The following is a 455371-nucleotide window of genomic DNA, read 5'->3' as shown; positions in this document are numbered from 1 at the left end:
GCAACATCCTGATCGCGAACCCGCGCGACATGAAGATGGTGATGAAGATCATCCGCAACGAAACGTTCACGGGGATCACCGGCATCAACACGCTGTACAACGCGTTCCTCGACAACGAGGAATTCCGCAAGCGCGACTTCTCGAAGCTCAAGCTTGCGATGGCCGGCGGGATGGCGATGCAACGCGCGGTCGCGGAGCGCTTCCAGCAGGTGACGGGCCGGCCGGTCGTCGAGGGCTACGGGCTCACCGAGTGCTCGCCGATCGTCACGATGAACCCCGTGGACCTGAACGACATGGCCGCGTTCAGCGGCTCGATCGGGCTGCCCGCGCCATCCACCTCCGTGCGCTTTCGCCGCGAGGACGGCACCTGGGCGCCCGTCGGCGAGCCGGGCGAACTGTGCGTGCACGGCCCGCAGGTGATGCGCGGCTACTGGCAGCGCCCCGACGAGACCGCCAAGGTGCTCGACGCCGACGGCTGGCTCGGCACCGGCGACATCGGCGTGATGGACGAACGCGGCTTCATCCGCCTGATCGACCGCAAGAAGGACATGATCCTCGTGTCGGGTTTCAACGTGTATCCGAACGAGATCGAGGAAGTGCTCGTGATGCATCCGGGCATCAGCGAGGCGGCGGCGATCGGCATTCCGGACGAAGTCCAGGGCGAACGGATCAAGGTGTTCGTCGTGCGCCGCGACCCGTCGCTGACGGTCGACGACGTGCTCGCGCACTGCCGCAAGAACCTGACCGGCTACAAGATGCCGAAATTCGTCGAGTTCCGCGACGCGCTGCCGCAGACGAACGTCGGCAAGATCCTGCGCCGCGCGCTGCGCGACGAGGAGCTCGCCAAAATCAAGGCCGCGAAGCAAGGCTGAACGATCCATCGCTCCGGGAGACACTGTCGATGAACGAAGGAATGAAGCGCCGCGCACGACATGCCGCCGCCGCGGCTGTCGCCTGCCTGCTGTCGCTCGCGCACGCGGGCCTGCATGCGCAGGAAACGGCCGATGCCGCGAGTGCGGCGCAGGAGGCCGCATTGCCGGCGGACCTGGCGAAAGTCGCGCGCGAGCCGCTCGTGCAACAGGCACGCTGGCTGCGCACGGCCGCGCAGCGCGGCACGCTCGCGCAGCTCGACGACGCGACGCTCACCGCGCTCTTCAAGGCGCTCGATCCGCTTGCCGTGCCGCTCTATATCCGTAACGGTCCGAACGGCTATCCGTCGTACCAGTTCACGATGGTGCGCCAGGAGCGCATCAGCGGAAAATGGTCCGACACGCCCGATCGCATGCTGGTGAAGACCACCCGCGAGCCGCTGCGCGTCTATGCGAAATGGCTGCCGGGCGGCGCGCACGCGGGACAGGAAACCATCTACGACACGACGCAGCGCAAGGACGAGATGTATGGCCACCTGGGCGGCCTGCTCGGCAAGATTCCGCTGTGGACGTCGCTCGACGGCGCGCTGGCGCGTGCCCAGTCGAATCACCAGGTGAAGGATCTCGGCACCGAGTTCATCACGAACCTGTACCTGACCGAAGGGAAGAAGTACCTGGAAGCCGGCGTGCAGCGACCGACCCAGATCGAGGCAAAATCGATCGGCGGCGTGCGCGTGGTCGCGCTCACCTACGAGACGCCGACCGGCCGGCCGCAGTTCTATGCGAAAAAGGAAGTCCTCGGGCTCGACCTGCACGCGCCCTATTTCCGGACCGTCGAGTCCTATGACAACGACGGCAGGATCTTCGAGCGGATCGTCATCGAGAAAATCGCGCCGGCCACGCTCGACGACACCGCATTTGACCCGAAAAACCCCGACTACGCATTCTGATTCGCGCCGGCGCGGCTGAAGTCGGGATCAATCGTCGTCGTCGCCGTGGTGCTTGCGCCAATGCTTGTCATAGTGCTTGCGCCACTTCCGGTAGCGGTCGTCGTCGTCATCGCCGTAGTAGCCGTATCCGTAGCCCGGATAGGCGACGACGGCCGGCTGCGGCGCCACATAGACCGGTGCCGGCTCGACATAGACCGGCGCGACCGGCACGCCGATGCCGACCGACAGGTCGACATGCGCCATTGCACTGCCGGAGGCCAGCAACGCCACACCCCCGACCCACCCCGCCCATTGCCTCGTGTTCATGTTCTGCACCCCTGGTACGCCGGCCTGCCCGGCTCGCGCGGCCAATGTAAGCGCACCGCACGCGGCGAGGTGATACGGCGCTGCGAGAGTCGTAACGCGACGTAACGAAACGGCTTCGGCCATTCGGCCGAATCGCGAAAATGCGCTGGAACGTCTATAGTGGGTTACGGTTCGACACAATCACGACTGCGCGCTTCCCTATTGAACAGGGTAGAATCCCGCCAAACACCTTGTGGACGAACACGCCACACACACGCACAACATATTCTCTGACGCAGGCTCCTGCCGCACCTCAATGGCCAATCCCGCAGAATCCCATCCGCAAAACGACTTCATCAATTCGGCGCGCAAGGAACGTAAGCGCGTTGAAATCTATCTCGTCAACGGCATTCGTCTGACGGGGTGTATCGAGTCGTTCGACCAGTACCTGGTGATGCTGCGCACCCCCGTGGGTCTGCAAGGCATCTACAAGCGCGCGATTTCCACCATCCAGCTCGACACGGGCGGCTCGCGCCCGGGCGGCGGCGGCCCCCGCGGGCCGCGCACCGGCGGCCGCCCCGGCGGTCGTGAAGGCGGCGGTCACAGCCCGTACGGCTCGCACGGCGGCCCGCGCGAATCGCGTGGCGACGGCGGCGGCTACGGCTCCCGCGAACCGCGTGAAGGTTATGGCTCGCGTGAGCCGCGCGAAGGCTACGGCGCCCCGCGCGAACCCCGTGAACCGCGCGAGAGCTATGGCGCGCCGCGCGACAGCGGCGATGCCTCCGGCAACACGTCGTCGCCGGATACACGCGGCGGCAACGGTCCGGTGATCGTCACACGCCGCCGGCGGATCGTGCCGGACGGCCAGTAAAACAAAAGGGCAAGCCAACCGGCTTGCCCTTTTCGCTTGTGCAGCCGGCGCGGCATGTCGCCGCACCGCCGCCGGGTTCAGCGTGCCGACGTCGGCAGGCCCGCGTCGGCCTCACGCTGCAACGAACGCACCTGCTGCTGCAACGCGCGCAATTGCGACTGGAGTTCGGCTTGTTGCGCCTGCAATGCCGCCGTCTCGCTGCGAACGCTCTTCTGGCGATCCGCGACCGCCGCCTGCTGCTGGCGTGCGATCGAGATGTCGGCCTGCAGGCGTCGTGCGCGATCCTGCGTGACCTCGAGCTGCTTGTCCAATTGCGCCTTCTGCGATTCCAGCTTCGCCGCCCGCAGTTCGTTGACGGCCAACCGCTCCGCCTGGCGCGAGAAATCGCGATAGATCGCTTCCGCGCGCGTTTCGTCGTACGTCTTGATCACGCGCCAGAACGCCTTCTGCTGGAACAGCGCGACGAAGTACGCACCGTCCTTCACATTGAACAGCAGGCTCGCGCCGTAGCTGCCGTTGTAGCTCGTGCGCATTTCCGTCAGCGAGTGCGCCTGGATCTGGCGCTGCAGATCGTCGACCGTGCTCGGCCCCGTCGTCTCGCCCGCTTGCGGCTGCAGCGACGTCTGGGCCTGCGAATCGATCGCCGGAATCGCTGCTACCGGCGCCGACGCCTGCTGTACCGCCGGCGAATCGCTGCCGGCCAGCCCTTGCGCGAAAGCGCCCTGCATGCCTCCCACCAGGGCAAGCAACACGCTCACCCGCCCCAACCCCGTCATATGGCTCATGAAGTTTTATTCCCGCCCGAGTCGTTGTGATTCAGCGCGATTTTATCGCATTAATTACTCGCTTTCGCGTGTCTCGGGTTCTTCGTCGAAGATCTGATATTTGCGCATTTTTTCCCACAGTACCTTGCGGCTGATGCCGAGTTGCTGCGCCGTATCCTGACGGCGCCAACCGTTTGCGTCGAGCGCGGCAATGACGCGGTTGCGCTCGTTCATGTCCCACTTGCTGCGATCGACGAACACCTCGGCCGCGCTCTCCACCGGTACCGGCTGGGCCGAACTGCGCGCGTGCGCGATCAGCCGCTGCAGCCGCGCGGCATCCCACCCGCCCGTCTGCCGCACCGTCACGCCGACGCGCTCGGCGAGGTTGCGCAATTCGCGCACGTTGCCGGGGAAGTAACTGTCCGCGACCGAATCCGTCAGCCAGTACGGCAGGTCCGACAGCTCCGCGAGCCGCTCCTCGCCGACGACCTGGGCGACGAACGACTTGAACAGCGCGATCTTGTCGACGGCGCCGCGCTCTTCCAGCGACGGAATGCTCAGCTCGATCACCGCGAGCCGGTAGTAGAGATCGGCGCGGAACAGCCCTTCCTTCACGAGCTGCGGCAACTTCTTGTTGCTCGCCGCGACCAGCCGGAAATCGACCTTGATCGGCGCAGTCGCTCCCACTCGCAGCACCGCGCCATCCTCGAGCACGCGCAGCAGCTTGACCTGCTGGTACAGCGGCAGATCGCCGACTTCGTCGAGAAACAGCGTGCCGCCGGCCGCCTGCTCGAAATAGCCTTTATGCGCAACAACCGCGCCCGTGAACGATCCTTTCGCATGACCGAAGAACAGCGATTCGAACAGGCCGTCGGGAATCGCGCCACAGTTCACCGGCACGAATTCGCCGTGCCGGTAACGCGAATGCTTTTCGTGCAGCAGTTGCGCGATGCGTTCCTTGCCGACGCCGGTTTCGCCGTGCAGCAGCACGTTGGTGTCGCAATCGGCGAAGGTATCGACTTCATGCAGCAGCGCCTGCATCGATTCGGAGTGCGCGACGAGTTCGGACGGCTGCGACGTTTCGGCCGAGTGCGCACGCAGCTGCGTGACGAGCTTGCCGATCATGCCGCGCAGCTCGGCGCACGTGAAGTCGAGCGGCAGGATGTGCGAATAATCGGGCGGATATTGCGACGCGTCGTGGTCGCGCGCCGCGCCGACCCAGACCACCGGCATGCCGATGTTGGCCTGCCAGTCGCGCAGGAACGCGGCGCCGCCTTCGATCATCGTCACGCTGATGATCGCGAGCGACGGCCGCAATGCGGCGCGCTCGGGCGAGATCTCCGCGTTGTCGGCGCGGATCACTTCGACGTCGAAGCTCGCCATGCACCGGGCGACGCGGTCGACAATGTCCGCCTTGCCTTCCCAGACGTACAGGTCGAGCTCTTCGATTGCGGGCGTGGTTCTCATGTTTCGGGTACGGCTTCAGTAATTGACGAGTTGCTCGGCATTGCAGGTCAGTGACCGGTTACGGACGGCATCGACACCGCCCGCTTCGGTAACGGAACGCTCAGGCATTTATTGAACAAGCATGGGATTGCCGCATTTGATCGAGTCCGGTGTGTTCGTGACATAGGCGTTCCCCAGGCTGAGACCAAGCAGGCCCGTGACCGAGGTCAGGAGCGAATCGATCGGTTGCAGGAGGAGCGGGACGAGCGTGCTTCCCAACGCAGTCAGAAGCGGGCCGGTCAGGATATCCAGCAACGGGTTCAAGATGCCGGCCAGCACGCCAGCCAATCCGCCGGCTGCCGACACGGAGACCGACAGGCCGCTGCCGACGATACCCTGAACCGCAGGCGACAGGAACTGGTCCGTTCCCGTGCCCAGCATGTACGGTGACGCCGGACTCGGCGAAGCGGATGAACCCGGGCCGGGATACGTGAACGTCAACGGAGTCGCCGTTTGATTGGCAACCGGAACCGTCAACTGCCCTGGCTTCAGACTGATATTGACGGAGATCTGATTCAGGTTGATCAGCCCCAGCGTCAGCACATTGAGCGCCGAGGTCACGGCATTGAGGCCCAGCAGGTTGAGCAGGCTCTGCAGGTTCACGGATACCAGCGTGATCGGCGTTCCGCTGCCGGTCGTATAGCCGCTCGGCGCATTGAGATTGATCGGTGTATTCGCCGTGCCGCCGATGTAGACGGCCACGACCCCGGTCTGCACGTTCACCGTCGCGCTTTTCGTTCCGTCCGCGGTGCAGGTGACGGACATCAGGCCCGCCGTCGCCGGCGCCACATAGGCCGTGACCGGCAATTGCACCGCTGCAAGCGGCGTCGCCGTGCCGGACGAGCAACTGCCGCCCGGAAAGACCAGCCCGCCGTTCGAGCACGTCGACAACAGCGAGATCGACGTATTGAGGAACACGTTCCCCTGCGCGGTCGACGTGTTGGTCGTGCAATTGGACGTCCCGCAATTCGCCGGCCCGGGCGGACCGCTTGCGGTGGACGGCGGATTCGCCCCCAGCTTGACGGAGCCGGACACGGTCACGTTGAGCAACGGTGCGAGCAAGGTCGGCGTCTGGACCGTGACACTCGGAATGCTGACCGAGTTCGTGCCGTTCGCGAGCTGCAGCGCCGTCGACAGCAGACCGAGCGCATTGACGCTGGCGTTGACGGCCGAGGTTCCCGTCGCGGTTGCGGCGGAAACCAACTGACCGAGCGCGATTTGCGGGCCACCGCATACGCTGCCGGAACAGAGCGCGGCGACGATGGCGTTCAGCACGTTCAGGTTCACGCCGACCAGGTTCTGCTGCGTCGCCGCCTGGATTGCCGCGTTGGCCAGTTGACCCAGCGTCACGGTGCCGTTCAGCACGGACGTGCTCGTGCCGACCGGCAGATTGGCGAGAATGCCGGCGAGCTTCAGGTTGACTTGCGCGAGCCCTTGATAGTCGACGAGTTGCAGATTCAACGGATTGGGCGTACCCAGCAACGCCTGCAGCAACTGATTGGCCAGTCCGCCGTTCAACGCCGCCAGCGACGTGGTCAGCGTGAAGGTATCGGTTGGCACGCTCTTGGCGATTGCTGCCCCGCTGACGGTCACCCCGTTTGTGAAGAGGCCCGAGATCGGCTCGGAAACCGTTACGCATACAGCGCCGACCGATTGGGCGTTGACCGTCCCGGACGACAAGCCCGCGCATTGACCGTTGGTCGTCGCGCCCGAAGTCGGCGTAAACAGCGGACTGCCACTGCCTTGAGGTGCATTCCAGACGCCGCACGTCACGGAGACGGTCGAGTTGACCGGCAGCGGATTCGATGCGGGGTTCGCGATTCGATTGGCGGCGGTCGTCGCCGCCGTGCAGGTCGAATCGGCGCTGATTTGCGACACGGCCGAGAGCGCGGCCAGATCGGCGGCCGCCTGCATGCTGCGGCGCTCGGAATAAAAATGCCCGATATCGATCGCACCCAGCATGATGAACGCAACCGACACCCAGATCGCGGCCATGACCGCAATGGTGCCGCGCTGGCGCTGCCGCCGCGCTATGTGTGGCTGATCTGCGCGCATCGCCGTCCCGCTTACTGCATGCCTTGACCGCCACCGCCCGACATGCCGCCGGCGGAACCCAACTGCGAGCTCATCGAATTCGGAATCTTGTTCTTGAACGAGTCGAGGTAGCGCTGGTAGACAAGCGAGGCCACGTCACCGAGCAACGGCTGCGCGGGCGCCGACGCGCGATTATCGCGCTGCATCGTGAGCCAGTCCCGGGTCGACCGGCCGACATCGGACGCGCCCGCCGTCACCGACTCTTGCCCATACGCTGCGGCGGAACCGGTCACCGCGCAGAAGACCGCGGCCAACGCCGCAATCCGTCCCGCGCGCACGCCGCGATGCTGTTGGTTATCGTTCATGTCGTTCCCCCGGTGCGTGTTCATTGTGCAAACCGTTGCAGCAACGGCACGGTCTGATCGTAGCCAAAATTGTTCGCCATCGGCGTAATCGGCGCGGCGGTAGCGCGTCGTGACACGACCGGCGGCGTCGCAACCGCGCGTTGCTGCGCACGCGCCGCGGCCGCAATCTTCGCGGCATCGCTGACGATGTCCTTGCGGACATCCGCCGACAGATGCTGCTGGTTCATCAGCCGTTGCGCGTCCTGCGCGCGGCCTGCTGCAAACAGGTAAAGCACGAGGTTGCTGACGATTTTCGGATTGCGCTGCTCCAGCTCCGCAGCCTTCATCAATGGCACGCGCGCCCCGACGACATCGCCGCTGCGCAACTTTGCGTAGGCGAGATCGGACAGCATCGACGCATCGGTTGGCGCGAGTTCCGAAGCCTGCGTCAGCGACTGCGCCGCACGCTCGAAATCACCCGCAGCACCCGCGAGCAGCCCGAGACCTCGATAGCCGCGCGCCGCGAGCGGCGTTTTCAGCAACTGCGTGTAGGAGGCCGCACTCGCGGCCGGTTGGTCTGTCATCCGCAACGCGTCTGCACGCAGCAGGATCGACTCCGGCACGGGGGCATAGGTCTTTTCGTACGCATCGATATGCGCAAGCGACGCGAAATAGAGCCCTTGCGACTGCATCCGCTGGATCAGACCGAGGTACATGCCCGGCGTGTCCGGCACGGCTTCCTTCCGGTCGGCCGCCTGTATCAGCGCAGCGCGCTCCGTCTGCGCGTTCACGCCATAACCGCTATCCTTGGTCGCGCACGCACCCAGCAGCAGCACCGCCGCCACCGCGCCCGCCCGTGTCACCATTCCGCCGATCCGCTTCATCGTTTTTCCTTCCATCCTTCAATGATGCGACGACAACGCACGCATCACCGCCAGCATGCCGGGCCCCGCCGTCACGATCAACAGCGCAGGCAACAGCGTCAACACCATCACACCTGTCATCTTCACGGTCAATCGCCCGATCCGCTCGCGCAGCATCGCCCGGCGCGTCTCACGCAGACGGTCTCCGAACTGCTTGAGCGGCTCTTGAACCGCACCACCGTGCTTGTCGACCTGGATCATCAAACGCACGATCGCGCGCAAATCCTCATTGTCGAATCCGCCGGACAACCGCTGCAGCGACTGCTCGCGCGTACGGCCCGCCGCGAACTGGCGCTGCGCGATCCCCATCTCCGATGACAGCACCGGCATCATTCCGCGAAAATCGTTCGTCACGACCTGAAGGCTCTGATCGAGCGACAACCCGACGCCTTGCAGCAAGCGCAACATGTCGACGAGCAACGGAAGTTCGTCGACCACGCTCTGCCGGCGCGCCGCCGCACGACGCTGCACATAGAGCTTCGGCAGCATGAAGCCGAGCCCGAAGACGGCGAACATGCCGACCATCCAGATACCGCCCTTCACGCGCCCGCTCGCGAAGATTGCGAACAGCAACGGCAACCCGGTCCCGCACGCGACCCGCGCACTCAGGAACAGCCCGCGTGTGCGCGCGTCGACGTAGCCGCATTGCTCGAGCAGGCGGCGATCCTCTTCCGCGACCGCGTATTTGCCGAGCCCGGTATCGAGCCAGCGCACGCCCGCGGCTGACAGCCGATCGAGGAAACGCTCGACGCGCTGACGGCGCACGTCGGGCTTCGCCGCCGCGTCGCCGTCCGGTGCGGTCCGCGCTTTCGCTGCCTCGAGCGTGGCCATGCGCCGGTCCAGCGCATCCACCAGCGCACGTTCGGCGCGCGTCGCCGCACTCGCGCGCAGCATCGCCACCATGCCGAGCAGCAGCACCCCGAGCGCCCCCACCGCCAACGCAATCGCTCCGATTTGAGTCGCTGTCATAGCCTCACCTGAGCCGAGCCATTCGATACAGCCATACGCTGCCGGCCAATTGCATCAGAAACGCGATCGTGAGGAGCGTCCGTCCGCTCGGATCGTTCCACATCCCGTGCAGGTACTTGGGATTGGTCATCACGACAAAGCTGGCGATCGCGATCGGCAGCATGACGAGGACGAACGCCGACAATCGCGTTTCCGACGACATCGCGGTCAACTCGCGCTCCGCCTGCTCCAGGTCACGCATGAACACGGCCATGCGCTCCAGCATCACATCGGCCCGGCCGCCGTATTTGACGGACAAGCGCAGCACCGAGCCCACGAGTTCGAACTCTTCGGTGCGGTAGATCTTGGCGATGTGCATCATCGCGCGATCGATCTCAATGCCGCCGCGCAGCATGCGCGATACGAGATCGAGACAGCCGCGCAGCGGCTCCTCGGTCGTCAGCAGCGCCGCCTGGAACGCGGCCGGCACGCTGTTGCCGAGCGTCACCAGACGCACGATCCCGTCCAGGAACGACGGGATCTGCCGGACGATCTTCAAGCGCCGCCGCTGGATCCGCGACGCGAGCCAGACGCCGAGCATCGCGCTTCCGCAAGTGATTGCCGCAAAGCACGCCAGTACACCGCCGCGGCTGCCGGCGATGAACGCAACCGCGACAAGCGCAGCGAGCGCAACAAGCGTCTTGCCGCGCGCATCCTCGATTCCCGCGCGGCTCGCGAGGTTCGACAGATACTCGGATGCCGTCGCGTACCAGTGCGCCCAGAATGCGTCGGACGAGGCATTTCGTGCTGCACCCGGCTGCGGTACGACGCGCGTCGCACCGGCTGCCGCCGGCCTTGCCGCCTGCGCCGCGACACCGGCGCGCGCGCCCGGCTCGAGCCGGCTGTCGATGAAACGCTTCGCATCGGTCCGCACGCGCCGGGTCTCCGCGTGCCGCCACAGCATCATCGCGGCCGCGACGCACAGCATCGCGATCGCCAGCACCCATACCATCGCGCTATACATTGAAGCCCCCGCCGCCACGGCCGAACCCACCGCCGAAGCCGCCACCGAACCCGCTCTCCCCGAACCCACCGCTCGTCAACGCCTGACGGAAGCGCGCAAGCTTCGGCGAGTGCGGATGAATGCCCAGCGTTTCCCAGTGGTCGACTTCCTCGCCCTCCGCCGTCACGCGCGCCTCGTAGCGATAAAGCTCCTGCGTTGCGATGATGTTGTCGGACAGACCGGTCACTTCGGTGATCGACAGGATCCGCCGCCGGCCGTTCGACAGGCGCCCGATCTGCACGATGAAGTCGATCGCGTTCGCGATCTGCCGGCGCAGGCTCGACTCGGTGCCCTGGAAGCCCGCAAAGCCGGCCAGCATCTCGAGACGGTACAGGCACTCGCGCGGCGAGCTCGCGTGCACGGTGCCCATCGAGCCGTCGTGACCCGTGTTCATCGCCTGCAGCATTTCCAGCACTTCACCGCCGCGCACTTCACCGACGATGATCCGGTCCGGGCGCATCCGCAACGTATTGCGCAGCAGGTCGCGAATCGACACGACACCGGTGCCATCGAATCCGCCCGGACGGCTCTCGAGCCGCACGACGTGCGGGTGGTTCAGCGACAACTCCGCCGTATCCTCGATCGTCACGACACGTTCGATCTCGGGAATGTGGAATGCGAGCGCATTGAGCAACGACGTCTTGCCGGAACTCGTCCCGCCCGACACGAGAATGTTGCAGCGTGCCTCGACCGCTGCCTGAAGCAGCGTGTTGATCTCTTCGTTGAAGGTCCCGTTGCCGAGCAGGTCGGACGGCTTCAGCGGATCCTTGCGGAATTTCCGGATCGACACGACCGGCCCGTCGATCGACAGCGGCTCGATCACGACGTTCACGCGACCACCGTCGGGTAGCCGCGCGTCGACCATCGGGTTCGATTCGTCGAGACGGCGACCGATCGGCGCAAGGATTCGTCGCACGATCCGCAGCAGATGCGCGTTGTCGGTAAAACGCACCGGCAGCTTCGCGAGGATCCCGTGACGCGACACGTACACGTCGTTGTAGCCGTTGATCAGGATGTCCTCGACGGCCGGGTCCGCGAGCAGGTCCTCGATCGGCCCGAAGCCCGCGAGTTCCTTCGTCAACGCCTCGGCGATCGTACGCACCTCGTTCTCGTTGAGCGGAATGCGGCGCAGGCGCACGAAGCTGTCGATCTCGAGATCGACAAACTGGTTGATCGCCTGGCGGGACCATCGGCCGAACTCCGCGCCCAGTTCTTCGATGCGCGTCAGCAAGTGCTCGTGCGCGGCATTCTTGATGTCGTGGAATTGCTGCGTCTGGGAGAACGGCGCTGCGCCGTCGGCGAATTGAATGTCGTGTGGCATCGCTTACGACCGCTTGGACGAGGGTTGAATGAAGCGCTTCAGCGCGAACAGGCCGGATGCCGAACGCGCTGTGGTCGATCTGATCGACACGCCCGGTAGCCGCGCGGCAAGCGACTCGAGCGCACGCACGTACGGGTCGCGCTCCGCCATGTCGACGATGAGCCGGCCCTGGTTCGCGGCATGGCCGATCGCGACGCGGCGCGACGGCAAGGTGCCGACCAACGACACGCCGAGACGCTCTGCGATCTGCGCGGGCGTCAGGTCGAGCGCAGGATCGTACTGGTTGACGACGAGCCGCACGCGGTCGGTCTCGACACCTGCGTCGCGCAACCCGGTGAGCAGGTCCGCCGCCGACACGATCGACGCAACGCCCTGATCGCAGACAAGCCACGCTTCGTCGGCCGAGCTCGCGATTTGCGCGACGAACTCGCGGTTCGAAAAACCGCCAAGGTCGACGATCTGCTGATCGAAAAATGCACGAAACCGGTTCAGCAAGCCGGCGCACGATGCGTACGACACGTCGCGCAATCCACCAAGATCGGCCGGCAGCGTCGTCAATGCGACCCCGCTCTCATGCCGCGTCAACGCGGTATTCACGAAGGTCCGATCGATGCGGCGCAGATTGTGAACCGCATCGATGAAATGGAATTCGCAACGGGTGTTCAGGAACAGCGCGCCATCGCCTGCCGGCAGCCCCAGATCGACGAGCGCGGTCTGTCGACCGGCAGGCGTGCCGCCATTCGGCATGCCGCCCGCCTCCGCGCTCGCCGCGCGTTTCTGCAGCCAGACGGCGAGATTCGCTGCAAGCGTGCTCACGCCCATGCCCGCGCGGGCGCCGAGCAATGCGACGAGCTTGCCATGGCGGCTCGCTGGCTCGTCGACGTTCGCCAGCAGCCCGCGCGTCGTGCGTAATGCCTCCTCCGCCGGAGCCGACACGTCGATGAAATCACGCACGCCGGCACGCAATGCCGCAAGCGTGCTCTCCGGATGCGCCAGCGAACCGAGCGCGACGATCGGCAGCCCGGGATGCGTCGCACGCACTGCTGCAGCCGCGACGCTCGCGGCCGGACTGCCGTCCGAGAAATCGATGAAGACGAGCGCCGGATTGAGCCCCGTGATGCGCTGTGCCAGCACGCCCGGCTCGAGCGATGCGGCCTCAACCGCGCCGGCCGACACGAGCGTATCGGCCAGCCAGCGGACATGCGCCTCCTGTTGCGATGCGCAAACAAAATAGTCGGTCACGGCGGGTTCACACAATGATTGGATTCGCGCGTTCATGTTGAACACCCCCGATTACGCATTGCGTGCCGAAGCATCGCAACGCGCGATGCTTCGCACTCATTTCGAAAAACCCGGTGCAGCGTCCGGCGAAGCTGCACCACCCAGATACGACTGCCAGACCGGCCCGTTGCGCTGCTCGGACAGCTCACCCGGCGTCGCAGGCAACACCGCGCCCTTCGCGATTGGCGCAACGAGATGCGGTGTCACGATGAACAACAATTCCTTGTCGTTCTGCTGATAGTTCAAATTCTTGAAGAATGTACCGATAATCGGCAAGTCGCCGAGCAGCGGCACCTTGCTCACATTCGACAACGTCTGGCGATCAATCAGGCCGCCGATCACGAAGCTCTCACCGTCACCGAGTTCAACCGTCGTGTCGGCACGACGCGTCGTGATCCCGGGCACCGCAACGCCGCTGATCGTCACGCTGTTCACGTAGTCGAGCTGGCTCGACTCGGGCGCGACCTTCAACGCGATCCGCTGCGGGCTCAGCACTGTCGGCGTCAACGAGAGTCCGACGCCATACTGCTTCCACTGAATCGCAGTCGAGCCGAGGCCTTGCGGCGAAGGCACCGGAATCTCGCCACCTGCGAGAAAACTGGCGCTCTGCCCAGACAACGCGACGAGCGTCGGCTCCGCGAGCACGCGCGCCAGATTGCTTGCTTCCAGCAGCGAGAGGTCAGCGAAAATGCCGCGTCCGGCCGCGTTCACGACCAGATTAAAGGCCGACGCGACCGGCGCGCCGAGCGTCGGAATATACGCGGCGGTGCCGGGGCCCGATCCGCCGCCGTAAGACTGCACGCCACCCGGCGAGAACGAGCCGAACGAGAACCCGTTGCTTTGCTTGAAGAAATTGAAACCGACCTGCTTGAGCACCGAGCGGCTGAATTCAACGACGCGCACATCGACCTGCACGACATTCTTCCCGGCGATCGTCGAGCGATCGATCACGACGCCCTTCGCGCCCATGGTCTTGCCGACCGCGACCGCGCGGTCGTGCGCATCCAGCGATGCGGACGTTCCCTGCAGCACCGCCGTGCCGCCATAAGCATTCACGCGCGGCGTCGATCCATCGAGCACCGCGTGGGCGGCTGCGTCGACGACTTCGACATTCCAGATCATCGGCTCGTCGCGGCCGCGCTCCCACAGCATCACGTTCGTCGCACCCGGCGCCTTCGCGGTCAACAGCACCGATCCGGAGCGGCTGCCTTTCATGATCAGCACGTCGGCGACGGCCGGATCGCCAACCGCGACGCGCTGCAGTGCACGGCCCGCCGAAATCTGCCGTTGCGCGCCCACGGCGAGTTCGATCGTACCGCTCGCGCTGGCGAACGATGCGAATGTCATGGTCCAGATAGCAATCGCGAATGCAATCAGTGTGTTTTTCATTGTTTGTTGAACCGTCTCTCGACCCTTTTTACATGTCGTCGCTGATACCGATGACCGCCGAATTCTGTCAGTAGGTCACCGTTTCCGACCGGCCGCCGCGAATCACCTCGATACCGCCGCCCCCGCTCGGCCGCACCGCCGGCGGCAGGTGTGATGGCAACGGCGGTACGGGTACGTTGACCACCGCGTTGCGCTGCGTGCCGGACAACTGCTGTAGCGACACGCCGGCTGCCGCGATTGCCGACGGCGACAGTTTGTTGTCCGTGCGCACCGCAACCGTCTGCATCGCAAGTTCGTCGTCCCGCGGGTTACGCAATGCAAGAGTCAGCCGGCCGCTGGCCTCGCCGAGCGTCAGCGCGTCAACCTGCGCAGTCGGCACCGCCAGCACCGCGATGCGCACATTCGACGGCTGGCCGTTGTTGCCGTTCGTGTTGCTGCCACTATCGCGTTCAGGAGTTGCATCGCCGAACGCCAGCACACGCACCTTCGACAACAGCAGCCGGGCTTGCGTCTGCGCGATTTCCCCGTCGAACATCGACGAATTACCCTCGCGCTTGAGATTCAGGAACACGTCGACGAAATTGCCGGGACGCAGCCGGTTGCCCACTGCGTTGGTCTCGTCGACGTGAATCGAGATCGCGCGCTCCCCCGGCTGCACGTCCTCGGCCAGACCCGACACCAATGCGCCGGAGACCACCGGCGACGAAGCAGGGATGTCGCGCGTCGGCACCCGGCCAACGAGTTCGGCCGCACTCCCGAACGCGCCTGCCGGCATCGACGCCGTCGGCTGAACCTTCAACGCATCGGCGGTAATCGGCTGGCCCGCCGGCAATGTGCGCATCGCGATCACGACCGGTACCTGGGTTGCCGCCGCAATCTGCTGCCCAGGCACGGGCGCCGGCGAACTGCGCCCAAGCATCCATGCATAGATTCCGAGCAGGACGGCTATCGCGATCAGCAGCCCGGCGATGATCTTGGTTAGGTTGTTGGCCATGTGTTTGTATGGATGCCGGAATAAAAGTCCGAGTAAGTTTTTCCTGTTGCCCGATTCATGTGCTCGCGAATCCGTCGCGTCACGCAACCCCGCTCACAGGATGGCCTGCGGGATCTGCACGACCGCCGTGCTCGTCAGCGGCTGGGTAATGATGGCTCCGAGAAACGGCATGGTCGTGACCCACGCTTCCGGCGAGTAACTCACCGTCACCGTCAGGCAATACAGCGTCGGCGGATTCGTCGTGTCGTAGCTGCACTGCGGCGCACTCACTTGCGGCGGGTTGATATTCATCCAGCCCGCGACATTCTGTGCAGTCGTCGTTGCGTTCGTCACACGTGCCGCCAGGGTCGGCGCGTAATTCAGGCCCGCTCGCGCACCCTCGCTGGCTGCCAGCGTCAGGCTTTGCTGAAAGACGAAAATCATCCCGAAACTGAGGATCGCGTAGAAAATCATGAAGAACAGCGGAAAGACGATCGCGAACTCGACCGCTGTCGCCCCGCGCTGCCGCCGCGCCCCCCGGAGCTCCCTCAATCGCTTCATTGCACGCCCCCCGTTACAAGCAGATAGACGAGCCACGCCGCAGCCGGTATCGCGAGACAGGCCGCGTAGGGCGTTGCCCGATATCGACCGAGCATCAGCGTAGGTTCGCCGCGGCGCCACAATGCGCCGCCAAGCGACGAGCGAGACAACAGGATCAGGACAACGGCATGCACGCCGGCAGCCAGGCTCGCGGCAACCCAAAGCCAGAGCAGCGCATGCATGCCGCACCACGCACCGAGCACGCCGAATGTTTTGACGTCTGCCGCGCCCATCAGGCGCAGCATGAAAAAGGGAAAAAGGCCGACCAGCCCGACCAGCATGCCGAGCAGTGCCTGAAATGGCGAGACTCCGAATGGATTCGCGTTGAAAAATGCACTGGCGAACCCGACGACCAACCCCGCCAGGACGAGCGAATTCGGAATACGTCGAAATCGGATATCGCTGGCCGCAACAAGCGTCGCCCAGACCAGGAATGCCCCGCCGAAAATAGGATGTGCCATCGCGCAACTGCCCGCCGCAAATGTCGGCGCGAGCAGATTGCCGAGGCAATCAACTCGCTACCGAACCAAAACGACTTTCACGACGTGAAGAAGTCGTTCTAATTATTTACGGAAGGTCAGCCCCAGATGGTAGCGGCCGAACAGGCGGCAGCCGTTCGAGTACTCACGCAAGTGCCGAGATTGGTGAACATGTTACCGAGACTGCCGCCGATCGACGTCACTCCGGCAACGATCGCGACAGCGATAAGACCCGCAATCAGACCGTACTCGATCGCGGTAACCCCGTCTTCTTCCCGAAGGAAGCGAATCATCATTGCTTTCATTTTATTCCTCGTGCCTGTATTTACGTTTTCTGGCCTTTTATACGTATACATCCCCGCATATCCGGCCCTTGCCCCGCTCGTTCGCCACATCTGCTGCAACGACAACCGGGTGCGCTTTCTTTATAGGTCGCCCCGAAGGGCATTGCTCACAATTTGATGCAAGTTAACATTCGCGATAGTGACCCTCCTCGAACGTTGTGTACCGAACCGTACATTTGCTTACATCTGCTCCGGATTCTATATCCGATCCTATTTAAGTTCCAACCTCTTTTAACGACTCTGTCGGAAAAAATCTTCAGGAGCACAGCGTATTTGTACGGCGTTTCGGTACGACTTACACATAGGATTTACGATAGGTTAGATGTGCACGCCTAATCCACCAGTAAAACAATTGCCTCGTCCATCAAGCCCGCTCGCCACCCACGTTACGCCGCACGCGTAACGCCAATGTTGTGACGTTACGTTACGAAACGGCCGAAACCGTTCTCATTCATCTGCACTTAAACAGATTCAACAATCTTTCAATCTCCTCGACTTCCTTTCCCGACAAGGAATTGCGTCGTTTAAAACCGGTTGTCGACCTGCCGGGCATCGAAATGGCACGACAGTTGCAGAGTAGTCCTCGCACCACTCAACACAACGCAGTTCACAACACATTTTTAATGCGAGGAAGAAATGGACATCAAGGTTATCCCTCATGGCGTGTTCCGGACGACTCTGATCGCGGCCACCGTTGCAGCCATGCTTTCCCTCTCCGCGTGCGGCGGTTCCGGTTCGATCAGCCAGGGGCTCGGCGGCGGCTCGAGCTCGGGCGGCGGTGACACGATCTCGACGTCGGGTGGCGGCAGCTCCGGCACGAGCGGCACCTCGGGCACGAGCGGTAGCTCCGGCACCAGCGGCACCTCGGGCACGAGCGGTACCTCCGGCACCAGCGGCACCTCGGGCACGAGCGGCACCTCCGGTACCAGCGGAACCTCGGGCACGTCGGGTGTGTCGTCGAACGCGGTGGGACAGGTCCTCGCAAGCAGCAGCAATATCGTCACGGGTGTCGGCGGCACCGTCTCCGGTCTCGGCTCGGTCATCGGCAGCCAGTCGCTGCCGGGCGTCAACCCGGCCACCACGCAAGCCGCAGGCGGCATCGTGCAAAGCGTCGGCGGCGCGGTGACCGCACTCGGCAACGGCCTCGGCAACGGTCTCGGCCAGCTCGGCGCAACGAAGGATCCGCTCGGCACCACGCTCGCCAGCACGGGAGGCGTCGTCAACCAGCTGGGCGGCGCAGTCACGGACACCGGCAAACTGGTCACGAGCCTCGGCAGCGGCCCGCTGTCGCCACTCGCACCGGTCACGGGTGCCGTCGGCGGCCTCGTGTCGACGCTCGGCGGCGCCGTATCGAACGGCGGCACGACCCTCACCAATGCGCTGTCGACCGGCCCGATCCAGCAAGTCACGCAGACGGTCAGCTCGGCCATCACGCCGATCACGACGATGGTCGGCCAGACGACCCAGACGATCGGCACGGCCACCGGCCTCGGCGCACCGGTCAACACGCTGCTCGGCACGATCGGCAACGGGCTGAACCAGGCCGGCGCACTGCTCGCGTCGACGGGCGGCAATCCGGTCACGACAGGCCTCGGCAACACCGTCTCGGCGACGGGCAATACCGTGAAGGCCGTCGGCGGCCTGCTCACGGGCGGCACCGGCGGCGTGACCAACCCGCTCGCCCCGCTCACGGGCCTCGTCTCCACGGTTACCGGCGCACTCGGCGGCGCAACGGGTGGCGGCAGCGGCCCGCTCGCACCGGTCACCGGCCTCGTCTCCACGGTCACCGGCGCACTCGGCGGTGCAACGGGTGGCGGCAGCGGCCCGCTCGCACCGGTTACCGGCCTCGTCTCGACGGTCACCGGCGCACTCGGCGGCGCAGCAGGCGGCGGCAGCGGCCCGCTCGCACCGGTTACCGGTCTCGTCTCGACGGTCACCGGCGCACTCGGTGGCGCAGCAGGCGGCGGCAGCGGCCCGCTCGCACCGGTTACCGGTCTCGTCTCGACGGTCACCGGCGCACTCGGTGGCGTAGCAGGCGGCGGCAGCGGCCCGCTCGCACCGGTTACCGGTCTCGTCTCGACGGTCACGGGTGCGCTCGGCGGTGCAACGGGCGGAACGAGCGGCGGTCCGCTCGCCCCGGTCACGGGTCTCCTCGGTGCAGTCACGGGTGCGCTTGGCGGCGTGGCGGGCAGCGCAGGCGGCAGCAGCCCGCTCGCCCCGGTGACGAATGCCGTCTCGACGGTCACCAGCTCGGTCGGCGTACCGGCACTGAGCGGCGGCACGGGTGCGGTCACGAACTCGGGCTCGTCGTCGAACCCGCTCGCGCCTGTCACGTCGCTGATCGGCGGCCTGCTCGGCGGCACGCACGGCAAGTAATCCGACATCCATTCATCGAAAAGACAGCGAGGAGTCCATCATGTCCCAGCAACGTTCCATCACGACGGCCGCCCTGCGCCAGTGGCGTGCGCCCCTCACCGCCTTCGCCGCGGCCTGCCTGCTGGCCGCGTGCGGCGGCGGCGGCGTCAGCTCGCCGCCGAGCAGCAGCAATAACAACAACAATCCGAGCACGAGCGGCACGTCCGGCACCAGCGGCACCAGTGGCTCGTCCACCGGCACCAAGGGTGTCGTCAGCACGGTCGGCCAGACGGCCAGCGACCTCGGCAGCACGGTCGGCAACATCAGCCTGCCGGGCCTCGGCGACGGCGTGACGAAGGGTGTCGGCAGCACGCTGTCCAGCACCGGCACGATCATCGGTGCGGCCGCCGATGCCGTGAGCAACGGGCTGGGACAGATCGGCTCGACGAAGGATCCGGTCGGCACGACGGTTGCCGGCCTCGGCAATGTCGTCGGCGCGACGAGCAACACGGTGTCCGGCCTGAGCTCGACGGTCAAGGCGCTCGGCACGGGTCCGCTCGCGCCGCTCGCCCCCGTCACGACGCCGGTCGGCACCGTGCTCGACACGGTCGCCAACGGCCTGACGGCCGCCGGCACGACGATCGGCTCGACGCTGTCGTCAGGCGCCGTCCAGCAGGTCACGCAACCGATCAGCTCGGCGATCACGCCGCTCGTGATCACGGCCGGCCAGGTCACGCAACAGGTCGGCACGACGACCGGCCTCGGCCAACCCGTCTCCGGCCTGCTCGGCCAGATCGGCGGCGCGATCAGCTCGGCGGGCAAGCAAGTCGGCGGCACGTCGAGCCAGCCGCTCGTCGGCGATGTCGGTCAGCTCGTGACCGCGGTCGGCAACACGGTGACCAACACGGGCGGCCTCGTCAACCCGAACGGCCCGAACGGCGCCGCACCGATCCCCGGCCTGATCACGAGCCTCGTCGGCGGCTCGACGGCGACCGTCCAGAACGGCACGTCGTCGGGTTCCGGCTCGACGAACCCGCTCGGCGGCCTGCTGTCCGGTCTCGGCTCGACGCCGCTGGGCTCGCTCACGGGCGCACTCGGCGGCGCAACCGGCGGCTCGGGCAGCGGCCCGCTCGCGCCTGTCACGGGCCTCGTGTCGACGGTCACCGGCGCACTGGGCGGCGCGACAGGCGGCAGCGGCGGCCCGCTCGCCCCCGTCACGAATCTCGTGTCGACGGTCACGGGCACGCTCGGTGGCGCAACGGGCGGCGCAGGCAGTGCAAACCCTCTCGCGCCCGTCACCGGTTTGCTGAATACTGTCACCGGAGCAGTGAGCGGTGCAGCAGGATCGGGTGGTGCGAGCCCGCTCGGGCCGGTCACGTCGCTGGTCGGCAGTGTCACGGGTACGGCATCGTCGGGCAGCGGTTCGACGGGCCTGCTGGCACCGGTAACGGGGTTGCTGGGCACGCTGGGTAGCGTTGGCAAGTAAGGACGACGGTCGCACCATCGCAGCCGGAGCGAATGGCGCGGCCGTACATACACAACCGGCATGGCGGCACGCGGCGCGCGACACCCTGGTGTCGCGCGCCGGCATTACAAAGAAGACGAAAAGCAAGGCCTACGAGGAAGAACAATGAAATCCAGACTCGACAGATGGATGATGCTGCTCGCCGTCGCGGCGGCAAGCACGGCACATGCACAATCGCGCGTCGGCGGTAACCCGCTCGACTCCCTTCCGCAGATCAACGCACCGAAGACCGGCCCGAACGTTACCGTGCAGGTCGCGCCGCAAGCGCCGCAACTGCAGGAGCTGCTGTCACGCCACCTGACGCCGTCGACGTTTCAGGTCGAAGGCGTGAAGTCGGTGCCGTTCGAGGAAATCTCACGTCGCTTCACGCCCCTCGTCGGCAAGGACATCACGATCGGCGACCTGATCGAAACCGCGAACGGCGTGACGAAGCTGTACCAGGAGCGCGGCTACGCGCTGTCGTTCGCGTTCGTTCCCGCGCAGACGTTCGAGAACGGCGTCGTGCGCATCACGGTGGTCGAAGGCTACGTGTCGGACGTCAAGGTCACCGGCAAGCCCGGTGCGATGGAACCGAAGATCCGCGCGATCGCCGCGCACATCACCGACGATCGCCCGCTGCGCCGCGCGACGTTCGAGCGCTACGTCAACACGTTCGGCCTGCTGCCCGGCCTCACGGTGAAGGCGAACGTCCCGCCGCCGCAAACCACCGACGGCGCCACGACGCTCGAACTCGCGGTCGACCGCAAGCCGTTCAACGTCAGCACCGGCATCGACTTCAACCACCCGGGCGTCCAGGGCCTCATCACCGCGACCGAAAACGGCCTCACGCGATTCGGCGAGCAGCTGAGCATCTCGGCGCTCGCGCCGCCGGGACGCGACAAGCAGACCTACTTCGCGTTCAGCGGCGCGGTGCCCGTCGGCAGCAGCGGCCTGATCACGCGCCTCGATGCAAGTACGTATCGCGGCAAGCCGACCGACAATCCGGGGTTGCCGTCGTACGTGCAGCGTACGGTCAAGAACGAGAAGCTTGGTCTTTCGGCATCCTATCCGATCTTGTTGAATAATCAGCGCAGCCTGCTCGGCACCGTGTCGGGCTACGCATCGCACAACGAGGATCGCTACCAGAACCAGATCAACGGTGCGAGCCTCGATACGCGCTCGCAGGTCCGCGTGCTGCAGATGCAGCTCGACTACACGAGCGTCCAGCCGAAGCAGGTCCAGAAGCTGAGCGTCAACGTCGCGAAGGGTTTCAACATTCTCGGCGCGTCGAAGTCGCAGGACATCACCGTCGGCACGACGACGACCTCGGTGGACAGCCCGATTTCGCTGACCTTCGTTCGCACGGGGGCGACTTTCACGCAAACCAACGAATGGCCGTTCCGAATCGGGACGTCGGTTTCGCTGACCGGTCAATACAGTCCCGACTCGCTACCGACCTCCGAACAGATCTCGTTCGGCTCGACGCGCTACGCGCTCGGCTACCAGCCCGGCGAAACGTCGGGCGACTCGGGCTGGGGGATGTCGCTGGAGGTCAATCGCGGCTTCACGCCGGGCTGGACGTATCTGAAATCGATCACGCCGTACGTCGCCTACGACATGGCGCGCGTATACCTTCATTCGGGCACGCCGTCACCAAACCGCATGTCGTCGGTCGGCATCGGCGTGCGATTCACGGACAGCCGCTTCTACAGTCTCGACCTGAACATCGCGAAGCCGATCGGCGACGCACCCGTCGAAAGCGCGTCGCGCAGCCCGCGCATCAACGCGGCCTTCTCGTATCAGCTCAACTGATCGGACACCAAACAGCCCGCTTCATGCGGGCTGTTTCGATTAGAGTCCCCTCTATCAAACGTGGCACGCGGTTTCACGTATTCTGGCGAAGCTCGCAACATGCCCGCCCCATGCAGACGGTCGTGCGGGCGAATGAACACGACATGCAAAACAAGGAGGATGACAATGATTCAACTGACCCGCCCGTTGCGTGCAATCGCCGTTGCCGGTGCACTGCTCGCCTGCGCAGCCCCCACGTTCGCACAGGCCGACAGCCCCATCGGCATGTGGCAGACGATCGACGACAACACCCATCAGCCGAAGGCACTCGTGCAGATCGCCGAAGACGGCGACGGTGCGCTGACGGGCAAGGTCGTCAAGGGCCTCGGCGCGAACGATACGCCCGATCGCCGCTGCACCGCCTGCACGGACGAGCGCAAGGATCAGCTCATCAAGGGCATGACGATCATCAAGGCGATGAAGAAGGAAGGCGACCACTGGGACGGCGGCAACATCCTCGACCCGGAAAACGGCAAGGTCTACAAGTGCAAGATGACACTTGAAGACGGCGGCCAGAAACTCGTGGTGCGCGGTTACATCGGCGTATCGCTGCTCGGCCGGTCGCAGACGTGGGTTCGCCAGCAATAACGCAGCACGCTGCCGACTCGCGCGGCGCAATGAAAAATCGGCCTGCGACGAAGTCGTCAGGCCGATTTTCTTTGGGTGCGGGCGTGACGGAAACCGATCCGCATCACGCCGCGTGCTTCAGCGAGTCGGGCGCGTAGGCGCCCGGTGTGCGATACGCGGGTACCGCATTGCTACGCGCCTCCGCCGCCTTCGATTGCGTGTGCTTGCGCATCCGTGCGGACAATTCATTGCACAGATTCACGCCCGAATCGCCGTAGAGTTCACGCATCACGTTCAACAGCGTGCCCGTCTCGTGCCAGACCTTGAAGCGGCGATGGCAAGTTTGATACGACGGGTAACGGCGCGGTATGGCAGACCACGTTGCGCCGCTGTAGATCACCCAAAGCACGCCGTTCAGGACGGCGCGCGTATTGGCTAACGGACGACCGCGCAACTCGGTGCGCGGCTGCATTTCGGGCAGAAGCGGCGCAACGCAGCGCCACTCGTGGTCGGTCAGATCGCGATACGGTGTCATGGACATCTCCAGCCTTGGTAACCATGACACAACGATATCGGCTCACCTCAACGATGAATATAAGACAAATCCGAAAATACCCCGAGATTGCGCGAATTTGACCGGAATTGACGTTTGAATCCCGTCGATTACCCGGACGACGCAATCAGGTCAGCGACGTATCGACGATACGACGCGGCGTTTCGAGATACTCCTTCGACTGCATCTCGACGATTCGCGACACCGTGCGCGCGAATTCGTTGGCCATCGGGCCTTCGACGTACAACGCCTCCGCCGGCACCGCCGCCGACATCAGCAGCTTGACCTTGTGGTCGTACAGCACGTCGATGAGCCACGTGAAGCGTCGCGCCTCCGACGCCATCCGCGGCGACATCTGCGGCACCTCGGACAACACGATCGCATGGAAGCGGCTCGCCAGCTCGAGATAGTCGTTCTGCGATCGCGGGCCGCCGCACAGCGTCGCGAAGTCGAACCAGACGACGCCGTCCGCCTTGCGCAGCGCCTTCAGCTCGCGCTTCTCGATATGCAGGATCGGGCTTTCGTCGGGTACCGCCGCGAGCTTGCCGAACGCATGACGCAGTTCGCGATCGGCGTCCGCGCCGAGCGGCGTGTGATACATCTTCACCTGCGCGAGCGTGCGCTGGCGATAGTCGACGCCCGCGTCGACGTTCAGCACGTCGAGCTTGTCCTTGATCAGCGCGATCGCCGGCAGCATGCGGTCGCGATGCAGGCCGTCCGGATACAGGTCGTCGGGATCGTAGTTGGACGTCATCACGAACTGCACGCCGTTGTTGAACAGGCGGTCGAGCAGACGGTACAGGATCATCGCGTCCGCGATGTCCGACACGTGGAATTCGTCGAAGCAGATCAGCCGGTAGCGCTTCGCGATGCGCCGCGCGAGTTCGTCGAGCGGATCGGCCTGCCCTTTCAGTTCCTCGAGCTCGCGGTGCACTTCGCGCATGAACTCGTGGAAATGCAGGCGCGTCTTGCGCTGCACGGGCACGACGGCGTAGAAGCTGTCCATCAGGAAGCTCTTGCCGCGGCCCACCCCGCCCCACATGTAGACGCCGCGCGGGAGATCCGGGTGATTGATCAGCTTCTTGAACGCGTTCGAGCGGCGCGCCTTGTATTCGACCCACTCGTCGAAGCAACGCTGCAGGCGATCGACGGCCGCGCGCTGGGCGGGATCGGACTGATAGCCGCGCGTGGTCAGTTCGCGCGTGTAGTATTCGGTGACGTTCATCGGGCAAACCGGAAAGAACGAAGGCGAGCGGGAAACCCCGCCCGCCTTCGTCAAGAGACGGCTGCGCCGGCCGATGGCCGGCAGGCGCTACACCGTGCTCAGCTGTTCAGCGAGCGCTTGTCGACGGCGAGCGCCGCTTCGCGCATCACTTCCGACATCGACGGGTGCGGATGGCAGATGCGGGCGATGTCTTCCGACGCCGCCTTGAATTCCATCGCCACCACCGCTTCCGCGATCAGGTCCGACGCGTTCGCGCCGATCACGTGCACGCCGAGCAGCTCGTCGGTCTTCGCATCCGCGATCATCTTCACGAAACCGTCCGGCGCGTTCATGCCGAGTGCGCGGCCGTTGATCGAGAACGGGAACTTGCCCGACTTGATCTCGCGGCCTTCCGCCTTCAGCTGCTGCTCCGTCTTGCCGACCCACGCGATTTCCGGGTACGTGTAGATCACCCACGGAATGCAGTTGTAGTCGATGTGCGGCTTCTGGCCGTCGATCACTTCCGCGACCAGCACGCCTTCGTCTTCCGCCTTGTGCGCGAGCATCGGGCCGCGCACCACGTCGCCGATCGCGTACACGTTCGGCACCGCCGTACGGCAGTGGTCGTCCACGTCGATGAAGCCGCGCTCGTTCGCCTTCAGGCCGATCGCCTCGAGGCCGAGGTTGTCGGTGTTCGGCACACGGCCGACCGACACGATCAGGCGGTCGGCGTCGAGCGTCTGCGCGTTGCCGTCCTTGTCGGTGTAGGCGATCGACACGCCGTTCGCGGTCGTCTTCACTTCGCCGATCTTCACGCCGAGATGGATGTCGAGACCTTGCTTCTTGAACAGCTTGGCCGCTTCCTTCGCGAGCGCTTCGTCGGCGGCGCCGAGGAATGCCGGCAGCGCTTCGAGCACCGTCACTTCGGCACCGAGGCGACGCCACACCGAGCCGAGCTCGAGGCCGATCACGCCTGCGCCGATCACGGCGAGCTTCTTCGGCACCGAGTCGAACGTCAGCGCACCTTCGTTGTCCGACACGATCTTGTTGTCGACCGGGATGCCCGGCAGGTGACGCGCCTTCGAGCCCGTCGCGATGATCACGTTCTTCGCGGTGACGACTTCGGTTTCACCCTCGCCGCTCACTTCGATCTGCACGCCGGCGTCGGTCTTGCCGGTGAACTTGCCATGGCCCTTCAGCCAGGTGATCTTGTTCTTCTTGAACAGGAACTCGATCCCGCTCGTCATTTTCTCGACGATCGCATCCTTGCGGCCGAGCATCTTCGCGACGTCGATCTTCACGCCGTCGACCGTGATGCCGTGGTCGACCAGGTGATGCGACGCGTTCTCGAACTCTTCCGACGAGGCGAGCAGCGCCTTCGACGGAATGCAGCCGACGTTCAGGCAGGTGCCGCCGAGCTTCAGCGCGCCGGCCGGGTTCTTCCACTTCTCGATACAGGCAACGGTCTTGCCGAGCTGCGCGGCGCGAATCGCGGCGATGTAGCCGCCGGGGCCGGCGCCGATCACGACGACGTCAAATTCCTTGGACATGACAATCCTTTCTACTTGTACGCCCGCGGGTTCACGCGTGTGCGCGAACCCGCGGAGCGGGTCGATGCAGTGAGACTCGGCTTACAGGTCGAGCAGCAGGCGTGCCGGATCTTCCAGCGCATCCTTCATCGCGACGAGCGACAGCACGGCTTCGCGACCGTCGATGATGCGGTGGTCGTACGACAGTGCCAGGTAGTTGATCGGACGGATCACGATCTGGCCGTTCTCGACGACCGGACGCTCCTTCGTCGCGTGCACGCCGAGGATGGCCGACTGCGGCGGGTTGATGATCGGCGTCGACAGCATCGAGCCGAACACGCCGCCGTTCGAGATCGAGAACGTACCGCCCGTCATTTCCTCGATCGACAGCTTGCCGTCCTTCGCCTTCTGGCCGAATTCGGCGATCTTCTTTTCGATGTCGGCGAGGCTCATCTGGTCCGCGTTGCGCAGGATCGGCACCACGAGGCCACGCGGCGAGCCGACGGCGATACCGATGTCGAAGTAGCCGTGGTAGACGATGTCGTTACCGTCGATCGACGCGTTCACGAGCGGGAACTTCTTCAGCGCGTGAACAGCCGCCTTCACGAAGAACGACATGAAGCCGAGCTTCACGCCATGTTCCTTCTCGAACTTGTCCTTGTACTTGTTGCGCAGCTCCATGACCGGAGCCATGTTGACTTCGTTGAACGTCGTCAGGATCGCGTTGGTCTGCTGCGATTCGAGCAGGCGCTCGGCGATACGCGCACGCAGGCGCGACATCGGCACGCGTTGCTCCGGACGGTCGTTCAGCCAGGTCGTTGCCGACGCCGGCACCTTCACTTCCGGCAGCGACGGCTTCGCGGCAGCGGCCTTGGCCGGTGCGGCGGCCGGAGCGGCCTTCGGTGCGCTGCCTGCGGCCAGCGCGTCGCCCTTCGTGACGCGGCCGTCGCGGCCCGAACCTGCGACGTCGCCCGCCGACAGGCCCTTCTCGGCCAGCAGCTTCGATGCAGCCGGCGATGCGGCGGCCGAGCTCGATGCCGTCGCGGCGGCCGGCTGGGCTGCCGGTGCAGCCGCAGCAGGCGCGGCGGCCGGCTTGACTTCGGCGGCGCCCGCCGCTGCTTCGGCGGCACCTGCCTTCGCTTCGGTATCGATCGTCGCGATCACTTGATCGGCAACCACCGTGTCACCGTCGTTCTGCAGCACTTGCGCGAGCACGCCCGCTGCCGGTGCCGGCACTTCGAGCACGACCTTGTCGGTCTCGAGTTCGATCAGGATTTCGTCCTGTGCGACTGCTTCGCCCGGCTTCTTCTTCCACTGCAGCATGGTCGCTTCCGAAACCGACTCCGAAAGCTGGGGGACTTTGACTTCTACGATAGCCATGTGATTTTCCTGGATGCTTAATCTGGGGTATGACGAGGTTCGTGCGATTCCTTCGGCCGATGCGGCGCGCCACGCGCCCGGCAGGCCGGAAGAGACGGGAAAGCGCCGCGCGCCTTCCCGTTTCGCTTCCGTCGGTTATTTCGCGATCGATGCGCTCTTCAGGCGGCCGAAAGCACCTTCGATCAGGGCCTTCTGCTGCTCGTAGTGCTTCGCGTAGTAGCCAACCGCCGGCGAGGCCGAAGCCGGACGGCCGCTGTATGCCAGCTTCTGCCCTTCCTTCATGCCTTCCTTCAGATGGTGCTCGACGTAGAACCAGGGGCCCTGGTTCTGCGGCTCGTCCTGCACCCAGACCACTTCAGTCGCGTTCTCGTACTTCTTCATTTCGGCTTCGAACTGCTTGTGCGCGAACGGATACAGCTGCTCGATACGGATGATCGCGACGTCGTTCGCCTTCGCTTCGCGGCGATGTGCGACGAGGTCGTAATACACGCGGCCCGAGCACACCAGCACGCGCTTGACCTTCTTCGCGTCGATGCCGCCGTCGGTTTCGCCCAGCACCGGCTGGAACGAACCCTTCGCCAGTTCCGACAGGTCCGACACGGCTTCCTTGTGACGCAGCAGCGACTTCGGCGTTGCGACGATCAGCGGCTTGCGGAACAGGCGGATCATCTGGCGGCGCAGCAGGTGGAAAATCTGCGCCGGCGTCGTCGGCTGAACGACCTGCATGTTGTGATCGGCACACAGCTGCAGGAAACGCTCGATACGCGTCGACGAGTGTTCCGGACCTTGCCCTTCATAGCCGTGCGGCAGCAGCATCGTGAGGCCCGACACGCGGCCCCACTTCACTTCGCCCGACGAGATGAACTGGTCGATCACGACCTGCGCGCCGTTGACGAAGTCGCCGAACTGCGCTTCCCACAGCACGAGCGTGTTCGGCTCGGCGGTCGAGTAACCGTATTCGAAGCCCAGCACCGCTTCTTCCGACAGCACCGAGTCGATCACCGTGAACTTCGCCTGACCTTCGGCGATGTTCTGCAGCGGCACGTACGTACCGTCGTTCCAGCGCTCGCGATTCTGGTCGTGCAGCACCGCGTGACGGTGCGTGAACGTGCCGCGGCCCGAGTCCTGGCCCGTCAGGCGCACCGAGTAGCCCGATGCGACGAGCGACGCGAATGCGAGGTGTTCGCCCATGCCCCAGTCGAGCGGCTGGTCGCCACGCGCCATGTTGCGGCGGTCGTTGATCACGCGCTCGACGAGCGGGTGGACCTTGAAGTTTTCCGGGACCGTCGTGATGCGTTCGCCGAGGCGCTTCAGTTCGGCGAGCGGCACGGCCGTATCGGCAGCATCCGTCCACTTGCGGTTCAGGAACGGCACCCAGTCGACCGCGTACTTGCTCTTGTAGTTCGACAGGACCGGGTCGACCGTGTGGTGACCGTCGTCCATCGCCTTACGGTACGCCTTCACGTAGTTGTCGGCGTCTTCCGCGGTGATCACGCCCTGCTGCACGAGCTTCTCGGCGTACAGCGCACGGGTGCCCGGGTGCTGCGCGATCTTCTTGTACATCAGCGGCTGCGTGACCGCCGGCGTGTCCTGCTCGTTGTGACCCAGCTTGCGGAAGCAGACGATGTCGATCACGACATCCTTGTGGAACTGCATCCGGTAGTCGATCGCGATCTGCGTCGCGAGGATCACGGCTTCCGGATCGTCGCCGTTCACGTGCAGCACCGGCGCCTCGATCATCTTGACGACGTCGGTACAGTACAGCGTCGAGCGCGCATCGCGCGGGTCGGACGTCGTGAAGCCGATCTGGTTGTTGATGACGATGTGCAGCGTGCCGTGCGTGCCGTAGCCGCGCGTCTGCGCGAGGTTCAGCGTTTCCATCACGACGCCCTGGCCCGCGAAGGCCGCGTCGCCGTGGATCTGCACCGGCAGCACCTGCAGGCCGTCTTCGTCGCCGCGGCGGTCCATCCGCGCCTTCGCGGAACCTTCGACCACCGGGTTCACGATTTCGAGGTGCGACGGGTTGAACGCGAGCGACAGGTGGACCGGGCCGCCTTCCGTCGACACGTCCGACGAGAAGCCCTTGTGGTACTTCACGTCACCGGCCGGCAGGTCGTCGACGTGCTTGCCTTCGAATTCGGCGAACAGGTCGGCCGGCATCTTGCCCAGCGTGTTGACCAGCACGTTCAGGCGGCCGCGGTGGGCCATGCCGATGATGATTTCCTGCACGCCGCGCTTGCCCGCGTGCTGGACGACTTCGTCCATCGCCGCGATGAAGCTTTCGCCGCCTTCGAGCGAGAAGCGCTTCTGGCCGACGTACTTGGTGTGCAGGTAACGCTCGAGGCCTTCGGCGGCCGTCAGGCGATTCAGGATGTGCTTCTTCTCGTCGATCGAGAAGTTCGGCGTCGCGCGGGTCGACTCCAGGCGCTCCTGCCACCAGCGTTTCTGTTCCGGATCGCTGATGTACATGTATTCGGCGCCGATCGTGCCGCAGTACGTGTCACGCAGGCCCTTGACGATATCGCGCAGCGAAGCCTGGTCGAAACCGAAATACAGGTTGCTTGCGCTGTACGTCTGGTCGAGATCGCCTTCCGAGAAGTCGTAGAACGCGGGTTCGAGCTCGGGAATGGCGGGACGTTCGCGGCGCTTCAGGGGATCCAGATTGGCCCATTGCGAGCCAAGGAAGCGATACGCGCTGATGAGGGACTGGACGTGAACCTGCTTGCGTGCGGCAGCCAGGTTGGTGCTGCTTTCGCGCGGGATGAAGGCATTGGCCTTCGCGCGCTCGGCGAACGATTCGACGATCGGGAAGTGAGCGACGTCATTGGCATTCGAGCCGTCCGTTGCAGGCACGTTCTGCAGCGCGTCGAAATACTCTCGCCAGTTCTCCGGCACCGACGCCGGATTGTTGAGATATGCATCGTACAGTTCTTCAACGTACGAAGCATTGCCGCCGAACAGATAGGAGTTCAGCTGAAACTGCTTCATTACATCTGACATTTTACGCTCACCTTTCTTCGAGCTTCTCGAGAAATAGCGGGTTACTCAACCTTCCGCGACACGGCCTGACCGTTTAGCGGATTGCGAATCAAGTCTTGCTTGGAAGGACCTAAAACTTGCGTGCGCGCAGCATATCACAGAACCGATACCGGAGTTCACGGCGAAATGTGCCCGAAAGCACCGCGCGACGGGGTTTTGCCGGATTGCCACGACCCGGGGGAACAGTGTTTTGCAGGCAATCCGGTTGCGCGTCGCGCAGATGCGAAAAAGGCTGCCCGCGGGCAGCCTTTTTCGTGATGCAGCGAACGGTCGAACGCTTAGTCGACCGCGCCTTCGCGGCTCGCGCGGCGACGCTCGTGCTCCTTCAGGAAGCGCTTGCGCAGGCGGATCGACTGCGGCGTCACTTCCACGAGTTCGTCGTCGTCGATGAATTCGACCGCGTACTCGAGCGACATCTGGACCGGCGGCACGAGACGCACGGCTTCGTCGGTACCCGACGCACGCACGTTGGTCAGCTGCTTGCCCTTGATCGGGTTCACGACGAGGTCGTTGTCGCGGCTGTGGATGCCGATGATCATGCCCTCATACAGCGCGTCGCCCGGCTTCACGAACATGCGGCCGCGATCCTGCAGCTTCCACAGTGCGTAGGCCACGGCCGCGCCGTCGTCCTGCGAGATCAGCACGCCGTTGCGGCGCTCGAAGACCGAGCCGTCCTTGACCGGTGCGTACGAATCGAAGATGTGGCTCATCAGCCCCGTGCCGCGCGTGAGCGTCAGGAATTCGCTCTGGAAGCCGATCAGGCCACGTGCCGAGATCTTGTATTCCAGACGCGTGCGGCCGCGGCCGTCCGACGCCATGTCGAGCATTTCGCCCTTGCGGCGGCCGAGTTCTTCCATCACGCCGCCCTGGTGTTCGTCCTCGACGTCGACCGTCAGCAGCTCGTACGGCTCGTGACGCACGCCGTCGATTTCCTGCATCACGACGCGCGGACGCGACACGGCCAGCTCGTAGCCTTCGCGGCGCATGTTCTCGACGAGAATGGTCAGGTGCAGCTCGCCGCGGCCCGACACTTCGAACACCGTTTCGTCGCCCGTGTCCTTCACGCGCAGCGCGACGTTGTGGTTCAGCTCCTTCATCAGGCGGTCGCGGATCTGGCGGCTCGTCACGAACTTGCCTTCGCGGCCCGCGAGCGGCGACGAGTTGACGAGGAAGTTCATCGTCAGCGTCGGTTCGTCGACGGTGATCATCGGCAACGCTTCCGGCGTGTCGACCGCGCAGATCGTCGCGCCGATGCCGACGTCTTCAATACCGTTGATCAGCACGATGTCGCCCGCTTCGGCCGATTCGACCTGCACGCGCTCAAGGCCCTTGAACGACAGCACCTGGTTGATCTTGCGGTTCAGCACGTCGCCTTCCGGGCCGAAGCGCATCACGACCGGCTGACCCGGCTTGATGCGGCCGCGCGTGATGCGGCCGACGCCGATCCGGCCGACGTACGTCGAATAGTCGAGCGACGTGATCTGGAGCTGCAGCGGCGCTTCCGGATCGGCCGGGCGAACCGGCACGTGCTCGAGGATCGCCTCGAACAGCGGGCGCATGTCGCCTTCGCGCGCGGCCGGGTCGAGCGACGCGTAGCCGTTCAGGCCCGACGCGTAGACGATCGGGAAGTCGAGCTGCTCCTCGGTCGCGCCGAGCTTGTCGAACAGGTCGAAGGTCTGGTTGATCACCCAGTCGATGCGCGCGCCCGGGCGGTCGATCTTGTTGACGACGACGATCGGCTTCAGGCCGAGCGCAAGCGCCTTCTTCGTGACGAAGCGGGTCTGCGGCATCGGGCCTTCGACCGCGTCGACCAGCAGCAGCACCGAGTCGACCATCGACAGCACGCGCTCGACTTCACCGCCGAAGTCCGCGTGGCCCGGGGTGTCGACGATGTTGACGTGCGTGCCTTCGTATTCGACCGCGCAGTTCTTCGCGAGAATCGTGATCCCGCGCTCCTTTTCGATGTCGTTCGAGTCCATCACACGCTCGGCGACTTGCTGGTTGTCGCGGAAGGTGCCGGACTGGCGAAGCAGTTGGTCGACGAGCGTCGTCTTGCCGTGGTCGACGTGAGCGATGATGGCGATATTGCGAAGGGCGCGGGTCATAGAAACCTGGAAATCGTTTGAACGCGCAAACGCGCCCGCTCGTTTTCACGGGCGCGCGCTGTTGCAGCTTGGAAAGCCTAACATTATAGCACGCGAGAATGTCGAGAGCTGACGGACACGTCGCGACGCGACAAAACCGGGCCCGCCAGCCCTGCCCGTGAACCGGCGAAGCGATCGAATGCGCCGTCGCCCGGCACACCGCAAAACCTTGTCCCCGAGAGGGATTTTCGCACCGCGCAGCGCGCCCTTTGCCGTTCGATTAACATTTGCCGCGGCAAGCAATTGTGCCTATACTGCTGCCTAGTCAACTATTGCAGCTTCAGGGTTTTATGCCGGATTCCTCTACCCAACCACCCGTCTCGTCGCTGTCCTCGTATCAGATGAACGACAGCGTCGGTTATCTGATGTCGCGCGTGAAGTCGGTGATGACCAACCTCGTCACGCAACGCACGCAGGAAGAGCTCGGCATCACGGGCACGCAGGCGAGCATGCTGTTCATGATCGCGGTCGGCAGGTGTTCGACGGCCGCCGAGCTCGCGCGCGAATACGGGATCGATGCGAGCGCGGTCACGCGCCTGCTCGACCGGGTCGAGAAACGCGGCCTGCTGTCCCGCGTGCGCAGCATCGAGGACCGGCGCGTCGTCCGCCTCGAACTGACCGATGAAGGCCGCGCGCTCGCCGAACAGCTGCCGCCCATTTTCCGCAGCGTGCTCGATCAGGTGCTGGACGGATTTACGCCGGAAGAAGTCGGGTTCCTGAAGAGCATGCTGCGCCGCATTCTCAGCAACTATTGCGAGACGGCCGGCGGCAGCATCACGTAATAGTTGCCATAACAATTACTTTTGACAGTTTATTGTAAGGAAATCCTTGCAGTGTCCATCATTCATTCCGAGTCAGGGGTCAGCGCGATGAAGTCCTCCCCGTTGTCCGTGCGCGGCGGGTCGTGTCGCGCCGCCGTCGCCGCCGCGGTCGCCGCATTCGCACTGGCGGGCTGCGCAAACTACATCGGCATCAAGAGCGACAAGCAGATCGCCCCCGCATCGCAATTCGAGTCCGCGCAGAGCCTCCCGGCCCAGGGCGGCCAGTGGCCGGCGCTCGACTGGGCCAGCCAGTTCGGCGATCCGCAACTGCCGAAGCTGATCGACGAAGCGCTGCAAGGCAATCCGTCGATCGCCCAGGCGCAGGCGCGCATCGCGAAGGCATCGTCGTACATCGAATCGTCGCGATCGAACCTGATGCCGAAGGCCGAAGCCAGCTATTCGTGGACGCGCGAGCTGTACTCGTCGAACGCGCTGTTCCCGCCCCCGTACGGCGGCCAGTGGTACAGCGAGAACAATGCGCTCGCGAGCGCGTCGTGGGAACTCGACCTGTGGGGCAAGAACCGCGAACGCCTGCACACGGCCGTGTCGCAGGAAAAGGCCGCCGAAGCCGACATGCAGCAGGCGCGCATCACGCTCGCGTCGTCGGTCGCGCGCACCTACAACTCGCTCGCGCAGCTCTATGCGCTGCGCGACATCGCGCAGCGCGAGATCACCAACCGCGAGACGGTGGGCAAGATCACCGACGGCCGCGTCTCGGCCGGCCTCGACACCAACGTCGAACGCCAGACGGCGCGCGGCAACATCGCGACCACGCAGGCTTCGCTGTCGGACCTCGACGGCCAGATCACGACGGTGCGCTACCAGCTCGCCGCGCTGCTCGGCAAGGGTCCGGATCGCGGGCTGCAGATCGCCGCGCCGGTGATGAACCCGACCGGCGACGTCACGCTGCCCGGCAACCTGCCGGCCGATCTCGTGTCGCGCCGCCCCGACATCGTCGCCGCGCGCTGGCAGGTCGAAGCCGCGATGCACGACGTGAAGGAAGCGAAGGCCGAGTTCTATCCCGACGTGAACCTCGCGGCCGGTTTCGGCTTCGATGCGTTCGGCTGGGGCAAATTCCTGAACTTCGCGAGCCGCCAGGCGCAGTTCGGCCCGGCGATCCACCTGCCGATCTTCGATGCCGGCGCGCTGCGCGCCCAGCTCAAGGGCCGCTACGCCGACTTCGACCTGTCGGTCGCGAACTACAACCAGACGCTGATCAGCGCGCTGAACGACGTCGCGACGCAGGTCGCGTCGATCCGCGCGATCGATCGCCAGATGGGCGACGCCCAACGCGCGCTCGACGCATCGACGCGCGCGTACGATCTCGCGGTCATCCGCTACAAGGCCGGCCTGTCGCCGCAACTGCAGGTGCTGACGGCGGACAGCAACCGCCTCGCATCGGAGCAGACGGTGACCAACCTGAAGATGCGTCGCCGCGACATGCAGCTCGCGCTGATCAAGGCACTGGGCGGCGGGTTCGACGCAACCGGCACACCGCTCGCCGCGCCCGACGCCGCCACGCCGAACAAACAGGCCGCCAACTGAGCCGGCGCCACCACTACGCAGACACTCGAAATAACGGACGGAGAAAATCGCCATGAGCGACCAACAAAACGCCGCCAGCGCGCAGCCGCAGAACAACGGCAAGCGCAAACGAATGATGACGCTGCTCGTCGCGGTCATCGTGATCGCGGCCATCGCATACGGCCTGTACTACTTCCTCGTCGCCCGCTTCCATGAAGGCACCGACGATGCGTACGTGAACGGCAACGTCGTGCAGATCACGCCGCAGGTCACCGGCACCGTGATCGCCGTGAAGGCGGACGATACGCAGACGGTCAAGTCCGGCGACCCGCTGGTCGTGCTCGACCCGGCCGATTCGCAGGTCGCGCTGCAGCAGGCGGAAGCAAACCTTGCGCAGACGGTGCGCCAGGTGCGCGGCCTGTTCGTCAACGACGACCAGTACCGCGCGCAAGTCGCGCTGCGCCAGTCCGACCTGTCGAAGGCCCAGGACGACCTGCGTCGCCGCCTGGCTGTCGCACAGACGGGCGCCGTGTCGCAGGAAGAAATCTCGCACGCACGCGACGCGGTGAAGGCCGCGCAGGCGTCGGTCGACGCCGCGCAGCAGCAACTCGCATCGAATCGCGCGCTGACCGCGAACACGACGATCGCCTCGCACCCGAACGTGATGGCCGCCGCCGCGAAGGTTCGCGACGCCTACCTCGCGAACGCGCGTAACGTGCTGCCGGCGCCGGTCACCGGCTACGTCGCGAAGCGCTCGGTGCAGGTCGGCCAGCGCGTGTCGCCGGGCACGCCGCTGATGTCGGTGGTGCCGCTGAACGCCGTGTGGGTCGACGCGAACTTCAAGGAAGTCCAGCTGAAGCACATGCGGATCGGCCAGCCGGTCGAGATGACGGCCGACATCTACGGCTCGTCGGTCACCTACCACGGCAAGGTCGTCGGCTTCTCGGCCGGTACGGGCTCGGCGTTCTCGCTGCTGCCGGCGCAGAACGCGACCGGCAACTGGATCAAGGTCGTCCAGCGCCTGCCGGTGCGGATCGAACTCGACCCGAAGGATCTCGACAAGCATCCGCTGCGCATCGGCCTGTCGATGCAGGTCGACGTGGACATCAAGGACGAACGCGGCGACCAGCTCGTCAACGCGCCGAACACCGTCTACGAGACCAACGTGTTCGCGAAGTACGGCGACGAAGCCGATGCCGAAATCGCACGCATCATCGCCGAGAACGCAGGCGGCAGCGCGTCGGCGCCCGTCGCGGCGAAGTCAGGCAGCGCCGCGAAAATGATGTAACCGTTCCGACTCCGGAAAGACAACCCACATGGCACAGGCTCCTGTCTCCCATCCGCCCCTGCAAGGCGGACAACTCCTGCTCGGGACGATCGCGGTATCGCTCGCGGTGTTCATGAACGTGCTCGACACGTCCATCGCGAACGTCGCGATCCCGACCATCTCGGGCGACCTCGGCGTGTCGTCCGACCAGGGCACGTGGGTCATCACGTCGTTCGCGGTCGCGAACGCAATCTCGGTGCCGCTGACCGGCTGGCTGACCGACCGTTTCGGGCAAGTCCGCCTGTTCCTCGTGTCGATCATCCTGTTCGTCATCTCGTCGTGGATGTGCGGGCTGGCGCCGAGCCTGCCATTCCTGCTCGCGTCGCGCGTGCTCCAGGGTGCCGTCGCGGGCCCGATGATTCCGCTGTCGCAAGCGCTCCTGCTATCGAGCTATCCGCGCGCGAAGGCGCCAATGGCGCTCGCACTATGGGCGATGACGACGCTGATCGCCCCCGTCGCGGGCCCCATTCTCGGCGGCTGGATCTCGGACAACTATTCGTGGCCGTGGATCTTCTACGTCAACATCCCGGTTGGCATCGCCGCCGCCGCCGCGACGTGGGTGATCTACCGGAGTCGGGAGTCGGCCGTGCGCCGTGCGCCGATCGACGGCGTGGGCCTCGCGCTGCTGGTCGTGTGGGTCGGCTCGCTGCAGATCATGCTCGACAAGGGCAAGGATCTGGACTGGTTCGCGTCGACGACGATCGTCGTGCTCGCGCTGACCGCTGTCATTGCTTTCGCGTTCTTCGTGATCTGGGAGCTGACCGCCGAGCACCCGGTCGTCGACCTGTCGCTGTTCCGTATAAGAAACTTCACCGGCGGCACGGTCGCGCTGTCGATCGGGTACGGCCTGTACTTCGGCAATCTCGTGCTGCTGCCGCTGTGGCTGCAGACGCAAATCGGCTACACCGCGACCGACGCCGGCCTCGTGATGGCGCCGGTCGGGTTGTTCGCCATCCTGTTGTCGCCACTCACCGGGAAGTATCTGCCGCGCACCGATCCGCGCTTCATCTCGACGGCGTCATTCCTCACGTTCGCGCTGTGCTTCTGGATGCGTTCGCGCTACACGACGGGCGTCGACGAGTGGTCGCTGACACTGCCGACGCTCGTGCAGGGGATCGCGATGGCCGGCTTCTTCATCCCGCTCGTGTCGATCACGCTGTCCGGCCTGCCGGGCCACCGCATTCCCGCGGCGTCCGGCCTGTCGAACTTCGTGCGGATCATGTGCGGCGGCATCGGTACGTCGATCTTCCAGACCGCATGGGATCATCGGAACAACTTCCACCACGCGCAACTGGTCGAGCAGGCGAACCCGTACAACCCGACGTTCAACCAGGCCGTCACTCAGATGGGCAATCTCGGGCTCACGCCCGAGCAGGCACACGGCCTGATCAACAACATGGCCACGCAGCAGGCTGCGCAGCTCGGCGTGAATGATCTGTTCTACATTTCGGCCGCGATCTTCGTGCTGCTGATCGGACTGATCTGGATCACGAAGCCCGAACGCGCGGGCGGCGGCGATGCCGGGGCGGCCGCATCGGCGGCGCACTGAACGCCCAAGCGGGAATACCGACGCACCAAACAAAAAGCCCGGTCGTTTCGACCGGGCTTTTTCTTGTTCGGACGCCGACTGCGGCGCACGCGCGCCGTAGCGTCATGCAGCCGTCACGACGAGCCGTTCCGGTGCCAGTACACCATTCGCCTTGCGCGCCACGCCGAGCAGCCGCGTGGCGTCGTATACACGCACGCGCTCGCCGTCGGCCGCCTCGATCGGCCCGAGCGCCGACAACGGCAGGCGCTGGCCGTGCAGGAACCGCTTCGCGGACGCATCGTCGAGACGAACCGCCGGAAACGTCGACAGCAACGCATCGACCGGCTGGAGCCAGGCATCGCGTGCCGCTTCGGCTGCATCCGACAGCGCATCGAGCGTCACCGCATGTTCGAGCGTCAACGCACCGACGCCCGTACGACGCAGCATCGTCAGATGCGCCCCGCAACCGAGCGCCTCGCCGATGTCTTCCGCGAGCGTACGCACATACGTGCCCTTGCTGCAGGTCACGCGAAACGTCACGTCGGGCAGCTCGCAAGCGAGCAGTTCGAGCGCATGAATCGTCACGTTACGGCCTTCCCGCTCGACGGTCTGGCCCGCACGCGCGTATTCGTACAGCGGCTTGCCGTCGCGCTTGAGCGCCGAATACATCGGCGGCACCTGCACGATCTCGCCGGTGAAGCGCACGAGCGCGGCTTCCACCGCCGCCCGGTCGCATTCGACCGGCCGCGTGTCGATCACGTCGCCTTCCGCATCGCCGGTAGCCGTGCGCTGGCCAAGACGCATCGTCGCTTCGTAGGTCTTGTCGGCCTCGAGCAAGTCCTGCGAAAACTTGGTCGCCTCGCCGAAACACAGCGGCAGCAGGCCCGAAGCCAGCGGATCGAGCGTGCCGGTGTGGCCGGCTTTCTTCGCGAGGAGCAGGCGCTTCGCGCGAATCAGCGCATCGTTGCTCGACAGGCCGACCGGCTTGTCAAGCAGGAGGACGCCATCCAGCACGCGCCGGGGCACGCGCGGACGTTGGGGTGCTGCATTCGTCATAGGCCGGTCGAACTCAGTCGTCCTTCGCGGGTGCGTCGGCCTCGTCGTCGTCCTTCGCGCGCGTCGAGTTCGCTTCCTTGATCAGGCGCGACATTTCGACGGCCTTCTCGATCGTCTGGTCGTAATGGAAATGCAGCGTCGGCACCGTATGAATGTGCAGGCGCTTGAACAGCAGGTTGTGCAGGTGACCCGACGCGTGATTCAGCGCCTCCTGCGTCTTTTCCGGGTCACCGGTAAGCGCGGTGAAGTAGACCTTCGCGTGCGCGTAGTCCGGCGTGAGCTCCACGCTCTGGATGGTCACGATGCCGATACGCGGGTCTTTGACCTCGCGCATGATGAGTTCGGACAGGTCGCGCTGAATCTGGTCGGCGATCTGAACGTTGCGATTGGGGGAAGTGCGTTTCCTGGACATGATCGATCCGTGATCCGTTTTTCAGGATGAAGTGGCGGCCCTTGTCGGCACGCCACCATGAAAATGGGCGGGACAGGCCCAAGCCTGCCCCGCCCATGAGCCGATGCGCGACGATTACAGCGTACGCGCGACTTCGGTCACTTCGAAGACTTCGAACTGGTCGCCTTCGATGACGTCGTTGAAGTTCTTCACCGACATACCGCACTCGAAGCCTTGCTTCACTTCCTTCACGTCGTCCTTGAAGCGCTTCAGCGATTCGAGTTCGCCCGTGAAGATCACGACGTTGTTGCGCAGCACACGTACCGACGACGAGCGCTTGACGATACCGTCCGTGACCATACAGCCAGCAACCGTACCGACCTTCGGCACCTTGAAGACCTGACGGACTTCGACCATGCCGGTGATGACTTCGCGCTTCTCCGGTGCCAGCATGCCCGACATCGCCGCCTTCACCTCATCCACTGCGTCGTAGATGATGTTGTAGTAGCGGATGTCGATGCCGTTCGCCTCGGCCAGCTTGCGCGCCTGTGCATCCGCACGCGTGTTGAAGCCGATGATGACCGCCTTCGATGCCGTCGCGAGGTTGACGTCGTTTTCGCTGATGCCGCCCACCGCGCTGTGCACGATCTGCACGCGCACTTCGTCGGTCGACAGCTTGAGCAGCGACTGCACGAGCGCTTCCTGCGAACCCTGCACGTCTGCCTTGATGATGAGCGGCAGGTTCTGCACTTCGCCTTCGCCCATCTGCTCGAGCATGCTTTCCAGCTTCGCGGCCTGCTGCTTCGCAAGCTTCACGTCGCGGAACTTGCCCTGACGGAACAGCGCGATTTCACGCGCCTTGCGCTCGTCCGGCAGCACGATCACTTCCTCGCCCGCGCCCGGCACTTCCGACAGACCCTGGATTTCGACCGGGATCGAAGGGCCGGCTTCCTTCGTCGGCTTGCCGTTCTCGTCGAGCATCGCGCGAACCCGGCCGTAAGCCGTACCGGCCAGCACGATGTCGCCGCGGTTCAGCGTACCGGACTGCACGAGGATCGTCGCTACCGGGCCTTTACCCTTGTCGAGCTTCGCTTCGATCACGATGCCCTTGGCCGGTGCTTCGACCGGTGCCTTCAGTTCCAGCACTTCGGCCTGCAGCAGCACGTTCTCGAGCAGATCGTCGATGCCCGCGCCCGTCTTGGCCGACACCGGCACGAACGGCGAATCGCCACCGTACTCTTCCGGCACGACGCCTTCCGCGACCAGTTCCTGCTTGACGCGATCGGGGTTCGCTTCCGGCTTGTCGATCTTGTTGATCGCGACGACGATCGGCACGCCACCCGCCTTCGCGTGGGCGATTGCTTCCTTCGTCTGCGGCATCACGCCGTCGTCGGCCGCCACCACCAGCACCACGATGTCGGTCGCCTTCGCGCCGCGTGCACGCATTGCCGTGAACGCTTCGTGACCCGGCGTATCGAGGAACGTGATGACGCCGCGCGGCGTATCGACGTGATACGCGCCGATGTGCTGCGTAATGCCGCCCGCTTCGCCAGCGGCAACCTTCGCGCGGCGAATGTGGTCGAGCAGCGAGGTCTTGCCGTGGTCGACGTGACCCATGACCGTGACGACCGGCGGACGCGGCAGTTGCTCCGCATCGGTACCGGTTTCGCCTTCGACCAGCAGCGCTTCCGGATCGTCCAGCTTCGCGGCAACCGCGCGGTGGCCCAGTTCCTCGACGATGATCATCGCCGTTTCCTGGTCCAGCACCTGGTTGATCGTGACCATCTGGCCCATCTTCATCATCACCTTGATGACTTCGGAGGCCTTGATCGACATCTTGTGCGCGAGATCGGCAACCGACACGGTCTCCGGCACGTGCACTTCGCGAACGATCGGTTCGGTCGGCGCCTGGAACGACGATGCGCTGTCCTGGTGACGGCCGCGCCCCTTCGGGCCGCCGCGCCAGCCGCGGTCGACGCCGCCGCTCGAATCGCCGCGCGTCTTGATGCCGCGACGCTTCGCCGCGTCGTCCTGCCAGCCGCCCTTGCCTGCGCCCGGCTTCTTGTTGCGGTCGCCCGCGCCTGCCGGCGCCTGCGTCGTGGCCGGGGCCGCGGCACCAGCCGGCTTCTTCACGGCCGGACGTGCCTGCGCACCTTCCGGCTTCGCCGGCTTGTGCAGCGTGCCCTTCGCTTCGGCCGGCTTCGGCGGCTCGACCGGCTTCGGCGGCTCGACTGCCTTGACCACGGCCTTGCGCGGCGTGTTCATCATTTCGCGGATCGCGCGTGCCTCGGCTTCTGCCGCCGCGCGACGCTTGCTGATCTCTTCCTGCTCGGCGCGCGCCTTGTCCGCCGCCTCGCGGGCTGCGTCCTCGGCCTTCTTGGCCGCTTCGCGCTGGGCCGCACGTTCGGCGGCCGCGCGCGCTTCGTCCTGCGCGGACTGCTCGGATTGCGCGGACTCCACGCTGGCCGTTTTCTGCTCGGCCGCGGCGGCCTGCTGCGCTGCCACCTGCTGCTGCGCCGCAGCGGCTTCGGCCGCGGCACGCTTCGCCGCAGCTTCTTCCTCGGCGCGACGGCGCTCGGCTTCAGCCGCTTCCTCGCGGGCGCGGCGTTCCGCCTCTTCACGCTCCAGGCGTTCCTGGCGCTCGCGCAGTTCCTGCGCCTGCTTCTCGAGCAGCTCGGCCTCGCGGCGCGCTTCTTCCTCGCGACGCTTCAGTTCCGCATCGTCGTCCGCTTCGGCGACCTGCGCCTGACCCTGTTCCGCACCCTCGTTCACGTCGTCGCGCTTGACGAACGTGCGCTTCTTGCGGACCTCGACCTGAATGGTGCGAGCCTTGCCCGTCGCGTCAGATTGCTTGATCTCCGACGTATGCTTGCGGGTCAGCGTGATCTTGCGCTTGTCGCCGTCGGTTGCGCCGTGCGACTTGCGCAAATGATCGAGCAGACGCGCCTTGTCCGCTTCGGACAGCGCATCGTCTTCACTCGCTTTCTGGACGCCCGCTGCCTGCAGCTGTTCGAGCAGCACACCAGCAGGCATTTTCAGTTCCGCGGCAAATTGGGCTACGTTGTTACTCGCCATTCATTCCTCTTAGTGCAAGGACCGATTCCTTGCGGTTAGCATCGGGTCAGGCCATACGGCCGCCATCAAATCAGTGCGCCATGGTCATTTCTCACTGGAACCAATGTTCACGTGCTTTCATGATCAACGCCTTAGCGGCATCCTCTTCCATTCCGGTCAGGTCGACCAGTTCATCCACTGCAAGCTCGGCGAGATCGTCCCGCGTCTGCACACCGTGTTCGGCCAGCTTCGCGAGCAACTCCGGCGTGATGCCGTCGAGGCTCTTGAGATCCAGCGCTGCGTTCTCGACCTTTTCTTCGTTCGCGATGGCCATCGTCAGCAGCGCATCGCGTGCGCGGTTGCGCAGCTCGTGCACGGTGTCCTCGTCGAACGCTTCGATCTCGAGCATTTCGTTGAGCGGCACGTAGGCGATCTCTTCGAGGCTCGTGAAGCCTTCGTCGATCAGGATGTCGGCAACTTCCTCGTCGACATCGAGACGCGCCATGAACAGTGCACGCAGCCGGTCGCGCTCTTCACCCTGCTTCAGGGCGGATTCGTCCGGCGTCATGATGTTGATCTGCCAGCCGGTCAGTTCACCGGCGAGGCGAACGTTCTGACCGCTGCGGCCGATCGCGACAGCCAGTTCGTTCTCGTCGACGACGACGTCCATCGAATGCTTTTCTTCATCGACGACGATCGACTGGACAGCTGCCGGCGCGAGCGCGCCGATCACGAACTGGGCGGGATCCTCCGACCATAGCACGATGTCGATGTTTTCGCCACCGAGCTCGTTGCGCACGGCCTGCACGCGCGAGCCGCGGATGCCGACGCAGGTGCCGATCGGATCGATCCGCTTGTCGTAGGCGATCACGCCGATCTTCGCGCGCACGCCCGGGTCGCGGGCAGCCGCCTTGATCTCGAGCAGGCCCTGCTCGATTTCCGGCACTTCCATCTCGAACAGCTTCATCAGGAACTCGGGCGCCGTACGCGACAGTTCGATCTGCGGGCCGCGCGCGGTGCGGTCGACCTTCGCGATGTACGCACGCACGCGGTCGCCCACGCGCAGGTTTTCCTTCGGGATCAGCTGATCGCGGCGCAGCAGCGCCTCGACACGGCCCGATTCGACGATGAAGTTGCCCTTGTCGAGGCGCTTCACCGTACCCGTCATGATCTTTTCGCCCCGCTCGAGGTAGTCGTTCAGGATCTGCTCGCGCTCCGCGTCGCGCACCTTCTGCAGGATCACCTGCTTCGCGGCCTGCGCGCCGATACGACCGAACTCGATCGACGGAACGGGTTCCTCGACATATTCGCCGACTTCGACGTCGGGATTCTGCTCACGTGCCTCGAACAGCAGGATCTCGCGATCCGGCTCCTGCAAGCCTGCCTCGTCGGGCACGACGAGCCAGCGACGGAAGGTTTCGTGCTCGCCGCTTTCGCGATCGATATGGACGCGGATTTCGGCGCCTTCGTCGAACAGCTTCTTGGAAGCGGAAGCGAGCGCGGCCTCGAGGGCGCCCAGCACCACATCCTTGTCGACGTTTTTCTCGCGCGCCAGCGCATCCACCAGCATCAACACTTCGCGACTCATTATTTGCGGCTCCTAAAGTCAACTTGCGGAATCAGGCGGGCTTTGTCGATATCGGCCAGCGTGAAATCCAGCATGGCTGCCTCGCCCTTCTTCCCCTCAAATTCCAAACCGATCGTTTCGCCATTCGGCGCGTGCAGAATGCCCCGGTACGTCTTGCGCCCGTCCAGCGGCTTTTTCAAGGTCACGGAAACTTCGCTGCCGGCGAAGCGCTCGAAGTCGGCCAGCTTCTTCAACGGGCGGTCGAGCCCCGGGGACGAGACTTCGAGCCGTTCGTAATCGATGTTTTCGACCGTCAAGACGTGCTGGAGCTGACGCGTGACCTTTTCGCAATCTTCGAGCGAGATGCCGGCAGGCTGATCGATATAGATGCAAAGCATGCCGCGCCCGGTGCGCTCGAGATCCACCAGCTCGTAGCCGAGCCCGGTGACCGTGGTTTCTATCAGTTCCGTCAGTTGCACAGTGTCCTCTCAGGTGTTCGCGCCCGCCGCTCGCGATTCACCCGCGGGCGCGCGCCTTAGCCGGCGCAGGAAGCGCTACCCGAGATGCCTAACCGTTTCAGCAAAAAAAAATGGGCGGAACGCCCATCTTTCTTACTGGTGGTCGCACCTGAGCCGCACATTGAATCCGTACGCCCAGCGACTCCGCGATTATAGCGATTTTTGGCGCAAACGCCAAGCCAGCCGGTAAAAGCAGCGCGTCGCGCGCTTTTACGGACCAAAAATGCGAAATCGGGTTACCCGATCCGCCGGCACGATCCTGTCAGACCGGCGACCGGTTGCCGACTGCGAGGCAGCGGCACGCGACATATCTATGGTCGAAAGCGATCGGCGCAATGCGCGGTGCCGGCAAAATCGGCGGAATGCCGATCGGGCCGGCACGCCGGCGGCTGTGCGCCGCCGCGCGCCGACATGCGTTCAGCGGCTGCGCGTACGGCTGCGCTGCGGACGCTGGCCGCCGCGCTGACCGCCGCCGTTGCCGGCGCCATCCGCCCGATTGCCGTTCGGATTGCGATTACCGCCGCCCTTGCCGCCGCCGCGCTTGCCGCCCGCGCCTTCGCGCTTGGAGCCCGCGCCGTACGACGCGCGATTGCCGTCGACATCGCGGCCGCCGGCACGGTTGCCATCGCGACCGCCCATGCCACCACGGTTGCCGTCACGGCCACCGCCGGTACGATTACCGTAGCCCGACGGCGAAACCGGCAGACTGCCGTAGCCGCTCAGGCCGGGCAGCCCCGGCACGCCGCGCCTGCCGCCACCGCGGCGCGGCTGGTCGAGTTGCCCATGCGTCGTCAGCACCGGCTCACGGCTGATGAAACCCATCGACGTCTCCATCGGATCGGGCTGACGGCGTTCGGCCTGGCCAGCCCCGCCGCGCTTGCCCTTCTCCTCGGTCGGCGCCTTCAGGCCGACCGTCGCCATCAGCTTGCGCACCTGCGCGTCGTCGAGCTCTTCCCAACGACCGCGCTTCAGGCCGCGCGGCAGCGGGATCGGGCCGTGACGCGTACGGATCAGGCGGCTCACCATCAGGCCGACGGCCTCGAACATCCGGCGCACTTCGCGGTTGCGGCCTTCGGCCAGCGCGACGTGATACCAGTGGTTCGTCCCTTCGCCGCCGCCGTCGCGGATACGCAGGAAATTCGCCGGACCGTCATCGAGCTCGACGCCGTGCAGCAGCTTCTGCCGCATCCCTTCGGCCAGCTCGCCGACGACGCGCACCGCATACTCGCGCTCGACGCTGTAGCGCGGGTGCATGAAGCGGTTCGCGAGATCGCCCGAAGTCGTCAGCATCAGCAGACCTTCGGTATTGAAGTCGAGGCGACCCACCGCAAGCCATTTCGCCGTCTTCATCGGCGGCAGGCGATCGAACACCGACGGACGGCCTTCCGGATCCGCGTGGCTGACGATCTCGCCCGTCGGCTTGTGGTACAGCAGCACGCGCGGCGGCTTGTTCGGCAGCTTGCGCTTGACCGGCTTGCCGTTGATCCGCACCTGGTCGGTCGGCATGATGCGCTGCCCGATGTGCGCGGGCTCGCCGTTCACCGACACGCGGCCGGCGACGATCAATTCTTCCATTTCGCGGCGCGAGCCCATGCCCGCCTCCGCCAGCACCTTGTGAAGCTTCGGCGCGTCGTCGTCCGGCGACAGCACGCGCTTGTTCGCCGGCTGGTTGCGGCCGCGGCGCAGCATCGGCGCACGCACGCCGCTGCCGCCCGCGGAGTTGTCCGCGTCGAATGCAGGCGACGTCACGTAGGCGAACAGCTCGTCCTGGGACGCATCGCCCTCCGCCTTCACCGGGCCGCCTTCAGCCTTCGGCGCACCGCGCCGGCCCTGACCGCCCTGGCCAGCCTTGGCCGCGCCTTCGCGTTTGCCGGCCGGCTTGCGCCCCCCCTTGGCCGCACCGTCCTTGTTGCGCGGCGCACGCGCCGGCTGCGCTTCGGCCGTCTCGGCCGGCTGCGCATCCGCGCCTTCGCCGCCCGGCTGCTCGCCTTCGGCGCCCTTCGACTTGGCTGCCGCGCGACGCCGCGCGATCAGGCTGCGCGGGCCGCGCCGCAAACCGCGGCGGGGACGCTCGTCGCCACCGGCCGAAGCATCCTGCTCCGGCGCATCGTCGGCGCGCGCCGCCTGCACGGCAGGCGCGGACGATTCAATATCGTGGATATCAGTCAAAACAACCTCAAAATGTCAGGTCTCGCGCCCGGCGCGGGCGCGGCAAGATGTTGGCCGCGATCAGGCGCGACGCTGTTCGGGTTCTGCTTCGTCGTCCGGCAACGCGTCGGCGCCGATGGGCGCGCTGGCGCTTCGTACGGCATCCGCGAGACTGTCGGACGTGTCGTCCAGCATCTCGTCGTCCGCGGAACGGGAACGGGACGCGTTGGCCTGGTCAGCCTCGCCGGGCGTGACGCCGGCCGCTTCCGCTCCGTCTCCGGCAGCCGCTTCGGCGGCCGGCTTGCGATCTTCCTCACCCCGATCCGCACGCGGCGGCTCGGACTGCACACCGGTCGGCACTGCTTGGGCGCCCACCTGTTCCGTTTGTTCCGTGTGCCCGCGATCAGCCTCGAGCGTATCGCGACCCGGAATTTCCTGCGTCGACGCGCCGTCGGCCGCAGTCGCGGCATCGTCCGGCAATTCGACCGATGTTTCATCCGCCAGCGCCTGCGACGGATCGCTCGCCGCGTCGTCGGCAACCGGCACGTCCCCGTCGAAATCCATCGCCTGCTGCGCGAGCAGCGCGGCCTCGATGTTCGCGGCCGGCTCTTCGAGCGCCGGCAGATCGTCGAGCGCCTTCAGGCCGAGATCGTCGAGAAACTGCTTGGTCGTCGCGTACAGCGCCGGGCGTCCCGGCACGTCACGATGACCGATCACCTCGATCCAGCCGCGATCCTCGAGTTGCTTGACCACCTGCGTGTTGACCGTCACGCCGCGAATCTCTTCGATGTCGCCGCGCGTGACGGGTTGCCGGTACGCGATGATCGCGAGCGTTTCGAGCACCGCGCGCGAATACTTCGGCGGCTTCTCGGGATGCAGGCGATCCAGATAATGACGCATCGCCGGCTTGCTCTGAAAGCGCCATCCGGTCGCCAGCGCCACCAGCTCGACGCCGCGGCCGGACCAATCCTGTTTCAGATCTTCGAGCAACGTGCGGACCGTGTCAGCCGACACGCCGTCGGCAAAGAGCTTGCGCAAATCGCCGAGCTTCAGCGGTTCCTGCGCGCAGATCAAAGCAGTCTCGAGGACGATCTTCGCCTCTTGGGTATTCATGCAGCTAGGCCAGACCCTGTGGTCAAACGAACCGGATCAACAAACAGACGAAAGGAACGGAAGACGCGCTCGCCCGATTCTGATCGGTCATATTGATGGGAGCACGAACCGGGGGCGGCGAACCAACTTCAGGCCAGGCCCAAACCGGACGGAACAGCACGGCTCAACGACGGAACCGCGTGACTGAGCGCCATATTACGCAAAATTGCCCGGTGCGTAAAGATGAGCCGAGCGGGCCGCCGCCAGTACGGCGCGCGCGCTCCGGCCCTGCTTCAGCGGGCCGCCGAACCGTGCGCGAGGAACCGGCGCAGCCGCTCGACGCCCGCGTCGAGCCGGGCAGGATCGCATGCATAGCACCACCGTACGAAGCCCTCGCCTTCCGGGCCGAACGCCCGCCCGGGCGCCAGGCCGATGCCCGCCTCGCGCACCAGCGTCTTGCAGAACGCGAGACTGTCGGCCGCGCCGGGCAGCCGCAGGAACAGGTACATCGCACCCGGCGGCGGCGGCACCTCGACGTCCGGCAACGTCCGCAGCGCGGCGACCAGGTGATCGCGCGCGTCGCGCAGTGACGCGACGAACGACCGCACGAACGGCTCGCCGTCGCGCAGCGCAACCTCGCCCGCGGCCTGGACGAAGCCCGGCGCGCACGACGTGTTGTATTCGACGAGCTTCGACAGGTCGCCCATCACCGACGCCGGCGCGACAAGCCATCCGAGCCGCCAGCCCGTCATCGCCCACGCCTTCGAGAACGAATTCACGACGACGACCCGTTCGTCGCGCGTGGCGATATCGAGAAACGACGGCGCGCCGCCCGCATCGAACGCGAGCCGTTCGTACACTTCATCGGCGACCAGCCAGATGCCGTGCCGGCGACAATGGGCGAGCACGGCCTGCTGGTCGTCACGCGACATCGTCCAGCCGGTCGGGTTGTTCGGCGAATTGATCAGCAACATTCGCGTCTCGGGCGTCAGCGCGGCCAGCAGCCGCCCGACATCCAGCCGCCAGCCCGCGTCGCCATACCCGAGCGGCACGCATTCGACCTGCGCGCCGAGAATCTTCGGAATTTCGACGAGGTTCGGCCATAGCGGCGTGACCGCGACGACACGGTCCCCGGGACCGACCAGCATCTGCGCGGCCAGCGTCAGCGCGCTCACGCCGGAACTCGTCACGGCCACCGTGTCGGCCGCCGTCGCGCCGTGGCGCGCGCCGACGTAGGCCGCGATCGCCGCGCGCAACGGCGCGGTACCGAGGTTGTGCGTGTAGAAGGTCGCACCGTCGCGCAACGCGGCCGCCGCGGCGTCGCGGATGAAATCCGGCGTCACGCGATCGGATTCGCCGAACCAGAACGGCAGCATGTCCGGCACGCCGAAGCCGGCGTTCGCCACTTCCCGGATCAGCGACGGACGCAGCGCCTGCACCGCGGCGCGTGCCGCCGGCTCGCCGGTCACCGCAAGGAAATCATCGGAATGCACCATCGAGAACCACCGCCGAGGAACACGATCCGCGTAGTGTACCGGCCTGCACACCCGGCCGGTGCAAGTCGGCGCGCGTCAGTCGAGATCCTCTGCCCGCGCCGGCATCTGCCGCACGAGTTCCCAGATCGCCTGGGCCGCGGGCGACAGCGACCGGTCGCGGCGGCGCACCAGCTCGACCGTCCGCTCGGTGCGCGGCGTGAGCGGCCGCGCGACCAGTGTGGAGCCGGCCGGCAGCGGCAGCGACAGCCACGGCTGCACGCTCACGCCGACGCCCGCCTCGACCAGCCCGAACACCGTCGCCGAATGCCCGAGCTCCTGCATGACCGTCGCATTGACGTGATGGGCGGCCAGCGCGGCGTCGATCAGCGGCCGGCTGCCCGACGCATGGTCGAGCAGCACGAGGCGCTCGCCGTCCAGCGCCGTCCACGGCACCTCGGCCCGTGCCGCGAGCGGATGATCGGCCCGCGCGACGAGGCAGAACGAATCGGTCATCAACGGTTCGCACACGAGATCGGCGACCGTCAGCGGACCGATCACGACGCCGAAGTCGACTTCGCTCGACTTCACCTTGCGCAGGACGTCGCTTTGCACGTCGTCGCGCAGGCCCAGCGTCACGAACGGGAACTGGCGCTCGCACGATGCGACCACCCGCGGCATCAGACGGCAGGCGATCGTCGGGCTCGCCGCGACGATCACGCGCCCGCGACGCTGCTCGCCGATCTCGCGAATCTCGCGCAGCGTGTCGTCGAGATCGTCGAGCAGGCGCGACACGCTCGCGATCAGGTTCGCACCGACATCGGTCAATTGCACGTCGCGCGTCGTGCGGTCGATCAGCTTCAGCCCGAGTTCGGCCTCGAGCTCGCGCACGCAGCGGCTGACCGCGGATTGCGTGAGCCCGATCTCGTCGCCCGCACGGCTGAAGCTCTTGAGCCGCGCGACCTCGATGAATACGCGAAGCTGGCGCAGCGTGACGTTCATTTCCCGCCCTCATCAATCGTCGATATCGATGCACGATTTTAATGCACGAATCCGGGCTCGATGGGCGAATCCGACCCTCATCGCGCATGTTTCGCTGCGGTGCAATACATTCGCAAACGCACGTGGTACGGGCGAACTGCACAAGATTGGTGATTGTCCCGATTTGCTGGCGGGTTATTTTGGCGTCTTATACGCCCCTAGCTGACTTAGCCGTTAGCTCGCTGCCAAGCGGCTCTCAAGGGAATCACCTCTGACATGGCACGCTTCGTGCATTACCTTGCGCACAGGGCGCAGGTTTCGTCGGACGGAAGAGTAGAAACGCCGCTGCCGGCCAACCGGACGCCCCCACCCGGCACTCGACGATCGAGTGCTTGAAGAGTGCGCGGCGCAGGGCAGCGCACCGGAGTTAGCTTCGCTGAGGTGAGGACATGATGCTGTTCGACGATTTGAGAGATAACGAGTGGGCGCTGGTCGAGGGTCTGTTTTGCTCGGAACCCGCACGGAGTGAACGGCGCGGCCGTCCCCGCGTGGAAGCCCGCTCGGTGGTCAACGCCGTGCTGTGGGTGCTGTCGACGGGTGAAGGCTGGTCGAAGCTGCCGGGCCGCTACCCGTCGCCGCCGACCTGCCGTCGCCGCTTCGACGAATGGCAGGCGGACGGTACGCTCGCCGAAATCGTGAAGCGACTCGGCACGAGCGGCCGGCAGATCTCGCTGCGCGGGCGCATCGGCGCGAGCGCAGCGAAGCCGCCTGCACCGCCGAGCCGCGACCGGCTGCGCGGCGCCTTCTGGACCAACCCGGAATCCTGGCGCGCGCCCGTCAAGATGGCGTAACGCATGCTCGATCGGGCGGCTTCGGCCGCCCGGTTTCTTTCTGCGGCGCGATCTTTTCGCGACGCCTGCCTTGCCGTCGATTACCGTTGTCGTGCCGCGATACAACTATTTACCAATATTTACAGCAAGCCTGCACTCCCGCGCTTACCTTAGCGACATATCAACAGGCCGCATCGACGGCTTGAAGGGAGCCCCCGCCATGAGACCAATGTCACTGCTCGTTGCATGCGGCATTGTCATGTCCATGGCGCTGACCGCTCCAGCCCATGCCGACGATCGCACGAAGCCGCCTCACCGCCAGCAGGATCACCGGAATACGCCGCGCCAACCGCCGTCCGCCAACGCGCCCGGCCGGCAGACCGTGCCGCGCGGCGACCTGCGCGGCGATATCGCCAGCAACGCGCGGGCGCGCATCGGCTCGCAGCCGTCCGACGTGCCGCGTCATCCGTAGTCCTGCCGATTTCAGGCATTCGCCAAAGAAAGTACCCGCTTTCGGGAACTGCGCCGCAAGCGACGAGTCACATCGTTGCCATGAGCACAGCGTGGCAACAGCAAAAGTATCCGGTACGCCCGTATCCTCGCGATACGGGCTTTTTTTTGACATGACCGCTCGCGCGGGACGCACGCGCCGGGAGGCTCCGCCGCTACAAGCGGCTTTCGAGAATCGCCACGGCGCTCGCTTCGCTCAATGCGTAGTCGTCCATGCGGCGATCGGTCCAGGAAAGTAATTTCTCGTCGCGCTCGAGGCGCGAGAATTCGGCTCGACCGGTTTCGGTCAGTACGGCGATGTCGACCGGGGCATGAAAGCCCGGCGCGGGCGCGACGGTCTTCTGCCTGACCGTGTCCATCAGCCCGAGCGAACGGAGATACTCGAACACGCCCGGGCGGCGTGCCCACGGTACCTGGCGGTACTGCACTCGTCTCAATGCGTCGAGCACCGCTTCGTTGGAATACGTGGCCATCTCGATTCTTTCTTAAAGTGCAGCGACAATGCGAAGCGGCGCGCCGGGCGGGGTCTCCGCCCGCCGACACCGCCACCGATTCTGGAGGCCGACGTTCGGCGTCGCTTCAGGGCCGGATCGTCAGCCGTCCATAAAAAGACACCATACCCCAATCAAATTGATTCTGTTCGATTCATTTGTACTTCTCTTCATCGGTTTCATGCTCTGCCGCAAGCGGCGGAGAATCATCTCGATCGCCGCGATTGCGCTGTTCTGGCTGCTCGCAACGGGTTGGCTCGCCGCGCCGCTGATCGCCTGGACCGAGGCCGGCGTCACACCGGTCGAGCACCCGGTCATGCACGGGCGGACCACACTGATTCTCCTCGGCTCCGGCACGCGCCGCACCGACAACGGGCTGCGCGCGCCGCCCGACGGCGCCGCGCGCATCCACAAGGTTGCGGCGCTCTATCGCACGTGTCGACAGCAGGCCGAGCGTTGCACCGTCGTGATGTCGGGCGGCGACCCGCAGCATCACGGCGAAGCCGAAGCAGCCGTATACGGGCGCCAGCTCGTCGCGGAAGGCGTTGCTCCCACCGACCTCGTTCTCGAACCGGACAGCCGCACGACCTACGAAAACGCAAAATTCACTGCATCTATACTACGCTCACAGTATGACGACGCACGCATTCTCGTCACGTCGTCGTACCAGATGCGCCGTGCATTGCTCGATTTCCGCCGGTTCGGCATCGATCCGCAGCCCGTCTATGCGAACCGCCGGCTTGCGCAAACAGGCTGGCTGCCACGCTGGCGCAACCTGGCCAATGCCGAGCAGGCGCTGCACGAACTGGTCGGCATTGCGCAATTCCACGTGTACCGGTGGCTCGGCTGGTTTTGAAAGTCTGCGGGGAAACGGGCACGGACGGAGTGAATCCGCCCAGAATGGCATGCGCATGACGAAGTACACGAAGTGTTGCGCGACTTCAACGGGGCCTTGCGTCGCGCCGCGATCCGGTGCACATTGATCCGTCACTTTTGTTACACTCGACACGCACTCGATTGCAGTCGCCAGACAAAACGGCAACACTCGGGTTCATCACCACTTAGCGGAGGTAAAGCAATGAAGAAGACGTCCCTGGCTATCCTGGTAGCGATGTCGGCGCTGACTGGCGCAGCGTATGCGCAAGAGAGCACGGAAATCAAGACGATTACCGATCCGGCCAAGATCTCCGAGATCGAGCAACGCGCACAGGCGCTGCAACAGCAGCAAGCGGCCGAAGCCGCTCAGCCGGCGATGCAGGAAGAGCATCACCACGGCAAGAAGGCTGCTCATCACAAGGCAGCAGCGAAGAAGGCCGGCAAGAAGGCGGCCAAGGCTGCAGACGCTGCCAGCCAGTAAGTTCGGCGGCATCGCACAAGTAAAAAGCCGAATCCGGGCAACCGGGTTCGGCTTTTTTGGTTGCGGCGCCTGCGCGCTGTGCTAAAGTCGCGCACCGAAATTTTCCACCCGTGCGCACCCCGGTGCGGAGGACAGCATGAGCAACATTCAACTCGACATCGAGTGGACCGAAGCCGCCACTCGCCAGATCAAGCAACTGATGCCCCGCGGCTCGGCCGACGCGTTCCTCGCGTTGCCGCCGATCGAGTGCCTGCCGATGGAGGGCGACGTGCTGTTCCTCGGCCCGCAAGGCAAGCAGCAGCCGTTCATCGTGGCCGAGCGCCAGTATCACCATGACGGCGACGCCGACTGGACGATCATCCTGATCCTCGACGTCCCCAGCGCGTCGCACTGACGCGCCGCCGCGACCGGACACGTCCGGTCGCCCCGCCCGGCTCAGACGAGCTTCGACAGCACGCGGATTTCGGAACTTTCGATCCAGTCCGCGGCCGCTTCGCGATAAGCGAGAATGTGCGCGGAGCGCGCATGCGCAGCCAGCGCCGCCTCGCTCTCCCAACGCTCGACGAATACGAATCGCAAGGGTTCCTTCAGATCCCGGTGCAGGTCGTACTGCAAGGCACCGGCTTCGTTACGGGTCGGCTCGACGATCCCTTCGAGCACGGTGCGCAGTTTTTCCTCGGCACCCGGCTTCGCCACGATCAGCGCCACGACTGCAATTTCCGCCATTCCCGACTCCTTCATCGATAAAAGTCCGAGAATACGCGAATCACGCGTCGCGCATCGGCCACGCCGATGCGACATGGCCCGACGGCTCCAAAAAAATAGCCCGCGCTTCAGAGAAGCGCGGGCGAAACCGTCGCCCTACGAGGATAGGCGACGGGGCCATCGAGATCCGCACGCGTGCGCGGATCGTCATCGGTTGCACCGGCGCATGCCGCGCCGACATTCGAAGACGCCGATACCGTTGATCCGGCGCTCGCGGCGCCCGCCCGGCATCTGACGTCATCCTCCCTGTTTCAACAATTCCAACATATAAAGCAGGTTGCATGCCAGCCATTGAAAACCGATCACTTCGTTGATTTAAAAGAAAATTTTTTGACGATGGCGACAATGTGACACGTGTTCTGCCGCCGTAACGCGCGGATGTTACGTAACGTCACGAGGGAGGGACCGAACCGCTCGCACATGCATACGCAAGCGCGAGCGGCTATAAAAAAAGCCCGCCGAACGGCGGGCTTTTCAGTGATGCAGGGACGCGCCGGGATCAGCGAAGCTGATTCACGAGCAGCCCCATGATCTGGCGTGCCGGCGACGACGTGTCGATCGCGCCCGTATCGTCAACGATTGCAACGCGCGTCTGGTCGGCCGTGAGCGCCTTCACGTTGACGCGGTACTGCTTCGCCTGCTTTTCCTTCTTGCCGTGGAACAGCTGGCTCCAGAAGCCTTGCTCGGCCGAGGTCAGATCCTTCGGATCGACGTAGCGCACGAAATACAGACCCTTCGTGCGATCGCGATCGTCGACCGTGAAGTTCGCGCGATCGAGCGCGAGGCCGACGTGCAGCCACGACCGGTCGTACGGTTCGCCGAGCGTGACTTCCGACGGCACGGCCGCATCGGCCGCGTCATTGCCCTGTGCCGACGTGCGCGAGACGTTCTGCGCGGCGATCGCTGCCGCGGCCTTCGACGATGCGTCTGCGTCGGCCTTCTTCTCGATCGGTACCGTGTTGTCCTTGATGTTCGCGATCGGCGGCTCGCCGTTCTTCGCACGCTGCGCATTCTGCGAGAGCACGGCCATCAGCCGCTTCAGGTATTCGGTCTCGAGCGCCGGATCGTTCGGCTTCGGCTCCCACTTGCTCGAATCGTTGTTCGCACCGGTGATCGCCTCACGCATGCCCTTCTGGCTGATGAACACGTAGGTGCCGCCGTTCGGCGCCGAGTCGAGACGCGTGCGGTACTTGTTGCGCTCGGCCGTCACGTACGAGTTGCCCATCGCCTTCGAGATCACGCTGCGGATCAGCCCGTCGTTGATCTGCGGATGGGTTTCGTTCCAGTCGGTTTCCATCACGCCCTTGTCGCGCTGGTCGACCACGAGCAGGAAGCCCTGCTCCTGCCAGAACCGGCGGACCTGCGGCCAGATGTCGGCCGGCTGCTTGCCGTCGATCACGAGCCAGCTCTCGGTGCCGTCGCGCTGGATATGCATGCCGGCCACGGCCGGCGCGACGGTGTCCAGCGCAGGCGCCGCCTGCTGGACCTGCTGAAGCGCAGACAGGGAAGTCGCGCCGCCCTGGGGCGGCAGCGAACGCTGATCGGCCGTCTCGTCGAGCATGTTGGGCGGCACTGCGAGCGACGCTTCCTTCGATTTCGAATCGCTCTTGTAGTCCACTTTCGTGGGCGACGACGTACCGCAACCGGCAACGAGCGCGCCGGTGGCAAGCACTGCAGCGAACCGCATGGTAAGACGAAGATCAGTCATGTTCGGGGAATCCTCTTCCGCTAAATCACGGCGCTTTCCGTGGATCAACCTTGCATTTTACCGGGGCCGCGCCGCGATGTGCAAAAAAGCGACCGGCAAGAAAAAACCCGCGTCAGCCTGAACTGACGCGGGTTCTTTGTCTGGTCGGGGCGAGAGGATTTGAACCTCCGACCACCTGCACCCCATGCAGGTACGCTACCAGGCTGCGCTACGCCCCGAAAGAAGAAAAGTATAACAGACACTTCTCCGATTTAGAATCGGGTCGCATGCATTTTGTGAATGTTCTTGTGAAATTTCCTAGCTTGACGACACCTGATGCATGCGTCCGTCCCCCGCGCATGACAGCGCGCGCCACGCGCCGACCACGCGGTCCTCGCATCGCACTCACCGCTTGCGCGCGACACAGATGACCGTCAATCCGGCGACGCGGTTGAAGCGGAACATCGGCAACTCGATACGACAGATCGTCTTGAGCAGGCCGTTGACGAGCGGATGGTGACGGCGCAGTTGCGATGCCGGCTCGCGCGGCTGTCGACGTGCCCGCTCGCCGAGCCGCAACGCCGCCGCCAGCGGAAACGTGAGGCCGAAGTAATAGGCGCCGTGCTCGACGTCGAGCCCCGCGCGACGCACCACGTCCTCGAGACCGCCGAGCGTATACCGGCGCTTGTGCTCGAGAAAATCGTCATGGCCGCTCCAGAGGAACTGGAAGGCCGGCACCGTGATCAGGAACCGGCTGCCGGAAGGCGCGCCCCTCACGTACTGCGTCAGCAGGCCGACATCGTCGTCGACGTGCTCGAGCACGTCCATCAGCAATACGAGATCGGCATCGAACCGTTCGACGGACCGCCGAAAGTGGATGGGCTTGCCGGCCGTCTCCTCGTCGGTATCGTCGGCGTAGCTCGTATCGACACACCACGCTTCCGATGCCTGCGTGCGTTCCAGCAGGTGCTTCGAGAAAAAGCCGGACCCTGCCCCGACGTCGAGGATCCGGTGCGCGCCCGCCCCGCCGAGGAACCGTCGGATCGCGCTCGCCTTCGACGCGTAGTACCAGTGATCGCCTGCCCCCGCACCCAGTACGTCGACTTCCTTCAGGTCCATGGCGCTTCCCCGTGATGACCAACGTGTTGTGATCGAACCCGCCACTGATGCCGATCTTACCCCGCCGTCAACACCGAGCGTATCCGTTGATGCACGGCCCGGGCCGCCCCTTCCCGCATGCGGCCCTCATCGAAAGGGACGATGGCCGATGCGTCGCCCATCGCCACCGTGCGGCTGGCCGGCGCGAGATCGACGCGCCCGGCGAACCGTCCGACTGCACGCCGGTCGACCCGGCCCGCCCGGCTTTGCCGCGTTGCGTGAGACAGGAGGTGGCATTCGATCAGGTCACGGCTTCGTACGACTCGATGGCGTCGTATATCGAGCACGGCCTGCAACTCGACCCGGCCGCGCAGAGCACGATCCGGCAGCAGCGGCCGGTCTGACCGGCGGCCGTGTCGCCCATCCGGGCAAACCCGCGCCAGCCAAGGCTCGCGACGGATTTGCCCGGTCGCGCAAAAGACGCCGACGGGCGCCCGGCAAAAACCAAACGACCGTTTGATCCGGCCGCGCGACCACCGCGAATCCATTGTCCCGCAGCGCGCCGGCGCCCCGCGCCCGCGCGCCCGTTGTTTGGTAACGCCGCTCTAGCGCGCTATGACACACTGCACGGCATCGACGCTCGCGCCGTCCAGTGGCGCGCGCCGCCGTCGATCACGACAAGACATGGAGACAGACGATGCGGAATCCGGTCCGGCGCGGCCATCGCTCGCCTTTGGCAATTTTCGACTGGTTTTCCGGCCTGCCACGCGCGGCCGGCCCGGCGTCGCGCACGCCCGCCCGTGTGTTCGGCTGCGGTGCGCTGGCGCTCGCCCTGCTGTGCGCCGGCTGCGCGGAATCGGCCGCGCAGCGCGACAGCAACACGTCGATCGCGGCAACGAAGATCGAACGCACCAAAGCCGAACGCCTCGCGCACGAGCAGCAGATCGCGCGCACGGTGCCGTCGCTCGCATCGATCAGCCTCACCCAGCCGCGCCCGTTCACGCTGCGCGACTCGGGCCAGAACGGCGCGATGACGTTCCTGCGCGACGTCGATTTCCGCATCGTCAACAACCTCGGCTTCTTCATCCATCAGTTGTCAGCCACGCTCGTGCCGACGCAGGCCGGCGCGCCGATCGTGTTCGACGATCCGACGAGCTTCGAGATCGACGTGCACGAAGGCACGGTCACGCTCGACAACGCCAAGCTGACCGCCCTCTTCAACACCTACATCTTCGGCTACCGCAACGCGCCGCTGCGCAAGCTGGCCGTATCTGCCGGCGACGGCGTGATCCATCTGCAAGGCGAGATGCAGCGCGACGGCTGGGTGCCGTTCTCGCTGACCGGCACGCTCGCGATCCGCGACGGCAGCCAGCTCGTCTTCCACCCGACCGGCGTGCGCGTGTCGGGGATCAACGCGCAACCGGTCATGCGCGCGGCCAACGTGAAAATGGCCGACCTGCTGAAGGTCCAGACGCCGATCGCGCAGCTTGCCGGCGACGATCTCGTGATGGCGGTCGACAAGCTGATGCCGCCGCCGCGCCTGAAGATCACCCTCACCGCACTGCGCGTGACGCCGGCCGGCCTCGACCTGACGCTCGACGACGGCACGCATGCCGGCTTCGCAATGCCCGCGAATGCGCCGCAACAGGCGATGTACATCCGCGGCGGCGACGTGAAGTTCATGCGCTCGATGCCGATGAACGCGGACATCCTGATCGGCCCGGTCGATCCGTCGAAGCGCGACCAGACGTTCGTGTTCGACCTGTATCACTATCGCGACCAGGTGTCGGCCGGCTATTTCAATTTCGACGAAAGCGGTGCGATGGCGATCCGGATGCCTTCGTACACGGGCCCGGCCAGCGGCGCGCTGCTCGGCAACGCGACCGCGCGCCTGAACGACAGTTTCCTTGCCGCGCAGCAGACTGCGCTGCGCGACGTGCGCCAGCACTGGGAAGCCTATGCGCTCGCCGCGGACGCGGCGCGCCCGGGCATGCAGAAGGTCGCGATGCGGCGCACGTCGACCACGCCATTCAACGAACGGCACGTGTCGAACCGCAACCCGACGATCCATCTGCGCAACGTCGACTTCAACCTGTCCGGCGACATCGGCTTCCATGTCGAGGATCTCGACGTCGAACTCGTGTCGAAGCGCCCCGGCGAGCCCGTCGATCTCGACGATCCGAACCAGTACGACATCCGCATTCTCGGCGGCACGGTCGTCGAGTCGTGGAAGGCGATGTCGGCGCTGTTCAACAACTACCTGCTCGACTACTCGCCGCGTTCGCTGAACGACCTGCAATTGAGCGCGGACGGCCAGGACCTGCGTGTCCAGGGCGGCATCAAGCTGTGGAATCACGTGCCGGGCGTCTGGCTGCCGACCGACATGAAAGGCTCGCTGACGGTGCTCGACGACCGGCACCTCGCGTTCAGGCCGACGCAGGTGTCGGTGCTCGGCATTCCGCAGGCGAAGCTCCTGCGCTCGCTCGGCATCGAGCTTGCGTCGCTGACGCCGCTGCAGCGGCGCGGCGCGGCGCTGCGCGGCGACACGCTCGTGCTCGACCAGTACACCGTGTTCCCGCCGCCGGTGCTAAACGGCAAGCTCGGGCAAGCCACGGTCGAGCGCGACGGGCTGCGGCTCACGTTCCGGCGCGCGGCCGGCGCGCCGGCGCCGAAGCGGCCGCAGATCGATGCGCCGAGCTACATGTGGATGGAAGGCGGCGACATGAAGATGTTCAACGTGCTCGAACTGAACGTACGCGCGTTGATCCGCAATTCGGCCGAGGCCGGCCCGATGCGTTTCGACCTGTACGGTTATCGCAGCCAGGTCGCGCAGGGCTCGGTGCGGATGCTGCCGGACGGTACGCTGGTCGTCGACATGGGCCGGAAGAATCCGCTCGCGTCGCGCTGATGCGCGTATGCGGCACCGATGAAAAAAGCCCGGTTGGCGTATCGCCAACCGGGCTTTTCCCTCGATCTCGTTCGCGCGTCGCGCTCAGTCGTGCTTCAGTCCGTCGATCACGTCGAGCAGCGCCTGCCGCAGCGCGATGACGTCGACCGTTACGCCCGGCTTGCCCGATGCACGCGCATCGGCGGCCTGCAGCTCGGGTTCGACCGGTTCCGCCCCGCCCCGCGGGCTACCCGGCGAATCGAGCCGGTTGCGCGCACCGTTGATCGTGAATCCCTGCTCGTACAGCAACTCGCGAATCCGCCGGATCAGCAGCACTTCGTGATGCTGGTAATACCGACGATTGCCGCGCCGCTTCACCGGCCGCAGCTGGGTGAATTCCTGTTCCCAATAACGCAGCACATGCGGCTTGACCCCGCACAGTTCGCTGACTTCACCGATCGTGAAGTAGCGCTTCGCGGGAATCGGAGGCAAAACGACTTTCTCAACCGTGGTGGTCATCGTCGGTTAACCGTCGGTAAGGGTGCGCGGCGGCCGCGCGGAGACTGCTGCGTGCGGCGCTTACTCCGCGCCGTTTTCGACCAGCGCCTTCAGCTTCTGGCTCGCGTGGAAGGTTACCACCCGGCGCGCCGCGATCGGAATCGCCTCGCCCGTCTTCGGATTGCGGCCCGGACGCTGCGGCTTGTCGCGCAACTGGAAATTGCCGAATCCCGACAGCTTGACGCTTTCGCCGTTTTCGAGCGCGTCGCGGATCACCTCGAAAAACGCCTCGACCATGTCCTTCGCTTCACGCTTGTTCAGCCCGACGCTGTCGAACAGCAGCTCCGCCAGCTCCGCCTTCGTCAGCGTGGGCGTCTCGGGGGACGCCGGCGCCGAGGCGTCGCGGTTCATGGCGCTGCGTTGCGCCGTCAGGAGGGCTTCGAATTCACTCGAGGTCATGTCGTTCATATCTGCCATACAGCGCGTTGAATCAAAACTTACGATGGAAAAGAGCCGCCCGCGAACGGGCGGGCCCTCTCCTTAGCCGCGCAGGCGCGCACCGGCGCGAGCCATCCGCTCGACCAGCGTCTGGATCGCCTGGTCGACGACCTCGTCCTGTAGCGTGCCAGCCGCGTCCTGCAGCGTCACGCGGAAGGCAAGGCTCTTCTCGTGCGCGGCAAGGCCACCGGAAGTATTTGATTTTGCACGAAATTCGTCGAAGAGTACAACCTTCTGAACGAATCGGCAGGCCTCTTCGGCAAGTGCCTTCTTCATTTCGTCGAAAAGTGCCTGAACCTCGACCGCCTGATCGACGACAACGGCGATATCGCGTCGTACCGGCGGGAATTTCGACACCTCGGTCGGCGCCGGCAGCGCACGCGCAATCAGCGCGTCCGCGTCGATCTCGAACATCACCGGCGCGTGCGGCAACTCGTACTTCTGCATCAGGCGCGGGTGCAGCTCGCCGATCCAGCCGACCGCACGGCCATCGACTTCGATGCGCGCGCTGCGGCCCGGGTGGAGAGCCGGATGCTCGGCCTTCACGAAGCGCCCGGCCGACGGCGCCAGCAGCGCTTCGAGATCGCCCTTCACGTCGAAGAAATCGACCGCGCGGGTGGCGACGCCCCACTGCTCGTCGACAGCCGGACCGTATGCCAGCGCGCCGACACGCTTCGGCTGCGCATGGCCCTCGACCGCCAGTTCGCCGGCCTTCACCGACGGATCGGCGAGGAACACGCGGCCCGACTCGAACACGCGCACGCGATCGGCGCGACGGTTGAGGTTGTGGCGCAGCACGGCGACCAGGCTGCCGAACAGCGTCGTGCGCATCACCGAAAGCTGGCTCGCGATCGGGTTCAGCAGCTTGATCGGGTTGTCGTTGCCGGCGAAATCGTGCTCCCACTCCGCATCGACGAAGCTGAAGTTGACGGTTTCCGCGTAGTCGCGCGCAGCGAGCGCGTGACGGATGTCGTGGATCGAGCGCCGCGTCTCGTTGGTCGCGCGCATTTCGCTCGTCGCGACCGGCGGGCGCGCCGGAATCTTTTCGAAACCGTAGATGCGCGCCACTTCCTCGATCAGGTCTTCCTCGATCTCGATGTCGAAGCGGTGCGACGGCGGCGTGACGAGGAACGCGTCGTCTTCACGCTCGAACGACAGGCCGAGGCGCGTGAAGATGCTGGCGATCTCGTCGGCGCCGATCTTCACGCCGATGATGCGGTTCGCACGCGACACGCGCATCTTCACCGGTGCGCGCTGCGGCAGGTTCACCGACTGATCGTCGACCGGGCCCGCCTTGCCGCCGCAGATCTCGAGAATCAGCTGCGTGATGCGCTCGACGTGCTCGACGGTCGTCGCGTAATCGACGCCGCGCTCGAAGCGATGCGCCGCATCGGTCGAGAAGTTGTACTTGCGCGCACGGCCGCGGATGCTGTCCGGCCACCAGAACGCGGCTTCGAGATAGATGTTGGTCGTGTCGAGCGTGACGGCCGTGCTGTCGCCGCCCATGATGCCGGCCAGGCTTTCGACCTGGGCGGCATCCGAAATCACACCGACCGTTTCGTCGAGTTCGACGGTATTGCCGTTGAGCAGCTTCAGCGATTCGCCGCGCTTGCCCCAGCGCACCTCGATGCCGCCGTGGATCTTGTCGAGATCGAACACGTGCGACGGGCGGCCGAGTTCGAACATCACGTAGTTCGAGATGTCGACGAGCGCGGACACGCTGCGCTGGCCCGAGCGCTCGAGACGCTCGACCATCCATTGCGGCGTCTTCGCGCGCGCGTTCACGCCGCGGATCACGCGACCCGAGAAGCGGCCGCACAGATCGGGCGCGGCGATGCGCACCGGCAGCGTTTCGTCGAGCTCGACGCGCACCGGACGGATGTCGACCGGCGTCAGCGGCGCGCCGGTGATTGCGGCCGTCTCGCGCGCGATACCGAACACGGACAGGCAGTCGGCCTTGTTCGGCGTCAGCTTGATTTCGAAGATCGTGTCGTCGAGATTGAGCGTCTCGCGGATATCCTGGCCGACCGGCGTATCTTCCGGCAGGACCAGCAGGCCGCTGTGGTCCTCGGACAGCTTCAGCTCGCGTGCCGAGCACAGCATCCCCTGGCTCTCCACGCCGCGCAGCTTCGACAGCTTGATCGCGAACGGCTTGCCGCCCTCTTCCGCCGGCGGCAGTTCGGCGCCGACCAATGCAACCGGCACCTTGATGCCGGGCGCGACGTTCGGCGCGCCGCAGACGATGTTCAGCGTCGCGCCGGTGCCGGCGTCGACCTGGCAGACATTGAGCTTGTCCGCATCCGGATGCTTGACGACTTCGAGCACGCGGCCGACGACGATCTTCGACGTCGGCGGCGCAGCCTTGCTCAGCGATTCGACTTCGAGCCCCGCCATCGTCAGCGCGTGCGACAGTTCGTCGGTCGTCAGCTGCGGGTCGACAAAGGTTCTCAACCAGGATTCAGGGAATTGCATGGATGTCTACGTTCGAAACAGGTTAGATCGACGCCCGGGCCCCGTCGGATCGTCCGTCGGGGCGTGCGCGGGCACAGGTCGGCGCGGCGGGCGGCGTTATGCGAACTGGCGCAGGAAACGCAGGTCGTTCTCGAAGAACAGCCGCAGATCCTGGACGCCGTAGCGCAGCATCGTCAGGCGCTCGAGGCCGCTGCCGAACGCGAAGCCGATGTAGCGCTCGGGATCGAGGCCCATGTTGCGAATCACGGTCGGATGCACTTGCCCCGAACCGGAAATCTCGAGCCACTTGCCGGCGTTCTTGCCTTGCTCGAACATCATGTCGATCTCGGCCGACGGTTCCGTGAACGGGAAATACGATGGACGGAAGCGCACGAGGATGTCGTCGCGCTCGAAGAATTTTTTCAGGAAGTCGGTATAGACGCCCTTGAGGTCGGCAAAGCTGATGTTTTCGTCGATCCACAGCCCCTCGACCTGATTGAACATCGGCGAGTGGGTTGCATCGCTGTCGACGCGATACGTGCGGCCCGGCGCGATCACCTTGATCGGCGGACGGTTCATGCGCGCATAACGCACCTGCATCGGGCTCGTGTGCGTGCGCAGCAGCAACTGGCGGCCGTCGGCATCCTTGCCTTCGACGTAGAAGGTGTCCTGCATCGAACGCGCCGGATGGTTCTCCGGGCTGTTCAGCGACGTGAAGTTGTACCAGTCGGTCTCGATTTCGGGGCCGTCGGCCACATCGAAACCGATCGAGCCGAAAATCCGTTCGACCCGCTCCCACGTGCGCATCACGGGGTGCAGGCTGCCAGCACCGGCGCCGCGGCCGGGCAGCGTCACGTCGATCGCTTCGGCAGTGAGGCGCTGATTCAGCAGCGCGTCGGCCAGTGCCTGGCGACGGGCGGTCAGCGCGGCTTCAACCTGCTGCTTCGCGACGTTGATGCGTGCGCCTTCGGTCTTGCGTGCTTCGGGATCGAGCTTGCCGAGGCCCTTCAGCAACTCGGTCAGCGCACCCGACTTGCCGAGAAATCGTGCTTTCTCGTTTTCGAGCGTGGTGATGTCGGCAGCCTGTTCGAAGGACTGCTGCGCGTCGGCGACAATCTGGTCCAGATCCATAGATCCCATCATTTCCAACGTCATTCGGTCTTGGCGAGCGAAACTGCCCCACCAAACAAAAAAGGGGCTCGGAAGAGCCCCGTTTTCGCTGCAGCGGCCGAAACTACCGGAACATCGCTGCAACTAACCACGCAGTGCTAATTTCGCAATTAGGCTGCAACGGCGGCTTTCACCTGCTTGACGATCGCAGCAAAAGCAGCCTTGTCGAACACCGCCATGTCAGCCAGCACCTTACGGTCGAGTTCGATCGACGCCTTCTTCAGGCCGTTGATGAACACGCTGTAGGTCATGTCGTGCTGACGAACTGCCGCGTTGATACGCGTGATCCACAGTGCGCGGAACACACGCTTCTTGTTGCGGCGATCGCGGTACGCGTACTGACCAGCGCGCATCACCGCCTGCTTGGCGATGCGGTAGACGTTATTGCGGCGGCCGCGATAACCCTTGGCCAGGTTGATGATCTTCTTGTGGCGGGCCCGTGCGGTTACCCCACGTTTGACTCGAGGCATGTTTCTCTCCTTAGAGTATCAGTTGAGGGGTTACGCGAACGGCAGCATTGCGCGGACGGAGTTCAGATCGGAATCATGAACTGCCGTTGCGCCGCGCAGGTGACGCTTGTTCTTCGTGGTTTTCTTGGTCAGGATGTGGCGCTTGAAGGCTTGACCGCGCTTGACGGTACCGCCCGGACGCACCACGAAGCGCTTTGCAGCGCTCTTCTTGGTCTTCATCTTAGGCATGACGAACAACTCCAGTTTATTAGATGGCGATGGGTGTGCGGTTGGCTTGCGCCCTTGACCCGCCCTTCGAAACCCAGTCCACTTGTGTACGGCGGACCGCTTGCGCAGCCACCGTCATTGTTGGCGCGCCGCCCTGACCGGGCCACGCGCCGAACCACTGCCGAACTCGCGCGCAACGCGCGCGGGCCCGTTACTTCTTTTTCTTCGGCGAGAGCACCATGATCATCTGGCGCCCTTCCATCTTCGGCATCTGCTCGACCTGACCGACTTCCTCGAGATCCGTGCGCAGACGCTCAAGCATCCGCATACCGATTTCCTGGTGAGCCATTTCACGGCCGCGGAAACGCAACGTGATCTTCGTCTTGTCGCCTTCTTCGAGGAAGCGCACGAGATTGCGGAGCTTGACGTTGTAGTCACCGTCATCGGTACCCGGGCGGAACTTGACTTCCTTGACCTGGATGACCTTCTGCTTGAGCTTCGCCTCGTGCTGCTTCTTCGATTCCTGGTACTTGAACTTGCCGTAATCCATCAGACGGCAAACCGGGGGAACCGCTTGCGGCGCGATTTCCACCAGGTCAACATCCAGTTCTTCCGATTTACGGAAAGCATCAGCGAGTTTTACGATACCGAGCGGTTCGTTCTCGATCCCGACCAGACGCACTTCCGGCGCAGTGATTTCACCGTTGATGCGGTGCGACGACTTATCAGTAGCGATGTTACGTTTCCTCTAAAAATTAAAAAAACGAGCCGCGCTGCCAGGGCGGTTACTTGAACGAGCGCAGGTCTTCCTGCAGACGCTCAACGAAGGCTTCGACCGGCATTACGCCAAGATCGACGCCGCCACGGGCACGCACGGCTACCGTTTGCGCATCACGCTCCTTATCGCCCACGACGAGGAGATAAGGCACCTTTTCCAGCGTGTGCTCGCGTATTTTATAGCTAATCTTCTCGTTGCGCAAATCGGCCGCCACTCTAACCCCTTGTTTTTGCAACGTTTGGGCCAGGGACTGCGCATATTCGGCCTGACTTTCGGCGATATTGAGCACAATTGCCTGGAACGGCGCGAGCCAAACCGGCATTGCACCAGCATGGTGCTCGATCAAAATGCCCAGGAAACGCTCCATCGACCCGACGATCGCACGGTGCAGCATCACCGGCCGGCGGCGGCTGTTGTCTTCCGCCACGTACTCGGCGCCGAGGCGCTCCGGCAGCACCATGTCGAGCTGCAGCGTGCCGCACTGCCACGAACGGCCGAGCGCGTCCTTGATGTGGTACTCGATCTTCGGGCCGTAGAACGCGCCTTCGCCCGGCAATTCTTCCCACGTGAGGCCGCAGGCCGTCAGCGCGTCGCGCAGGCCCTGCTCGGCGCGATCCCACGTCTCGTCCGTGCCCGCGCGCTGATCGGGACGCAGCGACAGCTTGATGTCGATGTGTTCGAAACCGAAGTCCTTGTACACGCTCATGGCCAGCGTGTTGAAGGCGATCGATTCCGAAATGAACTGGTCTTCCGTACAGAAGATGTGCGCATCGTCCTGCACGAAGCCGCGCACGCGCATCAGGCCGTGCAGCGCGCCCGATGCCTCGTTACGGTGGCACGAACCGAATTCCGCGTAACGCAGCGGCAGGTCGCGGTACGAGCGCAGGCCGTGCTTGAACACCTGGACGTGGCCCGGGCAGTTCATCGGCTTGATCGCGTAGTCGCGCTTCTCCGACTCCGTCGTGAACATGTTCTCGCGGTAGTTCTGCCAGTGGCCCGACGCCTCCCACAGCGAGCGGTCCATGATCATCGGCGTCTTGATCTCGAGATAGCCGGCGTCGTTCACGCGGCGGCGCATGTACTGCTCGACCTGCTGCCACAGCGCCCAGCCCTTCGGATGCCAGAACACCATGCCCGGCGACTCTTCCTGCATGTGGAACAGGTCGAGCTGCTTGCCCAGCTTGCGGTGATCGCGCTTTTCCGCTTCCTCGAGCATGTGCAGGTACTGGTCCTGATCTTCCTTCTTCGTCCAGGCCGTACCGTAGATGCGCTGCAGCTGCTCGTTCTTCGAATCGCCGCGCCAGTACGCGCCCGCGACCTTCATCAGCTTGAAGACCTTCATCTTGCCGGTGGACGGCACGTGCGGGCCGCGGCACAGATCGGTGAAGCCGCCGTGCGAGTACAGCTTGATTTCGTCGCTTTGCGGAATCGACTCGATGATCTCGGCCTTGTACTTCTCGCCGATGCTGCGGAAGTAACCGGCCGCCTCGTCGCGCGACACGACGCGGCGCGTCACCGGCTCGTCCTTCTTCGCGAGCTCCTGCATGCGCTTTTCGATCTTTTCCAGATCTTCCGGCGTGAACGGCCGGTTGTACGAGAAGTCGTAATAGAAGCCGTTGTCGATCACCGGACCGATCGTCACCTGCGCGTCCGGATACAGATCCTTCACCGCATACGCGAGCAAGTGCGCGGTCGAGTGACGGATGATGTCGAGACCGTCGGCATCCTTGTCCGTGATGATCGCGAGCGACGCGTCGCGGTCGATCACCGTGGACGTATCAACGAGCTCGCCATCGAGCTTGCCGCCAAGCGCAGCCTTCGCAAGACCGGGACCGATCGAGGCCGCGACCTCGGCAACTGTCACCGGATGCTCGTATTGTCGAACTGAGCCGTCAGGCAAGCGTATCGAAACCATGGCAATCTCCGTGATGCCGACAGTGGGCGGCAGACCAGGAACGCGAGATCAGAAATCACGCGTGAAAATTTCGCGACAAAAAAAATGCGGCCCCGCTTTCGAGGGGCCGCATTCGATACTTCACTCAAACTGAAAGGGCGAAAACGTTCCTCGACTAGCGTCGCTCCGAAGTCGTTTCGGTCAACGTTCGCGGTGTCATAACCGTATTCGCCTTGTTCGCGTTGAGTTCTTTACTGCATCGAACGCCCGGAGACCAGGCATTCTCAATTCGTTGGTAGGCTCGATTGGACTCGAACCAACGACCCCCACCATGTCAAGGTGGTGCTCTAACCAGCTGAGCTACGAGCCTAGAGAAGCTAAGATTATATGGAGCGGCTACCGGCTTGGCAAGTGTTTTATGCAGTCGCAGCAAAACAATCGTGTTTCAACCCCACATCACGCCTTGCGACCCGCCCGCACGACGCCCTGAACCTCGCCGAGCAGCGTGCACGCGCGCTGCACCTGCGCCGAGTTCGACACCTCGACCGTGAACTGCATGAATGCCGCATTGCGGCGACTCTGCGTCTTCACGCCCACCACGTTGATCTTCTCGCGCGCGAACACTTCGGAGATGTCGCGCAGCAACCCTTGCCGGTCGCTCGCCTCGATCATCAGGTCGACCGGATAGACGGACGCGCCGCGCCCGCCGAGCACGTCAGCCGACCAGGTCGTCTGCAGCACGCGCTCCGGCGCGCGCTCGACCATCCGGCGGAACGTCGGGCAGTCGGTGCGATGGATCGACATGCCCTTGCCGCGCGTGACGAACCCGCTGATCGGATCGGGCGGCGCGGGACGGCAGCAACGCGCGAGCTGGGTCAGCAGCGCATCGACGCCCACCACCAGCACGCCGGTCGACGCGCCGTGCGCGACGCTCGCGCCGCTGCTGCGCTTCTCGAAATCGGCGGGCGCCTCGGGCGCCGGCTCCGGCGGCGGCGCATCGGACAGCGCGTGCTCGACATTGCGCAGGCTGAATTCTTCCTTGCCGACGACCGAGAACAGCTCCTCGGGCGACTTGAAGCCGAGCTTCGCCGCGAGGTTGTCCAGGTTGACCGAGGTCTTGCCTTCGCGCTGCAGCGTCTTTTCGACGAGCGCCCGGCCATGCGCGACGTTTTCCTCCTGCTCGATCGAGTTGAACCACGCACGCACCTTCTGCCGCGCACGCGGGCTCTTCAGGTAGCCGAGCTGCGCGTTCAGCCAGTCGCGCGACGGCCCGCCCTCCTTCACCGCGACGATCTCGACCGTCTGGCCGTTCGCGAGCGACGTGTTCAGCGGGACCATCACGCCGTCCACGCGCGCGCCGCGGCAGCGATGGCCGAGTTCGCTGTGCAGGTGGTACGCGAAATCGACCGGCGTCGCCCCCTGCGGCAACGCGATCACGCGCGCCTGCGGCGTCAGCACGTAGATGTGGTCGTCATCGAGCGACGTCTCGCGCAATTGCGCCCACGCCTGGTCGCCCGACACCTCGGCGCCGTCCTCGACGTCGTCCTTCCACGCCAGCAACTGGCGCAGCCATGCGATCTTCTCGTCGTACTTGTCGCTCGCCGAAAACTGGCCGCCGTAACCGCGCGCGCCGGCCTCCTTGTAGCGCCAGTGCGCGGCCACGCCGTACTCGGCGAAGCGGTGCATCTCCTGCGTGCGGATCTGCACTTCGAACGCGCGGCCGTCGTCGCCGATCACGACCGTATGCAGCGACTTGTAGCCGTTCGGCTTCGGTCGCGAGATGTAGTCGTCGAATTCCTTCGGCACCGGCTGCCACAGGTGATGCACGATGCCGAGCACCGCGTAGCAATCCTTGATGTCCGGCACGATCACGCGAAACGCGCGCACGTCGTACAGCTCGGAGAAATCGAGTTCCTTGCCGCGCATTTTGCGCCAGATGCTGTAGATATGTTTCGGCCGGCCGCTCACGTCGGCCTGGATGTTCGCTTCCGCGAGCTCATGCTGCAGCCGCCCGATCGCCTGCGTGACGTATGCCTCGCGTTCGATGCGCTTCTCGTCGAGCAGCTTCGCGATCCGCTTGTAGGTGACGGGATCCTCGAAGCGGAACGCGAGATCCTCGAGCTCCCACTTCAGTTGCCAGATACCGAGGCGGTTCGCGAGCGGCGCATAGATCTCGAGCGTCTCGCGCGCGACGTCGGGCGGCGGCTCGATCTTCGCGGCCGCGTAATAGCGCAGCGACTGCAACCGCGACGCGAGCCGGATCAGCACGACGCGGATGTCCTGCGCGAACGCGAGCAGCATCTTGCGCAGCGCCTCGATCTGCGTGCGCCGCTCTTCCGCCGCGTCGCGCCCCGTGTCGGGCTTCGCGTTCTGCGCGGCGCGCAGGCTCACGGTGCCGAGCCGCAACAGCTTGCGCACGTCGGACACGAGCCGCGCCACCTCTTCGCCGAAACGCTCGGTGAGCTCGCGCTCGGGGTCGCTCAAGTGCGGCGTCAGTACGAACAGCGCGGCGGCCTGCATCGCGGACGGATCGACGTTCAGCGTGCGCATGATCGCCGCCGTGCCGGCCGAGTGATCGGCGAGCAGTTCGCCCGACGACAGGCGCGCGTCGCCGGCCCGCTCGCGCACGAACGCCAGCACGTCGTCGAACGACGGTGCCGCGACAGGGGAAGCGGAAACGGATTCGGTCATTGCACGGCCTGGCGGAATGCGGTCATCGTCGGGTGTGGCCCAGCTCAGCTCCGCTGCGCGGCAACGACCACGATCTCGACGAGCAGCGCGGGATCCGCGAGCTTCGCCTCGACGGTGGCGCGCGGCGGCGTGTTGCCCTGCGCGACCCACGCGTCCCACTCCGCATTCATGCCGTCGAAGTTCGCCAGATCCGAGATGTAGATCTGCACCGACAGCAGATGCGCCTTGTCGCTGTTCGCTTCGGCGAGCAGACGGTCGATGTGGCCGAGCACTTCGCGCGTCTGGCCCCTGATGTCCTGCGTGGTGTCTTCGGCGATCTGGCCGGCCAGATACACGGTACCGTTGTGGATCGCGGTTTCGGAGAGACGGGCCCCGACGTGGTGACGAATGACTGCCATGGAATGTTCCGGTCGTGAGTGAAGGGAGAATCGGACGGCGGCACGGCCCACGTGCCGCCGAACCGCATATTATGACGCGTTTATGCGCGGCCTTCGACGAAAAACCGCCGCGCAAGTGCAATCTGGTCGGCACTGACGAACGCCGGCGCGTGGCCCGCCCCCGGAATCTCGACGTGCGTCACATGTCGGCCGCGACGCACCATGTCGGCCACCGTCTCGCGCGACAGCAGGTCGGAGGTCTCGCCGCGCACGACGAGCAGCGATGCGTCCGTCGTCTCGATCGCACGCCACAGCGCGGCCTCGCCGAGCGCGGCCAGTTCGGGCGTCGTCGCCTTGAACGGCTCGGCGATGCGCGGATCGTAGCGCATCGTCCAGCCGCCTTCGGGCAGCTCGCGCAGCAGCGGCCCGTTGATCTCGCGCCACTCGTCGGCACTCAGCGCGCCGAACGGCAGCGACAGCGACGTCAGGTAGTCGATCCCCTCCTGCTCGGTGTCGAAGCGCGGCTGCACGCCGAGGTATTCGCCGATGCGTGTCAGCGAATCGGGCTCGATGCGCGGCCCGACGTCGTTGACGATCATCCGGCGCAGCGGCGAACCGGGCAGCCCCGCAAGCGCCATGCCGATCAGGCCGCCCATCGACGTGCCGAACCAGTCGACCGATTCGACGTCGAGCCGCGCGATCAGCGTCACCATGTCGGCCACGTACTGCGGAATCGCATAGAGCCGCGGGTCGGCCAGACGGTCCGACCGGCCGCGCCCGACGATGTCGGGGCAGACGACGCGATACGTATCGGACAGCGCGGCGGCGAGCCGGTCGAAATCGCGCCCGGAACGCGTCAGGCCGTGCACGCAGACGAGCACGCGCGGATTGGCGGGATCGCCCCACTCGGTATAGGCGACGTGGTGAAGGCCGGCGGCACTCGCACACTGCACGCGCCGCTGGCGGGGAACCGGAGGATTCGCTGGGGTCGTTGGCATCGTTGGCATCCTGTCGAACGGGGGCGACGCGCGGGGCAACGCTTGCGACGCCCGATGCGAACGATTGTAAACCGCTTCCGAACAACGGGCGCCGCGCCCGCGGCGCACCGCACGGGACGGAGGCTCAATCGGCTCGGCGCCACGCCGCGCGCAACTGCTCGCGCAGGAACTCGACGAAGGTGCGCACGCGCAGCGGCACGTGGCGGCCGCCGGGATAGACCGCATGCAGCGGCGCCGCGGACGCCGCGAAAGCCGGCAGCACGCGCACGAGCCGGCCGGCATCGAGATCGGCGCCGACGTCCCAGATCGACTTCAGCGCAATACCCGCGCCTTCCAGCGCCAGCGTACGCGCCGCACCGCCGTCGTTCGTCAGCAGCGCGGCCGCCACCTCGACGGCCACCCTGCCCTGGGCGCCGTCGAAGCGCCATTCGGCACGCGCCTGGTCGCCCATCACGATGCATCGATGTTCGCGCAGTTCGGCCGGATGGGCCGGCGCCCCGTGCGCCGCGAGATAGCCCGGCGACGCGCACAGCACGCGATGATTCGGCGCCAGCTCGCGCGCGATCATCGTCGAATCGGCGAGATTGCCGATCCGCACGGCGACGTCGATGTCATGGGCGAGCAGGTCGACGACCGTGTCGGTCAGCAGCAACTGCACGGTCAGTTGCGGATGCCGCTGCTGAAACGCCGCCACGACGGGCGCGATCCGCAGACGGCCGAGCTCGCCGGGCGCCGTCACGCGCAGCACGCCGCTGACCGTGCCGCGACGATCGCGCATCAGCGTTTCGGCGCGATCGACTTCGGCCAGGATGCGCAGGACCTGGGCGTGAAACTGCGCGCCTTCGTCGGTCAGCGTTTGCTGCCGGGTCGTCCGGTGCAGCAAGCGCACGCCAAGCTGCGACTCGAGCTGCGCAAGCCGCTTGCTGACGACGGACAACGACAAATCGAGTTCGCGCGCGGCCGCCGACAGGCTGCCGGCCGACACGATCCTCGCGAAAGTGTCGAGCGCAGGAAGATCGTCGATCAGCATCCGGTCGCCCGCCGCATCCCAGCCTTTCCTTTTTTCGAATAATCCATTCGCCGTTCGCCCGTATTTGCATCCAAAACGGAAACCTACCATACCTGTTCCGCGTCGTCGCACGACGCCATTCACAGGACCTCCGAAACCATGTCGATCCGCCTTCGTTCGATCACCCGCCCCGTCGCGCCGGTACTCGCCGCGGCCGCTTGCGTCGTGGCACTGTTGCCCGCCGCGTCCCGTGCGGCAGACCTCGTCGCGCCGCGCAGCCTGACCGTGGCCGAGGGCGTGCCGGCTGCGCAGGCCCGGGCGCAGATACTGGCCGCGCGCCGCTACGGCACCTTCTGGGATACCGGCGACGCCGATCTCGCCCGCACCGCGCTCGCCGCCGACTTCACCGACCGGACGCTGCCGCCCGGCCGGGAACAGGGCATTCCGGGACCGCTCGCGGCCTCGCGCACGATGCGCGGCGCGATTCCGGATCTGCATTGCGACATCGAACAGATGATCGTCGCGGGCGACCGCGTCGTCGTCCACCTGCACTTTCGCGGGCATTTCACCGGCACGTTCAACGGAACGGCCGGGCGCGGACAGGCAATCGACTTCATCGCGACCGATATCTACCGGATCGACCACGGCCGGATCGCGGAAAACTGGCACATCGAGGACAACCTGACGTTGATGCGTCAGCTCGGACTGGTCGCCTGACGGAGGAACGCAATGACTCACGATCACGACCCTCGTGCGACGCACCTGCCGCGCCGCAGATTTCTGGCCCAGACCGGCGCCGGGCTCGCGGCCGGCGCCGCGGTGATGGCCGGCGCGTCCCGGCCGGCAACGGCCGCCCCGATTCCGGCGCGCCCCACGCCGGACGCCGCGCCGTTCTGGCCGGACGGCGCGCGCCTGGTCATCTCGATCTCGATGCAGTTCGAGGCGGGCGGCCAGCCGCCCAGCGGGGCGGACAGCCCCTTTCCCGCCGTCGCGTTTCCGCCGTCCGTGCCGGTCGATCTCGCGTCGGCCACCTGGTTCGCCTATGGCTACCGGGAAGGCATTCCTCGCCTGCTCGACCTGTGGGACCGGCATGGCGTGAAAGTCACGTCGCACATGATCGGGGAAGCCGCGCGTCGGCACCCCGAGCTGGCGCGCGAAATCGTGGCGCGCGGCCACGAAGCCGCCGCCCACGGGCCGACCTGGCGTGCGCAATTCGCGATGAGCCGCGACGACGAGCGCCGCTTCCTGACCGAAGCCCGCGACATGGTCGAAGCGGTGACCGGTCAGCGCCCGATCGGCTACAACTGCAACTGGCTGCGGCGCGGCCCCCATACGCTGTCGTTGCTGCAGGAACTCGGCTACACGTATCACATCGACGACGTCAGCCGGGACGAGCCTTTCATCGAAAGCGTCGACGGTCGCGATTTCGTGGTGGTCCCGTACACGCTGCGCAACAACGACATCCTGCTGATCGAAGGCCGCAACTACTCGCCGACGATGTTCCTCGAGCAGATCAAGCTCGATTTCGACCAGTTGTACGCGGAGGCCGGACAGCGGCGCAGACTGATGTCGATCAGCGCGCATGACCGGATCAGCGGCACGCCGCAAATGGTCCGCGCATGGGACGCCTTCCTGCACTACGCTCGATCTCACCCCGGTGTCGCATTCATGCGCAAGGACGACATTGCGCGCTTCGCGCTGCACGGCCCGTCGACGCTGCGCGAAACCGAAACGATCTGAGCGGACGCCCCTCCCCCTTTCAACCAGGAAAAATCGTCATGACTGACCTGCTTCACGGAAAGAAAGTACTCGTCGTCGGAGGAAGCTCCGGCATCGGCGCCGCTGCCGCGACGGCATTCGCGCGACACGGCGCGATCCTGACGATCGCCTCGCGCAACCCGGGCAGGATCGCGATCGATGCCGGGGCCGGCGCACACGTGCGATACGAAACGCTCGACATCACCGATACGGCCGACGTGGAGGCCTTCTGCGCGCGCGCCGGCCAGTTCGACCACGTCGTGATTTCAGCGGCAAGGACGGCCACGGGCCCGGTCCGCGGACTGCCGCTGGCCGACGCGCAGGCTGCGATGGACAGCAAGTTCTGGGGTGCATATCGCGTCGCGCGGGCGATCGATATCGCGCCCGGCGGTTCGCTGACGTTCGTGTCGGGTTTCCTCAGTGCGCGGCCGAGCGCGTCGTCGGTGCTGCAAGGGGCGATCAATGCGGCGCTGGAGGCGCTGGCGCGCGGCCTGGCCCTCGAGCTGGCGCCGGTCCGCGTGAATACCGTGTCGCCCGGCCTGATCGCGACGCCGCTGTGGGACAAGCTCGCATCCGATGCGCGCGACGCCCTGTACGCCGGCGCCGCGCAGCGCCTTCCGGCCCGCCGGGTCGGCCAGCCGGAGGATGTCGCGAATGCCATCCTGTATCTGGCGACGACGCCTTATGCGACCGGCTCGACGGTGCTGATCGACGGCGGCGGCACCATCGCGTGACGCAAGCGCGCACGACAAAACGCCCCGCGTTCCGTTGGGAACGCGGGGCGTCGGGGACGACGCAACGAGGCGACGCTCAGGCCACCGCGCTGACGTCGAGCGGTGCGCCCGTCTTCGCCTGGATCTCGTCCGCGCTCACGCCGTCGGCGAGTTCGAGAACCTTCAGGCCGGACGGCGTCACCTCGATCACGCCCAGATCGGTGATGATCAGGTCGACCACGCCGACACCCGTCAGCGGCAGGTTGCATTCTTCGAGAATCTTGTGCTGGTCGCCCTTCGCGACATGCTCCATCAGCACGACGACACGCCCCACCCCCGCGACGAGGTCCATCGCGCCGCCCATCCCCTTGATCATCTTGCCGGGGATCATCCAGTTCGCGAGGTCGCCCTGCTTGCTGACCTGCATCGCGCCGAGGATCGCGAGATTGATGTGGCCGCCGCGAATCATCGCGAACGAGTCGGCCGACGAGAAGATCGACGAGCCCGGCAGCGTCGTGACGGTCTGCTTGCCGGCGTTGATGAGATCGGCGTCGACTTCGTCCTCGGTCGGCGACGGGCCGATGCCGAGCAGGCCGTTTTCCGACTGCAGCCACACCTCGACGCCTTCCGGCACGTGGTTCGCGACGAGCGTCGGCAGGCCGATGCCGAGGTTCACGTAGAAGCCGTCCTGCAGTTCCTTCGCCGCGCGCGCGGCCATCTGGTCACGATTCCAGGCCATGTCAGTCTCCTTTCGCGCGTACGACGCGTTGTTCGATGCGTTTTTCCGGCGTCGCGTTCAGCACGATGCGCTGCACGAAAATCCCGGGCGTGTGGATATGGTCCGGATCGAGTTCGCCGTTTTCGACGATCTCTTCGACCTCCGCCACGGTGATCTTGCCGGCCATCGCGCACATCGGATTGAAGTTGCGCGCCGTGCGGCGGTAGATCAGATTGCCGGACTTGTCGGCCTTCCACGCCTTCACGAGCGCGACGTCGGCCGTCAGCGACGGCTCGAGCACGTAGTGGCGATCGCCGAACTGGCGCGTTTCCTTGCCTTCCGCGATCACGGTGCCGTAGCCGGTATTCGTGAAGAAGGCGGGAATGCCCGCGCCGCCCGCGCGCAGCTTCTCGGCGAGCGTGCCTTGCGGCGTGAATTCGAGTTCAAGTTCGCCGGCCAGGTACTGACGCTCGAACTCCTTGTTCTCGCCGACGTACGACGAGATCATCTTCTTGATCTGGCGCGTTTCCAGCAGCAGGCCGAGGCCGAAACCGTCGACGCCCGCGTTGTTGCTGATGCAGGTGATGCCCTTGACCGCCGAATCGCGCAACGCCGCGATCAGCGCCTCCGGAATCCCGCACAGGCCGAAGCCGCCCACCGCGAAGGTCTGTCCGTCGCGGACGATCCCTTCCAGCGCGGCAGCCGCGCTTGGATAGACTTTGTTCATCAGTTGTCCCTTCCTCTATGGAAACCAGCAAAACCGGTTCACGCGCCCACCTGGGCCGCAAGCCCGCCGCATCATTCTATGCATGCGCGGCCCTGCCTGCGTCGAAGCGCGCTGTTTTTATGTCGCGGCAAGCCGCCGCGAGATGCCTGAAAGGGTACGATGCGGCGCGGATGCGGCACAATACGCAAAAATACATAAGCGTTTGCCTCCGCTTGCCTGCGCCATGCCCGCTCTCGATTACCAGACTGCCTTCCACCTCGCGCCGCTCGGCCTCGTGCTGTCGCGCGACCGCGTGATCGAGGATTGCAACGATGCGCTTGCGTCGATCTTCCGCTGCGCGCGGGCCGATCTCATCGGAAAATCGTACGAGGTGCTCTATCCGTCGACGGACGAATTCCAGCGCATCGGCGAGCGAATCGCGCGCGTGATGGCCGCGAACGGCATCTACTCGGATGACAGAATCATGAAGCGCGCGGACGGCGAGCTGTTCTGGTGCCACGTGACGGGCCGCGCGCTCGACCGCACCGCGCCGCTCGCGGCCGGCGTCTGGACCTTCGAGGATCTGAGCGCGACGCGCCGCGTCGCCGTCGAGCTGACCCCGCGCGAGCGCGAGATCGCCGCGCAGCTCGCGACCGGCAAGACCAGCAAGCAGATCGGGCGCGTGCTCGACATCAGTTCGCGCACGGTCGACATCTACCGCGCACGGCTGATGCGCAAATACGGCACGAACAACACGCCGGAGCTGGTGCAGCGCCTGCTCGGGCAGTGAACGCTTGTCGCGTGGCGGCGCCCGAATGACGATCGGCCGCGCAGAGCGGCCGATTCGGGTAACGACGGGCATGGCGGCTCGCCGGCGCGCGGCGCCGGACTCGCCTCTCAGTCGATTTTCGTCGCGAGTGCGCGCTCGATCGTGTCGCGCAGCAGTGGCGGCAGTTCCACCGACTTGCCGAGCGCATAGTCGACCCACACGCAGCGCGCCTTGCCGCGTGCATAGACGTGCTGCGGATCGTCCGCGCGCGTGAGCTCGAAGCCGGTGTCGAAGCTGCTCCGGCCGGGTTTCGCGGCCGACATCCTCGCGATCACGTCACCCGGATAGTGCAGCTGCTTGAGGAATTCCATCGACGCCGTGACGATGACGGGCCCCTGCCCTTCGCCGTTGCCGCCGGCAATGCCGAGTTCCTCGAACCACGAGATCCGCGCCTGCTCCATGTAGCGGAAATAGACCGTGTTGTTCACATGGCCGAACGCGTCCATGTCGCCCCAGCGGATCGGCATCGACATCTCAAATACGGGGGAGTAATCGCTTGTTGCGCTCATTGCAGTCTTCTTCGTTGCCGGGTGTCATCCGCTCAGGCGAGGCCGAAGCCATCGTCGGCGGAGATAATCGAGCCGTTGATGAACTGCGACTCGTCGGCCGCGAGCAGCAACAACAGCCCGTCGAGATCCTGAGGCTTGCCGACGCGCCGGCGCGGCAGCATCGACTGCAGCTTCTGGCCCTGCTCGGTTTCCCACAGGTAATGATTGATTTCGGTATCGATATAGCCCGGACAGATCGCGTTGACGTTGATCCCGTGGCGCCCCCACTCGAGCGCCATCGCGCGCGTCATCTGCACGACCGCGGCCTTGCTCATCGCGTAGAGCCCGATCTGCGGGAACACGCGCAGCCCGGCCACCGATGCAATGTTGATGATCCGGCACGGCGGCTTGCCGTTGCCGCTGCCGTTGGCGCGCATGATCATCCGCTTCGCGACTTCCTGCGCGACGAAAAATGCGCCGCGCGTGTTGGTATCGAACACGAACTCGAAATCGGCCGGCGTGACGTCGACGAGCTTCTGCATCGTCGAGACACCCGAATTGTTCACGAGGATGTCGATCGTGCCGGCCTCCGTCTCCGCATGCGCGATCGCGGCCTTGATGCTCTGGACGTCGGTCACGTCAAGCGACACGACGTGCGCGGCGCCACCCGCCGCCTCGATCTCCGCGCGCAGCTCCTTCAGGCGCTCGACCCGGCGGCTCGCGAGCACGACCTTCGCGCCAGCCTGCGACAGCACCTGTGCAAAGCGCTGCCCGAGGCCGCTCGACGCGCCCGTGACCAGCGCAACCTTGCCTTCCAGATTGATCGATCGACCCATTTGCACATCCCCTTTCGATGTCGTTTCGCCAGCCCGGGCGGCACAGCCCGAACGGCATTACCCTAGCACAAAAAATAGAACGATCGTGCTAATCTAGCCGCATGTTGTTGCGGCAAGCGTTTCGTTTCGCAGACAATACGCTCCCGAATAAAAGCATTCTAACGGTTAGAGGAACGCCAATGACCCCCGCAAGCCTCATCGAGCAATACGGCCCGCGCGAATCGATGGAATACGACGTCGTGATCGTCGGCGGCGGCCCCGCCGGGCTGTCGGCGGCGATCCGGCTCAAGCAGCTGGCCGCCGAGAAAGGCACCGAGATCGGCGTGTGCGTGCTCGAGAAGGGTTCCGAGATCGGCGCGCACATCCTGTCGGGCGCGGTGATGGACCCGCGCGCGATCACCGAACTGTTCCCCGACTGGAAGGAACGCGGCGCGCCGCTCGACGTCGAGGTGACGGAAGACCGCTTCCTGTTCCTGTCGGAGAGCAGCGCGGTCACCACGCCCAACTGGGCGCTGCCCGACAACTTCAAGAACCACGGCAACTACGTGATTTCGCTGGGCAACGTCACGCGCTGGCTGGGCCAGCAGGCCGAAGCGCTGGGCGTCGAGATCTTCCCCGGCTTCCCGGCCGCCGAGATCCTGTACAACGACGACGGTTCCGTGAAGGGCGTCGCCACCGGCAACATGGGCGTGGGCAAGGACGGCGAGCCGACCGAGAACTTCCAGCTCGGCATGGAGCTGCACGCGAAGTACACGCTGTTCGCCGAAGGCTGCCGCGGCCATCTGGGGCGGCAACTGATCGCGAAGTACAAGCTCGACGCGAACGCGGATCCGCAGGCGTACGGGATCGGCATCAAGGAACTGTGGGAAATCGATCCGGCCAAGCACAAGCCGGGCCTCGTGATCCACACGGCCGGCTGGCCGCTGAAGTCCGACACCTACGGCGGCTCGTTCCTGTATCACATGGACAACAACCAGGTCGTGGTCGGCTTCGTGGTGGGCCTGGGCTACACGAACCCGTACCTGTCGCCGTTCGAGGAATTCCAGCGCTACAAGACGCATCCGTCGATCCGCGCGTTCCTCGAAGGCGGCAAGCGCGTGTCGTACGGCGCGCGCGCGATCACGGCCGGCGGCCTGCTGTCGCTGCCGAAGACGGTGTTCCCGGGCGGCGCGCTGATCGGCGACGACGCGGGCTTCCTGAACGCATCGCGGATCAAGGGCAGCCACGCGGCGATCAAGACCGGCATGCTGGCGGCGGACGCGGCGTTCGACGCGGTGCAGGCCGGCCGCCAGTCGGACGAGTTGAACGCGTACCCGGACGCGTTCAAGCAGTCGTGGCTGTACACGGAGCTGTACCGCGCGCGCAACTTCAAGCAGTGGATGGCCAAGGGCCTGTACCTGGGCACGCTGATGGTCGGGCTCGAGCAGAAGGTGATGGGCGGCAACGTGCCGTGGACGCTGCACCACAAGCATGCGGATCACGAGATGCTGAAGCCGGCGTCGCAGTGCGAGCCGATCGAATACCCGAAGCCGGACGGCAAGCTGACGTTCGACCGGCTGTCGTCGGTGTTCATCTCGAACACGAACCACGAGGAGAACCAGCCGGCGCACCTGACGCTGAAGGATGCGAGCGTGCCGGTGAACGTGAACCTGCGCACGTACGCGGGACCGGAGGGGCGTTTCTGCCCGGCGGCGGTGTACGAGTTCGTGAAGAACGACGACGGCAGCGACCGGCTGGTGATCAACGCGCAGAACTGCGTGCACTGCAAGACCTGCGACATCAAGGACCCGACGCAGAACATCGTGTGGGTCACGCCCGAGGGCGGCGGCGGGCCGAATTACCCGAACATGTAATCCGCCACGACGCGCCGCCGCGAGCGGCGCGTTTTTGTCGGTCGCCACGAACGAAACGGGGCGCTGCCTGAAGCAGCGCCCCGTTTTGCCTTCCCTGCGCGTTCGCGAGGCGCGCCGCCCCGCCCGCTTGTGTCAGGTCGCGCTACCGGCGATCTTCGGCGTCGACGTCTCGACGTCGCCGCATTGTGCGCGATGGCGCAGCGCGTGATCGATCAGCACCAGTGCGAGCATCGACTCGGCGATCGGCGTCGCACGAATGCCGACGCACGGATCGTGACGGCCGAACGTTTCCACCGTCGCCTCGTCGCCTGCCTTCGTGATCGAACGGCGCGGCGTGCGGATGCTCGACGTCGGCTTGATCGCGATCGACACGGTGATGTCCTGCCCTGTCGAAATCCCGCCGAGCACGCCGCCCGCATGGTTGCCGACGAAACCGCCCGGCGTCAGCTCGTCGCCGTGCGCGGAGCCGCGCTGCGCGACGCTGTCGAAGCCCGCCCCGATCTCGACGCCCTTCACCGCGTTGATGCTCATCATCGCCTTCGCGATGTCGGCATCGAGACGGTCGAACACGGGCTCGCCCCAGCCGACCGGCACGCCCGACGCGACGACGTCGATGCGCGCACCGATCGAATCGCCCTCCTTGCGCAGCGCATCCATGTACGCCTCGAGCTCCGGCACGACCGCCGCATTCGGCGAGAAAAACGGATTCTCGCGCACGTGCGACCAGTCGACGAACGGCACGTCGATCTCGCCGAGGCTGCTCATGTAGCCGCGCACTTCGACGCCGAAGCGCTCGCGCAGCCACTTCTTCGCCACGGCACCCGCGCCGACGAGCGGCGCGGTCAGGCGCGCGGACGAGCGGCCGCCGCCGCGGTAGTCGCGGATGCCGTACTTCTGCCAGTACGTGTAATCGGCATGGCCGGGACGGAACGTCTCGACGATGTTGCCGTAGTCCTTGCTGCGCTGGTCGGTGTTGCGGATCAGCAGCGCGATCGGCGTGCCGGTCGTCACGCCTTCGAACACGCCCGACAGGATCTCGACCTCGTCGGCCTCCTGCCGTTGCGTCACGTGCCGCGACGTGCCGGGCTTGCGGCGGTCGAGCTCGAGCTGGATGTCGGCTTCGGTCAGCCCCATTCCCGGCGGGCAGCCGTCGATCACGCAGCCGATCGCGGGACCGTGCGATTCGCCGAAGGTCGTGACAGTGAAAAGCGTGCCGAGAGTATTGCCGGACATGATGGAACCGCCCAAAGATAAATGGGCAAACCGATGCGCTGCCGTGCCGCGGGCAGATCGATCGTTTGCCGGTCGAGAAAAAGAGGTAAACCGCTATTATGCCAGCCGTCCCGGAACCGCGGGACGCTTGACACGCCGGTCAGGGCGCACGGTACGTGCCGGTGCGGCCCGATGGGGGCGGCCGGCAGCCCGTTCCACCCGGACAGCAGCCGCATGCCGGCACGGCGCCGGCCGGCGCCCGCCTACTTCCGCGCGCCGCGCAGCTCGGTCACCGCCGCCTGCAGCGACTCGGGCGTCGCGACCGACGCCGGGACCGGCTCGCCGACTGCCAGCGTGAGCCGGCTCATCACGCCGCGCTTGATGGGGCGCGGCATCCGCGCATCGGAATGCCGCGAGAAATAGCTGCCCCACAGCCCGCGCAGCGCCATCGGGATGACCGGTGCCGGGGTGCGGCTCAGGATCTCGGTGATGCCGTGGTGGAACGTATTGATGTCGCCCGTCTTGGTCAGCTTGCCCTCGGGGAAGATGCACACGAGTTCGCCGTCCTTCAACGCGGCCTCGCACAGGTCGTACGCACGCGCGAGCATCGCCGGATCCTCGTGGCGCGGCGCGATCGGGATCGCCTTCGCATGCCGGAACACCCAGCTCGCGAAGCGCGTCTTGAAGATCCGGTGATCCATCACGAAACGGATCGGGCGCGGGCTCGCGGCCGCCAGCACGAGCGCATCGACGTAGCTGACGTGGTTGCACACGAGCACGGCCGCGCCTTCCGCCGGAATCCGCTCCGCGTGCACGAGGCGGATCCGGTAGAAGGTGTGCACGAGCACCCACGCGACGAAACGCAGCAGGAACTCGGGCACGAGCAGGTAGATGTACGTCGCGACGATCACGTTCAGCAGCGCGGTGGCGAGGAACAGCCCCGGGATGTCGACGCCGGCCTTGGTCAGCCCCATCGCCATCACGGCCGACAGGATCATGAACAGCGCGTTCAGGATGTTGTTCGCGGCGATGATCCGTGCGCGGTGCGTCGGCGCGCTGCGGCTCTGGATCAGCGCGTACAGCGGCACGCTGTAGAAGCCGCCGAACATCGCGAGCAGGAACAGGTCGGCGAGGATGCGCCAGTGGCGCGCGCCGGCCAGGAATTCGCCGACCGACAGCAGATGGCCCGGCGACGGCAGCGCGCGGCTCGCGAAATACAGCTCGATCGCGAACACGCTGATGCCGATCGAGCCGAGCGGCACGAGGCCGATCTCGACGCGCCGCTGCGACAGCCGCTCGCACAGCAGCGAGCCGAGGCCGATGCCGACCGAGAACGTCGCGAGCAGGATCGTGACGACGTCGGGGCTCGCGGACAGCACGTCCTTCGCGAAATTGAAGAACGACGTGAGGAAGGTCGCGCCGACGAACCACAGCCACGAGATGCCGAGCAGGCTGAGGAACACGGTGCGATTCTGGCGCGCCAGCCCGAGGTTGCGCCACGTTTCGCTGACCGGATTCCAGTTGATCACGAGATCGGGCTGCGGCGCCGGCGTCGACGGCACGCGCTGCGCGACGAGGCGCCCCGCGAGCGCGATCACGACGACGCTCACCGCGAGCACGCGTTCGCCGGCGCCTTCGATGCCGGCGGCCGCGCCGCCGATGATCGTGCCGATCAGGATCGCGATGAACGTGCCCATTTCGACGAGGCCGTTGCCGCCGACCAGCTCATGCTCGCCGAGATGCTGCGGCAGGTACGAATACTTGACGGGCCCGAACAGCGTCGAGTGCATCCCCATCATGAACGTGCACAGATACAGCAGCGTCGCGCTGTGCGTGACGAAGCCGGCGGCGCCGACGAGCATCAGCACGATCTCGAAGGTCTTCACGAAGCGCGTGAGGGTCGCCTTGTCGTATTTGTCGGCGATCTGGCCGGACGTCGCCGAGAACAGCACGAACGGCAGGATGAAGATCGCGGAAATCAGGAACGCGGCCGTCTTGGCGTCGACGCCGGCGAACCGCGCGGTGTGATAGGTGACGAGCGACGTGAAGCCGATCTTGAAGACGTTGTCGTTCAGCGCACCGAGGAACTGGGTCGTGAAGAACGGGGCGAAACGGCGCTCGCGCAGCAGGTCGAACTGCGACGCGTGGGCACGCCGTTCGTCGCGCCGCTCCGAAGTGGCTTGCGTGTGATCGCTCATGCGGAATACGCGCGCGTCGTCTCGGCGAAGCTGCGCGGGCCTCGTGTTGTCGTTGAAAAAAAGGCGGCGCAGGACAAGCCTGCGCCGCCGCATGCCGGATGGCGGCGCCCATGCATCGAGGTGCCGGGCGCGGCGCGGTTCACGGCTTGTGCGCTTCGGCTTCCGATTCCGGCCAGTCGCGGATGTACGCCTTCAGCATCCGGTTCTCGAAGCTCTGCGCCTCGACGACCGTCTTCGCGACGTCGTAGAACGAAATGACGCCCATCAACACCTTCTTGTCGAGCACCGGCATGTAGCGTGCGTGACGCTCGAGCATCATCCGGCGCACTTCGTTGACGTCGGTTTCCGGCGTACACGTGAGCGGCTCGTCCATCACCTTGCGCACCTGGACGTCGCCGATCGCGCCGCCGTTCACGTGCAGGCGCAGGATGATCTCGCGGAACGTCAGCATCCCGACGAGATCGCCGTACTCCATCACGACGAGCGAACCGATATCGTGTTCGGCCATCGTATCGACCGCTTCGCGCAGCGGCTTATCGGGCGTCACCGTAAACAGCGTGTTGCCCTTCACTTTCAGAATATCGCTGACGCGCATCGTAGTCCCCTCATGCTTGAATGCAAAATCTCTTTCGATCCTATCGGAAAGCCTGTCAAAAGGAAAGCGCGGCCCCGGCGCGGCGGCCGCGCCCCCGCTTGCGGACATGGGCCGCCCGCCGCACAATGAAGCCATCGACAGCGGCCCGAGGAGGCAGCGATGGCGCATACGCATTCGGAGCAGTTCGCCCGCTTCGCCGATTTCTACCCGTATTACCTGAACGAACACCAGAACCTGACGTCGCGCCGGCTGCACTTCATCGGCTCGCTCGGCGTGATCGGCTGCGTCGCGATGGCGATCGCGACCGGCAACTGGCTGTGGCTGCCGGCGGCGATCGTCTGCGGCTACGGCTTCGCGTGGGTCGGGCACTTCTTCTTCGAGAAGAACCGCCCGGCCACGTTCCGGCACCCGATCTACAGCCTGATGGGCGACTGGGTGATGTTCAAGGACATCTGCACCGGCAAGATCCCGCTGTAGCCCGCCGGCCCCGCCGTCACGCGGGCCGCGGCGGCCGCGCGTGCGGGTCGGGCACGGCGCCCGGCGCCTGCCCGGCGTTCCCCGCCGGCTGCGCGCCCGCGAGCCGGTGCGCGGCGATCAGCGTCGCAAGCGATACGTCGAAGCGGTCGCTCGACAGCACCGCAAGCAGGGCCGCGCCCTCGACGTGGCTGCGCCGCCGCTCCAGCTGGTAGGTCAGCTCCGCGCGGTCGATCACCAGCACGTCGAACAGTTGCGCGAGCGTCAGCTGCTCGGGGTTCGCGAGCATGATGTAGCGCGGCGTGGTCTCGGCGCCGCCGTCGAGCCGCGCGATCCACTCCCGCTCCTCCATCGTCGTCAGCAGCCGCTGCGCGGTTTCCATGTCGCAGCGCAACATGGTCGCGAGCCGCATCGCCGTATAGCCGCGCTTGCCGGCCGCACGCGCCTCCGCCAGCCGCGCGAGCAGCTCGAGCGCGTCGAGCAGGTCGCTGCCCGGATAGTGGATGCGGTGGAACTGGCCGACGCGGATCGCCGGCAGCGCGGACGCCACCATCGCCCCGAGCAGCGCGATGAACCAGCTCAGGTACACCCACAGCAGGAACACCGGCAGCGCCGCGAACGCGCCATAGACGGCCGTATAGGTCGGAATGCGCCGCACGTAGTAGCCGAAGCCGCGCTTGGCCAGCTCGAACGCGACGGCCGCGAACAGCCCGCCGATCACCGCGTCGCGCCAGGCGACCGTACAGTTCGGCAGGTACACGTACAGCAGCGTGAACGCGAGCACCGTCAGCGGCAGCGACGCGAGCGCGAGCAGCCATTCGACGATCGACGTGGTCGGCGCCGCGCCGGTGAACGCGAGCGACTGCGTGAACAGGTACGACGAGATCGACAGGCTCACGCCGAACAACAAGGGCCCGAGCGTGATCAGCGCCCAGTACGCGAGCACGCGCTGCGCGAACGGCCGCGGCTTGCGTACCCGCCAGATCAGGTTGAACGCCGATTCGATCGTCATCATCGTCATCACCGACGTGACGACCAGCACGATCAGGCCGGCCGTGGTCAGCCCCTTGGCCTTCGACGCGAACTGGTTCAGGTACTTGAAGATCTGGATGTTGAACTGCGCGGGCATCAGGTGATCCGCGAGGAACCCCTGCAGCGATATCTGGAACGACGCGAACATCGGGAACGCGGTGAACAGCGCGAACGCGACCGTCACGAGCGGCACGAGGGCCAGCATCGTCGTGAAGGTCAGGCTGCCCGCCACTTGCGGGATGCGATCCTCGGCGCTGCGCCGGGCCGCGAACTGCGCGAGGCGCTTGAGGGTGTCGAGATCGACGCTCAACTTCGGCAAACGGCTTCTCCTTCTTGATGCCGCGCGCCTCTCGGCGCGCCGCCGCCGCGCTGCGCGACGGCTTCAGCCCCTATAATAGCCGCTCGATTCCAGCAGGGGCCGACTGCACCGGGCACGCGCGCGGCCGCATGCGGCTCCGTCGCCCATGAAAGACATCCTCGTCCTCTATTACAGCCGTCACGGCGCCACGCGCGATCTCGCGCTCGCGATCGCGAACGGCATCGACAGCGTGCCGGGCATGCAGGCGCGCATCCGCACCGTGCCGCCCGTGTCGACCGTCTGCGAAACCACCGCCCCCGACATCCCCGCCGACGGCCCGCCGTACGCGGAACTGCGCGACCTCGAGGAATGCGCGGGCCTCGCGCTCGGCTCGCCGACGCGCTTCGGCAACATGGCCGCGGCACTCAAGTATTTCCTCGACGGCACGACGCCGCAATGGCTGTCGGGGGCGCTGACCGGCAAGCCGGCGAGCGTATTCACGTCGACGGGCAGCCTGCACGGCGGCCAGGAATCGACGCTGCTGTCGATGATGCTGCCGCTGCTGCATCACGGGATGATGATCGTCGGGATCCCGTACACCGAATCGGCGCTCAGCACGACGCGCACCGGCGGCACGCCGTACGGCGCGTCGCATGTCGCGCAGCACGACCGTAGCGCGCCCGGCGGGCTGTCCGCGGACGAAAAGGCGCTCGCCGCCGCGCTCGGCGTGCGGCTGGCGCGCGCGGCCGCCGCGCTGTCGGCCGCGCAGGCTGCCGAGACCGCATGAACACCCCCGCCGTCGCGGCCCGGCCGCGCTACGCGCTGGCCGCCGCCGCGTGCCTCGTCGCGCTGATCGCGCTGTCGCTCGCGTGGGAGCTGTGGCTCGCGCCGTTGCGCCCGGGCGGCTCCGCGCTGATGCTCAAGGCCGTGCCGCTCGCGCTCGCGCTGCCCGGCGTCTGGCGGCGTAACATCTATACGATGCAGTGGGCGAGCATGCTCAGCCTCGTCTATCTGGCCGAAGGCATCGTGCGCGGCATGTCCGATCGCGGGCTGTCCGCCACGCTCGGCTGGTGCGAGACCGCGCTTGCCGTCGGCTTCTTCGTGGCGGCGCTGGCCTATGTCGCGCCGTACAAGCGCGCGGCAAAAAAGTCGCGCGCCGCGTCCTGACCCTTACGCGACAAGGTGATGATGTCTTCCGAAGCTTTCGTTTCCGCGTGCCGCGACGCGCTCGGCACCGACCACGTGCTGACCGATCCGCACGATACCGAACCGTTCCTGACCGACTGGCGACGCCGCTACAAGGGCGCCGCGTGCGCGGTGCTGAAGCCCGCGAACACGGCCGAAGTCGCCGCGCTCGTGAAGCTGGCCAACGCGCACGGCGTCGCGCTCGTGCCGCAAGGCGGCAACACGGGCCTCGCCGGGGGCGCCACACCCGATGCGAGCGGCAGCCAGGCCGTGCTGAGCCTCGCGCGCCTGAACCGCGTGCGGGCGCTCGATCCGCACAACAATACGATCACCGTCGAGGCCGGCGTGATCCTCGCCGACGTGCAGGCGCGCGCCCGCGAAGGCGGCCGGCTGTTCGCGCTGAGCCTCGCGGCGGAGGGCAGTTGCACGATCGGCGGCAACCTGTCGACCAATGCGGGCGGCACCGCGGTGCTGCGCTACGGCAACGCGCGCGAGCTGTGCCTCGGGCTCGAGGTCGTGACGCCGCAGGGCGAGATCTGGGACGGCCTGCGCGGACTGCGCAAGGACAACACGGGCTACGACCTGCGCGACCTGTTCATCGGCGCGGAAGGCACGCTCGGGATCATCACGGCGGCCGTGATGAAGCTGCATCCGCTGCCGGCCGCGCAGGTCACGGCACTCGCCGCGCTCGAATCGCCGCACGCGGCGCTCGACTTCCTGTCGCTCGCGCAGCGCGCGGCCGGGCCGCTCCTGACCGGCTTCGAGCTGATGTCGGATTTCTGCATGCAGCTGGTCGGCAAGCACTACCCGCAACTGCGCTACCCGTTCGCGCAGACGCACGCGCAGACGGTGCTGCTCGAGCTGTCCGACAACGAAAGCGAAGCGCATGCGCGCGCGCTGTTCGAGAAACTGATGGAAGAAGCGTTCGAGGCCGGGCTCGTGGTCGACGCGGTGGTCGCCGAGAATCTCGCGCAGTCGCGCGCGTTCTGGGACCTGCGCGAGCACATCCCGCTCGCGCAGGCCGACGAAGGGCTCAACATCAAGCACGACATCGCGGTGCCGATCTCGTCGATCGCGCGCTTCATCGACGAGACCGACGCGGCGATCCAGCAGGCCGCGCCGGGCGCGCGGATGGTCACGTTCGGCCACCTCGGCGACGGCAACCTCCACTACAACGTACAGATGCCCGAAGGCGGCGACGCGAAGGCGTTCCTCGCGGCGTTCCAGGCGCCGATCAACCGGATCGTCTACGACAACGTGCACCGCCACCACGGCACGATCAGCGCGGAGCACGGGATCGGCCAACTGAAGATCGACGACGCGCAGCGCTACAAGTCGCCGGTCGAAACGACGCTGATGCGCACGCTGAAGACCGCGCTCGACCCGCGCGGCCTGATGAATCCCGGCAAGATCCTGCACTGAAGCCGCCCACTTCGGAGCCCCGCCCGTGAAAATCCGCGTCCTGTCCGACCTGCATCTCGAAAGCAACCTGCCCGATGCGATCCCGCACGCCGACGCGGATCTCGTCGTGCTGGCCGGCGACATCCACAATCACGCGGAAGGCCTGCGCTGGGCCGCCGAAACGTTCGACCCCGCCGTGCCCGTGATCTACGTGCCGGGCAACCACGAGTACTACGACGGGGAATTCGGCGCGCTGGAGACGGCGATGCGCGACGCCGCGCACTCGCTCGACAACCTGCATTACCTGAACAACGGCGTCTACGTCGATCCCGGGCAACGCTTCCGCGTGCTCGGCACGACGCTCTGGGCCGATTTTTCGCTGTTCGGCCAAGACGAAGCCAGCCAGGCCGGCGCAATCGAGGCCGCGCTGCGCGTGATGCTCGATTTCAAGGGACTGATCCAGGTGACGTGGCCGCACGACGCGGCGCTGCATGCGGCGCCGGGTGCGCCTGAACGGGATTTCTCGCCGGCCGACGCGATCGCGCTGCACCGGCAAAGCCGGACCTGGCTGGAAACGCGGCTCGCGACACCGTTTGCGGGCAAGACGATCGTCGTCACCCATCATGCGCCACATCGGCGCTCGCTGGCGGAACGTTATGCGACGGATCTCGCTTCGGCGGGGTTCGTGACGGACATGGCGGAACTGGTGCGGCCGCCGGTGGATCTGTGGCTCCACGGCCACACTCATACGTCATTCGACTACGTTGCGGACGGCGGCACGCGCGTGGTGTGCAACCCGCGCGGCTACCTTCACCGTCGTACCGGCGAACGGGAAAATCCCGCGTTCGCGTGGGACAAGGTGGTCGAGCTCGGCTGAACACCGGCTCGCCAGGCCGCCTTGCGCGGCCTGCCCGCCTCCCCGCGCGTACGGCAGGATCAGCGGCCGGGGCGGCGCGGCTCGCGCACCCGTACCGGAACCGGCTTCATCTGCGCCTTCGCCTTCATCGCACGCAGCAGGTCGCGGGTCGCCGCGGCGGCAGCGGCTGCGCCCAGCAGGACGCCAAGGCCGATCATCAGGTGCGTATCCATCGCTACTCCGGGGTTGCGTATCTCGTTAATCCCTACAGTATCAAACTGTCTGACACGCGTTCGTAAAAAAATGTTGCGTGAAGGACAAATCTCGTCAGATGGCGGCCAACCGCGCCGTCATGTCGCACGCGTGTATTGCTCGAGCGCGGCCTCGTCGGCCTTGAGCGTGACCGGCAACTCGTCGCGCAGGAAATCGACCCAGGTGCGGATTTTCGCGTCGAGGTACTGGCGCGACGGGTACAGCGCGTAGATGTTCATCACGTGCGACCGGTACTCCGGCATCACGCGCACGATGTGCCCGCTGCGCAGCCAGCCGATCGCCGAATAGAGCGGCAGCCCGCCGATCCCCATCCCCTCCCGCACGGCCACCGCAAGCGCCTCGGCGACGTTCACGCGAAACGGCGGCGCCGCGATCGGGACGACCTCGTCGCCGTTCGGCCCCGCCAGCGCCCATTCGTCGAAGTGAAAGCCCGGCGCGACCATCCCGAGGCACACGTGCTGCGCGAGATCGGCCGGCCGCTGCGGCACGCCATGCGCCTCGACGTAGCCGGGCGACGCACACACGACGCTGTAGCTCTCGCCGAGCCGCTGCGACACGAGCCCCGAATCGGGCAGGTCGCGGCCGACGACGATCGCCACGTCGTACCCCTCGTCGAGCAGGTCGGGCATCCGCTGCGCGAGCGTCAGCTCGACGTGCACGTCCGGATAACGCTCGCGGTAGCGCGCGATCGCCGGCACCAGGTAGTGCTGGCCGAGGCTCGTGAAGCAATGGACCTTCAGCTTGCCCGACGGGCGCGCGTGCGCGTCGCCGGCCTCGGCTTCGGCCTGGTCGACGTACGCCAGGATCTGCTCGCAGCGCTGCAGATAGCGCTCGCCGGCTTCGGTCAACGCGATCCGGCGCGTCGTGCGGTTCAGGAGACGCGTGCGCAAGTGCGCCTCGAGATCCGAGACCGCGCGCGACGCGTAGGCGGTGGTCGAATTCATCTGCTGGGCGGCCGCGGTAAAGCTTCCCGCGTCCACCACGCGGACGAACACCCGCATGTTTTGTAGCGTATCCATCCCATTACCCGTTTGAATCCGGAGGGATTGTTGCACAGGGGCCAACAAATATTATCTCAGGATTCGTAAAAATGACTTGCACCGTTGTCCATTTATTCAGGAATCACTGAAAAATATAATCGCATCCGACTCATCTATATCCGAAAGGGAGAAAATCGTGCAGTCTCCGGCGACAAAAGGGACGCTCGCACTGGCGGTTCTTGCAGTCTCATTAATAATGGCCGGTTGTGCGAGCATGGGCGACAACAAGACCCAGTCCACGCGTATCGAAGCGAACACGCTCGACGCCGGCGCGGCCATCCGCGCGGCCGACCGCGACGCCGGCTGGCCCGCCGCCGACTGGTGGCGCGCGTACCGCGACCCGCAGCTCGATGCATGGATCGCCACCGCCCAGGCCGGCAATCCGACCCTCGCGGCGGCCGAGGCCCGCGTGCGCGAAGCGCAGGCGATGGCGCGCGTCGCCCGGTCGGCCGAACTGCCGCAGATCAACGGCAATCTGTCGCTGATGCGCCAGCACTGGCCGGACAACGTGTACTACGGCCCGGGCCCGCTCGCGAACACCGACACCTGGAACAATACCGGCACCCTCGGCCTGTCGTACCACCTCGACCTGTGGGGCAAGGACAAGAACGCGACCGAGCGCGCGCTCGACACCGCACATGCGACCGCCGCCGACGCGCGTGCGGCGAAGCTCGAACTCGAAGTCAACGTGGTGCGCGCGTATGTCGGCATGTCGATGAACTATGCGCTGCTCGACCTCGCGCATGAAACGTTCGAACGCCAGCGTTCGCTCGCCGATCTCGCGCGCAAGCGGCTGCAGGCGGGCCTCGGCACGCAGCTCGAAGTGAGCCAGGCGGAATCGACGCTGCCCGACTACGAGCGCCAGATCGACAGCTATGAGGAAGCGATCCAGCTCGCGCGCCACCAGCTCGCCGCACTGGCCGGCAAGGGCCCGGGCGCCGGCGACGCGATCAAGCGGCCGCGACTGTCGCTCGATGCGCCGGCCGGGCTGCCGTCGGCGCTGCCGGCCGACCTGCTCGGCCGCCGCCCCGACGTCGTCGCGGCGCGCTGGACGGTCGATGCGCAGGCACGCGGCATCGACGTCGCGAAGGCATCGTTCTACCCGAACATCGACCTGCTCGCGACGGTCGGCGGGTTCGGCGTGACCGCGCCGTTCACCGACTTCCTGCGCGCGATGAACGGCGGCTGGACGGCCGGCCCCGCGCTGTCGCTGCCGATCTTCGAAGGCGGCCGGCTGCGTGCGCAGCTCGGCGCGGCGAACGCCGGCTACGACCAGGCGGTCGAGCGCTACAACCAGACGATCGTCGGCGCGCTCAAGGACATCGCCGACCAGGTCGTGCGGATCCGCTCGCTCGATACGCAGAAGAAAGACGCCGCGCGCTCGGTGGCAGCCAACGACCGCAGCTACCAGTTGTCGCGCGAAGGCTTCCGTCGCGGGCTGACCGATTACGTGAACGTGCTGGTCGCGCAACAGCAGTTGCTGCGCGCGCAGGAGACGGCCGCCCGCATCGATGCGGAACGCCTCGCCGCGCATGCGCAGCTGATGGCCGCGCTCGGCGGCGGCGTCGAGACGGGTGAGGATGTGCCGCACGACGAAACGCCGGCCGCCGGCACACCGGAAAACGGCGGCACACAAGCGCCTTCCGGCGCACCGGCCACGAAACCGTCGGCGGCCGTCGCGCGGCCCGCAACGGTCGCGACGACCGGCACGTCCGGCTCGCCGGCCGCGCGGTAACGCGGAGCAACCGCCATGTCAGCCTCCTCCCCCGCTTCCACGCCCGCCGGCGGCCCGTTCGCGGCCTGGTCCGCCGCGTTCGGCGACTGGGCCCGCACCGACGGCGCCGCGTGGCTCTATCTGTTCAAGGCGCTGCTCGCCGCGTTCATCGCGACCGGCGTGTCGATGCGGCTCGACCTGCCCGCGCCGAAAACGGCGATGACGACGGTGTTCATCGTGATGCAGCCGCAAAGCGGCGCGGTGCTCGCGAAGAGCTTCTACCGCGTCGCCGGCACGATCTTCGGGCTCATCGCGACGCTCACGTTCGTCGGGCTGTTCCCGCAGCAGCCGCAATTGTTCCTGCTGGCCGTCGCGCTGTGGGTCGCGCTGTGCACGGCCGGCGCCGCGCGCAACCGCAACTTCCGCAGCTACGGCTTCCTGCTGGCCGGCTATACGACCGCGCTGATCGGACTGCCCGCGTCGCAGCACCCGGACGGCGCGTTCATGAGCGCGATGACGCGCGTGGCCGAAATCATGGTCGGGATCGTGTCGGCCGGCGTGGTCAGCGCGCTCGTGTTTCCGCAGACCACCGGCGAACAGATGCGCACGACGGTACGCAAGCGTTTCGGCAGCTTCGTCGACTACGTTGCATCGGCGCTGTCGGGCAAGCTCGATCGCGCGCATATCGAAACCATCCATACGCGCTTCGTCGCCGACGTGGTCGGGTTCGAGGCCGCGCGCAGCATGGCCGTGTTCGAGGATCCGGACACGCGGATGCGCAGCGGCCGCCTCGCGCGGCTGAACAGCGAATTCATGAGCGCGTCGAGCCGCTTCCATGCGCTGCACCAGCTGATGAACCGGCTGCATGCGGCCGGCGCACAGGCCGCGATCGACGCGATCGAGCCGTATTTCCGCGAAATCGCGCCGCTGCTGCTGACGCACACCGGCGAACCGGTGCGCACGGCGGCCGACGCGGGCCACGCGGCCGAGCAACTGCTCGCCTGGCGCGACGCGCTGCCGCGCCGCATCCGTGCGACGCGCGCGACGCTCGAAACGCAGCCGGACTTTCCGCTGCTCGACTTCGACACGGCCGCCGAGCTGCTGTACCGCTTCATCACCGACCTGCACGAGTACGCGGCCACCTACGCGTCGCTGTCGACGGCGACGCACGAGCGCGAACGCTGGATCGAGCGCTACGAGCCGCGCACCAACCTGACCGCGATGGTGATCGCGGCGATCCGCACCGCGACCGTGATCCTCGTGCTCGGCTGGTTCTGGATCGAGACCGCGTGGCCGAGCGGCGTGACGCTCACGCTGACGGCGGCGGCCACCTGCGCCCTCGCGTCGTCGACGCCGCGCCCGACCGCGATGTCCGCGCAGATGGGCATGGGCACGGCGCTCGCCGTCTGCACCGGCTTCCTGCTGACGTTCGGCATCTATCCGCACATCGACGGGTTCCCGCTGCTGTGCGTCGCGCTCGCGCCGCTGCTCGCGATCGGCATCTTCATGACGCTGAAGCCGAAGCTCGCCGGGTATGGAATGGGCTACCTGATTTTCTTCAGCTTCCTCGCCGGTCCGGACAACATCACGCACTACGATCCGACCAGCTTCATGAACGATGCGCTCGCGCTCGTGCTGTCGATGCTGGTGTCGGCGATCGCGTTCGCGGTACTGTTCCCGCCGACCGCGCCGTGGCTCAAGAAGCGGCTGTTCGCCGACCTCCGCCACCAGGCCGTCGCGGCCGGTCATGCACGGCTCGCCGGCTTGCGCACGCGCTTCGAAAGCGGTGCGCGCGACCTGATGTACCAGGCGCACACGCTGTCGGCCGACCAGCCCGACGTGCAGCGCGACGCGCTGCGCTGGATGTTCGCGGTGCTCGAAGCCGGCAACGCGACGATCGACCTGCGCCACGAGCTGGCGACGCTGCCGCCCGATCCGCGCTATGCGCCGGCGATGCCGTGGCGCCGTGCGATCGAGACGATGCGCACCGCGCTGGCCGCGCTGTTCTCGAAGCCGAACGCCGCGCGGTTCGACGCGACGCTCGCCGCGACCAATGCGGCGATCGACGCGACGCGGCAGACGCTCGATGCGTTCGAGCCGTCGCGCGAGGAGCGCCACCGGCTGCAGCGCATCCTGAGCCACCTGCATTTCGTGCGTACCGCGCTGCTCGATCCGGAATCGCCGCTCGAGCCGCTTCACCGCAACCGCCCCGTGCGTCCCCAACCAGGAGCCTCGTCATGATGCCGCGTGAAATCGCCATTCTCGATGCCTACATGCCCACGGTGGTGCTGATGTTCGTCCTGGGCGCGCTCGCGACCTGGGCCGTCGACCGCCTGCTCGCCTATACGGGCCTCTACCGCCTCGTCTGGCACCCGTCGCTGTTCCGGGCCTGCCTTCTCGTCTGCATTTGCGGCGGACTGAGTCTCGCCGTTTACCGTTGATTCCGAACCATCATGATTCTCAGAAAACTCTTCGGCTTCGTCGCGACCGCCGTCATCCTTCTCGTCGCGATCCTGATCGGGCGCTCGCTGTGGGTGCACTACATGGACGATCCGTGGACGCGCGACGGGCGCGTGCGCGCCGAGATCGTCAACGTCGCGCCGGACGTGTCGGGCGCGATCGTCGAGCTGCCCGTGCATGACAACCAGCTCGTGAAAAAAGGCGACCTGATCATGCAGATCGACCCGTCGCACTACCAGATCGCGGTCGAGCAGGCGCAGGCGGCCGTCGCCGCCCGCCGCGCGGAACTGCAGATGCGTCGCGACGACGCGGCCCGCCGCGCGGACCTCGATGCGCTCGTCGTGTCGAAGGAAAACCGCGAGAATGCCGCGCACAGCGCGTCGAGCGCCGATGCGCAGTACCAGCAGGCGATCGCCGCGCTCGACGCCGCGAAGCTCAACCTCGAGCGCACGCGCGTCGTCGCGCCGGTCGACGGCTACATCACGAACCTGCAGACGTTCAAGGGCAACTACGCGGTGGCCGGCCAGGCGAAGCTCGCGATCGTCGACAGCCACTCGTTCTGGGTCTACGGCTACTTCGAGGAAACCAAGCTGCCGCGCGTGAAGATCGGCGCGCCGGCCGAGATGCGGCTGATGAGCGGCGGCGTGATGAAGGGCCACGTCGAGAGCATCTCGCGCGGCATCTACGATCGCGACAACCCGCAAAGCCGCGACCTCGTCGCGGACGTGAACCCGACCTTCAACTGGGTGCGCCTCGCGCAGCGCGTGCCGGTACGCATCCGGATCGACGAAGTACCGGCCGACGTGGTGCTGTCGGCGGGCACGACCTGCACGGTCATCATCGATCCGGACAAGCAGAAGAAGTCGTAACCGCCGCGCGCCTCGCGGCGCTCAGGCCGCGAGGCGGAACCGCCCGACCAGCCGCTTCAATGCCTGGGCCTGCTCGTCGAGCGCGTTGGCGGCAGCGGCCGCCTGCTCGACGAGCGCCGCGTTCTGCTGCGTGCCGGCGTCCATCTGCGTGACCGCGCGGCCGATCTCGTCGATCCCGGCGCTCTGCTCGTCCGACGCCGCCGAAATCTCGCCGATGATGTCGGTCACGCGCTTGACCGCGCGCACGACATCGCCCATCGTGCGGCCGGCGTCGTGCGCGAGCGCCGCGCCGTTCGCGACGCGCTCGACCGATGCGCCGATCAGCTCGCGGATCTCCTTCGCCGCGGTTGCCGAGCGTTGCGCGAGCAGGCGCACCTCGCCCGCGACCACCGAGAAGCCGCGCCCCTGTTCGCCGGCGCGCGCGGCCTCGACCGCCGCGTTCAGCGCCAGGATGTTGGTCTGGAACGCGATCCCCTCGATCGTGCCGATGATGTCGCGAATGTTCTTCGCGCTGTCGTCGATCTCGCTCATCGTCGCGACCACGCGCCCGACGACTTCCCCGCCCGTTTCCGCCACCGACGACGCATTGGCCGCGAGCGCGCTCGCCTGCCGCGCGTTCTCGGCGTTCTGCCGCACGGTCGACGTGAGCTGCTCCATGCTGGCCGCGGTGCGCTCGAGCGCGACGGCCTGCTGTTCGGTGCGCCGCGACAGGTCGAGGTTGCCGGTCGAAATCTCGCCGGACGCGGCCGCGATGGCCTCGGCGCTGACGGCGATCTCGCCGACGGTCGCCGCAAGCCCCGTCTGCATGTCGGCCAGCGCGCGCACCATGCTGTCGCGATCGTGCCGGCCGAGCGTGATCGGTCGCGTGAGGTCGCCGCGCGCGATGTCCGCGGCGATCGCCTTCGCGTGCGCGGGCTCGCCGCCGAGCTGCGATGCGAGGCGCCGCACGACGCGCTCGGCGATCACGATCGCGAGCACGATCAGCGCCGCCGTCATCGCGGCGATCATCGCGAACGACGACGAGAAGATCGTGGCCGACGCATCGAGCGTCGCCTTCGACTTCTCGCCGCGCGTCTTCACGAGGTCGGCGACGAGTTTCTCGAGCTTGCCGGTCTCGACCAGCAGCGATACGTCCTGCGTGCCGACCTGCCAGTTCATCTGCGACAGGTCGAGCGGCTGCGCGCGCACGAGCGTGACGAAATCACGCAAATGCGTGCTCCACGTGCCGACGGCCGTCGAGAATGCGCGCAGCCGCGCCGAATCGTCGGCGTCGGCCGGATCCGCGTAGCGCTGCAGCGTGCCGAGCGCCTGGCCGATCGACGCGAGCCCCGCACCGACGTCGGCGCCGAGGTCGTCGCGCTCCTTCGCGGTGGTGGCGGTCAGCAGCATCTTCTGTGCGCGGCTCGCGCGCAGCACCTCGGCCCGAACCTCCTGCGCCGCGCGGCTCGCGACGTGCCCCTGCTCGTAGACCGACGCGATCGACGCGTTCAGGCGGCTGATCTGCCACAGCGAAAACACGCCGATCACGAGCGTGCCGGCCAGCAGGATCGCGAATGCGGCGCGCAACGTCGCCTTGACGGTCCACGGCCGGCGCTCACGCCGCGCCGCATGCGCGCGTCGTGCGGCGCGACCGGCGGCAACGTCGGGTGCGGCGGCCGCCGCACCGGGCTGTGGATGCAAAGATGCTGCTTTCATCGAACTATCCCCGTATGGATCACGCAGCCGGAAAGGTCGGTCCCGGCATTCCCGCGATGGCTGGCCATGCCGCGCGTCCCGAGCCCGCCCGACGGGTAGCCGGTGCCGGGCGCCAAGCGCGCCTGTTGTCGTTACGTCGTTCTACGGCTGCCACCGCCGTTTCTTGAGTCCGATGAAACACCGACCGGACTCGCGCCCCCGCCGACGGAGCGAGCGCGCCGCCTGCGTTATACCCGGCCAAAAAAGCGGATACCGGCCGATCCATCGGACGAATGTCCGAATCACGACAAAACTTGGCAGGACATTCTCGATGCGCCAAATTACACTTCTTTGACGCAACAACGATTGAAAACGCGCCGATCCCCATCAGAGCGCGCCCGTCACCTCAACTCGCTCAGCTCACATGGAAACCAGCCTCGACACGGGAACCGCCGGCGCAGCCGCCGCCCAGCCGTCCGCCCCGCCCGCGCCGCGCACCGTCTACCCGGTGCTCGGCGCGATCAGCTTCTCGCACATGCTCAACGACATGATCCAGTCGTTGATCCTCGCGATCTATCCGATGCTCAAGAGCCAGTTCGCGCTGTCGTTCGCGCAGATCGGCCTGATCACGCTCACCTACCAGATCACCGCGTCGCTGCTGCAGCCGCTCGTCGGCCTCTATACCGACAAGCGTCCGAAACCGTATTCGTTGCCGGTCGGCATGGGCTTCACGCTCGCCGGGCTGCTGCTGATGTCGGTCGCATCGAGTTTCCCGATGCTGCTGGTGGCCGCGGCGCTGGTCGGCTGCGGCTCGTCGGTGTTCCATCCGGAGTCGTCGCGGGTCGCGCGGATGGCGTCGGGCGGCCAGCACGGGCTCGCGCAGTCGGTGTTCCAGGTCGGCGGCAACGCGGGCTCGGCGCTCGGGCCGCTGCTCGCCGCGCTCGTGATCATCCCGCACGGCCAGCACAGCATCGCGTGGTTCTCGGCCGCCGCGCTCGTCGCGATGATCGTGCTCACGCAGATCGGCCACTGGTACAAGAAGCATCCGTCGATGAAGAAGAAGGCCGTGTCGGCCGGCCATCCGACGCTGTCGCGCGGCCGCGTGATGGGTGCGATCGGCGTGCTGGTGCTGCTCGTGTTCTCGAAGTACTTCTACCTCGCGAGCATCAACAGCTATTTCACGTTCTACCTGATCGACAAGTTCCACCTGTCGGTGCAGGCCGCGCAGATCCACCTGTTCGTGTTCCTCGCGGCCGTGGCGGCCGGCACGCTGATCGGCGGGCCCGTCGGCGACCGGATCGGCCGCAAGTACGTGATCTGGGTATCGATCCTCGGCGTCGCGCCGTTCACGATGCTGCTGCCGTACGCGAACCTGTTCTGGACGAGCGTGCTGACCGTGATCATCGGCGTCGTGCTGGCGTCGGCGTTCGCCGCGATCCTCGTCTACGCGACCGAACTGATGCCCGGCAAGGTCGGCATGGTCGCGGGCCTGTTCTTCGGCTTCGCGTTCGGCCTCGGCGGCGTCGGCGCGGCGGTGCTCGGCCAGCTCGCCGACGCGACGAGCATCCCGTTCGTCTACAAGGTGTGCTCGTTCCTGCCGCTGATCGGCGTGCTGACGGTGTTCCTGCCGAATCTCGAAAGCAGCCAGCGCAAGCAGGCGTGACGCGCCGGCCGCGGAGTGCGCGCCGCGGCCGGTCAACCGGTTCGAAGGGGCAATACGACGGCGGCTTCAGGCCGCCGTCGTCGCGTGCAGCGTCAGGAAACGCTTGAGGATGCCGGACGAATAGCTGCTCGCGATCGCCGACAGGAAGTGCGAGAACGACTGCGTCGCGTGATCGTCGGCCGTGTCAGAGATCGTGCGCACGAGCGCGAACGGCACGTCGTGTTCCGCGCACACCTGCGCGATCGCGGCGCCTTCCATTTCGACCGCGAGCGCGTCCGGCAACGCGTCGCGCAACGCGACGACCTCGCGCTCGCTCGACACGAAGCGGTCGCCGCTGATGACGAGCCCCGCGTGCAGCGCCGCGCCGGCGAGCCCGAAGCGCTCGGCGAACCGCGCGCCCTCGTCCGCGACGAACAGCGTGCAGGCGTCGCGCAGGCGCGCCGTCAGCGCCGCGTCGGTCGCGAAGCGCGTGATGCCGAGCAGCGGCACCTCGTAACGCGGAAAGAGCGGCGACGCGTCGAGATCGTGCTGCAGCAACGTATCGGCCACGACAACGTCGCCGACCCGCACCGTGCGCGACACGCCGCCCGCGACGCCGGTGAACACGACGCCCGACACGCCGAACACGTGGATCAGCGCGCTGACCGTCGCGGCGGCCGCGACCTTGCCGACCCGCGCGAGCGTGACGACGCAGGCCGCGCCGTGCACGGTGCCGACGTGATAGTCGCGGCGCCCGAGCGTGACCGTCTTCATCGCGCCCTCGGCGCGCATCGCGGCGATCAGGTCGCCGAGCTCCTCGGGCAGCGCGGCGAGAATGCCGAGCGGGCGAGCCGAAGGCGTGAACGCTCCGTCGACGCCCATCATTCCACCACCTGCAGTTTCGCGACCGCGAGCGCGAGCCATTTCTCGCCATGCCGCTTGAACTTCACCTGCGCCTTCGCGTCGGTGCCGTTGCCTTCGAGCGCGGTGACGGTGCCTTCGCCGAACTTGGTATGGAACACCTGCTGGCCGACCCGGAAACCGGTGTCGGCCGCGCGCTGCTTGTTCGCGAACGCGGGCAGCGGCGCGGATACGGCCGCGTCGACGATCTGCTCGCGGCTGCCGCCGCCCGGCCGCGCGAACCAGTCGCGCCCGTACCCGGCGTTGTCCGAACGCCCGCCCCAGCGCGAGCCGGCCTCGACCTTCGGCGTCAACCACTTCAGCACGTGCTCCGGCAGTTCGTCGAAGAAGCGCGAACGCACGTTGTAGCGGGTCTGGCCATGCAGCATCCGGCTCTGCGCGAACGACAGGTAGAGGCGCTCCTTCGCGCGCGTGATCGCGACGTACATCAGCCGGCGCTCTTCCTCGAGGCCGTCGGATTCGAGCACGCTGTTCTCGTGCGGAAACAGCCCTTCCTCGAGGCCCGTGATGAACACGGCCGAGAATTCGAGCCCTTTCGCCGCGTGCACCGTCATCAGCTGCACGGCGTCCTGGCCGGCCTGCGCCTGGTTGTCGCCGGCCTCCAGCGACGCGTGCGACAGGAAGCCCGCGAGCGGCGTCATCGTGTCGGGGTTCTGCGCCGGGTCGGCGGGCGATGCGGGATCGAGCACGTCGAGCGCCGGATCGTCCGTCGCGGTGCCAAGCTCGGGCGCCGCGATCGCGCCCGCGCGCAGCGGGATCGAGCGGGCCGGCGTGTCGAGCCCGTAACCTTCCTCGGCGATGAACGCGGTGGCCGCGTTCACGAGTTCCTGCAAGTTCTCGAGGCGGTCCTGGCCTTCGCGCTCGCCCTGGTAGAAATCGGCGAGACCGCTGGCGCGCACGATGTGCTCGACGGTGTCGGGCAGGTTCATGTGCTGCGTATCGGCGCGCATCTTCGCGATCAGGTTCGCGAACCCGCCGAGGCTCGTGCCGGCCTTGCCCGTCACGTACGGAATCGCGGCGGCCATCGAGCAGCCGTACAGACGCGCGGCGTCGGCGAGCTGCTCGACCGAGCGCGCGCCGATCCCGCGGGTCGGGAAGTTCACGACGCGCGCGAACGCGGTGTCGTCGTTCGGGTTGTCGATCAGGCGCAGGTAGGCGAGCGCGTGCTTCACTTCCTGCCGCTCGAAGAAGCGCAGGCCGCCGTACACGCGGTACGGGATGCCCGACGACATCAGCGTGTGCTCGATCGAGCGCGACTGCGCGTTGCTGCGGTACAGGACGGCCACTTCGCTGCGCGCCATCCCGGTGTTGATCAGCGAGCGGATTTCCTCGACGATCCAGCCGGCTTCCTGCGAATCGGTGCTCGCCTCGTACACGCGCACGGGCTCGCCGTGGCCGGCGTCGGTACGCAGGTTCTTGCCGAGGCGGTGCGCGTTGTTCGAGATCAGCTGGTTCGCCGCGTCGAGGATGTTGCCGTGCGACCGGTAGTTCTGCTCGAGCTTGATCAGGTTGCGCACGCGGAATTCGTCTTCGAAGTCGCGCATGTTGCCGACGTTCGCGCCGCGGAACGCGTAGATCGACTGGTCGTCGTCGCCGACCGCGAAGATCGCGTTCTCGCCGCCCGCGAGCATCTTGAGCCACGCGTACTGCAGCTTGTTGGTGTCCTGGAACTCGTCGACGAGGATGTGCCGGAAGCGCGCCTGGTAGTGCGCGCGCAACGGCGCGTTGTACGCGAGCAGCTCGTAGCAGCGCAGCAGCAGCTCGGGGAAATCGACGACGCCCTCGCGCTGGCACTGCTGGTCGTACGCCTGGTACAGCTCGACGAACTTGCGGTTGAAGTTGTCGGTCGCGTCGACCTTGTCGGGGCGCAGCCCCTGCTCCTTCGCGTTGTTGATGAAGTACTGGACGTTCTTCGGCGGATACTTTTCGTCGTCGACGTTCGCGGCCTTCATCAGCCGCTTGATCGCGGACAGCTGGTCGGCCGTGTCGAGGATCTGGAACGTCTGCGGCAGGCCGGCGTCGCGCCAGTGCGTGCGCAGCATCCGGTTGCACAGGCCGTGGAACGTGCCGATCCACATCCCGCGCGTGTCGATCGGCATCATCGCCGACAGGCGCGCCATCATCTCGCGCGCGGCCTTGTTCGTGAAGGTGACGGCGAGCACGGTGGGCGGCGATGCGTAGCCCTGCTGGATCAGCCACGCGATGCGCGTGATCAGCACGCGGGTCTTGCCGCTGCCCGCCCCTGCAAGGATCAGCGCCGGTTCGTTCGGCAACGTGACGGCGGCGAGTTGTTCGGGGTTCAGATTGGCGAGCAGATCGGGCATGGAGCGGCAGCTGACGGGCAAGAAAAATGCGGACCCGACATTATAAGTCGGCCGCGCGATGCCGTTCCCGATCCGTTCGGCCGCATGTTGCGCACGCGTGGCGGGCCCGTCGCGACGGGCCCGTGCGGGCAAGGCGATGGCTGGGCGATGGGCATCCATTTATAATTGTCGGATTCGGCATCCAATTCACGCATTTTTCGGCAGATTTCCAACATGAGCGACAACACGCTTGCGAAGAGCTTCGAGCCCCATACCATCGAGTCCCAATGGGGGCCGGAGTGGGAAAAACGCGGTTATGCCGCCCCGGCATTCGATCCGTCCCGCCCCGATTTCGCGATCCAGTTGCCGCCGCCGAACGTGACGGGCACGCTGCACATGGGCCACGCGTTCAACCAGACGATCATGGACGGCCTCGCCCGCTACCACCGGATGCTCGGCGAGAACACGCTGTGGGTGCCCGGCACCGACCACGCGGGGATCGCCACGCAGATCGTCGTCGAGCGCCAGCTCGACGCGCAGGGCGTCTCGCGCCACGATCTCGGCCGCGAGCAGTTCGTCGAGCGCGTGTGGGAATGGAAGGAAAAATCCGGTTCGACGATCACGGGCCAGGTGCGCCGCCTCGGCGCGTCGACCGACTGGTCGCGCGAGTACTTCACGATGGACGACAAGATGTCGGCCGCCGTGCGCGACGTGTTCGTCACGCTCTACGAACAGGGCCTGATCTACCGCGGCAAGCGCCTCGTCAACTGGGATCCGGTGCTGCTCACCGCCGTGTCGGATCTCGAAGTCGCGAGCGAAGAGGAAAACGGCCACCTGTGGCACATCCGCTACCCGCTCGTCGACGGCTCGGGCTCGCTGACGGTCGCCACCACGCGCCCCGAGACGATGCTCGGCGACGTCGCGCTGATGGTCCATCCGGAAGACGAGCGTTATGCGCACCTGATCGGCAAGCTCGTCACGCTGCCGCTGACGGGCCGCGAGATCCCGGTGATCGCCGACGACTACGTCGACCGCGCGTTCGGCACGGGCGTCGTGAAGGTCACGCCCGCGCACGATTTCAACGACTACCAGGTCGGCCTGCGCCACCACCTCGCGCCGATCGAGATCCTGACGCTCGACGCGAAGATCAACGACAACGGCCCCGAGCAGTATCGCGGCCTCGACCGCTTCGACGCGCGCAAGGCGATCGTCGCGGACCTCGACGCGCAGGGCTTCCTCGATTCCGTGAAGCCGCACAAGCTGATGGTGCCGCGCGGCGACCGCACGGGCGTCGTGATCGAGCCGATGCTGACCGACCAGTGGTTCGTCGCGATGACGAAGCCGGCGCCGGAAGGCACGTTCAACCCGGGCAAGTCGATCACCGAAACGTCGCTTGACGTGGTGCGCAACGGCCAGATCAAGTTCGTGCCGGAAAACTGGACGACCACCTACTACCAGTGGCTCGAGAACATCCAGGACTGGTGCATCTCGCGCCAGCTGTGGTGGGGCCACCAGATTCCCGCGTGGTACGGCGAGAACGGCGAGGTGTTCGTCGCGCGCAACGAGGAAGAAGCGCGCGCGCAGGCCGCCGCGAAGGGTTATGCGGGCGCGCTGAAGCGCGACGAGGACGTGCTCGACACGTGGTTCTCGTCGGCGCTCGTGCCGTTCTCGTCGCTCGGCTGGCCGAACGAAACGCCCGAACTGCAGCACTTCCTGCCGTCGTCGGTGCTCGTCACGGGCTTCGACATCATCTTCTTCTGGGTCGCCCGGATGGTGATGATGACCACGCACTTCACCGGCAAGGTGCCGTTCCATACCGTCTACGTGCACGGCCTCGTGCGCGACGCGGAAGGCCAGAAGATGTCGAAGAGCAAGGGCAACACGCTCGACCCGATCGACATCGTCGACGGCATCGACCTCGAGACGCTGGTCGCGAAGCGCACGACGGGCCTGATGAACCCGAAGCAGGCCGCGACGATCGAGAAGAAGACCCGCAAGGAATTCCCGGACGGCATCGCCGCGTTCGGCACCGACGCGCTGCGCTTCACGATGGCGTCGATGGCCACGCTCGGCCGCAACGTGAACTTCGACCTCGCGCGCTGCGAAGGCTACCGCAACTTCTGCAACAAGCTGTGGAACGCGACGCGCTTCGTGCTGATGAACTGCGAAGGCCACGACTGCGGCACCGACAAGCCGGAAGTGTGCGGCGCGGGCGACTGCGGCCCCGGCGGCTACCTCGACTTCTCGGCGGCCGACCGCTGGATCGTGTCGCTGCTGCAGCGTACCGAGGCCGACATCGCGAAGGGTTTCGCCGATTACCGCTTCGACAACATCGCCAGCAGCATCTACAAGTTCGTGTGGGACGAGTACTGCGACTGGTATCTCGAACTCGCGAAGGTGCAGATCCAGAACGGCACGCCGGAACAGCAGCGCGCGACGCGCCGCACGCTGCTGCGCGTGCTGGAAACGGTGCTGCGCCTCGCGCACCCGGTCATCCCGTTCATCACCGAGGCGCTCTGGCAGAAGGTCGCGCCGCTCGCCGGCCGTTATCCGCAGGGCAAGGCCGAGGGCGAGGCGTCGCTGATGACGCAGGCGTATCCGCTGGCGAACCTGCAGAAGATCGACGAGGCGTCCGAGCAATGGGCGGCCGACCTGAAGGCGATCGTCGACGCCTGCCGCAACCTGCGCGGCGAGATGAACCTGTCGCCGGCGACCAAGGTGCCGCTGCTGGCTGCCGGCGACGCCGAACGCCTGCGCTCGTTCGCGCCGTACGTCCAGGCGCTCGCGCGCCTGTCGGACGTGCAGATCCTCGCGGACGAAGCGACGCTCGACAAGGAAGCGCACGGCGCCCCGATCGCGATCGTCGGCCCGAACAAGCTGGTGCTGAAGGTGGAAATCGACGTCGCGGCCGAACGCGAGCGCCTGTCGAAGGAAATCGCGCGCCTGACGGGCGAGATCGCGAAGTGCAACGCGAAGCTCGGCAACGAGGCCTTCGTCGCGAAAGCGCCGCCGGCCGTGGTCGAACAGGAGCAGAAGCGGGTCGCGGAATTCCAGAGCACGCTCGAAAAGCTGCGCGCGCAGCTCGATCGGTTGCCTGCGTAACAAACGGTAAGGTCGTTTGCGTTCACTATAATGCGAACGTGAACATAAGCCGTCTGACAAGTCGATTACAGGAATAAAGGTTCGATCATGTTGAAAGTCACCAAGGCAGTATTCCCCGTCGCCGGCCTCGGCACGCGGTTCCTGCCGGCAACGAAGGCGAGCCCGAAGGAAATGCTGCCGGTTGTCGACAAGCCGCTGATCCAGTACGCGGTGGAGGAAGCGATCGCCGCGGGCATCACCGAGATGATCTTCGTCACCGGACGCAGCAAGCGCGCGATCGAGGATCACTTCGACAAGTCGTACGAGGTCGAGGCCGAACTCGAGGCGCGCGGCAAGGAAAAGCTGCTCGAGCTCGTGCGCAGCATCAAGCCGAGCCATGTCGACTGCTTCTACGTGCGCCAGCCGGAAGCGCTCGGTCTGGGCCACGCGGTGCTGTGCGCGGAGAAGCTGGTCGCGGACAACCCGTTCGCGGTGATCCTGGCCGACGACCTGCTCGACGGCAACCCGCCGGTGATGAAGCAGATGGTCGACGTGTTCGACCACTATCACAGCTCGGTGATCGGCGTGGAAGAGATCCCGCCGTCGGAAACGAAGTCGTACGGCATCGTCGACGGCAAGGAGTGGGAAGAGTCGATCGTCAAGATGTCGGCGATCGTCGAGAAGCCGGCGCCGGAAGTCGCGCCGTCGAACCTCGGCGTGGTCGGCCGCTACATCCTGAAGCCGCGGATCTTCGAGCACCTGCGCGCGCTGAAGCCGGGCGCGGGCGGCGAACTGCAGCTCACCGACGCGATCCAGGCGTTGCTCGCCGACGAACAGGTGCTGGCCTACAAGTACCAGGGCACGCGCTACGACTGCGGCAGCAAGCTCGGCTACCTGAAGGCGACGGTCGAATTCGCGCTGCGCCACCCGGAAGTCGGCACCGAGTTCGACGCGTACCTGCGCACGCGCGGCATGCAACCGGCCGCCTGACCGCGGCAAGGGCTCGCCACGGCGAGCCCGCCCTCACCTCGCCGGCCGGCGCTCAGCGCGTGTCGGCAGGCTTCACCGAGACGACGCCCGGCATCCCGCCCGCGTCGTCTTTTTTCGTCTTGACGAGCCAGCCGCTGGCGTCGTCGAACGGCAGCTTCGCCAGCGCGCTCTTCACGAGCGCCGGCGCGGCCTGCTGCGTGCCGGGATCGCGATCGCGCAGCGCGGCCGATACACGGTACACGTCGGCCCCCGAGCGCGCGTCGACGAAACGCAGCGTGAGCACGTGGCGATACACGGTGCCCATGAACGGCAGCGCGAACGGCGCCGGCCCGTCGACCGTCACGCACGCGCTGCTCGCGGCACCGCACCGGTCGGCGATTGCCGCGACCGACGCCGGCTGCGTCGCGTACGCGATCGACAGCCGGTAGCGCGCGTCCTTGAGCGGCCGCGCATCGAAGCCGCGGCGCGCGAGTTCGTCGCGCACGAGCGTCTCGATCTGCCGGTATTCGGTGTCGCCCGCCTGCGCGGCCGTCCGCACGAAATCGTAGCCGTGCGCACCGGATGCAAACGCGTTCGGCTGCCCGACCGTACTCACGCCGCTCGTCACGCCGGCGCAACCCGTCAACAGCGACGCCGCCAGTGCGGTCGCTGCCCATTCCTTTCTCATGGCTTTCCCCAAATACCTGCCGTCGTGCCCGGCCCTGTCAGGCGGACGGCTCGTCGATCGCGGGCAGCGACACCGTCACCGCGGTGCCGACACCCACTTCGCTGTCGACCGACACGCTGCCCCCATGGCGCGTGACGACCGTCTTCACGAACGCCATGCCGAGCCCGGAACCCGAGATCTCGGGCCGCTCGCCGGCATGGAATCGCTTGAAACGCTCGAACAGATGCCGCTGATCTTCCGGCGCAATGCCGTACCCCTGATCGCGAATCGTACAGAACATCCGCTTCGATGCGTGCTCGACCGTCAGCGTACACGTGATTACGGTGTCGGACGGACTGTATTTGACCGCGTTGTTCAGCAGGTTCACGAAGGCGCGCGTGATCAGCGAGCGGTCGGCGCGCACCCAGCACATGTCGGTGCCGACCTCGGTGTCGATGCGGATGTGTTTCGCCTGCGCCTGCGGCCACACCTCGTCGCTCGCGTCGATCAGCACGTCGACGAGACTCGTCACCTCGAACTGGTACGCCTGCGACTCGGCGCGCGCCAACTGCACGAACTCGTCGGCGAGCGACAGCGCGCGGTGCGCATAACGCTCGATCCGCGCGAGCAGCCCGCGCATCGCGTCGCTCTCGACGCGGTCGCGCTCGATCTCGACGAGCGCGAGGATCGACGCCTGCGGCGAGCGCATGTCGTGCGACAGCAGGTGCAGCGCTTCCTCGCGATGCCGCTCGGCCGCGTGCAGCTCGGTCACGTCGACGAGGCCGGCGATCCAGCCCGTCACGCGGCCCTGCGCGTTCGTACAGGCCGCGTAGCGCAACAGATGGTCGAGGCCGTCGCGATCGCGCACCTCGATGCCGCGCGCCATCGCGTCATGCTCGGCCTCGAGCGTCGGGTCGAGCGCGGCCGGCCAGTGCTCGCGGATCGCCGCGTCGTGCTCGGCGTTGCCGTCGACGGTCTTCATGAAGGTCAGCTCGCCGAGCGCGGTGCGCAGCGGCCGCCCTTCCGGCAGCGGCAGCGACAACCGCGACCCGTAGCGCTTCGCCGCGTGGTTCGCGATCAGCACGGTGCCGGCGAGGTCGGTCACGAAGATCGGCTCGGGCATGCTGTCGAGGCTGTCCCACACGAAGCGCTTCATGTCCTGCACACGCTGCGCGGCCTGCGCCATCAGCGCCATCTGCCGCTCGAGCACGTCGCCGCCGACGCTGCGCGTGCGCGGCGCCTCGGGCAGCAGGTGCGGCTCGTCGGCGAGCCGCTGCAGCTCGCGGCGCAGGTACGACATCGTCATTTCCAGGCGCCGCCAGTTCCAGATCGGGTAGACGGCGATCAGCCCGAAGATCGCCGGCGCCGGCGTCAGCCAGATGCGCGCCTCGAACAGCAGCGCCAGGCTCGCGACCGCGGCAAGCGCGGCGAGACTCATCGTCAGCAACAGCGCGCGCCACGGCGACAGCATCAGGAAACCGCCGAGCAGCGCGGCGAGCGGCAGCAGCGACGCGGCGAACAACCCCACGCGCGACGCGGGCGAGATCGCACTGCCGGTCGCCAGCATGTCGAGCACGTTCGCATGGATGTACACACCGGCCAGCGGGCCGAACTCGCCGGACACGGGTGTCGCGAAGCGGTCGTACAGCCCGGACGCCGTCACGCCGACGACGACGATCTTGCCGCGCAGCGCATCGGGTTTCACGCGCCCTTCGAGCACGTCGTCGAACGACAGCGTCGGATACGCCGGCGTGTTGCGGCTGAACGGGATCAGATAGCGGCCCTCGCCGGCCGCATCGCGCGACAGGTCGTGCGCGTTCGCGCCCGGCACGCCGCCGACCGGATGCAGCCGGCCGGCCTGGATCGCGCGGTACACGGGCACCATCAGTTGCGGCCAGCGCACGCGGCCGTCGCTTTCGAACAGCGCCACGCTGCGCACGATGCCGTCGCGATCGACTTCGAGATTGATGTGACCGAGCCCCGTCGCGCGCGCCGCGAGCGCGGCGACCGGCGGATCGACGCTGCGCGTGCCGTCCGCTTGCTCCGGGCTCAGCAGCACGGGCAGGAAGGTCGGCACGCGGCTCATCGCGTCCGCGAACGCGCGATCCTCCGGCGACGGTTCGGTGAACAGCACGTCGTAGACGACGGCGGCCGGCTGCGCGCGCGCCAGCGTGTCGAGCAGCCGCGCATGCACGTTGCGCGACCACGGCCAGCGGCCGAGCGCGGACACGCTCTGGTTGTCGATGTCGACGACGACGACGTCGGGCGACAACGGCAGGCTGCGCAGCATCAGCATCCGGTCGTAGATCAGCCCGTCGACGCTCGACGACAGGCGGCCGAGCGCGCACGCGAGGATCACCGCGATCCCGAGGCAGCCGATCGCGATCCATTCGATGAGGAAGCGGCGGCCGAGGCGCCGCCGCGGGGACACGGAATCGGGTTTCATGCGCCGCGGGTCAGCGCGACAACGTGAACGCGCTGACCGGACTGGTCTTCTCGTAGAACTTGCCGCCTTCGAACTCCTCGACGGTCACGGCCCAGAAATAGTCGCCCGGCGGCAGATGCGCGACGGTGAGCTGGCGCGCCTGCAGGCCGACCTGGTCGACGACCGGCGCGCTCAGGTCCTTCGAGCGCGACAGCACGAACCGGTAGCGCGCATCCTTGCCCGAACCGTTCGGCGACCAGCGGAACGCGTAGCCGCCGGCACCGGGCGCAGCGCTCGCGTCGAGCCCCATCACGCGACGCTCGAACGCATAGGTGCGCGGCAGCCCCTCGAGGCCGTTCGCATCGATCGCGGCGATCCGCAGGAAGTAGTTGCCGTTCGGCACGTCGCGAAACACCGCGCGCGGCGCATCGGTGCGCGTTTCGCGGAACAGGTCGAGCAACCCCGCGTCGTGCGCGAGCTGGACGTGGTAGCCGCGTGCCTGCGCGAGCGGCGCGACGTCGAACGTGACGTCGGGCTCGTCCTGCACCTTGTCCGGATGCGCGAGCGCGGGCGGGGCCAGCAGCTCGACGGGCGCCCCGACCGCGCCGGACGCCGTCGACACGCTGCCGAAATTCGCGTGCACGAGCGTCGCGTCGGCCGCCTGCCGGTGACCCGCGACGCCGACGGTGCCGTCGAGCACTTCGACACGCGTCGACGCATTGCCGGCCGCGTCGTAGTTCACGCGAAAACGCGTGCCGCGCACACCGGCCACAACGGACGGCGAGCGGATCTGGAAGCGGTCGTCGCGTTTCTTCAAATGGGTGACTTCGCTGTCGACCGAGCCGCGCGTGAGTTCGAACTCGCGATCGAGCGTGCCGGTCAGCACGGTGCGGCGCAGCGACTTCAGGTCGAGCTGGCTGTCGGGCGGCAGGCTCATGTGCGTACCATCGGCCAGCTCGATCGTCACGAAACCGTTCGGGCCCGTGCGCACGCGGTCGCCTTCCGCGAGCGTCGCGTCGTTTGCAAGCGCCGTGAAAGCGCCGCCGGACGCGCGTTCGGCCGTGCCCTGCACCGCGATCACGCGTGCGGTCAGCTTTTCCTTGCGCAGGCGCGCGACCGGCAGCTTCAGCGCGACGCCGGGCTGCAGGTGCTTCGGCGCGGGCACGCCGTTGATCTGCTGGAGCAGTTGCCAGTCGTCCGCGCCCTGCAGATAGCGCGCGGCGACGTCGTACAGCGTGTCGCCCGCCTGCGTGCGGTATACGACCGTCTTGCCCGCGGCGGCGGGCGGCTGCGCCGCCGCGTGCTGCGCGGCGAACGCACACGCGACCGCACAGGCCGCGCGCAGCGCCGCCGTGCGCAGGGTCGCCGTGCGCTGCGTGATTCCCGTCATCACTCCGGTTCTCCCTGGCCGACCCGTTCGAGCCGGTAGCCGTAGCCGTAGATCGGCGCGAGGCGATAGCCGTTCTCGGGCCGCAGGCCGAGCTTGGTGCGCAGCATCGAGATGTGCGTGTCCATCGTGCGCGACGGGATGTCGGTCGCCTGCTTCCACACGAGATCGAGGATGTGCGCGCGCGACAGCGGCCGGTCGAGGTGCTGGAACAGCAGCAGCGCGAGCTCGAATTCCTTCTGCGTGAGGCTCACGGCCTTGTCGCCGACATACGCCTGCTTCAGGTTCACGTCGAAACGGAACTGATCGAACTCGCGGACGGTGGCCTCGGCGTTGACCGGATACGCGCGGCGCAGCAGCGAGCCGATGCGCGCGCGCAGGATCGGGCCGGACACGGGCTTGACCACGTAGTCGTCGGCGCCGGCGTTGAGGATCTGCGTGATCCCCGCCTCGTCGTCGCGGCTCGTCATGAAGATGATCGGCAGGCTGTGCTCGGTCTGGTTCGCACGCACCCACTTGAGCACTTCCTCGCCGGACATGTCGGGCACGTTCCAGTCGAGCACCAGCAGATCGAACGTCTCGCGCTGCAGGCGCTTCTTCAGGGCCTTGCCTTCCTTGAACGCGTAGCATGTGTGGCCAACGGCCGTCAGCGTTTGACTGACGAAATCCGTCTGGGCCGGATCGTCATCCAGTACAGCAATTCTCATAGCACCCCGCAAATCGAAATCGATTCGTCCATTCAACTCCCGCGCCTACCCCGGCCGCGCACCACGTGCGCGGCGTCCGGATATCGGCCGGCGAGCCGTCGTTGGCCGTTCGCGCCGCCTGGGCAAACCGGCGACCCCGGTCAAATATCTCAAAAACGGGGCACGGACGAACCGGCGATTTCATCATAGTAGTATGAAATTCGCCAAGAAATTGCGCGGACTACCGTCCTTTCTTCGAATAATCCTTCCGGTCGCGCAATCGGACGCCTAATCCGCGCCCGCGATGCCGGTCACCGGCTGGGCAACATCGTCGGCCGGCGCGCGTGGCGACGGCCGTTCGGACAGCGGCGGTTGAACCAGCATCCGCTGCAGCTGGCCGCGCACGCGCTCCCACGCAGCCGCTGCGTAGTCGGGCTGGGCTGCCGCCCACGCCTGCGCCACATCGAACACGCGCTCGATCGTCGCACCGCAGTAGGTCAGGCCCGCGCCGTCGTCCTGCGCGGCATCGCGCAGCCGTTCGTCGAGCCACTCGGCCAGCCACGGCATCTCGGCCGCGGCCGAATCCGCATAAGCCTCCAGCGCGGCGCGCGCATGGCGATCCTGACGCGGATCGAGCTCGATCCGGCTCAATTCCGACGCGCGTGCGGGCGCCATGCATTCCGCTCCGGACGGACTTCGAAGGGTCCCTGGTCTGAAGGACATGTCCTCTCCCCGTTGTACGACGGTAGCGTCAGGCAAGGTCCCCGTGCCCGCCTTGCGACGTACCGTGGCCGGCGCGTCGCTGGGAGCGGACGACCGGCCGGGTCAGTATACGCAGCCCGTCACGCAACGAGGTTTAAGAATTGTCAGAGAGGCCCGGCCGGCGCGGCGGCACGGGCGAGGCGGGCCGTCAGCGGCGGCGCATCAGGAATACGAAGGTCTTGTCCTGCGTCGTCGATTCGACGATCTCGTTGCCCGTCTGCTTCGCGAACGCGGCGAAATCGCGCTGCGAGCCCGGGTCGGTCGCGAGCACCTTGAGGATCTGCCCGCTTTCCATATCGGCGAGCGCTTTCTTGGCACGCAGGATCGGCAACGGGCAATTGAGCCCGCGCGCGTCCACTTCCTTGTGAATCTGCATCGGATGTCGACCTTCGAATGACGCGCCACAGGCGGCGCGGGAGGAAGCCGCGATTTTACCGCAGCGCCGCAGCGCCTGCCCGCCCCGCCCGCGGCGCGACGCGCGCGGGTGCCAGGCTCACGCGCCCGCGAAGCCGCCCGCGAGCCGTTCGCGCAGGTGCCGCACGAGCGCGCGCACCGCGCTCGGCACGACCGGACTGTACGGCCGGATCGCGAAGATGTGGTCGCCGAACGCGCCCGAGGGCCGCCAGCCGTCGAGCAGCGCGACGAGCCGGCCGGCGTCGAGATCGCGCCGCGCGCTGAAATCCGGCAGCAGCGCGATGCCGAGCCCGCCGAGCGCGGCCTCGCGCATCGCCTCGCTGTTGTTCGCCGCGAAACTGCCGCGCACGGGCACGCTCACGCGCTCGCGCCGCCGGCCGTGCAGCTCGAAGCTCCACGCGGCCGGCTCGTGGTCGCGCAGGTAGCACAGGCAGCTGTGGTCGACGAGTTCGTTCGGATGGCGCGGCGCGCCGCGCGCATCGAGATAGTCGCGGCTCGCGACCAGCAGCGAGCGCGTGTCGCACAGCTTCCACGCAACGTGGGTCTGCGGCGCGGTGGTCGTATGGCGAATCGCGAGATCGAAACCCTCCTGCGTCAGCGAATGCAGCCGATCCGACAGGTCGAGCTCGATCTGCACGCCCGGATGCTGCCGCAGGAAATCGGGCAGGTGCGGCACGACCTGCTGGCGCCCGAGCGCGACCGGCACCGTCAGGCGCAGCAGGCCGCGCGGCTCGCCGGCCAAGTCCTTCACGCGCGCGAAGTGCTGCCCGATCGACTCGAACGCATCGCGCGTGCTGTCGACGAGCGTCTGGCCCGCATCGGTGAGCCGCACGCTGCGCGTCGTGCGGCGCACGAGCGGCACGCCGGCCGCCTTTTCGAGATCGGCGATGCGCTGGCTCATCGCGGCCTTGCTGATGCCGAGCCGCTGCGCGGCCGCCGTGAAACTGCCGGCCGCGGCCAGCACCGTCAGCGAATGGATGTGCGGCCAGAGCGCCTGGACATTTTGCTGATTCATTCGCCGATTATTCAGAATTCTGAACAGTGAATCAAGTTTCGCGGCCTTCTCCCGCCCTGCCGGTTTCCCTAGACTGGGCCCTGTTCCCCCCCTCATCCCCAGGAGACACGATGAATCCGGTTCCCGCCTACACGTCCGACGCCGACGTCGGCCACTATGTCGACGGCGCGCCCGCGGCCGGCCGCAGCGGCCGCTTCCAGGACGTCCTCAATCCGTCGCTCGGCCGCGCGGTGCGCCGCGTCGCGCTCGCCGACGCCAGCGAAGTGCAGCGGGCCGTCGCGTCGGCCCATGCCGCGTTCCCGGCCTGGGCCGCGACGCCGCCGATCCGCCGCGCACGCGTGCTGCACCGCTTCCTGCAGCTGATGAACGAACACCGCGACACGCTCGCGGCGATCATCACGGCCGAGCACGGCAAGGTGTTCTCCGACGCGCAGGGCGAAGTCGCGCGCGGCATCGACATCATCGAATTCGCGTGCGGCGTGCCGCAACTGCTGAAGGGCGACTTCACCGACCAGGTCAGCACCGGCATCGACAACTGGACGATGCGCCAGCCGCTCGGCGTCGTCGCGGGCATCACGCCGTTCAACTTCCCGTGCATGGTGCCGTGCTGGATGTTCCCGGTCGCGATCGCGACGGGCAACACGTTCGTGCTGAAGCCGAGCGAGCGCGACCCGTCGGCCGCGCTGTTCATCGCCGACCTGCTCACGCAGGCCGGGCTGCCGGCCGGCGTATTCAACGTCGTGCAGGGCGACAAGGGCGCGGTCGACGCGCTGCTCGACCACCCCGACGTGCAGGCCGTCAGCTTCGTCGGCTCGACGCCGATCGCGGCCTACGTCCAGCAGCGCGCGGTGCAGTCCGGCAAACGTGTGCAGGCGCTCGGCGGCGCGAAGAACCATCTGGTCGTGATGCCCGATGCGAACCTCGAGCAGGCCGTCGACGCGCTGATCGGCGCCGCGTACGGCTCGGCCGGCGAGCGTTGCATGGCGATCAGCATCGCGGTGCTGGTCGGCGACGTGGCCGACCGGATCGTGCCGGCCATCGCCGAGCGCGCCCGCAAGCTGGTGATCGGCGACGGCATGTCGCCGGAAGTCGAGATGGGGCCGATCGTCACCGGCGAGGCGCTGAAGCGCATCGAGGGTTATATCGAGCAAGGCGTGAACGAAGGCGCGCAACTGGTGGTCGACGGCCGCGGGCTGCGCGTGCCGGGCCGCGAGTCAGGCTTCTTCACCGGCGGCACGCTGTTCGATCACGTAACGCCCGGCATGCGGATCTACAAGGAAGAAATCTTCGGGCCCGTGCTCGGCTGCGTGCGCGTGAAGGATTTCGGCGAAGCGGTCGACCTGATCAATGCGCACGAGTTCGGCAACGGCGTGTCGTGCTTCACGAGCGACGGCGGCATCGCGCGCGAATTCGCGCAGCGCATCCAGGTCGGCATGGTCGGCATCAACGTGCCGATCCCGGTACCGATGGCGTGGCACGGCTTCGGCGGCTGGAAAAAGAGCCTGTTCGGCGACATGCACGCGTACGGCGAGGAAGGCGTGCGCTTCTACACGCGCCAGAAATCGGTGATGCAGCGCTGGTCGTCGAGCATCGGCAAGGGCGCCGAATTCGCGATGCCGACCGCGAAGTAAGCCGGCCGGCGCGCCGCCCGCCGATCGAGATCGCGGGCGGTGCGCCGCCGCAACACGTCAGCCGGCCTTGGTGCCGTGCGCGCCGTCGGCGGTCGGCCGGTACGACAGCTCGAGCCGGTACGCGAGCGCGACGAACAGGCTCTGCGCGAGACCCATCGTGGCCGTCAGCGCACGAAAACCGAACGTCTCGCTGTCCTGCACCATCAGCGTCACCTCGGCCTCCCGCGCAAGCGGGCTCATCCGGCTGTCGGTGATCGCGATCACGCGCGCGCCGCGCTGCACGGCCTGCTGCGCGACCTGGACGGTTTCCTCCGCATACGGCATGAACGAGATCACGATCATCACGTCGCCCGCGCGCACCGAGCGGATCTGCCCGAGATGCATGCTGCCGAGCGCGCTGAAGAGGCCGATGCGCTTGTCGGTGTGCTGCAGCGCGTAGTCGAGATACACGGCGATCGGAAACGCGCGCCGCGAGCCGGCAATCCAGATCGCCTGCGTATCGGCGAGCAGGTCGACGGCCTGCGCGAGCGCCCGAGAATCGAGCGTCTGCCGCAATTGCTGCATGCCCGCGATGCTGCCCTTGATGAATTCGTCGGCGATCTGTTCGGGCTGCAGGCTCGACGAGCCCGCTTCGATCACGTCGCGCAGCCGCAGGTTGTACGCACGCCCGGGCGCGATCTGCTGCGCAAGCCCTTCGCGGAACAGCCGCTGCATCTCGGAGAAGCCGGAGAAGCCGAAGTGCTTCGCAAAGCGGACGACGGCCGACGGCTGGACGCCGCACGCCTCCGCGAGCGACTGGATGCCTTCCAGGCCCAGCTGGTCCCGGTGCGTTTCCACGTGGCGCGCGATCACCTTCAGGCGATTGCTGAGGCCGTCGTACTCCTGCGTCAGATGCTGCAGGAACTGCTCGACGGTGGCGGGAGGTTTCTCGGATGAACTCATCGGATAGCGCGAAGTTGACGGCCCCGATGCGCGCGCGATGCTGGCGGACGCGGCCCGGAACTCACCTGGATACATGCATGAAGGGCGAATTTAATCACGTTTGCGGCACGGCCCGCGCCGCACGCTCGCTCCCACGCGCTCGATCATCACTTGCACACGCTCCACGGCAAGGCTGGAAGCGATTGTCCAACGCGCTCGCGGCGTCGTAAAGATTAGGGCGTGTACCGAGTACCGGGGCCGGCCGCCGGTGCGCATGTGACGCAGCCCGCGCGGCCGGCCCGCCCCGCTCACCGATAGTCGACCCACACGCCGCCCGCGTCGGCGGAGCGCACGCAGTGCTCGACCCAGCGTACGCCCTCGACGCCGGCGTGAACGTCCGGATAACGGATCTGCTTCAACGCGTCGGCGTCGCCGCGATCGGCCGCATCCATCGCACGCGCGAACCGCGCGTAGAGATTCGACCATGCCTCGAACAGCCCTTCCGGATGCCCGGCGCCGATGCGGTCCTCGTGCAGCGCCTGCGGATGCAGGTAGCCCATCCCGCGATCGAGCACCTGCGCGGGCTGGCCCTGCACTTCGTAGCGCAACTGGTTCGGATGCTCGTCCCACCACTCGATGCTCGCCTTCGAGCCGATCACGCGCACCTTCTGGCCGTGCATCGAGCCGGCGTTCACCGCGCTCGACCACACGTAGCCGACCGCGCCGGTGTCGTACTCCATGATCGTGAACGCGTTGTCCTCGAGCGGCGCGCGGCTCTTCACGAAGCTCTGCCGCGAACACATCAGCCGCCGGATCTTCAGTTCCGGCGCCATCACCTCGGAGATGTACAGCGGATGCGTACCGATGTCGCCGAGCACGTAGCTCGGGCCCGCGAACTTCGGGTCGACGCGCCAGCGCGCGGCCGCGCTCGCGGCCTCGACGCCTTCGCTGTGGAAGCCGTGCGCGAACTGCATCTGCACGATGCGGATCTCGCCGAGCTCGCCGCGCGCGATCATCTCGCGCGCCTGCTCGATCATCTGGTGTCCCGAGTAGCCGTACGCGACGCCGACGATCCGGTTCTTCTCGACCGACAGCCGCTGCAGCGCCTCGGCCTCCTCGGTCGTGAAGCACAGCGGCTTCTCGCAGACCACGTGCAGCCCCGCGTTCAGCGCGGCGCGGCAGATCGCGAAGTGCGTGTTGTTCGGCGTCGCGATCGACACCGCGCGGATGCCGTCCGGGCGCCGCGCCTCGGCGTCGAACATCGTCGCGTAGTCGGGATAGCAGCGCTCGGCCGCGACGCCGAGCTTCACGCCGAACTGGCGGCCGCGTTCGGGATCGAGGTCGAATGCGCCGGCAACCAGCTGGAAGCTGCCGTCACGCAGCGCGGCCGAGCGGTGGCTGTAGCCGATCTGGCTGCCGAGCCCGCCGCCGACCATGCCCCAGTGAATCGAATGTCCAAGCAGAATCTGTCCGTCAATCATGATGGTGGTGTTCCTGGTGCGGGTTCAGTGGGTCAGGCAAAGCCGGCCGACGCGAGAAACGCGCGGCTCGCGGCGACGTCGCGCAGGCTCGTGGCGGCGTTGCGCGGGTCGCGCTCCTGCTCGATCGTGATGTAACCCGCGTAGCCGATCTCGTCGAGCGCCTGGCGGATCGCGCGGTAATCGAGCACGCCGGTGCCGATCGGGCACATCACGCCGCGTGCGCAGGCGGCGAAGAATGCGATGTGCTCGCCCATCACCGCGTCGTACACGGCCGCGTCGATATCCTTGAAATGCACGTAGTCGAGGCGCGCCGCATGGCGGCGCAGCCAGGTTTCCGGGTCCATGCCCGAGTAACGCAGGTGGCCGGTGTCGAGACACAGGCCGGCCGTCTCGGCCGGAATGTCGGCGACGATCCGGTCGATCTCGTCCGCGAACTCGATGTAGCCGCCCGCATGCGGATGGATCACCGCGCGCACGCCGAACTCGTCGCGCGCGATCGTCGCGATCTGCCGGATATGGTCGACCATCCGCGCCCAGTGCTCGGCGGACAGCCGCGGCGCGCGATCGCCGTGGCCGGCCGCGTAGTCGCGCACTTCGTGGCCCCAGTCGATCACGACCAGGTACGGCGCCGCGTAGCGCTGGCCGTCCTGCGTCGGCAGCCTGGGCAGCCGCGTGATCAGCGCGCAGATGTCGCGCGTCTGGCGCAGCAGGTTCGGCAGGTTCTCCGGCGACACGAGATCGTCGAAGATCGTGCCGGCGGTGATGCTCAGGCGTTGCCGCTCGAGTTCGGCGCTGACCACGTCGAGTTCGAGCGGGATGTAGCCGTACGGCCCAAGCTCGATGCCCGAGTAACCGGCCTGCGCGGCTTCGGCGAGCACGTGCCGCCACGGCGGCAGATGCGGGTTCTTCACGTCGTCGACGCCCCAGCAGCAGGGCGCGCAGCCAATCTTCATCGTCATGTCGATCGCTCCGTCAGGTCAGCCGCGGGTCAGCCGCGATAGAACGCGGGACGGCCGGCCATCGCGATCGGTTCGACCGCGCCGCTCTTCTGCGCCCGCACGCACGCATCGGCCGCGACCGCCGCCGCGTAGCCGTCCCATGCGGACGGCCCGGTCAGCGCGCCCTGCCGCACGCCGTCGATGAACGCCTGCAGCTCGACGTCGTACGACGCGATGAAGCGCTCCTTCCAGTCGGTCATGATCTCGACCGACCGCCGCGCCGCGTGCTTGAGCCCGACGGCCGGCGGATCGGGCAGCTTCGCGATGCCCTGCTCGCCGACCACTTCGCACTGGATGTCGTAGCCGTACTGGCAGTTCACGAAGATCTCGACGTCGATGCGCACGCCGCTCGCGGTTTCGAGCAGCACGATCTGCGGATCGGCGAGATGCGCGGACGCGTGCCGCGTCTTCTTCGGATAGACGACCTGCGCGCTCGTGTAGTCCTCGCCCAGCAGCCAGCGCAGCACGTCGAGTTCGTGGATCAGCGTGTCGGTGATCGCCATGTCGGTCGTGTAGCGCTCACCGACCGACTGGTTGCGATGCGCGCAATGCAGCATCAGCGGTGCGCCGATCTCGCCGCTGTCGATCACGCGCTTGAGCGCGCGATAGCCTTCGTCATACGGCCGCATGAAGCCGACCTGCACGAGCCGCTTGCCGTGCGCGACCTCGGCTTCGACGATCCGCATGCAACCGTCGGCCGTGACGGCCAGCGGCTTCTCGCAGAACACCGGCTTGCCGTGCGCGATCGCGTCGAGCACGAACGCTTCGTGCGTCGGCCCCCACGACGTGACGAGCACGGCCTGCACGTCGGCGGCCGCGACCACTTCGTGGCCGTCGCCGTAGATCTCGGCGTCGAGCCCGTACTTCGTCACCGCGTCGCGCGCCTGCTGCGGGTCGATGTCGTTGACGGCCACGACGCGCGCGCCGGACAGCGTGCGGGTCAGTCTGCGGATGTGGTCCTGGCCGATCGCGCCGCAGCCGATCACGCCGATTTGCAAGCTCATCTACAAGTCTCCAGTCGTTCATCAGCGGCGCGGCCCCCGCCGCGCCGGTCGGGAATCGGTCAGCGCGCGCGGCGATCGAAATGGCGATCGACGTAGCGCTGGATCGTGTCGCGCATGTAGCGCGACGAGGCTTCCGCGCGGTCTTCCCACGCGAACACGCACGACGACATCACGCCGTCGAAGCCGGCGGCGCCGAGCGCGCCGAAGAACACGTCCCAGTCGATCTCGCCCTGCCCGATGTCGAGATGCTGGTGCACGCGGATCTGGTTCGAGCCGGGCGGGTTCACGATGTAGCGCAATTGGCTGCTCTTGCGGTGGTCGAACGTGTCGGCCACGCGCACGTGCGCGAGGATCGGCGCGGCCTGCGCGATCATCGCGGCCATGTCGTCGCCGTAGTAGAACGTGTGCGGCGCGATATACGACAGCTTCAGCGACGGCGAACCGAGGTTCGTGACGATGTCGATCGCCGGTTGCAGCTGTTCGATCCAGTCCTCGGGATGCGGCTCGACCGACAGCACGATGCGTTCGCGCTCGAGGATCGGCAGCAGCTCGTCCATCGACCGGAACCACGCGGCTTCGCACAGCTCCTTCGGGTTCGCGCCCGGCCGCTCGCCGACCGAACGCTCGGGCGACGCGCCGCGCCCGAATTCCGACACCATCAGCGGGCATTCCATCTCGAGCGCCACCTCGATCGCCTTGCGCCAGCAGCGCACGGCCCATTGCCGCTCGTCCTCGAACGGGCTTGCCCAGCGGTACATCGGCTGCAGCGACGCGAGACCGACGCCGCTCGCGCGCAGCGCCTGGCGGAACCCGGCCATGCGCGCCCGCGTCGCGCGCGGCATCACCCACCAGTCTAGAAAGTCGCTGCGCGGCGACAGCTCGATCTGGTCGTAACCCAGCTCGGCGACCGCATGCGGCAGCCGGTCGAGCGGCAGGTGGCGAATCATGTACGGGTCGAGTGCGATCTTCATCGGGTTTCCTTCGTGAATGCGGATGTCGGGCTCACGCGCGCGCTCAGCGGCGCTTCTTCTTGTTGCGGTACTGGTCGGCGATCACGGCCGCGACGATGATCGCGCCCTTCACCATCTCCTGGTAATACGCGTCGATGCGGATGAACGTGAAACCCGACGTCATCACGCCGAGGATCAGCACGCCGATCACGGTGCCCGTCACGCGGCCGAGGCCGCCCGACAGCGACGTGCCGCCGATCACGACGGCCGCGATCGCATCGAGCTCGTACATCACGCCCATGCCCGACTGGCCCGAGATCGCGCGCGCGGCCGTCACGGTGCCGGCGATCCCGCTCAAGAGGCCCGCGATCGCATAGACGAACACCAGGTGGCGCGTGACGTTGATGCCCGACACGACGGCCGCGTGACGGTTCGCGCCGATCGCGTAGGTGTACTTGCCGAAGCGCGTGTAGCGCAGCACGACGTGGAAGATCGCCGCGATCACGAGAAAGATGATCACCGGATTGGCACCCGCGCCGATCGCCGCGAACTGATCGGTCAGCATCGACACCGGCATCCCGTTGGTGAACCACTTCGCGAAGCCGCGCGCGGCAACCATCGTGCCGAGCGTCGCGATGAACGGCGGGATGCCCGTCATCGCGATCAGCGTGCCGTTCAGCAGGCCGACCAGCAGCCCGACGCACACGCCGGCCAGCACCGGCCAGATGATCGGCAGGTCGGTGAGGTGCGGGAACACCGCACGCGGGAAGTCGGACACCTGCGCGAGGCTCGCCGACACGACGGCGGCGGCCGCGACGACCGACCCCGACGACAGGTCGATCCCGCTGGTGATGATCACGAGGTTCACGCCGACCGCGATGATGCCGATCACGGCCATCTGCAGCACGATGATCTCGAGCCGCTCGGCGTTGAACAGGAAGCTCTGGCCGACGACGATCCAGCCGACGATCTCGAAGAACAGGCTGATGCCGACCAGCACGAGGAAGATGCTCAGCTCGGGCGGCCACTTCGTGTGCCGCGACTTGAGTGTGATGGTCTGCGCATCCGCGACCGGGTTCAGGTTGCCCATTTCAGTTGTCTCCAATCTTGTTTCGGCTCAGCGCGACGCGAGATCCATGATGCGGACCTGGTCGGCGTCCTTGCGATCGACGATGCCGGTCATGCGCCCTTCGTGCATCACCATCACGCGATCGCTCATCCCCAGCACTTCCGGCATTTCCGACGAAATCATCAGCACCGCGACGCCCTTGCCGGCGAGCGCGCTGACGAGCCGGTGAATCTCGGCCTTCGCGCCGACGTCGATGCCGCGCGTCGGTTCGTCGAGGATCAGGATGCGCGGCTGCGTGAGCAGCCAGCGGCCGATCAGCACCTTCTGCTGGTTGCCGCCCGACAGGTTCTGGATTGCCTCGTGCAGCCCCGGCGACTTCACGCGCAGCATCCGGCTCATTTCCTCGCAATCGCGCTTCAGTTGCGCCTGCTGCACGAAATTGAACTTCACGTAGCGGTGGCTGAGCACGGCCGCTTCCATGTTCGCGAGCAGGTCGAGATTCAGGAAGCAGCCGCTGTCCTTGCGGTCCTCGGTGAGGAACGCCATCCCGTGCTTCATCGCCTGCGCGGGCGTCGCGATCCGCACCGGCTTGCCGTCGATCCGGATCTCGCCCGACGTGGCCGGCACGACGCCGAACAGCGCCTCCGCGACGTTCGAGCGCCCCGAGCCGACGAGGCCCGCGACGCCGAGGATTTCCCCCGCGCGCAGCTCGAAGCTCACGTCGCGGAACACGCCGTCGACGCAGAGATCCTTCACCGACAGCACGACGTCGCCGATCGGCACGTCTTCCTTCGGGAACATCTGCGTGATCTCGCGCCCGACCATCATGCGGATGATGTCGTCGCGCGTGACGTCGCTCGATGCATGCGTACCGATGTACTTGCCGTCGCGGAACACCGAGAACTCGTCGGCGATCTCGAACAGCTCGTTCATCTTGTGCGTGATGTAGACGATGCCCTTGCCCTGCTCGCGCAGCTGGCGAATGATCCGGAACAGGTGCGTGACTTCCTTGTCGGTCAGCGCGGAAGTCGGCTCGTCCATGATCAGCACGTCGGAGTCGAACGACACGGCCTTCGCGATCTCGACCATCTGGCGGCTCGCGACGGTCAGCGTGCGCACGTCGGTTTCCGGATCGATGTCGATCGACAGCCGTTCGAACAGCGCGGCCGTGCGGCGGCGCAGCTCGGCGTGATCGATCAGGCCGAAGCGGTTCTTCGGTTCGCGGCGGATCCAGATGTTCTCCGCGACCGTCATGTACGGCATCAGGTTGAGTTCCTGGTGGATCATCGCGATCCCGCGCTCGAGCGCATCGAGCGGGCCGTTCAGCACGACCGGTTCGCCGTTGATCAGGATTTCGCCCTGGTCGGGCGTGTAGACGCCCGCGATGATCTTCATCAGCGTGGACTTGCCCGCGCCGTTCTCGCCCATCAGCGCGTGGACGGTGCCGCGGCGCACGCGGAACTGCACGCCGTCGAGCGCGACGACGCCGGGAAAGGACTTGCCGACGCCGCGTACCTCGAGCACGCAGTCGGCCGAGAAAGAAGCCGGCGCGGCGGACGACCCGCCGGACGAGGCGGCCGGTGCATCGCCGCCGGCCATCGGGCGCGCGACCCTGGCTGTAAACATGGACGTTCCTCGACAAAGCGCGCGCGAACCCGGCAATGCCGGGCCCGCGCAGTTCAACGGACCGCCGGTCAGTGCTTGGCGTACTGGTTCATGTTCTCGGGCGTCACGAGCTCGAACGGCACGTTCACGTAGCGGTCGACCGGCTGCTTCTTCGCGAGCTTCAGCGCGGCGGCCACCGACTGCGCGCCCTGCCCGATCGCGTTCTGGTACACCGACACCTTCAGCTCGCCGGCCTTCATCGCCGCGAGCCCGTCCGGCGTCGCGTCGATGCCGGCGACGACCGTCTTCGGCGTCAGCTTGCGCGCGGCCTTCAGCGCGTTGATCGCACCGATCGCCATCTCGTCGTTGTTCGACACGATCGCGTCGAACTTGGTCCCGGAGCTCAGCCAGTTCATCGTGATGTCCTGGCCCTGCGTGCGGCTCCACTTGCCTTCGCGCTTGTCGACGATCTTCATGCCCGCGCAGTCCTTGGTCGCGATCACGTCCTCGATGTCCTTGGTGCGGGCACGCGCCGATTCGTTGGACAGCTCGCCCATCAGCACGAGAATGTCGCCCTTGCCGCCGAGCAGCTTGCACACCTGGCGCGCCTGCAGCGTGCCCGACTGCTTTTCGTCGGACGCGACGACCGCGACGCCGGCCGGCAGCTTGTCGAAATCGACCGGCTTGCGGTTGACGTAGACCAGCGGGATCTTCGCGGCCGTCACCATCTTCGTGATCTTCGGCGTCGCGTCGGTATCGACCGGGTTCACGATGATCGCGTCGACCTTCTGCGCGATCATGTTCTGGACCTGGCTCAACTGCTTGCCGACGTCGTTGCCGCCGTCCTCGATCTGCACGGTCACGCCGTCCTTCTTCGCCGAATCGGCGATGCTGTTGCGCAGGATGGTCAGGAACGTGTCGTCGAACGACGCCATCGTCACGCCGATCTTCTCGGCATGCGCGAGCGGCGCAGCCAGGATCGCGGCGGCCGCGACGGCCATCAGCTTGGTCTTCATGATCAATCTGTCTCCTCATCTCCGGGGGGCGGAAGACGGCGCGTTGCGCGCCGCCGGGCCGAGTCCGATACGGACTGAAGCATCCGGATGGAACTGTAGATCACTTCCTCGAACATTTGGAAATTTATTTCTACGTGATTTCACCTAGGGAACTGGATTTCCAAAAAGTCTAGACTGCGTCCGTAGCCCGATTCCCCGCGGCAGGCAGTCCCGCGTCGTGCAGCGCACGTCACGGCGTGCGGCCAGAGGATCGGTCCCCCAATCCGCCGGCAACGTCGACCGCCGGCCGCGAGCGTGACACGTGATATGAGCCAGCTGAACTTTCCGAGTGACCGCCCCATCGATCTCGCCTGCCTCGGCCGCGTGGCCGTGGATCTCTATGCGCAGCAGTACGGCAGCCGCCTCGAAGATGCCCGCAGCTTCCAGATGTATCTCGGCGGCTCGTCGGGCAACGTCGCGTTCGGCGTCGCGCGGCTCGGGCTGAAGACCGCGATGATTTCGCGCGTCGGCGACGAACAGATGGGCCGCTTTCTGCGCGAGACGCTCGAGCGCGAAGGCTGCGACACGAGCCAGCTGCAGACCGACCGCGAGCGCCTCACCGCGCTGGTGCTGCTCGGGCTGAAGGATCGCGACACGTTCCCGCTGCTGTTCGTGCGCGAGAACTGCGCGGACATGGCCGTGCGCGCCGACGAGATCCGCGAGGACTTCATCGCCGGCTGCCGGGCGCTGGCGATCACCGGCACGCACCTGTCGACGCCGGGCACGCGCGAGGCGTCGCTGACCGCGCTCGGCTACGCGCGCCGCCACGGCGTCGTGCGGATCCTCGACATCGACTACCGGCCCGTGCTGTGGGGGCTGACCGCTCGCGGCGCGGGCGAGAACCGTTACGTGCCGGACGCGCAGGTCACGCGGCAGCTGCAGCAGGTGCTCGGCGAATTCGACCTGCTGGTCGGCACCGAGGAGGAATTCCTGATCGCGGGCGGCGTGCCGCACGACCTGATCGGGTCGCTGCGGGCCGTGCGCGCGATCACGAACGCGACGCTGGTCGTCAAGCGCGGCGCACTCGGCTGCTGCGTGATCGAAGGCGACATTCCGGCCGGCATCGACGCCGCGCCGACGTTCGTCGGCGAACGCGTCGAGGTGCTCAACGTGCTCGGCGCGGGCGACGCGTTCCTGTCGGGCCTGCTGTCGGGGCTGCTGCGCGGCCGCGACTGGGCCGAATCGACGCGCATCGCGAATGCGTGCGGCGCGATCGTCGTGTCGCGCCACGCATGCTCGGCCGCGATGCCGACGCCGGCCGAACTCGCGCACTGGTTCGACGGCAGCCGCAATCCGGCGGTCGATGCCGACCGCACGCTCACGCACCTGCATCGCGTGACGGTGCCGCGCCGCGAATGGGACGACCTGTGCGTGATGGCGTTCGACCACCGCAGCCAGTTCTACGAACTCGCGGTGCAGGCCGGCGCGGACGAAGCGCGCATCAGGACGTTGAAGCGCCTGCTCGTGCGCGCGGTCGAGCAGGTCGAGCGCGAGCGCCGGATCGAAGGCCACGTCGGCGTGCTGATCGACGGCGGCGCCTACGGCAGCGACGCGCTCGCGTCGGCCACCGGGCGCGGCTGGTGGGTCGGCCGCCCGGTCGAGCTGCCGGGCTCGCGGCCGCTGCGGTTCGACGAGACACGCTCGGTCGGCTCGTCGCTCACGCACTGGCCGACCGAACAGGTCGTGAAATGCCTCGTCCACTACCACCCCGACGACGACGTCGACCTGCGCGTCGAGCAGGAGCAGCGCGTGCTGGAACTGTGGGAAGCCACCCGCGCCAGCGGCAACGAGCTGCTGCTCGAGATGATTCCGCCGCGCGCGGTCACGCCGGCCGGCACCGAGGACGACGCGGTGCTGCGCACGATCGCGCGCTTCTACAACCTCGGCGTGAAGCCCGAATGGTGGAAGCTCACGCCGCTGAGCGCGGACGGCTGGACGCGGCTCGCCGCGCTGATCGCCGAGCGCGACCCGCATTGCCGCGGCGCGGTGATCCTCGGGCTGAACCAGCCGCTGCAATACCTCGTCGACAGCTTCCGCGCGGCGACCAACCCGATCGTCAAGGGCTTCATGGTCGGGCGCACGCTGTGGGCCGACGCGTCGCTGAACTGGTTCGCGGGCCGCATCGACGACCAGGCGCTGATCGACGAAGTCGCCGGCAACTTCACGCAACTGGTCGACGCATGGCTGGGCCGCCGTGCGGCCGCGCGCACCGCCGCCGCGGCCTGATGCCCGTGCCCGTGACGACCACCCGACTCCTCTCTATCGACCGACGATGACCCACACCGTGAGACTGACCGTCAGCCAGGCGCTCGTGCGCTACCTGGCCGCCCTGCGCGCCGAAGTCGTCCAGCCCGACGGCCGCACCGACATCCTGCCGTACTGCGGCGGCGTATTCGCGATCTTCGGCCACGGCAACGTGGCCGGGCTCGGCGAAGCGCTGCATGCCGAGCGGGACCGGCTGCCGACGTTCCGCGCGCACAACGAACAGGGGATGGCCAACGCGGCCGTCGCGTTCGCGAAAGCGCATTTCCGCCAGCGGATGATGGCCGCGACGTCGAGCATCGGCCCCGGCGCGACCAACATGCTGACCTCCGCCGCGCTCGCGCACGTCGGCCGGCTGCCGCTGTTGCTGCTGCCCGGCGACGTGTTCGTGTCGCGGCTGCCCGACCCCGTGCTGCAGCAGGTCGAGGATTTCGAACAGGGCGACGTCAGCGCGAACGACTGCTTCCGGCCCGTGACGCGCTACTTCGACCGCATCACGTCGCCCGAGCAACTGCTCGTCGCGCTGCCGCGTGCGATCCAGGTGATGACCGATCCCGCGCAGTGCGGCCCCGTCTGTCTCGCGCTGCCGCAAGACGTGCAGACCTTCGCGTACGACTGGCCCGAGGATTTCTTCGCGCCGCCGGTGATCCGGATGCGCCGGCCGCCGGCCGACGCGCTCGAACTCGCCGACGCCCTCGCCGTGCTGAAGGCCGCGAAGAAACCGCTGATCGTGGCCGGCGGCGGCGTGCTGTACAGCCAGGCGTGGGACGCGCTGCGCGCGTTCGCCGACACGCACGGCGTGCCGGTCGCCGAATCGCAGGCCGGCAAGGGCAGCCTCGCGTGGGATCACCCGCTGAACCTCGGATCGATCGGCGTGACGGGCTCGCCCGCCGCGAACCGCGCGGCCGCGCAGGCCGACGTCGTGTTCGCGGTCGGCACGCGGCTGCAGGATTTCACGACCGGCTCGCATGCGCTGTACGGCGACGCGACGCTGCTGAGCCTGAACGTGCAGCCGTTCGACGCGGGCAAGAAACGCGGCCGGCAACTGATCGCCGACGCACGCACGGGCCTCGGCCAGCTGTCGGGCGCGCTGGCCGGCTGGCACGCCGATCCCGCGTGGACGGCCGCGAACCGCGACCAGGCCGCCGCGTGGAACGCGCGCGTGACCGAGCTGACGACGCGCATCCCGAAGGACACGCTGCCGTACGACGCGGAAGTGATCGGCGCGGTGCGCGACTCCGCGGCCGACGCGGGACGCGACAGCGCACGCGACGACCTCGTCGTCTGCGCGGCCGGCACGCTGCCGGCCGAGTTGCACAAGCTGTGGCGCAGCGGCGTGCCGGGCAACTATCACATGGACTATGCGTACTCGTGCATGGGCTACGAAGTGGCGGGCGGCCTCGGCGCGAAGCTCGCCCGGCCCGAGCGCGAGGTGATCGTGATCGTCGGCGACGGCTCGTACATGATGCTCAACGCGGAGCTCGCGACGTCCGTGATGCTCGGCCGCAAGCTGATCGTCGTGATCCTCGACAACCGCGGCTACGGCTGCATCGAGCGGCTGCAGCTGAACTGCGGCGGCGCGAGCTTCAACAACATGCTCGACGATTGCGTGCCCGAAGGCGGCGAACGCTCGACGATCGACTTCGCGATGCATGCGCGCGCGATGGGCGCCGAAGCCGTGCACGTGCGCGACATCGTCGAATTGCGCCACGAGATGAAGCGCGCCCGCGCGGCGAGGAAGAGCCAGGTGCTCGTGATCGACACCACCCACCGGCGCACGACCGACGACGGCGGCGCGTGGTGGGAAGTCGCGGTGCCGCAGGTATCCGCACGCGCCGGCGTCGACGCGGCGCACCGCGCGTATCTCGACGCGAAAACCCGGCAGCGGCGCTGACCGCGCCCGCCGCCCGCTAAAGCACCCGACAAGAACACCCTCCGAACCAAGGAAGCAAGTCATGAGCTGGAACGTCCGCATCGGCATCAATCCCCTGTCGTGGATGAACGACGACCTGCCGTCGCTCGGCGGCGAGACGCCGCTCGAAACGGCGCTGAAGGAAGGCGCCGAAATCGGCTATGCGGGCTTCGAGCTCGGCAACAAGTTTCCGAAGACGGGCCCCGCACTGAAGGCGAAGCTCGCCGAATTCGGCCTCGTGTGCGTGTCCGGCTGGTATTCGGGCTTCCTCGCGGAAGTCGAACCGGGCATGAGCGACGCCGAGGCGGTCGCGGCCGAAATCGAGCGCTGCCGCGCGCACCTGACGAAGCTGCAGTTCAACGACGTGAAGGTCGTGGTCTACGGCGAATGCGCGGGCACGATCCAGGGCAGCATCGACACGCCGGTCGCGAAACGGCCGCGTTTCGTCGACGACGACGCCTGGCGGCGCTACGCGGCGCGCCTCGACGCGTTCGGCGCGCACCTGCTCGACACGTACGGGATCAAGCTCGCCTACCATCACCACATGGGCGCGTACGTCGAGTCGCCCGACGACGTCGACCGGCTGATGGCGCTGACCGACCCGACGAAGGTGTTCCTGCTGTTCGATACCGGCCACGCGTATTTCGGCGGCGCGGCCGACCCCGTCGCGCTGCTGAAGAAGCACGTGTCGCGCGTCGCGCACGTGCATTGCAAGGACGTGCGGCCGCAGGTCGTCACGCAGGCGCGCAACGACGGCTGGAGCTTCCTGAACGGCGTGATCAACGGCACGTTCACGGTGCCGGGCGACGGCGCGCTCGATTACGACGCGACGCTGCGCACGCTGAAGGACGCCGGCTACGAAGGCTGGCTCGTCGTCGAGGCCGAGCAGGATCCGGCCGTCGCGCCGAGCTATGCGTATGCGAAAAAGGGCTACACGTCGCTGCGCGCGATCGTCGACCGGTTGAGTGCGTGAGCACTTGAGCCCCCTTCCATTGCGGAGCCCCACCCCATGACGATTTCTCCCCTGCTGGTCAAGGCATCCGCCGACCGCGAAATCTGCAACGTCACGCCCGAGTCGGCCGGCTGGAAGCATGTCGGCTTTCGCGCGCTGCGCCTGAAGGCCGGCGACACCGAAACGCTCGACACCGGCACGCGCGAGCTGTGCGTCGTCGTGCTGACGGGCACGGTGCGCGCCGAAGTCGACGGCGCAACCCACGACGCGCTCGGCAAGCGCGACAGCGTCTTCGAAGAGGTGTCGCCGGACGCGCTGTACGTGCCGGGCGGCAAGACCGTCACGCTGGTCGCGACGCGCGACGCGGAAATCGCGTTGTGCACCGCGCCCTACGCGAGCGGCGACAAGCCCGTGCAACGCCTCGACGGCGAACGGATGCGCCGCTCGGTGCGCGGGCAAGGCACCAACACGCGCTACGTGTGCGACATCCTGATGGGCGACAACCCGGCGGCCGACCGGCTGCTCGTGGTCGAAGTCGTCACGCCGGCCAGCCATTCGAGCAGCTATCCGCCGCACAAGCACGATCGCGACGCGGCGCCCGACGAGACGTCGCTCGAGGAAACCTACTATCACCGGATCGATCCGCCGCAGGGTTTCGCGTTCCAGCGCGTGTACACGGACGACCGCAGCCTCGACGAAGCGTGCGCGGTCGAGAACCACGACGTCGTGATGGTGCCGCGCGGTTACCACCCGGTCGTCGCGCCGCACGGCTACAACCTGTACTACCTGAACGTGATGGCCGGGCCGAGCCGCGCATGGGCGTTCAAGAACGATCCGGCGCACGAATGGATGATCGACGCGGCGCCGAAGCGCTGAGCGCAAGACGGGCGAGCGCGCGGCCCGTCGCGGTGCGATACCCGCGCGCAATCCGCATTTGCGACGACACGGAGCCGCCATGGTGACGATCTTTCCGCGCCTCGATCACGCGCCCTTCGACGAAGGCGCGCGCGAAACGGCGCTGCCGCGCTTCAATGCCGACGTCGCGCGCCGGCTCGGGGAAATCGCGGTCAACATCGCGTCGCGCCGCGGGCTGCCGATCGCGGTCGGCATCGTCGGCAAGGCGCCGCTGTTCTACTGCGCGCTCGACGGCAGCGGCGCGCGCGACAACGACGCGATCCGCCGCCGGCAGAACACGGTGCTGCGCTTCGGCCTGAGCTCGCTCGAAGTCGGCGCGCGCTTCCGGCACGCCGGCTGGTCGCTGCAGTCGCAGGGGCTGTCGGACGACGACTATGCGCTCGACGGCGGCGGCGTACCGTTACGCGTCGCCGGCGCCGGCATCGTCGGTGCGATGACGATCGCCGGACTCGAGTCCGAACGCAACCACGCGCTCGTCGTCGAGAGCCTGCGCTGGCACGTCGGCGCGAACGCGCTGGCTTTGATCGCGTAACCGCGCGGCCGGCCCGTGCGGGCCGATGCCGCGCGTGGCGCGATCAGTTCAACCCACCGCTCACGACGAGGTGCTCGCCGGTCATCCAGCGTGCATCGTCCGAGGCGAGGAACACGGCGACCGACGCGATGTCGTTCGGCTCGCCGAGACGGCCGAGCGGCGTCTCGCCGAGCACCTGCTTTTCGAGATCGGAGCCGATGATACCCGCGCTGTGCGTGCCTTCGGTCACGATCATGCCCGGGTTGATCGCGTTCACACGGATCTTGCGCGGGCCGAGTTCGAGCGCGAGCACGCCGGTGATCGCGTCGACCGCACCCTTCGTGCCGCTGTACACGGCGCTCGCCGGCGGCGTGATGCTGGTCACCACCGAGCTGATGTTGATGATGCTCGCGCCTTCGCCGAGATGCTTGACGGCCGCCTGCGTCGTCAGCAGCACACCGAACACGTTCGTGTCGAACTGCCGGCGGTAGTGTTCCTCGGTAATCGCCTCGATCGGCGCGAATTCGTACACGCCGGAATTGTTGACGAGCACGTCGAGACGGCCGTACGTGTCGATCGCCGTATCGACGATGCGCTGCGCGTCGGCGGCCTTCGCCACGTCGCCGCCGACCGCGACCGCGCGGCCGCCCGCTTCGACGATCGCGCTCACGACCGCGTCGGCGCCGGCCTTGCTGCTCGCGTAATTGACGACGACCGATGCGCCTTCCGCGGCCAGTGCCTTCGCGATGGCCGCGCCGATGCCCTTCGATGCGCCCGTGACGATCGCTACCTTGTTTGCCAGCTTGCTCATGATTTCATTCCTCGGTCAGAAGACATTCGATGGTGGGCGCCGATGCCGCGTTGCCGCGGCGACCGGCATGACTGGCAATGTACGGCGCGTCGCGGCAGTGATAAAGCGGCCCGACACGAATTGACTGGCGGCGTTTGCCGAACAATCGATCGCGCGCGGTCAGCCGGCACTCAGCCATGCGTCGGCGACCTCGCCGCCCAGACCGTCGAGCGCGCCGTCGTAGACGATCTGTCCCCGCCCCATCACCGCGACCCGCCGCGCGAGCCGCGGCGCGAACTGCAGGCGCTGCTCGATCAGCACGATCGCGACGCCGTCGGCCTGCAGCGCGGCGAGGCAGGCACCGACCTCGTCGACCGCGAGCGGCGCGAGCCCCTCGGCCGGCTCGTCGACGATCAGCACCCGCGGGCGGCCGGCCAGTGCCCGCACCAACGCGAGCACCTGCTGCTCGCCGCCCGACAGCCGCCCCGCTTTCACGTCCGCGCGTGCGGCCAGCAGCGGAAAGCGGTCGAACAGGCGGTCGAGCGCCGCGCGTTCGGCCGGGCCGCGTGCGCCGCGCAATCCGAGCCGCAGGTTGTCGCGTACCGTCAGCAGCGGGAACACGTCACGGCTTTCGGCCACGTAAGCCACGCCGCGCCGTGCGATCTCGAACGTACGCGCGCCCGCGCATTCGGCGCCCGCGATGCGCACCGACCCGGCCGTGCGCACGAGCCCCATCACGGCCTTCGCGAGTGTCGAGCGGCCCGAGCCGTTGCGGCCGAGCAGCGCGAGCGTCTCGCCCGGCGCGAGCGCGAGATCGACGCCGTCGAGCACGGGCTGCAATCCGTACCACGCGCGCAGGCCGCGAATGTCGAGCAGTGCGTTCATGCGCGGCCTTCGCCCAGGTACGCGGCACGCACGCGCGGATCGGCGCGGATCGTATCGGGCGCACCGGTCGCGACGACCGCGCCGCGGACGAGCACCGTGATGCGTTCGGCGAAACCGAACACCGCATCCATGTCGTGCTCGATCATCAGCACCGTGCGGCCCTGCGTCGTCGCGCGGATCAGCGCGATCATCCGCGCCGCCTGCGCGCGGCTCATGCCGGCCGTCGGCTCGTCGAGCAGCAGCGTGCGGGCGCCGCTCGCGAGCGCGATTCCGAGATCGAGCGCGCGCTGTTCCGCGTAGCTCAGTTCGGCGGCCAGCGTGTCGCGCCGCGCCTCGAGGCCGATGTCGTACAGCACGCGCGCGGCCGCGAGATCGATCGACGCCGATTCGCGCAGCCGGTTCCACCAGCGCCGCCGTTCGGCCGGCGCATGCAGCGCCGCGCAACGCAGGTTGTCGAACACGGTCAGCCGCGCGAACGCGCTCGTTTGCTGGAAACTGCGGCCGACGCCGAGGCGGCTCGCGACGACGGGCCCGCGCCCGCGCAGGTCGACGCCGTGCAGCACGACACGCCCGCGCGTCGGCCGTACCGCACCGGCAATCACGCCGAACAGCGTCGACTTGCCCGCGCCGTTCGGCCCGATCAGCGCATGGCGCTCGCCGGCCGCGATGCTCAGTTCGACGCCGTCGAGCACGGTCTGCGCGCCGAAGCGCTGCACGACGCCCTGCAGCGCGATCGCATTGCCGTTCATCGCACGTCCTCCCGCTTGCCGGCCCGCGCGAACCGCGCGCGCCAGCCCCACAGCAGCGTGCCGATGCCGGCTGCCGAGCACGCGACGGCCCAGCCGGCCGGCGTATCGGCGTCGATGCCCCATGCGCCGAACGCGAGGCCCGTGCCGTCGTCCTGCGCGAAGCGCCACGCATAACCGAGCTCGCCCGCGCAGACGATCGCGACGCCCCAGAACACGCACGCGCCGAGCGCGCACAGCATGCGCCACCGCTCGGGCGCCGGCGCATCGCGCCGCATCGCATGCACGAGCGCCTGCGCGATGCCCGCGAGCCCGCGCGGCGCGGCCACGACGATCGCGACGAACAGCACGCCGAGATACAGCGCCCACGCGCGCGACACGCCCGCGACACCGATGCTCAGCGCGGTCAGCACCGCGGCGCCGGCCGCGGGCCCGAAGAACGCGCCGGTACCGCCGATCACCGCGGCGATCAGCACGGTCGCCGAGCGCGCCATCGACACGCTGTCGGGCGTCGCGATCTCGATGTCGATCAGCGTCAACGTGCCCGCGATGCCCGCGAAGAACGACGCGCAGGTGACCATGGCGAGCCGCACGCGGCGCGGATCGGTACCGAGCGCGGCGACGCGCGCCGGGTTGTCGCGCACCGCGTTCGCGAGCCGCGCGAGCGGCGTGCGCGTCAGCGCGTGCATGGCCCACGCCGAGACGATGCACCATGCGGCGATCACCGCATACGCGTGCGCCGGTGCGCCGAATTGCCCGTTGCCCCACGGCGCGCCGCTCGCGCGATCGATCGGCACGCCGCCGAGACCGCCGAACCACGCGGGCACGCTCCACGCCGCCGCCGCGACGCATTCGCCGAGCCCGAGCGTGATCATCGCGAACGCTGTGCCGGAGCGACGCGTCGCGAGCAGCCCGGCGACACAGCCGAAACCCGCGCCGGCCGCGCCGCCGACGAGCGGCAGCAGCGGCAGCGGGCCGCCGAGATGGTTGAACCAGTGCGCGGCGGCGAACGCACCGAGGCCCGCGAACGCCGCGTGCCCGAACGACAGCAGCCCGGTCGTGCCGAGCTGCAGGTTGTACGACAGCGCGAGCACGACGAGCGCGGCCGTCTGCGCGAGATAGCCGAGCACCGCGCCATGCGGCCACAGCCACGCGGGCAGCACGAAGCACGCGGCGAACAGCGCCCAGCGCGCGAATCCGGCGAACGCGCGGCTACGCATCGGCGCGCTCGCCGAACAGCCCGCTCGGCCGTGCGACCAGCACCGCGACGAGCAGCAGGTACGGCACCAGCGGCGCGAGTTGCGCGATCGACACCGCGGCCACGCGGTCGGGCAACGCGATGCCGATCCATTGTGCGAGGTCGCGCAGCGACGTGTCGCTCGCGGCCGCGAAAGTCTGCGCGAAGCCGACCGCGAGCGACGCGACGAATGCGCCGCCGAGCGAGCCGAGGCCGCCGATCACGACGACCGCGAAGACGACCGACCCGACGGTCTCGGCCAGCGCGGGTTCGATCACCGCGAGCGGCGCGCCGATCACGCCGGCCAGCGCCGCGAGCGCGGTGCCGGCGCCGAACAGGCCCGTCATCACGCGCGGCACGTCGTAGCCGAGCGCCTCGACGGCCGCGCGATGCGTGAGCGCCGCGCGCACGACGAGCCCGAGGCGCGATGCGCGCAGCAGCGCACCGAGCGCGACCAGCATCGTCGCGGACATCGCCATCATGAACAGCCGGTAGCGCGGCAACGCGAGGCCGAACACGCTCACCGGCGCGCCGTCGAACAGCCGCGGCACCGGCGCCGGCAGCGGCGCGAGGCCCCAGGCGAGTTTCGCGCCCTCGCCGATCAGGTACGCGAGACCGAAGGTCAGCAGCAGCTCACTGGTATGGCCGCGCGCCTGCACGCGGCGCAGCAGCGTGCGTTCGCAGCCGGCGCCGAGCAGCCCGACCGCGAGCGGCGCGAGCACGAGCGCGGGCCAGAAGCCCGCCTGGGCCGCGATGCTGTAGCCGACATACGCGCCGAGCATGTAGAAGCTCGCATGCGCGAAGTTCAGCACGCCCTGCACGCTGAAGATCAGTGTGAGGCCGGCCGACAGCATGAACAGCAGCAAGCCGTAGCTGAGGCCGTTGAAGGCCTGGAGCGCGAACGCGTGCACCGCGAACCGTCAGGCCGTGAGCGGCTCGAGCGCGGCGCGCAGCGCATCGGGCAGCGGCACGGGGCGGCGTGTCTCGCGATCGACGTACACGTGCACGAAATGGCCCTGCGCGGCGGGCGACGCAGCGCCTTGCGCGAACAGCCCGACCTCGTAGCGCACGCTCGACGTGCCGAGCTTCACGACGCGCAGCCCCGCGTCGACCGACTGCGGAAACACGAGCGGCGCGAAGTAGTTGCACTGTGTCTCGACGACCAGCCCGATCGTCTGCCCGTGCTCGACGTCGAGCACGCCCGCGCGGATCAGGTACTCGTTCACGACGGTGTCGAAGTAGCTGTAGTAGACGACGTTGTTCACGTGCCCGTAGACGTCGTTGTCCATCCAGCGGGTCGTGATCGGCAGGAAGTGGCGATAGGCGTCGCGCGGACGCGGCTGCGGCTTGTCGGACATGGCGATGGCGGTCAGGACGATGGAAACGGTGAGGACGACGCGCGGCGGCCGTGCGGCACGGCACGCCGGCATGAAGCGCCACGCCGCGGCGCGGCGAATGACACCCTGCGGGCAGGCCGGCCCGTCACTGCCCCGGCCGGTCGACGAACTCGACATCGAGGCCGCGCGCACGCATCCAGTCGGCGAGCGCGAAGCCCGTACCGGCACGCCACGGACGCAGCAGCGGCGGATCGACGAGCCGGTATTCGAGCAGTTCCGGCGACAGCGACACCGTGCCCGACGCCCGCACGTGGTACGCGATGATCAGCTCGTTCTTGCGGATGAATTCGTACACGCCGACGAGCGACACGTGCTCGGCCTTCAGCGCGGTTTCCTCGAACACCTCGCGCGCGATGCCGTCCTCGGGCGTCTCGCCGTTTTCGAGGAAACCGGTGATCAGCGCGAACATCCCCTCGGGCCACGCGGCGTTGCGGGCGAGCAGGATCTGGCCGTCGAGCTCGACGATCGCGGCGACGACCGGCAGCGGGTTGTTCCAGTGCACATAGCCGCAAGTGTCGTCGGGACACGCCTGGCGGATGCGGCCGCCTTCATGTTCGGGATCGGCGCGCTCGGTCAGCGGGCTCGCGCAGCGCGGGCAGAAGCGGTAGTCGGCGGTGGTCATCGGTGAGGATCTGGCGAGCGCCGGACGGCCGCCTCCCGGCTGCCCGCGCACCCGCTCGGCGCGGGAAAGGCTTCATTCTAGCGAGTTTGCCCGCGCCGCAGACGATCCGTCCCCGCCGGCGTCAGGATTGCCGGCGCGCGCGCGCGGCGGTCGCCGCGAAGCCGGCGGCGCCCGCGAGCAGCGCGGCGACCGCGACCCACAACGCCGGCGTGAACGACCCGAAACGCGCGGCCAGCGGCGCCGCGACGAGCGGCCCGAGGATCTGCCCGATCCCGTACGACGCGGTCGCATAGCCCATCAGCCCGGCCGCGCGCTCGCCGTGCAGCCGCCGCGCCTCGCGCATCGCGAACAGCGTGATCGCGGTGAACGGCAGGCCGAGCAACGCGCTGCCCGCCGAGAAGCCGGCCGCGTTCGGCCACACGATGCCGGCCACGATGCCGAGCGCCTGCGTCGCGCAGCCGGCCGCGAGCAGCAGCCGGTTGTCCCAGTGGCCGGGCAGCCGCGCGGCCGTGATCGCGCCGACGATCAGCGCCGCGCCGAACATCGGCCAGAACAGGTCCGGCCACGGCGAGCCGGCCGGCAGCGCGGCGCGCGCGATCACCGGCAGGAACGTCGCGGTGATGATGTAGCCGAAGCCCGGCGCGCCGTACAGCACGACGAGCCACGCGGCATCGAGGCGCCGGCTTCGCACGCCGGCGGCCGGCGCCGTCGAGGCTGCCGTCGCGCCCGCGGCCGCATGCGGCACGGCAGCCGCCGAGGGTGCCGCGGGTGGCGGCACCGTGCCGAACGTGCGCCAGATCGCCACCGACAGCACGGCCGACAGCGCCGCGAAGCCCAGCCAGCCCGACGCCGCGCGCTGGCCGGCCAGCGCGCTGCCGATCAGCCCCGTCACGACGATGCCGACGCCCGGCCCCGCGTAGATCACCCCGCTCCATTCGGGTGCGTGCAGTTCGGCCAGGCGCCGCAATCCCCACTGCGACACGAACACGAACGTCCACGCGCTGACGATGCCCGCGACGAAGCGCACCGCGAGCCACACGGGCAGCAGGTGGCCGACGCCCATCGCGGCGGTCAGCAGCACGGTGGCCGCGAGCCCGAAGCGGACCATCCGCGCGGGCGCGATGCGCAGCGCCGCGCAACTGACCGCGCCGACGAAATAACCCGCGTAGTTCGCCGACGCGAGCCAGCTGCCGGCTTTCAGGCCGATCGAGCCGTCCGCGAGCATCAGCGGCAACAGCGGCGTGAACGCGAAACGGCCGACGCCGAGCACGACCGCGAGGCCGACCATGCACGCCAGCGCGGCCGCGCGGGCAAGGCGGTCGGCCTGGTCGGACGAAAGGACGCCGGCAGCGGCGGTCGAGGCATCGAAGCGGGACATGGCGGCAACGGCCGGCACTGAGCGCGCCGGCCGGATCGGAAACCGGAATGCGGCCATCGTAGCTTGACCAAACGTTCTTGAAAAATGAATAATCAAGAATCGACTCATCCCTCGGAGAGAATCATGGACCTGGCCGCGCTGGCGATTTTCCGGGCGGTCGTGCGCGAGAACGGCGTGACGCGCGCGGCGGCCAAGCTCAATCGCGTGCAGTCGAACGTCACCACGCGCATCAAGCAGCTCGAGGAAGAACTCGGCGCCGCGCTGTTCGTGCGCGACGGACGCCGGCTCGTGCTGACGCCGGCCGGGCAGACGCTGCTGCCGTATGCGGAGCGCCTGCTCGCGCTCGCCGACGAGGCGCGCGACGCGGTGCGCGAGGACACGCCACGCGGCCGGCTGCGGCTCGGCACGATGGAAAGCACGGCCGCGAGCCGACTGCCGGCTCTCCTCGCGCGCTATCACCACGCGTGGCCCGACGTGTCGCTCGAACTGGTGACGGGCACGACGGGCTGGCTGATCGACCGGGTGCGCGACTTCGAGATCGATGCCGCGCTGTTCGCGCGCCCGCCCGAACCGGGCGGGCTGCCCGACACGTTCGAGACGGTGCCGGTCTTCCGCGAGGATCTCGTGCTGCTGACGCCGCGCGGCCATCCGCCGGTGCGCACGCCGCGCGACGTGATCCTGCCGACGCTGATCGCGTTCGAGCGCGGCTGCACGTACCGCAAGTACGTCGAGCGATGGTATGCGGCGCACGGCATGAAGCCCGCGCGCGTGCTCGAACTCGGCTCGTACCATGCGATCGTCGCGTGCGTCGCGGCCGGCGCCGGCGTCGCGGTCGCGCCGCGTTCGGTGCTCGACCTGCAGCCGGAAACCGGCAACATCGCCGCGCACACGATTCCCGAACTCGAAGGCATCGACACGCTGCTCGCGTGGCGACAGGGTTATGCGTCGGCGGCGCTCGCCGCGCTGCGCGATGCGCTCACCGAGGCCGCGCGGCCGCCCGGCGACGCGACGAAGCCGCCGGCGATCGTGACGGCCTGACCGGTGCGCGCGTCGCCGCATCGATCGACGTGCGCAAACGAAACGACCCGACCGGCATCCGCCGATCGGGTCGTTGTTTCATTCACGCGATGCCGTCAGCGCAACGGCATCGCACCGGTCGCATGACGATCAGAGCCGCTCTTCGACCCAGCCCTTCACGCCGGCCAGCGCGCCCGGCAGGTTCGCCGGCTCGGTGCCGCCCGCCTGCGCCATGTCCGGACGGCCGCCGCCCTTGCCGCCGACCTGCTGCGCGACGAAGTTCACGAGTTCGCCGGCCTTGACCTTCTTGCTCGCGTCCGGCGTGACGCCCGCGATCAGGCTGACCTTGCCGCCTTCGACGGCCGCCAGCACGATCGCCGCGCTCTTCAGCTTGTCCTTCAGCTTGTCGACCGTTTCGCGCAGCGTCTTCGCGTCGGCGCCGTCGAGCGTCGCGGCCAGCACGTACACGCCGCCGACTTCGACGGCCTGCTGTGCGAGCTCGTCGCCCTGGCTCGATGCGAGCTTCGACTTCAGCGCGCCCAGCTCCTTCTCGAGCGACTTCACCTGGTCCTGCACCTGCGCGATGCGCTGCGTGAGTTCCGACGGCTGCGCCTTCAGCGCGGCCGCCGCTTCGTTCACGCGCGCGTCGAGCTCCTGCACGTAGCGCACCGCGTTGTCGCCGGTGATTGCCTCGACGCGGCGGATGCCGGCCGCGACGCCGCCTTCGACGACGATCTTGAAGAGCCCGATGTCGCCGGTGCGGTGCACGTGCGTGCCGCCGCAGAGTTCGCGCGAGAAACCGAGATCGAGCACGCGCACTTCATCGCCGTACTTCTCGCCGAACAGCGCCATCGCGCCGCCCTTCACCGCTTCGTCGTACGGCATCACGCGCACGATGCCCGGCGCGTTGGCCAGGATCTCGTTGTTGACGATCTGCTCGACGCGACGGATTTCGTCGTCGGTCATCGGCGCGTTGTGCGCGAAGTCGAAGCGGGTCTTTTCCGCGTCGACCAGCGAACCCTTCTGCTGCACGTGCGCGCCGAGCACTTCGCGCAGCGCCTTGTGCATCAGGTGGGTGGCCGAGTGGTTGCGCTGCGTGCGGGCACGGCGATGCGCGTCGATTTCCGCGCGCAGCACGTCGCCGACCTTCAGCGTGCCCTGCTCCAGCGTGCCGTGATGGCCGATCACGTCGGCCTGCACCTTCAGCGTGTCGGCCACCGCGAAGCGCGTCGCGGCGTTCGCGAGCACGCCCTGGTCGCCGACCTGGCCGCCCGATTCCGCGTAGAACGGCGTGTGGTCGAGCACGACGACCGCATCCTGGCCGGCCTTCACTTCGTTGACGGCCGAACCGTCGACATACAGCGCGACGACCTTCGCGTCGTCGAACGCGATGTCCTCGTAGCCGTGGAACGTGGTTTTCGCGCCCGAGTATTCGAGGCCCTGCGCGGCCTTGAACTTGCCGGCCGCGCGCGCCTGTTCGCGCTGGCGCGCCATCGCGTCGTCGAATGCCGGCTCGTCGACCGTCATCCCGCGCTCGCGGCACACGTCGGCCGTGAGGTCGAGCGGGAAGCCGTAGGTGTCGTGCAGCTTGAACGCGAGTTCGCCGTCGAGCACCTTGCCGCCCTTCGCCTCGACGTCGGCCAGCGCCGCCTCGAGGATCGACATGCCGTGCTCGATGGTCTCGAAGAAGCGCTCTTCTTCCTGGCGCAGCACGTCGGTCACGCGCTGCTCGGCTTCCTTCAGCTCCGGATACGCGACGCCCATCTCGGCGACGAGGTCGGCCACCAGCTTGTGGAAGAACGAGCCCTTGCGGCCGAGCTTGTAGCCGTGGCGGATCGCGCGGCGCACGATCCGGCGCAGCACGTAGCCGCGGCCTTCGTTGCCGGGGATCACGCCGTCGACGATCAGGAACGAGCATGCGCGGATGTGATCGGCGATCACCTTCAGCGAGTTGTTCGTGAGGTCGCTGATCTCGGTCACGCGCGCGGCGGCCTTGATCAGGTTCTGGAACAGGTCGATCTCGTAGTTGCTGTGCACGTGCTGCAGCACGGCGGCGAGACGCTCGAGGCCCATGCCGGTGTCGACCGACTGCTTCGGCAGGCGCGTCATGTTGCCCTGCGCGTCGCGGTTGAACTGCATGAACACGAGGTTCCAGATCTCGATGTAGCGGTCGCCGTCTTCTTCGGGCGACCCCGGCGGGCCGCCCCACACGTCCGGGCCGTGGTCGTAGAAGATTTCGGTGCACGGGCCGCACGGGCCGGTGTCGCCCATCGTCCAGAAGTTGTCCGACGCGTAGCGCGCGCCCTTGTTGTCGCCGATGCGGATGATGCGCTCGGTCGGCACGCCGACTTCCTTCGCCCAGATGTCGTACGCCTCGTCGTCTTCCTGGTAGACGGTGACCCACAGCTTGTCCTTCGGCAGCTGGTAGACCGTGGTCAGCAGCTCCCACGCGAACTTGATCGCGTCGTGCTTGAAGTAGTCGCCGAACGAGAAGTTGCCGAGCATCTCGAAGAACGTGTGGTGGCGCGCCGTGTAGCCGACGTTCTCGAGGTCGTTGTGCTTGCCGCCCGCGCGCACGCTGCGCTGCGCCGTCGTGGCGCGCGAGTACGGGCGCGGGTCCGTGCCGAGGAAGACGTCCTTGAACTGGACCATGCCCGAGTTCGTGAACATCAGCGTGGGGTCGTTACCGGGCACGAGGCTCGACGAGCGGACGATCGTATGGCCCTTCGATTCGAAGAATTTGAGGAATTTCTCGCGGATTTCGGCAGCTTTCATGGCGTGCGGGGACAGTCTGGCAAAGACGGCTTCAAAACGCCGGCGCCCTTGACGGGCGCGCGACGGCATGGATTCGGAAACGATCGATTATACGGGATCGGGGCCGGCTTCCGGGCAAAGCGCCGGCAAAGCGGCTCGGCCATCCGGACGGCCCGGCTGGGCCACCCGCGCGGCCGATTCGCCTTAAGATGCTCGGCATGCCAATCGGCCTTGCCCGACAAGGCAGGCCAGCCATGAAAGGAGACGATTCGACGATGGGTGCCCTGAGCCATATCCGCGTGCTGGACCTCACCCGCGTGCTCGCGGGCCCGTGGTGCGCGCAGACCCTTGCCGACTTCGGCGCGGACGTGATCAAGGTCGAGCGCCCGGGCGCCGGCGACGACACGCGCCACTGGGGGCCGCCGTACCTGAAGGACGCGGACGGCGCGGATACCGCCGAGGCCGCGTACTACCTCGCGGCGAACCGCAACAAGCGCTCGGTGACGATCGACATCGCGACGCCCGAAGGCCAGCAGATCGTGCGCGAGCTCGCCGCGCAAAGCGACGTCGTGCTCGAGAACTACAAGGTCGGCCAGTTGAAGAAATACGGGCTCGATTACGCGTCGCTGCGCGCGGTGAAGCCCGATCTCGTCTACTGCTCGGTCACCGGCTTCGGCCAGACGGGCCCGTACGCGCACCGCGCGGGCTACGACTTCATCGTGCAGGGGATCGGCGGCTTCATGAGCATCACCGGCGAGCGCGACGGCGAGCCGGGCGGCGGCCCGCAAAAGGCCGGCGTCGCGATCGCCGATCTCGCGACGGGCCTTTATTCGACGATCGCGGTGCTCGCCGCGCTCGCGCACCGCGACCGCACCGGCGAAGGCCAGTACATCGACATGGCGCTGCTCGACGTGCAGGTCGCGCTGCTCGCGAACATGAACACCAACTTCCTCGCGAGCGGCAAGCCGCCGGTGCGCTGGGGCAACGCGCATCAGAACATCGTGCCGTACCAGACGTTCCAGACGCGCGACGGCTGGATCATCGTCGCGGTCGGCAACGACGGGCAGTTCCGCAAATTCGTCGAGGCCGGCGGCCGGCCCGAGCTGGCCGACGACGAGCGCTTCGCGACGAACCCGTCGCGCGTGCGCCACCGCGACACGCTGGTGCCGATCCTCGCGGAGATGGTGAAGGCGCGCGGCAAGGCCGACTGGATCGCCGTGCTCGAAGCGGCCGGCGTGCCGTGCGGCCCGATCAACGATCTCGACGAGGTGTTCGACAACGAGCAGGTGGTCGCGCGCGGGATGCAGGTATCGCTGCCGCACCCGTGCGGCGCGGACGTGAAGCTCGTGCGCAACCCGATCCGGATGAGCGCGACGCCGCCCGACGCGCGCACGGCCCCGCCGCTGCTCGGCGCGCAGACCGACGACGTGCTGCGCGAGATGCTCGGCTACGACGACGCGCGGATCGCCGCGTTGAAGGCGAAGCAGGCGATCTGACGCGCCGGGCTCGCGCGGCGGCGGCTCGCCCGCCTACCGCGCGAGCGCGTCGAGCCAGCCGCGGGCGGCCGGCCAGTCGCCGAGCCCGCTGTCCGCGTTGAGGTGGCCGCGCGGGCCGATGTCACGGAATTCGCTGCCCCACGCGTGCGCGCAGCCGCGCGCGAACGCGAGCGACCCGTACGGATCGTCGCTGCTTGCGACGACGCAGGTCGGAAACGGCAGCCGCTCGCGCGGCACCGGGCCGAAGCCGTGCGCGTCGGCCGGAAACGCCGGTCCGGCGGGATCGGGCAACGCGACCAGCAGCGCGCCGCGCACTTTCGCGAGCGCGGCCGGACGCGCATAGCGCGTCGCCCACCACGCGGCGGTCAGCGTGCCGAGGCTGTGGGCGGCGATCACCACGGGCCCGCGCGCGGCTTCGACCGCGCGGTCGAGCGCGAGACACCAGCCGTTGCGGAACGCGCGGTCCCAGTCGGGCATCGCGACACGCGAAAAGCGCGCATCGGCACGCTCCCAGCGGCTCTGCCAGTGAAGCGGGCCGGAATTGCCGTAGCCCGGCAAGACGAAAACGAAGGGGTCGCTCATGGCAGGGTTCGTCGACGAATGGAATCGTGTGGTGGCGTCGACGAAGTGTCGCACACCCTCCTCTCCCTGATGCTGCCTGTCAAAAAACCGGAGGATGTGCGTGAGGAGCGAGCGGGCCGCGACGTCGATTCAGGCCGACGTCACGGCCGTCCTGCGTTCAGCGGACGCCGGCGCCGACCAGGCCGCCTGCCGCCGCACCGGCGACCGTGCCGACCGGGCCGCCCGTGATCAGGTAGCCGAGTGCGCCGCCCGCGGCCGCGCCGATCCCGGCATTACGCTGCGTATGCGTCATCGCGCATGCGCCGAGTTGCGACAGGGCCGCGACGATCACCGCGGTACGAACGAGAAAAGTGGTCTTCTTCATCATGGTTATTGGCTTCCTCCCGCCAGGCAAAAAATACGAATGGCGGCGTTGAATCGGTAAAGCCATCATAGGAAAACCCGAACGGCGCGGGCAATCCGATTTACGTCGTGTTACAGCCGACACACACTCGATATATTGCGGCGCGCATCGCGCACGCAGGGTGCCGGACCCGCGACCCGCGCGGGACGGACCCCGGTCAGGTAGAATTACAGGATTAAACCGGCGCGACGCGCCGACACAACCTTACGCCAACCGCATGAGCACCGAACGCAACGACGCCCCCGCGGCTTCCAATTTCATCCGTAACATCATCGACGACGACAACCGCACCGGCAAATGGGGCGGACGCGTCGAGACGCGCTTCCCGCCCGAGCCGAACGGCTATCTGCACATCGGCCATGCGAAGAGCATCTGCCTGAACTTCAGCGTCGCGCGCGACTACGGCGGCGTGTGCCACCTGCGCTTCGACGACACGAACCCGGAAAAGGAAAGCGTCGAGTACGTCGATTCGATCGTCGACGCGGTGCGCTGGCTCGGTTTCGACTGGCGCAAGGACGCGGTCGATCATCAGTATTTCGCGAGCGACTACTACGACAAGCTGTACGAGTTCGCCGAGCTGCTGATCAAGCGCGGCAAGGCGTATGTCGACAGCCAGAGCGCCGACGAAATGCGCGCGAACCGCGGCTCGCTGACGGAAGGCGGCAAGCCGTCGCCGTTCCGCGACCGCACGCCGGAGGAAAACCTCGACCTGTTCCGCCGCATGAAGGCCGGCGAGTTCAAGGAAGGCGAGCACGTGCTGCGCGCGAAGATCGACATGGCTTCGCCGAACATGAACATGCGCGATCCGGTGATCTACCGGATCCGCTACGCGCACCACTACCGCACCGGCGACGCCTGGTGCGTGTATCCGATGTACGACTACACGCACTGCATCTCGGATGCGCTCGAAGGCATCACGCATTCGCTGTGCACGCTCGAATTCGAGGATCACCGCCCGCTGTACGACTGGGTGCTGAACGAACTCGCGGAAGCCGGCGTGTTCACGCGCCCGCTGCCGCAACAGATCGAATTCTCGCGCCTGAACCTCACGTACGCGATCACCAGCAAGCGCAAGCTGCTGCAGCTCGTCACCGAAGGCCACGTCGACGGCTGGGACGACCCGCGGATGCCGACGATCGTCGGCGTGCGCCGTCGCGGCTTCACGCCGGAGAGCATCCACCTGTTCTGCGAGCGGATCGGCGTGACGAAGATCGATTCGTGGATCGACATGAGCATCTTCGAGGGCGCGCTGCGCGACGACCTCGACGACAAGGCCGCGCGCACGGTCGCGGTGCTCGATCCGCTGAAGCTCGTGATCGACAACTATCCGGAAGACCTCGAGGAAGCGTGCACGGCGCCCGTGCATCCGCACCACCCGGACCGCGGCGTGCGCACGTTCCCGATCTCGCGCGAGCTGTGGATCGAGCGCGAGGATTTCGTCGAGAACCCGCCGAAGGGCTATTTCCGCCTGTTCCCGGGCAACAAGGTGCGCCTGCGCTACGGCTACGTGATCGAATGCACGGGCTTCGACAAGGACGCCGACGGCAACGTGACGGCCGTGCACTGCAACTACTTCCCGGACAGCAAGTCGGGCACCGAAGGCGCGAACACGTACAAGGTCAAGGGCAACATCCACTGGGTCAGCGCGAAGCATGCGCAGCCGGCCGAAGTGCGGATCTACGACCGCCTGTTCAAGGAGCCGCATCCGGACGCGGGCGGCGCGAACTTCCTCGAGGCGCTGAACCCCGATTCGAAGAAGATCGTGCAGGCTTATCTGGAGCCCGGTAACGGCGACATCGCGCCGGAAACGCGCCTGCAGTTCGAGCGTCACGGCTACTTCGTTGCCGACCGTGTCGATTCGAAACCGGGCAAGCCGGTGTTCAACCGGATCGTCGGGCTGCGCGACAGCTGGGGCAAGCCGGCCTGACGGCCTGCTCGGCGCGCGGCGGCGGCTTCGGGCGCCGCCCTCGCGTCACCCATAAAAAAACCGGCCCAAGCGCCGGTTTTTTTGCGCGCATCGAAACGGCCCGCCGCGGCGGGAGCCGCCGCACACGCTCATGCGCCCGCCAACCGCCGATGCAGGTCCGCCAGCGACAGCTTCGTGCGAAACAGCCGCGCGAGGCTGCGGCTCGCATATGCGTCGACGTCGCCCGGCGCGGTCCAGCGGTACGCATCCATCTCGGGAATCATCGAGCCGTCGCGACGGCTCGGGAACAGCGACGTGCACGTGCAGTGCGCGGGATCGATCTCGCCTGCGGCCACCCGCACCGCGAACAGGTGCAGATCCTTGTCGTGACGATAGGAAAACCGGCCGAGGTCGAGCAGCCGCGCCGGCGCGAGCTCGATGCCGGTTTCCTCGAGCAGCTCGCGCAGCGCGGCGTCGGCCGGCGTCTCGCCGGGCTCGCCCTGCCCCTTCGGGATATCCCAGTGCGTGGTATCCGTCGCGTGCGCGAGGAACACGCGGCCGGCCGCATCGAGAATCACGACGCCGCACGACACCGTGCGCGGCGCGCCGCCCCGCTTCATCGCGCGTGTGCTCAGCGCTTCTGCAGCTGCCACTTGCCCGTGGCCGTCTTGCAGTAGACGGGCTTGAGCGTCATCGTCTGGCCCTTCGCGGTGATGTCGGTGGTGATTTCGCGGCAGGTCTTGCCGTCCGTCTCGGTCGTGGTCGGCGTGAGCTTCGCGTCGATCTGCGTGCCGCGGCCGCTGCTGTGCCACGTCGTGGTTTCGCCGTCCTTGCCTTCGTCGCGCGCCTGCACGACGGCCTTCGAGAGCGACGCGCGGTCGGCGTTGCTGAAATAGCTGATCGGCGTGTCGTTCAGGAAGCTCAGGTTGTTCTGCGCATGGGCGGGCAGCATCGCGGCTGCGCACGCGGCGCCGGCCAGCACACGCGTGACGACGGAAAGGGATGCGCGCATCGACATGTTTTTCTCCTTGGATGTTCGATCGAACGGCGCGCTGCAGGCCGGCGAACCGGCCCGCAGCGCGCCCGTCAGCGAGCGAGCATAGCATGCGTGCCGGCGGCAGCGCCTTCTAGTGCCCGGCCGGCGCGGCCGTTTGCTGATATCCGTCAGTCAGCGTGCCGAGGAACGCGATCACGTCCTTGATCTCGGCCGCGTTCAGCGCCGGCTGCTCGCCGCGCTTGCGGTCGAACGGCGGCTCGCGGTTGATGTTCGGCCAGTAGCGCTTCGGCAGGTCGTCGTAGATCTGCACCTTGCCGTGCACGACCGGGTAGAACTTCTCCGGATGGATGTCGCGCTCGACGTAGAAGCGCATCACGTCCTCGAGCGTGTGATACACGCCGTTGTGGAAGAACGTCTTGCGCAGCGCGACGTTGCGCAGCGACGGCGTGCGGAACAGCCCGCAGAATTCGTCGCGGCCCTTCAGGTCGGTGCGCTCGGGACCGCACGCGCCGAGATCGTAAAAGCGCGGGTCGCGGTTGACGGGCAGCGCGCGGTTGCGCGGCACCGCGATCGCGATCAGCCCGAAATCGCTGAACTGCGGCGGGCCGCCTTCGAGCGTGCGCTGGCTGATGTGGCAACTCGCGCAGTTGCCCTTCTTCTCGTCGTTGAACAGCTGCAGGCCGTGCAGCTCGGCAGGCGTGAGCCGCGCGCGGCCGGCCAGATACGCGTCGTACTTGCTCGTGTACGGATCGAACAGCGCCGGCTGCTGCTGGAATGCGTCGAGCGCGCGCAGCACGGCATCGAACGTTGCCCGATCGTCGCCGAGGACCTGATCGCCGAACGCCTTGCGGAACGCGTCGGCATACGGCGCGGCGCGAACCGCCTTCGCCACCCGTGCGGGCGAGCTGCTCATCTCGAACGGCGACGTGAGCGGAATGCGCGCCTGCGCGTCGCGCGTGTCGACACGGCCGTCCCAGGTCAGGCCGCCGGTCGGACCCGCGTCGATGCTTTCATCGCCTTCGTCCGGCGAATCGTGAAAGTGCTCGCTGAACGGAGGAATGCCGCGCAGGTATTTCAGCGACGGCACCGCGCGAAAACCGCTACGGTGCATGTCGTCGCCGCCGAGCTGCACCGACAACGCGTTCGGCGGCCCGAACGCATGCTCGGCGCTATGGCACGACGCACAGGCGAGCTTGCCGGACCCGGACAGCGACGGATCGAAGAACAGTTGCTTGCCGAGTGCCGTCATCTGCTTCACGCCCTCGAACACCTGCGCGCGCGTCTGCGGCTGGCTGGCTGGCGCGACCGCCGGGCCGGCCGACGCGGCCTGAGCCGCCGGTACGACGGACGCGGCCGACGCGGTCGTGCCGGGCCGCGCATCGCAACCGGCGAGCGCCGCGAGTCCGCCCACGAGTGCCAGCGCGGCCGCGGCGGAGATCAGCGATCGCGCGGACGCGAGGGATTTCAGAAGGGTGTGCATCGTCGTTGTTCTGGTAGCGGTGGGCGATCGGCCGGAGCTTATGTCAGTTCCATGACCGTTCAATGACGTTCCACCGACAGTCAATTGAAAGCGCGCCTACACCCGGCTGTCAAATCGGTTCCAGATAATGCGCGCTGCCGGGCGGTACCGCGAGGTTCGTGCGCCGGCCCTCCCGCCACCCGGTTCCCACACGCGACCAACGACGAATGAGAGAGAACATCGCATGAAGAAGCACGCCTGGATTCGCTACACGCCGATCGCCCTTGCGGCCGCGCTCAGCCTGACCGCCTGCGGCGGCGACGATGTCACGCAGCAAGGCCTGTCCGCCGTCAAGAACGTCGTCGTGATCTATGCGGAAAACCGCAGCTTCGACAACCTGTACGGCAACTTCCCGGGCGCGAACGGCCTGCAGAACGCGACGGCCGCGAACTCGGTGCAGAAGGATCGCGACGGCTCGACGATGGCGACGCTGCCGAAGATCTGGGGCGGCCTGACCGCGACCGGCATCACGCCGGCGGTCACCGAGGCGATGACGGCGAACCTGCCGAACGCGCCGTTCGCGATCGACGACCCGAAGGGCTTCAACCAGTCGATGAGCATCGCCACGCGCGACATCGTGCATCGCTTCTACCAGGACCAGATGCAGATCAACGGCGGCAAGAACGACATGTACGCCGCCTGGACCGACGCGGGCGGCCTGACGATGGGCCACTACACCGCGGATCCGTCGAAGCTGCCGCTGTGGAAGATCGCGCAGCAGTACGTGCTCGCCGACAACTTCTTCATGGGCGCGTTCGGCGGTTCGTTCCTGAACCACCAGTACCTGGTCTGCGCGTGCGCACCGTACTACCCGAACGCCGACAAGAGCCCCGCGGCCGGCAAGATCGCCGTGCTGAATGCCGACGGCAAGTCGCTGAAGGTCGCGACGAACTCGCCGGCCTCCGCGCTGAGCGGCCCGCCGAAGTTCGTCAACGACGGCGCGCTCACGCCCGACTTCTACGGCATCAACACGATGCAGCCGGCGTATCAGCCGAGCGGCAACAAGGCGGCCACGGGCGGCGACCCGCTGCTGGCCGACCCGGCGAATCCGTCGACGATGCCGCCGCAGACGGCGACCAATATCGGCGACCTGATGACCAACGCAGGCGTGTCGTGGGCCTGGTACAGCGGCGCATGGGGCCAGGCGCTGCAGGCGAGCCAGAACGGCACGTCGAACGTGATCTACGGTGCCGATCTGTCGACGCCGAACTTCCAGCCGCACCACCAGCCGTTCAACTACTTCGCGAACCAGGCGCCCGGCACCGCGAGCCGCGCGCAGCACCTGCTCGACGGCGGCGCGAACGGCGCCGAGTTCATCAAGGCGATCGACGCGGGCACGCTGCCGCAGGTCGCGTTCTACAAGCCGCAGGGCAACCTGAACGAACACCCGGGCTACACGGACGTGACCTCCGGCGACCAGCACATCGCCGACGTGATCGCGCACCTGCAGGCCAGCCCGCAATGGAAGAACATGGTTGTCGTCGTCACGTACGACGAAAACGGCGGCTTCTGGGATCATGCCGCGCCGCCGAGCGCCGACCGCTGGGGCCCGGGTACGCGCATTCCGGCACTGATCGTGTCGCCGTACGCGAAGAAGGGCTTCGTGGACCACACGCAGTACGACACGGGTTCGATCCTGCGCTTCATCACGCGCCGCTTCTCGCTGCCGCGCCTCGCGGGCCTGCAGCAGCGCGACGACGCGCTGAAGGCGAACGGCGGGCAGCCGATGGGCGACCTGACGAACGCGCTCGCGCTGTCGCCGAACCTGTAACGGGCCCGCACCGACCGGGCCGGCGGCGAAGCCGGCCCGAACGCACGAAGGGCGGCCTGCCGGCCGCCCTTCTTTCATGCATCGCGTACCCGCGCGTTACCAGCCGTACTTCAGCTCGACGCCGACGTAGTCGGCGTCGTGCCCGCCCGCCTGCCGGATCGCATCGCCGACCTGGAAATGCACGGCCTCGATCGCGCCGATCAGGTTCGCGGCGATCGTCCAGTCCGCACGCAGCTGCACGTACATCCCCGTCCACAACCCGCCCTTGCCTGCCGTGCCCGGCACGACCGCGTTGCCCTGCTGGTAGACCGCATCGCCGGTCGTCTCGCGCCACTGGAAACCGAGCGCGCCGAGCAGCGACAGGTTCGCCGACGGCTTCAACGTCACGGACGGCTTCACGTGGATCAGGTTCGAGTAACCCGTGAATCCCGCCAGCGTGAAGTAATAGCCGTTCGGAAACAGCGGGTTGAAGGTGCCGACGCGGCCGTCGTGCGGATGCCGGTCGCCCGACGCCGCATCGACCTGCAGCGCGACGCGCGGAGACCACGGCGCGTCGAGCCGGTAGCCGGCGATCGAGCCGACCGCCCACGCGCGGATCGAACTGCTGCCGACCGTGCCCGTCTGCAGCATCGTCTCGAGATCCCAGTCGAAGCGGCCCTGCGTGCCCGTGTACCGCAGGTCCCACACGTCGCGCCGCTCGGCGCCGCTCGCATCGAGAAAGCGCGCGTTGCTGCGGTTGTAGCGCGACCAGTAGCCGGACAGGTCACCGGGCCCGACCGACTGCCGCTCGAAGCGCACGCCGCTGAAGGTGAGATCGCGGTTCGACACGTCGTCGAACGCGGACACGGTGCGGTTCTGCACCGGCTGCGTCGCATACCCGATGAAACGCCACTTCCGGTACTCGTAGTCGGCCCACACCGCATCGAACGCCTGCCGCACGTTCGGGCCGTCGCGCGCGGCGATGAAGCGCTGCAGGTCGAACGCCATCTCCTGGCGGCCGACGCGGAACTTGACCGTGCCGCCGCCGAGCGCACCCGTGTAGGTCACGAAGGCCTGTTCGAGATCGAGCGGATTCTTGTCGACCGGCGAAATCGTGTTCTTGCCGAACGCGCGGTCGTCCTGCAACTGCACGAAGAATTGCCAGTGCTGGCCGAGATGCGCATCGGCATGCACTTCGACGCGCTGGATCAGGTACGTGTCCGATTGCGCGGAGCCGATGCCGAACAGCGGTGCATCGTTGGTCTCCAGGCGCTCCCGCAGGTTCACGCCGAGCGACAGATAGGCAGCCGGATCGTTGCCGAGCGGAATGTACTTCAACCCGTCGAGCGGCGCGCGCGGCACGCACGGATTCGCGAGCACCGACCAGTCTTCCTGCCAGCGATTGAACAGCACGGTCGGCCGCTTGGCCGTACAGGTCGATGCGGCGCCGTCGGCGGCCGACGTCGTGGTCGCGGCGGTTGCCGTTTCCGCGCAGGCGGCATCGGCGCCCGCGAGCAGCAAGCCCGCGACGACCGACGCCCGTGCAGCACGATCGAAGCGGCGCGCGCGACGATGCCGTTCCCGCCGCCGGCTCATGCGTGCTCCGGCTTGACGCTGCCGGCCGCTTGCGACGCGCGCAGCGCGAGCACCGCCAGCGCGCAGACGGGCGCGAGCAACGCCGGAAACCCGACGTAGCGGAACCCGAGCGCACCGCATGCCGCGCCGAGCGCGAACGCGACGATCGCCGGCAGCATCTTCGCGAAGCGCGCGCGGGCGGCCGCGCGCACGCTGTCGGCCGTGCCGGCGGACAGGATATCGACGACGTCGAGGATCGCCTGCGTGACGTTGCCGGTCATCACCGTGTTCGGCACGCCGGCGCGCGGGATCACGCGCGGATGCGCGTTCTGCACGCCCATCGCGAACGTGCCGACGATGCCGGCCACGAGCGCCGGCAGGCTGTCGGGCTGCGTGACGGGGGTCGCCCACACGCCGGCCGCGCAGAAGCCGAGCAGCAGCACGGCCTGTACCGCATGCAGCGCACGCGTACCCTGCCAGGCCGGCCGCGCGGACATCGACCGCGCGATCAGGCTGCTCGCGATCACGCCGCACACGAACGCGGGAAACACGCTGAGCTTCAGCACGACACCCTGGCCGAAGCCCGCGATGCCCGCGCCGATCAGCACGAAGTTGCCCGTCACGTGCGCGGTGAACAGCCCGAACAGCGCGACGAAGCTCAGCGTGTCGACGAAGCCGGCCACCGCGGCAAGAATCGTATCCTCGTGCTTCATCGCGCCGCGCCCGCGTGGATCTCGGCGACGTAGCCGCCCGGGAACTGCACGAGCGCCGCATCGCGGCCGTCCGACGCGAACGGCGGCACGAGCACGGTCACGCCCGCGGCCTGCGCCTGCTTCAGCGTCGCGGCGAGATCGCGCACTTCATAGCCGGTCATCTCGCGGCCGAACGGGTAGGGCAAATGGCCGTCGGTGGCGAGCACCGTCATCTTGCCGAAGCCCGATTCGATGCGGATGCGCCGGTACGTGTCGTTCGGCCGGCCGATCTCGACGCCCGGCGCGCGGCGCACGTCGGACACCACCTTGCCGTGCGAGAACGCGACGAAGTCGCGCACGAGCGTGTCGGCGCTTTCCGGCGACACGTACACGCGGTTCTCGGGCACCGTCTCCAGCGCATCGTAGTGCGGCGCTTCCGTATGCCAGTACAGCTGCATGTTCACGCCGCCCGGCCAGCGGATGATCGCGTCGCGGCCGATCGGATCGGGGAACGTGTCGACCACCACGTCCGCGCCGTGCGCGCGCGCCGACTTCATCGCGACGTCGAGATCGGTGACGAGATAACCGGTGCGCTCCGCGCAGAACGGATACGGGATCGGCGTCTTGAAGCCGAACACCGAGACCGTGCCGACCGGCGTGAGCACGAGCTGCGACATCGTCTGGCTCGGCGTGGGTGTGACCTGGAACACGCCCTGCTTCGACTTCTTGCCGCCGAAGGTCGCGACGAAGCTGTCGGTGAAGCGATCGAAGTCCTCGGGCGCCACGCACACGTGCGTCGTGTCGTACTGCGGGCCGACGGCCACGGCCGGCGTCGCGCCAGCCTTCGTGACCGGCGTCTTCGCGAATGCGACCGGCGCGACGGCGAGACCGCCCGCGATCATTGCGGCGAGCAACACGGAACGAATGGATTTCATGAAGGGTTTTCCTGGTTGTGTCATCGTCATCGAGTCGTGCGGCCGTCACCGGCCGCGTGCTTCGTATCGGCGAGCAGCGTCGCGAGCACGAGTGCCGCGATCAGTCCGAGATGCTCGAAAAAGCTGTTGAGTGCCATGAAATGCTCGGCGCCCGTGCGGTTCCAGAAATCGTTCGCCACCGCCATCGCGACCAGCGTCAGCATACCGAGGCTGCCGGCACCGAGCCAAGTGAAGCGGTTGAACACCACGCACAGCGAGCCGGCGATCTCGACCGCGATCGCGAGCGCCGCCCACAGCGCGGCCGGGTGCAGGCCGAAATGCGCCTGCTCCGCGACCGCGCCGCCGAAGTCCAGCGCCTTCGCGACGCCGCCGATCAGGTACGCGGACACCAGCGCCAGACGCACGAGCGGCAGGACCCACGGCTGCGCCAGCAGCGCACGGACCCATGCCGGGTTGCCGACGCGGCCCGGGTTGGTCGGGGTCGCCATGTCAGACCGCCCAGCACGAACAGCCGAACGCGCCCCAGAAGCCCTTTGCATCCGAGGTCGGCAACGCGCGGCCCCACGCGCCCGCATGCGCATGCCCATGCACGTTGCACGCGCTCGAACAGCCGCACGCGGCGGCCGCTGCCGCCGCACGCTGCAGCGGTGCACCGTCGCGCTGCGTCGCGCCCCAGCCGCCGTAACCGCCGTACTCGCGCACCGGCGACCAGTCGGGCATCGCGGGCGGAATCGGCGCATCGTGCGACGCGAACGGCCCCGCGCCCCACACGATCCTGCCGCCCACCACCGTCAGCAGCGCGGACGTGTCCACGATATCGTCCTCCGCGCAGGTGAAGAAATCGCGATCCGGGACCATCAGGTCGGCCAGTTGCCCGACCGCGATGCGCCCTTTTTTCCCCTCCTCGTTCGAGAACCACGTCACGTACTCGGTCCACATGCGCAGCGCGGTCTCGCGATCGAGCAGGTTGCGCCGAGGATACATCCGCAACCCGCCGACCGTCTTGCCCGTCACGAGCCACGCGAGCGACACCCACGGGTTGTACGACGCGACGCGCGTCGCGTCGGTGCCGGCCGACACCTTGAGCCCTTTCTCGAGCATCTTCGCGACCGGCGGCGTCGCCTCGGCCGCCTGCGCGCCGTAGCGTTCGACGAAGTATTCGCCCTGGTACGCCATCCGGTGCTGCACCGCGATGCCGCCGCCGAGCGCGGCGATGCGGTCCATCGATCGTTCGGAGACGGTTTCCGCATGATCGAAGAACCAATTGAGTCCGTCGAGCGGAATATCGCGGTTCACCTTCTCGAACACGTCGAGCGCACGACTGATCGTTTCGTCGTACGTCGCATGCATGCGCCACGGCCAGCGGTTCTGCGCGAGCACGCGCACGACGCCTTCGAGATCGTCTTCCATCTGTGCCGGCAAGTCCGGCCGCGCGACGCGGAAGTCCTCGAAATCGGCAGCGGAGAACACCAGCATCTCGCCCGCGCCGTTGTGGCGGAAATAGTCGGTGCCGTCGTGATACGTGACGCTCTTCGTCCAGTTCACGAAGTCTTCCTTCTCCGCGTTCGGCTTCTGCGTGAACAGGTTGTAGGCGATCCGCACCGTCATCTCGCCCGCGTCGTGCAGCTTGCGGATCACTGCGTAATCGTCGGGATAATTCTGCGAGCCGCCGCCCGCATCGATCACGCCCGTCACGCCGAGCCGGTTCAGCTCGCGCATGAAATGGCGCGTCGAGTTGTACTGGTAGTCGAACGGCAGCTTCGGCCCCTTCGCGAGCGTCGCGTAGAGGATCGTCGCGTTCGGGTTCGCCAGCAGCAGCCCGGTCGGGTTGCCCGCGTCGTCGCGCAGGATCGTGCCGCCCGGCGGCTCGGGCGTGTCCTTCGTATAGCCGACCACCCGCAATGCAGCCGCGTTCAGCAGCGCGCGGTCGTACAGGTGCAGGATGAACACCGGCGTATCGGGCGCCACCGCATTGAGTTCGTCGATCGTCGGCAGGCGCTTCTCCGCGAACTGATGCTCGGTGAAGCCGCCGACCACGCGCACCCACTGCGGCGCGGGCGTGATCGCGACCTGGCGCTTGAGCATCTCCATCGCGACGGCGAGCGAACGCACGCCGTCCCAGCGCAGCTCGAGGTTGTAGTTCAGGCCGCCGCGAATCACGTGCGTGTGGTTGTCGATCAGGCCCGGCAGCACGGTGCGGCCGTCGAGGTCGACGACCTTCGTCGCGCGACCCGCGAGCGGCACGACGTCCGCGTTGCCGCCGACCGCGACGAAGCGGCCGTCCTTGATCGCGACGGCCGTCGCGACCGGGTTCGCACGATCGAGCGTCGTGATGCGCCCGTTGTGCAGGATGAGATCGGGTTGAGTATCGGTTGCGCTCATGAAGTGTCCTCGATGCGGTCAGAAGCCGAGCCAGTGACGAACCGGCGCGATCGCCTGTGCGCCGATCAGCATGCCGCCCAGGCCGACCAGCGCGATCAGCGGCGGTGCCGGCGAGCGCACCTTGATCACGCTGTATACGACGCCGATCAGCACGCCGGCGCCCAACGAAATTAGATAAGATTCCATAACGATTTTTCTCCCGGCCGGATTAGAATCACCTGCATCGCGCGTTCCGCCTTCGCGGCACATCGCATCCGTTTCGCTTCCCTGCCATTCATTCCGACCATGCAACACCTTCCTGATCTCGAAGCCTGGGCCATCTTCGCGCGCGTCGCGGAGACCGGCTCGTTCGCGAAAGCCGCCGACCTGCTCGGCGTGTCGCAGCCGACCGTGTCGAAGGCGATCGCGCGCCTCGAAAAGCGCCTCGGCGCGATGCTGCTGTACCGCACGTCGCGCAAGCTGTCGCTCACGCCGACCGGCGAACTGCTGCGCGACCGCGCGATCCGCCTGCTTGCCGACGCCGAGCTGATCGAGAACGAAGCGTCCGCGCAGGCGCTCGAACCACACGGCCTCGTTCGCGTGAATGCGCCGATGTCGTTCGGGCTGCGCCACCTGTCGCCGGTGCTGCCCGCATTTCTCGAGCGCTATCCGCGCGTCGACATCGACCTCGTGCTCACCGATCACATCGTCGACATCGTGTCCGGCGGCTTCGACGTCGCCATCCGCATCGCCGAGCTCAACGATTCGTCGCTGCGCTCGCGCCGCCTCTGCGCGGTGCGCCGGCCGCTCGTCGCGGCGCCGGCCTACCTCGACCGGCGCGGCCGCCCCGCGCACCCGCGCGACATCGACCAGCACGTGTGCCTCACCTACACGAACCTGCCGACACCCGAGCACTGGCGCTTCCGTCACCCGGCCTCGGGCGAGGAAGTCGGCGTGTCCGTGCACGGACGCATCCGCACCAACAACGCGGACGTGATCCTTCCCGCGCTCGTCGCGGGTCACGGCCTGGCGCTGCAGCCCGAGTTCCTCGTGTGGGAGGCGATGCAGCGCGGCGAGCTCGAGGAAGTGATGAGCGACTGGAAGATCGCCGACATCAACGTGAACCTCGTCACGCCGCCCGGCATGCTGCGCGCCGCGCGCGTGACGGTACTGCTCGACTTCCTCGCGGAACACTTCTCGCACGCGCCGTGGGCATTGCCGGCAGCCTGAATGCGTGGCGGCCGATGACAGGCGATCGCCGCATCCCCCGCGGCGATCGCATCCGGCAGCCCGTTACTTCGCCGGCACCGGCGCGAGCGACTCGTGCGGCGTCGCGGTGCGCTGTGCGGCCTTGTGGACCATCGTGTAGGCGTAGTCGACCCCCATCCCGTACGCGCCCGAGTGCTCCTTCACGAGCGCCATCACCGCGTCGTACGTCTCGCGGCGCGCCCAGTCGCGCTGCCACTCGAGCACGACCTGCTGCCACGTGACGGGCACGACACCGGCCTGCACCATCCGCTGCATCGCGAAGTCGTGCGCGGCCTGCGACGTGCCGCCCGACGCGTCGGCCACCATGTAGATCTCGTAGTCGCCTTCGAGCATCGCGCACAGCGCGAACGTCGTATTGCAGACCTCGGTCCACAGGCCCGAGACGATCACCTTCTTGCGGCCGTTCGCGGCCAGCGCATCGCGTACCTTCTGGTCGTCCCACGAGTTCATCGACGTGCGTTCGAGCGTCTTCTGGTTCGGGAACACGTCGAGCAGTTCGGGATAGCTGTAGCCCGAGAAGCTGTCGCTTTCGACCGTCGTGATCGTGGTCGGAATGTCAAAGACCTTCGCGGCCTTCGCGAGCCCGACGACGTTGTTCTTCAGCGTCTGGCGATCGATCGACTGCACGCCGAACGCCATCTGCGGCTGCTGGTCGATGAAGATCAGCTGGCTGTTCTGCGGTGTCAGTACTTCGAGTTTCGGATTGCTCATGGCGCAAGGTGTCCTGTGAACGAAAAAAGGGAGGCCTGCCTCGGCCGTGAAAACGGGAGGAGCCGGAGATGCGTCGGTGCCGGATCGTCATCCGGCCCGAACATTTAATCCGCAAACGCGCGGCGCGAACACCCAAGAAATGGAATCGGTCCGATTCCGCAATCGATGCCCGATCCGGGCGACCCGCCCTTTTTTTCTTCATGTAAACCCGATACGCTTTCAAGACCTTGACGACGCGCGACGCGCCTTCGTCGGCCATCACGGGATGCCCACCATGAAACCGTATTTCCTGTCACTGCTCGCCGGCATCCTCGCCGGCGTCATCTACGGCGCACTCGGCGTGAACTCGCCGGCGCCGCCGATCATCGCGCTCACCGGCCTGCTCGGCATGCTGGCCGGCGAACAGATCCTGCCGGTCGCGCGCCGGATGCTGTCCGGCCATCGGCTGAACACCGCATGGCGCGACGCACAGTGCAGCCAGCACATGTTCGGCGCGCTGCCGGGCGGCACGACGAACGACCGCAAGCCGTCGTGACGACTCCCTTCCCTGCCGGCCGCGCATGACCAACGTCGAACTGTTCCATTACCTGCTGTTGTTGATCTGCGGTGCGGGCGCGCTCACGTGGCTCGCCGAGCGCATCTCGATTCCACCGGCCGTCGTGCTGCTGCTCGGCGGCTGCGCGATCGCGATCGCCGGCAAGCGCGTGCCCGACATGGACCCGGCGCTGCTGCTCGCGGCCGTCCTGCCGCCGCTGCTGATGTCGAGCGGGTTCTACACCGCGTGGAAGGAGTTCCGGGAGCAACTCGCATCGATCGCGTCGCTCGCGCTCGGCGCGGTGGCGTTCACGACCGTCGCGGTCGCACTCGCCGTGCATGCCGCGAACCCCGATCTGCCCTGGGCCGCGTGCTTCACACTCGGCGCGATCGTGTCGCCGCCGGACGCGGTCGCCGCGAAGGCGATCCTGCAGCGCCACCCGCTGCCCGCGCGGCTCGTCGCGGTGCTCGAGGGCGAAAGCCTCGTCAACGACGCGTCGGGCCTGCTGCTGTACCAGATGGCCGTCTCGGCCGCGCTCGCCGTGTCGATCACGGCCGCGAGCGCCACCGGCCTGTTCTTCTCGCTCACGCTGATCGGCATCGCGGTCGGCCTCGCCTGCGGGCATGCGATGTGCTGGGTGCTGCCGCGCCTGCGCGACCCGATGCTCGGCATCGTCGTGACCTTCGCGATGGCGTGGGGCAGCTATGGCGTCGCGGAAGCCGTCGACGGCTCGGGCGTGCTGTCGGTCGTCACCTGCGGCCTGGTGCTCGGCGTGCGCCAGCACCGCGTGTTCGACGCCGACATGCGGATCAAGGCAAAGGCGACGTGGGAAGCGATCGTGTTCGTGCTCGACGCGCTCGTGTTCATCCTGATCGGTCTCGCGGTGCACGCGATCCTCGCGCGCGTGAACCACGAAGGCGCGGTGCTGATGGCCGGCCTGCGCGTCGCGCTGCCCGCCACCGCCGCCGCGATCGGCGCGCGCGTCGTGTGGGTATTCGCCGCGATGTGGCTGCCGGGCCGCCTGCGCGCGCCGCGCGCCGGGCATGCGCCGTGGTCGTGGCGCGAGGCCGTCGTGCTCGGCTGGTCGGGCATGCGCGGCGTCGTGAGTCTCGCGGCCGCGGTCGCGCTGCCGGCCAACTTCCCCGGCCGCGACCTGATCCTGTTCAGCACGTTCCTGCTGATCATCGCGACGCTCGTCGTGCAAGGCGGCACGCTTGCGCCGCTGATCCGCGTGCTGAAGCTGCGCCCGGCCGCGCGCCGCACGATGTCCGAGCATGCGGTGCGCGCGCACACCTTCGGCGCGGCGCTCGCCGAGCTCGACGCACGCGAGCAGCGCGGGTCGGATCTCGAGCGTCCGTCGCTCGACCGCCTGCTCGCCGAATACCGCAACCGCGTCACGTTCAACGAACGCGCGCACCGGCAAGGCGCCGAGCCCGCCGGCGTGCGCACGCGCATGCTGCGCGTGGAGCTCGAACTCGTCGGCGTGTCGCGCGGCGCGCTGCTCGACCTGCACCGCGACGGCAAGGTCGACGACGCGGTGCTGCACCGCATAGAATCGGAGCTCGATTTCGAGGAACTGCGGCTGCAGCGGCTGCTCGAACCGTAACGCCCGGCCGGCCACGCCGCCGGCCCGCCCCCTTTCCCCACCTGGAACTGCAATGAGCGAACTGTCCGTCGAAGCGAGCATCGGCTCGGTCGATTACCTCGTCCACTTCAGCGATGGCGTCCATCAGTGGCGTGCCGACGAACCGGCTGCGCTCGGCGGCGGCGACGCGGCGCCGACACCCGTCGCGCTGCTGTTGTCGAGCCTCGGCGCGTGCACCGCGATCACGCTGAAGATGTACGCGCAACGCAAGGGCTGGCCGCTCGCCGAAGTGCACGTGAAGCTCGCGCACGAATCGGGCGGCGCGGGCAGCACGATCGTGCGCCGCATCACGCTCGACGGCGACCTGACCGACGAGCAGCGCGACCGCCTGCTGCAGATCGCGAACGCGTGCCCGGTCCACAAGATCCTCACGCACCCGATCACGATCGACACGGCGATCGCCTGATCGCCTGTCGCACCGACCACGAGCATCCCCCCACCATGTCCGCCTCGATCAAGACCCTGCTCACGCCGCGCGAAAGCGACATCGGCAACCTCGTCGTGCGCCGCGTGCTGCCCGCGCGCGCCGCGCGCCTCGTCGGCCCGTTCATCTTCTTCGACGAAATGGGCCCGGCCGTGCTGCCGGGCGGCCGCGGCATCGACGTACTGCCGCATCCGCACATCGGGCTCGCGACGGTCACCTACCTGTTCGACGGCTCGCTGATGCATCACGACAGCCTCGGCTTCCGGCAAAAGATCGTGCCGGGCGACGTGAACTGGATGACGGCCGGTCGCGGCATCGTGCATTCGGAACGCTCGCCCGACGAGGATCGGCCGCGCGAGCAGCCGGTCCACGGGATCCAGACCTGGGTCGCGCTGCCGGTCGAACATGAAGACACCGCGCCCGCGTTCGTGCACCACGCGGCCGACACGCTGCCGTCGTTCACGCGCGACGGCGCGAACGTGCGCGTGATCGCGGGCACCGCGTTCGGGCTGGCGTCGCCGGTCGCCGTATTCTCGCCGACGCTTTATGCGTATGCGGAATTCACGCCGGGCGGCCGGCTCGCGCTCGATGCGGAGCATGACGAGCGCGGCGTCTATCTCGTCGACGGCGATCTCACCGTCGACGGCACGCCGCTCGCCGCGGCGACGATGGCCGTGCTCGAACCGGGCGCGACCGTCGCGCTCGCGAGCGCGAACGGCGCGCGCGTGATGCTGCTCGGCGGTGCGCACCTGCCGGGCGAGCGTTTCATCGAATGGAATTTCGTCTCGAGCGCGCGCGCGAAGATCGATGCGGCCCGCGCGGCATGGGCCGATCAAACCTTCGGCAAGGTGCCGGGCGAGGAACACGAATGGACGCGCCAGCCGGCGCGCAAGGCGCAATAGGCAGGATCGGCAGGACCGCCTGAGAGGAAGCGACGGCCGGCACCCACGCCGGCCGTCTTGCGTTTACGGCTTCAATCCCATCAGCTTCGCCAGCGTCGGCCAGCGATCGAGCGATTCGACGAACGCGCGCCGCGCCTGCTCGTCGACATACCGTTCGGGATCGAGCGCGGGCAGGTGCCGCGACAGACCGATCACGTCGTTGGGTTGCGACAGGCGATCGTCGTCGCCGTCGCCGGGAAGGATTAGTGTTCGTCGATCCATACGCCGTCCGGAGTTTTCACCGCGTAACCCGCGGCCGTCTGCATCGTCACCGTGCCCTCGTTTTCGCCGACCATGCGCGTGCGCGGCAGGTCCGCCGCGTATTGCGCGAGCGTCGTGCCCGGCTTGAACGGGCTGTTCGACACCAGGTTCGACAGCAACTGCGCGAGCGCGAGGAAGCTGGTCGGCTGGTCGATCACGGTCGTTGCCCCATGGTTGCCGGCGAAACCGACGAGCCGCACACCGACCGGGCCGTGTACGATGCGCGGCGTCGGGATTTCGCGCAGGCCTGCAATCTGATTCTCGTCGCCGCGCAGCGCGGCGCCGTGCTCGGGCACGAACACGATCACCGCGCGGCGGCCCGATTGCGCGATCAGGTCGGCGAGCCGGTCGAAGTCGGTCATCAGCTTCGTCGCGCGCTGCGGATACGAGTCGATGCTCGTCAGCGCGCTGCCGACGACACGGTTGCCGTCATGCAGGCTGATCGTGTTGTAGTACAGCGCGACGGGCCCCGGCACCGACGCGCGCTGCGCGTACCAGTTCGCGAGCGTCGAATAGTCCTCCTTGATCGGCGAGCCGTCGAACGCGTGCATCGCGACGGGTGCGGCCGCGTTCGAGATCATCGGCGCATCGGCCACGCCGATGTTGTCGTGAATCACCTGCAGGAAGTTGTCGAAATGGCCGTCGTGGTTCAGCAGCGACTGCACCGAGTAGCCGGCGCGCGCCAGTTGCGAGAACAGGTAGCACTGCTGCGGCGCGGGCTTGTACAGGTCCGCGTGCGCCTCCTGCCCGCAGCTCGCGCGCAGCACGCGGATCGCCGCCGGGCCGCTGTAGCTCGCGGCCGTGCTGAAGTTCGTGAACAGGTAGTCGAAGTGGCTCAGCATCGGATGGTTGCGCACCTTCGCCGCATCGAGATCGTCCCACGACAGCGAGCAGATGTGCAGCACGATCACGTCGAACTGCGTGGCCGGATCCTGGCCGAGATGGCCGAACGCCACCTGCCGCTGCGACTCCTGGGCGCGGAACGTCGCCAGCGCCGCGTTGTGATCCTCGGGCTGGTCGGCGCGCGTGGCGCCCGTCGCGTTCGCCTGCTGCGGGGCCGGCGCGACGACGCGCGCCATCAGCCCGCTGCCGGCCTGCCACAGCGGCATCGCGATCAGCACGGCCAGCACGAACGTCGCGACGCGCAGCCAGCGGTTCACGATGAAATAGACGATCAGCGCGCCGGCGACCGTCAGCACCAGCAACGGCGGCAGCAGGCGCGGCAGCAATTCCATCCAGTAGTCGAAACGGAACGTGCTCACTTCGCGCGCGGCCTCGACGAGGCGCGCGAGCGGCGGCGCGTGCATCTCGCGCGCGAGCAGCGGCACCGCGATCGCGATCGCCGCGATCTGCCGCACGATGCGCCACGCGCGCCGCCGGATCGGCGCGCTCGCCGCGAGCGCCACCGCGAACGCGAGGTTCGCGAGCCAGAACGGCTGCAGGTGCCCGGTCGCGAACAGCGCGAACTTCAGGATGAAATACAGATTCCAGAACGTCATCTAAACCACTCCATGATGGGCGCCGCGTCAGTCGCGCGCCCGATCGAGTTTCGGCGCCAGCGTCGCCTGCACGCCGCGCGCCGCGCCCTTCCACATCCGCACGTAGCCGTCCAGCCCGATCCGCAGCACTTCCTTCAGCCCGCCGAGCGGCGTGTCGAGGCGCTCGCCTTCATGCCAGTCGAGCCACGCATCGGCGCGGCCGAACGTGCACTGCACGAGCTGGCGCTCCTGTTCGAGCGTCAGTGCCTCGAAGCTCACGCCGACGTGCGTCGGCGTCACGCGGGTCACGCGCACCGGGAACGGAAACGCCCGATCGCCGCGCGTCACGCACACCGTCAGCGTGTCGCCGACGGCGAGCGGCAGCCCCGGCACGGCTTCGAGGCCGAGGCCGCCGGTCGAGTAGTCGCTCGTGAAGCACGCGGCCGTCGACCCGTCGGCCAGCAGCAGCATGGCCGGCACGCGCATCGCGATCCGGTGCGTGACGCGCACCTGCTTGGTCTCGCGCGCGACGGCCAGCGCGGCGCCGAGCATCGCGAGGTTGTACACGGTCCAACCGAGCGTGATCAGGATCGTCGACGCCTCGTCGCCCTGGTCGGCCGCCAGCCGCCACAGGCCGGCCAGGATCGCGAGCACGTTCAGCCCGAACAGCACCAGATACGGCTTCGACGTCGACCAGTCGACGTAGCCCTCGTCGATCTTGCCGCCCTTGTCGGTCACGTTGAACTTGCCGTGCTTCGGGCTGAAGAACGCGACGGTGGTCGGCAGCGCGATGTACCACGCGAGCACCGATTCGTAGACCTCGGCCCAGAACGAATGGCGGAAACGCCCCTGCATCCGCGAGTTCGCGACGTTCGCGAGCACGAGGTACGGGATCACGTAGCTCGCGAGCGCGAGCGACGACGCGTTGATGAAGTACAGGTGGAAGAACAGGTACGCGAGCGGGATCGTCAGGAACACCAGCCGCGGAATCCCGTAGAAGAAGTGCAGCATCGCGTTGCCGTAGCAGATCCGCTGGATCAGGCCGAGCCCGCGCCCGAGGAACGGGTTGTCGATGCGGAAGATCTGCGCCATCCCGCGTGCCCAGCGCGTGCGCTGCTTCACGTGGCCCGCGAGGCTTTCGGTCGCGAGGCCGGCCGCCTGCACGGTCGGCAGGTACGCCGACGTGTAGCCGCGCCGGTGCAGCTTGAGCGCCGTGTGCGCATCCTCGGTCACGGTCTCGACCGCGACGCCGCCGACCTCCTCCAGCGCGCTGCGCTTGAGCACCGCGCACGAGCCGCAGAAGAACGTCGCGTTCCACAGGTCGTTGCCCGACTGCACGAGCCCGTAGAACAGGTTGCCCTCGTTCGGGATCTCGCGGAACGTGCCGAGGTTGCGCTCGAACGGATCAGGCGAGAAGAAATGGTGCGGCGTCTGCACGAGCGCGCACTTCGGGTCGCGCAGGAACACGCCCATCGTCGTCTGCAGGAACGAGCGCGTCGGCACGTGATCGCAATCGAAGATCGCGATGTATTCGCCGTGCGTCTTCGGCAGCGCGCGGTTGATGTTGCCGGCCTTCGCGTGACGGTTGTCGTCGCGCGTCAGGTAGTCGATGCCGGCCTCGGCCGCGAACGCCGCGAACTCGGGGCGCCGGCCGTCGTCGAGCAGGTACACGCGCAGCTTCGCCGTCGGCCAGTCGATGCTCTGCGCGGCGAACACGGTCGGCTTCACGACCGACAGCGGCTCGTTGTAGGTCGGGATATAGACGTCGACGGTCGGCCAGGTGTCGGGGTCGTCGGGCAGCGGCACGATCGGCCGGTCGAGCGGCCACGCGGTCTGCACGAAGCCGAGCAGCAGGATCATCCACGTATAGGCTTCGGCGCCGTACAGCAGGTAGCCGGCGACGGCCTCGACCGGGCTGCGGAAGTCGAGCGTCTGCGTCGTGCGCCACCACACGTAGCGCACCGTCGCGAGCAGCGCGAGCGATGCGAGCGCGAGCGTCGGCAGATGGCCGGGCAGACGGCGCAGCATGAGCGCCAGCACCGCGACGATCGCGAAGAAGGCGAACTGCGCGCCGGGCATCAGCGGCGACATCCCGGCCGCGGCCCACAGCACCGCGCCGGCCACCAGCAGCAGCGGCGCGAGCCAGCCGCGCCGGCCGACGCCGTTCGCGCGCGCATCGAGCCAGCCGCCCCAGCGTGCCCACGGCAGACGATCGAGCAGCGCGTTGATGCGCCGGCCGACCGCGCGGACGGCCACGTAAGCGGGCACGACGGTCTTGTCGAACCATGCGAGCGGATCGCGCGCGGGCCGGCCGTCGGCCGCGCGCGGCGCACGCACGATCGCGCGCCACAGCCATTCGCGCGGGCTCAACGGCTGCAGCACGCCCCAGTCGTGCGCGAGCCGCAGGAACGCGATGCGCACCCAGCGGCGCACGTGATCGGGCCGGCCCGGCGGCGGTGCGTGGAAAAACAGCCGCACGAGCCAGTCGACCAGTGTGCGCTCGGCCGGCAGGCCGATGCCGCGCGCGCACCAGTCGGCCGCACGGCGGCCGAGCGTGCGCAACCGCTGCGCGCGCGCGGGCTTCATCGCGCCGCTCCGGTGCGGCCCGCGGCAACGGCCGTCAGCCACGCATGGACCCAGTTCGCGACGCCGTTCAGGTCGTGCGACGCCTGCGAATACGGCGCGTCGTCGAAAATCCAGCTGCCGCGCGCGAGCGCCTCGGGCACGGCCGCGTCGACGTGGATCCGCTGTTCGAGCATCGACGCCGGCCCGGCGACCGCGCGCAGCATCGCGAGCGCGTCGCGCTGCATGTCGCGTGCCGGATTCAGCCGATTCACGACGATCTGCAGCTCACCGGTGCCGGCCCGCAGCGCACCGAGCCGCGCGGCCGTCGTCGCGCAAGCGGCCGGCTCCGGCGGCACGACGACGAGCGTCAGGTCCGCGCGGCGAATCGCCTGCTCGGCCTGCGGCGACGGATAGCGCGCGGTGTCGACCAGCACCACGCCGTCGGCCGGCAGCGCGATCTCGTCCAGTGCGCGCGACAGCCATGCGGGATCCGCCGCGAGCCGCGCATCGCATGCGGCTGCGTCGACCGCATCGACTTGCCCGTACGGCACGAACAGCACGCCGTCGGCATTGCGCCACGTGTGCGCGTGCCACGGTTCGGCGCCGCCGAGCACGCTTTGCGCGAGGCCGTGTTCGGCCAGCGTGTCGAGGCCGAGCGTCGCGCCCATCAGGTTCTGCGCATCGAATTCCACGGCGACGACCGGCCGGCCGCGGCGCGCGAGCAGCACCGCAAGTGCGGCGGCAAGCGTCGTGCGGCCCGCGCCGCCGGTCGTCGACGTAATGGCGATCGTCTTCATCGGGCCGCCTTGTCGCCGCCCTCGGCGCCGGGCAGCAACCGGCCGCGCAACGCGACCGGCACGAGCTCGCACGGCACGGCGTCGCGCCGGTCGATCCCGCGCGGCGCCTGAAAGCCGCGGCCGACGCCGAGGTGCTGCGCAATGATCCACACCGGCACCGCGATCACGATGCCGACGATGAAACCGATGACGAGTACGGCAATCATGCGCGCTCCTGCTTGCGCAGCGGCATCGCGCTGCGGGTAGCGCCGCGCGCACGCGCGGCGGGAATGACGGGATGCGGCGCCGGTGCGTCGACGGCATCGGGCGCCGGCGTCGCGCCGATCGCCTCGAGCGCGACGATCGCATCGATTGCATCGATCGCCTCGCTCGCCTCGGCGGGCGTCTCGCCGGGACCGGCATCCGCGAGCGGCGTGCGCGCGCCGTTGGCCGGGTGCGTTGCCGCGAACAGGTCGCTGTAGTCGGCGATCGGCGCACGCCGGTTCTCTGCTTTCAGCGCATCGAGCTCAGTGTCGATGCTGCCCTTTCCGAGGCATACGACGCGATCGGACAGCGTGTCGACCGGCACGTCGAAGATCCGCGCGAGCGCATCGTCGGCGTCGGCCGGTTCGCACGCGAACAGGAACACGAACAGATGCCCGGGATCGGCCGTCACGACGTCGCCCGCCCGGCGCGGGCGGCAGTGCCGCAACGCATCGACGTGCGACACGCCCGGCAGCAGCGTGATCTTCGCGAGCGTGTGCGGCAGCGCGAGCACGGCGCCGCGATCGAGCACCGCGCGAATGCGCAGGCAGAATGCGCCGACCGGCAGATAGCCGAGCACCGAATCGCCGAGCGCGGCCGCGAGCGCCGCGCGATAGTCGGGTGCGACCGGCCGCGCGTAGAGCTGGCCGCGCAGCGCGTGCACGGCCGCCTGCATCCGCGAGACCGGCAAGTCGCGCGCGACCACGCGGTTCGCGCCGACGCTCAGCACGAGCATCTCGAACTGCTGGCGCAGCACTTCGCCGCGCTCGACGACCGCGATCTTCAGCGCGCCGCCGCATTGCCGGCGCAATGCATGCACGTCCGCGCACAACGCCTCGAGCTGCGCATGCGAGCGGAACGCGAGCACCGCGGTCGCGGCTTGGGCACGGGCGCAGGCCGCGACGACGGCCGCGTTGTCTTCGACGATTTCCCAGTCGGCGGGCAGGCGATTCGTGCCGTCGAGCACCGCGCGGCTGACGATGACACGGTCCTCGTCGCTCGCGAGCTTCATCCGGTATGCCGGTTCGGTCGCGCCGCCGTCGATGCTCGCGGACAGCCGGCCGCCGGGCGCGAAGCGCAGCGGCCGCACTTCACCGGCCGCGAGCGTGTCGCCCGCACGCCAGAAATCGACGATCCACAGCAGCTCGCCATGCGTGCGCTGCAACTGCGCGACGCCCGAGCAGATACCGTGGAAGCCGCTGCGCGGTGTGCGGTCCGCATCGCGCACGAGCGGCGCATCGTCGGTGCGCGCGTCGTCGCCCGCCCGCGCGGCCTCCGGGTCGAGCAGCAGCACGAGCGCGAGGCGGTGCGTACGGCACCAGTCGGCCAGTGCGCGGGCTTCATCCGCGAGCGCGACCGGATCGTCCCAGCTGAACCAGCGCTGGGCGCCTTCCACGAAATACAGCGAACGCGCGCGAAAACCGTAGCGCCGCATCGCGCGCAGGCCGCCGGTCAGCCGCGCGAACGGGCCCGGCGCCGCGCGGCGCGGCGCGCCGGCGCCGAGACCGTCGTCGGCCGCCTCGGCCGCCGGCGGCATCGCCAGCACGTTCAGGTTGCGCGGCCAGCCGGCCGGCTGCACGCCGCCCGCGAAGCCGAACGATGCCATCTGGTCGGCGACGCGGGCCGCGTCGCGCGCGAGCACGACCGTCACATCGCGCGTGCGTGCCTGCCGCGCGCTTTCCCAGACAAGCGCATCGCATGCCGGCGTGCCGCCGGCCGCGTAGATCGCGTACAGGCCCCCCGCCTCCAGTTGCGTCCATGCATCGGGCAGGCCGTCGATCGCAAGCCGGCTCAGCGTGCCGACGCGGCCGCCGGCCGGCCCCATGCGCAGCAGCGCGCGCAGGTGGCCCAGCAGACCGGCAACGCCGGGCGCGGGACGGGTGGCATCGATTTCCGTATTCACGACGTTCCCCTAGTAATCCGAATAAAGCCGCACCGGCGTCGGCGTGACCAGCCAGCTGCGCTGCGCGCGCGCATCGAATGCATAGCGCAGGTACACGAGCGCCGAGCTCGGCGCGTAGTCGTGCGACCGGTCGACATGCAGTTGCGCGCCGACACTCAGGTGCGGGTTCACGCGGTACTCGGCGATGCCGTTGAAGCCGTACGAGAACGACACGCCGCGCGTCGAGCTGCCCGCGTACACGAACCCGGCCGCGACCTGCGCGGCCCGCTGGCCCGAGAACGTCGGGTAGTACAGCGAATCCTTCTCGAAGCTGTTCGAGATCCCGCCCGTGAAGGTCAGGTCCCACGACAGCGCGTCGTACCGCCCCGCCCATTCGATCGGCACGCCGAGCGACAGGTAGCGTTGCGGGCTGTAGTAGCCGCCCTGCCCGTACGTGTAGTAGCGCAGGTTCTGCGCGTAGTGCCACGCATTGCCGACGAGGCCGGTGCTGACCTTCATCGTCGCGCGTTCGTACACGGGCACCGTGAAGCCGGTGCGCAGCGTGACTTCCGCGTTGCGTTCGACGTTGCGGCCGGACAGCACCCCCGCGCCGAGTTCCGCGAACAGGTTCGTGCGGCCGACGTCGACCGACGCGCGCAGGTTCACGCCGTCGCGGCGCACGCCGCCCCAGACCGCGCCCGTCCATGGGTCGCGCATCCCCGCATACGACAGCACGCTGCTCGTTTCCGGCCGCCGCGACGCATTCACGCTGAAGCTTGCCGGGCCCGCGTCGAAGCGGTAGCGCACGCCGCCGACGAGGTAGTGCACGGGGAAGCCGAGCGGCGACGTGCCGAGGTCGAAGCGCCATGCGTCCGACAGATAACCGGCGCCGAGCGCGACGCCCGTCGTCGACTGGTGCAGCGAACCCGGCGGATTCGCGAGCAGCGCGGCAGCCGACGGATTCGTCTGGAACGGCGGCGGCAGTCCGCCCGAGGCCTTGAGCGCCGCGTAGGTGCCGAACGTCTTCAGCGCATACGCATCCGGGTCGCTCGTATCGAGCGTGCCCGGGTCGAGATGCACGGTATCGATCTGCGCGAACACGTGCCCGTCGTAGCGGACCGGCATCTGCAGATAGATCGGCACCTGCTGGGCGCGATACGACGAGACGCCTTCGTCGCCCGACTTGTACGCGGGCGTCCAGCCGGTCTCGATTTCGGGATTGCGCCGCTGTTCGAGCTCCGCGAACGCGGCCCGCGCGGGCGTCAGGCCGTCGCGGCCCGGGCTCACGCCCGTCGCGCGTTCCTGCGACTGCGACAGCCGGTACAGCGACGCCGCGTCGTCGTAGCGGCCCTGCGCCTCGGCCACGCGCCCGGCCGCGACCGTCACGTCGGCGCGCGCCGGATACGCGGCGTGCAGCCGGTCCGTCACCTGCGCGGCTTCGTCCGGGCGGCGCAGCGCGTTCAGGCGGCGCACGGCCGACAGTTGCGTGTCGACGTCGTCGTCCGGCGTACGCGCGAGCACGGCCTGGACGCGCGCCAGCGCGGCGGCCCGGTTGCCGCTGTCCTCGTCGATCCGTGCGAGCGCGAGCTGCGTATCGGCGTCGTCCGGCGTGCGCGCGACGACCGGCGCGAGCGCGTCGCGCGCGGCGCCGTAATGGCCCTGCGCGCGTTCGAGATCGGCCAGCTCGAGCGCGTGACGCTTGTCCGCTCGGCCGGCCGGACTCGCACGATCGAGCAGCGTGCGCGCCCGTGCATAGTCCTGCCGCGCGATCGCTTCGTCGGTCTGCCGCAGCACGAGCCGCAGCGACTGGTCCTCGATCCGCGCGGTCTGCGCCGGGGTCAGCGACGCTTCGCGCCGCAACGTGTCGAGCCACGCGGCGAGCGCGTCGTCACGCCCCGCGCTGCCGAGCAGATCGCCGTAACGCAGCCGCACGTCGGCATCGGCTTCGCGCGGATGCGCGACGATCCAGTCGTGCAGCAGCGCGAGGCCGCGTTCGGGTTCGCCCGCGTCGATCCACTGGGCGCCGATCGCGGCGAGCATGTCGGGATCGTCCGGCGCGCTCGCCTGCGCGTGCGCGAGCGACGCGGCGAACGCCGCGCGGTCGCCGCGCGCGAGCGTACCGCGTGCGTCGGCCAGCGCATGTTCGGCGTCGAGCTTGCGCGCGAGCGCGCGCATTCCGTCCGAACGGTGCGCGTCGTCGACCGGGGCCAGCGCGGCCTGCGCGCCCGCGACATCGTCGAGCGAATTGCGGTACAACGCGATCGCGTAGCGCATCTCCGGCGTATCGCCCTGCGCGAGCCCGTCGTCCATCACCGTGCGGCCGAGCTGCGGCAACCCCATGTCGCGATAGAGGCGCGCGAGCGCGAAGCGCGTCCACGGCGCGTCGGGCGCCGCACGCACGGCCGCCTCGTAGCGTTGCGCGGCCGGGCCGCGTTCGCCCTTGTCGGCCAATGCGCGCGCCTGGTTCGCGAGCAGGTCGGCCCGCAGGCCGTCGAGCGCGCGGCGATCGTCGCGGCCCGTCACGCGACCTTGCAGCGCGTCGAGCAGCGGGCCGACCCGGTCCGCGCGGCCGGTGTTTTCATACAACGTGGCCGTGCCGCGCACGGCCGACAGCGCCGGCGAACGTGCCGCCAGCAATTCACGCAGCAACGGCTCCGCGTGCGCCCAGTCGCGCTGCGCGAGCAACGCATCGGCAAGCTGCAGCTTCGCGTCCGGACTGCCCGGCTGCATCGCGAGCGCCGCCCGCGCCGCGCGTTCGGCCTCCTGCGGGCGCCCCGCGTTGGCCGCTTCGCGGCCTTGCGCGAGCAGCCCCCAGAACTGCGCGGTGCGTGCGAGGCCTTGCCATTTCCCGCGTTGATCGGTCGCGCGCGCGGCGGCCTGCGTGAACAGCGCGCGCGCTTCGTCGTGCCGCCCTTCGCGCAGGCGCAACAGGCCGAGGCCGCCGAGCGCGTCCGCGTCGTCCGCTCGCGCACGCGCCGCCCGCGACAGCAGCGGATCGGCCGCGGCCAGGTCGCCGCGCGCGAGCGCCTGCAGCCCGCGCTGCTGCGCGATGTAGTCGGGGTCGCGTTCGAGCCGGCGCTGCGCGTCGCGCTGCCGGTCGAGACCGGCAGCACGGTCGCGGAATTCGGTGTCGTCCGGCGTGAGCGCGAGATACGCATGCAGCGCGTCGAGATACGCGGGATCGTCGCCGGCCGACTGCAGCACGCGGCGCCACAGCGACATCGCCTCGGTATGGTCGGCATCGTCCCGCTTCGCGAGTGACCAGGCGATCCGGTTGGCCTCCGCGCGCGTATCGGCATGCTGGTTCAGCAACCGCGCCAGCGCCATGGCCGCGCTGGTGTCCTGCGGATCGGCCGCGACCCTGCGGCGCAGCGCGGCAAGCGCCGACTCGCGGCCACCCGGCGCATTCGCGCGGATCTCGTAATACTCGGCGCCAAGCGCACCCGACGGCGCGCCGTTCGGAAACAGCGCGACGATCCGCCGCGCGGCTTCGTCGGCGCGGCCGCTGCGCGCGAGCAGGCGAATCTGCGCCATCTCGCCGCGCCCGCTCGTCGCGACACGGTATTCGTCGGCCACGCGCCGCGTGGCGGGCGCATTCGGTGACTGCGCCTGCAGGCGCGCCAGCGACGCCTGCGCGCCTTTCGCGTCGCCGAGCCGCAGCAGCACGCGGACCTGTTCGGCCAGCAGCTCGGGATCGCCCGGCGCGATCAGCAGACCCTTGCGCAGCGCATCGCGCGCGAGATCGTCGCGATGCTTGACGCCCCACATCCGCGCGGTGTCGAGCTGACGCTGCGCGTCGGCCGACGCGGCAGTCGCCGGCGCCGCGGGGTTCGCCATCGCCGTGCCGGATGCGGCGCCCGGCGCCGCCGCGCACATCGACGACGCGAGCCACGCGAATCCCGCGACGTGCGGCGCGGCGCGTTTCAGCGGGCGGCGCACGAGCGGCCTCCCCAGCGGGTGTCGAGCGTGCCGTCCGCGCCGAACCGGTAGCGGCCATCGCGCCAGCCGAGGCCGAACAGCGTCAGCACGCTCGTGTAATAGCCGGGCGCCGACTGCCGCGCGAGCGTATCGACGCGGGCCGCCTGCGCATCGGCAAGCGCGTGCTGGCCGCGCGCATCGAGGAACGGCACGGCCGCCGCCGAAAACCCGCCGTTGCCGTCGTTCGGCCCCGCGACGCCCGTCGTCGTATCGACCTTCTCCGGCGGTGCGCCATGCGCGGCGATATGGTCGGCGAACGGCGCGAAGCGTGCGAGCAGCGGCGCGGCGAGCGGATCGGCACGGTCGAGCATGCCGGCCCACAAATACACGCGGATCGCGTTGTACGCGCTCTCCGCGTGCGTCTGCGGATCGGGGCCGAAGCCCGTGCCCGCGCGATACAGCGCCCAGTCCGGCGAGAAACCCTTCGGCGCCGTGTCGAGCAGCACGCGCCCGGTGCTGGATGCCAGTGCGGCCCAGCGCCGGTCGTCGGGCAGGCGCGCGCCGAGCGCGCGGATCACCTGCGGCGGCGAATAACTCGGATTCACGCGGAACTGGCCGTTGGCGAGCCTGAACCCGGTCGACCCCGGCAGCAGCGTGAGGCCGAGGCCCGGCACGGTCGCCGTCTCGTCGTCGAGCACGCGCTTCGCGAGCAGCGCACCGCGTGCCGTATAGCTGCGCTCGTGCCACAGCCGGCCGGCCTCGACGAGCGCGTACGCGATCCACAGATCGGCGTCCGACGCCGCGTTGGCGTCGAGCACGCGCCACGCGCCGTCGGGCGCGCGGCCCCACAGCCACGCGGGCAGATGCGCGCTCAGGTCGCCCTGCGCGAGGTTGTTCTCGGTCCATGCGAGGATCGTGTCGAACGTGCGCCGGTCGTTCGCGACCAGCGCGAAGAAAAGTCCATAGGCCTGCCCCTCCGACACCGTGCGCGAATCGGCCGAGCCGACGTCGATCACGCGGCCGTCGGCCGAGATGAAATCGCGCTTGAACGCATCCCAGCGCGGCCACGCCGCACTGCATCCCGCGCTGGCCGCATCGGTCGCGCCGCCCCCGGCCGCGTGCGCCCGCGCGGCCAGGCCGGCCGCCGCGCACGTCACCGCAACCGCCAGCGCGAGTGTCGCGCCGACACGCCGCGCCGGCCGCGCTGCCCGTCGCTTCGTCATTGCCCGCGCCATCCGTTACATCCCCCGTCGACGCGCGGCGATCCTCTGCAGCACGCTGAACACGCCGAGCGCGAGCAGCAGCCCCGCGACGACGCCCACCGCGCCGAGCACGACCGGATGCCGCGCCGCATGCGTCCAGACACGCGCATACCACGGCACGAAACCGACCACGTAAGGCTCGCCGACCCGCAGGCTGTCGACCTGCCCCGGCCGCACCACCGCGAGGTCGCCCTGCAGCTGCGCGACGAGGCCGGCGTTCTCGAACACGTTGAGCAGATCGCCGAGACGCGGCTGGTCGGTCGCGGTCAGCGCGACGACGCTGCGGCCGTGGCTGCCCGGCAGCTCGAAACCGGCGAGCGCCGCGAGCGGGCCCGTCTGTTCGATATGCGCGCCGCCGTCCGCGAGACCGACGCCGTTGCGCCAGCGCTCCTTCACCGAGAACGCGACGCGCGTCGCGCCGGCGCCGCCCTGCTCGCCGATCGCAAGCGGCAGCGCCGCACGCCAGTGCGCCAGCAACGGCGACGTGGGCGAGCCGTCGATCACGAGCAGGTCCTTGCTGCCCGCCAATGCGGCGACGTCGCCGGGCCGGGCGATCTGCACGCGCAGCGCCGGGAAGCCGGTCCATTCGCCCATGTGGCCGAGCATCGTCAGATAGGCCTCGAGTTCCTGCGGCGACGGCCGGTCGGGCAGCACCACGGCCGTCTGCGACAGGTCGGCGAAGCGCGTGAACGGGAAGCCGCTGTTCGCGAAGAACGCGAGGTTCGGCAGTTGCGCATAGTGGACGAAATGCGAGAAGTCGATCGTCGAATCGGGATCGATCGCCGCGCGCTGCGGCTCGGTCGCCGTGCTCGAGCACAGGCCCGTCTTCTGCGAATCGAGCGTGAAGCGGAACTGCAGCTGGTTGCCGCTGCCGACGCGGAACGCGGGAATGTCGACATCGCTCGTCACGCGCCCTTCCGGCACCGACAGCAGCGGCAGCTGCATGCGGCCGTGCGCGTCCTCGGCATGGGCCGGCCCGAGCCGGTACGACTTCACGAGCTGGTCGTTGATCTCGACGGCGAGCGTCGAGTTGTCCTGCACGGTCGGCGCCGTGTAGCGGTAGCGCAGCGTGATCGGCACGCCCGCGCCGTTCCACGAGTGCAGATCGGCCGGCACGCGCAGGTTCAGCCGGATCGCGTCGGGCGTCGTGCCGCGCACTTCCAGCTGGCGCGGATCGTTGACGAGCTCGCGGAACGTGATCGGCCGGTTCACGGGCAGCCAGCGCGGCGCGTCGTACGGCTTGCGCGGTGCGCCGAGATCGACGTGCGCGACCGTCGCCGTCGGCCCCGACAGCGCCGCACGGCCGAGCACGAGCGCGGCGACCGCGTCGTCGACTTCGGCCGCCGTGCGGCCCGTGACGACCAGCAGCTTGCGCCCCGGCGCGGCCGGGTTGTCGGCGACCGCGAGCAGCGGGCCGTTGACCGGCGGCAGCGCGAGCCCGGCCGGTAGCGTCGCGGCCGTGCCGACCACCACCGCCTGGTCGTCGGCCGGCAGCGCGGACGATACCGGGAAGCGCGCATGCCGGTAATCGGCCAGCGCGCCGAACCACGACGCGAGCACACCCGCGCTGCGCAGCGTCGCCGAATCGGGCGCTGCCGGCAGCACGAACGGCAGCCGCACGCGGCCGTTGTCGCGCCGGTCGAAGAACGGCGCGGGCAGCAGCGCGAGATCGTTCGGCAAGCGCACCGGCGATTCGTCGAGGATCAGTTCGCTCGTCGGACTCACGTCGGCCCACAGCGCCGAGTTCGACGGATCCTCGCAATGGTCGAGCGTGTAGTGCGCGATCAGGCGCAGACCGATCTGGTTGAAATCCGAGAAGTAGCGCGGATCGATCGGAATCTCCTGCGTGACCGTGCGGCCCGCGCGCGCGGCGTCGAACGGGACGGTCGCGATCACCTCGCCGTTCACCGACACCTTCAGGTGCGACATCGGGAAGACCAGCGACGGCGAATACGCGTAGGTCAGGCGCAACCGCGCCCCCGTGACCACGCGGTCGAGCCGCACGCCGGCGTTGATCGTGCGCGCGTCGTCGGCGCCGCGCAGGCGCAGCGGATCGAACGCGCCGAGCGACGCGAACGGCAGATGCACGGTGGTCGCCGGCAAGCCGGCGGACGACGCGCTGGCCACGGCCGGCGCGGCCGCGAGCACCGGAGCGGACGCATCGGCGGGCCCGGCGGCCGACGCGGCGGCCGGCACCGCCGGCATCGGCGCGGCCGACAGCACTGCCGTGTGAAAAGCGCCAACCATGGCGACCGACAGGACGAGCAGCGACGCGGCCGGCTTCATGCGCCCCTCCGTGTCGTCTGGTTGATCCGGTCATCAAGCGCGTCCGAACCGACGCGCGTCAAGCAGCTATGCCCGTGAGTGCACATCCCCACTGCTTCCCCTCATATGGCGACCTGGCCTGATGCATTTATCGAAACGACGCGGCGGATTCTTTAACGGCCGTCGCCGTGCTGCGCGCGCCTGGCACGGGCGCGCGCCCATTCGTCACACTATCTCAAAAATAGGACAAAACTTACGCGAATTCGCGCCGATGAAGCGAAAAAAACCTCAATCGAGTCGGAAATGCTGCACGAGAGGGACGAATGGTAAGAATTGCGCCGTTGTCGCCGGGCGAGCCGAACGGCATACTGCCGGCGCCGTGCGGCTGGCCGGCGGCGGCCCGTGACGGACCGCCCGGGGCACGCCGCCGCGATGCGGCGCGTATGCTACCGCAAACCCGCGACGCCGGATGCGCTTTCTTTGATGGATCACTGACTTGAATCAAATCGTCGATACCGCCACCCCGTCCCCCGACACGCTGCTGCGCATCATCGCGGTGCAGACCGAAATCGCGAAGCTCGGCCTCGACCTCGGCAGCGTGATGGCCTACGTGGCCGAGCAGGTGCCGCAGCTCACGGGCGCGAGCGCCGCCGCGGTCGAGTTCGCCGAGGGCGACGACATGGTGTACCGCGCCGCGTCGGGCACCGCCGCCGGGATGCTCGGCCTGCGGCTGCGCCGCTCGGGCAGCCTGTCGGGCCGGTGCGTGCAGCAAGGCGAACTGCTGCACTGCGTCGATTCGGAAACCGACCCGCGCGTCGATCGCGATGCGTGCCGCCGGGTCGGCCTGCGCTCGATGCTCGTCGTGCCGCTCACGCATGCCGACACGACCGTCGGCGTGCTGAAGGTGATGTCGCCGCACGTCGACGGCTTCTCGCCGGCCGACGCCGGCACGCTGCGGCTGACGGCCGGCCTGATCGCCGCCGCGATGTTCCACGCGGCGCGCAACGAGGCCAACGAGCTGTACCTGCGCGCGACGCACGACGCGCTCACGGGCCTGCCGAACCGCGCGCTGTTCTACGACCGCCTGCGCCAGTCGATGCATATGGCGCTGCGCGCGAACGGCCGGCTCGGCATTCTCAACATCGACATGGACGGGCTGAAGCCGATCAACGACGGGCTCGGCCACCGCGCGGGCGACGCCGCGCTGTGCGAGATCGCCACGCGGATGCAGGGTGCGGTGCGGCGCTCGGACACGGTCGCGCGCATCGGCGGCGACGAATTCGCGGTGATCCTGCCGAACATCGGCACCCGCGACGACGCGCACACGCACAGCGCACGGCTCGCGCGGCAAGTCGGCGAACCGTTCGAATTCGACGGGCATGCGCTGCGGCTGGGCGTCAGCATCGGCGTCGCGATGCTGCCGGACGACGGCACCGACATGACCGCGCTGATCGAGCATGCCGATCGGGCCATGTATGAAGTGAAGCGCACGCGCTCGCGGCGCGCGGCGCACGCTTGACGGGCGGCGGGCGGCGGGCGGCGCTAACCGATCCGCGACACCGCGATCGCGATCCCGACCGCCAGCCACTGCACGATCGCCACGAGCACACCGGCCCGGCACAGCCCGACCGCGCCGCGCACGCGTGCATCGAGCGTACGGCCGGCCTTGGCCGCGTCGATCCAGCCGAGATCGGCGAGCGCGCGGTCGAGCGCCGCGAGCGCGTCGTCGACGGGCCCGTCGCCCGCTGCCGCCCGCGCGAGCGCCGCGAACAGCCGGCGGTCGATCTCGATGCGCACCGTGTACCACAGCGCCACCATCCCCGACCCCGTGCTGACAACGGCCAGCAACACGCGAGCGAGCGTCGCCGGCATCCAGCCCGCCGCGACCCACCAGCCCGCGCCGGCCGCGGCCAGCGCGGCCGCGATCGCCCATGCGCCCGCATCGAGCGCGCCGCGCGCGGCGGCAATCCTGAACGGAGCGGACGGATCGCGCATCACACGCGCCCCGTGCCGCGACGGCGATCGATCCACTGCTGCAGCACGGCCACGCCTTCGTCCGACCACACCGCGTGCGGCCGCACCGCGCGCACCGCGGCCAGCGCGTGGCGCGCGTCTCCCAGCCCGCGCCACGCGGCGAGCCACGCGGCCGCGCACAGCACGCTGCGTCCATAACCGAGCGCGCAGCAGACCAGCACGTCACGCCCTTCCCCGTGCAGGCGTTCGAGCGCCGCGACGGCCTGCGCAAGCTGCGCCGCCGTCGGCGCGAGGAGATCGAGCTGCGGCACGGATGCATACGCGAGCGACGTTTCGTCCGCCGCCCAGCGCGGCATCTCGGCGGTCAAGTCGACCAGCGCGGTGAAACCATGGCGGCGCACGTCGCGCGTCGTCGGCGTACGGCCGATCGACACGCGTTCGTCGATCCGCACGGGCGCCGGCCGGCGCCACGTCCACAGCCGCGAATTGACGAACGCGCCGGCGATCGTCGGCGCGAGCAGCGCGCGGATGAAGACCGGGAGACGTCCATCCGCATCCTTCTGGAAAACGCCGGGCGCGCCGCGCCGGTACGCCCACGCGACACACGCGAGCGCCAGTGCGACCCACCCGGCCGCCAGCGCCCAGCCCGGCGCGCGCGGCACGCACCACAGGGCCGTCCACGCCAGCAGTGCCGCGCCGATCGCATAGCGCCGTGCGAGCGCGCGGCCGGCCGCGCTCGGCGACGCATCGGCGCCCGGCAGCCGGCCCGTCGCATCGCGCAACGGAAACAGGAACAGCGCGAGACAGCCGACGGCCGCACCGGTCGGCACGTCGATCGCGTGATGCTGGTAGGTCGTCAGCACCGACACGCCGATCGACGCGAACCACAGATGCAGCACGGCGCGCGCGACCGTACCGCGCAGGTGCCGCGCATAAACGGCCCACAGCACGACGAGCAGCCCGATATGCAGCGACGGCGCCTGGTTGAACGGCTTGTCGAAGCCCATCAGCAGCGTGAACAGCGCGCCGGCCACGCCGCCCGCGTCGGGCCGCTCGAACCCGAAGCGCAGCGGCCACGCGATGAAACAGGCCACCGACACCAGCTGCACGGTCAGCAGCCGCTTCACGTGATCGAGCAGATCGGCACGGCGCGTCCAGAAGAAGAACGACACCGCATACAGCAGGTCGATCGACCAGTACGGCACGATCGTCCACGGCACGAACGGGATCGCGTGCTCCCAGCCGAACGCGAACGTCGGCACCGCCGCGCGGCGCGCGGCGAGCCAGTTCGCGAAGCCGTACGTCGAGAAGAACACGGCGCCCATCGCCGCGAGCCAGCCCAAGCGCAGCGCGAACGATGCGTCGCGCGCGCCGGCCGCCGGCTCGGCGAGGCCGCCCGCGCCGCCGCCGAGCGCGCTCATGGCGCGTCGACCCGCTGCGCGAGGCTGACCGTGAAGATACCCATCTCGTCGATCCGCTGGTCGAGCTTGCGGAAGCCCGCGCGCGCGACGAGCTCGTCCATCTCGGCCTGCGAGCGGCGGCGCATCACCCAGGTCGCCTCGCCGCGGTGATTGTTCAGCGCCCGCGCGATGAATTCCAGCTGCGGATGCCACGGCTGCCCCGTATAGACGAGATAGCCGCCCGGCGGCACGGCCCGCGCGAGCCCGCGCAGCGAGCGCTCGATCAGCGCGTTCTCGCCGAACAGTTCGTACAGGCCCGACACGATCGCGAGCGTGGGGCGCGGCTCGAGCGTCGCGAGCGACGTCTCGTCGAACGCGTCGCCGCGCTCGAAGCGCGCGATCGGCTCGAGGCCGCGCTGCGCGATCAGGACGCGTCCGGCCTCGACGTTCGGCGGGCTGTAGTCGCGCAGCGTGATGTCGTCCGGCGCCGCGCCGTCGCGCTCGGCGGCCGACGCGATCGCGTCGAGCACGTAGCGCCCGTGGCCGGCCGCGATGTCGACGATCCGCACCGGCGTGCCGTGGCCGCGCAGGCGGCCGATCGCCGCGCCGATCAGTTCCTGCAGATGCACCTTGCGCTGACGGATGCCGACCCAGCCCGGCGAATCGAGGTACGTGCGGTCGATCAGCGCGCCGACGCCGAGCCGCCCCTGCGCACGGTTGCGGTACACGTAGTCGAGCGTCGAGCCCGAATCGAAGCCGAGCCGCAGCCCGAGCGCGATGCCGTCCGACAGCGCGCCGCCGGCTTTCAGCCCGGCGCGCGTCAGCGCCCAGTACGCCCGCGCGAACACGTTCGCGGGCGGCCGGCCAAGCGCCGCGTATTCGTCGTGGAACGCGCCGCGCCGATCGGCGTCGGCGAGCGACACGCGCGGGCTCGGCGCGTCGAACTCGCGCAGCACGAACGCACGCAGCGGCGCGAGCGCCTGTGCGCGGTCGCGTTCACCGAGCGTGTCGTGATAGAAACCCGGCAGCACGATGCGCTCCTTGCGCGCCGACCCGAGCCGTTCGAAGAAGCGGTCCTGCGGGCCGCGATGCACGACCCAGTCGGCGCCCGAGATCAGCAGTTGCGTCGGCACGGTGATCGCGGCGGCGTCGGCGACGATCCGCCGCGCGGTATCGTGCAGGTCGAGCAGCATGTTGACCGCGATCGGCCGCGTGATCAGCGGATCGGACGCGTAGCTCGCGATCCGCTCGGGATCGTGCGTGAGGAATTTCGGTTTCACGTAGCTGTTCACGTAGAACAGCCCGCGCAGCTTGTGCATCAGCCGCAGCCCCGGCCGCGCGAACGGCACGTAGAGCTTGATGTGGAACGCCGGCGACGCGACGACGAGCGCGCGGATCGGCGGCGCGTAGTCGTGCACCCACGTGGCCGCGAGCACCGCGCCGACGCTCTGTCCGACCACGGCCATGTCCTCGATCGCGATGCCGTGCGCGTCGCGGATATGCTCGACGAAGGTCTGCAGGTCGCGCACCGACGCGGCCGCGCTCGGGCTGTAGCCGCGCGCGCCGGGCGAGCGGCCGTGGCCGCGCGCGTCCCACGCGAAGAACGCGAAATCGGGCAGGTCGAGCTCGTCGACGAGGTGCGCGACGCGCGCCGAATGTTCGTGGCCGCGATGCAGCAGCACGACGGCGCCGCGGCAATGCGGGCCCGTCGCGGGCCAGTGGCGGTAGAACAGCGTTTCGCCGTCGTGCGTGATGAAGCCGGCCTCACGTGCCGTGCGTGTGCTCATGCGCTTTCTCTCGTTTCGTTATTCGAATGGTGTGGCGCCGCCCTCCGGCGCCCGGCCCGTCAGCCGCCCGCTTCGGCGATCCCGGCCCGTACGCGCCGCACCGCCGTCACGATCGACAGCACGATCAGCAGCCGCCACAGCCAGGCGGCGACGCCGCCGACCGGGAACCCGAGGCCGATCCACAGCGCGAACGCGCCGAGGGCCAGCGCGCGGTCGCTCTTGCCGAACGGGCCGTCGTAGCGGCGCGTCGCGCCGACGAGCGGGCCGATCAGCCCCGCGCACTCGACGATCACCGCCGTCAGCGCGAACAGCCAGACGTCCGCCGGAGCGAACGCGGGAATGGCGAGGAACGGCAGCACGAGCGCGACGTCGGACACGATGTCGCCCAGCTCGTTCAGGTACGCGCCGAGCGTGCTCTTCTGACCGTGCTCGCGCGCGAGCATGCCGTCGATCGCGTTGAGCGCCATGCGCGCGAACAGCCAAAGCGGAATCAGCAGGAACAGCGCGCGGGCGAACACGCCGAGCCCGGCAAGCGCGCCGACGACGATCGAGCCGCCGGCCGCGAACAGCGTGACCTGGTTGGCCGTGACCCCGCGCGCGGCAAGCGAATCCGCGAACGGACGCAGACGGTTCTGGAATTTGGGTTTGAGTGCGTAGAGGCTCATCGTTTTATTTGCGCGGCGCTATCGGATACGTTTCCCGCCGCCATGCCCCGGGCGGCGTAACGGCCTTGGTCGGCCTTCATGGGACGGCCCTAATCGTCGCCGAGCGGCCCCGATGCGTCAAGCATGCGCCCGGCCCGCCCGCGCGGCGCCAATCTGGCGTTTTTCGGCGAAACTCGCGATAATCCGCTGGCCCGATCGCGGCGCGATCCATTCGAACTGCAGACGGGCACTCGTGCAACAGCCGATTATCACGCCGCCGACCGGCGCATTCGCCGCGACGCAACAGCGTGCGACGGCGAATCGTCCGATTATCGCGGACCTGCGACAGGCAGCCACGAATTTGAAAAAATTTAAACAAGAGCCGTCCGGCGCGCATCCTGCCGCGCCGGCATTCCGGGGTTCCGCCCGCCGCGCGTGCGCAGCGGGCCGCGCATGCAGGCAGGAGGCGTCGCGCCGATGAACATTCTCAACGTCTGGCAGCGCGATTTCCTGCTGTCCATCGTGCGGCTCGTCGCCGGCGCGTATCCGGTCTGGCATCAGGCGCCGCCGTCCCCGACGCAGAAGATCTATTTCTCGAATCACACGAGCCACATCGACACGCTCGCGATTCTCGCCGCGCTGCCGCGCGACGTGCGCGCGGTCGTGCGGCCGGTCGCCGCGCGCGACTACTGGGACAGCAGCGACCTGAAGCGGCACATCGCGCGGAAACTGCTGAACGTCGTGCTGATCGACCGCCACCGCGAATCGGGCGGCGACCCGCTCGACCCCGTGCGCGACGCGCTGCAGCAGGGCAACTCGATCATCATCTTCCCCGAAGGCACGCGCGGCGCCGACGTGCTGCCGCAGCCGTTCAAGAGCGGGCTGTTCCATCTCGCGACCGAGTTCCCGAACGTCGCGCTCGCGCCCGTCTACCTCGAGAACCTGCAGCGCATCATGCCGAAGGGCGCGATCTGGCCCGTGCCGCTGATCTGCAAGGTGCATTTCGGTGCGAACGACGCGCTCGACGCCCAGGAAGACAAGCCGACGTTCCTCGCCCGCATGCGCGACGCGGTCATCGCGCTCGCGCCGCCGCAACGACCGGCCGGCTGAACGCGGCGCCCTCTTCTCCCCTTTTCCGGATATCAACCATGCGAACCCTCTTCTGGGAACTGGTCGCGGGCGTGACGGGCGTGCTCGTCGTCGCGACCGTGATCGGCGCGATCCTCGGCGCGCGCAGCGGCGGGCAGAACGCGACCATCGCCAACCTGAACCAGCGCATCCGCGCATGGTGGGCGATGATCGCGATCATGGCCGTCGCGATCGGCCTCGGCAACAACGTCACGTATCTCGTGTTCGCGCTGCTGTCGTACCTGACGCTGCGCGAGTTCATCACGCTCACGCCGACCACGGCGAGCGACCATACGACGCTCTTCATCGCGTTCTTCATCGCGATCCCCGTGCAGTACCTGCTGCTCGGCATCAACTGGTACGGGATGTATTCGATCTTCGTGCCCGTCCACCTGTTCTTCGCGATGTCGCTCGTCTCGGCACTCACGCAGGACACGCGCGAATTCCTCAGCCGCAACGCGAAGATCAACTGGGCGCTGATGGTGTGCGTGTACGGGCTGAGCCATGCGCCGGCCGTGCTGATCCTCGACATTCCGCGCTACGCGGGGCAGAACGCGCTGCTGCTGTTCTTCTTCCTGTTCGTCGTGCAGATCAGCGACGTGCTGCAATACGTCGTCGGCAAGCTGTTCGGGCGCCGCAAGATCGCGCCGCAGCTGTCGCCGTCGAAGACGGTCGAAGGCTTCGTCGGCGGCGGGCTGCTGGCCACGCTGTGCGGCGCGTCGCTGTATCGCGTGACGCCGTTCAGCTTCGGCGCGGCATTCGGGATCTCGCTCGCGATCGTGATCGCGGGTTTCGTCGGCGGGCTCGTGCTGTCGGCCGTCAAGCGCTCGCTCGGCACGAAGGACTGGGGCTCGATGATCGCCGGCCACGGCGGGATGCTCGATCGCGTCGACTCGATCTGCTTCGCCGCGCCGGTGTTCTTCCACCTCGTGCGCTATCTGTACGTGTGACGCGCGGCCGCGCCGGCGCATCACACATCACACATGCCGGCGCCGCCGCACGAATGCATCGACGCAAACCGGCCGGCGACGGCATCAACGCGGTCGGGCGACCGGCTCCGGATCGAACGTCGCGAGGCCCGGCCAGGCCGCCCGCCCCCACGCGCCGTCGGCCGGCGCGAGCCATCGCTGCACGGCCGCCTCGTCGACCGCGCGACCGAGCGGATCGGCACGAAACGCCGTGACCCACTGCTTGCGGCCCGCCACGTACGCGCGGCCGAAATCCTCCCAGCCGTCGAAGCAATCCTGCGCACGCTGTGCATTGAGCAGCAGCACGCGCCACGCGACGTCCGGCTCGGCCCAGCCCATCAGCATCGCGGCGCGCGCAAAGAAGGCCATCCGCGCGCAGGCGAACGCGAGCGCGGCGCGCGGTTCGTCGTCGGCGTGCAGCGCGTGGAGATCGGCCCGGAACCACTGCGTTTCCAGCACCCTCGCCAGATGCGCGCGCGCGTCGTCGTCCGTCGCGTCGGTACGCAACTCCATCTGGTGGAGCATCTGCGCGCGCAGGAACCGGCGCGTGTCGTCGCCCACGCGGCTCGCATCGGCATCGCTGAAACGGGAGAACTCCGTCGCCTCCACGTACGGATGCGCAAGCAGCAGCGCCCAGTGCTTGCGCGCGGACAGCACCGACGCACGCGCGCGGCCGCGCCGGCGCAGGTAGCGGACGATGCGCCACAGGATGAACAGCGCGACGATCAGCTTCAGTGTCATGGTCGCGGCGCCTTCAACTGCCCGGCCGTTGAGCGCCGCGCCCGTCGTACCCGGGCCACGACACGCCCTCGGTCGCGAACCCGGCCGCGGCATCGACCGCCGGCGGCTGCGACTGCGGCGCCGTCGCGCGCACCGCATAACGCACCGAAGCCGCGCGCGGCGGCCGCTGCGACAACAGCTCGGGCTGCCGTGCCGCCACCAGCCACTCGACGGCAGGCGTCGGCGCGGCGAGCCGCGCGAACAGTTGCGGATGACGTGCGACGAGTCGCGCTTGCGCCGCGGCCTCGGTCACATCCTCGATCCGGCACCAGCCGGACGCCGTGCGCACGACGCCGATCGCAATGCAGTCGTCCGGCGTGCGATCGGTCGTGCCGAGCGCATTCAGGCACGTCAGCAGGTCGCCGACGTAGCGCTCGATCGGCGGCCGGTTCTGCTTGCCCTTCACCTGATCGACGTCCAGGCCGCCGTCCGCGCGTATCGCGACGCTGATCGTGATGTGCGGCTGGCCGTTCGGGTCGCGAAAGCTCAGGAGCCGCAGCGTGCGTGCCTCGATCGCCCGCGCGTAGCGTTCGCCGTAGCCGCCCGTCAAGGCGCGCCGATCCGCGAACTGGCCGAGGCAGTGACGCATCACGTAACTCTCGAACGCCATTTCCTCGCGCAGCAGCCCGCTGTCGGGCAACAATTCGACGAAACGTCCGTTGGGCGTGTCGCACCACGTGCGCAGCGCCTCGGGCCGGCTCTCGCGCCAGCCGCGTGCGACGCGCGCGACCATCCGCGCATGCTCGTGCTCCCACAACGCGAGCGCCTGCGGACAGTTGATCCGGTCGAGCTTGCCCTCGAGCCCGGTGCCCTTGCGCGACTCGAGAAACTCGACGAGCGTCGCTTCCAGCGCGAGCAGCGCCGGATCCGCCGGATCGACCCATACGACGGGGGCCGGCGCATCGGCGCGCGATGCGCCCGCCATCTTCGCGGCGGGACCGAAACGGCGGGCCACCCACTCGGGTGGCGCGACGCGCCCCAGCGCGTGCCGCGCATCGTCGAGCGATGCGATCGTACGCACCGGTTCGAAATTCGCGACGACATGCCGGTAAAAATGGTTAAGCAGCCACGCGCGCACGGCGTGCGCGTCGCCGCGCGCGGTGCTGCGCGCCGCGATCGCGGCTTTCAATGCGTCCGCGTTCAGCGCATTGCGCGGCGCATAACCGGCTCGCCGAAGCGCGGCCGTCATTGCCAGAACTTCCACCAGCGCTTGTTCGACGCGGCGGGCACGGGGTCCGCGTCCGCTGCCGGCGCCAGCCCGCTCGCCTCGCGGATCCGCTGCTCGATCAGCTCGACGTTCAGGTCGAGCGGTTCGGCCGCGTGCGGGTTGGCAGCCAGCACGTGTTCGTAGAAGCGCTTGACGTCGGCATCGCGACGCAGCTGATACGCCGCGTTGCCGGCGTCGAGCTGGACGCTCAGGTCGCTCGACGCGATCGCCTGCGCGCGTGCGGCGTCGTACAACGCGGCCGCCTGGTCCGGATGCGACGCCGTCATGTAGGTCGCGAAGATGAAGCGCGCGCTCAACGCCTCGGCGGGCAGGTTCCCGTCGACCTGGTCGTTATCGCGCTGCCAGCCGACGAGACGTTCGAGCCAGATCGGCATTTCGTTGGATCGCTCGACGCGCGACAGCGCACGCACGACGTCGCGCAGGTACCCGTTCGGCCCGTGCCGGCTGTATCCGTTTTCGGCGGCGTAGTGCCACAGCTGCTCGGCCGCTTCGAGCATCTCGTCGTCCTTGCCCTGACACGTGAGCACGTAGCGTATGCCGTCGTAATGCTCGGCGAACGGGCTCGCCGCGATGCCGTTGCGATGCAGCTGCAGCGAGTCGTCGTACCGTTCGACCCCGCGATAGAGAATCGCGAGGTTGTTGCACAGCATCGAATACAGATGCGCGCACGCATCGTACGGGTGCCCGTTGCCCGTCTCGAAGAAGCGCTCCATGCACGCCCGCCCCTGCTCGTACACCGCGGTCTGCAGGCGTGCCAGATCGGCGCGCACGTCATCGCGCTGCGCCGCCGGCAGCGCTTCGAGCGCGTCGTCGACCTCGTCCTCGATCGACACCGCGAACGCATAGCTCCACAGGCCGCTCGGCAGCGATGGCGGCGGCAGCTTCAGCGCGGCCGCGACGCCGAGCGCGCGGATCCGCGCGCCGAACAGCACGAATGCCGTGCGATTGTCGTGCAGGTCGCCTTCCTGCGCGGCGGCGAGCAGTCGCGCCGCCTGCGTCGTCGCGTCGATCCGGCCGTTTTCGCCGTCGTAGGCCGCCGCGAGCCGCGCGATCCACGGATGGCCTGGCGCGCGCTGCGCGGCAAGCTCGCGCGCGGCGTCGGCGATCGCATGACGCCGCGCGTCGCCATCGAGCGAGCCGAGCGCGGCGAAGAGCGCCGCATGCACCGGCGAGCCCGACGCCAGCGGGTCGCGCCACTGCTGGCCCAGTTCGATCAGCCGCTCGAGCGTCGGCCCGAAGCCGGCCGCGCGCATCACGCACAGCGGCCACCAGACCGACGTGTCGGACGGGTCGGCCAGCCGCGCGTGAACGATGTGCCCGACCGTGTCGAGCATGCTGCCTTCGATCTGGTACACATGGAAGAATGCACGGCGGCCGGCTTCGTCGAATCGACCGGCTTCGATCAGCCACGGCAATTCATATTCGACGAAATCGTCGCCGCCGTCCGACTCGAGGCTGTGTCTCGCGAATGCACACTGCGCGAGCGCCCCGTCGAGATCGCCCTGCGCGCGCGCCGCACGCGCGGCGAGCCGTGCGACCCTGACCTCCACCTCCCGACGCGGCGGCAACGCCCAGTCCGCCACGCGCGCTTCGACGGCTTGCCGGATCGTATCCAGCTGCAGCGGCGCGATCTCGATGATCGCGTGGCCGATGCGCAGCCAGTCGTACGCGTCGATGTCCTGATCGGCGGCGGCCGAGCCGAGCGCCGCCACGGCGGCTTCGGCGGCCGCGCGCGCGTCGGCGGCACGGTCGAGACGCTGCAACGCCCACGCGCGCCGGCATTGCCGGTCGGCTTCGTCCCACGCGCGGAACCGGGCCCGCCCGGCAATCGCGCCGTTCAGCGCATGCCGCAGTTCGATCGCATCGAGCGAATGCGCCGCGCCGTCGCGCTCCAGCGTATCCAGCATGCGCAATCGCACATAACGCTCGGCGTCGAGCGTCGGCGACGTGCGCACCACCTCGTGCATCTCGCCGATCGCCTGCGCGACCGAATCGTGCTCGCGCAGGTGATGACCGACCTGCAATCGGTACAGCGCGAGCTGCATGCGGATATCGGGCCGCGCGTCGGGCGGGGCGGCCTCGTGGACGAGCGCGCCGTCGACGTCGATCACCGCGCGTGCGGCGGCCGGATCGCCCGCGTGCATCCACAGCGTGTGCAGACGTGCGACCGCGTCGAGCGTATCGGCACGCAACGGCTGCGCGCGCAACCTCGCCGCGAGATCGGTTTCACGGCTCGAATCGCTCTCCTCGAGATCGGCCTCGAGCCGATTCATCAGGGTGTCGAGTTGTTGGCCCGTGACGGGCATCGTTGTTGTCGTCGTTGTTGTATCGGCGCTGGGAGTCATCGACTTCTCCATCTCGGAATCGCGATAGCTTATCAGGACCGACGCGCGAATCAAGCCGACGACACCTGCCGGCACGCGCCCCGCTCAGTACCCCTCCCGCAGCGCCTTCGGCACCACGTAGCGCCCGCGCGCCGCGTCGAACCTCACCGTGTAGCGCGCATGGACGTCCCTGCCGCCGCGCTCGCCCGTCTCCGTGACCGTCAGCGGATAAACGTCGCCCGCGCCGGTCGTATCCGCCACGATCGCGAACGTGCGGCGCTCGCAATGCGACTTCGCATGATCGCAATCGAGCGACCCGCCGTTGTCCATCGCTTCGTTGATGCGCGGCGCGGCCTCGACGATCGCGTTGCCGAGCGGCAGCCAGATCGACCGGCTCGCCTGCGTATAGCCCTGCAGCGTGACGCCGTCGCCGATCACGAAACCGAACAGGTGCGGGCCGAGCCGCTCGATGCGGACGGTGCCGGGCTCGCCGCGCTTGCCCGACGCGATATCCGTCTTCTTCACGACGGGCTCGAGCGTGCCGCCGTCCTGGCTCGGCTTCAGCACGTACAGGTCGATCGTGCCCGGCGTGCCGTCCGAATCCATGCCCGGCACCCCGTTCTGGACGGCCGCCTCGGTCTCGCCGCACATCGCGAGCAGCGTGCGCGGGCCGTCGGCCGTCGCGACGCGCAGCGCGCCGCACGGCGAATAGATAAAGTCGCCCGCATCCGGCTGCCAGCCCTTGCGATCGGCGCGCCACGTGCCGTACGTGACGCGGATGAACTTTTGCAGCTGACGCGCGGGAGGGACCGGCTCGGCCGCGTGAACGGGCGCCGCCGCGGCGAGTACGAACAGCACGGCGAGCGTGACCGCGAATGGCTTCACGCGTGTTTTCTGGTTCTGGACGTTCATGGAGATGGGCGATTCGGAGGACAAGGTCGATTCGGACGGGCCATCAGGGTTGCCGCGGCGCGATGCCGGTGCCGTCCGGTCGCAATCGCGCGCTCGGCACCCAGCCGTCGGCCATGCCGTGCGTGCGCGGATTCAGGTACGTGACCGCCGTGAACCGGCCGTATTCGGTCCGCGCGTCGACGTGATCGTGCTCGACGATGAACAGGCCGTCGATCCGGCACGCGTCGTCCGGCGCGACAAAGAACGGCAGCCGCCCTTTGCCCGTCACGACGCGCCCGGCGTCGCTGCCCGGCACGCGGTCGCCCCGCGCCTGCGCGAGGCGGTTCAGCGCGTCGCAATCGACGGCGCCGTGCGGGGCCGCATCGGTACGCGCGGAGGCGGCCAGTGGCGCGACGCACGTCGATACGTAGCGCGACAGCGCGTGCCGGTCGATCTTCAGCACGTCCGGCTGATCGGGATCGCGTGTCACGTCGAGCGCACGCAGCGCATGCGTGTCGAGCGTGACCCAGCCGATCGTCGCGTCGCGGTTCGGCGTGCCCGGACGGTCGGGGGTGACGAACAACCGGACGCCCAGCACGCCGTCCGGCTGACCGGTCAGCGCCGCGGGCTCGGCGTGGATCGCCTGCCGGTCGAATGCGGTCTGCCGCAGTGCCGGCACGATCAGTTGCGTAAGCTGTGCGTCGCACGACGCGGACGATGCCGCGTGAGCCGCATGCGCGGCGGCCGCCCCGACACTCGCCAGCGCGACGTGCACGGCGAGCGCCGCGAACCGGCGGCCGCGCCCGGCCTCGCCATTCGCGCCGGCCGGCGTTACGATCTCGTTCTTCATTCCATGATCCGTTCGATGCGGGCGGGAAGCACCCGCGAGCCCGTAGCGTACACGCACGGCGCGGCACCGCCAGCGCGCATCGGCCGGCCCGACACGGACATACGCATGAACCTGAGCTTGCAGGACGTCGCCTGGCACCGCTCGGTCGGGCGGCTCATCGAGACGCTCGACCAGCCGGGTTTCTGGCTCGCGCTGATCCGGCTGATCGAGGAATACGTCGCGGTCGACAGTTGGGTCGCGCTGATGTTCGGCGACGGCCGCCCGCAGGTGTTCGCCGAATGCGCGTACGAAGGCGATGGCCCCGATCCTCTGTTCCGCGACTACGTGCAGGGGCTGTACCTGCTGGACCCGTTCTACATCGCGAACCGCGACGCGCCGACGAGCGGGCTGTTCCGGCTGTCCGACGTCGCGCCGGAGTGCTTTCGCGCTACCGAGTACTACACGCGTTATTTCACGCACAACGTCGTCGAGGACGAAGTGCAGTTCAACGTCGTGCTCGACGATGCGCGCACGCTGTGCCTGTCGCTCGGCAGCAAGCGGCGTTTCAGTCCCGAACAGGTGGCGCTGCTCGACCTCGTCCGGCCGTGGGTCGCCGCGCTGATGCGCCAGCGCCTCGCGTACGAGCATAGCCATGTCGAACCGGCTCCGTCGCACCGGCCCCACGCCCGCGCGGGTGCCGGGAGCGGATTCGAGCACGCGATGGCGCGACTCGGCACGCCGCTCACCGCGCGCGAGCTCGACGTGATCCGGCTGATCCTGAGCGGCCGCTCGAACAAGGAAGTCGCGAACAAGCTGGACATCTCGGCGGAAACGGTCAAGGTGCACCGGCGCAACATCTACGCCAAGCTCGCGATCAATTCGCAGTCTGAACTGTTTTCGCTGTTCCTGAAGGCCCAGACCGATACGTGACGACCGGTGGGCGGCGCGATGTCGCCGCCGTGTCGCGCCACCTTGACAGGACCTGTTCGCCGTCGCTTCCGGCACGTCAGCCGCGAAATCAATACCCCCGACGGGTTAACGCGTCGGCGGGATGGGCAACCGCGTGGTTCGGCGCATACTAGAACTTCGTTCCAAACGCCCCCCGAACCCGCCCATGAAACTGAAGCTCGACATCGTCCAGCTCGCCGGCCGCGACGGCGACACGCACTACAACCTGCAGCGCACGCTCGAAGCGATCGCGGCCTGCGCGCCCGGCACCGACATCGTGATGTTTCCCGAAGCGCAACTCACCGGCTTTCTCGATCCGTCGAATCTCGCGGCAGTCGCCGAGCCGCTCGACGGGCCGAGCGTCGGCGCGGTGATCGCGGCCGCGCGTGCACGCGACGTCGCGGTCGTGGTCGGGTTGATCGAGAACGACGGCGGCCGCTTCTACAACACGACCGTGTTCGTCACGCCGGACGGGATCGCGCTGCGCTATCGCAAGACGCATCTGTGGGTAAGCGAGCGTGGCGTCGTGCTGCCCGGCGACCGCTATGCGACGGTCGAATGGCGCGGCGTGCGGATCGGCCTGCTGATCTGCTACGACAGCGAATTCCCCGAATCCGGCCGCGCGCTCGCCGCACTCGGCGCGCAGCTGATCCTCGTGACCGACGGCAACATGGAGCCGTACCGCAACGTCCACCGCACGTCGGTGTCGGCACGCGCGATGGAGAACCAGGTGTTCGCGGCGGTCGCGAACCGCGTGGGCGGCAGCGCGCACGACATCGTGTTCGCCGGCGGCAGCCTCGCGGTCGATCCGTTCGGCAACGTGATCTTCGAAGCCGGCAACACCGAATCGCGTCATGCGATCGTGCTCGATTTCGACCAGCTCGCCGCCTCGCGCGCGGTCTACGACTATCGCAACGATCAGCGCCTGCACATCGCCGGCGAGCGCATCGCGCACCCGGACGGACGTCGCGAACTGCTGATTCCGTGACGGGCCGCCACTCGCCCCCCGGCGGCGACGCCGCACGTCACGCCGGGTCGGGCACCTCGATCGCCAGCAGCGCCGAACTGACCGACTTGCCGTGCGCGTCGAGCGCGAGCGAACGCGTCACGCCGCCGCCGAGCGCATCGCGCAGCACGAAATTGAACGCCCCGAGCGACGGCAACTCGTAGCGCACGACGTCGCCGCGCACGATGCCCGCGAGCCACGCCTTCACCGCTTGCGCATCCAGATGCGCGCGCAGATGGTCGTAATGACGCGGATCGCGGCAGATGACCGATACGTTCAGCGTATTGCCCTTGTCGCCGGTGCGCGCATGCGCGAGTTCACGCAGTTGCATCATGCCTCCACGAATGAAAACGACGGCGTCACGGCCGCACGCGGCAGCAGCACCGACTGCACGGCGATCACCTCGCGCGTCGACTTGAACGCACCGCCGCCGCCGGCCGGCCCGTTCGTATAAAGCGTCTCGACCTCGTTGCCGATCCGCGCGGCCTCGGCGGCGCTCGCCGCGCGGCCGGCCACCCGCACGCGCACCTCGGCCGGCTCGCCATGAGCGGCCGGCGTGGCGTCGCCATACAGCGCATCGACGCCGATCAGGTCGAAGCGCAACTCGGTGGCCGCGACGCCGGTCAGCGCCAGCCGCTCGCGGACGATGTCGAGCGCGAGGCGTGCGCGCTCACGTGCGCCCGGGCCGCCGTACGAGATCTGGCCTTCGCCGATGTACCCGTCGACATAAGCGACCGACACCTTCAGCGTATCGGGCCGCGCGGCGCCGCGCCCGCCCGTCACGCGCACGCGGTCGATCGCCTCCTCGGCAACGGCGACCCGCGTGAAATCGGCGACGACATCGGGCTGCAGATAGCGCGCCGGATCGTGAATCTCGTAAAGCAGCTGTTCCTTGCAGGTCGCCGCGCTCACGCGGCCGCCCGCATGCGGCACCTTCGTGATCGTGACCGAGCCGTCGGCCGCGACTTCGCCGATCGGGAAGCCGAGCCGCGCGAGGTTCGGCACGTCCTTGTAGCCGGGATCCGCGAAATAGCCGCCCGTCACCTGCCCCGCGCATTCGAGCAGATGGCCGACGACGGTCGCCTGCCCGAGCGTGTCCCAGTCGTCCATTCGCCAGCCGAACGCGTGGATCAGCGGCGCGGCGAACAGCGACGGATCGGCGACGCGCCCGGTCAGCACGACGTCCGCGCCGGCCGCGAGCGCGTCGACGATCGGCGCGGCGCCGAGATACGCATTCGCGGACACGATGCGGTCGCGATACGCGGCGACTTCGTCGCCCGATTCCTCGAAGCGGAACGCCCCGCGCAGCACGACATCGCGCACGTCGTCGCCTTCGACCGCCGCGACCTTCAGCCCCGCGATGCCGAGCGACCGCGCGATCCGCGCGGTGCGCCGCGCCGCCGCGCGCGGGTTCGCGGCGCCCATGTTCGACACGATGCGCACGTGTTTCGCCGCGGCGACCGGCAGCACCGCATGCATCCGCGCGTCGAGCAGCGGATCGTAGCCGAGCGCCGGATCCTGGCGTCGTGCCTGCTGCGCGATCGCGATCGTACGCTCGGCCAGGCATTCGAAGACGAGATAGTCGAGTTGCCCGTGTTCGGCGAGTTCGACCGCGGGCTCGATCCGGTCGCCCGAGTAGCCGGCGCCCGCGCCGATGCGCACGCGCCGTTCAGGTTGCTTTGCTGTCATGTCGGTACCGTGTCCCGGCGGGCGCGCCGCCGGCGAAAATCAAAAGATGCCCAGCACGACGCATGCGATCGTCATCACGATCGAGGCGCCGAACAGCAGCGGAAACGTGAACTTCTGGTGCTCGGCCAGCTCGATGCCGCACAGGCCGACGACGAGGAACGTCGCGGGCGTCAGCGGACTGACCGGGAACCCCGTCGTCATCTGGCCGAGCAGCGCGGCCTGTCCGACCTGGACGGCCGGCACGCCCAACTGGCCGGCCACTTCCGCGATCACCGGCAGCACGCCGAAGTAGAACGAATCGGGGTCGAACAGCATGCTGAGCGGCATCGATGCGAGGCCGAGCACGACCGGAATGTGACCGGCCATCGACGGCGGCACGAACCCGACCGCCGCCTGCGCCATCGCCTTCAGCATCCCGCTGCCCTGCATGATCCCGGTGAACACGCCGGCCGCGAGCAGGATGCCGGCCATCATCAGCGCGGCGCGCGCATGCGCATCGATGCGCTTGCGCTGCATGTCGACGTCCGGGTAATTCACCATCAGCGCGATGCACAGCCCGACCATGAACATGATCGCGGGCGGGATCTTCTCGCCCATCACGACCATCGTGCCGAGCACGACGAGCGTCAGCACGAGGTTGAACCAGAACAGGTGCGGCCGGCGCAACGCCTGCTCGTCGGGCGTCAGCTCGCGCTTCGGCAGCGGGATCGACGGGTCGTCGCGCGACAGGCCGAGCCGCTTCTCCTCGCGCCGCCCGAGCCAGTACGCGACGCCGAACACGAACACGAGCCCGATCGCCTGCACCGGGATCAGCGGATTGAACAGCGCCGACACCGGCAGGTGCAGCGACGCCGACGCGCGGATCATCGGTCCCGTCCACGGCAGGAAGTTGATGCCCGCGGCCATCGACACGGCGGCGGCCAGGACGCGCCGGTCCATCTTCAGCCGGTCGTACAGCGGCAGCACGGCCGGAATCGTCACGAGGAAGCAGACGGCGCCCGAGCCGTCGAGGTGGATCAGCAGCGCGAGCAGCGTCGTGCCCATCACGATGCGGGTCGGCCGCGTGCCGACCGCGCGCAGGATCCGGTCGATGATCGGGTCGAGCGTGCCGGCGTCGGTGATCGTCCCGAAATAGAGGATCGCGAACACGAACATCCCGACGACGGGCGCGAGGCCCTTCAGCCCGTCGACGACGAACTTGCTGGTGTGCAGCCCGAAGCCGCCGATCAGCGACGCGGCGATCGGCACGAGGATCAGCGCGACGAGCGGCGACATCCGCTTCGACAGAATCGCGGCCAGCAGCACGACGATCGTGCCAAGCCCGAGTAACGGCAGCATCCGTGTCTCCTACCTTGTCTTTTGTTGGAGACGAGCGTAAGGTCGGCGCAGCGATAGCACAATTGAAATGATTTGATCGCAGCAATCACGAACCGTTATGGATCTGAATCTTCGCGACATTCGCGCGTTCGTCACCGTCGCGCACGCCGGCAACTTCACGCGCGCGGCCGCGCGGCTGCACCTGTCGCAGCCGGCGCTGACCGTGCAGATCCGCCGGCTCGAGGAGATCGTCGGCGCGCGCCTGTTCGACCGCAACAGCCGCAGCGTCGCGCTGACGCAGACCGGACGCGAACTGCTGCCGCTGCTGCAGCGCTCGCTCGACGACATGGAGCGCGTGCTGCGCGATGCGCGCGCGCTCGGCGAAGGCACGAGCGGCACGGTACGGCTCGCCTGCCTGCCGACCTTTGCGTCCAGCATGCTGCCGGAGCTGATCCAGGCGTTCCGGCACGACGTGCCGCGGGCGGGCTTCGAGATCCGTGACGGCGTCGCGAGCCTGGTCACCGCGCTCGTGCGCAACGAGGAAGCCGATCTCGGCTTGACGGGCGGCGACACGTTCGACGCGTCGCTGGAGGTGCTGTACGCGGGCGCCGACCGGCTCGTCGCCGTGTGCCCGAAGGATCATCCGCTCGCGCGCAAGCGGCGCGTCGCCACCGCCGACGTCGCGGGCGTGCCGCTGGTGCTGACCGCGCAAGGGACGAGCGTGCGCAGCGTCGTCGATGCCGCGCTGGAGGCGGCCGGCTGCACGCCCGACATCGCGTGCGAGCCGACCTACATGATGACGGCCGTCGCGATGGTGCGCGGCGGCCTCGGCGTGACGATCCTGCCCGCGACCGCGCGCGAGGTGCGCGCCGAGCCCGAGCTGGTCGCGAAACCGATCGACGACCCGGCATTCGTGCGGCCGATCGCGCTCGTCACGAAGCGCGGGCGCACGCTGCCGCGCGTCGCGCAGGCGTTCGCCGAAGCGATGCTGGCGGAATTGAAAAGGCGCGCGTGAATCGCGCGCTCCGGTCGGCCCTGGCCGGTCGGCTGGCGCTTACTGCGCGTCCGGATCGACGTGCAGCGATTCGCCGATCGCATAGAAATTGCCGCCCGCGATGTAGTGCAGGCTGCGCAGCGCGGGATCGGCCGATTCGAAATGCCAGTGACCGTCGCGGAACACGCGCGTGTCGGACCACGCACCGACGACTTCGCCGATGAACAGGTCGTAGGTCTGCTGGTTGTGCGGCTCGGGAATCAGCTTGCACGCGAGCCAGCCCGAACAGCCGGCGACGAACGGCAGGTCATGCCCGTCGACATCGAACAGCTCGACGCCCGCTTCGCGCAGCTTGGCCGGCCGCTCCGCGAGACTGTGGCTGCCGACCGCATGCGTGAGCCGCAGTTGCGCGGCCGTCGGCACCTGGATCACGAACGTGCCGCTGCGCTCGACGAGCTCGCGTGTCTTCGCGGACTTGTCGAGCACGACCGTCAGCTTCGGCGGCAGGAAGTCCAGCGCGCATGCCCACGCGGCGGCCATCACGTTGTCGACACCGTCGTGGCGGGCCGACACGAGCACGGTCGGGCCGTGGTTAAGGAGACGGTAGGCGTTCTTCAGCGCCACCGGAGCGATGTGACTGTCCATACGGGTTCCTTGGAGAACGGCGCGCACGGACGGATGCCGTGCGGCGCGGCATCGGCCTGCGCACCTGCGCGCGCGTGCCGGAGGCCGCATTCTCGCACCCAAATTCAATCGGCGCTGACGGCGCCGCCGGTCACTTCGCGAACAGCTGGCCGATATCGCGGAACGCCTTGAATTCGAGCGCATTGCCGCACGGATCGAGCAGGAACATCGTCGCCTGTTCGCCGACCTGCCCCTGGAACCGCACGTACGGCTCGATCACGAAGGTCACGCCGAACGCGCGCAAGCGCTCGGCCAGCGCCTCCCAGCTCGGCCAGTCGAGCACGATCCCGAAATGCGGCACCGGCACGTCGTGACCGTCGACCGGATTCGTATGCGCGCCGTCCTGCGACGCGGTCTTCGGATGCTCGTGAATCACGAGCTGGTGCCCGTAAAAGTCGAAATCGACCCACTGCGCGCTCGAACGCCCTTCCGCCAGCCCGAACACGCGGCCATAGAAATCGCGTGCGGCCGACAGGTCGTAGACCGGAATCGCCAGGTGAAACGGGGAAAGACTCATGGTTGCCTCGTGGGGAAACGCTCGCGTGGCGCGAGGACGGCACCATGGTAGACAAGGTCGAGCAAAAATTAAATCAATATATACTTTCGCGATTCACAAACGGAATTGATGAATGATCCGCGAGCTGAAAACCCTCGTCGCCGTCGCCCGGGAAGGCACGTTCGCCGCCGCCGGCAACCGCATCGGGCTCACGCAGGCAGCCGTCAGTGCGCAGATGCAGCGGCTCGAGGCCGAGCTCGGCTTCGCGCTGTTCGACCGGCAACGCCGGTCGGCGCGGCTCAACGAGATGGGCCATCACGTGCTCGACCAGGCGCAGGCGCTGCTCGGCCTGTACGACAACCTGAGCTCGACGGCGCCCGGCTCACCGGCCGCCGTGCGCGTGACGATCGGCGCGATCGCATCGGTGCAGAGCGCGCTGCTGCCGGCCGCGCTGGCCGATTTCCATCGCCGGCATCCCGCATGCCGGACACGCGTGATCCCGGGGCTGTCGATCGAGCTGGTGAACCGGGTCGATGCGGGCGAGATCGACATGGCCGCCATCATCCGCCCGCCGTTTTCGCTGCAGAGCGACCTGCACTGGACGACCCTCGCGCAGGAACCGTTCCGGCTGATCGTGCCGCGCGGCGTGAAGGGCAAGGACTGGGCCGGCCTGCTCGCGAGCGAGCCGTTCGTGCGCTACGACCGCGCGTCGTTCGGCGGCCGTCAGGTCGATCGCTTCCTGCGCAAGATGCACATCGCGGTGCGTGACACCTGCGAACTCGACGAGCTCGATGCGATCGTCAAGCTGGTCGAAAACGGTGTCGGCATCGCGATCGTGCCGCAGACGGCCGTGTATCGCCGCTGGCCGGCCGGCGTGCGCGCGATCGACCTCGGGCCGCACACGTTCCACCGCGACATCGGGCTCGTGCACCGCGCCCGGCGCACGATGTCGGAACCGGCGCAGCAGCTGGCGCAACTGATCCAAGCCGCGTCGCGGATCAGTACGCCGCCGCGGCCTGCCTGACCGGCGCGTGGCGGCTCAACGCCGCCCGGCCGCCCAGTCGACGGCCGCGTCGAACAGCGCGACGCCGGCCGGCGACAGGTTCGCGAACGTATCGTTGTCGAGGAAGAACATCACGCGGCGCGCCGGCGCGAGCGCTTCGTAGTCCATCGTCGCGCCCTTCTCGTACGCGAAGATCGCGGCCTTGTCGGGCTGCCCGTACACGGTCGCGATCGTGATCGCGCCGAGCCCCGGCTTGCCCCAGCTCATCGGCGCCTGCTTGCCGTACACGTTGGTGGCGCCGGCCGGCAAGCCGGCCGCAATCGGATGCGGTGCGTTGACGAGCCACAGGTAGCGCTCCTTGCCCGTTTCGCCGAAGTCGGCGTCGTGCCGCTTGCCCGACATCGCGAGATCGTCGAGCAGGTCGTTTTCCCAGGTCACGAGCGGCTTGTCGAGCGTGCGCCAGCCGGGCTGCACGTTCTTCGACGACACCGTCGACGAGATCACGACGAGGTCCGCGTCGCGCGCCGCATCGGGCGTGGCCGACTCGTCGATCAGGCGCACCGCATAGCCGCGTTCGCCAAGATGCCGGCCGATGCGTTCGTCGGCCTTCAGGTTCGGGCCGCGCAGCTGCACGAGCATCGCGACGCGCGTGACGGCCGCCGGTGCGTCGGCCGCGGCGGCGGACGCGGGAGCCGATACGCCCGCGCCCAGCGCAAGCACCGCGCCCGCGATCGCGCGCAACGCGCGGCGCCGCGCGCCGGCGGCAACGGCGCGCAGGGCGCCGGTCTTCGTCTTCAGGTTCATCGGAATGTTCTCCATGGCCGCGCGCCGGCGCACCGGCCGCGCGGCGATTGCATGATCAGAACTGCAGCGTGGTCAGCAGCGACACCTGTCGCGCGTCGCCGATCGCGACGAAGTAGCGGTTCGCGCTCGACGGGTAGTACGTGCGGTTGAACAGGTTCTTCACGTTCAGCTGGAACGACAGCTTCTGCTTGCCGATCCGCGTGTCGTAGGTCGCGAACGCGTCGGCGAGCACGTACGACGGCAGCGTGAAACTGTTCGCCGAATCGCCGGGACGGGCGCCGACATAGCGCGCGGCCGCGCCGACGCGCAGGTCGTCGCCGCCGATCATCGTGCCGAAGTCGTAGACGGCCGCGAGCGAAGCGGTGTGGCGCGCGACGTTCCACAGCTGGTTGCCCGCATACAGCGGATCCTCGGTCGTCTTCGCGTCGATGTACGCATAACTCGCGATCACGTTCACGCGTTCGCCGATCCTGCCCGACACGTCGAGCTCGACACCGCGCGAGCGCGCCTTGCCCGACGTGCGCCAGTCGGTCAGCTTCGTCGCGTCGTTGTACTGCGACACGAGCACGTTCTTCTTGTCGATGTTGAACAGCGCAAGCGTGCCCGTCATCCCGCCCGGCAGGTCGAGCTTGCCGCCTACTTCCCATGCGGTCGCCTCCTCGGGCGGCGTCGAGCCGTCGATCATGTAGCCCGACGCCATCGGCGCGATCGACGACGATGGCTTCAGCGACTGCGAGTAGCTGCCGTACAGCGAGAACGTGTCGGTCCATTTGTAGACGACGCCCGCGCGCGGCAGCCACTTCGAGCCGCTCAGGTCGGTGTTCGCCTTGAACGGCCGGCCGCGCCCCGCGACCTGGTTGTACGTGATGTAGCGCAGGCCGCCCGACACGATCCACTTGTCGGTGAGGTGAACGGTATCCTGGAAGAACGCGGACGCATCGTGCAGCGTGTCGGTCTGGTCGCTGTCGCTCGCGGACACCGTGCTCGACGGCGGCAGCAGCCCGTACACCGGATCGATGTAGCTGAACGGCGTCTTCACGGCCTGGCGCAGCATGTCCTTGCGATAGATGCGGCGGTATTCGGTATCGAAGCCGACCTGCACGTCGTGACGCATCCCCGCGAGCGTCAGCTTGCCGTTCACGTAGCCGACTCCGTAGCTGTCGGTGCTGAGCGAGCCGTGCGTCGCATCGTTGCTGCGCGTCATCGTGCCCTTCACCGGGTCGACGCCGGTCGTGCGCAGCTGGTTCGCGTCGTAGGTCTCGCGGTTGTAGCTGTAGCCGAAATGCGCGCTCCAGTCCGCGTTGAACTGGTGATCGACGGTCAGCTGCGCGAGATGCGATTCGCCGTCCATGTTGTTGAACGGCTCGTCGATGCGCCGCCGCGCGGGAATGTCGAGCGGCGCATTGGTGCGCGGATCGAGCGCGGTGCCGCGATCGAACGGCGTATGGAACTTGCGGTACTGGTAGGAGAGCGCGACCTGCGTGTCGCGGCCGTACCACGCGAGCGACGGCGCGACGAAGGTCTGCCGGTTCTCGCCGAAGTTGCGCCAGTACTGCTCGTTCGACTGGTCGACGATCAGCCGGTACGCGAGCCGCGAATCGCCGATCGGCCCGGTCGAATCGAACGTCGCGCCGCCGCCGTTCTTGCCGTGTCCGAACGTCGATGCGCCAAGCGAAATCGCGTTGTAGCGCGCGAGCTGCGGCTGCTTGGTGACGACGTTGATCATCCCGCCCGGATCCATCAGCCCGTACAGCAGCGACGTCGGGCCCTTCAGCACCTCGACGCTGTCGACCGCCGCGTTGAACGCGCGACCCTGCACGAGCGGCATGCCGTTCTGCATGATCGAGCCGTCGCGGTTGCCGCCGAAGCCGCGCTTCATGATCGTGTCCTGCGTGCCTGCAAGCGTGTTGCCCTGCGTGATGCCGCTCACGTTGCCGAGCGCGTCGTCGAGATTGCGCGGACGCTGGTCGCGCAACACCTGCGCGGGCACGATGTTGACGGCCTGCGCGGTGTCGAGCAGTGGAATGTCCGAGCGCAGCACGCCCGCTTCCTTCGGCGCGCGATAACTTTCGGCGCGCAACGCACTCGTGCGCACGTTGATCGCCGGCAGCTCGGCGGCCGGTGCGACGCCGGCCGCCACGGTTCCGGCCGCCGAACCGTCCGCGCGCATCAGCGTGTAGCCGCCGCCCGGCTGGCGCAGCGCGACGAGCCCCGTGCCGGCCAGCAGGCGATCGAACGCGCCGTCGATGTCGAACCGGCCGTGCACGCCGCCGCTCGTCAGACCGGCCGTCAACTCGGCCGGAAACGCGAGCAGGATGCCCGCGTCGCGCCCGAACCGGTTCAGCGCGGCCTCGAGCGGGCCGGCCGGAACGTCGAACGCGCGGCGCGGCGCACGCTGTGCCGCGGGCGCCGCGTCGGCGTCGGTGTCGGCCAGCGCGGGCAGCGGCAGCAGCGCCGACAGCAGGACCGCACCGGCAAGTCGGCGCGCAAGACGGCCCGGCGCGACCGCGCGCGGCAGATGACGGGCGGGCGCCGGACGGCGCCGATACGTGAGACGGATGGAAACCATGAGCGGAGAGTCGGTGGACGATGGGCCAATGCTGCTTTCAATACCCATGTCACGCGAACCGCGAAAAACAGCTCAAGCCGGCGGAAATTTTTGTCGATGCGCTCACGAACCGGCCGGCACGACCGTCGCCCAGTAGCGGGTCAGGTAGTGGATGTCGATCGGCAGCGTCGCCTTCAGCGTGTCGAGCACGCGCGCGGGATCGTCGAGCGGATAGGTGCCCGATACGCGCAGGTCGGCCACGGCCGCATCGCAGCGCAGGCTGCCGCGCCGATAGCGGTCGAGCTCGGCGACGAGATCGGCCAGCCGCATGCGCGACGCGACCAGCATGCCGCCCGTCCATGCGGACGCATGCGGATCGAGCGGCGCCGGCGCGCCGATCGCATCGCGCGTGAAATCCGCCCCCTCTCCCGCCGCGATCACGCGCGTGCCGGCCGTCGCGCCGGCCGGCTGCACGCGCACCGCGCCGGCGAACACCTCGAGGCGGGTCGCACCGTCGCGCTGCCGTACCGCGAAGCGCGTGCCGAGCGGCTGCAACTCGCCTTGCGCGGTCGCGACGACGAGCGGCCGCGCGGGCTCGCGATCGTCATGGCCGCTCGTCACCATGACCGTGCCGCGCAACAGGCGCAGGTGGCGCGTCGTGTCGTCGAAATGCACGTCGAGCGCCGTATCGGTATCGAGCACGACGACCGTGCGATCCGCGAGTGTCACCGTGCGCCGCTCGCCGACCGCCGTGCGCAGGTCGGCCGGCCAGATCGCCGCGCGCCGCGCGGGCTCGGCCATCCAGGCGGCGGCGCCCGCGAACAGCAGCACGGCCAGCGTCTTCACGGCCGCGCGGCGGCGGCCCGCACGCGGCGGCAGCAGCGCCGCATGCGCGGCCTGCGCGTCGAGCCCGGCCGCGAGGCGGCCGAAACGGCCCTGCATCGTCTCGATATGACGCCATGCCGCTTCATGCGCCGGATCCTCGGCGCGCCAGCGCGCGAGCGCGGCGTCAAACGCCTCGTCGGCGCGGCCGGACTGCCGGTCGGCCCACCATTCGACCGCGCGGCGTGCGACGTGCGGCGGCACCGCCGGTGCGCGTGGCACGGCCATCGGTCAGGCCGCCATCGCGAAGAAGCACTGCGTGCCGGCCTTCACGAGATGGCGCTTCACCGTCGCGAGCGACACGCCGAGTTCGCGCGCGATCTCGGCCTGGGTAAGGCCGTCGAGTTGCGCGAGCAGAAACGCACGCTTCGCCGCGAGCGGCAGGCCGTCGAGCAGCTGGTCGATTTCGAGCAGCGTCTCGAGCACGACGGCCCGCTCCTCCGGCGACGGCGCATGCGCTTCGGGGCGCTGCGCCAGCACGTCGAGATACGCGCGCTCGATCTGCTCGCGCCGCCAGTGATTGCTCAGCACGCGCTGCGCGACCGTCGTCAGGAACGCGCGCGGCTCGTCGGCGTCGATCGGCTCGTCGCGTGCGAGCAGGCGCATGAACGTGTCGTGCGCCAGATCGGCCGCGCGATGCGCGCAACCGAGCTTCCGGCTCAGCCAGCCGCGCAGCCACGCATGGTGGCCGGCATAAAGGGCGTCGATTTCTCGATGGAGAGACAGCTTGTCAGCGGACATGGCCGGGTTCCGGGGTGCGCGGGCGTCAACGATTCTGTAAATGAGAATGATTATTATATACAAAAGCAAGCCTGCGGCCGCGGTTTCGATGCGCACGGCGGCGATCGGGTCGCGCCAGGTAGCGAAGCCGCGCTGCCGTCGCCGGCCGCGGGCGACCTGTCTTTAACACACGCATTGCGGTCCGGCCCATTCAATTCATTCAATAATTATTTGACGGATCAATAACAATATTCGAATCGCCGCGATTCCCCGTTCGATTGCCCGGCATTGTCGCGGGAGACGCAAAATGCAATGGCGAAATCACGAAACGCCAACGCATTGATACGAGATTCTCAATAATCCAAATCCCTCAACGGTGCATTTCGAAGAACACCCCTGTCTGCGTCAGACCACAACGGAGAATTTCGTTTTTGCCGTTCCATTGCGGCTCGGTAGTCTCCTGCCATTCCGGATCATGAACACAAGCCGCCCATGCGCAAGGAGATGAAATGAAACGCACGACCCTCTCGCTGATTTCCGTCGCGTCGTTCGCGGCGATACCCGTCGCATATGCGCAATCGAGCGTCACGCTGTACGGCGTGATCGACACGTCGATCACCTACGTGAACCACGCGCAGGGCAAGGACAACGCGTGGATGCTCGGCAACAGCAGCGCGGGCAACCTGGCCGGCAGCCGCTTCGGCGTGAAAGGCACCGAGGATCTCGGCGGCGGGCTGAAGGCGCTGTTCCAGCTCGAGAACGGCTTCGACCCGAGCAACGGGCGCCAGGGCCAGGGCGGCCGCATGTTCGGCCGGCAGGCGTTCGTCGGCCTGACGAGCGACCGCTACGGCACGCTCACGTTCGGCCGCCAGTACGACCCGCTCGTCGATCTCGTGCAGGGCATCACCGCCGACAACTATCTCGGCAGCGTGTTCGCGACGCCGGGCGACGTCGACAACTACGACAACAGCTTCCGGGTCGACAACGCGGTGAAGTACACGTCCGCCGTCTATGCGGGCCTGCAGTTCGCGGCGATGTACTCGTTCGGCGGCATCGCGGGCAGCACCGGCGCCGCGCAGTCGTATTCGGCCGCCGTGTCGTACAACAGCGGACCGTTCAGCGTCGCGGGCGGCTACTTCCACGCGACCAACAGCCCCGCGTCGAACGGCCTGCGCAGCGGCTGGACCAGCTCGTCGGACGGCACCTTCGACGGCCCGATCAACAGCGGCTACGCGAGCGCCCACTCGCTCGGCATCGCGCGCATCGCGGGCCAGTACGTCGCCGGGCCCTTCACGTTCGGCCTCGGCTACAGCAACGCGCAATACCGCCGCGACGCCAGCTCGGTGTTCGGCTCGAACGAGCACTACAACACCGGACAAGGCTTCGTGAACTACCAGGCGACGAACGCGCTGCTCGTCGGCGTCGGCTACAGCTACACGCGCTCGGGCGGCGACACGTCGGCCACCTATCACCAGGTATCGGCCGGCGCCGACTACAACCTGTCGAAGCGCACCGACGTCTACCTGACCGCCGCCTACCAGCATGCGAGCGGCCAGACCGGCGACGGCCAGGGCGGCTCGATGGCCGCGCAGGCGTCGATCGGTTCGTACGGCTATGCGGGCACCAGCTCGCAGACGATGGTCAACCTCGGCCTGCGTCACCGCTTCTGATGGGAAGCGACCGGTCGCACGCGATGCGGCCGGTCGAAGCCGCGGGACGTGAACGGCGGCTTCGGCCGCCGTTGTTTTTCCGCTTTTATTCGAATTCGAGCCGGACAGGGATGGCCCGGTGAAATCCTTTCACGCAATTCGATACGGCGCACACGAGACGGCTGACGTCGTGCGTCAGGTTTCGATCGCCGCCGTCGCACCGGCATTCACCGAAAATCCGGCCCTTTTTACCGATCAGATGTCGTCGCGCCGCGTGATCCGACGCGATAAAAATGCGTGGCGAACGCGTGCGCAAATGCAAAGGAAAGTTTGACGCGAGCCATTTGCCCGCCCGCTATGGCACACTTCGCGTCTCACGTCATTTCCTTGCACCGGGCGCCCGGATTGCGCCCCAACCTGCCATGCCGCGTCATACCATCCGTCCGATCAGCCGCGAAACGCTGAAAATCGCCTCGACGATCGCGCTGTCGTGCGCGGTGCAGGGTGTCGCGCAGGCCGATTGCCTCGACGACGCGGCCGCGTTCCAGCACGTGAGCGTCAGCCTGATGCGCGGCATCGCGCAGGTCGAATCGGGAATGAATCCGAACGCCGTCAACACCAATACGAACGGCACGGTCGACATCGGGCTGATGCAGATCAACAGCACGTGGCTGCCGACGCTCGCGCGCGAGGGCATCACGCGGGAAAGCCTGTTCGATGCGTGCACGAACGCGTATGTCGGCGCGTGGATCCTGTCGCAGAACATCCGCCAGCTCGGCCCCAACTGGAACGCGATCGGCGCGTACAACTCCGCGTCGCCCGACAAGCGCCTCGCGTATGCGCGCAAGGTCTATGATGCAATCCGAACCATGCCGGATTCGCCGGATACTCCCATGCCTATCCTGCCCCCCTCCTTCACGCCGCCGCAACAGGCACAGGCGTACAACCCGTTCGCGAGCCTGAGCGTGTCGGCGCCGCCGGTCACGCGCCCGCGCACGGTCTCGCCGGCTCCACCGCCTCCGTCGCCGCAGGGCGGCCCCGCCGGCCCGGCCGGCACGTACAACTTCGGCTGGACGGTCACAGGCGCGGACCAGGCCAAGCCGACCCAGGTATTCGACGACGGCGCGCGGATCTACGTGCAGTTCAGCGACATGAAGCACGTGCCGGCGATCTTCACCGAGACGTCGAGCGGGCGCGTGCTGATGTCGTGGGAGCTGCAGTTTCCGTATGCCGTCCTGACCCGTCCCGCGCAAACGTTAATCTTCCAGCTCGGGCCGTTCGAGGCGCGTGCGCAGCGTGGGGCAGCCGGGAGCGCGGCCATGACCGCGCAGGCCGGTACGGCGGGCGCGGCCGCCGCTTCGAAGAAGTCCGCCGGTACCGCCACGAATCCGGCAGCGGGAACGGCGTCGAAACGCACGGCTTCGGCCGATGCGCTGTGGTATCTGGATACGCCGTCGACGTCGGGATCGACGGCCGCCTCGCCATCGACGGCGAACCTTCCCGCCACGCTGCCGACGGCCATCACGTCGAACACGCCGCCGCCCGCGCCGGCCCAGGCACCGGCCGCCCAGCCTTCGCGCGTCAGTACGGATGCGCTGTGGTACATCTCGAAGTGACGCGCCCCCGATCGCACGGGTAGCGCGTCACGCCGGCGCCGTCACATCACCCGCGCCGGACCCAGATCACTTTCCCGTCGTGAATGCCGAGATTGCGGCGCTCCTGCCGGTAATCCATCGTACCCGGCAGCGACTTGCCGTCGCGCTCGAGCACGCGCCACAGGCAGCCGTCCAGTTGCGCCGCCGCATCGGCCTCGGTCTTGCCGACCAGCGCGTCGTCCTGCCCCGCGTCCGCCTTGCATGCCTGCGGCGCACCGGCCGGCGCGCCGCTTGCGCTCGAGACCTTCGTGTTCATGTCCGCACATCCCGCAAACGTTGCGCCCGCAACCAGCGCCGTCATCATCGCGATCGTCTTCTTCATCGGTTTCTCCCTTTCGCGCCCGGCGAAACATGAGCGGCGTTCGTCGCCGGCCGGGCGTTGCATGCTTGACCGGTCCCGCGCCCAACCGGCCGCGCCGATGCGGCGCGCCGGTATCGCGGCTTCGGCGGCTTCGGCCCGGTGCCGAAGCCGCCTGCATGTTACCGCACGCTGACCGGCGCGAAGGCGCGCGCATCCGGGATGCGCGCCCGGTCGCGCATGTCGCGCCGGCCCGATCAGAACGTGTAGGTCACGCCCGCCATCCCGTAGTAATTGCTGCGCGACTGGACGATCGGGCTGTCGCCGTAGCGGCCGAGCAGCCGCGTCACGCCGCCGGTCGCGAGCACCGACCAGTGCCGCGACAGCGTCCAGTTCCACGCGAGCGCCATCGACGCGCTGTCGATCCCGCCGCTCGTCGAATACGGCCGGAACCGGCTCGTCATCGACTGGGCATCGGTCACGCCGTAGAACGTCTGCATGTAACGTCCCGAGCCCGCGTGCACGGTGCCCGTCACGATGATCTCGTGCTGCGACGTCTTGAGCACCGGCACCGCGAGATCCACGTGCCCCGACACGCCGCGCGACGTGTGCGTCACCGGTGTATCGATCGCGACGCTCAGTTCGGCCGCATCGAAGAGCGTCACGCCCGCGCGCACGCCGACGAGCACCGAGCCCGGAATCCGGCTCATGCCCTTCAGGTAGTCGGAGCCCGGCAGGTCGAAGCGGTTCTCGTCCGCGCGGCCCGCGTCGTAGCTCACGGCCGCCGACACGAACACGCCGTGCGGCAGGTTCAGCTTGTAGCCCGCGCCCTCGGTGCTGTCGATGAAGAAGCCGTTGCCGAACGTCGCGGAGAACGACGGTGCGACGACGCCGCGATACTGGTTGCTGCCCGCGTAGCGTGGCGCGAAGCCGCCGCCGAGCGACAGCGAATACTGGTTTTCCGCGTGGGCGGCGGCGGCGAGGGTCAGGCCGGCGAGCGGCATGCAATAACGATAGCGGCGGAGTAGGGGGCGCACAATATTGAGATCAGAGTGACGGAGCCCGAAGTCTAGGTGCGGCCTTGCGCCGCGACTGTCCTGAATGTGCGGAGAATCTGTGCTCAATTGTGTTCGATTGTTCGAGATTGTCGCCCCGCTCCCCCGCCCTCCCGTACGCCGGATAGAATTCGCGTGCCGCGCCGCCCATCAGCCTGCCGGGTGCGAGATGGCGCGCGCATCCCGAGGAGACCATGAACGAAGACCCGCTCAAATACCGTGTGCTGCTGATCGAGGACGACGACCGTCTCGCGCAGCTCGTCCGCGAATACCTCGACGGCTACGAATTCGCGGTGACGGTCGTGCGGCGCGGCGACCTTGCCGTCGCGGCCGTGCGCGAGCACCAGCCGGCCCTCGTGATCCTCGACCTGATGCTGCCGAACCTCGACGGGATGGAAGTCTGCCGGCGCATCCGCGCGTTCACCAACGTCCCCGTGCTGATCCTGACCGCGCGCGCCGACGTCTACGACCAGATTGCGGGCCTCGAGACCGGCGCCGACGACTACGTGACGAAGCCGATCGAGCCGCGCGTGCTCGTCGCGCGCGCCCGTGCGCTGCTGCGCCGCGCGCAAACGGCCGCGGCCGAAGCGCCCGTCGCCGCGCCGGAGGCGCTCGTGTTCGGCGAACTGACGATCTCGCCGCCGAACCGCACCGTCACGTGGCGCGGCGAGCCGGTCGACCTGAAGACGGCCGAATTCAACCTGCTGCTGATCCTCGCGCGCGCGGCCGGCACCGTGCTGAGCCGCGACGACATCCTGAAGCAGTTGCGCGGGATCGAATTCGACGGGCTCGACCGCTCGGTCGACTCGGGTATCTCGAAGCTGCGCCGCCGCTTCGAGGATGCGTCGTCGGAGCCGCACAAGATCAAGACGATCTGGGGTCGCGGTTATCTGTTCAGCCCTTCCGCGTGGGACGAATAAATGCTGCGCCCGTTGATCAGGCTGTACCTCATCGTGATCGTGTGCGTCGCCGCGTCGATCATGTTCATCCAGCTGGCGTTCGACCGGATCTTCTACGAGCGCGTCGCGCAGGCGCAGCGCGATTCGCTGACGACCTATTCGTTCGTGCTGAACGACTACCTCGAGCGCCATCCGGGCGCGCAGCGCGAGCTTGCACTGCGCGAACTCGCGCTGCACGGCAACGAAGGGTTCGGCTTCATGTCGATGGCCGACGCGCGCGCGCAACTGAGCGGCGCACCGCTGCGCGATCTCGATGCCGGCAGGATCGCGATCAGCTACAACGGCAAGGATTACTACATGCCGCTCGCGGATGGCTCGGTGCTGCATGCGCGCCCGATCGAGCCGCCGGATCTCGACATCCGGATCTATGCGTACCTGCTGCTCGCGCTCGCGGCGCTGTTTGCGGTCGTGCTGTGGATTCACTATCACTGGCGCGACATTCGGCGGCTGCAGGATGCCGCGCGCGCGTTCGGCGCTGGCAAGCTGTCGACGCGCGTGAAGCTGGCGGGCAAGAAGTCGAACATCTACGAGCTGTCGCGGCAGTTCAACGACATGGCCGAGCGCATCGAGGCGTCGATCAAGCAGCAGCGCGAAATGATGCATGGCATCTCGCATGAACTGAAGACGCCGCTCGCGCGGCTCGAATTCGGGCTCGCCCTGCTCGCCGAACCCGACGAGACCGGACGGATGCGCGAGCGCCGCGATGCGCTGCGGCGCGACGTGCGCGAACTCGACGAGCTCGTCACCGAGCTGCTGACGATCGGCCGCCTCGAACAGGGGGCGAGCGAACTCGCGCCGATGGAGATCGTCGTCGACGCGCTGATCGACAGTGTCGCCGGCAACGTCGCGAACGACGTCGCCGATCGCGGGATCACGCTCGACGTATCGGCGTTCGGTGCGCCCGCGACTCACGTGTGCGATCCGAAGCTCGTCGCCCGCGCGCTGCTGAACCTGATCCGCAACGGCGCGCGTTATGCGTCGCGCAAGGTCCTGCTGGCCGCTGCCGGCGACGCGAGCGGCGCACTCGTGCTCAGCGTCGACGACGACGGCCCCGGCATTCCGGTCGCCGAACGCGCGCGCGTGTTCGAACCGTTCCAGCGGCTCGACTCCAGCCGCGACCGGCAGACCGGCGGTTTCGGGCTCGGGCTCGCGATCGTGCGGCGCGTCGCGCAGGTGCACGGCGGCGACGTGCGGCTCGAGGATTCGCCGCTCGGCGGCGCACGCTTCGTGATCACGCTGCCCGCGCTGACACTGCCGGACAGCCTTTTCGACATGACGGGCACCGATACACGCGCCGACGCGCCCGGCGACGTCAAGCGCACGGCCACGCCGTCGCGATGACAGGCACGGTGGGCCGCCGCCCCGCCGCCACCCGACCGGATCCGATTGCTCGCCGCTCAGCGGCGGCGCAGCAGCGCGACGAAGAACAGGCTGCCGAACAGCGCCGTCACGATGCCGATCGGCAAATCCTCCGGCGCGGCCAGCGTGCGGGCCGCGACGTCGGCCCACACGAGCAGGATCGCGCCCGTCAGCGCGGCGACCGGCAGCAGCCGACCGTGCTCGGCGCCGACGACTCGCCGGCACAGATGCGGCGTGACGAGCCCGACGAAGCCGATCGCACCGCTCACCGCGACCATCGCGCCCGTCGCGAACGACGCGACGACGAACACCTCGCGCCGCATCCGCGCGCTCGGCACGCCGAGCGACGCCGCGGCGACATCCCCCGACATCAGCGCGTTCAGTTCGCGCCGTCGCGCGTACAGCGCGCCGCCGGCAAGCACCGCACACACGGCCGGCACCGGCAACAGGCCCCAGCGTGCGAGCCCCACGCCGCCGAGCATCCAGAACAGCACCGACGATGCGGCGCGCTGGTCGCCGAGATACAGCAGCAGATTGCCGAATGCGGCCATCATGAACGACACCGACACGCCCGCGAGCAACAGCCGGTCCGATTCGAGCCGGCCGGCCCGGTGCGCGAGCGCGACGACGCATGCGGTTGCCGCGAGCGCGCCCGCGAACGCCGCGGCCGACAACGTGAACGGGCCGAACGCCGCACCGGCGACCACCGTGACCGCGACGGCGCCGAGCATCGCGCCCGCGCTCACGCCGAGCAGATGCGGATCGGCCAGACGATTCGCGGTCGCCGCCTGCAACGCGACGCCGACCGCCGCCAGCGTCGCCCCGACGGTCGCGGCCAGCAGCGCGCGCGGCATCCGGATCAGCCACACGATGCTGTCGTCGCCCGCGCTCGCCGCGACCGCGCCAGTCTCGCCGAACGCCGAGGCGAGGTGCGCGGCCACGATCCGCACCGCGGCCGGCATCGCGATCGGCGCCGGACCGAACGCGGCCGACACGACGATCGACACGATCAGCAGCACGGCCAGCGCCGGCAGCACGACGCGCATGCTCATCGCGTCGGCCCGGCGAACGCGGCCGGATACAGCGCACGCGCCAGCATCTCGACGGCCGCGACGTTCTCGGGGCCTGGCGTCGCCGCATCGTACGGAATCACGACGAAGCGCCGGTCGCGGATCGCCGCCACGCGCGCGAGCGCCGGCTGGCTCAGCAGGAACTGCTGCTTCTGCGCGGCCGTCACCGCCGAGTAGTCGACGATCACGATCGCCTGCGGATCGCGCGCGACCACACTCTCCCAGCTCACCTGCGTCCAGCTGCGCGGCAGGTCGTCCATCACGTTGCGCGCACCGGCCGCCGCCAGCAACGCGGTCGGCATCGCGAGCCCGCCCGCCGTCATCGGCTTGTCGGTCCCGCTGTCGTAGACGAACACGCGCAGCGGCGCCGGCTTCCCGAGCGTGCGCGCCACCGCCGCGAGACGCGCACGCATCGCGGCGACGACTTGCGCGGCACGCGCGTCGACGCCGAAGATCCGGCCGAGATTGTTCAGGTCGCGGAACACGTCCTCGAACGACGCGGCCGATTGCTTCATCACGTGCGAGCACGACTCGGTCAGTTCGTAGGTGCGAATGCCGAACGGTGCGAGCGTCGCGGGCGTCACGGCGCCGCCGACATGCATCCCGTAGTTCCAGCCCGCAAGATAGAAGTCGGCGCGCGCGGCGGCCAGCACCTCGAGCGACGGATACTGGCTCGCCAGCTCGGGCACGCCGCGCAACGCGTCGCGCACGCGGGCGGTGCCCGTCTTCCAGCCGCCGATGCCCGTATAACCGACGAGCCGGTCCTTCAGGCCGAGCACGAGCATCATCTCGGTCAGGTTGACGTCGTTGCTGACCGCGCGCGTCGGGGCACGCTCGAACGTCACGTCGCGCTCGCAACTGCGCACGGTGACGGGATAGGCGCCCGCGTGAGCGGCGGCGCAGCCGAGCGCGGCGGCGGCAACCAGCCGGCGTGCGACGGAGGACAAAGGAAACGGCATGGCGGTCATTCCGGATGAAGCGGCGTGATGCGCGGCCGGCCCGACACAGGATGCCGATCGACGAGCGCGGCGACGCCGAATACGTCGCGCAGCAGCGCATCGGTCAGCACGTCGCCCGGCGTGCCTGACGCGACGATCCGGCCATGCGCGAGCACGTGGAGCCGGTCGCAATACGCGGCCGCGAGATTGAGGTCGTGAATCGTCGCGAGCGTCGCGATGCCGAGGCGGCGCACGCGTGCGAGCAGTTCGAGCTGGTGACGCAAGTCGAGATGGTTGGTCGGTTCGTCGAGCAGCAGCAATTCGGGCTGCTGCGCGAGCGCGCGGGCCAGCAGCGCACGCTGCTTCTCGCCGCCCGACAGCGAGGCGAAGCGTTGCGCGCGGCGCGCGACGAGGCCGACGTCGCGGAGCGCGGATGCGACGATCCGGCGATCGTCGGCCGACTCCGCGTCGAACGCTCGCTGGTGAGGCGTGCGGCCCATGCCGACCAGTTCGTCGACCGTCAGCCCGAAATCGTCCGGCGTCTCCTGCTGCAGCACCGCGATGCGCTGCGCGACCGCGCGCGGCCGCATGCGCCAGACGTCCTGCGCATCGAGCGCAACGCGGCCCGCATCGGGCCGCGCGTAACGGAATATGCAGCGCAGCAGGCTCGTCTTGCCGCTGCCGTTCGGGCCGACCAGCCCGACGAATTCGCCTTCGGCGACCGTCAGCGTCACCGAATCGAGCACGTCGATCGCGCCGCCGGGAGACCAGCTCACGCGTTCGATGTCGAGCATGTGGGTGACGGGACGCATGTCGCGCCGCACTAGAAACGCATCGTCGCGACGAGCTCCGCCGAGCGCGACGGGCCGAGCAGCCATTGCTCGCCGCCGTTCGACGTCGTCACCGCGTACGTGCGGTTCGCGAGATTGCGCAGATACAGCGCGAGCTCGGTGCGCGACGTCGGCTGCCAGCGCAACGATGCATCGAACACCGTGTACGACGGCACCTGCAGGCGGTTCGCATCGTCGCCGTAGGTCGCGCCGACGTAGCGCACGCCTGCATTCGCCTGCCAGCGTTCGGCGAACGCCCAGCCAAGCCACAGGTTCGCGGTCTGCTGCGGCACGTTGGACGGCACGTTGCCGGCTCGCGATACCGTCGCGCCGCCGTCAGTCTGGTTGAATTCGTCGTAACGCGCGCGCAGCAGCGCGACGTTCGCGTCGATCGTCCAGCCCTGCGGCAGCCGCGCACCGCCCGTCAACTCGATGCCGCGCGACGATTGCCGGCCAACCTGCCGGCGCAGCGCCGGATGGAACGGATCGCTGCTGAGCAGGTTGCGCTTCGTGATGTCGTACACGGCGAACGTCCAGTATGCGCGGCCGTCGAGCAGCGTCTGCTTGAGCCCGGCCTCCCACTGCTCGCCGGTCGCGAGCCGGTAGTTCGCCTGTGACGCGGACAACGTCACGAGCGAGCCGAGCCCCTCCGCGCCCGTCGTGTATTGCGCATACGCGCTGAGGGTCGGGGCGACTTCGAACACGAAACCGGTGCGCCAGCCGACGTTCGCGAAGCGCTTGTCGAAGCCCGCGCCGGTCGCCGCCTGTTCGCGGCTGAAGGCGATGTGGTCGTAGCGCACGCCGCTCAGCCAAGCGAGCCGCGGCAGCACTTCGAGCCGGTTCTCGGCGAACACCGCGGCCTGCCGCGCCCGCGTGCTGAATTGCGGCACGGTCGGATCGGGGCTCGTGAAGATGCCGGGGTCGAAGCCGTGCACGGGCACCGTCGATTCGCCGCCGTACGGCGAGTTGTTGATGCCGCTGAACGTGATCCGGCTGAACTCCGTGCCGACGACGAAGCGGTTCGCACGGCCGAACAGCGTGCCGTCGACGCGCGCGCTCAGGCGGTCGCCGATCTGCCGCTGGTGGTGGCCGATGTCGAGATAGTCGCCGCGCGTGACGCGCCCTGCCGCGGGATCGAGCGCGTACGATTCGGCGTTGCGCCAGTGGCGGTTCGACGTCAGGTAGTAGAGCTGGTTGTCGATCGTCACGCCGGCAGCGGGCCGGTAACTGGCCGACAGGCGCGTCCACTGGTCGTAGTACGAAATCGTCGCATCGCCGACGGTGTAGTTGAGCTTGCGCAGCGACGGATCGAGCACGCCGTTCGGCGCCGGCACGCCGTAGTAAGTCGCCGGCATCTGGCGGCCGTAGTCGTAGTCGAGCGTCAGCGTGAGCCGCGGGCTCACGTCGAGCTTCAGTGCGCCGCCGAGCGCCGTCGTATGCGTATCGGCCCGCTCGGCGAGGCCGTTCGCGCGCGCGTCGCTCGCATAGAAGCGGTAAGACAGCCGCGCGCCGAGCGCACCCGTCGTATCGAACGCGACGCGCTTCGCGCCGTCGAGGCCGATGCCCGCCTGCAGCGTCGTCTGGCGCGTGCGCTGCGGCCGCTTCGGCACGACGTTCACGACGCCGCCGATCGCGCCCTCGCCGTACAGCACCGACGCGGGGCCGCGCAGCACCTCGATGCGCTCGGCCGACCACGTATCGAACGGAAACGTGATCGTGCCGGCCGCCGGCATCAGCCGCACGCCGTCGAGCAGCGTCATCACCGATTCCTGCCCGCTGAAACCGCGCACGCTCAACGCGGTGCCGCCGTTGCCGGGCGCCATCGCGCTCGCGAAGCCGGCCGCGCGCGTGACCGCGTCGAGCACCGTGCGATCGCCGCGTGCGTCGATCGTGGCGGCCGTGACCGTCTCGACGCTCGCGGGCGTATCGAGGCTCGCGAGCCCGAGCCGCGAGCCTGTTTCGAGCGGTTGTGCCAGCGGGTCGGTTGCTACGGGTTGCGCACTGACGTTGATCGCCGGCAGCACATGCCGCTCGTCCGGTGCGGATGCGGCCGCTTCGGCGGCCAACGCGCCGGAGGTCGCCATCGCGCAGCCCAGCAGGGTCGTGCAGCCGCGCGCCGCGCGTGTGCGCCAGGCGCCCGCGTTCCGGCGCTGCGCGGCATGGTGCCGCTCCCCGCGCGCCAGATGGTTTCCGGATTTCGTCACGTCGTATCGATCTGGGTGGAATGTCGTCGCCGGCCACCGGCGACGAAAACGTCGGATGATACAATATATCAACTCGATCCGTCAGGAATTTGTCAGCCTTTCTGCCCTTCCCGGTGCCGTTACAGCGGAAAACTGAACCGCACCTACAGCGTGTCGCCCTGCGGCCGGTTGCGCATCGCGAACTCGCGCCGGGACTTCACGACCCCGCCCGACGCCGGGCCGCGATCAGCGGCCGACTTCCTTCCACTTGCGCGCGAGCCCGAGGCGTTCGAAACGCTCGATCAGGAACTCGGTGAACACGCGGATCTTCGCCGGCTGGTGCCGGCGGCTCTGGTACGCGATGTTGACGGTGAGCGCGGGCAGTTGCCAGTCGGTGAGCACCGGCACGAGCTTCCCCGCGACGATATCGTCGTGGATGATGTAGAGCGGCTGGATCAGGATGCCGAACCCGGCGAGAGCCGCCGCGCGGATCACCTGCCCCTCGTTCGCATCGAGCACGCTCTTGATCGTGACCGACTGCGTCTTCGCGCGATGGCGGAAATGCAGCACGTATGGATCGTTCGCGAGGTTGTAGACCAGCAGCCGATGGTCGCACAGCGCGTCGGGCGTCGCCGGCGCGCCATGCTTCGCCAGATACCCGGGCGACGCGGCCAGCACGCGCCGCGTCTCGGCGAGCTTGCGCACGGTGATGCCCGAATCGGCTTCGTGCTCGCGCGTGCGGATCGCCACGTCGATGCCGGCCTCGATGAAATCCGGGTAACGGTTCGCCGCGACGATCTGCACGTTCAGGTTCGGGTACCGCCGGTGAAACTCCGGCAGCGCGGGCGCGATATAGATCGACGCGAACGACACCGACGCGGTCACGCGCAGCGTGCCGGCCGGATTGACGCTCGCTGCGTTGACGGCCGCATCGGCCTCCGACAGCTCCGTCAGGATCGCGACGCAACGGCGGTGGTACTCGTGCCCCGCGTCGGTCAACCACAGGCGGCGCGTGGTGCGCTCGACGAGCCGCGCGCCCAGCCGCTCCTCCAGCGCATTCAGGCAGCGGCTCGCCGCCGCGCTCGACATGCCGAGCCGTTCGGCGGCCTTCGTCAGGCTGCCCAGCTCGGCCACCTGCACGAAAAATTCGATCTGCGTCCACTTGTCCATGCGTTCGATTCTTCCACCTGACGGAGAACAAAACTCCTCCAAACCCGCTTTTTTACGTTTCCGGGAGGAATTAATGTTACGTCAGCGCGCCATCGAACGACATCAGGAGACAACCCCTATGCGCAATCTCAACGAAGACACCATCACGCAGGCCGTGATCGCGTCGCTCGCCGGCTGTCGCGACGAGCGGCTGCGCACGGTGATGACGAGCCTCGTCCAGCACCTGCATTCGTTCGCCCGCGAAACGAAACTCACCGAGGCCGAATGGCAAGTCGCGATCGGCTTCCTGACGGCCGTCGGCCACATCACCGACGACAAGCGCCAGGAGTTCATCCTGCTGTCCGACGTGCTCGGGTTGTCCACGCTCGTCACCGCGCAAAACCATGCGAAGCCGGCCGGCTGCACCGAGGCGACCGTGTTCGGCCCGTTCTACGTCGACGGCAGCCCCGAGTTCGCGATGTTCGACGACATCGCGAACGGCGCATGCGGCGCGCCCTGCTTCGTGTCCGGCCAGGTGCGAAGCATCGACGGCACGCCCGTCGCGAACGCGTCGCTGGAAGTCTGGCAAGCCGACGAAGACGGCCACTACGACGTGCAGCAGCCGGCCGACGACGGGTCCGTCACGCATCGCGCACGCGGCCGGCTGCGCAGCGGCGCCGACGGCCGTTACGCATTCCGCTCGATCCTCGCGGAGCCGTATCCGATTCCGCACGACGGCCCCGTCGGGGCGATGCTCGATGCGCTCGGCCGCCACCCTTGGCGCCCCGCCCACCTGCACTTCATGATCGCAGCGCGCGGCTACGAAACGCTGATCACGCACGTATTCCGCGACGGCGACCGCTATCTCGACTCCGACGCGGTATTCGGCGTGCGCTCGACGCTCGTCGCCGACTGGGTGCGGCATGCGCCCGGGCTCGCGCCCGACGGGTCGCGAATGGACACGCCGTTCTACACGCTCGACTACGACTTCGTGCTGAATCCCGCGGAGCGGGTCGCATGATCCGGCGCGTCGTCATGTGGAACGTTGCGGGCGCAACCGACTACGAGCGCGCGACGGCGCGCGCCAGCGTCAAGACGGCTTTCGAGAGCCTGCGCGGCAGGATTCCGGGCATGACGCACCTCGAGATCGGCACGGACCTCGGTGCGGCCGACCACGCATGCGACCTGATTCTCGTCGCCGAATTCGAATCGCGCGAAGCGCTCGACGGCTACGCGACGCATCCCGAACACGCACGCGTACGCGACACACTGACCGGCCTGCGCACTGCGCGCCATCAGGTCGACTACGCGACGGAGTGAGCACGACATGAACTTCATCTATCAGGCGCGACCGGCACGCGTCGTCTTCGGCGCAGGCAGCCTGCACCATCTCGAACGCGAAGTACTGGAGCTCGGCGCGCAGCGCGCGATCGTGCTCTGCACGCCGGAGCAGCGCGACCTCGCGCAACGCATCGTCGACCGGCTCGGCGCACGTGCCGCCGGGCTGTACGACCGCGCGACGATGCACGTGCCGATCGAGATCGCCCGCGATGCGCAGGCGTTCGCGACATCCTGCGACGCCGATTGCGCGATCGCGATCGGCGGCGGCTCGACGATCGGCCTGGGCAAGGCGATCGCGCTCGAAAGCTGCCTGCCGATCCTTGCGATACCGACCACGTACGCCGGCAGCGAAATGACGCCGATCTACGGCCTGACCGAAGGCGGCCTCAAGCGCACCGGCACGGATGCACGCGTGCTGCCGAAGACGGTGATCTACGATCCCGAGCTCACCGTGACGCTGCCAGTCGAGCTGTCGGTGACGAGCGGCCTCAATGCGATCGCACACGCGGCGGAAGGCCTGTACGCGGACAACGCAAATCCGGTCATGAGCCTCGTCGCCGAGGAAGGCATTCGCGCGCTGGCGCGCGGCCTGCCGGGCGTGCGGCGCGATCCCGCCGATCTCGCCGCGCGCGGCGATGCCCTCTACGGCGCGTGGCTGTGCGGGATGGTGCTCGGCAACGTCGGCATGGCGCTGCACCACAAGCTCTGCCACACGCTCGGCGGCAGCTTCAACCTGCCGCACGCACCGACCCACACGGTCGTGCTGCCGCACGCGCTCGCCTACAACGCCGCGCACGCGCCCGAGGCGATGCAGCGGATCGCCCGCGCGCTCGGGACCAACGACGCCGCGCGCGGCCTCTACGCGCTGGCGCGCGACAACGGCGCGCCGGTGTCGTTGAAGGCGATCGGCATGCAGGCGGCCGATCTCGATCGCGCGGCCGACCTCGCGGCGGCCAATCCGTACTGGAACCCTCGCCCGATCGAACGCGACGGCTTGCGCGCGCTGCTGCAGGACGCCTTCGATGGCAACCTGCCCGGCTCGACCGCGTACTGACCCGCACATGCGACAAACCCACCAACGAACCCCGGCGAGACAACCCGCACGAATGCCGAACGACGCCATGCGGCGACGGGCCGGGACCATGCGGCAGCCACGCCTGCGCTCACCCGCCGATCTTGAACGTCGGCATCTGCTGCCCGAGCCGCGCGCCCATTTCCGCACCGAGCGCCTGCAGCGCATTGAACGGCCGGATCATCACCTCGAACTCGACGATCCGGCCGTCGTCGTCGAAGCGGATCATGTCGATTCCCTTCAGCGCCTTGTCGCCGACGCGCGCGCTGAACTCGAGCACGACGCTCCGACCGTCGTCGCTGACGAACTGGCGGTGATACGCGAAATCCTCGAGGATCGTGATCACCGTGCGCAGCGCGATCAACAGCGCAGGCGCCGGCCCGTACGGCTTGAACGCCATCGGTGAACGGAACACGGCATCCGGGTGGACGATCGACTCCAGCGGCCCGAAGTCCTTGTTCTCGACCATCACGTGCCATGCGTCGAGCGACTTCGCGACAGCGGGATGAACCTGCGTCGTTGCATTCATCTTCGTAGACTCCTGAATCGTCGAACGGAAAGAAAAGCGAATCGGCGTCAAAGCGTCGCGGCCAGCGTCGTACCCTGGTGAATCGCGCGCTTCGCATCGAGCTCGGCGGCTTCGTGCGCGCCGCCGATCACATGAACCTTGCACCCGGCCGCCTCGAGCTGCACGGCGAGTTCGCGCAACGGTTCCTGCCCCGCGCAGATGATCACGTTGTCCACCGGCAGCGTCCGCTCGACGCCGTCGATCGTCACGTGCAGTCCCTCGTCGTCGATGCGCCGGTACGTCACCGCCGACGACATCCCGACGCCGCGCGCCTTCAGCGCGGTGCGATGAATCCAGCCGGTGGTCTTGCCGAGCCCGTCGCCGACCTTCGACGCCTTGCGCTGCAGCAGGTGGACATGACGTGCCGCCGGTTCGGGCCGCGCATGGCCGAGACCGCCCGCGTTCGCATACGTCCGGTCGACACCCCACTCGGCAAAGAACCGCGCTGCGTCGACACGTTCACCGTCGCCGCGATGCACGAGATATTCGGCGACGTCGAAGCCGATGCCGCCGGCGCCGACGATCGCCACGTCGCGGCCGACGACCTTGCCGTCGCGCAACACGTCGAGATAACCGAGCACCTTCGGATGGCCGACGCCGTCGATCGGCGGCGTGCGCGGCACGATGCCGGTCGCGATCACCACTTCGTCGAATTCGCCCTGCAGCAGCATCTCGGCGGTCGCGCGCGTATTGACGTGCAGCGTCACGCCGCGCAGTTCGATCTGCCGGCGGAAATAGCGCAGCGTTTCGTTGAACTCTTCCTTCCCGGGCACCTTCTTCGCGATGTTGAACTGACCGCCGATCTCGGCGCCGGCTTCGTACAGCGTCACCGCGTGACCGCGTTCGGCCGCCGTGACCGCGAAGCCGAGGCCCGCCGGCCCGGCGCCGACCACCGCGATCCGCTTGCGCTGCCCGGCGGGGCGGATCACGAGTTCGGTTTCATGGCAGGCGCGCGGATTGACGAGGCAGGACGTGATCCTGCCGCTGAAGGTATGGTCGAGGCACGCCTGGTTGCAGCCGATGCACGTGTTGATTTCGTCCGCGCGCCCTTCCCGCGCCTTGCGGACGAATTCGGCATCGGCAAGGAACGGCCGCGCCATCGACACCATGTCGCAATAACCGTCGGCGAGCAGTTGCTCGGCCACTTCCGGCGTGTTGATCCGGTTGGTCGCGACGAGCGGGATGCCGACCTTGCCCATCAGCTGCCGCGTCACCCACGCATACGCGGCGCGCGGCACCTTGGTCGCGATGGTCGGAATGCGCGCCTCGTGCCAGCCGATGCCGGTATTGAGGATCGTCGCGCCGGCCGCCTCGATCGCTTGCGCGAGGCGGATCACCTCGTCGAGCGTCGAGCCGCCTTCGACGAGATCGAGCATCGACAGCCGGTAGATGACGATGAAGTTCGTGCCAACGCGCTCGCGCACGCGCCGCACGATCTCGACCGCGAAACGGATGCGGTTCTCGTACGCGCCGCCCCATGCGTCGTCGCGATGGTTCGTGCGCGCGGCGATGAATTCGTTGATCAGGTAACCTTCGGACCCCATGATTTCGACGCCGTCGTAGCCCGCATGCTGCGCGAGCGCCGCGCAACGCACGAAATCGGCGATCGTCTCGTCGACTTCGTCGCTGCTCAACGCATGCGGCGTGAACGGGTTGATCGGCGCCTTCAGCGCGCTGGGCGCCGCGAGCGCCGGGTGATACGCGTAGCGTCCGAAATGCAGGATCTGCAGCGCGATCTTGCCGCCCGCCGCGTGCACCGCGCGCGTCACGACACGATGGCGTTCGGCTTCCGCCTCGGTCGTCAGCATCGCGCCGCCCGGCGCCGGACGGCCGCGCTCGTTCGGTGCGAATCCGCCCGTGACGATCAGGCCGGCCTCGCCTCGCGCGCGCTCCGCGTAGAACGCCGCCATCCGCTCGAAACCGTTCGGCGCTTCCTCGAGTCCCACATGCATCGACCCCATCAGCACGCGGTTCCTGAGCGACGTGAAGCCCAGGTCGAGCGGGGTCGTCAAATGCGGATAACGGGATGTCATCGGGGCGTCTCCATTTTTATGCAACAAGTTGCACATATGGTAGTTCACCGCATCCGTTTATGCAACATGTTGCATAAACGGGATTCCTGGCTTGTACTGTGGCCCCGATATGGCAAGATGCGATTCATTCCGCGGCCTCCTCCGATCCGACATGTCCTTGCCTCACGCCCTCCTCACCGCGCTCGCCGAACGTCCCGGTTCGGGGTCCGAGCTTGCCGACCGCTTCGATCGCTCGATCGGTTATTTCTGGCAGGCGACGCATCAGCAGATCTATCGCGAACTGGGGCGCCTCGAGGAAACGGGCTGGATCGAATCGCTGCCCGCCGAATCGGGCCGTGGCCGCAAGCGTGCCTATCGGATCCTGCCGGCCGGCAAGAAGGAACTGCGACGCTGGATCGCCGAACAGGAAGATCCGACGCCGCTGCGCGAAGCGTTGATGGTGCGCCTGCGTGCGGAAGCGGTGCTCGGCCCGTCGGGCCTCGAGGACGAAATCCGGCGGCGGATCGCGCTTCACCAGGAGAAGCTCGACCTGTACCTGAAGATCGAGGCGCGCGATTTTCCGGAAGGCGCCGACTCGCGCGCGAAACGCTTGCAGCATCTGGTGCTGCAGGCCGGCATCGCGAACGAGCGGTTCTGGGTCGAGTTTTCGCAGGACGCGCTCGACACGCTGCGCCTGCCGAAGGATTGATCCGCTGACGGAACATGGGCGGCGTTCGTCTCGGCGCCGATCGGCATCGCGCTCGCGCATCGCATGCGCGGTAACGATGAGCCTGCCGCGGTTCACGCGGCCCCGCTGCCGCAGGCAATCGGCCGCGCGGCCGACGTTGAATAGCCGCGCGGCGAATCAGGATCACGCGCCGGGCAGGATCACCACCTTGCCCTTCACCTGCCGGTTCGCCATCCGTGCGATCGCGTCGGCCGCGCCGGCCAGCGACACGCGCTCGGTGATCGCCGGCCGCACCTTGCCGGCCGCGAACCATTCGGCCAGCAGCCGCATGTTCGCGACATGCTGCGCCGGGTCGCGGCGCACCGCATCGCCCCAGAACACGCCGAGAATGTCACGCTCCTTGAGCAGCGCGAGGTTCAGCGCGATCGTCGGAATCTCGCCGGCCGCGAAGCCGACCACGAGGAACCGGCCGCGCCAGGCGGTCGCGCGCAGCGCCGCTTCGCTGTACGCGCCGCCCACCGGATCGTAGACGACGTCGGCACCGCGCCCGCCGGTCAATGCGTCGACGCGCCGACGCAGGTCTTCGATCGCATAGTCGATCGTCTCGTCGGCCCCCGCTTCACGGCACAACGCGAGCTTGTCCGCGCTCGACGCCGCCGCGATCACGCGCGCGCCGAGCGCCTTCGCGATCTCGATCGCCGCGAGCCCGACCCCGCCCGCCGCGCCCAGCACGAGCAGCGTCTCGCCCGCCTGGAGCCGCGCGCGCTGCTGCAACGCGTGCAGCGACGTGCCGTAGGCGAGCACGAGCGCCGCCCCCTGCTCGAACGCCATGCCCGGCGGCAGCGCGGCGATCTGGTGCACGTCGGCCACGCACTGCTCCGCGAACCCGCCATGCCCGGTGAACGCCACCACCGAATCGCCCGGCCGATACGCGCTCACGCCGTCGCCGACCGCGTCGATCACGCCGGCAAACTCGGCGCCCGGCGAGAACGGCAGCGCCGGCTTCACCTGATACAAGCCCTGGACGATCAACGCGTCGGGAAAATTGAGCGACGCCGCCTTCACCTGGATCCGCACCTGGCCGGCGGCCGGTTCGGGAATCGCGACGTCCTCGATACGCAAACTGTCGATCGGGCCGAATGCGGTACACAACAGGGCTTTCATGCGCTTCTCACTCCTTGCGCGGCGCGGCCGCGCATCGGTACGGTCGGCGGAATGCTCCCGCCCGGCCGGCTTGCGACGAACCGGCGACGGCCGGCAGCACCCGCCCCCGCGATATCGTCCGCATGCCGGAATGTCGGTGACGCAACGTTCAGAACCACGTGTCCCGCATGTCGAGCGTCGTCGTGTCGACGCTCGACAGCAGATCGAGCTGCGCATCCACCTTCGGCAACTCCCAGCGGAAAAAGTATCGGGCCGCCGCACGCTTGCCGTCGTGGAAATCGCCGTCGTGCCCGTGCGCGGCAAGCGTCACGTCGAGCCACAGCCATGCGACGACGAGGTGGCCGAACGCTTCGAGATAGACGCTCGCGTTCGCCAGCCGTGTCCGCGGATCGCCGATCGCGCCGAGCTGCCGCGTGACGTCGCACAGTCGCGCCCAGCGCCGCGCCAGCGCATCGGCCTGCTCGCGCGTGCCGGCATCCAGCGCTCGCGCGCGCTCGACCGTCGCGCCGATCCGCGCATCGAGCGCATGCAGCAGCGCGCCGTCGTCCTGCGCGACCTTGCGGCCCAGCAGGTCGAGCGCCTGGATCCCGTGCGTGCCTTCGTGAATCGGATTCAGCCGGTTGTCCCGGTAGAGCCGCTCGACCGCGTAGTCGCGCGTGTAGCCGTAGCCGCCGTGCACCTGGATCGCGAGGTCGTTCGCGGCGAGACACCACTGCGACGGCCAGCTTTTCGCGATCGGCGTGAGGATGTCGAGCAGGCCCGCGGCCTGGGCGCGCGCGTCCGCGTCGTCGTGCGCGCGTGCTTCATCGACCAGCTTCGCGCAGTACAGGATCAGCGCGAGACCGCCTTCGACATAGGCCTTCTGCGCGAGCAGCATGCGCCGCACGTCCGGATGCTCGACGATTGGCGCCTGCGGCGCGGCCGCGTCCTTGCCGGCCGGCCCGAGCGGACGCCCCTGCGGCCGGTTGCGCGCATAGTCGAGCGCGCGCAGATAACCGGTATAGCCGAGCGCCACCGCACCCGCGCCGACGCCGATGCGCGCCTCGTTCATCATGTGGAACATGTAGGCGAGGCCATGGTTCGGCTTGCCGACCAGGTAGCCGATCGCGCCCGCACGCCCTTCCGGACGATAGCGCGTGCCTTCGCCGAAATTCAGCAGGCAGTTGGTCGTGCCGCGATAGCCCATCTTGTGGTTCAGCCCGGCGAGCACGACGTCGTTGTGCTCGCCCCGCGCACGGCCGTCGGCGCCCGGCAGGTACTTCGGCACGATGAACAGCGAGATGCCGCGCGTGCCGGGCTGCAGCCGGCCGTGTTCGTCGGGAATCTTCGCGAGCACGAGGTGCACGATGTTCTCCGCCAGCTCGTGTTCGCCGCCGGAGATCCACATCTTGTTGCCGGTCAGCCGGTAGCGCGGGCCGAGCGGCGAGTCGCCCTCGAAATCCGCCCGCGTCGCGATGTCGGACAACGACGAGCCGGCTTGCGGTTCGGACAGGCACATCGTGCCGAGGAAGCGCCCTTCCAGTTCCGGGCGCGCGAACGCGTCGATCTGCGCGGGGCTGCCGTGCGCGACGAGCAGGTTCGCGTTGGCGACGGTCAGGAACGGATAGGCGGCCGTCGCGATGTTCGCGGCCTGGAAGAACAGGAACGATGCGGCTTCGACCAGCTTCGGCAACCGCATGCCGCCGAGCGCGTCGTCATGGCCCGCGGCGATCAGCCCGGCGTCCGCGAACGCGCGCACGGCCGGCTCGACCTCGGGGATCAGCGTCACGCGCTCGCCGTCGAAATGCGGTTCCTCGCGATCGCCGCGCGCCGCATGCGGTGCGAACAGGTTCTCGGCGATCCGCTCGCTGGTGTCGAGCACCGCGTCGAAGGTCTCGCGACTGTGCTCCGCGAAGCGCGGCAGCGCGGCGAGCGCTTCGGCGTCGAGCCAGTCGTACAGCAAGAACGCGAGATCGCGTCGCGACATCAACAGGCTCATCGTGCTGCCTCCCGGGCGCCGGCTTCGTCAGCCGAATGAAGGGTTCGTGACCGCAAGTTGCTGGCAGGAATTTAGCACGATCGTTCGCAAACGACAACGACGGGCGAGCTAGTCCGCGTACCCGGGATTAAGTCGATCGAGCCGGCGCAGCAATCCCGGCCAGACGAGCGCCCCGGCGCCCATCCCGCGCGTGACCGCGGCGATCTGCTGCCTGATACCGTCGAGAATCGGTTGCGCGATCGGCCGCAGCGCCGCGCCGCCGGCCTGCGCGCGGACCTGGATCATGCACGCGGCCTCGAAGAAGTACATCGCGACGAACGCGTCGGCCGGCGTCGCGCCGACCGTCAAGAGCCCATGATTGCGCAGCATCAGGTTCGTGTTGCCGCCGAGGTCCCGCACGAGGCGCGCCTTCTCGCCCTCGTCGAGCGCAATGCCTTCGTAATCGTGATACCCGAGCGACGCCAGCACGCCGAGCGACTGCTGCGACAGCGGCAGCAAGCCGGCTTCCTGCGCCGATACGGCGACGCCGTTGATCGAGTGCGTGTGCATCACGCACAGCGCGTCGTCACGGGCCGCATGCACCGCGCTGTGAATCGTGAAGCCGGCCGGGTTGATCTCGTACGGCGATTCGGACACCTTGCGACCGTCGAGATCGATCTTGACCAGCGACGACGCCGTGATCTCGTCGAACATCATCCCGTACGGGTTGATCAGGACATGATGTTCCGGGCCGGGCACACGCGCCGAGATATGGGTGAACACGAGATCGTCCCAGCCGAACAGCGCGGTCAGGCGATAGGCCGCCGCCAGGTTGACTCGCGCATCCCATTCGGCGGGAGAAACCGCCTGCTGCACACTGACATCGGATGAGGCCACGTCACACTCCTTGTTCAGGGATCGATGCGAACCGGGCCGCGCGAAGCGGCCCGGCGTCGGAGGGATTGTGCGTCAACCCGCCTGCGGCTTCGCGAGCTGATCGGCAATCGGCAGGCTGCGGATGCGCGTGCCGGTCGCCGCGAAGATCGCGTTGGTCAGCGCCGGTGCGACGGGCGGCAGGCCCGGCTCGCCGACGCCGCCGAGCGGTGCCGTGAAGTCGTCCGGCGCGACGAGATGCACGCGGATCTCACGCGGCGCCTCGTTCATTCTCAGCACCTGGAAGCCGTTGAAGTTGCTCTGTTCCGGATGGCCGTCCTTGAACGTGATCTCGCCATGCAGCGCGATGCCGAGCCCCATCACCACCGCTCCCTCGAGCTGCGAGCGCACGCGCTCCGGATTGACCTGAGGCCCGCAGTCGATCGCGATGTCGACACGCGGCACCGTGATCCTGCCGTCCGCGCCGACCTGCACCTCGCAGACCGCCGCCGTGTACGACACGAAACTGCGATGCGCGGCGATCCCGAGCCCGTGCCCCTTCGGCAGCTTGCGCCCCCAGCCGGCTTCGCGCGCGACCGTCTCGACCACGCGCCGCAGCCGCCCCGTATCGACCGGGTACAGCGCGGGATCCTCGCCGTAGTTCACGTTCTTCACCGTGATGTGCGGCTCGAAGCGCCGCGCGGGCCCGATCAGCGCGAGCAGGAAATCCTTCGGGTCGCGGCCGGCCGCGTGCGCGAGCTCCGACACGAAGCTCTGGATGCCGAACGCATGCGGGATGTTGTAGACCGAGCGAAACCAACCGATCCGCGTGTGCCCTTCGGCAACCGGATTCTCGATCCGCACGTTCGGGATCGCGAACGGCAGGTCCGCGATCCCCTGAGCCAGTTCGCCCGGCTGCTCGTGCACGATGTCCGGCTTGAAGGTCGACTGGATCGACGGCGCGACCGTGCGATGCTGCCACGCGACCACCTTCCCCGACGCGTCGATCCCGCCGTCGAACGCCTCGAGCGACACCGCGTGGAAATAGTCGTGCGCGATGTCGTCCTCGCGCGTGAACGTCAGCTTCACGGGCGCGCCGACCGCCTTCGACAGCAGCGCGGCTTCCACCACGTAATCGGGTTTCGACTTGCGGCCGAATCCGCCGCCGAGCAGCGTCACGTTGACCGTCACGCGCTCGGTCGGCAGCGCGAGCGCCTTCGCGACCTCGTCGCGGGTGGTCTGCGGCGCCTGCGTGCAGGTCCACACCTCGCAGCGGCCGTCGGCCACGCGCGCGACGGCCGCGGGCGGCTCCATCGTCGCGTGGGCGAGATGCGGGATGTAGTACGTCGCACGGACGCGTTTCGCGGCGCCGGCGAGCGCCGCGGCCGCATCGCCGTCGTTGCGGATCACGTCGCCCGGCTGCGCGGCGGCCGCCTCGAGCGCCTTGCGATAGTCGGCCGAGTCGTAGCCCGCGTGGGGCCCGCGCTTCCAGTCGATCTTCAGTTGCGCGCGCGCCTGGATGGCCGTCCACGTGTCGCGTGCGACGACGGCCACGCCGCCGAGCGGCTGGAAGCCGGACGGCAGCGGCGCCGACGCAAGCTGCACGACCTTGACGACGCCCGGCAGTTTCTCGGCCGCCGACGCATCGAATGACGCGACCGTGTCGCCGTAGGCCGGCGGCCGCGCAACGACCGCATACAGCATGCCGTCGAGCCGCGTGTCGATCCCGTAGTGCGCACGGCCGCCGACGATGTCGCGCCCGTCGATCAGCGCGGTCTTGCCCTTGCCGATATAGCGGAATTCGGCCGGTGCCTTCAACGCGAGCGTCTTCGTGTCGGGCACCGGCAACGCGGCCGCTTTCGCGGCGAGTTCGCCGAAACCGAGCTTGCGCCCGCCCTTCGTGTCGACGACCTCGTGCACCGATGCCTTGACCTGGCCCACATCAACGCCCCACTCGGTCGCGGCCGCCTGCTCGAGCATCGTGCGCGCGGCGGCCCCTGCCCGACGCAGCGCGGCGAAACTCTGGCGCAGGCTGCGCGAGCCGTCGGTGTTCTGGTTGCCGTAGCGCGGCTCGTCGCCGACGGCCTGCGCGACCTTCACGCGCGCCCAGTCGGCACCCAGCTCGTCGGCGACCACGAGCGCGACGCTCGTGCGCACGCCCTGTCCCATCTCGGAGCGGATGCAGGTGACGGTCACAGTGCCGTCCGGGGCGATCGCGACGAACAGGTGCGGATCGTCGCGCAGCCCGTGCGGCATCCCGGCGCCGCCGTATTGCGGGTTCGTGCTGACGGGCGGCTGCACCGGTGCCGCGGCCTGCGCGAGCGACGGCACGCCGAACGCGAGCAGCAGCCCGCCGGACGCGAAGCCCAGCAGCAGCGCGCGGCGGCTTTCGTTGTGGACGGAGAGTTCGGGCGCGCTCATGCGGCACCTCCGCGGCGCACGGCCAGGCGGATCGCCGCACGAATGCGCGTGTAGGTGCCGCAGCGGCAGATGTTGCCGGACATCGCATCGTCGATGTCGGCATCGGTCGGATGGGGATTCGTCTTCAGCAGCGATGCGGCCTGCATGATCTGCCCGGACTGGCAGTAGCCGCATTGCGCGACGTTCAGTTCCTGCCATGCCTGCTGCAGCGGGTGGGTCAGGTCGGTCGACAGTCCCTCGATCGTCGTCACGCGCTTGCCGGAAGCCGCCGCAACGGGCGTGATGCACGACCGGATCGCGACGCCGTCGAGATGAACGGTACACGCGCCGCACAGCGCCATCCCGCAGCCGAACTTGGTGCCGGTGTGGCCGAGCACGTCGCGCAGATACCAGAGCAACGGCATCTCGGGATTGCCGTCGAAGTGTTGCTCGCTACCGTTGACGGTCAGCGTGATCATCGTTCACCTCCTGGTCGAGGCGCCCGCGTCGCACCACGGGTGCCGTGTGGGGATTCGAACGGTGCCGGCCCGGCACCGCCTGGCGGACTGCTTCGCCGGAAGCACCAGCGGCCGACGGGCTATCGGTGCCGATGACGACCGGGTGTTCGACTCCGAGCGAAAGCGGGCGCCCGCGGGTCCCGATTCTGCCCCATGCAAACCGTCACTCAGGCGACGCGACCCTGTCGGGGCTGCCAGAAACGGTGCCCGGGATCGCCGCTGCCCCCGCGCGCGACGTCCGGCCCGGAGGGCTTCGACATGCCCGGCCAGGCGGATTCGTATGGGGATTGAGCCGCGCTCCAACTTTAACCGATGTGCGGCAGCTTCGCGCCGCCGGGCGCTTTCCAGCCGACCGGGTCGAGACCGAACTCGTGCCGCATGGGTTGCGACGGATGACCGGGGATCGGATGCATCGGATCCCCGCATCTGAAACCGGGAGTTTGCCGTGCATTCCGGCCGATGCGGGGCGGGTATCCGCGGAAGTATCCATGCGCGGCGCCGCACCGAGAACGGAGCAGTCCGCTAAGACAGTCTTGAAGAACGCGGCGGGAAAATTCGTTCGGGGTCGCGCAAATGCGAGGATCCGGCCGGCCTGGCGGCCGAACCGGATTCTCGCGCGACGGCAACGAACGGTACGGAAGTACGCTATCGCGCGATCCGGCTCACGGCGAGCGCAACGCCTGCAAGCCCAGCGTGAGCGCGTTGAACGGCATCTCCGTTGCCCCCATCGAAAAACTCGTCGTTTTCGTGGTCACGCCAGGCGTGCGCATCAGCGCGTGAACGATCCGCTCGCTCGCATGGCCGTCGCCATACGGATTGCTCGCGCGCGACATTTCCTCGTAGGCGCTTTCGCTGTCGAACAGGCGCGACGCCTCCCACACGATCCGCTCCTGGTCCGTACCGACGAGCCGTGCGGTGCCGGCCTGGATCGCCTCGGGCCGCTCGGTCGTCTCGCGCGTGACGAGCACCGGCTTGCCGAGCGCCGGCCCTTCTTCCTGAATGCCGCCCGAATCGGTAATGATGAAATGCGCGCGGGACATCAGGAATACGAACGACAGGTATTCCTGCGGTTCGATCAGGTAGATGTTCGGCACGCCGCCGAGCCGCGCTCGCGCCGGCTCCCGCACGTTCGGATTCATGTGCAGCGGATAGACGAACTGCGCGTCGCGATAGCGGCCCGCGAGCGTACAGAGCGCCTCGCAAAAATGCTGGAACGGTTCGCCGAAACTCTCGCGGCGATGCCCCGTGATCAGCACGACGCGCCGCGACGGTTCGAGAAACGGAAAATACGCGGCGACCTTGTCAGACAACGCAGAGGTGCGGTCCAGCATGCGTTTGACCTCGTGCAACGCATCGATCACGGTATTGCCGGTCAGCGAGACGCCGCTGCCCGGCACGCCCTCGCTGAGCAGGTTGTCGCGCGCCTGCCCGGTCGGCGCGAAATGCCACGACGACACCGCATCGGTCACGCGGCGATTCAGCTCCTCCGGCCACGGCGACCAGATGTCGCCGCTGCGCAGCCCGGCCTCCACGTGCCCGACCGGCAGATAGCGGTAGAACGCCGCCAGGCTGACCGCCAGCGTGGTCGTCGTATCGCCGTGCACCAGCACGACGTCCGGACGCAGGTCGTCGAAGACCATGCCGATCGCCTGAAGAATGCCGGTCGTCACGTCGGTCAGCGTCTGGCTTTGCCGCATCAGGTTGAGATCGTAGTCGGGCTTGATGTCGAACAGCGTCAGCACCTGGTCGAGCATTTCCCGATGCTGCGCGGTCACGCATACCCGGGCGTCGACCTCCGCTTGCGCCTTCAGCGCACGCACCAGCGGCGCCATCTTGATGGCCTCCGGCCGAGTCCCGAACACAAGCAAGATCTTCTTCATCGTTATCCTCGTTTAGCCACTTCGCGCGGATGATCCTGCACGTGGCGCGAAGCATGTATTCAGGCGGCACTGCCCATACTCGCGCGGTCGGCACGTAACCGTGCTGCGAGGCAAGCGCACCGTCCTGTCCGCGCGGTCCCGGCCACGCGAATCGTCGTACTACCGGCGTCCCGTTGCACTGATCAGTCACGTCATGAGTCGTTCCTCGCTGTGTCGAGCGTCACGTCGGTCCGTCACGTCGCTTCCACACCAGCAATATTCAAACCAGCCGCCCCCGCAGCCGCAGCCGGCTCGCGCGACGCACACCGCACATGCGCGGTGCGTTACGGAATGTTTCACAACTGCTACGGGCGTCTCATCGACGAGCCGGCACGACAACGATAAACAGCCGGCCGATCGCGCGATCCGTCTGACGACGTCGTCCGATGAATCGAGAACGCAGATCGGACGCCCGTCACGCATCGAACCGCGTGCATCTTTCGAAGCGCGTTGCGTCGTCTCGATTCGGCACTTTTGTCTGTGCAGCGCGCGGCGCGCACGCGACCTCCGGCCACGACCATGTGCGCGCGAATTCCCCGACACGCGGCGCGGCTTGCGTCGCACGAATGCATGCGCGGGAAATGTTGCGAATGTGTAACGCAGAGCCGAGCGGGAAGATACATCGGAGTCCGGTCTATTCCGCGCGCACGACGGCGGCAACCGTTTCGTCCATCGGGGCAACGTGCGCGCGGCGAGCGACACGCCGCTGCACGTCTCGCAAGGCCACATCGAACAAGGCGGCGACGACTCGTTAGACAAACCGCCCGCCGTGCGAGGTCGGCGAGATGTGTCGCAGGCTGCGTGGCGTCGCATGTCGCGCGACGGCGCTGATTCGTCAGTGAATCAAAACACGTCGCCACGCGCCCGACCCTACGCGCGCCTCGCGCCCGCCTCCTTGCTGCACGGGGCATCGCGGCCCATGGCTCACGCCTTGCTTAATGTCAGACAGGTGCGTCCCGAAGCACTCGCACGGCAGCAGCAGACGGACGGGGACGCCAAAGCAACGAAGCCGGGAAGCGACGCGACGCGTGCGCGGGGGCGAACGACATCCGCCCCGCGCGACGAACGTGCGGCCGCGTCCCATTGACATCCGCGCGATCCACGGGCGCCTTCCGCTCTCATCGGTCGTCGTCGCGGACACCGGGGACCAGGACATGAAGAATCCGCGGATGGCGTCACTCTGCGAGCAAGGCGTTCTGCTGCTGATCGTGCTTGCCTTTTCGCTGAGCGTGCGCGACACCGCATCGCAGGCGATCGCCGAGCCGGCGCGGATCATCCTGCCTGCCGCAAACGCCGCGGTCGCGGTTGAACGCGCGGCCCTCGACGGCGCGCGGTTCGCGATCGCCGCGCAGGCTTCGCCCGATGCGAACGCGTCGCTCGAGCCGCCGCCGGCCGGCGCGCCGGGTATCACGCTCGACCCCGACCTGCTGCTGATGCCCTGCGTCGCGTACCTGTGGCTGTTCACGGTGTTGACGTGCATCTACGCCGGACGGCATTACGTGTTCAGCCTCGACCGCCTGTTCAAGCCGCAATGCGCGCCCTACCGGACGATTACCCACGGCGACTGGCCGAGGCTCACGGTGTTCGTCGCCGCCCACAACGAGGAAGCCGTCGTCGTCGATTGCCTGATGGCACTGCTGGCGACGACCTACCCGCGCGACAGGCTGACGATCATTCCGGTCAACGACCGCTCGACCGACAACACCCGTGCGCTGATCGACGAGGTCCGGGCGCTCGCGCCCGACCTCATCCAGCCGTTTCACCGCGAGACCGGCAAACCGGGCAAGGCGGCTGCGCTGAAGGATGCGCTGCGCTACATTCGCGGCGACATCATGGTGGTGTTCGACGCCGACTACCTGCCGCGCCCGGGGCTGCTGAAGGAACTCGTCGCGCCGTTCTTCGATCCGGAAGTCGGCGCGGTGATGGGCCGCGTCGTGCCGCAGAACGCCGACAGCAACCTGCTCGCGCGGCTGCTCGACCTCGAGCGCGCGGGCGGCTACCAAGTCAACCAGCAAGCCCGCAACAACCTCAACCTGGTGCCGCAGTACGGCGGCACGGTCGGCGGCATCCGCAAGGGCGCGCTCGACGCGGTGGGAGGCTGGCGCGACGACACGCTGGCCGAGGACACCGACATGACCTATCGCCTGCTGCTGAGCGACTGGCGCACGGTCTACCTGAATCACGCCGAATGCTATGAGGAAGTGCCGGAGCGCTGGGCCGTGCGTGCCCGGCAGTTGACGCGCTGGGCGAAAGGCCACAACCAGACGCTGCTGCGCTATCTGGTTCCGGTACTGCGCAACCCGCTGATCTCGCGGCGCTGCCGTCTGGACGGCGCGTTGCTGCTCGGCGTGTTCGTGATGCCCGCGCTGCTCGCGGTCGCATGGATCGCCGCGCTCACGCTCTACCTGTTCAACGGGGTCAACTCGACGGCGCTCGGCCTGATCGTGTCGCTGTTCGCGCTGTTCTCGTTCAGCACCTTCGGCAACTTCGGCGTGTTCTTCGAGATCGTCGTCGCCGCCCGGCTCGACGGCCGCGCGACGCGGCTGCGGCTCGTACCGGTCAACGTCGTCGGCTTCTGCGTGACGATCGCGGCCGTCGTCTCCGCGTTGTGGGGACTCACGCTCGACGCCGCATTCCGTCGCGAACTGAAGTGGGACAAGACCGAGCGCTTTCGCCGGCAACTGAAACCGGAGCGATGATCGATGACGACCTTCAATGTGTTGGTGCCGGTGGCCGGCGTGCTCAGCCTGCCGTTCCTGCCGATGCTGCATGAGCTGATCCGGCGCAGCGACGTCGCGGCGCTGCCGATCGGCGACGGTCCGTTCGTCGATCAGGCGTTGCTCGCCACGCAATGGCACGACGCGCTGCGCGCGCACGCGGCCGGTGAACCGGCGGCCGATCCGTCCGCCGCACCGCCCTGGCAAGCGCTCGGACTGGCCGTGCAGCACGCCGGCACGATCCACGTCGCGCACGACGAGCATCGCGACGACGTGCTCCATGCCGATCATGCGATCACGCTCGACGGCGGCGCCCGCGCGGCGTACGCGTTCGCCGGCGAACGCATCGATATTCGCGCCGGCGCGACCATCGGCGCGCTTGCGCACGCGCCGCGGATCGACGTCGACGGCGCGGTGCTGCGTGGCGTCGTGGTCGGCGGCACGGTACACCTGCGCGGCGCCGGTGGCTTCGCGTGCCTGTACGGCGAGCCGATCGTCTTCGGCGCGGCACCGAGCGCGCGACCGGTCGGCACGCCAGCCGCGCCGCGCCGCGCGATCTCGCTCGCCCGCCACTTCGCATCGCTCCCGCATCGCTTCCTGCACGGCCGCTACCTGGTGCATTGCGACGTTCGCCTGCCCGCGCACACGGTCGTGCAAGGCAACCTCATCGTCGACGGCACGCTCGTGCTCGGCGAAGGCTGCGTGCTGCGCGGCAGCGTCAAGGCGCATCGCGTCGAACTCGAGCGTCATGCGTTGCTGCACGGCGCCGTGTTCGCGCGCGACGACGTGCTGCTCGCGAATGCGAGCTGCATCGACGGGATCGTGTCGGCCGGCGGCCTGCTGCGGCTGACCGGTGCACGCATCGGTGTCGCCGGCCATCCTGTCAGCGCATGTGCGCGCGATGTCTCGGTCGTCGGTCATGCCTGCGTGCATGGCGACCTCGTCGCGTGGCGCAGCGGCTGGTTCCATGCATCCCGTTAAGGAGCGCCTTCATGTCCGATCGCCCTTGCCATCGCGGTCCGCGCGTGCCGGTTGCCACCCTCGCGGTGCTGTGCGGCGTCGCCTTCGGTACGCCACCGGCGCTCGCGGCACTGCCGGACGATGCGGCCGCCGCGCCGCCCGCGCCGTCGCCCGACGTCCCGACCGTCATCACGCCGCGGCCGCGCGACGAATCCACGTTCGTCCGCGTCAGCGCCGACGGCCTGCCGGACGGCGTGCCGCTCGCCGAGTTCACGCCTGACGATACGAACCGGCCGGCCCTGCCCGACGCAATCGTCACACATGTCCAGGCGCCGCAAGAATCGCACACCGAACTGTCGCTCGGCTATTCGAGCGCACACCTGACGCACGGCTACGGCGACTGGTACGGCGTGCATCTGCGTGGCGTCTATCAGGATGGCGGGCGCACCGTGCTCGGCGAACTCGCGCAACTGCACCGCTTCGGCGAGAACACGCAGCTCGGCGCCCTGACCTACGTGCAGGATCTCGGCCCCGACTGGTTCGGCGGCATCGGCTTCGCCGGCACCACGTCGGGGACGATCCTGCCGAGCGCACGCGTCGACCTGTCGATCAATCGCAAGCTATTGTCGGATCGTTCGCTGGTCGTGTCGCTGGGCGCCGGCTACGCATGGAACCGCAGCGGCCATCGCGACCAGCTCTATCACGCCGGCGTGATCTGGTACGCCCTGCCGAAGTGGATCTTCGAGGCAGGCACGAACTACACCGTCGATTCGCCCGGATCGGTAAAGGCGCCGGCCTATTACGGCGCCGTCACCTACGGCGAAGTCGGCAAGAGCGTGATCGTGCTGCGCGGCGGGTTCGGGCGCGAGGCCTACCAGGTCACGGGCTCCGGCTCGCAGATCGCCGATTTCCGCAGCCACGAGATCGACGCGAAATGGCGTTACTGGTTCACGCGCAAGTGGGGCACGCAGCTCGAATTCAATTACTACCACAACCCTTACTACTCGCGGATCGGCGGCGAGCTCAGCGTGTTTTATCGCTGGTAGCCGGGCGGGCGCCATGCAGACGCATCCCGTCCGCCCTCCCGCTGACCGTTCGCTGCGGATTCACGCCCATCCGCAGCGCTGGCTGCTGTCGATCGCCCTGCTGACGCCCTCGCTGTATGCGTTGCTGTGGGTCGGCTTGCCGCTCGCCTGGCGCTACTGGCGCGCGGTGATGGTGTGGGGTGCGCACCAGATCGATCCGGCGCTCCCCGTGATCGTGCTCGGCTATCCGCCCGATGCGCCGCGCGTACCGCTGCTGTCGATCGACGTCGCCGCGCGCATGCCGGGCGGCGTGCTGCTGGCCGCCACCGCGGCGCTCTGCGCGATCGGCTTCGCCGCATCCTTCATACGGCACAGGAACTGGCTGCCTGTTGCATATCTGTTACGTATCGCGAGCTTCACCCAGTTGCTGATTTGCGTGTACTTCTGGCTCGCGCCCGGCACGTTTCCGTATGGCCCGTTGCTGCATCTGCGCGACATGTTCGTGCTGCACGGCGCGGCGATCGCGATGATCCCGCTGGTGATGGCGGCGCTGTACTACCCGCTCGATTTCTCGCTGCCACAGAAGGCCGTCGCGTCGATGCTGGTGCTCGGCTACTTCATCGTCGCGCTGCCGTTCGTGATGCTGCTGCACGCGACGATCATTCATCACGGCTCGCTGCTGTTCCTGCCGTTCTGCTATTTCCTGCTTGGCGGACCGCTGCTGATCGGCCTGCTGGTCACGCTCTACACCTACTGCGCAAGCTGGCCCGGCGCGCTGACGAACGGATCCGATTCCGTCTGCTGATTTCGCCCGCTAATGCGCCGTATCAGCGATGAAACGAATCCATTGCGTTTGCTCCCGTGCCGCACGGTCCATGTCACATGAAGCCAGCAGGACCGGGCCTCCGGGGCGAATGGCACGTTGTTCGCTTCGTTCGATACGTCGCATCGAGTCCTCTCGTCGACGACGACAGCGCGGCATACCGACGTATCTCGTCGGTCCGGCTGCCGTCGACAGGTGCCGCTCGATATCCGACGCACCGGACAGCCGCACACACCTACGGGGCAGGATTGGTCGACCTGGCGGCACGCGCATCACGGCGGCCGCGCGCCCCCATTCCTTGAGCGAGGAGTACACCATGTTGGCAAAGTCAGGCAAGTTCTTGCGGATCCTGTTCGCGTTGTTCGCGCTCGCGTTCGCATTCAGTCCGGGCGGGGTTCAGGCGGCCACCAACCAGCTCATCCTGCTGGTGCCGAATACGCTGACATTGCCCGATCCGCGCGTGTCCGCATGGCTGGACACCGCGCAAGAGGAAGGGCTGCAGATCACGGTGATGACCGACAGCCAGTTCATGGCGGCCGGCGCGTCGCTGTCGCAGTATCCCGGCCTGATCCTGCCCGATCAGGTGCATACGACGGCCGACGACACGCTCGTCACGGCGATCCAGAACTATGCGCTGAACGGCGGCAAGGTGATGCTCGTCTACGATTTCGGCGTGCTGAATTCGGCCGGCTTCTACGTGAGCCCCAAATCCCGTTTCAGCAACATGGTCGGTGTGGACTACGTACTGTATGACCAATTGGGCGGCAACATGATCGGTCTCGGCAACGTAACCGGCATGAGCAGCTGGCTTCGCACGCTCCAGGTGCCTCCCGGCAAGTCGATGACGTGGACCACGACCGCGTCGACCACGACGACCGCCAGCGTCATGGCCGCGGCGAGCACGAACAACACGAAGACGAACAATTCGTCGAAGCAGACGTCCGGCAGCGCGCTCTATCTGTCCGCCAGCCCGTCGAACCCGGGCGGCCTCGCCAACTACAACCACGGTGCGTGGTTCCAGTACGACACGCCGTCCGCAGGCAGCGGCGTACTGAACCAGACGGCCCCGAAGCTGACCGGCGTTGCGAACGGCAAGCTCGTGAAGTCCGGCACCTATAGCGCCAACTCGCTCGTCAGCACGACGGCCGGCACGGCGACCACCGCGCTCGCGTCGACCGCGGCGACGACCACCGACACGCTCGAAGGCATCTCCGGCTACGTGTACGGCTTCCTCACCTATCCGAGCTTCGTCACGCAGGGCACGTACACCGGCACGACGATCCTGACCTCGCCGACGTTCGGGCTGGTATCCGGCTACAACACGTACGGAAACGGCGGCGTGCTATTCGTTAACCTGCCGCTCGCCTACCTCGACGGCCAGACCGACGGCATGCTGATCCACGGGTACCTGCACTATTTCGGCACGCAGATGCTGAACCTGCCGTCGCTGTCGCCGCTGCCGAAGGCGATGGCCGGGCTAGTGTTCAACTGGCACTTCTGCGCCGGCGACCAGATCCAACCCGCACTCCAGTTGAAGAACCTCGGCGTGTGGAACAACGGCCCGTTCTCGCTCGTGATCACGGCCGGCCCCGACGAAGCGGCCTTCGGCGACGGCGACGGCATCAACCTCGCCAACAACCCGACCGCGCAGAGTCTCGTGAGGTATTTCGTGAGCAAGGGCCATCGCGTCGGCAGCCACGGCGGCTGGATCCATGACTACTGGGGGGCGAACGCCAGCGAAACGAACGCGAGCACGTTCACCCAGTACCTCGTGATGAACCATCAGGCCGTCCAGGCCGCGTCGGGCCAGCCGGATGTCGAATATGCGGCGCCGGAAGGCAACACGCCGACCTGGTCGGTCAACTGGCTCGAGAGCAACGGCTTCAACGGGTACTACTTCACCGGCCACACCGGCTCGGCGCCGACCCGCGCATACCGCAACGGCGCGCTGCTGAACCCGGGCCTGTGGGCGTACCCCGTGATGCCGTTCGGCAAGTACGCGACGTTCGAGGAATTCCAGCAGTATGCGGTGCCCACGAGCGACGTGAACAACTGGTACGCAGCCCTGATGAACTTCGTCGTCGCGAACCGTACGAGCCGGCTGATCTACGCGCACCCGCTCGGCGCGTCGTCCTACACGTCGACGCTGTCCGCGATCTTCTCGCAAGCCAATACGCTGAAACTGGCGGGTCAGTTCAAGTGGTACACGATGAGCGACATCACGATCTTCGATCGCGCACGCCTGAACGTCACGTGGTCGGCCACCGACACGGGCAGCGGCTGGGCGTTCGCCGCCAGCCACCCGACCAGCCTCTCGAACATGACCTGGCTGCTGCCCAAGAAGGGCTTCGCACTGCCGGTCATCACGCAAGGCCTCGGCAGCGTCGTCATTACCGACTCGACGTACTGGCTCGTGACCGCGATCAGCGGCACCAGCCTCAAGTTCACCAGCGCCAAGGTGCACTGAGCCGCAACATCGACCTACCCGCCGGCGCGCGACGCGGCCAACGCCGCGCCCGGCGGGATTTGCGCAGGACCACCGCGCAGGAGCCCCCGATCATGAACCGGCCCGCGCTGTTCCCGGCCGCACGCGCACGCGTGGCGGCCGTCGCCCGGCTATGCCGCCTGTGGTGCGTTGTCAGTTGCCTCTCGGCATTCGGCTTCGCGCCGCACGCGAGTGCCGCCGAACTCCAGCTCAACGGACTGTACCAGCGCCCCGACGGCGCGATCACCGTGCGCCTGAACGGCGCCGGCATCGATCCTTACTTCGCGGCGAAGGCGCTGCTCGGCGCCGCCGACGCCGGGCTCGATGCCCATCAGGCCGCACTCGCGTGGATCGCGTGGCTGTTGCCGCGCCAGCGTCCGGACGGCGGCTTCGATCGTTACTGCATGAAGAGCGGCCAGTACAGTCCATGCGCGGAAGCCGACGCCGACGACTCGATGATGGCGACGTGGATCGAATTGCTCTCCCGCTTCGCGCCGCCCGACGGCATGCCCGCCGCCTGGGAACTCAGCCTGAACCGCGCGGGCGCGCATCTGGACACGCTGCTCAGCAAGCCCGCCGGCGTCTATCAGATCTCGTCGACGCTGCACGTCGCGCTGCTGATGGACAACGTCGAGGTACACAGCGCGTTCCAGGCACTCGCCGCGTACTACATGCGGCATGCCGACTACGCGCATGCGGGCCCGTGGAGCCAGCGCGCCGACCGGCTCTCGTCGGCGATCCTGAAGGTGTTCTGGCGCGGCACGCAGTCCGGCTTTCGGGCGAGCACGCAGCGCATCAGCGACACGACTTTCTATCCGGCGAAAGTCGCGCAGATCTTCCCGCTCCTGTCGGGGATTCAAGTTCCCGCCCAATCGAACGAGACGATCTACGCGCAATGGATGCAGAAATACGGCAAGACCTGGCTGCAGCTGGCCGGCAGCGATTATCCGTGGGGCTTGATCGCGCTGGTCGCATTCAAGATGAACGACTGGAGCACGGTCGCCTGCTGGCATGCGCGATCGGGCCCGTACCGGCACGGCGCGCACTGGAACGTACTGGAGGAATCCCTTTATCTCGCATTCGAAAGCAGGATGGCCGACCCCGTCGCGCCCGCTCAGTGCGGCTTCACGACGGCAGAGGCAACGGCGACCGCGTCGCGCTGACACAGCGTGCATGCGGTCCAGGAGAATTGACAGGGAAGGAGACGTGTCATGTGTGGCATCGTCGGCGCGGTCGCGCAACGGGACATCGTCCCGATTCTGATCGAAGGTTTGCGCCGCCTTGAATATCGCGGCTACGATTCATGCGGGGTGGCGACGGTCGTCAACGGCCAGGCGCGCCGCGAACGCAGCATGTCGCGCGTCGCCGATCTCGACGCGCACGTGCGCAGCGCCGGCCTGACCGGCAGCACGGGCATCGCCCACACGCGCTGGGCGACCCATGGCGCGCCCGCAACCTGCAACGCGCACCCGATCTTCTCGCGCGACGAGATCGCGCTCGTGCACAACGGCATCATCGAGAACCATGAAACGTTGCGCAAGCAACTTTCAGACAAGCACTACGAATTCGACGGTCAGACCGATACCGAGGTCGTCGCCCACCTGATCCACAGCAAGTATCGCGGCGACCTGCTCGCCGCCGTACGCGATGCGACGGCGCAGCTGCACGGCGCCTACGCGATCGCGGTGTTCAGCAAACACGAACCGCAGCGGCTCATCGGCGCGCGGGCCGGCTCGCCGCTCGTCGTCGGCGTGAAGGACGGCGAATGCTTTCTTGCGTCCGATGCGCTCGCGCTCGCCGGTATCACCGACCGCTTCATCTTTCTCGAGGAAGGCGACATCGTCGAGTTGACGCCAGGCGGCGTACGCGTGCTCGATCGCACCGGCGCACCGGTCGAACGCGCGATACAAACCGTTTCGTCCGCGCAGGGTGCGGTCGAACTCGGGCCGTACCGGCATTTCATGCAGAAGGAAATTTTCGAGCAACCGCAGGCGGTGGCCGCGACCATCCCGGACGCGGGGTTGTTCGATCCGGCCGTGTTCGGCCCGGATGCCGCGCGAGCGTTCGAGCAGATCGACAACGTGCTGATTCTCGCGTGCGGCACGAGTCACTATTCCGGCCTGACCGCGCGCCGCTGGCTCGAAACGATCGCGCGCATACCCGCGCAGGTCGAGATCGCGAGCGAATACCGTTACAGCGACGCGCTCGCGATGCCGAATACGCTGGTGGTCAGCGTGTCGCAGTCCGGCGAGACCGCCGACACGCTCGCCGCGCTCAAGTACGCGCAGGCGCTCGGCCATATCGACACGCTGGCGATCTGCAACGTGCCGACCAGCGCGATGATGCGTCAAACCGGCCTGCGCTTCCTGACGCGGGCCGGCCCGGAAATCGGCGTCGCGTCGACCAAGGCGTTCACGACGCAGCTCGTCGCGCTGTTCATTCTTGCCGTGACGCTCGGGCGGTTGCGCGGCTACGTCGACGACGCGCAGCTCGCGCGGTACACGATGCAGTTGCGACGGCTACCCGGTGCGCTCGAAGACGTGCTCGGACTGGAGCCGCAGATCGAGCGCTGGGCGGCGGAATTCTCGCAGCACGAAAACGCGCTGTTTCTCGGGCGCGGATTGCACTATCCGATCGCGCTCGAAGGGGCGCTGAAGCTGAAGGAGATTTCGTATATCCACGCGGAGGCGTATCCCGCGGGTGAGCTGAAACACGGGCCGCTTGCGCTCGTGACGCACACGATGCCCGTCGCGACGATTGCACCGAACGACGCGCTGCTCGAAAAGCTCAAGTCGAACATGCAGGAAGTGCGGGCGCGTGGCGGGCAGCTCTACGTATTCGCCGACGCGGATACGCGGATCGACAACGGCGAAGGCGTGTCGGTGCTGCGGATGCCGGATTACTACGGGCTGTTGTCGCCGATCCTGCACGTCGTGCCGTTACAGTTGCTCGCGTATCACGCGGCGTGCTTGCGCGGCGCGGATATCGACAAGCCGAGGAATCTGGCGAAATCGGTGACGGTGGAGTGATGGGGGCTGGATTCGGACAATATGCATGAGCCGGCGCGCGAGCATATCTGACGCCCGATCAATCTTGGAAGGCGCGGCGCATTCGCGTGGCAACCGGACGGGTTCCGGAACGAATCGGCAGCGAGGCTTTTCGGGATTCGACGTGCGGGGCATTCGTAGTACGCAGCGATGCCGACGCGTCTTTTGCGCCATTGGTCAGTATTTGCACGTTACCGTCCCACTTTGGCAACGGTGCAGGAGCAACGGGAGAACCTTGTAGAGATCTGGAAGCTCCCGGTGCAGATGCACTATTCGATGGGCGACGCCTTCGGACTCTGACCGTCGTGGACAACTACACACGAGAACGCCTGGGCATCGAGATCGGAAAAAGTCCGCAGTTCGTCCCCACTCCGCATTTCAGCGGATTGCACTGGCTGGAATCCAGTTCAACGCCACGTTCATATGCCCAGCGATCCATTGCCTTCGGGATGAACTCGCTGCCGTAGTACATGCAGAATGTCAGCCATCAGGGGTAACGAGCATCCTTTGGGTTGCCCGTTCACCACCCGCCGGAGGGAACCGAAATGGCCGACTTGCTGGAAGGTACGCTGCCCCTGAACCGCAGTGAAAGGCCCTTCGCCCGATACAGCCTGTATACACGCTGCAGTTATCTCACCCGCCTTCCCGTCGCAGGACCACGTGAACGCGCCGATACCCATAGTGCACGTGCGTGGCGGTGATTTCCTTGATACGCATGAGCAGCGCCGACGAATCACGCGCAACCGACTGATACCGAGACAGCCAACGAGACATGCCAAACAACGCGCAAGTCTTCGTCAGGCTGGTTCGATCGCGATCACGCAATTCATCGATCAACATGCGCCGACGGGCAGGCTTCAGAGCTAATAGGATGGTCCGCCCCTCCCTGAAGGGGGATACTGAAGCCCCCGAAACCGTCGGAGAATGATCATGCGTATCGTTTCTCACAGCTGCGCCGTCTACGGCGTCGACCTGGGTAAGACGACGTTTCACATCGCCGGAGCCGACCAGCATGGACGGCCCACCCTGAGAATCAAGCTTCGTCGCGACGCCTTGCTACAGTTCTTTGCAACCGCGTCTCCCGCGCTCGTGGGCATGGAGGCCTGTCCGGGATCCCATTGGCTGGCAAGGAAACTGATCGCGTTCGGCCACGACGTCAAGTTGATACCGGCCCAATTCGTCAAGCCCTACCTGAAGTCGAACAAGAATGACACGCTCGACGCCGAGGCAATCGCCGAAGCAGTAACACGCCCAACGATGCGCTTCGTCCCTGTCAAACGCCACGAGCAACTTGACATGCAAGCGCTGCACCGCGTGCGTGCCCAATTCGTTCATCAGCGCACGGCCCTAGTGAGTCAGTTTCGCTGCTTTCTGCTCGAATACGGCATCGCAATCCACACCGGTATCGGCATGTTTCGACGCGATGCGACTCGCATTCTCGCGGACGATTCCAACGATCTGACGCCGACGATGCGACAGCTGCTGACGGATCTGTGGTCGGACTTCCTGCGTATTGACGAGCGCGTCACCGCACTTTCCGGTCAGATCGAAGCCTCTGCCAAGCACGATGACGTTGTACAGCGCCTCACGACGATTCCGGGAATTGGCCCGCTTGGGGCAAGCGCTTTGTGCGCAGCCATTGGAAATGGCAAGCAATTCCGCAGCGGACGTGACTTGGCTGCATGGATCGGCCTCGTTCCGCGTCAGCATACGACCGGCGGCAAGCCTACGCTCTTGGGCATCAGCAAACGCGGCAATACGTACCTGCGCCGCTTACTTGTATTGGGCGCTCAGTCCTGTCTGATGCATCTGGATCGCTCAAGAGATCGGCTCGGGCGATGGCTGGATACGCTCGAGAGCAGGATGCATCACAACAAGGTCGTGATAGCGCTGGCGAACAAACTTGCTCGCGTCGCGTGGGTTGTACTCACGCGCCCGGGCGCCCTGTACGAAAAAATGGATCCACGCTTCTAGAACCGAATCGACTTCAAGTTTGCAGGGACGTGGAATCGAGATGACGCAACAGTTGACTGGCGTGTCGTAAGCCTTGGTCAAAAAAGCGGGCTAGCAAGTCCGAACCAGCTTATTAGGAACGGTACGCGCAGATCTCATCATGGCCTGAACGCCAAAAGCGTTCGACTCGCGAGAGGCCGGATACATTTACGCAAACTGACATGCGTCGGATCGACAACGCTCGCCTTGCAAAGCCGGGGCGGACCATACATTTTTTGCGAGTACGTCCTGCAGAGCATGGCCTTGTCCAGGCTCAGGTCCGCCACGAGCCGCTTCAGCTTCGCGTTTTCCTCTTCGAGCTGGCGCAAGCGGCGCAGCTCAGAAGGCCCCAACCCTGCGAATTTCCTCTTCCAGTTGTAGAAAGTCGCCTCGCTTATTCCGAGCTTGCGGCAGATCTCTTCGACCTTCGTACCCAGCTCGGCTTGCCTCAGTGCAAATGCGATCTGCTCTTCCGTAAACTTGCTCGTCTTCATGGCATGGCCTTTATGCCCGTTTGGACACATCATGCCGAATTTCTCTACTTTTGCACTGGACTATTTCCTAGGTCAGGGTCACCATAGCCAACATCTTGAACTGAAACCTACGCACACCGCGTATTTTCTGATATAAGCAAGGATCGCTTATCCAATACCGAACAATACAGCAAAGAACCACGTACCGCCCTGCCCGCCCATTCAACCGAGAGATCACACCCCGCTAGTTCTTTATTACATGTGGTAACCGCACATCTTTAAAGATAAAATATTTTGAGTCATCCCAGTTCACTCCACTCTCAAAAAACCTTAACAGCCTGCCCTTGATCTTGTTCGGATCGCCCACCATTCCAGCCAATTCATAGCGCCGGATGGAATCCAGGTCCTCCTGAGAAGAAAGTTTCTGCTTGACGATTTTTTTCCCGTCAACAGAGTAAGTTTCACTTAGCTCAATCAAATCAGCGCCAAACTCGCCGGGGCCATCAATTTTCAAACTCAACATAAGCTTTGGAGCCGGTCTGAGATTAGGAGAAACTCGGCTTTCGTCGATTTTCTCAACCAGAATTGGCTTTAACTTATTTTCCGCAACATAAATCGAAAATAACTCAGGAACAGTATTTAGGTCCACTCCAGACCAAGCACCATCTTCATTACTTACATCAAAAAATTGCATTAGATGATTACATCTCATCTGCGCAAGTGTAAATAAATTCTCACTCAACTTCACATTGAATATTGAGTTCTCCGACCAGACTATCTTTTTCAACACCCCATCACTCCCTTCCCGCCCTTCAGTACATTTGATTTTTCCGCCAAATGTTCGTCCGCCGCAGACAAATAAACATCCTTGTTAGGATTGTTTATGCCGACAGGTTTCTGCTTATTCGAGGCACCCTCTACCTGCCGGATATTGGACTTGCCATGAACAACGGCATACCGCCACGCTCGCGAAACCAGCGTGTCCCTGCCGCCTGGGACACGCCAACTGCCACAGCAGCCTTCTCGCTTGTGATTCCGGTCGCAACCTGCTCTCAAGACTGGCGCTCAACCTCGTGCCGAAGCGATGGTGCACCTGGCGAGCGCATCGCTCCTCGCCTCGTCAACTGTTGTATCCACTTCGATGGACGACCCATGAAACACCTCCTGGATTAAGGTGTTGCGACGACCGGTTGAATCCACCCAATACGCCAGTCGCGCGCCGGATGGAGAGTTTCTTCAAGACGCTGAAGGCCGAAAGAATCTACCAGACTCACTACGAAACGCGTGCCAACGCCCGTGTGGATATCGACGATTGGATCGAGGGCTATTACAATCGACAACACCTGCATACCTCAATCGACTTCCTTACCCCCCGTCGACTACGAGGCCAGCTTGATCGCCGCATGAGTTGCTGTACGTGAAAACGAGGCAGGATCAGTCACGCGCATGGAGGCCGAGAAGTCGCCTCCAACGTATGATTTCACAAGTTACTCTCGCGAAAGCGAGGCTATCCGCACCATGCTCTGATCGGTCACCGAGAGTTGAGCAATCCTATTTATCAGATTGCGAAATAATCTCTCCAAAATTGAATCCCTTTAACTTATTCTGTTCCACAAGCCCCCTGAAATGCTCGGATACAAATACTGTTGCAGGGCTTTCTTTTAAGCGAAATATATCAATCCCCTCGATACAGCTCCTCAGAAGATATATTTTATTAAAAACCGTTGCCTGAGGGTAAATCTTGAATTTTGACGCGTCCAAATCGACAGCATTCTCTATCACCCGGGTTACATGAAATCCGAACATGTCTTTTATCGGGGCCTCGACCTGCAATATCTCCCCGCTGTCACGAAGTACCGGCGCCAATACATCAAGCGCCCTCTCACTAAACACGAGAAACGGAGATAGTATCGTATGAACGTCGCTGGTCTTTTTTCTGCGCGAAGTGCCCCACGTAAGCTTAACGGGGCCATAGTCTTGGCCCCCCCCCGCCCACAGAGAGCGGTTGCTCGTATAGCTACGCTCTTGTCATATGCGATTTCACTGTCATCATCGACTTGAACGAGAGGCTGAAATGCTTCATCCTGCCTCAAACCGTAAACGTCACTCACACATTGCCTCACATCCAAATCATAGCACCCAGATAAGTAGCGGCCTACGGTGCCTCACCCCAAGGATCATAGGAATAGCTTTCATCGATCGGCGAAAAATCAATACCTTTCAATGCGCATCGCTCCACTTCCGACTTAAACTCCTGACTACATACCAGCTCCATTGTTTCGGTACATCTAAAAAGATTGCTAGCACAGTCGTCGCGCGGAATGAAGGTTTTGATCCAACTATACATTGGAGTCCCTGGAAACAACTTATTCTCGGCGACCTCTTTTGTTTCCAGATCCCGGTCCTCGGAATAGTCCGACTTTTGTCGATCAAGCAGAGACTCATGATCTGCCGGCAAGAAAATTGAATACGCCTTATTACCCGCCGGCTTTCCACCCGCAACGATACCAATGGGGACCACCCTATATCTAACTCCCAATTTTTCACATGCGGCCAAAAACTCTTTTGACACGTAATTCGTTTGCGTTCCGTAGAAATCGAAATCAATCGAAATCGATGGATCTGATAGTGTGAAAATATATTCATGCTTTACATCGACGCCAAACGGATCAGCGACATACATCGGCCACTCCCATTCAGCACGGTTCAATTCTCCCGACAGGTATGGAGGGCAGCCTGGGTCTCCAGCGCGGTATTTAACAACAAAGAAACGTGCATTCATCAAAGTAACCTTCCCGTTATTGCATCAACCAAATATTTACCGGACTCCAATCCTTCTCTCGCCATATTTTGAATGCGCCCGACACCTAGCACAAGTTGCGTATCACTGAGACGGCCCGCCAGGAATTGTTGGTTAAGTTTCGTTAGCTCAGTTTCAATGGCCGCAGTGTATTGCCCGTGGTTCGACCAATGCCCTGGGAGCTCCAGCGTTTGGGCAAGCTTGGAGCTACCGGGCAGGAATATGCCATTAGACGCACCATCGCCATCGAATCCCATCCCGCGCAACCGGCTGAACATAGCCGCAAAGTCAGGGTGCTTCATGAGTTCTTCAGGAATCAGATGGTGGTTCGCCATACCATCATGCGGGCGAGCCCCCATATTTTCCCCGAGCTTTGTGGAACACCACCCCATCGGATCGACTCGGGTCAATGGGTTTGATGCGTACGCGTACAAATTGTCGCCGCCCACCAACCCAATCGGATCCTGATTGATGAACCGTCCCACGTCCGGATCATAGAACCGGAACGTGTTGTAGTGTAGCCCCGTACTTTCGTCGGCATACTGACCGGCATAGCGCAGCGGCTGATCTGTCCGCGCGGTGGCGAGCTGCCGCTTGCTCGGCTCGACTTTGCCCCACGCCGTGTATTGCCCCGCCCAGGCCAGCTCGCCAGCCTCGTCGGTAACCTCTTGCGGCGCCCCTGCCAGATCCGTGTGGAAGTGATAAATCCGCGACGCGCGCTTCGCCGTATCGATCGCGGCCGCGGCCAGGGCCTCCGCGATCACCGCATCGACGCGGGCAGCCGGTGAGTACGGATCATCGGGGCTGTACACATAGCTGCTCACGCCTGTCTCGCGCACTTCCTGCGCGAGGCGCAAGCCTTCCCATACGAACCGTTTCGTCTCGCTGCGCAGTTTCACGCCACGCACGTCGAAAGTGGTATCGGTCTTCGAAATACGTCGGCCCAGAGAATCGTACTGGAAGCGCGTTTCGACCGCACGACGCGCGTCCTCCGTGCGCACCATGATCAGCCGGTCCTGCCCATCGTATGTGAAGCGCTGCTGCTGGTTGGCTCCGCGAAGCTTCGTCGCCAGATTGCCGAACGGATCGTATTCGAAGCGGATGTCCTGCCACATCCGCAGACGATTGCCTTCGACGTATCCGCGACTCTTACCCTGTGCGCCGTCGAGCATATTGCCAGCGGCATCCCAGGCAAATTCCTCGAGCTCGCGATCCATGGTGTTCACACGACGTGTCAGCTGTCCGGCCGGATCGTAGCTGTACTGCGTGTTGCCACGCAGGCAGTCGCTGGTCTCGATCAGCTCGCCTGACGCGTCGTAGCCGTAGTTACGCCACAACTGCCCGCGTCCTCGACCGAGTGCGTCCGGTTGGAAGCCAGCGGACTGCCAGACTCTTCGGCCAAGCGGATCATAGGCAAAACGCTGAGTCAGCCTTCCCTGCGTTCTCGCGATCTCGCGATGCAAGTCGTCACGCTCGAAGTCGCTCACCACCTGATCACCGCAACGGATCTGATGAACGTGACCGGAGCCATAACGCAGCATCCTGAGCGTCTGATCGTTGGGCAGCGCAAGCGATATCACGTTGCCCAGTTCATCAAGGTCGTATTCAACGTCGCCATTCGCACCGTGCTCGGCGACAAGACGACCAACCTTGTCGTACTCGAAACGCACCACGTTCGCCGTGATGCCGAGTGCCGTACCGGCGGCCGTCGGTGTACGTTCGACCTTCACCAGTTGGTCATTCTTGTTACGCTCGTAACGGGTAACGTCGGTCGGCGTATGCTGGACCTTCAGGTTACCCATCCGGTCGCGTTCGAATCGAATCGTACGGATCGGCCGATCCGCCGTCGCATGACGGTCCGGCGAGCCCACGATGTCCACAGCAAGCAATTCTCCGCCTTCGCCATACTCGAATCGCCGCTGGACACCATCGGGCCTCATTTCGGTCAAAAGACGGCCGCCCGCGCTGTACGTGAACACGTAGCGTGCGTGGTCCTGCTGGAGTTCGCGCAGGCGCCCCGCTACGTCATAGTGATAGCGGGTCCGTCGTCCGGCAGGATCGATCGCTTCGACAAGTTGACCGCGGGCATTGCGCAGTGACTGCTGTATCCGTCCTCCGAGGCCGACATGCCGCACGACGAGCCCAGCCGCATCGTATTCGAAAGTTTCCGTGCTGCCATCGGGATACGTGATGCGACGTGGCTCGCCGGTCGGACGTACGTCATATGCGACGCGCTGCCCCAGGGCGTTCTCCCGCGCAAGCGGCAGTCCAAACGCGTCGAAACTGCTGCGCGTGGTTTTACCTGAGCAGTCGGTATAGGCAACCAATTCTCCGAGACGATTCCACTCGAGCCTCTTGCGTCCGCCACGCGCGTCGATATGTGCGATCGGCAACGCGGTCAATCCCTTCGGATACTCGTAGCGATTCTCGTGGCCAAGCGGATCCTTGGTCGACAGCAACCGGCCTTGTGGATCGTATTCCGCGCGCCAGGCGCCGCCGTCCGCCCCGACAACTTCCACGGGCCGCATGCTGTTGCCGTCGTAACGAGTGCGAGTCGTACGGCCAAGTGGATCCCTCTCAACGACAATCCTACCTGCGTCGTCGTACTCGAACTCGGCGGTGCGCTCACCCGGTAGCATCAGCATCACCGGCATGCCAGTGTCGTTGTACTTAATCCGGTAGAGTCCGCCGTCGAAGTCGGTGTACTCGACAATCTGGAACTGTGCGTCGAAGCGCCAGTGCGCAGTGCGGCCATCGGCGTACCGAACACGGGTTTGACGACCATCGATGTCGTATTCGAGCGTCGCCTCCTCGCCTTCGCTGGTGCGTGTCGCGACAACCCGCGGCTGCCCGTCGATCATCGACCACACGTAATACGACGTAAAACCCAGTGCGTTCGTGTGACTCGTCATCAGGCCATTGACGTAAGTAAATCGCCGTACGACCGCCCCGTTCGCGTCAGTCACCGACGCCAACTGCCCGTTTTCGTCGTATCCGTAAGCGACAGCCAATCGACGCTCTTCGCCATGCACAAGCGTGACCGAACCCAGCCGTTCATGCTGCGGCTCGTAATCGAGCACGGCACGCAAACCGCCGCACGTCAGAATCTCGGTGACGCGGCCGCGGCTATCACGTTCGAATTGGCACCATTGTCCCGCCTGATCCTCGATGCGGCGCACCCAGGCAATACGGCCGGAATCTGGATCGTATTGACCAAAGTCGTAATACGTCTCGCCGAGGTCGTGCAGGATGTAACGCCCGTCCGGGGTACAGGTTAGATACCGTTGCTCAGCTTCGCTGAAAGCCGCCTGCCCGGCCCGCAGCAAAGGAAATCCGCTCTCACGTCCTTGCGCGTCGGTGTACCAGAGACGTCCGTCCCGGGCATGTAAACGAAGCTCCCACGGCGCCACCCAGCCGCGCCCGAGTGTCCCCGCATAGTCGATGCTGCTGGAATAGAACCGCTTGATCGCGACCGGCATCGGGCTCGGGATCACGAAGTCGCTTTCCGATTCCGCCAACAGGATCTTTCTTCCGGTCGTGACATCTACCGGATTGCCGAACAACCCGCCGATCGCCTTGTTGATCGCGGGTCCGGCAACATAACGCCCAAAAGCCTCACCCAGTACGTACCCGCCGATGAACTTCGCAGCACACGGCAAGACCGCCCGCGACAGTCCGCCCGCCTGCTTCAACAACCCGCCCAACCCGCCAACCAGCCCCGCCAGCACGAACGCCCATTCCGTCGCAGTGCGCAACCACGGCGGTACTTCATCGTCGACCGGCAGATAGGTCTGCGTGCCGCCGTGAAAGAACGTATCGTGCGAACCGTCGGCGATCGTCGCGCCGCAGGTGATCTTGTCGTCCTTTCGCGCCGCGGGCCGCCCGTTGATGAAGATGTTCGTCGAGCCTTGCGCGACAAGCGGGATGGGATTGTGCTTGCTGCAAGCCACGCCGCTCAGCGTCGCATAGGCCGCCGACATGGAGTTGACGTACACGTCGGATGAACCGGTGATGATGTTGCCGGATTGCGAACTGAACATCTTGCCGATCGACTCCCCTATTGATAGGAGAGCCTGCGCTCCGATACCGGCCATCATCCCCGCCAGCAACGCCACGCCGAATCCGCATGTGAATGTGGCGAAGGCGACTGCGGCGATCAGGGCAATGCCCAACACGGCTCCGACCAGAAAGCCCGCAAGCGCGCTGGTGTGATCGATCGGATCAGTGACTCGTGCGGCTTCGTACACGATGGTTGTCCTTTGCTGTTGTTATGCCGACTCTTGTTCTGCCGGACGGTAGCCGTCGAGCCAGTTGCGCCACAATGCGTCGAGCGTTTCGCCGAAACTCTTCGCGCTCGATGCGGTAAAGATCAGCACGCGCCCCGGGGCAACAATGAATGCACCTTGCCGTTGAAAAACGGTCTTCGGACCGTTCCGATAGGCAGCGTCGATGCGCTCCCCGGGCAGTCCATCAATTTCAGGCCCAAGCCGTTCAGCCTGGCGCGAAAGCACCCGGTGTCCCTGCAACCGCGATTTGAGCAGCGCGATCTGACGATCGATATACGGCGCAAGGGCCTCTCCGTCCTTGAGCCAGTCGCGTGCGACACTGAGGTTCGGCTGTGCGGCCGTATCGGCCGGCACGAAGAGGTTGGTCGTCCGATCCTCGAAACCGTTCGGCAGCACGATGCTGCCTTCGTGAATCCGGATACGGTTTTCGGAATCCGTCATGCGAGTTCTCTCGTGATGTGTAGTTGTTGGAATGGGTCGAAATCAGCATCCACAGGCGCCGACATTCATTTTCACCGTGGCGCGACGGGGCTTTCCCGGCGCAAGCGCAAGCTGCCCGTGAGCAACACGATATGCGCGACGAGCCACGCATAAAATGCAACGCCGTAGCCGGATATCGGCGTCGCGTCCGCTTCGTTGAAGTACCACTTCGTCGTGAACAGTGAACAGAGCGCACACGCAAGCGCAGCGGCCGAAAACTGGCTCGCGCGGGTATACCGGTTCCGGGCGAGCTGGACGGCCGCAACCACGTAAAGCGGATTGGCGAGCCATGCTGGATTGAGCATGAACAGTCCCCACCAGCCCTGGGCGAGAACCGACAACCCGCTAAGCGACGCTTCTTTTTCGAAATACATCGCCGGCATCGTAAGCGAGAGGACGTACAGCCCCCCCGATACGCCGAGGACTATCTCTCGCCTGACACGCGGTGTCGAATCAAAAACGTTCGTCATTTCCCGCATCCATTGCACGACGCTTCAACAGTCGCGCGAGCGTTCAATCCGTCTGACCGGCCGGCGTCACAACCTTCTCGCCGCGGGCGCGCATTGCTGCCCGTTGCGCCTTCGGATCGAGCGGCGGCCACGGCGCGCCGGCCGTGACGATCTTGCGACGAATCTCTTCGATACGCGTACGCGCCGGGGAATCCGCGGTCGTATGGTTCTTCAACTCGTTCTGCAGCACCCACCCGTACGACACGCCGAGCTGGCTGGCAATCTTCGGATCCGCGCCGTGCGCGAGCAGATAATCGACGATGTCCCACTGCTGAATCATCGTCGCCTCGAAAAGTGCCGTCTTCCCGAGCGAATCGCGAGCGTTCACGTTCGCCTTGTGCTCGATCAGCAGCTTCAACTGGGGCAGCAGCCGGTTCTCCGACACTGCAAAAATCATCGGCGTGTCGCCGTTGTACAGCCAGTTCGGATCGAGCCCGCCATTGAGCAGCACGCGAAGCAGGTTCGGTGTGTCTGCCCGCAGCGCAATATCCGCAACCGAGCCGCCATTTGCACCGACAGGCGCCTTCGGATCAGCCCCATTCTTCAGGAGCACCGAAATGATCTGGTAGCGCGGGTTCGATGCATCGTTCTTGACCGGCACGATCTCCTGCACCGCATACGACAGCAGTGTCGTATTCTTCGCGCCCGGCGCATTCAGATCAGTCTTCGGCGCGAGCTGCTGAACGCGGCCGAGATCGCCGTCATGAATGGCCTGAGCCAACGTAAGTTGCTGCCCCGAAAAGAAATCTTCCGGTGCGTAACGCTTGAAGCCAGTCATGTTCGTCCCTTGAGCTTGAGTGGGCCACCAGAGCGGCGAGGACACTCCAACGAGTGCGGCAATCGCGCCGGCGGTTATCGCTTTCTTGTATCGCATCAGTGAGATGAATTCAGTTGGGAGGCCAGGTCGAGTTGATCCTTCGCGACCTGCTGGTTGATCCCGTTCGTCACGTCACCCATCAGGTGACGGCCGACCGTGGTCACGCTTTCACCGTCGAGCGTGACAGGGCTGCCAACCGCCTTCGGCATCAGCGCCGCCGTGCCGTCGCTGATCGGCCCGAGTCGGCCTTCCTGCAGGCCGGTCAGGATATCCCCGTCGACGCGATAGGCCGTGATATTGGCCGCCTGGGCGGTCCCGCCGTATTGCGCGACCGTCTCCGGATTGAGGCCGGCAGCATTGAAGGTCACCGCCGAACCGCCGCTGGCCTCGGCTGCAGCGGACGCCAGGCCGCCGCCGAGCGAATGCCCGGTGAAATCGACACCGGCCGACGCGCCGGTGGTCTCGATGTTCTTGCCGATCGTGACCGCATTGCGGTAATACGGCGCATCGGCGCCAAGACCTTGCGCCATGTTGTTGCTCATGTCTTCGCCGAAGAGCTGCTGGGTCCCCTTGAACGCCACCGTCGGCTTCATGCTGTCGCCAAAGACCTTCGGATCCGGGATATACATCTGCGACCCGAAGTTGCTACCGCTTTTCTCGAAGTCGCTCGGCTTGAGCCCGAAAGCCTTCAACGCTTCCGGATCGTTGGTCGCCATCTTCCACCCGGTCGGCGGCGGATCGTTCGGGTGATACACGTGATCCGCGAGTTTCGCCAATTGCTGCGCCTTCAGTGAACTCGCCAGCTTGGCTGCCGCCGCGCGCGTCGCCGGGTCGGGGCTCGCCAGCCCCTTCGCGATCGTCGCCTGTTCGGCGGCCCACTCGAGCGCGAGCGCCTGTTCCGCGGACTGCGCGCTGCCGCGATTCAGGTGGATGACCGGCCCGTCGAGATAGATGCCGTTCGCATTGATGACGATCGTGGACGGTCCGAAGGTCAGCTTGATGCTGTCCGGCGTCATCGTCACGACGCCGTCGCCGACACGGTGCTCGATGCCGTCGCTCGCCTGGTGGCTTTGCATGCCGGGGCCGGCCTTGCTCGCGATGGCCTTGGTATTGATCACGTTCGCCGTGGTGTCGCGAGTCAGCGCGATGGTTTCCTTCAATCCGCCCTGCGCGATCTGCTTCGTCTCACTGCCCTTGAGCAGCGACACCGTGCGCGCGCCGGCTTCGACCGTGTGCGTTTCCGAATCCTTGATGACCGTGTTCATATCCTTCTGCGCATGCAGAAAGACTTCTTGCGCACCGTTCACGTCGGAGAACCGCAGTTCGTTCGAGCCGGCCCCCTTGTGCGTCTGACTCTTGATCCCCATCGTCTGCCCGGCAGCCCCGTGATAAGGATTGCCCTGCTCGCCGTTGTAGACGCGGCCCACAATGACCGGATTGTCCGGGTCTCCCTGGTTAAACGCGACCAGGACCTCCTGTTTGATCCGTGGAATGGCGGCTGCCCCCCAACCGTCACCCGCCCACGGTTGGGATACGCGGATCCACATCGAATCCGAGCCGTCCAGCTTGCCGCGGCGATCCCACAGGAAGTGCACCTTGACCGCACTGCCGTTCGTATGAATTTCCTCGCCCTTCGGGCCGACCACAATTGCCGACTGGGTGCCGTGGATGACGGGCTTCGGGGTATTTCTGGGCGAACGGTACGGAAACTTCTTCGGGAGCAGAGAAAATGTATTGCGGTACGGCAGTTTTGCGTTGTGTTCCGTATAGTCGTTCACGGCCTCGTGGCGAACGTGCAGAATGGCGTATTCCTGATTGTTGGCCATGACTGGATGGTTCGTCACCGTCACGCTGCCTGCGGTCGTCATCCGCCACGCATAGCCGCTGCCCGTATACCGATGCGCGCTCGCTTCTTCTGCCTGCATCGCAATGCGCGCGTAACGGTCGCCATCATCACCGTGGTCGAACAACGACTGGTGCTCGAAACGCTCCGTTGTCTCGAGCCCTGCATGTCGGAGATTCTCCGGCTCTGCCTGCGCCAGCATCAGCGGCGACGATGGGTTCTGGTGATTGAAGTCGCGAAAAGCGATCTTGCCGACACCGAAACGTCGGCCTTCATGCAACTGGTCGATGCCGTTGTCTTCACTCGCCGCGCTGGCGGCATATGGCAGGTTGGCCAGCCCGTCGATCGGGCGGAAAACGAAATTCGTATCGCCGATGACAAGGAAGTGCTTTTCCTTCTCGTAGCGGTGCGTCCAGATCAGGCCTTCCTGCTCCATCAGACGCGCACAGAAGTTGTAGTACGACTCTTGATACATCACGATGTATTCGAGCGGCTTCTGTGCGGTCCGGATATCGAACTCGAAGTCGGTGAACCCGTGATCCTGGAAAATCTCGGTGAGGATGTCCTGAGCGGTCTTGTTCTGAAAAATCCGGCAGTCGGTCGAGCGCGTCAAAAACCAGAACCACGGCGCCACCGTCATTTGATATTGCGTCACCTTGCCCGGATTGCCGGCCCGATCGAACGACGTGACGTAGCCGTCGAAGTAGCGGATGCCGTCGGCCCCCCCTGACGAGACGATACGCTCCAGCGTGGACTGCCGCGCGCTCTCATCGAATCGGATTTTGATCGGTTGACCGATCAGCTGATCGGGTACCAGGTCATGCTGGTGTGACAGCAAATCCAGGTGGATCTCCGGCAACCGATTGACGTGCTCATCGATGACCGCGGTACTGACCAGCAACACGTCCGAACCAAGCGGCGAGTCGATGGTCACGTATCGATTTAGCTGAGTCAGCCGAGCAACGCCGCCGACCGCATTGTTGAGCGCGTCCGCAATCGCGGCCGGCGTTTTGTTCATGAGCGAGAAGCCGGTCTGCGCAAGCTGGACGGCGCGTTGCACGGTGTCGATATGACCTGCGACACCGGCGAGGGGGCCGATCTGGCCTGCCACCGTGGACGCAACCGGCCCGGCAAGGCCGCCGAGCGCGCTCAGCGAGCCCAACAGATTCCCGCCGGAACCGGCCGGAATACCGCCATTCGGGGCGAAACTCATTTGAATTCCCTTTATTTTCGTCTCAGGTTCTGTCCCCAACTGGCTCGCCAGCGTGAGGCCCCGCTACTGTAGGACAAAACGTTTGCCAGCGAAAGATACCTGAAATTTCGTTGCAATTTCCTTGCTGATACCCTTGTCCGTCCGCTTATCTAATATGCGGCTGGGTAGCGGTGGAGGGTTCACCGCGTCGCAGTACCGCAACGGCCTCTCCCGCGTGACCAACGCGATCTGTACGAAGCAGGGAATTGGCACGTACGGGGTAAAAGGTCGATCCATCACGCGACCCAACTCGTCGAGACTGAATTGAACGAAACGCTGCTCGTTGATCACGAGCCGGATTTCCGATTCCTGTACGAACGCTGAAGCGGGCTTGCCCGGCATCCAGTGCCGTGACCTGGGACGCTTCTTGCAGCCATTCGGCAAGCGAGTTCTTTTTTACTCTAGCGGCAAGGAGAACTCGATGAAAAAGCGATTTACCGACCAACAGGTCATTCGAATTTTGCGCGAGGCAGAGCGCCCGGACGAACACGCGAAGGATCTGTGCAGGCGCCACAACATCTCGGAACGGATGTTCTATCGTCGGCGCGACAAATTCGGCGGCATGGATATGGCGGATGTCCGCCGGCTCAAGGAACTGGAATCGGAGAATGAGCGGCTCAAGCGTTGGATCCCGGAGCGTCACGAGCCGCCATCGATTACCCAAATCCGGTTACACCACGGTCACATGGACGACCGATCGATGGCTGATGCAGCGAGAGCGCGAATGTAAGTGCTTGACTTGACTGGCCCGCCCTACACGATTCGAACGTGTGACCTACGGCTTAGAAGGCCGTTGCTCTATCCAACTGAGCTAAGGGCGGTCGGGGAGAAAAGACACGGCCTGCCACGGACCGCATTCCGCGCCGGGCTTTCGAGCAGCAGCAACACCGCCAAACTCAAAGCCCCGAAACAAAACGGGCCCGGTACGAAACCGAGCCCGAAATTATACCCGATCATCGCGCCACATCACGCGAAGCGAGCCATCACCGCGTCAAACCGGCTGCGGATGCAGCATGAACCAGCCGAGACAGAACACGCCGGCGATCACGCAATACACGCCGAACGACGCGAGCCGGCCGCGCCCTTCGAAATAGCGCATCAGGAATCGCACGCTCAGGTACGCGGCGATCGCCGTCAGCACGCCGCCGAGCAGCGCGTCGGCGAGCTGGTCGCGCGCATGGAACAGCTTCGGCAGCTCGAGCACGCCCGCCGCGAAGATGATCGGCGTGCCGAGCAGGAACGAGAATTCCGCCGCCTTCTCGGCCGTCAACCCGGCCGCATTGCCGGCGATCATCGTCAGCCCGCTGCGCGAGAAACCCGGAATCAGCGCGCCGATCTGCGCGAGACCCACGAAGAACGCCTGCTTGAACGTCATCTTCTCGGGCGCCTGGTGCGCGTGGCTGCGCTGGATGCGATCGCCGAGCCACAGCAGCACGCCGTTCACGATCAGCGCGATCGCCACGATCCGCAGGTCATGAAACACGCGTTCGATACGCTTCTCGAGCAGCAGCCCGACGATGCCGGTCGGGATCGTCCCGATGATGAGCGCCCACATCAGGTGGCCGTCGTCGTTCTTGCGGCCGCCGAGCTGCGCGAAGAAGCCGCCGATCAGCGCGATCCAGCGCGCGCGGAAGTACCACAGCAGCGCGAGCGCGGTGCCGAGGTGCAGCGCCACGAGGAACGGCAGCAGTTGCGGCGCGTGCTTGTCGATATGCATGCCGAACAGCGCCGGCACGAGCAACGTATGGCCGAGGCTGCTGACGGGGAAGAGTTCGGTGACGCCCTGCAGGACGCTCAGGAATACCAGAAACCAGAGGCTCACGCGTCGGTCCTTTTAGTCGAGATTAAGCGGGGAGAAAGACGGACGACGCGATGCGCGTCCGAAAAACGCGCCCCGATTATGCCGAGCCAGGATTACCGCGCCAAGGCATTTGGCAGGTTATTGCGGCAATGCACACAAACGCTTGCAATTTGTAAGGGACCAGAAAGCAAAAAGCCCGCCATTTGCATGGCGGGCCTGTCGACTTCGGCAGGAATTGCCGTCAGCGGCCGAGCTGATAGAAAAATAATACCGTGCTGCCAGTGAACATGCCGAACAGTGCGATACCCATTGCCATTGCCAGATCCATGGCCCCCTCCACGAAGTGTCATGACCCGGCAACATCACCGGTTTAGAGGCATTATCCCGACCGTTGACAATGTTAAAAACTCGCAATTTCCCGAGAAGGGTTTTCCCCGAGCAGCCGCGGCCCGATAATGGAACGCGCGTTGCTCCGTCCACCCGCCCAACCCGATTCGCCATGCCGATCTTCCAGCAACACGATATCCACGAACTTCACGCCGGCCCGTCGCTCGTCCGGGTCGCTCCGCAATTCGGCGGCCGCCTGCTGTCCTGGCACGTCGACGGCGAACCAGTCATCTTCTGGCCGGAAACGGCCGACTGGAGCAACCTCGCACGCGTGCGCGGCGGCAATCCGCTGCTGTTTCCGTTCCTCGGCCGCCACCGCGTCGACGGGGAACTCGGCCGCTGGCGCGACGCCGCCGGCGTGGTCCGCGATCTGCCGATGCACGGCTTCGCGCGCGACCTGCCGTTCGACGCGCATCCGTCCGCCGACGGTGCCGCGCTGTCGATGACGCTCGACGCGAACGACGCCCTGCGCGCAAGCTACCCGTTCGACTTCCGGTTCGAGACGACCTACCGGCTGGCCGACGCGCATACGCTCGACGTCGCGCTGACGACGACCAACCGCGGCGACACGCCGCTGCCCTACTACGCCGGTCATCATTTCTATTTCGCGCTGCCGCATGGCGAACGCGCGGAAACCACCCTCGAACTGCCGCCGACCCGCAGCTGCCAGCAGCGTCCGGACGGCTCGATCAGCCCGCTCGAACCCGGCGAAGCCCGCTACCGCCTCGACAATCCGGACATCCTCGACCGCTTCCACTGCCTCGACGGCGAACCGTCCGCGCCGGTGCGCATCGTGATGCCGGGCCGCGGCCGCACGATCGAGATCGCGCTCGACGCGCCGGGCTCGATCCCCTGGTACGCAGTCACGACCTGGACCGAAAAGCCGGATTCCGACTTCTACTGCGTGGAGCCGTGGCTCGGCCTGCCCGATGCGATCCACAACGGCCTCGGGCTGCGCATGCTTGCGCCGGGCGCGACCGAAACGGCCGCGCTGCGCATTCGCGTGCGGCCGCTCGCCGGCTGATCGGCGCGCCGAACGGGCGCGCAAGGGCCCCGGCAGCGGCACGAAACTGCGGTGCTCGGGTCGAACCCGTTAAAATCGGACGTTTTGTGTTGCCTGCCGCGTCACGCGCGGCGGGGTTTTGCGAGGTTCAATGTTCGGAACAACAACGAAGCGACTCTTCGCGGCCGCCTGCGCGGCCCTGCTCGTCGCGTGCGGCTCCGCGCCCGTCGGCCCCGGGTTCTATCGCGTCGAGCGTGGCGACACGCTCTACAAGATCGCGCGCGACAACCGCACGTCGGTACAGAACATCGTGCGCTGGAACCAGATGGCGAACCCCGATGCGATCGAAGTCGGTCAAGTGCTGCGCGTCGCGCCGCCGCCCGGCACGGCCACCGCATCGACGCCGTCGACCACCGGCACCGGCAGCGCGGGACGCGCCCGCCCGGCCCCTTCCGCGCCGGTCGAATCGGCCGTGAAACCGGCCACGAGCATCGCGCTGGTCTGGCCGGCGGCCGGCAACGTGGTGCGCACGTTCGACGGCTCGAAATCGAAGGGGATCGACATCGCGAACGCGCCGGGCACGCCGGTGGTCGCGGCCGCGCCGGGTGTCGTGGTCTATGCCGGCAACGGGCTGCGCGGCTACGGCAACCTGATCATCCTGAAGCACAACGCCGACTACCTGACCGCCTACGCGCACAACCGCGCGCTGCTGGTGAAGGAAGGCCAGTCGGTCACGCAGGGGCAGTCGATCGCGGAGATGGGCAACAGCGACAGCGATCGCGTCGCGCTGCATTTCGAGCTGCGCTACGGCGGCCGGTCGATCGACCCGTCTCGTTACCTGCCGGCCCGCTGAGCGACCAACGGACGACACGCGATGCCGGCGCGCATCGCGTGCCGTCGCGGCGAAAAACGGGAATGGTCGAGTCAGCGCTTGCGCAGACGTCCGGTGAAACGGCCGGACAACGGATCGACGTGACTGGCAAACGCCACCAGCGCACCGATTCCGATCAGGCTGAACCCCGCAGCTATCAGAAGCAAATCCATGGTCACATCACTGTTTTGTCGTGATCTTATGCGTCATTCCGGAATCGTGCACCGAGCGTCGGCCGTTGGACGAGCCCGAGCATTCCCTATCAGCAGACCCCATTGTGGATTCGTCTGCGTGAAAACCTGATGTAAGCCGTGCGCCCGACGCCACGATCGACACCCAGGAGACAATCGATGCTGCCCGCCGCCGACCGCTACGACGACCTGCTCTCCCGCTTCCGGTGGAACATTCCGGCGCGCTACAACATCGGCGTGGACGTCTGCGACAAATGGGCCGACGGCAGCGGACGCCTCGCGCTGATCTACGAAACGGCGCAAGGCGACGTGTTTCGGATGACGTTCGACGATCTGAAGAATGCCTCTAACCGTTTCGCGAACAGCCTCGTGCGTGCGGGCCTGCAACGCGGCGACCGGATCGGCATCTTTCTCGCGCAGGGTCCCGAAACGGCTGTCGCGCATCTCGCGGCGTACAAGCTCGGCGCGATCGCGGTGCCGCTCTTCACGCTGTTCGGCGTCGATGCACTCGAATACCGGCTCGCGAACAGCGGGGCCGCCGCGCTCGTCACCGACGCGGCCGGCTACGCGAAAATCGCGCCGCAGCGCGCGCAGCTGCCCACGCTGCGTACCGTCTACTGCGTCGGCGACGATGCGCCCGACGCGCCGGGCGTGCTGCGTTACGACGCGGCGCTCGCCGCCGAAACGCCGGAGTTCGTGCCGGCCGATACGGCTGCCGACGATCCGGCGGTGATCATCTACACGTCCGGCACGACGGGCAAACCGAAAGGCGCGCTGCACGCCCATCGCGTGCTGCTCGGCCACCTGCCCGGTGTCGAGATGTCGCAGCAATGCTTCCCGCGCGATGCACGCCTGTTCTGGACGCCGGCCGACTGGGCATGGATCGGCGGCCTGCTCGACGTGCTGCTGCCGTCGTGGCATCACGGCGTGCCGGTGCTCGCGCGCCGCTTCGAGAAGTTCGACGGCGACGCGGCGTTTGCGTTGATGGCGCGGCACGGCGTCACGCACGCATTCCTGCCGCCCACCGCGCTGAAGCTGATGCGCACCGTAGCGGCTCCGCGCGAACGCCATGCGCTGTCGCTGAAATCGGTCGCGAGCGGCGGCGAATCGCTCGGCACCGAACTGACGGCCTGGGGGCGCGACGCGCTCGGCGTGACGATCAACGAGTTCTACGGGCAAACCGAGTGCAACATGGTGCTGTCGTCCTGCGCGGCGCTGTTCGACGCGCGGCCCGGCGCCATCGGCAAGGCGGTACCCGGTCATGCGGTCGCGATCGTCGACGCGGACGGCACGCCGCTGCCGCCGGGCGTCGAAGGTCGCATCGCGGTACGCCGCCCCGACCCGGTGATGTTCCTCGAATACTGGCGCAACCCGGATGCGACGCGCGACAAGTTCGCGGGCGACTACCTGCTGACCGGCGATACGGGCACGCTCGACGCCGACGGTTTCGTGCGCTTCGTCGGCCGCGACGACGACGTCATCACGAGCGCCGGCTACCGGATCGGCCCGGGGCCGATCGAGGACTGCCTGCTCACGCATCCGGCGGTGCGAATGGCGGCCGTCGTCGGCGTGCCCGACGCGACGCGCACCGAGATCGTCAAGGCGTTCGTCGTGCTGAACCCCGGCCACGTCGGTGACGACACGCTTGTCCTCGCGCTGCAGGCCCACGTGCGCACGCGGCTCGCCGCACACGAATACCCGCGCGCGATCGCGTTCGTCGACAGCCTGCCGATGACCGCGACCGGCAAGATCGTGCGCCGCGCGTTGCGCGACGCGTAGGCCGCTCACCACCGGCTCGGCCCGTGCGGCCGGATGGTTTATAGTGGCGCCACGCAGTTTTTCCAAGAAAACGATGTCCTCAGATCAGCCATCCGCCGCGGGCGCGTCGCACAGCCCGCTCTACGCCAAACTCCTCGGCGAAACCGCGAAGATCGACTGGTGCGATCTCGAACGCTTCTTCGCGCAGGGCAAGCTGCTGTCCGTCGCGCGCGACCTCGATCTCGTCAGCGTCGCGGAAGCCGTCGCCAGCGACGATGCCGAACAGGTCACGCGCTGGCTGTCGGCCGGTCTCGTCGCGCGCATGCCCGCCGAGACCGCCGCCGACTACGCGGCGCGCAACCCGGAGCTGTGGGCGGTCGTCGTCTCGCCGTGGGTCTGCGTGCAGGAACGCGCCTGACGCGTCCGCCATGTCCGAATCCGCGTTAGCGCACGGAGCCGGCGCCGGTTCGGCCACCGTCACGCATCGGCGCGTCCTCGCGCTCGCCTTCCCGATCGTCCTGGCGAACCTGACCCAGCCGATCCTCGGCGCCGTCGACACGGCCGTCGCCGGCCACCTCGACGGCGCGCAGTATCTCGGCGGCGTCGCACTCGGCGGGCTGTTCTTCAATTTCGTGTTCTGGGGTTTCGGCTTCCTGCGGATGGGGACGACCGGCCTCGTCGCACAGGCGCACGGCGCCGGGGACACCGCCGGTATTCGCCTGAACCTGCTGCGCGCGCTGATCGTCGCGTTCGCGCTCGGTAGCGCCGTGCTCGCGCTGCAGGTGCCGCTGCTGTCGTTCGCACTGTCCGCGCTCGGCGGCAGCGACGCCGTCCGCGCGACGGCGCTCGCGTACAGTCATGCGCGGATCTGGAGCGCGCCATTCGCGCTCGCGAACTACGTCGTGCTCGGCTATCTGCTCGGCGTACAGCGTGTGCGGCTGGCGCTGGTCGCGCAGGTGTTCATCAACGCGGTGAACATCGGTGCCGTCCTGCTCTATGTGTACGGCTTCGGTTGGGGCATCGCCGGCATCGGCGCCGCGACCGCCACCGCGGACGCTTGCGGCTTCGCGCTCGGTGCGTGGATGCTGTGGCGGTTGCGCCCGCGCGGCCTTGCGCCGATCGCGGTACGCGCACTTGCCGAGCGCGCCGCGCTCAAGCGCCTGGTTGCGCTCAATCGCGACATCTTCCTGCGTACGCTGTGCCTGCTCGGCGCGTTCGGCTGGTTCGCGCACCTGGGCGCAAGACAAGGCGACGCGACGCTCGCGGCAAACGCGCTGCTGCTGAATTTCCAGACCTTCATGGCTTATGGCCTCGACGGCTTCGCGCATGCGGCCGAGGCGCTCGTCGGTGCGGCCGCCGGGGCGCGCGACCGCCGCGCCTTTCGGCAGGCCGTGCGCGTCACGCTGCTCTGGTCGGCGCTCGGCGCGCTGCTGTTCGCGCTCGCCTACTGGGCGGCGGGCGGCTGGATCGTCGCGCGCCTGACCGACCAGGTCGAGATCCGCGCCGTCGCGCTGCGCTATCTGCCGTGGGCTGCGATCTCGCCGATCGTGTCGGTCTGGGGCTTCCTGCTCGATGGCGTCTTCATCGGCGCGACGCAAACGCGATCGCTGATGCGCGCGATGGTCGTGTCGCTCTCGATCTTCATTGTTGCCACGTTCGCGGCCGTCGGCACGTTCGGCAATCACGGTCTGTGGTTCGCGCTGCTGCTGTTCATGGCCGCGCGCGGCGCGACGCTCGCGCGTTACCTGCCCGGGCTGCTGCGGCGCATCGGCGCCGACGCGCACGCCGCGTCCGCCGCCCGCGCGTAACGGCGAGCCCTGTCGTTACTGCGTCGGTTTCGGCGGCGGCGCGTCGAGCATCGACGGCGGCGTCATGTCGGTCGGCACGCCGTGATAGTCGGCCGGGTCTTCCGGCGGGTGGCCGCGACGGGCCTGGCGAGGATCGCTGGTGCAGGCGGCAAGCAGGGATGCGGCCAGCACGGCCAGCATGAAACGGGTCATCGGGTGTGGCTCCGGAAAACGGTGCGCCCATCGCGCGCCGAGACCGCGCCGAGTCTAGCGGAAATCCGGTTTCAGGGTCGTGCCGCGCATGTCCTACTATGTACGCATGGCGCTGTGCCGTGGAAAGGAGGCTGCCATGTCGTCTGAAGAAATTGCGGGCCTGATCGGCCTGTTCATTGGCCTGATGGTGCTGGTCGCGCTGTCGTACTTCGAGTCGCGCGAATACAAGCGCAGCCATGGCGGCGAAGGGATGATCCACCATTGGATGGCGGAACATCACCTGCTCGACTGGCGGCGCAAGCACTGAGCGAGCCGCCCCGCAGTCCGGCCCGTATCGACGATCCGGGCCGTCCTGAAACGTGCCATCCCGTGGCACGCCGGCAATCGCATACCGCGGAAATTATCAGGGCCGAATGCACGAACGCCGTCGCCTGACCAATGGCGCGCGACGGCGTTCGCTTGCGTGCATCCGGATGCGGGCGCGCCACGGTTCGGACGGTTCAGCCCAGGAAGTGGCGGGCGTAGCGCGAGTTGATGTCGGACAGGCGGAACAGCGTCAGGAAATCCGCGCAGTTGAAGTCGGGATCCCAGGCCGGTGCGCCGCAAATCTTCGCGCCGAGACGCAGGTAGCCCTTGATCAGCGGCGGCGGTGCGACCACGGTGCCCGTCTGCAGTTCGTCGACCGGCAGCGCCGTGTGCGGGAACGCGCGGTACTCGGGCGCCGTCAGCGAGCCTGCCGACAGCGACTGGTACAGGTTCGCCGCATAGTGGCCGCCATCGGCCATCGACACGCTCGCGCAGCCGAGCATCGTCTCGTAGCCGTTCTGCATCATGTACGCGCCGAGACCGCCCCACAGCGCCATGATGACGGCGCCGCTGCGGTAGTCGCTGTGCACGCACGAGCGGCCGACCTCGACCATCTTGCCGCGCAGGTGCGTGAGACGCGACAGGTCGAATTCGCCCTCGGCATACAGGCGGCCGACCCGCGCCGCCTGGTGCGGCGGTAGCACGCGGTACGTGCCGACGACTTTCAGCGTGTCGAGATCGCGCACCAGCAGGTGGTCGCAGTACGCATCGAACGGATCGACGTCGAGACCGGAGGGACCGCTGACCTGCGCGCCCATTTCTTCGGCGAACACGCTGTAGCGCAGGCGCTGGGCTTCGCGCAATTCGTCTTCCGTACGCGCCCATGCGGCGCGCAGGCGATACTCCGATGTGACGGTTTCACTGGCGCGCGGCAGGTGGCGCCGCGACGTGTCGAGGGGCAGCGAGGCAAAAGGGAGCGTAGGCGTCGGCAGTTCTCGCATTAGGCTTTCCTGGTCGTAAGGAATAAGGCGACATGCCCGCCAATGTAGTAACCGGCCGTGACCGTTATGTGGCACGACCGTGTCCTTTCAATGACGTGTCGCCGAATTGACTTTAGCAGAAAGCTTGCGAAACCGTATGATCAATCCCTTCAAACCTATTCAGCCGGGATTCACACCAGTTCCGGCGTCAATACCGCCCGCAATACCGCCTGCCGACTGCCGTCACGCGTGCGGCTCGCGAGCCACACGATGCCGCCCTTCCTGACGCTCCAGCTGTCGTCGCTGCCGGTAATCAATTGCGCGGCGACGCTGCCGAGCGTCGGCTGGTGCCCGACAATCACGACCGTCGGCGCGATGCCGTCCGGCCAGCCTGCCGCTGCCAGCACGTCGTCGACGCTGCCGCCCGGTGCGAGCGCGTCGACGGTCCGGTACTGGTCGGTCAGCGCCTCGACCGTCTGCACGGTGCGAGCCGCCGGGCTCGCGAGGATCACGCTGTTCGTCTCGAGCCTGCCGCGCAGCCATTTGGCCATCGCCTGCGCGTCCTTGCGGCCGCGGACGGTCAGCTGGCGCGCGAGATCGCTCGTCGCATAGTCTTCGGCTTCGGCGTGACGCCACAGGATCAGGTTCATCATGATGTTCTCCTTGCTTCGGCGAGCGTCCGCGCACGCATGCGTCGCGGCCGGCCGATCGTCCCGTGGATTGTCGCAAATCGCGGCCGGTTCGCCGCCGCGGCATTTACCCGCATGTCGTGATTGACCGGATGGATCATGCAACGATATAATCTTTGGCTCGTCGGAGCGTAGCGCAGCCTGGTAGCGCATCTGATTTGGGATCAGAGGGTCGTAGGTTCGAATCCTATCGCTCCGACCAAGGAATCAAGGGGTTACGGTTGAATACCGTAGCCCCTTTTCCGTTTACGGTCCTCATCAGGTAACAGCCTAGGTAACGACTGTGCTTCCCCCTAGGGTTGGCCACAGCTTTCGGCAAAAATTGAATTGCTATACTGGTTCGAAGAACGACAATCGAGAACGAGCCAATAAATGACCACGCTGCCTACAGGCTTGCCAACGGGGTGCCCTACATCGATCCCCGGCGTTCGGGCGTGCGCTAACGACGTCGTTTACCGCTTCACGCAGAACCCGCCAGCGCCCAACGACTTCTTATCGTACGCGGAACTTGGCCGAGTTGTATGGAAGCGGCCGCCGACGCAAGCGGCCATCTGCAAAAGCCACGGGATAAGCGTATTCACAAACACGCTCGATGCCGGGCATTTTCGCAGCTTGCAGCCAAACGGGGGTGGTTTGTATATGGCTACGGCAACCTTGACCCAAGCGGACGGCCTGATTGCGAAATCGGGAAGCTTGAGTCATCAAACGTGGTGGCCCTTCGACGGCACGAATCGAGCTTCACTGTTTAAATAGCGGAGGCCTAAATGTGGACTGCCCGTGGAAAGGTCGAATCAAACGAAAAGTTCGGGATGCTGCCCGTTGACCACGTACTGTATGAGGCCGACAGCCCTGTCTTGTTCATCAGTCATCCGGCCGCGCCCGCCAGGGGACCTGCGTACTTGGTCTACGAATCGACATTTGATGTTGAAGATAGATTAGTCCGCCTAGTCGTCGCCCCCACAAGGGCATCTCTCATCCGGCAATTGGAAGAAGGTTCTCTCTCTGTCGAACAAGCACTAGATCAACCTACTGTGTGGGCGGTTGACCAAGCTTTCGATGGCGAAATTCGACGCGTCGTCTTACTTGTGGAAGGACTTCATTCGGTTCCGGACGGATACAAACCGGAACCGGGAACCCGTCTCCGCCCTGACCACCACTACGTCGCTTAGCGCGTCAATCGATACGGCAGCCGTACGCCCTTATCATCAGCCATTCCATCCGGGCGTCACCCCGTGGGAAGCGCCCGCGTTATGCGCAACGTCGCCAAAGCAAATACGTTGGAATTTTCGCCCATCCTGTGAACATACGCGCCGACAACGAACGGTATCTAGCTGAGCATCGTCGCTTGGTACGCGAGGCCTTATATCTATGGCGTAAAGAAAGTCTTGCGGCCCACCAAGAGTGGGTACTCGAGACCGTCCGAACGCTCGCACTAGTTAATGCTGCAGGGTTGGCCGGCGTTGCGGCTATCTATGCTAGCGATAAGACGACGAAGCTCCTTGGCTCGTATCCTTCTGGCGCATTCTTCTTTGCTGGCCTCGCCTGCGCGGCATTAACGATGCACCAAAACTCCCTCGGGTTTCACTTTCGCCAGCAGGAAATAAAAGCACGGATCGATTCGTTGGACAGCGGCGAGCTAAACACGACGGATGCCCTCCGGCCAGCTACACGAGGTGCTCAAAATTTCAGACTTGCAGACGTTTTGGGCTGGTCATCTGGGGCGCTCTTTCTTGTCGGTGCGTGGCCGTTCATCAAGGTATTGTGGCCATTTTGACACGACGCGCGTCCGTGGAGGACGATGGCAAAGCGATTCTGCTCCGGACGTAAATCAGCGGTACGGGCCCTCCGTGTATTACGGGTCATTGTCCCGCGGCAGCAGACGCAACGGCCGGCGCAGATGCCGATATGGCAGGCTGAACCGTTGTCGTTGCATATCCGCATTGCTTCGACGAACGCAGATTGTCTAGTGCCTGACGCCGATCGCTGGCACTCTTCATCGCGGCGTCCTTCTCCATCACGTTTCCGATCCCGAAATCGCCAAGGAAGGACAGGACAGAGCGCCCATCAAACTCGCTCTCCTTGTCTATATGCGACACGAATCCGTCGACTCGAGCGATCTCCAAATCGATCTCGCGACAGTTCATGGTGTTGCGTTCGTAATTGGTCAGGCTCCCCATCCGCCCGTAGTACTTCGTCGCGCACCCCGCCAGTACAAGCAACGCCGCCATCGCGGCCAGCCCCGTTGTTCTCACTCTTGATCCCCGAAAGGTCTTGTTCTTCGACGCGTGCTGCAGTGAACCCCGGCCTACAGGACGTTCGCATGACGGAAAGGCATCGTCAACGCGCGTCGCCCCGCACTCCCGTGGTGTTGGACTGTAGATGCTCCCGTTCGAAAGCCTCGAGCTCAGGAAGCGGATATAGGATCTTCCGGCCCAGCTTAATAAATTTGGGCCCGCGCCCCTGGACGCGCCAGTTCGATAACGTGTTCTTCGAAACCCGTAAGCGCTCGGCGGCTTCTTCGGGTAGCAAATTAAGCGGTCGTTCCATTTTCCATCCCCTCATGTGAAAAACCGCGCGGGCTCGCAAGCCAGCGCGGCACGTGAAACCGGAGGCGAGTCAACGCCGGCCGGAGCGCGCCCGCTGTTGCATGCCTTCAATGACATATGCGAGTAGCAGGCAAAGCCCGTTGTTTTCAACACCGAACTTGCGTTTCGCATCGATCGCATTCGCGAAGTTGCGCCACTCATCAAGGAGTTCGTCCTTGTCCTGCGCCGTGGCCGTGCTCAGGTCCACGTATTTCAGCTTTTCCTCGAGCCAATCGAAGATGGTCCCAGCCTCGAGCTGCTCGAATATTTCGTCTTTGGTGACGTTGGCAAATTTGCCTGTGTCCAGATTCGCGTTCAAATCGAACGCCAGCATTGGGAGCACTGACGGAAACATGGAAGCGTCCTTTGTCATGAGCGGGGCTCGGCGCCGCCCCGTTGGCGTTTATTAAAGGTTGATCCTCGTTCGATCGGGCTCGACTTTGGCTGCCTTGACCTGGACACCCGCCCGGCCTTCGAACGCATCGCCGGCCGCGCAAAACATCAGCCCGTAGTACTCGTGGTCGCGCGGGACGTCATACCGAAACCAGTCGCCGGCGCGGATCCGCTCCATCTCGGTTCGCATCCACAAACCGCTAGTCGACACCTCAATCGAAAAGAACTCGTCAGATGAATTGCTGGCTTCTTCCCATTGCTCACGCTTCATGATCAACCCCCGATTGGCCTATCCGGTCTGTCTAGTAACCGTGATGTAACTGTAGGTGTCTCGGGTGTTTTTGGCAAGAAAATTCTATCACAAAGCATTTTTACGACATTTTGTTGCTTTATTCGTAACGTGTTGCGAATGTAGCAACAACGAACTTTAATTCGGGCACACAACAGCGCGGACACCCGGACCACCGCTGTTTGGCGCGCCAACCTGAAGCTGCCGCAACCCAACGCCGGGCATATACACGCTCACGCTTTGGCTGCCGGGGCTAGTGAGAACGCTGAGCGCCTGTGCCGTCAGTGCGTTGTCCAGTACGGCCACCGCCTGATTGCCGTACTGGATGACCGGGCCTGCCGCGTTGGTAACGCTTTGCAGAGTTCCGCCAACTCCGACCGAACCGCTCGCACCCCCACCGAAAGCCAGCGCTGAGTTCGGCGGGAGATCGATCGCCGGCCCGGAGAAATTCCCGGCACGAAAATCGACGCCCCGAACCAGAGGAACGCTACCCGTAGACCCAGCAAGGCGGATCAGATCGACCGCAGTTGGCGCCATTCCTGTGGGGTTGCTGTCATCCCCGAACTGAATACCGTTTTGCCAGCCGGCGCCGCCTGCTTGTTTGACGATATAGAGGGCCGCGCTAATGGTCGAGGCGTCGGCCGTGCTTGTTGACACATCGACAATCTGAACACCGGTCTTGCGCACCACCGGACGCCGCGCGTCGGTGTTTGCTTCGAGGCCGACCATCTCGGCGGTGGCGGCAGCAGTGGCGAGAACTTGCGCGTACGCGTTCATCCCCGATACGTTTCCGGACCCGCTCTGCAGAAATCCGAACCCGCACGAGCCGACCAGGAATTCACCGGTATTCGCACCGCTGCTGCTGATCTGCGCAGTGAACGCCTGCCGATGGCCGTTCCCGTTCGTACGGGTGTGGTTCACCACCACGCCATCGACGAACACCCCGGGGCCGGGAGAAAGGCTTTCGGTGAAATCCGTCTGGAATACTGGAATCGTGCCAGTACCCGAATTGACCATGTGGTACGTTGCAGTGGTGTCGCTCCACGGGAGCAGACGCCCATCGGCGATCTGCAAATCCCCTACCGACTTAGTAGCTGGAGCGAACACGGATAGCGTCGTGCCGCCAACACACCACACTCGGCCGGCCGGAATCACAGCGTTGAACTGCAGTTGCGTTCCGTTGTTGATCAAACTGTATGTGGCCGGATCTTGCGCCACGCCGTCCATCACCACCGTGCCGAGATTCGCCTTTGAGCCATAGGCGCGAGACAGTGTTACCGTCGTAGAAGAATTGAGGGTGTAATCGGTACCCGCCGTCCAGGACTCGTTGCGCAGATCCCCCGCGCCAACGGACGCCGGAAGCGGAAGGTAGGTGAGATTGCCGTTCGAATCGAACCCCAACATCGTCGCGGCGCGTTGGGCCGCAGGCAGCAACGTCGCCGGCAAAGGCTCATACGTCGGGAACACAATGGCGTGGCCAGCTACTTCGTTAAGCTGCTGCACCGCCATCGTCAATTGATCAAGTGCCTGCTCGTGCGTGGCCGCCGGAAACGGATCGTTCGGGACGTAATGCACTAACTGCGTGAACGGCACGTTGCGCAGAATAGCCAGCTTCTGCCCGGCTGTCGGCGCAACCGTAGTGGTGATCGCCCCGCCGCCAACCACGCCGGCGCCTGATACCGTGTAGTCCGAATTCAGCACCAACGTAGCCGTGGTCGGCGGAGTAGTACTGGTGTCGGTACGCAACACCTTGATGTGCGTGTTATCCAGGAAATAAAACGGAACCGGGAACAAGGTGGTCGCACCGTTCCCGGTGTAGTCTGCCCGCGTGGTGGAAGTCTGGACTGTCATGTCGTGTCCTGTACGTGCTGCGGGCCTTATCCATTGGGGGCTCCAGGTTGAGAGAAAATTATCGTTGTGATGAGTTCGGTTGGAGTGCTTTTCCAACCGTAGTTGCCGTCCCTACAGTTGCTGCGCTTTGCGCAAGCGATCGTACGGCAGGCGCTGATTGCGCTAATGCACTTCCAACAGCCCCGGTAGCGGCGCCAGCAGCAGCGCCTGTTATGTAGGACTTCAGAGTTTCGCCAAGAATGGGTTCAAACCGGTCCCAAAAATCAGAAGGTGACTTAAAGTCGCCTTTCACATAAGCATCCATTAATGTCATTCGCAATGCTGTAGGCAGGGCAAACGCTCCGGCCATAGCTGTAACCGCCGCACCAGGACCGGTTTCCGAACCACCCAGGGCACCGCCGGCGGCGCCGATCACGGCTGCGGGTGCGTCTCCGGTGAACTGCGCGATGTTGGCTGCGAAGCGCTTATACCAAGGCTGGCCCGGTTGCATCGAAACATCCGGCGCTTTGCCGCGGGATATAAGCCCCGTGACAGAGCTTTGCCAGCCCGCGTCAATCGCTTGGCCCACACTCATTTCATTGTTCCCCGTCGACGTCGCTGGCCAGGTGTCTCGCGGAACGCTCACTCCGAAATGAGCCGCGATCTCGTCCACCGAAAATCCAGCGGAATGCAGCTGCCTCACTTGCTTCGTTTGCCAGTCTTCAATTTCGTCAGAGCTGAATCCAGCGGCCCGAAACTGATTGATCTGAGCGACCCCTGACGGAATATCCTGATCAGGCATGTTGTCTTGGTCACTCATTCGCATCATCCTTCGGAAAAGTCCATCCTGGAAATTCGCAAGCCGATCTAGTGAGTTCGATTACACGACGTGCGATCTCGGGGATCGTCGTATCGCGCGCGGCTGAATTAGTGCGAAGTGGCGTACCGTCGCCGGGACGACTGCTCGCGAGGCCACACTTGCTCCCGCCACCAAAACGCGCCTTTCTGCAATCTCGGCAATAGGCCTGCAGGCCGTCGCGACTACTCGTATTCCGGGAAAAAGCATCTCGCGGTAGAAGTTGATGGCATCCGGTGCATTGCTTTTCCGTAATCACGTGCGCCCCCTCAATCGAAGATGTCGTAATCGGTAGAACGCGCCACGCTCGGCCGGCTTTCCCGCTCGTTCCGGTACGTTTCGCGTGACGGCTCGCCCCAGCGCACTCCGACTTGCATCGGGTTACGCTCGGGTGGACGATCGTCGCCAAGAAGCGGGTAGTCGACGTCGGCGGCCTGACGGATGCGCGAACCCTGCCGGCGCTCCTTACCGACTGCCAGTTCCGCACCGCCCAGTCCAAGCACGCCGTACTGCAGCGCGTCTTGAATGTGGCTGTACATGTTCTTCGTTGGCGTATCGTGGAAGTGTGTGCCGTTGCCGGACTGCACCGGTTGGAAGCAATACTTCCCATTGAAACCGCCGCGCAGCGTCTTGCACTTGGGTGACAACTGGAAGCCTGGATATCCGTCTACCGCTTTTTCCAGGAAGAACGTCACGGCCTCCGTGCGCAGTGTGATCTCGTTCGTTCGCGCAGGGCGCCACCGCCAAGGCGTGTTGGCGTTGAGTACGTCGAATGCGGTGCGCTCCGTGTCCGTGCTACGCGCGCTGCCCGCAGGGTCGCCATATGCGCCGATCACGGTCAGATGCGCGTAGTGCTGCTTCCAGTACGTGTCGAGCGTCTTGGCAAATCGGCTGATACCTGCGTCGGTCGCCACTAGTTCATCGAATACGACTACGCGGCCGTCGGCCTGCTGCTGAATAAAAGCTACGGCTGGCGTCAATCCGAAGTCGATTCCGAGGACCACGCCAAGGTTCGGCGCCGGAATGACGTCGTTCTGAGGAACGTGGAAGGTGTCCCGAAACGCCGGATACACCACCTTGCCGATACGCTGCGCCACAAACTGCGCATGCACGAAGCGGCGGCACCAATCCTCGTCGTTGGAGTCGAGCAGGCGCTGGTAATAGCCGCGCGGGAGGTTATTCACGTTCTCCGCGTCCGGCTCCATACCGCCGGGCTGAATGAAGAACTCCCACGACTTCGGGCAGCTCATCAGCTTCTCGTGTACCCAGTGGTCCGGGTCAGTCATGTTCGACGTGAGAAGTAGCCCCGACCAGTAACACCCGCCGTCGCGTACGCTCGGATAGCGGCCGACCCGCCCAAGAGCCGCTTGGATAATCTCGAAGGGAACCTCTGATACCTCGTCGAACCACACACCCGTAAACTCGAACGAGCGCAGTTTCTCCGCATCTTCCGGTCGATCGAGCGGGAAGAACAGCACTTCGATTTCGAGATCCGACGTACTGATGTTGTGCACGATCGGTGAGCCCATAGTCACGCGACCGAAATCGCGCGGCTGCCACGACTGCCACGTCTTGATGGTTGCGCCCACCAGATCCCGATACGTCGGTCGGATCACTGCCCAGCGCGAGCGGCGCTTCCCGTCCGGTCCGATCGGCTGCAGGGCTGACAACATCAGGATCGTCATTACCGCAGTGGAAGACTTCGCGGAGCCGACGGGGCCCATCAGCACACGCACATCGGCCGTGCTTTCCATGAAAGCGCGGGCTTTCGGGCCTGGAGGTTCAAACGAGATGACGCGGCTATTCACTGTCTGCAATCTCCGCGCGGGGCGCCTGCGGCGTTACCCCACTGATGACGAACGTCACGCGGCCAGCACCGGCGTTCGGGTCTTTGTCCTTCATAAGGCCCGCCAGCTTCATGCGCAGTTCGGCCACGCGCGTAAGTGCGGTTGCGTTCTTCGTCTGCACCGCGAACGCTGCTGCCGTTTCAAGTTCTTTCATTGCTGCGTCGAAGTCATAACCTGCTTTCTCGCGCAGCTCGGCACGGCGCCTATCGAGTTCGGCCACGATCAACGGATTGCGCGCAAGATCACTCGCGCGGCCGTCACTGAACCCCGCTTCCCGCGCCGCCACTGGGCCAGACTTGCCCGCGAGTCGGCCGTCGATGTACTTGAGATGGCGATCGCTCAGCTTTACAAGGCGCGGCACGGTTAGCCTCCCACGCGATCGATAACACGCGCTGACATCGCGACCCAGACGCGTGTGTGGTGGAGACTGCAATACGACGAACCGGCAATCGACGGCGCACCGCAGAAAGCCAGCAGGCCGGTACGTTCAAGCCGTCCGCCATGGAACTGGCAACGCGGGTAGAACCGGTTCATGCGCGCCCCCGGGCCTTCGCCAAGTTGAAAATGGTCGTGATGAGCCACGGGTTGGAACCGAGCCCGCTCACTTCTAGCATGTCGTGAAGGTTCGGATTGGCCTTCGCCATCCGCTGCACCTCCTGCTGCGCCACTTTCAGATTCGCCTCGTAGTCGTTTCCCCACTGACGCTGCAGCAAAAGCTCCGCTTGCTGTGTCGCGACGTTGCGTTGCTCGGCGGAGGGAGGACTGGCCGCCGCGGTATTCCACAAGCGGCCGATCTCGTTGCCTATACTGGCCGGCACGCCTTCGCTGACGAACAAATGGCGCACCGCCATGTCCTGCGCCTGGTCAACCTGAACGTTGGACTCGACGGCACCGAAGTTGTACGCCGCGGCGTTGCCGGGGCCAGTGAACACCGCAGCATCGATCGGGTCGACACCTGGCGGCAGAGTGGGGGGCTTGGTCGCGGCGACGAGCGGATCGAAACCCTGATCGGCACCGGCCGCGGCATCTGCAGCAAGCATCGCGTCCGCTTGCTCACGCGTCCACACGCCGCGCTCAACAAGCGCCGATGCCATCGTATGTTCGGCGCTCTCTGCGCCAGTTGTTTGGATGTCATCCATCATGCTGCCCCCAGGGTCGTCTGCAGCCACGCGCCGATGCGTTTTGCCTTCACATCCAGCCCCTCAACAAGGCGCGGTTCCGGAAGCAGCTCCGCCCACGAACAGCCAAGCCGAGCGAGCTCGGTTCGCACGTCGCCTGCAAGCTGCGCCTCACCCAAGTGCGCCGCCTCGATGTCGATGCGCGCGGTACCGTCGAGCGCTACATGTAGGTCGGTGTTCGCCTTCATGAGCTCCCGGTATGCATCTGCAAGCACCGCAGCCGCTGCGGCAACGGCGGACATCTTGTCGGCCCGAATCGCGGCAAGGCGCGCAGCGTCCTTCCTGCGGCTTTTCAACGCTGCGGCCTGGGCAGCGGCCACCGCTTCGTCGTGGCGCTGCTGCGCGACAGCAATCGCGCCGCGCAATGCGTCCGCACGTTCTCGAGCGCCCCCGGCCTCTCGCAACAAGGCCGCGACGCGGGCCGAGCCTGCGCCGTCCTCCAGCAGAGCATCGGCATAGGCGCCTCGCGCTGCGGTGGCGGCCTGCTCGGCTACCTGTTGCTCATGCGACAAAGCTCCGATTGTCTGCTCGAGCCTTTCCGCGTTTTGCTTTCCGAACATCGGCGGTTTCCTTGGTTGTTACGATTTTCGTAACACATTGAAAATAAACAACTTTCCGTGAATTCATTATGCCGATTCGCGGCCCCGTAAACAAGAAAAATTTTGCAGTGCTTGACAAATTGTTTCCGCCGTCAGGATGAAATCTAAAATCGCGCGGGGACTTGCCCCCGGCAATCCACGCGGCTGGCCGAAATCCGGCCCCACCCGGCACCCGCACCCCTGGAGGGTCGACGGGTCCCATCTGGGCCCGACGTCTCGCCGTGCGCGCCCCTTCGACGCGGGGCGTTTGATTGAGCATCAGAGGGCCGTAGGCTGGACAAGCTTGTGCGCCAAGGCTTCGGCCAGTGCAGGATGCTCACTGGTCGCACATTGGTCGCGTTCAGCGCATTGATGCGTGGGTGCAGGTGCTGGTGACGAGCCTGCGGCGCAGCGAGCATTACCGATCGGGCGACACTTGCGGAATGCCGTTTCGTCGCCCCGGAAACGATCACCGGGTCGACCGCTTCGCACGCCGCGGCGAACACCGACGTGACGAACTACGTCGTGAGCGTGATGGGCCCGACGCGGCAGTCAGGCACTGGCTTGCCTGGGCTGCTATACGAGGGGCTCGAGCAACGGGTGCGCGCCTTCAGTTACCTGCGCGTTACCTTCGCATCCAAATCTTGGTAATGCCCCGGCTCACACCCTATACGGCCAAGGCTAAGCGCATCGTTGAGCACCGCATACCCGATCAGGTGGTCGCAATGAAGGCACACGTCCGCAGTGGTTAACGCGATCGGCTGATGGCGCGACACACCGCCTACCCTGCCCGATCGGCGCGCCTCGCGCACGGAGCGTGGTTTGTGGGCGCAATGCCTCCCACACCGCTGCGCGTGGCTGCTAGAACATTGGACGTCCAAGGCTCGATGACGAACGGGGCGGAGCAATCGCAGTCCAATGTGGTCATCGGACTGCGGCACCACATCGGACCTGTGAAACCCTTGCTGCACATGGTTCGGTCCAACCAGTCCAATCAGTCCAATATAAATAGAAGGTAGTAGGAAGGCGGAGTTATCGCTCACGTGGTAGAAACCGGCGCTCCGCAATTGCAGTTCTCCGGCGGAATACGGTTTCGAACACTGGACCAGGGACCAATTGGCCCAAGCCTTATCCGACAAGGGTTTGCGGCGGTCCAAAGAGAAACTACGTATCGGACCGGTCCGATTGCCCGGACCAAAAGAAAGCCGCCCCGAAGGGCGGCGCAAACCGGATCGATGCACGCGGGAATCAGCTGAATATATCGGTTTCCCCCCAGTCGATCGATGCCCGGATGTTCGTTTCGAACGCTGATCTTGCCTTTTTCAGCGGGGGAAACACCTTTTGTCGTTCTCGATCGCCATTGACGCGGGGGCGGTAGTCCTGCACTGACTTACCCTCTGCGTCTTGCAACAGCCGCTTCATTTCCTTCCAGAATATCCGCGGATCTGCCGGCTTGAATTCGCGCGTCGTTTTCGCGCCTTCAACGTAGCGGCCGTATGTCTCAGCCTGTGGAACGATCAGCGGTTCGTCCTTCCATTCGGCCATTCCGATCGCCGCGTCATAGAGCCGATCGTGTAGCCAACGTGCAGGCCCCTCGAGGCTTGCTGTCTTCTGGTCTGCCAGTGCGTTGGTCTGTGGGATTTGTCGAACGTCATAGGCGGTCAAATCGTAGTGCAGCAGTTCATGCAACATGCCTTCGAAGCCTCCTTGCCGCAGCTGCTGGCGCAGCGCATCGAAGTATCGGCCGTCCTGACGCTTGCTGTCCGCGACGTCAAGCACGCAGAACCGCCGCGAGTCGGCACTCGCCGGCACCACCCAGTCGTGATTCGACGCCATCATCAGATGGACACAGTTGTCCTGGGGCACGGCGTCGCGCCCCTTGGCTTCGATCATCAGCTTGTCTTCGGTGATGAGTGCAAAAAGTGCGCCGCGGCCCTGCTTGTCGCCAGACCAAAACGCCTCGTCAGCGAACACGAACGTGGCCGCGCGGAGATGGCTGTTGAAACTGCCGGTCAAGTGTTTGCTCTGCGACAGATGTTTCGCGTGGTGGCCGAACAAATGCTTGATGGCCCACGCCAGCGTCCCTTTGCCGACACCTTCCCGGCCCCGCAGTACCAATGCGACTTCACCGGGCTCACCAGGTTGCTGAACCATGCGGGCGAGCCAGCCGATAACGTAGCGATCGACCGACGCGTCGCCCGAGCAGATGACGTCGCGTATGTGATTGCGCATGAGCGACCAGTCTCCGGCCTTCGGCTCGACTGCGAACCCGCGCCACAGGTTGTAGAAGCGGGACGGCACCGTCTTGCCAGGCTTGAATACTACTTTGTCATAGCTTCGGCGGCGGGTTGAACTCATCCACGCTTCGGTGAGTGGCACGCTTCGCTTACCATCCTGGAATGTCAACGCAGCATGTTTCCGGTTGAATGCCTCCACCGACAGGAACTCGAGCGTCGGCAATCCGTCCTCGTCTGTCGTTTCCCACCCGATTGCGCTCTGACCACCGTGCAGCGTGTAGAAGAACTGGCTGTTTAGCTTCTCAAACGGATGCACACCGCTGTTCACTTCTTCCGGCTGTTCGCTTTTCGTGAACACGGCTTCCGGCGCGTGTACACCGGCCGGTTCCTGCCCGTATTTGTAGGCATGCGCGACCTTGGCGGCGAGTTCGTCGGCGTCCCACGGCGGGTCGCACCGATCGTTCCAGCATTCAAGCATCAGGTCGAGCGCCTGCTGCTGCGTGCAGCCCAAATCCTTGCACTTCGCGGCCACCTTGTAAGTGGTCAGATCCCCGCTGCGGTTCTCTACCGCGATTGGTGCTGTGTTCAGGTACTCAACGACGCGAGCTTCGGCGCGGGCCGCGTCGACGCCGTCGAGCGGGGTGTTATCGACGGGCGTGGCCTCCGCCTTAGTTCCAACGTCGCGGGCTAGTTTGTACAACCATTGGGGAGCCTGCTGGATGCGCGTGTTTGGGTTAACGAACACGTACGCCTTGCCGCCTATCGTCGAGCCGGGGGCGGCCACATAGCCGTTGTACCCGCGCACGTCGAGCGCGGAGCCCAGCTTACCCTCAGACTTGCCAACCGGCGCCGGGCAATAGAACCAGAGATGCCGGCCGCCACTCGGGGTCAACGTCGTGAGTGTTTCCGGCAGCTTGCCGTACTTCGCTTCGAGCTGCGCAAGCTCGGCGCTTCCGTTCTTGCCGGACTTGTCGTCGACATCCAGCACGAAGATATGCACGCCGTTGTGCGTGTTCGTGTGAATGGCGATATTGCGGTCGGGCCCGTTCGCCCACCAGGCATTGATGCGCTTGGCGTCGCGGCCTGACTGGTGCGGCCACTTACTGATTGCAGGCGTCTTACCATCGCTCTTCTGGCCGTCACCAACCCACGGCTTCAGCGGGAACACGTTGAAGCCGCGCGCCGCCAGCCCGGCTGCGTAACTGCCTTTGGTAATGTCACTCATCGCGCGCCCCCTTTTCCATCCACGTGGCCGGAACAGCACACGCAATACCGGCCGTCGCGGGGATCGGCTTCAGCCAGTTGGCGGGATCGTTGAGGTAATCGCGCATATACCAGGCGTTATCGGATATGACACGATCCGCTTTCATCAGGTCGTCGCGCGTGTCGATTCGGTAGTGCTTGGCGAGTTCCTGGGCGCCGCGGACAGTGCGCAGCGACGCTGCCACGTCCTCGATTGCAAACGTGTCGTCACAGATCGCCGTCAGACGGCGCATCCATGCATTGGCATCCACGCGGGCGATAGGCTGCCAGCCGCCTATATAGAACTGCAGTGGAAAGCCGCTGATCTCGCAGCTGATGACGGCGCACTCATCGATAGGCGCATCGTCCTGCGGCTCGATCTCAACATGTGATAGGCACTCACTCGCGCCGTATTCAATGGCGTGGTTGAAAATCGCGCGAACGTGTTCCAGACAGTCATCCGGCAACCAGACAAAACCCACTGGCAGTTGTATTTCCTCTGCAGTGCGAATAGAATTGCAATCACCGTAGACTGTATTTTGTTGGGGCTGGGGCACATTCGGAGTGTCCCGGCCCTTTTCTTTTGCGTCCATCATCACACCCCCGTCGAAGCGGCTTCGCGCGCATCAATCCATGCCTGAACTGCGCTCGCCTTCCATGCGATCCGGTTGGCGGACAGCTTGATCGGAGCGGGAAACGTGCCGCCTTTTACAAGCCGATAGATGTGCATCCGACTGAACGGAACACCGAATTCCCGCGCGAGTTGTGGAAAGCGCACTAGTCGGTGCGGGTTGGCCGTGGGTGTAACGCTAACGGAATTTACTGCGGTCATGATGCGTTCCTTCAAGGTTCGATAAACGGAACCTCGGCAGACGCGAGCGGCGGCAGAATAGAAAACGCCCCGATGCGCGGCCGATGGTCGGCTTTGCTATCGGAGCGTCTTGGGGGCGGTGGGTCAGATATATCTGGCTGCCTCGCGATAATCTCTGGTGTATGAGATTGATGGCGACCCGCCGCCTTATCCTTCAGCTCGGACAGGCAACGCGAGGCATGACTGCACAGTACCGGCTCAACATTTCCGGTGTCAATATCAGCGTGTAACGTCGTTGCGCTTTTCGTAACACGCTACGCCCGCGCCACAAATTCAATGACCCGCCCGCCGGTTGGCCGCGCATCGATGCGCTCGATATGCCGCGCCCACATTTCCAGGGCTGCGCGCCGCTCGGGCAAGTACTCCGCATGGTTGTAGACACCCGCGACACCGGCCTTCGCCGCACCGCTTACGTGATTCACTAGCGCCTCCACGATGTGCGGTTTGATTCCCATGCTGTTCAGCCCCGTGACGACGGTGCGGCGAAGATCGTGCAGGCGCCACGGAGTGGCCATCGCCCGCTTCAGACTTTCCAACTGCCTGTCATCGCAGGCTTTCTTGGCCACTTCGAGTTCTTCCGCAATGCGGGTGGAAATTGCTCCATCGATGGTTCGCTTGATGCTACTGAACCCTGACAGCGGCGTTTTACCGGTCGTGGTGAACACATAAGGGCACTCCGGTGGCGATGTCCTGTTCTCCTTCGCCATGCGCAGCAGAAAGGCCGCTGCGGGCGCCAACGGTACGATGTGCGGCAGCCTGTTTTTGGTTCTTGCCGCTGGCAGCAGGATATACGGCTTATCTCCGTCTAGGTCGCGGATTTCGTCCCACTGCAGCGAAACAATCTCGTCGCGGCGCTGGCCGGTCAACGCCAGCAGTTTGTAGGGCGTTTCGAAAATCCCCGCCGCCGGCAGGGATTGCCACACGATACGCAGTTCGTCGTCGCTCAACACTCGCGACCTACCGGCCGGGCCATCTGGCGCTTTCATACGGTCTGTTGGCGCCGTCGTGATGACGTCCTTTTCTACGGCCCAGTTCAGCATGACGCGCAGATAAACGAACGCCTTGTTGGCGACTATGCTCGAGGCGCGCTCATCGATGGCGTCCAGTCTCTCGCGCACCTGCGCCCGTGTGATCGACTTCAGTGGCCGGTTCTCCCAGTCCGCGAAATCAGGGCCAGTTAAAACCCGCTCGTATTCGTCCAGTGTCTTCGACTTGAGCGCAGTCGGTCCTTTGCTCTTCGCCGTAAGGAAACGTCCGCGCACGGCGCTGAACGTGTTGCGACTGTCCTCGACCGCTGCCGCGGCCTTCGCGACCTTAGCCGCCTGGGGATCCTCGCCGCGGTCGATCTTCTCTATATAGTCCCGTGCCGCTCTACGTGCTGCGTCGAGGGTCATGGCCGGATATTGCCCCAGCGTGCTTCGCACCAACTTCTTTTCTCCAGCAACCAGTGCGCGCTTCAGGACCATCCACGCTTTGGCCCCTTTATACGACACACGAAGCCCCAACCCTGGCACCAGCGCGTCCCAGTATTCGACCTGCCCCGCCGCGGGAGGTGTGATGCTCTGAACTTTCTTATCGGTAAGGGAAAGGCGCGCCATAATTCTCCGAGCCGCAGGTAACACCAAGGTAACACACCGGTCAGATTGCCGGCGTTGCACTACGTTACCAATAGTGCCAACCGTGCCGATAAAAATCAATAATTTCCTGTACTTACAGAATCATTTGAAAACTTGGCGTGACGCAATGTTAAGCGGTGTTACCTGAGTTTCCCTGATTTGGGATCAGAGGGTCGTAGGTTCGAATCCTATCGCTCCGACCAAGGAATCAAGGGGTTACGGTTAAACACCGTAGCCCCTTTTCCGTTTCTGGGCCCTGCGCCGCCCGCACGGATTCCCGGCTCACGCACTTCCGTTCATTGTAGGGATTCATTGGGGCACCGACGCGACAACGCTCCGGCCCTGCCCGCACCCGCGCGCGACACTTCCGGGAACACGCGATAATGCGTATGAACAACCCGCATCCGCGCATGAAAAACAACATCGTCAAAACCGCCCTCTGCGCGTCGCTGCTCGTGCTCGCGACCGCCGGCCCCGCGTCGGCGAAAGCGCTCGACGACGCGCTCGACTGCCATTCGACCGGCCACAAGTTCGTCGCGCCGCTGCTCGCCGCCGGCGACATCCAGTCGGAGCCGATGCACGTCGAATCGAATTCCGTGAACGCATTCCGCACGAACCGCTCGCTGACGGCGTACGGCTTCGGCGTCTATGTCGTGCTGGGCTATCAAGCGAACGACCCGATCTTCCGTCCGGGCGACGGCACGCCGATCGGCGACTGGGCCTACGGCGTCGTGGTACGCGGCACGAAGAGTGCGGTGGAGGAAGCCGTGCGCAAGGCCGGCAGCGACGCGACCGTCAAGCAGGCGTTCCCGTTTCTGACCGCGATCGTCTGCTCGTCGGATTGAGCGAGCCGTCAGGACGGTCGTGCGGCACGCCTGAGGCCACCGCAGCCACGCTCCCGCCCCATCAACGGCTTCCAGGCCACGCTTGCGGCCATTACGCGCCGGTGTACACCACGCGATACGGGATCCCGACCTTCTCCCACTCGGCAGCCTCCTGGCTGAGGCTGTAGTCGGTCAACGGATTCTGCTCGACCCACGCGCTCGGCAGGCGCACTTCGTACCCGCCCTTCTTCATCTGCGAAACGGAAATGTCGGGCAGCCCCGCATCGGTCCGGCGCCGGCACAGCAGCGCCGCGAGCCGCAGGCAAAACAGCAGCGGCCACTCGACGTCGCGCGCCTGCGACAGCTTGCCGAGCTTGCCCGCATGACCGAGCACGAGCGCGGCCAGCCGCGCCTGGTCGGTGCGCGAGAAACCCGGCATGTCCGCATTGCTCGCGATATAGGCCGAATGCTTGTGATACGCGCTGTGCGAGATCGACAGGCCGATCTCGTGCAACACGGCCGCCCAGCCGAGGAACATCCGCCCTTCCTCGCGCGCCTCTTCGTCGTCTTCCTCGAGTTCGTCGTAGAAACGCACCGCAAGCGCACCGATCCGCTCGGCCTGCGCACGATCGACGCCGTAGCGGCGCGTGAAGCCCTCGACGGTCACCGCGCGCATGTCCTCGTGCTGCGTCCGGCCGAGCAGGTCGTACAGCACGCCTAGGCGCAGCGCGCCGTCGGTCGTATCGACGTAATCGACGCCGAGCTCCTCGAACACCGCGAGCATGATCGCGAGGCCGCCGGCGAGCACCGGCACGCGGTCGGGCTTCAACGCGATCAGCTTGAGCCGGTTGACGTTCTCCGACTTGATCAGCGCGCGCTTCAGCCGCTCCAGGCCACCGCGCGAAATGCCGTGCGTGATGCCCGGATCGTTGAATCCGTTCGCCTCGACGAGTTCCGCGAGCGCACGCGCCGTGCCGGACGACCCGATCGCCTGGTCCCAGCCGGCCTTCTTGTACTCGCTCGAAATGATCTGGATCTCGCGCTTGGCCGCGAGTTCGGCCTGCCGCATCGTGTATTCGTCGACGTTGCCGGCCGGAAAGAAGCTGCGGCTGTGGCTCACGCAGCCGATATACAGGCTCTCCATCACGATCGGCGTGTAGTGCGAGCCAATGATGAATTCGGTCGAGCCGCCGCCGATGTCGACGACGAGCCGCTTGCCGGCACTCGCCGGCACCGAGTGCGCGGCGCCCGCATAGATCAGCCGCGCTTCCTCGCGGCCCGCGATCACTTCGATCGGGAAACCGAGCGCCGCTTCGGCCTCGCCGAGAAATTCGGCGGCGTTCTTCGCGACGCGCAGCGTGTTGGTCGCCACCGCGCGCACATGGTCGGGATGAAAATCGCGCAGGCGCTCGCCGAACCGCTTGAGCGCCTCCCAGCCACGCTCCTGCGACGCGCGATCGAGCATCTTGTCGCTCGACAGGCCCGCGGCCAGCCGAACCGGTTCGCGCAACGCGTCGACGGGATAGATCTGGCTGCCCGCCGGCGTTTCCTCGACGCGCCCGACGATCAGCCGGAAGCTGTTCGAGCCGAGATCCACGGCAGCCAGCAAGTGGGGGGTTGTAACCATCAGAAGGGGGCTCCGTGCGCGGTCGCCCGCGGCAGCCGGACCGGCAACCCAGGGCGATCAATCAAAGGCGACATTTTAAGCGTGGAACGCTTGCCGTTACCACGCTTCACGGGTATGCGCACTGCTCGATTCCATATAGCCGAAACATTTATGCGACGAAATGGTTAAGGCGTAGAATTTCCCGATATAAATACATGATTGTCATCAGCACGTCATCGTACCGTGAGAGTTTCCGAGCGTCCTTTCGAATCATCGCCTGAACTGCCCCCTACTCTGCCGATGTCCGTCCGTTATCCGCTTCTCAATCGTGAACTCGGCATCCTCGGTTTCAACGAGCGCGTGCTGGCCCAGGCGGCCGATCCGCAAGTCCCGTTGCTCGAGCGCCTCCGCTTCATCTGCATCACCAGCAGCAACCTAGACGAATTCTTCGAAGTCCGGATGGCCGGCCTTCAGGAACAGATCCGCGACAATCCCGGCGCGCTGACGCCCGACGGCATGTCGTTGCAGCACGCTTACGACCTCGTCGTCGAACGCGCGCAGCGGCTCGTCCATCGACAGTACACGATGCTGCACGAAACCGTGCTGCCCGCGCTCGAACAGGAAGGCATCTACTTCCACGCGAGCGACACGTGGAACGACGAGCAGCTCGAATGGGCGCGGCGCTACTTCCTCGACGAGCTGCTGCCCGTGCTGACGCCGATCGGCCTCGATCCGGCCCACCCGTTCCCGCGCGTGCTCAACAAGAGCCTGAACTTCGTCGTCGAGCTCGAAGGCCGCGACGCGTTCGGCCGCCAGGCCGTGATGGGCATCGTGCAGGCGCCGCGTGCGCTGCCGCGTGTCGTGCGCATGCCGCACGCGCTGTCGGGCTTCGAGCACGGCTTCGTGCTGCTGAGTTCGTTCATGCAGCGCTTCGTCGGCGAACTCTTCCCGCAACTCGTCGTGAAGAGCTGCAACCAGTTCCGCATCACGCGCAACAGCGAGCTGTTCGTCGACGAGGACGAAATCACGAACCTGCGCGTCGCGCTGCAGGGCGAGCTGCCCGCACGCCACCTCGGCAACGCGGTGCGTCTCGAAGTGTCGGCCGACACACCGGCGCACATCGTGCGCCGCCTGCTCGAGGAAAGCGAGCTCGGCGAAAAGGACTGCTATCGCGTGGCCGGTTCCGTGAACCTCGTGCGGCTGATGCAGATTCCCGATCTCGTCGACCGCCCCGACCTGAAGTTCGCGCCGTTCACCGCGTCGACCCCGGCCTCGATCACGAACGCGCCGACGATGTTCGACGCGATCGACGACGGCGACATCCTGCTGCACCACCCGTACGAGAGCTTCCAGCCCGTGCTCGAACTGCTGCAGCAGGCCGCGAGGGACCCGAGCGTCGTCGCGATCAAGCAGACGATCTACCGCACCGGCACCGATTCGCCGCTGATGGACGCGCTGATGGAAGCCGCGCGCAACGGCAAGGAAGTGACCGTCGTCGTCGAGCTGCTCGCGCGCTTCGACGAGGAGACCAACATCAACTGGGCGTCGCAGCTCGAGGCCGTCGGCGCGCATGTCGTGTACGGCGTGGTCGGCCACAAGTGCCACGCGAAGATGATGCTGATCGTGCGGCGCGTCGTGCAGGGCGGCAAGGCATCGCTGCGCCGCTACGTGCACCTCGGCACCGGCAACTACCACCCGCGCACGGCGCGCCTCTACACCGACTTCGGGCTGATGACGGCCGACCAGAAGATCTGCGAGGACGTCCACCACGTTTTCCAGCAACTGACGGGAATCGGCGGCGAGCTCACGCTGCACGAGCTGTGGCAGTCGCCGTTCACGCTGCATCCGCGCATCATCGACGCGATCGGCGCGGAAATCGACAATGCGCGCGCCGGCAAGCGTGCGCGCATCGTCGCGAAGATGAACGCGCTGCTGGAGCCGTCGGTGATCGCCGCGCTGTACGAAGCGTCGCAGGCCGGCGTGAAGGTCGACCTGATCGTGCGCGGCGTCTGCGCGCTGAAGCCCGGCGTGCCGGGGCTGTCGGAAAACATCACGGTGCGCTCGATCGTCGGCCGCTTCCTCGAGCACCACCGGATCTACTACTTCCATGCGGGCGGCGCCGAGGACGTCTATCTGTCGAGCGCCGACTGGATGGACCGCAACCTGTTCCGCCGCGTCGAAGTCGCGTTCCCGGTCCGCGAGCGCAAGCTCAAGCGGCGCGTGATCGCCGAAGGCCTGTCGGTGTGTCTCGGCGACAACCAGTCGGCATGGCAGATGCACAGCGACGGCCACTACCGCCGCCGTCGCGCCGGCAAGACGCTCCGCAACGCGCAGCTCGGATTGCTCGCGAAGTTCTGCTCGTGAGCCGTCGGCGCGCCGCCAGTCGCGCGAAGCCTCGCGCATGAAAAAGAGCAGCCCGCGGGCTGCTCTTTTGTTTCGAACGTCGGAACGCTACGCGGTCACGCCTCGTACGCGGCCGGCCGGATCGCGATGACGCGCGAACCCGGGAACCGCGCGGTGAACGTACTGCCGCGCCCTTCCTCGCTCTGCACGTACAGGTGCGCGTCGTGCCGCTGCAGCACGTGCTTGACGATCGCCAGCCCGAGGCCCGTGCCGCCGGTGTCGCGCGAACGGCTGCGGTCGACGCGGTAGAAGCGCTCGGTGAGCCGCGGCAGGTCGGCGGCCGGAATGCCGAAGCCGCTGTCCGTGACGGAAAACACGCCCTGCGCGCCCTCGCGCCGCCACGTGACGACGATCTTGCCGCCTTCCGGCGTATAGCGGATCGCGTTCGTGACGAGGTTCGCGAACGCGCTGAACAGCTCCGTCTGCGCCCCCGTGACGCCGAGCGTCTCGTCGATCATGAACGCGATGTCGTGATGCCCGTTCGACAGCGTCTGCGCATCCTCCTTCAGATGGTCGAACACGGCGCGCATGTCGATCGCGTGATCGAGCGGCGGCTTGCTCTCGCCTTCGAGCTTCGCGAGCACCAGCAGGTCGGTCACGATGTGCCGCATGCGCGACGCCTGCTGCTCCATCATGTCGAGATAACGCGCGCGGTCTTCCTCGTTCAGCGGCAGCTCGCGCATCGTCTCGAGAAAGCCCGACAGCACGGTGAGCGGCGTCTTCAGCTCGTGCGACACGTTCGCGACGAAGTCGCGCCGCATCGCGTCGGTGCGTTCGAGCTCGGTGATGTCTTGCGTGAGCAGCAGCTTGCGGTTCTCGCCGTACGGAAACACCTGCACTTCCAGCACGTTCTGCCGCGAGTCGCCCATGCCGCGCATCACGAGCGTCTCGTCGTAAAGCTGCGCGTTCAGGTAGCGGACGAAATCGGGATGGCGCACCAGGTTCGTGATGTGCTGGCGCAGGTCGCGCTTCGCGTCGAGGCCGAAATGAACCTCGGCGATCGCGTTGCACCACTCGATCTGGTCGTGGTCGTCGAGCATCGCGACGCCATTGGGCGACGCCTGGATCGCCTGGATGAAGCGCGAATGCTGCTGCTCGACCTGCCGCACCTGCGCATGCCACTGCTTCGCGAGTTTGTGCAGGCGATAGTAGATTTCGCCCCAGATGCCCGGCGCGCTCGGCACTTCGCCGTAGACGGGCGCGTCGAGCAGGCGCCACAGACGCTGCGTATGGAAGGTGCTGAAAAAGCCCTGCGCGACCAGCATCACGACCACGAACACGAGGCCCGCGGTCGGGCCGGCGAAAACGCCGACCAATACGCCGATCAGCACGAGCAGCACGAGCGACACCAGAAAGCGCGCCCAGATGATGTTCATGATTCAGCGTCCGAAAGAATGAACGGCATGCCGTGGCACACGGCATGCGCGGATACGTTACGCGTGCTTGGCGAGCCGGTAGCCGCTGCCGCGCACGGTCTCGATCATCGCATCGCAACCGGCCGGTTTCAAGGCCGCGCGCAATCGCTTGATGTGCACGTCGACGGTACGCTCCTCGACGAACACGTGGTCGCCCCATACCTGGTCGAGCAGTTGCGTTCGGCTGTGGACACGCTCCGGATGCGTCATGAAGAAATGCAGCAGGCGGAACTCGGTCGGGCCGAGATCGAGCTTGATCTCGCTGCCATCGCCGTGCGCGGCGACGCGATGCGTGGCCGGGTCGAGGCGCAGCCCGTTGATCGACACGACGTCCTCGGTCAGCTGCGGCGCACGGCGGCGCAGCACGGCCTTGATCCGCGCCATCAGCTCCTTCGGCGAGAACGGCTTCGTCACGTAGTCGTCCGCGCCGATTTCGAGGCCGAGCACCTTGTCCTGCTCGTCGCCGCGGGCAGTCAGCATGATGATCGGGATGTGCTTGGTCCGTTCGTTGTTGCGCAGGTCGCGCGCGAACGCAATACCGGACTTGCCCGGCAGCATCCAGTCGAGCAGCACGAGATCGGGCAGCACATCGCTGATCAGGTTCTGCGCCTGTTCGGCGTTGTACGCACGGATCGGGCAGTGACCGGCGTGCTGGAGATTCACCGAGATCAGTTCGGAAATCGCGGGCTCATCTTCAACGACGAGAATGTTGCTGGGCATCGGCACCTCTGTTTTTCCTGTGCTGGGTCGTATTAACTGTTGGCTTCACGGTCGAGCGTGTCGCGCGGCTGGTGCCGCACGTCCGTGCCCTTCACGATGTAGATGATGAATTCGGCGATGTTCTTCGCGTGGTCGCCGATCCGCTCGATCGCCTTCGCGATGAACAGGTACTCGAGGCCGACCGAGATCGTGCGCGGATCTTCCTGCATGTACGACACGAGCTTGCGCACGAACGCGCGGAATTCCAGGTCGATCTCCTTGTCGTCCTTGACGATCTGCGCGGCCGCGACCGTGTCGAGGCGCGCAAACGCGTCGAGCGCGCGGCGCAGGATCGTCACGGCCATCTCGCCCGACACCTTGATCTCGGCGATGTTGACCGCGCGCGCGGCCGGCTCGTCGACCAGGCGGCGCACGCGCTTGGCGATCTTCTCGGCCTCGTCGCCGGCGCGCTCGAGGTTCGTAATCGTTTTCGAAATCGACATCAAAAGGCGCAGGTCGCGCGCGGCCGGCTGCCTCCGCGCGATGATGTTGCCGCACTCCTGGTCGATGTCGACTTCCATCGCGTTCAGCGTTTCCTCGGCCGCGATCACCTTCTCGGCCGTCTCGCGGTCGAACTCGTTCAGCGCGTACATCGCGCCGACGATCTGCGACTCGACGAGGCCGCCCATTTCCAGCACTTTCGACGACACGGCATTCAGGTCCGCATCGAACTGGCTCGACAAATGTTTATCCGACATGGCTGTTGTTCTCCGTCATCAACCGAAACGGCCGGTGATGTAGTCTTCCGTTTCCTTGCGCACCGGCTTGATGAAGATCTTTTCGGTCTCGCCGAACTCGATCAGCTCGCCCAGGTACATGTAGGCCGTGTAATCCGAGCAGCGTGCGGCCTGCTGCATGTTGTGCGTGACGATCACGACCGTGTAGTCGCTCTTCAGCTCCGCGATCAGCTCTTCGATGCGGCCCGTCGAGATCGGGTCGAGCGCCGAGCACGGCTCGTCGAGCAGCAGCACTTCCGGACGGATCGCAATGCCGCGCGCGATGCACAGGCGCTGCTGCTGGCCGCCCGACAGGCCGTAGCCGCTCTGGCCCAGCTTGTCCTTCACTTCGTTCCACAGTGCAGCCTTCGTGAGCGCCCATTCGACGCGGTCGTCCATTTCCGAGCGCGTGAGCTTTTCGAACATCTTCACGCCGAACGCGATGTTGTCGTAGATCGACATCGGGAACGGGGTCGGCTTCTGGAACACCATGCCGATCCGCGCGCGCAGCAGCGAGATGTCGCGCTTCGTCGTCAGCAGGTTCTCGCCGTCCATCAGGATTTCGCCTTCGGCGCGCTGCTCCGGGTAGAGCGCGAACATCTTGTTGAACGTGCGCAGCAGCGTCGACTTGCCGCAACCCGACGGGCCGATGAACGCGGTCACCTTGCCGTCCGGAATACGCAGATTGATGTTCTTCAGCGCATGGAACTTGTTGTAGAAGAAGTTGAGGTTGTTGACCTCGATCTTCGCGTTCAGCGGCGCGAGCGGGCGATCGTTCGCCGCGTCATGCGTGCCGGCCGGCGCAGCGGTGCGCTCGACGGGATTCAGGTGGCTCTCTGCCATATTCATCGGATTGCTCCGCCGTTACTTTTTCGAGAAGATCGAGCGCGCCAGGACGTTGAGTCCGAGCACCCCGAGCGTAATCAGGAACACGCCCGCCCATGCGAGCGACTGCCACTCCGCGAACGGGCTCATCGCGAACTTGTAGATCGTGACCGGCAGGTTCGCCATCGGCTGGCTCATGTCCCACGAGAAGAACTGGTTCGACAGCGCGGTGAACAGCAACGGCGCCGTTTCGCCGGCAATCCGTGCGACCGCGAGCAGCACGCCCGTCACGATCCCGCCGACGGATGCGCGCAGCGTGATCTTCAGCACCATCCGCCACTTCGGCGTACCGAGCGCGAAGGCCGCTTCGCGCAGCGCATTCGGCACGAGCTTCAGCATGTTCTCGGTCGTGCGGATCACGATCGGAATCTGCAGCAGGGCGAGCGCGATGACGCCGGCCCAGCCCGAGAAGCGTCCCGATTTCGCCACGACGATCGCGTACACGAACAGGCCGATGACGATCGACGGCGCCGACAGCAGGATGTCGTTGATGAAGCGGATCGTGCTCGCCAGCAGGTTCTTCTGGCCGTATTCGGCGAGATAAACGCCCGCGAGGATGCCGATCGGCGTGCCGACCAGCGTGCCGAATCCGCACAGCAGCAGGCTGCCGACGATCGCGTTCGCGAGACCGCCGCCTTCCGTGTTCGGCGCCGGCGTCGATTCGGTGAACAGCTGCAGCGACAGGCCGCCGATACCGAGGTGCACCGTCGTGTAGAGAATCCACACGAGCCACAGCAGGCCGAACGCCATCGCGCCGAGCGACGCGGTAAGCGCGATCGCGTTGATCGCCTTGCGCTTGCGCTGCAGGCGGTTGCGCATCGCGTCGAGCACGGCGCCGTCGGCTCCCGGGAAATTCATGATGGGCTCGCTCATTTCTTGCCCTCTCCCTTCTCGAGACGAAGCAGCAGCAGTTTGGAGATGGACAGCACGATGAACGTGATCACGAAGAGAATCAGGCCGAGTTCCATCAGCGCGGACGTATGCAGGCCCGGCTGCGCTTCGGCGAATTCGTTCGCGAGCGCCGACGTGATGCTGTTGCCCGGCGCGAACAGCGATACGCTGTCGAGCAGGTTGGTGTTGCCGATCACGAAGGTCACGGCCATCGTTTCGCCGAGCGCGCGGCCGAGGCCGAGCATCACGCCGCCGATCACGCCGGTCTTCGTGTAGGGCAGCACGACCTTCCACATCACTTCCCAGGTCGTGCAGCCGATCCCGTACGCGGATTCCTTCAGCAGCACGGGCGTGACCTCGAACACGTCGCGCATCACCGACGCGATGTACGGGATGATCATGATCGCGAGGATCACGCCGGCCGCGAGGATGCCGATGCCGATCGGCGGGCCCGCCGTCAGCGGACCGAGCACCCAGACGTCCTTGAACAGGCGGCCGATCGGCTTCTGGAAGTATTCGGCGAAGATCGGCGCGAACACGAGCAGGCCCCACATGCCGTACACGATCGACGGAATCGCGGCGAGCAGCTCGATCGCGATGCCGAGCGGGCGGCGCAGCCAGACGGGCGACAATTCGGTGAGGAACAGTGCGATGCCGAAGCTGACGGGCACCGCGATGACGAGCGCAATGAGCGACGTCACGATCGTGCCGTAGATCGGCACGAGTGCGCCGTAGATGTCCGAGTTGGGATCCCACTCGGATTGCCACAGGAAGCCGAGGCCGAACTTCTCGATGGTCGGCATCGACGCAACGATCAGGGAAACGATGATCCCGCCCAGCAGCAGCAGGGTCACGATCGCGGCGAGCCGAGCGAGGCCGCCGAACAGGACATCCCCGAGACGACCCGGCGCGCGCTGCGCACCGTCGGACGATCGGGAGGACGTGTAGGAAATATCAGACATGGGTGCCTGCTTTTGATCGCCGGGCGCCATGACGCCCGGCTTTACCGCACACACTGCCCGGCCGGCGCGGCCGGGCAGCGAACCGCTGCATTGCTTACTCGGCGGCGACCGCCTTGCCCGAAGCGTCCGTCACCTTCGTCTTCCACTGCTTGCGGATTTCCGTCTCGACCGCCGACGGCAGCGAGATGTAGTCGAGGCTGTCGGCAGCCTTCTCGCCGTTCTTGAACGCCCAGCTGAAGAACTTCAGCGTTTCGGCGCCCTGCTCCGGCTTGTCCTGCTTCGCGTGCAGCAGCACGAACGTCGCGCCGACGACCGGCCATGCGTCCTTGCCCGGCTGGTTCGTCAGGATCTGGTAGAACGACTTCGACCAGTTCGCGCCGGCCGCGGCCGCCTTGAACGTTTCCGTCTTCGGCTCGACCACCGTGCCCGTCGAGTTCTTCAGGGCCGTGTAGACCATGTTGTTCTTCTTCGCGTACGCCCATTCGACGTAGCCGATCGCGCCCGGCAGGCGCTGCACGAAGGCCGCGACGCCGTCGTTGCCCTTGCCGCCCGTGCCCGTCGGCCAGTTGACCGTCGTGCCTTCGCCGATCTTCGACTTCCACTCGTCGTTGACCTTCGACAGGTAGTTCGTCCAGATGAAGCTGGTGCCCGAACCGTCAGCGCGGCGAACCACGGCGATGTCCGTATCCGGCAGCTTGACCTTCGGGTTCAGCGCGGCGATCGCCGGGTCGTTCCACTTCTTGATCTTGCCGAGGTAGATGTCGCCGAGCACCGGGCCCGACAGCGTCAGTTCGCCGGCCTTCACGCCCGGCACGTTGACGACCGGCACCACGCCGCCGACCACCGTCGGGAACTGGAACAGGCCTTCCTTCGCAAGCTCTTCATCCTTCAGCGGAGCGTCCGAACCGGCAAAATCGACCGTCTTCGCGATGATCTGCTTCAGGCCGCCCGACGAGCCGATGCCCTGGTAGTTGACCTTCGAACCGCCGGACTGCTGGTAGTCGGCAGCCCATTTCGTATAGATCGGCATCGCGAACGTGCTGCCTGCGCCCGTGATGTCGGCAGCGTGGGCGGCGACGGCGAAAAGCGCGCCAGCCAGGCCGGCAATCGCGGTTTGCATCAATTTCATGAGACCTCCAGTGTGTGAGCGGATGACTACGGCACCGCGAAGGTTAGGGGCTCCTCATGACGGTAATGTGACAATCGATGAAACTGGCGTGACAGTAACATGACTGGTTGAAAGGGAATAGCGAGGGGGCGCGGGCGGCGCCTGGGCGGCACCGGAACGGCCATGGCGGCAAGAATTGCCTGCCTGGCAAGGACCTGGCGGACACCCGATTCGCGGGTGGACCGGCGGATCGCCGCAGGGCGCCGGCGAGGCGGGAAGCCCTGCCGGTGGCGGGCTGGATATCCGGGGTCGGAGGATTTATCTGGTCGGAAGCATGCGCGTGCGGAAACACACGCCCAAAACACATCTATATATCGCCAACCTTTGCGTCTGACGAAATGGCGGCGCCCCGAAGGCGCCGCCTGGTCATTCGTCGGAACGCCGGCGCGCGGGCGACGGGACTGCCGCGCGCCGCCATCCCGCATCAGGTTGTCGCGGCGCGCACCGCGTCGGCGATCGTCTCCGCATGGCGCACCGCGTCGGCCGCCTGCTGCGCCTCGACCATCACGCGCAGCACGGGCTCGGTGCCCGATGCGCGGATCAGCACGCGACCGCGGCCGGCGAGCGCGGCCTCCGCCGCGTCGATCGCCGCGCGAATCGATGCGCTGCCCTTCCAGTCGGCACCCGGCTTCATCCGCACGTTGATCAGCTTCTGCGGGAACAGCGTGACGCCGTCGAGCATCTGCGCGAGCGTACGGCCGCCGCGCTTCAGCGCGGCCAGCACGAGCAGCGCCGACACGATGCCGTCGCCGGTCGAATGCCGGTCGAGCGACAGGATGTGGCCCGACCCTTCCGCGCCGAGCTGCCAGCCGTGTTCGCGCAACTGCTCGAGCACGTAGCGGTCGCCGACCGCCGCGCGGACGAACTTCACGCCCTCGCGTTGCAACGCGACTTCGACCGCGAGGTTCGTCATCAGCGTGCCGACCGCGCCGTCGACCTTGCCGTCCGTCGCGATCCGGTCCTTCACGAGCACGTAGAGGAGTTCGTCGCCGTTGTACAGGCGACCGGTCGAATCGACGACCTGCAGGCGGTCCGCATCGCCGTCGAGCGCAATGCCGAGATCGGCGTGGTTCGCCCGCACCGCGCGCACGAGCGCGTCCGGCGCGGTCGCACCGACGCCGTCGTTGATGTTGAAGCCGTTCGGCGCGACGCCGATCGGGATCACGTCCGCGCCAAGCTCGTGGAATACGTGCGGCGCGATCTGGTAGGCGGCGCCGTGCGCGCAATCGATCACGAGCTTCAGCCCGCGCAGGTCGAACGCGGCCGGGAACGTGCTCTTGCAGAACTCGATGTAGCGGCCTGCCGCGTCGTCGAGGCGGCGCGCCTTGCCGAGGCCGTCGGACGACGCGCACTCGAGCGGCTTGTCGAGCCACGCTTCGATCGCGGCTTCCGTGTCGTCGGGCAGCTTGTTGCCGTCAGCCGAGAAAAACTTGATCCCGTTGTCGTGATACGGGTTGTGCGATGCACTGATCACGACACCGGCCGACAGGCGCAGCGCGCGCGTCAGGTACGCGACGCCCGGCGTCGGCATCGGGCCGGCCAGCATCACGTCGACGCCCGCCGCCGAGAAGCCGGCCTCGAGTGCGGCCTCGAGCATGTAGCCCGACACGCGGGTGTCCTTGCCGATCAGCACGGTCGGACGCGCGCCCGCCGCGACGTCGGCCGAACCGGCCAGCACCTTGCCCGCCGCATAACCGAGACGCAACACGAAATCCGGTGTGATGGGTGCCTCGCCCACCGTGCCGCGAATGCCGTCCGTGCCGAAATATCGACGTCCCATGGGATCCTTTCTCCTTCGTCTTTTGACTTATCGTTGCCGCGCGGCTTCGCGCACGGCATTCCACACTTTCAACGCATCGACCGTCGCCGCGACGTCGTGCACGCGCACGATCGCGGCACCGCGCCCGACCGCGCACAACGCGGCGGCCACGCTCGCCGCGACGCGCTCCATCGGCGGCTTGCCGCCGATCACCGCGCCGAGCATCGACTTGCGCGACATGCCCGCGAGTATCGGATATGCCCGTCCGTCGGGCCGCAGGGGCGCCGTGTCCGGCAACGCGGCCAGCAGCGCATAGTTGTCGTCGACGACCGCCTTGCCGAACCCGAAACCGGGATCGACGCAGATCCGCTCCGGGGCAATGCCCGCGTCGCGCAGCGCCTGCGCACGCACGGCGAGAAAATCGCGCACGTCGGTCACCACATCGCCGTAGTCGGGTTCGCCGACCTGCATCGTCTGCGGCTCGCCGAGCATGTGCATCGCGCACAGTCCGCTGTTGCCCTCGCGCACCGCGTCGATCGCGCCTGGCTGGCGGAACCCCCAGATGTCGTTGATCAGGTCCGCGCCGGCGGCCAGCGCCGCGCGCATCACGGCCGGCTTGTATGTGTCGATCGACAGCGGCACGTTCAGCGGCCGCAGCGCCTCGACGAGCGGAATCACGCGCGCCAGCTCCTCGTCGAGCGGCACGGGCGGTGCGCCGGGGCGCGTCGATTCGCCGCCGATGTCGAGGATATCCGCGCCGTCGGCAATCATCCGCTCGGCCTGGCGCAGCGCATCGTCGCGCGCGAGGAAGCGGCCGCCGTCGGAGAACGAATCGGGCGTGGCGTTGAGGATGCCCATCACGAGCGGGCGCTCGAACGTCAGCTCGAAGCGGCCGCACTGGAGGGGCGCGGGAATGAACGGGGACACAGCGGAATCGGACACGAGCGACTGGCGTGGATGAATGCAAAACGGGCCGGTGTGAAGCCACACCAGCCCGTGAACGGTGCTAAAGCGGAGAGATTACGCCGCCGGCGTAGCCGGCGCCGGTGCGTTGCCGGGCTTGACCTCGGCGCTGCTGCCACCGCCCGACGAATCGCCGCCGACCGCCGCCGAGCTCTTCGGCGAACGCGGCGGACGACCTTCCATGATGTCGTTGATCTGATCGGCGTCGATCGTCTCCCACTCCATCAGGGCGGCCGTCATCGCCTCGACCTTGTCGCGGTTCTCCTCGAGCAGACGGCGCGCAAGGCCGTACTGTTCGTCGAGCACGCGACGGATTTCCGAGTCGACCTTCTGCTGCGTCGCTTCCGAAATCGTGCGCGTGAAACCGCGGCCGAACGGCGATGCATCGTTTTCGTCGTCGACGTAGACCATCGGCCCGAGCGCGTCGGTCATGCCGAAACGGGCGACCATCGCACGCGCCGTCTGCGTCGCCTTGTTGAAGTCGTCCGATGCGCCGGTGCTGACGAGGTTCATGAACAGCTCTTCCGCCACGCGACCACCGAACAGGATCGCGAGGCGATCCATCAGGTAGTCCTTCGAGTACGTCTCGTTGTCGTGCTCCGGCAACTGCCACGTGACGCCCAGCGCACGGCCGCGCGGAATGATCGTGACCTTGTGCACGGGGTCGGCCTTCGGCAGCAGCTTCGCGATCACCGCGTGGCCCGACTCGTGATACGCGGTCGCACGCTTCGCTTCCTCGCGGATCACGGCCGACTTGCGCTCCGGACCCATGAAGATCTTGTCCTTCGCGTCCTCGAAGTCCTGCATCTCGACGATGCGCTTGCCGCGGCGGGCGGCGAACAGCGCGGCTTCGTTCACGAGGTTCGCGAGATCGGCGCCGGAGAAGCCCGGCGTGCCGCGTGCGATGACGGCCGCGTCGACGTCGTTCGCGATCGGCACCTTGCGCAGGTGCACGCGCATGATCTGCTCGCGGCCGCGGATGTCCGGCAGGCCGACATAGACCTGGCGGTCGAAACGGCCCGGACGCAGCAGCGCCTTGTCGAGCACGTCGGAACGGTTGGTCGCGGCGATCACGATTACGCCGGAGTTCGCCTCGAAGCCGTCCATCTCGACGAGCATCTGGTTCAGCGTCTGCTCGCGCTCGTCGTTGCCGCCGCCCATGCCGGCGCCGCGATGACGGCCGACCGCGTCGATTTCGTCGATGAACACGATACACGGTGCATGCTTCTTCGCCTGCTCGAACATGTCGCGCACACGGGCCGCACCGACGCCGACGAACATTTCGACGAAGTCCGAACCCGAGATGCTGAAGAACGGCACCTTCGCTTCACCGGCGATCGCGCGGGCCAGCAGCGTCTTGCCGGTACCCGGCGGGCCGACCAGCAGCACGCCGCGCGGAATGCGGCCGCCCAGCTTCTGGAATTTCTGCGGATCGCGCAGGAAGTCGACGAGCTCGGACACTTCTTCCTTCGCTTCGTCGCAGCCCGCGACGTCGGAGAAGTTCACCGCGTTGTTGTTCTCGTCGATCAGCCGCGCACGCGATTTCCCGAACGAGAATGCGCCGCCTTTGCCGCCTCCCTGCATCTGCCTCATCATGTAGAACCAGAACACGATGATCAGGATCGTCGGCCCGAGGTAGTACAGCGCGGACATCAGCGCGTTCGGCTCGTCGTCGGCCTTGCCGCTGACCTGCACGCCGTACTTCATCAGATCGCCGACCATCCAGATGTCGCCGGGCGACACGATCTGGTATTTCTGGCCATCAGCCGGAGTGACGGTGAGGTTGCGCCCCTGAACGATGACGTTCTTGACCTTGCCGTTCTTGGCGTCGTCCATGAACTGCGAATAGGACACGCCTTCCTGGACGCGGGGCTTGTCGAACTGCTTGAACACCGTAAACAGCACCAGTGCGATCACCAGCCACACCGCTGCCTTCGAAAACATATTGTTGTTCAAAGCACCACTCCTTCACTCGTAGACGAGCGCCTACATTTTCCTTGCGGCGCCCCTCGGTCATTCTAATCCAGTCCGACCACCCCCGCCATAAGCATTGACAACCGCCGCGATAGCGCTTCGCTTGTCTGGCAAGGGCCGGAGCCCGTTTGCGGTATCCCGCTCCGCGTCACCGCGGATGCTTCAGATGCCGACCCAAAATGAACGTTTCGGACGATTTGTCGCGGGACGCCTTCGGCTTGCGCGGCGCGACGGTCTTAAACTGCTGTTTGAATTTCTCGACGATCTGGCTGTAGCCGCTGCCGTGAAAGCACTTCACGAGCAGCGCACCGTCCGGCTTCAGATGATTCTGCGCGAATTCGAGCGCCAGATCGCAGAGATGCTCGATGCGCGCCGCGTCTGCCGAGGCCACGCCGGAGAGGTTGGGGGCCATGTCGGAAATAACAAGGTCCACCGCGCGCCCTTCGAGCACTTCTTCGAGCTGGTGAAGGACATCGTCCTCGCGGAAGTCGCCCTGGAGAAAGTGGACGTCGGCGATCGGCTCCATCGGCAGGATGTCGAGCGCCACGATCGTGCCGTCGATGCCGCCTTCGCGCTCCGCGTCACGCTTCTTGCCCTGCGCGAGCTTGTTGCGGGCATACTGGCTCCAGCTGCCCGGCGTCGCGCCGAGGTCGACGATCACCTGGCCCGGACGGATCAGCTTGTCCTGCTCGTCGATTTCCTTCAGCTTGTACGCGGCGCGCGCGCGATAGCCCTCCCGCTGCGCCATTTTGACGTACGGGTCGTTGATGTGGTCGTGCAGCCAGTGCTGGTTGAAGCGGTTTTTTGCCATTCGAGAGAGAGATTGCTGCCAATTGCTTCGTGAAGCCGCGCTTTTAGCGGATAATACGCGTCTTCTTCGCGCGGCTGCGGCCCCTTTTCAGGCCCAAGCCGCGATTTTACGTGGTTTCGGCGCACGGCTGACGCGGTAACTTCCCGCGATCGCCATTCAGTCAGCGCGCCCTTATTTAGATTTCGACATTCCCATGCCCGCCCTTTCGCTTTCTCCCGCCGAGCGCTCCGCGCTGCGCTCCCAGGCCCATGCGCTCAAGCCCGTCGTGCTGATCGGCGCCGAAGGGCTGACCGACGCCGTGCTGAAGGAAATCAAGGTGCACCTCAACGCGCACCAGCTGATCAAGATCCGCGTGTTCGGCGACGAACGCGACGAGCGCATCGCGATCTACGACGAGATCTGCGACCGCCTGAGCGCCGCGCCGATCCAGCACATCGGCAAGCTGCTGGTGATCTGGAAGCCCGAAGCCGCCGCGGCGTCCCCGGCCCGCGGCCGTCGTGCCGGCACGCTGCCGAGCGCGGCCGAAGCCGCCGACGACAGGAAAGGCCGCGCACCGCGCACCGTCAAGGTCGTCAAGGTGTCGCCGAACGCGAGCCCCGTGCGTCGCCCGAAGCCGATGAAGGTCGTCGTGCGCGGCAACGAGCGCGTGACGGCCGGCGGCAACGTGAAGCGTGCGAAAAAGCGCCAGGCCAGCACCAAGCGGCCGTTCCAGGACAAGTAATCACGCATGCGGCACGGGCCATCCCGTGCCGCGCTGCCCGCGCGGCGCTCAGGCGTCGCGTGCCGGCAGACGCCAGATCAGCATCAGCCCCAGCACGCTCTCGACGAGGTAGAACACGCTCGAGACGCCGTGCAGCATCCCGAAGCGGCTTGCATACGGCGAATTCGCGATATCGGTGCCCGCCTCCATCGCGGCCACCCGCAGCGCGTTCATGAACGGCTGCAGCGCAAAATACCCGACCAGCACGCACCCGACCATCGCGGCGACGACCCAGCGCACGCGGCGATATTCGCTGCTGCCGCGCCGCACCTGCTGGTTCGACAGCGCGAGCAGCAGCACGCCGCACACGACGCCGAGGATCGCCTCGATACGGAACAGCTGGGCGGCGACCGAACCGGCCGTCATCCGCTCCAGCGTCTTGAACAATACGGGCGCGACCGCATACCCGATCGTCAGCAGGCTGCCGACCCACACGGCCGACAGCAGGCGGAACACGCGATGCGGCATCACGTCGCCCCGCTTCAGATGTAGCTGACCGAGATGATTTCGTACTCGCGCACGCCGCTCGGCGCCTGCACGGCCGCGACGTCGCCTTCGGACTTGCCGATCAGCGCGCGCGCGATCGGCGAGCTGACCGAGATCAGGCCGTGATCGATGTCGGCTTCGTCGTCGCCGACGATCTGGTACTTGACGGTGTCGCCCGATTCGAGATCCTCGAGCTCGACGGTCGACGCGAAGACCACGCGGCCTTCCGCGTCGAGCACGGTGGGATCGATGACCTGCGCGGCCGACAGCTTCGATTCGATTTCCGCGATACGACCCTCGATGAAGCCCTGCTTTTCCTTCGCGGCATCGTATTCGGCGTTTTCGGACAGGTCGCCCTGTGCGCGGGCCTCCGCGATCGCGTTGATCACGGCCGGCCGCTCGACGGACTTGAGGCGCTGCAATTCATCGCGCAGTTGCTCCGCGCCACGCTTTGTCAACGGAATGGTGCTCATAAACGGCTCAATCGCTAAAAACGGCTTTAAAAAAAATCACCGCGATTAAGCGCGTTTCCGATGCACTGGAAACACCGCCTAATCGCGGCACGTGTTGCTTCGACAGGTAACTGACTGCTTAGTTTAGGCGAGCGTGAAGACCTTGTAAATCATAGACTTCCAGATCCTTCAGGTAGCGCAAGCCTTCGACGGCCGCGCGCGCGCCCGACATCGTCGTGTAGTACGTGACCTTGTGCGCCTGCGCGCTCATGCGGATCGAACGCGAATCGGCGATCGCCTGGCGCGTCTCGTCGACGGTCGTGAACACGAGGGCGATCTCGCCGTTCTTGATCATGTCGACGATGTGCGGACGGCCGTCCTTCACCTTGTTCACGACCTTCACCGGCACGCCGGCCGCTTCGATCGCGGCAGCCGTCCCCTTCGTCGCGACGATCGGGTAGCCGAGGTCGTGCAGCATGCGCGCGACTTCGACGGCCTTCGGCTTATCCGCGTCCATCACGGTCAGCAGCACCGTGCCCGACTCCGGCAGGCGCGAGCCGGCCGCGAGCTGCGACTTGAACAGCGCTTCGCCGAACGTCTGGCCGACGCCCATCACTTCGCCGGTCGAGCGCATTTCAGGCCCGAGGACCGGATCGACGGTCGGGAACTTGACGAACGGGAACACGGCCTCCTTCACGCTGAAGTACGGCGGCTCGACTTCCTTCGTCACGCCCTGCTGCGCGAGCTTCTGGCCGACCATCGCGCGCGCCGCGATCTTCGCGAGCGGCAGGCTGGTCGCCTTCGACACGTACGGCACCGTGCGCGATGCGCGCGGGTTCACTTCCAGCACGTAGATGATGTCCTGCTTCGAGCCGTCCGCCTGCGGCACCTGCTGGATCGCGAACTGCACGTTCATCAGGCCGACCACGTTCAGCGCCTTCGCCATCGCGCCCGTCTGGCGCTTCAGCTCGGCCACGGTTTCCTTCGACAGCGAGTACGGCGGCAGCGAGCATGCCGAGTCGCCCGAGTGGACGCCCGCCTGCTCGATGTGCTCCATCACGCCGCCGATGAACACGGCTTCGCCGTCGCAGATGCAGTCGACGTCGCATTCGATCGCGTCGTTCAGGAAGCGGTCGAGCAGCACCGGCGAATCGTTCGACACCTTCACGGCCTCGCGCATGTAGCGCTCGAGGTCGCGCGGCTCGTGGACGATTTCCATCGCGCGGCCGCCCAGCACGTACGACGGGCGCACGACGAGCGGGTAGCCGATTTCGTCCGCGAGCGCGAGCGCTTCGTCTTCGGCGCGCGCGGTGCGGTTCGGCGGCTGGCGCAGGCCGAGGTCCTGCAGCAGCTTCTGGAAGCGCTCGCGGTCTTCGGCCGCGTCGATCATGTCCGGCGACGTGCCGACGATCGGCACGCCGTGCGCCTCGAGGTCGAGCGCGAGCTTCAGCGGCGTCTGGCCGCCGTACTGGACGATCACGCCGACCGGCTTTTCCTTGTCGACGATCTCGAGCACGTCTTCGAGCGTCAGCGGCTCGAAGTACAGGCGGTCGGACGTGTCATAGTCGGTCGACACCGTTTCCGGGTTGCAGTTGACCATGATCGTTTCGTAGCCGTCCTCGCGCATCGCGAGCGCCGCGTGCACGCAGCAGTAGTCGAACTCGATGCCCTGGCCGATCCGGTTCGGGCCGCCGCCCAGCACCATGATCTTCTTGTTGGTGGTCGGCTGCGCCTCGCACTCTTCCTCGTAGGTCGAGTACATGTACGCCGTCTTCGTCGCGAATTCGGCCGCGCAGGTGTCGACGCGCTTGTAGACCGGGCGCACGTTCAGTTCGATACGACGCTTGCGCACGTCTTCCGGCGTCGCGCCGAGCAACTTCGCGAGGCGGCGGTCGGAGAAGCCGCTCTGCTTCAGGTAGCGCAGCTCGTCGAACGTCAGCGACGCGAGCGTGCGGCCCGACAGCGCCTTTTCCTTCAGGATGATCTGCTCGATCTGCTCGAGGAACCACGGGTCGATCGCGGTTTCCGCGAAGATTTCCTCGGCCGTCATGCCGATGCGGAATGCGTCGCCCACGTACCAGATGCGGTCCGGGCCCGGCTCGTGGATCTCGATCGCGATCTCGTCGCGGTTGGTCGACTTCTCGTCGAGACCGTCGACGCCGACCTCGAGGCCGCGCAGCGCCTTCTGGAACGATTCCTGGAACGTGCGGCCGATCGCCATCACTTCGCCGACCGACTTCATCTGCGTGGTGAGGCGCGAATCGGCTTCACGGAACTTCTCGAACGCGAAACGCGGGATCTTCGTGACGACGTAGTCGATCGTCGGCTCGAACGACGCCGGCGTCTGGCCGCCGGTGATTTCGTTCTTCAGCTCGTCGAGCGTGTAGCCGACCGCCAGCTTCGCGGCGACCTTCGCGATCGGGAAGCCCGTCGCCTTCGATGCGAGCGCCGACGAACGCGACACGCGCGGGTTCATTTCGATGACGACCATGCGGCCGTCCTTCGGGTTGATCGAGAACTGCACGTTCGAGCCGCCGGTGTCGACGCCGATCTCGCGCAGCACCGCGAGCGATGCGTTGCGCAGGATCTGGTATTCCTTGTCGGTGAGCGTCTGCGCCGGCGCGACCGTGATCGAGTCGCCGGTGTGCACGCCCATCGGGTCGAGGTTCTCGATCGAGCAGACGATGATGCAGTTGTCGGCGCGGTCGCGCACGACTTCCATCTCGTATTCCTTCCAGCCGAGCAGCGACTCTTCGATCAGCAGCTCGCGCGTGGGCGACAGGTCGAGACCGCGCTTGCAGATCTCCTCGAACTCCTCGCGGTTGTACGCGATGCCGCCGCCCGAGCCGCCGAGCGTGAACGACGGACGGATCACGACCGGGTAGCCGCTGCCGCCGGTGCCGGCCATGATCTCGGCATGCACCTGGGTCGCCTCTTCCATCGAGTGCGCGATGCCCGACTTCGCGGAGCCGAGACCGATCTTGGTCATCGCTTCCTTGAACTTCTGGCGGTCTTCCGCCTTGTCGATCGCTTCCGGCGACGCGCCGATCAGCTCGACGCCGAACTTCTCGAGCACGCCGTGGTGATGCAGGTCGAGCGCGCAGTTCAGCGCGGTCTGGCCGCCCATCGTCGGCAGGATCGCGTCCGGGCGCTCCTTCTCGATGATGCGTGCGACGACTTCCCACGTGATCGGCTCGATGTAGGTCACGTCGGCCGTATTCGGGTCGGTCATGATCGTCGCCGGGTTGCTGTTGACGAGAATGACCTTGTAGCCCTCCTCACGCAACGCCTTGCAAGCCTGCGCGCCCGAGTAGTCGAACTCGCACGCCTGGCCGATGATGATCGGGCCGGCGCCGATGATGAGGATGCTCTTGATGTCTGTGCGTTTTGGCATGGCTTGTGAATTCAATAAGTAATCGTTGTCGTGGGTCGGCCGGCAGCACTCAGCTCATGGTCGCGAGCGCAAGCTTCACCGAGAAGCCGATGAACAGGCCGCCCACGCTGCTCGCCGCGCCTGCCGCAAGCTTGCGGCGGCGGCGGAAATGCTCGGCGAGCCGCGCGCCCGCGAAGATCAGCGTGCTCAGGTACAGGAAGCTCGCGCATTGCGCGATCGCCCCGAGCACGACGAACGACAGCGCGGGATGCGGAAATGCCGGGTCGACGAACTGGATGAAGAACGAGATGAAGAACAGGATCGCCTTCGGATTCAGCAGGCTCACGATCAGCGCTTTCCGGAAGGGCCGCTCGCCGTCAACCGCCTGCGGCGCATCGACCGGTGCGTCGCCGCGCGCGCGCAGCTTGCGCCACGCGCTGCGCAGCATCCCGGTGCCGATGTACAGCAGATACGCGGCGCCGCCGTACTTGACGACGGAGAACAGCAGCGGGTTCGCCTTCAGCAGCGACGCGACGCCCGCGGCGGACAGCACCATCAGCACCGTATCGCCGACGAACACGCCGCAGGCCGCGCGGTAGCCGGCCTTCACGCCGCGCTGCGCCGCCAGCGACAGCACGTACATCGAGTTCGGTCCCGGCAGCAGGATGATGAAGATCACGCCGAACACGTAGGTCCAGATATCCGTGATGCCGAGTGCGTGGCCGAACATGATGTGAATCTCCCGTCCTTCGGTTGCGTCAGTGACTTAGGCGTTGCGCTGTTTCGCCGCGTCCATCAGCGCGGTGAAACGGTCGAACAGGTAGCCGATGTCGTGCGGGCCGGGCGACGCTTCCGGGTGGCCCTGGAAGCAGAATGCCGGCTTGTCGGTCAGCTCGAAGCCCTGCAGCGTGCCGTCGAACAGCGACACGTGCGTCACGCGCGCATTGGCCGGCAGCGAATCGGCGTCGACCGCGAAGCCGTGGTTCTGCGAGGTGATCACGACACGGCCGTCGCCGAGATCCTTCACCGGATGGTTCGCGCCGTGGTGGCCCGTCTTCATCTTCAGCGTCTTCGCGCCGACCGCGAGGCCCATGATCTGGTGACCCAGGCAGATGCCGAAGGTCGGCACCCCGCGCGCGATGAATTCCTTCGTGGCCGCGATCGCGTAATCGCAGGGCTCCGGATCGCCGGGGCCGTTCGACAGGAAGATGCCGTCCGGATTCAGCGCGAGCGCATCGGCCGCGCTCGCCTGCGCCGGCAGCACCGTCACGTGGCAGCCGCGCTCCGCGAGCATGCGCAGGATGTTGTACTTGACGCCGAAATCGTACGCGACGACGCGATACTTCGGCGCTTCCTGCATGCCGTAGCCGCCTTCGAGGCGCCATTCGGTCTGCTTCCACTCGAACGGCTTCGTGGTCGACACGACCTTCGCGAGGTCCATGCCCGCGAGGCCCGGGAACGAGCGCGCGAGCTCGATCGCCTTCGCTGCGTCGTCCGAGCCGGTCAGGATGCAGCCGTTCTGCGCGCCCTTGTCGCGCAGGATGCGGGTCAGCTTGCGGGTGTCGATGCCGGCGATCGCGACGACGCCTTCGTCGCGCAGGTAGTCGCCGAGCGTGCGGTCCATGCGGAAATTCGACGCGAGCGTGGGCAGATCACGGATGATCAGGCCGGCGGCATGGACTTTCGTGGCTTCGACGTCTTCGGCGTTGACGCCGACGTTGCCGATATGCGGGTAGGTGAGCGTGACGATCTGGCGCGAGTAGCTCGGGTCAGTCAGGATTTCCTGATAGCCGGTGATCGCGGTATTGAACACGACTTCGCCGATCGTGTGGCCTTCGGCCCCGATCGAATAACCACGAAAGACCGTGCCGTCGGCGAGTGCAAGCAAGGCGGGAGAAAAAGACGGCAACACGGGAGGCTCCTTGGGGAACACCCTGCTGCCGACCTGTTTACCCTGCCGCGCGAGCGCCGCGCTGCGTGGGCGCGCGTGGTCGCTTGCTGGACGCGGCCTGCGTTGTCGAGTCGCGAACCCGGCGCGTGGCGCACGAGGCTTCGCGGCATCGCCCGGCAGGCGGCGTGCGGCGGATGAACGGGATGAAAGAGGTAGGCGCTAGGGTGCGAGGTTGATCAGCACAAACTTTCAAATTATAGCCTGAAAATGGCCCTATCTTCAATGGATATGGCCGTCCGATCGTACGCGCGCCGCGCCCTGCCGCACGGCGCGGCGCGCTGCGGCCCCGTTTCCAGGACCGCCCTACCCGCCAGCGTACCGCCGGATCAGTGCGCTTGGCCAGCGCCGCGCGCGGGCCACACGTACCAGGCCGCACTCGCGAGCTGCAGCGCGAGCAACACGCCCCACGCGGTGAAGTGCGCGGCCGCCGGATAACGGCCGTCGACCGCCGGCCAGTGCGACAGCACCGCGCCGACGCCGATCTGGAACGCGAAGATCAGCAGGAAGATCACGAGCGTGAGCGTCGTGTTCGCGCGGCCGATCAGATGCGCGGGAAAGTGTCCGGCCATCACCGCGTAGGTCAGGATGCCGACGCCGCCAAACATCCCGTATGCCGCCCACAGCGCGGCCGGCGGCAGCGGCACGCGCGCGACAATCGCCAGTTGCGTCGCGACGAACAGCGCCATGCCGACGCCGCAGAACGCGTAGACCGACACGCCGCGCCGCTCGAGCACGCGCGCGGCCGCGCCGAAGCCGACGCAGCCGGCCATCATCGCGAAGCCGAGCACCGACACGAGGCGCGCGGCATGCGCCGCATCGAAACCGGCGACATCGCGCAGATACGGCCCGACCCACAGCGACTGCATCGCGTAGAACACGCCCTGCGTGACGACGGAGAATGACGAGATCTTCCAGAACGCGCGGCTGCTCAGGATGTGCCACGTGCCCTTGAACTGGCTGACGAGGCCGCCCTGGTGGCGCGCCTGCCTCGCCTCGGGCGCACCGAAGCCGATCGACGCCGCGACGGCCACCGTCAGCACCGCGAGGCCGAAACAGATCGCGCGCCAGCTCGTCCAGCCGAGCAGCCAGGTCAGCGGCGAGCCGACCATCACGCCGCCAAGGCCGCCCACGGCCATCACGAGGCCGTTGACGAGCGGCAGCCGGCCGACGGGGAAATGCTGCGCGAGTGCCTTGAACGCCGCGCCGAGACATACCGATACGCCGACGCCGATCAGCAGCCGGCCGACCATCATCGTGCCGAGGCCGTGCGCGGCGCCGAACACGGCTGCACCGGCCGCCGCGAACAGCAGCATGCCGGCCGTCACGCGACGCGGGCCGAAGTGGTCGAGCATCACGCCGGCCGGAATCTGCGCGCCCGCGAAGCCGAGGAAATAGAGGCTGGTCAGCAGGCCGAGGTCGGCGGCCGACAGCCCGAGCTCGTGCGTGACGAACGGCGCGAAGCCCAGATTGACGCCGCGAAACACGTACGACACGAAATACCCGACCGAAAACAGCGCGAGCACCCTCACCTGCACCGACGACATCACTTCCCCTCGTTATATGAAGACATCCGAAACGGCGCCCTCGCACCGCGCACAAACGAAAACGCCGTCACCTCGGTGACGGCGTTTCGTCGCATTTCGTCGGATGATAGCGCAATCGCGCGAACCCGATCGGCCGCCCGCTGCGCGGGGCAGCCGCGTTACTTCTTCTTGCCCTTGTGTGCCGCGGCCTTGGCCGGCGCGGCCTTCGCGGGCGCCGCCTTCGCCGACCTGGCGGCCGGCTTTGCCGCACCGCGCTTCGCGCCGTGCGACTTGCCGCCCACCGCGAGGCTTGCACGCTCGATGTGCGCCCCGGCGGACGACGTCGCGATCCGCTCCGGGCCGGGTTCCGCCGGCACCGAACGGCCGACCGGCACGTGCAGCACGAGCGCCTGGCCCGGCATCGCGAGATCGCGGTGCGTGCGGTTCCACGCCTTCAACTGACCGACCGACACGCCGTAGCGGCCGGCGATCGCCGCCATCGACTGCTTGCGGCGCACGCGGATCAGCATCTTGCGCGTGTCGGGTACGTCCGGTTCCATCGCGAGCGCGCCGTTTTCGGCGACGTCGGCGCTGATGTCCTCGTCATCGTCGTCGCCGCGCGGCACGACGATCGTCGAGCCCGGCTTCAGGCGCATGCCGGCCGGAATCTTGTTGACCGACATCAGCGTATCGGCGTCCACGCCGATCTTCTCGGCGATCGCGGCCGGGCGCGCGCGCTCGCTCACCGTATAGGTGGTCCACGTCGACAGTTGGCCGTTGTAGGTCTTCAGGTTCTTCTCGAACGCCGACGCGTTGTCGAACGGCAGCAGGATCTGCGGCTCGGTCGCCCCGAGGATCACCGGCTTCGAGAACGACGGGTTCAGCGAGCGGAACTCGTCGAGCGACAGGTTCGCGAGCTTCGCGGCAACCGCGACGTCGATGTCGCGCGCGGTCGTGACCGTCACGAAATACGGGTGGTTCGGGATGTCCGGCAGCGTCAGGCCATACTGCTGCGGGCTCGCGATGATGTTCTTCACCGCCTGCAGCTTCGGCACGTAGTTGCGCGTCTCGTTCGGCATCCGCAGGTTCTGGTAGTCGGTCGGCAGGCCGGCCGCCTGGTTGCGCGCGATCGCGCGCTGCACGTTGCCCTCGCCCCAGTTGTACGCGGCCAGCGCCAGATACCAGTCGCCGAACATGTCATGCAGGCGCGACAGGTAGTCGAGCGCGGCGCTCGTCGACGCGAGCACGTCGCGGCGCTCGTCCTGCCACATGTTGCGCTTCAGGTTGTACGTGCGGCCCGTGCCGGGCATGAACTGCCACATGCCGGCCGCCTTCGCGACCGACAGCGCCTGCGGGTTGTACGCGGACTCGATGAACGGCAGCAGCGCGAGCTCGGTCGGCATGTGACGCGCCTCGAGCTCCTCGACGATGTGATACAGGTACTTCTGCGAGCGCTCGGTCATGCGCTGCACGTAATCCGGACGCTGCGTGTACCAGGTCGTCTGCATGTCGACGAGGTCGCTCTGCAGGTCGGGCATCTGGAAGCCGCGGCGGATGCGCCCCCACAGATCGGAGTCGGCACTGGTCAGGTCGCCGACGGATTGCTTGTCGACGTCGACAGTTTCTTTGGCGGTGGCTGATTTACGGAGGTAGTTGGACGTCGCCTGCGAATCGGCGGCGTTGTTGGCGACAGGCGCCTGGCTCGCACAAGCGGCGAGTAGCAGGACCACCATCGCACTCAATATAAGTCGCATGAAAATCTCGGCTTCCGACGGCTGGAAATTGCAGGCGATACTACGGAAGTGCGTGCTTCACGTCAATAAAAACACCGAAAACTCAGCGAAATCCTACATTTGGAGCAATTTTTACAGACACCGCTTGAGCTTTGGAGTCCTCCGGAAATCATCATCGGAACCGGTTTTTCCACTCGCGCATCAGCGTGAATGCCGCCAGACGATCCGGCACTGTTTCGTGCAGCTCGGCCTCGAGCGTGGCACGTATCGCCGCGCTGTCCGCCCGCATGAACGGGTTAACGGCACGCTCGTGAGCAATCGTAGTGGGCAGCGTCGGCACGCCGCGCGCGCGCAGCGCCTGCGCTTCGTCGCGCCACGCGGCGAGCGCCGCATTGCCGGGCTCGCACGCGAGCGCGAAGCGGATATTGGACAGCGTGTATTCGTGTGCGCAATGCACGCGCGTGTCGCCCGGCAGCGCCGCGAGCGCGTCGAGCGACGCGAGCATCTGCGCGGGCGTGCCTTCGAACAGGCGGCCGCACCCGCACGAGAACAGCGTGTCGCCGCAGAACACGTGCGGCGCCGCGTTGCGCGGCCCGGCCGCCTGGAAATAGGCGATGTGGCCGCGCGTATGACCGGGTACGTCGAGCACGTCGAACGCGACGGCCGGCGCGTCGAGCGTCACGCGATCGCCGCCCGCCAGCGGCCGCGTGACCACGCCGATCGCTTCGGCCGCGGGGCCGTATACCGCCAGCGGCGCATCGGCCGGTTGGCTATCGCGCAGCGCCTCGACACCGCCGACATGGTCGGCGTGGTGGTGCGTGAGTAAAATAGCGGTCAACCGCCAGCCTCGTTCGGCAAGAACCCGGCGTACGGGCGCGGCTTCACCCGGATCGACGGCGATTGCATCGCGGCCGTCCGAGACGAGCCAGATATAGTTGTCTTCGAATGCCGGAACCGGCACGTATTCCAGCTCGTTCATGGGCGCGCAATCATCGTTATGTCTGACCGTCAAATTATAGACTGGCCCGCCTGGACCGACTCGCCTCCCGGCCGCTACGTGCTGGGCTGGGAGCAGGCGCAGCTCGACCGGATCGTGTCCGACGTCTTCGGGTTCCACGCGCTGCAGCTCGGCTTGCCGCAGCTCGACGCGTTGCGCGAGAACCGCATGCCGTATCGCGGCCTCGTGCTCGACCCGGCGAGCGGCGCGAGCGCGCCGTACCAGTACCCGTGGGCACGCGAGGCGCACGCACCCGAGCATGCGCCCGCCGATCGCAGCACGACCTGGTGCGACCTGCTCGACCTGCCGTTCGAGTCGCAGAGCGTCGACCTGATCGTGATGCCGCACACGCTCGAATTCACGTCCGACCCGCACCGCCTGCTGCGCGAGGCCGAGCGCGTGCTGATGCCGGAAGGCCAGCTCGTGATCACCGGCTTCAATTCGCTCAGCCTGTGGGGCATGCGCCAGTCGTTCGGGCGCATGGCGAACCACCCGTTCGTGCCGGCCACGCGCGACCAGATCGCGTTCATCCGGCTCAAGGACTGGATCAAGCTGCTCGGTTTCGACCTCGAACGCGGCCGCTTCGGCTGCTACCGCCCGCCGCTCGTCACCGACAAGTGGCTGGCCCGCTACGGCTTCATGGAGGCCGCCGGCGACCGCTGGTGGCCGATCTTCGGCGCCGTCTACATGGTGACGGCCGTCAAGCGCGTGCGCGGCATGCGCCTCGTCGGCCAGATCAAGATGAAGAAGCCCGTGCTCGCCCCGGGCCTGACGCCGGCGGCCTCCCCGACCACCCATCAAGAACATTCATGACAATCGATACCATCGACATCTATACCGACGGCGCCTGCAAGGGCAACCCCGGCCCCGGCGGCTGGGGCGCACTGATGCGCTACGGCGACAAGGAGAAGGAGCTGTTCGGCGGCGAGCCGAACACGACCAACAACCGCATGGAGCTGATGGGCGTGATCGCCGCGCTCGAAGCGCTGAAGCGGCCGTGCCAGGTGATCGTCCATACCGACTCGCAGTACGTGCAGAAAGGCATCAGCGAGTGGATCCACGGCTGGAAGAAAAAAGGCTGGGTCACCGCGGCGAAAACACCCGTGAAGAACGCCGACCTGTGGAAGCGGCTCGACGCGCTCGTCGCGCAGCATGAAGTCGAGTGGCGCTGGGTCAAGGGCCACGCGGGCCACCCCGAAAACGAGCGCGCGGACGCGCTCGCCAATCGCGGCGTCGAATCGCTCACGGCCTGAACGCCGGCCGCCCCCCCTGTTTTCTTCGTTTTCCCCGACATGCGCCAGATCATTCTCGATACCGAAACCACCGGCCTGAACGCCCGCACGGGCGACCGCCTCATCGAAATCGGCTGCGTCGAGCTGCTGAACCGGCGGCTCACCGGCAACAACCTGCATTTCTACGTGAACCCCGAGCGCGACAGCGATCCGGGCGCACTGGCGGTGCACGGCCTCACGACCGAATTCCTCAGCGACAAGCCGAAATTCGCGGAAGTCGCCGACCAGATCCGCGACTTCGTGAAGGACGCCGAGCTGATCATCCACAACGCGCCGTTCGACCTTGGCTTTCTCGACGCGGAATTCGCGCGGCTCGGCCTGCCGCCGTTCACCGAACATTGCGGCGGCGTGATCGACACGCTCGTGCAGGCCAAGCAGATGTTCCCAGGCAAGCGCAACTCGCTCGACGCGCTGTGCGACCGCTTCGGCATCAGCAACGCGCACCGCACGCTGCACGGCGCACTGCTCGACTCGGAGCTGCTCGCCGAGGTGTATCTCGCGATGACGCGCGGCCAGGACAGCCTCGTGATCGACATGCTCGACGACGCGGGCGCCGACGGCGGCGCGGCGAACGGCCAGCGCGTCTCGCTCGCCGCGCTCGACCTGGCCGTCGTGGTCGCGAGCGACGACGAACTCGCCGCGCACCAGGCGCAGCTCGACGAGCTCGACAAGTCGGTCAAGGGCACCTGCGTGTGGCGCAAGTCCGCCGACGAAGGCGCCGCGGAAGCGGCCTGACGCCTGCCCATACCCGCCGCGGCCGCGCTTACGCGCGCGGCTGCAGCGCGATGACGGCCATCCCGCCGAGCGCGAGCGCCGCGCCGGCCACGTCCCAGCGGGTCAGCGCGACGCCGTCGACCACCCGCAACCACACCAGCGCCACCGCGATGTAGACGCCGCCGTACGCGGCATAAGTGCGCCCGGCCGCGCTCGGGTGCAGCGTCAGCAGCCACGCGAACAGCGCGAGCGAGAGCGCGGCCGGCACCAGCAGCCAGGCCGGACGCCCGTCCTTCAGCACGAGCCACGGCAGGTAGCAGCCGACGATTTCGGCCAGCGCGGTAGCGGCGAACAGCGCCGCGATCCTGATCAGTTCGGTCATCCGGTTCCTCGTGAATTCGGCCCCCGTCGCCGGGCGCTGCACGGCCCCGCCGCGCGTCGCCGATCATACCCGAGCAGGCCTCGCCGAATCCCCCGCCAGGCGGGCGTCTCCCGGTAATTTGCACGATCATCCGTCATCGTGCTATCATGTCGCCTGTTTCAACATTCAATCTCTGTCTATTCGATTTCGAGAGAAACCCGTCCGCGCGTTGCGGGCCGGCCTTTCGACCGAAATTGCACCCACAGGAAAGCCCGCCCGACAGGCCCGCTTTTCTCGTTTCGTTGCCCCTCCGGGGCGTTGCCGGAACACCGGACCCTTCGTCCGCACCGGTATCCGCCGCCTGCATCACGCGGCCCATTCTTCATGAGCGCACTGTCGCGACGGCCCATCGGGCCCGCGTCGAAGCAGCCCCTTACGGCCTTTTGCTGCCCCTTGTGCAGTAAGCGCTTAATGGTCTGCCCCGACGCGCCGCACCCGACATCGCGCTCGCCGGCAAACCGTGTCGGACGGCCCGCCCGTTCCGGCGCAGTCAAAGGAGTGCATGACCTTGACCGCAACACACGTCAGCCCGACCGCTGCTTCTTCCACCGCTTCGCCGTCCGGCGAGGCTCCGCTCGCCGCGGACGACATCACCGTCGTCGACCAGAGCCTGCTCAAGCGCGCCGTCAGCGCGATGGCCATCGGCAACGCGATGGAATGGTTCGACTTCGGCGTCTACAGCTACATCGCCGTCACGCTCGGCAAGGTGTTCTTCCCGTCCAGCAGCCCGTCCGCGCAACTGCTCGCGACCTTCGGCACGTTCGCGGCCGCGTTCCTCGTGCGCCCGCTCGGCGGCATGGTGTTCGGCCCGCTCGGCGATCGCATCGGCCGCCAGCGCGTGCTCGCCGCGACGATGATCATGATGGCCGTCGGCACCTTCGCGATCGGCCTGATCCCGAGCTACGCGTCGATCGGCATCATGGCGCCCGTGCTGCTGCTCGTCGCCCGCCTCGTGCAGGGCTTCTCGACCGGCGGCGAGTACGGCGGCGCCGCCACCTTCATCGCCGAATTCTCGACCGACAAGCGCCGCGGCTTCATGGGCAGCTTCCTCGAGTTCGGCACGCTGATCGGCTACGTGATGGGCGCCGGCGTCGTCGCGCTGCTCACCGCGTCGCTGTCGCAGGAAGCGCTGCTGTCGTGGGGCTGGCGCGTGCCGTTCCTGATCGCCGGCCCGCTCGGCCTGATCGGCCTCTACATCCGGATGCGGCTCGAGGAAACGCCCGCGTTCAAGCGCCAGGCCGAAGAGCGCGAAGCGCAGGACAAGGCCGTGCCGAAGGCGCGGTTCCGCGAGACGCTGATGCGCAACTGGCGTGCGCTGCTGCTGTGCGTCGGCCTCGTGCTGATCTTCAACGTGACCGACTACATGGTGCTGTCGTACCTGCCGAGCTTCATGTCGTCGACGCTGCACTTCGACGAATCGCACAGCCTCGTGCTCGTGCTGATCGTGATGGTGCTGATGATGCCGATGACGCTGTACGCCGGCCGCCTGTCGGACAAGATCGGCCGCAAGCCCGTGATGCTCGCCGGCTGTGTCGGCCTGCTCGTGTTGTCGATCCCGTCGATGATGCTGATTCACGCGGGCACCACGGCGTCGGTGTTCGGCGGCCTGCTGATCCTCGGCGTGCTGCTGTCGTGCTTCACCGGCGTGATGCCGTCGGCGCTGCCGGCGCTGTTCCCGACCGAGATCCGCTACGGCGCGCTCGCGATCGGCTTCAACGTGTCGGTATCGCTGTTCGGCGGCACGACGCCGCTGATGACCGCGTGGCTCGTCGACGTGACGCACAACCTGATGATGCCCGCGTATTACATGATGGGCGCCGCCGTGATCGGCATCGTGTCGGTCGTCGCGCTCGCGGAAACCGCGCGCCAGCCGCTGAAGGGCTCGCCGCCGGCCGTCGCGACGCGTCGCGAGGCGCACCAGCTCGCGCGCAAGCTGCGTGAAGAGGACGATGCGCCGCAGATGTACGACGTCGCGACGCCGGCACGCGCGTGAGCGTCCTGCAATGAAAAAGCCCCGGCCGCAGCCGGGGCTCGATCGAACCCGATCCGCCCGACCGGCTTGCGCCGGCCGGGTTTTTTTCATCCTTTCGATGCGGCCGCCTTCACGCGCGCGCTTCGCAATGGCGGCAGAAGATCAGCTCGCGCGAACGCGACACGGCCGCCTGGGCACCGCGCGTCGCCATGATCAATCCGACCTGGCCGAGATTGAAATCGCGCTCGACCATCAGCTGCGTCAGCGCGGCGAGCGGCAACACGACGGACGGGTGGTACAGGCTCGATTCGATCAGGGCTTTCATCATCGGCTCCATCTGGCAATGCGTCATTCGATGGAGTGGATTCTAGGGACCGGCCGCTTCCGGATAAACAGCGCGAATGCGAAGTCACTTGTCAGCGGTTGCGAACAATCGGCAAACCCTTGCCGGACAAGGCACTCGGCCTACGCGAGCGGCGTTTCGACGAATGCCGGCAGCGTCTCGGCCCGTGCCGAATGCGCGGCCAGCGCCGGATAGCGGGCCGGATCGATCCGCGCGAGCGCCGGGTAATCGGCCGCCATGAATTGCGTGAAACGCCATGCGACCGCGACCGTCACGTCGGATTGCAGCAGGCGCGCACCGCCTAACCAGCCGTTCGCGGCCGCGACGAGCGGCTCCAGTGCGCCGTATGCGGCCTCAAGCTGGCCCAGCACGCGCTCGAGCCACGGCGCGTGCTGCTTGTCGGCCGGTCGCAGCGCCTGCTCGTAGACGACCTGGACGGTCTTTTCGGCCGCCGCCAGCGCGAACCCGACGGGCACGAGCACGCGCAACCGCGCATCAGCGGTGTCGGGCAGCAGGCGCCGCTAGGGCGCGACGCAATGATCGAGATAGTCGACGATCAGCGACGAATCGATCAGCGTCGAGCCGTCGTCGGTCACCAGCGTCGGCGCCTTGACGACCGGGTTGAAGGTGCCGAACTGCTCGAAATGACGAAACACCGAGATCGAATGGTGTTCGAACGGCAGGTCGAGCAGCTTCGCCGAAATGGCGACACGGCGCACGAACGGGGAATCCAGCATGCCGATCAGCTTCATCGCAAACGCTCCGCTTCTGGGGGGATGGGACCGACGACTGTAGCAGTGTCGCGCCGCACCGGCCAGCGCGCCCGCACGCTTGATGCTAAGCAGACGGCCGCGCTTTCGGCTCCCGTTGCGCGGCCACAGTGACCATAATGAAGATTCACGCCCCCTTCCGCCCCAAGGTTCGCCATGTGGTATGCCCTCGTCGAGCAGCAGCGGGAATGGATGCGCGCCTGGCGCGCGGCGACGCGGCACGCGTTCGACGCATGGCCCGCAGCCACGCTGCCGCACGCCGCGTCGTCGTGCTACGACGACCTGTTCGAACCGCTGCTCGGCCCGTCGGCCGGGCCGCCGCGCTTCGACATCGGGCGGCCGGCCGTCGACGAACGCGTCGTCGCCCGCACGCCGTTCTGCGACCTGCGGCGCTTCGTGCGCGCCGACGCACGGCGCACGGTGCTGCTGTGCGCGCCGCTCGCCGGGCACGCGGCCGTGATGATGCGGGAAACCGTCGAGACGCTGCTCGCCGACGGCGACGTCTGCGTGACCGACTGGCGCAATGCGCGCGACGTGCCGCCTGCAGCAGGCCGCTTCGGGCTCGACGAGTACGTCGCGCTGCTCGACGGCTTCGTCGACGGCCTCGCGCACGACGCCCGGCCGCTGCACGTCGTCGCCGTGTGCCAGGCCACCGTGCCGGCGCTCGGCGCGCTCGCGCTGCGTGCCGCGCGCGGCCTCGCACCGCCCGCGAGCATCACGCTGATCGGCGGCCCGCTCGACGCGCGCCGGAACCCGAGCGCACTCGGCACCGCCGCCGCCACCCACTCGCTCGACTGGTGCCGCCGCCACCTGATCGACATCGTGCCGCCCGGTTTCGCGGGGCACGGCCGCCACGTGTTCCCGACCTACCTGCAGCAGGGCGAGATCGCGCTGCTGTATCCGCAGCGCTTCCTCACGCTGATCGAGGCCTACGCGCTGGCCGCGTCACGCTTCGACATGGCCGGGCTCGCCGGTGCGCGACGGGCGCTGCTCGAATACACGGCGCTGCTCGACATGCCGGCCGATTATTTCCTCGACACGGTCGACATCGTGTTCCAGCGCATGAGCCTCGCGACCGGCACGTGGGACGTCGGCGGCACGCGCGTCGAGCCGGCCGCGCTGCGCGGCGTCGCGCTGCTGACCGTCGAAGGCGCGCGCGACGCGGTCACGGGCGCCGGCCAGACGCACGCGGCGCTCGACCTGTGCCGCGGCCTCACGGCCGGCGAACGCCATCGCGTCGACATCGACGATTGCGATCACTACGGGCTGTTTACCGGGCCGCGCTGGCGCGGCGACGTCCATCCGGCGCTGCAGCGCGTGTTCGCGCTGGCGGAAGCGGCCCGCCCGCGCACGCGCCGCGCCAGGCGGCCGTGATGCGGCTTCAGTGGCGCGCCGCGTCGAGCAGCCTGCGCACCTCGTCGTCGCTCGTCTGCTCGAAGCGGGCGTAGAACGGGCTGATCCCGAAGAACCGCAGCGGCTGCGACACCGTGACGAAGGCGTCGGCCAGATCGTCGAACGCGTGCCGCGCGCTCGCCGGCGCGACCGGTACCGCCGCGACGATGCGTGCGGGGCGGCGCTCGCGCAACGCCTGCAGCGCGACGCGCATCGACGCGCCGGTCGCGACGCCGTCGTCGACGACGATCGCGATGCGTCCGTCGACCGGCAGCGGCGGCACGGCGCCGCGATACAACGCCTCACGGCGATGCAGCTCGGCCGTCTCGCGCACTATCACGTCGGCGAGCTGCCCGTCCGACACGCCCATCGAGCGGATCACCGAACGCTGCAGATACATCGCGCCACCGGTCGCGATCGCGCCCATCGCGAGCTCGGGATCGAACGGCACGCCGAGCTTGCGCACGACCAGCACGTCGAGCGGCGCGCGCAGCGCGCAGGCGACCGGATACGCGACGGGCACGCCGCCGCGCGGCAACGCGAGCACGACGACGTCGCGCCGCCCCGCGTAATCGCGCAACGCGTCGGCCAGCTGGCGGCCCGCATCGGCGCGATCGGCAAAACATTCGGTCACGATCGGCTCCCTGCCGTTGCGCCGGATGCGCGACACCCGCGCCGGCGCGTTTGTCATCGAGCATGGTGCATCGGCCGCGCCGATGCAAGCAGGGTCATACCGGCGTGCACGACGCCGAAGGAAGGGTCAGAGGCCGCCGGCCTGCCGGTACAGCCGCCAGAACGACTGCGCATAGGATTGCGCGAGTTCGGGCGCGCGCTGGAACACGCTCACCGTTTCCGCATGGGCGGCCGCACCGTCGGACAGCGTCGTCAGCGCGACGCTGTCGTCGACGATCACGAAGCGCGGTGCCGGATCGCCATGCCGCGAATCGATCGCGACGTCGATGCCCGCGGATTTCAGAAAACCGGCGCCGCTGTAGCGGCCCGCGCGCGGCGAGCGCACGAGCACGACACGCACCTCGACTCCGCGCGCACGGGCCGCGCGCAACGCGCCCGCGACAGCCGGCGGCACGTGCGTATAGCCCGCCAGCAGCACGCGACGCTGCGCCTGTTCGATCAGGTCGACGGTCGCGTCGGCCGCCGCGTTGTCATACGAAAAGTAGGTGCCGACCGACGCGGCGTCGGACGGAATCTGGCTGGCGTGGGCGCTCGTCGCGCAGCACAGCGCGGCGAGAAGGATGGCGGCTGGTCTCATGGCGGGCGCCATTGTAGCGATGCCAATTCGCGTGGCAAGCACCGGCTGCGACGCTGCTGCGCCGGCGCAACACCCAGCCTGGAACGCGGGCGCGACGACTGTGTTTCAGCCCGTTTTTCGGGCCGAGGGTCAGGCCGCGACGCGCGCGAGCCAGCTCGTCACGCCGTCGACGGAACGGAAATCCGCGAGGCTGCGCGCCGGCAACGCCGGGTACGCGCCGCCGGCCATCTCGGCCAGCGCGCGCCCGGGGCCCAGTTCGAGAAACGCCGTCGCACCGGCCTCGACGCAGGCGGCGAGACAGGCCGCCCACTCGACCGGCTCCGCGATCTGCCGCGCGAGCTTGTCGAGGCCCGCGTCGACGTCGAGCACCGACGCCCCGTCGATCCCGGAAAACAGCCGCGTGCCGGGCAGCGGCCGCCGGACGTGCGTCGCGGCAAGCGCCGTGCGAAACACCGGCACGGCCGCCGCGAGCCGGCGCGTATGCGACGCGATCCGCACGCAGACCGGTGCGACGCGCAATGCGCCGGCGCGCGCCGCATCGTCGGCCACCGCATCGACGTCGGCCTGGCGCCCCGCGACGACGAACGCGTCGCCGGGATTCGCGATCGCGATGGCCGCATCGCGGCCGTCGCACAACGACGCGAGCCGCGCGCGCGTCAGGCCGCGCACGAACACCATCCGCTCGTCGTCGCCCCTCGCCGCATCCATCGCGCGCGCGCGCGCGTCGGCCAGGTCGAGCGCGTCATGCGGCTCGATCATCCCCGCGACGCTCCACGAACCGACCTCGCCGACGCTGTAGCCGGCGACGCAGCGCCGGCGCGGCCACGCCGTATCGAGCAGCGCGGCGGCCGCGAGCGCCTGGGTCGTGCAGAGGATCTGCGCGGCGCGGTTCTCGCGCAACGCGTCCGGCCCGGCCTGCCGGACCCACGCGCGCGGATCGTCGCCAAGGAGCCGGCCGGCATGGGCGAACACGGCGTCGGCCTGCGGCGCGGCGCCCGTCAGGTCGAACATGTCGGCGCGCTGCGCGCCCTGCCCCGAACAGAGGATGGCCAGCGTCATCGCGGGTGCCCGTCGGCGTCGAGCGCATCGACGAATACGCTCATCGCGAGCAGGTCGGCCGCGCCGCCCGGGCTCAATCGGCGTGCGACGAACGCACGGTGCGCGGCGGCCGCGCGCAGCCGCCAGTCACGCGCCCGCACGCCGCCGCGTGCGACGAACGCACGGGCGGTCGCCCGCGCGAAATCGAGGCCGTGCTGCCCGCCCCGGTGCAACAGATTCGTGTCGTCGAGCGCGGCGATCAGCGCAAAGCACGCGTCAACGCGCGCGGCTTCCGGATCGCCGGGCAGGTCGCGCCGCGCGCGGCGCAGCGCGGGCAACCCGACCGCGTACACGGTCGGGAAGCCGTCAGCCGCTTCGCGACGCGCGCCGCCGACTCCGTAGCGGCGGCTCGCCCGCTCGCCATGGCTGTCGGGCAAACGCGGGCCGCCGAGGATGTCGGCACCCCAGCGGCCGGAGACGAACGCGCCGAGCGTCGTCCCGTTAGGCACCGCGCCCGGCACCGCGCGCCGGCCCGCGGCCGCGCACAGCAGCCCGAGCCCGAAGATCGCGCCGCGATGCGTATTGACGCCGCCGGTCGCGGCGAGCATCGCGTGTTCGGCACGCAGGCCGATCTTGCGCAGCACCGCCATGTCCGCGTCGCGTGCGCCCGCGTCGGCGAGTGCCGCGAAGTACGGCCGCAGCACCGCGGCGCTGCGCGCGAACGTCGCGGCATCCATGTCGGTGTGACTGCCGGTGTCGACATGGCTGACGAGACCCGGCTTCGGATAAGTCTCGATCTCGAGCACGAGGCTGCGCTCGGCCAGCGCGGCGATGCGCTCGGCATCCGACGGCGCCGCTACGCGGCAGGCAGCCCATGCGCTCATCGCGCGCCTCCGGCGAATGCGTCGGCCGCCATCAATTCGACGGCGACCGCGGTCTTGACCGCGACTTCGGGGCGCCGCGCATGCAGTTCGCGCCAGTTGACGCCCGCGCCGTCGGCGCGCAGCAGTTCGCCGTCGATGCGCATCGGCGCGTGCGCGTCGATCGCCGCGAGACCGTCGAGCAACGGCCGGAGCGACGTGGCATCCGGCAGCGGAAACACGATGTCGAGGTCGGACGACGGGCCCAGGTACGGCTCGCCCGTCAGTGCCTGCCACGCGAGGCTGCCGAACACGCGCCCCTGCACGCCGCTGCGCGCGCCGAGCGCGTCGAGCGCGCGCAGCGGTACGTGCCATGCGTCGGGCGCGGCGCCGAGCACGTCGGCCAGCGCGGGCAGCGGGCCGACCGTCGCGAGCGCGTCGGCGGCGACGTTCAGCGCGATACGCCGCTTGCCCGCCGCCGGCGGCAGCGGCATGCCGAGCGGCACGCGGCCGGCGCCGGCTTCATCCGGCGACGCGCGGCGCACGATCAGCGGCCAGCCGCGTCCGCCCATGCGCGCACGAGCGGATCGCCCGCGAGCGCGCGGTCGCGCGCGAACGCCGCGTCCCACCCGGCCGCCGTCAGCGTGACGAGCGTGTGGCGGCGCAGCGGCAGCTCAGCGCGCGGCACGCGCGAGTGCCTCGACGCGCTGCGCGACGTCGGTCGCGACCGGCCGGCCGCGCGACGCGCGCCGGTCGATTCGGTCGGCCGGTTTGCCGAGCCATTCGCCGACCTGTGCGTCGAGCGCGCGGGCCGGGTCGAGCACGGCGTCGACGGCGCCCATCTTCACGAGATTGTCGAGCCCCGGCGCGAACACCGGCGTCGTACGCGACATCTCCTTCAGCACGTCGATCGGCAGCTTGGTCACGCGCGACATCGACGGCAGGTCCATCACCTCCGGCTCGGCGCCCGGCACCGCGAGCAGCGTGCGCGTCGCGAGCGCGGTCGCGATGAACGCGCCGGCGGCGGTGTGGCCGTACAGCACGCCGATCGTCCGGTGCCCGGCGAGATCGGCATGCATCAGGCACTTCGCGAGATGCGACAGCCCTTCGTTCAGGCCGAGCAGCTCGTCGCGCTTGCTCATCCGCTGGCTGTCGCTGTCGACGAGCACGACGATCGGCGTGTCGCCGCCGCGCGCGACCGTGTCGAGCACCTGCGACGCGAGCGTCAGCGCTTCGTCGATGCCGAACGGCAAGCGGTCGGTGACGCCGATCACGTCGACCCGCGCACCGGCCAGTTCCGCATGGCCGGTCAGCAGGCCGCCGTGACGCACGATCGAATGGTCCTTCGGAAACAGCGAATTCAGTACTTCATCGAGCGTCATGCTGCGGCTCCTGTAACTGGTCGGCGAGCGTGGCGAATGCGTCGTCGGGCATGCCGGGAATCGCCTCGGGCTGATCGGCCCCGAGCATGCGCCACACGTCGAGCGCATCCCTGCATGCGCCGAACCGGGCGACACGCGCTTCCAGGCGCGCCTGTTCCGCGCGCAGCATCGCCGCATCGAACCTCGGCGCGCGGCCGATCAGCTCGAGCGCCGCCGCGCGGAACGCGTCCGGCGTGTCGGCCACGTAACGGTCGGCACCGCCGATCAGCCGCCGGTGCTTGCCGCCCATCGTGCGCCAGATCAGCGCGCGATCCTTCGAATCGAATTCCTCGACGCCGCGATTGGTCTCGATCACTTCGGGGCCCGACACGCTGATGCGCCCCTGCTCCGACACCGCGAGCGCCGAACAGCACGCGGCGAGCAACCCGCCGCCGCCGTAGCAGCCCGCACGCCCGCCGATCAGCCCGATCACCGGCACGCCGGCCGCGCGCGCGTCGACGAGCGCACGCATGATCTCGGCGATCGCGAGCTCGCCCGCGTTCGCTTCCTGCAGCCGCACGCCGCCCGTATCGAACAGGATCAGCACCGGCTTGCCGATTTCGCGCGCGGCGCGCAGCAGCCCGGTGAGCTTCGCGCCGTGCACCTCGCCGAACGCGCCGCCCATGAAGCGGCCTTCCTGCGCGGCGACAAACACCGGCCGGCCGTCGAGCCGCCCGTGGCCGACCACCATCCCGTCGTCGAACTGCTGCGGCAGGTCGAACAGCGGCAGGTGCGGGCTCGTCACGCGCTCGGCCGGCCCGAGGAATTCGTCGAAGCTGCCCGTGTCGAGCAGTCCGTCGATGCGCTGCCGCGCCGACGCCTCGTACCAGCTAGCGCCGTTCGCGACGAACGCCGGTGCGTCGTGGATCACGTCGCTCATCGTGCGTCCCCCTCGATCGCGCGCACGGCCTGCGCGAGCCGCAGCGACACCATGTCGGGCCGCGCGCCGCCGTCGTTGATCGACAGCTTCAGGCCGCCCGGCGCGCGCCGTTCGACGAAATCCGACACGACGGCCTGCCATACCGCACCGAAACCGACCGCCGCGGTGCGGATGTCGATCTCGCATTCGTTGCCCGGCAGCACGCGCTCGACGAGCACCTCGAGATTGCCGGACGCGACCACGCCGACGAGCGCCGCGGCCTGCTCGCCCTTCGCGCGTTCGCGCGCGGTGAAGCGATAGTTCAACTGTTCCATGCCCTCTTCCTCACCAGTTGCGGAACCGCGCCGGCGGCGCATAGAGCCCGCCCGACCAGTGCACGAGATCCTTGATCGAACGCGCGGCGAGCCAGCGACGGTCGGCGTCGAGCGGATCGATGCCGAGATCCTCCGGGCGGCGGATCACGCCGCGTTCGCGCAGCCGCTCGACCATCTTCCGGTCACGGCCGCGGCCGATCTCCGTATAACCGGCGACGCCGCGGATCGCGTGCTCGCGTTCGTCCTTGTCGCGACACATCAGCAGGTTCGCGATCCCTTCCTCGGTAACGATGTGCGTGACGTCGTCGCCGTAGACCATGATCGGCGCGAGGTCGAGCTGCAGCTTGTCGGCGAGCTTCAGCGCGTCGAGCTTCTCGACGAACATCGGCACGTTCTTGTCGCCGAACGTCTCGCCGATCTGCACGACGAGCTTGCGGCCGCGCCTGAGCGCCGCCGGCGTGTCGGGGTCGGCTTCCGCGCCGGCCTTCAGCCACGGCGCGCTCGGATGGCGCCGGCCGCGCGCGTCGCTGCCCATGTTCGGCGCGCCGCCGAAGCCGGCGATGCGCTCGGCCGTGACCGTCGACGAATGGCCGGACAGGTCGATCTGCAGCGTCGAGCCGATGAACATGTCGCACGCGTAGAGGCCGGCCGTCTGGCAGAACGCGCGGTTCGAGCGCAGCGACCCGTCGGGGCCCGTGAACCACACGTCGGACCGTTCGCGGATGTAGTCGTCCATCCCGACTTCGGAGCCGAAGCAGTGCACCTGCTCGACCCAGCCCGACTCGATCGCGGGAATCAGCGTCGGATGCGGATTGAGCGCCCAGTGCGTGCAGACCTTGCCCTTCAGCCCGAGCTTCTCGCCGTAGGTCGGCAGCAGCAGCTCGATCGCGGCCGTGTTGAAGCCGATCCCGTGGTTCAGGCGCTTGATGCCGTACGGCTCGTAGATGCCCTTGATCGCGAGCATCGCGGTGAGGATCTGCGTTTCGGTGATCGCGGCCGGATCGCGAGTGAACAGCGGCTCGACGTAGAACGGCCGGCCGGCCTCGACGACGAAATGCACGCGGTCGCCCGGGATGTCGACGCGCGGCACCTTGTCGACGATGCGGTCGACCTGCGCGATCACGATGCCGTCCTTGAATGCCGTGGCCTCGACGACGGTCGGCGTGTCCTCGGTGTTCGGGCCCGTGTACAGGTTGCCGTCACGGTCGGCGCTGACCGCCGCGATCAGCGCGACCTGCGGCGTCAGATCGATGAAGTAGCGCGCGAACAGCTCGAGATAGGTATGCACCGCGCCGAGCGCGATCTTGCCGCCGAACAGCAGCTTCGCGATGCGCTGCGACTGCGGGCCCGAGTACGCGAAATCGAGGCGCTTCGCGATGCCGCGCTCGAACACGTCGAGATGCTCGGGCAGCACGACGCCCGACTGCACCATGTGCAGGTCGTGGATCTTCGCGCTGTCGACGTCGGCGAGCGCCGTCGCGAGCAGGTCGGCCTGCTTCTGGTTGTCGCCTTCGAGGCACACGCGGTCGCCGGGCCGCAGCACCGCTTCGAGCAACGCGACGGTGTCGCGCGCATCGACCCGCTTGCCCTGCGCGTAAGCCGCGCCGGCCGCGAGCCGTGCATCGCGCGCCTGCCGCGCGTGATTCCATCCCGTCATGAACAGTTCTCCCGCTTCGATGGTTCAGCGGCATTCTAAGCCGGGCGCCGCCGCCGATTGATGATGTTGACGAATGCGACTCAGAGGACGCCGCGATGGATGCGGCCCGCGCGCGCGGGCCGCACCGCGGGGCCCTATGCGCCGACCAGCGCGCGGGTCGTGAAGTAGAGCACCGAGGGCCCGAGCAGGCAGCCGACGCCCGTATGGAACGTCGCGACCAGCGCGCCGTACGGGACCAGCCGGCGGTCGGTCGCGGCGAGCCCCGCGCTCACGCCGCTGACGGTGCCCGCGAGGCCGCCGAAGATCATCGCGGAGCGCGGCGTCTTCAGGCCCATGAAGCCGGCCGCGACCGGCGTGCCGACCATCACGATGATCGCCTTCACGAGCCCGGTGGCGATGCTCAGCGCGATCACGTCGGAACTCGCGCCGATCGCCGCGCCGGTGACGGGCCCGACGATGTAGGTGACGGCGCCCGCGCCGATCGTCGTCATGCTGACCGCGTCGGTGTAGCCGAACGCGCGCGCGATGCATGCGCCGACGATGAACGGCAGCACGGTGCCGAGCAGCAGCGACACGATGCCGACGAGCCCGGCCTTGCGCGCCTCGGTCGGCTGCACTTCGAACGCGGTCGCGACGATCGCGAAATCGCGCAGCATCGCGCCGCCCATCAGGCCGACACCCGCGAACAGCGGCACGTCGGCGATTCCCTTTTCGCCGCCGGTGAACGCGCCGCCGACGTACGCGAGCGCGAGACCGATCACGATCGCGATCGCGGAGCCGTGCACGCGGCCGAACGTCAGCTTGCGCGACGCGATCGACGACAGCCACATGATCAGGCCGACCAGCGCGAACGACGCGACGAGCCCGTTGTGGGCGACGGTTTTTTCGAGCATCTGCAGCATGGCGGCCTCCGTTACTGTTCTTCGAATTGCGGCACGCCCGCGAAGGCCGTGTCGTCGCGCCCGGTGCGCACCAGTACCGCGATGCAGCATGCGCAGATCGCGACCGCGCCGACGGCGGCCAGCAGCGCGACGGGACCGCCCTTCAGCGCGGCGACCACGTTCTGGTTCGCGGCCATCGCGACGACGACCGGAATGTACATCGCGCCCCAGAAACCGACGCCGGCCTCGGTCTCCTTCGGCAGCCAGCCGCGCCGGTGCAGCCACAGGCGCAGGCAGATCAGCAGCAGCATCGCGATGCCGACGCCGCCGACATTGGTCTTCACGCCGATCGCGCTGCCGAGCAGGTCGCCGAGAAACAGTCCGGCCAGATGGCAAAACGCCAGCAGCGCGGTTCCGTAGATGATCATGAGTCGTCTCCAGTCTCTTCGTGACGGGCGCCGGACGCACGCGGGAGCCGGCCCCGCACGGCGATCCCGTGCACGGACTTGTCTCCTGCGGCGGTGCGCCGCGGCCCGGCGGCCCGTCTGGCGGGCCTGTTCTCGGGCGGTCGATGGGATGATGCGGTTTCGGGCCGGACGCCGGATGCCGTAGACTGACCGAGGCAGCCGCCGGCACGACGCGGGCTACGCGCCGGTGCCCCCGTTGCGGGCCGCACTGGCGCGTGATCCGATACTAGCGCCGCCGATTCCCGCCATTTATGAAGTTGTCGAAACCGATTCAGTGGATTTAGCAATGCGTCCGTTACCGCCCGAGCTGCTGCGCAGCTTCGTCGCCGTCGCCCAGTCCGGCAGCTTCACCGCCGCGTCCGAGCGCGTGAGCCTGTCGCAGTCGACCGTCAGCCAGCACATCCGCCGCCTCGAGGAGCTGCTCGACCGGCCGCTGTTCGAACGCGACACGCGCAACGTGCACCTGTCGCAGCACGGTGACGCGCTGTTCCGCTACGCGGTGCGCATCCTCGAGCTGATGGACGAAGCCGTCACGTCGGTGTGCGGGCCGCCGCTGTCGGGCAAGGTGCGGCTCGCGATGTCGGAGGATTTCGCGTCCGCCCACCTGACGGCCGCGCTCGCGAGCTTCGTGCAGCGCAATCCGGACGTCGAGCTCGCGATCTCGACCGGGCTGTCGGGCGACCTGTTCGATGCGCTCGACGAGGGCCGGCACGACCTGGTGTTCGCGAAGCGTATCGCGGGCAGCCGGCGCGGCCGCGTGATCCGCAGCGAACCGCTGTACTGGTGCACCGGCCCCGAATCGCGGCTCACCGGCCACGAGGCCGTGCTGCCGCTCGCGATGCATCCGGAGCCGAGCGTGTCGCGCCGCCGCGTGCTCGAATCGCTCGAGGCCATCGGGCGGCCGTACCGGATCGCGGTAGTCAGCAGCAGCGTCGCGGTATTGCGCGCGGCCGCGAGCGCGGGGCTCGGCGTCAGCGCGTTCGCCGGCTACGTGATCCCGGCCGGACTCGCCCGGCTCGACGCGGGGCTGCCCGAACTCGGCGAACTCGAATACGTGATCGACCGGCCGGCAGCCGCGTCGCGCTCGACGCTCGCGCTCGAAGCCACGCTGATCGCGGCGGCGGCCGGGTTGTAACCGCACCGGGCGCACCGGGCGCGCCGCGCGCATGCACGGCCGCGCCCGCACCTGACAGCTTTGCCCGGAACGCGTCATCGTCCGCGCAGCACCCGCTCGCGACAATGGGACCCATCGGCAGGCACGGCGATCGCCGCGCGCATCCGGTACCCCGTCCCTTGATCGGAGCCCACCATGAACGTCTTGCGATTCGCCGTCGCGACCGCCGCAGCCGCGCTGCTGTCCCCCGCCTTTGCGCAAACCGACGCGTCGGCGCCCGCCCAGGGCCTGACACGCGCGGAAGTCATCGACCAGCTCAAGCAGGCCTATCTCGACGGCGTACTGCCGACGAACGACGGCAACTACCCGCCGGATGCCGCGACGCGGGCACGCAACCGCGAACTCGTGCAGGCCGCGAGCCCCGCCTGGCTCGCGCATGCGCCGCCCGCACCGCAGGCCGCGTCGCAGCAATAAGCCGCGCGCTCAGGGCAGGAAGCTGCGGCGCCGCGCATCGATCAGCTCGACGAGCAAACGGTCGCGCTCGGCCGCCAGCGCCTGCATCGAACGCTCGCCCTGGATCGCGCGCAGTTCTTCGTTCAGTTGGCGATCGACCTCCGGATCGAACGAGGGCGTGCCGAGGTCGTCCCACCAGCTCGCGATCGGCCCCGACAGGTGTTCGAGGAAGTGCGCGATCCCGCCCGCGCCGCCGCCGAGGTGATAGGTCAGGCACTGCCCCATCAGCCCCCAGCGCAAGCCGGGCCCCCACGCGACGGCCTTGTCCGCATCAGCGACACTCACGACGCCTTCGCCGACGAGGTGATACACCTCGCGGAACAGCGCGGCCGCGAGCCGGTTCGCGACGTGGCCGGTCATCTCCTTGTTGAGGACGATCGTCTGCTTGCCGAGCGCGTCGTAGAAATCCTTCACGCGCGCGATCACGTCCTGGCCGGTCGCATCGCCGCCGACCAGCTCGACGAGCGGAATCAGGTGCGGCGGATTGAACGGATGCGCGATCAGGCAACGCTCCGGATGCTTCGCGCACGCGGTCTGGATATCGGACATCTTCAGGCCCGACGAGCTCGATGCGATCGGTACGTGCGCGGGCAGCACGTCGTCCATCTGGCGGTACAGCGCACGCTTCAGGTCGAGCCGCTCCGGGCCGTTCTCCTGCACGAAGTCGACGCCGTCGAGCGCGCGCACCAGATCGGCGTCGAACGACAACCGCGAGGAAAGTTCGGCGGCACGCTCGCCGAGAAACGCGGCCAGCGCGTCGCGCAGCCGCGCGTCGGCTTGCGGCGCCGGATCGGTCGCGACGACGTCGAAACCCTGCGTCAGATAGAAAGCCGCCCAGCTCGCGCCGATCACGCCGGCGCCGACGATCGCGATACGTCGAATGTCCATGGTTGTCCCGTGTGGTTGTTCTGCGGATAGCTCGCGGCGATTGTCGCATCGAATCCCGTGCGCATGCATTGACGCGGATTGCGGATTCCCTCTTGAAATGCGCGATGGCGGCCACTAATTACCCGTCGTCGGGCAGTGCCTCATCCGTTGCACTGCCTCCGTTTCGATCCAGTGGAGCCCCCGTCGCGCCCGCCGCAGGCGTCGCGCCGTCACGTCTCCCGTGTTCCCTGTTCAGGAGGACCCACATGAGCGGTATCCATTTCGGCAACGACCTGTTCGACGAATTCGCCCGCGTGCAGCGGCAAGTGGCGAACCTGCTCGGCGAACGCCCGACCGGCATCCGCGCGGTGCGGCACGGCACGTTCCCGGCACTCAACGTCGGCGCCACCGACGATGCGATCGAGATCGTCGCGTTCGCACCCGGCATGGCCGCGGGCGACTTCGACGTATCGATCGACAAGGACCTGCTGACCGTCAGCGGCGAGCGCAAGCCGGCGCCGGGCATCGAAGGCGAAGACGTGCGGACCTACGCGCAGGAGCGTTTTCACGGCGCCTTCCGCCGCGTCGTCGAGCTGCCGCGCGACGCGGATCCCGACCAGGTCACCGCGCGCTACGAAAACGGCTGCCTGCTGATTCGCGTCGGCCGGCGCGAAGCCTCGAAGCCGCGTGCGATCACCGTTCAGTAATCTTCAGGATACCGACATGTATACGAACCCGACCCTGGCCGAACGCCAAACGAAACCCGTTCATCCTGCCGCCGCCGAGGCCGCGCGCCGGCCCGCGATCACGCCGAACGTCGACATCGTCGAGACCCCTCGCGGCGTCACGCTGCGGGCCGACCTGCCCGGCGTGCCGCGCGAGAACCTCGACGTGAAGGTGCACGACAACACGCTGACGATCGAAGCGGACACGCACATCGACACGCCGGCCGACCTGCGCGTGCGGCACGCGGAAGTGCGCGCGACCCGCTATGCGCGCTCGTTCGTGCTGAGTCCCGACCTCGACACGTCACGGATCGACGCGAACCTGCGCGACGGCGTGCTGACGCTGACGATTCCGCGCCGCGAGGAAACGCGCCCGCGCCGTATCGACGTGACGGCCGGCCACGCGTAAGCGTCGGCGTGAGTCGCGACGTGTCGCGGCACGCATGAAAGAAGCCCCGCCCGGCGCGATGCCGGGCGGGGCTTCTTTGTTGATCGGCGGCCCGGCGTGCGTGCAGGCACGCCGGATCCGGATTCAATCGAAATCGAACAGGTCGAACACCGACTTCTTGCGACGCTGGCCGTCGTGCCGGTAACGCTCGTCGCGCGAGCGGCCGTCGCGCCCCCAGCCATCGTCGCGACCGTGCTGCGCCGATGCGGCGTGCCGTGCCGGCGGATCGGCGCGGCGAGCCGGCGCGTCGCCGGTTTCGCGGGCGATCAGCTTGTCGAGCTCGCCGCGGTCGAGCCATACGCCGCGGCACGTCGGACAGTAGTCGATCTCGATCGACTGGCGCTCGGCCATCAGCAGGTCGGGCGTCTTGCAGACAGGGCATTTCATCGCGTTTCTCCTTTCCGTGCGAATCTCGTCCGGATTCCGTATGCAGCGCGCGCGCCGGCAGCCGCGGCAGCCGGCGTCACGCGCGGCGACTCAGTCGCCATCGACTTGCGCCGCGCGCTTCGCCTTCGCGCGCCGCGCCAGCATGTTCATGCCCTCGACGAACGCCGAGAACGCCATCGCCGCGTAGATGTACCCCTTCGGCACGTGCGAACCGAAACCTTCGGCGATCAGCGTCATGCCGATCACGACCAGGAACGACAGCGCCAGCATCACGATGGTCGGGTTGCGGTCGATGAAGCGTGCGAGCGGCTGCGCGGCGAACAGCATCACGGTCACGGCGACGATCACCGCGACGAACATGATCGGGATGTGCTCGGTCATGCCGATCGCCGTCACGATGCTGTCGATCGAGAACACGATGTCGAGCATCACGATCTGGCCGATGGCGGCCCACACCGTCAGCCCGGCCGCGCCGCCCGCCCCGCCCTCGCCGCCGCCGTCGTGCGACACGTGGTGATGGATCTCGGTGGTCGCCTTCCACACGAGGAACAGGCCGCCCGACAGCAGGATCATGTCGCGCCACGAGAACGCATGGTCGAACAGCGTGAACACGGGTTCGGTCAGGCTCGCGATCCACGCGACGCTGCCGAGCAGCGCCAGGCGCATCACCAGCGCGAGCGCGATGCCGAGGCGCTGCGTGCGGGCGCGCTGCGCCTCGGGCAGCTTGTTGCTGAGGATCGAGATGAAGATCAGGTTGTCGATGCCGAGCACGACTTCCATCACGACGAGCGTCAGGAGCGCGGCCCAGACGGCGGGGTCGGCGGCAAGCGTCAGCAGGTAGTCCATGAAATGGGCCGATTGGAAAGTGGAAAGCCCGATGATATGCCGCCCCGCACTTCGAAAAAATCAGCGAAAATCTGAACTTAAGTTCGGTTTTTTCGATATATCGATCCGATGCTCAATTTTCGACATCTGTACTATTTCTGGGTCGTCGTGAAGGAAGGCGGCTTCGCTCGCGCGGCCGGCCGGCTCGACATGGCCGTGCAGACGATCAGCGCGCAGGTGCGCGAGCTCGAGAAATCGCTCGGGCACCAATTGCTGCGCCCGGCCGGGCGCGGCGTCACGATGACCGACGCGGGACAGGCCGCGTTTGCGCGCGCCGAAGTCATCTTCGAGATGGGGCGGCTGATTCCCGACGAAGTGCGCGCGGCGGCCAGCCAGCCGACCGTGCGGCTCGCGGTCGGGCTCGCGGACGGCATTTCGAAGCTCGCCGCGCACGCGATCCTCGCGCCGGTGCTCGACACGCCGACGTTGCGGCTGCTGTGCCACGAGGGCGAGCACGATGCGCTGCTCGCGGAGCTCGCGCTGCATCACCTCGATCTCGTGCTGGCCGGCCAGGGCGCGCCGTCGGGGTCGAACCTGCGCGTGACGAGCGAGCGGCTCGTCGCATCGCCGGTCGACTGGTACGGGCCCGCGGCGCTCGTCACGCCGGCCGCGCGGCAGCGCTTTCCGCAGTGCCTGGCCGACCTGCCGGTGCTGCTGCCGACCGCGCATTCGGCGCTGCGCGCGCGCCTCGACCGGTGGCTGGAAGGCGAGCGGATCGTGCCGCGCGTGACCGGGGAATTCGAGGACAGCGCGCTGATGGCCGTGTTCGCGGCGCGCGGCCTCGGCGTGTTTCCGCTCAGCGAACTCGGCGCGAACGATGCGTCGCTGCTGAGCGGGTTGCGGCGGCTCGGGCGGGCGGGCGACGTGACCGAGGAGATCCACGCGATCCGCTCGCGGCGCGGCGAACATCATCCGCTGACGTCGCAATTGCTGGCCGCGGTGCGCGTCGCGCCGGCCGACTGAAGCGAGCGCGACATCAAACGAAACTATAATGGCGCCCCGGCCTTACGAGATTGCCGCACGCCTCATCCAGGCACCGCCGTTGCGCGGCCCCTCGCCAAGCCTTCTGAAAGACGCCATGCACAACCGATTTCGCCTGTTTTCCGTTTCGTGCGCACTCGCGGCCGCGACCGTGCTGGCCGCGTGCTCGTCGCCGCCCAAGCCGATCTACCAGCAGGAACAGTTCGACGCGACCAGCAGCCCGTATGCGCATACGTTCCACTCGAAATCCGACGCGGCCTGCGAGGCCGCGCGGCGCGCGCTGCTGAGCCAGGGTTATGTGGTGTCGTCGTCGCGCAACGATGCGGTCGACGGCAGCAAGAATTTCCAGCCGAGCAACGACATGCACGTCGTGATCGAATTTCACGTCGTGTGCGCGGATGCGAACGCCGACGGCACGTCGAGCATCGCGTACGTGAACGCCGTGCAGGACCGCTACACGCTGAAGAAGTCGAATACGTCGGCCAGCGTGGGCTTGAGCGTGTTCGGCTCGCTGTCGCTGCCGATCGGGTCGAGCGACGACGCGCTCGTCAAGACCGCGAGCGAGACGATTCCGGCCGGCGTGTTCTATGAGCGCTTCTTCAATCTCGTCGACCATTTCCTGAAGATCGACCCGGCGCGCCGCGATCGCGCGACCGTGAAGGCCGCCGAGAAGGAACCCGTCACGCCGCTGCCGGAACCCGCGCCGACGCCGCAGGGCGAACCGCTGAAGATGACGACGCCGGTCGTGCCGACGCCGCCCGCGGCGCCGGTGCCGCTGTCGGTGCCGGGTGTCGCACCCGAGTCGGGTGCGCATGCCGTGCCTGCCGCGGCGTCGGCCGTCGCCGTGCCGGCCGCGGTGCGTGCCGCCGCGCCGGGAGCGGCGTCGGGTTCGCAGCCGGTTGCCGCACCGGCTGCGGCTTCCGCCGGTTCCGTGCCTGCGCCGGCTTCCGCTGCCGCGTCGGCTGCCACGCCTGCATCGGCTGCCAGCCCGGCGGCCGCGCCTGCCGCCGCGGCGTCGACGCCCGCCGTTCCGGCACCGGCCGCTGGCAAGCCGGCGTCGACCGTGCCCGCGCCTGCACCTGCGTCCGCGGCATCCGCCCCCGCATCGGTATCCGCGCCGTCCGGCGCGAGCGCACCGGCCACGAACTGACCGGCCGCCGTATCGTCGCGCCCGGCTGCATACGGCTCGGCACGACGATACGCCCGCCTTCCGCCTTATTCACCGCAGCAGTTTCCGTCATCGGGCGGCGTGAGCGCCCTGCCTGCGGCGCTCCCGCCTTACCGCAACGTCGCGCGCAGCGTCTGCAGCTGCTCGACGGACGCCGTCACGCCGCCGCAGACGATCACCGCGATGTCCGACGCCGACGCAAGCACCGGCACCGGCCGCTCGAGCGCAGCCAGCGCGGCGCCGCATGCGGGTTCGACGACGATCCGGTGTTCGTCGACGAACCGCAGCGACGCGGCCACCGCGTCCGCATCGGACACGACGACGGGATGGATCGCGTGCCGCGTCGCCCATTCGACTGCCGCATCGCATGGCCGCTTCGCGCCGAGCGACGTCGCGATGCTCGCGATTGCCGCGAGTTCGACCGGACGCCCCTGCGCGACCGAGCGCGCATAGCAGTCGGCGCCTTCCGTTTCGGCCGCGACGACCGGCACGTCGTGCCAGCCGTTGCGCGCGAGCCCTTCGAGCACGCCGCACAGCAGGCCGCCGCCGCCGACCGCGAGCACCACCGCACCGGGCTTCGGCCCGACGGCCGCCATCTCGTCGATCATCGTCGCGTGCCCCTGCCACAGCACGGGATCGTCGAACGGATGGACGAACGCATCGTGCTCGCCGAGCGCCGATTGCGCAAATGCGTTTGCCTCGGCCCAGCTCGCGCCATGCACGACCACCTCGGCGCCTTCGACACGAATCAGCTCACGCGCGCGCGCCGAGGCGCTTTCCGGCACGACGACGCGTACCGGCACGCCGAGCACGCGGCCGCAATACGCGACCGCGACGCCCGCGTTACCGCCCGACGACGACACGAATCGCCGCGCGCCGGCCGCGTGCCGCGCTTCGCAGACGGCGCCGATGCCGCGCAGCTTGAAGGAGCCCGATGGCTGCAGCGCATCGAGCTTCAGCCGGATCGTCCGGCCGAGCCGGCGGGACGCGATTTGCGAGCGGATATAAGGAGTCGGGATATGAAGCGGCATCGGACAAGGCTCAGTGGAGACGGAGGAAGCGCACGCGACTCGCGAGCCAGCGCGTGCGCCCATGACGGTCATCGTACGGCAGGCCTGCCATGCTTTCCAATACCATCGAATGGTATTTACTATGCTCCACAGGTATATCAACGAACCCGGACGAGCATCGCATGCGCCAGATCGAACTGCGTCACCTGCGCTATTTCGTGGCTGTCGCCCAGGCCGGCAGCGTGATGGCCGGCGCCCGCGCGGCCGGCATCGTCCAGCCCGCGCTGTCGCGGCAGATCCGCGAGCTCGAGGACGCGATCGGCACGCCGTTGCTGATCCGACGCGCGACGGGCGTCACGCTCACCGCGGCCGGCGCGAGCTTCCTGAAGGATGCGACCGGCCTGCTCGCAACGGTGCAGGCCAGCCGCGAACGCGCGTTGCGCAGCGCGGCCGGCCAGCTCGGCGAACTGCGGCTCGGCGCGCTGCCGAACTGCCTGCCGCTGCCGATCGTCGCGAAGGTGCTCAAGGCGTTTCGCGACGCGTGCCCGGACGTGCAGCTGTCGATCGCGCCGATGCTGTCGGCCGAACAGGCGAGCGCGCTGATGCGCGGCCAGCTCGACGCCGGGATCATGGCGTGGCGCCGCGACGAGGCGCCGCACCTGTCGGGCGTGCGGCTGCTGAGCGACCGCTTCGTGCTCGCGATGCCCGCGCCGCCGGGCGGCCGCTTCAATGCGCCGCGCACGCTGGCCGACGTCGCGGACGAACCGTTCGTCTGGTTCGACGCGCAGCGCTCGGCCGCGCACCACCGGTTCCTGATGGCGCAGTGCCAGCAGGCCGGCTTCACGCCGCGCATCGCGCAGGTCGGCAGCGACATCCCGACGCTGATCGGCCTCGTCGCGGCCGGAATGGGATGCGCGTTCGTGCCGGAAAGCGCGTCGCCGACCTGCCCGCACACGGTCAGGCTCGTCGCGCTCGACGAGCTCGCGAGCCGCTTCGACATCGAATTCGTGTTCGATGGCGCGGCGGCGGCGCCCTCGCCGATCGTCGCGCGGTTTCTCGCGGCCGTGCGCGACGCGGCCGACGAAGCGGGTTGACCCTGCACCGGGCGCCGGGCCAGCCCGGCATCCGGTCAGGCAAGGCGATCCGCACGCCAGCCAACGCGCGACGCCCCCTCTGCTGATTCGCCGTTTTGGCGGCCTGATCGCGCTAAACAAGATGGCCGTGCCAGCGAAAAATCTTTCAAAACCCCGACGATCCGCGCCGCGGCGCCGGAATTTTTAAATTGGCACCAAAAACCGCCGTTTAACGCCGCTTCGAATTGTCATGGCCCGAAATATACTGCGCCCGCATCCAACCCTCGTGCCAAAGAGAGGATGCGTTTTCGCCCCGGCCACGGTCCCCCTGTGGTCGGGGCTTTTTTCGCTTGCGCCTTGCCTGTAAAGGGTTTCCAGCCGTGGCGCGAGGTCTGTGTCACGGGATGGAAGGCGCCCGGTCGACGGGCCCTGGCTGCCCCGCCGCCCGTCCCCGCACGGTTGCCGGGCAACGTGCGGCATGCGATGCCGGACGGCCCGCCCGTCCGCCGCAAACCGTCACCGAATCGCGGCGCGCGGCAGAACAATCCGATTTCCGCCTTACCCATACCTTTCACCACCGACACCGTCGTTCGCCTGCCTCGCCGGCGCAACGCCCGCGGCCTGGCGGGCACACCGCGCGCGCTCCGTATTGTTGACATGGAATCAAGATAATTTCGTTCCAATCCGGCTTTTTCCGCAAAAATAATCCAGGCACACTTCGCCCTGTCCGCAACGGCCCCGTGCCGTCACCCACGAATACAGGAGCCCATCGCGTGAACACCACGACTTCCTCTCCTTCCCGCCCCGGCGGCAGCGCAGCGCTGCCGCTGCTGGCGCTCGCCGCCGGCGCGTTCGGCATCGGCACGACCGAGTTCTCGCCGATGGGCCTGCTGCCCGTGATCGCCGACGGCGTGCACGTGTCGATTCCGCAGGCCGGCATGCTGATCAGCGCGTATGCGATCGGCGTGATGGTCGGCGCGCCGCTGATGACGCTGCTGCTCGCCCGCTGGTCGCGCCGCTCGGCGCTGATCGCGCTGATGTCGATCTTCACGATCGGCAACCTGCTGTCGGCCGTCGCGCCGGATTACACGACGCTGCTGCTCGCCCGCCTCGTGACGAGCCTCAACCACGGCGCGTTCTTCGGGCTCGGCTCGGTGGTCGCGGCCAGCCTCGTGCCGCGCGACAAGCAGGCAAGCGCCGTCGCGACGATGTTCATGGGCCTCACGATCGCGAACGTGGGCGGCGTGCCGGCCGCGACCTGGCTCGGCCAGATCATCGGCTGGCGCATGTCGTTCGCGGCGACCGCGGGCCTCGGCCTGATCGCGATCGCCGGCCTGTTCGCCGCGCTGCCGAAGGGCGAGGCCGGCAAGATGCCCGATCTGCGGGCCGAACTCTCGGTGCTGACGCGCCCGGTCGTGCTCGGTGCGCTCGCCACGACGGTGCTCGGCGCCGGCGCGATGTTCACGCTCTACACGTATGTCGCACCGACGCTCGAACACCTGACCGGCGCGACGCCCGGCTTCGTGACCGCGATGCTCGTGCTGATCGGCGTCGGCTTCTCGATCGGCAACATCGCGGGCGGCCGCCTGGCCGACCGCTCGCTCGACGGCACGCTGATCGGCTTCCTGCTGCTGCTGATCGCGACGATGGCGGCGTTCCCGCTGCTCGCCAGCACGCATGCCGGCGCGGCCGTCACGCTGCTCGTGTGGGGCGTCGCCACGTTCGCGGTCGTGCCGCCGCTGCAGATGCGCGTGATGCGCGCGGCCCACGAAGCGCCGGGCCTCGCGTCGGCCGTCAACATCGGCGCGTTCAACCTCGGCAATGCGGTGGGCGCCGCGGCCGGCGGCGCGGCAATTTCGGCCGGGTTCGGCTACGCGGCGGTGCCGCTCGTCGGCGGCCTGATCGCCGCGGCCGGACTCGCACTCGTCCTGCTGCAGATCGCGCAGCGCCGCGCGCCGGCCGCCGCGAACTGACACGCGCGGCTCGCCCGGGCTGCCGCCCGGTTCGGCAAGGACACCTACGGCCGCGCAATGCGGCCGTTTTCATTTCCCGTCCGCCGTCCGGATTCTCGTTTTCTCTTCACTCGGGAAAAATCCGGAATATCCGTCTCCCGACATCATTTCGACCGGATCGATTCACGAACCGGTTAAATACCTGGCATCGCCCAACCGATTCATTGCCGCTCGTTCAATTTCACCGCGCGCATGAATTATCCAATTCGAATTCGTCGCTTCGATTCACCGAATCAATCGGAAAAATCGCGCCGCACCCCACCCCGACAGGCATTCTTTTCCGCGTCGCAGCAAAATATTTCGCGTGGAATCCGACAATTAAATCCAAATTCGTAATATTTTCCTGATTTATTCAATAAATAACTCATTCATTCGTCACGAAATACAACAACCCCAAATTTAAGATTGAAAGACTCATCGATTCGTATCAGCATTTACCGTGCTGCGGCGTGCGAAGCGCGGCATAAATCCAATGAAAAATCGACCGATGAGGGATCAGAGTGAAAGTCGCCATCGCTTCCACGACATTGTCGCTCGCGCTGTCAATCGGCCTTTCGACACCCACCGCCGACGCGGCCGTCTATACGAACGGCACCGCGACCGCCACCTTCAACGTCACGCTGACCCTGCAGCCGAACTGCACGATCGCCGCGAACCCGCTGGCCTTCGGGACCAACGGCGTGCTGGCGACCGCGATCAACCAGCAGACGACCGTCAGCGTCACCTGTACCAACACGACGCCGTACAACGTCGGCCTCGACGCCGGTTCGGTCACCGGATCGAGCGTCGCGAGCCGCCTGATGGCCGGCACGTCGACCGGCAATACGACGACGACCGTCGGCTTCCAGTTGTACCAGGACGCCGGGCGCACGACGATCTGGGGCAACACGCAGGGCACCAACACCGTGGCCGGCACCGGCACGGGCGCCGCGCAGGCGCTGACCGTCTACGGCCAGGTGCCCGCGCAGGCGACGCCGAAGCCGGACACCTATCAGACGACCGTCACCGCAACCGTCTACTTCTGACCGGCGCCGTTTCGCATGCTCGTAATACGTCGAACGCTCGCCGCGCTGCTGTGCGCGGCCGGCGCCGCGCACGCCGCGTCGCTGCAGATTTCCCCCGTCACGATCGAATTCGGCACCGACGACACGGCCACCGGCATCACGCTGCGCAATCCCGGCGAGCGGCCCGTGTACGGACAGGTACGCGTATTCCGCTGGGACCAGGCCGACGGCCAGGACACGCTGACGCCCACCCAGGATCTCGTCGCGAGCCCGCCGCTGATCGAGGTCGGCACGCAGTCCGAGCAGCTGATCCGCGTCGTGCGCGCCTCGCGCGCGCCTTCCGGCGTCGAACAGTGCTACCGGCTGCTGATCGACGAGCTTCCGCCCCCGGGCGAGGCGCCGACCAACGGTGTCTCGATCCGGCTGCGCTATTCGATTCCGGTGTTCGTCGAACCGGCAGGCCCCGGCGCGCCGCAACTCGACTGGACGCTCGCGCGCGGCAACGAAGGCTGGGTGCTGCGCGTGCGCAACGTCGGCACGCGCCGCGCGCAACTGGCGTCGGTCGAACTCGTCAACGGCGACGGTCGTGCGTACCCGCTCACGCGCGGGCTGCTCGGCTACGCGCTGGCGGGCCGCACCGGCCAGTGGAGCGCGCCGCTGCCGGCGGGTCTCGTGCCCGGCGGCAAGGTCACGGTGCGGGCGGCCGTCAATTCGCAGCCGGCCAGCGCGGTCGTCGCGGTGGAGCCGCCGGGCTAGACCGCCGGTGCGCCGCCCGGCCTCTTCCCCTCCGCCACGCGCCGGCGCACGCCCGGCCAACGGACGCGGAACGTCGCGACGCACCCGCCGCATCGTGCTCGCGGCCGTCGTGGCGGGCCGCCTGCTCGTGCTTGGCGGCGCCCGCGCGGACGAACCCGCGGCGCTCGTGATGACCGACCGCACGCACGACGTGATCCTCGAAGTCAGCGTCAACGGCGAAAATACGGCGCTGCTCGCGCACTTCCGCGAACGCGACGGCCGACTGTCGGCGAGCGGCGCCGACCTGCGCACGATCGGCTTCGCGACCGACCGCCTCGGCATCGCCGACGCGGCGACGGTCGAACTCGACACGATTGCCGGCCTGCGTTACCGCTACGACGCGGCACGCCAGAGCGTCGATCTGGAGATGGCCGACGCACTGCGCCGCCCGTACGCGGTCGACAGCCGCGCGCTGCCGCCCACGCAAGCGGCCACCGCATCGCGCGGGCTCGCGATCAATTACGAGGCATACGCGCAGACGATCGGCGACCGGCAGTTCTCGCTCTACACCGACGTGCGCTACTTCGATCCGAACGGCGTGTTCAACCACACCGGCACCGCGTCCTTCTACAACGGCCAGCGGCGCTACACGCGCTTCGATACGTACTGGAGCCATTCGGACCCGGCGCGGCCGAGCACGACACAGATCGGCGACGCGATTTCCGGATCGCTCGCGTGGACCCGTTCGGTCCGTCTCGGCGGCGTCCAGTGGCGCAGCAATTTCGCGCTGCGGCCCGACCTCGTGACGTTTCCGATTCCGTCGCTCGCGGGCTCGGCCGCGGTGCCGTCGGCAGTCGACCTGTACATCAACAACGTGCGGCAATACACCGGCAACGTGCCGAGCGGCCCGTTCATCATCCACGACGTGCCGGGCATCACTGGCGCCGGCCAGGCGACCGTCATCACGCGCGACGCGCTCGGGCGCACGGTCGCGACGTCGGTGCCGCTCTACGTCGATACGCGCATGTTGTCGGCCGGGCTGTCGAGCTATTCGTTCGAGGCCGGCTTCCTGCGCCGCAACTACGCGCTGCAGTCGTTCGACTACGACGCGCGGCCGGCCGTCAGCGGCTCGCTGCGGCGCGGCCTCGGCGACGCGCTGACCGTCGAGGGTCATGCGGAAGCGACCGGCGGCGTGCTCAATGCCGGCGTCGGCGCGCTGATGCGGCTCGGTTATGCGGGTGTGTTGAACGGCGCGATCGCGGGCAGCGCCGGCCGCTTTTCCGGCACGCAGGTGAGCGTCGGCTACCAGCTGATCGAGCCGCGCTTCTCGATCAACGCGCAGACGATCCGCGCGTTCGGCCGCTACGGCGACCTCGCATCGCGCGACGGCTCGCCGGTGCCGTCGGCGACCGACCAGGCGACGCTCGCGCTGCCGTTCATGCACCGCCAGACGCTGTCGCTCAGCTATATCGGCTTCCGGCTGCCGCAAGGCCCGAGCGCGCGGATCGGCACCGTGTCGTACACGCTGAGCTTCGGCGATCTCGCGTCGATGAGCGTGAGCGCCTACCGCGATTTCGCGCAGCAGGGCGCGAACGGCGCATTCGTGTCGCTGAACATCGGGCTCGGCCGCAATACGTCGATCAACGCGACCGTCGGCCGCCAGCGCGGCCAGTCGAACTACACGGTCGACGCGAGCCGTCCGCCCGACTACGACGGCGGCTGGGGCTGGGGCGTGCAGACCGGCGGGACGGGCGCCGTGCCCTACCGGCAGGCGCAGGTGCGCTATCTCGGCCGCGCGGGCGAAGTCATCGCGGCCGCGCAGGGCATCGACCGCCAGACGGGCGCATCGCTCGACGTCAGCGGCGCGCTCGTGTTGATGGACAGCAGCCTGCAGATGTCGCGCCGCATCGACGACGGCTTCGCGCTGGTGTCGACCGACGGCGTCGCCGGCATCCCGGTGCTGCATGAGAACCGCGTGATCGGCACGACCGATCGTGCCGGGCATCTGCTCGTGCCCGACCTGAACGCGTACCAGAACAACCAGGTCGCGATCGATTCGATGAAGCTGCCGGCCGACGCGCGGATCGCCCGCACGTCGATGACGGTCGTGCCGCAGGCGCGATCGGGCGTGATCGCCCATTTCGGCGTGTCGCGCTATCGCGCGGCGTCGGTGATCCTGCACGATGCCGCCGGCAAGCCGCTGCCGGCCGGCGCGCGCGTGCATCATGCCGAAAGCGGCGCGGACACGATCGTCGGCTACGACGGGCTCACGTTCATCGACGGGCTGAAGGCGGACAACCATCTCGTGATCGATGACGGCACGCGGCGTTGCGTCGCGGCATTCGCGTTCACCGCGCCCGGCAACGGCACGCTGCCGACCGTCGGGCCGCTGGTCTGCAGGGCGGCGCCATGAGGGCCGTGCTGCTGCTCGTCGTCGCGTTCGTCGCGTGGTGCGGCGTGCCGGGCCGTGCACAAGCGGAAACGTGCACGGCCACGGCGTCGACGGTCAGCTTCGGTTCGGTCAGCCCGATCACGCGCGCGTCGGTCGCTGCGACCGGCACCGTCAGCGTCACCTGCACGTGGTCGGCCGTCACGCTGACGCCGAACGTGCTCGTGTGCCTGAATCTCGGCGGCACGAGCCCGCGCAGCCTCGTGAACGGCACCAACGCGATGCAGTACGACCTCTATCTCGATGCCGCGCACTCCGTCGCGTGGGGCTCCGTCTACTCCGGCACGACGCCCGCGTCGGTCACGCTCGTCAAACCCGCGCTCGGCACGAGCGCGAGCGCCACGGTCACGGTCTACGGGCAGATCACCGCGAACCAGCCAACCGTGCCGACCACCGGCAACAGCACGACGACCTACTCGCAGACGTTCGGCGGCAACACGACATCGATCAACGCGGGGTTCTATCTGCTCGGTGCGCCGACCTGCGCGTCGCTGACGGCATCGAACGGCACCTTTCCGTTCAGCGCAACCGCGAACGTGATCAACGACTGCAACATCAGCGCGACCAACGTGAACTTCGGCACGGCGAGCGTGCTGTCGGGCGCGCTCGCGGCGACCGGTTCGATCACCGCGCAATGCACGAACGGCGACGCGTGGAAAATCGCGCTGAACGGCGGCGGCAGCGGCAACGTGACGGCGCGCCAGATGCAGCGCAGCGGCGGCGGCGGCGCGATCAACTACAGGCTGTACACGGATGCCGCGCACTCGGTCACCTGGGGCGACGACACGGGCGGAAGCGCGACGGTCACGGGTGTCGGCACCGGCACGTCGCAGGTCGTCACCGTGTACGGCGCGGTGCCCGCGCAGACCACGCCCGCGCCCGGCAACTACAGCGACACGATCACCGCGACGATCAGCTTCTAGCGGACGGGAGGCGCGGCGCTCAGAACATCACGGTCCACGCGGCCGGCGCGCCCGCGCCGACGCTGCGCGGCGGCGGCGTCCGCGCGCCGGCCACGCTCACGTGGCTCACCTGGAACGGCGTGCCGTGCGCGCAACTGACGCTCGGCATGTCCGCGTCCACGCCCGGTTGCACGGCCGGCGCGATCGTGCAGGTTTCGGGAATCGTCAGGCTGACCCTCAACGGGATCGATGGCTCCGCGGCACGCGCGAGCGCCGCCACGCCCGCCAGCGCGAGCACCGCATACTTGATTCGGCCGGTTGCGCTCATCGTTCGGCTCTCCTTCATGCATTGATCCAGCGTATGCGCGAATTGACGGCGCGCAAGCCGAAAACTTGAGCGCATGCCGGTGATCCGGCCCCTCCCCACGGCGCGCCGGCGTCCGCGTCAGCGCGCCTCGCCGAACCCGCCGAAGAACACACGGGCGTTCGCGTCGAGGCTGTCGAGGTGATAGCCGCCCTCCTGCACGATCACCGTCGGCAACCCGAGCGCGCCGAGCGCGCCGCCGAGCCGCCCGAACCCGTCGGTCGTGACGGCAACCTGCGATTGCGGATCGTCCTGGTAGATGTCGAAGCCGAGTGCGAGCACGAGCGCGTCGGGCTGGAATCGCGCGAGGGCGCGCAACGCGTCGTCGAGCCGCTCGAAGAATACCGATTCCGGCGCACCGTGCGGCATCGGCAGGTTGAGGTTGAAGCCGGCGCCGGCGCCCGCGCCCGTCTCTTCCTCGTAACCCGCGACGACCGGGTAGAAGTTGGTCGGATCGCCGTGGATCGACACGTACAGCACATCGTCGCGGCCGTAGAAGATCTCCTGCACGCCCTGCCCGTGATGCATGTCGGTGTCGAGGATCGCGACACGGCGATGGCGGCCCAGCAGCGCTTGCGCGGCGATCGCCGCATTGTTCAGGTAACAGAAGCCGCCGGCCGCATCGCGGCGCGCGTGGTGGCCCGGCGGGCGGCACAGCGCGTAGGCCTCGCGCGCGCCGTCGTTGACGTCGGCCGCGGCCGCGAGCGCGTCCTGCGCGGACCAGTACGCGGCGCGCCACGTGTTCGCACCGACCGGGCAACTGCCGTCGGCAAGGTAGCGCGCGGCTTTCGCGAGCACGCCGCGCAACGGGTTCGGGTCGCGCATGAACACGTTCGACATCACTTCGTCGCCCCAGTCGTCGGGCATCCGCTGCCAGTCGCGGTGCGCCTCTTCGAGAAAGCGCAGGTAGTTCATGTCGTGCACGGCCGCGATCGGCGCGGTGCCGCGGTCGGCCGGCTCGCGCACGTCGAAGTCGAGCGCGCGCACGGCCGCGACGAGCCGCGCCGCGCGTTCGGGCACTTCCTGCGGTTCGCGCATCCGGCCGCGCGACAGGTAGCTGCGCGGATGATGCAGCAGTTGTTCGGGATGGAAATAGGTTTTCATCGTTCGTCCTCGTCGAATCGCCGCGTCACGCCACGCGCGCGGCCGCCTCCGCTTCGACCGGCGCCGCGATGCCCGCGCGCGCCAGCACCGCATGGAGCAGCACGTTCGTGCCGCGCGTCACGTCGTCGGGCAATGCGTCCTCGGCCTCGTTGTGCGACAGGCCGTCGACGCACGGAATGAATACCATCGCGGTCGGGACGCGGCGCGCGAGCAGGATCGCGTCGTGGCCGGCGCCGCTGACGATCCGCTCGTTCGTATAGCCGAATGTAGCCGCCGCCTGCGCGACCAGCTCGACGCAATCGCGGTCGAACGGCGTCGCCGGGCTGCGCCAGCAGGTGTCGATCGCGACCTGCACGCCGCGGGCGGCGGCGATGCGTGCACACGCATCGCGCAGGTCGCGCTCCATCGCGTCGACTTCGGCATCGTCGTGATGACGCAGGTCGACCGTGAACGTCAGGTCGCCGGCAATCGTGTTGCGCGACGCGTTGCGGATGCCGACCTGCCCGATCGTCGCGAGCCCGCGCGGCGCGTACCCGGCGACGATCCGCTCGAGTTCGAGCGCGATCTGCGCGCTCGCGAAATACGCATCCTTGCGATACGGCATCGGTGTCGTGCCCGCATGCGCGGCCACGCCCGTCACCGTCACGTCGAGCCAGCGAATCGCCTGGCCGCCCGTGACGACGCCGATCGTCGTGCCGTTGGCCTCGAGTACGGGCCCCTGTTCGATATGGGCCTCGAAATACGCATCGACCGCGCCGCCCGCCGCGCGCGTGCCGCGATAGCCGCACGCGTCGAGCGCCGCGCCGAGCGTGACGCCGTCGGCGTCCTGCTTCGCGAGCGCGTCGTCGAGCGGCAGCGCGCCCGTAAACACGGCCGAGCCGAGCATCGCCGGCGCGAAGCGCGCGCCTTCCTCGTTGGTCCAGGACACGATTTCGAGCGGCTTGTCGGTCGCGATGCCGGCGTCGTTCAGCGTGCGCACGAGTTCGAGCCCGGCGAGCACGCCGTAGACGCCGTCGAAACGACCGCCTTCCGGCTGCGTGTCGAGATGGCTGCCGATCAGCACGGGCGCGGCTTGCGCGTCGGCGCCGTCGCGCCGGGCGAACAGGTTGCCGACCGCATCGACGCGCACCGCCATCCCCGCGTCGCGGCACCATTGCGCGAACAGGTCGCGCCCGCGCCGGTCATCCTCGGTCAGCGCGAGGCGCCGCACGCCGCCGCGCGGCGTCGCGCCGACGCGCGCCATGTCGGCCAGGCTCCGCCACAAGCGGGCGCCGTCGATTTCCAGCAGGTCTTTCATGTGCACTCCGGATGAATTCGTACGTTGAGGGTCAGTGCGAACCGAGCGCTTCGGCGGCAGCCGGCCGGGCCGCACGGCGCGCGTCGAGCGCCACGATGCAGAGCAGCGAAATGCCGGCGAGACCCGTGTAGAACACCGCGAGCGGCCACCACTGGCCGGCGAAGCGATGCGCGAGCCAGGTGCCCACGAGCGGCGTCAGGCCGCCGGCAATCGCGCCGCAGATCTGGTACGCGAGCGAGATCGCCGAATAGCGCACGTGCGCGGGGAAAACGTCGCTGACGAAACCCGCGATCACCGAATAGAAGCCGGCCATGCAGACGACCGCGAGCGCGATGCCTGCGATCAGCGACGCGGACGTGCCGCCCTGCACGAGCATGAACATCGGATACGGCGACAGCATCGCGAGCAGCGCGGCGAGCTTCAGGAAGCGCGCGCCGCCGATCCGCTCGGCGGTCCAGGCGGCGACCGGCTGCGCGACGAACTGGATGATCGCGACCGCGAACAGGCTGTCGAGGATCAGCGAGCGCGATACGCCGACGTACTGGGTCGTGTACGCGATCATGAACGTGTTCGTGAAATAGACGCCCGCGATGCCGATCGTGTTCGCGCCGATGCAGAGCAGCACCAGCCCCGACGCGGAGCGGAACACTTCGGCGACCGGCAGCTTCACCGTGCGGTTGGTTTCCTTCACCCGCGCGAATTCCGGCGATTCGTTCACGCCGAGCCGGATCAGGATGCCGACCACGAGCAGCACCGAACTCGCGAGAAACGGCAGGCGCCAGCCCCACGCGAGGAAGTCGGCCTTGTCCATCGACGTGACCGCCCGGAACGCGACCAGCGACAGGATCAGCCCGGCCGGGCTGCCGAGCTGCGCGAACGACGCGAAGAACGTGCGGCGCCCCTGCGGCGCATGCTCGCCCGCCATCAGCACCGCACCGCCCCATTCGCCGCCGACCGCGATGCCCTGCACCACGCGCAGCGCGACGAGCAGCACCGGCGCGAGCATGCCGACCGTCGAATAATCGGGCAGCAGCCCGACGCACACGGTCGCGACGCCCATCATCATCAGCGTCGTCATCAGCGCCTTCTTGCGGCCAACGCGGTCGCCGAGGTGGCCGAAGATCACGCCGCCGAGCGGCCGCGCGAAGAAGCCGACCGCGAACGTCGCGAACGACGCCATCGTGCTGACGAAGCGGTCGTGCGACGGAAAATAGAGCTCGCCGAACACGAGCGCGGCGGCGGTCGCGTAGATGTAGAAGTCGTACCACTCGATCATCGTGCCGATGAACGCGGCCGTCGCGGCACGCCCCGGCTGGCGCGCGGAAGGAAGGGACTGGGTCATGCGGGCTCCTGACGCACGCCGCTGCGGGGCGACGCGCAATATCGTGGTGACGACCGTCTCGCGCGGCCTCGCGCCGCACGCTGCGGCGCCCCTCCTTTATCGGCGACCGCAAATCATTAGTCAAATTTCAAGTTATTATTCGCTGTATAAATTCAACTAATGTCTACCCGACGCCTCGCCCGGAGACCCGATGCGCCCCGACCTTGCCCCGTTCCTGAACGACCGCCTCGACTGGAACCTGTTGCGCACCTATCTGGTGATCATGCAGGAGCGCAGCGTGAGCCGCGCGGCCGCGCGCCTGCACGTGACGCAGCCGGCCGTGAGCCAGGCGCTGCGGCGGCTCGAGGAGACGCTCGAGCGCCGGCTGATCGAGCGGCGCGGCGCGCATTTCGCGGCGACGCCGGCCGGCGAGGCCGTGTACCGGATCGCAAGCGACATCTACGGCGGCATCTCGCGCCTCGAAACCGAAATCGACGACAGCACGGCCGACCTGACCGGCTCGATCCGGCTGCTGACGGTGAGCCGCATCGAGTCGCCCGTCTACGACGAATTCCTCGCGGAATTCCATCGCGCGTATCCGCGCATCGACCTGCAGATCGAGGTGATGCGCTCGTCGGACATCCTGTCGTCGCTGCTGCAGAAGACGGCCACGGCCGGGCTCGGCCTGTGCCGCACGCCGCACGACAAGCTGGAGATGCGCTGTTTCCTGCGCCAGCGTTATGCGATCTACTGCGGCCGCCATCACCGGCTGTTCGGGCAGACGCAACTGCGGATGGACGATCTGCTCGCGGAGAATTTCGTGTCGTTCACGAGCGACCAGATCGGCGACAGCCTGTCGCCGCTCACCGTGTTCCGCGACCAGAAGGGCTTCACGGGGCGCATCGTGGCATCGTCGCCGAGCCTCGAGGAAGTGCGGCGGCTGATCTTCGCGGGTTACGGGATCGGCTGCCTGCCCGAGCACATCGTGCGCGACGACATCGCGCAGCAGCGGCTGTGGCGGCTGCCGCCCGATGACGGGCTCGTCGATGTCGACGTGTTCCTGCTGTGGCATCGCGACCGCAAGATGAACGCGGCCGAGCAGGCGTTTCTCGACGCGATGGAGCGCTGCATGCAGCGCTATTCGCTCGCGGAGCGGCTGGGGAAGTGACGGTGCGCCTGCGCGCGGAGAACACGCCGGGCGCAGGCGGCCCGGCGCGTCGCACGCATCAGAAACGATGCACGATGCCGAGTTGCACGCCGCGCGCATTCGCGCCCGGGTAGGCGAGCGGCAGGCCGGGGTTCGCCGCGCCGGCCAGCGTGTAGCCGGCCTGGTTGCGGTTGCGCAGGTACGACAGCGCGCCGTAGAAGCTCGTGCGCTTCGACAGGTCGTACTCGTACATCAGCCCCAACTGGTCCGCATTGTTGCCCTGCGACGACTGGTCATGCAGGTACGCGTAGCCGAGCGCGACATAGTTCGCCGGGTTGAACTGGTATTTGACCGACAGCCCGTACACGCGCGAATCGATCCCGAGGTCGGCCCACTTCACCGCGGAGAAACCGCCGTACACGGTTGCCTTGCCGATCTCGTACGAGGCGCCGGCCATGATCGTGCGATCGGTCGTGGTCGCCGTCGCGTTCTTCAGCCACTGGCCCGCGACGAACGCGCCGAACGGCCCGTGTTCGTAGGTCAGGTCGAACTGCTGGCTGGAACCGGCCGAGCGCACGCCGCCCGCGTCGCCGAAGCCGAAATACAGCCCGCCCCGGAAGCCCGCGATCTCCGGGCTCTGATACGACAGCGTGTTGCTGGTGCGGAACGCGAACACGGTCAGGTTGTCCATGCCGGATGCCTGCGTGACGCCGCCGAACGCGTCCTGCCCGCCCTGGTCGTTGAACAGCGGCGAATTCTGCCGGCCCGCGCGCAGCTTCCCCCACGCCCCCGCGACGCCGACCCACGCCTGCCGGTTGAACATGCTGCCGGCACTCGCCAGCGAACCGTCGTTCGGATTGAAGCCGTTTTCCAGCGCGAACTCGATCTTCTGCCCGCCGCCGATATCCTCGCCGCCCTTCAAGCCGAACCGGCTGCCCCACTGGCCACCCGAGTTGATCGCCGCCGTATAGCCGTTGCCCGTATTCACGTACTGCGCGAACTCGTCGATCACGCCGTACAACGTGACGCCGTCCTGCGCGAGCACGGTGCCCGATGCGGCGAGGCATGCGACCGTGACCGTCGCGCGAAGACCGGCGTGCACCGTCCGCGCCCGGCAATCGCTGCCGTACGCTTCAATATATTTAGTCATACTATTTAAATAAGCAGAGAAGGAAACGACACCGGGCGCGACAGTCACGCGGCACCGGTATCGCGGGAATGGGAATTGATCGGGTAGGTCCGGCGCGGACCGCACCCGGCTCGACGCTCAGGCCGGCAACGAGCCGGCCCGATGCGCGGGATGCGCCGTCAGTGGTGAACTTCGCCGCGTTCGAGCGGCAGGATCAGGCGCTCGGGAATGCTGCGACGCGATGCACGCGCGCCGATGTAATACAGCACGGCCGGCACGATCAGCCCGAGAATCCACGAGATGTCGGTGCCGCCGAGCGCATCGACGAGCGGCCCCGTGTAGATGTGCGTCGACATGAACGGCAGTTGCACGAGGATACCGACCACGTAGATCGTGATGGCCATCCCGTTCCAGCGTCCGTAGCGGCCGTCCGGATCGGACAGCGCCGGCACGTCGTAGCGCGAGCGCGTGAAGCAGTAGTAGTCGACGAGGTTGATCGCGCTCCACGGCGTGAAGAACGCGAGCAGGAACAGGATGAACGCGGTGAATTCCTTCAGGAACGAATGACGGCCGGCGAGCGCGATCAGCGTCGACACGCAGATCATCCCGACGATGTACACGAGGCGGCTCTTCGACGACACGGCGCCCTTGCCGCGAAAGCCGCTGACGATCGTCGCCATCGACATGAAGCTGCCGTACGCGTTGAGCGCCGTCACCGTCACCTTGCCTAACGCGATGCTGAAGTACAGCAGCGCCGCCACGGCGCCCGTCGAGCCGAGCCCGACGATATACGACACTTCGTGATGCGCGAACTGGCTGCCGGCCAGCGCGGCCGCGAAGACGCCGAACACCATCGCCGCCTGCGCGCCGATCACCGAGCCGAGCCCGACCGCGAGGAACGTCGCGACCGACGACGTCGAGCGTGGCAGGTAGCGCGAGTAATCGGCAACGTACGGGCCGAACGCGATCTGCCACGACGCGGACAGCGACATCGACAGCAGGAAGCTCGCGAGCGAGAAATGACGGTTCGCGAGCAGCGCGCCGACGTCGTGGTTCGCGAACAGCTGCGCGAACATGTAGACGAACGCGACGATGCCGACCACGCTCGCGATCCGGCCGACGAAGTGGATCGCGCGGTAGCCGAATACGGTCAGCACGACGATCACGGCCGCGAACAGCAGGATGCCGGCGGCGTCATCGACGTGCAGCAACTGCGCGACGGCCTGCCCGGCCAGCACCGAGCCGCTCGCGGAAAAGCCGATATACATCAGGCACACGAGCACGATCGGGATCATCGCGCCGTACACGCCGAACTGCACGCGGCTCGAGATCATCTGCGGCAGCCCGAGCTGCGGCCCCTGCGCGCCGTGCAGCGCCATCACGGCGCCGCCGACGAGCTGGCCGAGCAGCAGCGCGACCAGCGACCAGAACACGTCGCCTCCGAGCACGACCGCGAGCGCGCCCGTGACGATGGCCGTGATCTGCATGTTCGCCGACAGCCACAGCGTGAACTGGCTCAGCAGCCCGCCGTGGCGCTCGGCGTCGGGAATGAAGTCGATCGAGCGGACCTCGATCAGTCCGCCGGCCTTTCCACTCGAATTCGTTGACACGGGTCAATCTCCCCAATACTCAGGACCACACATGGTTTGAACGGGACAGGATGCAGCGAGCCGCCCTTTCGGCTCTGCGGATGCGGGGCGCCGTGGATCGCCGGCATGCGCCACGCACGCATGGTCTGCACGCTGGCGCGCAAGCGGCACGACGTGTGCCGACATTGCCAGCGGATGATCTTGTATATACAACTTGCGAGATATCGGTGATTACCCGGTATCGACCGATTTTCGAAATCGTCCGAACAATCGGTGCGGGGTCGGGCAATTTCGCCGCAAGCCGGACGTCGGAAAAATGAAAGGTCAGGCGCCGGCCGGCGGTGCCGGATCGGGCTCGGCCGTCATGCCGCCTGCGGGGAACAGGTTCAGCATGCGCCGCGCCGCTTCGATGTCGCGCGTGTGCAGCCACTCGTCGTAATCCTCGCTGCGCAGGATCACGACACCGCGCTTCTCGTCGGCGGGCCGATGCATTCGCGCGAACAGCGGATGATCGTCGGCGTTCACGGTGAGCATCGTCATGCCGATGCGGACGCGTCCGCCGCTGTCTTCGTGGTGACGCCAGAGACCGGCGACGCAATACGGCTGCCAGCCGTCGACGCCGATCCGGTGCCACACGTTGCGGCCGGTCTCGTAACACGGCTCGCAGATCCAGCGCACCGGAATCAGGCAGCGCTGGCCGTTGCGCCAGGCGTTCCCGTAGAGACGCGATGCGCCGACCGTTTCCGTGCGCGCGTTCACCGTATCGAGCTTCCTTCGTTTCCGGCCGTGCTCGTCGAGCCGCTCGGGCTGCATGAACTTCGGCCAGAAGCCGAACACGGCCGCCACGACCGCAAGGCCGTCGCCGTCGGCGCATGCAACGGGCGCCGCGTAGTCGGGATATACGTCGGATGCCCACGGGTCGCGGCGATACAGGTCGCCGATGCCGATCTTCAGTTCGCTGATGCCGGGGTCTTCGCCGGGAGCGCGGTAGTGAGTGCACACGGTTCGTGCCGACCATGGAGGCAATGCTTCCATCGTAGATCAGCGCGCATGCGGCAATGGCGTTATTGCTTGGTATGACGAAACAGTTTTACGGATCGCCGGCGTATCGAGATCCGGGCAGCGCATGCGGTCAGGCGCCCCGCCTCACCTGAAGCGTCAGGATTTCATCGCCGGCTTCATCGAGCCTGCCGGTCGGCATCCAGCCGAGATGTCGATAGAAACCGTGCGAGCGCGATGCGGGATCGGTCGAGCAGCCGAGAAACAGCGACGTGAAGCCGTTCGCCGCGAAATCGTCGATCACGCGCCGCAGCAGCCGCTTGCCGATCCCCGCCCCTTCGTACTCGGGCAGGATCGCGAGCACGACGATCTCGCCCGAAGCGGTAGCGCCGAAGCAGTAGCCGACCATGCGCCCGTCCGTGCAGCAGACATGGCCCGCGAACCGGCCGTCCCGGATCCCGTCGCCCCAGCTTTCGACGGTGATGCCGAGGTCGCGCAACTGCGCTTCGGTGAACGCGTTCTCGCGTGTCTTGCCGCGCAGTGCGATGCACGCGGCCGCGTCGCCGGGCACGGCCTTGCGCCAGATGAGGTCATCCATCGATCGATGTTTCCTTGGTGTGCCGCCGGCGCGACGCATACAGGCAGATCAGTTCCAGCGCGATCGTCGCGCCGGCCAACGACGTGATTTCAGCATGATCATACGGCGGCGACACCTCGACCACGTCCATGCCGACCAGGTTGATGCCGTCGAGGTGACGCAGGATCTCGAACGCCTGGTGGCTCGACAATCCGCCCGACACCGGCGTACCGGTGCCCGGCGCGAACGCCGGGTCGAGACAGTCGATGTCGAACGTCAGGTACACCGGATGATCGCCGACCCGCTCGCGAATCCGCGCGGCGACCGTGGCCGGCGTCGACGCATGCACGCGGCGCGCATCCTGGATGTCGAATCCCATCGGCTCGTCGTTGGTGGTCCGGATGCCGATCTGCGCCGATCGCGCGGGCACGACCCACCCTTCCCGCGCCGCGTGATAGAACATCGTCCCGTGATCGATGCGCTTCACGTCGCGGTCGGGCCAGGTGTCGGTGTGCGCATCGAAATGCACGAGCGACAGCGGGCCGTGCACCTTCGCATGCGCCTTCAGCAGCGGATACGTGATGAAGTGATCGCCGCCGAGCGTCAGCATCGCGCAGCCGCTCGCGAGGATCGCATCGGCATGCCGCTCGATCGCACCCGGCACCGATTCCGGCTGCCCGAGATCGAACGCGCAATCGCCGTAGTCGACCGCGGCCAGCACGTCGAACGGATCGAACGACCACGGCCATGGCCGCTCCCACGCGAGGCCCGTCGACGCGATCCGCAACCCGCGCGGGCCGAAGCGCGTGCCAGGCCGGTGCGACGCGGCGGCGTCGAACGGCACGCCGGTGATCGCGAGATCGACGCCGTCGAGATCGCGGCTGAAACGCCGCCGCATGAAGCTCGTCGCGCCCGCAAACGTCGGTTCGGCCTGGGTGCCGTGGAGGCTGTCGCGCGTAAACGCGAAATCGTTCTGGCTCATCGTCGGATTCCTGTCTGAAGGGGACACGGCCGCGCGGCTGGCGACCTCGTGCCCGATTCTGCCGCCACGGCATCCAACGAAAAATATGAACTAACATAAGCCGACTTCACGAAATGCGATGTATTGCCATGCTGACCCGGCTCCGAGACATGGATTTGCAGTTGCTGCGGCTGTTCCTGACGATCGCCGAGTGCGGCGGCTTCAGCGCCGCGCAGGGCACGCTCGGCATGGCGCCTTCGACCATCAGCACGCAGATGGCCAAGCTCGAGACGCGCCTCGGGTTCCGGCTGTGCGATCGCGGCAAGCGCGGCTTCCGGCTGACGCCGAAAGGCGAGCGCGTGCTGCAGTCGACGCGGCGGCTCCTGCAGGCGATGGACGTGTTCACGCGCGACACGCAGCACGTGTCGGGCACGTTGCTCGGCGAGCTGCGGGTGGGTTTGTCCGAACGGCTCGCGCCGGACGTCGTCGAATCGATCGCGGCGGCCGTCGGCCGTTTTCGCGAACAGGCGCCGGACGTGCTGATCGAGATGCTCGCGGTTCCGCCCGACGAACTGGAGCGCAGGCTGCTGAAAGGCGAACTGCAGCTCGCGATCGGCTATTTTTCCGGCCATCAGGCCGGCCTGCACTACGCGCCGCTGTTCGTCGAACATCAGTCGCTGCATTGCGGCGCACGCCATCCGCTGTTTGCGAAAAAAAGCGTGTCGGCGAGCGACATCGCGCGCGCGAGCAACGTCGCGCGGCTCTACAAGACGAACACGTCGGGTGCGGCGCTGCGCAACGCACAACCGACCGCGTTCTCCGAAAACGTCGACGCCGACGTGATCTTCATCCTGTCCGGCGCGCATGTCGGGTTCCTGCCCGACCACGTCGCGGCGCCGTGGATCGCTGCCGGGACGATGCGCCGGCTGCTTGCCAGCAAGCTGAGCCACACGGTCGAATTCCAGCTCGCGACGCCGCGGAACCGCGACGGCAGCGACGCGATGGACGCGTTCACCGCGGCGCTCGCCGAACAGTTCGGCGGGCTCGATGACTGGTCGGGCCGGTAACCGGCTACGCGAGGCAGCCCGCCGCGCGTCAGACGAGCCGGTCCGATGCGACGACGTGCACGCCCGGCCGCGCGTCGATCGCGGCATCGACCAGCGCCCGCGCGATCCGCGACGCCGGATTCACGCGCCACTTCGCCGGCAGCACCGGCCCGACCGCGTTCAACGCGAACACGAACAGCCGCTCGCCGAACCTGAATTCGTCACGACTGCCGCCGATCAGGCCCGGCCGCACATAGGTGAGCGACGCAAAGCCGACGCCGGCCAGCGCCTGCTCGACCTCGCCCTTCACGCGGTTGTAGAAGATGCGCGACGCGGCATCCGCGCCGAGTGCGGAATTCAGCACGTAGGTCGGCGTGCCGTGCCGGTGCGCGTGCCGCGCGACGGCCAGCGGATAATCGTGATCGACGCGCCGGAAGGCCGCCTGCGATCCGGCGGCCCGCATCGTCGTGCCGAGCGTGCAAATGACCGCATCGGCCTGCCACCAGTCGGCCGTGTCGGGCAACTGGTCGAAATCGACCTCCAGCGCGCGCATCTTCGGATGCGGGGACAGCGGCCGGCGCGCGAGGACGATGACCTGATCGACCCGCGAATCGGCAAGCGCGACTTCGAGGACGTGGCGCCCGACGAGTCCGGTCGCGCCGACGAGCAGCAGTTTCATGTCCGGTTCTTCCGTGTGAAGCCTGCGTTGGCGGGCCCGATGCGGCCCGGTTTCCGGCTATCGACATGATCCCCGGCCGGCCGCTCGCGCACAACCCGTCCGTTGTCTCCAAAAATTACCGATCGGGCGTCTTCCCTGTCCTGTCGCGCGCCACGACGCGGCCGACGCCGGCCCGATCGACAGCCGGCCTTCGGCGATCAGCGCCGGCGCGGAAGCCGGCATCGATGCATTCCGCATACCGACTGGATGCACACGACGCAAGCGTGAAAAAGCACGAACCGCCGATGCCCGCATGGCACACCGGCGGTTCCGTTTCAGGCGGCCCGCCTATCAGACATGCAACGCGTGCCCGAGCGCGCGCAATGCGGCCTCCTGCAGCGCCTCACCCAGCGTCGGATGCGCGTGGATCGTGCCGCCGATATCCTCCAGCCGCGCGCCCATCTCCAGCGACTGCGAGAACGCCGCGGCCAGTTCCGACACGCCGCGTCCGACGGCCTGCCAGCCGACGATCAGGTGATTGTCGCGTCGCGCGACGACGCGCACGAAGCCGTCGGTCGCCTGCAGCGTCATCGCGCGCCCGTTCGCCGCGAACGGGAACGATGCGCTCACGCAATCGACGCCGGCCGCATGCGCATCGTCCGGCGACCAGCCGGCCGTCACGATCTCGGGATCGGTGAAGCACACGGCCGGAATCGACGCCGGCACGAACTGGCGGCGCCGGCCGGCAATCAGCTCGGCCACCATCTCGCCTTGCGCCATCGCGCGATGCGCGAGCATCGGCTCGCCCGCGACGTCGCCGATCGCCCATACGTTGCGCATCGACGTCCGGCACGTGTCGTCGATCCGCAGCGCGAGGCCGTTGCGATCGAGCTGCAGCGTCTCCAGCCCGAATCCGTCGACGCGCGGCCGGCGGCCGACGGCCACCAGCACGCGATCGGCCGGCAGCGTCTGCTCGGCGCCGTCGGCGGCCTGCACGCGCACCGCGCCGTGCTCCGCCAGCCCGAGCACCTGGTGGCCAAGCCACAGCCGGACGCCGAGCCGCGCGAGTGAATCGGCAACCGGCCGCCCGAGTTCCGCATCGTATGCAGGCAGCACGCGCTCGGCCGCCTCGACGACGCTGACGTCGACACCGAGCTTGCGATAGACGGTCCCGAGTTCGAGCCCGATGTACCCGGCGCCGACGACGACCAGCCGCTTCGGCAACGTCGCGGGCGACAGCGCCTCGGTCGACGACACGACGTGCCCGCCGAACGGCATCGTCGGCAGCTCGACCGGCTCGGAACCCGTCGCGAGCAACAGGTGTTCGCAACCGATCCGCACCGAATGATTGCCGGTGACGACGTCGACGGTCTTGCCGTCGATCACGTGGGCGTCGCCGTGCAGCACGCGCACGCCGTTTTTCTTGAGCAGCGCGCCGACGCCGCGCGTCAGCCGGTCGACGATGCCGTCCTTCCACGCGACGCTTTTCGCGATGTCGAGCTCGGGCGTGCGCACGCGGATCCCGAGCGCGCCTTCGCCCGCCTGGCCGCACGCCTGTTCGAACGCATCGGCCACGTGGATCAGCGCCTTCGACGGAATGCAGCCGATGTTCAGGCACGTACCGCCGAGCCGGTCGCGCTCGACCAGCACGGTCGGAATGCCGAGCTGGCCGGCGCGGATCGCGGCGACGTAGCCGCCCGGGCCGCCGCCGACGACGAGCAGTGTGGTGTGTTCGTTCTTCATCGCGCTCACTCCACGAACAGCAGTGCCGGGCGTTCGAGCACCGCGCGCACGGCCTGGATGAATTCGGCCGCATCCGCGCCGTCGACGACGCGATGATCAAACGACGACGACAGGTTCATCAGCTTGCGCGCGACGACCGCCCCGTCGCGGATCATCGGCCGCTCGACGATCCGGTTCACGCCGACGATGCCGACTTCCGGGTGATTGATCACCGGGGTCGACACGATGCCGCCGAGCGCGCCGAGGCTCGAAATCGTGATCGTCGACCCGCTCAACTCGTCGCGCTGCGCGCGGTTCGCGCGCACGGCATCGGCGAGCCGCGCGATTTCCGCCGAGATCGACCACACGTCGCGCGCTTCGGCATGGCGCAGCACGGGCACCGTGAGCCCGCCGTCCGTCTGCGTCGCGACCCCCATGTGCACCGCGCCGTAACGCGTGACGACGCCTGCTTCGTCGTCGAAACGCGCGTTGATCTGCGGGAAATCGCGCAGCGCGATCACCATCGCGCGGATCAGCAGCGGCAGCGGCGTGAGCTTGCCGCGCGTGTCGCCGTAGCGTCGGTTCAGTTCCGTGCGCAACGACTCGAGCTCGGTGACGTCGATTTCCTCGACGTAGCTGAAGTGCGGGATGCGGCGTTTCGCTTCCTGCATCTTGCGCGCGATCGCGCGGCGCAAGCCGATCACCGGCACCTCGGTCTCGTCGTTGCGTTCGTCGTAGCCGTGCGCGTGCACCGGCCGCGCCGCGCCGCCGCCCGCATACGCATCGAGGTCCGCGTGCAGGATCCGCCCGGCTTCACCGGTGCCGCGCACATAGCGCAGCTCGATGCCCATGTCCCACGCGCGCTGACGCACGGCCGGCGACGCGAGCGGCCGTTCGCCCGGCGCGAGCGCCGCGCGCGGCTGCGCCGCCGGTGCGTCACGACGCGGCCGCGCCGGAGCGTCGCTCGCCGTCGGCCGTGCAGGCGGCTCGGCCGGCACGTCGACCGCCGGCTTCGCCGGCGCCGCCGCGACCGGTGCGGTTGCTACCTTTGTTTCCCGCACCGGTGCGCCGGCCTTCAGGTTACCGTCGCCTTCGACTTCGAGTCGAATCAGCTCGCTGCCGACCGCCATCATCTCGCCGATCCGGCCGCCCAGTTCGATCACCTTGCCCGTCACCGGCGACGGAATCTCGACCGCCGCCTTGTCGGTCATCACGTCGGCGAGCGGCTGGTCTTCCTTGATCGTCTGCCCGACTGCCACATGCCAGGCCACCAGCTCGACCTCGGCGATCCCTTCGCCGATATCCGGCATCTTGATGACATGAATCCCCATTTCACGCCTCCATCACGCGTCGCAACGCTTCACCGACCCGGGCCGGGCCCGGAAAGTACGCCCATTCCTGCGCATGCGGATACGGCGTATCCCAGCCCGTCGTGCGCTCGACCGGCGCTTCGAGGTGGTAGAAGCAGTGTTCCTGAACCAGCGAAACGAGTTCCGCGCCGAAGCCGCAGGTGCGCGTCGCCTCGTGCACCACGACGCAGCGCCCGGTCTTGCGGACCGACGCGACGATCGTGTCGAGATCGAGCGGCCACAGCGTGCGCAGGTCGATCACCTCCGCGTCGATGCCCGTCTCCTCGGCGGCGGCGAGCGATACGTGCACGGTCGTGCCGTACGTCAGCACCGTCACGTCGCTGCCGGGCCGCGCGATGGCGGCCGTGTCGAGCGGCACCGTGTAATAACCCTCGGGCACCGCGCTCGCCGGATGCTTGAGCCACGACGTGACCGGCCGTTCGTGATGGCCGTCGAACGGCCCGTTGTACAGCCGCTTCGGCTCGAGGAAGATCACCGGATCGTCGTTTTCGATCGACGCGATCAGCAGCCCTTTCGCGTCGTACGGATTCGACGGCATCACCGTGCGCAGCCCGCACACCTGCGTGAACATCGCCTCCGGGCTCTGGCTGTGCGTCTGGCCGCCGTAGATGCCGCCGCCGCACGGCATCCGGATCGTCATCGGCGCGGTGAACTGGCCGGCCGAGCGATAGCGCAGCCGCGCGCCTTCCGACACGATCTGGTCCGACGCCGGGTAGAAATAGTCGGCGAACTGGATCTCGCACACCGGGCGCAGCCCGTACGCGCCCATTCCGACCGCCGCGCCGACGATCCCGCCTTCGGAGATCGGCGCATCGAACACGCGCGACTTGCCGTATTTGTTCTGCAGTCCTTCGGTACAGCGGAACACCCCGCCAAAATAACCGACGTCCTGCCCGAACACGACCACGTCGCTGTCGCGGCCGAGCATCACGTCCATCGCGGAGCGCAGCGCCTGGATCATCGTCATCGGCTGCGTCGCCGTGTCTGTCTCATGTTGCGCCATGATCATGCTCCCAGTTCCTGGCGCTGGCGGCGCAGGTGCGCGGGCAGCTCCTTGTACACGTCGTCGAACATCGAGGCCGGCGACGGAATCCGGTCGTCGGCCAGCGTCCCGTATTGCTCCGCTTCCTTCTGCGCGGCAATCACCTCGGCCTCGAGTTCGGCCGTCAGCGCCTCGTGTGCGCTGTCCGACCAGATGCCCTTCGCGATCAGGTGACGCTTGAAACGCTCGATCGGGTCGCCGAGCGGGAAATGGGACCAGTCGTCGCTCGGCCGGTACTTGGTCGGATCGTCCGACGTCGAATGCGCGCCCGCGCGGTAGGTCACCCACTCGATCAGCGTCGGGCCGAGATTGCGGCGCGCGCGCTCGGCGGCCCAGCTCGACGCCGCGTAGATCGCGAGGAAGTCGTTGCCGTCGACCCGCAGCGACGCGATCCCGCAGCCGACGCCGCGCCCCGCGAAGGTCGTGCCTTCGCCGCCCGCGATCGCCTGGAACGTCGAGATCGCCCACTGGTTGTTGACGACGTTCAACACGACCGGCGCGCGGTACACGTGCGCGAACGTGAGCGCGGTATGGAAGTCGGCTTCGGCCGTCGCGCCGTCGCCGATCCACGCGGACGCGATCTTCGTGTCGCCCTTGATCGCCGACGCCATCGCCCAGCCGACCGCCTGGATGAACTGCGTCGCGAGGTTGCCGGAAATGGAGAAGAAGCCCGCTTCGCGGTCGGAATACATCACCGGAAGCTGGCGGCCTTTCAGCGGGTCGCCTTCGTTCGACATCAGCTGGCAGATCATCCGTTCGAGCGGCACGTCGCGCGCGATCAGGATGCTCTGCTGCCGGTAGGTCGGGAAGCACATGTCGCCGTCGCGCAGCGCCATCGCGTGCGCGGTGCCGATCGCCTCCTCGCCGAGGCTCAACATGTAGAAGGAGATTTTCTTCTGGCGCTGCGCGATCATCATGCGCGCGTCGAAAATGCGGGTCTTGAGCATCGCGCGCAGCCCGGCGATCAGTCGCGCGTCGTCGAGCTCCGGCGCCCACGGGCCGACGGCCTGGCCGCTGTCGTCGAGCACGCGCACGAGGCTGCGGGCGAGATTGGCGGTGTCCGCCGCGGCCACGTCGATCGGCGGGCGGCGGACCGCGCCGGCCGGCGATAGATGCAGATAGGAAAAATCCGTCTTGCAGCCCGGACGCCCGGTGGGCTCCGGCACATGCAGACGCAATGGCTCTGACAGGCTCATCGTGTCGTCTCCACGCTCGATTGTGTCTCACGCTGTTGGGAACGCGCGGCCGGTTGCCGGCCTGCGCGCGGGTTGGCGCGCGGATAAGCGCGTCAACCTTGGAAATCTATGCCTTGCGGCGCCGGGCGTCGATGTCCAAGCCGCTCGTTCGTCGTGAGCAGATTTGCCATGGCAGAGGTCCACGGCGCGCGTGGGGCGGGCGGAACCGGCGAAGGATGTGGTTGCTGCAGTGCAAGACCGCCGGGCCGGCCGCGATCGGGCATCGGGGGCGGACGAATCGGCCCGTCCCTCTCATGCGAGGGTACGAAGCAAAAGACCCCGCGACATCGTTGCGCTGCGCGGGGTCCTTTCAGGTTCGGGCGCTTCGGCGCCCGGTCGCCGGCTTGCGCCGGCGCGATCGATCACGCGTCGGGACGGAAAATGTCGAAGCGACTGTCGGGCTTTACGTGCACGTAGGCCGACGGACCGCCCGCACGAAGAATGATGCCGGCGCCAAACGTGTCGAAGATGCCGTCCTTCAGCAGGTCGTGGCGGATATGGACGGCGATGACTTCGCCCAGCACGAGCGTTGCCGGCGTTTCGACACCGTGATGGTCGCGCAGCCGAATCACGTCGGTCACCTTGCATTCGAAGTTGACGCCGCTTTCCGCGACGCGCGGCACGTTGACGAGGCGCGACGGCACCGCGGTCAAGCCGCCGAGTTCGAACTCGTTCACGTCGTACGGCACGGCGGCGCAGGTCTGGTTCATCCGCTCGGCGAGCTCGCGCGTCGCGAGGTTCCACACGAACTCGCCCGTCTCCTGCACGTTGCGCAGGCTGTCCTTGGCGCCGGTACTCGAAAAGCCGATGATCGGCGGGCGATAGTTGAACGCGTTGAAGAAGCTGTATGGCGCGAGGTTGAGTGTGCCGTCGCTGCCGCGAGAAGAGATCCAGCCGATCGGGCGCGGGCCCACGATCGCGTTCAACGGATCGTGCGGCAGGCCGTGGCCTTGCGACGGTTCGTAATAGTGATGGGTCGAGTCGGTCATGACGATGTTTTTGCGTGACGCAAACGATGTTGGAGGCGGTCGGCGGGACGCGTGTGCCGATGGCGACCCACGCGTCCGGTACGACGGGCGTCGCCAGTATCACATGACGCCGTTTTTGCCGCAGCGCAGCGGCAACGCCAATGAAGGCTTCGCGTGTCCCGGTGCCCGCGTTGTGCCGGCGCACGGCGTCGCGCTTCAGGCGTCCGGTTCGCCGGGACGCGTCAGATGGTCGATCAGCCACTGCGTCGCGGGTCCGCACGCACGATCGGCCCGCCTGATCAACGACAGGCCGTATCGAAACACCTCGCGATCCGACAACCGCACGACGGCCAGCCGGCCTTGTCGCAAGTCATCGTCGACCAAATGCATCGGCATCGAGCCCCAGCCGAGCCCCTCGAGCAACAAGCGATGCTTGGCGCCGAGGTCCGCAGTCTTCCATGTGCGGGTCGCATAAACGCCGAACGACTGCCCTTCGGTCAGTTTGCTGCGGTCCGTCAACACGAGTTGCGTATATTCGCGCGCCTCGGACAGAGCAACACGCCCGCGGCGCTGCGCGAGCGGATGCGTGGGCGCAGCGACCGTGACCAGCTCGATCGAGCCCATGGACGTTGCATCGATGGCATCAGGCCAGTTTTGCGCAGGCCCGCTGATGCCGAGGGCGCATCCGCCGTCGACCACCAGCTTCATCACCCCACCGAGCGCTTCGATGGTGAGGTTGAGCGCGACAGTCGGAAATTCGTCGGCGAACGCGCCCAACCCATCGACGAGTCTCGCCAGTGGAAACATCACGTCCACCGCCAGCGACAGTTCTGCTTCCACGCCTCCGCGCAACCCGGCGGTTTTGGCCAGCAACTGGCCTGCCAGCATGTCGAGCCGCCGGGCGTCGGCCAGGACGATTTCACCGGCCGCCGTCAACGTCGGCCGCCGCTTGCCACGTTCGAACAGCGGCACGCCGAGCAACGACTCGAGATTGGCGATCGCGTAACTGACGACGGATTGGGCGCGCTCGAGCCGCCGGGCCGCGCCGGAAAAACTGCCGGCTTCGACAACCGCGATGAACGCGCGCAATTGATCCAGATTGGGGCTTCGCTCCATGATCCATCAAGAAAATGGATTTTAACGATCCATTTTAGACGATTGTTTAGATTACAGCCTTCTCCTAAATTCCTGCTCAGCAGCGTTCGAAGCGCGCATGCCGGACATCCCGGATCGCGCCTCGGCGCCCTCGTGAACACCACAGGAAAATCGAATCATGACGCTCGACAGCTCCCTTCCCCGCCGTTCGGAAACGGCCGGCCCCACGTTGTTCGACCCACTCGAGCTCGGCCCGGTCACGCTCGGGAACCGCATCGTGATGGCACCGATGACGCGCAGCCGCGCCGGCGCCGGCGATGCGCCCGGCGCGATCAATGCCGTCTACTACGCCCAGCGCGCGTCCGCCGGCCTGATCGTTACGGAAGGCACGCAGATCTCCCCGCAGGGCAAGGGTTATCCGTCCACGCCGGGGATTTACAGCGATGCGCAAATCGCCGGCTGGAAGCGGGTGACCGATGCCGTGCATCGCGAAGGCGGCCGCATCTTTGTCCAGCTCGCGCACGTCGGGCGCATCGGCCACCCGGATCTGCAGCCCGACGGCGCACTACCCGTCGCGCCGTCGGCCATTCGACCGGACGGCCAGGCATTCACGCCGAGCGGCCCGCAACCGCATCCCGTGCCACGCGCGCTCGAGACGCACGAAATTCCCCGCATCGTCGAGCAATACGCGCAAGCGGCACATGCCGCGTTGCAGGCAGGCTTCGATGGTGTCGAAATTCACGCGGGAAACGGCTATCTGCTCGACCAGTTCCTGCGCGACGGCACGAACCGGCGCACGGACCCGTACGGCGGCACGATCGACAAGCGTATCCGGCTGCCGCTCGACGTCGTGCGCGCGGTCGGGCATGTCGTGGGCCCCGGTCGCGTGGGCGTCCGCATTTCTCCGGTCACGCCGTATTTCGGCGGCATCGCGGACAGCCACCCGCAGGCGCTGTTTGACCGGTTCGCCGACCGGCTCACCGGTCTCGCGGCCTACCTGCATGTCGTCGAAGGCATTCCCCAGGTGGCGGCCGATCAGACGCCGCCGTTCGACTATCGCGCATTGCGCCGTGCCTTCGGTGGACTCTACGTCGCTAACGGCGGCTACACGAAAGCGCGTGCGCAACAGGCACTGGACGAGGGCAGTGCCGATCTCGTGTCGTTCGGTTACCCGTTCATCGCGAACCCCGATCTGGTGACGCGCATTCGACACGATCGCCCGCTCGCGCAGGCCGACATGTCCACCGCTTACGGCGGCGGCGAGGCCGGCTATACCGACTATCCGGCGCTCGACGCATAAGCGGAAAGCCGCTCGACAGCACAAAGATCACCCGCCAGGATCAGCGATCCATCCACCCAATAATTACGGATTCCATATGATTAATTCGATCAATCGCACACTCTACCGGACGGCCGTGCAAACGCCCGTCGTCAACATCCTGCTCTCCGTGCTCGTACGGCTTCTCATCGCCGGCGTCTATCTCGGCGCGGGGATCAGCAAGGTCTTCAACTATGCGGGCACCCGGCTATACATGGAGCACATGGGCGTATCGGGCGCGCTGCTTCCGCTCGTGATCGTCGTCGAGGTCGCCGGCGGCCTGGCGCTGATCACGGGCTTCATGACACGGCTCGCGGCGCTCGGACTCGCGATCTTCTCGATCATCGCCGCGGCGATCTTCCACGGCGGCGGCGACCAGACTCAGCAGACGTTCTTCATGATGAACCTGTCGATGGCAGGCGGTCTGCTCGCACTCGTCCTGAACGGAGCCGGTCGTGTCGCGTTCGATCGCGCTCAACCGGACTGATCCGCCGGGCATCGGGCAACACGCCTCCACTGCGCGGCCGGAGCCGGCCCGCGCTTCATTCATCCCCGGGGGCGAGCCCCCCTTTGCAAGCGAGATTTTTTCATGAGCAGCATGCATGCCATCCAGATCGACCGTGTCGGCGATCCTTCCGTCCTCCGTCCGGTCGTGATCGAGCGTCCGACGCCTGCCGCCGACGAGGTTCTCGTGCGGGTCACGCGTGTCGGACTGAACTTCGCGGAAACGCTGCAACGCGCCGGCACCTATCCGGGTCCGGCGCTGACGCTGCCGGCAGTGCCGGGCTCGGAAGTCGTCGGCACCGTCGCTGCCGTGGGCGCGGATGTCCGGAATATCCAGATCGGCGCGCGTGTCGCGGCGCCGCTGTTCGGCGCGATGCGCGCGACCGGGGGCTACGCCGAATACGTGACGCTCGGCGCCGCGCTGATTACCGCGATTCCCGACGAAGTCTCCGACGACGACGCGGTCGCCGTGATGCTGCAGGGGCTGGTGGCCCGCGTGCTGCTGCGCGAGACGCCCGTGGCCGCACGCACGGTCGCGATCACCGCCGCAGCCGGCGGCGTCGGTTCACTGCTGATCCAGCTGGCGAGACTCGACGGAGCACGCTCGATCGTGGGCCTCGCGGGTTCAACGGACAAGTTGCGGGCAGTACGCGCGCTCGGCGCAGATCAAGCCATCAGCTATCGCGACGGCGACTGGGCCGACGGGTTGCGCACGGCGCTCGGCGGCACCGGACCCGACGTCGTGTTCGATTCGATTGGCGGAACGGTGGCCCGCACGCTTGCATCCGGCCTCGCGACATACGGCCGCTTCGTCAGCTATGGCGCGGCCAGCGGCCAGTTGCTCACGGTCGACGAAACCCTGATGAATATACTGATCTTCGGCTGCCGTTCGCTGTCCGGCTTCGCGCTTCATGCGTTCCTCACCAACGACGTCGTGCACAGGGCCCTCGTTGAACTGTTCGGCTTGCTGGCAACCGGCAAGCTGAAACCGCTGATCGGCGGCAGCTATGGATTCGACGCGATCGCCGACGCGCATCGGGCACTCGAAAGCGGTCAAACGACCGGCAAGCTGATATTGCGCGTCGAATGAGTAGGTGATGCACCGCGGCCGACCTGTGCCGGGATATCGCGCTCGCATCATCGGAAACGAGCCATGCGAACGGGCAGGTCTCGGATGGCCGGGGATCTGCCAACGCTTCACCAGCGGCAACATCCGTCCCCGACACCGCGGCCTCCGACGAATGGCCACGCCGCACAAACAAAAAACCCGCGAGCGCTTCAATTCTCGCGGGGTTTTTTCAGACCTTCATCGAAACGCATCGAAGCGATCGTGGTGCCGGGGACCGGACTCGAACCGGCAAGCCAGTTAAGGCGGCGGATTTTCGTCACACTGCTTCTTTCAAAGCCGGCGTCGCGTAAGCGAAGCCGTTCGTGCGCTGGACTATGCCTTCACCGTCGCGCGCGGGCGTGACCGCTGCCCGTGCGCCTTAGGCGCCCCCCGTCTAGTCTCTACACCTTCCTCGCGGATGCCGCGAGGCTTGGCTCGGCGTTGCCTCGATGCGCGCATCAGGGGTTTCGCCGAATTTGAAGGGTTCTGCACCGACCGTTTCCGGCCGGGCACTCAATCGTTTAAGTCCGCTATGTTTACCAATTTCATCACCCCGGCAAGAGGGCGGACGCGATTCTACCATTGCTTGCGCATGCGTTCCCTTATTCTGCCGCACCGCATCGCGACACCGGCCGCCGTCGCGCGGATGCACTCCCGCCCGCTCGCCGTCGCTACGACAGGGCCGCCGGTTTCGTCGCGCGCCGCGCCCTCCCCGCTACAATCAAGCCCGCGTCGTCCGACGGCCCCAACCGTCTGACGTTTGTATCGTGCTTTTTTGCGAAACAAGCGTCGCGTGCGTCATCGCGAAGTCACAAACGTTTTCGATAATTCCCTCGCCGAAAACGTTTACATCGCGTTATTTCATGACCTCGACCATCAAGGACGTCGCTGCCCTCGCGGGCTTCTCGATCGCCACCGTCTCGCGCGCGATCAACGCCCCGCATACCGTCAGCCCCGCCACGCTGCAGACGATCCGCACCGCGATCGATACGCTGCAGTTCCGCCCGAGCCCGCTCGGCCGGCAACTGCGCGGCGAACGCACGCGACTCGTCGGCGTCGTCGTGCCGACGCTGTCGAACCCCGTGTTCGCCGACTGCCTGCAAGGCATCGACGCGCTCGCGACCGCGGCCGGCTTCAAGCTGATCGTGATGACGACCGAGTACGACGCCGCGCGCGAACGCCACGCGATCGAGACACTGCGCGAGCAGCGCGTCGAAGGGCTGATCCTCACCGTCGCCGACGCGGACACGCACCCGCTGCTCGACATGCTCGACCGCGACGGCCCGCACTACGTGCTGATGCACAACGACACGCAACGCCGCCCGTCGGTGTCGGTCGACAACCGCCGTGCCGCCTACGACGGCGTGCGGCTGCTGATCGCGCGCGGCCACCGCCGCGTGCTGATGCTGGCCGGTTCGCTCGCCGCGTCGGATCGCGCGCGCCAGCGTCATCTCGGCTATGCGCAGGCCCTCCAGGAAAGTGGCATGGCCACGCTGCCGCCGATCGAGGTCGACTTCAACGCACCCGAGCTGCCCGAAGCCGTGCTCGCGCATCTCACCGCGCACGCCACGCGCCCGACCGCCCTCTTCTGCAGCAACGACCTGCTCGCGATGGTCGTGATGCGCGGCCTGCGCCGCGCCGGCTTCTCGATTCCCGACGACCTGTCGGTACTCGGCTTCGACGGGATCGCGATCGGCGAACTGCTCGCGCCGCCGCTCGCGAGCGTGGCGACGCCGAACCGCGACATCGGCCGCCACGCGTGGCGGCGTCTCGTCGAATGCATCGGCGGCGCGACGCTCGAGCGCACGTCGCTGATCCTGCCGCATGCGGTGCGCGACGGCGCGACGGTCGCACCGCCGTCCATCGATCTGCAACGGCGCCAGGCCTGAACGCAGGCTGCCCCCGACAACCCCACCACCCCAGCGCACCACCCACTCGCCCGGAGACCCACCGTGTCCTTTCGCCTGACCTCGCTGCTGCGCGCGCTTGCCGCGCCGCTCGCCCTTGCCGCGCTCGTCGCCGGCGCGCCCGCCGCCCACGCCGACGAAACGGCGATCTGCTACAACTGCCCGCCCGAATGGGCCGACTGGGCCGCGCAGATCGCGGCGATCAAGCAGAAGACCGGCATCCGCGTGCCGTTCGACAACAAGAATTCGGGCCAGTCGATCGCGCAGCTGATCGCCGAACAGAAGAGCCCGGTCGCCGACGTCGTCTACCTCGGCGTGTCGTCGGCCTTCCAGGCGAAGGACAAGGGCGTGATCGCGCCGTACAAGCCCGCGCACTGGAACGACATTCCCGCGAACCTGAAGGATCCGCAAGGCTACTGGTTCGCGATCCACTCGGGCACGCTCGGCTTCTTCGTGAACAAGGACGCGCTCGACGGCAAGCCGGTGCCGCGTTCGTGGGCCGATCTGCTGAAACCCGAATACAAGGGCATGGTCGGTTATCTCGATCCGTCGAGCGCCTTCGTCGGTTATGCCGGCGCGGTCGCCGTCAACCAGGCGTTGGGCGGCAGCCTCGACAACTTCAAGCCGGCCCTCGACTGGTTCCGCAAGCTGAAGGCGAACGCGCCGATCGTGCCGAAACAGACTGCGTATGCACGCGTGCTGTCCGGCGAGATTCCGATCCTGCTCGACTACGACTTCGATGCGTATCGTGCGAAGTACAAGGACAGCGCGAACGTCGAGTTCGTGATTCCGAAGGAAGGCACGATCGCCGTGCCGTACGTGATGAGCCTCGTGAAGGGTGCGCCGCACGACGCGAACGGCAAGAAGGTGCTCGACTTCGTGCTGTCGGACGAAGGCCAGAAGCTGTGGGCCAACGCCTACCTGCGCCCGGTACGCGCGCAGGCGCTCGGCGCCGACGTCGCCGCGAAGTTCCTGCCGGCGAGCGAGTACGCACGCGCGAAATCGGTCGACTTCGGCAAGATGGCGGCCGGCCAGCAGGCGTTCGGCCAGCAGTACCTGCAGGTGATGCAGTAAGCGGCAGGACACAATCGATGCTCGACCTGACTTTTCCGCTGCGCTGGCGCGTCGCGCTCGTCGCGCCGGCGCTGGCGGTGTTCGCCGCGTTCTGGCTGCTGCCGATGGCGGCGCTCGTGCAGGTATCCGCCGACGGCGCGTTCCTGTCGCACTACGCGGCGCTGCTCGGCAATGCGCGTTACATGAAGAGCCTCGGCGAGACGGTCGCGCTATCCGCGGGCGTCACGCTCGCGACGCTCGCGCTGTCGACGATCTCGGGCCTCCTGCTCGCGCGCCGCGAGTTCGCGGGCAAGCGCGTGCTGCTCGCGCTGCTCACGTTTCCGCTCGCGTTCCCGGGCGTCGTCGTCGGCTTCATGGTGATCATGCTCGCCGGCCGCCAGGGGCTGATCGGCATGCTGTCGGCAAAGCTCACCGGCGACAAATGGGTATTCGCGTACTCGGTCGCGGGCCTGTTCGTCGGCTACCTGTACTTCTCGATTCCGCGCGTGATCGTCACCGTGATCGCGGCCGCGTCGAAGCTCGATGCGTCGCTCGAGGAAGCCGCGCGTTCGCTCGGCGCGTCGCCGTGGCGCATCTTCGTCGACATCGTGCTGCCCGCGCTCGCGCCCGGGCTGATCGCGGCCGGCGCGATCTGCTTCGCGACCGCGATGGGCGCCTTCGGCACCGCCTTCACGCTCGCCACCGACCTGAACGTGCTGCCGATGACGATCTATACCGAATTCACGCTGAACGCGAACATCGCGACGGCGGCCGGCCTGTCGATCGTGCTCGGCATCGTCACCTGGGCCGTGCTCGCGCTCGCGCGCCGTTTCACCGGCCACACCGCCGCCGCCGCGGCCTGAGGATTCCCGCATGCAATCGCTTTCCAGCTCCTCCGCGCCGTCACCGGCGCCCGCTCCCGCGCAGGCGAACGGCGTCGCGCGACGCGCGCCGCACGTCACGGCCGCGCGCGCGATCGCCGCGCTGCAATGGGGCGTCACGCTGCTACTGTGCGCGTTCCTGATCGTGCCCGTCGTGATGTCCGTGCTCGCGGGCCTGACCGTCAACTATTTCCGCGGCCTGTCGAGCGGCCTCACGCTGCGCTGGCTCGAACAGGTGTGGCAGCAGTATCACGGCTCGGTCGCGCTGTCGCTCGAAGTCGCGTTCGCGACGCTCGCGATCGTGCTCGTCGCCGGCGTGCCGGCCGGCTATGCGCTCGCGCGCAGCAAGAGCCGCGTCGCGCGCGCGATCGAGGAGGCGCTCGTGCTGCCGGTCGCGCTGCCCGGGCTCGCGTCGGCACTCGCGCTGCTGGTGGTGTACGGCGGCTTCACCGCGTTCCGGATGAGCCTGTGGTTCATCGTCGTCGGCCACGTCGTGTTCACGCTGCCGTTCATGGTGCGCGCGGTGGCCGCCGTCGCGGCCGGCGCCGACCTGCGCACGCTCGAGGAAGGCGCGGCGAGCCTCGGCGCGTCGTTCGTCACGCGCTTCGTCACGATCGTGCTGCCGAACCTGCGCCCCGGCATCGTCGCGGGCGCGCTCGCGGTGCTCACGCTGTCGATCGGCGAATTCAACCTCACGTGGATGCTGCACACGCCCGACACCAAGACACTGCCGGTCGGGCTCGCCGATACCTATGCGTCGCTGCGCCTCGAAGTCGGCAGCGCGTACACGATCCTGTTCCTGCTGATGACGCTGCCGCTCCTCGTCGCGATGCAGTGGCTCGGCGTCGATCCGTCCGGCACGCGTGCGCTCAAGCAGCGCCCGCGCTGAATTTTTCGCTGATATGAAACTCGATTCCACTCCCATCACGCTGACCCATTGCGCGAAGACGTTCCGCGGCACGCGCGTACTCGAACCGCTCGACCTGTCCATCGGCGCGGGCGAGACACTCGTGCTGCTCGGGCCGTCAGGCTGCGGCAAGACGACCACGCTGCGCCTGATCGCGGGCCTCGACACGCCGGACGCCGGCGGCACGATCGCGTTCGGCAACGACGACGTCACCGCGCTGCCGATCGAGCGTCGGCAGGTCGGCATGGTGTTCCAGAACTATGCGCTGTTTCCGAACCTGACGGTGCGCGGCAACGTCGGCTACGGGCTGAAGATCCGCAAGACCGAGCCGCGCGCGCTGCGTGAACGCGTCGACGAACTGCTCGCGATGATGCGGCTCGACGCGCATGCGGACAAGCCGGTCGACCAGCTGTCGGGCGGCCAGCGCCAGCGCGTCGCGCTGGCCCGCGCGCTCGCGGTGCGGCCGCGCGTGCTGCTGCTCGACGAACCGCTGACCGCGCTCGACGCGAAACTGCGCGACGTGCTGCGCCGCGAGATGAACACGCTGCTGCGCGAGCTCGGCGTGACGACCGTCTACGTGACGCACGACCAGGCCGAGGCGATGGAACTCGGCGACCGGATCGTCGTGATGGGCGCGGGCCGCATCGAGCAGATCGGCACGCCGCGCGACATTTACTACCACCCGGCGAACCGCACCGTCGCACAGTTCATCGGCACGCTGAACCGGCTCGCCGGGCAATGGCGCGACGGCGCGCTGGTGACGACGGGCGGCGCGATCGCGACGCCGCACGCCGCCGACGAATGGTTCTTCCGCCCGGAGGACGCGCAGCTCGCCGATCCCGCGCATGCGCCGCTGCGCGGCGCGGTCGGCGCGTGCGCGTTCCTCGGCGAGCGCACGCGGCTCACGATCGAACGCGCGGCACCCGATGCGCTCGTGATCGACGTGCCGGGCCGCATCGCGCTCGCACGCGGCACGGCGGTCGGCCTCACGATCGCACCGGAAGGCCTGATCGCGCTCGGCGCGTGACCCGTCGTTCGGGCATCATTCCTGCAGCCCCCACCGCGGTGCACGACAGCGCCGCGACAACAAACAGACGATTCCGAGGAACGACGATGCTGCTTGCTCAAATCAGCGATCTCCACATCAAGCGTCCGGGCCAGCTCGCGTACCGGCGCGTCGACACGGCGGCCGCGCTTGCGCGCTGCATCGCGAAGCTGAACGCGCTCGAGCCGCGTCCCGACGCCGTGCTCGTCACCGGCGACCTGACCGACTTCGGCCACGACGAAGAGTACGGCAACCTGCGTGGGCTGCTCGCGGCGCTCGAGATTCCGTACTACCTGATGATCGGCAACCACGACGACCGCGCCGGGCTGCGCCGTGCGTTTGCCGCGCGCGCCGAATTGCAGGACGGCGCATTCGTGCAGTACGCGCTCGACGTCGGCGCGGTGCGCGTGCTCGCGCTCGATTCGCAGGTGCCCGGCGCGAGTCACGGCGATCTGTGCGACGCACGGCTCGCGTGGCTCGCCGCGCAGCTCGACGCCGCACGCGACCGGCCGGTGATCGTCGCGCTGCATCACCCGCCGTTCGTGGCGGGCATCGGCCATATGGACAAGCTGCGCCTCGCGCCGGCCGCTGCCGCGAAACTCGACGCGCTGCTGCGCGGTCATCCGAACGTCGAGCGGGTGCTGTGCGGCCACGTGCACCGCACGATGTTCACGCGCTTCGGCGGCACGCTCGCGGCGGCGGTGCCGTCGCCCGCGCATCAGGTGGCGTTCGACCTGCGGGCCGACGCGCCGTCCGCGTTCCGGCTCGAACCGCCGGCGTTCGCGGTCCATCGTTATGCGCCCGATACGGGGATGACGTCGCATCACGTGTACGTCGACGAAGGCGCCGGCCCGTATCCGTTCTACGAACCGACGGGCGAACTGGTCGACTGACGGCTTGCGGCACGCACGGCGGCGGGCGGCGGCCGGTTCGCCGCCTGCCCGGCAGGATTCGCGTCGCTCCGGTATGATCGGCAGCCTCGACCGGCGCTCGGCCCGCCTGTGCACCCGACGCTCGCCACGCCGTCCAACTCCGTCCGCGCAGCCATGTCCACCGCCTCCACCGACCGTCCGACCGACACCGCCTCGCCCCACTACTCGCGCAGCCTGCTGTTGCTGCTCGCGACGATCGCGGGCGTATCGGTCGCGAACATCTACTACAACCAGCCGCTGCTCGACAGCTTCCGCTCGACTTTTCCCGACGGCGCGTCATGGATCGGCGCGGTGCCGACCGCGACGCAGCTCGGTTATGCGGCCGGCATGTTCCTGCTCGCGCCGCTCGGCGACCGGTTCGACCGCCGCGGGCTGATCCTGATGCAGATCGCCGGCCTGTCGGTCGCGCTGATCGTGGCGGCCACCGCGCCGTCGCTGGCCGTACTCGCCGTCGCGAGCCTCGCGATCGGCGTCCTCGCGACCATCGCGCAGCAGGCCGTGCCGTTCGCCGCCGAAATCGCGCCGCCCGCCGAACGCGGGCATGCAGTCGGCACCGTGATGAGCGGCCTGCTGCTCGGCATCCTGCTCGCGCGCACGGCCGCCGGTTTCGTCGCCGAGTATTTCGGCTGGCGCGCGGTGTTCGCCGCGTCGGTCGCGGCACTCGTCGTGCTCGCCGCCGTGATCGTGATGCGGCTGCCGCGCAGTTCGCCGACGTCGACGCTGTCGTACGGCAAGCTGCTCGGCTCGATGTGGCATCTGGCCGTCGAACTGCGCGGGCTGCGCGAGGCGTCGCTGACGGGCGCCGCGCTGTTCGCGGCGTTCAGCGCGTTCTGGCCCGTGCTGACGCTGCTGCTCGCCGGCGCGCCGTTCCATCTCGGCCCGCAGGCTGCCGGCCTGTTCGGGATCGTCGGGGCGGCCGGCGCGCTCGCGGCGCCGTACGCCGGCCGCTTCGCGGACACGCGCGGCCCGCGCGCGATCATCTCGCTCGCGATCGCGCTGTTGGCGTTGTCATTCGTGATTTTTGCGGTGTCGGGTTCGAGCCTCGCCGGACTCGTGATCGGCGTGATCGTGCTGGATGTCGGCGTACAGGCCGCGCAGATCTCCAACCAGTCGCGCATCTACGCGCTGAAGCCCGACGCGCGCAGCCGCGTGAACACGGTGTACATGGTGTGTTACTTCATCGGCGGCGCGCTCGGCTCGTCGGCCGGGGTTGCCGCATGGCATGCGTTCGGCTGGACCGGCATGTGCGCGACGGGGCTGCTGTTCGCCGCGCTCGCGGGCTGGTCCCACCATCGCGGCGGCCGGCACGGCTGAGCGCGGCCGGCCACCGTGGTGTCACGCGTCGGCGCGCGGCACGGCCGGTTCGTCGACGGGCGGCGGCGCGAACGCCGGTGCCGGGTCGATCACCGCGGCGGGATCCATCACGGCAGCCGGCGCCGGCACCGCGAGCGGAACGGCGGAAGGCGCGAGGATCGGCGCCGCTTCGGGAATCGCGATCTGCTCGGGGGCGGCATCGGCCGCCGCCGCCGGCGCGTGCTCGGCCGCCACGGCCGCCGAACCGTCGGCCGCCGCCCGTGCCGCCGGCCGACGCGCCGGATCGAACACGAACGACAGCGCGACACTGCCGAGGATCGCGACGGTCGCGACCACGGTCGCCATCGTCACCGGCTCGCCGAGCAGCAGCGCACCGAGCGCGACCGCGACGATCGGGTTCACGTACATGCAGCTGCTCGCGATGATCGGGCTCGTATGGCGGATCAGATAGCCGTACGCGACATACGCGGCCATCGTGCAGAACACCATCAGGTACAGGAACGCGAACACCGGCCCCACCATCACCTGTTCGATGCGTTCGCCGATCAGCCAGGCGACGAGCGTCGAAATCAGGCCGCCGAGGCCGATCTGCAGCGACGTCGACAGGAACAGGTCCGACGGCAGCCTGAGCCGCGTCGCGAGGTGCGCGCCGCCCGCCCAGAACAGCGCGCCGGCCAGCACGCAGATCGTGCCCAGTGCCGAATTCCGGGCCGCCGCGCCACCCGAGTTCAGCACGACGATACCGACCATCCCGAGCGCGACGGCCGCCCACTCGCCCTTCGTCACGGGCCGCCCGGCCACCGCCGCGATCACCGTCGCGAACAGCGGCACGGTCGCCACCATCACCGCGGCCGAGCCGCTGCTGACCGAGCTGATCCCCAGCGCGATCGTGCCGGACGACAGCGCGACGAGCATCGTGCCGACAATCCCCGCGTTGCGAATTTCGAGCAGCGTCGGCCATTCGGGCTTGCGTCGCAGCGCGAAAATGAACAGGCCGATCCCGCCGAGCAGGTTGCGCAGCCCCGACAGCAGCAGCGGCGGGAACGACTGCAGCGCGAAATGCAGGCCGCTGTAGGTTGAACCCCAGACGAAATAGATGAACACGAGCGCCAGCGCGACCCGGCCGCCGCGGCTTTGCGGCAGGCGGATCCGGAACGAAAAGCGCGCGAGGAAATCGAGCAGGCGGTCGAGCGGCGTCATCGTGCAGCCCGCCCGCACGTCACGCCGCGTGCCCCGCTGAAAGACGCCGGCCATGCCGGCAAACGGTCCTGGCGGGACCGGAAAGGCAGAGCGAACGTGCGGAACGACATGGCAGTGCGAACGGCGACGAAAGAGAACCGGCGAGCGGCGGCAGAGGGACAAAAAAAACGTGCGCACCCGCTTCGGCTGCACACGCTCGGCATTATGGCATCAAGGATTCGAAAGCATCGTCAGACCTGTCTGAAAGCATAAAGACTGACGTTTCGGCGCGACATTTTTCGGCCCGCACGCGGATGAAATCCGGGGCCGGATGAGCGGAACGCGCGCGGAACCGGCGCCGATAACGCGCGCGCACCCGCGCAATCCGGGGCCGTCGAATCCGGCGTCGGCCAAACGGCCCGCCGTGCGCGCCGGTCCGTCCGTCGCGCCGGTCGTGACGGACGACGGGTGGGCTCGACGCGTTCGTGAACAGGGCCGCTGCGGTCGGCCCGCCTGTCGATCTTCAGGTGCGCGAATCCGCGTGCCGGACGCGCGCGCCCCGCGCGCCGCTCACGATCCGCCGAACCAGTTGTAGCCCTGATCGACCCAGTAGCCGCCCGGGAACGTATCGGTCACGAAGATTTCCATGATGTGCTTCGGATTCTTGTAACCGAGCTTGGTCGGCATCCGCAGCTTCATCGGGAAGCCGTACTCCGGCGGCAACTGGCGGCCGTCGTACTCGAGCGCGAGCAGCGTCTGCGGATGCAGCGCGGTCGGCATGTCGATGCTTTCGTAATAATCGTCCGCGCACTTGAAGCCGACGTATTTCGCCCGCGTGTCGGCGCCGGCGCGCGCGAGGAACGCGCCGAACGGCGTGCCGCCCCAGCGGCCGATCGCACTCCACCCTTCGACGCAGATGTGCCGCGTGATCTGTTCCGCATGCGGCAGCGCGCGCAGCTCGTCGAGCGTCCACACGCGCTTGCCCGTCACGCGGCCGGACAGCACGAGGCGATACGTCGACGCATCGACATGCCGCACTTCGTCGATCCCGTAGTACGCGTTGAATGGGAACGGACGCGTGATGTCGGCCTCGGTGTAGGTCGGCGCGAGCCGGTCGGGGTTGAACAACCAAGCCTGCACGCGATCGTTCATGCGCGACACCTTCTCGAGGAACGTGTTGACCGACGCGTCGTCCTGCAACGTGCAGCCGGTCAGCATCGCGAGGCCGCCGAGCGTCAGGACGCGCCGGTTGAAGAGCCGCCGCGACGGCATCTCGAGCTCGCGGCGCACGTCGAGTTCGAGCGACTTGCGATCGAGCGTCCAGCGCGGCTCGTCGCGGCTTTTTTCGGATTCCGACATGATGATTTCCTTCGCCCGCGGTGGGCAGGTCAGCGGCCGCGCAGCATCGCGAGCAGCGAGCGCGGCACCAGCAGCGCCATCGCGACATGGACGACAAAGAAGGCGACCAGCAGCGACATCGCCCAGAAATGCACGACGCGTGCGTTGTCGTAGCCGCCGAACAGTTCGCGCAGCAGCGGAAACTGGACGGACTTCCAGATCGTGAGCCCCGACAGCACCAGCACGACGAGATCGACGATCGCGGTCAGGTACGCGGCACGCTGCACCGCGTTGTAGACGCTCAGGTCGTCGTGCGCGAGCCGCCCGCCGAGCGCGGCGCGGATGTCGCGCCATACGGATGCCGGCGTGACGGGCAGCAGCTTGCGCGCGAAGCGCCCCGTCGCGATCGACATCGCGAGGTAGAACAGCCCGTTGGCGACCAGCAGCCACATCGCCGCGAAATGCCATTGCAGCGCGCCGCCGAGCCAGCCGCCGAGCGTGATGCCGTGCGCGAACGTGAATGACGGATAGATCGGCGACGCGTCGTAGATGCGCCAGCCCGACAGCGCCATCAGGATCGCCGCGAGCGCGTTGAGCCAGTGGCTCACGCGCACCCACGGCGGATGAATCGTGGGCGCGGGCGGCGGCGTGCTCGTGCGATCCGTGACAGGAACCGTTTGCATGATGAAGACTCCCGGATTGAGGCGTCGGGGCGGGACGCGATGCGTGCTGCCGGTCGCGCCCCGTGCATTCGTCAGTTCGACGGGCTCATGGCGTCCTTCTTCATCGCGTCGCCCTTGGACATCGCGTCGTGGCCCATCGCGTCCTTCTTCATCGCGTCCTTCTTCATCGCGTCGTGCTTCATGCCGTCCTTCTTCATGCCGTCCTTCTTCATCGCGCCGTCCTTGGCCATCGCGTCGTGGCCCATCGCGTCCTTCGACATCGACATGCCGTCCTTCGACATCGCATCGTTCTGCGCATATGCGCCCGTTGCGATCGTGGCAAGCGCGGCGACACAGGCAACCAGGAATACGTTTTTCATGACATCTCTCCACTACATGGGTTTAGGAGCCGAATAGACGGAGCACACCGCCGGAAATGACAGCGATGTCAAAAAAAATTCTAGACGCCGAAAATGAAGACGCGAATGCTGCACCGCTCGGCCCTGGGCGGCCCCACCGGGAAGCCGTCCGGCGGCCGCGATTGCTGCGGCGCACCCCGCCCGGTCCGGCCGCGGCGATCAAGCGATCGCCCGGCGGCATCCGCTCCGCTCCCGGTTGAAACCGCCGCCAAGCCGGTGTATCGTGTGCCCTTGCTAACGCGGGGGTCCTGCAATGCGCCCGGTCAAACAACCGGCATTGCGGGTGAGAAATACCCTTTGAACCTGATCTGGATAATGCCAGCGCAGGGAAGCGTACGGATTTCGCCGCCATCCCTCTGACGAAACCCGCCGCCTCACGAATCTCGTCTCCTGCTTAGCTCGCGCCCCACAATTGCTTTGCATGGGGCCCGAGTAAGCGCCGAAGCGCCGACTCGGGCCGACACAGGAGATCGAATGAACGCCAATCCGAAGTTTCTGTCCGCCGACGCCCACGTCGACGCGGCTGCCGTCGCGCCGCTGCCGAATTCGCGCAAGGTCTACGTCACCGGCTCGCAGCCCGACATCCGCGTGCCGATGCGCGAAATCACGCAGGCCGACACGCCGACCGGCTTCGGCGGCGAAAAGAATCCGCCGATCTACGTGTACGACACGTCGGGCCCCTACACCGATCCGGACGCGAAGATCGACATCCGTGCGGGCCTGCCCGCGCTGCGCCAACGCTGGATCGAGGCACGCGGCGACACCGACGTGCTCTCCGGCCTGTCGAGCCAGTACGGCCTCGAGCGCGCGGCCGATCCGGCCACGGCCGACCTGCGTTTCCCCGGCCTGCACCGCAACCCGCGTCGCGCCCAGGCCGGCAAGAACGTCACGCAGATGCACTACGCGCGCCAGGGCATCATCACGCCGGAAATGGAGTACATCGCGATCCGCGAGAACCAGCGCCGCGCCGAATACATCGAGAGCCTGAAGTCGAGCGGCCCGAACGGCGCGAAGCTCGCCGCGATGATGGGCCGCCAGCACCCGGGCCAGGCATTCGGCGCCGCGGCCTTCGGCGCGAATGCGCTGGCCGAGATCACGCCGGAATTCGTGCGCGACGAAGTCGCACGCGGCCGCGCGATCATCCCCGCGAACATCAACCACCCGGAATCCGAGCCGATGATCATCGGCCGCAACTTCCTCGTGAAGATCAACGCGAACATCGGCAACTCGGCCGTCACGTCGTCGATCGGCGAGGAAGTCGACAAGATGACGTGGGCGATCCGCTGGGGCGGCGACACGGTGATGGACCTGTCGACCGGCAAGCACATCCATGAAACGCGCGAGTGGATCATCCGCAACAGCCCGGTGCCGATCGGCACGGTGCCGATCTACCAGGCGCTCGAGAAGGTCAACGGCAAGGCCGAGGACCTCACGTGGGAAATCTTCCGCGACACGCTGATCGAGCAGGCCGAGCAAGGCGTCGACTACTTCACGATCCACGCCGGCGTGCGCCTGCAGTACGTGCCGCTCACCGCGAACCGGATGACGGGCATCGTGTCGCGCGGCGGCTCGATCATGGCGAAGTGGTGCCTCGCGCATCACAAGGAAAGCTTCCTGTACGAACACTTCGAAGAGATCTGCGAGATCATGAAGGCGTACGACGTGAGCTTCTCGCTCGGCGACGGCCTGCGTCCCGGCTCGATCTACGACGCGAACGACGAAGCGCAGCTCGGCGAGCTGAAGACGCTCGGCGAGCTCACGCAGATCGCGTGGAAGCACGACGTGCAGGTGATGATCGAAGGCCCCGGCCACGTGCCGATGCAGCTGATCAAGGAGAACATGGATCTCCAGCTCGACTGGTGCAAGGAAGCGCCGTTCTACACGCTCGGGCCGCTGACGACCGACATCGCACCGGGCTACGACCACATCACGTCGGGCATCGGCGCGGCGATGATCGGCTGGTTCGGCACCGCGATGCTCTGCTACGTGACGCCGAAGGAACACCTCGGCCTGCCGAACAAGGACGACGTGAAGGAAGGCATCATCACGTACAAGCTCGCCGCGCACGCCGCCGACCTCGCCAAGGGTCACCCGGGCGCGCAGGTGCGCGACAACGCGCTGTCGAAGGCACGCTTCGAGTTCCGCTGGGAAGATCAGTTCAACATCGGTCTCGATCCGGACAAGGCGCGCGAATTCCACGACGAAACGCTGCCGAAGGATTCGGCGAAGGTCGCGCACTTCTGCTCGATGTGCGGCCCGCACTTCTGCTCGATGAAGATCACGCAGGACGTGCGCGAGTTCGCGGCACAGCAGGGCGTGTCGGAAACCGAGGCGCTGAAGAAAGGGATGGAAGTGAAGGCGGTCGAGTTCGTCAAGACCGGCGCCGAGATCTATCACCGTCAGTAAGCGCAAGCAGCGATCCGCGCCGGGTCGCATCGCGATGCACGAAGCCCGCTTTCGAGCGGGCTTTTTTGCGCACGTCGCGTGCCTGCGGCGGCACGGGAAACAATTGATTACGAAACCGCGCAAGCCTTAACAAGTCCTTACAGCAGCCCCGCCAAGCGGCGCGTAGATTGGGGTCATGCGCGGCCGCCAGCCGGTCGCGCGACCTCCGCTCACTACCACAAGGACAACGATCATGAACTCGATTCGGCGTTTTGGGGTACGCGCGCTTCTCGTCGCGACGGTGGCCAGCCTGTCGGCCTGCGATTCGATGTCACGACGTCAGCGCGACACGGCAATCGGCGCGGGTGTCGGCGGCGTCGCCGGCGCGGCGATCGGCGGCAGCGCGCTGTCGACGCTCGGCGGTGCGGCAGCCGGCGGCATCATCGGTAACCAGGTCGGCAAGTAAGCCGCCGGCCGGACCCGGCGCAACCTTCGTCCAGACGGCGTTTCCGCGATGCGGAAGCGCCGTTTTCGCATGCGGCGCCGCAATAGGCGCGGCAGCCGCCCGGAAATGATCGGTTACCGTTTTGCACACCGTGTCATCGGCGCGCGGCCTAAGCTTAAGCATCTGCCGATTGCCGGCTCCGCCGGAGAGACATCATGAACAGGACCCTCGTCGCGGCGGCGCTCGCCTGCACGACGCTCGCCGGCTGCTACTACCCGTACGGCTACTATCCCGGCGGCTATTACACGGCCGCGCCGGTGCAGCCGGCGCCCGTGTACGTCGATCCCGGCCCCGCCTACTACTATCCGGCGCCGGCCTATGCGCCTGCCTGGGGCGGCTATTGGGGACCGGCGCTGTCGCTCAATTTCGGCTTCGGCGGACGCGGCGGCTGGCGCCATCACTGACCGGGCACGGCCGCCGACGGGTGGCCCCCTGCCCCCTCGACCGGCGATATTCCCGTTTCTTGTCGTTTCATCGAATCGTGAAACGACGGCGCGGTAACGCGGTGTAAGATTCATCGCATCCCGTCTCCGCCCTCACGATCGATGTCACCCAAGAACGCCTTCCTGCTGACCGTGCTCGCTGCCCTGTGGGGCGCGTCGTTCCTGTTCATCCGGATCGGCGTGATCGATCTCGGCGTCGCGCCGCTGATGGCGTTGCGCGTGGGCATCGGCGCGCTGTTTCTCACCGGCTTCGCGCTGACGCGCTTCAAACCCGCCGACCTCGGTGCGCGATTGCGCCGCCATGCGTGGCCGTTGTTCGTCGTCGGCGCACTGAACTCGGGCATCCCGTTCTGCCTGTTCGCGTTCGCCGAGCTGACGCTGTCGGCCGGGCTCACGTCGGTGATCAATGCGACGACGCCACTGTGGGGCGCGCTCGTCGCGTACCTGTGGCTGAAGGACAAGCTGTCGTTGCCGCGTGCGCTCGGCCTCGTGATCGGCTTTGCCGGGGTCCTCACGCTCGTGTGGAACCAGATCGCGAACGCGCACGGCGACACGGGCGCCAGCGCGACCGCGCTCGCTGCCGCCGCGGCGCTCGGCGCGACGCTGCTGTACGGCATCGCGGCCAATTACACGAAGCGCACGCTCGGTGGCGTCGATCCGCTCGTCAACGCGGCCGGCAGCATGATCGGCTCGACCCTCCTGCTGCTGCCGTTCGCGATCGCTACCTGGCCGGCGGCGCCGGTCAGCGCCCACGCCTGGGGCGCGGTACTCGCCCTCGGCATCGCGTGCACCGGCATCGCGTATTTCATCTTCTTCTACCTGATCGCGCATGTCGGCCCCGCCCGCGCGATTACCGTGACGTTCGTGATCCCGGTGTTCGGGCTGCTGTGGGGCGCGCTGTTCCTGGGCGAACACGTGTCGGCCGTCATGATCGAAGGCTGCGCGATCGTACTCGTCGGCACCGCGCTCGCGACCGGCGTGATCAAGCGGATTCCCGGCATCCGGCCGCGCGGCGGCGAAGCGGCCTGAGGATCCGGGCGCGGGCGCCAACGCATCGCGGATGGCGGCACCGCGCACCCGCATTCATCCGACGGCGGATCTCGTTCGCGCCTGTCTCCGCCGCCGGGATTTTTCGTCCCCCCGCCCTTTACCATTCGCCATGCGGTCGGGTTGTCATGTGCGCCGGCAGCGCCCGCCGCTGCGTGACGGTCATGCGCGGCACGCACGCGAACGGCACCCGGCCCCCCCCGCGCCGTTGCCATGGCCGGGCCGTGTACCGTTTGCGTCTGGAGTTACCCTGATACGCGCGCCGCTGCAATCCCGGTACACTCGAAACACTTATCCGCACGAGGCGGCCTCGATGTACCACGTTCTTTCGCGTCCGCCTGCGCGTGCGACCGCATCGGCGTGGCGGCCCGCTCCCGCGCCACCGTACGCCCCCGGGCACCGTTGACATGAAGCCCGCCCGCGACCTGTCTCTCGACTCCCTGCTCGAACGCCTGACGCCGACGCCCGGCGGCTGGGTCGCCACCTTTCGCACCACGACGCTGCGCAGCGTGTTCCAGCCCGTGTTGTCGATCACGCACAAGCGCGTCGTCGGCTACGAAGCGCTGCTGCGCGTCGTCGACGCGGACGGCACGCTGCTCTCGCCCACCGCCCTCTTCGACAAGACGCGTGCCGACGCCGACGCGCTGCTGCTCGACCGGCTCGCGCGTTGCCTGCACACGGCCAACTTCGTCGCGCAGGGAATCGGCGACGGCTGGCTGTTCCTGAACGTGACGCCGCGCGTACTCGATACGGGCCTCGTGCAGCGCGAGTTCGTCGAGGCGCTGTGCCGGCATTTCGGGTTGCCGCCGAACCGCATCGTGCTGGAGGTCGTCGAGCAACCGGCGCGCGACGAAGCCGCGCTCGCCCGCACGATCGACATGATCCAGCATCGCGATTTCCTGATCGCGATCGACGATTTCGGCACCGGATTCTCGAATTTCGACCGCGTCTGGCGCGCACGGCCCGACATCGTCAAGCTCGACCGCTCGCTCGTCGAACGCGCGACCGGGTCGGCCGACGATCGCCGCATCATGCATCACCTCGTGTCGATGCTGCACCAGGCCGGCGCGATGGTGCTGGCCGAAGGCGTCGAAAGCGACGACGCGCTGCAGACGCTGATGGAGGCCGATATCGATTTCGTGCAGGGTTTCCAGTTCGGCCAGCCCGATGCGTCGATCGCGCATGCGAGCGCGGCCGCGCCCGCGATGCTCGACGCCGCGTGGCAGCGCTTCATCGCACGCCGGCGCCCGCCGGTCATCGCCGAGCAGCCGGGCTTCGATGCGATCGAACGACTCGTGCTGGGCGGTGCGGCCGCCTTTTCCGCCAGCGGCAATCTGCAGGATGCCGCCCAACGCGTGTTCACGGTGCCGGCCGCGCGCCGCGTGTTCGTCACCGACGAGATCGGCGAGCAGTTCCTGCCGTCGATCACCGCGCGGCCCGACGACGGTCAGGCAGTCGCCGCCCGCCTCGCGCCGCTGTTCCCGGAAACCCACAGCAACTGGTCGCGGCGCCCGTACTTCCAGCGCGCGATCGCCGCACCCGGACGCGTCGCGCTGATGGGCCCGCATTTCTCGCTGACGGAAGGCCGCGACTGCTACACGGCCGCCGTCGCGATCCGCGCACGGAGCCGGCTCGTCGTGTTCTGCGTCGACTTCGTGCTCGACAGCGCGGGAACGGTGATGCGCTAGCCGCGCGCGCCGCCGGCCGTTCATTCGTCAGTCGATCACCTTCCCTCTTCCGGACTTCACCACGCTGCGGCGCGACTTGTGTTCGAGCCGCCGCTCCTTCGACGCACGCGTCGGCCGCGTCGCCACGCGTGCGCGCGGCGTGAACGCGACGCTGGAGATCAGCGAATCGAGTCGCGCCAGCGCGGCCTCGCGGTTCTTCTCCTGCGTGCGGTATTCCTGCGACTTGATCACGACGATGCCGTCGCGCGTGATGCGCTGGTCGGACAGCGCGAGAAGCCGCTCCTTGATCACCGGCGGCAGCGACGACGCACGGATGTCGAAGCGCAGGTGAATCGCACTCGACACCTTGTTCACGTTCTGCCCGCCCGCGCCCTGTGCGCGCACGGCCGTCCATTCGACCTCGGCCGGATCGAGCGTATAGCGGATCATCATCGCGAAACCTCCGTGCGGCGTCGCGCGAGCGCTTCGTCGACGCGCGCCGCGAGCCCCGAATCGCGCTGCGTGCGTGTTGCGACCGCCTGCGCCAGCACGCGCCGCGGCCCGATCACCTGCACCCGCGTGCGCGCACGCGTGACGGCCGTATAGACCAGCTCGCGCGTGAGCACCCGGCTGAACGAGGCCGGCAGCACGAGCGCGGCTTCGTCGAATTCCGAACCCTGCGATTTGTGGACGGTCAGCGCGAACGCCGTCTCATGCGGCGGCAGCGCGGCCGGCGACACCGCACGCGCGGTACCGTCCGCGCGCCGGAACCACACGCGCAGCACGCCGTGCGCATCGGGCAACGCGATGCCGATGTCGCCGTTGAACAGCCCGAGCGCGTAGTCGTTGCGCGTCACCATGATCGGCCGCCCGGTGAACCAGTGCGCGCCGACCGCGAGCGGCACGCGCGCCGCGTGCCGCACGTGCGCGGCCACCAGCGCGTTGACGTGCTCCGCGCCGCGCGAGCCGTTGCGGGTCGCGCACAGGATCCGGAACCGGTTAAGCGCATCGAACAGCGGCAGCGGATCGGGCACCGGCGCGTCCAGCGCGGCGCGCAACGCGTCGAGGTAAGCGCCGAACCGCCGCGCGAGCCGCTCGACCGTCGACGATGCAAGCGTATCGCCCGCATCGTCGTGGAAGGACGCGGCGGCCGTATCGTCGGCGGGCAGCGCATCCAGTGCGGCCTGCACGTCGCCGCCGCGGATCGCGACCGACAGCCGCCCGATCGGCGAATCGAGACCGAAACGGTAGTTGCGTTCGAGCCAGACGACGCAGTCCGCGAGCGGCGCCGGCGCGCGCGCGACGGCGGCTGCGTCGTCGACTTCGCCGGTCGATGCGGATGTCGCTGCCGTCACCGATGCGAGCGCCGCGTCGCCCGCGTCGAACGGCGGCAGCTCGACGGCATCGAGCCATGCGAGTTCGTCGACTTCGATCCATGCGGGTGTCTCCCCCGCGGTAACGGTGCCGCCGACATCGGCCGGCGCCGGGACTGCCGGCGGTGGCGATACGATCTCGGCCGACGAAACCTCGTCATCCTGCGGTTCGTCGTCGAAGAGCGATGCCTGTCGCGGATCGGCCTTCTGCCGCGACGCCGGTTTGCGGGAAACGGAAGCCGATGCCGAAGGCAACGCCTGCGCCGAAACGGAAGCCGGACGTGCGGCCGGCACGCCCGCCGCGGTGGCGATTGCGGCTTCGTCCGGCACCGGCAACGCCGCGACGAACGTCGCCTCGTCGATACCGAGCGCCTGTGCGATGCGCGTGCGCGCCGCGGCCGTAAAGGCGGGCCGCGCGCTCAACTCGGCGAACACGGCCCCCGCTTCGACCGCGGCCAGTTGATCCTTGTCGCCGAGCAGCACGAGCCGTGCGCCCGGCGCAAGCGCGTCGAGCAGATGCGCGGCGAGCGCGACGTCGATCATCGACGCCTCGTCGACGACGATCAGGTCGTACGGCAACGGATTGTCGCGATGATGGCGGAAGCCGGCCGCCCCGCCGCCGCCCAGCAGCCGGTGCAGCGTATACGACGTGTCGGGCAGGCGTGCCGCGAGTTCGGGCGGCAGGTCGCCGGCCCGTGCATGCAGCGCTTCCTGCATCCGCTGCGCGGCCTTGCCGGTCGGTGCGGCCAGCGCGATGCGCAGCCCCGGGTGCGCGTCGAGCAGGCAGGCCAGCACGCCGACGACCGTCGTCGTCTTGCCCGTGCCGGGGCCGCCGCTGACGATCGTCACGCGGCCCGTCAGCGCGACGATCGCCGCCACGCGCTGCCAGTCGACTTCGCCGTTGGCCGGCCCGAAATAGCGCGCGAGACTGTCGCGCAGCCGGTCGGGCGACAGGCCTTCGTCCGGACCGGCAACCCCGGCCTGTGCGACGAGCGCATCGGCAAGCCGCCGTTCGTAATCGAAATAGCGCGACAGGTACAGGTGATCGTGCCGGTCGACGATCAGCGGCCGCTCGTCGCCGCGCGCCAGCGTGCCGAACGCGACCACGCCGCTCGCGGCAAGCGCGGCGCGCACCTCGTCGAGCGGTGCGTCGTAGCGCTGCGCGAGTGCGCCGAGCGCGACGCACACGTGGCCGCCGGCCGTCGCACGGCTTGTCGCGAACGCGGCACGCGCCGCCCAGCGTGCCGCGGCCGACGGCGCGCCGGCGCGCCGCGCGAGTTCGCCGATGCGACGCGCGAAGCCTTCCGCAAGCGCGATGCCGAAATCGGCCGGCTCGGGCAGCCGCGCGACGAGGCCGCCGGTGAATTCGAGCGTGTCGTCCGACGCGTTCATGCGCGCCTCCCTTCCATCATGCGGTCGAGGGCCTCGACGAGCGCACGCGCGGGCCGGCGGGCATGCACGCCGGACGGCTCGCCGCCGCTGCGCCAGCCGGGCCGCACGCCGCGCACGAACAGGTACAGGTAGCCCGCGATGTGCGTATCGTAGTCGTAGTCGGGCAGCCGTCCGCGCAGGTAGCGATGCAGCGCGACCGTGTAGAGCAGCGCCTGCAGGTGATACGCGTGATCGGCCATCGCGACGTCGAGCGCGCGCGGACCGTAGGCATCCGGCGTCGTGCCGAGATGGTTCGACTTCCAGTCGACGATCCAGAAGCGGCCGTCGTGTTCGACGATCATGTCGATGAAACCCTTGATGAAACCGGCGAGCGTGCCCGCCTCCAGTGCGACGTCCGGATAGCCGTGCGCGACCAGCAAGCGGCGCAGCGCCGCCAGGTCGAGCGACGGTGCCGGGAACAGGAACCCCATTTCGTCGAGCCGCTTCGCCGGATCGAGATCGGCAAGCCGCATGCCCGGCACGAGCTCGGTGTGCACGACATCGTCGACCAGCTGCGCCATCATCGCCGGCAGCCGGGTAGCGAGCTCGGGCTCCGCCTCGACCGGCCGGTCATGCAGCGCGCCGAGCGCGGCCGCGTGCCACGACTCGGGCTCCGTGAAGCGGCTGAGTTCGAACAGGCGGTGCAGGCATTCGCCGGCCGCGGCCCCGCGCGGGAACACGAGGATGTCGTCGTCCGGCGGTTCCGCCGCGGCCGGCTCCGAGAAGTGCCATTCGCCGTCCGGCGTCACCTCGGCAAGCGCATCGTGATCGGGCCGCAGTTCGTCGTCGGGCACGGCCGCGACGCCCGCCTCCTCGCGCGCCATCGACGCGGTCAGCGAGCTGAAGCTCGCCATCCGCCACGCGTCGCGCAGCACACGCGTCGCGTGGCGCGCCGCGAGCGTCTGCGAGGCGTCGTGCCCCGCCGCGAGACGCTCGCGGCGCGCGGGCACGGGCAGCGGCGCGACGCTCACGGGGCCGCCCGCGAGCGCGCGCCACGCCGCCTCGAGCGCAGCCTCGTCGGGCGGTTCGTCGAGCCACGCATCGAACGACTGGCCGGCGCCGGCGACGAGCCAGTTGAGCACGCTGCGCCGCGCTTCGCGCGTCGAGCGCGACGACAGGTACGGCCCGGCAACGACATAACAACGATAGACCGCACGCGTGAGCGCCACGTAGACGAGCCGCGCGCGTTCCGCGGCCTGCTCGCGCAACGCCTGCCGCGCCGCGTGCGCGGCCGCCTCGTCGTCGCATCCGTAATGCAGCACGGCGTCGCCCGCTTCGTCGTGATACTCGCGCGCATCGGGCAACGCGGACGCAGGCGGTTCGCGCAATCCGCCGTCGTTCAGGAACGGACAGAACACGATTGCGTATTCAAGCCCCTTCGACTTGTGCACCGTCACGATCTGCACGAGGTTGCGATCGGATTCGAGCCGCAGCTGCGCTTCCTCGCCGCCGCCGTCGAGCCGTTGCGCGGCGAGCCAGCGCAGCGTCGGCGCGATGCCCGGCTGCGCGGAGGCGCGCGCCTGCGTCAGTTCGGCCAGATGGTTGATGTCGGTCACACGACGCTCGCCGTCCGCACCGGCCATCAGCCGTTCGGCGATCCGCAGCTCGCGCGTGAACGTGCGCCACATCACCGCGAAACCGCGTTCGCGCCACAGCAGCCGATAGCGCGAGAAGCGCTCGACCCAGCTCATCGCGTCGGTGCTGTCGGACGCGCCGCTCGACGCATCGCCGTCGCCCTGCTCCATCCGCCACAGCGCACCGGCATCGAGGCCGAACCAGTCGGATGCGAGCGCCGCGCGCAGGCGCCGCAGGTCGCCCGGCGCATCGATCGCCGCCAGCACGCGTTCGAGCTGCTCGGCGTCGCCGGTCGAGAACACCGACGCCTGCGCCAGCTCGACGCTGCCGATGCCCCAGGTGGCGAGCACGCGTTTCACGAGACTGCCCTGCCGGTGCGTCTGCACGAGCACCGCGATGTCGCCCGGCGACAGCGGCGTGTCGCCGAGCCGCACGTGCCCTTCGCGCGCGCCGCGCATCAGCCGCGCGATCTCGGCGGCACACGCCTGCGCGGCCTGTGCCTGCGCATCGCGCTTGAGCAACGTGCCTTCCCCGCCCGGCAATGCCCAGACCCGGAAGTCGCCGGACGGGCCCGGATCGGTTTCGTCGACGAACGGCGCGCGCACGCGCGTGCCGGCACGCACCGCGTAATAGTCGAGCCCGTCGAGCACGAACGCGCGCGGATTCGACATGAAGAAGCGGTTGCACGCGTCGACGATCGCGGGCGTCGAACGCTGGTTGACCGCGAGCGTGTAGCACGCGCTCGCCCGTGCGCGCGCCGCCAGATAGGTATGCAGATCGGCCGCGCGGAAGCTGTAGATCGCCTGCTTCGGATCGCCGACCAGGAACAGCGGGCCGCCCGGCGCGAAGATCCGGTCGAAGATCGCGAACTGCAGCGGGTCGGTATCCTGGAACTCGTCGATCAGCGCGGCCGGATAGCGTGCGCGCAACGTCTCGGCGAGCCACGGATGCGCATGCAGCGCGTGGTACAGGTTCGCCAGCAGATCGTCGAACGACACGACGCGCCGCGTGCGCTTGCGCTCGGCCAGCTCGCCCGGCGCCACGTCGAGCCAGTCGGCGATCAGCGCGAGCCAGCGCGCGCGCTGCGTGGCCTCGGCGGCGGCCACCGCGGCTTCGAGCGCATCGGCGACGTCGAAGAACGCGTGCTCGGGTGTCACGCCGCCTTTCTTCGTCGCCTTCGTCAGCGCGGATTGCGTGAGCTTCAGCGCGGCTTTCGGCAGCGCGGCCGTCGCGTCGCCCTGCGCGAAATGCGCCGTCCAGGCGGCCAGCGCATCGGCGACCGCATCGGGCTTGTGCGAGCGCTGGTTGAGCGCGGGCTGCGCCGCGCGCAGCAACGCGTCGATCGTCTCGCGCTCGGCCGCCCACAGCCGCGCCGCCTCGGCGAAGCATTCGGCCGCGGCGGCCTCGGCCGACTCGTCCGGCTCGGTCACGCCGTCCCAGCGCAGCGCGGCGAGCGGCTTCTTCAGCCGGCGCGCGAGCTGCGCATCGAGCGCGGCCGGGCCGGCGCCCGATTCGACGAGCCAGGTCGCGAAACCCGGCCAGCGCGCGGCCGCCGGTTCGACGCGCGTGCGCCAGAAATCCGCCGCGAGTTCGAAGCGCAGCGACGCATCGTCGGCCTCCATGTCGAACGCGAACGGCATCGCGGCGGCGAACGGCGCTTCCTGCAACGCACGCTGGCAGAACGCGTGAATCGTATGGATCGCGGCCTGGTCGAACGCGCGCAGCGCGCGCCGGATGCGCTTCGCGGCCGTCTCGGAATCGAGCACGCCGTCTGCGCCGAGCGTGGTCTCGAGCAGGCGCGAGATGAACGGGTCCCCGCCGTCGTCGCCCGTATCGAGCGCGTGCGCAAGCTGCGCGAGCCGGCTGCGAACCCGCTCGTGCAGCTCGGCCGTCGCCGCCTTCGTGAAGGTCACGACGAGGATTTCGTCCGCGCCGAGATCCTTCTCGAGCAGCAGGCGCACGTACAGCGCGCAGATGTTCCAGGTCTTGCCGGTGCCGGCCGATGCCTCGATCTGGTTGACGCCGTCGAGCGGGCACGCGAACACGTCGAGTTCGAGCGCCTGCTGCGGCTGCGACACGGCGCTCATGCAACCTCCTTCAGATGCTCGATCAGCGGCTCGAACACGAGCCGCGCCAATGTGCCGAACGGCTCGTCGAGCGACGGGTGCGCACCGCGCCATGCGATCGCGATCGCCGGATCGTCCGCTTCGCTCACGACACGTTCGTTGATCCACACGCTCGCGGCCTTGGCCTCGCCGTCGGACACCCGCGCCCATGCGCTGCGCGGAAAGAACCGCAGCGGCATCCGCCGCCCCGCGCGGAACAGCGCGGCAAGCGGCGCGAGCCGTTCCAGCGGCGCCGCGACGGGCGTCAGCTCGAACGCGCCGCCGCTGCCGAACCACAGCGTGCGGCGCGGCCCGCCGGGCTCGACCGCGCAGTACACGAGATGCGCGAGCCAGGCGGACAGATAGTCGCGCGCGCTCGGTCGTGCGTAGCGATAGATGATCTGCCCGGCCGGCGTCAACCGGTTCAGCGTGCCCTGCAATTCGAGCGGCGCGCTCACCGCGTCGGCCGACAGCATCGCGTCGTCCGTGCCGAACAACGCCTGCTCCGTATCGGGCCATGCCGGCACGACCGTGAGCGAGAACGGCCGCCGCTCGATGCCGTCGGCCAGCGCGCGGCGCACGCTCGACGCAAGCTGCGTCATCGAGCCGAGCGCCTGATCACGCCACACCGTGCCCGTCGCGCCGCCCGGCAGTTCGGGGCTCGCATCGGCAATGCGCAGCGCGTGGTCATGCACCGTGCCCTCGTCCGATTCGATCAACAGCGGCAACACGCGCTCGGCGAGCGCATCACTGCCGGCGAAGTCGAGCGAGAACGGTTCCGTATCGAGCAGTTCGGCCTGCGCGTCGGCAAGCACGATGCCGAGCCGGCCGCGCAGCAACGCGCGCGCCGGATGGCGCCAGAAGCGTTCGAATTCGCTGAACGCGACGGGCTCGACCGGTTCGGCCGGCAGCGGCTGCGCGAAGAACGGCAATTCGCGCGGGCCGTCGCGCGACGCTTCGGCGGCGAGCAGCGACGCGAGCGTCGCCCGCTCGGCGTCGTAGGACACGAGCGCGCTGCCGGGCTGGAAATACGCGGCCGCGAACGGTTGCAGCGGATGCTCGACGATGAACGCGCGCCGCGCGGCATCGACGGCGTCCGGCGCGGCGTCGGGCCCGGCCGTGACGATCGCCAGATGATCGAGCAGTTCGTCGACGAGCGCCGCGGGCGGCAACGGCGCGTTGTCGCGGATGCTGCGGCCCGTATAGGCGATCAGCAGCCGGTCGCGCGCGGCCAGCAGCAGGTCGAGAAACAGGTTGCGCTCGTCGTCGCGGCGCTGCCGGTCGCCGAGCTTCGGCAACACGGCCATCAGGTCGAATTCGTCCGCGCGCGCGAGGCTCGGCAGCACGCCGTCGTCCATCCCGAGCAGACAGACGACGCGATACGGCAGCCCGCGCAGGCTCGTCAGCGACGAGAACGTGACGCCGCCCCACGGCACCCCGCCGCGCGCCGGATCGTCGAGCGCCGCGGCCAGCCCCGCGCGGACGACCGCGGCCGGCAACGCTTCGTCGGGCGCCCCTTCCGTCATCGCGGCCAGCATCGCGTCGAGCGCATCGCGCACGCCGGCCAGCGCGTCCGCATATGCGGCGCCCGAATCGAAGAAGCGCGCGAGCGTATCGGCGAACAGTTCGCTCCAGCCGCTCGGCGTGTGCGATTCGGCCAGGCGACGCGCGAAGCCGTCGAGATCGTCGGTAAAGCGCGCCAGCCGGCCGAGCAGTTCGGCCTCGCTGCCCGTGGCCGCCTCGATCGGCAGCCACGCGCCGATCGGCGCCGCGCCTTCCGGCATCGCATAGCCGAGAAAGAGCCGCGCGAGCGCATCGGAGAACGTATGGCGCGGCGCGGGCACGGCCGCGTCGTCGCTGACAAGCGGCGACAGCCCGCGCCGCGCGCCGGCGGCCGCGAGCCAGGTCTGCACCGTCTCGAGCGCGGCCGCGTCGATGTCGTATCGCGCGGCCACCGCATCGACGCGCAGCCATTCGACCAACTCCGGCGCGCCGACCTGCCGTTCCGGCAACGTGAGCCAGTCGAGCAGCACGCGGGCGACCGGGTTCGCCTGCGACGGCGGCAGGCCGGTGATCCGGTAAGGCACGCGCGCGCCGCCGGCGCCGGCCGTGCCGAACACCGCATCGATCAGCGGCCCGGCCGCCGCGAGGTCGGCCACCGCGACCAGCACGTCGGACGGCTGCAGGCTCGCATCGGCGTCGAACCACGCGAGCAGGCGGTCGTGCAGCACCTCGAGCTGGCGCGCGAGGCTGTGGCACACGTGCACCTCGATGCCGCGCTCGGCCGGCGTGTCGCCGGTTTCGGCCTCCGGCCGCAGCTCGAGGATCGCGTTCTGCACGCGTGCGAGCCACGTGGGCGCGGGATTCTCGACGAAGCGCGAGGCATCGCCCGACGCGGCGCTTTCAGTCAGCTCGTGCAGCATGTGCAGCTGCGCCTGTGTCTGCCGGCCCCACTCGGCGAGCAGCGGATGGCCGACTTCCTGATAGTCGAGCCGCCCGGCCGCATCGAGCGTCTCGGCGTGCGCGGCCGTGACGATGTCGAACCAGAATTCGCGGCACGGGTTCAGCGCATAGACGCGCACGTCGATCCAGCGCGACAGCTCGCGCAGCAACGCGACGTGCAGCGGCGGCATCGTCGGCAGCGCGAACACGCTGACCGATTCCGGCCAGTCCGCGCGCGCGACCGTTTCAGCATCGAGATGGCGCGCCTCGACGAGGAAACGGTGCGCGGGCGGCGTGCCGCTGTCGCTCAGCTCGGCGAGCAGCGCGCGCCACAGCGCGGCCTGCCAGCGCTCGTCGTCGCGTGCGGCGTCGCTGATCCCGCGCGGCGCGGCGTCGCCCGCGAGCACGGATTCGCCGGCCTGCCAGGCGGCCAGCCATTCGGGGCGATAGGTCAGGTAATGATCGAGCACGGCCGCGACGCGGTGCGCGAGCTCGTAGCGCATCGCATCGTCGGAGGCGGACAGGTACGCGGCCAGCCGTGGCGAGGCGAGCCATGGCGCGCCGCCGGCCGCCTGCGCGAGCAGCCGGTAGCAGCGCCACACGAGACGGTCGGGCGCGAACGGCGAACGCTTGGGCACCTCCATCACGCGGCCGATCTGCGCCCACAGCCACTGCGCGAGATACGTGAACTCGACGTTCGCGCACACGCCGTTGCGTGCGGCGATGTCGAGCTCGAGACGACGGCGCAGCGCCGCGCTCGGCACGATGACCTGTTGCGGCGCCCACGGGCCGTTGCGGGCCGGGAACGCGGCCAGATCCTCGAGCAGCGCGTCGGCCAGCGTCTCGTGACGGTTCGAATAGAAGAGATGGAGCATGAAGCGGGCGTCGGAACCTCGCCCCGGCCGGGCCGGGCGAACAGGATCACCAAGGATAGCAAATGGACCGCCGCCGCGAACCTCTGCCGGAAAGCCAGGTTTTGCGGACCGCGAAATACGATAGACTCGTCGCCAGTCAATACGCCGCCCCGGCGTCTTCGTCTGCCATTCAGCCCATCGATGCGCTATTCGGTCGAAATCAGAAAGTTTTTCTACAGCCAGTACTTTTTCGGCGGCCTGCGGATCGCGGTCGGCGTCTCGCTGCCGGCCGTGCTGTGCCTGATCGTGTTTCACAACCGCGAACTCGGCTTCACGATCTCGACGGGCGCGCTCGGCGCCTGCGTCGTCGACATGCCGGGTCCGCTCAAGTACAAGCACAACGAAATGCTCGCGTGCAGCGTGATCGGCTTCCTCGCGGCGCTCGCCACCGGCCTCGCGACACCGAACATCTTCGCGCTGTGGCTCACGATCGTGCCGCTCACGTTCGTGCTGTCGCTGATCGTCGTCTACGGCAACCGCTGGCCGCAAATCAGCTTCGCGACGCTGTTCATGATGGTGATGACGCTCGAGGAGAAGTTCACGCCGCTGCAGGCGTTCATCAACGCCGGCTGGATTCTCGCGGGCGGCCTCTGGTACACGTACTGGGCCACGCTCGTGTCGCGATGGCAGGCGCGCCGGATCGAGCAGCAGGCGCTGGCCGAGAGCCTGTTCGCCTGTGCCGACTACCTGCTGGCGCGCGCACAGTTCTACGATCTCGACGCCGATCTCGACGAATGCTACCGCAACCTGGTCGCGCGGCAGATCACCGCGGTCGAAACGCAGGAAACCGCGCGCGACATCGTGCTGCGCAACCTGCCGAAGCTTCGCCGCGGCAAGCTCGATCCCGGCCGCACGACGATGTACAACCTGTTCATCAACAGCGTCGACCTGCACGAGCTGTTCGTCGGCGCCCACACCGACTACCCGCTGGTGCGCAACACGTTCGGCGGCTCGGATCTGATCATTTTCTACCGCGACCTGATCCGCAAGGCGGCCGCCGATCTCGAGGAGATCGGCCTCGCGGTGCTCGAGAACCGCGCGCCGCATTCGCGGATCAGCGTGAAGGCCGAGCTGCGCGCGATCGAGTACGAGATCGAGCTGATGCGCAAGAAGAACTTCGCGGCCACCAACGCGGAAGCGTACGCGGCCGTGCTCGCGACGTTCCGGCGCATCTGGAGCGCGACGCGCCTGATCGACCGGATGCGCCGCAACCTGTCGGGCCACGCCGATCCGCAGCAAACCGAACTGAAGATCGACAAGGCGCTCACGCGCTTCCTGCAGCGCCGCCGGATGTCGCCGCTGCTGATCTTCTCGAACCTGAACATGCGCTCGCCGAGCTTTCGCCACGCGCTGCGCGTGACGATCGCGGTGGCGGTCGGCTTCTGGATCGGCCGGCTGCTGCCGCTCACGAACGCGTACTGGATCGTGATGACGACCATCATCATCCTGAAGCCCGGCTACTCGCTGACCAAGCAGCGCAACGCGCAGCGGATCATCGGCACGCTGATCGGCTGCGCGGCGAGCATCGCGCTGATCTACACGGTGAAGGAGCCGCACCTGCTGATCGCGATCATGTTCGGGTCGATGGTGATGAGCTACAGCCTGCTGCTGTTCAATTACGCGGCAAGCGTCGTGTTCACGTCGTCGTACGTATTGCTGATGTTTCACCTGCTCGCACCGGGCAGCATGCGGATCATCGGCGAGCGCGCGATCGACACGGTGGTCGGCTGCATGATCGCGATCGCCGCGAGCCGACTGTTCCCGTACTGGGAATACCGGCTGATGGGCAAGCAGGTCGCCGACATGCTCACCGCGACCCGCAAGTATTTCGAGGCCGTGTGGCGCGCCGGGCGTGGCGCGTCGCCGCCGACCGTGCCCGCCGCCGACGGCGCCGCCGTCGTGCCGGTCGTCGCCGCGGCGGTCGAAACGCCGGCCACGAGCCTCGACGACGACTACCGCTACCGCCTGGCGCGCAAGGACGTGCACATCGCGTTCGCGAACCTCGGGCAGGCGTTCCAGCGGATGATGATCGAGCCGAAGGCGCACCAGCGTTTCGTGCCCGAACTGAACGACCTGCTCGTGCAGACGCACGTGCTCGGCGCGCAGATCACGGCCGCCGCGCCGCTGATCCGCAACGCGTGCTCGGCCGACGGCAGCATCGAGCACGACGACGCGCTGCATCGCGGCCTCGCCGCCGTGCTCGACAATCTCGAGAAGGCCGAGGCTGGCGAACCGCCGCCCGCCGACCAGCTCGAAACGTCGAAGCAGATCACGCGCGATCTCGACGCGATGGTCGTGTCCGCGGAGAAATCCGATGCGGTCGGCGCCGAGCTCACGCACGACCTGAAAGTGCTTGCCCACCAATGCAAGCAGATGCTTGCGTCGTCGCTGCTGATCCGCAAGGACGCGAGCGTGATCCGCCTGCCCGCCTGACCCCGACCACCCGCGCCGGCGGGCCGGCCCGCGCACGCCGCGGGTCGGCCACCGGCGCGCCCCGACTCAGCGATCCCCGAAGCATGACCCGCCCGCTCCACGCGGCCCGCGCATCCGTCGCGCGACCGCCCCACGCCCCTTCCCGCTCGCCGCGCCAGTCAGGGAATACCCGATTCCGGTCACCCGGCCCGGCTTGTTATCATTCGTTCACATTCAAGTTGTATAGACAACTTGAGCCAATCGGACCGGCCCCGCTCGCCCGGTCCGTCGCATAACGATATCGGAGACTCGATGAAAAACTTGCAGCGCCACCTGAGCGCGCGGCACATCCGCTTTCTCGCGCTCGGCTCGGCGATCGGCACGGGCCTGTTCTACGGCTCGGCGTCCGCGATCCAGCTCGCGGGCCCGGCCGTGATCCTGGCGTACATCCTGGGCGGCGCGGCCGTCTACATGGTGATGCGCGCGCTCGGCGAAATGGCCGTGCGCGAACCCGTCGCCGGCTCGTTCGGCCATTACGCGACCGAGAACCTCGGCCCGTTCGCGGGTTTCGTCACCGGCTGGACCTACACGCTCGAAATGGTGATCGTCGCGATCGCCGACATCACCGCGTTCGGCATCTACATGGGTTTCTGGTTTCCGGATGTCCCGCAATGGATCTGGGTGCTCGGCGTCGTCGCGATCATCTGCGGGCTGAACCTGTGCCACGTGAAGGTGTTCGGCGAGCTCGAATTCTGGCTGTCGATCATCAAGGTCGGCGCGATCGTCGCGATGATCGGCGGCGGCGTCGCGATCCTGCTGTCCGGCATGCACTTCGGCCATTCGGCCGACGTGCCGACGTTCGCGAACCTGTGGAACCACGGCGGCTTCCTGCCGAACGGCATCGGCGGGCTGGTCGCGTCGCTGTCGGTCGTGATCTTCGCGTACGGCGGGATCGAGGTGATCGGGATGAGCGCCGGCGAGGCGAAGGATCCGGAACGCGTGATTCCGCGCGCGATCAACGCGGTGCCCGCGCGCATCCTGCTGTTCTACGTGCTGACCATGGTCGTGCTGATGTCGATCAGCCCGTGGACGGGCGTCGGCAGCGACGGCAGCCCGTTCGTGCAGATCTTCTCGGCGCTCGGCGTGAAGTCGGCTGCCACGATCCTCAACCTGGTCGTGATCAGCGCCGCGATCTCGGCGATCAACAGCGACATCTTCGGCGCGGGCCGCATGATGTTCGGGATGGCGCGACAGGGCCAGGCACCGCGCGTGCTGATGACGACGTCGCGGCACGGCGTGCCGTGGGTCACGGTGCTCGTGATGGCCGGCGCGCTGCTCGTCGGCGCGCTGCTCGTCGGCGTGCTGCTCAACTACCTGATGCCGAAGGACGTGTTCCTGGTGGTCGCCGCGATCGCGACGTTCGCGACCGTATGGGTCTGGCTGATGATCCTGCTGTCGCAGGTCGCGATGCGCCGCCGCCTGTCGAGCGCGGAAGTCGCCGCGCTGAAGTTCAAGGTGCCGCTGTGGCCGGCCGCGCCGGCGCTGACGATCGCGTTCATGGGTTTCGTGATCGTGATGCTCGGCTGGTTCGAGGATACGCGTGTCGCGCTGTATGTCGGCGCGGCATGGCTCGCGCTGCTCGCGGCCGTGTTCTACGCACGGATCCGCCCGAAATTCGCCCCTGCGTCACGTTGACGCACGGCTGACCCGAATGCGCGGCGCGCCTCGTTCGGCGCCCGCTGCCGTCAAGGCTCCGCGCGGCGCCCGTCGCGCCGGAAGCCGCGGATTGCGCCCCTTCGCATGCGCCGCGTGCGCGGCCCGGCCGGCCCGCGTACCGGCACGTCAGTGCGATGCCGCGCTCGCGGCCTCGGCCGGATGGGCCTCGTCGTACGCCCGCTTCTGCGAAATCGCGTTGTACAGGATCGTCCCGATCACGAGGAGCACGGCCACGACGATCAGGATGCTCACGTTGCGAACAGGGTTCTTCTTGCGCTGATCGTTCATGGTCGGTGCGTCTCCGTCAAATTCATCGAAGCGCGCATTCTACGCGCTTGCGCCCGCGCTGCGACGTCCCGTTTCCGATCGCCGTTACGCCCATCCCCCGCTGCTTTCCGCACGCTTTCAGTTGGTAATCGTTCCCATTTCGATTTAGAATCCCGAATCTTTCATTTTGTAATATTTCCTTCGTCCACCCGTCCCACCGGAGTCACCATGTCGAATCCGCGCACCCGCCTGCTGCCGCTCGCCGGCGCCCTCGCCCTGGCCGCGGCCGCCTTCGCGCCGCTTGCCCAGGCGGCCGAGGAAGTGAGCCTGTACACCACCCGCGAACCCAAGCTGATCCAGCCGCTCATCGATGCCTTCACGAAGCAGAGCGGCGTCAAGGTCAACACTGTGTTCGTGAAGGACGGCCTGCTCGAGCGCGTGAAGGCGGAAGGCGCGCAGTCGCCGGCCGACGTGCTGATGACGGTCGACGTCGGCAACCTGCTCGACCTGGTCGACGGTGGCGTCACGCAGCCAGTACGCTCGAAGGCGCTCGACGACGCGATTCCCGCGAACCTGCGCGGCACGAACGGCGACTGGTACGCGCTGTCGCTGCGCGACCGTGTGCTGTACGTCGAGAAGGACCTGAAGGTCGACGCATTCCGCTACGAGGATCTCGCCGATCCGAAATGGAAGGGCAAGGTCTGCATCCGCTCGGGCCAGCATCCGTACAACACGGCGCTCGTCGCGGCGATGATCGCGCACGACGGCGAGGCCGCGACCGAGAAATGGCTGCGCGGCGTGAAGGCGAACCTCGCGCGCAAGGCGACGGGCGGCGACCGCGACGTCGCGCGCGACATCCTCGGCGGCATCTGCGACGTCGGCCTCGCGAACGCGTACTACGTCGGCCACATGAAGAACGCGGAAGCCGGCAGCGACGCGCGCAAGTGGGGCGACGCGATCAAGGTCGTACGCCCGACGTTCGCGAACGCGAAGAGCGGCGGCACGCACGTGAACATCAGCGGCGCGACGGTCGCAAAGCACGCGCCGCACAAGGCCAACGCGGTGAAGCTGCTCGAATACCTCGTGTCGCCGGAAGCGCAGGCGCTGTACGCGCAGGCGAACTACGAATACCCGGTACGCGCGAACGTGAAGCTCGATCCGGTGATCGCGGGTTTCGGCGCGCTGAAGGTCGACCCGCTGCCGCTGGCGGACATCGCGAAGCATCGCAAGCAGGCGAGCCAGCTCGTCGACAAGGTCGGCTTTGACAACTGACGCCGCATCGTCCGGCGCGTACCGCGCGCCATCCCGGCTGCGTCTGCGCCCGCGCGCGGGCAGCCTGTGGCTGCTCGCGGCGCTGGCGGTCGCCGCGGCGGTCGCGGCGCCGCTCGCGGTGCTCGTGGCCGCCGCGTTCGACGCCGATCTCGCGCACTGGCGTCATCTCGCCGAATTCGTGCTGCCGCAGGCGCTCGTCAATACGCTGCTGCTGCTCGCGGGGGTCGGCGCGATCGTGTCGATCGTCGGCACCGGCTGCGCGTGGCTCGTCACCGCGTACGATTTTCCCGGTCGCCGGATGCTGACGTGGGCGCTGCTGCTGCCGCTCGCGGTGCCTACCTACATCGTCGCATTCGCGTATCTCGACCTGCTGCATCCGATCGGCCCCGTCCAGGGCGCGATCCGCTGGCTGCTCGGCTTCGACAGCCCGCGCCAGTTCCGCCTGCCGGACCTGCGCTCGCTGCCCGGCGCGATCTTCGTGCTCGGCTTCGTGCTGTATCCGTATGTGTACCTGAGCACGCGCGCGATGTTCGTCACGCAGTCCGCGAGCCTGCTCGAGGCCGCGCGCACGCTCGGCGCGGGACGCGTCGCGACGTTCTGGCGCGTCGTCGTGCCGCTCGCGCGGCCCGCGATCGCGGTCGGCGTGAGCCTCGCGCTGCTCGAAACGCTGAACGACATCGGCGCGTCGGAATTTCTCGGCGTGCAGACGCTGACCGTGTCGGTCTACACGACGTGGATCACGCGCTCCGACCTCGCCGGTGCCGCGCAGATCGCGCTGGCGATGCTCGTGATCGTCGTCGGCATGATCGTGCTCGAACGTCATGGGCGCCGCCGCCAGCGCTACGCGCATGGCCGGCGCATGCGGCCGATCGCGCCGCGCCGCCTCACCGGCGCGGCCGCGCTCGGCGCCGCCGTGTTCGGCTGGCTGCCCGTGCTGCTCGGTTTCGGCGCACCGGCCGCGTACCTCGCGGTGGAGACCGGCAAGCGGCTGCATCTCGTCGGCGGCGTGTCCGCGCAACTGATGACGGGGCTCACGAACACGCTGACGATCGCCACCGCGGCCACCGCCGCGACGCTCGCCTGCGGGCTCGTCGTCGCGTGGGCCGCGCGCGCGCAACGCGACAGCGCCCGCGCGGGCCCTGCCCGCCTGTGCGCGCGGATCGCGAGCCTCGGCTATGCGGTACCGGGCACCGTGCTCGCGATCGGCCTGCTGATTCCGTTCGCGGCAGCCGACCGGCTGTTCGGCGCGGCGCTCGGCCGCGACGGGCTGCTGCTGATGGGTTCGGTCACCGCGCTCGTGATCGCCTATGCGGTGCGCTTTCTCGCGATCCCGGCCGGCAGCATCGAGGCCGGTCTCGCGCGCATTCCGCCGTCGCTCGAACAGGCGGCGCGCTCGCTCGGCGAGACGGCCGGCGGCACGCTGCGCCGCGTCCACCTGCCGCTGCTGCGGCCCGCGCTCACGACGAGCGCGCTGCTGGTGTTCGTCGACGCGATGAAGGAGTTGCCGGCCACGCTGCTGCTGCGTCCGCTGAACTTCGACACGCTCGCGACCTGGCTGTATGCGGAAGCCGCACGCGGCACCTACGAAGAAGGCGCGGTCGCCGCGCTCGCGATCGTGCTGGCCGGGCTCGTGCCCGTGATCCTGCTCGCCCGCACCCGCCACAAGATCGGAGCCTGAACCCGTGAACCTGCTTGAACTCGATGACCTTTGCATCGCCTACGACACGCCGCACGGCCGCCGCACGGTGGTCGACGGGCTGAGCCTCGCGCTGCCGCGCGGCGACATCGGCTGCCTGCTCGGCGCGTCGGGCTGCGGCAAGACGACCGTGCTGCGCGCGATCGCCGGCTTCGAGCCCGTTCGCATGGGACGCATCATGCTGGACGGCAGGCCCGTCGCGGCACCGTCGTTCGAGGTGCCGCCGGAGCGGCGGCGCATCGGCATGATGTTCCAGGACTATGCGCTGTTCCCGCACCTCAGCGCGGCCGACAACGTCGCCTTCGGTTTGCGGCGCATGCCGAAGATCGAACGGCGCCTGCGTGTCGCCGAAATGCTCGAACTCGTCGGCCTCGCCGATTCCGGCGGCGCCTATCCGCACGAGTTGTCGGGCGGCCAGCAGCAACGCGTCGCGCTCGCCCGCGCGCTCGCGCCGTCCCCGGAGCTGCTGCTGCTCGACGAGCCGTTCTCGAATCTCGACGTCGATACGCGCGAGCGGCTCGCGTTCGAGCTGCGCGACATCCTGAAACGCACGGGCCACACCGCGATCCTCGTCACGCACAACCAGGCCGAAGCGTTCGCGATCGCCGACCGGATCGGCGTGATGAAGGACGGCCGGCTCGCGCAATGGGACACGCCGTACGCGCTGCACCATCATCCAGCGAACGCATTCGTCGCGGATTTCGTGCGCCGCGACGCGCTCGCCGACGAACGCGCACGCGCACTGGCACGCGGCCGCTGACGCCGTACCGCGGCCCCGTCGCGCGACACCGTCAGCCTCCGTGCCGCGTCCTCGACGCGCTACGCCGGCTCCGCGAGATCGCGCACGGGCAGCGCGGTCGAATACTTGATCTGCTCCATCGCGAACGACGAGCTGACGTCGAACAGCGGCACCGTGCGAATCAGTTGCTTGTAGACCCGATCGTAGTCGTCGATGCCGGCCACCACGACGCGCAGCAGGTAATCGGTCTCGCCGCTCATCCGGTAGACCTCGACCACTTCCGGCATGTCGCGCACGGCCTGCGTGAAACGCTGCGCCCATTCCTCGGTGTGCTGGTTCGTGCGGATCGCGACGAACACGGTCGTGCCGACGCCGAGCTTGCGCGGATCGCACAGCGCAACCTGCGCACGAATCGCGCCGGTCTCCTTGAGCCGCTGCACGCGCTTCCAGCATGGCGTCTGCGACAGGTTCACGCGCTGCGCCAGTTCCGCGATCGGCAATGTGGCATCGGCCTGCAGCAGTTCCAGCAGCTTGCGATCGATGGCGTCCATTTCTCCAGTCCCTCGTAGATAGAAATTTATTCTATTCATCCTGCACAACGGGGAACAGTATGAAAACGGCTTCGCCGCGTCGACCGGTATAAATACCGATCCGCCACGTGCTCGCCACGCCAAACGAAACAGGCGACGCCGCCCGTGAGGATGGCATCGCCTGACCTTGTTACGCGCCGCGGCTTGTACGCCACGCCCCGGCCGGCGCTCACACGCCACCGGTCGTCACGCCGCTCAATACGCGACCGTCGCGATCTCGCGCACGAAGCTGTCCTGCTCGAGCGCGTCGACGAACGCGACCGCGTAGTCTTCCGCCGAGATCTTGCTATTGCCCTGCGCGTCCACGATCAGCTTGCCGACGCCCGTGCGGAACGTGCCCGTGCGCTCGCCCGGCGCGATCAGCGCGGCCGGCGCCAGGAAGGTCCAGTCGAGATCGGTGACCGTCTTCAGGTAGTCGAACGCGTCGCGATGGGCCAGCGCGACCGCCTTGTACGCGTCAGGGAAACCTTCGCTGTCGACCAGCTGCTTGCCCGGCGCGACTTCGAGCGAACCGGCGCCGCCGACCACGACGAGCCGCTTCAGGCCGGCCTGGCGCGTGCCGGCGACCAGCGCCTGCGCGGCCCCGACGACCTTCGCCGCATCGTCCTGCTTCGGACCGTACGCGCTCGCGACCACGTCATGCCCCGGCAGCGCGGCCGCGATGCTGGCCGCGTCGAACAGGTCGGCCGCCTGCGCGGTGATGCCGTCGCCGGCCGCGCCCGGATGGCGCGACAGCGCGGTCACGCGGTGGCCGCGTCGTACGGCTTCCGCCGCGATGCGCGAGCCGATCATGCCGGTGGCGCCGAACAGCGCGATTTTCAACGAACGTTGCGTCATGACGATTCTCCAGTCAGAAAATATGTAACACAGTTAATTACAGATAAGATCGAAAAAAACGGGGCGAAGCCCCCGTTGCACCGGACACCCGCACCTGCGCGCCATCCGGCTTCCTGCCCTGCCTGCCGCCGGCTACCTGCCGGCTGCCGCCTGTTGCGTGCGCCGCTCGAGATCCAGCATGTCGGCCGTGACGTCGACGAGCGTGCGCGTGGCGAGCGATGCCTCCATCGCGCGCTGCGCATCGCCGATATAGCCGGTCAGCGCGACCTGGATGTGCCGCCCGACGAGGCACGCGGGATTCGGTGCCTCGCGATGCAGCGCGAACAGTTGCGCGTCGTCGACCGCGCGATACACGTCGAGCAGCGTGATCTCGCCGGGCTCGCGCGCCAGCAACGCGCCGCCGCCCGCGCCGAGCTGCGACGTGGTCAGCCCCGCGGCTGCCAGCATCGACAGCAACCGGCGAATCAGCGCCGGATTCGTATTCACGCTGCCCGCGATGATGTCCGACGACAGCGGCACGCCTTCCTGCATCGACAGCAAGGCGAGCACGTGGACGGCAAACGCGAACCGGCTGCTGGTATTCATTCCTCACTCACTCGGCGACACCGGCCCGAACCGCGACCGGCGACATATGTAATCATGATAATTACATTTCGTGGATCGTGCAAGCCCGCGTCATTCCCCGCTCGCGGGCTTGGCGCCCGACGCGTTCTGCTGGCTCCACTGCTGCAGCTTCTTGCCGGCTTCCGCGATCTTCGCACCGGCTTCGGAGGCCGCATGCGCGACGACCGCGGAAGCGGCCGCGTCGATCTGCGCCTGCGCGGCCGACGCGAGACCGCTCGCGGACAGCGGCGGCACGGCCGACGCCGCCGAAGCGATGCCGGCCTTCGCGGCGTTGATCTGCTGGTTGACGGTGCTCGCGACCTGGTCGAGCGCCTTGGCCGCGTTGTTCGCGGCATCGGCGGCCGCGCTGGCGGCCGTATCGGCTTGCGTGGCCGGCGCGCCGGACTTCTCGCAGCCCGCGAGCAACAGCAGCGCACCGGCGGCCACCGCCGCCAGTACGGACCCGGGCACGCGACGCGCCCGCGATGTCTTCATGTTCATCAGCAAATCTCCGGCCGTGCGTCGCACGGCCTTGTGGTTGGACCGGTGTCGATGATACCGCCTGTGGAACAGGCCAAATGACGACCAGCCATTAAAAATGCCTTTCAATTTCGGATTCGTCTGATTCAATCGCAGGCGCTACGCCACTAAAGTGGGCACGCCTCAATCCGCTTCGTACGTGTCCCTTTTTTCTTATGGCTTTTCTCGTCGACTGGTTCATCGTTCTGGCCACGCTGCTCGCCGCCACCCTGTTCCTGTGCCTGCGCGCGCCGTCGGCGCCCCGCCTGGCCGAATCCGGGCGCCCGCGCCGCGTCGCATCCGCGCGCCTGCTCACGCAGGCCGTGATCGGTTTCTGGACGGCCGCGCTGATCATCGCGGAAGGCATCCTCGGCGCCGACGGCGACGGCCAGTCGCTCGCCGGCTTCGCGGCCCTCGCGTTCGCCGCGCTCGGGCTGTCGACCGTCGCCGCCTACTGGTCGGCACGCGCGTGGCGGCTGCGCCGGCCGCCCACACTGTTCGCCCGTCACTGACGCGCCAGATCGGTGCGTCACGGCGCACCGCATCGCATCGCCTCGCTCGCCGCACGCACCAGTTCAGCACGTGCCGCACCACACACGTGCACCTCGTTCGGTCACCAATCGTCGTCGGCCGCTCCGTCACCCGTGCACGATTCACCGGAATGCCGCACCACGCGGTATCGAGGCACCAATTCCACGCAGCCGTTCACCAAGTTGGCTCGATATTTGCGTTCCTTGCCCGTTTTTTGCGCAAGGAAGCCACGGCATGGATGGTCTGAAATCCGGCGTCGATACACTGTTCCTGTTGATCGGCGCCGTCATGGTGCTCGCGATGCACGCGGGCTTCGCATTTCTCGAACTCGGCACGGTCCGCAAGAAGAACCAGGTCAACGCGCTCGTGAAGATCCTGGTCGACTTCTCGGTGTCGACGCTCGCGTATTTCTTCATCGGCTACACGATCGCATACGGTGTCGAGTTCTTCGACGACATCGGCACGCTGTCGCAGCACAGCGGCTACGCGCTCGTGCGCTTCTTCTTCCTGCTGACCTTCGCGGCGGCCATTCCCGCGATCGTGTCCGGCGGCATCGCCGAGCGCGCGAAGTTCAATCCGCAGCTCGTCGCGACGCTGATCATCGTCGGCTTCATCTATCCGTTCTTCGAAGGGATGGCGTGGAACGAGCGCTTCGGCGTGCAGGCGTGGCTCACGCACGCGTTCGGTGCGCCGTTCCACGATTTCGCCGGCTCGGTCGTCGTGCATGCGTTCGGCGGCTGGGTCGCGCTGCCGGCCGTGCTGCTGCTCGGCGCGCGTCACGGCCGCTACGCGAAGGATGGCCGGATCGCCGCGCACCCGCCGTCGAACATCCCGTTCCTCGCGCTCGGCGCATGGGTGCTCGCGGTCGGCTGGTTCGGCTTCAACGTGATGAGCGCGCAGACGCTCGACAAGATCAGCGGCCTCGTCGCCGTGAACTCGCTGATGGCGATGGTCGGCGGCACGCTCGCCGCGTGGATGGCCGGCCGCAACGACCCGGGCTTCACGTACAACGGGCCGCTCGCGGGCCTCGTTGCCGTATGCGCGGGCTCCGACGTGATGCATCCGATCGGCGCGCTCGTCACGGGCGCGGCCGCCGGTGCGCTGTTCGTCGCGATGTTCACTTGCGTGCAGAACAAGTGGCGCATCGACGACGTGCTCGGCGTGTGGCCGCTGCACGGCATGTGCGGCGCGCTCGGCGGCCTCGCGGCTGGCGTGTTCGGCCTGCCTGCGCTTGGCGGCCTCGGCGGCGTGTCGTTCCTGTCGCAGCTCGTCGGCACGCTCGGCGGCATCGTGATCGCAAGCGCGGGCGGCACGCTCGTCTATGGCGCGCTGAAAGCGACCGTCGGGCTGCGCCTCGATCGCGAAGCCGAGTTCGACGGCGCCGACCTGTCGATCCATCGCATCACGGCAACGCCCGAGCTCGATTGATCCATCGAAGGACGCCAGGCACACCATTACGGTTTCAATTCAAAAAACTTTCATCTAGCGTCCTTACACTTCCGTCCAGTTTTCAATCAGCCTTCGCGAAGCTTGCCGACCGCCTGCTTCGCGAAGGCCATTCTTCCAACAACCGAAACTGGACTCCACATGCCCGCGTTGCCCAATGCTTCCCGTCGTCAGGCCCTGAAGATCCTCGCCGGCGCGCCGATGCTTCCCCTTTCCGGCCTCGCGCTGCCGGCCCTGCTGACGGGTTGCGGCGGCGACGATCCCGCGTCGACGCCGGCCCCGGTCGCCGCTGCCTATACGTCGGCGACGTTCTCGGCGATGGCCGCCCCCACGCTCGACAATGCGGCCGCGATGGCCACGACGACGGTCGGCTCGACGCTGTCGGTGTCGTTCTCGGACGGTTCGTCGCGCAACTTCAAGCTCGCGTACCGGCCGTTCTTCGTGACGGGCGACATGGTGCCGGACGGCAAGGGCGGCACGACGCTCGCGGGCGGCTACTACGACATCAACAACCAGCCGATCATCGATCGCTCGGTCGCCGGCAAGGAGCGCCAGTTCTATTCCGACTGCCCGGACGGCAGCTCGCTGCTGACGCTGAAGAACGCGAACGTGCCCGGCGTGAAGGGCAACACGGTGTTCGCGGTCGTGCAGTTCGAATACACGACGCGCGACCAGGCGAGCGCATCGCAGTACGGCCAGTTGCCGTCCCCGATCGCGGTGCTCTCGCTCGACCAGGATCCGGCCACCGGCGCGCTGAAGGTCGTGAAGTACCACAACGTCGACACGTCGAAGGCGCACGGGCTGTGGATCACCTGCGGCGCGAGCCTGTCGCCGTGGGGCACGCACCTGTCGAGCGAGGAATACGAGCCGGACGCGACGAAGGCTGCCACCGACGCGCAGTTCAAGGCGTTCAGCAAGAACACGTTCGGCGACGAGACGAAGGCGAACCCCTACCACTACGGCCACCTGCCCGAGATCACCGTGAACCCGGACGGCACGGGCAGCGTGAAGAAGCACTACTGCCTCGGCCGCATCTCGCACGAGCTGATCCAGGTGATGCCGGACCAGCGCACCGTGATGATGGGTGACGACGCCACCAACGGCGGCCTGTTCATGTTCGTCGCCGACAAGGCGGCCGACCTGTCGGCCGGCACGCTGTACGTCGCGAAATGGACGCAGACGTCGTCGGCCGGCGTCGGCACCGCGACGCTCACGTGGATCAGGATCGGCCACGCGACCAGCAGCGAGATCGAAACGCTCGCGAACACGCTGAAGGCGTCGGACATCATGGACTTGGTGACCGCCGACCCGAACGACGCGAGCTACACGAAGATCCACTTCGGCGGCAAGTTCAACTGGATGCGCGTGAAGCCGGGGATGGAAAAGGCGGCCGCGTTCCTCGAGACGCACCGCTACGCGGCGCTGCTCGGCGGCAGCATGGGCTTCACCAAGCTCGAAGGCACGACCGTGAACGCGAAGGACAAGATCGTCTATACGGCGATGTCGCGGATCGAAACGTCGATGGTCAAGGGCAATGCGGTGTCGCGCGACGTCGCGGTCGACAAGAAGATCGCCGCGGGCGCCGTCTACGCGCTGAACCTGAAGGCCGGCCAGCGCGACACGACGGGCGGCGCGATCGACAGCGAATGGGTGCCGGTCGACATGGGCGCGCCGGCCGCGCTCGTCGGCGAGGATCTCGCCGCGGCCGACGGGCTCGGCAATCTCGCGAACCCGGACAAGATCGCGAACCCGGACAACCTGAAGTTCTCCGAAAAGCTGCGCACGCTGTTCATCGGCGAAGACTCGGGCATGCACGTGAACAACTTTCTGTGGGCGTACAACGTCGACACGAAGTCGCTCTCGCGCGTGCTGTCGTGCCCGGCGGGCGCGGAGTCGACGGGTCTGCACGCGGTCGACGAGATCAACGGCTGGACCTACATCATGAGCAACTTCCAGCACGCGGGCGACTGGGAATCGCCGCTGCACGACAAGGTCAAGCCGACGCTCGATCCGCTCGTGCGCGCGAACTTCAAGGACCGCTTCGGCGCCAGCGTCGGCTACCTGACGGCCGAGCAGACCGGCATCAAGCTCGCGAAGGCCTGACCGGGTCACACGAGGGGGCTCGCTGGCCAGGCGTCCCTAACCGGGACTCCCCTTCTTTCATCACCGTTCATTCGTCGGCGCTCCACGCCGTTTTGTGCGCGATGCCCAGTGCGGGCATCGCGCTTTTTTTTGCGCGTGCGAATCGTGTGCATGGCGTGCGCCAGCGCACGCCGAACGGGCTCGGACGGGCGTTTCCAGCGATCGGGGGATAATACGGGCCTGACGTGCCCGGGCGGACAGTCAAAATGACGGGCAAAAAAAAGCGCCACGGAGACCGTGGCGCTAAAAAAGTTCTAGCCATTCCGAGGGCCGTGCTAGAACCTGAGAGACTGCGCGAAACATCGTTGCCGGTTAAACTCTTGAAACGATGTTTCGAAAACGTGAGACATTCTTTCCGTTTCCGCCCGACAAGTCAAGCGGTATTTGCACCGGTTCATGCACTTTCTGGCAACGCTCATTTGAGCGTTTTCCTAATAAACCAAGGGTGAACCCGTAAAATTTCATCCAATGACCGGTTCGCCCGCGGAACATGCATCCTTTGACAATAGTCCTACAATACCAACAAAATTGAAATCGAGTTTCGGAATTAGAGAGAATCCCTCGTGTCGACAACTGTAACCTCTCCCGCGTCGCGGGACCGTGAATCGTCGCCCGACGAGATCACCGCCCTCGCCCGCGGCCTCGCCGTGCTGCGCCGCATCGCGGCTGCCGACGCCCCCGTCAGCAACCGCGAACTGACCGAATTGACCGGCATCCCGAAGCCGACCGTCTCGCGCATCACCGCGACGCTCGTCAGCGCCGGCTTCCTGTTCCAGTTGCCCGACAGCGAGCGCTTCGTGCTCACCGCGTCGGTGCTCGAGCTGAGCCACGGCTTCCTGCGCAACTTCGACATCCGCGCGCGCTCGCGGCCGTTCATGATCGAGCTGGCCGAACGCACGTCGCTGTCCGTGCACCTCGCGGTGCGCGACCGGCTCGACATGGTCGCGATCGACGTGATCCGGCCGCGCTCGGCCGTGCTCGTCACGCGCCTCGAAATCGGCTCGCGGATGGACATCGCGCGCACGGCGGTCGGCCGCGCGTATCTCGCCGCGCTCGAGGACGACGAGCGCCGCCTGCTGCTCGAGTCGCTGCGCACCACGGCGGGCGACGACTGGCCACACGTGTCGGCGCGCCTGACCCCCGCGCTCGACGACGCGATGCGCGACGGCCACGCGATCGCGATCGGCGAATGGCGCGAAGGCCTGAATGCCGTCGCGGCCGGTTTCGTCGGCCCGTCGGGCCAGCGCTATTCGGTGAATTGCGGCGGCGCGTCGCACCAGTGTCCGCCCGAATGGCTGCAGGAACATGTCGTGCCCGCGCTGCAGGAGTGCATCGCGAAAATCACCCGCGAGATCGGCGGCGCGCCGGCCCGGCGCGTCGGCGTGTAATCGTTCCGTCACCGTTCCGTCGCGTTCTGTAACGACCGTAACCCGTTGAAAGATAGACGACTGGACTGTAACGGGGACGGGACGTAGGATCATGCCCATCGTCGCGCCGCACTCTCGGCGCGCACCGCTCTTTTCCCCGCGCGGGTCGACGGGGGCCCCGGACCGAGCCGGGCCGCCCCGTCCCGTCACCCGCTCGCCCACGCGCAGCCCAGCAGTCCGATTTCCGGCACGCCGCGCCGTCTTCCTGACAGATCACGATGGATAACGAACAAAAGCCCACGCCCTCTTCGAAAGACCCTGCGTCCCCCGCCGCGCGACGCCCGCGCCGCACGCTGATGATCGGAACGCTCGCGGTCGTCGTCATCGGCGGCCTGCTGTGGTGGCATCCGTGGAACCGCACGCCGGCGGCCGGCAGCGCGGCACAAACCGCGGGCGCAAGCGCCGGCGGCGGCGCAGGCGGCCATCGCGGCCGCGGCGGCCCCGCTGCGATGGCGAACGTTCCGCAGCCCGTGCAGGTCGCGACCGCGACGCAAGGCGAGATGCCGATCGTGCTGTCCGCGCTCGGCACCGTCACGCCGCTCGCGAACGTGACGGTCAAGACGCAACTGTCGGGCTACCTGCAGTCGGTGTCGTTCCAGGAAGGCCAGATCGTCAAGAAGGGCGACGTGCTCGCGCAGGTCGACCCGCGCCCGTACCAGGTGGCGCTCGAGAACGCCGAAGGCACGTTCGCACGCGACTCGGCGCTGCTCGCGACGGCGCGCCTCGACCTGAAGCGCTACCAGACGCTGCTGTCGCAGGATTCGATCGCGTCGCAAACCGTCGATACGCAGGCGTCGCTCGTCAAGCAGTACGAAGGCGCGGTGAAGACCGACCAGGCCGCGATCGATTCCGCGAAGCTGAACCTCACGTATGCGCGCATCACGGCGCCGGTATCGGGCCGCGTCGGCCTGCGCCAGGTCGACCCGGGCAACTACGTGACGCCGGGCGACACCAACGGCATCGTCGTGATCACGCAGCTGCAGCCGATGAGCGTGATCTTCACGACGTCGGAAGACAACCTGCCGCAGATCCTCAAGCAGGTGAACGCGGGCCAGAAACTGTCGGTCACCGCCTACAACCGCAACAACACGGTGCCGCTCGAGACGGGGTCGCTCGCCACGCTCGACAACCAGATCGACACGAGCACCGGCACGGTCAAGCTGCGCGCGAACTTCGATAACAAGGAAGGCATGCTGTTCCCGAATCAGTTCGTGAACACGCGGCTGCTCGTCGACGTGCTGCGCAACGCGACGATCGTGCCGACGTCCGCGGTGCTGACGGGTTCGATCGGCCAGTTCGTCTACGTCGTGAAACCCGACAACACGGTAACCGTGCGCAAGGTCACGATCGGCCCGGTCGACGGCGAACGCACGAGCATCGTCAGCGGCGTCGCGCTCGGCGAGCGCGTGGTGACCGACGGCTCCGACCGCCTGCGCGAAGGCTCGAAGATCTCGATTCCGGCCGACAAGCCGAAAGGCGCGTCGGGCACGCGCGGCGCCGGCGCGGCGTCGGGTGCCTCGGCTGCGTCGGGCGCCGCCGGCCATCACGGCGGACACAAGCACGGTGCGTCGCAGGCAGCGGCCCAATAACGCGCGGGCCGCTCGATGAATCCTTCCCGCCTCTTCATTCTCCGGCCGGTAGGCACCGCCCTCCTGATGGCGGCGATCATGCTGGCCGGTCTCGTCGCGCTGCGGTTCCTGCCGCTCGCCGCGCTGCCCGAAGTCGACTACCCGACGATCCAGGTCCAGACCTTCTACCCCGGCGCGAGCCCGGAAGTGATGACCTCGTCGGTCACCGCGCCGCTCGAGCGCCAGTTCGGGCAGATGCCATCGCTGAACCAGATGTCGTCGCAAAGCTCGGCCGGTGCGTCGGTGATCACGCTGCAGTTCTCGCTCGACCTGCCGCTCGACATCGCCGAACAGGAAGTGCAGGCCGCGATCAACGCGGCCGGCAACCTGCTGCCGTCCGACCTCCCAGCCCCGCCGATCTACGCGAAGGTCAACCCGGCCGATGCGCCGGTGATCACGCTCGCCGTCAAGTCGAAGACGCTGCCGCTCACGCAGGTGCAGGACCTGGCCGACACGCGCCTCGCGATGAAGATCTCGCAGATCGCGGGCGTCGGCCTCGTCAGCCTGTCGGGCGGCAACCGCCCGGCCGTGCGGATCCAGGCGAACCCGACCGCGCTCGCGCAGTACGGGATGAACCTCGACGACCTGCGCACGACGATCTCGAACCTGAACGTCAACACGCCGAAGGGCAACTTCGACGGCCCGACGCGCGCCTACACGATCAACGCGAACGACCAGCTGACGAGCGCCGACCAGTACAACAGCGCGGTCGTCGCGTACAAGAACGGCCGCCCGGTGATGCTGACCGACGTCGCGACGGTCGTCGCCGGCTCGGAGAACACCAAGCTCGGCGCGTGGGTGAATTCGGATCCCGCGATCATCCTGAACGTGCAGCGCCAGCCGGGCGCGAACGTGATCCAGACGGTCGACGCGATCAAGGCGCAATTGCCGAAGCTGCAGGAGACGCTGCCGGCCGCGCTCGACGTGGAGATCGTCACCGATCGCACGACGATGATCCGCGCGGCCGTGCGCGACGTGCAGTTCGAGCTGCTGCTCGCGGTCGCGCTCGTCGTGCTGGTGATGTACCTGTTCCTCGCGAACATCTACGCGACGATCATCCCGAGCCTGTCCGTGCCGTTGTCGCTGATCGGCACGCTCGCGGTGATGTACATGGCCGGCTTCTCGCTGAACAACCTGTCGCTGATGGCGCTCACCATCGCGACCGGCTTCGTCGTCGACGACGCGATCGTGATGATCGAGAACATCGCGCGCTACGTCGAGGAAGGCGAGTCGGGGCTCGAGGCCGCGCTGAAGGGCTCGAGGCAGATCGGCTTCACGATCATCTCGCTGACGGTGTCGCTGATCGCGGTGCTGATCCCGCTGCTGTTCATGGGCGACGTGGTCGGGCGCCTGTTCCACGAGTTCGCGATCACGCTCGCGGTGACGATCGTGATCTCGGCGATCGTGTCGCTCACGCTCGTGCCGATGATGTGCGCGAAGCTGCTGCGTCATTCGCCGCCGCCGGAAAGCCACCGCTTCGAGGCACGCGTGCACCGCACGATCGACTGGGTGATCGCGCGCTACGCGGTCGCGCTCGAATGGGTGCTGAACCGCCAGCGCTCGACGCTGGTCGTCGCGCTGCTGACGCTCGGGCTGACCGCCCTGCTCTACATCTACGTGCCGAAGGGCTTCTTCCCCGCGCAGGACACCGGCGTGATCCAGGCGATCACGCAGGCGCCGCAGTCGATCTCGTACGGCGCGATGGCCGAACGCCAGCAGGCGCTCGCGGCCGAGATCCTGAAGGACCCGAACGTCGACAGCCTCACGTCGTTCATCGGCGTCGACGGCAGCAACATCACGCTGAACAGCGGCCGGATGCTGATCAACCTGAAGGCGCGCGACGACCGCTCCAAAACGGCCGCGCAGATCATCCGCGACCTGCAGCACCGCGTGGCGAACATCACCGGCATCTCGCTGTTCATGCAGTCGGTGCAGGACCTGACGATCGATTCGACCGTCAGCCCGACGCAGTACCAGTTCATGCTGACGAGCCCGAACGCGGAAGAATTCGCGACCTGGGTGCCGAAGCTCGTCGCGCGGCTGCAGCAGGAGCCGTCGCTCGCCGATGTCGCGACCGACCTGCAGAGCAACGGCCAGTCGGTCTACATCGAGATCGACCGCCCGAGCGCCGCGCGTTTCGGCATCACGCCGGCGACCGTCGACAACGCGCTGTACGACGCGTTCGGCCAGCGCATCGTGTCGACCATCTTCACGCAGTCGAACCAGTACCGCGTGATTCTCGAGTCGGAGCCGAAGGAGCAGCACTACGCGCAATCGCTGAACGACATCTACCTGCCGTCGGCCGGCGGCGGCCAGGTGCCGCTGTCGTCGATCGCGTCGTTCCACGAGCGGCCGTCGCCGCTGCTGGTCGCGCACCTGTCGCAGTTCCCGTCGACGACGATCTCGTTCAACCTCGCGCCGGGCGCGTCGCTCGGCGAAGCCGTCAAGGCGATCGAGGCCGCCGAGAAGGACATCAGCCTGCCCGCGTCGTTCCAGACGCGCTTCCAGGGCGCGGCGCTCGCGTTCCAGGCCTCGCTGTCGAACCAGCTGTTCCTGATCCTCGCGGCGGTCGTCACGATGTACATCGTGCTCGGCGTGCTGTACGAAAGCTACATCCACCCGATCACGATCCTGTCGACGCTGCCGTCGGCCGGCGTCGGCGCGCTGCTCGCGCTGATGATCACCGGGCACGACCTGGACATCATCGGCATCATCGGCATCGTGCTGCTGATCGGTATCGTGAAGAAGAACGCGATCATGATGATCGACTTCGCGCTCGAGGCCGAACGTGTCGAAGGCAAGCCGCCGCGCGAGGCGATCTACCAGGCGTGCCTGCTGCGCTTCCGGCCGATCCTGATGACGACGCTCGCCGCGCTGCTCGGCGCGGTGCCGCTGATCGTCGGCTCCGGCGCCGGCTCCGAGCTGCGCCAGCCGCTCGGGATCGCGATCGCCGGCGGCCTGATCGTGTCGCAGGTGCTGACGCTGTTTACGACGCCCGTGATCTACCTCGGCTTCGACTCGCTCGCGCGCCGCGTGCGCGGCTGGTTCGAACGCCACGGCCCCGACGCCGGCAAGCGCACGGATGCGTAAGCCATGAACCTGTCGCGCCCCTTCATCACCCGCCCCGTCGCGACGACGCTGCTCGCGCTCGGCGTCGCGCTCGCGGGCCTGTTCGCGTTCATCAAGCTGCCGGTGTCGCCGCTGCCGCAGGTCGACTTCCCGACGATCTCGGTACAGGCGTCGCTGCCGGGCGCGAGCCCGGAAACGGTCGCGACCAGCGTGACGAGCCCGCTCGAGCGGCACGTCGGCTCGATCGCCGACGTCTCCGAAATGACGTCGACGAGCACGGTCGGCAACGCGCGGATCATCCTGCAGTTCGGCCTGAACCGCGACATCGACGGCGCCGCGCGCGACGTCCAGGCCGCGATCAACGCGGCGCGCGCCGACCTGCCCGCCGCGCTGAAGAGCAACCCGACCTACCGCAAGGTCAACCCGGCCGATTCGCCGATCATGATCGTGTCGCTGACGTCGGAAACGTCGTCGCCCGCGAAGCTGTACGACGCCGCATCGACGGTGCTGCAGCAGTCGCTGTCGCAGATCGACGGGATCGGCCAGGTCTCGGTGAGCGGCTCCGCGAACCCGGCCGTGCGCGTCGAGCTCGAACCGCAGGCGCTGTTCCACTACGGGATCGGCCTCGAGGACGTGCGTGCGGCGCTGGCGTCCGCGAACGCCAACGCGCCGAAGGGCGCGATCGAGTTCGGCCCGCAGCACTACCAGCTCTATACGAACGACCAGGCCTCCCAGGCGTCGCAATACCGCGACCTCGTCGTCGCCTACCGCAACGGCTCGGCCGTCAGGCTGTCCGACTTGTCGGACGTCGTCGATTCGGTCGAGGACCTGCGCAACCTCGGCCTGTCGAACGGCAAGCGCGCGGTGCTCGTGATCCTCTACCGCTCGCCCGGCGCGAACATCATCGATACGATCGACCGCGTGCGCGCGGCGCTGCCGCAACTCACCGCGTCGCTGCCAGCCGACATCACGGTCACGCCGGTGCTCGACCGCTCGACCACCATCCGCGCGTCGCTGAAGGACACCGAGCACACGCTGCTGATCGCGGTCAGCCTCGTCGTGATGGTTGTGTTCCTGTTCCTGCGCAACTGGCGCGCGACGCTGATCCCGAGCGTCGCGGTGCCGATCTCGATCGTCGGCACGTTCGGCGCGATGTACCTGCTCGGCTTCTCGATCGACAACCTGTCGCTGATGGCGCTGATCGTCGCGACCGGCTTCGTCGTCGACGATGCGATCGTCGTGCTCGAGAACATCTCGCGGCACATCGAGAACGGCAAGTCGCGGATGCAGGCCGCGTTCGACGGTGCGCGCGAGGTCGGCTTCACCGTGCTGTCGATGAGCATCTCGCTCGTCGCGGTGTTCCTGCCGATCCTGCTGATGGGCGGCATCGTCGGGCGGCTGTTCCGCGAATTCGCGCTGACGCTGTCGCTCGCGATCGCCGTGTCGCTCGCGGTGTCGCTCACCGTCACGCCGATGATGTGCGCGCGCCTGCTGCCCGAGTCGCACGACCCGCAAAACGAAGGCCGCTTCGGGCGCTTCCTCGAGCGCGGCTTCTCGCGCATGCAGCGCGGCTACGAGCGCTCGCTGTCGTGGGCGCTGCGCCGGCCGCTGCTGATCCTGCTGACGCTGTTCGCGACGATCGGGCTGAACGTGTACCTGTACATCGTCGTGCCAAAGGGCTTCTTCCCGCAGCAGGACACCGGCCTGATGATCGGCGGCATCCAGGCCGACCAGTCGACCTCGTTCCAGGCGATGAAGCTGAAGTTCTCCGAGATGATGCGGATCGTGCAGGGCAACCCGAACGTGAAGAGCGTCGCGGGGTTCACCGGCGGCACGCAGACCAACTCGGGCTTCATGTTCGTCACGCTGAAGGATCGCTCCGAGCGCAAGCTGTCGGCCGACCAGGTGATCCAGCAGCTGCGCCCGCCGCTGGCGGACGTCGCGGGTGCGCGCACGTTCCTGCAGGCCGCGCAGGATATCCGCGTCGGCGGCCGGCAGAGCAACGCGCAGTACCAGTTCACGCTGCTCGGCGATTCGAGCGCCGACCTGTACAAGTGGGGGCCGATCCTGACCGAGGCGCTGCAGAAGCGCCCCGAGCTGACCGACGTGAACTCCGACCAGCAGCAAGGCGGTCTCGAGGCGATGGTGACGATCGACCGCGCGACGGCCGCGCGCTTCGGCATCAAGCCCGCGCAGATCGACAACACGCTGTACGACGCGTTCGGCCAGCGCCAGGTCTCGACGATCTACAACCCGCTGAACCAGTACCACGTCGTGATGGAAGTCGCGCCGAAATACTGGCAAAGCCCGGAGATGCTGAACCAGGTGTGGATCAGCACGTCGGGCGGCAGCGCGAACGGCTCGCAGACCACCAACGCGGCCGCCGGCACCTATGTCGCGACGTCGGCCGGCACGTCGAGCGCCGGGACGGCCACGCAGAGCGCCGCGGCGATCGCGTCCGATTCCGCGCGCAACCAGGCGCTCAACTCGATCGCCGCGAGCGGCAAGTCGAGCGCGTCGTCGGGTGCGTCGGTGTCGACGTCGAAGTCGACGATGATCCCGCTGTCGGCGATCGCGACGTTCGGGCCGAGCACGACGCCGCTGTCGGTCAACCACCAGGGGTTGTTCGTCGCGACGACGATCTCGTTCAACCTGCCGCCGGGCGTGTCGCTGTCGCAGGCGACCCAGGTGATCTACCAGACCATGGCGCAGGTCGGCGTCCCGCCGACGATCGTCGGCAGTTTCCAGGGCACCGCGCAGGCGTTCCAGCAGTCGATGAACGACCAGCCGATCCTGATCCTCGCCGCGCTGCTGGCCGTCTACATCGTGCTCGGGATCCTGTACGAGAGCTACATCCACCCGATCACGATCCTGTCGACGCTGCCGTCGGCCGGCGTCGGCGCGCTGCTCGCGCTGCTGCTGTTCAAGACCGAGTTCAGCATCATCGCGCTGATCGGCGTGATCCTGCTGATCGGCATCGTGAAGAAGAACGCGATCATGATGGTCGACTTCGCGATCGACCAGACGCGCAACAACAAGAAGTCGTCGTTCGACGCGATCCACGAGGCGTGCCTGCTGCGCTTCCGCCCGATCATGATGACGACGATGGCCGCGCTCCTCGGCGCACTGCCGCTCGCGTTCGGCAGCGGCGACGGCGCCGAGCTGCGCGCGCCGCTCGGGATCGCGATCGCCGGCGGCCTGATCGTGTCGCAGGTGCTGACGCTCTATACGACGCCGGTCGTCTACCTGTACATGGACCGGTTCCGCGTGTGGGGAGAGAAACGCCGCAATCGCCGCGGCAATTCGGGCGGGCCGGCGGTGGCCGGCGAATGACGGGAAGCGGCGGCCCGACTGAGCCGACCCCAAGGGTTGGAGTGGTGTCCAACTCCTGGGGGCAATTCAGGCAGGCGGCCGTTTTTTTGCCCTTGAACCCGGGCGGCGATCGGCTATCGTGAGTCCATGCCTACCGCGAGCCCTTCGCCGGAACCCGCCATGAACGTCCAGCTCAATCACACGATCGTCTGGTGCAGCGACAAGCATGCGTCGAGCCGCTTCCTGACCGAACTCCTGGAATTGCCGCCGCCGACGCCGTTCGGCGCGATGCGGGTCGTCGCGCTCGACAACGGCGTGTCGCTCGATTTCTACGAACAGGCGGGGGAAATCAGATCGCAGCACCATGCGTTCCTGCTCGACGAAGCCGGCTTCGATCGCGTGCTGGCGCGCATCCGCGCGCGCGGGCTCGCGCACTGGGCCGATCCCGCGAAGCGGCAACCCGACGACATCTACCGCCACAACGGCGGGCGCGGCGTGTACTTCGACGACCCGGACGGCCACTTCCTCGAAGTGATGACGCGTCCGTATGTGCTGAACGGCTAGCGCAGCCGCGCCGGCATTGCGCCGGCCGGTATCGTTCGGCGCGGATGCCGTCCCGCTTCGGACGGCACCCGGACGCCTGCCGTTACTCGGCCGCCGTCGTCTTGCGCGGACGACGTGCGCGCGGTGCCGCCTTGCGGGCCGGCTTTTTCTTGGCAGCGGCCGGCGCGTCGGCATGCGCTTCGAGCGGCGCCGCCTCATGCGACGGCTGGGCGGCAGCCCCGTCGCCGCCGGCATCGCCGGCCGCCGGCTCGGCACGCGTCACGGCGGCATGCCGTTCGTCGCCCTGCTCCGCGTCGTCGGCATGCCTGCCGTGCGCGTGCTGGTCGCCGCCGCCGTGCTTCGCCTCACCGTGGGCGTCGTCGGTCTTCCCGGCCGCATGATGGCCGGCGCCCTTCGCGGCGGCACCCTTCTTCCCGCCCGTCTTCTTCGCCGCGCTCTTGCGCGCACGCTTGCGGCCGTCCTTCGCCTCGCCCGGTGCGTCGACCGCCTCCGCCGCTTCAGCCGTTTCAGCCGGTGGCGTCACCGACCCAGCCTCGACGAACTCGGCGACGTCCGCCGCTTCCGCTTCGGCCTGCTCGCTTTCGTGCGCCACCGCTTCGGCCCGCTGCCCGCGACGTTGCGCATTGCGCCCGGCCCGCGCCGGTTCGGCCGCGCGCGCACCGTGGTGGTGGGCGCCGCCGTGCGCGCCGCCGTCCCCGCCCGCCGCGACATGCTCCATGGCCGCCGGCTGGCGGGCCCGCGACACGAACGCGCCCGACTTGTCGTCGCGCCCCACTTCCAGCAGGCCGCGCGCCTGCGCTTCGTCGAGCAGGTTGCCGAACGCGCGGAACCCGTAGTACGACTCGTTGAAATCCGGCTTGCGGCGCTTGATCGCGCTCTTGAGCACCGACGCCCAGATCTTGCCGACGTCGTCGCGCTCCGACGCGAGCGCATCGAACGTCTCGACCGCCAGCGCGATCGCCTCGGCCTTGCGGGCATCCATGTCGTGCTTGCGCGAGGCCGGCTCGTCAGGCCGCCTCGCGCCGCCGTTGCCGGCACGCTGCTGCTGTTCGCGCTTCGCGAGCGTGCGCTGCTGCTCGCGCACCAGATCGTCGTAGAAGATGAATTCGTCGCAGTTCGCGACCAGCAGGTCCGACGTCGATTTCTTCACGCCGACGCCGATCACCTTCTTCGCGTTCTCGCGCAGCTTCGACACGAGCGGCGAGAAGTCGGAATCGCCGCTGATGATCACGAACGTATCGACGTGCGACTTCGTGTAGCAGAGATCGAGCGCATCGACGACGAGCCGGATGTCGGCCGAATTCTTGCCCGACTGGCGCACGTGCGGAATCTCGATCAGCTCGAAGCTCGCCTCGTGCATCGACGCCTTGAAGCCCTTGTAGCGATCCCAGTCGCAATAGGCCTTCTTCACGACGATGCTGCCTTTCAGCAGCAGGCGCTCCAGCACGGGCTTGATGTCAAATTTCTCGTACTTCGCGTCGCGCACGCCGAGCGCGACGTTCTCGAAGTCGCAGAACACGGCCATGCTGACGTTGTCCAGGGGTAATGCCATGTGTACTCCAACCGGTGGGCCGGCGCGTTATACGCGTAACGGCGAAAAAACCATCGCGCACATGATAGCCGGTCGGCGCGTCATTCCCGCATCCGTGTGAACGAATGAACGCCCGACGCCGGTACGCCCCTTAATACGCGCCCGCCGGCGGGGCAAATCGACATTACACTTGAGTTATCGGTCGTCCGTCCCTATCTGGACGGAAGACGCATCGAGCAAGGAGCGGTTTCATGACGACGAAGGTACTGCTGATTGGTGCGACCGGCCGGACGGGCCAGGCCTGCGCGGATCTGCTGCTCAAGCAGCCGGAGTTCGAGGTCACGGCGCTCGTGCGCCGGCACGGCTATGCGCTGGCGGGCGCACGGGTCGTCGAGGCCGATCTGACGAACGATTTCTCGCACGCGTTCCAGGGCATCACGCACGTGATCTACGCGGCCGGCTCGGCCGAATCGGAGGGCGCGGCCGAAGAGGAACAGGTCGACCGCGACGCGGTGGCCCGCGCGGCCGAATACACGCTCGCCTTCAACGCGCAGAAGCTCGTCGTGATCAGCTCGCTTTCGGCGTACCGGCCCGAACAGGCGCCGGACGCGCTGCGCCATTATTCGCAGATGAAGCGCGAGGGCGACGACCGCGTGATCGCGTCGGGTGTCGACTACGTGATCCTGCGCCCGGGCCCGCTCACCGACGATCCGGGCGTCGGCAAGATCGCGCTGACCGACGCCTGGCTCGACCCCGCGCCGCCCGTGTCGCGCCAGGACGTCGCATGGGCCGCGATCGAGGCGATCAAGCTCGGCATCTCGCGCAAGATCGTCGGCTTCGTCGGCGGCAGCGTGCCGATCGAGCAGGCCTTGCGCGCGTGACGGCCCGCTGCGCGCCGCCGCCCGGCGGCGCGTGTTGTCGTGCCCGCGGCCCGCACGGCGGGCCGTTTTCGTGCCAGGCGCGGCCGCTTACGGCTTCGGGTGCGCGTCGGCCCACGCCTTCACGGCGGCGAGCGTGTTCTCGACGTGCTTGTCGGGCGACAGGCTCGTGTATTCGTAGAGCACCTTCCCTTCCGGCGAGATCACGTAGGACACGCGGTTCGCGCGGTCGAGCGCCGGCAGCTTCGCATCGTATTCCCGGATGATCTTCGCGTCCGGATCGGCCGCGACCGGGAACTTGCTGCGGCACTCGCTCACCGAGAATTTCGTCAGCGTGTCGATATTGTCGGCCGATACGCCGATCACCGTCGCGCCGTAAGCCTTGTAACGGTCGACCGCATCGGCAAACGCATGCGCCTCGATCGTGCAGCCCTTCGTGAACGCCGCCGGGTAGAAATACAGCACCACCGGCCCCTGCTTCAGCGCGCCGGCGAGCGAGTACGTGTAAGTCTTGCCGCCCAGCGACGCCTGCGTCGTGAAATCCGGCGCCGCGGCGCCCGGCTTCAATTCCGCCTGCGCCATCAGCGCATGGCCGGCCACCAGCGCCGCCACGGCGCCCAGCAACAGTTTTCGCTTCATCTGCGTCCTCATTTCTTATAAAGTCAGCCTCGATACAGGCCACGCCGGCGTTCGCCTGTCGAACATCCGGGATGCGATCCGGGCCGGCGGCTGCGCCATCCGCGGCCGGCCCGTTAAAGATTCCGCACAATCTGCCGTTATTCCTTGCGGACAACCAGTTCCAGCCCTTCACGTCAGCGAGAAACATGGAAGCCAACAGGAAACAGACGTCACGCAAGGGCTCCTGGCGCAGCGCCTTGCATACGCTGCGCCGCTTCGCCTGGTCGGGCGGCGCGCTGATGCCGGCGCGCGCCGGCGCGCCGCGCCGCGACGACTCCGTGCGCAACTGGCTGGAACAGACGGTCGGCACGGTGGATTTCCTCGCCCATGTCGACCGCGAGCTGCGCTTTCTGTACGTGTCCGACGCGAGCCTGCGCTTCATCGGCTACCACCGCGACTACCTGCACACGCTGACGCTGCGCGACCTGATCGCCGAACAGGATACCTCGGCGCTCGAAGGCCTGCTTGCGCGCGCCGCGCGTTCCGGCCAGGTCGAGAAGGCGACGATGTGCATCGTCAAGTCGCTCACCTACCCGCTGGACGTCGAGGTCCGTGCGTTCAAGAGCCGCCATCACGGCGTCGACGGTTTCGCGATCGCGGCATTCGACGTGTCGTCGTGGCGCGCGCTCGAGGCGAAGCTGACGTATGAAATGCACCATGACCCGATGACGGGGCTCGACAACCTGTCCGCGCTCGTGCCGGCGCTGATGCGTGCGCAGCAGACCGCCGACGAGGACGGCACCTGCGCGGCGCTGCTGCTGCTCGACCTCGACGACTACCAGCGGATCAACCGCGCGCTCGGCTACGACGCGGGCGACACGCTGCTGCGCGAGACCGCGCAGCGGCTGAAGGCGCTCGTCACGCCGAACGAGCGGCTCGCGCGCGTCGCGAGCGACAAGTTCGCGATCGTGCTCGGCGCCTCGGACCGCTCGCAGGCGAGCCACGCCGCCGACGCGCTCGCGCGCCGGCTGCAGGCCGCGGTGCGCGAGCCCTACGTGTACCAGGGGCAGACCGTGCACCTGTCCGCGAGCATCGGCATCGCGCTCTACCCCGACGAACGCGCCGCGCCGCATCGCGCGCAGCATCACAGCCCGCTGCTGCGCCGCGCCGACCATGCGCTCGCGCAGGCGAAGGCATCGGGCGGCAACGCGCTTGCGTTCCATGCGCCGGTCGACGATCCGGCCGACGCCGAACGGCTGAAGCTCGAGGCCGACCTGTACGACGGCGTGCGCAACGGCGAGTTCTCGCTCCACTTCCAGCCGATCACGCACAGCCAGTCGGGCGCGGTGGTCGGCGTCGAGGCGCTGATCCGCTGGCGCCATCCGGTACACGGCCTCGTGCCGCCGGCGACCTTCATTCCGCTCGCCGAATCGATCGGCCTGATCAACTACCTCGGCAACTGGGTGCTCAAGGCCGCGTGCATGCAGCTCGTCGCATGGGACAGCCAGGGGCTTGCGCTGCAGTACGTGGCGGTCAACGTGTCGCCGCAGCAGTTCCGCGACCCGCGCTTCACGCAGAGCGTGCGCGAGGCGATCGCGCTGACGGGCATCGACCCGCGCCGCATCGTGCTCGAAATCACCGAAAGCCTGCTGATGCACGATCCCGCGCATGCGAAAGTGCTGCTCGAGGAGCTGACCGATCTCGGCATCCGCTTCGCGATCGACGATTTCGGCACCGGCTATTCGAGCCTCGCGTACCTGCAGCGCTTCCCGCTCGCGAAGCTGAAGATCGACCGCAGTTTCGTCGAGAACCTGCTGACGTCGCGCAACGACCGCGCGATCGTGTCGGCGGTGGTCGGCCTCGCGCAGACGCTCGATCTCGAGCTCGTCGCCGAAGGCGTCGAGACCGAGGCGCAGCGCGCACTGCTGACGGAGATGGGCTGCAATCACATCCAGGGCTGGCTCGTCTGCCAGGCGCTGCCGTCCGAGGAGCTCGCGCGGCGCTTCGAGGCGCAGCAGCTGCACCTGCACGCCGCCGCCTGACGCGCGCGGCGAACCGGACAGATCCGTATGTCAATCACCGAACACCTGCCCCGCACCGCTTTGCTGGACAAGCTGTGGGCCCGGATGAGCGAACGGGGCGATTTCCCGCTGCTGTCGGAATCGCTGCGCGCGACGATGGCCGCGATGAAGAACGACGACCTCGACTTCACCGCACTCGTGCGTGTCGTGCTGTCGGACTTCGCGCTCACGCAGAAAGTGCTGCGGCTCGCGAACTCCGCGATGTACATGGCGTTCGGCGGCAACATCACGACCGTGACGCGCGCGCTGATGGTGCTCGGCATGGACGCCGTCGGCCATCTGGTCGTCGGGCTGAAGCTCGTCGACCATTTCCACCACAGCACGCCGCGGCGCATCGACGCGAAGCTCGAGCTGAACCGTGCGCTGCTGTCCGGCTGCGTCGCGCGCAAGCTCACCGAGCGCGCCGACCTGCGCGCGGGCGAGGAAGCCGTCGTCTGCACGCTGATGCGCCAGGTCGGCAAGCTGCTCGTGGTCTGCTATCTCGACAGCGAATGGGACAAGATCCGCCGCCGCGCGGCCGAGATGCACGTCGACGAATCGGCCGCCTGCGTCGAGGTGCTCGGCGTCGGTTTCGACGAGATCGGGCTCGAGGCGGCGGCACGCTGGCGGCTGCCCGACATGATCCGCGACGGCATCGCCGACGACCACCACCACGTGAACCGCGTCGACGCGTTCGGCCGCGAACTCGCGGCCGACGAGGACATGATCGAACGCGTGAACTGGCTGCGGGCGGTGAGCCGCTGCTCGGCCGACGTCGCGAGTGCGCTCGCGATGCCCGATGGTCCGCAGCGCGACGCGCACATCGCGGCGCTCGCGCAGCACTATGCGCCGGCGCTCGATACGGAACCCGACGCGCTCGTCGAGATCGCCGACCGGCTCGCGCACGAGGAAGCGAGCGACACCGTGATGCGCGAGATCGTCGAGTTGCGCGCGAACGCCGATGCGATCGCGCGTGCGCAGGCCGAGCCCGAAGCCTGTCTCGAAGCCGGCCTCGCCGACCTGCGCGCGCTGCCGTCCGAGCACGTACTGACGCCGGTGCTCGCGCTGGCGTCGGAAAGCCTGCTCGCGAGCCTCGCGTTCACGCGCACCGTCATGTTCGTGCGCCACGACGACGGCACGTTCGCCGCGCGCCTGGGTTTCGGTCCCGGCGTCGACGCGGCGCTCTACCGGCTGCGCTTTCACGAGCGCTTCGAGCCGGACGTATTCCATCTCGCGATCACCAATTCGGTCGGCATCTTCATCGAGCAGGCGCAGGAACCGAAGATGCTCAAGCGCCTGCCCGCGTGGTATCTCGACGTGTTCGACGACACACGCGCGTTCGTGCTGCTGCCGGTGCGGGTCGATGCGGCGACGGTCGCGCTGCTGTATGGCGACTGGGCCGGCGCGCAGCCGGCACGCAAGATCTCGCAACAGGAAATGAGCATCCTCAACGAGCTCGCGCACGAACTGGGGCGGTTCTTCCCCGCGCAGCACGGCTGACGGCCGGCCGCCCGCGCGGTTTCCGGTTCCCAAAAGCAAACCGGCCGCATCGGCGGCCGGTTTTTTACATCGTGCGTTCGAACGAAGCGCTTACTTGAGCGTCACGGGCACGCTGAAGTACTTCTTCGCGAGGTTGTCGATCGTGCCGTCGGCCTTCAGGTCCTTCAGCGCCTGATCGAGTGCGGTCTTCAGCGCCGCGTCGTTCTTGCGCAGGCCGAAGCCGACGCCCGAGCCGAGGATCTCGGCGTCGCTGACGGTGCCGCCCGCGAACGCGAAGCCCTGGCCTTGCGGCTTCGTCAGGAAGCCCTTCGAGCCGGCTTCCGAATCCTGGAACGTCGCGTCGAGACGGCCCGACTTCAGGTCGGCGTAGGCCAGATCCTGCGTCTGGTACGGCACGACTTCAACGCCGACCGGCGCCCACTTCTTCTTCGCGTACGCTTCCTGGATCGTGCCCTGCAGCACGCCGACGCGCTTGCCCTTCAGCGACTGCGGGGTCGGCAGCAGGCCGCTGCCCTGCTTCGCGATCAGCTGGTTCGGAATCGTATAGATCGGGTCGGTGAACGCGATCGCGTGCTTGCGCTGGTCGGTGATCGTCATGTCCGAGTTGATCGCATCGAACTTGCGCGCCTGCAGCGCGGGGATCAGGCCGTCGAAGTCGTTCTCGACCCACACGCACTTCGTCTTCAGCTTCGCGCACACCGCGTTGCCGATGTCGATGTCGAAGCCGGTCAGCTTGCCGTCGGGCGTCTTGTATTCGAACGGTGCGTACGAGGCCTCGACGCCGAACCGGATCTCCTTCAGATCCGCGGCAAACGCGCTGCCTGCCGCCACCGCCGATGCCGCCACCACCGCATGCGCGGCCACTTTACGCCAATCCAACTTCATCAGGTGCTCTCCTCGATACTCGAATGTTCCGGAACTACGGGCGCAGGCATCATTGCAGGGTCGGATGACCCCGACAATGCGGCTGCCGCGCCGTGATGCGGCGCAACAGCCGCAAGGCCGCGATTGTACCAATCCGCGCGGCCCGGCATGGCAAAGCGGCTGCCGATGCGCGATGCTGCGGTGCGCATACGACACCGGCCGCGCCGGCCATCGAACTTGCAAGACGATGTCGCAAATACGCAAGGCGGGCCGCGCGTCGGCGCGGCCGCCGATCGGTCAGACCAATGCCGCGATCGTCTCGCGCGTCGTGTCGACGACGAGCAGGCCCGCACGCAGCCCCGGCTTCACGGTCGGGTTCGGAAACACGATCCGCTCCTCGTCGTGCGTCACCGTGTAGCGGTAGTCGCCGTCCTGCGCGAGCACCGTGCCGCGCGCGAACGCGGTGAAGTTCGCGACGTCGGCCGCGACGAACAGCTCGAGCGCGTCACTCTGCTTCGTGATCTGGTCGATCACCGTGAAGACGCGCGGCAGCGCCGCGTCGGCATCCGTCGGCCGGCACGACACCAGCTTGCGCACCGCGCGGTCGGCCGGCGCGAAGCGCGTCAGGTCGTTCTGGCCGAACGGCCGCACCTTGCCGAGTTCGAGCGTGCAGGCGAGCGCGCCGCAATGCTCGGCCGTGAAATGCGAATACGTGTTGCCCTTCGCGGTGTGCAGCAGCACGGCCGCGATGCGCGCGTCGCCCAGCCATTCGACCATCGTGCGCGTCGGCGGCGTGCCCGTATGCGGCAGCAGCGCGAACTGCTCGAACACCGACGCGCGGATCGCCGTGTGCATGTCGATGTGCCAGCGCGCGCTGCCCGCCGGCGCGGCCGCGAAGAACGCGGCCGCGGCCGCTTCGAGCTGCGCGGCGCGTGGCGCTTCGCGGCTCGCGGGCACCTGCGTGTGACGGCCGCTGAACAGGCGGTTCAGGTCGTCGTCGAGATAACGCTCGCCCGCGCGCATCGCCGGCACGTTGCCGAGCACGACGAGCAGCCGGCACGCGAGCGGCAGCGCGCCCGACGCGAGATCGCGCACCAGCATCGACAGCAGCTCGATCGGCGCCGTCTCGTCGCCGTGCACGCCCGCCGATACGAGCACGCTCGCGCGTGTTGCCTCGTTCGCCGCGACCGGTTCGAGCACGAGCAGCCCGTCGCCGGGCCATTGCCAGCGCACCGCACCGCCCGCGCAGGTACCGCCCTGCTCGGCCGGCACGCTGCCGGCCAGCGTGAACGCGAGAAAGTCGTCGAGCAGCGCGGCGGACGGCATCCGTGCCTCAGCGCTGGAAGTCATACAGCGAACCGACTCGCAGGATCTGCGTGAGTTCGTCGAGCGCCGTGCGCGATTCGTCGAGCAGCGCCGGATCGGCGAGATCTTCCGGTGCGAGGCGATCGCGGTAGTGCTTGTCGATCCATGCGTCGAGCGACGCGAACAGCGTGTCGTTGATCCACACGTTCGACGTGACCGCCGCGCGCTCCGCGTCGTTCAGCACGACGCGCAGGCGCAGGCATGCGGGGCCGCCCCCGTTCTTCATGCTTTCGCGCAGGTCGAACACGAGCACGTCGTGAATCGGGCCGTTGCCGGCCGCGAGGTGGTCGAGATAGGCCGCGACGTTGGCGTTCTCGCGGCATTCCTGCGGCACGACGAGCACCTGCGAGCCGTCCGCGCGCGACAACAGCTGGCTGTTGAACAGGTACGACGTCACCGCGTCGTTCACGCTCACGGCCGCTTCCGGCACCTCGATCACGTTCAGGCGCGCGCCGCGTGCGTCGAGCGCGGCGGTCAGCGTGTCGTAGATCGCCTGCTTGTTGACGAACGCGCACTCGTGCGTGAACAGCGTGTCGCGGTTGCCGACCGAGATCACGTCGTTGTGGAACACGCCCGCGTCGATCACGTCCGGATCCTGCTGCGCGTAGACCGTCGCTTCCTCGGCGAGCCCGTGGCGATGCGCGACTGCGCGGCTCGCCTCGAAGGTCTGCCGTGCCGGGAAGCGCTTCGGTTCCGGCCCGCGGCGGTATTCCGCGCGGCCGTACACGAAGAATTCGATGCCCGGCTTGCCGTATTCCGCGCAGAAGCGCGTATGGTTCGCCGCGCCTTCGTCGCCGAGCGCCGGCGTGCCCGTCAGCGCTTCGTGCACCGCGAAGTGCGCGGGATCGGCGAACAGCGTCGACAGCGTGCGGCGCGTCGCTTCGTGCTCGATCGCGCGATGCAGCTTGCTGCACAGGTTCGCCGGCGTGAAGTGCACGCGGCCGTCGCTCGTGTCGGCCGACGGGCTGACCGTGGCCGCGTTCGCGGTCCACATCGCCGACGCCGAGCTCGCCGCGGCGAGCAGTTCCGGCGCCTGCTTCGCGGCCTTCGCGATCACGTCCGCGTCCTTGCCCGAGAAGCCGAGCTCGCGCAACAGGCGCAGCGACGGCCGCTCCTGCGGCGGCAGCACGCCCTGTGCGAAACCGAGATCGGCGAGCTGCTTCATCTTGCGCAGCCCCTGCTTCGCGGCGGCCTTCGGGTTCGCGGCCGACTTCTCGTTGTTGAGGGACGCCACGTTGCCGAACGACAGCCCGGCGTAGTTGTGGGTCGGGCCGACGAGCCCGTCGAAATTGGCTTCTTGTGCGTTCATCGTCGCTCCCTCGATCAGAAATGCAGGCCCGGCGACAGGCTCGCGGGCAAGGTCAGTTGCGTGCTTTCCACCGACGCCATCGGATACGCGCAGTAGTCGGCTGCGTAGTACGCGCTCGGGCGATGGTTGCCCGAGCGGCCCGTGCCGCCGAACGGCGCGGCGGACGACGCACCGTTGGTCGGCCGGTTCCAGTTGACGATGCCGGCGCGGATCGTGCGGCGGAAGTGTTCCCATGCCTTCTCGTCGTCGGCCAGCAGGCCGGCGGACAGGCCGAACGCCGTGTCGTTCGCGCGCTCGATCGCTTCGTCGAACGTCGCGTAGCGGACGATCTGCGCGAGCGGGCCGAAATGTTCCTCGTCGGGCAGGTTGGCCACGCCCGTCACGTCGACGATCGCCGCGTTCACGAAGCCGAGGCGCGGATCGCGCTGCGTCATCGCGATGACCGGTTTCGCGCCCTGCTCGATCAGGCGCGACTGGGCATCGACCAGCTTCGCGGCCGCGCGTGCCGAGATCACCGCGCCCATGAACGGCTGCGGATCGGCATCGAACACGTCGGCCGTGATCTTCGACGTGACGTCCGCGAAGCGCGCGAGGAAGCGGTCGCCGAACGCGCCCTGCGGCACGAAGATGCGGCGCGCGCACGTGCAGCGCTGGCCGGCCGACAGGAACGCCGACTGGATCGTGTGATGCACGGCCGCGTCGATGTCCTCGACTTCGCCGATCACGAGCGGATTGTTGCCGCCCATTTCGAGCGCGAGCACGATCTCCGGACGGCCGCCGAACTGCTTGTGCAGCAGCGTGCCCGTATCGGAGCTGCCCGTGAAGAACAGTCCGTCGATCTGCCGATGGTTCGCGAGTGCGATGCCGGTGTCCTTCTCGCCCTGCACGAGGTTCAGCACGCCGGCCGGCAACCCGGCCTCCTTCCACACTTCGACCGTCGCGCGCGCGACGCCCGGCGCGAGTTCCGACGGCTTGAACACGACCGCATTGCCCGCGATCAGCGCGGGCACGATATGGCCGTTCGGCAAGTGGCCGGGGAAATTGTACGGACCGAACACCGCGACGACGCCGTGCGGACGGTGGCGCAGCACCGCGACGCCGTCGGCCATGTCCTGGCGTTTCTCGCCGGTGCGTTCCTGGTAGGCCTGAATCGAGATGCCGACCTTCGCGGCCATCGACGCGACTTCGGTGCGTGCTTCCCACAGCGGCTTGCCCGTCTCGCGGCCGATCGCGGTCGCGATCGCTTCCTTGCGTTCGTTGAGCAACGCGGCGAAACGCTTGACGATCGCGCAACGCGATTCGAAGTCGAGCGCCGACCAGCCGGCGAATGCACGGCGCGCGCTCGCGACCGCACGGTCGACGTCGGCCGCCGACGCGCTTTCGCCCTGCCATGCAATCTCGTCGGTGCCCGGGTTGCGCGAAGCGAACACGGGGCCCGAGCCCGCGACCCAGGCGCCGTCGATGAAGAGTTCCGTCATGATTCGTTTATCCCTGTTTGACTTTGAGCGGCAGCACGCGGACCGGATCGCCGGCCTTCACGTCGAGCGCGGCGGCATCGTCGGCCGACAGCACGAACGAGCCGTTCGCCACGACGCCCGGCGCGACGCCGACGCGGAAATCGCCGAGCGACGTATTCGACACCAGCGACCTCGGCGGATGGCCGCCCTGCGCGTCTTCGCGCGTGTCGGGCACGCCGATCGCGACCGGCACGACGACGCTCTCGCGCACCGTGCGCAGGTCGTTGATGTGGCATTCGAGCACGGGGCCCGCGTCGAAGATGTCGACGTGATTCTGGTAACGCAGCCCTTCCGCTTCGAGCATCTTGCGGGCCGGCAGCGTGTCGCGGTGCGTGAGGCCGACCGCGTCCTGCGCGTCCTGCGGCAGCAGGTCGACATACACCGGGTAGCGCGGCATCAGTTCCGCGAGGAACGACTTGCGGCCGTGCGAGCTGAGGTAATCGGCTGCATTGAAATCGATCTGGTAGAAGTGCGAACCGACTGCGCGCCAGAACGGCGACGTGCCGTCCTCGTCGAAGTGGCCGCGCAGTTCCGCGCAGAGGCGTTCCGGGAAGCGCTCGCGGAACTGCGCGATGAACATGAAGCGCGAGCGCGACAGCAGGCCGCCGACGCCGCCGGTGCGATAGCGCGGGCTCAGGAACAGCGAGCACACTTCCGCGTAGCCCGTCAGGTCGTGCGAGATGTTCAGCGCGGACATCCGCGTCCACACGCCGAGTTCCTGGCTCGCGTGCACGACGGTGCTCACGCGATAGTTGTAGAACGGCTGCTCGAGGCCGACCTGCGTTTCGATCCCGCACACGCCCGCGATGTCGCCCGTCTTCGATTCTTCCATCACGAAGAAGTAGCCGGCCTCGCCCGGCGCGGCCTGCCCGTCCAGCGTGCGGCGCGCGCGCGCGATACGCGCGGCGAGCGCGTCGCGGTCGGGCTTGAACGTGGTCAGGCCCGGCCCGGTTTCCTTCGCGAGCGACACGAGCGCGTCGACGTCGCCCGTTTGTACGACCCGAACGACGATCATGCTGCGTCTCCCTTCAAATCTTCATCGTCGCGGCGGTGCAGCGGCACGCAGCGCACGACATCGCCATCCTTCACATCGAGCGCCGCGCGCACGTCGCCGGCCAGCGGTGCCTCGGCCGTGTCGCCCGGCAGGTCGGCCAGCACGCAGCGGAACGATTCGCCGCTGCCCGTCGACACCAGGTACGCGACATCGCCCTGCTTGTGCGCGGCCTCGCGCACGACGCGCTCCGAGCCGTGCTTCACGCACGCGGTGCGGTCGACCTGCGCGGTCAGCACCGGGCCTGCGTCGAAGATGTCGACGAAGCGGTCGGGCTCGAAGCCTTCCTCGAGATGGATGTCGTATGCGAGCAAGGCCGTTTCGTTCGGCTCGCCGAGCACGCGCTGCGCGGCTTCCGGCAGCAGCGGCACGTAGAGCGGATAGGCCGGCATCACTTCCGCGATGAACGTGCGGCTGCGGCCGCCCGACGCGATGTCGACGTCGGTGAAGTCGCGGCCGAAGAACTTGCGCCCCACCGCTTCCCAGAACGGCGATGCGCCGTTGCCGTCGCTCACGCCGAGCAGCAGCGTGAACACTTCCGGCGTGAAGCGCCGGCGGTTCGCGGCGATGTACATCATCCGCGCGCGCGAGATCAGGTGCGCGGCCGCATCGCCGCGCAGCGACGGATCGACGTAGAAGCCCGCGAGCCGGCTCTTGCCGGTCAGCTCGTGCGACATCGTGAGCGCGTGGATCTTGCGGTTCACGTGCAGCTCGCGCGACGCGTGGATCAGTGCGTCGTTGCGGAACGCGTAGAACGGTTCCGAGTAGCCGGCCGCGGCCACGATGCTCGCCGTGCCGAGCAGCTTGCCGGTCGACGATTCCTCGAGCACGAAGAGGTAGAACTCCTCGCCGGCGAAATCGACGTCCGCGCGAAACGAATCCTCGGAGAGCGCCACGCGCGCTTCGAGCGCCGCGCGGTCGTGCGGCAGCGAGTGCAGGACCGGCTGCGCGGTGCGCGCCATGTGCGCGAGCGCATCGAGATCCGTGAGTTTGCCGGGGCGAACAAATAGCATCGTCGTTCCTGTCTGCGATGGGGGGCGCCGATCAGCGCGCGGTGGCTTCCTGTGCGGCGAGCACCTGTTCGACCGCCTTCTCGAAGCGCTTCACGCCTTCGTCGAGCAGGTCGAACGGGATCACCAGCGACGGGACGAAGCGCAGCACGTTCGGGCCGGCGATCAGCATGATCAGGCCGTTCTCGGCGGCGGCGGTGACGAAGTCCTTCGCGCGGCCGTCGAACGCGGCGGTGAGTTCGGCGCCGACCAGCAGGCCCTTGCCGCGCACGTCCTTGAAGATGCCGAAGCGTGCGTTGATGCGTTCGAGCGCGCCCTTCAGGCGCACGCTGCGTTCGCGCACGCCTTCGAGCAGTGCCGGATCGCCGATCAGCTCGACGACCTTGTCGGCGATCGCCGAGGCGAGCGGGTTGCCGCCGTACGTCGTGCCGTGCACGCCGACCTTGAAGTGCGCGGCCAGTTCGTTCGTCGTCAGCATCGCGCCGATCGGGAAGCCGTTGCCGAGCGCCTTCGCGGTCGTCAGGATGTCCGGCGTGACGCCCGTGTCCATGTACGCGTAGAACTGGCCCGTGCGGCCGACGCCCGTTTGCACTTCGTCGAAAATCAGCAGCGCGCCGTGCGCGTCGCACGCTTCGCGCAGCGCCTTCAGGAAGGCCGGATCGGCCGGGATCACGCCGCCTTCGCCTTGCACGGGCTCGACGATCACGGCGCAGGTTTGCGGGCCGATCGCGGCCTTCGCGGCTTCGATGTCGTTGTACGGCAGGTGCGTGATGCCGGCCGGCACGGGGCCGAAGCCTTCCGAGTACTTCGGCTGGCCGCCGACGCTGACCGTGAAGAACGTGCGGCCGTGGAACGACTGCACGAACGAGATGATTTCCGCTTTATCGGCGCCGTGGCGGTCGAACGCGACGCGGCGTGCGAGCTTCAATGCGGCTTCATTTGCTTCCGCGCCCGAGTTCGCGAAGAACGCGCGGTCGGCGAAGGTCAGCGATTCGAGACGCTTCGCGAGGCGCAGCACCGGCTCGTTCGTGTAGCCGTTGCCGATGTGCCAGAGCTTGCGGCTTTGTTCGTCCAGGACCTTCAGCAGTTCCGGGTGGCCGTGGCCCAGCGACGTGACCGCGATGCCGCACGCGAAATCGATGTATTCACGGCCAGCCGTGTCCCACACGCGGGAGCCCTCTGCGCGATCCGGCACGAACGGGGCGGGGGAAAATACCGGCACCATCACTTCGTCGAATGTCTGGCGGGTCACGGTCGAGGTCGTCATGGTCGTTCCTTTCGGTTTCGTAAGAGGGTTCAACAGGATCAAGTTTAGGTAAGGGTGACGCAAGCGTCTTGCGGATTTGCGACGGGTTCTATCGGAAGCGGATAGTGTGCTTTTATTTTGCCTTCTGGGGGTGGGGGGTGGTTTTTTGGGGGGGTTTTGGGCGGTTCGCTCGCGTTTTGACGTGAATTGCCTGTGATCGTAACGGTCTATTAGCGTCGCCCCTGCGCGGGGCGGCGGTTACTTTTCTTTGTCTTGCCAAAGAAAAGTAACCAAAAGAAAGGCGCTGTGAAAACGCAAGACTTCCCGGTGCCATAGCCTGCAAAGTGGCCCTCGCCTAAGTGTCCGCGCCAGCAAGGAACCCGGAGTGGTTCGAGCAATGGTTCTGACATCACTCATCCCCCAGCGGAGCGGTATACCGCCCGCTAGCTCCGCCCTCGCTTCGCTCGGCCGACAGGTACACCCCCTCCAGCGTCGCCATCGATCAGCAATCGCCCTCACTCGTCTGGGCAAGACGTCATTTTCGGTGAACACCTGATTCGCTGCCCCGGCCAGGAAAAATGGGGTACAGCAATACACCGCGAGCAATGATCGATTTGCAGGCGGCGTAATTGCACGATCGATGTGAATCGTCGGAGATGCCTGGCAGGCAACGGCTCCTGGATAAGCAAACGTGCGCACCGCACGACTAGAAGCACCTTGCAGCCGAGCGAAGCGAGGATGGAGCTGGCGGGCGGTATACCGCTCCGCTGCGGGATGAGTGGAGTCAGAACCATTGCTCGAACCACTCCGGGTTCCTTGCTGGCGCGGACACTTAGGCGAGGGCCACTTTGCAGGCTATGGCACCGGGAAGTCTTGCGTTTTCACAGCGCCTTTCTTTTGGTTACTTTTCTTTGGCAAGACAAAGAAAAGTAACCGCCGCCCCGCGCAGGGGCGACGCTAATAGACCGTTACGATCACAGGCAATTCACATCAAAACGCAAGCGAACCGCCCCCAAAAAAACCCAAAAAAATCAATCCCTCCCCCGCTCCACGAGCGCCCCCGCCCGCGGCTCACTCCCCCCACCTGTCTGCTTCTCGAGCCACGCGCGCCGATCCTCCCGAGGCGTGACCCCGAACCTTTCGCGATACGCATTAGAAAAGTGCGCAGCAGAAGAAAACCCACAAGCGAGACTAACCTGCACGACCGACTTGCTGGTCCGCTGCAACTGCGTCCTGGCCTTGAGCAATCGGAGATTGAGGTAATACTTGGAGGGCATCGCCCCGAGATACTGTCGAAAGAGCCGCTCCAACTGTCGGCGCGACACGCCGACCAGCTCGGCGATCTCGTCGGTCGTCAGCGGATCCTCGACATTGGCCTCCATCAGCAGCAACGCGTCATTCAACCGAGGATGCCGCTCACCGGGCGCGGTGACGAAGGGAATCCGCTGCCGCTCCTCGCCGCTGCGCAAGGTCCCGGCGCCGAGCGCATCGGCAATCCGCTCGCCCAGCTCGGGCCCGTGTTCCCGGCCAATCATGGCCAGCATGAAATCGACGGTCGCCTGCCCGCCGGCACAGGTCGCCCGATCGCGATCGATCTCGAAAATCTGCTGCGTGACGATCGACCGCTCGAACTGCTCGGCGAACTGCTGATACGTCTCCCAGTTCACGCTCACGCGATACCCGGAAAGCTGCCCGGCCATCGCGAGCCACCACACGCCGTGGTGAATGCCGGTCACGACCGGCGTCCGCTGCCCGACCCGCGCGAGACTCGCGAGAAACAGCCGGTAATCGGCAAACTGCTGAAACCGCTCGGTCACGACGATCAGCCAGTCGCATGCGATCGCATCGTTGAACGCCGCATCGGCATGCCACTGCGCCCCGCCCGCGAGCGGCACGGGCCGCCCGTCCCACGAACACACCTGCCAGCGGTACAGCAGCCGCCCGTCGATCTCGTTCGCCAGATTCAACGCATCGACGATCGGACCCACGCCCGACATCGACACGGGCGGCAATGCAACGATCACCACCTGCGTCGTGCGGGTGGCGCCTGCGGGACGAGACACCGGTACCACGGCTGAAACCTGCCCCGTCGCGTTACTTGAGGCTGCCCGACAGGAACTGCTTGAGCCGCTCGCTCTGCGGGCGCACCAGCACCTCCTTCGGATCGCCCTCTTCCTCGGTCCGCCCCTGATGCAGAAACATCACATGATTCGACACGTTGCGCGCGAAACCCATCTCGTGCGTGACGACGATCATCGTGCGGCCTTCCTCGGCCAGCTTCTGCATCACCTTCAGCACTTCGCCCACCAGCTCCGGGTCGAGCGCCGACGTCGGCTCGTCGAACAGCATCACGTCCGGATGCATCGCGAGCGCACGCGCGATCGCGACGCGCTGCTGCTGGCCGCCGGACAGATGCGACGGATACTGCTTCTCGACGCGCGGCGGCAGGCCGACCTTCTCCAGGTACTCGCGCGCACGATCCTCGGCTTCCTTCTTGGAAATGCCGAGCACGTGCACGGGTGCCTCCATCACGTTCTCGAGCACGTTCATGTGCGCCCACAGGTTGAAGTGCTGGAACACCATCGCGAGCTTCGTGCGGATACGCTGCAGCTGCTTGTGATCGGCAACTTCGAGCGCGCCGGCGCGGTCGGCCTTCGTGCGGACGGCCTCGCCGTCGACGACGATCTGCCCCGCATTCGGCCGCTCGAGGAAGTTGATGCAGCGCAGGAACGTGCTCTTGCCCGAGCCGCTCGCGCCGATGATGCTGATGACGTCACCGGCCTTCGCGTTCAGCGACACGCCCTTGAGCACTTCGTTGTCGCCGTAGCGCTTGTGGATGTCGAGCGCCGCAAGCTTGGTGGCACCGTGCGTTTGAGTGATCTCGGCCAACTGGCTCTCCTCGAAGTGAATCAATGACGGGCGGCCGCGAGATACGCGAGCCAGTGGCGCTCCGCCCGGCGAAACGCCGCGACGAGTGCGAACGATACCGCAAGATAGATCAGCGCGGCGATTCCGAACGACTGGAACGCCATGTAGGTCGCGGAATTCGCGTCACGCGCGACCTTCAGGATGTCCGGCACGGTCGCCGTGAACGCCACGGTCGTCGCGTGCAGCATCAGGATCACCTCGTTGCTGTACAGCGGCAGCGCACGGCGCAGCGCCGACGGCAGGATCACGCGGCGATACATCGTGAACGGCGACATCCCGTACGCGCGCGCCGCCTCGACCTCGCCGTGCGGAATCGCACGGATCGCGCCGGCGAAGATCTCGGTCGTGTACGCGCAGGTATTCAGCGCGAACGCGAGAATCGCGCAATTGAAGCCGCTGCGGAAGAACGCGTCGAGCAGCGAGTGCGACCGCACGAACTCGAGGCTGTACATGCCCGTGTACATCAGCAGCAGCTGCACGTAGAGCGGCGTGCCGCGAAACACGTACGTGTAGAACCGCACGGGCATCGACACCCACTTCTTCTTCGACACGCGCGCGACCGCGAGCGGCACCGCGCACACGAAGCCGAGCGAGATCGACGCAACGAGCAGCCACAACGTCACCGCGAGGCCGGAGAGGCGCTGGCCGTCCCAGAAAAGGAACGCCTTGCCGAATTCCTGCAGGATCTCGATCATAGTTCTGCGTGCCGCACGCCCATGGAATATCGCTTCTCGAGCTGGATCAGCACGAGGTTGGAAACGGTCGTGATCGCGAGATAGATCAGCGCCGCGACGAGGATGAAGAAGAACATGTTGAACGTGCTCTTGCCGGCGTCCTGCGCGGCCTTCACGACGTCCGCGAGGCCGATGATCGACACCAGCGCGGTCGCCTTCACGAGCACCTGCCAGTTGTTGCCGATGCCCGGCAGCGCGAAGCGCATCATCTGCGGAAACATGATCCGCGCGAACACGCGCGCGCCGCTCATCCCGTAAGCCGCGCCGGCCTCGAGCTGGCCGCGCGGCACCGACAGGAACGCACCGCGGAAGGTCTCGGTGAAATACGCGCCGTAGATGAAGCCGAGCGTCAGCACGCCGGCCACGAACGGGTCGATGTCGATCTGGTTCCAGCCGACGAGGTCGGTGAACTGGTTCAGCCAGATCTGGATGCTGTAGAACAACAGCAGCATCAGCACAAGATCGGGCACCGAGCGGATCAGCGTCGTATAACCGGTCGCGATCGCTCGCAGCACCCGGTTGTGCGACAGCTTCGCCACCGCGCCGATCAGCCCCAGTGCCACCGCAGTGGCAAGCGACAGCACCGACAGCTCGATGGTCTGCACGGTGCCGGCCCAGAGAACAGGACCAAAGCCGTAAAGGAACACGCGCGTCTCCAGAGTAGGAATGGATGCCGACGCGTCGCCTGTCCCGCGCCGGGCTGACGCGGATAGTCGCAAGCGAAATTGATTGTCTCAAATCACCTGGCGCGCGATTGCTGCATCGCAGCAACCCGCCCCATCATTTGCGACCGATGTCTACTTCGCTGTTTCAAAAGGAAAAAAGCCGCTTCCTGACAGTCGGATGACACGCAGGGAAGCGGACTTTTTGCAATTTTCCGGTCGCTTTTTCGATATAGCGCCGCAGACGGCCGCGCTTACCGTCCCTTCAGGATGTCGGAGCGCGAAGTCGTATAGACCAGCCCGTCCGGGCCGAAATGGACGTTGAAGAACGCGTCGGTGTTGACGCCGTCCTCGAGCCAGCGCCAGCTCCAGACCGTCTCGGGCTTCAGCGGATACTGCGCGATGTCGCCGGGCTTGCCGAGCAGGCGCCGTACCTCGTCCTCGTTCATCCCCGGGCGCACCTTCGCGAAATTCTCGGCGGTCAGCACTTGCGTGGCGCCCGCGTAGCGCCCGTTCGCATCGAGATCGACGAACCAGGTCTGGTTGCCCATCGGGCCGCGCGGATATTCGTAGCGCTTCGAGCCGTCGGTGAACTCGCGCACGATCTCGGGCTTGCCCATCGTGCCGCGCACGTCGGCCTCGGTCGATTCACCGACCTTCAGCCCCTTGAGCAGCAGCGGCGCGGGCTTGATCGCGTTGAAGAAGTCCCTGATACGTTGCACGTCGAGGTCGCCTTGCTTGTCGTCGCAGCCGGTCAGCGCCAGCGCGGCGGCCAGCATCGTCACGGGAAGCAGCCGGAATCGGAAAATCATCGGAAGAAATGCGCGTCGAGAAAACACGCGGCAAGGATACCCGTGCGACGCCAAAAGCGCGAGACGGGCGCGCGGCCCGTCTCCTGTTCAATGCGTCGTTTCGGTTTCCGTCTCGGCTTCGGTCACGCGGCCCGCCTGCGCCGCGCGCGGCGCGGCCGGCGGCGCACCGATACGGCGGCGCGTACGCACGAGCTCGGCAAGCTGCCACGAGCCGAGCGCCAGGCAGCCGAACAGCACCTCGCGGCCGCGCTTGACCACCGCGAGCGACAGCGCCGTCTCGCGGTCGACGCCGAACATCTGCGCGAGCAGCACGACGGTCGCCTCCTGCACGCCGAGCCCGCCCGGCACCATGAACGCCGCATGCCGCACGGCCTGCGTCATCGCCTCGATCGCGATCGCGCCGCCGATCGACACCGGATGGCCGAGCAGCGCGAGCGCCCAGTAGATCTCGAGCGCGCCGAGCACGTAGCCGGCCAGTTGCCAGAAGAATGCGCTGAACAGCAGGCCCGTGCGCGACATCAGCGCGTCGATGTCGGCGTCGAGCCGGCGCCCGTCGACGCCCTGCAGCAGCCGGTGCGAATCGCCGAGCAAGCGGCCCGCGAAGCGCTCGATCGCGTGGAAGACGCCGCCGCGCCGCATCAGCACGACGCCGAGCACCGGCAACGGCAGCGTCAGCAGCAACGCGAGACCGATCGTGCCGCCGCCCATGTTGTCCGTCGTCGCGAGCAGCAGCACGAGGCCGAGCGCCGCGAAGGCATACTGGACGACGATCGTCACGAGCACTTCGACGATCACCGAAGCGGTGACACGGCTCGCATCGGGCACCTGCCAGCGCGCGAGCCGGATGCCGACGATCTCGCCGCCGATCCCGACCACCGGCAGCAGCCGGTTCACGGCCTCGCGCACGGTCGCGATCCACCACAGGAACGGCAGCGAACTGCGCCGGTCGAGCAGCAGGTGCCACGCGTACGCATCGAGCAGCAGCGGCAGCCCATGGAACGGCACGAGCCACAGCAGCGCATAGCCGGCGCGCGCGAGCATCTGCGACACGTCGCCGACGCCTTCGTGCAGCCCCAGCGCGAGCAGGATGCCGATGCCGATCGGCCAGCCGAGCCACTTGATCCACTTGCTCATGACGGCTGCGCTCCCGGTGCGCGCGCCGCCTGCGCGCCGCGACGTGCCGCGGGCTGGCCGAAGACGTCGGCAAAGCCGCCGGTCGCGACGCCCGCCGCCTTCAGCGCGGCCGCCACGCGCGGCGACAGCAGCGCGTCGAGTTCGTCGACCGGACGGTAGCCGGCCATCGTCGGCGTGATCGGGCCGTCGCCGGCCTCGGCCGGATGGCAGTAGATCTCGCCGACGCCCGGCGGCAGCGTCGCGAGCGCGTCGAGCAGCACGGCCTCGTCCATCGCGCCCGTCTGCGCGATCCCGACCACGTAGTCGTTGTGCGCGAGCCCGGCGCGGTCGAGCCGCGCGCGCACGAGCGCGATCCACGGCTTGAGCAGCGCGGGCGCGCTCGTCTCGTACGGCAACCGCACCGCGCGCAACCCGTAGTCGCGGCCGATCTCGATGATCATCGACAGCACGGTCGGATGCAGGTGGAAATGCTTGTGCGCGTTCACGTGATCGAGCGGCAGGCCGCTCGCCGCGAACGCGTCGAACTGCGCCCGGATCTCGCGGCGCAGTTGCGCGCGAACGTGCGGCAGGAAGAAAAAGCGACAGCCGTCCTTCGCCATCGCGTCGCCGAACCGCCCGTCGGGCCCGACGAGCGCGGGAATGTCATGCGCGGGCAGCGTGGCCGGCCCGTCCGCGAGCACCAGGTGGAGGCCGACCGCGAGCGACGGCAGCCGCCGCGCGCGGTCGATCGCATCCCGCACCGCGGGCGCACCGACCATCAGGCTCGCGGCATTCAGCACGCCGTCGCGATGCGCGCGCTCGACCGCCGCGTTGACGCGCGGGTGCAGCCCGAAATCGTCCGCGGTGAAGATCAGCGCCCGCGCCGCCCGCTGCGTCGCCACGGACTACGCCTCGTGCGCGCGCAGGAAGCGGAAGAACTCGACGCCTTCGCGCAGGCGGCGCTTCATCATGTCCCAGCTCGTCAGCATCTCGCGCACGATCTCCCAGATCTTCGACGGGCGGAAATAGAACTCGCGGTAGAACTGCTCGAGGTGGTGATAGATCTCGTCGCGCGACAGGTGCGCGTAGCCGATCGCCGCGAGCTGCACGCCTTCCTTGCTCACCAGGTTGATCGTCTTGTTCTCTTCCATCCAGCCGTTTTCGACGGCCTGCTTGTAGAGCGTCGTGCCCGGATACGGCGCGGCGAGCGAGACCTGGATCGTGTGCGGATTGATTTCCTTCGCGTACTCGATCGTCTTCTTGATGGTTTCCTGCGTCTCGCCCGGCAGGCCGAGGATGAAGGTGCCGTGGATCTTGATGCCGAGCTTCTTGCAGTCCGCGCTGAAGCGGCGCGCGAAATCGGTGCGCACGCCCTTCTTGATGTTCACGAGGATCTGGTCGTCGCCGGATTCGAAGCCGACCAGCAGCAGGCGCAGGCCGTTTTCCTTCATGACCTTCAGCGTCTTGTACGGCACGTTGGCCTTCGCGTTGCACGACCACGTGATGCCGAGCTTGCCCAGGCCGACGGCGATGGCTTCGGCGCGCGGCAGGTCGTCGGTGAAGGTGTCGTCGTCGAACATCAGTTCCTTCACTTCCGGCATGTTGTCGCGGATCCACTTCGCTTCCGCGAGCACGTTCTCGACCGAGCGCGTGCGGTAGCGATGGCCGCTGACCGTCTGCGGCCACAGGCAGAACGTGCAGCGCGACTTGCAGCCGCGGCCCGTGTAGATCGACACGTACGGATAGTTCAGGTAGCCGATGAAGTAGTTGTCGATCTTCAGGTCGCGCTTGTAGACGGGCGCGACGAACGGCAGCTCGTCCATGTTCTCGAGGATCGGACGCGCTTCGTTGTGCTCGATCGAGCCGTCCTTCGCGCGCCAGCTCAGGCCCTTGATCTCGGGGAACGGCTTGCCTTCGGCGAGCTCCTTGCACGTGTAGTCGAATTCCTCGCGGCACACGAAGTCGATTGCGTCGCTCGCCGTGAGCGAGTTGTGCGGATCGACCATCACCTTCGCGCCCACCATGCCGACCAGCATCGACGGCTTCATCTTCTTGAGATCCTGCGCGAACATCGCGTCGGTCGGGAACGACGGCGTGCTCGTGTGAATGATCACGAGGTCGTAGTCGTTGGCGATCTTCAGCGTTTCCTCGACCGACAGGCCGTCGGCCGGCGCATCGACGACACGGCTGCCCGGCACGAGCGCGGCCGGCTGCGCGAGCCAGGTCGGATACCAGAAGGAACGGATTTCGCGCTTCGCCTGATAGCGCGAGCCGGCTCCGCCGTCGAAGCCGTCATACGAAGGGGCCTGCAAGAACAGCGTTTTCATGAATGCTCCGGTAGCCTGCATAGTTCGTTTCGTTGCAACGATTCAGTCAAAAAACCGCGGGCCGCCGTGCCGGCGCCCGCCTCTCTGTCATGTCGCGCCGCGCGGCGTCGCCGTGCAGCGCGTCTCGGCCCTCGGGCCGGGTTCGATCGACGGTCCTAATGGCCGTCCACTGCTTCCACCGCCGCCGTCGCGCGTTCGCCGCCGACGACCGTCATCCTTGCGCCGCGCCACACGACGTGCGTGCCGAACACGGCCGCGAGCCATTCGAGCGCGAGCAGCGTGTCGCGCACCGCGACGAGCGGCAGGTCGCGCCAGAACGCGCGCCAGCCCTCTTCGCCGCGCGCGTGCAGCACGAGCCGCCCGAATGCGCCGACCACGGCTGCGCCGCCCGCCAGCGTGCCGGCGAAGGTGCCGTCGAGGCGCAGCGCGAGCGCCGCGCCGATCGCGAGCCACGGCACCGTAAACGTAATGAACAGGAACGCGAAGCCGGCCGGGTTCAGCGAACGGATCGTGCGCAGCCAGCGCGTTTCGCGGTGCCACAGCGGCCCGAACGACGGCTCGATCACGTCGGTCGCGACCTCGACCTCCGACAGTACTGTGCGCCGCCCGAGGCGCCTCGGCAATTCGGCCAGCCAGAAATCGTCGGCCAGCTCGTCCTTCAGCGCGAACAAGCCACCGATCCGGTCGAGCGTGTCGCGCGTCAGCGCGAGCGTCGCGCCGAAGCCGAAGCGGCTCGAGCGGCCGAGGTGCGTGATCCGCACCGACGGCGCGAACCACGCGTCGACGAACTGTGCGCCGATCCGCGTCCAGAAGCCGCCGACGCTGCGCGCATGATACAGGCACGTGACGACCCCGACCGACACGTCGGCGAGCGGCGCCGTCACGCGCTCCAGATAGTCGGGCTGTACCGCGATGTCGCTGTCGGCGATCACGATGCGGTCGTATTTCGCGCGCGCGGCGAGATTGATCAGGTTGCTGACCTTCAGGTTCTTGCCGTGCACGCGCGCGTCGACCACCAGCGTGATGTCGCACTCGGGATAGTCGGCGCGCAGCCGCTCGACGACGGCAATCGCCGGATCGGCCGGCGACGCGACCCCGAACAGCACCTCATGACGCGGGTGGCGCTGCTCGCAGAACGTCGCGAGGTTTTCGTACAGGTGCGGCTCCGCGCCGCACAGCGGCTTGAGCACGCTAACCGGCTCGAAACCGTCGCGCGCGGCGGTGCGCGGCGTGCGCGGCCGCGGCGCGAAGGCCGCGACGAGCGCATAGCCGGCCGCGGCCAGCGTGAAGGCGATCAGGAGCCAGTCGAGCAGTGTTGCGGTTGGCGTCATGCGCAACGCCTCCCGGCAGCCTGAACGCCATGGAGAACGCTTGAGCGCGATTGAGCGTGATGCGGTATTCCGGCGACGACGAACGCGGGCACGACCCGACTCCTTGTTCCAGCAGCGTCTGTAATGGGGGAGGCGCGCCCCGTTGTTCGGGTGCGGCCATGCCCGGTTTCGCGTGGCATCTCTCCGCGCAATGCCCGGAAGGGGATGCGGGAAGACTCGAATGGCTACCATCGGCACAACATGGGCAGGCGCCGGATTTTAGCAGTCCGCAGCCCCCCGCGCGTGGCACGACGAGAAACGGACTAGTGCAATTCCGGCAAAGCTGAGCGGACGACGAACCTTATCGGTACAGCCACGTTCACGTTAGCGTAAGCACTTTGCAGGCGTATTGCAGTCTTGAAAATCAGACGTTTCGTGCAAATTTGTACGTCGATGCGGATTCACCGCCAATCGCCGTAAAGATTGGTAATTAATCGGCGATTAGGTTGATTTCTGCAACGATCAAGAACGACGCCCCTGCACCCCTGTAAGGCGCATGGGTATCGGCGCGCCGCCAGCACGTTCCGGAACCCTTTGGCAAAATCCTTGGCATTTGTTGCATAAGCGCATCACCGCGCCCCTCATTCGAAGGCCACCCGATGACACCGTTTTCCGTACTCGATCTCGCCCCCATTCCGGCCGGCACCGACGCCTCGCAGGCGTTCCGCAACACCGTCGATCTCGCGCAGCATGCGGAGCGCTGGGGCTACCAGCGCTACTGGCTGGCCGAGCATCACAACATGCCGGGCATCGCGAGCGCGGCCACCGCGGTCGTGATCGGCCACGTCGCGGGCGCCACGCGAACGATCCGGGTCGGCTCGGGCGGCATCATGCTGCCGAATCACGCGCCGCTCGTGATCGCCGAGCAGTTCGGCACGCTCGCCTCGCTGTATCCGGGGCGCATCGACCTCGGCCTCGGCCGCGCGCCCGGCACCGACCAGACCACGTCGCGCGCGCTGCGCCGCGACCTGATCGGCAGCGCCGACTCGTTTCCGGACGACGTCGCCGAGCTGCAGCGCTACTTCGCGGAGCCGGTGCCCGGCCAGCGCGTGCGCGCGGTGCCCGGCGCGGGGCTCGACGTGCCGGTATGGCTGCTCGGTTCGAGTCTGTTCAGTGCACAGCTCGCCGCGATGCTCGGGCTGCCGTTCGCATTCGCGTCGCACTTCGCGCCGGACTACCTGATGCGTGCGCTCGAGATCTATCGCGCGCAGTACCGGCCGTCGGCCGCGTGGCCGAAGCCGCACGCGATGGTCGGCGTCAACGTGTTCGCGGCGGAGACCGACGACGAGGCACGGCGCCTGTTCACGTCGCTGCAGCAGCAGTTCATCAACCTGCGGCGCGGCACGCCGGGCAAGCTGCCGCCGCCCGTCGACGTGCTCGAGGCAAACGAGCTCGAGCTCGCGACCGTCGCGCATTCGCTGTCGTTCGCGGCGGTCGGCTCGCGCGACACGGTGCGCGACAAGCTGCGCGATCGTATCGCGCAAACCGGCGCCGACGAGCTGATCGTCACCGCGCAGATCTACGATCACGCCGCGCGGCTGCGCTCGTTCGAACTGACCGCGCAGATTCGCGACGAGCTCGCGAACGAGGCGCGCTGACGGCGCCCCTGCCCCCGCGTCACTGCGGGTGCACGGCCTCCAGCCCGTCGAGCAGCGCCTTGTGGAACGCGTCCGGATCCTGGATCTGCGGCGCGTGCCCGAGCGCCGGGAATTCGACGAGCTGCGCGCCGGGGATCGCGGCCTGCGTGCGCTTCGCGAGTTCCGGATAGCGGCCGAGCTTCGCATGCACGTCGGGCGGCGCGACGTCCTTGCCGATCGCGGTCGTGTCCTTGTCGCCGATCATCAGCAGCGTCGGCACACGGATCGCGCCGAGTTCATAGACCACCGGCTGCGTGAGGATCATGTCGTAGATCAGCGCGGAATTCCACGCGACCGCATCGCGGCCGGCGCCGCGATACATGCCGGCCAGCATCTGCACCCAGCGCTCGTACGACGGCGACCACTTGCCCGCGTAGTACGTGCCCTGCTCGTAGCGGCGGATGCCGTCGGCCGTCGTCTTCTGCTCGCGCGCATACCAGTAGTCGACCGACAGCGGCGGCACGCCGAGCGCCTTCCAGTCCTCGAGGCCGATCGGGTTCACGAGCACGAGCTGGTCGGTCGCCTTCGGATACATCAGCGCATAGCGGATCGCGAGCATCCCGCCGGTCGAATGACCGACGATCGTCGCCGACTTCACGCCCACCGATTCGAGCAGCGCATGCGTGTTGCGCGCGAGTTGCTGGAACGTGTACTGATAGCGCTCGGGCTTCGACGACTTGCAGAAGCCGATCTGGTCCGGCGCGATCACGCGGTAGCCGGCACGGCTCAACACGCCGATCGTGTCCTCCCAGGTGGCCGCGCAGAAGTTCTTCCCGTGCAGCAGCACGACGGTGCGACCGTTCGGGTGGGCGGGCTGGACATCGAGAAACGCCATCTCGAGGGTTTCGCGCTGCGACACGAACGTATATAGGTGCACGGGCGCCGGATACGTGAACCCTTCCAGGCGCGGGCCGTACACGGGCCCGTCGTTGCCCGCGGACGGTGCGGCGACGGCCGCCGCAGGCATGGCGCACACGGCGGCGGCGGCCGCGCCGAGCACGGCGGCGCGCGCAACAGACAACATCTTGCAAATCGAAAGCATGGCGATCACGGAGATTGGAGACGCGCGCGGGCAGCCGGGCCGCCGCGCGCCCCGCGATTCTACGCGCTCGCGTGACGACGGCGCGCAACACTCCGGGGCCACGCGACTTCCGCGCGTGCGACGAACTCGGGTATCGTGTGACGTGACCCTGAAACGCGTGCAGGCGATTCCCATGAAAAACGTCCTCAGCATTCAGTCGCACGTCATCTACGGACATGCCGGCAACAGTGCGGCCGTGTTCCCGATGCAGCGCCTCGGCGTCAACGTCTGGCCGCTCAACACCGTCCAGTTGTCGAATCACATGCAGTACGGCCATTGGGCCGGCAGCGCGATCGATGCCGCGAAGATGGAACAGCTCGTCGACGGCATCGCCGCGATCGGCGCGCTCAAGCGCTGCGACGCCGTGCTGTCCGGCTTCCTCGGGTCGCCGCCGCAAGCACGCGCGGCCGTCGAGATCGTGCGCTCGGTGAAGGCGATGAATCCGGACGCGTGGTACTTCTGCGATCCCGCGATGGGCCAGACGGGCGGCATCCGGCCCGAGCCCGGCGTCGAGGAGTTCATCGTGCAGGAGGTGCCGGCGCTCGCGGACGGCATGTCGCCGAATCACACCGAACTGCAGAAGCTCGCCGGGCGGCGCATCGAAACCGTCGCCGAAGCCGTCGACGCGTGCCGCGCGCTGATCCGCCGCGGCCCGCGGATCATCCTCGTCAAGCACCTGCACGACCGCAACAGTCCGGCCGACCGTTTCAACATGCTCGCCGTCACCGAAACCGAAGCGTGGATCGGCCAGCGCCCGCTGTACGCGTTTCCGCGCCATCCGGTCGGCGTCGGCGACCTGACCAGCGCGATCTTCGTCGCGCGCCGGCTGCGTGGCGACTCCGTGCGCGCCGCGTTCGAGCACACGCTCGCGGCCGTGCATGCGGTGGTGAAGGCGACCTACGATGCGCGCCGCTACGAACTCGAACTCGTCGCCGCGCAGGACGAGATCGCCCGCCCGAGCGAATGGTTCGGCGCGTGGGTGACCGACGCCTGACGCATCGCCCTCCGCTCCGCTTCACCGGCGAGCCGCCTGCGCCGCTTGCCCGCTTCCCCTGCCGCGCCACGACCGCGGGCGCCCCGTGTCCCGATGCTGCTTCGCCGTCGTTTCACCGCACCTGCAAACGTTTCCGGACTTCACATGAATGACACCGATTTCTCGCTATGCTCGCGGCGGCACGAACCCGCGCAGCCGCATCCTGCGCCCCGGAGCGCGCCCTTCCAGCAGGTCCCGCCAATCGGCTTCCCCCTTTAACGCACGATAACGACCATGACCCGATCGAACCGTCGTGACTTCCTGCGCGTCGCCGCCGGCACTGCCGGCGCCGCCGCGCTGAACCTGTTTCCGCCCGTGATCCGCGATGCGCTCGCGATTCCCGCGAACCGCCGCACCGGCACGATCCGCGACATCGAACACATCGTGATCCTGATGCAGGAGAACCGTTCGTTCGACCATTACTTCGGCACGATGCGCGGTGTCCGCGGTTTTGGCGACCCGCGCCCGCTACGTCTCGCGAACGGCAAGTCGGTGTTCCACCAGCCGGTCGGTCCGGCCGAACTGCTGCCGTTCCATCCGGGCGCCGACAAGCTCGGCCTGCAGTTCCTGCAGGACCTGCCGCACGGCTGGCAGGACATGCACGCCGCATGGAACAAGGGCCGCTACGACCAGTGGGTGCCGAACAAGGGCACCACGACGATGGCGTACCTGAAGCGCGACGACATCCCGTTCCACTACCAGCTCGCCGATGCGTTCACGATCTGCGATGCCTACCACTGCGCGATCCCGAGCTCGACCGACCCGAACCGCTACTACATGTGGACGGGCTACGTCGGCAACGACGGCACGGGCGGCGGCCCGGTGCTCGGCAACGAGGAAAAGGGCTACGGCTGGACGACCTATCCGGAAGTGCTCGAACAGGCCGGCGTGTCGTGGAAGATCTACCAGGACGTCGGCACGGGCCTCGACGCGAACGGCTCGTGGGGTTGGACGCAGAACCCGTACATCGGCAACTACGGCGACAACGCGCTGCTCTACTTCAACCAGTACCGCACCGCGCTGCCCGGCACGCCGCTGTACGACAAGGCGCGCACCGGCACCAACATCAGCACGGGCGGCACGCTGTTCGACGTGCTGCAGCAGGACGTGAAGAACGGCACGCTGCCGCAGGTGTCGTGGATCTGCGCGCCGGAAGCCTATTCCGAGCACCCGAACTGGCCCGCGAACTACGGCGCGTGGTACATCGAGCAGGTGCTGAAGGCGCTCGTGTCGAATCCCGACGTGTGGAGCAAGACCGCGCTGTTCATCACGTACGACGAAAACGACGGCTTCTTCGACCACGTGCCGCCGCCGTTCGCGCCGCAGTCGCGCGACAACGGGCTGTCGACGGTCGCGACGACCAACGAGGCGTTCGCCGGCGACGCGTCGCACATGGCCGGCCCTTACGGGCTCGGGCCGCGCGTGCCGATGCTCGTCGTGTCGCCGTGGACCAAGGGCGGCTGGGTCTGCTCGCAGACCTTCGATCACACGTCGCTGCTGCAATTCATCGAGGCACGGTTCGGCGCGCAATATCCGGTCACGGCCGCCAACGTGTCGCCGTGGCGCCGTACGGTGTGCGGCGACCTGACCGCCGCGTTCGACTTCGCGACGTCCGATGCCGGCTGGCCGACGCTGCCCGACACGAGCGGCTACGCGCCGCCCGACCGCAACCGTCATCCCGACTACATCCCGGTGCCGCCGGTGCTGCAGAAGCTGCCGAAGCAGGAGGCCGGGCTGCGTCCGGCGCGCGCGCTGCCGTACGAACTGTTCGTGCACGGCCGCGTCGAATCCGTCAACGGCCAGTTCCGGCTGACCTTCGCGAACACCGGCCGCGCGGGCGCCGCGTTCCAGGTCCAGTCGCGCAACCGCCTGGACGGCCCGTGGGCGTACACGGTCGAAGCCGGCAAACGCGTCGCCGACACGTGGAGCGCGGCGGCATCGCTCGGCCTGTACGACCTCGACGTGTACGGCCCGAACGGCTTCTACTGCCATTTCCGCGGCCCGTTCGCGACCGGCGTGGGCAGCGCGAACGTGAACCCCGAGGTGATCTACGGCTATGACGTCGCGAACGGCAACATCACGCTGCGCCTGATGAACCGCGGCCACAAGGCCGTGCGGCTCAAGGTCACGAACGCCTATGGTCATGGCCGCCCGCGCACGTTCGACCTCGCACCCGGCGCGCACGTCGACGACTACTGGGATCTCCGCGGCAGCCACGGCTGGTACGACCTGACCGTCAGCGACGGCCGGCTGCTCGGCTTCCTGCGCCGCTTCGCGGGCCACGTCGAAACGGGCCGCCCGAGCACCAGCGATCCGCTGATCCGCACGCACGCGTCGCACGACGACACCGAGGCCGCATCGGACGCGCTGTCCGACTGACGGCATCGCTTGCGCGGCACGGCCCCCGGCGGGCCGTGCCGCGCCCTTGTCTCGCGCCCTTGTCTCGCGCCCTTGTCTCGCGCCCTTGTCTCGCGCCCTTGTCTCGCGCCCTTGTCTCGCGCCCTTGTCTCGCGCCCTTGTCTCGCCCCCCTCCTCCTGCCCTCCTCTTCGCCCCTTCCGTCCGCAACGGGAAACTCCCGATACCGGCCGGTCCTGCCCGCGCGGAAGCTATGCGCAAATCCGCATCGAATGCGCAGCAAATTGCCAAGACCCGCGCATATCGGCGACCTATATATCGAGACAATCGGGGCTCTTCACCGAGCCTGACGGGGGCGTGTTCCGAAGATCGCGATGCCGACCTCCCCGCCCGATTCCGAGAAGCGGTCGAACCGCCCGCCCGTCGCACGCGCCCGGCTCGCCCGGACGCGCGCGGTACCCACTCGCTGGTGTCGAACAAGAGGAACAACATGAAATTCCGTCATTCCCTGCTGTCGGTGTCGATTGCATCCGCGCTGGCCCTCCTCTCGCAACAGGCCGCCCAGGCTGCCGACGCAACCGACGTGAAGGTCGGCTTCGCCGCACCGCTCACGGGTGTGAACGCCGGCTACGGCAAGGATCTGCAGAACGGCGTGCAGCTCGCGCTCGACGATGCCGCCGCGCAGAAGGTGCAGATCGCCGGCAAGCCGGCTCACTTCAATCTCGTCGTGCAGGACGACCAGGCCGACCCGCGCATCGGCGTGCAGGCCGCGCAGGCGCTCGTCGACCAGAACGTGTCGGTCGTGGTCGGTCACTTCAACTCGGGGACGACGATTCCGGCATCGGTCGTCTACGACAAGGCCGGCATCCCGGTGATCGACCCGGCCGCGACCAACCCGACACTCACGTCGCGCGGGCTCGCGAACATGTTCATGGTGATCGCGACCGACGGCCAGAACGCCGGCAACGCGGGCAAGTACGCGGTCGACGTGACGAAGGCGAAGCGCATCGCGATCATCGACGACCGCACCGCGTTCGGCCAGGGCGAGGCCGACGAGTTCGAGAAGGCCGTGAAGGCCGCCGGCGGGAACATCATCGGCCGCGAGTTCACCAGCAACCAGGCCGTCGACTTCCGCGCGCAGATCACGAGCCTGAAAGGCAAGAACCCCGACCTGATCTTCTTCGGCGGCCTCGATTCGCTCGCCGCGAACTTCATCAAGCAGATGCGCCAGCTCGGGCTGAACGCGCAGTTCGTCGGCGGCGGCGGCGTGAAGGACAACGAGTTCATCAAGATCGCCGGTCCGGCCGCCGAAGGGGCGATGGCGTGGGAATACGGCCAGCCGCTCGACGAGCTGCCGCAGGGGAAGGATTTCGAACAGCGCTTCAAGAAGCGCTTCGGCGTCGACGTGCTGTCGTATGCGCAGTTCGGCTATGACGCGGCGTGGGCCGCGATCAAGGCGATGCAGGCGGCCGGCTCGACCGACCCGAAGGTCTATCGCCCGGCGCTGAAGAAGATCGACTTCGAAGGCGTCACCGGCCGCATCTCGTTCGCGAACGACGGTTCGCTGAAGAGCGGGATGTCGACGCTCTACCAGGTGAAGAGCGGCGCGTGGAAGACGATCGTGACGAAGGGAGGCTGATCGGTCATGCAGGCGGCCTGGCGGCGAACCCGCCGCCAGGCCGGGCGGATCGATGCCGTCGCATCGATCTTGTATGACGACTGATGTTGAAGCGATTCGACCGGGCCCACGCCAACGCGGGCCCCGTGACGCGACGGTCAGCCGGCTTCGGCCTCGGCCGCCTCGTGCGCGCGGCGCAGCCGCTCGCGGCTGTTCGTGAGGTGCGTGCGCATCGCGGCGCGCGCGGCTTCGGGGTCGTGGCGCGCGATCGCCTCGTAGATATCCTCGTGCTCGTGGTTCAGCCGGCCGACGTAGCGCTCGAGATCGTCGCCGGCGAAGCGCGCCGAATTCACGCGTGTGCGCGGGATGATCGAGGTGCCGAGCTGCGTCATGATGTCGACGAAATAGCGGTTGCCGGTCGATTGCGCGATCTGCAGGTGAAACTGGAAGTCGAGCTGCGCGGTATCGCGGCCGCCACCCGCGCCCGTCGCGATTGCGTCGAGCGCGCGCCGCAGCGCGGCGAGGTCGACATCGTTCGCGCGTTGCGCAGCCAGGCTCGCGCATTCGCTCTCGAGGCTGATGCGCAGTTCCAGCACCGCGAGCACGTCGCGCAGCGTCGTGATCGTCGCGGGATCGATGCCGAGCGTCTGGCGGCGCGACGGCTCCAGCACGAAGCTGCCGATGCCGTGGCGCGTCTCGATCAGGCCGCTCGCCTGCATCCGCGAGATCGCCTCGCGCACGACCGTGCGGCTCACGCCCTGCGCCGCCATGACTTCGGTTTCGGTCGGCAGCTTGTCGCCGGGACGCAGCGTGCCGTTTTCGATCTGCGCGGTCAGCGCGTCGACGACATCTTGTGCGAGGCTGCGTGCGCGACGGCGCGGCGCTGCGGGAAGCGTGGGCACGGACATGAGGCCGGTTCCTTTTTGAATGATCGTAATGTGAGCCGAGGGTTTACGCGGGGTTTGAGCGAAAGCCGATGATTCATTATACTGCGTCACAAGTCATCCGACGACTGATGATCGGTGCACGGATCTCCTGTCGACTCAGGGCCGGCACTTCAGCGCCGCCTGGTCTCGTGCCTGACGATCGGCCAGCATTCGCGTTCCGCGCTCCGCTGGTCTCGTTGTCGCTCCCACCCCCGTTCCGGGTTGCTGTCGACATGCGGGCCTTGCGCGCCGCGCACGTCGGTTGTCGAATGATCGCACCTCCCGCCGCGCGCGGCAAAGCTTTTGCCGCACGGCATTGCCTACTCTTCTGCCATCGCCGCCCATGAACGCCGTCACTGCCTCGCCTTCCCACGACACGCCGCGCATCGTCGACCTGCAAGCGATTCCGGTCGCCGGCCACGACAGCATGCTGCTCAACCTGAGCGGCGCGCATGGTCCGTTCTTCACCCGCAACCTCGTGATCCTGAAGGACAGCGCGGGCCGAACCGGCGTCGGCGAGGTGCCGGGCGGCGAAAGCATCCGCCGCACACTCGACGATGCGCGCGCGCTCGTCGTCGGCCAGCCGGTCGGCAACTACCACGCGGTGCTCAACGACGTGCGGCGCACCTTCGCCGATCGCGATGCAAGCGGCCGCGGGCTGCAGACCTTCGACCTGCGCACGACGATCCACGCGGTCACCGCGCTCGAGGCCGCGCTGCTCGACCTGCTCGGCCAGCACCTCGGCGTGCCGGTCGCCGCGCTGCTCGGCGAAGGCCAGCAGCGCGACCGTGTCGAAATGCTCGGCTACCTGTTCTACATCGGCGACCGCACGAAAACCGCACTCGCCTATCGCGACGGCAGCGGCGCGACCGACGACTGGACGCACGTGCGCGACGAAGCCGCGCTGACGCCCGAGGCCGTCGTGCGGCTCGCCGAGGCCGCGCATGCGCGCTACGGCTTCAACGACTTCAAGCTGAAGGGCGGCGTGTTCGAAGGCGCGAGCGAGATCGAGGCCGTGACGGCGCTCGCCGAACGCTTCCCCGACGCGCGCGTGACGCTCGACCCGAACGGCGCCTGGTCGCTCGACGAAGCCGTGCGGCTGTGCCGCGATCAGCATCACGTGCTTGCGTATGCGGAAGATCCGTGCGGCGCGGAGAACGGTTACTCGGGCCGCGAGGTGATGGCCGAATTCCGCCGCGCGACGGGGCTGCCGACGGCGACCAACATGATCGCGACCGACTGGCGGCAGATGGGCCACGCGGTGCAGTTGCAGGCCGTCGACATCCCGCTCGCCGACCCGCACTTCTGGACGATGCAGGGTTCGGTGCGCGTCGCGCAGATGTGCCGCGACTGGGGTCTCACGTGGGGCTCGCATTCGAACAACCACTTCGACGTGTCGCTCGCGATGTTCACGCACGTCGCGGCCGCCGCACCGGGCCAGGTCACCGCGATCGACACGCACTGGATCTGGCAGGACGGCGAGCGGCTGACGCGCGAGCCGCTGAAAATCGAGAACGGGCTGGTGGAGGTGCCGAAGCGGCCGGGCCTGGGCATCGACATCGACATGGATGCGGTCGCGCTCGCGCACGAGCTGTACAAGCAGCACGGCCTCGGCGCCCGCGACGATGCGGCGGCCATGCAGTACCTGATTCCGGGGTGGACGTTCAACAACAAGCGCCCCTGCCTCGTGCGCTGAACGCGGAACGAACCGGGCGCCCGGATCGCCCGGTTGCCCGTGCCGTCCCCGCCCTGTCAGACGATCTGCTTGAGCGCCGCGTCGAGCGCGAGCACCGCGACGCGGTCGCCTTCGGTCGCGAGCGGCGCGCGCATCACGATCTGCCGGTTGTGGCCGACGGCCGCCGGCGAATCCCACAGCAGTTCGACCTTGGGCCGATTGAACAGGCTGCCGCGACGCGGCGGCACGACTGCCGGCTGCCCGTCCGCCGCGCCCTGCTCGCCCGGCGCGGCAGCCTTGCGGCCCGGCCAGCGCACCGACAGCTCACGCGCGTCGTACTGGCCAACCTTGCGGCTTTCCATCCAGACGATCGCGGTACGCGTCAGCACGTCGAGTGAAATCGCATACCGGCCGACCGCGAAGCGGCGGGCGGCCACGTTGGTGCGCCACAGCGGCCGCGGGCGGCAGATCCAGACGATGGCCGCGTAAAGCGCCGGCGCGGCGACGAGCCAGCCGTTGGTCGCCGTCACCGCATGCAGCGCGCGGCGCCAGCCGGCCGCCCACGTGAACGCGCCGATCGACCAGACGGCAAACAGGAAACCGATCAGCGCGAAGACGCGCAGCGCCTGACGCAGCCACTGCGGCAGCGGATGGAACGGCCGCTCGGCGCGCGCGACGGCGCCCGGCAGCGCGAGCAGCAGGAAGATCAGCACGAGGTAGACGAACGCCCACGGCGACGACACCATCGCGGACAGCGACGAGCGATAGCCCATCTGGGACATCGAGAACAGCCAGCGCGCGAGCAGCACGAGACCGATCGCGCGCAACGCGAAGATCACACCGGCGCCGGGGGCCGGCGCTGCGCGCGTGGTTTTCGTTCTCGCCAAGACTGCTCTCCTCTTGATATTCGTACAGGGCCGGATTTCACGGCACGGCCATTATAGGGACATTACCGTCTGGACAGACGGCCGGATGGCGTGCCGGGGCGCTTCGGGGGGCGTTCGCGGCGCCGGGCGCGGCGAGAATACAACACATCCGCGCCGCGGATGTGACAACGCCCCGCCGGAAACCCGGACGGGGCGTCGATGACGGCCGCGCGCCGCAGCGCGGCGGCGGCCCGCGATCAGCTTGCGTTGACTTCGCGGAGCACCGTGCGGCGCTTCTGGCGCAGCAGTTCCTCGTAGCCCTTCACGTAATTCTGCGCCATCACCTTCGACGAAAAACGTGCTTCGAACGCGGCGCGAACCTTCTCGCGCGGCAGCGTATCGAGGCGCTTGAGCGCCGCGACGGCCGACAGTTCGTCTTCGACGACGAAGCCCGACACGCCGTTGTCGATCACTTCCGGCACCGAGCCGCGCTTGAACGCGATCACCGGCGTACCGCACGCCATCGCCTCGATCATCACCAGGCCGAAAGGCTCCGGCCAGTCGATCGGGAACAGCAGCGCATGTGCATTGCCGAGGAATTCGGTCTTCTCGGCTTCGCTGATTTCGCCGATGTACTCGACGTGCGGCAGCGCGAACAGCGGCTTGATCTTCTCTTCGTAGTACGCGCGATCGGCCTTGTCGAGCTTCGCGGCGATCTTGATCGGCAGGCCGGCCTGCTCGGCGATGCGGATTGCCGTGTCGACGCGCTTCTCCGGCGAGATGCGGCCCAGGAACGCGAGGTAGCTCGGCTTCACGTTCGGGATCGGCGTCAGCAGGTTTTCCGGCAGGCCGTGGTAGACGGTCGACAGCCAGTTCGCCTGCGGCAGCGGGATGCGCTGGTTGTCGGAGATCGACACGACCGGCACGTCGCTGAATGCATTGAAGATCGGCTGCAGTTCCGGCAGGTCGAGACGGCCGTGCATCGTCGTCAGATGCGGGACCGGCTGGCGCGAGAACAGCGAGAACGGGTAGTAGTCGATGTGGCAGTGCAGGACGTCGAACTCTTCCGCACGGCGGCGCACCTGCTCGAGGAGCAGCATGTGCGGGGCCATCACGTCGCGGATCGTCGGGTCGAGGCGCAGCGCCTGCGGCCAGCACGCTTCGAGCTT

Annotated in this window: 388 protein-coding genes, 4 tRNA genes, 7 pseudogenes and 1 riboswitch (2 of these 400 cut by a window edge); of the genes and pseudogenes, 142 read left to right on the top strand and 257 right to left on the bottom strand. The window is 67.3% G+C overall.

Annotation, left to right across the window (positions count from 1 at the left end):
• Positions 1-872: the 3' end of an AMP-binding protein gene (locus AC1VVG_RS07910; protein ID WP_124608008.1), read on the top strand. It extends 883 nt beyond the left edge of the window; 872 of the gene's 1755 nt are visible here — the last part of the coding sequence; its start codon lies off the left edge, out of view; the stop codon is at positions 870-872.
• A gap of 29 nt (positions 873-901) precedes the next feature.
• A complete protein-coding gene (locus tag AC1VVG_RS07905) occupies positions 902-1819 on the top strand; it encodes a DUF1571 domain-containing protein (protein WP_482835459.1) in 918 nt (305 codons plus the stop codon).
• A 27-nt stretch (positions 1820-1846) separates the two neighbouring features.
• Here AC1VVG_RS07905 and AC1VVG_RS07900 read toward each other — a convergent pair whose 3' ends face one another.
• Complete coding sequence (locus AC1VVG_RS07900; RefSeq protein WP_069705262.1) at positions 1847-2125, bottom strand: PXPV repeat protein; 279 nt, start codon at positions 2123-2125, stop codon at positions 1847-1849.
• 295 nt (positions 2126-2420) lie between these two features.
• Between AC1VVG_RS07900 and hfq the strand changes: the two genes are divergently transcribed.
• The gene (hfq, locus tag AC1VVG_RS07895) at positions 2421-2975 is read left to right on the top strand and encodes an RNA chaperone Hfq (protein WP_034190115.1); all 555 of its coding nucleotides are present in this window, start codon (positions 2421-2423) and stop codon (positions 2973-2975) included.
• A gap of 77 nt (positions 2976-3052) precedes the next feature.
• On the opposite strand, the gene AC1VVG_RS07890 is transcribed toward hfq, so the two are convergent.
• The 14 genes from AC1VVG_RS07890 to AC1VVG_RS07825 all read right to left on the bottom strand — a co-directional run bounded on the left by AC1VVG_RS07890 (position 3053) and on the right by AC1VVG_RS07825 (position 16905).
• Positions 3053-3760: a DUF2968 domain-containing protein gene (locus AC1VVG_RS07890; RefSeq protein WP_034190116.1), complete on the bottom strand. Its 708-nt coding sequence runs from the start codon at positions 3758-3760 to the stop codon at positions 3053-3055.
• Between the two features lie 54 nt (positions 3761-3814).
• Complete coding sequence (locus AC1VVG_RS07885) at positions 3815-5206, bottom strand: sigma 54-interacting transcriptional regulator (RefSeq protein WP_034190117.1); 1392 nt, start codon at positions 5204-5206, stop codon at positions 3815-3817.
• A gap of 108 nt (positions 5207-5314) precedes the next feature.
• A complete protein-coding gene (locus AC1VVG_RS07880; RefSeq protein WP_059557813.1) occupies positions 5315-7240 on the bottom strand; it encodes a pilus assembly protein TadG-related protein in 1926 nt (641 codons plus the stop codon).
• Positions 7241-7311: 71 nt separating this feature from the next.
• The gene (locus tag AC1VVG_RS07875) at positions 7312-7644 is read right to left on the bottom strand and encodes a DUF3613 domain-containing protein (protein ID WP_034190174.1); all 333 of its coding nucleotides are present in this window, start codon (positions 7642-7644) and stop codon (positions 7312-7314) included.
• A 20-nt stretch (positions 7645-7664) separates the two neighbouring features.
• On the bottom strand, positions 7665-8507 hold the full coding sequence (locus AC1VVG_RS07870; RefSeq protein ID WP_034190175.1) for a tetratricopeptide repeat protein: 843 nt from the start codon (positions 8505-8507) through the stop codon (positions 7665-7667).
• 18 nt (positions 8508-8525) lie between these two features.
• Positions 8526-9515 carry a type II secretion system F family protein gene (locus AC1VVG_RS07865; RefSeq protein ID WP_034190119.1) on the bottom strand — a complete coding sequence of 330 codons (990 nt, stop codon included), beginning with the start codon at positions 9513-9515 and terminating at the stop codon, positions 8526-8528.
• A gap of 4 nt (positions 9516-9519) precedes the next feature.
• On the bottom strand, positions 9520-10518 hold the full coding sequence (locus AC1VVG_RS07860; protein WP_034190120.1) for a type II secretion system F family protein: 999 nt from the start codon (positions 10516-10518) through the stop codon (positions 9520-9522).
• On the bottom strand, positions 10511-11878 hold the full coding sequence (locus tag AC1VVG_RS07855; RefSeq protein ID WP_034190121.1) for a TadA family conjugal transfer-associated ATPase: 1368 nt from the start codon (positions 11876-11878) through the stop codon (positions 10511-10513). Before AC1VVG_RS07855 ends, AC1VVG_RS07860 begins: the two co-directional genes overlap by 8 nt.
• A gap of 3 nt (positions 11879-11881) precedes the next feature.
• The gene (locus AC1VVG_RS07850; RefSeq protein ID WP_034190122.1) at positions 11882-13156 is read right to left on the bottom strand and encodes a fimbrial protein; all 1275 of its coding nucleotides are present in this window, start codon (positions 13154-13156) and stop codon (positions 11882-11884) included.
• Positions 13157-13216: 60 nt separating this feature from the next.
• Positions 13217-14548 (bottom strand): type II and III secretion system protein family protein, encoded by a 1332-nt coding sequence (locus tag AC1VVG_RS07845; RefSeq protein WP_034190123.1) that lies wholly within the window; start codon positions 14546-14548, stop codon positions 13217-13219.
• A 67-nt stretch (positions 14549-14615) separates the two neighbouring features.
• Positions 14616-15542 carry a Flp pilus assembly protein CpaB gene (cpaB, locus tag AC1VVG_RS07840; RefSeq protein ID WP_034190124.1) on the bottom strand — a complete coding sequence of 309 codons (927 nt, stop codon included), beginning with the start codon at positions 15540-15542 and terminating at the stop codon, positions 14616-14618.
• A 93-nt stretch (positions 15543-15635) separates the two neighbouring features.
• A complete protein-coding gene (locus tag AC1VVG_RS07835; RefSeq protein ID WP_034190125.1) occupies positions 15636-16082 on the bottom strand; it encodes a TadE/TadG family type IV pilus assembly protein in 447 nt (148 codons plus the stop codon).
• On the bottom strand, positions 16079-16582 hold the full coding sequence (locus tag AC1VVG_RS07830; RefSeq protein ID WP_069705242.1) for an A24 family peptidase: 504 nt from the start codon (positions 16580-16582) through the stop codon (positions 16079-16081). The genes AC1VVG_RS07835 and AC1VVG_RS07830 overlap by 4 nt, the downstream gene beginning before the upstream one ends.
• Positions 16583-16698: 116 nt before the next feature.
• Positions 16699-16905 carry a Flp family type IVb pilin gene (locus tag AC1VVG_RS07825; protein ID WP_034190127.1) on the bottom strand — a complete coding sequence of 69 codons (207 nt, stop codon included), beginning with the start codon at positions 16903-16905 and terminating at the stop codon, positions 16699-16701.
• Positions 16906-17580: 675 nt separating this feature from the next.
• On the opposite strand from AC1VVG_RS07825, the gene AC1VVG_RS07820 reads away from it, so the two are divergent.
• From AC1VVG_RS07820 to AC1VVG_RS07805, 4 genes are all read left to right on the top strand, one after another.
• Entirely contained in the window at positions 17581-19320 is a 1740-nt protein-coding gene (locus tag AC1VVG_RS07820) for a collagen-like triple helix repeat-containing protein (RefSeq protein WP_482835458.1), read from the top strand.
• Between the two features lie 40 nt (positions 19321-19360).
• The gene (locus tag AC1VVG_RS07815) at positions 19361-20785 is read left to right on the top strand and encodes a collagen-like triple helix repeat-containing protein (protein ID WP_482835457.1); all 1425 of its coding nucleotides are present in this window, start codon (positions 19361-19363) and stop codon (positions 20783-20785) included.
• A gap of 144 nt (positions 20786-20929) precedes the next feature.
• On the top strand, positions 20930-22615 hold the full coding sequence (locus AC1VVG_RS07810) for a ShlB/FhaC/HecB family hemolysin secretion/activation protein (RefSeq protein WP_034190130.1): 1686 nt from the start codon (positions 20930-20932) through the stop codon (positions 22613-22615).
• 165 nt (positions 22616-22780) lie between these two features.
• On the top strand, positions 22781-23242 hold the full coding sequence (locus AC1VVG_RS07805; RefSeq protein ID WP_034190131.1) for a DUF2147 domain-containing protein: 462 nt from the start codon (positions 22781-22783) through the stop codon (positions 23240-23242).
• 103 nt (positions 23243-23345) lie between these two features.
• Here AC1VVG_RS07805 and AC1VVG_RS07800 read toward each other — a convergent pair whose 3' ends face one another.
• The 6 genes from AC1VVG_RS07800 to typA form a co-directional block, all read right to left on the bottom strand.
• The gene (locus AC1VVG_RS07800) at positions 23346-23756 is read right to left on the bottom strand and encodes a transposase (RefSeq protein ID WP_034190132.1); all 411 of its coding nucleotides are present in this window, start codon (positions 23754-23756) and stop codon (positions 23346-23348) included.
• 145 nt (positions 23757-23901) lie between these two features.
• Positions 23902-24999 (bottom strand): cell division protein ZapE, encoded by a 1098-nt coding sequence (zapE, locus tag AC1VVG_RS07795; RefSeq protein ID WP_034190133.1) that lies wholly within the window; start codon positions 24997-24999, stop codon positions 23902-23904.
• 98 nt (positions 25000-25097) lie between these two features.
• Positions 25098-26528 carry a dihydrolipoyl dehydrogenase gene (gene lpdA / locus AC1VVG_RS07790; protein WP_124608014.1) on the bottom strand — a complete coding sequence of 477 codons (1431 nt, stop codon included), beginning with the start codon at positions 26526-26528 and terminating at the stop codon, positions 25098-25100.
• Between the two features lie 81 nt (positions 26529-26609).
• Positions 26610-27887, bottom strand: coding sequence for a 2-oxoglutarate dehydrogenase complex dihydrolipoyllysine-residue succinyltransferase (gene odhB, locus AC1VVG_RS07785; RefSeq protein ID WP_034190135.1), 1278 nt, complete (start codon positions 27885-27887; stop codon positions 26610-26612).
• 135 nt (positions 27888-28022) lie between these two features.
• A complete protein-coding gene (locus AC1VVG_RS07780) occupies positions 28023-30887 on the bottom strand; it encodes a 2-oxoglutarate dehydrogenase E1 component (protein ID WP_034190136.1) in 2865 nt (954 codons plus the stop codon).
• A gap of 317 nt (positions 30888-31204) precedes the next feature.
• On the bottom strand, positions 31205-33031 hold the full coding sequence (gene typA / locus AC1VVG_RS07775; protein WP_006490690.1) for a translational GTPase TypA: 1827 nt from the start codon (positions 33029-33031) through the stop codon (positions 31205-31207).
• Between the two features lie 329 nt (positions 33032-33360).
• Between typA and AC1VVG_RS07770 the strand changes: the two genes are divergently transcribed.
• From AC1VVG_RS07770 to AC1VVG_RS07755, 4 genes are all read left to right on the top strand, one after another.
• Complete coding sequence (locus AC1VVG_RS07770; RefSeq protein WP_034190137.1) at positions 33361-33852, top strand: MarR family winged helix-turn-helix transcriptional regulator; 492 nt, start codon at positions 33361-33363, stop codon at positions 33850-33852.
• Between the two features lie 87 nt (positions 33853-33939).
• Positions 33940-35436: an efflux transporter outer membrane subunit gene (locus AC1VVG_RS07765; RefSeq protein WP_482835456.1), complete on the top strand. Its 1497-nt coding sequence runs from the start codon at positions 33940-33942 to the stop codon at positions 35434-35436.
• A 52-nt stretch (positions 35437-35488) separates the two neighbouring features.
• A complete protein-coding gene (locus tag AC1VVG_RS07760) occupies positions 35489-36703 on the top strand; it encodes an HlyD/EmrA/EmrK family protein (protein ID WP_059557830.1) in 1215 nt (404 codons plus the stop codon).
• A 28-nt stretch (positions 36704-36731) separates the two neighbouring features.
• A complete protein-coding gene (locus AC1VVG_RS07755; RefSeq protein WP_034190140.1) occupies positions 36732-38291 on the top strand; it encodes a DHA2 family efflux MFS transporter permease subunit in 1560 nt (519 codons plus the stop codon).
• 102 nt (positions 38292-38393) lie between these two features.
• Here AC1VVG_RS07755 and truB read toward each other — a convergent pair whose 3' ends face one another.
• The 9 genes from truB to AC1VVG_RS07710 all read right to left on the bottom strand — a co-directional run bounded on the left by truB (position 38394) and on the right by AC1VVG_RS07710 (position 50570).
• Complete coding sequence (truB, locus tag AC1VVG_RS07750) at positions 38394-39326, bottom strand: tRNA pseudouridine(55) synthase TruB (RefSeq protein WP_049032357.1); 933 nt, start codon at positions 39324-39326, stop codon at positions 38394-38396.
• 13 nt (positions 39327-39339) lie between these two features.
• Positions 39340-39738, bottom strand: coding sequence for a 30S ribosome-binding factor RbfA (gene rbfA, locus AC1VVG_RS07745; RefSeq protein WP_034190142.1), 399 nt, complete (start codon positions 39736-39738; stop codon positions 39340-39342).
• Positions 39739-39852: 114 nt separating this feature from the next.
• A complete protein-coding gene (gene infB, locus AC1VVG_RS07740; protein WP_034190143.1) occupies positions 39853-42792 on the bottom strand; it encodes a translation initiation factor IF-2 in 2940 nt (979 codons plus the stop codon).
• Between the two features lie 91 nt (positions 42793-42883).
• Positions 42884-44359 carry a transcription termination factor NusA gene (gene nusA, locus AC1VVG_RS07735; protein ID WP_034190144.1) on the bottom strand — a complete coding sequence of 492 codons (1476 nt, stop codon included), beginning with the start codon at positions 44357-44359 and terminating at the stop codon, positions 42884-42886.
• Complete coding sequence (rimP, locus tag AC1VVG_RS07730) at positions 44359-44817, bottom strand: ribosome maturation factor RimP (protein WP_011351796.1); 459 nt, start codon at positions 44815-44817, stop codon at positions 44359-44361. The genes nusA and rimP overlap by 1 nt, the downstream gene beginning before the upstream one ends.
• Positions 44818-45273: 456 nt before the next feature.
• Entirely contained in the window at positions 45274-47025 is a 1752-nt protein-coding gene (gene rluB, locus AC1VVG_RS07725) for a 23S rRNA pseudouridine(2605) synthase RluB (protein ID WP_482835455.1), read from the bottom strand.
• A gap of 60 nt (positions 47026-47085) precedes the next feature.
• Positions 47086-48117, bottom strand: coding sequence for an SMC-Scp complex subunit ScpB (gene scpB / locus AC1VVG_RS07720; RefSeq protein ID WP_482835454.1), 1032 nt, complete (start codon positions 48115-48117; stop codon positions 47086-47088).
• A gap of 272 nt (positions 48118-48389) precedes the next feature.
• A complete protein-coding gene (locus AC1VVG_RS07715) occupies positions 48390-49592 on the bottom strand; it encodes a pyridoxal phosphate-dependent aminotransferase (RefSeq protein ID WP_482835453.1) in 1203 nt (400 codons plus the stop codon).
• 75 nt (positions 49593-49667) lie between these two features.
• Positions 49668-50570 carry a LysR family transcriptional regulator gene (locus AC1VVG_RS07710; RefSeq protein ID WP_034190148.1) on the bottom strand — a complete coding sequence of 301 codons (903 nt, stop codon included), beginning with the start codon at positions 50568-50570 and terminating at the stop codon, positions 49668-49670.
• Between the two features lie 431 nt (positions 50571-51001).
• Here AC1VVG_RS07710 and AC1VVG_RS07705 point away from each other — a divergent pair.
• Together AC1VVG_RS07705 and AC1VVG_RS07700 are read left to right on the top strand one after the other, a co-directional pair.
• A pseudogene (locus AC1VVG_RS07705) lies at positions 51002-51397 on the top strand (transposase); the annotation flags it as partial.
• Between the two features lie 202 nt (positions 51398-51599).
• A complete protein-coding gene (locus AC1VVG_RS07700) occupies positions 51600-51851 on the top strand; it encodes a hypothetical protein (RefSeq protein WP_034190149.1) in 252 nt (83 codons plus the stop codon).
• 193 nt (positions 51852-52044) lie between these two features.
• Here AC1VVG_RS07700 and AC1VVG_RS07695 read toward each other — a convergent pair whose 3' ends face one another.
• Positions 52045-52362 carry a hypothetical protein gene (locus tag AC1VVG_RS07695; RefSeq protein ID WP_034190150.1) on the bottom strand — a complete coding sequence of 106 codons (318 nt, stop codon included), beginning with the start codon at positions 52360-52362 and terminating at the stop codon, positions 52045-52047.
• A 157-nt stretch (positions 52363-52519) separates the two neighbouring features.
• Between AC1VVG_RS07695 and AC1VVG_RS07690 the strand changes: the two genes are divergently transcribed.
• The 3 genes from AC1VVG_RS07690 (at position 52520) to AC1VVG_RS07680 (ending at position 54131) form a co-directional block, all read left to right on the top strand.
• Positions 52520-53236 (top strand): YdcF family protein, encoded by a 717-nt coding sequence (locus AC1VVG_RS07690; protein WP_034190151.1) that lies wholly within the window; start codon positions 52520-52522, stop codon positions 53234-53236.
• 222 nt (positions 53237-53458) lie between these two features.
• A complete protein-coding gene (locus AC1VVG_RS07685; protein WP_011351789.1) occupies positions 53459-53737 on the top strand; it encodes a hypothetical protein in 279 nt (92 codons plus the stop codon).
• 136 nt (positions 53738-53873) lie between these two features.
• Positions 53874-54131 carry a hypothetical protein gene (locus AC1VVG_RS07680; RefSeq protein ID WP_011884572.1) on the top strand — a complete coding sequence of 86 codons (258 nt, stop codon included), beginning with the start codon at positions 53874-53876 and terminating at the stop codon, positions 54129-54131.
• Positions 54132-54172: 41 nt separating this feature from the next.
• On the opposite strand, the gene AC1VVG_RS07675 is transcribed toward AC1VVG_RS07680, so the two are convergent.
• Complete coding sequence (locus AC1VVG_RS07675; RefSeq protein WP_034190152.1) at positions 54173-54463, bottom strand: putative quinol monooxygenase; 291 nt, start codon at positions 54461-54463, stop codon at positions 54173-54175.
• A gap of 174 nt (positions 54464-54637) precedes the next feature.
• Here AC1VVG_RS07675 and AC1VVG_RS07670 point away from each other — a divergent pair, with 174 nt between their 5' ends.
• A complete protein-coding gene (locus AC1VVG_RS07670) occupies positions 54638-54853 on the top strand; it encodes a hypothetical protein (RefSeq protein ID WP_482835452.1) in 216 nt (71 codons plus the stop codon).
• Between the two features lie 148 nt (positions 54854-55001).
• On the opposite strand, the gene bamC is transcribed toward AC1VVG_RS07670, so the two are convergent.
• The 3 genes from bamC to AC1VVG_RS07655 form a co-directional block, all read right to left on the bottom strand.
• Positions 55002-56210 carry an outer membrane protein assembly factor BamC gene (gene bamC, locus AC1VVG_RS07665; protein WP_482835451.1) on the bottom strand — a complete coding sequence of 403 codons (1209 nt, stop codon included), beginning with the start codon at positions 56208-56210 and terminating at the stop codon, positions 55002-55004.
• Positions 56211-56351: 141 nt separating this feature from the next.
• Positions 56352-56428 (bottom strand) — tRNA-Pro (locus AC1VVG_RS07660).
• A gap of 166 nt (positions 56429-56594) precedes the next feature.
• The gene (locus AC1VVG_RS07655; protein WP_059557838.1) at positions 56595-57308 is read right to left on the bottom strand and encodes a class I SAM-dependent methyltransferase; all 714 of its coding nucleotides are present in this window, start codon (positions 57306-57308) and stop codon (positions 56595-56597) included.
• Between the two features lie 676 nt (positions 57309-57984).
• On the opposite strand from AC1VVG_RS07655, the gene AC1VVG_RS07650 reads away from it, so the two are divergent.
• Positions 57985-60195, top strand: a complete 2211-nt coding sequence (locus AC1VVG_RS07650; protein ID WP_034190176.1) for a lipoprotein — start codon at positions 57985-57987, stop codon at positions 60193-60195.
• Between the two features lie 84 nt (positions 60196-60279).
• Here the strand turns inward: AC1VVG_RS07650 and AC1VVG_RS07645 are convergent, their stop codons facing one another.
• From AC1VVG_RS07645 to AC1VVG_RS07585, 13 genes are all read right to left on the bottom strand, one after another.
• Entirely contained in the window at positions 60280-60693 is a 414-nt protein-coding gene (locus tag AC1VVG_RS07645) for a MerR family transcriptional regulator (RefSeq protein WP_034190155.1), read from the bottom strand.
• A gap of 60 nt (positions 60694-60753) precedes the next feature.
• Positions 60754-61140 carry an integration host factor subunit alpha gene (locus AC1VVG_RS07640; RefSeq protein ID WP_034190156.1) on the bottom strand — a complete coding sequence of 129 codons (387 nt, stop codon included), beginning with the start codon at positions 61138-61140 and terminating at the stop codon, positions 60754-60756.
• Positions 61141-61212: 72 nt separating this feature from the next.
• On the bottom strand, positions 61213-63642 hold the full coding sequence (gene pheT / locus AC1VVG_RS07635) for a phenylalanine--tRNA ligase subunit beta (RefSeq protein WP_034190157.1): 2430 nt from the start codon (positions 63640-63642) through the stop codon (positions 61213-61215).
• A 96-nt stretch (positions 63643-63738) separates the two neighbouring features.
• The gene (pheS, locus tag AC1VVG_RS07630; protein WP_034190158.1) at positions 63739-64752 is read right to left on the bottom strand and encodes a phenylalanine--tRNA ligase subunit alpha; all 1014 of its coding nucleotides are present in this window, start codon (positions 64750-64752) and stop codon (positions 63739-63741) included.
• A gap of 149 nt (positions 64753-64901) precedes the next feature.
• Positions 64902-65261: a 50S ribosomal protein L20 gene (rplT, locus tag AC1VVG_RS07625; RefSeq protein WP_004192938.1), complete on the bottom strand. Its 360-nt coding sequence runs from the start codon at positions 65259-65261 to the stop codon at positions 64902-64904.
• Positions 65262-65291: 30 nt separating this feature from the next.
• A complete protein-coding gene (gene rpmI / locus AC1VVG_RS07620) occupies positions 65292-65489 on the bottom strand; it encodes a 50S ribosomal protein L35 (protein ID WP_004191477.1) in 198 nt (65 codons plus the stop codon).
• Positions 65490-65679: 190 nt separating this feature from the next.
• Entirely contained in the window at positions 65680-66204 is a 525-nt protein-coding gene (infC, locus tag AC1VVG_RS07615) for a translation initiation factor IF-3 (protein WP_071734130.1), read from the bottom strand.
• A 49-nt stretch (positions 66205-66253) separates the two neighbouring features.
• Complete coding sequence (gene thrS / locus AC1VVG_RS07610) at positions 66254-68161, bottom strand: threonine--tRNA ligase (RefSeq protein ID WP_059557842.1); 1908 nt, start codon at positions 68159-68161, stop codon at positions 66254-66256.
• A 272-nt stretch (positions 68162-68433) separates the two neighbouring features.
• A tRNA-Val gene (locus tag AC1VVG_RS07605) sits at positions 68434-68510 on the bottom strand.
• A gap of 86 nt (positions 68511-68596) precedes the next feature.
• Positions 68597-70831: a RelA/SpoT family protein gene (locus AC1VVG_RS07600; protein WP_034190160.1), complete on the bottom strand. Its 2235-nt coding sequence runs from the start codon at positions 70829-70831 to the stop codon at positions 68597-68599.
• 44 nt (positions 70832-70875) lie between these two features.
• Entirely contained in the window at positions 70876-71229 is a 354-nt protein-coding gene (locus AC1VVG_RS07595) for a RidA family protein (RefSeq protein WP_034190161.1), read from the bottom strand.
• A gap of 80 nt (positions 71230-71309) precedes the next feature.
• Positions 71310-72206 (bottom strand): alpha/beta fold hydrolase, encoded by an 897-nt coding sequence (locus AC1VVG_RS07590; RefSeq protein ID WP_034190162.1) that lies wholly within the window; start codon positions 72204-72206, stop codon positions 71310-71312.
• A gap of 124 nt (positions 72207-72330) precedes the next feature.
• The gene (locus AC1VVG_RS07585) at positions 72331-73236 is read right to left on the bottom strand and encodes a LysR family transcriptional regulator (protein ID WP_059557875.1); all 906 of its coding nucleotides are present in this window, start codon (positions 73234-73236) and stop codon (positions 72331-72333) included.
• A gap of 138 nt (positions 73237-73374) precedes the next feature.
• On the opposite strand from AC1VVG_RS07585, the gene AC1VVG_RS07580 reads away from it, so the two are divergent.
• From AC1VVG_RS07580 to AC1VVG_RS07570, 3 genes are read left to right on the top strand one after another with little or no spacing between them, the layout of a single operon-like run.
• Complete coding sequence (locus tag AC1VVG_RS07580) at positions 73375-73932, top strand: ester cyclase (RefSeq protein WP_049029773.1); 558 nt, start codon at positions 73375-73377, stop codon at positions 73930-73932.
• Positions 73933-73944: 12 nt separating this feature from the next.
• Complete coding sequence (locus tag AC1VVG_RS07575) at positions 73945-74955, top strand: polysaccharide deacetylase family protein (RefSeq protein ID WP_059557844.1); 1011 nt, start codon at positions 73945-73947, stop codon at positions 74953-74955.
• A 38-nt stretch (positions 74956-74993) separates the two neighbouring features.
• Positions 74994-75707 (top strand): SDR family oxidoreductase, encoded by a 714-nt coding sequence (locus AC1VVG_RS07570; protein WP_059557846.1) that lies wholly within the window; start codon positions 74994-74996, stop codon positions 75705-75707.
• 76 nt (positions 75708-75783) lie between these two features.
• On the opposite strand, the gene AC1VVG_RS07565 is transcribed toward AC1VVG_RS07570, so the two are convergent.
• Both AC1VVG_RS07565 and AC1VVG_RS07560 read right to left on the bottom strand, forming a co-directional pair.
• A complete protein-coding gene (locus AC1VVG_RS07565) occupies positions 75784-76425 on the bottom strand; it encodes a CoA transferase subunit B (RefSeq protein ID WP_034190166.1) in 642 nt (213 codons plus the stop codon).
• A 1-nt stretch (position 76426) separates the two neighbouring features.
• The gene (locus tag AC1VVG_RS07560) at positions 76427-77131 is read right to left on the bottom strand and encodes a CoA transferase subunit A (protein ID WP_021162428.1); all 705 of its coding nucleotides are present in this window, start codon (positions 77129-77131) and stop codon (positions 76427-76429) included.
• Between the two features lie 223 nt (positions 77132-77354).
• On the opposite strand from AC1VVG_RS07560, the gene AC1VVG_RS07555 reads away from it, so the two are divergent.
• Complete coding sequence (locus tag AC1VVG_RS07555; protein ID WP_034190167.1) at positions 77355-77900, top strand: LuxR C-terminal-related transcriptional regulator; 546 nt, start codon at positions 77355-77357, stop codon at positions 77898-77900.
• Between the two features lie 107 nt (positions 77901-78007).
• Here AC1VVG_RS07555 and AC1VVG_RS07550 read toward each other — a convergent pair whose 3' ends face one another.
• Complete coding sequence (locus AC1VVG_RS07550) at positions 78008-78448, bottom strand: acyl-CoA thioesterase (protein WP_034190168.1); 441 nt, start codon at positions 78446-78448, stop codon at positions 78008-78010.
• A 32-nt stretch (positions 78449-78480) separates the two neighbouring features.
• Positions 78481-79263 carry an SDR family oxidoreductase gene (locus AC1VVG_RS07545; protein WP_034190169.1) on the bottom strand — a complete coding sequence of 261 codons (783 nt, stop codon included), beginning with the start codon at positions 79261-79263 and terminating at the stop codon, positions 78481-78483.
• A gap of 179 nt (positions 79264-79442) precedes the next feature.
• Between AC1VVG_RS07545 and AC1VVG_RS07540 the strand changes: the two genes are divergently transcribed.
• Entirely contained in the window at positions 79443-81116 is a 1674-nt protein-coding gene (locus tag AC1VVG_RS07540; protein ID WP_069245623.1) for an electron transfer flavoprotein-ubiquinone oxidoreductase, read from the top strand.
• 132 nt (positions 81117-81248) lie between these two features.
• On the opposite strand, the gene aroC is transcribed toward AC1VVG_RS07540, so the two are convergent.
• The 3 genes from aroC to AC1VVG_RS07525 form a co-directional block, all read right to left on the bottom strand.
• Entirely contained in the window at positions 81249-82349 is a 1101-nt protein-coding gene (aroC, locus tag AC1VVG_RS07535) for a chorismate synthase (protein ID WP_034191153.1), read from the bottom strand.
• 242 nt (positions 82350-82591) lie between these two features.
• Entirely contained in the window at positions 82592-84526 is a 1935-nt protein-coding gene (locus AC1VVG_RS07530; protein WP_034191154.1) for an MFS transporter, read from the bottom strand.
• A 139-nt stretch (positions 84527-84665) separates the two neighbouring features.
• On the bottom strand, positions 84666-85121 hold the full coding sequence (locus AC1VVG_RS07525) for a CBS domain-containing protein (protein ID WP_006488504.1): 456 nt from the start codon (positions 85119-85121) through the stop codon (positions 84666-84668).
• A 159-nt stretch (positions 85122-85280) separates the two neighbouring features.
• Here AC1VVG_RS07525 and AC1VVG_RS07520 point away from each other — a divergent pair, with 159 nt between their 5' ends.
• Positions 85281-85598, top strand: a complete 318-nt coding sequence (locus tag AC1VVG_RS07520; RefSeq protein WP_034191155.1) for an Mpo1-like protein — start codon at positions 85281-85283, stop codon at positions 85596-85598.
• Positions 85599-85614: 16 nt separating this feature from the next.
• Here AC1VVG_RS07520 and AC1VVG_RS07515 read toward each other — a convergent pair whose 3' ends face one another.
• Positions 85615-86946 carry a YihY family inner membrane protein gene (locus AC1VVG_RS07515; RefSeq protein ID WP_034191156.1) on the bottom strand — a complete coding sequence of 444 codons (1332 nt, stop codon included), beginning with the start codon at positions 86944-86946 and terminating at the stop codon, positions 85615-85617.
• Positions 86947-87091: 145 nt separating this feature from the next.
• On the opposite strand from AC1VVG_RS07515, the gene wrbA reads away from it, so the two are divergent.
• The 4 genes from wrbA to AC1VVG_RS07495 are packed head-to-tail and all read left to right on the top strand — an operon-like array spanning position 87092 to position 90388.
• Positions 87092-87712, top strand: a complete 621-nt coding sequence (gene wrbA, locus AC1VVG_RS07510; RefSeq protein WP_034191157.1) for an NAD(P)H:quinone oxidoreductase — start codon at positions 87092-87094, stop codon at positions 87710-87712.
• Complete coding sequence (locus AC1VVG_RS07505; RefSeq protein ID WP_482835450.1) at positions 87709-88092, top strand: DUF2069 domain-containing protein; 384 nt, start codon at positions 87709-87711, stop codon at positions 88090-88092. The genes wrbA and AC1VVG_RS07505 overlap by 4 nt, the downstream gene beginning before the upstream one ends.
• Positions 88093-88110: 18 nt before the next feature.
• On the top strand, positions 88111-89532 hold the full coding sequence (locus AC1VVG_RS07500) for an FAD-binding oxidoreductase (protein WP_049032386.1): 1422 nt from the start codon (positions 88111-88113) through the stop codon (positions 89530-89532).
• A 25-nt stretch (positions 89533-89557) separates the two neighbouring features.
• On the top strand, positions 89558-90388 hold the full coding sequence (locus tag AC1VVG_RS07495) for a metallophosphoesterase (RefSeq protein ID WP_059556980.1): 831 nt from the start codon (positions 89558-89560) through the stop codon (positions 90386-90388).
• Positions 90389-90447: 59 nt separating this feature from the next.
• On the opposite strand, the gene AC1VVG_RS07490 is transcribed toward AC1VVG_RS07495, so the two are convergent.
• Both AC1VVG_RS07490 and AC1VVG_RS07485 read right to left on the bottom strand, forming a co-directional pair.
• Complete coding sequence (locus AC1VVG_RS07490) at positions 90448-90600, bottom strand: hypothetical protein (RefSeq protein ID WP_006476208.1); 153 nt, start codon at positions 90598-90600, stop codon at positions 90448-90450.
• Between the two features lie 117 nt (positions 90601-90717).
• Positions 90718-91659 (bottom strand): LysR family transcriptional regulator, encoded by a 942-nt coding sequence (locus AC1VVG_RS07485; protein ID WP_034191161.1) that lies wholly within the window; start codon positions 91657-91659, stop codon positions 90718-90720.
• A 157-nt stretch (positions 91660-91816) separates the two neighbouring features.
• Here AC1VVG_RS07485 and AC1VVG_RS07480 point away from each other — a divergent pair, with 157 nt between their 5' ends.
• The 4 genes from AC1VVG_RS07480 to AC1VVG_RS07465 are packed head-to-tail and all read left to right on the top strand — an operon-like array spanning position 91817 to position 96723.
• Positions 91817-93415, top strand: a complete 1599-nt coding sequence (locus AC1VVG_RS07480; RefSeq protein WP_482835449.1) for an efflux transporter outer membrane subunit — start codon at positions 91817-91819, stop codon at positions 93413-93415.
• Between the two features lie 15 nt (positions 93416-93430).
• Positions 93431-95635: an FUSC family protein gene (locus AC1VVG_RS07475; protein WP_049030675.1), complete on the top strand. Its 2205-nt coding sequence runs from the start codon at positions 93431-93433 to the stop codon at positions 95633-95635.
• On the top strand, positions 95632-95835 hold the full coding sequence (locus AC1VVG_RS07470) for a DUF1656 domain-containing protein (protein ID WP_011351756.1): 204 nt from the start codon (positions 95632-95634) through the stop codon (positions 95833-95835). Before AC1VVG_RS07475 ends, AC1VVG_RS07470 begins: the two co-directional genes overlap by 4 nt.
• A gap of 12 nt (positions 95836-95847) precedes the next feature.
• The gene (locus tag AC1VVG_RS07465) at positions 95848-96723 is read left to right on the top strand and encodes an efflux RND transporter periplasmic adaptor subunit (protein ID WP_014897260.1); all 876 of its coding nucleotides are present in this window, start codon (positions 95848-95850) and stop codon (positions 96721-96723) included.
• 21 nt (positions 96724-96744) lie between these two features.
• Here AC1VVG_RS07465 and AC1VVG_RS07460 read toward each other — a convergent pair whose 3' ends face one another.
• Positions 96745-98418: a methyl-accepting chemotaxis protein gene (locus AC1VVG_RS07460; RefSeq protein ID WP_034191164.1), complete on the bottom strand. Its 1674-nt coding sequence runs from the start codon at positions 98416-98418 to the stop codon at positions 96745-96747.
• Positions 98419-98821: 403 nt separating this feature from the next.
• Here AC1VVG_RS07460 and AC1VVG_RS07455 point away from each other — a divergent pair, with 403 nt between their 5' ends.
• Positions 98822-100060 carry an MFS transporter gene (locus AC1VVG_RS07455; RefSeq protein WP_482835448.1) on the top strand — a complete coding sequence of 413 codons (1239 nt, stop codon included), beginning with the start codon at positions 98822-98824 and terminating at the stop codon, positions 100058-100060.
• Between the two features lie 66 nt (positions 100061-100126).
• On the opposite strand, the gene AC1VVG_RS07450 is transcribed toward AC1VVG_RS07455, so the two are convergent.
• Both AC1VVG_RS07450 and AC1VVG_RS07445 read right to left on the bottom strand, forming a co-directional pair.
• Positions 100127-100921 (bottom strand): 5'-methylthioadenosine/adenosylhomocysteine nucleosidase, encoded by a 795-nt coding sequence (locus tag AC1VVG_RS07450; RefSeq protein ID WP_404823428.1) that lies wholly within the window; start codon positions 100919-100921, stop codon positions 100127-100129.
• On the bottom strand, positions 100921-103284 hold the full coding sequence (locus tag AC1VVG_RS07445) for a UvrD-helicase domain-containing protein (protein ID WP_482835447.1): 2364 nt from the start codon (positions 103282-103284) through the stop codon (positions 100921-100923). The genes AC1VVG_RS07450 and AC1VVG_RS07445 overlap by 1 nt, the downstream gene beginning before the upstream one ends.
• Before the next feature lie 213 nt (positions 103285-103497).
• Here AC1VVG_RS07445 and AC1VVG_RS07440 point away from each other — a divergent pair, with 213 nt between their 5' ends.
• Both AC1VVG_RS07440 and galU read left to right on the top strand, forming a co-directional pair.
• Positions 103498-106365 (top strand): valine--tRNA ligase, encoded by a 2868-nt coding sequence (locus AC1VVG_RS07440; RefSeq protein WP_034191168.1) that lies wholly within the window; start codon positions 103498-103500, stop codon positions 106363-106365.
• A gap of 87 nt (positions 106366-106452) precedes the next feature.
• Positions 106453-107334, top strand: a complete 882-nt coding sequence (galU, locus tag AC1VVG_RS07435) for a UTP--glucose-1-phosphate uridylyltransferase GalU (protein WP_034191169.1) — start codon at positions 106453-106455, stop codon at positions 107332-107334.
• A 52-nt stretch (positions 107335-107386) separates the two neighbouring features.
• Here the strand turns inward: galU and AC1VVG_RS07430 are convergent, their stop codons facing one another.
• The 7 genes from AC1VVG_RS07430 to AC1VVG_RS07400 form a co-directional block, all read right to left on the bottom strand.
• Entirely contained in the window at positions 107387-108001 is a 615-nt protein-coding gene (locus tag AC1VVG_RS07430; RefSeq protein WP_034191170.1) for a DUF4136 domain-containing protein, read from the bottom strand.
• Positions 108002-108038: 37 nt separating this feature from the next.
• Complete coding sequence (locus AC1VVG_RS07425; RefSeq protein ID WP_482835446.1) at positions 108039-110426, bottom strand: CHASE2 domain-containing protein; 2388 nt, start codon at positions 110424-110426, stop codon at positions 108039-108041.
• Between the two features lie 10 nt (positions 110427-110436).
• Positions 110437-111798, bottom strand: a complete 1362-nt coding sequence (locus tag AC1VVG_RS07420; protein WP_059556985.1) for a FecR family protein — start codon at positions 111796-111798, stop codon at positions 110437-110439.
• Positions 111795-112499 (bottom strand): response regulator transcription factor, encoded by a 705-nt coding sequence (locus tag AC1VVG_RS07415; protein WP_006490421.1) that lies wholly within the window; start codon positions 112497-112499, stop codon positions 111795-111797. The genes AC1VVG_RS07420 and AC1VVG_RS07415 overlap by 4 nt, the downstream gene beginning before the upstream one ends.
• Positions 112500-112766: 267 nt before the next feature.
• Complete coding sequence (locus AC1VVG_RS07410; RefSeq protein WP_034191173.1) at positions 112767-113201, bottom strand: hypothetical protein; 435 nt, start codon at positions 113199-113201, stop codon at positions 112767-112769.
• 187 nt (positions 113202-113388) lie between these two features.
• A complete protein-coding gene (locus AC1VVG_RS07405) occupies positions 113389-113616 on the bottom strand; it encodes a sulfurtransferase TusA family protein (protein ID WP_006402122.1) in 228 nt (75 codons plus the stop codon).
• Positions 113617-113733: 117 nt separating this feature from the next.
• Positions 113734-114669 (bottom strand): LysR family transcriptional regulator, encoded by a 936-nt coding sequence (locus AC1VVG_RS07400; RefSeq protein WP_034191174.1) that lies wholly within the window; start codon positions 114667-114669, stop codon positions 113734-113736.
• A 110-nt stretch (positions 114670-114779) separates the two neighbouring features.
• On the opposite strand from AC1VVG_RS07400, the gene AC1VVG_RS07395 reads away from it, so the two are divergent.
• Positions 114780-116300 carry a CoA-acylating methylmalonate-semialdehyde dehydrogenase gene (locus AC1VVG_RS07395; protein WP_034191175.1) on the top strand — a complete coding sequence of 507 codons (1521 nt, stop codon included), beginning with the start codon at positions 114780-114782 and terminating at the stop codon, positions 116298-116300.
• 57 nt (positions 116301-116357) lie between these two features.
• Here AC1VVG_RS07395 and AC1VVG_RS07390 read toward each other — a convergent pair whose 3' ends face one another.
• From AC1VVG_RS07390 to AC1VVG_RS07355, 8 genes are all read right to left on the bottom strand, one after another.
• A complete protein-coding gene (locus AC1VVG_RS07390; protein ID WP_034191176.1) occupies positions 116358-117242 on the bottom strand; it encodes a MurR/RpiR family transcriptional regulator in 885 nt (294 codons plus the stop codon).
• A gap of 287 nt (positions 117243-117529) precedes the next feature.
• On the bottom strand, positions 117530-118702 hold the full coding sequence (locus AC1VVG_RS07385; RefSeq protein WP_175028005.1) for a Gfo/Idh/MocA family protein: 1173 nt from the start codon (positions 118700-118702) through the stop codon (positions 117530-117532).
• Positions 118703-118734: 32 nt separating this feature from the next.
• Positions 118735-119661, bottom strand: a complete 927-nt coding sequence (locus AC1VVG_RS07380) for a TIM barrel protein (protein WP_175028004.1) — start codon at positions 119659-119661, stop codon at positions 118735-118737.
• A gap of 29 nt (positions 119662-119690) precedes the next feature.
• Positions 119691-120704 (bottom strand): bifunctional inositol 2-dehydrogenase/D-chiro-inositol 1-dehydrogenase, encoded by a 1014-nt coding sequence (gene iolG, locus AC1VVG_RS07375; protein WP_034191179.1) that lies wholly within the window; start codon positions 120702-120704, stop codon positions 119691-119693.
• Between the two features lie 59 nt (positions 120705-120763).
• On the bottom strand, positions 120764-121675 hold the full coding sequence (locus AC1VVG_RS07370) for a sugar phosphate isomerase/epimerase family protein (RefSeq protein WP_175902283.1): 912 nt from the start codon (positions 121673-121675) through the stop codon (positions 120764-120766).
• Between the two features lie 43 nt (positions 121676-121718).
• Positions 121719-122744, bottom strand: a complete 1026-nt coding sequence (locus tag AC1VVG_RS07365; RefSeq protein WP_034191181.1) for an ABC transporter permease — start codon at positions 122742-122744, stop codon at positions 121719-121721.
• 27 nt (positions 122745-122771) lie between these two features.
• Entirely contained in the window at positions 122772-124349 is a 1578-nt protein-coding gene (locus AC1VVG_RS07360; RefSeq protein WP_482835445.1) for a sugar ABC transporter ATP-binding protein, read from the bottom strand.
• Positions 124350-124417: 68 nt separating this feature from the next.
• Entirely contained in the window at positions 124418-125344 is a 927-nt protein-coding gene (locus AC1VVG_RS07355) for a sugar ABC transporter substrate-binding protein (RefSeq protein ID WP_034191183.1), read from the bottom strand.
• A 306-nt stretch (positions 125345-125650) separates the two neighbouring features.
• Here AC1VVG_RS07355 and AC1VVG_RS07350 point away from each other — a divergent pair, with 306 nt between their 5' ends.
• From AC1VVG_RS07350 to AC1VVG_RS07330, 5 genes are all read left to right on the top strand, one after another.
• Complete coding sequence (locus AC1VVG_RS07350) at positions 125651-127609, top strand: bifunctional 5-dehydro-2-deoxygluconokinase/5-dehydro-2-deoxyphosphogluconate aldolase (RefSeq protein WP_482835444.1); 1959 nt, start codon at positions 125651-125653, stop codon at positions 127607-127609.
• Positions 127610-127655: 46 nt separating this feature from the next.
• Positions 127656-129539 carry a 3D-(3,5/4)-trihydroxycyclohexane-1,2-dione acylhydrolase (decyclizing) gene (iolD, locus tag AC1VVG_RS07345; protein WP_482835443.1) on the top strand — a complete coding sequence of 628 codons (1884 nt, stop codon included), beginning with the start codon at positions 127656-127658 and terminating at the stop codon, positions 129537-129539.
• Positions 129540-129600: 61 nt separating this feature from the next.
• On the top strand, positions 129601-130530 hold the full coding sequence (iolE, locus tag AC1VVG_RS07340) for a myo-inosose-2 dehydratase (RefSeq protein WP_124669759.1): 930 nt from the start codon (positions 129601-129603) through the stop codon (positions 130528-130530).
• Positions 130531-130566: 36 nt separating this feature from the next.
• Positions 130567-131385, top strand: coding sequence for a 5-deoxy-glucuronate isomerase (iolB, locus tag AC1VVG_RS07335; RefSeq protein WP_034191187.1), 819 nt, complete (start codon positions 130567-130569; stop codon positions 131383-131385).
• Positions 131386-131464: 79 nt separating this feature from the next.
• Entirely contained in the window at positions 131465-131956 is a 492-nt protein-coding gene (locus AC1VVG_RS07330) for a heme-degrading domain-containing protein (protein ID WP_482835442.1), read from the top strand.
• Between the two features lie 43 nt (positions 131957-131999).
• Here the strand turns inward: AC1VVG_RS07330 and AC1VVG_RS07325 are convergent, their stop codons facing one another.
• The 8 genes from AC1VVG_RS07325 to AC1VVG_RS07290 form a co-directional block, all read right to left on the bottom strand.
• On the bottom strand, positions 132000-132746 hold the full coding sequence (locus AC1VVG_RS07325) for an SDR family NAD(P)-dependent oxidoreductase (RefSeq protein WP_034191189.1): 747 nt from the start codon (positions 132744-132746) through the stop codon (positions 132000-132002).
• 159 nt (positions 132747-132905) lie between these two features.
• On the bottom strand, positions 132906-133610 hold the full coding sequence (locus tag AC1VVG_RS07320; protein ID WP_059556993.1) for an ABC transporter ATP-binding protein: 705 nt from the start codon (positions 133608-133610) through the stop codon (positions 132906-132908).
• Positions 133607-134359 (bottom strand): ABC transporter ATP-binding protein, encoded by a 753-nt coding sequence (locus AC1VVG_RS07315; protein WP_482835441.1) that lies wholly within the window; start codon positions 134357-134359, stop codon positions 133607-133609. Before AC1VVG_RS07315 ends, AC1VVG_RS07320 begins: the two co-directional genes overlap by 4 nt.
• Positions 134356-135576 carry a branched-chain amino acid ABC transporter permease gene (locus AC1VVG_RS07310; protein ID WP_034191192.1) on the bottom strand — a complete coding sequence of 407 codons (1221 nt, stop codon included), beginning with the start codon at positions 135574-135576 and terminating at the stop codon, positions 134356-134358. Before AC1VVG_RS07310 ends, AC1VVG_RS07315 begins: the two co-directional genes overlap by 4 nt.
• Positions 135569-136504, bottom strand: coding sequence for a branched-chain amino acid ABC transporter permease (locus AC1VVG_RS07305; RefSeq protein WP_482835440.1), 936 nt, complete (start codon positions 136502-136504; stop codon positions 135569-135571). The genes AC1VVG_RS07310 and AC1VVG_RS07305 overlap by 8 nt, the downstream gene beginning before the upstream one ends.
• A 9-nt stretch (positions 136505-136513) precedes the next feature.
• Entirely contained in the window at positions 136514-136951 is a 438-nt protein-coding gene (locus AC1VVG_RS07300; protein WP_034191208.1) for an acyl-CoA thioesterase, read from the bottom strand.
• A 124-nt stretch (positions 136952-137075) separates the two neighbouring features.
• Positions 137076-137612 (bottom strand): NUDIX domain-containing protein, encoded by a 537-nt coding sequence (locus AC1VVG_RS07295; protein ID WP_034191194.1) that lies wholly within the window; start codon positions 137610-137612, stop codon positions 137076-137078.
• 121 nt (positions 137613-137733) lie between these two features.
• On the bottom strand, positions 137734-138990 hold the full coding sequence (locus AC1VVG_RS07290; RefSeq protein ID WP_482835439.1) for a YbfB/YjiJ family MFS transporter: 1257 nt from the start codon (positions 138988-138990) through the stop codon (positions 137734-137736).
• Positions 138991-139113: 123 nt separating this feature from the next.
• Here AC1VVG_RS07290 and AC1VVG_RS07285 point away from each other — a divergent pair, with 123 nt between their 5' ends.
• Positions 139114-140028 carry a LysR family transcriptional regulator gene (locus tag AC1VVG_RS07285; RefSeq protein ID WP_482835438.1) on the top strand — a complete coding sequence of 305 codons (915 nt, stop codon included), beginning with the start codon at positions 139114-139116 and terminating at the stop codon, positions 140026-140028.
• 129 nt (positions 140029-140157) lie between these two features.
• Here the strand turns inward: AC1VVG_RS07285 and alaS are convergent, their stop codons facing one another.
• Positions 140158-142782, bottom strand: coding sequence for an alanine--tRNA ligase (gene alaS / locus AC1VVG_RS07280; RefSeq protein ID WP_034191197.1), 2625 nt, complete (start codon positions 142780-142782; stop codon positions 140158-140160).
• A gap of 254 nt (positions 142783-143036) precedes the next feature.
• Between alaS and AC1VVG_RS07275 the strand changes: the two genes are divergently transcribed.
• Positions 143037-144257, top strand: a complete 1221-nt coding sequence (locus tag AC1VVG_RS07275; protein WP_482835437.1) for a CaiB/BaiF CoA transferase family protein — start codon at positions 143037-143039, stop codon at positions 144255-144257.
• A 33-nt stretch (positions 144258-144290) separates the two neighbouring features.
• Here the strand turns inward: AC1VVG_RS07275 and AC1VVG_RS07270 are convergent, their stop codons facing one another.
• Together AC1VVG_RS07270 and AC1VVG_RS07265 are read right to left on the bottom strand one after the other, a co-directional pair.
• Positions 144291-144839 carry an RBBP9/YdeN family alpha/beta hydrolase gene (locus AC1VVG_RS07270; protein WP_034191199.1) on the bottom strand — a complete coding sequence of 183 codons (549 nt, stop codon included), beginning with the start codon at positions 144837-144839 and terminating at the stop codon, positions 144291-144293.
• Positions 144840-144996: 157 nt separating this feature from the next.
• Positions 144997-145206, bottom strand: a complete 210-nt coding sequence (locus AC1VVG_RS07265; RefSeq protein ID WP_006497729.1) for an ornithine acetyltransferase — start codon at positions 145204-145206, stop codon at positions 144997-144999.
• Positions 145207-145459: 253 nt separating this feature from the next.
• Here AC1VVG_RS07265 and AC1VVG_RS07260 point away from each other — a divergent pair, with 253 nt between their 5' ends.
• A complete protein-coding gene (locus AC1VVG_RS07260) occupies positions 145460-147169 on the top strand; it encodes a glutamine--tRNA ligase/YqeY domain fusion protein (RefSeq protein WP_034191200.1) in 1710 nt (569 codons plus the stop codon).
• A 128-nt stretch (positions 147170-147297) separates the two neighbouring features.
• On the opposite strand, the gene AC1VVG_RS07255 is transcribed toward AC1VVG_RS07260, so the two are convergent.
• From AC1VVG_RS07255 to AC1VVG_RS07245, 3 genes are all read right to left on the bottom strand, one after another.
• Entirely contained in the window at positions 147298-147768 is a 471-nt protein-coding gene (locus AC1VVG_RS07255; protein ID WP_049035811.1) for an NUDIX hydrolase, read from the bottom strand.
• A gap of 11 nt (positions 147769-147779) precedes the next feature.
• Positions 147780-148166: a hypothetical protein gene (locus AC1VVG_RS07250; RefSeq protein ID WP_482835436.1), complete on the bottom strand. Its 387-nt coding sequence runs from the start codon at positions 148164-148166 to the stop codon at positions 147780-147782.
• Positions 148167-148275: 109 nt separating this feature from the next.
• Positions 148276-149625, bottom strand: a complete 1350-nt coding sequence (locus tag AC1VVG_RS07245) for a cytochrome-c peroxidase (RefSeq protein WP_482835435.1) — start codon at positions 149623-149625, stop codon at positions 148276-148278.
• Between the two features lie 223 nt (positions 149626-149848).
• Here AC1VVG_RS07245 and AC1VVG_RS07240 point away from each other — a divergent pair, with 223 nt between their 5' ends.
• On the top strand, positions 149849-151435 hold the full coding sequence (locus AC1VVG_RS07240) for an acid phosphatase (protein ID WP_059557001.1): 1587 nt from the start codon (positions 149849-149851) through the stop codon (positions 151433-151435).
• A 96-nt stretch (positions 151436-151531) separates the two neighbouring features.
• Here AC1VVG_RS07240 and AC1VVG_RS07235 read toward each other — a convergent pair whose 3' ends face one another.
• The 6 genes from AC1VVG_RS07235 to AC1VVG_RS07210 are packed head-to-tail and all read right to left on the bottom strand — an operon-like array spanning position 151532 to position 157184.
• Positions 151532-153010 carry an alginate export family protein gene (locus AC1VVG_RS07235; RefSeq protein WP_482835434.1) on the bottom strand — a complete coding sequence of 493 codons (1479 nt, stop codon included), beginning with the start codon at positions 153008-153010 and terminating at the stop codon, positions 151532-151534.
• Positions 153007-153702 (bottom strand): YoaK family protein, encoded by a 696-nt coding sequence (locus AC1VVG_RS07230; RefSeq protein ID WP_226227150.1) that lies wholly within the window; start codon positions 153700-153702, stop codon positions 153007-153009. Before AC1VVG_RS07230 ends, AC1VVG_RS07235 begins: the two co-directional genes overlap by 4 nt.
• Positions 153699-154616 (bottom strand): glyoxalase, encoded by a 918-nt coding sequence (locus tag AC1VVG_RS07225; RefSeq protein ID WP_069245619.1) that lies wholly within the window; start codon positions 154614-154616, stop codon positions 153699-153701. Before AC1VVG_RS07225 ends, AC1VVG_RS07230 begins: the two co-directional genes overlap by 4 nt.
• Positions 154617-154642: 26 nt before the next feature.
• Positions 154643-155104, bottom strand: coding sequence for a DoxX family protein (locus tag AC1VVG_RS07220; protein WP_034186746.1), 462 nt, complete (start codon positions 155102-155104; stop codon positions 154643-154645).
• 1 nt (position 155105) lies between these two features.
• Positions 155106-156998, bottom strand: coding sequence for an amidohydrolase (locus AC1VVG_RS07215; RefSeq protein WP_059557005.1), 1893 nt, complete (start codon positions 156996-156998; stop codon positions 155106-155108).
• An 18-nt stretch (positions 156999-157016) separates the two neighbouring features.
• Positions 157017-157184 carry a DUF1427 family protein gene (locus AC1VVG_RS07210; RefSeq protein WP_034186744.1) on the bottom strand — a complete coding sequence of 56 codons (168 nt, stop codon included), beginning with the start codon at positions 157182-157184 and terminating at the stop codon, positions 157017-157019.
• Between the two features lie 99 nt (positions 157185-157283).
• On the opposite strand from AC1VVG_RS07210, the gene AC1VVG_RS07205 reads away from it, so the two are divergent.
• A complete protein-coding gene (locus tag AC1VVG_RS07205) occupies positions 157284-158207 on the top strand; it encodes a LysR family transcriptional regulator (RefSeq protein WP_034186743.1) in 924 nt (307 codons plus the stop codon).
• A gap of 63 nt (positions 158208-158270) precedes the next feature.
• Here the strand turns inward: AC1VVG_RS07205 and AC1VVG_RS07200 are convergent, their stop codons facing one another.
• Positions 158271-158957, bottom strand: a complete 687-nt coding sequence (locus tag AC1VVG_RS07200) for a hydrolase (RefSeq protein ID WP_034186742.1) — start codon at positions 158955-158957, stop codon at positions 158271-158273.
• Positions 158958-159231: 274 nt separating this feature from the next.
• Between AC1VVG_RS07200 and AC1VVG_RS07195 the strand changes: the two genes are divergently transcribed.
• The 4 genes from AC1VVG_RS07195 to AC1VVG_RS07180 are packed head-to-tail and all read left to right on the top strand — an operon-like array spanning position 159232 to position 162463.
• The gene (locus AC1VVG_RS07195; protein ID WP_034186741.1) at positions 159232-159492 is read left to right on the top strand and encodes a XapX domain-containing protein; all 261 of its coding nucleotides are present in this window, start codon (positions 159232-159234) and stop codon (positions 159490-159492) included.
• Positions 159493-159517: 25 nt separating this feature from the next.
• Positions 159518-161098, top strand: a complete 1581-nt coding sequence (locus tag AC1VVG_RS07190; protein WP_482835433.1) for a cation:proton antiporter — start codon at positions 159518-159520, stop codon at positions 161096-161098.
• A gap of 52 nt (positions 161099-161150) precedes the next feature.
• Entirely contained in the window at positions 161151-161543 is a 393-nt protein-coding gene (locus AC1VVG_RS07185) for an OsmC family protein (protein WP_034186739.1), read from the top strand.
• Between the two features lie 35 nt (positions 161544-161578).
• A complete protein-coding gene (locus AC1VVG_RS07180) occupies positions 161579-162463 on the top strand; it encodes a pirin family protein (RefSeq protein WP_482835432.1) in 885 nt (294 codons plus the stop codon).
• 63 nt (positions 162464-162526) lie between these two features.
• Here the strand turns inward: AC1VVG_RS07180 and AC1VVG_RS07175 are convergent, their stop codons facing one another.
• Genes AC1VVG_RS07175 through bcsB form a run of 9 tightly spaced genes read right to left on the bottom strand, consistent with a single transcriptional unit; the run spans position 162527 to position 177194 of the window.
• On the bottom strand, positions 162527-162724 hold the full coding sequence (locus AC1VVG_RS07175; protein WP_034186737.1) for a hypothetical protein: 198 nt from the start codon (positions 162722-162724) through the stop codon (positions 162527-162529).
• Positions 162706-164262, bottom strand: coding sequence for a cellulose biosynthesis protein BcsG (bcsG, locus tag AC1VVG_RS07170; protein ID WP_482835431.1), 1557 nt, complete (start codon positions 164260-164262; stop codon positions 162706-162708). Before bcsG ends, AC1VVG_RS07175 begins: the two co-directional genes overlap by 19 nt.
• 27 nt (positions 164263-164289) lie before the next feature.
• Entirely contained in the window at positions 164290-166827 is a 2538-nt protein-coding gene (bcsA, locus tag AC1VVG_RS07165) for a UDP-forming cellulose synthase catalytic subunit (protein ID WP_482835430.1), read from the bottom strand.
• Positions 166824-167603: a cellulose biosynthesis protein BcsQ gene (gene bcsQ / locus AC1VVG_RS07160; protein WP_473376971.1), complete on the bottom strand. Its 780-nt coding sequence runs from the start codon at positions 167601-167603 to the stop codon at positions 166824-166826. The genes bcsA and bcsQ overlap by 4 nt, the downstream gene beginning before the upstream one ends.
• Positions 167600-167809 carry a hypothetical protein gene (locus AC1VVG_RS07155; protein ID WP_034186734.1) on the bottom strand — a complete coding sequence of 70 codons (210 nt, stop codon included), beginning with the start codon at positions 167807-167809 and terminating at the stop codon, positions 167600-167602. The genes bcsQ and AC1VVG_RS07155 overlap by 4 nt, the downstream gene beginning before the upstream one ends.
• Entirely contained in the window at positions 167806-169749 is a 1944-nt protein-coding gene (bcsE, locus tag AC1VVG_RS07150) for a cellulose biosynthesis protein BcsE (protein ID WP_482835429.1), read from the bottom strand. The genes AC1VVG_RS07155 and bcsE overlap by 4 nt, the downstream gene beginning before the upstream one ends.
• Before the next feature lie 9 nt (positions 169750-169758).
• A complete protein-coding gene (locus AC1VVG_RS07145) occupies positions 169759-173667 on the bottom strand; it encodes a cellulose synthase subunit BcsC-related outer membrane protein (protein WP_482835428.1) in 3909 nt (1302 codons plus the stop codon).
• Positions 173652-174881 carry a cellulose synthase complex periplasmic endoglucanase BcsZ gene (bcsZ, locus tag AC1VVG_RS07140; protein ID WP_124669774.1) on the bottom strand — a complete coding sequence of 410 codons (1230 nt, stop codon included), beginning with the start codon at positions 174879-174881 and terminating at the stop codon, positions 173652-173654. Before bcsZ ends, AC1VVG_RS07145 begins: the two co-directional genes overlap by 16 nt.
• A gap of 3 nt (positions 174882-174884) precedes the next feature.
• Entirely contained in the window at positions 174885-177194 is a 2310-nt protein-coding gene (bcsB, locus tag AC1VVG_RS07135; RefSeq protein ID WP_034186730.1) for a cellulose biosynthesis cyclic di-GMP-binding regulatory protein BcsB, read from the bottom strand.
• Positions 177195-177669: 475 nt separating this feature from the next.
• Between bcsB and AC1VVG_RS07130 the strand changes: the two genes are divergently transcribed.
• A complete protein-coding gene (locus tag AC1VVG_RS07130) occupies positions 177670-178692 on the top strand; it encodes a diguanylate cyclase domain-containing protein (RefSeq protein ID WP_482835427.1) in 1023 nt (340 codons plus the stop codon).
• 23 nt (positions 178693-178715) lie between these two features.
• Here the strand turns inward: AC1VVG_RS07130 and AC1VVG_RS07125 are convergent, their stop codons facing one another.
• From AC1VVG_RS07125 to AC1VVG_RS07110, 4 genes are read right to left on the bottom strand one after another with little or no spacing between them, the layout of a single operon-like run.
• Complete coding sequence (locus AC1VVG_RS07125; RefSeq protein ID WP_482835426.1) at positions 178716-179168, bottom strand: hypothetical protein; 453 nt, start codon at positions 179166-179168, stop codon at positions 178716-178718.
• Positions 179168-180568, bottom strand: coding sequence for a dual specificity protein phosphatase family protein (locus AC1VVG_RS07120; RefSeq protein ID WP_482835425.1), 1401 nt, complete (start codon positions 180566-180568; stop codon positions 179168-179170). The genes AC1VVG_RS07125 and AC1VVG_RS07120 overlap by 1 nt, the downstream gene beginning before the upstream one ends.
• Positions 180565-182334, bottom strand: coding sequence for a bifunctional alpha/beta hydrolase/class I SAM-dependent methyltransferase (locus tag AC1VVG_RS07115; RefSeq protein ID WP_034186726.1), 1770 nt, complete (start codon positions 182332-182334; stop codon positions 180565-180567). Before AC1VVG_RS07115 ends, AC1VVG_RS07120 begins: the two co-directional genes overlap by 4 nt.
• A 59-nt stretch (positions 182335-182393) precedes the next feature.
• Positions 182394-182999 carry a CDP-alcohol phosphatidyltransferase family protein gene (locus AC1VVG_RS07110; protein ID WP_034186725.1) on the bottom strand — a complete coding sequence of 202 codons (606 nt, stop codon included), beginning with the start codon at positions 182997-182999 and terminating at the stop codon, positions 182394-182396.
• A gap of 123 nt (positions 183000-183122) precedes the next feature.
• On the opposite strand from AC1VVG_RS07110, the gene AC1VVG_RS07105 reads away from it, so the two are divergent.
• From AC1VVG_RS07105 to AC1VVG_RS07095, 3 genes are all read left to right on the top strand, one after another.
• Positions 183123-183353, top strand: a complete 231-nt coding sequence (locus tag AC1VVG_RS07105) for a hypothetical protein (protein ID WP_154233710.1) — start codon at positions 183123-183125, stop codon at positions 183351-183353.
• Between the two features lie 102 nt (positions 183354-183455).
• Complete coding sequence (locus AC1VVG_RS07100) at positions 183456-184088, top strand: lysophospholipid acyltransferase family protein (protein ID WP_482835424.1); 633 nt, start codon at positions 183456-183458, stop codon at positions 184086-184088.
• Between the two features lie 38 nt (positions 184089-184126).
• Positions 184127-185056, top strand: a complete 930-nt coding sequence (locus tag AC1VVG_RS07095; protein WP_034186724.1) for a phosphatidate cytidylyltransferase — start codon at positions 184127-184129, stop codon at positions 185054-185056.
• A gap of 84 nt (positions 185057-185140) precedes the next feature.
• On the opposite strand, the gene AC1VVG_RS07090 is transcribed toward AC1VVG_RS07095, so the two are convergent.
• The 5 genes from AC1VVG_RS07090 to AC1VVG_RS07070 form a co-directional block, all read right to left on the bottom strand.
• Positions 185141-185815: a DUF1266 domain-containing protein gene (locus AC1VVG_RS07090; protein ID WP_034186723.1), complete on the bottom strand. Its 675-nt coding sequence runs from the start codon at positions 185813-185815 to the stop codon at positions 185141-185143.
• 13 nt (positions 185816-185828) lie between these two features.
• A complete protein-coding gene (locus AC1VVG_RS07085) occupies positions 185829-187043 on the bottom strand; it encodes a hypothetical protein (protein ID WP_482835423.1) in 1215 nt (404 codons plus the stop codon).
• Positions 187040-189355, bottom strand: a complete 2316-nt coding sequence (locus AC1VVG_RS07080; RefSeq protein WP_473376963.1) for a hypothetical protein — start codon at positions 189353-189355, stop codon at positions 187040-187042. The genes AC1VVG_RS07085 and AC1VVG_RS07080 overlap by 4 nt, the downstream gene beginning before the upstream one ends.
• A 156-nt stretch (positions 189356-189511) precedes the next feature.
• Positions 189512-190318, bottom strand: coding sequence for a topoisomerase IV (locus AC1VVG_RS07075; protein WP_482835422.1), 807 nt, complete (start codon positions 190316-190318; stop codon positions 189512-189514).
• 43 nt (positions 190319-190361) lie between these two features.
• Positions 190362-191147 carry a hypothetical protein gene (locus AC1VVG_RS07070; RefSeq protein ID WP_482835421.1) on the bottom strand — a complete coding sequence of 262 codons (786 nt, stop codon included), beginning with the start codon at positions 191145-191147 and terminating at the stop codon, positions 190362-190364.
• A gap of 105 nt (positions 191148-191252) precedes the next feature.
• On the opposite strand from AC1VVG_RS07070, the gene AC1VVG_RS07065 reads away from it, so the two are divergent.
• Both AC1VVG_RS07065 and AC1VVG_RS07060 read left to right on the top strand, forming a co-directional pair.
• Positions 191253-192056 (top strand): helix-turn-helix transcriptional regulator, encoded by an 804-nt coding sequence (locus AC1VVG_RS07065; RefSeq protein WP_069706088.1) that lies wholly within the window; start codon positions 191253-191255, stop codon positions 192054-192056.
• 184 nt (positions 192057-192240) lie between these two features.
• Positions 192241-193062, top strand: coding sequence for a carbon-nitrogen hydrolase family protein (locus tag AC1VVG_RS07060; RefSeq protein WP_059557021.1), 822 nt, complete (start codon positions 192241-192243; stop codon positions 193060-193062).
• Positions 193063-193099: 37 nt separating this feature from the next.
• Here the strand turns inward: AC1VVG_RS07060 and AC1VVG_RS07055 are convergent, their stop codons facing one another.
• From AC1VVG_RS07055 to AC1VVG_RS07045, 3 genes are read right to left on the bottom strand one after another with little or no spacing between them, the layout of a single operon-like run.
• A complete protein-coding gene (locus AC1VVG_RS07055) occupies positions 193100-193411 on the bottom strand; it encodes an AtuA-related protein (protein WP_034186770.1) in 312 nt (103 codons plus the stop codon).
• Positions 193411-194769: an acyclic terpene utilization AtuA family protein gene (locus AC1VVG_RS07050; RefSeq protein ID WP_200087329.1), complete on the bottom strand. Its 1359-nt coding sequence runs from the start codon at positions 194767-194769 to the stop codon at positions 193411-193413. Before AC1VVG_RS07050 ends, AC1VVG_RS07055 begins: the two co-directional genes overlap by 1 nt.
• 39 nt (positions 194770-194808) lie before the next feature.
• Entirely contained in the window at positions 194809-196107 is a 1299-nt protein-coding gene (locus AC1VVG_RS07045) for a CitMHS family transporter (protein WP_034186719.1), read from the bottom strand.
• Positions 196108-196204: 97 nt separating this feature from the next.
• Between AC1VVG_RS07045 and AC1VVG_RS07040 the strand changes: the two genes are divergently transcribed.
• Positions 196205-197101, top strand: a complete 897-nt coding sequence (locus AC1VVG_RS07040; RefSeq protein WP_482835420.1) for a LysR family transcriptional regulator — start codon at positions 196205-196207, stop codon at positions 197099-197101.
• Positions 197102-197140: 39 nt separating this feature from the next.
• On the opposite strand, the gene AC1VVG_RS07035 is transcribed toward AC1VVG_RS07040, so the two are convergent.
• Both AC1VVG_RS07035 and AC1VVG_RS07030 read right to left on the bottom strand, forming a co-directional pair.
• Positions 197141-197725: a flavin reductase family protein gene (locus AC1VVG_RS07035; protein ID WP_482835419.1), complete on the bottom strand. Its 585-nt coding sequence runs from the start codon at positions 197723-197725 to the stop codon at positions 197141-197143.
• A gap of 130 nt (positions 197726-197855) precedes the next feature.
• Positions 197856-198281, bottom strand: coding sequence for a VOC family protein (locus AC1VVG_RS07030; protein ID WP_034186716.1), 426 nt, complete (start codon positions 198279-198281; stop codon positions 197856-197858).
• 112 nt (positions 198282-198393) lie between these two features.
• Between AC1VVG_RS07030 and AC1VVG_RS07025 the strand changes: the two genes are divergently transcribed.
• The gene (locus AC1VVG_RS07025) at positions 198394-199284 is read left to right on the top strand and encodes a LysR family transcriptional regulator (protein ID WP_367189503.1); all 891 of its coding nucleotides are present in this window, start codon (positions 198394-198396) and stop codon (positions 199282-199284) included.
• Between the two features lie 15 nt (positions 199285-199299).
• Here the strand turns inward: AC1VVG_RS07025 and AC1VVG_RS07020 are convergent, their stop codons facing one another.
• The 4 genes from AC1VVG_RS07020 to AC1VVG_RS07005 are packed head-to-tail and all read right to left on the bottom strand — an operon-like array spanning position 199300 to position 204238.
• A complete protein-coding gene (locus tag AC1VVG_RS07020; RefSeq protein WP_482835890.1) occupies positions 199300-200067 on the bottom strand; it encodes a hypothetical protein in 768 nt (255 codons plus the stop codon).
• Positions 200068-200122: 55 nt separating this feature from the next.
• Positions 200123-202684, bottom strand: a complete 2562-nt coding sequence (locus AC1VVG_RS07015; RefSeq protein ID WP_473376956.1) for a TonB-dependent siderophore receptor — start codon at positions 202682-202684, stop codon at positions 200123-200125.
• A gap of 54 nt (positions 202685-202738) precedes the next feature.
• The gene (locus AC1VVG_RS07010; protein WP_200087337.1) at positions 202739-203725 is read right to left on the bottom strand and encodes a FecR domain-containing protein; all 987 of its coding nucleotides are present in this window, start codon (positions 203723-203725) and stop codon (positions 202739-202741) included.
• A gap of 3 nt (positions 203726-203728) precedes the next feature.
• A complete protein-coding gene (locus AC1VVG_RS07005; RefSeq protein WP_482835418.1) occupies positions 203729-204238 on the bottom strand; it encodes a sigma-70 family RNA polymerase sigma factor in 510 nt (169 codons plus the stop codon).
• Between the two features lie 488 nt (positions 204239-204726).
• Here AC1VVG_RS07005 and AC1VVG_RS07000 point away from each other — a divergent pair, with 488 nt between their 5' ends.
• The 3 genes from AC1VVG_RS07000 to AC1VVG_RS06990 all read left to right on the top strand — a co-directional run bounded on the left by AC1VVG_RS07000 (position 204727) and on the right by AC1VVG_RS06990 (position 207482).
• Positions 204727-205887: a porin gene (locus AC1VVG_RS07000; protein ID WP_482835417.1), complete on the top strand. Its 1161-nt coding sequence runs from the start codon at positions 204727-204729 to the stop codon at positions 205885-205887.
• Positions 205888-206005: 118 nt separating this feature from the next.
• A complete protein-coding gene (locus AC1VVG_RS06995; RefSeq protein WP_482835416.1) occupies positions 206006-206200 on the top strand; it encodes a hypothetical protein in 195 nt (64 codons plus the stop codon).
• Positions 206201-206288: 88 nt separating this feature from the next.
• A complete protein-coding gene (locus tag AC1VVG_RS06990) occupies positions 206289-207482 on the top strand; it encodes a transglycosylase SLT domain-containing protein (protein ID WP_367189501.1) in 1194 nt (397 codons plus the stop codon).
• Positions 207483-207528: 46 nt separating this feature from the next.
• Here AC1VVG_RS06990 and AC1VVG_RS06985 read toward each other — a convergent pair whose 3' ends face one another.
• On the bottom strand, positions 207529-207843 hold the full coding sequence (locus tag AC1VVG_RS06985; protein WP_367189500.1) for a hypothetical protein: 315 nt from the start codon (positions 207841-207843) through the stop codon (positions 207529-207531).
• A 233-nt stretch (positions 207844-208076) separates the two neighbouring features.
• Positions 208077-208823, bottom strand: a complete 747-nt coding sequence (locus AC1VVG_RS06980) for a MipA/OmpV family protein (RefSeq protein ID WP_482835415.1) — start codon at positions 208821-208823, stop codon at positions 208077-208079.
• Between the two features lie 245 nt (positions 208824-209068).
• Here AC1VVG_RS06980 and AC1VVG_RS06975 point away from each other — a divergent pair, with 245 nt between their 5' ends.
• Both AC1VVG_RS06975 and AC1VVG_RS06970 read left to right on the top strand, forming a co-directional pair.
• Positions 209069-209794 (top strand): response regulator, encoded by a 726-nt coding sequence (locus AC1VVG_RS06975; protein ID WP_367189498.1) that lies wholly within the window; start codon positions 209069-209071, stop codon positions 209792-209794.
• Positions 209795-211174 carry an ATP-binding protein gene (locus AC1VVG_RS06970; protein ID WP_343727060.1) on the top strand — a complete coding sequence of 460 codons (1380 nt, stop codon included), beginning with the start codon at positions 209795-209797 and terminating at the stop codon, positions 211172-211174.
• 56 nt (positions 211175-211230) lie between these two features.
• Here the strand turns inward: AC1VVG_RS06970 and AC1VVG_RS06965 are convergent, their stop codons facing one another.
• The 5 genes from AC1VVG_RS06965 to AC1VVG_RS06945 all read right to left on the bottom strand — a co-directional run bounded on the left by AC1VVG_RS06965 (position 211231) and on the right by AC1VVG_RS06945 (position 217383).
• The gene (locus AC1VVG_RS06965; protein ID WP_482835889.1) at positions 211231-212238 is read right to left on the bottom strand and encodes a FecCD family ABC transporter permease; all 1008 of its coding nucleotides are present in this window, start codon (positions 212236-212238) and stop codon (positions 211231-211233) included.
• 2 nt (positions 212239-212240) lie between these two features.
• Positions 212241-213230, bottom strand: a complete 990-nt coding sequence (locus AC1VVG_RS06960) for an ABC transporter substrate-binding protein (RefSeq protein ID WP_482835414.1) — start codon at positions 213228-213230, stop codon at positions 212241-212243.
• Positions 213227-214012, bottom strand: coding sequence for an ABC transporter ATP-binding protein (locus tag AC1VVG_RS06955; RefSeq protein WP_482835413.1), 786 nt, complete (start codon positions 214010-214012; stop codon positions 213227-213229). The genes AC1VVG_RS06960 and AC1VVG_RS06955 overlap by 4 nt, the downstream gene beginning before the upstream one ends.
• Positions 214013-214023: 11 nt before the next feature.
• Positions 214024-216114 carry a TonB-dependent receptor gene (locus tag AC1VVG_RS06950; RefSeq protein ID WP_482835888.1) on the bottom strand — a complete coding sequence of 697 codons (2091 nt, stop codon included), beginning with the start codon at positions 216112-216114 and terminating at the stop codon, positions 214024-214026.
• 345 nt (positions 216115-216459) lie between these two features.
• Positions 216460-217383, bottom strand: coding sequence for a LysR family transcriptional regulator (locus AC1VVG_RS06945; RefSeq protein WP_059557035.1), 924 nt, complete (start codon positions 217381-217383; stop codon positions 216460-216462).
• A 118-nt stretch (positions 217384-217501) separates the two neighbouring features.
• Between AC1VVG_RS06945 and AC1VVG_RS06940 the strand changes: the two genes are divergently transcribed.
• Genes AC1VVG_RS06940 through AC1VVG_RS06930 form a run of 3 tightly spaced genes read left to right on the top strand, consistent with a single transcriptional unit; the run spans position 217502 to position 219757 of the window.
• Positions 217502-218383 carry an intradiol ring-cleavage dioxygenase gene (locus tag AC1VVG_RS06940; protein WP_069706040.1) on the top strand — a complete coding sequence of 294 codons (882 nt, stop codon included), beginning with the start codon at positions 217502-217504 and terminating at the stop codon, positions 218381-218383.
• On the top strand, positions 218380-218682 hold the full coding sequence (locus AC1VVG_RS06935) for a Dabb family protein (protein ID WP_482835412.1): 303 nt from the start codon (positions 218380-218382) through the stop codon (positions 218680-218682). Before AC1VVG_RS06940 ends, AC1VVG_RS06935 begins: the two co-directional genes overlap by 4 nt.
• A gap of 7 nt (positions 218683-218689) precedes the next feature.
• Entirely contained in the window at positions 218690-219757 is a 1068-nt protein-coding gene (locus tag AC1VVG_RS06930; RefSeq protein WP_482835411.1) for a maleylacetate reductase, read from the top strand.
• 109 nt (positions 219758-219866) lie between these two features.
• Here AC1VVG_RS06930 and AC1VVG_RS06925 read toward each other — a convergent pair whose 3' ends face one another.
• Together AC1VVG_RS06925 and AC1VVG_RS06920 are read right to left on the bottom strand one after the other, a co-directional pair.
• The gene (locus AC1VVG_RS06925) at positions 219867-220304 is read right to left on the bottom strand and encodes a nuclear transport factor 2 family protein (RefSeq protein ID WP_049032393.1); all 438 of its coding nucleotides are present in this window, start codon (positions 220302-220304) and stop codon (positions 219867-219869) included.
• 47 nt (positions 220305-220351) lie between these two features.
• Entirely contained in the window at positions 220352-222376 is a 2025-nt protein-coding gene (locus AC1VVG_RS06920; protein ID WP_034186698.1) for an NADPH-dependent 2,4-dienoyl-CoA reductase, read from the bottom strand.
• A gap of 151 nt (positions 222377-222527) precedes the next feature.
• On the opposite strand from AC1VVG_RS06920, the gene AC1VVG_RS06915 reads away from it, so the two are divergent.
• Entirely contained in the window at positions 222528-223064 is a 537-nt protein-coding gene (locus AC1VVG_RS06915) for a PadR family transcriptional regulator (RefSeq protein ID WP_049032392.1), read from the top strand.
• Between the two features lie 162 nt (positions 223065-223226).
• Here the strand turns inward: AC1VVG_RS06915 and AC1VVG_RS06910 are convergent, their stop codons facing one another.
• From AC1VVG_RS06910 to wecB, 6 genes are all read right to left on the bottom strand, one after another.
• Entirely contained in the window at positions 223227-224207 is a 981-nt protein-coding gene (locus AC1VVG_RS06910; RefSeq protein ID WP_482835410.1) for an NADPH:quinone oxidoreductase family protein, read from the bottom strand.
• 148 nt (positions 224208-224355) lie between these two features.
• Positions 224356-226185 carry an acyl-CoA dehydrogenase gene (locus AC1VVG_RS06905; RefSeq protein WP_482835409.1) on the bottom strand — a complete coding sequence of 610 codons (1830 nt, stop codon included), beginning with the start codon at positions 226183-226185 and terminating at the stop codon, positions 224356-224358.
• A gap of 108 nt (positions 226186-226293) precedes the next feature.
• Positions 226294-227061 (bottom strand): class II aldolase/adducin family protein, encoded by a 768-nt coding sequence (locus AC1VVG_RS06900; protein WP_049029982.1) that lies wholly within the window; start codon positions 227059-227061, stop codon positions 226294-226296.
• Positions 227062-227133: 72 nt separating this feature from the next.
• Complete coding sequence (locus AC1VVG_RS06895; RefSeq protein WP_482835408.1) at positions 227134-229458, bottom strand: xanthine dehydrogenase family protein molybdopterin-binding subunit; 2325 nt, start codon at positions 229456-229458, stop codon at positions 227134-227136.
• Positions 229455-229916, bottom strand: coding sequence for a (2Fe-2S)-binding protein (locus AC1VVG_RS06890; RefSeq protein ID WP_482835407.1), 462 nt, complete (start codon positions 229914-229916; stop codon positions 229455-229457). The genes AC1VVG_RS06895 and AC1VVG_RS06890 overlap by 4 nt, the downstream gene beginning before the upstream one ends.
• A gap of 701 nt (positions 229917-230617) precedes the next feature.
• Positions 230618-231835 carry a non-hydrolyzing UDP-N-acetylglucosamine 2-epimerase gene (gene wecB, locus AC1VVG_RS06885; protein ID WP_034186691.1) on the bottom strand — a complete coding sequence of 406 codons (1218 nt, stop codon included), beginning with the start codon at positions 231833-231835 and terminating at the stop codon, positions 230618-230620.
• 1193 nt (positions 231836-233028) lie between these two features.
• Here wecB and AC1VVG_RS06880 point away from each other — a divergent pair.
• The 8 genes from AC1VVG_RS06880 to AC1VVG_RS06845 all read left to right on the top strand — a co-directional run bounded on the left by AC1VVG_RS06880 (position 233029) and on the right by AC1VVG_RS06845 (position 244905).
• On the top strand, positions 233029-234573 hold the full coding sequence (locus tag AC1VVG_RS06880) for a glycosyltransferase family 2 protein (RefSeq protein WP_034186766.1): 1545 nt from the start codon (positions 233029-233031) through the stop codon (positions 234571-234573).
• A gap of 3 nt (positions 234574-234576) precedes the next feature.
• Complete coding sequence (locus tag AC1VVG_RS06875) at positions 234577-235572, top strand: bactofilin family protein (protein ID WP_034186690.1); 996 nt, start codon at positions 234577-234579, stop codon at positions 235570-235572.
• 11 nt (positions 235573-235583) lie between these two features.
• The gene (locus AC1VVG_RS06870; RefSeq protein ID WP_034186689.1) at positions 235584-236597 is read left to right on the top strand and encodes a YaiO family outer membrane beta-barrel protein; all 1014 of its coding nucleotides are present in this window, start codon (positions 235584-235586) and stop codon (positions 236595-236597) included.
• A gap of 13 nt (positions 236598-236610) precedes the next feature.
• Positions 236611-237381: a hypothetical protein gene (locus AC1VVG_RS06865; RefSeq protein WP_482835406.1), complete on the top strand. Its 771-nt coding sequence runs from the start codon at positions 236611-236613 to the stop codon at positions 237379-237381.
• A 334-nt stretch (positions 237382-237715) separates the two neighbouring features.
• A complete protein-coding gene (locus AC1VVG_RS06860) occupies positions 237716-239866 on the top strand; it encodes a polysaccharide deacetylase family protein (protein ID WP_124609344.1) in 2151 nt (716 codons plus the stop codon).
• A gap of 92 nt (positions 239867-239958) precedes the next feature.
• Positions 239959-241047, top strand: a complete 1089-nt coding sequence (locus tag AC1VVG_RS06855) for a hypothetical protein (RefSeq protein ID WP_367189487.1) — start codon at positions 239959-239961, stop codon at positions 241045-241047.
• Positions 241048-241095: 48 nt separating this feature from the next.
• Positions 241096-242913 (top strand): glutamine--fructose-6-phosphate transaminase (isomerizing), encoded by a 1818-nt coding sequence (gene glmS / locus AC1VVG_RS06850; protein ID WP_124669799.1) that lies wholly within the window; start codon positions 241096-241098, stop codon positions 242911-242913.
• A 948-nt stretch (positions 242914-243861) separates the two neighbouring features.
• Positions 243862-244905: an IS110 family RNA-guided transposase gene (locus AC1VVG_RS06845; RefSeq protein WP_482835405.1), complete on the top strand. Its 1044-nt coding sequence runs from the start codon at positions 243862-243864 to the stop codon at positions 244903-244905.
• A 239-nt stretch (positions 244906-245144) separates the two neighbouring features.
• Here the strand turns inward: AC1VVG_RS06845 and AC1VVG_RS06840 are convergent.
• The 3 genes and pseudogenes from AC1VVG_RS06840 to AC1VVG_RS06830 form a co-directional block, all read right to left on the bottom strand.
• A pseudogene (locus tag AC1VVG_RS06840) lies at positions 245145-245417 on the bottom strand (transposase); the annotation flags it as partial.
• Between the two features lie 223 nt (positions 245418-245640).
• The gene (locus AC1VVG_RS06835) at positions 245641-246183 is read right to left on the bottom strand and encodes a hypothetical protein (protein WP_482835404.1); all 543 of its coding nucleotides are present in this window, start codon (positions 246181-246183) and stop codon (positions 245641-245643) included.
• A gap of 133 nt (positions 246184-246316) precedes the next feature.
• Positions 246317-246529: pseudogene (locus AC1VVG_RS06830) on the bottom strand (IS30 family transposase); the annotation flags it as partial.
• A 90-nt stretch (positions 246530-246619) separates the two neighbouring features.
• On the opposite strand from AC1VVG_RS06830, the pseudogene AC1VVG_RS06825 reads away from it, so the two are divergent.
• A pseudogene (locus AC1VVG_RS06825) lies at positions 246620-246803 on the top strand (IS3 family transposase); the annotation flags it as partial.
• 144 nt (positions 246804-246947) lie between these two features.
• Here the strand turns inward: AC1VVG_RS06825 and AC1VVG_RS06820 are convergent.
• The 7 genes from AC1VVG_RS06820 to AC1VVG_RS06790 all read right to left on the bottom strand — a co-directional run bounded on the left by AC1VVG_RS06820 (position 246948) and on the right by AC1VVG_RS06790 (position 257344).
• On the bottom strand, positions 246948-247307 hold the full coding sequence (locus AC1VVG_RS06820) for an imm11 family protein (protein ID WP_482835887.1): 360 nt from the start codon (positions 247305-247307) through the stop codon (positions 246948-246950).
• 244 nt (positions 247308-247551) lie between these two features.
• Positions 247552-248178 (bottom strand): hypothetical protein, encoded by a 627-nt coding sequence (locus AC1VVG_RS06815; protein ID WP_124609340.1) that lies wholly within the window; start codon positions 248176-248178, stop codon positions 247552-247554.
• A complete protein-coding gene (locus tag AC1VVG_RS06810; RefSeq protein ID WP_226251735.1) occupies positions 248178-252443 on the bottom strand; it encodes an RHS repeat-associated core domain-containing protein in 4266 nt (1421 codons plus the stop codon). The genes AC1VVG_RS06815 and AC1VVG_RS06810 overlap by 1 nt, the downstream gene beginning before the upstream one ends.
• 21 nt (positions 252444-252464) lie before the next feature.
• Positions 252465-252923, bottom strand: a complete 459-nt coding sequence (locus AC1VVG_RS06805; protein WP_069705438.1) for a DUF1795 domain-containing protein — start codon at positions 252921-252923, stop codon at positions 252465-252467.
• Positions 252924-252994: 71 nt separating this feature from the next.
• Positions 252995-253432, bottom strand: coding sequence for a hypothetical protein (locus tag AC1VVG_RS06800; protein ID WP_473376461.1), 438 nt, complete (start codon positions 253430-253432; stop codon positions 252995-252997).
• Between the two features lie 43 nt (positions 253433-253475).
• Positions 253476-254345, bottom strand: coding sequence for an ankyrin repeat domain-containing protein (locus AC1VVG_RS06795; protein WP_034186682.1), 870 nt, complete (start codon positions 254343-254345; stop codon positions 253476-253478).
• Positions 254345-257344 carry a type VI secretion system Vgr family protein gene (locus tag AC1VVG_RS06790; RefSeq protein ID WP_034186681.1) on the bottom strand — a complete coding sequence of 1000 codons (3000 nt, stop codon included), beginning with the start codon at positions 257342-257344 and terminating at the stop codon, positions 254345-254347. The genes AC1VVG_RS06795 and AC1VVG_RS06790 overlap by 1 nt, the downstream gene beginning before the upstream one ends.
• Before the next feature lie 460 nt (positions 257345-257804).
• Between AC1VVG_RS06790 and AC1VVG_RS06785 the strand changes: the two are divergent.
• Positions 257805-258023 (top strand): annotated as a pseudogene (locus AC1VVG_RS06785) (transposase); the annotation flags it as partial.
• Positions 258024-258127: 104 nt separating this feature from the next.
• On the opposite strand, the gene AC1VVG_RS06780 reads toward AC1VVG_RS06785, so the two are convergent.
• Together AC1VVG_RS06780 and AC1VVG_RS06775 are read right to left on the bottom strand one after the other, a co-directional pair.
• Positions 258128-258204 (bottom strand) — tRNA-Arg (locus tag AC1VVG_RS06780).
• Between the two features lie 170 nt (positions 258205-258374).
• A complete protein-coding gene (locus AC1VVG_RS06775; protein ID WP_482835403.1) occupies positions 258375-259205 on the bottom strand; it encodes an undecaprenyl-diphosphate phosphatase in 831 nt (276 codons plus the stop codon).
• 478 nt (positions 259206-259683) lie between these two features.
• On the opposite strand from AC1VVG_RS06775, the gene AC1VVG_RS06770 reads away from it, so the two are divergent.
• The 5 genes from AC1VVG_RS06770 to AC1VVG_RS06750 all read left to right on the top strand — a co-directional run bounded on the left by AC1VVG_RS06770 (position 259684) and on the right by AC1VVG_RS06750 (position 265202).
• Positions 259684-260595 carry an aldose epimerase family protein gene (locus tag AC1VVG_RS06770; RefSeq protein WP_482835402.1) on the top strand — a complete coding sequence of 304 codons (912 nt, stop codon included), beginning with the start codon at positions 259684-259686 and terminating at the stop codon, positions 260593-260595.
• A gap of 130 nt (positions 260596-260725) precedes the next feature.
• Positions 260726-261427: a peptidoglycan DD-metalloendopeptidase family protein gene (locus AC1VVG_RS06765; RefSeq protein WP_034186679.1), complete on the top strand. Its 702-nt coding sequence runs from the start codon at positions 260726-260728 to the stop codon at positions 261425-261427.
• 368 nt (positions 261428-261795) lie between these two features.
• On the top strand, positions 261796-263415 hold the full coding sequence (locus AC1VVG_RS06760; protein ID WP_482835401.1) for an acyl-CoA synthetase: 1620 nt from the start codon (positions 261796-261798) through the stop codon (positions 263413-263415).
• A 73-nt stretch (positions 263416-263488) separates the two neighbouring features.
• The gene (locus tag AC1VVG_RS06755) at positions 263489-263812 is read left to right on the top strand and encodes a DUF2288 domain-containing protein (RefSeq protein ID WP_034186677.1); all 324 of its coding nucleotides are present in this window, start codon (positions 263489-263491) and stop codon (positions 263810-263812) included.
• Positions 263813-263822: 10 nt separating this feature from the next.
• Complete coding sequence (locus AC1VVG_RS06750; RefSeq protein WP_482835400.1) at positions 263823-265202, top strand: MATE family efflux transporter; 1380 nt, start codon at positions 263823-263825, stop codon at positions 265200-265202.
• A gap of 15 nt (positions 265203-265217) precedes the next feature.
• On the opposite strand, the gene AC1VVG_RS06745 is transcribed toward AC1VVG_RS06750, so the two are convergent.
• Complete coding sequence (locus tag AC1VVG_RS06745) at positions 265218-265394, bottom strand: hypothetical protein (protein ID WP_167361866.1); 177 nt, start codon at positions 265392-265394, stop codon at positions 265218-265220.
• A gap of 136 nt (positions 265395-265530) precedes the next feature.
• Here AC1VVG_RS06745 and AC1VVG_RS06740 point away from each other — a divergent pair, with 136 nt between their 5' ends.
• Positions 265531-265701, top strand: a complete 171-nt coding sequence (locus AC1VVG_RS06740) for a hypothetical protein (RefSeq protein WP_162840567.1) — start codon at positions 265531-265533, stop codon at positions 265699-265701.
• Between the two features lie 193 nt (positions 265702-265894).
• Here AC1VVG_RS06740 and AC1VVG_RS06735 read toward each other — a convergent pair whose 3' ends face one another.
• Complete coding sequence (locus AC1VVG_RS06735) at positions 265895-266701, bottom strand: GNAT family N-acetyltransferase (RefSeq protein WP_034186675.1); 807 nt, start codon at positions 266699-266701, stop codon at positions 265895-265897.
• A 170-nt stretch (positions 266702-266871) separates the two neighbouring features.
• Positions 266872-267333, bottom strand: coding sequence for a phosphohistidine phosphatase SixA (sixA, locus tag AC1VVG_RS06730; RefSeq protein ID WP_034186762.1), 462 nt, complete (start codon positions 267331-267333; stop codon positions 266872-266874).
• 161 nt (positions 267334-267494) lie between these two features.
• Between sixA and AC1VVG_RS06725 the strand changes: the two genes are divergently transcribed.
• Positions 267495-267571, top strand: a tRNA-Pro gene (locus AC1VVG_RS06725).
• 1657 nt (positions 267572-269228) lie between these two features.
• On the opposite strand, the gene AC1VVG_RS06720 is transcribed toward AC1VVG_RS06725, so the two are convergent.
• From AC1VVG_RS06720 to AC1VVG_RS06655, 14 genes are all read right to left on the bottom strand, one after another.
• Complete coding sequence (locus AC1VVG_RS06720; protein WP_482835886.1) at positions 269229-269597, bottom strand: hypothetical protein; 369 nt, start codon at positions 269595-269597, stop codon at positions 269229-269231.
• A 109-nt stretch (positions 269598-269706) separates the two neighbouring features.
• Positions 269707-269916, bottom strand: coding sequence for a helix-turn-helix domain-containing protein (locus tag AC1VVG_RS06715; RefSeq protein WP_482835399.1), 210 nt, complete (start codon positions 269914-269916; stop codon positions 269707-269709).
• A gap of 69 nt (positions 269917-269985) precedes the next feature.
• Entirely contained in the window at positions 269986-270327 is a 342-nt protein-coding gene (locus AC1VVG_RS06710) for a hypothetical protein (RefSeq protein ID WP_482835398.1), read from the bottom strand.
• 33 nt (positions 270328-270360) lie between these two features.
• Positions 270361-270618 carry a hypothetical protein gene (locus AC1VVG_RS06705; RefSeq protein ID WP_482835397.1) on the bottom strand — a complete coding sequence of 86 codons (258 nt, stop codon included), beginning with the start codon at positions 270616-270618 and terminating at the stop codon, positions 270361-270363.
• A gap of 156 nt (positions 270619-270774) precedes the next feature.
• Positions 270775-272487, bottom strand: a complete 1713-nt coding sequence (locus AC1VVG_RS06700) for a hypothetical protein (RefSeq protein WP_482835396.1) — start codon at positions 272485-272487, stop codon at positions 270775-270777.
• Between the two features lie 58 nt (positions 272488-272545).
• Positions 272546-273286 (bottom strand): hypothetical protein, encoded by a 741-nt coding sequence (locus AC1VVG_RS06695; protein ID WP_482835395.1) that lies wholly within the window; start codon positions 273284-273286, stop codon positions 272546-272548.
• A 305-nt stretch (positions 273287-273591) separates the two neighbouring features.
• Positions 273592-275076 (bottom strand): hypothetical protein, encoded by a 1485-nt coding sequence (locus AC1VVG_RS06690; protein WP_482835394.1) that lies wholly within the window; start codon positions 275074-275076, stop codon positions 273592-273594.
• A 46-nt stretch (positions 275077-275122) separates the two neighbouring features.
• Entirely contained in the window at positions 275123-275530 is a 408-nt protein-coding gene (locus tag AC1VVG_RS06685; protein ID WP_482835393.1) for a thioredoxin domain-containing protein, read from the bottom strand.
• A gap of 169 nt (positions 275531-275699) precedes the next feature.
• Positions 275700-276311 (bottom strand): hypothetical protein, encoded by a 612-nt coding sequence (locus AC1VVG_RS06680; RefSeq protein WP_482835392.1) that lies wholly within the window; start codon positions 276309-276311, stop codon positions 275700-275702.
• The gene (locus AC1VVG_RS06675) at positions 276308-276907 is read right to left on the bottom strand and encodes a hypothetical protein (RefSeq protein ID WP_482835391.1); all 600 of its coding nucleotides are present in this window, start codon (positions 276905-276907) and stop codon (positions 276308-276310) included. The genes AC1VVG_RS06680 and AC1VVG_RS06675 overlap by 4 nt, the downstream gene beginning before the upstream one ends.
• Positions 276908-278173: 1266 nt before the next feature.
• A complete protein-coding gene (locus tag AC1VVG_RS06670; protein WP_482835390.1) occupies positions 278174-280387 on the bottom strand; it encodes a bifunctional DNA primase/polymerase in 2214 nt (737 codons plus the stop codon).
• Entirely contained in the window at positions 280380-281000 is a 621-nt protein-coding gene (locus tag AC1VVG_RS06665) for a hypothetical protein (RefSeq protein WP_482835389.1), read from the bottom strand. Before AC1VVG_RS06665 ends, AC1VVG_RS06670 begins: the two co-directional genes overlap by 8 nt.
• Positions 281000-281236 (bottom strand): helix-turn-helix transcriptional regulator, encoded by a 237-nt coding sequence (locus tag AC1VVG_RS06660; RefSeq protein WP_482835388.1) that lies wholly within the window; start codon positions 281234-281236, stop codon positions 281000-281002. The genes AC1VVG_RS06665 and AC1VVG_RS06660 overlap by 1 nt, the downstream gene beginning before the upstream one ends.
• 293 nt (positions 281237-281529) lie before the next feature.
• Entirely contained in the window at positions 281530-282873 is a 1344-nt protein-coding gene (locus AC1VVG_RS06655) for a tyrosine-type recombinase/integrase (RefSeq protein WP_482835387.1), read from the bottom strand.
• A 428-nt stretch (positions 282874-283301) separates the two neighbouring features.
• Between AC1VVG_RS06655 and AC1VVG_RS06650 the strand changes: the two genes are divergently transcribed.
• Positions 283302-283736 (top strand): hypothetical protein, encoded by a 435-nt coding sequence (locus AC1VVG_RS06650; protein ID WP_059557062.1) that lies wholly within the window; start codon positions 283302-283304, stop codon positions 283734-283736.
• Between the two features lie 91 nt (positions 283737-283827).
• Here AC1VVG_RS06650 and ppx read toward each other — a convergent pair whose 3' ends face one another.
• Positions 283828-285342, bottom strand: coding sequence for an exopolyphosphatase (gene ppx / locus AC1VVG_RS06645; protein ID WP_482835386.1), 1515 nt, complete (start codon positions 285340-285342; stop codon positions 283828-283830).
• Positions 285343-285621: 279 nt separating this feature from the next.
• On the opposite strand from ppx, the gene ppk1 reads away from it, so the two are divergent.
• Positions 285622-287685, top strand: a complete 2064-nt coding sequence (gene ppk1, locus AC1VVG_RS06640; RefSeq protein WP_069705430.1) for a polyphosphate kinase 1 — start codon at positions 285622-285624, stop codon at positions 287683-287685.
• A gap of 95 nt (positions 287686-287780) precedes the next feature.
• Here the strand turns inward: ppk1 and phoR are convergent, their stop codons facing one another.
• The 11 genes from phoR to AC1VVG_RS06585 all read right to left on the bottom strand — a co-directional run bounded on the left by phoR (position 287781) and on the right by AC1VVG_RS06585 (position 300027).
• Entirely contained in the window at positions 287781-289100 is a 1320-nt protein-coding gene (gene phoR / locus AC1VVG_RS06635; protein WP_034186664.1) for a phosphate regulon sensor histidine kinase PhoR, read from the bottom strand.
• Positions 289101-289157: 57 nt separating this feature from the next.
• The gene (phoB, locus tag AC1VVG_RS06630) at positions 289158-289859 is read right to left on the bottom strand and encodes a phosphate regulon transcriptional regulator PhoB (protein WP_006750313.1); all 702 of its coding nucleotides are present in this window, start codon (positions 289857-289859) and stop codon (positions 289158-289160) included.
• A gap of 32 nt (positions 289860-289891) precedes the next feature.
• The gene (phoU, locus tag AC1VVG_RS06625; RefSeq protein WP_034186663.1) at positions 289892-290596 is read right to left on the bottom strand and encodes a phosphate signaling complex protein PhoU; all 705 of its coding nucleotides are present in this window, start codon (positions 290594-290596) and stop codon (positions 289892-289894) included.
• An 18-nt stretch (positions 290597-290614) separates the two neighbouring features.
• Positions 290615-291463 carry a phosphate ABC transporter ATP-binding protein PstB gene (gene pstB, locus AC1VVG_RS06620; RefSeq protein ID WP_034186662.1) on the bottom strand — a complete coding sequence of 283 codons (849 nt, stop codon included), beginning with the start codon at positions 291461-291463 and terminating at the stop codon, positions 290615-290617.
• A gap of 15 nt (positions 291464-291478) precedes the next feature.
• Positions 291479-292372 (bottom strand): phosphate ABC transporter permease PstA, encoded by an 894-nt coding sequence (gene pstA, locus AC1VVG_RS06615; protein WP_034186661.1) that lies wholly within the window; start codon positions 292370-292372, stop codon positions 291479-291481.
• Positions 292369-293352: a phosphate ABC transporter permease PstC gene (gene pstC, locus AC1VVG_RS06610; RefSeq protein WP_059557054.1), complete on the bottom strand. Its 984-nt coding sequence runs from the start codon at positions 293350-293352 to the stop codon at positions 292369-292371. The genes pstA and pstC overlap by 4 nt, the downstream gene beginning before the upstream one ends.
• A gap of 94 nt (positions 293353-293446) precedes the next feature.
• Positions 293447-294481, bottom strand: coding sequence for a phosphate ABC transporter substrate-binding protein PstS (pstS, locus tag AC1VVG_RS06605; RefSeq protein ID WP_034186659.1), 1035 nt, complete (start codon positions 294479-294481; stop codon positions 293447-293449).
• A 463-nt stretch (positions 294482-294944) separates the two neighbouring features.
• Positions 294945-296300, bottom strand: a complete 1356-nt coding sequence (glmM, locus tag AC1VVG_RS06600) for a phosphoglucosamine mutase (protein ID WP_034186658.1) — start codon at positions 296298-296300, stop codon at positions 294945-294947.
• A 27-nt stretch (positions 296301-296327) separates the two neighbouring features.
• Positions 296328-297137 (bottom strand): dihydropteroate synthase, encoded by an 810-nt coding sequence (folP, locus tag AC1VVG_RS06595; protein ID WP_437341336.1) that lies wholly within the window; start codon positions 297135-297137, stop codon positions 296328-296330.
• A 162-nt stretch (positions 297138-297299) separates the two neighbouring features.
• Positions 297300-299198 carry an ATP-dependent zinc metalloprotease FtsH gene (ftsH, locus tag AC1VVG_RS06590; protein ID WP_034186656.1) on the bottom strand — a complete coding sequence of 633 codons (1899 nt, stop codon included), beginning with the start codon at positions 299196-299198 and terminating at the stop codon, positions 297300-297302.
• A 166-nt stretch (positions 299199-299364) separates the two neighbouring features.
• On the bottom strand, positions 299365-300027 hold the full coding sequence (locus tag AC1VVG_RS06585; RefSeq protein WP_034186655.1) for an RlmE family RNA methyltransferase: 663 nt from the start codon (positions 300025-300027) through the stop codon (positions 299365-299367).
• A 193-nt stretch (positions 300028-300220) separates the two neighbouring features.
• Here AC1VVG_RS06585 and AC1VVG_RS06580 point away from each other — a divergent pair, with 193 nt between their 5' ends.
• Positions 300221-300748 (top strand): YhbY family RNA-binding protein, encoded by a 528-nt coding sequence (locus AC1VVG_RS06580; protein WP_482835385.1) that lies wholly within the window; start codon positions 300221-300223, stop codon positions 300746-300748.
• Positions 300749-300796: 48 nt separating this feature from the next.
• On the opposite strand, the gene AC1VVG_RS06575 is transcribed toward AC1VVG_RS06580, so the two are convergent.
• From AC1VVG_RS06575 to gloB, 8 genes are all read right to left on the bottom strand, one after another.
• Positions 300797-301255 (bottom strand): DUF4149 domain-containing protein, encoded by a 459-nt coding sequence (locus tag AC1VVG_RS06575; RefSeq protein ID WP_034186653.1) that lies wholly within the window; start codon positions 301253-301255, stop codon positions 300797-300799.
• Between the two features lie 14 nt (positions 301256-301269).
• Complete coding sequence (gene greA, locus AC1VVG_RS06570; RefSeq protein ID WP_021163362.1) at positions 301270-301746, bottom strand: transcription elongation factor GreA; 477 nt, start codon at positions 301744-301746, stop codon at positions 301270-301272.
• 118 nt (positions 301747-301864) lie between these two features.
• Positions 301865-305119 (bottom strand): carbamoyl-phosphate synthase large subunit, encoded by a 3255-nt coding sequence (carB, locus tag AC1VVG_RS06565; protein WP_200087379.1) that lies wholly within the window; start codon positions 305117-305119, stop codon positions 301865-301867.
• A 49-nt stretch (positions 305120-305168) separates the two neighbouring features.
• A complete protein-coding gene (gene leuE, locus AC1VVG_RS06560; protein ID WP_034186651.1) occupies positions 305169-305828 on the bottom strand; it encodes a leucine efflux protein LeuE in 660 nt (219 codons plus the stop codon).
• A gap of 36 nt (positions 305829-305864) precedes the next feature.
• Positions 305865-307010 carry a glutamine-hydrolyzing carbamoyl-phosphate synthase small subunit gene (carA, locus tag AC1VVG_RS06555; protein WP_049033901.1) on the bottom strand — a complete coding sequence of 382 codons (1146 nt, stop codon included), beginning with the start codon at positions 307008-307010 and terminating at the stop codon, positions 305865-305867.
• Positions 307011-307375: 365 nt separating this feature from the next.
• The gene (locus tag AC1VVG_RS06550) at positions 307376-308593 is read right to left on the bottom strand and encodes an MFS transporter (RefSeq protein ID WP_482835384.1); all 1218 of its coding nucleotides are present in this window, start codon (positions 308591-308593) and stop codon (positions 307376-307378) included.
• A gap of 158 nt (positions 308594-308751) precedes the next feature.
• Positions 308752-310326: a transglycosylase SLT domain-containing protein gene (locus tag AC1VVG_RS06545; RefSeq protein WP_034186648.1), complete on the bottom strand. Its 1575-nt coding sequence runs from the start codon at positions 310324-310326 to the stop codon at positions 308752-308754.
• A gap of 151 nt (positions 310327-310477) precedes the next feature.
• Positions 310478-311284 (bottom strand): hydroxyacylglutathione hydrolase, encoded by an 807-nt coding sequence (gene gloB, locus AC1VVG_RS06540; protein ID WP_482835383.1) that lies wholly within the window; start codon positions 311282-311284, stop codon positions 310478-310480.
• An 18-nt stretch (positions 311285-311302) separates the two neighbouring features.
• Between gloB and AC1VVG_RS06535 the strand changes: the two genes are divergently transcribed.
• Genes AC1VVG_RS06535 through dnaQ form a run of 3 tightly spaced genes read left to right on the top strand, consistent with a single transcriptional unit; the run spans position 311303 to position 313329 of the window.
• Positions 311303-312115, top strand: coding sequence for a class I SAM-dependent methyltransferase (locus tag AC1VVG_RS06535; RefSeq protein ID WP_034186646.1), 813 nt, complete (start codon positions 311303-311305; stop codon positions 312113-312115).
• Complete coding sequence (gene rnhA / locus AC1VVG_RS06530; protein ID WP_021163370.1) at positions 312112-312555, top strand: ribonuclease HI; 444 nt, start codon at positions 312112-312114, stop codon at positions 312553-312555. Before AC1VVG_RS06535 ends, rnhA begins: the two co-directional genes overlap by 4 nt.
• 39 nt (positions 312556-312594) lie before the next feature.
• Positions 312595-313329: a DNA polymerase III subunit epsilon gene (dnaQ, locus tag AC1VVG_RS06525; RefSeq protein ID WP_034186645.1), complete on the top strand. Its 735-nt coding sequence runs from the start codon at positions 312595-312597 to the stop codon at positions 313327-313329.
• A gap of 28 nt (positions 313330-313357) precedes the next feature.
• Here dnaQ and AC1VVG_RS06520 read toward each other — a convergent pair whose 3' ends face one another.
• Positions 313358-313690: a YnfA family protein gene (locus AC1VVG_RS06520; protein WP_034186644.1), complete on the bottom strand. Its 333-nt coding sequence runs from the start codon at positions 313688-313690 to the stop codon at positions 313358-313360.
• Positions 313691-314231: 541 nt separating this feature from the next.
• Between AC1VVG_RS06520 and proP the strand changes: the two genes are divergently transcribed.
• On the top strand, positions 314232-315722 hold the full coding sequence (gene proP / locus AC1VVG_RS06515; protein WP_034186643.1) for a glycine betaine/L-proline transporter ProP: 1491 nt from the start codon (positions 314232-314234) through the stop codon (positions 315720-315722).
• A gap of 109 nt (positions 315723-315831) precedes the next feature.
• On the opposite strand, the gene AC1VVG_RS06510 is transcribed toward proP, so the two are convergent.
• Positions 315832-316038: a hypothetical protein gene (locus tag AC1VVG_RS06510; RefSeq protein ID WP_034186642.1), complete on the bottom strand. Its 207-nt coding sequence runs from the start codon at positions 316036-316038 to the stop codon at positions 315832-315834.
• 128 nt (positions 316039-316166) lie between these two features.
• Positions 316167-316796, bottom strand: a pseudogene (locus AC1VVG_RS06505) (glutathione S-transferase).
• Positions 316797-316970: 174 nt separating this feature from the next.
• Here AC1VVG_RS06505 and AC1VVG_RS06500 point away from each other — a divergent pair.
• Entirely contained in the window at positions 316971-318188 is a 1218-nt protein-coding gene (locus AC1VVG_RS06500) for a polyhydroxyalkanoate depolymerase (protein WP_034186640.1), read from the top strand.
• A 7-nt stretch (positions 318189-318195) separates the two neighbouring features.
• Here AC1VVG_RS06500 and AC1VVG_RS06495 read toward each other — a convergent pair whose 3' ends face one another.
• From AC1VVG_RS06495 to madL, 11 genes and pseudogenes are all read right to left on the bottom strand, one after another.
• Positions 318196-318840, bottom strand: coding sequence for a phosphoribosyltransferase (locus AC1VVG_RS06495; protein ID WP_404823356.1), 645 nt, complete (start codon positions 318838-318840; stop codon positions 318196-318198).
• Positions 318841-318966: 126 nt separating this feature from the next.
• Positions 318967-319488, bottom strand: a complete 522-nt coding sequence (locus tag AC1VVG_RS06490; protein ID WP_175902415.1) for a phospholipase D-like domain-containing protein — start codon at positions 319486-319488, stop codon at positions 318967-318969.
• A gap of 117 nt (positions 319489-319605) precedes the next feature.
• Positions 319606-320535 carry an acyltransferase domain-containing protein gene (locus AC1VVG_RS06485; protein ID WP_482835382.1) on the bottom strand — a complete coding sequence of 310 codons (930 nt, stop codon included), beginning with the start codon at positions 320533-320535 and terminating at the stop codon, positions 319606-319608.
• Positions 320532-321398, bottom strand: a complete 867-nt coding sequence (gene mdcB, locus AC1VVG_RS06480; RefSeq protein WP_069705424.1) for a triphosphoribosyl-dephospho-CoA synthase MdcB — start codon at positions 321396-321398, stop codon at positions 320532-320534. Before mdcB ends, AC1VVG_RS06485 begins: the two co-directional genes overlap by 4 nt.
• Positions 321395-322062: pseudogene (mdcG, locus tag AC1VVG_RS06475) on the bottom strand (malonate decarboxylase holo-[acyl-carrier-protein] synthase). The gene mdcB and the pseudogene mdcG overlap by 4 nt, the downstream one beginning before the upstream one ends.
• A complete protein-coding gene (mdcE, locus tag AC1VVG_RS06470) occupies positions 322049-322756 on the bottom strand; it encodes a biotin-independent malonate decarboxylase subunit gamma (protein ID WP_482835381.1) in 708 nt (235 codons plus the stop codon). The pseudogene mdcG and the gene mdcE overlap by 14 nt, the downstream one beginning before the upstream one ends.
• Positions 322743-323675, bottom strand: coding sequence for a biotin-independent malonate decarboxylase subunit beta (locus tag AC1VVG_RS06465; protein WP_124609544.1), 933 nt, complete (start codon positions 323673-323675; stop codon positions 322743-322745). The genes mdcE and AC1VVG_RS06465 overlap by 14 nt, the downstream gene beginning before the upstream one ends.
• Positions 323672-323989, bottom strand: coding sequence for a malonate decarboxylase acyl carrier protein (mdcC, locus tag AC1VVG_RS06460; protein WP_049031215.1), 318 nt, complete (start codon positions 323987-323989; stop codon positions 323672-323674). Before mdcC ends, AC1VVG_RS06465 begins: the two co-directional genes overlap by 4 nt.
• A gap of 10 nt (positions 323990-323999) precedes the next feature.
• On the bottom strand, positions 324000-325646 hold the full coding sequence (gene mdcA / locus AC1VVG_RS06455) for a malonate decarboxylase subunit alpha (protein ID WP_034186632.1): 1647 nt from the start codon (positions 325644-325646) through the stop codon (positions 324000-324002).
• Positions 325647-325780: 134 nt separating this feature from the next.
• Positions 325781-326548, bottom strand: a complete 768-nt coding sequence (gene madM, locus AC1VVG_RS06450; RefSeq protein WP_482835380.1) for a malonate transporter subunit MadM — start codon at positions 326546-326548, stop codon at positions 325781-325783.
• Positions 326549-326559: 11 nt separating this feature from the next.
• Complete coding sequence (gene madL / locus AC1VVG_RS06445) at positions 326560-326955, bottom strand: malonate transporter subunit MadL (protein WP_034186756.1); 396 nt, start codon at positions 326953-326955, stop codon at positions 326560-326562.
• A 325-nt stretch (positions 326956-327280) separates the two neighbouring features.
• Here madL and AC1VVG_RS06440 point away from each other — a divergent pair, with 325 nt between their 5' ends.
• A complete protein-coding gene (locus tag AC1VVG_RS06440; protein ID WP_059560550.1) occupies positions 327281-328129 on the top strand; it encodes a LysR substrate-binding domain-containing protein in 849 nt (282 codons plus the stop codon).
• A 174-nt stretch (positions 328130-328303) separates the two neighbouring features.
• The gene (locus AC1VVG_RS06435; RefSeq protein ID WP_482835379.1) at positions 328304-328582 is read left to right on the top strand and encodes a DUF4148 domain-containing protein; all 279 of its coding nucleotides are present in this window, start codon (positions 328304-328306) and stop codon (positions 328580-328582) included.
• A 9-nt stretch (positions 328583-328591) separates the two neighbouring features.
• Here the strand turns inward: AC1VVG_RS06435 and AC1VVG_RS06430 are convergent, their stop codons facing one another.
• On the bottom strand, positions 328592-329509 hold the full coding sequence (locus AC1VVG_RS06430; RefSeq protein WP_034186628.1) for a 3-hydroxyacyl-CoA dehydrogenase NAD-binding domain-containing protein: 918 nt from the start codon (positions 329507-329509) through the stop codon (positions 328592-328594).
• Between the two features lie 245 nt (positions 329510-329754).
• On the opposite strand from AC1VVG_RS06430, the gene AC1VVG_RS06425 reads away from it, so the two are divergent.
• Both AC1VVG_RS06425 and AC1VVG_RS06420 read left to right on the top strand, forming a co-directional pair.
• Positions 329755-330195: an Hsp20 family protein gene (locus AC1VVG_RS06425; protein ID WP_049033116.1), complete on the top strand. Its 441-nt coding sequence runs from the start codon at positions 329755-329757 to the stop codon at positions 330193-330195.
• Positions 330196-330211: 16 nt separating this feature from the next.
• Entirely contained in the window at positions 330212-330622 is a 411-nt protein-coding gene (locus AC1VVG_RS06420; RefSeq protein ID WP_049033114.1) for an Hsp20/alpha crystallin family protein, read from the top strand.
• A 123-nt stretch (positions 330623-330745) separates the two neighbouring features.
• Here the strand turns inward: AC1VVG_RS06420 and AC1VVG_RS06415 are convergent, their stop codons facing one another.
• Complete coding sequence (locus AC1VVG_RS06415; protein WP_124669866.1) at positions 330746-331048, bottom strand: TFIIB-type zinc ribbon-containing protein; 303 nt, start codon at positions 331046-331048, stop codon at positions 330746-330748.
• A gap of 90 nt (positions 331049-331138) precedes the next feature.
• Positions 331139-331894, bottom strand: coding sequence for a TerC family protein (locus tag AC1VVG_RS06410; protein WP_034186624.1), 756 nt, complete (start codon positions 331892-331894; stop codon positions 331139-331141).
• 108 nt (positions 331895-332002) lie between these two features.
• Here AC1VVG_RS06410 and AC1VVG_RS06405 point away from each other — a divergent pair, with 108 nt between their 5' ends.
• On the top strand, positions 332003-332896 hold the full coding sequence (locus AC1VVG_RS06405) for a LysR family transcriptional regulator (protein WP_034186623.1): 894 nt from the start codon (positions 332003-332005) through the stop codon (positions 332894-332896).
• A gap of 115 nt (positions 332897-333011) precedes the next feature.
• Positions 333012-334064: a DUF2242 domain-containing protein gene (locus AC1VVG_RS06400; RefSeq protein WP_482835378.1), complete on the top strand. Its 1053-nt coding sequence runs from the start codon at positions 333012-333014 to the stop codon at positions 334062-334064.
• Between the two features lie 128 nt (positions 334065-334192).
• Here the strand turns inward: AC1VVG_RS06400 and AC1VVG_RS06395 are convergent, their stop codons facing one another.
• The gene (locus AC1VVG_RS06395) at positions 334193-335113 is read right to left on the bottom strand and encodes a pyridoxal-phosphate dependent enzyme (RefSeq protein ID WP_482835377.1); all 921 of its coding nucleotides are present in this window, start codon (positions 335111-335113) and stop codon (positions 334193-334195) included.
• Between the two features lie 161 nt (positions 335114-335274).
• Between AC1VVG_RS06395 and AC1VVG_RS06390 the strand changes: the two genes are divergently transcribed.
• From AC1VVG_RS06390 to AC1VVG_RS06365, 6 genes are all read left to right on the top strand, one after another.
• Positions 335275-336186, top strand: coding sequence for a LysR family transcriptional regulator (locus AC1VVG_RS06390; RefSeq protein ID WP_069705419.1), 912 nt, complete (start codon positions 335275-335277; stop codon positions 336184-336186).
• 752 nt (positions 336187-336938) lie between these two features.
• Positions 336939-338138, top strand: coding sequence for an MFS transporter (locus AC1VVG_RS06385; protein ID WP_059560562.1), 1200 nt, complete (start codon positions 336939-336941; stop codon positions 338136-338138).
• Positions 338139-338704: 566 nt separating this feature from the next.
• Complete coding sequence (locus AC1VVG_RS06380; RefSeq protein WP_049034614.1) at positions 338705-339202, top strand: Csu type fimbrial protein; 498 nt, start codon at positions 338705-338707, stop codon at positions 339200-339202.
• A gap of 15 nt (positions 339203-339217) precedes the next feature.
• Positions 339218-339937 (top strand): fimbrial biogenesis chaperone, encoded by a 720-nt coding sequence (locus tag AC1VVG_RS06375; protein ID WP_482835376.1) that lies wholly within the window; start codon positions 339218-339220, stop codon positions 339935-339937.
• A 7-nt stretch (positions 339938-339944) separates the two neighbouring features.
• Positions 339945-342329 carry a fimbria/pilus outer membrane usher protein gene (locus tag AC1VVG_RS06370; RefSeq protein ID WP_455708848.1) on the top strand — a complete coding sequence of 795 codons (2385 nt, stop codon included), beginning with the start codon at positions 339945-339947 and terminating at the stop codon, positions 342327-342329.
• Positions 342326-343288, top strand: coding sequence for a Csu type fimbrial protein (locus AC1VVG_RS06365; RefSeq protein ID WP_482835375.1), 963 nt, complete (start codon positions 342326-342328; stop codon positions 343286-343288). The genes AC1VVG_RS06370 and AC1VVG_RS06365 overlap by 4 nt, the downstream gene beginning before the upstream one ends.
• Positions 343289-343307: 19 nt before the next feature.
• On the opposite strand, the gene AC1VVG_RS06360 is transcribed toward AC1VVG_RS06365, so the two are convergent.
• The 4 genes from AC1VVG_RS06360 to AC1VVG_RS06345 all read right to left on the bottom strand — a co-directional run bounded on the left by AC1VVG_RS06360 (position 343308) and on the right by AC1VVG_RS06345 (position 347374).
• Positions 343308-343595, bottom strand: coding sequence for a hypothetical protein (locus AC1VVG_RS06360; protein ID WP_482835374.1), 288 nt, complete (start codon positions 343593-343595; stop codon positions 343308-343310).
• Between the two features lie 117 nt (positions 343596-343712).
• Positions 343713-344735 carry a histone deacetylase family protein gene (locus AC1VVG_RS06355; protein ID WP_482835373.1) on the bottom strand — a complete coding sequence of 341 codons (1023 nt, stop codon included), beginning with the start codon at positions 344733-344735 and terminating at the stop codon, positions 343713-343715.
• Positions 344736-344760: 25 nt separating this feature from the next.
• Complete coding sequence (locus AC1VVG_RS06350; RefSeq protein WP_482835372.1) at positions 344761-346032, bottom strand: Zn-dependent hydrolase; 1272 nt, start codon at positions 346030-346032, stop codon at positions 344761-344763.
• Positions 346033-346063: 31 nt separating this feature from the next.
• On the bottom strand, positions 346064-347374 hold the full coding sequence (locus tag AC1VVG_RS06345) for an MFS transporter (RefSeq protein WP_175029114.1): 1311 nt from the start codon (positions 347372-347374) through the stop codon (positions 346064-346066).
• Between the two features lie 190 nt (positions 347375-347564).
• Here AC1VVG_RS06345 and AC1VVG_RS06340 point away from each other — a divergent pair, with 190 nt between their 5' ends.
• Entirely contained in the window at positions 347565-348521 is a 957-nt protein-coding gene (locus AC1VVG_RS06340; RefSeq protein WP_034186611.1) for a LysR family transcriptional regulator, read from the top strand.
• A 58-nt stretch (positions 348522-348579) separates the two neighbouring features.
• On the opposite strand, the gene AC1VVG_RS06335 is transcribed toward AC1VVG_RS06340, so the two are convergent.
• The 5 genes from AC1VVG_RS06335 to speB form a co-directional block, all read right to left on the bottom strand.
• Positions 348580-349650 (bottom strand): porin, encoded by a 1071-nt coding sequence (locus AC1VVG_RS06335; protein WP_124670421.1) that lies wholly within the window; start codon positions 349648-349650, stop codon positions 348580-348582.
• Positions 349651-349808: 158 nt separating this feature from the next.
• Positions 349809-351239 (bottom strand): purine-cytosine permease family protein, encoded by a 1431-nt coding sequence (locus tag AC1VVG_RS06330; RefSeq protein WP_482835371.1) that lies wholly within the window; start codon positions 351237-351239, stop codon positions 349809-349811.
• 303 nt (positions 351240-351542) lie between these two features.
• Complete coding sequence (locus tag AC1VVG_RS06325) at positions 351543-352220, bottom strand: SOS response-associated peptidase family protein (RefSeq protein ID WP_482835370.1); 678 nt, start codon at positions 352218-352220, stop codon at positions 351543-351545.
• 130 nt (positions 352221-352350) lie between these two features.
• Positions 352351-352815, bottom strand: a complete 465-nt coding sequence (locus AC1VVG_RS06320) for a GNAT family N-acetyltransferase (protein ID WP_034186607.1) — start codon at positions 352813-352815, stop codon at positions 352351-352353.
• Complete coding sequence (gene speB, locus AC1VVG_RS06315; protein ID WP_034186606.1) at positions 352808-353776, bottom strand: agmatinase; 969 nt, start codon at positions 353774-353776, stop codon at positions 352808-352810. The genes AC1VVG_RS06320 and speB overlap by 8 nt, the downstream gene beginning before the upstream one ends.
• Positions 353777-353904: 128 nt before the next feature.
• Here speB and AC1VVG_RS06310 point away from each other — a divergent pair, with 128 nt between their 5' ends.
• Positions 353905-354822: a LysR family transcriptional regulator gene (locus tag AC1VVG_RS06310; RefSeq protein ID WP_482835369.1), complete on the top strand. Its 918-nt coding sequence runs from the start codon at positions 353905-353907 to the stop codon at positions 354820-354822.
• Positions 354823-354850: 28 nt separating this feature from the next.
• Here the strand turns inward: AC1VVG_RS06310 and AC1VVG_RS06305 are convergent, their stop codons facing one another.
• From AC1VVG_RS06305 to AC1VVG_RS06275, 7 genes are all read right to left on the bottom strand, one after another.
• A complete protein-coding gene (locus AC1VVG_RS06305; protein WP_034186604.1) occupies positions 354851-355480 on the bottom strand; it encodes an NAD(P)H-binding protein in 630 nt (209 codons plus the stop codon).
• 330 nt (positions 355481-355810) lie between these two features.
• On the bottom strand, positions 355811-357202 hold the full coding sequence (lpdA, locus tag AC1VVG_RS06300; RefSeq protein ID WP_482835368.1) for a dihydrolipoyl dehydrogenase: 1392 nt from the start codon (positions 357200-357202) through the stop codon (positions 355811-355813).
• 5 nt (positions 357203-357207) lie between these two features.
• Positions 357208-358512: a dihydrolipoamide acetyltransferase family protein gene (locus AC1VVG_RS06295; RefSeq protein ID WP_124609099.1), complete on the bottom strand. Its 1305-nt coding sequence runs from the start codon at positions 358510-358512 to the stop codon at positions 357208-357210.
• 1 nt (position 358513) lies between these two features.
• Positions 358514-359554, bottom strand: coding sequence for an alpha-ketoacid dehydrogenase subunit beta (locus AC1VVG_RS06290; protein ID WP_034186601.1), 1041 nt, complete (start codon positions 359552-359554; stop codon positions 358514-358516).
• A gap of 2 nt (positions 359555-359556) precedes the next feature.
• Positions 359557-360789, bottom strand: coding sequence for a 3-methyl-2-oxobutanoate dehydrogenase (2-methylpropanoyl-transferring) subunit alpha (locus AC1VVG_RS06285; protein WP_034186600.1), 1233 nt, complete (start codon positions 360787-360789; stop codon positions 359557-359559).
• Between the two features lie 401 nt (positions 360790-361190).
• Positions 361191-361817, bottom strand: coding sequence for a flavin reductase family protein (locus tag AC1VVG_RS06280; RefSeq protein ID WP_034186599.1), 627 nt, complete (start codon positions 361815-361817; stop codon positions 361191-361193).
• A 195-nt stretch (positions 361818-362012) separates the two neighbouring features.
• Positions 362013-362912 carry a LysR family transcriptional regulator gene (locus AC1VVG_RS06275; protein WP_059560597.1) on the bottom strand — a complete coding sequence of 300 codons (900 nt, stop codon included), beginning with the start codon at positions 362910-362912 and terminating at the stop codon, positions 362013-362015.
• A 157-nt stretch (positions 362913-363069) separates the two neighbouring features.
• On the opposite strand from AC1VVG_RS06275, the gene AC1VVG_RS06270 reads away from it, so the two are divergent.
• The 10 genes from AC1VVG_RS06270 (at position 363070) to AC1VVG_RS06225 (ending at position 373860) form a co-directional block, all read left to right on the top strand.
• Complete coding sequence (locus AC1VVG_RS06270) at positions 363070-364191, top strand: alkene reductase (protein ID WP_034186597.1); 1122 nt, start codon at positions 363070-363072, stop codon at positions 364189-364191.
• 76 nt (positions 364192-364267) lie between these two features.
• A complete protein-coding gene (locus AC1VVG_RS06265; protein ID WP_049033532.1) occupies positions 364268-364696 on the top strand; it encodes a DoxX family protein in 429 nt (142 codons plus the stop codon).
• A gap of 102 nt (positions 364697-364798) precedes the next feature.
• Positions 364799-365803, top strand: a complete 1005-nt coding sequence (locus tag AC1VVG_RS06260; protein ID WP_482835367.1) for a quinone oxidoreductase family protein — start codon at positions 364799-364801, stop codon at positions 365801-365803.
• An 881-nt stretch (positions 365804-366684) separates the two neighbouring features.
• Entirely contained in the window at positions 366685-367710 is a 1026-nt protein-coding gene (locus AC1VVG_RS06255; RefSeq protein WP_482835366.1) for a LacI family DNA-binding transcriptional regulator, read from the top strand.
• A gap of 63 nt (positions 367711-367773) precedes the next feature.
• Positions 367774-368802: an ABC transporter substrate-binding protein gene (locus tag AC1VVG_RS06250; protein ID WP_034186593.1), complete on the top strand. Its 1029-nt coding sequence runs from the start codon at positions 367774-367776 to the stop codon at positions 368800-368802.
• A gap of 17 nt (positions 368803-368819) precedes the next feature.
• The gene (locus tag AC1VVG_RS06245; protein WP_034186592.1) at positions 368820-369644 is read left to right on the top strand and encodes an ABC transporter permease; all 825 of its coding nucleotides are present in this window, start codon (positions 368820-368822) and stop codon (positions 369642-369644) included.
• Positions 369645-369654: 10 nt separating this feature from the next.
• Positions 369655-370551: an ABC transporter permease gene (locus AC1VVG_RS06240; RefSeq protein WP_482835365.1), complete on the top strand. Its 897-nt coding sequence runs from the start codon at positions 369655-369657 to the stop codon at positions 370549-370551.
• 13 nt (positions 370552-370564) lie between these two features.
• Positions 370565-371596 (top strand): ABC transporter ATP-binding protein, encoded by a 1032-nt coding sequence (locus AC1VVG_RS06235; protein ID WP_482835364.1) that lies wholly within the window; start codon positions 370565-370567, stop codon positions 371594-371596.
• Between the two features lie 86 nt (positions 371597-371682).
• The gene (locus AC1VVG_RS06230) at positions 371683-372507 is read left to right on the top strand and encodes a phosphodiesterase (protein ID WP_059560610.1); all 825 of its coding nucleotides are present in this window, start codon (positions 371683-371685) and stop codon (positions 372505-372507) included.
• Between the two features lie 153 nt (positions 372508-372660).
• Positions 372661-373860, top strand: coding sequence for an MFS transporter (locus AC1VVG_RS06225; RefSeq protein ID WP_482835363.1), 1200 nt, complete (start codon positions 372661-372663; stop codon positions 373858-373860).
• Positions 373861-373881: 21 nt separating this feature from the next.
• Here AC1VVG_RS06225 and AC1VVG_RS06220 read toward each other — a convergent pair whose 3' ends face one another.
• From AC1VVG_RS06220 to AC1VVG_RS06205, 4 genes are all read right to left on the bottom strand, one after another.
• Entirely contained in the window at positions 373882-375060 is a 1179-nt protein-coding gene (locus AC1VVG_RS06220; RefSeq protein WP_059560749.1) for an EamA family transporter, read from the bottom strand.
• A 549-nt stretch (positions 375061-375609) separates the two neighbouring features.
• Complete coding sequence (locus AC1VVG_RS06215) at positions 375610-376398, bottom strand: molybdopterin-dependent oxidoreductase (RefSeq protein WP_034186587.1); 789 nt, start codon at positions 376396-376398, stop codon at positions 375610-375612.
• Between the two features lie 29 nt (positions 376399-376427).
• Positions 376428-377060, bottom strand: coding sequence for a cytochrome b/b6 domain-containing protein (locus AC1VVG_RS06210; protein WP_034186586.1), 633 nt, complete (start codon positions 377058-377060; stop codon positions 376428-376430).
• Between the two features lie 71 nt (positions 377061-377131).
• Entirely contained in the window at positions 377132-377419 is a 288-nt protein-coding gene (locus AC1VVG_RS06205; RefSeq protein WP_482835362.1) for a pentapeptide MXKDX repeat protein, read from the bottom strand.
• Between the two features lie 270 nt (positions 377420-377689).
• Positions 377690-377806, top strand: a riboswitch (TPP riboswitch).
• Between the two features lie 126 nt (positions 377807-377932).
• Here AC1VVG_RS06205 and thiC point away from each other — a divergent pair.
• From thiC to AC1VVG_RS06180, 5 genes are all read left to right on the top strand, one after another.
• Positions 377933-379864 (top strand): phosphomethylpyrimidine synthase ThiC, encoded by a 1932-nt coding sequence (gene thiC, locus AC1VVG_RS06200; protein WP_034186584.1) that lies wholly within the window; start codon positions 377933-377935, stop codon positions 379862-379864.
• A gap of 232 nt (positions 379865-380096) precedes the next feature.
• Positions 380097-380309, top strand: a complete 213-nt coding sequence (locus AC1VVG_RS06195; RefSeq protein ID WP_482835361.1) for a glycine zipper 2TM domain-containing protein — start codon at positions 380097-380099, stop codon at positions 380307-380309.
• Between the two features lie 194 nt (positions 380310-380503).
• Positions 380504-380752: a hypothetical protein gene (locus AC1VVG_RS06190; RefSeq protein ID WP_034186583.1), complete on the top strand. Its 249-nt coding sequence runs from the start codon at positions 380504-380506 to the stop codon at positions 380750-380752.
• A 141-nt stretch (positions 380753-380893) separates the two neighbouring features.
• On the top strand, positions 380894-381820 hold the full coding sequence (locus AC1VVG_RS06185) for a DMT family transporter (RefSeq protein ID WP_049035319.1): 927 nt from the start codon (positions 380894-380896) through the stop codon (positions 381818-381820).
• Positions 381821-382245: 425 nt separating this feature from the next.
• The gene (locus AC1VVG_RS06180; RefSeq protein ID WP_049035318.1) at positions 382246-383526 is read left to right on the top strand and encodes a sensor domain-containing phosphodiesterase; all 1281 of its coding nucleotides are present in this window, start codon (positions 382246-382248) and stop codon (positions 383524-383526) included.
• A gap of 27 nt (positions 383527-383553) precedes the next feature.
• Here AC1VVG_RS06180 and arfB read toward each other — a convergent pair whose 3' ends face one another.
• From arfB to recC, 4 genes are read right to left on the bottom strand one after another with little or no spacing between them, the layout of a single operon-like run.
• Complete coding sequence (arfB, locus tag AC1VVG_RS06175) at positions 383554-383958, bottom strand: alternative ribosome rescue aminoacyl-tRNA hydrolase ArfB (RefSeq protein ID WP_034186580.1); 405 nt, start codon at positions 383956-383958, stop codon at positions 383554-383556.
• Complete coding sequence (locus AC1VVG_RS06170) at positions 383955-386270, bottom strand: AAA family ATPase (protein WP_482835360.1); 2316 nt, start codon at positions 386268-386270, stop codon at positions 383955-383957. The genes arfB and AC1VVG_RS06170 overlap by 4 nt, the downstream gene beginning before the upstream one ends.
• The gene (recB, locus tag AC1VVG_RS06165) at positions 386267-389971 is read right to left on the bottom strand and encodes an exodeoxyribonuclease V subunit beta (protein ID WP_482835359.1); all 3705 of its coding nucleotides are present in this window, start codon (positions 389969-389971) and stop codon (positions 386267-386269) included. Before recB ends, AC1VVG_RS06170 begins: the two co-directional genes overlap by 4 nt.
• Positions 389968-393306: an exodeoxyribonuclease V subunit gamma gene (recC, locus tag AC1VVG_RS06160; RefSeq protein ID WP_069705397.1), complete on the bottom strand. Its 3339-nt coding sequence runs from the start codon at positions 393304-393306 to the stop codon at positions 389968-389970. The genes recB and recC overlap by 4 nt, the downstream gene beginning before the upstream one ends.
• Before the next feature lie 180 nt (positions 393307-393486).
• Between recC and AC1VVG_RS06155 the strand changes: the two genes are divergently transcribed.
• Complete coding sequence (locus tag AC1VVG_RS06155) at positions 393487-395778, top strand: FUSC family protein (RefSeq protein ID WP_124609109.1); 2292 nt, start codon at positions 393487-393489, stop codon at positions 395776-395778.
• Between the two features lie 291 nt (positions 395779-396069).
• Positions 396070-397452, top strand: coding sequence for an amino acid permease (locus tag AC1VVG_RS06150; RefSeq protein ID WP_482835358.1), 1383 nt, complete (start codon positions 396070-396072; stop codon positions 397450-397452).
• 147 nt (positions 397453-397599) lie between these two features.
• Here AC1VVG_RS06150 and AC1VVG_RS06145 read toward each other — a convergent pair whose 3' ends face one another.
• The gene (locus AC1VVG_RS06145; RefSeq protein WP_009688068.1) at positions 397600-397761 is read right to left on the bottom strand and encodes a hypothetical protein; all 162 of its coding nucleotides are present in this window, start codon (positions 397759-397761) and stop codon (positions 397600-397602) included.
• 207 nt (positions 397762-397968) lie between these two features.
• Between AC1VVG_RS06145 and AC1VVG_RS06140 the strand changes: the two genes are divergently transcribed.
• From AC1VVG_RS06140 to AC1VVG_RS06130, 3 genes are read left to right on the top strand one after another with little or no spacing between them, the layout of a single operon-like run.
• A complete protein-coding gene (locus tag AC1VVG_RS06140; RefSeq protein WP_175027841.1) occupies positions 397969-399012 on the top strand; it encodes a Fe(3+) ABC transporter substrate-binding protein in 1044 nt (347 codons plus the stop codon).
• A complete protein-coding gene (locus AC1VVG_RS06135) occupies positions 399002-400690 on the top strand; it encodes an ABC transporter permease (RefSeq protein ID WP_482835357.1) in 1689 nt (562 codons plus the stop codon). The genes AC1VVG_RS06140 and AC1VVG_RS06135 overlap by 11 nt, the downstream gene beginning before the upstream one ends.
• 4 nt (positions 400691-400694) lie before the next feature.
• A complete protein-coding gene (locus AC1VVG_RS06130) occupies positions 400695-401468 on the top strand; it encodes an ABC transporter ATP-binding protein (protein WP_482835356.1) in 774 nt (257 codons plus the stop codon).
• A 59-nt stretch (positions 401469-401527) separates the two neighbouring features.
• Here AC1VVG_RS06130 and AC1VVG_RS06125 read toward each other — a convergent pair whose 3' ends face one another.
• From AC1VVG_RS06125 to AC1VVG_RS06110, 4 genes are all read right to left on the bottom strand, one after another.
• Complete coding sequence (locus AC1VVG_RS06125; protein WP_006484401.1) at positions 401528-401998, bottom strand: Lrp/AsnC family transcriptional regulator; 471 nt, start codon at positions 401996-401998, stop codon at positions 401528-401530.
• 234 nt (positions 401999-402232) lie between these two features.
• Positions 402233-402874 (bottom strand): NAD(P)-dependent oxidoreductase, encoded by a 642-nt coding sequence (locus AC1VVG_RS06120; RefSeq protein ID WP_482835355.1) that lies wholly within the window; start codon positions 402872-402874, stop codon positions 402233-402235.
• A 132-nt stretch (positions 402875-403006) separates the two neighbouring features.
• Positions 403007-403459 carry an Rrf2 family transcriptional regulator gene (locus AC1VVG_RS06115; protein ID WP_034186570.1) on the bottom strand — a complete coding sequence of 151 codons (453 nt, stop codon included), beginning with the start codon at positions 403457-403459 and terminating at the stop codon, positions 403007-403009.
• A 90-nt stretch (positions 403460-403549) separates the two neighbouring features.
• A complete protein-coding gene (locus AC1VVG_RS06110; protein WP_034186569.1) occupies positions 403550-403978 on the bottom strand; it encodes a BCAL1086 family glycoprotein in 429 nt (142 codons plus the stop codon).
• A 194-nt stretch (positions 403979-404172) separates the two neighbouring features.
• Here AC1VVG_RS06110 and AC1VVG_RS06105 point away from each other — a divergent pair, with 194 nt between their 5' ends.
• The 8 genes from AC1VVG_RS06105 to AC1VVG_RS06070 all read left to right on the top strand — a co-directional run bounded on the left by AC1VVG_RS06105 (position 404173) and on the right by AC1VVG_RS06070 (position 418115).
• A complete protein-coding gene (locus AC1VVG_RS06105) occupies positions 404173-404508 on the top strand; it encodes a hypothetical protein (protein WP_226251705.1) in 336 nt (111 codons plus the stop codon).
• Between the two features lie 253 nt (positions 404509-404761).
• Entirely contained in the window at positions 404762-405955 is a 1194-nt protein-coding gene (locus AC1VVG_RS06100; RefSeq protein ID WP_482835354.1) for an ammonium transporter, read from the top strand.
• A gap of 159 nt (positions 405956-406114) precedes the next feature.
• Positions 406115-408076 carry a PhoX family protein gene (locus tag AC1VVG_RS06095; protein ID WP_482835353.1) on the top strand — a complete coding sequence of 654 codons (1962 nt, stop codon included), beginning with the start codon at positions 406115-406117 and terminating at the stop codon, positions 408074-408076.
• A gap of 602 nt (positions 408077-408678) precedes the next feature.
• Entirely contained in the window at positions 408679-409503 is an 825-nt protein-coding gene (locus AC1VVG_RS06090; RefSeq protein ID WP_034186565.1) for an IclR family transcriptional regulator, read from the top strand.
• A 257-nt stretch (positions 409504-409760) separates the two neighbouring features.
• Positions 409761-411131 carry an MdtA/MuxA family multidrug efflux RND transporter periplasmic adaptor subunit gene (locus AC1VVG_RS06085; RefSeq protein WP_482835352.1) on the top strand — a complete coding sequence of 457 codons (1371 nt, stop codon included), beginning with the start codon at positions 409761-409763 and terminating at the stop codon, positions 411129-411131.
• A gap of 15 nt (positions 411132-411146) precedes the next feature.
• Positions 411147-414260, top strand: coding sequence for an MdtB/MuxB family multidrug efflux RND transporter permease subunit (locus tag AC1VVG_RS06080; RefSeq protein WP_034186563.1), 3114 nt, complete (start codon positions 411147-411149; stop codon positions 414258-414260).
• A gap of 3 nt (positions 414261-414263) precedes the next feature.
• Complete coding sequence (locus AC1VVG_RS06075; RefSeq protein WP_482835351.1) at positions 414264-417572, top strand: efflux RND transporter permease subunit; 3309 nt, start codon at positions 414264-414266, stop codon at positions 417570-417572.
• Positions 417573-417731: 159 nt separating this feature from the next.
• Positions 417732-418115 carry a VOC family protein gene (locus AC1VVG_RS06070; protein WP_482835350.1) on the top strand — a complete coding sequence of 128 codons (384 nt, stop codon included), beginning with the start codon at positions 417732-417734 and terminating at the stop codon, positions 418113-418115.
• 82 nt (positions 418116-418197) lie between these two features.
• On the opposite strand, the gene AC1VVG_RS06065 is transcribed toward AC1VVG_RS06070, so the two are convergent.
• Positions 418198-419667, bottom strand: a complete 1470-nt coding sequence (locus AC1VVG_RS06065) for an NYN domain-containing protein (RefSeq protein WP_226227217.1) — start codon at positions 419665-419667, stop codon at positions 418198-418200.
• A gap of 230 nt (positions 419668-419897) precedes the next feature.
• On the opposite strand from AC1VVG_RS06065, the gene AC1VVG_RS06060 reads away from it, so the two are divergent.
• On the top strand, positions 419898-420527 hold the full coding sequence (locus tag AC1VVG_RS06060; RefSeq protein WP_034186559.1) for an NAD(P)H-binding protein: 630 nt from the start codon (positions 419898-419900) through the stop codon (positions 420525-420527).
• An 87-nt stretch (positions 420528-420614) separates the two neighbouring features.
• On the opposite strand, the gene AC1VVG_RS06055 is transcribed toward AC1VVG_RS06060, so the two are convergent.
• Complete coding sequence (locus tag AC1VVG_RS06055; protein ID WP_034186558.1) at positions 420615-421163, bottom strand: peroxiredoxin; 549 nt, start codon at positions 421161-421163, stop codon at positions 420615-420617.
• Between the two features lie 278 nt (positions 421164-421441).
• Between AC1VVG_RS06055 and cdpA the strand changes: the two genes are divergently transcribed.
• Together cdpA and AC1VVG_RS06045 are read left to right on the top strand one after the other, a co-directional pair.
• Positions 421442-423184, top strand: coding sequence for a cyclic di-GMP phosphodiesterase CdpA (cdpA, locus tag AC1VVG_RS06050; protein ID WP_193791016.1), 1743 nt, complete (start codon positions 421442-421444; stop codon positions 423182-423184).
• Between the two features lie 27 nt (positions 423185-423211).
• On the top strand, positions 423212-424702 hold the full coding sequence (locus AC1VVG_RS06045; protein WP_034186556.1) for an HDOD domain-containing protein: 1491 nt from the start codon (positions 423212-423214) through the stop codon (positions 424700-424702).
• A gap of 90 nt (positions 424703-424792) precedes the next feature.
• On the opposite strand, the gene AC1VVG_RS06040 is transcribed toward AC1VVG_RS06045, so the two are convergent.
• The 16 genes from AC1VVG_RS06040 to hpnI form a co-directional block, all read right to left on the bottom strand.
• Complete coding sequence (locus tag AC1VVG_RS06040) at positions 424793-425587, bottom strand: ABC transporter substrate-binding protein (protein ID WP_034186555.1); 795 nt, start codon at positions 425585-425587, stop codon at positions 424793-424795.
• A 276-nt stretch (positions 425588-425863) separates the two neighbouring features.
• Complete coding sequence (gene astE, locus AC1VVG_RS06035; protein ID WP_482835885.1) at positions 425864-426892, bottom strand: succinylglutamate desuccinylase; 1029 nt, start codon at positions 426890-426892, stop codon at positions 425864-425866.
• 7 nt (positions 426893-426899) lie between these two features.
• Positions 426900-428240, bottom strand: coding sequence for an N-succinylarginine dihydrolase (gene astB, locus AC1VVG_RS06030; RefSeq protein ID WP_482835349.1), 1341 nt, complete (start codon positions 428238-428240; stop codon positions 426900-426902).
• 14 nt (positions 428241-428254) lie between these two features.
• Entirely contained in the window at positions 428255-429718 is a 1464-nt protein-coding gene (gene astD, locus AC1VVG_RS06025; RefSeq protein ID WP_034186552.1) for a succinylglutamate-semialdehyde dehydrogenase, read from the bottom strand.
• Between the two features lie 7 nt (positions 429719-429725).
• Positions 429726-430772: an arginine N-succinyltransferase gene (gene astA, locus AC1VVG_RS06020; protein ID WP_175027835.1), complete on the bottom strand. Its 1047-nt coding sequence runs from the start codon at positions 430770-430772 to the stop codon at positions 429726-429728.
• Positions 430769-431821, bottom strand: a complete 1053-nt coding sequence (gene aruF / locus AC1VVG_RS06015; protein ID WP_482835348.1) for an arginine/ornithine succinyltransferase subunit alpha — start codon at positions 431819-431821, stop codon at positions 430769-430771. Before aruF ends, astA begins: the two co-directional genes overlap by 4 nt.
• A 31-nt stretch (positions 431822-431852) precedes the next feature.
• Positions 431853-433085 (bottom strand): aspartate aminotransferase family protein, encoded by a 1233-nt coding sequence (locus AC1VVG_RS06010; RefSeq protein ID WP_034186549.1) that lies wholly within the window; start codon positions 433083-433085, stop codon positions 431853-431855.
• Positions 433086-434095: 1010 nt separating this feature from the next.
• Positions 434096-435136: a GlxA family transcriptional regulator gene (locus AC1VVG_RS06005; protein ID WP_034186548.1), complete on the bottom strand. Its 1041-nt coding sequence runs from the start codon at positions 435134-435136 to the stop codon at positions 434096-434098.
• Positions 435137-435158: 22 nt separating this feature from the next.
• The gene (locus AC1VVG_RS06000) at positions 435159-435953 is read right to left on the bottom strand and encodes an ABC transporter ATP-binding protein (protein WP_034186547.1); all 795 of its coding nucleotides are present in this window, start codon (positions 435951-435953) and stop codon (positions 435159-435161) included.
• A gap of 20 nt (positions 435954-435973) precedes the next feature.
• Positions 435974-436687 carry an ABC transporter permease gene (locus tag AC1VVG_RS05995; protein ID WP_034186546.1) on the bottom strand — a complete coding sequence of 238 codons (714 nt, stop codon included), beginning with the start codon at positions 436685-436687 and terminating at the stop codon, positions 435974-435976.
• Entirely contained in the window at positions 436684-437373 is a 690-nt protein-coding gene (locus AC1VVG_RS05990; protein WP_006488734.1) for an ABC transporter permease, read from the bottom strand. Before AC1VVG_RS05990 ends, AC1VVG_RS05995 begins: the two co-directional genes overlap by 4 nt.
• Before the next feature lie 269 nt (positions 437374-437642).
• Entirely contained in the window at positions 437643-438200 is a 558-nt protein-coding gene (locus tag AC1VVG_RS05985) for a lipoprotein (RefSeq protein WP_034186545.1), read from the bottom strand.
• An 87-nt stretch (positions 438201-438287) separates the two neighbouring features.
• A complete protein-coding gene (locus AC1VVG_RS05980) occupies positions 438288-439334 on the bottom strand; it encodes a lysylphosphatidylglycerol synthase domain-containing protein (RefSeq protein ID WP_049031205.1) in 1047 nt (348 codons plus the stop codon).
• Entirely contained in the window at positions 439331-440215 is an 885-nt protein-coding gene (gene hpnK / locus AC1VVG_RS05975) for a hopanoid biosynthesis-associated protein HpnK (protein ID WP_482835347.1), read from the bottom strand. The genes AC1VVG_RS05980 and hpnK overlap by 4 nt, the downstream gene beginning before the upstream one ends.
• Positions 440216-440218: 3 nt before the next feature.
• Positions 440219-441661 (bottom strand): hopanoid biosynthesis associated radical SAM protein HpnJ, encoded by a 1443-nt coding sequence (gene hpnJ / locus AC1VVG_RS05970; RefSeq protein ID WP_376699828.1) that lies wholly within the window; start codon positions 441659-441661, stop codon positions 440219-440221.
• A 134-nt stretch (positions 441662-441795) separates the two neighbouring features.
• Complete coding sequence (hpnI, locus tag AC1VVG_RS05965; RefSeq protein ID WP_034186541.1) at positions 441796-442971, bottom strand: bacteriohopanetetrol glucosamine biosynthesis glycosyltransferase HpnI; 1176 nt, start codon at positions 442969-442971, stop codon at positions 441796-441798.
• A 638-nt stretch (positions 442972-443609) separates the two neighbouring features.
• Here hpnI and AC1VVG_RS05960 point away from each other — a divergent pair.
• Positions 443610-444608 (top strand): LLM class flavin-dependent oxidoreductase, encoded by a 999-nt coding sequence (locus tag AC1VVG_RS05960; RefSeq protein ID WP_034186540.1) that lies wholly within the window; start codon positions 443610-443612, stop codon positions 444606-444608.
• Between the two features lie 19 nt (positions 444609-444627).
• Here the strand turns inward: AC1VVG_RS05960 and AC1VVG_RS05955 are convergent, their stop codons facing one another.
• Positions 444628-445689, bottom strand: coding sequence for an alpha/beta fold hydrolase (locus AC1VVG_RS05955; protein WP_124670447.1), 1062 nt, complete (start codon positions 445687-445689; stop codon positions 444628-444630).
• Between the two features lie 172 nt (positions 445690-445861).
• Between AC1VVG_RS05955 and pdxY the strand changes: the two genes are divergently transcribed.
• From pdxY to AC1VVG_RS05940, 3 genes are all read left to right on the top strand, one after another.
• Positions 445862-446722, top strand: coding sequence for a pyridoxal kinase PdxY (pdxY, locus tag AC1VVG_RS05950; protein WP_034186753.1), 861 nt, complete (start codon positions 445862-445864; stop codon positions 446720-446722).
• A gap of 273 nt (positions 446723-446995) precedes the next feature.
• Positions 446996-449140, top strand: coding sequence for a phosphocholine-specific phospholipase C (locus tag AC1VVG_RS05945; protein ID WP_069705378.1), 2145 nt, complete (start codon positions 446996-446998; stop codon positions 449138-449140).
• Positions 449141-449607: 467 nt separating this feature from the next.
• Positions 449608-450756, top strand: coding sequence for a branched-chain amino acid ABC transporter substrate-binding protein (locus tag AC1VVG_RS05940; protein WP_034186537.1), 1149 nt, complete (start codon positions 449608-449610; stop codon positions 450754-450756).
• Positions 450757-450893: 137 nt separating this feature from the next.
• Here AC1VVG_RS05940 and AC1VVG_RS05935 read toward each other — a convergent pair whose 3' ends face one another.
• Positions 450894-451643: a FadR/GntR family transcriptional regulator gene (locus AC1VVG_RS05935; RefSeq protein ID WP_124609124.1), complete on the bottom strand. Its 750-nt coding sequence runs from the start codon at positions 451641-451643 to the stop codon at positions 450894-450896.
• Between the two features lie 361 nt (positions 451644-452004).
• Here AC1VVG_RS05935 and gudD point away from each other — a divergent pair, with 361 nt between their 5' ends.
• Positions 452005-453357, top strand: coding sequence for a glucarate dehydratase (gene gudD, locus AC1VVG_RS05930; RefSeq protein ID WP_482835346.1), 1353 nt, complete (start codon positions 452005-452007; stop codon positions 453355-453357).
• A 56-nt stretch (positions 453358-453413) separates the two neighbouring features.
• On the opposite strand, the gene AC1VVG_RS05925 is transcribed toward gudD, so the two are convergent.
• Together AC1VVG_RS05925 and AC1VVG_RS05920 are read right to left on the bottom strand one after the other, a co-directional pair.
• On the bottom strand, positions 453414-454223 hold the full coding sequence (locus tag AC1VVG_RS05925) for a hypothetical protein (protein ID WP_034186534.1): 810 nt from the start codon (positions 454221-454223) through the stop codon (positions 453414-453416).
• A gap of 236 nt (positions 454224-454459) precedes the next feature.
• Positions 454460-455371: the 3' portion of a glycosyltransferase family 4 protein gene (locus tag AC1VVG_RS05920; protein ID WP_034186533.1), read on the bottom strand. 153 nt of this gene lie beyond the right edge of the window; only the last 912 of its 1065 coding nucleotides appear in the window; its start codon lies off the right edge, out of view; the stop codon is at positions 454460-454462.

The organism is Burkholderia sp. L-4 (assembly GCF_056856535.1).
The sequence above is the reverse complement of the archived record's forward strand: the minus strand, read 5'-3'. Positions and strand labels throughout refer to the sequence as shown.

What these genes read in the sequence shown, in the direction of transcription:
- AC1VVG_RS06865 (WP_482835406.1), top strand. Translation starts at nt 236,611, where the DNA reads ATGCAGACGCATCCCGTCCGCCCTCCCGCTGACCGTTCGCTGCGGATT.
- AC1VVG_RS05940 (WP_034186537.1), top strand. Translation starts at nt 449,608, where the DNA reads ATGAAATTCCGTCATTCCCTGCTGTCGGTGTCGATTGCATCCGCGCTG.
- galU (WP_034191169.1), top strand. Translation starts at nt 106,453, where the DNA reads ATGTTGAAAGTCACCAAGGCAGTATTCCCCGTCGCCGGCCTCGGCACG.
- glmS (WP_124669799.1), top strand. Translation starts at nt 241,096, where the DNA reads ATGTGTGGCATCGTCGGCGCGGTCGCGCAACGGGACATCGTCCCGATT.
- AC1VVG_RS07830 (WP_069705242.1), bottom strand. Translation starts at nt 16,582, where the DNA reads ATGGCACATCCTATTTTCGGCGGGGCATTCCTGGTCTGGGCGACGCTT.
- AC1VVG_RS06870 (WP_034186689.1), top strand. Translation starts at nt 235,584, where the DNA reads ATGTCCGATCGCCCTTGCCATCGCGGTCCGCGCGTGCCGGTTGCCACC.
- iolG (WP_034191179.1), bottom strand. Translation starts at nt 120,704, where the DNA reads ATGAGCTTGCAAATCGGCGTGATCGGCTGCGGCGCGATCGGCCAGGAC.
- AC1VVG_RS07000 (WP_482835417.1), top strand. Translation starts at nt 204,727, where the DNA reads ATGAAACGCACGACCCTCTCGCTGATTTCCGTCGCGTCGTTCGCGGCG.
- AC1VVG_RS06310 (WP_482835369.1), top strand. Translation starts at nt 353,905, where the DNA reads ATGCTGACCCGGCTCCGAGACATGGATTTGCAGTTGCTGCGGCTGTTC.
- AC1VVG_RS06545 (WP_034186648.1), bottom strand. Translation starts at nt 310,326, where the DNA reads ATGCGACTTATATTGAGTGCGATGGTGGTCCTGCTACTCGCCGCTTGT.
- AC1VVG_RS07065 (WP_069706088.1), top strand. Translation starts at nt 191,253, where the DNA reads ATGAACCTGAGCTTGCAGGACGTCGCCTGGCACCGCTCGGTCGGGCGG.
- AC1VVG_RS07120 (WP_482835425.1), bottom strand. Translation starts at nt 180,568, where the DNA reads ATGAGCGCGCTCGGCGGCGGCGCGGGCGGCCTCGCCGAGCCGGCGGCC.
- pstS (WP_034186659.1), bottom strand. Translation starts at nt 294,481, where the DNA reads ATGAAATTGATGCAAACCGCGATTGCCGGCCTGGCTGGCGCGCTTTTC.
- AC1VVG_RS06420 (WP_049033114.1), top strand. Translation starts at nt 330,212, where the DNA reads ATGTATACGAACCCGACCCTGGCCGAACGCCAAACGAAACCCGTTCAT.
- gloB (WP_482835383.1), bottom strand. Translation starts at nt 311,284, where the DNA reads ATGAACGAGCTGGAATACGTGCCGGTTCCGGCATTCGAAGACAACTAT.
- pdxY (WP_034186753.1), top strand. Translation starts at nt 445,862, where the DNA reads ATGAAAAACGTCCTCAGCATTCAGTCGCACGTCATCTACGGACATGCC.
- AC1VVG_RS06340 (WP_034186611.1), top strand. Translation starts at nt 347,565, where the DNA reads ATGCGCCCCGACCTTGCCCCGTTCCTGAACGACCGCCTCGACTGGAAC.
- AC1VVG_RS07060 (WP_059557021.1), top strand. Translation starts at nt 192,241, where the DNA reads ATGAAACTGAAGCTCGACATCGTCCAGCTCGCCGGCCGCGACGGCGAC.
- AC1VVG_RS06185 (WP_049035319.1), top strand. Translation starts at nt 380,894, where the DNA reads ATGTCACCCAAGAACGCCTTCCTGCTGACCGTGCTCGCTGCCCTGTGG.
- astB (WP_482835349.1), bottom strand. Translation starts at nt 428,240, where the DNA reads ATGAACGCACAAGAAGCCAATTTCGACGGGCTCGTCGGCCCGACCCAC.
- AC1VVG_RS06285 (WP_034186600.1), bottom strand. Translation starts at nt 360,789, where the DNA reads ATGAGCCTGTCAGAGCCATTGCGTCTGCATGTGCCGGAGCCCACCGGG.
- AC1VVG_RS06220 (WP_059560749.1), bottom strand. Translation starts at nt 375,060, where the DNA reads ATGACGCCGCTCGACCGCCTGCTCGATTTCCTCGCGCGCTTTTCGTTC.
- AC1VVG_RS06795 (WP_034186682.1), bottom strand. Translation starts at nt 254,345, where the DNA reads ATGCGATACAAGAAAGCGATAACCGCCGGCGCGATTGCCGCACTCGTT.
- AC1VVG_RS07490 (WP_006476208.1), bottom strand. Translation starts at nt 90,600, where the DNA reads ATGGATACGCACCTGATGATCGGCCTTGGCGTCCTGCTGGGCGCAGCC.
- AC1VVG_RS07075 (WP_482835422.1), bottom strand. Translation starts at nt 190,318, where the DNA reads ATGAACGTCCAGAACCAGAAAACACGCGTGAAGCCATTCGCGGTCACG.
- AC1VVG_RS07370 (WP_175902283.1), bottom strand. Translation starts at nt 121,675, where the DNA reads ATGAAGATCGCACTCGACCCGTACATGATTCGCCACCTGCCGCTCGAC.
- mdcE (WP_482835381.1), bottom strand. Translation starts at nt 322,756, where the DNA reads ATGACGCTCGATGAAGTACTGAATTCGCTGTTTCCGAAGGACCATTCG.
- AC1VVG_RS06045 (WP_034186556.1), top strand. Translation starts at nt 423,212, where the DNA reads ATGTCAATCACCGAACACCTGCCCCGCACCGCTTTGCTGGACAAGCTG.
- AC1VVG_RS07100 (WP_482835424.1), top strand. Translation starts at nt 183,456, where the DNA reads ATGAACATTCTCAACGTCTGGCAGCGCGATTTCCTGCTGTCCATCGTG.
- AC1VVG_RS07655 (WP_059557838.1), bottom strand. Translation starts at nt 57,308, where the DNA reads ATGGACCTGAAGGAAGTCGACGTACTGGGTGCGGGGGCAGGCGATCAC.
- zapE (WP_034190133.1), bottom strand. Translation starts at nt 24,999, where the DNA reads ATGAACGTCACCGAATACTACACGCGCGAACTGACCACGCGCGGCTAT.
- AC1VVG_RS06490 (WP_175902415.1), bottom strand. Translation starts at nt 319,488, where the DNA reads ATGGCGCCCGCCATGAGACCAGCCGCCATCCTTCTCGCCGCGCTGTGC.
- AC1VVG_RS07765 (WP_482835456.1), top strand. Translation starts at nt 33,940, where the DNA reads ATGAAGTCCTCCCCGTTGTCCGTGCGCGGCGGGTCGTGTCGCGCCGCC.
- AC1VVG_RS07675 (WP_034190152.1), bottom strand. Translation starts at nt 54,463, where the DNA reads ATGGCGGAAATTGCAGTCGTGGCGCTGATCGTGGCGAAGCCGGGTGCC.
- AC1VVG_RS06465 (WP_124609544.1), bottom strand. Translation starts at nt 323,675, where the DNA reads ATGAGCGACGTGATCCACGACGCACCGGCGTTCGTCGCGAACGGCGCT.
- AC1VVG_RS07250 (WP_482835436.1), bottom strand. Translation starts at nt 148,166, where the DNA reads ATGTCGATGCGCGCATCCCTTTCCGTCGTCACGCGTGTGCTGGCCGGC.
- AC1VVG_RS07155 (WP_034186734.1), bottom strand. Translation starts at nt 167,809, where the DNA reads ATGATTGCCGTACTCGTCATCGGTTTCATCGTCGGCATCGTGATCGCG.
- AC1VVG_RS06355 (WP_482835373.1), bottom strand. Translation starts at nt 344,735, where the DNA reads ATGAAAACCTATTTCCATCCCGAACAACTGCTGCATCATCCGCGCAGC.
- AC1VVG_RS07545 (WP_034190169.1), bottom strand. Translation starts at nt 79,263, where the DNA reads ATGGGTCGATCGATCAATCTGGAAGGCAAGGTTGCGCTGGTCACGGGC.
- AC1VVG_RS06855 (WP_367189487.1), top strand. Translation starts at nt 239,959, where the DNA reads ATGAACCGGCCCGCGCTGTTCCCGGCCGCACGCGCACGCGTGGCGGCC.
- AC1VVG_RS06435 (WP_482835379.1), top strand. Translation starts at nt 328,304, where the DNA reads ATGAACGTCTTGCGATTCGCCGTCGCGACCGCCGCAGCCGCGCTGCTG.
- wecB (WP_034186691.1), bottom strand. Translation starts at nt 231,835, where the DNA reads ATGAAGAAGATCTTGCTTGTGTTCGGGACTCGGCCGGAGGCCATCAAG.
- AC1VVG_RS06305 (WP_034186604.1), bottom strand. Translation starts at nt 355,480, where the DNA reads ATGAAACTGCTGCTCGTCGGCGCGACCGGACTCGTCGGGCGCCACGTC.
- AC1VVG_RS06240 (WP_482835365.1), top strand. Translation starts at nt 369,655, where the DNA reads ATGCAATCGCTTTCCAGCTCCTCCGCGCCGTCACCGGCGCCCGCTCCC.
- AC1VVG_RS07520 (WP_034191155.1), top strand. Translation starts at nt 85,281, where the DNA reads ATGGCGCATACGCATTCGGAGCAGTTCGCCCGCTTCGCCGATTTCTAC.
- AC1VVG_RS07565 (WP_034190166.1), bottom strand. Translation starts at nt 76,425, where the DNA reads ATGGCCTGGAATCGTGACCAGATGGCCGCGCGCGCGGCGAAGGAACTG.
- AC1VVG_RS07500 (WP_049032386.1), top strand. Translation starts at nt 88,111, where the DNA reads ATGATGTCTTCCGAAGCTTTCGTTTCCGCGTGCCGCGACGCGCTCGGC.
- AC1VVG_RS06960 (WP_482835414.1), bottom strand. Translation starts at nt 213,230, where the DNA reads ATGACCGCCATGCCGTTTCCTTTGTCCTCCGTCGCACGCCGGCTGGTT.
- AC1VVG_RS06010 (WP_034186549.1), bottom strand. Translation starts at nt 433,085, where the DNA reads ATGACGACCTCGACCGTGACCCGCCAGACATTCGACGAAGTGATGGTG.
- bcsB (WP_034186730.1), bottom strand. Translation starts at nt 177,194, where the DNA reads ATGAAGCCGGCCGCGTCGCTGCTCGTCCTGTCGGTCGCCATGGTTGGC.
- AC1VVG_RS06365 (WP_482835375.1), top strand. Translation starts at nt 342,326, where the DNA reads ATGAGGGCCGTGCTGCTGCTCGTCGTCGCGTTCGTCGCGTGGTGCGGC.
- AC1VVG_RS06955 (WP_482835413.1), bottom strand. Translation starts at nt 214,012, where the DNA reads ATGCGTCCCGTCACCCACATGCTCGACATCGAACGCGTGAGCTGGTCT.
- AC1VVG_RS07475 (WP_049030675.1), top strand. Translation starts at nt 93,431, where the DNA reads ATGTCAGCCTCCTCCCCCGCTTCCACGCCCGCCGGCGGCCCGTTCGCG.
- AC1VVG_RS06230 (WP_059560610.1), top strand. Translation starts at nt 371,683, where the DNA reads ATGCTGCTTGCTCAAATCAGCGATCTCCACATCAAGCGTCCGGGCCAG.
- AC1VVG_RS06335 (WP_124670421.1), bottom strand. Translation starts at nt 349,650, where the DNA reads ATGACTAAATATATTGAAGCGTACGGCAGCGATTGCCGGGCGCGGACG.
- AC1VVG_RS07245 (WP_482835435.1), bottom strand. Translation starts at nt 149,625, where the DNA reads ATGCACACCCTTCTGAAATCCCTCGCGTCCGCGCGATCGCTGATCTCC.
- AC1VVG_RS06805 (WP_069705438.1), bottom strand. Translation starts at nt 252,923, where the DNA reads ATGACGGATTCCGAAAACCGTATCCGGATTCACGAAGGCAGCATCGTG.
- AC1VVG_RS06500 (WP_034186640.1), top strand. Translation starts at nt 316,971, where the DNA reads ATGTGGTATGCCCTCGTCGAGCAGCAGCGGGAATGGATGCGCGCCTGG.
- wrbA (WP_034191157.1), top strand. Translation starts at nt 87,092, where the DNA reads ATGAAAGACATCCTCGTCCTCTATTACAGCCGTCACGGCGCCACGCGC.
- AC1VVG_RS06705 (WP_482835397.1), bottom strand. Translation starts at nt 270,618, where the DNA reads ATGAAGCGTGAGCAATGGGAAGAAGCCAGCAATTCATCTGACGAGTTC.
- AC1VVG_RS07365 (WP_034191181.1), bottom strand. Translation starts at nt 122,744, where the DNA reads ATGGGCAACCTGAACCCGGTCGCGGATGCGCAGACCATCACACTCAAG.
- AC1VVG_RS05945 (WP_069705378.1), top strand. Translation starts at nt 446,996, where the DNA reads ATGACCCGATCGAACCGTCGTGACTTCCTGCGCGTCGCCGCCGGCACT.
- AC1VVG_RS06275 (WP_059560597.1), bottom strand. Translation starts at nt 362,912, where the DNA reads ATGGAGCGAAGCCCCAATCTGGATCAATTGCGCGCGTTCATCGCGGTT.
- AC1VVG_RS06860 (WP_124609344.1), top strand. Translation starts at nt 237,716, where the DNA reads ATGTTGGCAAAGTCAGGCAAGTTCTTGCGGATCCTGTTCGCGTTGTTC.
- AC1VVG_RS06055 (WP_034186558.1), bottom strand. Translation starts at nt 421,163, where the DNA reads ATGAAGCGAAAACTGTTGCTGGGCGCCGTGGCGGCGCTGGTGGCCGGC.
- AC1VVG_RS05995 (WP_034186546.1), bottom strand. Translation starts at nt 436,687, where the DNA reads ATGATCGAGATCCTGCAGGAATTCGGCAAGGCGTTCCTTTTCTGGGAC.
- AC1VVG_RS07025 (WP_367189503.1), top strand. Translation starts at nt 198,394, where the DNA reads ATGATCCGCGAGCTGAAAACCCTCGTCGCCGTCGCCCGGGAAGGCACG.
- cdpA (WP_193791016.1), top strand. Translation starts at nt 421,442, where the DNA reads ATGCCGGCGCGCGCCGGCGCGCCGCGCCGCGACGACTCCGTGCGCAAC.
- AC1VVG_RS07385 (WP_175028005.1), bottom strand. Translation starts at nt 118,702, where the DNA reads ATGATTGACGGACAGATTCTGCTTGGACATTCGATTCACTGGGGCATG.
- AC1VVG_RS07800 (WP_034190132.1), bottom strand. Translation starts at nt 23,756, where the DNA reads ATGACACCGTATCGCGATCTGACCGACCACGAGTGGCGCTGCGTTGCG.
- hpnI (WP_034186541.1), bottom strand. Translation starts at nt 442,971, where the DNA reads ATGACGCCAACCGCAACACTGCTCGACTGGCTCCTGATCGCCTTCACG.
- AC1VVG_RS07550 (WP_034190168.1), bottom strand. Translation starts at nt 78,448, where the DNA reads ATGAGCGCAACAAGCGATTACTCCCCCGTATTTGAGATGTCGATGCCG.
- AC1VVG_RS06760 (WP_482835401.1), top strand. Translation starts at nt 261,796, where the DNA reads ATGCTGCCCGCCGCCGACCGCTACGACGACCTGCTCTCCCGCTTCCGG.
- AC1VVG_RS06270 (WP_034186597.1), top strand. Translation starts at nt 363,070, where the DNA reads ATGACGCTCGACAGCTCCCTTCCCCGCCGTTCGGAAACGGCCGGCCCC.
- astD (WP_034186552.1), bottom strand. Translation starts at nt 429,718, where the DNA reads ATGACGGAACTCTTCATCGACGGCGCCTGGGTCGCGGGCTCGGGCCCC.
- AC1VVG_RS06740 (WP_162840567.1), top strand. Translation starts at nt 265,531, where the DNA reads ATGTCGTCTGAAGAAATTGCGGGCCTGATCGGCCTGTTCATTGGCCTG.
- speB (WP_034186606.1), bottom strand. Translation starts at nt 353,776, where the DNA reads ATGAGCCAGAACGATTTCGCGTTTACGCGCGACAGCCTCCACGGCACC.
- AC1VVG_RS06345 (WP_175029114.1), bottom strand. Translation starts at nt 347,374, where the DNA reads ATGACCCAGTCCCTTCCTTCCGCGCGCCAGCCGGGGCGTGCCGCGACG.
- AC1VVG_RS06225 (WP_482835363.1), top strand. Translation starts at nt 372,661, where the DNA reads ATGTCCACCGCCTCCACCGACCGTCCGACCGACACCGCCTCGCCCCAC.
- AC1VVG_RS06195 (WP_482835361.1), top strand. Translation starts at nt 380,097, where the DNA reads ATGAACTCGATTCGGCGTTTTGGGGTACGCGCGCTTCTCGTCGCGACG.
- AC1VVG_RS06440 (WP_059560550.1), top strand. Translation starts at nt 327,281, where the DNA reads ATGCGTCCGTTACCGCCCGAGCTGCTGCGCAGCTTCGTCGCCGTCGCC.
- AC1VVG_RS07815 (WP_482835457.1), top strand. Translation starts at nt 19,361, where the DNA reads ATGTCCCAGCAACGTTCCATCACGACGGCCGCCCTGCGCCAGTGGCGT.
- lpdA (WP_482835368.1), bottom strand. Translation starts at nt 357,202, where the DNA reads ATGAAGAACGAACACACCACACTGCTCGTCGTCGGCGGCGGCCCGGGC.
- ppx (WP_482835386.1), bottom strand. Translation starts at nt 285,342, where the DNA reads ATGGTTACAACCCCCCACTTGCTGGCTGCCGTGGATCTCGGCTCGAAC.
- AC1VVG_RS06970 (WP_343727060.1), top strand. Translation starts at nt 209,795, where the DNA reads ATGCTGCGCCCGTTGATCAGGCTGTACCTCATCGTGATCGTGTGCGTC.
- AC1VVG_RS07355 (WP_034191183.1), bottom strand. Translation starts at nt 125,344, where the DNA reads ATGAAGACCAAGCTGATGGCCGTCGCGGCCGCCGCGATCCTGGCTGCG.
- AC1VVG_RS06890 (WP_482835407.1), bottom strand. Translation starts at nt 229,916, where the DNA reads ATGATCACGCTGACCGTCAACGGTAGCGAGCAACACTTCGACGGCAAT.
- AC1VVG_RS06060 (WP_034186559.1), top strand. Translation starts at nt 419,898, where the DNA reads ATGACGACGAAGGTACTGCTGATTGGTGCGACCGGCCGGACGGGCCAG.
- rpmI (WP_004191477.1), bottom strand. Translation starts at nt 65,489, where the DNA reads ATGCCTAAGATGAAGACCAAGAAGAGCGCTGCAAAGCGCTTCGTGGTG.
- AC1VVG_RS07110 (WP_034186725.1), bottom strand. Translation starts at nt 182,999, where the DNA reads ATGAGCCTCTACGCACTCAAACCCAAATTCCAGAACCGTCTGCGTCCG.
- AC1VVG_RS06925 (WP_049032393.1), bottom strand. Translation starts at nt 220,304, where the DNA reads ATGAATGCAACGACGCAGGTTCATCCCGCTGTCGCGAAGTCGCTCGAC.
- bamC (WP_482835451.1), bottom strand. Translation starts at nt 56,210, where the DNA reads ATGACTGATCTTCGTCTTACCATGCGGTTCGCTGCAGTGCTTGCCACC.
- AC1VVG_RS07035 (WP_482835419.1), bottom strand. Translation starts at nt 197,725, where the DNA reads ATGGACAGTCACATCGCTCCGGTGGCGCTGAAGAACGCCTACCGTCTC.
- AC1VVG_RS05980 (WP_049031205.1), bottom strand. Translation starts at nt 439,334, where the DNA reads ATGAGCAAGTGGATCAAGTGGCTCGGCTGGCCGATCGGCATCGGCATC.
- AC1VVG_RS06350 (WP_482835372.1), bottom strand. Translation starts at nt 346,032, where the DNA reads ATGAAAGACCTGCTGGAAATCGACGGCGCCCGCTTGTGGCGGAGCCTG.
- AC1VVG_RS07755 (WP_034190140.1), top strand. Translation starts at nt 36,732, where the DNA reads ATGGCACAGGCTCCTGTCTCCCATCCGCCCCTGCAAGGCGGACAACTC.
- AC1VVG_RS06115 (WP_034186570.1), bottom strand. Translation starts at nt 403,459, where the DNA reads ATGAATACCAGCAGCCGGTTCGCGTTTGCCGTCCACGTGCTCGCCTTG.
- AC1VVG_RS06585 (WP_034186655.1), bottom strand. Translation starts at nt 300,027, where the DNA reads ATGGCAAAAAACCGCTTCAACCAGCACTGGCTGCACGACCACATCAAC.
- AC1VVG_RS07560 (WP_021162428.1), bottom strand. Translation starts at nt 77,131, where the DNA reads ATGAACAAAGTCTATCCAAGCGCGGCTGCCGCGCTGGAAGGGATCGTC.
- AC1VVG_RS07310 (WP_034191192.1), bottom strand. Translation starts at nt 135,576, where the DNA reads ATGCGTAGCCGCGCGTTCGCCGGATTCGCGCGCTGGGCGCTGTTCGCC.
- AC1VVG_RS07020 (WP_482835890.1), bottom strand. Translation starts at nt 200,067, where the DNA reads ATGAACCTGAAGACGAAGACCGGCGCCCTGCGCGCCGTTGCCGCCGGC.
- AC1VVG_RS07810 (WP_034190130.1), top strand. Translation starts at nt 20,930, where the DNA reads ATGAAATCCAGACTCGACAGATGGATGATGCTGCTCGCCGTCGCGGCG.
- AC1VVG_RS06905 (WP_482835409.1), bottom strand. Translation starts at nt 226,185, where the DNA reads ATGAGCCTGTTGATGTCGCGACGCGATCTCGCGTTCTTGCTGTACGAC.
- AC1VVG_RS07400 (WP_034191174.1), bottom strand. Translation starts at nt 114,669, where the DNA reads ATGAATCAGCAAAATGTCCAGGCGCTCTGGCCGCACATCCATTCGCTG.
- phoU (WP_034186663.1), bottom strand. Translation starts at nt 290,596, where the DNA reads ATGTCGGATAAACATTTGTCGAGCCAGTTCGATGCGGACCTGAATGCC.
- AC1VVG_RS07215 (WP_059557005.1), bottom strand. Translation starts at nt 156,998, where the DNA reads ATGAGCGCAACCGATACTCAACCCGATCTCATCCTGCACAACGGGCGC.
- AC1VVG_RS07055 (WP_034186770.1), bottom strand. Translation starts at nt 193,411, where the DNA reads ATGCAACTGCGTGAACTCGCGCATGCGCGCACCGGCGACAAGGGCAAT.
- AC1VVG_RS06190 (WP_034186583.1), top strand. Translation starts at nt 380,504, where the DNA reads ATGAACAGGACCCTCGTCGCGGCGGCGCTCGCCTGCACGACGCTCGCC.
- AC1VVG_RS07820 (WP_482835458.1), top strand. Translation starts at nt 17,581, where the DNA reads ATGGACATCAAGGTTATCCCTCATGGCGTGTTCCGGACGACTCTGATC.
- AC1VVG_RS07555 (WP_034190167.1), top strand. Translation starts at nt 77,355, where the DNA reads ATGCCCGCTCTCGATTACCAGACTGCCTTCCACCTCGCGCCGCTCGGC.
- AC1VVG_RS06145 (WP_009688068.1), bottom strand. Translation starts at nt 397,761, where the DNA reads ATGAACGATCAGCGCAAGAAGAACCCTGTTCGCAACGTGAGCATCCTG.
- AC1VVG_RS06110 (WP_034186569.1), bottom strand. Translation starts at nt 403,978, where the DNA reads ATGAACATGAAGACATCGCGGGCGCGTCGCGTGCCCGGGTCCGTACTG.
- AC1VVG_RS06660 (WP_482835388.1), bottom strand. Translation starts at nt 281,236, where the DNA reads ATGACCGCAGTAAATTCCGTTAGCGTTACACCCACGGCCAACCCGCAC.
- AC1VVG_RS07440 (WP_034191168.1), top strand. Translation starts at nt 103,498, where the DNA reads ATGAGCGACAACACGCTTGCGAAGAGCTTCGAGCCCCATACCATCGAG.
- AC1VVG_RS07050 (WP_200087329.1), bottom strand. Translation starts at nt 194,769, where the DNA reads ATGACAGCAAAGCAACCTGAACGGCGCGTGCGCATCGGCGCGGGCGCC.
- AC1VVG_RS06690 (WP_482835394.1), bottom strand. Translation starts at nt 275,076, where the DNA reads ATGGAAAGCACGGCCGATGTGCGTGTGCTGATGGGCCCCGTCGGCTCC.
- pheS (WP_034190158.1), bottom strand. Translation starts at nt 64,752, where the DNA reads ATGGATCTGGACCAGATTGTCGCCGACGCGCAGCAGTCCTTCGAACAG.
- AC1VVG_RS07225 (WP_069245619.1), bottom strand. Translation starts at nt 154,616, where the DNA reads ATGAAATCCATTCGTTCCGTGTTGCTCGCCGCAATGATCGCGGGCGGT.
- thiC (WP_034186584.1), top strand. Translation starts at nt 377,933, where the DNA reads ATGAACGCCAATCCGAAGTTTCTGTCCGCCGACGCCCACGTCGACGCG.
- AC1VVG_RS07900 (WP_069705262.1), bottom strand. Translation starts at nt 2,125, where the DNA reads ATGAACACGAGGCAATGGGCGGGGTGGGTCGGGGGTGTGGCGTTGCTG.
- AC1VVG_RS06665 (WP_482835389.1), bottom strand. Translation starts at nt 281,000, where the DNA reads ATGATGGACGCAAAAGAAAAGGGCCGGGACACTCCGAATGTGCCCCAG.
- AC1VVG_RS07885 (WP_034190117.1), bottom strand. Translation starts at nt 5,206, where the DNA reads ATGAGAACCACGCCCGCAATCGAAGAGCTCGACCTGTACGTCTGGGAA.
- AC1VVG_RS06395 (WP_482835377.1), bottom strand. Translation starts at nt 335,113, where the DNA reads ATGCCGCTTCATATCCCGACTCCTTATATCCGCTCGCAAATCGCGTCC.
- AC1VVG_RS06140 (WP_175027841.1), top strand. Translation starts at nt 397,969, where the DNA reads ATGTCGAATCCGCGCACCCGCCTGCTGCCGCTCGCCGGCGCCCTCGCC.
- AC1VVG_RS07465 (WP_014897260.1), top strand. Translation starts at nt 95,848, where the DNA reads ATGATTCTCAGAAAACTCTTCGGCTTCGTCGCGACCGCCGTCATCCTT.
- AC1VVG_RS06815 (WP_124609340.1), bottom strand. Translation starts at nt 248,178, where the DNA reads ATGAATGCACGTTTCTTTGTTGTTAAATACCGCGCTGGAGACCCAGGC.
- AC1VVG_RS06260 (WP_482835367.1), top strand. Translation starts at nt 364,799, where the DNA reads ATGAGCAGCATGCATGCCATCCAGATCGACCGTGTCGGCGATCCTTCC.
- AC1VVG_RS06155 (WP_124609109.1), top strand. Translation starts at nt 393,487, where the DNA reads ATGCGCTATTCGGTCGAAATCAGAAAGTTTTTCTACAGCCAGTACTTT.
- AC1VVG_RS07190 (WP_482835433.1), top strand. Translation starts at nt 159,518, where the DNA reads ATGACCAACGTCGAACTGTTCCATTACCTGCTGTTGTTGATCTGCGGT.
- AC1VVG_RS06170 (WP_482835360.1), bottom strand. Translation starts at nt 386,270, where the DNA reads ATGAACGCGTCGGACGACACGCTCGAATTCACCGGCGGCCTCGTCGCG.
- AC1VVG_RS07010 (WP_200087337.1), bottom strand. Translation starts at nt 203,725, where the DNA reads ATGGCCGTGCCACGCGCACCGGCGGTGCCGCCGCACGTCGCACGCCGC.
- truB (WP_049032357.1), bottom strand. Translation starts at nt 39,326, where the DNA reads ATGACGAATGCAGCACCCCAACGTCCGCGCGTGCCCCGGCGCGTGCTG.
- astE (WP_482835885.1), bottom strand. Translation starts at nt 426,892, where the DNA reads ATGCCGTCCGCCGCGCTGCTCGACGACTTTCTCGCGTTCACGCTGGCC.
- AC1VVG_RS06430 (WP_034186628.1), bottom strand. Translation starts at nt 329,509, where the DNA reads ATGGACATTCGACGTATCGCGATCGTCGGCGCCGGCGTGATCGGCGCG.
- AC1VVG_RS06075 (WP_482835351.1), top strand. Translation starts at nt 414,264, where the DNA reads ATGAACCTGTCGCGCCCCTTCATCACCCGCCCCGTCGCGACGACGCTG.
- bcsZ (WP_124669774.1), bottom strand. Translation starts at nt 174,881, where the DNA reads ATGGCGCGGGCAATGACGAAGCGACGGGCAGCGCGGCCGGCGCGGCGT.
- folP (WP_437341336.1), bottom strand. Translation starts at nt 297,137, where the DNA reads ATGGGCATCCTCAACGCCACGCCCGATTCGTTCTCCGACGGCGGCCGC.
- recC (WP_069705397.1), bottom strand. Translation starts at nt 393,306, where the DNA reads ATGCTCCATCTCTTCTATTCGAACCGTCACGAGACGCTGGCCGACGCG.
- pheT (WP_034190157.1), bottom strand. Translation starts at nt 63,642, where the DNA reads ATGCAATTCCCTGAATCCTGGTTGAGAACCTTTGTCGACCCGCAGCTG.
- AC1VVG_RS06930 (WP_482835411.1), top strand. Translation starts at nt 218,690, where the DNA reads ATGAACTTCATCTATCAGGCGCGACCGGCACGCGTCGTCTTCGGCGCA.
- AC1VVG_RS06280 (WP_034186599.1), bottom strand. Translation starts at nt 361,817, where the DNA reads ATGACCGACTCGACCCATCACTATTACGAACCGTCGCAAGGCCACGGC.
- AC1VVG_RS06715 (WP_482835399.1), bottom strand. Translation starts at nt 269,916, where the DNA reads ATGGAACGACCGCTTAATTTGCTACCCGAAGAAGCCGCCGAGCGCTTA.
- AC1VVG_RS07445 (WP_482835447.1), bottom strand. Translation starts at nt 103,284, where the DNA reads ATGCCCGATCTGCTCGCCAATCTGAACCCCGAACAACTCGCCGCCGTC.
- AC1VVG_RS07230 (WP_226227150.1), bottom strand. Translation starts at nt 153,702, where the DNA reads ATGAAGCACGAGGATACGATTCTTGCCGCGGTGGCCGGCTTCGTCGAC.
- AC1VVG_RS07425 (WP_482835446.1), bottom strand. Translation starts at nt 110,426, where the DNA reads ATGAAACCCGATTCCGTGTCCCCGCGGCGGCGCCTCGGCCGCCGCTTC.
- AC1VVG_RS07780 (WP_034190136.1), bottom strand. Translation starts at nt 30,887, where the DNA reads ATGTCAGATGTAATGAAGCAGTTTCAGCTGAACTCCTATCTGTTCGGC.
- AC1VVG_RS06895 (WP_482835408.1), bottom strand. Translation starts at nt 229,458, where the DNA reads ATGAGCGCGCCCGAACTCTCCGTCCACAACGAAAGCCGCCGCGCGCTG.
- AC1VVG_RS07805 (WP_034190131.1), top strand. Translation starts at nt 22,781, where the DNA reads ATGATTCAACTGACCCGCCCGTTGCGTGCAATCGCCGTTGCCGGTGCA.
- AC1VVG_RS07580 (WP_049029773.1), top strand. Translation starts at nt 73,375, where the DNA reads ATGTCGATCCGCCTTCGTTCGATCACCCGCCCCGTCGCGCCGGTACTC.
- AC1VVG_RS07415 (WP_006490421.1), bottom strand. Translation starts at nt 112,499, where the DNA reads ATGAGAATTGCTGTACTGGATGACGATCCGGCCCAGACGGATTTCGTC.
- AC1VVG_RS06100 (WP_482835354.1), top strand. Translation starts at nt 404,762, where the DNA reads ATGGATGGTCTGAAATCCGGCGTCGATACACTGTTCCTGTTGATCGGC.
- bcsQ (WP_473376971.1), bottom strand. Translation starts at nt 167,603, where the DNA reads ATGAAGACGATCGCCATTACGTCGACGACCGGCGGCGCGGGCCGCACG.
- madL (WP_034186756.1), bottom strand. Translation starts at nt 326,955, where the DNA reads ATGATCATCTACGGAACCGCGCTGCTGGCGTTTTGCCATCTGGCCGGA.
- AC1VVG_RS06945 (WP_059557035.1), bottom strand. Translation starts at nt 217,383, where the DNA reads ATGGACAAGTGGACGCAGATCGAATTTTTCGTGCAGGTGGCCGAGCTG.
- AC1VVG_RS07040 (WP_482835420.1), top strand. Translation starts at nt 196,205, where the DNA reads ATGGATCTGAATCTTCGCGACATTCGCGCGTTCGTCACCGTCGCGCAC.
- AC1VVG_RS06920 (WP_034186698.1), bottom strand. Translation starts at nt 222,376, where the DNA reads ATGACATCCCGTTATCCGCATTTGACGACCCCGCTCGACCTGGGCTTC.
- AC1VVG_RS06745 (WP_167361866.1), bottom strand. Translation starts at nt 265,394, where the DNA reads ATGACCCGTTTCATGCTGGCCGTGCTGGCCGCATCCCTGCTTGCCGCC.
- bcsG (WP_482835431.1), bottom strand. Translation starts at nt 164,262, where the DNA reads ATGACGTTCTGGAATCTGTATTTCATCCTGAAGTTCGCGCTGTTCGCG.
- AC1VVG_RS06120 (WP_482835355.1), bottom strand. Translation starts at nt 402,874, where the DNA reads ATGACGCAACGTTCGTTGAAAATCGCGCTGTTCGGCGCCACCGGCATG.
- phoB (WP_006750313.1), bottom strand. Translation starts at nt 289,859, where the DNA reads ATGCCCAGCAACATTCTCGTCGTTGAAGATGAGCCCGCGATTTCCGAA.
- AC1VVG_RS07285 (WP_482835438.1), top strand. Translation starts at nt 139,114, where the DNA reads ATGGACCTGGCCGCGCTGGCGATTTTCCGGGCGGTCGTGCGCGAGAAC.
- AC1VVG_RS07095 (WP_034186724.1), top strand. Translation starts at nt 184,127, where the DNA reads ATGCGAACCCTCTTCTGGGAACTGGTCGCGGGCGTGACGGGCGTGCTC.
- AC1VVG_RS06755 (WP_034186677.1), top strand. Translation starts at nt 263,489, where the DNA reads ATGTCCTCAGATCAGCCATCCGCCGCGGGCGCGTCGCACAGCCCGCTC.
- ppk1 (WP_069705430.1), top strand. Translation starts at nt 285,622, where the DNA reads ATGTCCGTCCGTTATCCGCTTCTCAATCGTGAACTCGGCATCCTCGGT.
- AC1VVG_RS06750 (WP_482835400.1), top strand. Translation starts at nt 263,823, where the DNA reads ATGTCCGAATCCGCGTTAGCGCACGGAGCCGGCGCCGGTTCGGCCACC.
- AC1VVG_RS07090 (WP_034186723.1), bottom strand. Translation starts at nt 185,815, where the DNA reads ATGACACTGAAGCTGATCGTCGCGCTGTTCATCCTGTGGCGCATCGTC.
- AC1VVG_RS06675 (WP_482835391.1), bottom strand. Translation starts at nt 276,907, where the DNA reads ATGTTCGGAAAGCAAAACGCGGAAAGGCTCGAGCAGACAATCGGAGCT.
- AC1VVG_RS07410 (WP_034191173.1), bottom strand. Translation starts at nt 113,201, where the DNA reads ATGTCCTTCAGACCAGGGACCCTTCGAAGTCCGTCCGGAGCGGAATGC.
- AC1VVG_RS07695 (WP_034190150.1), bottom strand. Translation starts at nt 52,362, where the DNA reads ATGGCCACGTATTCCAACGAAGCGGTGCTCGACGCATTGAGACGAGTG.
- AC1VVG_RS07030 (WP_034186716.1), bottom strand. Translation starts at nt 198,281, where the DNA reads ATGAGTCTTTCCCCGTTTCACCTGGCGATTCCGGTCTACGACCTGTCG.
- AC1VVG_RS06265 (WP_049033532.1), top strand. Translation starts at nt 364,268, where the DNA reads ATGATTAATTCGATCAATCGCACACTCTACCGGACGGCCGTGCAAACG.
- AC1VVG_RS07530 (WP_034191154.1), bottom strand. Translation starts at nt 84,526, where the DNA reads ATGAGCGATCACACGCAAGCCACTTCGGAGCGGCGCGACGAACGGCGT.
- AC1VVG_RS07880 (WP_059557813.1), bottom strand. Translation starts at nt 7,240, where the DNA reads ATGGCCGCGATCTGGGTGTCGGTTGCGTTCATCATGCTGGGTGCGATC.
- hpnJ (WP_376699828.1), bottom strand. Translation starts at nt 441,661, where the DNA reads ATGCAGGCTACCGGAGCATTCATGAAAACGCTGTTCTTGCAGGCCCCT.
- iolD (WP_482835443.1), top strand. Translation starts at nt 127,656, where the DNA reads ATGACCCACACCGTGAGACTGACCGTCAGCCAGGCGCTCGTGCGCTAC.
- AC1VVG_RS07860 (WP_034190120.1), bottom strand. Translation starts at nt 10,518, where the DNA reads ATGTATAGCGCGATGGTATGGGTGCTGGCGATCGCGATGCTGTGCGTC.
- greA (WP_021163362.1), bottom strand. Translation starts at nt 301,746, where the DNA reads ATGAGCACCATTCCGTTGACAAAGCGTGGCGCGGAGCAACTGCGCGAT.
- AC1VVG_RS07295 (WP_034191194.1), bottom strand. Translation starts at nt 137,612, where the DNA reads ATGACCACCGCCGACTACCGCTTCTGCCCGCGCTGCGCGAGCCCGCTG.
- mdcC (WP_049031215.1), bottom strand. Translation starts at nt 323,989, where the DNA reads ATGGAACAGTTGAACTATCGCTTCACCGCGCGCGAACGCGCGAAGGGC.
- AC1VVG_RS07115 (WP_034186726.1), bottom strand. Translation starts at nt 182,334, where the DNA reads ATGAGCACACGCACGGCACGTGAGGCCGGCTTCATCACGCACGACGGC.
- AC1VVG_RS05955 (WP_124670447.1), bottom strand. Translation starts at nt 445,689, where the DNA reads ATGCTTTCGATTTGCAAGATGTTGTCTGTTGCGCGCGCCGCCGTGCTC.
- pstC (WP_059557054.1), bottom strand. Translation starts at nt 293,352, where the DNA reads ATGTCTGATATTTCCTACACGTCCTCCCGATCGTCCGACGGTGCGCAG.
- AC1VVG_RS06410 (WP_034186624.1), bottom strand. Translation starts at nt 331,894, where the DNA reads ATGGACTACCTGCTGACGCTTGCCGCCGACCCCGCCGTCTGGGCCGCG.
- AC1VVG_RS07595 (WP_034190161.1), bottom strand. Translation starts at nt 71,229, where the DNA reads ATGGCAGTCATTCGTCACCACGTCGGGGCCCGTCTCTCCGAAACCGCG.
- AC1VVG_RS06935 (WP_482835412.1), top strand. Translation starts at nt 218,380, where the DNA reads ATGATCCGGCGCGTCGTCATGTGGAACGTTGCGGGCGCAACCGACTAC.
- AC1VVG_RS06125 (WP_006484401.1), bottom strand. Translation starts at nt 401,998, where the DNA reads ATGGACGCCATCGATCGCAAGCTGCTGGAACTGCTGCAGGCCGATGCC.
- AC1VVG_RS06520 (WP_034186644.1), bottom strand. Translation starts at nt 313,690, where the DNA reads ATGACCGAACTGATCAGGATCGCGGCGCTGTTCGCCGCTACCGCGCTG.
- AC1VVG_RS06065 (WP_226227217.1), bottom strand. Translation starts at nt 419,667, where the DNA reads ATGGCATTACCCCTGGACAACGTCAGCATGGCCGTGTTCTGCGACTTC.
- AC1VVG_RS07070 (WP_482835421.1), bottom strand. Translation starts at nt 191,147, where the DNA reads ATGAAGAACGAGATCGTAACGCCGGCCGGCGCGAATGGCGAGGCCGGG.
- AC1VVG_RS07180 (WP_482835432.1), top strand. Translation starts at nt 161,579, where the DNA reads ATGTCCGCCTCGATCAAGACCCTGCTCACGCCGCGCGAAAGCGACATC.
- AC1VVG_RS06400 (WP_482835378.1), top strand. Translation starts at nt 333,012, where the DNA reads ATGCACAACCGATTTCGCCTGTTTTCCGTTTCGTGCGCACTCGCGGCC.
- AC1VVG_RS07005 (WP_482835418.1), bottom strand. Translation starts at nt 204,238, where the DNA reads ATGTCCGCTGACAAGCTGTCTCTCCATCGAGAAATCGACGCCCTTTAT.
- sixA (WP_034186762.1), bottom strand. Translation starts at nt 267,333, where the DNA reads ATGATGAACCTGATCCTGTGGCGTCACGCCGAAGCCGAAGACTATGCG.
- AC1VVG_RS06245 (WP_034186592.1), top strand. Translation starts at nt 368,820, where the DNA reads ATGCTCGACCTGACTTTTCCGCTGCGCTGGCGCGTCGCGCTCGTCGCG.
- AC1VVG_RS07430 (WP_034191170.1), bottom strand. Translation starts at nt 108,001, where the DNA reads ATGAGAAAGGAATGGGCAGCGACCGCACTGGCGGCGTCGCTGTTGACG.
- AC1VVG_RS07540 (WP_069245623.1), top strand. Translation starts at nt 79,443, where the DNA reads ATGACCCCCGCAAGCCTCATCGAGCAATACGGCCCGCGCGAATCGATG.
- iolE (WP_124669759.1), top strand. Translation starts at nt 129,601, where the DNA reads ATGAGCTGGAACGTCCGCATCGGCATCAATCCCCTGTCGTGGATGAAC.
- AC1VVG_RS06845 (WP_482835405.1), top strand. Translation starts at nt 243,862, where the DNA reads ATGCGTATCGTTTCTCACAGCTGCGCCGTCTACGGCGTCGACCTGGGT.
- AC1VVG_RS07575 (WP_059557844.1), top strand. Translation starts at nt 73,945, where the DNA reads ATGACTCACGATCACGACCCTCGTGCGACGCACCTGCCGCGCCGCAGA.
- mdcB (WP_069705424.1), bottom strand. Translation starts at nt 321,398, where the DNA reads ATGAGCGCATGGGCTGCCTGCCGCGTAGCGGCGCCGTCGGATGCCGAG.
- glmM (WP_034186658.1), bottom strand. Translation starts at nt 296,300, where the DNA reads ATGGGACGTCGATATTTCGGCACGGACGGCATTCGCGGCACGGTGGGC.
- AC1VVG_RS07770 (WP_034190137.1), top strand. Translation starts at nt 33,361, where the DNA reads ATGCCGGATTCCTCTACCCAACCACCCGTCTCGTCGCTGTCCTCGTAT.
- AC1VVG_RS06770 (WP_482835402.1), top strand. Translation starts at nt 259,684, where the DNA reads ATGCCGATCTTCCAGCAACACGATATCCACGAACTTCACGCCGGCCCG.
- AC1VVG_RS06070 (WP_482835350.1), top strand. Translation starts at nt 417,732, where the DNA reads ATGAACGTCCAGCTCAATCACACGATCGTCTGGTGCAGCGACAAGCAT.
- gudD (WP_482835346.1), top strand. Translation starts at nt 452,005, where the DNA reads ATGAACGCCGTCACTGCCTCGCCTTCCCACGACACGCCGCGCATCGTC.
- AC1VVG_RS07390 (WP_034191176.1), bottom strand. Translation starts at nt 117,242, where the DNA reads ATGAGTTCATCCGAGAAACCTCCCGCCACCGTCGAGCAGTTCCTGCAG.
- AC1VVG_RS06415 (WP_124669866.1), bottom strand. Translation starts at nt 331,048, where the DNA reads ATGAAATGCCCTGTCTGCAAGACGCCCGACCTGCTGATGGCCGAGCGC.
- lpdA (WP_124608014.1), bottom strand. Translation starts at nt 26,528, where the DNA reads ATGTCCAAGGAATTTGACGTCGTCGTGATCGGCGCCGGCCCCGGCGGC.
- AC1VVG_RS06095 (WP_482835353.1), top strand. Translation starts at nt 406,115, where the DNA reads ATGCCCGCGTTGCCCAATGCTTCCCGTCGTCAGGCCCTGAAGATCCTC.
- AC1VVG_RS07470 (WP_011351756.1), top strand. Translation starts at nt 95,632, where the DNA reads ATGATGCCGCGTGAAATCGCCATTCTCGATGCCTACATGCCCACGGTG.
- AC1VVG_RS06290 (WP_034186601.1), bottom strand. Translation starts at nt 359,554, where the DNA reads ATGGCGCAACATGAGACAGACACGGCGACGCAGCCGATGACGATGATC.
- AC1VVG_RS07865 (WP_034190119.1), bottom strand. Translation starts at nt 9,515, where the DNA reads ATGACAGCGACTCAAATCGGAGCGATTGCGTTGGCGGTGGGGGCGCTC.
- AC1VVG_RS07845 (WP_034190123.1), bottom strand. Translation starts at nt 14,548, where the DNA reads ATGAAAAACACACTGATTGCATTCGCGATTGCTATCTGGACCATGACA.
- cpaB (WP_034190124.1), bottom strand. Translation starts at nt 15,542, where the DNA reads ATGGCCAACAACCTAACCAAGATCATCGCCGGGCTGCTGATCGCGATA.
- AC1VVG_RS07045 (WP_034186719.1), bottom strand. Translation starts at nt 196,107, where the DNA reads ATGCTGCCGTTACTCGGGCTTGGCACGATCGTCGTGCTGCTGGCCGCG.
- carB (WP_200087379.1), bottom strand. Translation starts at nt 305,119, where the DNA reads ATGCCAAAACGCACAGACATCAAGAGCATCCTCATCATCGGCGCCGGC.
- scpB (WP_482835454.1), bottom strand. Translation starts at nt 48,117, where the DNA reads ATGAATACCCAAGAGGCGAAGATCGTCCTCGAGACTGCTTTGATCTGC.
- AC1VVG_RS07505 (WP_482835450.1), top strand. Translation starts at nt 87,709, where the DNA reads ATGAACACCCCCGCCGTCGCGGCCCGGCCGCGCTACGCGCTGGCCGCC.
- AC1VVG_RS06985 (WP_367189500.1), bottom strand. Translation starts at nt 207,843, where the DNA reads ATGAAGAAGACGATCGCGATGATGACGGCGCTGGTTGCGGGCGCAACG.
- AC1VVG_RS07680 (WP_011884572.1), top strand. Translation starts at nt 53,874, where the DNA reads ATGAGCAACATTCAACTCGACATCGAGTGGACCGAAGCCGCCACTCGC.
- AC1VVG_RS06535 (WP_034186646.1), top strand. Translation starts at nt 311,303, where the DNA reads ATGTCTGACCGTCAAATTATAGACTGGCCCGCCTGGACCGACTCGCCT.
- AC1VVG_RS06255 (WP_482835366.1), top strand. Translation starts at nt 366,685, where the DNA reads ATGACCTCGACCATCAAGGACGTCGCTGCCCTCGCGGGCTTCTCGATC.
- AC1VVG_RS06375 (WP_482835376.1), top strand. Translation starts at nt 339,218, where the DNA reads ATGCTCGTAATACGTCGAACGCTCGCCGCGCTGCTGTGCGCGGCCGGC.
- thrS (WP_059557842.1), bottom strand. Translation starts at nt 68,161, where the DNA reads ATGGTTTCGATACGCTTGCCTGACGGCTCAGTTCGACAATACGAGCAT.
- AC1VVG_RS06720 (WP_482835886.1), bottom strand. Translation starts at nt 269,597, where the DNA reads ATGGCGGCGTTGCTTGTACTGGCGGGGTGCGCGACGAAGTACTACGGG.
- AC1VVG_RS07265 (WP_006497729.1), bottom strand. Translation starts at nt 145,206, where the DNA reads ATGATGAAGAAGACCACTTTTCTCGTTCGTACCGCGGTGATCGTCGCG.
- iolB (WP_034191187.1), top strand. Translation starts at nt 130,567, where the DNA reads ATGACGATTTCTCCCCTGCTGGTCAAGGCATCCGCCGACCGCGAAATC.
- astA (WP_175027835.1), bottom strand. Translation starts at nt 430,772, where the DNA reads ATGATCGTCGTTCGGGTCGTACAAACGGGCGACGTCGACGCGCTCGTG.
- infB (WP_034190143.1), bottom strand. Translation starts at nt 42,792, where the DNA reads ATGGCGAGTAACAACGTAGCCCAATTTGCCGCGGAACTGAAAATGCCT.
- AC1VVG_RS06360 (WP_482835374.1), bottom strand. Translation starts at nt 343,595, where the DNA reads ATGAGCGCAACCGGCCGAATCAAGTATGCGGTGCTCGCGCTGGCGGGC.
- AC1VVG_RS06910 (WP_482835410.1), bottom strand. Translation starts at nt 224,207, where the DNA reads ATGAAAGCCCTGTTGTGTACCGCATTCGGCCCGATCGACAGTTTGCGT.
- AC1VVG_RS07405 (WP_006402122.1), bottom strand. Translation starts at nt 113,616, where the DNA reads ATGCAGATTCACAAGGAAGTGGACGCGCGCGGGCTCAATTGCCCGTTG.
- AC1VVG_RS05960 (WP_034186540.1), top strand. Translation starts at nt 443,610, where the DNA reads ATGACACCGTTTTCCGTACTCGATCTCGCCCCCATTCCGGCCGGCACC.
- AC1VVG_RS07240 (WP_059557001.1), top strand. Translation starts at nt 149,849, where the DNA reads ATGAAGAAGCACGCCTGGATTCGCTACACGCCGATCGCCCTTGCGGCC.
- dnaQ (WP_034186645.1), top strand. Translation starts at nt 312,595, where the DNA reads ATGCGCCAGATCATTCTCGATACCGAAACCACCGGCCTGAACGCCCGC.
- AC1VVG_RS06510 (WP_034186642.1), bottom strand. Translation starts at nt 316,038, where the DNA reads ATGGAGCCGATGATGAAAGCCCTGATCGAATCGAGCCTGTACCACCCG.
- proP (WP_034186643.1), top strand. Translation starts at nt 314,232, where the DNA reads ATGACCTTGACCGCAACACACGTCAGCCCGACCGCTGCTTCTTCCACC.
- pstA (WP_034186661.1), bottom strand. Translation starts at nt 292,372, where the DNA reads ATGAGCGAGCCCATCATGAATTTCCCGGGAGCCGACGGCGCCGTGCTC.
- AC1VVG_RS06670 (WP_482835390.1), bottom strand. Translation starts at nt 280,387, where the DNA reads ATGAGTGACATTACCAAAGGCAGTTACGCAGCCGGGCTGGCGGCGCGC.
- AC1VVG_RS07700 (WP_034190149.1), top strand. Translation starts at nt 51,600, where the DNA reads ATGAGACCAATGTCACTGCTCGTTGCATGCGGCATTGTCATGTCCATG.
- AC1VVG_RS07590 (WP_034190162.1), bottom strand. Translation starts at nt 72,206, where the DNA reads ATGCCAACGACCCCAGCGAATCCTCCGGTTCCCCGCCAGCGGCGCGTG.
- AC1VVG_RS07205 (WP_034186743.1), top strand. Translation starts at nt 157,284, where the DNA reads ATGCAACACCTTCCTGATCTCGAAGCCTGGGCCATCTTCGCGCGCGTC.
- AC1VVG_RS06205 (WP_482835362.1), bottom strand. Translation starts at nt 377,419, where the DNA reads ATGAAAAACGTATTCCTGGTTGCCTGTGTCGCCGCGCTTGCCACGATC.
- AC1VVG_RS07360 (WP_482835445.1), bottom strand. Translation starts at nt 124,349, where the DNA reads ATGTTTACAGCCAGGGTCGCGCGCCCGATGGCCGGCGGCGATGCACCG.
- AC1VVG_RS07105 (WP_154233710.1), top strand. Translation starts at nt 183,123, where the DNA reads ATGCGCCCGGCCCGCCCGCGCGGCGCCAATCTGGCGTTTTTCGGCGAA.
- AC1VVG_RS07835 (WP_034190125.1), bottom strand. Translation starts at nt 16,082, where the DNA reads ATGAAGCGATTGAGGGAGCTCCGGGGGGCGCGGCGGCAGCGCGGGGCG.
- AC1VVG_RS07890 (WP_034190116.1), bottom strand. Translation starts at nt 3,760, where the DNA reads ATGAGCCATATGACGGGGTTGGGGCGGGTGAGCGTGTTGCTTGCCCTG.
- AC1VVG_RS07255 (WP_049035811.1), bottom strand. Translation starts at nt 147,768, where the DNA reads ATGAAGCGGGGCGGCGCGCCGCGCACGGTGTCGTGCGGCGTCGTGATT.
- AC1VVG_RS06940 (WP_069706040.1), top strand. Translation starts at nt 217,502, where the DNA reads ATGCGCAATCTCAACGAAGACACCATCACGCAGGCCGTGATCGCGTCG.
- AC1VVG_RS07710 (WP_034190148.1), bottom strand. Translation starts at nt 50,570, where the DNA reads ATGAACGTCACGCTGCGCCAGCTTCGCGTATTCATCGAGGTCGCGCGG.
- phoR (WP_034186664.1), bottom strand. Translation starts at nt 289,100, where the DNA reads ATGAACATCATCTGGGCGCGCTTTCTGGTGTCGCTCGTGCTGCTCGTG.
- AC1VVG_RS07450 (WP_404823428.1), bottom strand. Translation starts at nt 100,921, where the DNA reads ATGGGCGTCGACGGAGCGTTCACGCCTTCGGCTCGCCCGCTCGGCATT.
- mdcA (WP_034186632.1), bottom strand. Translation starts at nt 325,646, where the DNA reads ATGACGGGATGGAATCACGCGCGGCAGGCGCGCGATGCACGGCTCGCG.
- AC1VVG_RS06875 (WP_034186690.1), top strand. Translation starts at nt 234,577, where the DNA reads ATGACGACCTTCAATGTGTTGGTGCCGGTGGCCGGCGTGCTCAGCCTG.
- AC1VVG_RS06655 (WP_482835387.1), bottom strand. Translation starts at nt 282,873, where the DNA reads ATGGCGCGCCTTTCCCTTACCGATAAGAAAGTTCAGAGCATCACACCT.
- rplT (WP_004192938.1), bottom strand. Translation starts at nt 65,261, where the DNA reads ATGCCTCGAGTCAAACGTGGGGTAACCGCACGGGCCCGCCACAAGAAG.
- AC1VVG_RS07085 (WP_482835423.1), bottom strand. Translation starts at nt 187,043, where the DNA reads ATGACGGCCGCGCTTCGGCGAGCCGGTTATGCGCCGCGCAATGCGCTG.
- AC1VVG_RS07125 (WP_482835426.1), bottom strand. Translation starts at nt 179,168, where the DNA reads ATGCGCGATCCGTCCGCTCCGTTCAGGATTGCCGCCGCGCGCGGCGCG.
- AC1VVG_RS07855 (WP_034190121.1), bottom strand. Translation starts at nt 11,878, where the DNA reads ATGCCACACGACATTCAATTCGCCGACGGCGCAGCGCCGTTCTCCCAG.
- AC1VVG_RS07275 (WP_482835437.1), top strand. Translation starts at nt 143,037, where the DNA reads ATGGGTGCCCTGAGCCATATCCGCGTGCTGGACCTCACCCGCGTGCTC.
- AC1VVG_RS07380 (WP_175028004.1), bottom strand. Translation starts at nt 119,661, where the DNA reads ATGACGATGAAGATTGGCTGCGCGCCCTGCTGCTGGGGCGTCGACGAC.
- AC1VVG_RS07395 (WP_034191175.1), top strand. Translation starts at nt 114,780, where the DNA reads ATGAATCCGGTTCCCGCCTACACGTCCGACGCCGACGTCGGCCACTAT.
- AC1VVG_RS06235 (WP_482835364.1), top strand. Translation starts at nt 370,565, where the DNA reads ATGAAACTCGATTCCACTCCCATCACGCTGACCCATTGCGCGAAGACG.
- AC1VVG_RS06650 (WP_059557062.1), top strand. Translation starts at nt 283,302, where the DNA reads ATGAAAAACAACATCGTCAAAACCGCCCTCTGCGCGTCGCTGCTCGTG.
- AC1VVG_RS07645 (WP_034190155.1), bottom strand. Translation starts at nt 60,693, where the DNA reads ATGACCACCACGGTTGAGAAAGTCGTTTTGCCTCCGATTCCCGCGAAG.
- AC1VVG_RS06580 (WP_482835385.1), top strand. Translation starts at nt 300,221, where the DNA reads ATGCCCGCCCTTTCGCTTTCTCCCGCCGAGCGCTCCGCGCTGCGCTCC.
- madM (WP_482835380.1), bottom strand. Translation starts at nt 326,548, where the DNA reads ATGCTGCAGATGCTCGAAAAAACCGTCGCCCACAACGGGCTCGTCGCG.
- AC1VVG_RS07015 (WP_473376956.1), bottom strand. Translation starts at nt 202,684, where the DNA reads ATGGGTATTGAAAGCAGCATTGGCCCATCGTCCACCGACTCTCCGCTC.
- AC1VVG_RS06080 (WP_034186563.1), top strand. Translation starts at nt 411,147, where the DNA reads ATGAATCCTTCCCGCCTCTTCATTCTCCGGCCGGTAGGCACCGCCCTC.
- AC1VVG_RS07870 (WP_034190175.1), bottom strand. Translation starts at nt 8,507, where the DNA reads ATGAAGCGGATCGGCGGAATGGTGACACGGGCGGGCGCGGTGGCGGCG.
- AC1VVG_RS06800 (WP_473376461.1), bottom strand. Translation starts at nt 253,432, where the DNA reads ATGACGAACGTTTTTGATTCGACACCGCGTGTCAGGCGAGAGATAGTC.
- AC1VVG_RS06980 (WP_482835415.1), bottom strand. Translation starts at nt 208,823, where the DNA reads ATGCCGCTCGCCGGCCTGACCCTCGCCGCCGCCGCCCACGCGGAAAAC.
- AC1VVG_RS06765 (WP_034186679.1), top strand. Translation starts at nt 260,726, where the DNA reads ATGTTCGGAACAACAACGAAGCGACTCTTCGCGGCCGCCTGCGCGGCC.
- AC1VVG_RS07260 (WP_034191200.1), top strand. Translation starts at nt 145,460, where the DNA reads ATGAGCACCGAACGCAACGACGCCCCCGCGGCTTCCAATTTCATCCGT.
- AC1VVG_RS07270 (WP_034191199.1), bottom strand. Translation starts at nt 144,839, where the DNA reads ATGAGCGACCCCTTCGTTTTCGTCTTGCCGGGCTACGGCAATTCCGGC.
- AC1VVG_RS07640 (WP_034190156.1), bottom strand. Translation starts at nt 61,140, where the DNA reads ATGAACGACATGACCTCGAGTGAATTCGAAGCCCTCCTGACGGCGCAA.
- AC1VVG_RS06700 (WP_482835396.1), bottom strand. Translation starts at nt 272,487, where the DNA reads ATGACAGTCCAGACTTCCACCACGCGGGCAGACTACACCGGGAACGGT.
- AC1VVG_RS06680 (WP_482835392.1), bottom strand. Translation starts at nt 276,311, where the DNA reads ATGATGGATGACATCCAAACAACTGGCGCAGAGAGCGCCGAACATACG.
- AC1VVG_RS05985 (WP_034186545.1), bottom strand. Translation starts at nt 438,200, where the DNA reads ATGATTTTCCGATTCCGGCTGCTTCCCGTGACGATGCTGGCCGCCGCG.
- AC1VVG_RS06575 (WP_034186653.1), bottom strand. Translation starts at nt 301,255, where the DNA reads ATGCCGCATCGCGTGTTCCGCCTGCTGTCGGCCGTGTGGGTCGGCAGC.
- AC1VVG_RS07220 (WP_034186746.1), bottom strand. Translation starts at nt 155,104, where the DNA reads ATGGCGACCCCGACCAACCCGGGCCGCGTCGGCAACCCGGCATGGGTC.
- AC1VVG_RS06085 (WP_482835352.1), top strand. Translation starts at nt 409,761, where the DNA reads ATGGATAACGAACAAAAGCCCACGCCCTCTTCGAAAGACCCTGCGTCC.
- AC1VVG_RS07600 (WP_034190160.1), bottom strand. Translation starts at nt 70,831, where the DNA reads ATGACCGAATCCGTTTCCGCTTCCCCTGTCGCGGCACCGTCGTTCGAC.
- AC1VVG_RS07760 (WP_059557830.1), top strand. Translation starts at nt 35,489, where the DNA reads ATGAGCGACCAACAAAACGCCGCCAGCGCGCAGCCGCAGAACAACGGC.
- AC1VVG_RS06210 (WP_034186586.1), bottom strand. Translation starts at nt 377,060, where the DNA reads ATGCAAACGGTTCCTGTCACGGATCGCACGAGCACGCCGCCGCCCGCG.
- AC1VVG_RS07320 (WP_059556993.1), bottom strand. Translation starts at nt 133,610, where the DNA reads ATGAACGCACTGCTCGACATTCGCGGCCTGCGCGCGTGGTACGGATTG.
- rnhA (WP_021163370.1), top strand. Translation starts at nt 312,112, where the DNA reads ATGACAATCGATACCATCGACATCTATACCGACGGCGCCTGCAAGGGC.
- AC1VVG_RS07080 (WP_473376963.1), bottom strand. Translation starts at nt 189,355, where the DNA reads ATGAATCGGCTCGAGGCCGATCTCGAGGAGAGCGATTCGAGCCGTGAA.
- AC1VVG_RS07825 (WP_034190127.1), bottom strand. Translation starts at nt 16,905, where the DNA reads ATGAAAGCAATGATGATTCGCTTCCTTCGGGAAGAAGACGGGGTTACC.
- AC1VVG_RS07300 (WP_034191208.1), bottom strand. Translation starts at nt 136,951, where the DNA reads ATGTCCGACAAGCCGCAGCCGCGTCCGCGCGACGCCTATCGCCACTTC.
- AC1VVG_RS06295 (WP_124609099.1), bottom strand. Translation starts at nt 358,512, where the DNA reads ATGGGGATTCATGTCATCAAGATGCCGGATATCGGCGAAGGGATCGCC.
- recB (WP_482835359.1), bottom strand. Translation starts at nt 389,971, where the DNA reads ATGAGCGCCGTGTCGCAGCCGCAGCAGGCGCTCGAACTCGACGTGTTC.
- AC1VVG_RS06550 (WP_482835384.1), bottom strand. Translation starts at nt 308,593, where the DNA reads ATGTCGTCGGTGCAGGTGAGGGTGCTCGCGCTGTTTTCGGTCGGGTAT.
- typA (WP_006490690.1), bottom strand. Translation starts at nt 33,031, where the DNA reads ATGACCCGCGCCCTTCGCAATATCGCCATCATCGCTCACGTCGACCAC.
- AC1VVG_RS07315 (WP_482835441.1), bottom strand. Translation starts at nt 134,359, where the DNA reads ATGAACGGCAATGCGATCGCGCTGCAGGGCGTCGTGCAGCGCTTCGGC.
- AC1VVG_RS06105 (WP_226251705.1), top strand. Translation starts at nt 404,173, where the DNA reads ATGGCTTTTCTCGTCGACTGGTTCATCGTTCTGGCCACGCTGCTCGCC.
- AC1VVG_RS07195 (WP_034186741.1), top strand. Translation starts at nt 159,232, where the DNA reads ATGAAACCGTATTTCCTGTCACTGCTCGCCGGCATCCTCGCCGGCGTC.
- AC1VVG_RS06950 (WP_482835888.1), bottom strand. Translation starts at nt 216,114, where the DNA reads ATGGCGACCTCCGGCGCGTTGGCCGCCGAAGCGGCCGCATCCGCACCG.
- AC1VVG_RS06710 (WP_482835398.1), bottom strand. Translation starts at nt 270,327, where the DNA reads ATGACAAAGGACGCTTCCATGTTTCCGTCAGTGCTCCCAATGCTGGCG.
- AC1VVG_RS06180 (WP_049035318.1), top strand. Translation starts at nt 382,246, where the DNA reads ATGAAGCCCGCCCGCGACCTGTCTCTCGACTCCCTGCTCGAACGCCTG.
- AC1VVG_RS06790 (WP_034186681.1), bottom strand. Translation starts at nt 257,344, where the DNA reads ATGAGTTTCGCCCCGAATGGCGGTATTCCGGCCGGTTCCGGCGGGAAT.
- AC1VVG_RS06485 (WP_482835382.1), bottom strand. Translation starts at nt 320,535, where the DNA reads ATGACGCTGGCCATCCTCTGTTCGGGGCAGGGCGCGCAGCGCGCCGAC.
- AC1VVG_RS07210 (WP_034186744.1), bottom strand. Translation starts at nt 157,184, where the DNA reads ATGGAATCTTATCTAATTTCGTTGGGCGCCGGCGTGCTGATCGGCGTC.
- AC1VVG_RS06215 (WP_034186587.1), bottom strand. Translation starts at nt 376,398, where the DNA reads ATGTCGGAATCCGAAAAAAGCCGCGACGAGCCGCGCTGGACGCTCGAT.
- AC1VVG_RS07200 (WP_034186742.1), bottom strand. Translation starts at nt 158,957, where the DNA reads ATGAGCAATCCGAAACTCGAAGTACTGACACCGCAGAACAGCCAGCTG.
- AC1VVG_RS07325 (WP_034191189.1), bottom strand. Translation starts at nt 132,746, where the DNA reads ATGAGCAAGCTGGCAAACAAGGTAGCGATCGTCACGGGCGCATCGAAG.
- AC1VVG_RS07185 (WP_034186739.1), top strand. Translation starts at nt 161,151, where the DNA reads ATGAGCGAACTGTCCGTCGAAGCGAGCATCGGCTCGGTCGATTACCTC.
- hfq (WP_034190115.1), top strand. Translation starts at nt 2,421, where the DNA reads ATGGCCAATCCCGCAGAATCCCATCCGCAAAACGACTTCATCAATTCG.
- AC1VVG_RS06695 (WP_482835395.1), bottom strand. Translation starts at nt 273,286, where the DNA reads ATGAGTGACCAAGACAACATGCCTGATCAGGATATTCCGTCAGGGGTC.
- AC1VVG_RS06040 (WP_034186555.1), bottom strand. Translation starts at nt 425,587, where the DNA reads ATGAAGTTGGATTGGCGTAAAGTGGCCGCGCATGCGGTGGTGGCGGCA.
- AC1VVG_RS06320 (WP_034186607.1), bottom strand. Translation starts at nt 352,815, where the DNA reads ATGGATGACCTCATCTGGCGCAAGGCCGTGCCCGGCGACGCGGCCGCG.
- AC1VVG_RS07175 (WP_034186737.1), bottom strand. Translation starts at nt 162,724, where the DNA reads ATGGATCGACGAACACTAATCCTTCCCGGCGACGGCGACGACGATCGC.
- AC1VVG_RS06390 (WP_069705419.1), top strand. Translation starts at nt 335,275, where the DNA reads ATGCGCCAGATCGAACTGCGTCACCTGCGCTATTTCGTGGCTGTCGCC.
- AC1VVG_RS07330 (WP_482835442.1), top strand. Translation starts at nt 131,465, where the DNA reads ATGGTGACGATCTTTCCGCGCCTCGATCACGCGCCCTTCGACGAAGGC.
- AC1VVG_RS07685 (WP_011351789.1), top strand. Translation starts at nt 53,459, where the DNA reads ATGAAGAAGACGTCCCTGGCTATCCTGGTAGCGATGTCGGCGCTGACT.
- AC1VVG_RS07525 (WP_006488504.1), bottom strand. Translation starts at nt 85,121, where the DNA reads ATGCGCGTCAGCGATATTCTGAAAGTGAAGGGCAACACGCTGTTTACG.
- AC1VVG_RS07875 (WP_034190174.1), bottom strand. Translation starts at nt 7,644, where the DNA reads ATGAACGATAACCAACAGCATCGCGGCGTGCGCGCGGGACGGATTGCG.
- aruF (WP_482835348.1), bottom strand. Translation starts at nt 431,821, where the DNA reads ATGCTATTTGTTCGCCCCGGCAAACTCACGGATCTCGATGCGCTCGCG.
- AC1VVG_RS06880 (WP_034186766.1), top strand. Translation starts at nt 233,029, where the DNA reads ATGAAGAATCCGCGGATGGCGTCACTCTGCGAGCAAGGCGTTCTGCTG.
- rbfA (WP_034190142.1), bottom strand. Translation starts at nt 39,738, where the DNA reads ATGTCCAGGAAACGCACTTCCCCCAATCGCAACGTTCAGATCGCCGAC.
- pstB (WP_034186662.1), bottom strand. Translation starts at nt 291,463, where the DNA reads ATGAATATGGCAGAGAGCCACCTGAATCCCGTCGAGCGCACCGCTGCG.
- AC1VVG_RS07455 (WP_482835448.1), top strand. Translation starts at nt 98,822, where the DNA reads ATGGAAACCAGCCTCGACACGGGAACCGCCGGCGCAGCCGCCGCCCAG.
- AC1VVG_RS07460 (WP_034191164.1), bottom strand. Translation starts at nt 98,418, where the DNA reads ATGAAAGCAGCATCTTTGCATCCACAGCCCGGTGCGGCGGCCGCCGCA.
- AC1VVG_RS05935 (WP_124609124.1), bottom strand. Translation starts at nt 451,643, where the DNA reads ATGTCCGTGCCCACGCTTCCCGCAGCGCCGCGCCGTCGCGCACGCAGC.
- AC1VVG_RS07850 (WP_034190122.1), bottom strand. Translation starts at nt 13,156, where the DNA reads ATGAACGCGCGAATCCAATCATTGTGTGAACCCGCCGTGACCGACTAT.
- alaS (WP_034191197.1), bottom strand. Translation starts at nt 142,782, where the DNA reads ATGAAAGCTGCCGAAATCCGCGAGAAATTCCTCAAATTCTTCGAATCG.
- nusA (WP_034190144.1), bottom strand. Translation starts at nt 44,359, where the DNA reads ATGAGTCGCGAAGTGTTGATGCTGGTGGATGCGCTGGCGCGCGAGAAA.
- AC1VVG_RS06965 (WP_482835889.1), bottom strand. Translation starts at nt 212,238, where the DNA reads ATGCGCGTCGTGCTGCCGGCGCTGGCCGTGCTGCTGATCGTGTCGATC.
- AC1VVG_RS06915 (WP_049032392.1), top strand. Translation starts at nt 222,528, where the DNA reads ATGTCCTTGCCTCACGCCCTCCTCACCGCGCTCGCCGAACGTCCCGGT.
- bcsA (WP_482835430.1), bottom strand. Translation starts at nt 166,827, where the DNA reads ATGAAGCCCGCGCGCGCGCAGCGGTTGCGCACGCTCGGCCGCCGTGCG.
- AC1VVG_RS07650 (WP_034190176.1), top strand. Translation starts at nt 57,985, where the DNA reads ATGCGGAATCCGGTCCGGCGCGGCCATCGCTCGCCTTTGGCAATTTTC.
- AC1VVG_RS06150 (WP_482835358.1), top strand. Translation starts at nt 396,070, where the DNA reads ATGAAAAACTTGCAGCGCCACCTGAGCGCGCGGCACATCCGCTTTCTC.
- leuE (WP_034186651.1), bottom strand. Translation starts at nt 305,828, where the DNA reads ATGTTCGGCCACGCACTCGGCATCACGGATATCTGGACCTACGTGTTC.
- AC1VVG_RS06405 (WP_034186623.1), top strand. Translation starts at nt 332,003, where the DNA reads ATGCTCAATTTTCGACATCTGTACTATTTCTGGGTCGTCGTGAAGGAA.
- AC1VVG_RS06425 (WP_049033116.1), top strand. Translation starts at nt 329,755, where the DNA reads ATGAGCGGTATCCATTTCGGCAACGACCTGTTCGACGAATTCGCCCGC.
- aroC (WP_034191153.1), bottom strand. Translation starts at nt 82,349, where the DNA reads ATGTCCGGCAATACTCTCGGCACGCTTTTCACTGTCACGACCTTCGGC.
- AC1VVG_RS06975 (WP_367189498.1), top strand. Translation starts at nt 209,069, where the DNA reads ATGAACGAAGACCCGCTCAAATACCGTGTGCTGCTGATCGAGGACGAC.
- AC1VVG_RS06735 (WP_034186675.1), bottom strand. Translation starts at nt 266,701, where the DNA reads ATGCGAGAACTGCCGACGCCTACGCTCCCTTTTGCCTCGCTGCCCCTC.
- AC1VVG_RS06990 (WP_367189501.1), top strand. Translation starts at nt 206,289, where the DNA reads ATGCCGCGTCATACCATCCGTCCGATCAGCCGCGAAACGCTGAAAATC.
- AC1VVG_RS07905 (WP_482835459.1), top strand. Translation starts at nt 902, where the DNA reads ATGAACGAAGGAATGAAGCGCCGCGCACGACATGCCGCCGCCGCGGCT.
- AC1VVG_RS07715 (WP_482835453.1), bottom strand. Translation starts at nt 49,592, where the DNA reads ATGGTGCATTCCGATGATTTCCTTGCGGTGACCGGCGAGCCGGCGGCA.
- AC1VVG_RS07570 (WP_059557846.1), top strand. Translation starts at nt 74,994, where the DNA reads ATGACTGACCTGCTTCACGGAAAGAAAGTACTCGTCGTCGGAGGAAGC.
- AC1VVG_RS07585 (WP_059557875.1), bottom strand. Translation starts at nt 73,236, where the DNA reads ATGCTGATCGACGATCTTCCTGCGCTCGACACTTTCGCGAGGATCGTG.
- AC1VVG_RS07485 (WP_034191161.1), bottom strand. Translation starts at nt 91,659, where the DNA reads ATGGATACGCTACAAAACATGCGGGTGTTCGTCCGCGTGGTGGACGCG.
- odhB (WP_034190135.1), bottom strand. Translation starts at nt 27,887, where the DNA reads ATGGCTATCGTAGAAGTCAAAGTCCCCCAGCTTTCGGAGTCGGTTTCG.
- AC1VVG_RS07290 (WP_482835439.1), bottom strand. Translation starts at nt 138,990, where the DNA reads ATGTCCCGCTTCGATGCCTCGACCGCCGCTGCCGGCGTCCTTTCGTCC.
- AC1VVG_RS07350 (WP_482835444.1), top strand. Translation starts at nt 125,651, where the DNA reads ATGAGCCAGCTGAACTTTCCGAGTGACCGCCCCATCGATCTCGCCTGC.
- arfB (WP_034186580.1), bottom strand. Translation starts at nt 383,958, where the DNA reads ATGATGATCCGCTATACGCTCGATCCGGCCGAGGTCGAATGGACGGCC.
- AC1VVG_RS07235 (WP_482835434.1), bottom strand. Translation starts at nt 153,010, where the DNA reads ATGAGCCGGCGGCGGGAACGGCATCGTCGCGCGCGCCGCTTCGATCGT.